Source organism: Pararhizobium sp. A13 (assembly GCF_040126305.1).
Classification (GTDB): Bacteria; Pseudomonadota; Alphaproteobacteria; order Rhizobiales; family Rhizobiaceae; genus Pararhizobium.
The window spans coordinates 3,449,654-3,911,026 of the sequence record NZ_CP149510.1; the positions used below are offsets into that span (position 1 = coordinate 3,449,654).

The window sequence follows — 461,373 nt, forward strand, 5'->3', positions numbered from 1 at the left end:
CCTACACCCAGACCGTGCTGACCGCCAACGGCACCGCCCGCGCCGCGCCCGTAACGCTCGCCGAAGTCGCCATCGGCCCGATCATCCGCAACAACATCCGCGCCAGCGTCGCCGAGGAAGGCAAGCTCGACCAGAGCCTGCTTGGCATGAGCTTTCTCTCGACACTGGGTTTCCTGCAGATGCAGACGGATGAGTTGAGGTTGAGGGATTAGAGCACCCTCCTGTCATCCGCGTGTCATATGACAATGATGTTGCTGGATCGCAAAGCTGCGGCGGCGGATTCGTCCTGAAGCGGCGGTGCGAGCAAGGGACTGTGCATGATCATCGCGTTTGCCGCTGCGGCCGCAATCCTCATCTTAGTCAATCTTCTCAGCATCATCATCGCCGGCTGGCGAATGGTGCGAAGCGGGAAACCGGCTCCGTTGGTCGAGGAACGGCCGCCGGTCTCGATCGTCGTGCCCACCCGCGGCATCGAACCGTTCGCCGTCGAGACGCTCGCGCGCGCTTTCGCGCTCGACTGGCCCGACTACGAGCTGATCTTTTGCGTCGCCAATCCGCGCGATCCTGTTATTGCCGAGATACGCAGGGCGATGGCCGCAAATCCCGGCATTCCCACGCGCATCCTGATCGGCGACGACCGGATCAGCGCCAATCCGAAGCTCAACAACTGCGTGAAAGGCTGGAAGGCCGCTCGGCACGACTGGGTGATCCTCGCCGATTCCAACGTGCTGATGCCGAAGGACTACGTGGCTCACCTTATGGCGGGCTGGCACAAGAACACAGGCCTTGTGTGCTCGACGCCGATCGGCGCGCGACCGGAAGGTTTCTGGGCCGAGGTCGAATGCATGTTTTTGAACACGCAGCAGGCCCGCTGGCAATATGCTGGCGAAGCGATCGGTTTCGGATTCGCGCAAGGAAAGAGCATGCTATGGTTCAGGCCGCTGCTTGACGACAATGGCGGTATTGAAGCGCTCGCCGCCGAGATCGCCGAGGATGCCGCCGCAACCAAGCTGGTCAATCGTCTGGGATACAAGGTCCATCTTGTTTCCTCCCCCTTCGACCAGCCGCTCGGCCGCCGCACCCGCCACGACGTGTGGTCGCGCCAGGCACGATGGGCACGCCTGCGCCGCGTCACCTTCCCGCTGTTCTTCGCGCCGGAAGTTTTGCTGGGCGCCCTGCCGCCGCTCCTCTTCGCGCTCGCCGCCGCCGTTCTCGCAGGCGTCAATGCCCCTGCAACCGCCGCCGCCGTCGTCGCTGCAATCTACCTGCCGGAACTGGCACTTGGCCTTGCCAAGGGCTGGCGCGTATCGGTCCTCTCCCTGCCCGCCATCCTCGTACGCGACATCATGCTGCCGCTGGTCTGGATCCGAAGCTGGGGCAGCGGCGCCTTCGTCTGGCGCGGCAACGCCATGACGATCGACACGAAGGCATGCGAACTGGAAGAGGTGACGCAGTAGAACGGCATTTGCCAATAGACAGTCGGGAATGCTGAAACGAAGGTTTTTCCCCATCCCTACTGCCATTGGTGGCTATTGGCTACGGCCTTGTCCCACCTTACGCCCTCAACCGGTACCCCGTCCGGAAAATCCACGTCAGCAGCGTCATCAGCACCGCCAGAAACGCGATGATGATCGTAAAGCTCACCACCGGATTGACATCGGCGATCTCGAAAAAGCTCCAGCGGAAGCCGCTGATCAGGTAGAGCACCGGGTTGAAATGGCTGACCGCCTGCCAGAAGGGCGGCAGCATGTCGATCGAGTAGAAGCTGCCGCCGAGGAAGACCAGCGGCGGGATGACCAGCATCGGGATCAGGTTCAACTGCTCGAAATCCTTGGCCCAGATGCCGATGATGAAGCCGAACAGGCTGAAGGTGATGGCCGTCAGCACGAAGAACAAAATCATCACGAAGGGATGGGCGATATGCAGGTCCACGAACAGCGCCGCCGTGCCGAGAATGATCGTTCCGATCATCAACCCCTTGGTCGCCGCCGCGCCGACATAGCCGAGCACGATCTCAGTCATCGACACCGGCGACGACAGGATCTCGTAGATTGTGCCGGTGAATTTCGGAAAGTAGATGCCGAACGAACCGTTGCCGATGCACTGGGTCAGAAGCGTCAGCATGATCAGGCCGGGCGTGATGAAGGCGCCATAGGACACGCCGTCGATCTCCTGGATGCGCGAACCGACGGCGGCGCCGAAGACGATGAAATAGAGCGAGGTGGAAATGACCGGCGAGACGACGCTCTGCAGCAGCGTGCGCCTTGTCCGCGCCATCTCGAAGAAATAGATCGACTTGACCGCTTCGAGGTTCATGCGCGTGCTCCCACCAGTTCGACGAAAATATCCTCGAGCGAACTCTGCCGTGTCGAGATGTCCTTGAGCCTGATCCCGGCCTCGGCCAGCGCCGTCAAAAGCGTCGTGATGCCGGTGCGTTCGCTTGCCGTGTTGTAATCGTAGATCAGCGAGTGCCCCTCATCCTCGATCGTCAGTTCGTAGGTGGAGAGCGTTTCGGGGATGGCCGCGATCGGCTCCTGCAGGTCGACGCGCAGTTCCTTGCGCCCGAGCTTCTTCATCAGATCCGTCTTTTGCTCGATCAACAGGATCTTGCCGCCATTGATGACGCCGACGCGATCGGCGATCTCTTCCGCTTCTTCGATGTAGTGCGTCGTCAGGATGATCGTCACGCCGGTCGCGCGCAGCCGTTCGACCACCTGCCACATGTCCTTGCGCAGATTGACGTCGACACCCGCCGTCGGCTCGTCGAGAAACAGGATGCGCGGCTCGTGGCTGAGCGCCTTGGCGATCAGCACCCGGCGCTTCATGCCGCCGGAAAGCTCGCGCAGCATGTTGTCCTTCTTGTCATAGAGCGACAGGTCCTTCAGCACCTTCTCGATATGCGCCGGGTCCGGCTTCTTGCCGTGCAGCCCGCGCGAGAAGGACACCGTGTTCCAGACGGTCTCAAACTGGTCGGTCGTCAGTTCCTGCGGCACCAGCCCGATGATCGAGCGCGTCTCACGAAAATCCCGGATGACGTCGTAGCCGCCGACCCTGACCTCGCCGCTCGTCGGATTGACGATGCCGCAGATGATCGAGATCAGCGTCGTCTTGCCGGCGCCGTTCGGGCCAAGCAGGGCAAGGATTTCGCCTTCCTCGATCTCGAGGCTGACATCTTTGAGCGCCTGAAAGCCGGACGCATAGGTTTTCACCAGATTGGAAACGGAAACGATGGGCGCCATGAATTATGTTCCGGAGGGGTACGTGCAGAAGGAGACGCCTTATATGGACCTTTCCGCGGCAATGTTCACCCCAGCATCACAAAAATAGGCAACGGCCAATAAATCCGTCTCTCCCGAGCGGATCAGAACACCAAGGCGCTGCGGGCAAGGACATAGAGTGCGACAGCCAGGATCAGGATTGCGAAGATACGGTTGAGAGCCGCCTTCTGCCGCCCAAGGCGTGAACCCAGCACCGTCCCGCCAATTCCGCCCACTATCCCACCGAGGACGAATTCTACGGCCACGGCCCAATCGATCAGACCGGAGGCCGCGTAGTTCAACGCCGTCGCCAGACCGAATGAACCGATGGCAAGTAGAGACGAACCGACGGCCTGGATCATCGACATTCCCGTCGCCAGGATAAGCGCCGGCACGATGAGAAACCCGCCGCCGATGCCAAAGAAGCCGGACGCCGCACCCGTCGCCGAGGCAACCAGCGCGGTCGTCAGGCACATCCGCAGATCAACGGGACGCGCGGCGGGTTCGGTGGCTTTCTTCGGCTTCAGCATCAATCCGCCAACGACGATCATCACTATGCCGAACACGAACAGAAGATGCTGCCCGTCCATGGCCTTGCCGAGCATCGAAGCACCGACCGCCGCGACGGTGCCGAACAGCGCGAAAACCGCGGCGCAGCGCCACCAGACGTGCCCTGCCCGCGCATGCACGACGAAATTGGCAAAGGCGTTGGCGGAAACGGCAACGGCGCTCGTGCCGATCGCCACATGCGGATTGGCAACACCGACCACGTAAAGAAGAAGCGGCACGGCGAGGATCGAGCCACCGCCGCCGACCAGGCCGAGGGTAAAGCCGACGACGCCACCCGAACCGAGCGTGGCGACAAGGGTGGCGCTCATGTCCCTGGCTCCACGAAACGGTCGTGAACGATCATGCCGGCCAGCATGGCGACGACGAACCAGACAGTGGCCGGCAGCCCGAGCGACAGCGATGCCAGCGCCGGTCCGGGGCACAGCCCGCCAATACCCCAGCCGATGCCGAAGATGGCGGAACCGGCGACTAGGCGGCGATCGATCAGCCGGCCCTGCGGCAAATGGAACTGGTCATCAAGCATCGGGGCCGCCATGCGTTTGGCCAGAATCGTGCCCAAAGCCGCGACCGCCACCGCGCCCGCGAGAACGAAGGCAAGGCTCGGATCCCAGCCGCCGGTGACATCGAGAAAGCCATGCACACGGGCGGGATCGAGCATTCCCGACAAGGACAGACCGAGGCCGAAGATAAGCCCGGAAACCAGGGCTGCGATCACGCGGGAGCCGGCAAGATTTCTCATGAAAAGGCTCCCATCAGGAATACGGTCAGCACCGCCGTCGTCAGGAATGTCGCGACGGCAACGAGCGACCGCGGCGACAGGCGAGCCAGCCCGACAACGCCATGGCCGCTGGTGCAGCCGGAGCCCATCCGCGAGCCGAATCCGACGAGCAGGCCGGCAACGATCAGAAGCGGCGTCCTGGCCTGGATGGTGACAGCCGGCCAGGAGCCGGCAAGCACCCTGTAGCAGACCGGCCCGAGCACAAGGCCTGTGAGAAAGGCAAGACCGACGGTCGATTGCCTGCCCTGCAGCAGCCGGCCGGCAATGCCGCTTATTCCGGCGACCCGGCCATTCGCCAGTATCAGGATGGCCGCCGAAAGGCCGATCAGCATGCCGCCCGTAAGCGAGATCAAATATACACTCATATGCGGCCTCCATCGGCGCAGAAGATATCGTAGAGCGCCGTCACCAGGCGCGCCGCCCTGTCTTCGGTCAGCCGGTAGAAGATCTGCTTGGCATCCCGCCGCGTTTCGACGAAGCCGCCATCGCGAAGGACACCCAGTTGCTGCGATAGCGTCGGCTGGTGAATGCCGAGCAAGCTCTCGAGTTCGCTCACCGACCGCTCCCCTTCGACAAGCGTGCAGACGATCATCAGCCGGTTCTGATTGGCGAGAATGCGCAGGAAATCGGCGGCGTCCGACGCCCGCGCGGCCATATCGGCGCGCAGGCGCGGTAGGCCGGCATCCGGTGTATTGGTCATGTCCTTTCACTCCCAGGCAGCGCTCAGCGCATTCAGCGGAATTTTCAGATAACACCGGCCATTGTCCTCCGGCTCGGGCAGCCTGCCGCCGCGGATATTGACCTGCAGCGCATGCAGGATGAGCTTCGGCATCGGCAAGGTCGCATCGCGCGCCTCACGCAGGCGGATGAAATCTTCGGCCCTTTGTCCGGCCACATGCGGATTGTCCCGCTTCTGGGCGCCGACGGTACTTTCCCAAAGCGGCGGCCGCCCGTCCGGCTGGTAATCGTGCCCGGTAAACAGGCGCGTCTCGTCGGGCAGCGACAGTATTGCCTGGATCGAGTTCCACAACCGGGCAGCGCTGCCGCCGGGAAAATCGGCACGGGCGGTCCCGCTGTCGGGCATGAACAGCGTATCGTGCACGAAGGCCGCATCGCCGATCAGATAGGTTATCGAGGCCAGCGTGTGCCCCGGCGAGAACATCACCCTTCCCTCGATCTGACCGACCTTGAACGTATCGCCGTCGGCAAACAGCCGATCCCATTGCGAACCGTCCGTGGCAAGGCCCGGCAGATTGTAGAGACCGCTCCAGAGCCGCTGCACGTCGACGACGCGTTCGCCGATCGCGGTTGGCGCGCCGGTTTTCTCTCTCAGATAGGCGGCGGCAGAAAAATGATCCGCATGGGGATGCGTATCGAGGATCCAGGTCACCGAGAGTTTCCGCGCCGCCACATAGGCGAGAATGGCATCGGCCTCGACGGTGGCCGTGGCCCCCGATTTCTCGTCGTAGTCCATGACCGGATCGATGATCGCGCAGGCGCCGGTCTGCGGATCGGACACCACATATTGCACGCTTCCGGTGCGCGCGTGGTAAAAGCCCCGCACATCCGGTCTTTGCACAGCAATCGGCGCGATGGCAGGCAGCGGCATCAGACGAACTCCAGGTGCGGTTAACAATTAACAATTACATATATTGTATAATGTTAATTTTCAAGCCCCGCAGTCTTGGCATTCTGTCGCAGGCGGACCGGCAACATGGGATAACCTGCATGAAAGATGGAAATCCAGGCAAAGACCACCGGGATCAAGGAAATGTACCTTTCCTGTCATGAAACGGTGATGCTCTTCAATCATTTTCGCGTCGTGGACGCATACGACGCTCGCATGATTTGCACGAACCCGCCCGCAGTCCCCTTTCGGTACGGTTCACCTCCAGGCCGGCTTTTGCCGGCCTCTTTTTTTGTCGCGAAGCGCTTGCCTGTCCCCAAGGCGCCAAAGGCGCCGTTCGCGGTAACTGCGCCTTGTCGCCAGGGCAGACATTGCTATTTGGCGGTTTTCAGCGATCCTTATGTGAGCACCAGATTACGATCAGACCGGAGCTCCCAGAAGGTGGTTCAGATCTCCTCCGTCGATTCTCTCGCGGCGCGATTGCTGTCGGCGACATTGATGTTCGATCGGGCGTCGTTGGCGGCGCTTGAGGCTTTGGCGGCCGAATCCGACCGGCGGGTCTTGCGACGCGGCGAAGTTCTGGTTCGCGAAGGCGATCCATCGGACAGGTTCTTCATCGTGCTGTCGGGTCGCTTTACGGTGCACAAGGGAGATTCGACCGGCCCGGTCGCCGTAATCGGCCAGGGCGAACTCGTCGGCGAGGTCGGTTTCTTCGCAGGACTGCCCCGCACGGCGACCGTCCTTGCGGCGCGCGATTCAATCGTCCTTGAAATCCGCGGCAGCCACTTCGAGAAGGCGGCCGAGGCCTTGCCGAGCCTGCGACAGGCGGTCACGACTTTCCTGGCGCGCCGGTTTGCGATGCAATCTCCGAGTTCGTCGCTTCTCAAGCAGCCTGCCAGGATCCGCACGCTTGCGATCATTCCGGCCGGCGGAAGTCGGATTTCACCGATTTTCATCCGGCACCTGCAGAACGCGTTCGACGCCAGCACGCGCGCCCGGTTCGTCGCCAGAGCCGACATTCAGGCGCGGTTCTCCGGTCTTCCGGTCGATGACCAGCCGGTTCTAAACTGGTTGAACGAACTGGAGGCGGAAACCGAAATCATCGTCTATGTTGCCGATGACGAGGCTAGTGAATGGACACGCGTCTGCATTCGCCAGGCCGATACCGTCCTGTTGCTTGCCGATGCGTCCTGTTCACCCCGGCTGAACCCGTCCGAGGCACTGGCGCTCTCGGTTCATCCACCATCGACCGGGCGGCTCGTCCTCATCCACGACATTCGCTCGATAGCGGTCTCCGGTACCTCTGCATGGCTTGATGAGCGTCCTCATGTCGGCCATCATCATCATGTCGCGCTGGAGGACGGGTCAGACATCCAGCGCCTGGTCCGGTTCATTTCCGGCAAGGCACGAGGTTTTGTGGCGGCGGGGGGTGGGTCCCTCGGCAGCGCCCATCTGGGCGTCTACAAGGCGTTCGTCGGGGCGGGCGCACGCTTCGACTATCTCGGCGGCACGAGTTCCGGCGCGGCGATGATGGCCGGCTTCGCAAGAGGGTTGGATGCAGATCAGATCGACCGAGGCACGCACGACATATTTATCAAGGGCCGGGCGTTTCGCCGCCTCACCGTGCCGCATTTCGCACTTCTGGATCATAAGGTGTTCGATCGCGCCCTTCGGGCGGAATACAGCGAGGTTCTCATCGAGGATCTTTGGCTTCCGTTCTTTGCGCTTTCAACCAATCTGAGCAGCCGTCAGCCCCATGTCCACCGTCGTGGAAAGCTCTGGCAGGCCGTTCGGGCGTCCGGCTCGATCCCGGGTGTCCTGCCGCCGTTCTTTACCGCTGATGGCGATATGCTGGTGGACGGCGGTATCATGAACAATCTGCCGCTGGAACAGATGAAGGAACTCAAGACCGGACCCAATGTCGTCGTAAGCCTGGGGTCGAATGGACCACAGAAATATCACATCGATTATGACCGCATCCCCGGAGCTTCCGAACTGGCCGTCGCTTGGCTGAACCCTTTCGGTCGCGCCGGCTTGCCAAAGGTCCCCAGCATGCTTCAGGTCATTGTCGCGAGCATGCTGGCACACCGGCCACAGGACATTGCCCTTGGCGAAGAGGATGTCCTGGTCTGCCCACAGGTTTCCAACCCGATCGGATTCATGGATTGGAGCCGGCATTCCGAGTTGTTTTCGGACGCCTACGACTGGACCAGCCGATGGATCGAAGAACGACTCCGCCAGAATGACCCGGGGCTCCGAGCGGTGCTCGGCAGCTCCGATGGTTAGTCGAGCCTGATCGAAGAACGTGACATCAGTCGCGTCGCTCCGGGCCGACGGCGGCCCCACGCCGCAATCAGTCGCAGTGTCGATAACCCGACTTGCGGTTTCTCAGGTCGAAATGGAAATGATCCTTGTGCTGCGGGTCGCTGCCCGGGCCGAGCACGGTGTTGAAATATTTGCAGCTGTCGTTGCGCACCGCCTTCAACAGCCCCTTTTCGCGGAAGGCGAAGAAGCCCGGCTTGCGCACGTCGATCTCCTTGCCGGATTTCAGCACGAACTTGCCGACGTCGATCGCGTTGCCGCGGGCATGTTCCGACATCGGGTTGCCGCGCCGTGAATTCATCGTCCGGCAGGAATAGCCACCGAGCGGCTTGATGGTCTTGACGCCGGAGAGATAACGGTAGCGGGCCGACGGCGCCAGCTCGTTTTTCACCCACAGGGCAAAGGCTTCCGTCACCTCGCAGTTGAGCTTGACGGCGGGCTTGACGTCGATACCGCCGGAAAGACCGGTGAGCTCGATCGGATAGTCGATGCCGCAGGCCTTTCCATCGTAGATACGCGGAATGTCCCTGAATTCGACCCGCAGCTTCTTCAGCCGCTGGCGGCAGGCGACTTCGGAGGCCGGCATGCGGCCGGTGAAATCGGGTTCGCTCACGGGGTTTTCGGCCCGCGGCAGGAAGGCCACCTGCTGCTCTTCCTGCGCCTGCTGCCGGCGCAGCATCACCCGCTGCTGCTGTTCGAGAAACTGTGCCTTGCGCGCCTCCTCGGCGGCGATTTTCTCCGGGCTCAAGGGCGGCAGGTCCGGATCGTAGCCGGGATCCGCCTGTGCCGACGCCGTCACGCCTTGCGGTCCGCCGAGCTGCTGCACCGTATCGCCGCCGATGCCGCCGACGACGGGTTGGCTGGCATTGCCCTCGGCGATCTCATTGCCTACGGCGATATCATTGCCCACGGCGATATCGCGGTTTTGCTCCTCGGCAAGGCCGACGACCGGCGCCGAGACGGGCTCGACGCCCAGCATCGCATCCATATTGACGCCTTCGGGCGGTACGACCATCGGCTGAACGCTCGTCATCGCGGAAGGCTGCTGGCCACTTTCCAGTGGCTCGCTGTCGATCATCGGCAGCCGCTCGCTCGTCTGCATCCGCGGATCGGCAGGAACGGCACCGTCGGAATTTTCGGAAAATGTGCTGACCGGCGTTTCCGCCGAGGGATAGGCGGTTTCCCGCCTCCCCCGTGCGTGATCACGGACCGGTTGGATGGCGCTGACCCGGGCCGACGAATCGATCCGGGCCGGCGGGCTGAGATCGTCAGTCGAACAGGCCGTCAGCGAAAGCGACAGCACGAAAACGTGCGCGGGCCGCCGGAAAAGGGAAACCATACTCATTGCCGCCCTCTGCGCCGCGCGTCGAAGCGGAAAGAACGCTGCAACGCTGTTACATTTGCTGACGATGCGTCAGAACGCACCATCCGGTATCCGCCCGGCCCCGCATGAAACCTGAGGTCCGCCTGTGTCGAAAGGCGGGCACCGGTTCGCAAAGGCCGCGATTACAGCAGATTTTATGCAAACAGGGTAAACGAAGCCTTTCGCTTCCCTTACCGGATATGGTCGCTGCCCGCGCCGACGCCGGCAAGAGAATCCGTCACAAATGCCTGACGGAGAGCGACCCGCCCCATTTGCCGTTGAGATAGTCGCAGACGAGCTGGCGGTGGCACTGGTGCGGCAAGGCCTCCGAGCAGAGCAGGCAACTCCCTGCGAAGGCCGCAGGCGTAAGGCGGCTCTCGATGCCGCGCTCCGCCATCAGCGCCATGAACCGATGGCGCATCGTGTTCCAGTCGCCCTTCTCCTTCTTGAAGGCGGTGAGAATGTCTTCGGTCGGTGCGAGCAGCGGCTGGTGGACATAGTCGGCGCCGCACAGCTCCTTGAGAAAATACGGCAGATCGCCGGCCTTGGCGAAACCGGCGAGCTGCGACGTGTTGTGCAGCCGGATGTCCATGACCCTCTTCACGCCAGCCTGCCTCAGGCGGCCAAAGAAATCCGCCGCACTGCTCTGGGTGAACCCGATCGTGGTCACGTCAATTCGCATCTGCCCGGCCTCCCTGACTGCGCGCGCGTGCCGATCCTAAGCAGGTTTCGGAACAGTGCCCCACGGTTTCCGATCAGAACCTGCGACAAAACAGGAAAAGCCAAGCAGATGAATCGTTGGCTTGCCAACGAAAGTCTGCTCAGCGCATCTCCAAAAGCAGCGCGCGATGGTCGGAGACTTCGGGCTCCTCAACCACGTCGAAGCCGACGACCTCCACATCCGGCGTCACCAGCATGTAGTCGGCAAAGCGTCCCGGTTTTTCGTAGTAGGACGTCCGCGTATCGGTATGGCCCCGCGAGGTCACAAGATCGGACAACCCCAAATCGGCAAGCGCGCCGAACATTGCGCTTTCCGGCAGGACGTTGAAATCGCCGCAGACCACCAGCCGCTCATTGCCGCGCCAGAGGTTCAGGATGATTTCGATCAGCGCCTCCGTCTGCCTTTCGCGCGCCGGCGTATCGCCCTTGCCGTTGAGATCGCGAAGGCCGTGCATCTGGACGATGGTCACCGGAAAGCCGTCCTCATAGCTGAACAGCCGGACGCAATGGGCGTTGCGCGCCCGCGGATGCGGCCCCCAGCCATCCGGTGAAAATTCGCCATGGACGAAATCGCTGGCCTGGCCGATGACGGCGAGCGAACGGCGCACGAAGGTCGCCAGCCCGAATTCGGAGGGAATTTCCGCGTCGCCATCAAACAGCGTGCCGCGCGCCGTCGGGCAGAAGAAGGCATCATGGGACGGAAGTGCGGCACGGATGTCGTCGAACAGTTTGGCGCGCTGCGGCAGTTCCACGTCATGATCCCGATAGACCAGCCAGTCAGAGGTGGTAGCCGGCGTGCGCACCACCTCCTGCAGGCAGATCACATCCGCGTCCACATCAACGAGATAACGCATCAGCGGTGCGTAAACCCGGCCACCCCAGGCGTTCAATGAAACGATGCGCAAAGACATGCCGCAACTTCCTGTTTTCCGTCGTCAATGGCAAACCGCCCCGAACGGGGCGGCTCGATCGTCAAACGAATGCGCTCGCCCTATTGGCACGGGCCGTTGTCGATCACCCTGAACCCCTCAGCCTGCGCCGTGCAGGCATTCGGAAAGGTCTGCCGCTGGCGCCCCTGGCGGGCGCAGACCGGTGCGAATTCGCGGGTGCAGGCCTGCGGGCGGCGATCGGGGTCACGGCCCGGACGCATGCCGGTATCGTCGATGGGCAGGGTTTCCGGGCGGCGGCATTCGCCGCGGCCGATCACGCGGAACCCTTCGGCTTCGGCCATGCAGCCATTGGAAAACGTCTGCTGGCGGCGTCCCTGCCGGGCGCAGACCGGATCGTATTCGCGCGTGCAGATCCGCGGCCGGTCGTCGCCGAAATCGGGACGCTGCGGCCGGCATTCGCCGCGGCCGATGATGCGGTAACCATCGGCCCGCGCCTGGCAGGCATTGGCAAAGGTCCTGCGGTTGTCGCCGCGATCGGCGCAGACCGGGTCGTATTCCATCGTGCACATCTGCGGGTAGGACGGCTCCGGCCGCGGCCGCGGCTCGTCGACGACGACGGTGCAGGCCGAAAGCACGCCGAGCGACAGCACCATCAGCGCCCCGATACGGATCATCACACGTCGAAATGGCGTCACTGGCAGTCCTCCCGGGGTTGAACGCCCTTCACCGGGCGGTGAGAGCAGACGTTTTAACATCTTGAATCACCGCGCCATTCTGGCTGCAAAACCGCCATGGTCAAGGCGTGCGCCGCAAATCCGCGACGATCGCCAAAAAGCCCCGGATTGCACCCTGCCGTCTTGTGCAATTCATCCGGAACAAGAAAGAGCCCGCGTCCTTGCGAACGCGGGCAATCGGCATTTCCCGTCTTTTTTATGGATCAGGCAGCGCGCCCGTAGGCGGTCTGGCTGCTGGATGAAAGGCGGAAGGTCTGCAGCAGGCTTTTCAGCTCGCGGCTTTCCTGCGCCAGCGTCTGGCTCGCCGCCGTCGTCTCCTCGACCATCGCCGCGTTCTGCTGGGTCATCTGGTCCATGCTGTTGACCGCCGTATTGACTTCGGCAAGACCGGTCGCCTGCTCGCGCGCGGCAGTGGCGATCGAGGCGACAGTTTCATTCACCCGGTTGACGAGCGCCTCGATCTCCATCAGCGCATCGCCGGTCGAGCGCACCAGCGTCACGCCGGTTTCGACTTCCGTCGCCGAGTTGCGGATCAGTTCCTTGATCTCCTTGGCAGCACCGGCCGAACGCTGCGCCAGTTCGCGCACTTCCTGGGCGACGACGGCAAAACCGCGGCCGGCTTCCCCTGCCCGGGCCGCTTCGACACCGGCATTCAGCGCGAGCAGATTGGTCTGGAAGGCGATCTCGTCGATGACGCCGATGATCTGGCTGATCCTGCTCGAAGAGCCCTCGATCCGGCTCATCGCGGCAACCGCGTTGCGGACGATGTCGCCGGATTTGGCGGCACTGCCCTTCGTCTCGTTGACCATCTCGCGCGCTTCGGCCGCCCGCTCGGAGGCGCTCTTCACCGTCGACGTGATCTCGTCCAGCGCCGCCGCGGTCTCTTCAAGCGCTGCTGCCTGCTGTTCGGTGCGGCGCGAGAGGTTGTTGGCGGCTTCCGAAATATCGCCAGCGCTTTCATAGACCACTTCGGTCGATTGCGCGATCGACTGGATGACGCCGCGCAGCGCCGTCACCGCCGTGTTGAAGTCGTCCCGCAACTTCGAATATTCCGGCGCGATGCGGCCGATGTCCGCCGTCAGATCGCCGCTCGCCAGCTTTTCCAGTGCGGCACCGACCGTCGCCATCGCATCCGCCTGTGCCTGCGCGCCTGACTGAAGACGGTGCTCGTTGCTGCGGCGTTCCTCGTCCAGCTGGCTCTGCTGTCCGGCCTCGCGTTCACGAAGCTCGATGCGCTCCTTCACCGAGTCGCGCAGAACGACCAGAACCCGCGCCATCTGGCCGACCTCGTCCTTGCGGTCGGTTTCCGGCACCTCGGCCGAGACATCCTCGTCGGCGATCGCCCGCATCGAGGCCTTCAGGCGTTCGACCGGACGAACGACGCTGCGAACGATCGAAAAGGCGGCAAGCAGGATGATGAGGGCCGCGACGCCACACATCACCGCGACATGCATCAGGCCTTCGCGGAACATCGCAGCCAGGTCGTCGGCATAGACGCCGGTGCCGACGACCCAGCCCCAGGGCTTAAAGCCGGCGACATGCGAATATTTCAGCACCGGCTCCTCGGCGCCCGGCTTCGGCCAGTAGTAGTCGACGAAGCCCTTGCCCTGCGCCTGCACCGTCTTGACGAACTCGACGAACAGATGCTTGCCGTTCGGGTCCTTGTTTTCGGTGAGGTCAGTGCCGTTCATGGCAGGCTTGATCGGATGCATCACCATCTTCGGCTGCATGTCGTTGATCCAGAAATAGCCATTGCCCTGATAGCGCATCGCGCTGATCGCCTCGAGGGCGCGCGCCTGCGCATCCGCCTGGCTGAGCGTGCCGGCCTGCTCCTGCTTGTAATAGGCTTCGAACACGGTGACCGCGTTCTCGTTCATGGCTTCAAGCATCGCCTTGCGCTGCGTCACCAGCTTGTCCTGCTCCTCGATGAGGCCAAGCAGCATGACGGCCGCCATCATCAGCAGCGCCAGCCCGACCAGCGCATAAAGGCGCACGGAAATTCGAAAATGTTTCATGAACGCAAACCCCTCCGCAGTGTCGAACCGAAGGATAACCGCACGTATTTTCAAACTTCCTAACAATAGATGGCTAAAATTGGCGGTATTCGACTTACCTTTTGTTAACACCGGGCAGTAAACACCTTTGATGGTGGTCCAGCGCATATTTTCCTGCGGGTCTTTTCCGATCCCGCCTCCCTGGGTTACACCGAACCAAACGGAGACGATGGACCATGACGAGACCAAATGGCGACCTGACCTTGCGCACGCTGGCGATGCCGGCAGACGCCAATGCCGCCGGCGATATCTTCGGCGGTTGGGTGATGGCGCAGATGGACCTGTCCTGCGGCATCCGCGCCGCCGAGAGGGCCCGTGGCCGGGTCGTCACCGCGGCGGTCAAGGAAATGGCCTTCGAAATGCCGGTCAAGATCGGCGACACGCTCTGCATCTATACCGATGTCATCAAGGTTGGCCGCACCTCGATGACGCTGAAGGTGGAAGCCTGGGCGCAGCGTTACCTCTCGGATCGCATGGACAAGGTCACCGACGCGCTGTTCATCATGGTGGCGCTGGACGAGACCGGCCATCCGAAACCGGTGCCGCCGGAGGTCTGAGAATTATGCGGGCCCAAGAATCACGGAGACCTGAGCCATGGACCAGCCCGCCGATCCGCAGATCTTTTTCCACATCCGCGTCATCATGGGCATGGTCATCAGCTTCAGCATGGCGCGGTTGCTGACCGGGCTTGCCCTCTTCGTGCAGCATCCAGGCAAGACGAAGATCTACTGGCCACATCTCGGCTGGGTGCTCTTCCTCTTCCTGTTCCTGATCTATTTCTGGTGGTGGGAATATCGGCTGCATATGCTGCCGGTCATCGATTTCGGCGTCTATCTCTTCGTCATCGCCTATTGCTGCATCTTCTTCTTTCTCTGCGTGCTGCTGTTCCCCACCTCGCTGGAGGACTATAGCGGCTACGAGCACTATTTCATGTCTCGTCGTGCCTGGTTCTTCGGCTTCCTTGCCCTCGCCTATGCCGTCGATTTCGTCGATACCGCGGTGAAAGGCCGAACCTATTTCGCCTCCTTCGGCCTTGAATACCCGTTGCGCAATGCCGCCTATATCCTCATGTGCATCGTTGCTGCGATCACGCCCAACCGCCGCTTCCACGCGGTCTTCCTCATTGCCGGCGTTACCTATCAGGTCATCTGGATTTTTCGTGCTTTCGACCTGCTCGACTGAACGTCGGCAAAAATCCGGTCACTTGCCGGCCCATGGCGGAAAACCGTTTCCTTCCGCGCCAAATCTACAAAATAAATAAACTCTATAATCTAACTATATTTATCTAGCATGACCCTACGTTCTGCGGAGACGACCTCATCGTCCTCCGCCAAACCACAAGAGGGATCGATGCTCACACTGACCAGACGAATTTTCGGCGCCGGCCTACTGGCCGCCGGGCTTTTTGCAGCCTCCGGCGCCTTCGCCGCCGAATTGACGGAATTCAAGATCGGCTACCAGAAGACCGGCCTGCCGGTCATCGCCCAGCAACAGAAGATCATCGAGAAGGCCTTGGAGCCGAAGGGCATCACCGTTTCCTGGGTCGAGTTCACCGCCGGTCCGCCGCTCGTCGAAGCCCTGAATGTCGGCTCGATCGATGTGGGCTGGACGGGCGATGCGCCGCCGATCTTCGGCCAAGCAGCCGGCTCGGCCATCGTCTATGTCGCGGCGCTTCCGTCGCAAGGCACCGGCGAGGCGATCTTCGTCAAGCCGGATTCGCCGATCCAGTCGGTGGCCGACCTCAAGGGCAAGAAGATCGGCGTCGGCAAGGGCACGAGTTCCCACAATCTCGTTGTCGCCGCGCTGGAAAAGGCCGGCATCGGCTTCAACGAAGTGACGCCTGTCTATCTGAGCCCCGCCGATGCCGCCGCGGCCTTCGCCAGCGACAAGATCGACGCCTGGGCCGTCTGGGATCCCTTCTTCGCCATCGCCGAAACGCGCTACAAGCCGCGCATTCTGACGACTTCGGCCGAGACGCTGAAGGTCAATACCTATTTCCTCGCCAACCGCGAGTTCGCCGCCACGCATCCGGAAACGGTTTCGACAACGATCGCAGCGCTGAAGGAAGCCGCCGCCTGGGCGGATGCCAACCGCGACAAGGTCGCCGAGGCGCTGCACGAGGTGACCGGCGTGCCCCTGGAAGCACAGACGCTCGCCGCCAGCCGCGCCTCCTTCGGCATCGGACCGGTCACGCCCGAGATCGTCGCCAGCCAGCAGCAGACCGCCGACCGCTTTTTCAAGCTCGGCCTGATCCCGAAGGCGATCACCATCAGCGATGCCGTCTGGACGGCGCCGACCAACTGATTTCCTCCCAGGAAATAAGCAGGCGTGCCGGTCGATCCGGACCGGCACGCGCGCAGGAGACAATGAAGGTCAGACGATGAAAACCACCGGTCAATCGATCCTGAAAAACACCACGGGCTGGGCCCTGCCTGCCGTCATCCTGCTTGTCTGGGAGATTGCGGCCCGCACCGGCCTGATCTCGCCGAATGTCATGGCCGCCCCTTCGGCGGTTGCCGAAGCCTTTTGGCGGCTGCTTCTGTCCGGTGAACTGATCCGGAATATCGGCGTCAGCACCGCCCGCGCGCTTTCCGGCTTCGTCATCGGCGGTTTGATCGGCCTCGTCTTCGGCCTTGCCAATGGCCTCTCCGGCCTGTCGCGAAACCTCACCGACACGACGCTGCAGATGGTCCGCAACATTCCGCATCTGGCGCTGATCCCGCTGGTCATCCTCTGGTTCGGCATCGACGAGCAGGCAAAACTGTTCCTCGTTGCGCTCGGCGTGTTCTTTCCGATCTACGTCAACACGCTGCTTGGCATCCAGAGCGTCGATCCGCAGCTGGTCGAGATGGGCCGCGTCTACGGCATGTCGCGCAGCAGCCTGTTCTTCCGTGTCATCCTGCCCGGCGCCCTGCCCGCCATCTTCGTCGGCCTGCGTTATGCGCTCGGCATCATGTGGCTGACGCTGATCGTCGCCGAAACCATCGCCGCCTCCTCCGGCCTCGGCTACATGGCCATGCAGGCCCGCGAATTCCTGCTGATCGACGTCGTCGTCCTGTCGATCCTCATTTACGCCCTGCTCGGCAAGCTCGCCGACAGCTTTGCCCGGCTGCTCGAGCGCCTGACCCTGCAATGGCATCCGGCCTTCCAGACGGCCTGAACCAATAGCGAAACGAAAACGGAGTGCTCCCGAATGTCCGTCATCGCCCTTAATCCGAAATCCGAGGCGCCCGTTAAAACGGCGAAGGACACGGCCGAAGCCCGCGCACTGCGCGAAACCACGCCGACACAATGGTTTCCCTATGCTGCGCCGCAGGCCCGCGCGCGTGATCCAAGGGATACCGCCTTCTCCTTCCGCAGCATCAGCCGCAAGTTCGGCGACAAGACCGTCCTCGACGACATCAACCTAGATGTCCCCGCCGGCCAGTTCATCGCCGTCATCGGCAAGAGCGGTTGCGGCAAGAGCACGCTGCTGCGGCTTCTGACCGGCCTCGACAGGCCGTCATCCGGCACGCTGACGGTAAACAAAGGCACGGACGGCAAAAACCGCACCCGCATCATGTTCCAGGAACCCCGCCTCCTGCCGTGGGCGCGGATCGCCAAAAACGTCGAAGTCGGCCTGACCGGCATCGTCAGGGGTGAAGACGCTCGGGAAAAGTCGCTCGCTATCTTGGCTGAGGTCGGCCTCTCCGACCGCGCCGGCGAATGGCCATCGGTCCTTTCAGGCGGCCAGCGCCAGCGCGTCGCGCTCGCCCGCGCCCTTGTCGCCCACCCCTATATCCTCGCCCTAGACGAGCCGCTCGGCGCGCTCGACGCGCTGACCCGCATCGAGATGCAGCAGCTTCTCGAACGCATCTGGCTGCAGCAGACATTCACCGCCGTGCTGGTCACCCACGACGTCGCCGAAGCCGTCGCTCTCGCCGACCGCGTCATCGTCATCGACAAGGGAAAGATCGCCCTCGACCTCGATATCCCGCTCGAACGCCCCCGCCGCCACGGCTCGCCGGAACTGGCACGACTGGAGGGGCAGATCCTCGACACGCTGTTTGGTGAAAAATCCAGCTAGTGGCGAAAATCTGGCGCTTGGTACCGGAGCCGAAATACCGGTTTCGAGCCAAGGGGACGCTCGCTTGCTTCCCTCGGGTCATCGCTAAAAACTTTCGCGGAATGGCTGGATGGATTTGCTGTCGTTGAAAGCGTGTGGCTTCCCGCTATCGAGCGCGAAGGCACGTTACGCGTGCTGCGGATGGATTACCTCAAGATTTGTGGGACGATCTCGAAACACGGTTTCACGCGGCTTGGCGACATTGTCGGCAAGATCCGCAAGACTCTCGCTGGGAATGGTACCGACATTGATGAAGGACAAAGTTATTGGTTATTCCTGAGTTTCAGGAATGGTTCCAGGATAACGTATTCATTGCATCCTCAACCCAAGTCGCATGGCATCTGAACGAGATTCGCTGGGGCATTTATCAGTATCTTTCATCTGAGTTTCGGCGCGCCTACACACCGACAGTAGTCATACAAGGTGCGCAAATGTACACGTATGACATTCCCTCACTGATCCTCTTATTAGGTCGATCTACTGGAACCTAATGAATGGTGTTCGCTCGCCTCCGTACTTTCCACGCTTCACCATAGATCGCCACATGCGCGAATTGTATTAAAATCATTCTGATGCCCCGTCTCTTAAGGCACGCGAGCGGTCGGTAGTAGGTTACGACCGCATTCCACCCAAAACGGAAGTCTGTGCCAGCTATCAAGCGTCAGGTTTTCACCACTAGGAGTGTGGCCTTTCGGGCTTTTCAGGCGCGCTCAAGCGTCAGACCGATTTGAGATAAATCGACGACGGGCTGAAATCCAGCCCCGGAAAGATGGTATTCGTCAGGCTGCCCGGTGAAATATCGAACTGCCGGTAGAGCATCGCGGCGGCCAGTTCGCGCACGTCGCCGGTCGGCATCAGGTCGCGGCCGTCGAGCAGCCGGTCCTCCGCCAGCCCCGGCCACCGCCCGATCACCTTGCCGCCGTGTATACCGCCGCCCGCGATCACCGCCAGACCACCGGTGCCGTGATCCGTGCCGCCGGAGCCGTTCTCCCGCACCGTCCGCCCGAACTCGGTGATGGCGACGATGATCGTGTCCTTCCAGACGGCCGGTGAAAGCGTCTCGCGGATCGTCAGGATCGCCGCGGCAAGATCGGCCGCTGGCGCTCTGAAGGCGGGCTTCTGCCGCGCATGCGTGTCCCAGCCGGCAATCGAAAAGCTGGCGATCCGATAGTCCTGCATCAGCATCCCCGCGGCCAGGCGGGCGATATCGGCTGTTTTTGCACCGCGTTTTTCGTCGGCGAAGAGCGTGTCGGTCGAACCGTCGATGACCTCGGCCTCGGCGATCGCCTGCGCGAAGGGCGGATCGTTGCGGTAGAGCCGCTCGAAAAAGGCGAGCTCGTCGGTTTTCATCGTCAGGTCCGTCTGCGTCGACCAGACATCCACGCGGTTTTCGCCCCTGAGCAACAGCTCCGCGGACGTATTGACGTCGACCGCCTTTCGGGACGACGGCGACGGAATGGCCGAGAGCGCGCGGTTGAGCCAGCCGGTTTTCTCATCGCCGAGCGCTACGCCGCCGTTCTCCAGCACATCCTGCCCGTCGAAATGGCTGCGCGCATTCCGGTAGGGCGTCGACACGGACTGCACGAAACTCAACTCGCCGCTTTTCCACAGCGGCAGAAGCGCCTGCGCCTCCGGGTTGAGACCGTAGAAGCCGTCGAGATCGATCAGCCCGTCGTCGGGCGCGACCGCCAGCGTCGGCCGATACAGCCTGAACGCCGGATCGGCATAGGGCTGGACCAGGTGCAGCCCGTCCATCGCCCCGCGCAGTACAACGGTCACCAGCCGCTTGTCGCCGGGCGCCGCGGCAAGCGTGAGCGACGTGATCAGCGGCGCCGCCGCGGCGCAGCAGGCCGATGTCAGGAAAGCCCTGCGGCTGATCGGCATTTTTTGATCCACATCCATGCCGGCTTACCTTCTGTTGAACTCGGGGGATGCGAGGACGAGGGCCACACCCATCTGTCGTGTCGGCGCCAGCGACACCGTGTCGATCGTGTCCTGCCGCGCTGCGTCGCGCAGTGCCTCGCGCAGAAAAGCCCGCGGATCGCGATCTGCGCCCAGCCGCGCGGCGGCGAGCCGCGCCCAGGCGATCCGGCCGGCCAGGGGGCCGCCGGCAATCCAGGTCGAAAAAACGTCATCGAACCCCGCCGGACTGGGCGGCTGCCAGACCGGCTGCCCGAGCCGCTCCACCGCCGGCACGGTCAGAGGATTGTGGCGCAGCCTCAACGCCGCGGGATCAAAGGGCATGGCATCGCCGCCGCCCGCCATTTGCCGCATGGCGCCCTCCATACCGGCTGTCCCGACAGCCTGCGCCGGCACGTCGGTCGGCATTCCGCGATGCTGCATGTCGTCCGCCCCGACCGAAAGGGCGCGCAGGCCGGAGACGATATAGTCGAAGGGCGGCTTGGCCTTTTGCCCCTCTTCCTCCCAGCTTGCTGGATGACGCAACATCGCCGCGTAAACGGCCGTCAGATCGCCATCCGTGCGCTTCCACGCGACAGTCATCGCCTCCACCACCTCAGGCGGCGGCGTGTCGGCAATGAAGTGCGCCGCGATCTTGCGGCAGATGTGATTGCGCGTTTCGGGCGCCGCCGCGAGATCCTCGATGAGATCCTCGACATCCGACCGGCTGCGCACGCGGCCACCATAGGAGCGGCCGAAGACCACTCTTGCACCCGGCTCGGCAATATTGGCCGCGTAGCGCGCCTGATAGGTCTTGCGATCGACCGTCATTCCGGTCAGCACGAAGGCGGCATTGCGCACATCCGTCTGGGTGTAGCCGCTGCCGGCGCCGAGTGTGTGCAGCTCGAGAAGCTCGCGCCCCAGGTTCTCGTTCAGCCCCTTCTGGCGTTTCCGGCCCTGTGGCGAATTCGGCCCGATGGATTTCACCTGGTCGAGATAGATCAGCATGGCGGGGTGCAGGACGGCCGCCTTGGCAAGATCGGCAAACCGTCCCGCCACATGGGGCCTGATGGCTTCGGCCTCGTAAAGCGGCACGATCAGCCGCATGAAGTATTCCTTGCGCGCGCTGACGCTGAAATGGTTCAGCCAGAAGCCGGCAAGGCGCTCATTGAAGCCGTAGGGCGAAAGCACCGACTGGATGAACCGCGCATGCTCCTCCACTGTGAGGAGATTGACGAACGCGATGTTGAAGCGGACGCGGTTCAGGCGCTTCGTCTCGGTGTCGGCCCTTTTGCCGGCGTGCTTCAGAAGGGCGAGCTGCGCCGTGGTTTCGGCGATGCGGTCCTTGGCGGCAAGCGGCCCGCCATCCGGGAAGCTGAGCTTTTCCCGCCGCGCCGCATCGAGCTGCCCCAGCATCTCCTCGACGCTCTCGGGCGGCGCCTGGCCGGGCCTGAACCCGGTGCCGAACCGCAATGCCGCCATGGTGGAAAACGCCAGTACCATCAAACCTTCCCCTGCCGATCGGCCTACCGCTACGGCACGCTTGTGGCGAATCTGCGGGCGGCCCCGCCCAAATTCACCCCTTGTACACAAACGTCGCGCCGCCGGCGATCAGGCAAAAGCCGATCGCATGGTTCCAGGTCAGGGTTTCCTTCAGCCAGAACACCGAGAAGGCGGCAAAAACGACGAGCGTGATCACCTCGTGCATCGTTTTCAGCTGCGCCGCGGAATGGACCTGGTTGGCGATCCGGGCCTGCAGCCGCGCGCCCCCGATGCGGCTGTCGCCATGGTGTCAGAAACTGGCAGTAGCCGGCCTATCCGTTGCCTTTTTGTACTCATCGCCCCCTTCCCTTTCCGGCGGACTCTCTCCATATTCCGGCCATGGCAAAATCTCCGAAGAAATCCCCCGCCTCGAATGGTTTCGAGGAAGCCCCGCAATCGTCCTTCGAAGGCGCGCCGCTGTCGTCGAACGTCGCCGACTGGGCCGAAGAGCTGCAGCGCATGGCCGAGGCCGAGACGATCGAGACCCGCCACGACGTCGCCTCGAAGGCCGGCAAACACCGCAAGAAAGTCGAGATCGCCGCGTCGAAGTCCGCGCGGGGAACGTCGATGGGCGGCACCTCCGATCCGAAGACCCGCGCCGCCGCCGGCCTCAATCCGGTCGCCGGCATGGACACGTCGCTGGAAGATGCAGAAGCGTTGGCCACCGGCGGCGTCACCGCCACGGTCGAGGCCCTCTCGGCCCTGATCGAATCCGGCAACCCCCTGTTCAAGGATGGCAAGCTGTGGACGCCGCACCGGCCGGCCCGGCCGGAGAAATCCGAGGGTGGCATCCAGATCGTCATGAAATCCGACTACGAGCCCGCCGGCGACCAACCGACCGCCATCAAGGACCTCGTCGAAGGCCTCGACAACCAGGACCGCACCCAGGTGCTGCTCGGCGTCACCGGCTCGGGCAAGACCTTCACTATGGCCAAGGTGATCGAGGCGACCCAGCGCCCCGCCGTCATCCTGGCGCCGAACAAGACCTTGGCGGCGCAGCTCTATTCCGAGTTCAAGAACTTCTTCCCCGACAACGCCGTCGAATATTTCGTCTCCTACTACGACTACTACCAGCCGGAAGCCTATGTGCCGCGCTCCGATACCTTCATCGAGAAGGAGAGCTCGATCAACGAGCAGATCGACCGCATGCGCCACTCGGCCACCCGCTCGCTGATCGAGCGCGACGACGTCATCATCGTCGCCTCGGTCTCCTGCATCTACGGTATCGGCTCGGTCGAGACCTACACCGCCATGACCTTCCAGATGACGGTCGGCGACACGCTCGACCAGCGGCAATTGCTCGCCGACCTCGTCGCCCAGCAATACAAGCGCCGCGACATGGACTTTCAGCGCGGCAGTTTCCGTGTGAGGGGCGACACCATCGAGATCTTCCCGGCCCACCTGGAAGACGCAGCCTGGCGCATCTCGATGTTCGGCGACGAGATCGACGCGATCACCGAGTTCGATCCCTTGACCGGCCAGAAAACCGACGACCTGAAATCGGTGAAGATCTACGCCAATTCCCACTATGTCACGCCGCGCCCGACGCTCAACCAGGCGATCAAGTCGATCAAGGAGGAGCTGAAACTGCGCCTCGCCGAACTGGAAAAGGGCGGCCGCCTCTTGGAAGCCCAGCGGCTGGAGCAGCGCACCCGCTACGACATCGAGATGCTGGAGGCGACCGGCTCCTGCGCTGGCATCGAGAACTATTCGCGCTACCTGACCGGCCGCCAGCCCGGCGAGCCGCCGCCGACTTTGTTCGAATACATCCCCGACAACGCCCTTTTGTTCATCGACGAAAGCCACGTCTCGGTCAGCCAGATCGGAGGCATGTACCGGGGCGACTTTCGCCGCAAGGCGACGCTGGCCGAATACGGTTTTCGCCTGCCCTCCTGCATGGACAACCGCCCGCTGCGCTTCGAGGAATGGGACGCCATGCGCCCCGACACCATCGCCGTCTCCGCCACCCCGGCCGCCTGGGAACTGGAACAGTCCGGCGGCGTCTTCGCCGAACAGGTCATTCGCCCGACCGGACTCATCGATCCCCCAGTGGAGGTGCGATCGGCCAAAACCCAGGTCGACGACGTGCTCGGCGAGATCCGCGAGACCGCCGCTGCCGGCTACCGCACCCTCGTCACCGTGCTCACCAAGCGCATGGCCGAGGACCTCACCGAATATCTGCACGAGCAGGGTGTTCGCGTCCGCTACATGCATTCCGACATCGACACGCTGGAGCGCATCGAGATCATCCGCGACTTACGCTTGGGTGCTTTCGACGTGCTGGTCGGCATCAACCTCTTGCGCGAGGGCCTCGACATCCCCGAATGCGGCTTCGTCGCCATCCTCGACGCCGACAAGGAAGGTTTTCTGCGCTCCGAAACCTCGCTGGTGCAGACGATCGGCCGCGCCGCAAGAAACGTCGACGGCAAGGTCATCCTCTATGCCGACACGGTCACCGGCTCGATGAGCCGCGCCATGGAGGAAACCGCGCGGCGGCGCGAAAAGCAGATGGCCTATAACGAGGCCAACGGCATCACCCCGGAATCAGTCAAGGCGAAGATCTCCGACATTCTCGATTCCGTCTACGAGAAGGACCATGTCCGCGCCGACATCGGCATCAAGGGCGTCAAGGGCGGCCTCACCGACATGGTCGGCAACAACCTCGCCGCCCATCTCGAAGCGCTGGAAAAACAGATGCGCAACGCCGCCGCCGACCTCGACTTCGAAACCGCCGCCCGCCTGCGCGACGAGATCAAGCGCCTCAAAGCCGCCGAACTCGCCGTCATGGACGACCCGATGGCCCGGCAAGAGGCGAGGAGCGCCGAAGGCGCGACCGGGAACGCAAGAAATCCGGCCAGGGCAATGGAGGGCACCTCACCTTCTCCCCGTTCACGGGGAGAAGGTGGCCCGAAGGGCCGGATAAGGGGCGATGCGGCAAACACGGGCCCAATCTCCCCCCTTAAGGGGGAGATGTCGGCAGAGCCGACAGAGGGGGGTGCCCCCTCGAACTCCCAGTCCGCCGCCACACCCCCCTCTGACCCTTCGGGCCATCTCCCCCTCAAGGGGGGAGATCAACCCGGCCGCTCCCTCTTCACCAAACCCAGCCTCGACGACATGGGCCCGGGCACCGACATGACCCGCCCGGCCCGCTCGCTGTTCCGCAAGAACGACCTCGACGAAATGACCGTCGGCCGCACCGAAAAGCCGCTCAACACCCGCGGCAAGCTGCCGGAAAAACCGGTGCTGCGAAGCCCTTCCACTCCCCTCGTGGGAGAGGATAGTTCGCCCCAAGAGGCGAAGCCGATTGGCACGGCGAACTTGGTGAGGGGGTCCGACGACCCCAAACCCTTCCTGCGCGCAAAGGCCGGCGTCGGCTCCTATGAGGATGCGGGCGATGTGAAGCGGCAGAAGAAGACGAAGGGGAAGACCGGGCGGCCGGGGCGGTAATATCAGCACGAATTTGACGCCTTCCGCCGCGACCGGGAACGGATCGACCCGCCCGGCCCCGCATCCAACGGGTCGCCCCACTGAACGCCACCAGCCGCCGGGCGACGCCGCACCACCTTCCCGGGCGATCATTGATGAAGGCAGACGCTTCCCCACCCTCCGTCATTCCTGTGCCTGTCACAGGAATCCAGTGCGCCGTGTCCACGGCGCGCAAGACTCTTCAAACGGCGTTGCATGGGTTCTCTCACGGCGGACGCGCCGTGGCTGGATTCTTGTGACAAGCACAGGAATGACGGAGGGTTGGGGCACGCGCACGAAAACAGAACCGGCCGTGCAAGGAGCAGAAACAACCGCAAAAACGCCCTACTCCGCCGCCTTCACCTCCGGCAGCAGCTCCAGCTCATACGAATAACCCTCCAGCATCGTATAGGCCTGCTCGATCGCCTCGATCTGGCTTTCGGCATTGCGGATGGCGTCGGCGATCGATTGCGAGCGGGTGCGCAGCATCGAGCCGAGCACGTCGGCGGCGGGGCGGCGGCCGAGGCGGTCGATATGCTGGCGGACGCGGGCGCGGTGACGTTCGAGCTCGAGGATATGGAAGCGGCTCTTGACGATGTCGTCGGACAGCTTGCGGCGCATGGCGGCGAGCGGGTCGAAGCTGCCGGGCTCGCGCTCGTCGAGGATGAACTCGTTGACCAGCGTTTCCAGCATCAGGATGCCCTTCAGGTCGCGCGGGTCGGCAAGCTGCGGGTCGTAGCCGGTATTGTCATAGACCTTGCGGCGCACCGGGTCCTTCAGCAGGTCGTAGCAGGCCTGCAGCCGGCCGAACTCCTCCGTGTCGCCGCCGCTGTCCGGATGGGCCGTCTTCGCCGCCTTGCGATAGGCCGTCTTGATCGCATCGCCATCGGCATCGCGTTCAAGTCCGAGCGTTTCATAAGGATCGATCACCAAGCCACCTCGTCGTCCAGAATCCGTCATTCCCGCCCTAACGGTTCGCGGCCCGGGCTTCAAGCCCGAATGCCGCCCGTCGGCCGCCTCTTCTTCGGCTGCCCCTCTTCGCCCATGGTCGGGACGAAATTGTGGAGACAAGAGGGCGGCGGGGGGTTTTCCCCGGCCAGCTGTGCCATTGCGGCACAGGACGCAACCTCTGGCGAATACTCCGGGGCGAGGACAGCATGCGGTTGAAATATCGGGGATTAATCGCTTGCTATTTTCACGAATTGCTGCCAATTATTTCAACGTTCGGGCGTTTGCATCCCGGAGACTGGACTGGCTGTATGGTCCCGGAGCAATCCGGGCGTGCCGAAACGGCACTGTAGGCGTTCTTTCCCCGTTATCGACTTCACCGACTGGCTTTTCGGAACAAAGACAAAACCGGAAAGAAAAAAGGTCTCCACCCTGGCAGGGGTGAAGGCACATCATCAAGGGAAATAAGGACTTCTCCCATGGCCACCAAGGGCACCGTAAAATTCTTCAACCAGGACAAGGGTTTTGGTTTCATCACGCCGGAAGGCGGCGCCAAGGACGTGTTCGTCCACATCTCGGCGTTGCAGGCCGCTGGTCTCCAGACCCTGAAGGACGGCCAGCAGGTCACCTTCGACACCGAGCCGGATCGCATGGGCAAGGGCCCCAAGGCCGTCAACATCCAGGCTGCCTAAGCCGGATTTGATCGCTTTGCGATGACTGAATTGACGGCGTCCTTCGGGGCGCCGTTTTTTTTGTTGCGCACATTATCCCCGGGACGAAAAGCTGTACGATGATCGACTGGATGTACAGGCATTGCCAATGCGTTTTTTTGGGAGCCTTATTCCGCCGCCTGTTTCGCCTCGGCTGCGGAAAGAATTGCATCAAAGGCGGCGGCGATCACCTCCGGACCGGCGCCGGCCCGCGTCGCATCGGCCGAGAGGATCTGCCGGAACCGCCGCGCCCCCGGCCAGCCCTGGAACAGGCCGACCATGTGGCGCGTCACATGAATGAGCCGCCCGCCGGAAGCGATGTGCCGGGCCGCATGTCCCATCATCGCGTCGCGGATATCGGCCCAGAACGCCAGCGACAGCCGGTGCCCATTGGCGGTAAACGCCTCGCCGCTCAGATCGATCGGCGCAGCCCCCGTCAGCGGATGCGAAAAAGACTGATCCACGGCCGTCAGCATGGCGCTATCATGATAGGCGGTCCGGCCGAGCATGACGCCGTCGACGTGATTCAGTTCCTCAAGGGCCTGATTCAAACTGCCAAGACCGCCGTTGAGACCGATGAAAAGATGAGGATTTTCTGACTTGAGGCGATAAACCAGACCATAATCCAGCGGCGGAATATCCCGGTTCTCCTTCGGCGACAGCCCCTGCAGCCAGGCTTTGCGCGCATGCACCCAGACCGCGTCCGTACCGGCCTTTGCGACCTGGGAAACGAGATCGCGCAGCGCCGCCTCTGGCTCTTGGTCGTCGACGCCGATCCGGCATTTGACCGTCACCGGGATCGACACCGCCGACTTCATCGCCGCCACGCAGTCAGCCACCACCGCCGGCTCGCGCATCAGGCAGGCCCCGAACGTGCCCGACTGCACCCGGTCCGAGGGACAGCCGACATTCATGTTGATCTCGGTGTAGCCGAAGTCTTCGCCGATCCGCGCCGCTTCCGCCATCTTGCCCGGATCATTGCCGCCCAGTTGCAGCGCCACCGGCTGCTTGGTGTCATCGAGCCCCAGCAACCGCTCCCGGTCGCCGCGCAGGATCGCCTCGGAGACGATCATTTCGGTATAGAGCAGCGCATGCTTGGAAAGCTGACGGGCCAGGAAACGATAGTGACGATCCGTCCAGTCGATCATCGGCGCCACGGCAAAGACCGGTGCCTTGAAATAGCGTCCGCCGCCCGGTCCGGCCGGCATTTTGGTGTCGTCGCTCATGAAATTCGTTCTCAGTTCGATGCGTCCCGCAAACGGCAGAAACAGCATCCGCGTAAACCCGCATCCGCAATGGTGCCGGCCTTATATAGCGTGGCGCCGCGCAAATCTACACGCACTGTTTTTCACTCAAAAGGTCTCAGCCGCAGCGTTCATGGTCGCTTTCCACATGCTGGTCGCCTGGAACTCCCAGCCCGTGGGCCGCTCGCCTGGTTGATCGCCTGTGCGCGCCATCAAACCGAGCAGTTCCAATGCATCCCGGCGCTTTTGATCCACGGAGCCGGCTTTGAGCGTCTTCATCAGGGTTGCCCGGTCAATCGCGGACGCAAGCCGGGCGCGCTTGATGATTTCGGACCACGTTCTTTCCTTGTAGAAGATGGCTCGGGCCGCCCCTTCAAGCTCCGATGCGACATCGGCGGTGATGGCGGCTGTCGCCTGCAGGTGTTCCAGTGTTGCCAGCACGTTGACCAGCGGGACCGTCAGCGGCAGGTAGCCAAGTTCTGCCGGACCATGGAGCAGCGCGACGTCGGCATCATCCTCCAGAATACCGTCGGCATAGTGGTGGAATATCCGCCCGACACCGGTCATGCCGAAATCGGCGCATTCGGCAGCCCGCAAGGCGCCCATGCTGGCGGCACCATAGACCCTTATACCATGAGACAGCGCATAGAGGATTTCCTTATGCCAGATCGGCGCCACATATTCGAAATTGCCGTCGATGATGCCGATCGCCGACACGCCGGAGCGCACCGCGCGCAGCAGATCACCCTGGATGGCGGGCGGACGAATGACGATATCCCCGGCAATCAGGGCATGCGCATCGGGCAAGGTCGGGCCAACAAAGACGATTTTCATGCCGTCTCCAGAAGACGGGCAACCGCACGCGGCCCCAGACGGCGCTTGCGCAAACCGTCGGGGTTCTCCAATTGCGACACGAAAACCTTCACCACTGAAAACGGGAAATCGCCGCGCAAGAGCGGCAGGGCAATCGCCGATTTGACCTGCGCGTCGTTAAGACTTCGAAGAACGTCGGACAGGAGCGTTTCCGGTCCCCCGGCGAGAGGGGGCTGGACTATGGCACGCGACGTTGCCTTGGCGGTAAAATATGCCCGCGTTTCCTCGGCAAGCGGCCACGTGAAGGTCTCGGGAAAGACATCGTCCCGGGCGCCGCTGATATAGGTCAGGCGCGATTGTGCCACTTCCGTGATTGCCCGTATGGCTGCGCGCACCGGGTTCGGATGGCAGCCGTGCCCGATCGTCGCCTGATGGTAGAGCGGCTGTTTCATCGACAGAATATCTTTGGGAGCAAGAACGGCCGTATAACACGGCACAGCGATGTCGCTGGTGATATCGAAAAGGCGAAGTGTGAGCCCGGCATTCACAATGCGGCCGGCTAGATCTGACAGAACCGCATCCCCGAAAGCGGCGGGATCAACGCATGTTTGCAGCCTTCTTGCCAGCGGCATCATCCGCCAGAGTACCTCGGCATCTCTTTCGATCCGCTCGAGTATGCCGTGCAGCGTTGCCTCCGTCTGCGTGTTGCCGGAAGCCAATCCGTCGGAGGATTGCCAGTAGCGGCAATCCTCGCGCGTCCGATCGAGGCTGGCGGCATCAAGAGGCACCCACGTGGTCTCGTCCCTCAACAGATCGTGGCCGCTCGCCCAGGCGACGTCCTCTTCGTTCCCAAGATCGGTAAATCCGTGCGCGGTCAGGGCATGAAGGAGTATGGCCTGCCCGCCAGCCGCGAGAATGGCCTCCCGGGTCGCATAGCGGATCGGGATCGAGGGCGCGCAGGCAACTGCTCGCTCCAGGGCCTCCATCGCGGCAGAAACCTTGGCGTCGATATCCGTGATGCCTTTTCCCTGGTTGATGACAATCGACCGGGCGTTGGGCGAAACGGCGTTCCAGACTGGGATGCCGATATTGTCGAGCCCGGTCAGACGGCCAAGCCGCGTCACACCGAACTGACGCAGGAAGGGTTTTATTCGCGCGAGCGTCTCTTCCGGCGTGATGAGGCGATCGGAATAGGCGCTCCGGGTCGTCTCACCCAAAGCGCCCGCGCTGGCGGTTCGCAACCCGCCTATTCCGCGCCGCGATCCATGAAACCGCCGGACGCACTGCCGCTGCTTGCCATGATCGCGACATCGATGCCGCGCACGACCGGGCCACGATCGTAATGGCCGCTCGAGAGATCATCTCCAGTATCGACCATCACCGCGACATCGACGCCCTTAACGGCTGCCTGTGTTGTCCTGCCATGATCAAGGTGGCCACCGGCAATGTCGCCTCCACTATCCATCGTTACGGCAAAATCCAACCCGTGAACCAGCGGTCTACCGGAAACGCCACGATCGACATGGCCGCCGGCGGGATCTTCGCCGTTGTTTGTGACGATGGCGCATTTCACTCCGCGCAGGAGTGGGCCGCGATCAAAATGGCCACTCGCCGGTTCTTCGCCGTTATCCGCGACGACCGCGAATTTCACGCCCCGCACGAGCGGTTCGCCGGGCTGACGCGCGGAAGCGACAGCGGCAAAGGCGCCATCGCCGCCATCATCGATTTTTGTGAGAGTGCCCGCCTCGAAATCGGCAAGCCAGTATCCGTCTTCACCTTCCACGCCGAGAACAACAACCTTGGACATTCTGCTCTATCCCTCTGATTAGATGTGAGATGTTTAGTCGGAAATTTGCGCGTGACCTCAGGAAACTCAAATACGGGAATGGGAACGGACAAACACGGCTCTCCCGCGGGCAGATCATGCTTTAACGTGCCGGTTACAGTCAATGAGGCAGGGTTTTATTGGCGGAATTTCGTGGACTGTAAAAAACAGTCCACTTCCCGTCAGAAACGACGGATGTGAAGGGAGATCGTTCAGGTCTTCCCGGCGATTTTAGATCGGCGCGGGCTGGGTCCGTCAATGCGCCTGAAGCTTTGCCTCTTTCGCGGCGGAAATGAACACTTCCCTTGCTTCCTCGGGCGACCTGCGGCCGTCGAGCGCTGCACGGCACAAGCTTCTGGCGGCGACGTAACGCGGACCGCGCAGGTCCGGCCAGGTGTCCATCAGGCAGATCAGCGCATCGAACGGTCCCTGCACGATCTGGCAGCCTTTGTGGGCAAACCCGACCTCCACAGGATTGGACCATTTGGCATATGGCATGAGCGTCTCCTCCGATTTTCTTGCCAGAACCTAACTTCACAATAGCTGATTTGGTTCCCGCTGGGCAGACGGCAAAACGAAAAAAGCCTGCCGCGGGAGGAGGTGCGGCAGGCTTCTGAAAGTGACCCACGGTCGGGAGGAGGTGACCGCTGATCGATCGCAGCTTTCCGGGAGGAGGTGAATCGCTGCGATAAATATGACTTTATTGCTGCATTGCATCAAAATCAAGTGAAATCTTATGCAGCGCAACAATTACCAAAAACGGCTGCGCTGTGGTGGTGGGTTCGCGGCGCTGCCGATCAGATAGCCGGCAACGAAGGCTGCGGCGCCGAAAATGAGCAGCGCCGTGCTGGTGGCGGACGGGTGGTCGTGCGCCGTCCTGGCGACCGCCGTCGCCTCGTCCTTGACATATTTAGCCGTTTGTCTCGCTTTGGCGGTTACGGCGTCCGCCTCCTTCAGTTCGCCCGTAAAACCGGTTCGCAAATTTTTGATATTGGCCATCACCGTGCTCCTCTTCTTAGCGAGGAAAACATCCCAAAAGTAATATTGTTCCATCAAAAAACAGAGAGGATGCCCGCTACTTGGGCGGATGCTCGAAAAAATGCGTCCAACCGCCTCTTTGACAGTAGATCGCGTCTCATCGCGACACGAATCCAAAGCATTTGCCGAAAAATCACTGTTGTGATTCGTTTACCTGTGGCATGTTAATAGGTGAGGTGCCTCATAAAAACCAATTTCGGAGTAGCTACTGCGGCCATAAACAAAAAATAAAGCGACGGGAGAGAACACATGGTAGAGGAAAATCTGTATCGCATCGTCGAAGTCAGCTTGAAACATGGCTCGGATCGCCGTGATGTCGGCATCATGACCGTGCGCCAGGCGCTTGAGCTTCCGGATGTCCCCAGCCTGGAATACACCCATCCAGACCTCAATTCACGGGCCGGCAGCCGGTTTCTGACACGTGATCAGCTCGAAGCCTACGCCTGCAGCTGAAGCAGCTTTCGCCACCCCTTGAAGGGGTGCTATCGTCCGGCATTCGAAATCGAATGCCTGGATACCGATGACCACTGTAATTCCCCTTCCCGCCCCGGTTTTGTTGCCGGTTGCGAATTCCGATCGGGCCTTCCCCGTTCGCCGCGTTTATTGCGTGGGCCGCAACTATGCGGCCCACGCAATTGAGATGGGCCATGATCCCGACCGGGAGCCCCCATTCTTTTTCCAGAAAAATCCGGACAATCTAACGGTGCAGCGCGCGGAGTTTCCCTATCCGCCGCTGTCCGCCGACGTACATCACGAGGTCGAACTTGTCGTCGTGCTGAAAAACGGCGGCGTCAACATCGCTGCTGGCGACGCGCTCGATTGCGTCTACGGCTATGCCGTCGGCATCGACTTCACCCGCCGCGACCTGCAGGCAGAGGCAAAGGCGGCCGGCAAGCCATGGGCGGCGGCCAAGGCCTTCGAACACTCGGCACCGGTTTCAGAGATCGTTCCGGCCGAGACCATCGGCCACCCGGCGGCTGGCAATATCTGGCTGGCGGTCAACGGCGACCGGAAGCAGCAGGGCGACCTCAACCAGATGATCTGGAAGGTGGCGGAAATCATCACCGAACTGTCGAAGCTTTTCACGCTTTCCGCAGGAGACGTCATCATGACAGGGACGCCGTCCGGCGTCGGTCCGGTGTCGCGCGGTGACGTGATTTCCTGCGGCGTCGACGGCGTTGCGACGCTGACCGTCACCGTCGTATAGATCAAAAAGGCAGCGCGGCCGAAAACCGCTCACACTTTTCGGCATCCCGCCCTGAGAAAACGAAGGAAATATCATGCCGCTTTATGCACTTGGCCCAGCACGACCATCTGTCCCCGCAGAAGGCGGCTATTGGGTGGCGCCGGACGCGCATGTCATCGGCAAGGTCGAACTGGGCGAAGACGTCGGTGTCTGGTTCGGCGCCGTGCTGCGCGGCGACAATGAGCCGATCAGGGTCGGCGCCCGCACCAATATCCAGGAAGGTGTCGTCATCCATGTCGATCCCGGCTTTCCGGTTGCGATCGGAGAGGGCTGCACCATTGGCCATCACGCCATCGTGCATGGCTGCACCATTGGCGACAATTCGCTGATTGGCATGGGCGCAACGGTGCTGAATGGTGCTGTGATCGGCAACAACTGCCTGGTCGGCGCCAATGCGCTGGTGACGGAAGGCAAGGTCTTTCCCGACAATTCCCTGATCGTCGGCGCACCGGCAAAGGCCATCCGGCTGCTGGATGAGACAGCCGTCGCCGGCTTGAAGAACTCGGCGAACGGCTACGTCAAGAAATGGCAGCTTTTCGCGACAAGCCTGTCCGTCATCGGGTAGTTGCCGTCAGAGCTTCAATCGTCTCAGCCGAAGTGCATTGGTGACGACGGAAACCGAGGACAGGCTCATGGCAGCGGCGGCGATCATCGGCGAGAGCAGCGAGCCGGTCAACGGATAAAGCAGACCGGCTGCGACCGGCACGCCCACGGCGTTGTAGGCAAAGGCGAAGAACAGGTTCTGGCGAATGTTCGACAGCGTCGCCTTCGACAGGGTTCGCGCCCGCACGATACCGGACAGGTCGCCCTTCAGCAGCGTGATGCCGGCGCTTTCCAGCGCCACATCGGCGCCGGTACCCATCGCGATGCCGACGTCCGCGGCCGCCAAAGCCGGCGCATCGTTGATACCGTCGCCCGCCATGGCAACGATGCGGCCCTCGGCCTTCAGGCGCTCGACCAGCGCTTTCTTATCTTCCGGCAACTGGTCGGCCGCGACATCGTCGATGCCGAGCGCCTTCGCCACTGCGTGCGCTGTGACGGCACTGTCGCCCGTCGCCATGACAATGCGGATGCCATCGGCATGCAGCGCGCGGATGGCTTCGACCGCATTGACCTTGATCTCGTCGGCCAGCGCCAGAAGACCGGCCAGTTCGCTATTGACCGCGACGTAGAGCGCGGTGCGGCCGTTCTGGCGCAGCCCTTCGGCGTGATCCGCAAAGGCTGACGTATCGATACCGACATCCGCCAGCATCGCGGCATTGCCTGCGAGCACGAGATCGCCATCCACCCGGCCGGAGACGCCCTTGCCGTTGACCGCTTCGAAGTCGGAAACGGCAACCAGCGGCACGTCCCGCGCCTTGGCCCCGGCGACGATGGCCTCGGCCAATGGGTGTTCCGAGGCCTTTTCCAGGGAGGCCGCGAGCATCAGCAGCCGGTTTTCCGGAAAGGTGGGACCCACAAGCACGTCCGTCAGACGCGGCTTGCCTTCCGTCAGCGTGCCGGTCTTGTCGACGATCAGCATATCGATGGCCGCAAGACGCTCGAGTGCCGCGGCTTCGCGGACCAGCACGCCCGACTGGGCGCCCCTGCCCGTCGCGGTCATGATCGAGATCGGCGTGGCGAGACCGAGCGCACAGGGGCAGGCAATGATGAGGACGGAGACGGCAGCGACCAGCCCGTAGACGAAGGACGGTTGCGGACCAAGCATCAGCCAGCCGACGAAAGCCGCCACGGCGACAAGGACGACCGCAGGGACGAACCAACCGGACACCCGGTCGGCGAGTTTCTGGATCGGCGCGCGCGAGCGCTGGGCCGAGGCGACCATCTCGACGATCTGCGACAGGACCGTATCGCTGCCGACCTTTTCCGCCCGTACGACCAGCGTGCCGTTGCGGTTGATGGTGCCGCCGGTGACCTCGGCGCCCGCGATCTTTTCCACCGGCAAAGGCTCGCCGGTGATCAGGCTCTCGTCGACGCTGGAGCGGCCTTCGGTGACGATGCCATCGACCGGCACGGCTTCGCCGGGGCGTATGCGCACGTGATCGCCAGCCAGAATGTTTTCAAGCGGCGCGTCCTGTTCGGTTCCATCCGGCTGGATCCGCCGCGCCGTTTTCGGCGCGAGGTTCATCAGCGCGCGGATCGCATCGCCGGTGCGCTCACGGGCGCGAAGCTCAAGGATCTGGCCGACGAAGACCAGCGCGACGATCACCGCCGCAGCCTCGAAATAGACGGCAACGTCACCGTGATGGCCGCCGAATTCCATCGGAAAGAAGCTCGGGAACAGCGTTGCGACGACGCTGTAAAGATAGGCCGCGCCGACGCCGAGCATGATCAGCGTCCACATATTGTAGTGGCCGGTGCGCAGCGACACCCATCCCCGCTCGAAGAAAGGTTTGGCGGCCCAGAGCACGACCGGCGTTGCCAGAAGGAGTTCGAGATAGGTGGCGATGCGGGCGCCGATCCAGTCGCGGATCGGAAGGCCAACCATCGGCCCCATCGACAGGATGACGAGCGGCACAGCGCAGGCAAGGCTTACCCAGAAGCGGCGCGTGAAATAGACGAGTTCGGGATTGGGACCCTCGACCGGGGCGCCCATCGGCTCGAGCGCCATGCCGCAGATCGGGCAGGTTCCGGGCGCGTCACGGACGATTTCGGGGTCCATCGGGCAGGTGTAGAGCGTCGCCTTCTTGGCAGCCTTGGGCTTGTCCTTTGCGTGGCCGGACAGGAAGAACCAGGGATCAGCGCCGAAGCGGCCGTGGCAGCGCTGGCTGCAGAAATGATAGGTCGTTCCCTGATACTCGAGGTTCGGTTTTCCGGCGTTGAGTTTCACTGTCATGCCGCAGACGGGATCAATGGCGGTTTCGGCCATGCCCGCTGCCTGAGGGACATGGGTGTGGCCATGCGTATGCGCGGAAAACAGGAAATCGGACATCGAATCGCGATTGTTCACGTCTGAACCTCGATAGACCGGATGTTCGGACATCCGCTTGCAATGGTTACGGCTTTGACGGGGCCTGACGGAGATTATGCGCAGGTGCAGTTCTGGCAGTGGCCGCGAATCTCGATCGTCGTCTTTTCGGTCTTGAAATGCTCCCTGCCGGCAAGCACCGAGAGCCGCTCCTCGATACCCGCATCATGCATTTCGGTCACCTGGCCGCAATCCTCGCAGATCGCAAAGGCGGTCACGCCGTGATCATGGTGATGATGATCCGGATGCGAGCAGGCGACGAAGGAGTTCATGCTTTCGAGCCGGTGGATCATGCCGAATTCGAGCAGCTTGTCGAGCGCACGATAGACCTGCAGCGGAGCGCGGAAACCGTGGTCGCGCAGCTTGTCGAGGATGGTATAGGCGCTGAGCGGGCCGTCGGCATGGGTCAGCGCATCGAGCACCAGCGTCTGGTTCTTGGTGAGTTGCTGCGCCATCAGTGATGCCCTCCATGCGTCGAGTGAATAGCCGTTTCGGTTTCGCCGTTCCGGCCGAACGGCAAAAGGCTGAGCACGAAAAGCCCCATCGCCGCAACCACGATCGAGGGACCGGACGGCGTATCGAAGTGCAGCGAGCCGAACAATCCGCCGGTGACGGCGAGCGCGCCGATCACCGAGGCGAGCACGGCCATGATTTCGGGCGACGTGGCAAAGCGCCGGGCGGTTGCCGCCGGAATGATCAAGAGCGAGGTGATCAGCAGAATGCCGACGATCTTCATGGCAATGGCGATCACCAAGGCCATCAGCAGCATGAAATAAAGCCGCGCCCGCTCCGGCTGCAGGCCTTCGGCCTCGGCCAGTTCCGGATTGACGGTGGAGGCAAGCAGCGGCCGCCAGAGATAGACGATGGCGAAGAGAACGAGAATGCCGCCGCCCCAGACGAGATCGATATCAGCCTCGGAAACCGCGAGGATATCGCCGAACAGGAAGCCGACGAGATCGATGCGCACCCAGGTCATGAAGGCGACCATGACGAGGCCGATCGACAGCGCCGAGTGGGAGAGAATGCCGAGCAGCGCGTCTGTCGACAGCGCGCCGCGCTTCTGCAGCAGCAGCAGCAGCAGCGAAACGACGGCGGCGACGATGAAGACGCTCAGCATCAGATTGAGGTTAAACAGCAGCGACAGCGCCACGCCGAGCAATGCCGAATGCGCCATGGTGTCGCCGAAATAGGCCATGCGCCGCCAGATGACGAAGCAGCCGAGCGGGCCGACCGTGATGGCAAGGCCGATGCCGGCAACGAGCGCGCGGGTGAAGAAATCGTCAAACACGGCGCGTCTCCTTGTTGCCGAAGCCCTGCAGGCGGCTGTGCTGGCCGCAGCCGCAATCCGGACCGTGGACGTGATCGGCATGGTCATGATCGTCATGACCATGATCGCCGTGGCCGTGGGCGCCATGGTGATGGCCATCGTCCGGATGGCAATGTTCGGTGATGCTGCCATCGGCATGCAGCACGCGGCCGTCGGGCAGATGGGTGTGGTCGTGATCGTGGCTGTAGACGGCAAGCGTCTTGGCCGCGCGGCTGCCGAACAGTTTCAGATATTCCGGGCTCTGGCTGACCACTTGCGGCGTGCCGCGGCAGCAGACATGGCCGTTGAGGCAGATCACCGTATCGGTCTCGGCCATCACCACATGCAGGTCGTGCGAGATCAGCAGGATGCCGCAGCCGGTCTGGTTGCGGATGGACTTGATCAGGTCGTAGAGCGCGATCTCGCCCGAGAAGTCGACGCCCTGTACCGGTTCGTCGAGAACGAGCAGATCGGGCTTGCGGGCAATGGCGCGGGCAAGCAGGGCCCGCTGGAATTCGCCGCCGGACAGGTGCTGCACCTCGGCGCGGGCAAGATGTGCGATGCCTGTGGAGTGCAGCGCCTCCTCGATCTCGCGGCCCTTGAGCGGACCAGTGAGCGTCATCAGGCGCTCGACAGTCAAAGGCAGCGTCCAGTCGATGGCGAGCTTCTGCGGCACATAGCCGACCTTCAGGCCCGGTTTGCGTTCGACCCAGCCCTCGTCCGGCTTCAGCACGCCGATCGCGGCCTTCGCGGTCGTCGATTTGCCCGAGCCGTTCGGGCCGATCAGCGTGACGATCTCGCCGCGGCTGATCGACAACTCGACGCCGCGCACCAGCCAGCGGCCGCTGCGGCGCACGCCGGCATTGTTCATGAGGACGAGAGGCTTCTGGTCGGGCGTGCGGAAATTCAGCATCAAAAAAATCCGGGTGAGGTGTTGCCAGCCGCTATGCCACACGTTATAGCATAACGCAATTGATGTAATAACATTACATTGATTTACAAGACAGGAGTCCCCGCATGAGCCTGAAAAAATCCCTCTTTTTCACATCCTCCCTGCTTCTCGCCCCCTCCATGCTTCTGGCAACAGGCACCGCCCATGCCGAAGTGCCGCACGTGGTCGTTTCGATCAAGCCGATCCACTCCCTGGTTGCCTCGATCATGCAGGGCGTCGGCGAACCGGCACTGATCGTCGAGGGCGCCGCCTCCCCCCATACCTACAGCATGAAACCTTCCAACGCCTCGGCGCTGGAGAACGCCAATATCGTCTTTTGGGTCGGCCATGGGCTGGAAGCCTTTCTGGAAAAGCCGCTGGAGTCGCTGGGCAGCGGCGCAAAGATCGTCGAACTGGACGACGCGCCCGGGCTCGAAAAGCTGAAATTCCGCGAAGGCGGCGCCTTCGAACCGCATGACGACGGCGACGAGCAGGAGGCAAGTGCGGAGGGCGCCGGGGACCACGCCCACGAAGAGGGCCATCACCACGACGAGGGTGAATTCGACATGCACCTCTGGCTCGATCCGGCCAATGCCAAGGCGATGGCCGCCGAGATCGAAACGACGCTGGCGGCCGCAGATCCGGACAATGCCGCCACCTACAAGACCAATCTCGAGGCCCTGAACACACGGCTCGATGCCCTCGACAAGACACTCGAAGAGGCGGTCGCACCGATCAAGGACAAGCCCTTCATCGTCTTTCATGATGCCTATCAATATTTCGAGCATCGCTACCATGTGAAGGTGGCAGGCTCGATCACGGTGAGCCCCGAGACCCTGCCGGGCGCCGAACGCCTGTCGCAGATCCACGCCAAGATCGTCGAACTGGGCGCGACCTGCGTCTTTGCCGAACCGCAGTTCGAGCCGAAGCTCGTCAATGTCGTGCTCGAAGGCACGCCGGCGAAATCGGGCACGCTCGACCCGGAAGCGGCTACCCTCGATGCCGGCCCCGACCTCTATTTCCAGCTGATGGAAGGTATCGGCACCTCGCTGAAAACCTGCCTTTCCAACGGCAGCTAAACAGGCATTTCCGGCGTTTCAAAAGGCGGGCCACGAGTCCGCCTTTTTCAGATCATTAAATGTAATGGTATAACATAGGGATACGGGTGATGTCCGACAAGCTTCCGGTCACCGTTCTCTCCGGCTTTCTCGGCGCCGGAAAGACCACGGTGCTCAATCATATCCTCAACAATCGCGACGGGCTGCGGGTGGCGGTGATCGTCAACGACATGAGCGAGGTGAACATCGACGCCGCTTTGGTGCGCGACGGCGGCGCCAACCTGTCGCGGACGGAGGAGCAACTGGTCGAGATGACCAATGGCTGCATCTGCTGCACGCTGCGCGACGACCTGCTGAACGAGGTGCACAAGCTGGCGGAACAGGACCGCTTCGACTACCTGCTGATCGAATCGACCGGCATTGCCGAACCGCTTCCCGTTGCGACGACGTTCGAATTTCGCGACGAGAACGGCAACAGCCTCTCCGATGTTGCACGGCTCGATACGATGGTGACCGTCGTCGATGCCGCAAGCCTTCTGGCCGACTATTCCTCCGATGATTTCCTTGCCGACCGCGGCGACACGGCCGGAGACGGCGACAACCGCACGCTTGTCGATCTGCTGGTCGAACAGATCGAATTCGCCGATGTCGTCATCCTCAACAAAACCGGCAGCGCCACGCCCGAACAGCTTGACGCGGCGCGCAAGATCGTCATCGGCCTCAATCCGGATGCACGGCTGCTCGAGGCGGATTTCGGGCGTGTGGCGCTGCGCGATGTGCTGGGCACCGGGCTGTTCGATATGGCGAAGGCCCAGCAGCATCCGCTCTGGTACAAGGAACTGCACGGGTTCAAGGACCATATGCCGGAAACGGAGGAATACGGCATTCGCTCCTTCGTCTACCGGGCGAAAAAGCCGTTCGATCCAACCCGGTTTCACGCCTTCATCAACCGCGCATGGCCGGGCGTGGTTCGCGCCAAGGGCTTTTTCTGGCTGGCGACGCGGCCGCATCACGTCGGCGAACTGAGCCAGGCGGGTCCCATGGTGCGCACGTCGAAGATGGGGCTCTGGTGGTCGGCGGTTCCCAAGGCCCAGTGGCCGGACGATCCGGGGTTTCTGGCCCTGATGAAACCCCATCTCGATCCCGTCTGGGGCGACCGGCGCCAGGAGATCGTCTTCATCGGCGCCGATCCGATGGACCAGGCGGCGCTGGAAGCCGAGCTTGACGATTGTCTGGTGGATGCCGGCAGTTTCACGCCGGAACGGTGGCGGACGCTGCCCGATCCGTTCACGGACTGGTCGGCCCGGGCAAGTTAGCAGCACCAGCCGCCGGTGGCGAAAGGCGGCCCGCCGCCTTTCGATCCTCTGGCTAACGGGTTGCCAGATTGACGATCACGCCGGTCGCAACGCTGATCAGCAGGAAGTCGTTGTCGACGCGAACCCACTGCTGGCCGCGCTGTGGCGCATAGAGCCTGTAACGGCGGTAATCCTGGACTGCGGCAATGTGTCGACGCTCGGCCGGTGACAGGCGATAGCCGCGCGCCCAGCGCTTCTTCACGACGACGCGCTTCTCGACGATTTTCGTGTTGCCATGCCTGTAGACATTCTTTTCGACATGCCGCTCCTTCACCTGAGCGACCTCGAACGGCTTTGCCGGCTGCGCGGAAGCCATCGGCGCGGCCAGGAAAGATCCGGCGACCAAGGCGATCAACAAACGTTTCATCGGGGTGTCCTTTCGTTCTTGACACCCCGAAACTAAGACCTTTGAGATGAACGGAAACTGAAAACGGAAATTACAAAATTGTAATGACGTCAGCCAATTACAATAGTTACCTAATGCACTACTTTCTCATTCAATGGTGAATTACAACGCCTCATAGCTAAAGCGGTCGAAATCGGCGACCTGCGCCCGGCCGGACGTATCGAAAGCGAACACGCCTGCGAATGCGCCGGTGAACGACCCGTGTTCGCCGCGCCCGCCCTCGTCGGATACGACGCCGGCATCGAGCACCGGGCCGATCTTGCGCCAGGCACGGTAGCCGTCGGGGTGCCAGAAGAACTGCAGCTCGTTATCCCGGACTTCCATGGCCAGATAGACCCGTCCGAATGGAACGGTGACGCCACTTTCGGCGGGAAACGTCATGCGGCCATGCGGAAAATCTCCGGCGCAGGAGAAGATCGTCACGACCCGGCCGAGCTTTTCATGCAGGGTGACGACGAGCGCGTGAAACTTGTGGCGGTTGTAGTAATGGGTCAGACCGGCAGCCTGCTGATAGGTATCCGGCTCGAACTCGACGACCGTCTCCGCGCGGAAGGAATGATGCTCCTGGCGGCGCGCCACCAGCGCCTGTTCGAACCAGCTGCCGATGCTTTCACGGCCGAACAGCCTCAGATGGCCGGGCTTCTCCGTCAGCGAAAAAATCCGCTCGGGCAGAGGCGTGCGCAGCCATTGGAAATCATCGGGCAACGCAGCGCCGTCGAAGTCGCTTTCGACCTTTGCGGGCTTCTCGATGACAGCGGTCTCGCCCGGCGCCGCAACCTCGACGGCCGGTACGACACCACCCTGCTCCAGATAGAGCCATCCGTCATCGCGCCAGACGCATTTCTGCAGCGCCGTCTCACGGCCGAGCGTGCAGCGCCGCTGCGGCGGCAAAGGCCGGCCCGTCAGGTGGGTGTGATAGGCCTGGCCGTCCGGCGTCTCGACATACTGGCCGTGCCCTGCCCTTTGCAGCACCGCGTCCGGCGCGTCCTTGGAGGTGATCAGATGCGTCTGCGGATGCATCTCGTAGGGACCTTCGATGCTACGCGAGCGAGCCATCGTCACCACGTGATCATATCCGGTGCCGCCCTCGGCTGTCGTCAGATAGTACCAGCCGTTGCGCTTGAAGAGATGCGGGCCTTCGACGAGCCCTTGGCTACTGCCGGCGAAGATATTCTGGATCGCCCCGACGAGCTTCCGCGAGACCGGATCCCATTCCTGCAGCAGGATACCGTCGAAGGCCGGCGATTTCGGCGCCCCGCCGAAGCTTTCGGTGCGGTGGTTCCATTGCATGTTGACGAACCACTTGCGGCCGTCGTCATCATGGAACAGCGACGGATCGAAGCCGGAGGAATTGACATAAACCGGATCGGACCACTCGCCCTCGATCGAAGGGGACGTGACGATGTAGTTGTGCGCGTCCTTGAAGTTGCCGTCGAAGCGCTTGACGTCGGTGTAGACGAGCCAGAACAGGCCGTCGACATGGGAAAGGCACGGCGCCCAGACGCCGCAACTGTCCGGATTGCCGCGCATGTCGAGCTGGCTTGCCCGCTCGAGCGGGCGGCGCACCAGCCGCCAGTTGACTAGATCGCGCGAGTGGTGGATCTGCACGCCCGGATACCATTCGAACGTGGACGTGGCGATGTAGTAATCCTCGCCCACGCGGCAAATCGACGGGTCCGGGTTGAAGCCCGGCAGGATCGGATTGCGAATCGTCGCGGTCATGTCTTCCCCCCAAGGTTTCTCACGACATCCAGCCTGAAGCTCGGCGCCGTTTCAAGAGCAGTCGCACCTGTTACGACACATTGAACTGCCGTTCTGCCGAGTCGTCCATGTTGCAGAGACACGCCGACATTGCCGGGGACGCCAAGGGCTTGGCAAGGTTGTTTTCGCACGATTTTTGCCTAAGCTTTGGGCATTGCCGGGAAGCTCACACGCTACTTTGGTATCACCGCGGCGTGACGATGCGGGAAAATCCTGTCCGAGCCTTGAAAGAGGCCTTGAAATCGGCACTGTGGCTGTGCTCGGCAACAAAAATCGAAAACAGCCATTGCGGGAGGAAAACTTATGGCCGCACTGCTCGGTATCAGCAGGCTCATTGACCGAATCACGGAAATCATCGGCAAGTCAGTCTCCTGGCTTATCCTGGTGGCCGTTCTTGTCAGCGCCGGCAATGCCATTATCCGAAAAATATTCAATATGTCGTCGAATGCCTGGCTCGAGGCGCAGTGGTATCTGTTCGGCGCCGCCTTCATGTTCGCAGCCGCCTACACGCTGAGCCAAAACGAGCACATCCGCATCGACGTCGTCTATGGCAAGTTTTCGCGCCGTGTGCAGCACTGGATCGACCTGTTCGGACATGTCTTCTTCCTGATGCCGTTCGTATTGCTGATGACATACTACCTCGTCCCCTATTTCCTGATGTCTTACCGCTCGCAGGAAGGCTCATCCAGCGCCGGTGGCCTGATCGTCTGGCCAGCCAAGGCGATCCTCCTTTTCGGCTTCATCCTGCTTGCCCTGCAGGGGGTGTCGGAAATCATCAAGAAGATCGCGATTATGACCGGCAATATGGACGATCCAACGCCCTACGTACCGACCCACGCACCGCTGGATGAAGCCATCATTCCGGAGGCGCGCCCGTGATCGAGTTCATCGCTGTAAACCTCGCACCGATCATGTTCGTGTCATTGATCGTCTTCCTCCTGCTGGGTTATCCCGTTGCCTTTTCGCTCGCCGCCAATGGCCTGCTGTTCTTCATCATCGGCGTGGAGCTTGCTCCTTTATCCGGCGGCTCCGTCAATCTCTCCTGGCCATTGCTCAACGCGCTGCCCGAACGATTCTGGGGGGTGATGTCGAACGACACATTGCTCGCCATCCCCTTCTTTACCTTCATGGGGATCGTGCTCGAACGATCCGGCATGGCCGAGGACCTGCTCGACACGATCGGCCAGTTGTTCGGCCCGATCCGCGGCGGCCTTGCCTATGCGGTGATCTTCGTCGGAGCGCTGCTCGCAGCCACCACCGGCGTGGTCGCGGCGTCGGTCATCGCCATGGGCCTGATCTCGCTGCCGATCATGCTGCGCTACGGCTATGACCGGCGCGTCGCCTCCGGCGTCATCGCGGCGTCCGGCACGCTTGCCCAGATCATTCCGCCTTCGCTGGTCCTGATCGTTCTTGCCGACCAGCTCGGCCGTTCGGTTGGCGACATGTATGCCGGCGCCCTGATCCCCGGCCTGGTGCTGACCGGGCTCTACATGCTCTATATCCTGATCATGACCTTCGTCCGGCGTGACTCAATGCCGGCGCTGCCGCTCGAAGCCCGCACGCTCGGCGCGGGCGTTACCTCGCTCTTTGTGGCGCTTGCCGTCGCGGCTGGCATCGCCTATGCCGCTCATGTCTACCTCTCACCGACGCAGGGTGAAAACGCCGATATTCTCGGCTTCACTGTCGGTGTGGCCTTCATCTACGTGGTTGCGCTCGTCGACAGGGGATTGAAGATCAATGCGATGTCCAGGCTTGCCCAGCAGGTCATCATCGTGCTGATCCCGCCGCTGGCATTGATCTTCCTCGTGCTCGGCACGATCTTCCTCGGTATTGCCACGCCGACGGAAGGCGGCGCCATGGGCGCTGTCGGCGCCCTGATCATGGCGGCAGCCAAGGGACGGCTGACCTTGGATGTGGTCCGCTCCGCGCTGGCCGCCACCACGCGGCTGTCGGCCTTCGTGCTGTTCATCCTGATCGGCGCACGGGTGTTCTCGCTGACTTTCTACGGAGTCAACGGCCATGTCTGGGTGGAACATCTGCTCGTGGGGATGCCTGGCGGTGAAACGGGCTTCCTGATCACCGTCAACCTGCTCGTCTTCTTCCTGGCGTTCTTCCTGGATTTCTTCGAACTCGCCTTCATCATCGTGCCGCTGCTCGCGCCCGCGGCCAACGCACTCGGCATCGACCTCATCTGGTTCGGCGTCCTGCTCGGCATCAACATGCAGACGAGCTTCATGCATCCGCCCTTTGGGTTTGCGCTGTTCTACCTGCGTTCGGTCGCGGCCAAGGTGCCCTATCTCGATCGGGTCACGGGTAAGCTGACGAAACCGGTGACCACAGGGCAGATCTATTGGGGGGCGGTGCCGTTCGTCGGCATCCAGGTCCTTATGGTGGCACTGACGATCATGTTCCCGCAGATGGTCATGCACTACAAGGGCAACGCCGCCGTGGTGGACCCGGCAACGATCAAGATCGAGGTCCCGGGCTTCGGCACCGGTGGCGGTCTTGGGCTGCCGGACAATGGAGGCGGTCTCGGCCTGCCGGGTGGCCTGCAACTGCCGGGCGGCAATCCGCTCGACGGCGGCCAGCAGCCGGCGGATCAGAACGGCGCCGGCGGCGAGCAGAAGAAACCCGCCAATGACCTGAGCGCCCCGCCGTCCTTCAACTGACTTGAAAGCCGGGCCGGTGTTCGCACCGGCCCTCCTCCACACAAACGATGGGCATAGAAAAACCCCGAAGCACGCTTCGGGGTTTCTTCGTTTCAGCGATGAAACCGGCGTTTAGAGCTTGCCGCCCCGCTGCTGGATCATCATGAAAGTATCATAGTTGTATTCGGCGATCTGGGCGTTCAGATAATACTCGCCGCGGAACGCCTTGATCGAATCCCAGATCTTTTTGAAGGTCGGGTTCGAGGCTTCAATGCCAGCGTAAACCTTATTGGCCGCGTCGAAGCAGGCCGACAGGATTTCCGGGCTGAAGGGTTTGAGCTGGGCGCCCGCGCCAACGAGGCGCTTGATCGCCGAGGCGTTGAGCCAATCGTACGCCTGTAACATGTTGGCGTCAGCAGCCTGTGCTGCCACTTTCAGTACTGACTGATATTGGGGCGGCAGTTCATCAAACTTACCCTTGTTAAATAACGTATGGACGGTCGGTCCACCTTCCCACCAGCCGGGATAGTAGTAGTACGGCGCAACCTTGTAGAAGCCGAGTTTTTCGTCGTCATAGGGGCCGACGAATTCTGCACCGTCAATCGCGCCCCTCTCTAACGCCGGGTATATGTCGCCGCCGGCCAACTGCTGAGGAATGACGCCGAGCTGCTCCAGCACTTTGCCCGCGAAGCCACCGACACGGTACTTCAGACCCTGAAGGTCGGCGACCGTCTTGATCTCCTTGCGAAACCAGCCGCCCATCTGCACCCCAGTGTTGCCGCAGGGGAAACCGACGAGACCCTGAGTGCCCAGGAACTCATTGAAAAGGTCAATACCGCCGCCATGATAGTGCCAAGCATTGATACCACGCGCATTGAGTGAGAATGGCACCGCCGAACCCAGTGCCCAGGTCGGATCTTTACCCCAGAAATAGTAGCAGACCGTGTGTGCAGATTCGATCGTGCCCGCGGAAACTGCGTCAGCGACCTGGAGCGCCGGAACGATCTCGCCCGCCGCGAAAACTTGAATCTGAAAGTTGCCGTCAGTGACCTCCGAGACATACTTAGAAAGACTCAACGCGCCGCCAAAGATTGTTTCAGAGAGACTCTTCGGGAACGACGACGCCAGCCGCCAAGTGACCTTAGGGCTGCTCTGGGCGATGGCGGGCGCTGCGAGCGTCGTTGCCGCGGCGGCGCCACCGAGACCTGCACGTTTGATGAATGAACGGCGATCCATATTTTCTCCTCTGTTTTCGCGGACAGCCGGCCTTGCCGATACTGCTCCTCCCGCAGGGCGCAGGCCGCACCGGCCGGTCTCGGCTGGTTCAAACGACATGCACGATTCCCAGTTCAAGACATTCAGACCCGTCATTTCCAACGAAATCACGGGTCTCCGGCGGCAGCTTACACGCTCACCCCCTCATGTCCAGCGGCGCGGATAATGCACGATCTTCGACTTTTGTCTAATAACAACTTTCAATGTTTGCAGCAACTTACGGAACCTTGGTTAACATGCTCGCGCGGCGGCCTCGAAGGAAAAATCCGGGCAGACAGGCCGTTGATCTAAGCCCGCAGGAGACGGAAAGGGGCACCGGACCAGACGATCCGATACCCCTATATAGCAACCCGAATGCGGGTGCCGCTTACGCGCGCTCCGCCGACGAAGCCCAGAGATTGATGTCGGCTTCCTTGGCATAGATGTCGATCTCCGCCAGCTCTTCCGGCGTGAACGTGTCGTTCTTCAGCGCGGCGACACAATCGACGATCTGCGAGGAGCGGCTGGCACCGATCAGCGCCGAGGTGATATGGCCGCCGCGCAGCACCCAGGCGATCGCCATCTGCGCCAGCGTCTGGCCGCGCTTCTCGGCGATCTCGTTGAGCTTCCTGATATTGTCGATAATCGACGGGCGGATGAAGTCCTTCTTGAGGAAATGGTTCTGTGCCGCGCGGCTGTCGGCGGGAATGCCGCCGAGATATTTCGTCGTCAGCATGCCCTGCGCCAGCGGCGAAAACACGATCGAACCGACGCCGAGGCCTTCGAGCGTATCGACGAGGCCGTCATCCTCGACCCAGCGGTTGAGCATCGAATAGCTCGGCTGATGGATGAGCAGCGGTGTGCCAAGGTCTTTCAGGATAGCAGCCGCCTCGCGCGTGCGCTGCGAGTTATAGGACGAAATGCCGATATAAAGCGCCCTGCCCGAACGGACAATATGATCCAGCGCCGCACAGGTTTCCTCGAGCGGCGTATCGGGATCGAAGCGGTGCGAATAAAAGATATCGACATAGTCGAGGCCCATGCGCTTCAGGCTCTGGTCGCAGGAGGCGATCAGATACTTGCGGCTGCCCCACTCGCCATAGGGACCCGGCCACATGTCGTAGCCGGCCTTGGAGGAGATGATCAACTCGTCGCGCAAGCCGGCAAATTCGGTGCGGAGGATTTCGCCGAAGGCGGTTTCGGCCGAGCCCGGAGGCGGACCGTAATTGTTGGCGAGATCGAAATGGGTGATGCCGAGATCAAACGCCGTGCGGCACATGTCGAGCTTGCGCTCGTGCGGCGTATCATGGCCGAAATTGTGCCAGAGGCCGAGCGACATCGCCGGCAGCTTCAGCCCGCTCTTGCCGCAGCGATTGTATTTCATCGTCTCGTAGCGATTGTCTGCCGGTTGCCATGCCATGTCAGATATCCTTCCCATTGGGTCCGCAAGTCGCGGCCGAGACAGCGATATGCCACGGAGGCGCCGGCCGAAACAAGAGCCATCGAACGCTCAAGCTTAAGCAATTGAACAGTTTTCAGTGTTAAAAACCGGCGAGGATCCTTGGCGATAGGCGGCCAGTAAACGCGTTGATTTCATCATTGATAGAAATTTCAATATCCGACAGGTGAATCGTGGCGCTCACCAATATTACCGAGATCGAAAAGAAAGACTTCCTGTCGAAGACCGTCGCTTTCCTGAAGAAATGGGAGAATGCCGGCCTGATCGGCGACACGCAGCCGAGCGCGCAAGGCGGCATTCATGACGACAGCAAGCAAATCCCGACCGTCGGTTATGGCCTGAACCTCAAGGCGCTGAGTTTCAGCGACATTTCGAAGGCCTACAGGCTGGCGCTGACCGGAAAGATCGACGGCAAGCTGTCAGGCCTGCAGGAAAGCGGCCTGAAAATCATCGAAAAATGGAAGGCCGACAAGACGCCGACCGCCGCAGACGATGTTGCGCTGATCAACAAGTCGCAAGGCAAGGCTGGTACGACGGCGGAAAGGAAAGCGCTTCAGTCGCTTTGGCTGACCGATGCCCAAGCCAGTGTCCTGCTCGAAGCCAGGCTCAAGGGACAGGCGGGCCTATTCTCCTCGTCGATTGAGAAGGAGCTGACAGCGAGGCTGAACGCTTTCGGTGCCACCCTGCCGGAGGAATCGCAGGAACGGCTCGTTCTCTATTCGCTGTACTACAACGCACCAACCCTGATCGGCCCGGGCATCGCGACCGCCATCAAGACCGACAACCATGCCCGATTCTGGTACGAAGTCCGTTACAACCACAGCAATTTCGACTTCAAGGGCCTGCAGAACCGGCGCGAAGACGAATCGAACAAGGTGGGCATCCTTGCGCCGGCCGATCGAAAGGATTCCGGCGCCGTGCTCAAGGCGATGGACTTCCTGTTCGATCGCGAAGGCGGAGCATCAAGCGTCTACGAGAAGATCGCCACCCGCGACAAGGTCATCAACGAGGCGGACACGGTGAATGCGGAGACCCAGTCGTTCGAGGCACAAATCGCGTCCTACCTGAAAATCCTGTCGGACAAATACGCCTTTGGCGACCAATTGCACTTCGTCCAGGCGGGCGGCGCGGGCAACGACACATTTGCTCCGGGTGTCGCGAGCTACGCGCGCCTCGATGCCGAGACGATGCGGAATGAGACGAACACCAACGATCTCGTCATCGCCGGCGATGGCGACAACAGGATAAAGACCGGAGGCGGCGACGACTGGGTCTATTCCGGCAAGGGAAAGGACAACATAGACCTGGGCGCGGGCGACGATCACGCGTCCGCAGGCGCCGGCAATGACATCATCAACGGCGGCGACGGTAGCGACATCATGAATGGCGGCAAGGGCTACGACACCTACGTTATCGATGACCTTTCGGACCGCGTTGTCGATAGCGACAAGGGGAAGATAAAAACCGAGATTTCGCTAAACGTCCTGACGCAGAACATCGATACCTATGTCAACCTCAAGGCCGGCCTGACACACACACTGAAACTCGACGCCGCCAAGCTCCCCGCCGATGCCGAAGGTGATGTCGACAGGGTGAATTTCGAAGGCAGCAGCGGCAACGATACCTACCGCCTGTCGCTGACCGACGACAGCCTGCTCGCCTATTTCAAGACCGGCGCCGGCAACGACAAGCTCATCCTGACCGGCAGGGAAAATCCCGAAACGGGCACGACGACAATCTTCGTGGAAGACGCCGCAAGTTCCGACCGTTTCGACATCTCTGTCTTTGATGCCCGTACCCTTGATGCGTTTCAGGGCACGGCGCAGGACATCGGGGATTATTTCTACAAGCTGGAAAGCCAATCGGACGTGACCACGATGGCTATCTGGTATGCCGCGAACAACGGCGACGGCGGCTCCAGTCTCAACAAGATGATCTCGATCGCCTCGACGGAGACGATGTCCGACGCCATGTTCGTCGTCTGATCACGGCACCAGCCTCAAGTCCGGCCCAGATCGCCGAAAGAGGTTGATGGAGAACTGGCCCGCCACCCCGGCAGCGGGCCAGAAACGGGCATCACCGCAGAAGCGCGTTGGCCTCCTCGATGCCGAGTGCGGCCGGCTGCGTGCAGGTCGTCGTCAGTTCGACGAACTGGCCCGTCTCGCCCGACTGCAGGATCGACACCATGACATCGACGCCATGCAGCGCACGCTCCAACGAGCAGCGGGCGTCGCGACCTTCGAGGATGGCAAGCGCCATGTCGGCAAGGCCGGCCGTGCGGTAGTTGGCCATCGGCCCCACCGGATGCTCCTGATTGGTGACAGCGAAAGGATGATCCCACATCTCGACGGGCTGGATGTCCTTGTCGCAGCCGCTGGCCGAGACCGTGCCACCGAAGAAGTTCGGATCGGGCAGGAAGAGCGAGCCTTCCGTCCCATAGAGCTCCATATTGCCGTGGCGGTGCGACCAGACATCCCAGCTTGCCGATAACGTGACCGTCGCGCCGTTCTGGAATTCGAGCAGCGCATGGATGTTGGTTGGCGTCTTCACCGGGATGACCTCGCCCTTGCGCGGCTCGCTGGTGATGGTGCGGGTCGGATTGGCCATCGAGGTCAGTGCCGCGACGCGCTTGACCGGGCCGATCAGGTTGATGAGGTTGGCGATATAATACGGGCCAAGATCGAGGATCGGGCCGCCGCCGGGCAGGAAGAAGAAGTCCGGGTTCGGATGCCACATCTCCATGCCCGGGCTCATCACGTGGCAGGTGCCCGAGGTCACACGGCCGATCTTGCCCTGGTCGATATAGTCCCGCGCCAGCTGGTGCGCGCCGCCGAGGAAGGTATCCGGTGCGCATCCGACCTTCAGGTTGTTGGCCGTGGCGATGCCGCGCAGCTGCTCGCCCTGTTCCAGCGTCAGTACCAGCGGCTTTTCGGAATAGACGTGCTTGCCGGCCTCGAGGATCATCTTCGAGACGGGGAAATGCGCTTCCGGGATCGTCAGGTTGACGACGATGTCGATCTCCGGATTGGCAAGCAGTTCCTCGATGGTCTGTGCCTTGACGTCATATTCCGATGCGCGCGTCTCGGCGGCGGCCGGATTGATGTCGGCGCAGGCGATGACCCTGATGCCCCTGAAGAGCGGCGAGAGCCTGAAATAGGTGGTGGAAATGTTGCCGCATCCAATGATGCCGACGCCGAGTTCTCGTGTCATGATGTGCTCTTTCTATCAGTAGGTCTTGATCGATGCGATCGAGCGCTCGGCCGTCGCCTTGAAATCCTTGGGGTTGTCGTGCTCGACGATGTAGTATCGGGCAGGTGTCACGGTCAGCGCAGTGAACAGCCTCTTCCAATCAACGGTGCCATGGCCGACATCGGCCCAGCCGTCCTCATCCGCGTTTTCGCCGGCTGCAGCGATGTCCTTCAAGTGGACGGCGGTAATGCGGCGGCCATATTTTTCGATCCAGGCAAAGGGATCGGCACCGCCGCGGATGACCCAGGCGATGTCTGCTTCCCAGCTCAGGTTCGGTCCGCCGGCAAAGATATGCTCCTGCGGGACCGAGCCGTCAGGCAGTGCGATAAATTCGAAGTCATGATTGTGCCAGCCGAAGTCGAGACCGGCGTCACGGATGGGTTTTCCGGCCTTTTCCAGGCGCTCGCCGAACGCCCTCCAGCCTGCCGCGTCCGCCGGACGCTGGTCGGGAAGCAGGTAGGGGCAATAGATCGCCCTGATGCCGAGGGCGTTAGCGATTTTCAGCACGCCGGCGGGATCGGATTCGAGCATATCAAGACCGAAATGGGCCGATGGCATGGTCACGCCACTTTCATCCATGTCAGCCTTCAAGGCAGCCAGGGCGGCGTCATCGAGCGACGCGTAGAGAGCGCCATAGCCCTCGACCTGTTTGTAGCCGGCAGCGCCGACGATCTTGAGGACATCGGCAAGTGGCGGGAAGTTGCGGGCGCTGTAAAGCTGGAAACTGACGGTCTGCATGGAAAGTCCTCCTTGGGATTTATTGGAGCTAGGTATCGTACTCCGAGACCGGCAGAGGGCTCGGATGGATGTTCGTCGGATTTGCCGGCATGAAGGCATCGCTCCGTACGATGAAGGCATCGACTTCACTGCGCAGCATGAAAAACTCCTAGCCATTGCCCTGGCAGGACTGCAGGTCGTAGCCGGTAAAGACCGGGTGAGCACCTGCTGCCAGCGGCTGCTTTGGTGTGAAGCGAATGACGCGACTTTCTCCCGCTGTCAGATCGAAGGCATTGTCGGAATAACGGCCTTCCACGGCGGCTTCGATCATCACATGGAGAGCAAGGGCGGACGCCGAAACCGTGAGGTCATAAGAACCCTCCCCTGCGGCGCTTGCCATAATCGACAGATTGGACGGCTCGAGGTCGAGCGCCTTGTAGGTCGACTGCACATGATGCCCCTCGCCGCGCATGCCGTTCGAGGCTTCGAATGACCAGAACAGCAGCATGCCCTTCGGAATGTCCGCGGCAGCGATCGTCAATAGTGTGGCGGCGCGATCCGGGCTGCAGGTGCCGGCGGCGGCGGTCAGGGGCTGCTTTTCGCCGGAGAGCGAAACGAGAAAGGTCTGCAGTTCGACGGTAACCGGCTCGGCGGTGTCGTTGACCATCGCAAAGGCGATGTTCTTCCCATCGTCGGAGGGGATGGCCGCAACCGCTACCGGCTGGAAGAACCGGCGCACCATGTAGTGCATGGCCTTCCAGTTGCCCCCATAGTCGAGGCTCGCCCAGGATGCGACCGGCCAGGTGTCGTTGAGCTGCCAGTAGAGCGTGCCCATGCAATGGGGTTTGAGCGACCGCCAGAATTCGACGGCGGTGCGGATCGCCAATCCCTGCTGGATCTGGCTGAGATAGACGAAATTCGAAAAATCCTTCGGGAAGCGGAAGTAACGGAACATGGTCGCCGCAATGCGCTCGTTGCCGCCGGCATTCTTCTGGTGCGATTCCATCACCGGCGAAGCGATGTTCAGGTCCTTCTGTTCGGAAAACTGCCGGACGATCGGCATCGACGTATAGGACTGGAAGCCGAACTCCGAGCAGAAGCGCGGCCGGACCGTGCGGTAATTGTCGAACGACTTGTTCTCGTGCCAGACGGACCAATAGTGCATGTCGCCGGAACCGTCGGCATGCCAGGCGTCGCCGAAGTTGAGCGGACCGACGGATGGGCTGGATGGCCACCAGATCACATCGGCTGCGGCCGCCTTGATGCCGGTCTCGATGGTTCGGTTGAGACGGTCGTAGGAAACGAGATAGCGGTCACGATCCCTGCGGCTTTCTTCAAACCAGGTGAGCGCTCCGACCAGCTCGTTGTCGCCGCACCAGAGCGCGATCGAGGGATGCGACGATAACCGCTTGACCTGATAATCCACCTCAGCGGCGACGTTTTCGAGAAAATCCGGCGTCGAGGGATAAAGATTGCAGGCAAACATGAAATCCTGCCAGACCATCAGGCCGAGCCGGTCGCAGAGATCGTAAAACCAGTCCGTTTCATAGAAGCCGCCACCCCAGACGCGGATCATGTTCATGTTGGCATCGACCGCCGAGCGCAGCAGATCCTCGACGCCCTCGGGCGTCACCCGCGACGCGAGCGCATCGGCCGGAATCCAGTTGGCGCCGCGGCAGAAGATTTCACGACCGTTGACGCGGAAGGCAAAACGACTGCCGGCCTCGTCCTTGTCGGTCAGAAGCTCGATAGTACGGAAACCGATCTGGCGGGTGACCGTTTCGCCCGGAAACGAGACGGTGAGTTCGGACAAGGCCTGCGCGCCGCTGCCTGCCGGCCACCAGAGCTTCGGATTTTCGACGGTAAAGACATGCGTGACCTGTGTTTCTCCGGCGTTGACGGCGCAATCCAGGTGTTCCTTTAGGCCATCGAGCGAGAAATCCATGCCGATGACGCCGGGTTCCTCGGCAAAGAGCCTTACCGTCACCTGAAGATCGACGGCGCCGCCGGCCTGCGGCACCTGCCGGGTCGTGACATGCTCGATGCGAGCCGCCGCAAGTTTCTTGAGGGCGATGGAGCCGTAAATGCCCAGCGGCGCGATGGCGATGTTCCAGTCCCAGCCAAAATGGCATTGCGGCTTGCGCAGCATGTTGCCATTGGGGATCGGGCAGTTGCCGGTCGAGTAGGGAATATAGAAGGGCTGGACCGTCTGCGCTTGAGCCCCGGCAGCGACCGCTGAATGGATGACGATGCGCAGACGATTCTGGCCCACTTTCAAGATAGAGCTTACGGCCGGGCGATAGCGAAGAAAGCAGTTTTTGGCCTCGAGAACCAGCTCGTCGTTGACATAGACCGAGCCGATCGTGTCCAGGCTTTCAATATCCAGATACCAGAATCCAGCGAGATCGGCCGCGTCGATGTCGAACGTGCGCTCAAGCACCCAGTCCTTGTGTGCCACCCACTGAACGTCATCCTCGTTGCGGCCGGCATAGGGATCGGCGATCACGCCGCCGGCCTGCAGGGCGCTGTGGACGTCGCCCGGAATGGCGATCGTCAACGCGTGGCTGTTGTCGGACGAGGCAAGCAGCCAGTCGCCGGACAGGTCGAGCGCTACGGGTTCGGAGATGAAAGCGTCAACAGACATTGTCAAAAATCCATTCGCTACCCATCCGCTCAAGGATGGGCGTCATCGTCTTTGAGCGGCCGCCAAACGCGACCGCCGCGATGTTACGGGTTGGTCAGATCCTGTTTTCCGTGGCGGCGTCGAAAACCGAGGCCATCGACATGTCGAAGCTGAGTTTCAGCGCCCTACCGGGTGCGTAACGCCGCGAACCGGCAATGCGCACCGACATGGTCTGCCCGGCGAGCTTCAGCCAGAGCAGATTGTCGGCGCCCATCGGCTCCTCGATATCGACGACCGCATCGTGAACTTCCGTTCCCGGCACGTTTTCATCGACCTTGACGTGTTCCGGGCGCACGCCGAGCACGACCTTGCGGCCGGCCCCCAGCGGCCCGCGCACCGGATAAGCGTCCATACCGAAATCGACGCCATTGACCTCGATCACCTTGCGCCCGCCGCGGTCCTTGATCTCGCCGCGGAAGAAATTCATCGACGGCGACCCGATGAAGCCGGCGACGAACAGGTTTTCCGGGAAATTGTAGATCGTCATCGGATCGGCAAGCTGCTGGATGACGCCGCTCTTCATCACCGCGATGCGGTCCGCCAAGGTCAGGGCCTCGATCTGGTCGTGGGTCACATAGATCATCGTGTTCTCAAGCGACTGGTGGAGACGCTTGATTTCGACGCGCAGTTCCGACCGCAGCTTGGCGTCGAGGTTTGACAGAGGCTCGTCGAACAGGAACACGTCGACATCGCGAACAAGGGCACGACCGATCGCCACACGCTGGCGCTGGCCGCCGGACAGTTCCGACGGCTTGCGCTTGAGGAGCGGCTGGATCTGCAGGATCTCGGCGGCACGGGCGACACGCTTGTCGATTTCGGCGGCAGGCAGCTTGGCGACACGCAGGCCGAAGGACAGGTTCCGCTCGACCGTCATCTGCGGATAGAGCGCATAGGACTGGAATACCATGCCGATGCCGCGGTCCTTGGGTTCCTCCCAGGTGACGTTCTTGTCCTTGATGAAGATCTGGCCGCCGGTCACGTCGAGAAGACCGGCAATGCAGTTCAAGAGTGTGGACTTGCCGCAGCCGGACGAGCCGAGGAGGACGAGGAATTCGCCGTTCTTGATGTCGAGGTTAAGCGTGTCGAGCACGGTGACGGCACCGAAGCTCAACGACAGATCCCTGACCGATACGCTGACGTTGTTCATGCACTCACCCTTTCACTGCGCCGGCGGCAATACCGCGGACAAAAAGCCGTCCGGAAACGAAGTAGACGATCAATGGAACAGCCCCCGTCAGGATGGTCGCCGCCATATTGACGTTGTATTCCTTCACGCCCTGAACCGAATTGACGATGTTGTTGAGCTGGACGGTCATCGGATAATATTCCGGTCGGGTGAACACCACGCCGAACAGGAAGTCGTTCCAGATGCCGGTGATCTGCAGGATCATGGCGACGACGAAAATCGGCAGCGACATCGGCAGCATGATCTTGAAATAGATCGTCCAGAACCCGGCACCGTCGATGCGCGCCGCCTTGAACAGCTCTTCCGGCAGGGACGAGAAATAGTTGCGGAAGAGCAGCGTCAGGATCGGCATGCCGAATATCGTGTGGACGATGATCAGACCCGTGAGCGAACCGTAGAGGCCCATCTCACGCAGCACGATGACGATCGGATAGATCATGACCTGATAGGGGATGAACGCGCCGACGATCAGGATCGTGAAGAACAGGTCGGCGCCCTTGAAGCGCCAGTTCGCCAGTGCATAACCGTTGACGGATGCGATCGCGATCGAGACGATCGTTGAAGGAATGGTAATGCGGACCGAGTTCCAGAATCCGCGGGACAGGCCGTCACAATTCAGGCCGGTGCAGGCGCTGGACCAGGCCTTGACCCAGGGCTCGAAGGTGATCTCAAGGGGCGGCGAGAAGATGTTGCCGAGCCGGATTTCCGGCATGCCCTTCAGGGAGGTGACCATCATGACGTAGAGCGGCAGGAGATAGTAAGCCGCGGCAAAGATCAGCGCGCCATAAATCATGATGTTTCTGGGCGAAAACATCGGGCGAGGCTTTTTGCCCTGTGGCCCTGGAGCCAGTCTTGAGGCGCCATGGGCAGCCCGCCCTTTGAGCGATACGGTGTCATCCACGCTTGCGTCCTCCGAATTCCAGATAGGCCCACGGCACGATGATGATGGCGACTGTGATCAGCATCATGGTCGAAGCAGCAAAGCCCTGACCGAGGTTCTGCGCCTGGAACATGTAGTCGTAGACATATTTGGCAGGCACCTCGGAGGCGATGCCGGGACCGCCGCTCGTCTGCGCCACGACGAGGTCGTAGACCCGGACGATGCCGCTTGCGATGATCACGAGCGTGGTGATGAAGACGGCGCGCATCATCGGAATGATGATGAAGAGGTAGGTCTTCCACATCGGAATGCCGTCGACGCGCGAGGCTTTCCAGATGTCCTCGTCAATGCCGCGCAGGCCGGCCAGCATCAGGCACATGACGAGACCCGTTCCCTGCCAGAGGGCGGCGATCAGGATGCCATAGATGACGATGCTTTGATCGTAGAGCGGATCGAAGGTGAAGCTCGTCCAGCCGAGCGATCGAACGACCGACTGCACGCCGAACTCGGGATTGAGCACCCATTGCCAGACCAGGCCGGTGACGATGAAGGAGAGCGCGAACGGATAGAGGAAGATCGTCCGAAACGTATTCTCGAAGCGGATTTTCTGATCCATCAGTGCGGCGAGCACGAAACCGATCATCAGGCTGAAGATCAGCGAGAAGAAGCCGTAGATGGCAAGGTTCTGAATGGACATCAGCCAACGCGGGGCTGCCCACAGACGCTCATACTGATCGAGCCCGACAAACGATAGGCGCGGCAGGAGCTTCGAATTGGTGAAGGAATAAAACACCGTCCAAAGCGTGCCGCCGAGAAAGATGACAACGGCGGTCAGTATCATGGGAATTGAGGCAATCTTGGAATGCAGATTGCGCAACAATTGGTTTGGCCGGCCGGCATGCGCTTGGCCCGTCATGTCTCACTCCTCCCCTGGATCAGGTTCATCCGATTGAAAGCGCGGCGCGCACCGCAGCACTTCGCTCCATCCTCAAGTCCGAAGGATCGCCGGTCCGTGGCGCGGCATCCTGAGCCCGCCGCAATAGGCGGCATTGATCATCCGGTTTTGGGTTTCGGACCGGCCCCGCGCGATACACGGAGCCGGCTTCGATAGAGTAGCCGTTGATCAATCGGCCGAAGCGATGATGTCGGTGAAGCGCTTCTGCGCATCTTCCGGCGTCATCGAGGGGTTGGCGAAGAACTCCGAGAAGAGGTCTTCCTTCTGCTTCTGGCTGTCTGCAGACAGAAGCTGGTCGGTGCCCTGGATCACATTGCCCTTGGCAAGGATCTCGAGACCCTTCTTCATGCAGTCGTTTGCCGTGGCGAGGTCGACGTCACCCCGTACAGGCAGCGATCCCTTCTTCAGGTTGAAGGCGACCTGCGTCTTCGGATCGAGCAGCGTCGAGGCGAGCACTTCCTGGGCCTTCGACTTTTCCTCATCCTTCAGGAGCGGGAAGTAGAAAGCATCGCCGCCGGTCGAGATGATCTCGTTGACGCCCAGACCCGGAAGGCAGGTATAGTCCGTGCCAGCTTTCTGGCCGGCGACCTGGAATTCGCCCTGCGCCCAGTCACCCATGATCTGGCCGCCGGCCTTGCCGGTGATGACCAGATTGGTAGCCTGGTTCCAATCCTGCACGTTGCTGCCCTTGGACATCTTGCGGGCATCATCAGCAGCCTTGAAGACCTTGGCGATATCGGGACCTGCGGCCACTTCCGCATCCTTCTCGCCGAACACCTTGTTGAAGACGTCCTTGCCGGCAATCGCGACCATCAGCACGTCAAACGCACCGGCCGACTGCCAGGGCTGGCCACCGACGGCGAGCGGTATGATGCCGGCCTTCTCCAGCGCCGGTGCGGCAGCGACGAATTCATCCCAGTTCTTTGGCACTTCGACGCCAGCCTGCTTGAAGGCCGCATTCGACAGCCACAGCCACTGCCAGGAGTGGATATTGACCGGCGCGCAATAGATCTTGCCCTCGATGGTGCAACTGTCGAGCAGGCTCGACGGCTTGATGATATCCTTCCAATGTTCCCTGGTGGCGACGTCGGTCAGGTCGCGCATCAGGCCAGCCTCTACCAACTCCTCGGCTTGACGGCCGTGGTTGAACTGCGTGGCGCCCATCGGGTCACCGCCGGTAATGCGGCTGATCATGATCGGCCGCGCGGTGCTGCCGGAGCCGGCGACAGCGCCATCAACCCAGTGGTTGCCGGTTGCGTCAAATGCCTTCGCCAGTTCGGCGACAGCAGCAGCTTCGCCACCCGACGTCCACCAATGGGTTACTTCCAGATCTGCAGCGCTGGCTGCGCTGAATGGAAGCACCACAGTCGCCGCCAAAGCAGCTGCCAACAAACGCAATTTCATGAGTTTTCCTCCCTCACTGTAACGTTACCGGAAAAAACTTAGTTCAATCGTTTTGCCGGCGCAACAGCCACAACGCATAATTCCTCAAAAAATATTTTACACAATCCTAGGATGCGCATTAAGGCCCAACACCAAATTACCCTCGCCTTTCCGCTGCAGTACATTTTCTTTCGGAGAAACCATTTTATCGCGTTTTTTCAACACAATGTTTGACAACCCCAGAGTTTCGAATCGAATGCGTCTCTCGCAAATGCAAAATTCTGATGACGCAATGCGGGATTCAACTCTACGGAGAGGCCGGGACGATATAGACAAAAAAGGCCTCGACAAGCCAACTGTATCGTTACAGATTTTTGACGACGGGAGAGAACGGGCGATGGGTGCCCATATGTCACAAATCGTATATAAGGCATGCAGGTAACCGCGACGACGCGGCCTGAACATGGGAAGGCGATGGGCGGGGAATGGACGAGAAGACCAAGAGCAGGCAGGCCCCGACGCCCTCCTCATTGCAGGAACGTCCGACCCTGAAGACGATCGCCTTCATGACGGGTCTCGGCATCACCACGGTGTCGCGCGCCCTGAAAGACGCGCCCGATATCGGCGCCGAGACCAAGGAGCGCGTCCGTCTCGTTGCGAAACAGGTGGGTTACCAACCGAACCGTGCCGGTGTCCGCCTTCGCACTGGGAAGACCAATGTCATCAGCCTGGTGCTGTCCCTCGAAGAAGAGGTGATGGGCCTGACGAGCCCGATCGTGGTCGGCATTTCCGAGGTGCTGGCCTCGACGCCCTACCATCTCGTCATCACGCCCTACAGGTTCTCCAAGGACGCCCTCGCCCCGGTCCGCTACGTGCTCGATACCGGTGCGGCCGATGGCGTCATCATCTCGCGTACGGAACCGAAGGACCCGCGAGTCGAACTGATGATGGAGCGCAATTTCCCTTTCGCCACCCACGGCCGCACAGATATGGGGCTCGTCCATCCCTATCACGACTTCGACAATGAAGGATTTGCCTATGAGGCTGTCCGGAGGCTGGCAAAACTCGGGCGCAAGCGCATCGTGCTCTTGCAGCCGCCGCCGCATCTGACCTTTCACAGGCACATGCGAAAAGGCTTCGATGAGGGCATCCGCGATTTCGGTGTCGAGGCCGTTGCCTTCAACGCAGTCGATCTCGACAACAGCCTGGCGGAAATTCGCGCCGCGTTCGAGACCCTGATGCGCTCCGACGGCGCGCCCGACGGCATCGTTTCGGGTTCAGGCGCAGGATCGATCGCGTTGATCGCCGGGCTGGAATCCGTCGGCAAAAAGCTCAGCCAGGATGTCGATATGGTCTCGAAGGTGCCCAGCGATTTCCTGAGCTGGCTGCGCCCCGAAGTCATCACCATGAACGAGGACATCCGCCACGCCGGCCGGGAACTGGCCAAGGCCGTGATCGGTCGCATTGCCGGTTTGCCGGCGGAAGAACTGCAGAGCCTGAGCCAGGCGCTCTGACATCAACATCGAGGCATTGAAAAGCCGCGCGGATCGCTCCGCGCGGCTTTGTCGTTCCAGCCAGAATGCCTTGATCAGGCGTTCATGCCGCTGCCCCAAGGGCCGTGATGTGAATCAGCACCATCAATGCGATCAAACCCATGGGCGCCGAAGAAGTCACGCTGCGCCTGGATGACGTTCGCCGTGCCGCGGCCGCGGCGATAGCTGTCGAAATAGCCGAGCGCCGAGGCCAGCGCCGAGACCGGCAGGCCGCCGAGAGCCGCCGCCGAAACGACACGGCGAAGCGCACCGTCGCTCTCCTTGACCATCTTTGCGAAAGCCGGCGTGACGATCAGGTTGGCAACGTCCGGGTCCTTGGTAAAGGCGGTGGTGATCTCGTCGAGGAACTGCGAGCGGATGATGCAGCCGGCGCGCCAGATCCTGGCGATGGTTGGCATCGGCAGGCTCCAGCTGAATTCCTTCGACGCGGCGGACATGACCGCGAAGCCTTGCGCATAGGCGCCGATCTTCGATGCGAGCAGCGCGCTTTCGAGGTCTTTGAGGAAGGCGCCCTTGTCGGCAACCCTGAATTCGCCGACATTGGGCAGACCCAGCACCCTTTCTGCCGCTTCACGCTCATCCTTCATCGAGGAGATGCTGCGCGCGGCGACGGCGGCTTCGATGCCGGTTGCCGGAACGCCCATGTTCTGCGCTTCGATCACCGACCACTTGCCGGTGCCCTTCTGGCCGGCCTTGTCGAGGATCAGATCGACGATCGGCTTGCCCGTGATGGGGTCGGCCGCCTTCAGCACCTTCTCGGTGATCTCGATCAGGTAGGAATTCAAGCGGCCCTTGTTCCACTCGCCGAAGACTTCGCCGATTTCCGTGGCGTCCATCTTCAGGCCGTCGCGCAGGATGCCGTAGATCTCGGCGATCATCTGCATGTCGGCATATTCGATGCCGTTGTGGATGGTCTTGACGAAGTGACCGGCACCGTTTTCGCCGAGCCAGGCAACACAAGGGTCGCCGTTGTATTTCGCGGCGATCGAGGTCAGCACTTTCTCGACGCGCTTCCAGGACTCTTCCTTGCCGCCGACCATGATGGAGGGGCCATGACGCGCGCCCTCCTCGCCACCAGACACGCCCATGCCGATGAAGGTCAGGCCGCTGTCCTTGAGATTGTCGAAGCGGCGCATCGTGTCGCGGAAATTGGCATTGCCGGCATCGATCATGATGTCGTTCTTCTCAAGATAGGGCTTGAGCAGCTCCATCTGCTGGTCGACAGGCTCGCCGGCCTTGATCATGATGATGATTGGCCGCGGCGGGCGGATCGCAGCGACGAATTCCTCGATGGTTTCGCACGGCACGATCTGGTTTTGCAGTTCGCCGGCATCGGCATAAAATTTCCGGGTCGCTTCGACCGTACGGTTGAAAACCGCGATCTTGTTGCCCTTCTCGGCAATATTGAGCGCCAGATTCGATCCCATAACGCCGAGACCGATAAGGCCGATTTCCGCCTGTGCCACGTATGTGCCTCCGTTAGACAGTGAAGTGGCCAATGCCCGGCTGGGCATGCGCGATAACTCCACCAGATTGACCTGAGCAGGGCGTTTCGTGCAGCAGGGATGCCTGAAAGCGCCTTGCGGAATACTGACGGAGTTTTGGCATTCAAATCGATTAACGACAAGCGATTGTTGTCAAAAGGGAGACTTTTCCGGGCATGCCGAGTAAGCTTCAAGCAGGTGGACACAGCGTTCGACCGCATGAGGCGATCAGGCGCACATGTCGCGCGAAATATGAATGCCGACAAGCCTTTCGCCTGGCGACGGCTACCGGCAATTGACTGGCTGATTGCTCATTTTGTTCAAGATTCGACGATCCGTTCGTTCCCGGCTCGGCGGAATGGTGAAAGGAAAACCACATGGGCGTGATGGATGCGAAAGTCGTCCATGTCAGCATAAACAGGAACTGGCGCGACGTTTATCAGTTTGCTGCCGCGCCGGAAAACATGCCGCTCTGGGCATCCGGCCTCGGCGGTGGTTTGGAGGCCGATGGCGAGGATTGGGTGGCGCACGGTCCGCTCGGCAGCGTCCGCGTAAAATTTGCGCCGAGGAACGATTTCGGTGTGATGGACCATGTCGTGACGATGGAATCGGGACTTGAAGTCGACAATGCGCTGCGCGTCGTGCCGAATGGCGAAGGCTCGGAGGTGATGTTCACGGTGTTGAAACTACCCGATACGAGCGAAGAACAGTTTGCAGCTGATTCCAACTGGGTCCTGAAGGACCTCAACACACTGAAAAAACTGCTGGAAGCATGACAAGGAAGACGATCATGGGACAGAAAGGCGTCGATCGCCAGATCGACAACATCGAATTCGCCGTTGCCGACATCGCCCGTTCGAAAGCATTTTACGGCGCTGCGTTTGGCTGGTCGTTCACCGACTACGGCCCGCAATATTGCGAGTTCAGCGACGGCCGGCTGACTGGCGGCTTGACGACAGGACCGGTAAGGCCGGGCGGACCACTGGTGATCCTGTATGCGGACGATCTCCCAGCCACGCAAGCACGGCTGGAAGCGGCCGGCGCGCGCATCGTCAAGGAGACTTTTTCCTTTCCGGGCGGCAGGAGATTCCATTTCCAGGATCCGGACGGCTATGAACTGGCGGTCTGGTCCGACAAATAGCCGAGGTGAAATGAGCGCGAGGGCGACCGCCCTCGCCTTTCGGCCTCACGCGGCGATCGAGCGGCGGCGGTTGGCGATCTCTTGAAGGATCAGGATTGCGCCGATGATCTTGCCGGTGCTCGACACGCAGGGCGTCATCCGGCACCGCACGACGATCGTCCGGTTCTCAACGTCCTTGGGGTAGGTGTAATCCACCAGTTCGCCGGAAAAACATCTGTCGAGGTTGGGTTTGACCCGCTGCTCGAAGCGCTGGATGCCGACGAACTCGACGATATGGCGGCCGACGAGGTCCATGGGCCGCTCTTCCAGCCGCACGGCATTGACGGAGTTGGTGTACAGATAACGGTAGTCGGTGGTGATGACGGCGATGCGGTCCGGCATGCAGTCGAGGATTGCTTCGTTAAGGAAGCCCTCGTCGACCCGGGCCTTCTGCAATCCGGCGGTCGATTGCAGCGCCCGCGGCTTTTCGAAAACATCGCCACTTCCCACCGAGAAATAGCGATCCGCCAGCGCCTGCAGCGCGTCGCCCTGACGCAGCACGCTCGAAACGTCGCCGGCTTCCTTCTGCAGCAAGTCCAGAACAAACTGGAACTGCAGCCGTGCGTCGACCGAATTTTTCGCCTCTTCGCGATAGATGGCGTCCAGAACCGGTTCGATCTCGCGATCAAGGATGTTTATCAGAAGATCATCGCCAGATTTGACGGCATATTGTAGCTGGGAATATTTGAACCAGAAAAGGTCAATCAGTTCCTTCAATTTTCACCCCACTCCTGCGCAACCCGTTCAATCCCCCGAAGCCACGGAATTAGCGTCACAATCCAGACATAAATCGATTGAATCGCGCCTGTTCAATCGTCCGAAGCGCTTGCAATCGCCTTGCTGTAATAATTCAGTCTACACCCAGGGAAACCGCATTCAACACCTGAAAACTGACCGGAAACGTTGCCGTTGAATTTATTCTAGGCATTCTGGATAAATTGACGAAAATCCTGCGGCCAGAAGACGGACAGATGCCTGAACCGCGCGACGAACGGAACACAACGGGCGCCCTGCTAGGGCGCGAAATAGATGATTCCATTCAGACGGAAATGGCTTCCAAATGTGATTTCTCAGATTTGCGACGCCTGCGGGCTTCCGATCAGTCCTTCAGACTGCGCTTGATGTTCCAGCGGTCATGGTACCACAACCACTGACCGGGGTATTCCCTGACCCAGCTCTCGACTTTGTCATTGAGCAATTGCGCCGTCGCATTGACATCGACGCTGCCGTCCGTCCTGCGCGGGATATCGATGGCCGGTTCGAGCTCAAGCCGGAATCGTCCGTTCGGCAGGCGGATCGAGCGGGCCGGATAGACCTCGCAGTTGAACTGCCGCACCAGTTTCGCCAGCAGCGGATTGGTCCGCACGTCCCGCCCGAAGAATTTTGTCGTCAGCCCCTTGCGGAACTTCTGGTCGACGAGGACACCGACGGCGCCGCCCACCTCCAGCTTGCGCGCAAGCGTGAACGACGAGCCGGCATGCGAGGGAACGAGATTGCCCATGCGCTGCTTTCGGAAATCGAACACCTTGTCGGCGACGTAAGGGTTGTTCGGTGGCCGGAAAAGCACCGTCACATCCAGCCCGAACGCCGCACCGGCAACCGGCAGCAGTTCGAAATTGCCGCTATGGGCGGTAAAGACGATGAACGGACGCGGATTGTCGCGCAACTCGACAAACAGCGGGATGCCCGAGACTTCGATGCGGCCCGGCTCCGGGTTTGCCGGATCGAAATCGAAGAGTTCGTCGAGAAAGACGTATTCAGCCGCCAGCCTTCCGATGCTGCCCCAGCTTTCGAGCGCGATCGCCTCGATCTCCGCCTCGCTCTTTTCGGGAAAGGCGTTGCGCAGATTGGTCATGGTCAGCCTGTGCCGGCGCTTCAGCTTCGGTCCGAGCCAGCGGGTGAAACGATCGGCAAATTCGATGGCGCCATTGGCTGGAAACAGTTTCAGAGTGCCGAGCAGCAGAAAGACGAACTGGGCGATCGACCACTGGCGGAAGTGCTCCGCCGCAAGAACCAGCCGTGTGATCAGCATGCGCACGATGTTCAGTCCATCCGCAGGATGATTTTGCCGAAGACCTGGCGCGTCTCCATGCGCTCCAGCGCCTTGTCGATTTCGTTGAAGCCGACTTCGGTGTCGATGACCGGATGCACCAGTCCGCGCGCCATCTTCTGCATGGCGTTGGCCATATTCTCCATGCGGCAGCCGAAGGAGCCGAGCAGCTTCAACTGCTGCTGGAACAACATCATCAGGTTCATGTCCGTCGAGACGCCGGAGGTCGAACCGCAGGTGACCAGACGCCCGCCACGCTTCAGGCTGAACATCGATGCTGCCCAAGTATCCTTGCCGACATGTTCGAAGACGACGTCGACGCCCTTCTTCTTGGTGAGCTTGCGCACGACGCCCTCGAAGCGATCGGTGCGGTAGTTGATGACATGATCGGCGCCGAGCGCCTTCGCCTTCTCGATCTTGTCGTCGGAACCGACCGTGGTAATGACGGTGCAGCCGATCTTCTTGGCAAGCTGGATCGCCGCCGAACCGATCCCCGAGCCGCCGGCATGAATGAGGATGGTTTCGCCCGGCTCGAGCTTGGCATTATCGAACAGCATATGCTCGACCGTGCCGAAGGTCACCGGAGCGACAGCCGCGGCCACCGCATCGACGCCCGGAGGCGCGGGAACGAGCAGGCGCGCCGGCAGATTGACCTTCTCCTGGGCGAAACCATCGAGATGGAAGCCGTGCACGCCGCCGACATGTTCGCAGAGATTGTCGCGGCCTTCGCGGCAGGGGCGGCAAAGGCCGCAAGTGCGCGCGCCGTAGATCGAGACGAGCTGCCCCGGCAGCACATTGGCGACACCCGGGCCGATCTGGTCGACCACACCCGACGCTTCGGCGCCGATCACCAGCGGCATCTTGCGCTTGGCAAAGGCCATGCCGCGCCAGCCCCAGACGTCGATATGGTTGAGCGCGACCGCCTTGACCCGGAGCGTGACTTCGCCGGGACCAGGCGCTTCCGGTTCGGGAAGATCGGTAATTTCCAGCTTACGGTCGTCGATCAGTTGCAAAGCGCGCATGATATTCCAGTCCTTCGCCCCAAAGGCGTCTTTCATCGAAAAAGTGTCGCCTGTCCGATTAGGCGGGTTCCGCCGTCATGACAAGGCTGGCGTTCTGGCCGCCGAAGCCGAAGGAATTCGACAGGACGGCCGTCACCGTTGCATCCCGCTTCACATTCGGCACGACGTCGAGCACGATCGACGGATCGGCATTGGTGAAGTTGATCGTCGGTGGCAGGGTGCCGGTCAGCATCGTCTGCAACGAGAAGACCGCCTCGACCGCACCGGCCGCCGTCAGCGTGTGGCCGATCATCGACTTGTTCGACGATACCGGGATGCGGGCAAGCGCCTCGCCGAAGACCGCCGACATCGAGCCATATTCCATCTTGTCGTTTTCCGGCGTCGAGGTGCCATGGGCATTGATGTAGCCGATGCCGCTTTCGGGGAGGCCGGCATCGGCCAGTGCCGCGCGGATCGTCGCGATCGCCGGGCCGCCGTCCGGGGACGAGCGGGTCCGGTGGAAGAGATCAGCCTTCTCGCCGCAGCCCTTCATGATGCCGAGAACACGGGCGCCACGGGCGACCGCCGCTTCCAGGCTTTCGAGCACCAGCGTCGCCGCACCTTCGGCGATGACGAAACCGTCACGATCCTTGCTGAAGGGCTTGGAGGCTTTTTCCGGCGGATCGTTCTGGGTCGAAAGCGCCGACAGCAGCGAGAAGCGGATCAGCGCTTCGGCGCTGACCGAGCCGTCGGTTGCAACCGTCAGAGCACGGTCGGTTCGGCCTTGGCGGATCGCCTCGACGCCGAGCTGGATTGCGGTCGCGCCGGAAGCGCAGGCGGTCGAAAGCGTCACCGGCAGGCCGCGGGTGCCGAAACGATCGGCCAGACGCTCGGAAATGGCGCCGAACAGCATGGCTTCGTGAAAGACGGGATCGGCCTTGTTGCGCAGAACCGCCATGAAGCGGTCATAGGCATCGCCGGGGCGTTCGGAGGCCGGTGCCCGGTCGGCGAGAGCGAAGCGGTCGCTCCATTCCGGCTCGATCGGCGGGGCGGCGAGAAACAGCGGCCCGTTGAAATCGCCTGAAAGCCCGGCCTGGGCCAGCGCTTCCTCCGTCGTTGCGCGGGCGAAGGCATAGGAGCGCTCGACGGAATTTTCCGCCGGCACGTCGATGAAATCGACGGTGCCGGAAATGCGGGTCGACAATCCTTCCGTGGGAAAGCGCTTGATCGCGTGAATGCCGGAGACGCCGGCCGTCAGTGCCGCCCAATTGTCCGCCAGCCCCTGTCCGAGCGAGGTGATGACACCCATGCCGGTCACCGCGATGATCGGCCGGCCGAGATGATCGGTGAATTTCGATGCAGTCATGATGTTTCACTCCTCACGCATTGACCGACAGGAGGGCAACACCCTCGCCGCGAACATGGCCGACAGTTGTCACGACGGCCGCCGTTGCCCCGGCCGTCATCGCGTGTTCGCGGTCAGTGTCGAACGGCGGAACCTTCGCCCGGCCGTCAAGCGTTAGCGCTGCGAGCGCCAGGCCAAGCGGAAACTGGGTTTCGAGCGCATGCCCGGTTAGGCCGCCATAGGCGCGCAGCGCAGCACCGGGAACCACCGCATCCAGCACGGCCCGCTCGCGTGCGGCCAGATCATGAAAGCCGGTCGTGCCGCAGAAAACGACGCTGCCCTCGCCGGCCAGATCCTTCGCCGGCTCCAGAAGCCGTCCGAGCCGCGCTTCCAGTCGGCCCGCGTCGCGGCTGCCGCGATCACCTTCGATCGCGTCGATCGTCGCATAGATATGGGCGCCGCGGGCTTCCGCGTGAGCGCGCGATTCCAGAACGAGGAACGCGCCGACCGAACCCAGAATCATGCCGCCGCCGTCTTCGGCCTTGCGCGCCCAGAGCGGCTGCCATTCCCCACGGGCATGGCCCTGGATAGCCTCGATCAGAAGCAGCACGTCCTGCCGTTCGGCCACGAAGGCACCGCCGACGAGAGTATGGGTGGATTGACCCGCCTTGATGCGGGCGAAAGCGGTTTCCACGGCCGAAATGCCCGCGCCCTCCTCGCCCATGAAAGTGCGCGAGGAACCGGTCACCTTGTGGACGATGGAGATGTTACCGGCCATCAGGTTGGAAAGCTGGGCGAGGAACAGCGTCGGGCGCAGTTCCGTCGTCAGCTTCTCGTTGAGCAACCGCTCGCGGTCGTTGCGCTTCAGCCCCTCGTCGACGATCAGCGAATCGACGGTGATGTCGCGCTCGCCGCCGCCGGCCGCCACGATCATGTCCATGCTGCTGCAGGCTTCGAGGTCATCCTTGAAACCGGCATCATCGAGCGCAAGACCGGCACTGAAGACTCCGAGACGCTGCCAGTTCTCCATCTGCCGCTGGTCGCCGCGCTTTGGGATCTGCTGCGACCAGTCGATTTCCGGCAGCGGGTGCACCGGATAGGGGGCGAAACGTTCGGTCTCGATGCGCACGGTCGGAGACTGATCGGCGGTCAGAAGTGCCGCGTGCACCTCGGTGCCCACCCCCTGGCTGGTGACAATGCCGACACCGGTAATCACAACATCATTGGCGGATTTGCTCATCGTCATTCCCCCGTCGTGGCTGCGAGCGCCATCGCCGCCATCAGCCCAACTTCTTCGGCACGCTTCTTGACGATCGGTCCAAGCGGCACCTGATCGAACGGCATGGTCCGCAGTTTCAATTGCGCGTCGCAGACCTTCTTGCCCTGCGAGGTAATTTTCGCCTTGGTGACGGCAAAGCCGGAGCCGTCATGTTCCAGGAAGGCTTCGATGTCGAGTACCGCTTCCGGTTCGACGAAGGTGCGCATCTTCGCACCATCGACCGACATCAGGAATGGCATGGCCGCAAAATCGGTGGCAGCCAGAACGAGAAAACCCGAGGCCTGCGCCATCGTCTCGATCAGGAGAACGCCGGGCACCAGCGGATAGCCGGGAAAGTGGCCCTCGAACACCGGGCTCTTGGCGGGAACAACCGAGCGCGCCGTCAGTGTCTTGGCGGTGAGATCGAGGGTCTCGATCCGGTCGATCATCTGAAAATATTCAAGGAGCATCAGGAGCAAATCCAGCTTGGCCCGGAGCGCGGCGCATCAGAGACAGCACCTGGAATGCTCCGGATTTCAAATCAGCGCACGACCTCGCCTGGTTTGGGCCCGCCCGAAACCGGTGCGGTGGCGCGATCATGCGACCGTCAAGTAAAAACGCAAATGCCGCCTGTCAAGCGCAGTCCACGCGACAGGCGGCATTGATATGGTTCATGTACGTGTTCCCGCGCGTCAAACGCGGGACGGCGATCAGCCCTTGGCGGCCTTCAGTTCGTCGATCTTGGCGCAGAGATTCTTGAGGACGAAATATTCTTCCGTCGAAACCTTGCCTTCATTGACTTCCTGGGTCCACTGCTCAAGCGGGATCTTGATACCGAATTCCTTGTCGATCGCAAAAACGATATCGAGGAAGTCCAGGCTGTCGATGCCGAGATCGTCGATGGTGTGGCTTTCCGGCGTAATCGTCTCACGGTCGATTTCGCTCGTTTCCGCAATGATGTCGGCAACCTTGTCGAATGTAGCTGTCACGCGCATACCTCTTTAGAATTCGTGTTTTGGCGAACCTATAGGTAAATGCAGCTGAAAAGCCAATGCCCTTGAGCCCAAGAGTTGCATTTATGACGATGGTGTTGCGCAAACATCAAATGGGCGTCTTGCGCCGCCAATCCGGCTGCGCATGCGCCGCTCCATCCGCTTAACCGCCGCAAGGGTTCAGCGGGTAACGACGATCTTGGTGTTCTTCAGACCGTACTGGCTTGCAAGCGAGAAGAACTCGGCGGCATTTTCCGGGTGCAGACGGATGCAGCCGTGCGAAGCCGGGCGGCCGAGGCGTTTCAGGTCGTAGGTCGCATGCACCGCATAACCGCCGTTGAAGAACACGGCATAGGGCATCGGCGCGTCGTCATATTTGCGCGAACGATGGTTCTTCGACAGCCACTTGGCGCTCCAACTGCCTTTCGGCGTGACATAACCTTTGCGCGCGGTCGAGACCTTCCAGCGATAGCGCACGATGCCGTTCTGCGAGACTGTCATCGTTTGAGAAGAAAGACTGATATTGGCAATAAGATTGGCGGCAAAGGCAGTCGGTGAATGAATTTGCATGAACAAAAAGGCCAAAAAGGCCACGACGATTCTAGGCATTAAAGTCCTCTCCGGAGATATGTACCTTTTTACTGGTATTCCAACGGACGCAGACCTAACATTATTCGAATGATATTCGCTTAAGACAAATGGAAAATGCCGGATTAACAAATCCGGATCAGAGTTTCCGATCTCAGTAACAAAGCTAGGCTATACTGACGAGCAGAGCGACAAGCGCAGTCAATAGAACGAGCGCTGTGCAGGCGCCGTAGAATATGGAAACGCCGGTTTCCACATCACCGACCGTTGCAACTGCCCGACCGGCCCCATTGATCATGGGTTCATTGACAAGAGAACCGGAGTAGATCCGCGGGCCTGCCAATTGAACGTCAAGCCCGCCCGCCATTGCCGCCTCCGGCCACCCCGAATTCGGCGAACGATGCAGGCCATGGTCACGCAGCGCCGTGCCGATGGCGTTGCTGGCAGCGCGGCGGCCGGTTGTGAAAAGGGCGCCGGCTGCGATCAACAGGATCGATAGGCGTGCCGCCGGAACATTGGCGAGATCGTCGAGGCGGGCGGAAGCCCAGCCGAAATGCAGATATTTCGGGCTCTTGTGGCCGATCATCGAATCGGCGGTGTTGAGCATCTTGTAGGCAAGAAGCCCCGGCAGGCCGAGAACGGCATACCAGAAGGCGGGAGCGACGACGCCGTCGGAGAAATTTTCGGCCAGACTTTCGATCGCGGCACGGCCGACCGCCGGCTCGTCCAACGTTTCCGGATCCCGGCCGACAATCATCGAGACGGCCTTACGCCCACCTTCCAGACCGCCAGAGCGCAGTCCGGAGGCGACGCGGGAGACATGATCGGCAAGACTCTTCTGGGCGAGGAAGACGGCGACGACGATGGTTTCGAGAAGCAACCCAAGCAGACCGATTTGACCAAAGAGCCAATGCAGCAGCCAGCCGCAAACGAGGCTCCACGCCAACAGCCCGGCGATGACAAGAACACCACTGACCTTCAGCGTCTCGTCACCCAGGCGCTTGCGATTGAAGCTGCGGTCACACCAGCCGATCATGGCGCCGAACAGCGCGACCGGATGTGGCAGTCGCCGCCAGAGCCAGTCCGGGTCTCCGACGATGCGATCGAGCACCAGGGCGGCGGCGAGGACAACGAGGATTTCGATCGACATGCAGGGGTCCGTTCAGGCGAGGTCCGCGCGGCGCAAGGCCTCCGCCAAACGTGTATCGCCTGCAATATCCGGTGCAAGCCCAATCCTCAGCCACGACGGCGCATAATCGAATTTTCTCGTCAGAATGTGAGCCCGGCACAGATGCGCGTGCAGACGCGCAGCCTGCTCAAGTTCCACCAGGGCGAAAAGCGGCGTGCCGCCGATGATCTTCAGCCCAATACTGCGCAAAACATCGTCAAGCGCTGACTTGCGCTCGGCGATGACGGATTGCACCGCATGCGGATCGCCGTTCATTGATGCCGCGGCAATCACCAGCGCCGGCCCTGATACCGACCATGGTCCGAGCCATTCGCGAAACGCCGACAGCACCGGCTCACCGGCGATGACGAAGCCGAGCCGCAGGCCGGCCAGCCCGAAAAATTTGCCGAAAGACCGGAAGACGATCAGGTTGTCGTGCTCGGCGACAAAAGGCGCGACACTCAGATCAGGCTGCGTGTCGCCGAAGGCTTCGTCGACGAGCAGCGTGCCGCCGGCGGCCTTCATCCGCCGCGCCATCGCAATGATATCGTCCGGCCAATACGCGCGTCCCGTCGGATTGTTGGGATTGACCAGGATCGCCAGCCCGTGCTCCGGCGTCAGTTGATCCGACGCGGATATCTCATCGACGGCAGAACGGGCAGCAAGAAAGACGCGGGCATATTCGCCGTAGGTCGGCGCGAAAATGGCGACGCGGCGGCCGGGCACGGCCAGACGCGACAGAAGCTGAATCACCGATTGCGTGCCGGGAACCGGAAGCGGCAGGATGGCGCCGCTGCGATAGTGGCGGGCGGCGGCGTTTCGCGCAGTATCGACCAGGTGACGATCCGGCAGCCGGTGCCACGCATTGACCGGAATATCCGGCAAGGAAACCGGATTGGGATTGATGCCGGTCGAAAGATCGAGCCAGTCCTTTGGCTCACCGCCGAACGCGCCTGCTGCTTCGGTCACCCCACCGCCGTGCAAGATCGGAGCGCTCATGAGACCTGCGCCATATCGATGATGTGCATGAAGGATCCAGCCACCTGGTCACGTCGCAAGCCGGCCGACCCAAGCTGAATGCCGGTCGCATCGCTCGTGTCGAACAAACGGTCGGCATCGCCTTCGGACAGGATCGACGCATAGTGAAATTCATGCGCCATCAGCGGACCGTCAAAGAAACTGGTGTCGAGCGGCCTCACTCGCCGGTAACCCAAATGCCGCTTGCGTTCGGTAAAGCTGGTGGAGAGCGGCAGGAAACCAAGCATGTCGTAGCGTACGCCATCCGCTGCCACAAGCCCGTCGCCAAGCACCATGTAGCCGCCGCACTCCCCGAATATTAAGGCGCCACGGTCGCGTGCCCGTGCCATGCCCGATTTGAATTGCGCGGCATTCGCCAATATCCCGGCGTGAAGCTCCGGATAGCCGCCCGGAAGATACACCGCATCGGCGTCGGCGGAGGGCGCCTCGTCCGCGAGCGGCGAAAAGAACGACAATTCGGCACCGGCCTTGCGCCAGCCGGACAAAAGATGCTCGTAACAGAACGCGAAAGCGATATCGCGGGCGATTGCGATTTTCTGACCAAGCGGTTTCAGCGGCAGGACATCCGTCTTCAAGCGATGCGGCAATCCGGATCCCGCGGCAGATAGAACGGCATCCAGATCGCAGCCCCGTTCGACAAATATCGCCGCCCGTTCGATGAATGCGTCCAGCTCGCCATGCTCTCCGGCCTGCACGAGGCCAAGATGACGCTCGGGCAGTTTCAGGGCATCGTTCTGCCGAAGCACGCCGAAAACCGGCATGCCGATCATCTCTAGCGCATCGCGCAGCATCCTTTCGTGGCGATCGCTGCCGACCTTGTTGAGGATGACTCCCGAAACATGAACGTCGTCGCGATGGCCAGCATAACCACGCACCAGAGCGGCAACCGAATGCGCCATGCGAGCGCAATCGACGACGAGGATGACGGGTAATTCGAGCAGGGCCGCGAGATCAGCCGGCGATCCGGTTCCATCGGCCGCCGCATCATAGAGGCCCATCATTGCCTCGATGATCAGCGCTTCGCCATTGACAGTCGCCATGTCCGCATTGGCACGAAGCAGATCCGGCCGCATGGCCCAGGGATCGTAGTTGAGGCAGGCTCTGCCGCTTGCTGCGGTGTGAAAAGCCGGATCGATATAATCCGGTCCCGCCTTGCCCGGCGCCGAAGCGATGCCCCGGTTACGCAGGGCGCGCATCAGTCCGAGCGTAACCGTCGTCTTTCCGGAACCGGAGGACGGTGCCGCAATCAAGAGGCCTGTCATGCCGGGTCCTTGAAGGCGCGGCTCGACAACGGATCAGCATTGAGAACACGACCTTCAAGGGCCCCCAGCCAATCGAGCGCGGAGCGCAGGCGCACGACTTCGCCGACGACGACGATGGCCGGCGGCTCGACCCCAGCGGCGGCGACATCCGCCTCGGCGTGCGCTAGCGTCGTTTCCAGCACGGTCTGCTCAGGCGTCGCAGCGTTGCAGACGAAGGCAACCGGCTCCTTCGGCGAGCGGCCGGCGGAGATCAGGTTGGCCGTGATCTGGCCGATATGCTTCATCGCCATGTACATGACGATGACCGGCGATCCCTTGGCAATGCCCTCCCAGTTGATGCGGTCGGGAACGACGCCGGATGAATCATGGCCGGTCAAGAAGGTCACGGCGTGATTGACCTCGCGGTGCGTGACCGGAATGCCGGCATAGGCAAGCCCGCCGATACCGGCCGTGATACCCGGTACGATGCGGAACGGGATGCCGTGTTCGACCAGCGTCAGAGCCTCCTCGCCGCCACGACCGAAGACGAAGGGATCGCCGCCCTTCAGCCGCAGAACCCGCTTGCCCTGGCGCGCCAGTTCGACCAGACGCAGGGAAATGTCCCGCTGCTTCGGCGACGGCTTGCCACCGCGCTTGCCCGCAAACTCCAGCACCGCGCCGGTCTTTGCCATCGCCAGGCAATCGGAATTGACCAGCGCATCGTGGACGATGACGTCAGCCTGGCGAAGAGCGTTGACCGCATGCAAAGTCAGAAGGCCGGGATCGCCCGGACCTGCGCCGACGAGCCAGACAGAGCCCGGCGCAAGCTCGGGCAGACCGGAAAACAGCGCTTCCGTCATGACGCCATCTCCGCTGCGGCACGCGTCGTCCACGCTGAATCAGAGTGTAACGATGCCGAACTGTTTTGTTCGCAATTCGCGACAACATCCTCAATCGATTCGATAAATACACCGCCGGCGATCGCTGCCGTTGCATGGGCGGACTTGATCTTCGGCACGATCAGAGCGCTCGACTGTCCGGCTGCAGCCAACGCCGCTGCTTCCGCTACGCCATGGCAACCGGTGAGCGCGAAGACGATTTCGGAGCGATTTTTCAGCCGCGCGGTTTCGGCTTCCAGCGTCTCGGCGTCGAAGACCCGGAACGGCACACAGAAATGCGCAGCGGCAGCGATCATCGCCGGTTCGGCCGCGCGGGCATCAAGCGACGCAACACAGGCGAGCGCGCGGCGATCAACCTTGGCGGCCGTCAACGCTTCTTCCGCCAGCCGGATCAGTTCGTCCGTGGGCGTACCACGCTCGCAGCCAAGGCCGAGAACGAAAGGCGTGGCCTGATTGCCGGTATTCACGTACATTCGAAAAAGAGGCCTCCCACGCCGCATGATCACGATGCGCGGGCCTCGACGCCGCAAAGCCTCGAAGCGGTCTGGACAGCACCGGATGAAGCCCCCTGGATGGGTCGGCCGCACCGGACGCTCTTTCAGCCCACCACGATGGGCACCGTCGCACGTCCTTCCTTTCTACCGAACAGCACCCGGTCGGTCAAACCGGATTGCGTCATTCGACCCGCAGGCAACGCCACGATGCGGAATGTTCAGCCTAGTTCGGGAGCAACAAGCAACCTGTCTTTGCTTTTCCGGGCAACCTCTGACAAACAGGGCTGAATTCCCTGCCTTTCGCGAGTCTCCGTTGCACGATCTTGCCCTCCAACTCCTCGCCTTGCTGTTTGCCGCTGCTTTCCTTGCCGGGTTCATCGACTCGATCGCCGGCGGCGGCGGCATGATCACCATCCCGGCAATGCTGCTCGCCGGCATTCCGCCGCTCGAAACGCTCGGAACCAACAAGCTGCAGTCGCTGTTCGGCTCGGGCTCGGCAAGCCTTGCCTATGCCCGGCATGGTCACGTGAGCCTTCGCGAACAGCTGCCGATGGCCGCAATGTCGGCACTGGGGGCGGCGCTCGGAGCCATCCTGGCGACGGTGGTGCCGGGCGATGTGCTGAAGGCCGTCCTACCCTTCCTCTTGGTGGCGATCGCGCTCTATTTCGCCGTCAAGCCGAGCCTCGGCGATGCAGACAAGGCACAGAGGATGACGCCCTTCCTGTTTTCGCTGACGCTGGTGCCGATGATCGGCTTCTACGACGGTGTTTTCGGTCCGGGCACCGGCTCGTTCTTCATGCTCGCCTTCATTGCCCTTGCCGGCTTTGGCGTCCTGAAGGCAACCGCCCACACGAAGTTCCTCAACTTCGGCTCCAATAGCGGCGCCTTCATCGTCTTTCTGCTCTACGGCGTGGTCCTCTGGAAAGTCGGCCTCTTGATGGGCGCCGGCCAGTTCGCCGGCGCGCAGGTCGGTTCGCGTTTCGCCATGAAGAACGGCGCGAAGATCATCAAGCCGCTCCTGGTTGTCACCTGCATCGCTCTGGCGATCAGGCTTCTGGCCGATCCAGCCCATCCGGTCCGGATCTGGCTTGGTTGGTAGCCGCAGAGGCGGTCAGTATTCGACCCCGACCTGAGCCTTGATGCCGGAGCGGAAGGGGTGCTTGATCAGTTCCATTTCGGTGACGAGATCGGCCGCCTCGATCAGCTCTTCCTTGGCATTGCGGCCGGTTAGAACGACATGGGTCATGTGCGGCTTTTCTTCCTTCAGAAATCGTACGACTTCCGCGACATCGATGTAGTCATAGCGAAGGGCGATATTGATCTCGTCGAGCAGGACCATGGAATTGCGCTCGTCGCGGATCAGTTCCTTGGCCTTCTCCCAGGCCTTCTCAGCCATGGCAACGTCGCGGGCGCGGTCCTGAGTTTCCCAGGTAAAGCCCTCGCCAAGGGTATAGAACTGGCAGAGATCACCAAAGTGCTTTTCGATCAGATTGCGCTCGCCCGTCTCCCAGGCGCCCTTGATGAATTGGACGACCGCAGACGGCATGCCATGGGCGATGTGGCGGAAAATCATGCCGAAGCCGGCCGTCGATTTGCCCTTGCCCTTGCCGGTATTGACGATGATCAGGCCCTTCTGATCGGTCTTGGTCGCCATGATCTTTTCGCGCGCGGTCTTCTTCTTCACCATTTTCATGGCATGGCGCGCCTCGTCATTGACGGAACCCGTCTCGGTCGCTGGCAGATCGTCTTCACTCATGATGTGTCCTCTCAGAATTTGATTGTTTTGGGCTCGCGTATCGGCCTACTCCGCAGCCGCTGAGCGACCCTGCAGTTCGAAACGCGCCGAATTGGAACGCGGCGACCACAGGCCGCGGTCGATCGCCTCCAGCAGTTTGTCGGTCATCTCGCGCAACGCCGCCGGGTTCTTGTCTTCCATGAACTCGCGGACGCGTTCATCCATGACATAAGCCTGGTAGACCGCCTCGAAATGGTGGCTGCGCACGGCCCCGGTCGTTGCCGCGAAGGCGAACATGTAGTCGACTGTCGCAGCAATCTCGAAAGCACCCTTGTAGCCGTGACGCATGACCCCCTCGATCCATTTCGGATTGACGACGCGGCCACGCACCACCCTGCCGATCTCTTCCTCCAGCGAGCGGATCACCGGCTTTTCCGGGCGGGAATGATCGTTGTGGTAGATCGACGGACGCGTGCCCGACATCTGCTCCACCGCAAGGCTCATGCCGCCTTCGAACTGGTAATAGTCGTCGCTGTCGAGCAGGTCATGCTCGCGATTGTCCTGGTTCTGCACCACGGCCTCGACCGTCTTGAGCCGTGCCTCCAGAAGCCCGCGTTCCGCCTTGCCGTCCTCGCCGGCACCATAGGCATAGCTTCCCCAGGTGAGATAGGCGTCGGCCAAATCGGCGCGGTTTTCCCAGCCCTTTTCATCCATCAAGGCCTGCAGCCCTGCGCCATAGGCACCGGGCTTGGCGCCGAACACGCGGTAGGAAGCGCGCCGCGCGGCCTCTTTCGGCGTAACGCCGGCCGCTTCAAGACGCCCGGTTTCCGCCCGCATCCGTGCCGCGATCATATTGTCGGCATCGTCTTCCTCAAGCGCGCCGATGGCCCGGATCGCGTTGTCGAACAGGGCGATCTGATCGGGGAACGCATCGCGGAAGAAGCCGGAGATACGCAGGGTCACGTCGACGCGCGGACGCCCCAGCACCGCAAGCGGCACGATCTCATAGCCCGTCACTCGTCGGGACATCATGTCCCAGGTCGGCTTTGCGCCGATCAGGGCCAAGCCTTGCGCGATATCGTCGCCGCCGGTGCGCATGTTCGACGTGCCCCAGGCCGTCAGCCCGAAGGAGGTCGGCCACTCGCCGTGGTCCTGCAGGTAGCGGCGAATCAGCAATTCGGCCGATTTCTTGCCGAGCTCGAAGGCCGCCGGCGTCGGCACGGCGCGGCAGTCGACCGAATAGAAATTGCGCCCCGTCGGCAATACATCCGGACGCCCGCGTGTCGGCGCGCCGGACGGGCCTGGCGACACGAAGCGGCCGTCGAGGCCGGTCATCAGCGCTGCAATTTCGGCAGGACCGGATTGGGCGATCGAGGGTTTTAGGCGGGTTTCGACCTCGCGAAGGACCGCTTGGGTTGCGGCCCAGCCTTCGGGACAAGCCATCTCACCGGAGACGAATTTCGCGGCCAGAACCTCGATACGCTCGACAGCATCGCCCGCAGTGCGCCAGGGCACTTCGGTGAGATCAATCAAGATGGCGGGCTTGGGGCCGTGCCACGGGTCGGAAAGCACGCAATCGAGCGGGTCGAATGCCTGCCCCACGTTGATCTCCCCCCTTGAGGGCGAGATGTCGGCCCGGCCGACAGAGGGGGGTAACGCTCGCTCGGAATGGGCGGAAAGCTCACCCCCCTCTGTCCTGTCGGACATCTCCCCCTCAAGGGGGGAGATCGGTGCGGCGCGTCCCAGTTGCGCATCCTTCGCTATCGCCCGTTGCAGGCTCTGATCGCCGCCCTCGCCCTGCCCACGCGGCACCCTCGCAAGAGCCACAGTCAGATCGGTCAGCAGCCGCCCTTCCGGCGCAACGCCAAAGATATGCAACCCGTCGCGGATCTGCAGTTCCTTAAGATCGCAGAGATAGGCGTCGAGCTTTTCAAGGGCCTTGTCCTCGGCGTCAGTCCGGTCAATGCCGGCGTCGTGGTCAAGGCCGATATCGCGGACGAGATCGAGTATCTGCTTGCTCAGCAATCTGAGACGCCGCGGATCGCCGCCAGCTGCGTCGTAATATTCGTCGACCAGCGCCTCGAGATCCTTGAGCGGCCCATAGGATTCGGCGCGGGTGAGCGGCGGCGTCAGGTGGTCGATGATCACGGCGCTGGTGCGGCGCTTCGCCTGCGTACCCTCGCCCGGATCATTGACGATGAACGGATAGAGATGCGGCATCGGCCCGAAGACGGCCTCGGGATAGCATGTCTCGGACAGCGCCAGCGCCTTGCCGGGCAGCCATTCGAGATTGCCGTGCTTGCCCATATGGATTACTGCGTGGGCGCCGTATTCCAGCCGCAGGAAAGCATAGAAGGCGAGATAGCCGTGCGGCGGCACGAGGTCCTGCGAATGGTAGGTTTCCTTCGGATCGATATTGTAGCCGCGCGCCGGCTGGATGCCGACCAGGGTCTCGCCGAACCGGGCGAGCGGCAGGGCGAACCGGCCACCGCGGAAGAACGGATCGGCCTCGGGCCTGCCCCATCGATCGACAACCTGATTCTGAATCTGAACCGGAAGAGACGCGAAGAAGGCATTGTATTGACTCAGGGAAAGCATTTCGCGGATTTCGCAATCCGAGCGCAGCGAGTTGGTCGGGCCTTCCATCAGATGCCGGATTAGCGCATCTCCGTCCTTGGGGATACCGTCGATCTCGTAGCCACCGGCGGCCATGGCCTTCATCACTTCGATCGTCCCGGCCGGCGTATCCAATCCAACACCGTTGCCGAGCCGCCCGTCACGGTTCGGGTAGTTCGACATGATGATCGCCACGCGCCGCTCATCTGGTGTCGCGCCGCGTAGCTGCGCCCAGTTGGCGGCCAGTTTCGCGGCAAAGGCTACGCGGTCTTCGAGAGGCTCGTGACCAACGATATTGGCCTCCACATCCGGATCGTAGACGGCGGCGGCCTTGAACGAGACCGCGCGCGACAGGATGCGGCCGTCGACCTCGGGCAGCGCCACGTTCATCGCCAGATCGCGCGCCATGAGGCCCTGCGGCGAGGCTTCCCACGCTTTCCGGGTAGAGCCCGAGAAGATCACCTGCAACACCGGCGCATCGGTGAACTCCAGCACCGTCGGCTGGCGATCCGCGCCCGGCGCCGACACAGCGAAACCGGTGGCATTCATGACCACGTCCGGCGGCGCCTCGCCAAAGATCGCCTCCAGCGTGCCGATCGACACGGCGTCCTTGAGGCTCGAAACAAAGACCGGAAGGACGGTCATTCCCTCGGCGACGAGCGCCTCGATCAGGGCTTCGACTGGCCTGGTTTCGCCGCTTTGGACGAGGGCGCGGTAGAAGCAGAGGGCGGCGATTGGCGGACGGTTCAGCTCCGCATGCGTGGGGGCTTTACCCCCCTCTGCCTTGTCGGGCATCTCCCCCTTAAGGGGGGAGATCGCTGGCGGACGCTCTGGCTGTTCCAAGTCGCTCGCGGCAAGTTCGAAGTCCGCGTTGACCTGGAGAGATTGCTGCAGGTCAATCTCTCCCCTTGAGGGGGAGACTTCAGCAAAGCTGACAGAGGGGGGTAGCTGTCCGGCCTCACGAAAACCCGCCGCTCTCTTCCACACCTCGACCCCAACAACGCCCTCGCCCGGCCACCAGATACCGGCCTTGAGCAACGGTGCGGCAGGCTCCGGCTTTTCCGAACCGTCGATCAGCGCATCGGCATAGGCGAGCAGCCGCACCATATTGTCGGCGCCGCCCTCGGTGAAATAGGCCCACATCCGGTTGCGGTCCTCGGCGGAAACCGTCGAAAACGGCTCGAGGCCCGGATCCGGCTTGTCATAACCAGGCAGGACGGCGATCTGGAATTTCTGCGTGACGGCAGCGGCATGCAACGCCTCCAGCACATACTGGAAATAGCTGGCGCCGCCGAGTGGACGAACGATGATCAGCTTGGCATGCCGCGCCGTACGCTCGACATAGGTATCGACCGACATCGGATGTTTCAGCGTCAGCAGGCTTGCGACCCGCAGGCTGGATTTGCCTTGACGCATGCGGTGCGCGGCGGCGATCGCCGAAAGCTCAGTATCGGCGGCGGACAGGAACAGGATATCGGCGGGCGACTGACCGAGGTCGATCGCTTCCTCGCCATCTGCGATCGTGCCTTTCTGGGCTAGGAGGAGATGCATGACATTCTCCCAGCGAATGAGGTGAAAGTCCCCTCCCCAACCCCTCCCCACAAGGGGGCGGGGCTTATCTGCCGCGCCTCCGAACGAGGCAACTGCCTACGACCTACAGGCAGACCTCCGTTTGAGGAGGCCGGATCGATCGATGCCAAAGCACGCGATGGACTCTTCTCCGTCAACTTTGAGAATCGCTGGTGGATCTGCAAACTCAGTCCAAGCCCCTCCCCCTTGTGGGGAGGGGTTGGGGAGGGGAATGCTGCTCGCCCGGTCAAAACGACCTCAAACCGCAGCAACGATGGCGGCGCGCACGGCGGCCTCATCCATGTCGTGCAGGCCAATGACGACGAGGCGGGTGCCGCGGGTCTCTCCCAGCGCCCAGGCGCGGTCGAAATACTGGTCGATGCGGGCGCCGACGGCCTGGATCAACAGGCGCATCGGCTTGCCGGGAACGTCGGCGAAACCCTTGAGGCGCAGCACGTCGTGTTCGGCGATGATCGTCTTCAGCTTTTCGACAAAGCCTGCCGGGTTGGCGATCGCGCCAAGTTCGACGACGAAGCTGTCGAATTCGTCGTGATCGTGCTCCTCGCCGTTTTCATGCTCCATTTCATGATGGGACTTGCGGTTGGCGATGTCGCTTTCGGTGCCGACGCCGAGGCCGAGAAGCACGGCGGCGGAAACCTCGCCGTTCTTCGCCTCGATCATCGACGGCTTGCGGCTGGTGCGGGCTGCAACCTCCTTGCGAACGAAGGCGAGACCGGTCGCATCGAGCAGATCGGTCTTGTTGAGAACGATCAGGTCGGCTGCGGTGAGCTGGTCCTCGAACAGTTCCTCGATCGGGCTCTCGTGATCGAGATTGTCGTCCTCGACGCGCAGGGCATCGACCTTGTCGTGATCGTCGGCAAAGCGGCCGGCAGCAACGGCGGCGCTGTCGACGACGGTGATGACGCCATCGACGGTGACTTCGCTGCGGATATCCGGCCAGTTGAAGGCGGCGATCAGCGGCTGCGGCAGCGCAAGACCGGACGTCTCGATGACGATGTGGTCCGGGCGGTTCTCGCGCTCGAGCAGCTTCGTCATCGTCGGAATGAAATCATCAGCGACGGTGCAGCAGATGCAGCCGTTGGTGAGTTCGATGATGTCGTCTTCGCTGCAGGCCTCGGCGCCGCAACCCTTTAGCACGTCGCCGTCAACGCCGAGATCGCCGAACTCGTTGATGATCAGCGCGATGCGCCGGCCGTCGGCATTCTCGAGGATGTTGCGGATCATCGTCGTCTTGCCGGCGCCGAGGAAGCCGGTGATGACGGTTGCCGGGATCTTGCCGTGGGCGGCTTTTGCGAGTGTCATGGATCAACCCTTCATTTTCAGCGGCAATCCGGCCGCGATAAAATAGACTTCCGCGGATTTCTCCGCAACGATCTGGTGCAGCCGGCCGGCATGATCGCGGAAATCGCGCGCCATGCGGTTTTCCGGCACGATGCCGAGCCCGACCTCGTTCGAAACGAACACCAGCCGTGCCTGCGCCTGCGGCAACCATGCGGCCAGGTTCTGAAATTCTGCCGCAACGTCGCGATTCTCCATCATCAGATTGGTGACCCAGAGGGTCAGGCAATCGATCAGCATGATACGGTCGGGCGCGTCGATCGCTTTCAGGCAGGCGGTAAGTTCAAGCGGTTCCTCATGCGTCTGCCAACTAGGTCCCCGCCGTTCGCGATGCTCGGCAATCCTTGCCTGCATCTCCCCGTCCCAGGCCCTTCCGGTCGCGACGTAGTGCATGCCGAGACCCGACGCGATGACGAGTTTTTCAGCGAACGTCGATTTGCCGGAACGAGCGCCGCCAAGAACCAACACGGGTCCCGTTTTCGTCGATGTCATGGAACGATCCCAGCCTTATTGTTCGCCGGGGAATACGCAGGCGCTGAGGCAAGAAACGCAAGAATGGCCGCTGCGAGAGCGGGATGAAAAAGCCATGACAACCTCCGTGCTGGCATCGGGAGTGTCTCTCCCTGGATCGGGCACGATGCCCTTGAGGATGGCAGGTCTCCTGGCTCACGGCGTCACGAACCTCGTCAAAGGCCCGAACGGGTCCGCCTCGCCTTCCCGGAGTTTTTCGACATCACGAAGAGGTGGACGATTCGTAGAAATAGAGGCGTCCCGCCCCGGCTGATCGTGATGCCACTCCAGTGGCTTTTCCGGTTGGACCGGCCATTCCGCGGCCGCACCACGCAGCCTGTCCGGAACACCGGTTTTCCCGGATGGCGAACCCTGACCGTTCTACAGTCGCGGGGTCGGCTGCGATAAGAATGCCCGGCTTGGGTCCATCCCTTCACATTCCCATTTACTCCTGAACCGAAACGCCGGTCCGGGAACCATCCAATGGCTGATGATTAGGCGCTCGGTTGAACCCTGTCAATTGAAAGACCGGCTGTGCGAGGCTTCACGGCATCAATGTATCGAGCCACCGCGCGTCGAGGACCGTTTCGAGTTCTGCCGCGATATCATCAAGCGCCCGATCGACGGATTGACGGTAGTTTTCGCCGCCACCTTCGATGCCGAAACTGTTGAGAAGCGCGGCCCGATAGGCGTCGCTGGCAAACAGGCCATGCAGGTAGGTACCGCTAACCCTGCCATCGGTCGAGACGGCACCATCGGCGCGGTGGTCGATGATCACCGCAGGACGAGCACAGTCCGATCCGGTCGTCCGACCCAAGTGGATTTCGTAACCGTCCAGCGCCACATCATAGACGGCCGAACGGGCCATGCTGTTGCGCACCGTCTTTTCCGGCGCCATTTCGGTTTCGACGGACAGTAGGCCCAGCCCCTCGATCTCGCGCACATTTCCCTCAATGCCGTGCGGGTCGGTAACGCGGCTTCCGAGCATCTGGTAGCCGCCGCAGATGCCGATGACGTGACCGCCGCGCCGCACATGCGCCTGAAGATCGCGGTCCCATCCTTGAGCGCGAAAATCGGCGAGATCGGCGATTGTCGCCTTCGAGCCCGGAATGACCACCAGGCCGGCGTCGACCGGGATCGGTTCTCCGGCGCGGACGAAGACGAGATCGATCTCCGGTTCGGCGGCCAGCGGGTCAAGATCGTCAAAATTGGCGATACGCGACAGGACGGGAACAGCGACCTTCAATGCCTTGCCGCCGCCCCGCGCCAGTTTTTCCAAGACGACCGAGTCCTCGGCCGGCAGGCGCCCGGCGCTTTTCAACCAGGGCACGACACCGAAACAGGGCCAGCCGGTAAAGCGCTGAACAGCCGCGACGCCGTCATCGAAAAGCGAAACGTCGCCTCGGAACTTGTTGATGATATAGCCACTGATCATCCGCCGGTCTTCATCGGACAGGATCGTATGGGTGCCGACCAGCGATGCGATCACACCACCACGGTCGATATCACCGACAAGCACCACTGGAACGTTCGCGCGGGTGGCAAAACCCATATTGGCGATGTCGCCGGCGCGAAGATTGATCTCGGCGGGCGACCCCGCGCCTTCAACGACAACAAGATCACGCCCGGCGCCGACCGTTTCGAGGCTCTCCATGACGGCGGCCATCAGCTTCGGTTTCAAGGCCTGATAGTCCCGTCCTTTCGCCTGGCCTGCCACCTTGCCCTGCACGATGATCTGGCTGCCCGTTTCCGACTGGGGCTTAAGAAGGACCGGGTTCATGTGAACCGAAGACGGTATGCGCGCCGCCATCGACTGCAGCCATTGGGCCCGGCCGATCTCGCCGCCGTCGTCCGAGACGGCGGCGTTGTTGGACATGTTCTGCGGCTTGAACGGGGCAACCTTTACCCCGCGATTGGCCATGAGGCGGCACAGGCCCGCAACGAGTACCGTTTTTCCGACATCGGAGCCGGTTCCCTGAAGCATGATCGTCTTTGTCATGACGTCTCGTCTAGCATTGCCGCCGTCACAAGAAAAGCCATGTTTTGCCGTATTTTGCCGCCTTTTCTGCCGGTCGTTCACGCGACATTTCAGGCTGCTGCAAGGCTTGTCCGACTTTGCCGTGGCACTATCCGGAAAACGACATTTCACGGCGAAAACAATTGTTGCGTTGCGCAAGAACAGGCGTATATCAGCGTCGATCAAATCACGGGGCGCAAGCGCTCTACACCCAAGGTCACTCCCAGATGTTGTTCATCTTCAGCAAGCCCAATTTCGTGCAGATCGCCTGGAACTCCAAGGCGCCGGAAAACCAGTCGCGCGTCCGCAACACCGTGATGCCGGCACCCTTCGGCCCCCTCGGTTTCATCCGCACGCGCAGCGTCGGCTGATCCATTCCTCCCGGCCGACCACTTAAACCGCGCCTCACCACGGCGCGGTTTTTCTTTTGCCGGAATGCACGCTCGAAATCTTCCTGGCCCAAAACGCGAAAACCGCACCCGCTCCCTTCGGAACTGTGCGGCCTGCCAAGATACGCATGGCTTCTGCGGCATACACCCGCAGAACGCTCCGGCCCGGGACGCAATACCTGATCCGGGCGGGCGGCAAGTCTCCCCAACCGCGGAAAGACAATTAGCCTGACAGTGTTACCGGATGGTTAGTAAGAGCTTAACCAAAGGTGAATTTCGTTTTTTTGAGATTTTTTTCGCCACCCGGAAAAATCCTTCCGAAGGCGCATACGGAACACAATTTGTCTGCGATAAAACACGCCATAAAGCCGCTTTATGAAGCAGTGCTAATTTCACGCCAATGAACCGGCCATTTGCACAAAAATCTTGCCCATTCGGTTAAAATTCAACAGCTTGCACGTGCATTCCCGCACTTAAAAAACCTTACCGGGCGATCGCGGAGGTTGATTTCTCCAGAGGAATACTTACGCTGCCCGCAACGGTAAAAAGAGAGAGATGGCTGAGACAGGGTTTCGCGGTCAGACAAGAAAACTCGAACACCGTTGCAGCGGGGATGAAAGACTGGCCTTTGCCTCAAAATGCCCCGGCCTGCTTCAACCTGAACGATTGGGCGCCCAGGACTGCAGTATTCTGGTCCGCCCCAAAGATTTTTGGCTGCATTAAGACTGGGAGGTCTTAAACATGAAGAAGCTCCTCGCTTCCACCATTCTCGCCGCCGGCCTTTACGCTATGGCCGGATCAGCGCAGGCCGCAGAGTGCGGCGAAGTCAGCATCGCAGAAATGAACTGGGCATCGGCCGGCGTTGCCGCGCATGTCGACAAGTTCATCCTTGAAAATGGCTATGGCTGCACGGTAACGCTCGTTACCGGCGACACTATGCCGACATTCACATCCATGAACGAGAAGGCCCAGCCCGACATGGCGCCCGAATTGTGGGTCAATGCCGTGCGCACGCCTCTCGACGCCGCCATCAAGGAAGGCCGCCTGATCGAAGCCGCACCGCTGCTCAGCGAAGGTGGCGTCGAAGGCTGGTGGATTCCGAAGTTCATCGCCGACGCAAATCCCGACATCAAGACCGTCCAGGACGCGCTGAAGCATCCTGAACTGTTCCCGGCGCCTGAGGATCCGTCCAAGGCTGCGATCTACAACTGCCCGTCGGGCTGGAACTGCCAGGTGTCCTCCGCCAACCTCTACAAGGCGCTCGGCGCTGAAAAGCTCGGCTTCGAGTTGATCGACACCGGTTCGGCTGCCGGTCTCGACGGCTCGATCTCCAACGCCTTTGAAAAGAAGTCCGGCTGGCTCGGCTATTACTGGGCTCCGACCGCCATTCTCGGCAAGTATGAGATGACCCGCCTCAGCTTCGGCGTGGAAAACGACAAGGCGGAGTGGGATGCCTGCACGGCGGTCCCGGATTGCCCGAATCCGAAGGTCAACTCCTATCCGACCTCGGACGTCTACACTGTCGTGACCAAGGCATTCTCCGAGAAGGCCGGTGTTGCTATGGACTACGTCAAGGTCCGCAAATGGGACAACGGCACCGTCAACAAGGTTCTCGCTTGGATGGATTCCAACCAGGGCACGAACGAAGACGCAGCAAAGCACTTCCTGGAAAACTATCCGGACATGTGGAGCAAGTGGGTCGCGCCTGACGTCGCAGAGAAGGTCAAGGCCGCCCTCTAAGCACGAATTCCGATGGGCAGCGGAGCCTCGATCTTCGCTGTCTCACCCTTACGACGTACCTGAAAGATCCGGCAACGCAGCGGAGCGGCAACCGGAGGAAGATTATGGGGCTAGTACCCGGCGGCGTGAAGATGCCGCCGGTGTTTCACCAAATGTGGATGTGAAAACGAAGATCGTCGCAAACGGCATAGCCGCCTGCGGCGAAACTTGTCACATTCTCGAAATGCCGGGGTCCGGAGAGACCACCCAAGTCTGCGCACCAGCCTGAAACAGGCTCATTGAAGCAGCCGGCCATAAATAAAACTTCCGGTTTAAAGGGGAACGACATGGCAATATGCAGTTACTTGCCAGATCTGCTTTGTAAATTTCCGGCGATCGACGAAACGACAATCCGCATGGCCCGCAAGAGCGTGGACGAAGGCTTCAAAGGTCTTGTCCGCAGCTACGTGAATGCCATCGATGCGCTCGTCCAGCCGCTCCAATGGTTCTTGAACTACCTCGAAAAACTATTCGTCGGTTCGCCCTGGATCGTCATTCTCGCCGCGATGGTCGCGATCGTCTATTACGGCAGCCGCGACATGCGCATCACGATCGGCACCATCGTCTCGATGTTCGCGATCGGTCTTGTCGGCCTGTGGAACGACACGATGGTGACGCTGGCCATGGTCACGGTCTGTACGCTGATTGCCATCCTGGTCGGCCTTCCGATCGGCATTGTCATGGCCCGCTCCGAGCGCGCGCAGTCGATCATCAATCCGATCCTCGACGTCATGCAAACGATGCCAAGCTTCGTCTACCTGATCCCCGTCGTGATGATCTTCGGCATCGGCAAGGTTCCCGGCCTGATCGCCGTTGTCATCTATGCCGTTCCGCCAATGATCCGCCTGACCAACCTCGGGATCCGGCTGGTCGACAAGGAAGTGCTGGAAGCCGCAGACGCCTTCGGCTCATCGCCCTGGCAGCGGCTGAAAAACGTCCAGATGCCGCTCGCCCTGCCGACCATCATGGCCGGCATCAACCAGACCATCATGATGTCGCTGGCCATGGTCGTGGTCGCATCGATGGTCGGCGTCGGTGGTCTCGGCCGCAACGTGCTGCAGGCGATCAACAACCAGTTCTTCACCGTCGGCTTCTTCAATGGTTTCGCGCTCGTCGCGATTGCCATCATTTTTGACCGGACCAGCCAAGCCTATGGCAAGCGGCTGCAGAAGCACTCGGAGGTGATCCATGGCTAGTCATGCAATCGAGGTCAAGAACCTCTACAAGATCTTCGGGCCTCGCGGCCGCGACTTCATCGATCAGGTCAAGGCCGGCCTCGGCAAGGGCGAGCTGAACGAAAAATACGGCCATGTGCTCGGACTTCAGGACATCAACATCTCCATGCCTGCCGGCGGCGTGATGGTTGTCATGGGCCTGTCGGGCTCGGGCAAGTCAACCCTGATCCGGCATATCAATCGGCTGATCGATCCGACGGCGGGCGAAGTGCTCTATGATGGCGTCGACGTCTGCAAGATGAACGAAAACGACCTTCGCGAATTCCGTCGCCACAAGACGGCGATGGTGTTCCAGAAGTTCGCGCTTCTGCCGCACCGGACGATCATCGAAAACACCATCTATGGTCTCGAAATCCAGGGCGTGCCGGATGCGGAAAGCCGCAAGCGGGCGCAGGGCTGGATTGAACGGGTCGGCCTAAAGGGGTTCGAGAACCACTATCCCAACCAGCTCTCGGGCGGCATGCAGCAGCGCGTCGGCCTTGCCCGCGCGCTGACCAACGATGCCGATATTCTGTTGATGGACGAAGCCTATTCGGCACTCGACCCGCTGATCCGCGTCGACATGCAGACAGTCCTGCTCGACCTGCAGAAGGAACTGAAGAAGACCGTGGTGTTCATCACCCACGATCTGGATGAAGCGCTCAGGCTTGGCGACAAGATCGCCATCCTGCGCGACGGCAAGGTGATCCAGCAGGGCACGGGCCAGGATATCGTCCTGAAGCCAGCCGACGAATACATCACCGCCTTCGTCAAGGAAGTGAACCGCGGCCGCGTGATCAACGTCGAAACGATCATGAAGCCGCTGTCCACCAATCCGGAGGGTGTCCCCGTCGTCGTCGGTACCGTGCTCGAAAGCGCGGCCCGGATGATGACCACCGCCAACCAGAACGTCGCGCACGTCGTCGATGCCAATGGCAAAGCAGTGGGATCGATCGATCTCGGCACGATCATTTCCGCGATGGTCACGCCCATCAGCCACGACACGGTGGCTCAGGCCGCGGAGTGATCGCGAATTTCTATAAAGCCGCCAAAGCGCCCGGAAACGGGCGCTTTTTTTCGTTGAGCCCGGCCGTTCACCTCGGCTTAACCATAAGCCGTCATGGTAACGGAAACGCCTCATCCGTCGGGGCAGTTGCGCCACAGCGCCTTCCTCAATCCGGCCGGTCAGATGCAGGATCACGCTTCGACAGCTTCGCGGGATTTTCACCGCCTTGCCGTCCCTCCCCTGGGGAGCGCGGGCTTTTTCACGGCCCGGATCACGCGCAAAGTGGCCGCCTTCCTGTCCGGCGCCGGCCTGTTGCTGATCGCCTTCACGCTCGCTCCGTTCCAGGGCACCTACGACCCCGACCCCACTGCGATCAAGGACGGCAATATCGTCAATCAGCTCGGGTACCTTGGCCTCGGTGGCATATACCTTTTCGCGATGCTCTTGATCGTCGACACCCGCGTATTGAAGCGGATCGTATCGCCGAGTTGGGTCATCGTCTTCGCCGTCGCCTTCATTTCGTGCCTGCAATCCTACGATGCGATGGCATCAGCCCGCGGCCTGATGTTGAGCCTGGTGGCGATGATCCTGGTTGCCGGCGTGCTGGTCCTGCCGCGCAACGAGAGGGATTTCGTCAATGCCGGCGCAAACGCCATCCTCTTTCTGATCCTCGTCGACTATGCAGCACTCGTCGTCGCCCCCGACATTGCCATCCATACTGCCGCCGGATCCGAACCCTGGCATGCCGGCTTCTGGAAAGGCCACCTGATCCACAAGAACGTCACGGCACCGGTGTTTTCCGTGCTGTGCATGTTCGGCATCTACTGCCTGCGGGCGGGCGCCACAGTGCGGGGCCTGCTGATTGCCGTTCTCGCCGCCAATTTCGTTCTTCACACCGGCTCGAAGACGACGATCGGCTTCCTGCCGCTGGCAATCGTGCTGGTGCTCGGCGGCCGTGCGGTCGGCAAGCCGGGCCTGATGGTCTTTGCCCACTTCCTCTTCGCGATCCTGATCTTCTGCCTGACGCTCGGCACCATCTATTCGGACCTGTTCCTCTCGATCACCACTGGCCTGCTCGACGATCCGACCTTCACCGGGCGCGACGATATCTGGAAGTTTGCAAGCGCAAGCATCCCCGATCATCTGTGGGTCGGCCATGGTTACGCAAGTTTCTGGCTGTCGCCGATCATCCGCGGCCTCGAAGCAAATTTCGAGGCGAACTGGGACGTGCGCGGCATTGTCTCGGGCCATAACAGCTATCTCGATGCCGTCCTCACCTTCGGCCTGCCGGGCGGGCTGTTGATCATCGTCCTGCTTTTCGCCAAGCCGTTCTACGACTATATGCGCGCCACCCGGCAGCCCGCGAGCCGCCATTTCGCGGACTTCTGCATCATGGTCATCATTTTCATGACCTATAACAGCATGATGGAAAGCTTCCTCCTCAACCGCGCCGATCCGATGTGGCTCCTGACTGCATTGGCCGTTTTCGGGTTGGGAATTGCGGCGCGAATGGGCGTGCGGATGCCGCGCTGATCAAAGTCGAGACCATTGCAATCACATAAAGATATCTTTATATGCTTGTGACACTCGATTGAATCAGGAATCCGCCATGACAGCGCACGCCAATCCACTTTCCGACCTGCTCAACGCCAAGGGCGTGCTTCTTGCCGATGGCGCAACGGGCACGTCGCTGTTTGCGATGGGCCTCGAAGCTGGCGAAGCACCAGAGCTCTGGAATGAGGCGAAGCCGGAAAACATCACCAAGCTGCACCAGGATTTCGTCGACGCCGGTGCGGATATCATCCTGACCAACTCGTTCGGCGGCACGCGCCACCGGCTCAAGCTGCACCAGGCACAGGACCGTGTCCATGACCTCAACAAGCGGGCTGCGGAAATCGCCCGCGCCGTTGCCGACAAGGCGCCGCGCAAGGTGATCACCGCCGGCTCCGTCGGCCCGACCGGCGAATTGCTCGTCCCGCTCGGCGCCATGACCTATGAGGATGCCGTTACGGCCTTCGTCGAGCAGATCGAAGGCCTGAAGGACGGCGGCGCGGAAGTCGCCTGGATCGAGACGATGTCCTCACCCGAGGAAATTCGCGCCGCGGCAGAAGCTGCCGTCAAGGTAGGGCTTCCCTATGTCTACACTGGATCGTTCGACACGGCAGGCAAGACGATGATGGGCCTGCATCCGAAGGACATTCACGCCGTAGCCGGGGATATCGGCGACGGCCCTGTCGCCACCGGTGCCAATTGCGGCGTCGGCGCCTCGGACATCCTCTCTTCGCTGCTGGACATGACGGAAGCCAACCCGGCAGCGGCGATCATCGTCAAGGGCAATTGCGGCATCCCGGAATTCCGCGGCTCGGAAATCTACTATTCCGGCACTCCGCCGCTGATGGCCGACTATGCGCGCCTTGCCCGCGATGCCGGCGCCAAGATCATCGGCGGCTGCTGCGGCACCTCCTGCGAACATCTGGCGGCGATGCGCGTCGCGCTCGACACCTATGTGCCGAGCGAGCGGCCGACGGTCGAAACCATCGTCGAACGCATCGGCCCGCTGCGCAACAAGACCGCCAATGAAGGCCCGTCGGCACCGGCGCGTGAGCGAGGCCGCCGTCGGGCCTGAACGCCCAAAACGGAATGCGACGGAAGGGCTTGGGGATCGGACGGTCCTCGAGCCCTTCTGCATATCGGCCGGCTTTCTGCCGGCATGCCCAAGCATAATGACAACAGTTGCATCCCGTGATCCGGCGAATCCAGTTTTGCCCCAGCCTGATCCGCTAGACGCTGATGCTGTTTACAAGACGAATATTACGAGAGACGACTGACGATGCAGGCAGCAGCGACTTTTCCGGACCGCGATTCCGTTGCAGAAAAACTCGCAGCACTTGGCGCGAACGACCAATCCTACCTGAAACTGTTGATGGAAAATGCCGCGCAGGATGAAAATCTGGTCGAGGGCCTGCACCGGCATCTGAGCCTTGCCGCGGAAGCACGCCTGTTGAATTCGCTCAAGCTCGAGAAACTGGGTGAGTGGCTGGGCTCGAACGCCCCTGCCCGGCTGCAGATTCGTTTGATGGAAACGGCGCGCTCCAGTCAGCACGCCGCCTACCAGGCGTTCAGGACCGGACTGGTCAGATCGGGCGGCCTGGAGAGGGCCTACCCGAAAGCCTGACGACGGCTCACTCGCTGCCGAGACTTTTTGCCAGCCGAACCATATTCAGGAACTCGGCACGATAACCATAGGGATCGTCACCCTTGGCGCCCGCAGCCAGATCGAGGATCGAACCGTAGGGATAGGTTGATACGGCGTCCGTTCCGCGCAGCTTCTGCCCGAAGGCTGCAACCGCGATGGAAAAGCGGACATCCTGCCCGGCCTGCTGCAGCGACGGCACAGCGTTTTCCTCCGTCACAGGGGTGGTAATCAGGCTGCTGGTGTCGCCGTCCGGCTTCTTATAGCGGATTTTCAGGAAGGCCAGTTCGCCCGACTTCTCCGCCGGTTCGGCCTGTTGCGTGGCAGGAGCCGCGCCATAGCGCAAATCGTCGTTGAGGACTGCGGGACTTCCCTTCGGCGTGATCTCGTAGATCGCGGTGACGCGGTGGCCGGAGCCGATATCGCCGGCGTCGACCCTGTCATTGTTGAAGTCCTCGCGCTTCAGAGCGCGCGTCTCGTAGCCGATCAGCCGGTATTCGGCGATCTCACGCGGATTGAACTCGACCTGGAACTTGACGTCCTTGGCGATCGGGAAGAGCGACGAGCCCGCTTCCTCCACCAATGACTTCTGCGCTTCGGCCAGCGTATCGATATAGCTCGCCGTGCCATTACCGTTCTGCGCCAGCGTCTGCATCAACGCATCGTTGTAATTGCCGCGGCCAAAGCCGAGGACCGAGAGGAAGATGCCGCTCTTGCGCTTCTCTTCGATCGTCGCTTTCAGTTCCGCGTCGCTGGAAGGGCCGACATTGAAGTCGCCGTCGGTCGCCAGCATGATCCGATTGACGCCGCCCTTGACAAAGGCCCGCTCCGCCAGATCGTAGGCCGCCTCCAGCCCCTGCGCACCGGCCGTCGAACCGCCCGGCTGAAGCGTGTCGATCGCCGCAAGGATTTTTGCCTTGTCCTTGATGGCGGTCGGCTCGAGCACCGTGCCGGCATTGCCGGCATAGGTGACGATCGCAACCGTATCCTCCGGCTTCAGCTTGTCGATCAGAAGGCGGAAGGCACTTTTCAGGAGCGGCAGCTTGTCGGGTTCGTCCATGGAGCCGGAAACATCGATCAGGAACACGAGGTTGGCGCGCGGCGCCGTTTCCGGAGCGACATCATAACCCTTGATCCCCACATGCATCAGCCGCGTATTGGCATTCCACGGCGTCGGCAGAACGGTGACGGTCGCCTTGAACGGCTCGGCTTCGGCTTTCGGGCCAGGCCAATCATAAGGGAAATAGTTGATCATCTCCTCGACGCGCACGCTGTCAGGGTCCGGCATCTCTCCGGCCATCAGCGCCTTACGCACGAAGGAATAGGAAGCGGTATCGACATCGGCCGAGAAGGTCGATACCGGATCGGTGGCGACGCTCTTGACGGGGTTGGTTTCGTCCGAAGTAAAGCGATCGCGATTTTCTTCCGGTCGTAACAGGGTATCGACAGGCGACGGCGCCAGGGCCTCCTGTTCGAGGATCGGTGTCGCCGCCATGCCTTGCCTTCCTCGGCTCGGAGATGCCTGTTTCGAGGCAGCATCGGCGGACATTGCCTCGGCCAGCGGCTCGGCAGCAGTCACCGGCGGCATCTGGATGTGGCGGGCAGCACCTCCACTCGCATCGGACTTGTTGAGGAGTCCTGCGACCGCGTCGGCAGAAAACTCCGACGCGCGTTGCGCGGAGGTTGCCTGTTGCTGCGATGCAGGTTTCGAATTGGCTCTCCGGGCAGCTTCCTCTCGAACGTCTTGAACTTCGTCTGCGTCGGTCAGCCCACCGGGTGCCGCAACGTCGCCTTTCTCCTGCTTTTTTTGTTCGGTCAACGCTATCTCGGGCCCCTTCGTATCGATGGGCAAGCCATTGCGCGTTAGTTCCAGCGTGAGAAAAGCAGCGGCAGGCACGACGAGCAGCGTGGCAAGTGCCGAGCCTGCGAGAAATTTCCTGTTCATGATGGGGCTCCATAGCCTGTTGAATATGGAGCTTTGACGCCGATGCCCGGCGGTTCCTTGGGCGGCGGCCGAATTATTTTCCGCCTCGTCAAACGCCTGCATAGCAGCCGACAGCGCACGGGCCCGCGCTTCGGAAGAAGACGCCGGCGGGGTCATGTGGCCAAGATTCTTCAGTTCATCGTTCATCATACCGTCTCCCTGCCAAGCAGGATCTTCAGGCGTTTGCGGGCTTCGTGCACATGCCAGGATACCGTCGCCTCCGAGCATCCCATGACGTCGGCCGCTGCGGAATGGCTGAGACCTTCGCCATAGACGAGGAGGACGGCATCACCCTGTTTGTCCGGCAATTGCCTCACAGCCTCCCAGAGCGCCTCGGCCTGATCGTGGTTGTCATTGGCCGCAGTGCTGGTCGGATCGGCGAGAAAACTCGCCGCATTGCGCCGCTCCCGCATCTGGCTACGCTGATGGTCGCGCGCCGCATTCAGCGTCAGCGCATAGAGCCAGGTGCGAAACCGGCTCGCCCCACGGAAGGTCCGGATCGTATTCGCGAGCTTCACGCAAACCGTCTGGGTGATATCCTCGGCATCGCTGACATTGCCGGACCAGCGCCAGGCAACAGAATGCACAAAATCATAGTGTCTTTCGACGAGCAGGCCGAAAGCATTCCGGTCGCCTCCCTGCGCCTTTTCGATCAGCTCTTCGTCCAAGTCATCAGCCCGGATTTGTTGCAACTGGTATTGGGACGTTCCACGAGGCCCGATCCTTGGGGCGATACAAAAATTATTTCATGCGCCCGGAATTTTCTTCGTCACGGCGATGACCGGCCCGATCGGATGGGCATTGTCGTAGCGGCTCATGCTGGGCGCGAACAAGCTGGAGATCGATCCATCGAGAAAAAGCGCGTTGGCGCAATCCAGCTGATCGCGAAACAGCGTCGCGAAATCATGGAAACGCACGGGTTCCAGAGAAATGGCGAAAACAGCCTTTCCGTCGCGCGCGACACCGACGCCGTTGCGGATCTGCAGGCTGTCGCTTTGCGGCAAGAAGGCCGGGTGCAGCGCGCCCTCAATGACGAGCATCGGCCCGGACTGCGTGGCAAAGTCCGGCTTGATTCCCGCCGCGGCATAGGCCTCGGTTTCCATCACCCCTGCCCGGCCACCCTGCAAGAAGAACACGCCGTTTGGTTTCAGATAAAAATTGCCCCAGCTTTTTCCGCGATCGATCGCCTTGCGCTCGACGCCGTCGGTGACCAGCAATCCGACAGAGCTCAGGTCTGCCTCGTACATGCCGCCGTTCATCGCAAATTCGAGATACTCGCCCTCCTGTCGCAGATCGCGGGAGAGGTTTTCGAAACCGCCATAGGGCAGACCGTCGCGGCCACGATGGAAAATGCGGATTTCGCTCGCTGCAGGGTCGAAGCTGCACACCGCATACGGCTGCGTCAAATGCATCACCTTACGGCAGGCAGCAGCAGCGTCGTCAGCGGAAGAAGCAAAAGCAGTCATGGCCAACCCGATACTCCAATAGCGGAACATCCAAATCCCTTTTCATGCAGCATCCGAGTCTGCCCGGCGACAAAAGCAAAATGACGGTCGAAATGCTACACACTGAGGGCAGCCATATGAAACCGCAGCTGTTCCGGCTGATAGCGGTATTGCACCCCGACTGGACAGGCATTGCGGGCGAGACATCCGCTCACCATGCAGCCAGCCTTGCCTTCCGCCATTTTCAGATGTGCGCGACAAGGCGCAATCTGAAAACCCAAGGCCAAGACAGCATCCACCGGACAACTTGAAAGGCAAGGCTTGTCGGGACAGTGGTCGCAGGGATGAACATGGACGGTCGGTGGTAATGCAGGGAGAAATTGGCCGAAACCGAGGGCACCACGGTAACCGTGCCACAGGCCATATTCCGGATGAATGAGAATGCCGAGCGGCGACGGCCGCAGACCCTCGGCGCGCATCGCCCATTGCTGGAAGGGCTGCCACGGCGGATCGGACGGAAAATAGGCGGTTGCACAAAAGTCTCGCGCGACCGGCTCGATCACAGCTTTCGACCAGCTATCCAGCGGGTCCTGCGCGTCCTTGTTCGCCGGCACCGCGCGCCAGCGTTCGAACGCCGGCCAGATGGAACTACCGGTATTCCCGAGCAGACGACACTTGCAGCCGCCGCCCCCTCTTTCAGGACCGGTGCCCTATCTCCATCGGCAAAATTGACGACGCCGCGCAAAAAAACTCCGTGCGGTTCAAGGACCGCACGGAGTTTCGTCAAAACATCATCCGATGATGTCAGCGGGCCGCTCATTTCGGTTTCGGCCCCTGTCGGTCGTAGTGCGGACGCCAGACCTCTTTCTGGATGAGGTCGGCCACCTGTGCCGCGCCGCCTTGCTCCCTGGCGTTCTCGGGCTCGCTTCAGGTGAAGGCGTCCGGCATGGAGTCCTTCTTGCGAGCGATATAGTCCTTGAGCGCGTCGTCGATCGCCGGATCGAGATACGGTGCCTCATAGTGTTCCAGCCAGCTTCGGGCCAAAGCGTTGGCGCGCTGCTCGATCCGCTTCTCGCCCTCGATTTCCCACTGCTCGAAGGAGTTGTTATCAGCAAGCGCCGAGCGGTAGAACGCCGTCTGGAAGTTGGCCTGCGTATGGGCGCAGCCGAGATAGTGGCTGCCCGGACCGACTTCGCGGATGGCATCGAGCGCCTGCGCGTTTTCGGAGAGATCGACACCTTCGGCCATCTTCTGCATCATGCCGAGCTGGTCCTGGTCGATCATGAACTTCTCGTAGGACGACACCAGACCGCCTTCGAGCCAGCCGGCCGCATGCAGCGAGAAGTTCGTGCCGGCAAGCAGCGTCATGTTGAGCGTATTGGCCGACTCATGCGCCGCCTGCGCATCCGGAACCTTGGAGCCGCAAAGCGACCCGCCGGTGCGGAACGGCAGACCAAGCCGTCGCGCAAGCTGGGCCGCACCGTAGGAAACCAGCGACGGCTCCGGCGTACCGAAGGTCGGCGCACCGGACTGCATCGAAATCGAAGCCGCAAACGTGCCGAACAGCACCGGCGCACCCTTGCGGATCAGCTGGGTGAAGGAGGCACCCGCCAGCACTTCGGCGAGGATCTGCGTCAGCGTGCCGGTCACCGTCACCGGGCTCATGGCGCCCGAAAGAATGAACGGCGAGATCACGGTTGCCTGGTTGTGACGCGCGTAGACCTTCAAGGCTCCGACCATGGTCTCGTCGAATACCATCGGCGAGTTGGCGTTGATCAGGTTCAGCGTGACGCAGTTGTTTTCGACAAAATCATCGCCGAAAACGAGCTTGGCCATCGCGATCGTGTCCTCGGCGCGTTCCGGCGCTGTGACCGAGCCCATGAACGGCTTGTCGGAATATTTGATATGGCTGTAGACCATGTCGAGATGGCGCTTGTTGACCGGAATATCGACCGGTTCGCACACCGTGCCACCCGAAGAGTGCATGGACGGCGCCATATAGGCGAGCTTCACGAAATTGCGGAAGTCTTCGATCGTCGCGTAGCGCCGGACGCCTTCTAGGTCGCGCACGAAGGGAGGACCGTAGACCGGCGCGAAGACCGTCGCCTTGCCGCCGATCTGCACACTGCGCTCCGGATTGCGCGCATGCCAAGTGAAGACTGGCGGCGCGGACTTCAGAAGCTCGCGGCACAGGCCCTTCGGGAAATGCACCCGCTCGCCCCGAACGTCGGCCCCTGCTTCCTTCCACAGCGCCAAGGCTTCGGCGTCGTCACGGAATTCGATGCCGATTTCTTCGAGCACCGTATCGGCATTACGCTCGATGAGCTGGAGGCCTTCCTCGTCGAGAACCTCATATTCGCGGATCTTGCGGGTGATATACGGAAGCGACGGCCCCGCGCCGCCGCCGGTGCGCGAGGCGCGCCTTGCTGCGGCACCGCGGCCCTCGCCGCGCGTCCGGCGGCCGCCACCACTTTCTTCAGTGTGTTCCGTTACTTCGGTCATTTGCTATCCTCTCCCGCGCGTATCCTGCGCACTTGTCGAACCTATGCTACCAAGCCTCGGCACCGGAACGGTTCTCAATGCGCCAACAAGTGGCGCAACTCGGACACGGTCTTAACAGAGCTCCCCGCCCGAAGACAGGGCGCGCCGAATTTTCGCCCACCCTAATAAACAGGAAGGCACAATATCTGGCAGAATCGCCGCCAAGCTGTCATATAAAACCTTGTTTTTGTTAGGTACATATAGTGGCGAGGACGGATCATCCGGGCGCCGTCGTTTTTCATCGCTTGCGACGTCGCATTCGAAAAGAGCTTTTGGAACCAACAAAGCTAAGTATAGTGCGTCCGTCCGGGAGGTTGAGCCGGGCAGCGCCAGGAACCGAGGAAACCTATCATGGCAGACGACGAAATCATTCTCGAGGATCTCTCCGACGACGAACTCGTGCAGCAGATGCATGACGACCTCTATGACGGGTTGAAGGAAGAGATCGAGGATGGCACCAACATCCTTCTGAAGCGCGGTTGGGCGCCCTACGACGTCCTGACCCAGGCACTCGTCGAAGGCATGCGTATCGTTGGCATCGACTTCCGTGACGGCATCCTGTTCGTTCCCGAAGTTCTGTTGTCCGCCAACGCGATGAAGGCCGGTATGTCCATTCTCCGCCCGCTGCTGCAGCGACCGGCGCACCGAAGCAGGGCAAAGTCGTCATCGGTACCGTCAAGGGCGACATCCACGACATCGGCAAGAACCTCGTCGGCATGATGATGGAAGGTGCTGGTTTCGACGTCGTCGACCTCGGCATCAACAACCCGGTTGAAAACTACCTCGACGCCATCGAGCGCGAAAAGCCGGATATTCTCGGCATGTCGGCGCTTTTGACGACAACCATGCCCTATATGAAGGTCGTGATCGACACGATGAAGGAAAAGGGCATGCGCGACGACTACGTCGTTCTCGTCGGCGGTGCGCCGCTCAACGAGGAATTCGGCAAGGCCGTCGGCGCCGACGCCTATTGCCGCGATGCCGCGGTCGCCGTCGAAACCGCGAAAGACTTCATGAAGCGCAAGCACAACCAGCTGTCCGGCGCCTGATCAAAAACCAGTTTGACCAAGCAAAACCGGCCGCGCTGATGAAAAGCGCGGCCGGTTTTCTTATATATGGGACCAAGCCTGATGCATGTCGCCCAAAAGTGCGCCGCGGTTTTGGGACGACGATATGCATAAAACAAAAAACTAAAGTGCAACGCGCTTTAGTTGGCAGCACGCCCGACGCTACGGCCGGCGTCTTGGGTTGCATCCACCGCGTTAGCAGTATCCCGGCCCATGCCGCGGATGGTGTTACCGCATGAAGCGAGAGTGGCGATCGTAAAGAGCACGAGGCCGATGGTGGCGATTGTCCTTGCTGTCATGGCTTGGGTTCCTTGAACTGAACAGGTGGGCAAGATGGCAGAATCATCTTCGGCTATGCAACGCGCGAAAGCGGAAAAAGTTCACGTCATCGGTTGTGGCGCAATTGCCCGCGAAATCCTCGCCGTGTGCGAAGCAAACGGGCTCGACCACATCGATCTCATATGCTTGCCCGCGATCTGGCACAACACCCCCGAAAAGATCACGCCCGGCATCAAGACCGCTATCCACAAGGCGCGCGCCGAAGGTTTCGGCCGCATCTTCGTCGCCTATGCCGATTGCGGCACGGGAGGCTTGCTGGACAGGCTCTGCGAAGAGGAAAAGGTGGAGCGCATTGCCGGACCGCACTGTTTTTCCTTCTTCGCTGGCAACGCAGCCTTCGAATCGCGCTGGGACGACGATTTCACCTCGTTTTTCCTTACGGATTTCCTGGCGCGCCAGTTCGAAGCCTTCGTCATCGAACCGCTGGGGCTGGACCGCCACCCGGAGCTGCGCGACATGTATTTCGGGCACTACAAGAAACTCGTCTACCTGTCGCAGGTCGAAGATGAAAAGCTGCAGCAAAAAGCAAGAGCTGCGGCAGAAACGCTCGGTCTCGCCTATGAATACCGCTTTACCGGTTATGGCGATCTGACGCCGGCGCTGCTTCACGCCTGACATTTCTCAGTGCGGAAACGATCTGTTAGCCCTGCGCAGAATTTTGCGGCGCTGATCGCATTTGATTTAAGTGCATCGTAACGGCTGCCCGCGACACTCCCTGAACAAACACAACAAAAGGGGACGGGGATGACGGACACTTTCGCGACGGCAGCACTACCGAGGACTGGCGCGCGCAGCCACCCGCAACAACTTTCCCAGCTTCTGCGCAACCTGTCACTCACCGCCGGGCCGAGGATCACGCTGCGCGACCTCGCGGTTGCCATGGAAGATCGATCGTTCGGCGCATTTCTCGTCGTCTTTGCCCTTCCCAACCTCATCCCGCTGCCGCCTGGGTCCACCTTCATTCTCGGCCTGCCGCTGATCTTCGTCGCCTGGCAGATGCTGGCATCGCGGCACACCCGCATCTGGCTTCCGAAGCGCATGGGTGACTACGCGTTCGAAAACGCCACCTTCTTCGTCTTCGTCAACCGCATCTCGCCCTGGCTGCAACGCGCCGAAGCGCTGATCAAGCCGCGCGGCTGGTTTCTCGGCGGCCGGCTGGCCGAGCGGGCGATCGGCCTGCTGGCCTTGATCCTCGCGATCGTGATCTTCCTGCCTATTCCCTTCGGCAACTGGCTTCCCGCCTTCGCCCTCGCCGTCATCGGCTTTGCCCATATGGAGCGGGATGGCCTCGGGCTTGTGGCCGGCGCGCTGATCGGCGTCGTGTCGCTGATGGTGGCCGGCACCATCATTGCCGCCGCCGGTGCGGTGCTGACGTTCATCGTCTGAAGATTGCGACAATGGAAACGGTACGAGACAAACCCATTGTGATCGTGACGGCGGGTGGACGAAATCCGCAGGTCCTGATCAACGCGCTCAATGCCCGTTTTAGCAATGTCACGGTACTCATCGAACAGCCGGAATCAAAGACGCTCTTCCTGAGGCGCCGCGCCCGCAAACTCGGCTGGATGACCGCTGCCGGCCAGTTCGCCACGATGGTGGTGTCGAAAATTGGAAAACGTTTCACCGAGCAACGCGCCGAAGACATTTTGCGCGATTATGGCGTCAGCGCCGCCGTCGACCCGACGATCCCGGTCACCGAAATCGAATCGATCAACAGCGCGGCAGCGATCGAGCACATCCGGCAAACCGATCCCGCTGTCATGTTCCTGGTCAGTTGTCGCATGCTCTCGACCCTGACGCTGGCTGCCATGCCCTGCCCGGTCGTCAATTTCCATGCCGGCATCAACCCGCAGTATCGCGGCCTGATGGGTGGCTACTGGGCGCGGGTTCGAAACGACGAGGAGAATTTCGGCGCAACCGTGCATCTGGTCGATGCGGGCGTCGATACCGGCGACATCCTCTATCAGTCGCGCGTGAAACCGTCGAAAAGCGACACATTGCACACCTACCCGCTGCTCCAGACTGCAGCCTCCACGGATATCGCAATTCGCGCCGTTGAAGACGCTCTCTCCGCCGCCCTCAAGCCCTTGCGGGCAAACGGGACTTCCCGCCAATGGTACCATCCGCCGATCTGGACATGGCTCTGGAACGGCTTCACGCGCGGCATCTGGTAGTTATATCCTCGGCAGGGATACGCGGGTCGCTTTTGAGCATGACGCGCGTCGTGCCAAGGTGAGCCATGAGGCGCATAGATGCGCATTGTCGGCCAAGAGGAGATTTCGGGCATATGGCAGATCGCATTATCGTTTACTGGCGTGATATTCCCGCACAGGTCATCATCAAGCAGGGTCGCAAGAGCGCCAAGCGCGAACTCACCCTGCGCTTTACCGAAGCGATAGACATGTGCGCCATGCGCACCGGTGCTGCCGACAGCGGCGATTATCTCGCCGAATGGCGCAAAGCCGATCCGGTCCCGGTCTCCGACGATCTGGAGGCGGAAGCCGACAAGGCAGCCGCAGAGCTCGAAGCAGCCTACGACAAGGAGCGCCTTGTCGCGCTCGTCAAATCCGGTGGTAAAGACAATGGCTGATCCAAAACCCGGCAATGCCGCTCCCGCCATGAAGGCCGCGACCGGCGCCTATACGCCCTCTGGCGTTTCACCCAATCGCCGTGCGCGGCGCAGCTACACGATCCGCCTCTGGGCGGTGCGTCATTCGCGTTTCCTCGAATGGTTCTACAGCCGCTTCGCCGACATGTTCCTGCTGCTCCATCCGCTGTGGAAGGCGCTCGGCTATAACCGGGTGGAAACGCCGATCACCTTCGTTGAGCGCAACGTCAAGGGCCTGCTGTTCGACTGTCGCATGTGCGGCCAGTGCGTTTTGTCGTCGACCGGCATGTCCTGTCCGATGAACTGCCCGAAACAGCTGCGCAACGGCCCCTGCGGCGGCGTGCGCGCCAATGGCAACTGCGAAGTCGAGCCGGACATGCCCTGTGTCTGGGTCAAGGCCTGGGAAGGCTCCCGCAACATGGCGAGGGGGGATGCGATCATGAACGTGCAGAAACCCGTCAACCAGTCGCTGAGGGAAACCTCTTCCTGGCTGCGTGTGACGGCGCAGGCCGCCGAAGCCCGCGAAGCTGCGGCAAACAAGGACGCGTGACGCATGGCCCATATCGATGAAAACCCGCTGGGCCGCCACCTGCCGCTCGATCCCTTGCCCGGCCATTCCTCGCGCGGCCGTCTGGAGCGCGTGTTGCGCCGTGGCGAATTTGCCGTCACGGCCGAACTGAACCCGCCAGACAGCGCCAATCCGGAAGACGTCTACGAACGCGCCGCCATCTTCGAAGGCTGGGTCGACGGCATCAATGCGGTCGATGCCTCCGGCGCCAATTGCCACATGTCGTCGGTCGGCATCTGTGCGTTGCTGACCCGCATGGGTTACGCGCCGATCATGCAGATCGCCTGCCGCGACAAGAACCGCATCGCCATCCAGGGCGACGTGCTGGGGGCGGCCGCCATGGGCGTCACCAATATCATGTGCCTGACGGGCGACGGCGTGCAGGCCGGCGACCAGCCGGGCGCGAAACCCGTTTTCGACCTCGACTGCATGTCGCTGCTCGAAACCGTGCGCATCATGCGCGACAATTCGAAATTCCTGTCCGGTCGCAAGCTGACCTCGCCGCCGCAGGTCTTCCTCGGCGCGGCGATCAACCCGTTTGCACCGCCCTACGACTTCCGCCCCTACCGCCTTGCCAAGAAGATCGAGGCCGGCGCGCAGTTCGTCCAGAGCCAGTATTGCTTCGATGTCCCGATGTTCAAGGAATACATGAAGAAGGTCCGCGACCTCGGGCTCGACGAAAAATGCTTCATCCTCGTCGGCGTCGGCCCCATGGCATCGGCCAAGACCGCCAACTGGATCCGCAACAACGTGCCGGGCATTCACATTCCCGACGCCGTGATCAAGCGGCTGGAAGGCGCGCAGGACCAGAAGAAGGAAGGCAAGCAGCTCTGCATCGACATCATCAACGAGGTCAAGGAAATCAAGGGCGTCTCCGGTGTGCATGTTATGGCCTACCGGCAGGAGGAATATGTCGCCGAGATCGTCCATGAGTCGGGCGTGCTGAAGGGCCGCACGCCCTGGAAGCGCGAGGAAAATCCGGGCGATAGCATGGTCGCTGAGCGGCTGGAGCAGCTGAAGGGCGGCAAGACGGAAAATCAGGAAGAGATGGCCGACATCGCCGCACATCATCCACATTGACAATGCCAGTGAACAATTGAGGCGTCGCGACATCCGCGCCTATCGCAATCCATTCCGGCGCTGTACTAGAGGACGCGCCCACCGACCCAGAGGATCAGTATGACCCGCACCATCGTTGCCTCCGCCACCCGCGAAATCATCATCGGCTTCGACCAGCCTTTCTGCGTCATCGGCGAACGCATCAACCCGACCGGCCGCAAGAAGCTCGCCGCCGAGATGATCGTGGGCAATTTCGAGACGGTCATCAAGGACGCGCTGGAACAGGTGGCAGCAGGCGCCACGATGCTCGACGTCAATGCCGGCGTCACCTCCGTCAATCCGAACGAGACCGAACCGGGCCTGCTCGTCCAGACGCTGGAAATCGTCCAGGGGCTGGTCGATGTGCCGCTGTCGATCGACAGTTCGGTCACCGCTGCGATCGAAGCGGGCCTGCGCGTTGCCAAGGGCCGGCCACTGGTCAACTCCGTGACCGGCGAAGAGGAAAAGCTCGAAGCCATCCTGCCGCTCGTCAAGAAGTACGATGTTCCGGTCGTTGCGATCTCGAATGACGAGACCGGTATTTCCATGGATCCGGACGTCCGTTTCGCAGTTGCGAAGAAAATTGTCGAACGGGCCATGGACTATGGTATCAAACCGCATGACATCGTTGTCGATCCGCTCGTCATGCCGATCGGCGCATTGGGCGATGCCGGCCGTCAGGTCTTCGCGCTCCTGCACCGGTTGCGCAACGAACTGAAGGTCAACACCACCTGCGGCCTGTCGAACATCTCGTTCGGCCTGCCGCATCGCCACGGCATCAATGCCGGTTTCATCCCCATGGTTATCGGTGCGGGCATGACGTCGGCGATTATGAACCCCTGCCGTCCGCAGGAAATGGAAGCCGTTCGCGCGGCCAATGTCCTGAACGGCACCGATGCGAACTGCGGCAACTGGATCATGACCTATCGTGATCACAAGCCGGCTGAAGGTGGCGCTGTTGCCGCCGCAGCATCCCCGGCAGGCGCCGGTGGCGGCCGCCGCGGCGGACGCGCCGGGCGCGCCGGCACAAACGCAAGGGCGGAATGACCGCCCGGAAAGAGACAAGCCCGTGAATGCCGATCTCATCGATGAATTCGCCGTCCTCTGGTTCCAGGCACCGCTCGTGGTGTCCACCCGCCTGCAGGATTTTGCCTTGTCCGGCGTGTTCGGCGGCTCAAACGAAATGGGCCGAATGGTGACCGAGAAACTGGCGGCCGCGATGGAAAGCGTCTCTGCCGTGAATGTGGCTCTCGTCACGGAAGGCATTGCGGCGGCTGCGGCCTTCGCAACGGGAACCAGCGCCGGTTTGGCCGGCGCTTCCGACCGCGTTGCGGTGGCGGCGCTGAAACCATATGGCCAGCGGGTCCGCGCCAACGTGCTGCGCCTCAGCAAATAGGAATGATTTGACCGTGTCGGCCCAGGAAAACAAAAGCGATCCCCTCGTCCTGTTCATGCCCTCCGGCAAACGCGGCCGTTTTCCCGTCGGCACGCCTATCCTTGATGCTGCGCGTACCCTCGGGGTCTACGTCGAAAGCGTCTGCGGCGGTCGCGCCACCTGCGGGCGCTGTCAGGTCTCGGTCCAGGAAGGCAATTTCGCCAAGCACAAGATCGTCTCCTCGCTCGAAAACATTTCCGTCAAGGGACCGAAGGAAGAACGCTACGAGAGCATTCGCGGCCTGCCGGATGGCCGCCGCCTGTCCTGCTCCTCGCAGGTCCTCGGCGATCTCGTCATCGACGTGCCGCAGGACACGGTCATCAATGCGCAGGTCGTGCGCAAGGCCGCGACCGACCGGGTGATCGAGCGCAATGCCGCCGTCCAGCTCTGCTATGTCGAGGTCGACGAGCCCGACATGCACAAGCCTCTCGGCGATCTCGATCGCCTGAAGGTGATGCTGGAAAAGGACTGGGGTTGGAAAGACCTTCTCATCGCGCCGCATCTGATTCCGCAGATTCAAGGGATTCTCCGCAAGGGCAATTGGGGCGTTACGGCCGCGATCCACCGCGACATGGATAGCTCGCGCCCCTTCATCGTCGGCCTCTGGCCCGGCCTGAAGAACGAGGCCTATGGTATTGCCTGCGATATCGGCTCGACGACGATCGCCATGCATCTCGTCTCGCTGCTCTCCGGCCGCATCGTCGCCTCCTCCGGAACGTCGAACCCGCAGATTCGCTTCGGCGAGGACCTGATGAGCCGCGTCTCCTATGTCATGATGAACCCGGACGGCCGCGAAGCGATGACCAAGGCCGTGCGCGGCGCAGTCAATTCACTGATCGGCAAGGTCTGTGCGGAAGGCGAAGTCGACCGCCACGACATTCTCGACATGGTCTTCGTCGGTAACCCGATCATGCACCATCTCTTCCTCGGCATCGACCCGACCGAGCTCGGCCAAGCGCCGTTTGCGCTCGCCGTCTCCGGCGCTCTGCAATATTGGGCGCATGAGATCGATATCGACGTCAACCGCGGCGCCCGCCTCTATATGCTGCCCTGCATCGCCGGCCATGTCGGCGCCGATGCCGCCGGCGCGACGCTTGCAGAAGGACCCTATCGCCAGGACCGGATGATGCTTTTGGTCGATGTGGGCACCAACGCCGAAATCGTGCTTGGCAACAAAGATCGCGTCGTCGCAGCCTCGTCTCCGACCGGTCCCGCCTTCGAAGGCGCCGAGATTTCCTCGGGCCAGCGGGCGGCACCGGGCGCGATCGAGCGCGTGCGCATCGACCCGCAAACGCTGGAGCCGAAATTCCGCGTCATCGGCGTCGACAAATGGTCCGACGAGGATGGTTTCGCGGAAGCCGCAGCCTCAGTCGGCGTCACCGGCATTTGCGGCTCGGCGATCATCGAGGTCGTTGCGGAGATGTATCTCTCGGGGATCATTTCGGAGGACGGCGTCGTCGATGGCACGATGGCGGAAAAAAGCCCGCGCATCATCCAGAACGGTCGTACCTTCTCCTATCTACTCCACGAGGGCGACCAACGCATCACGGTGACGCAGAACGACGTGCGCGCCATCCAGCTCGCCAAAGCAGCGCTCTATGCCGGCATCAAGCTTTTGATGGAAAAGCTCGATATCGACCACGTCGACACGATCCGCTTCGCCGGCGCCTTCGGCTCCTTCATCGATCCAAAATATGCGATGGTCCTCGGGCTCATTCCCGACTGCGAGCTCTCCGAGGTCAAGGCCGTCGGCAACGCCGCCGGCACCGGCGCGCTGATGGCGCTCCTCAACCGTGGCCATCGCCGCGAGATCGAGGAAACCATCAAGAAGATCGAGAAGATAGAGACGGCACTTGAATCGAAATTTCAGGAGCATTTCGTCTACGCGATGGCGCTGCCCAACAAGGTCGACACCTTCCCGAAACTGGCACAAGTGGTTACATTGCCAGAGCGCAAGGTGCTCGCCGACGATGGCGGCGGCGAAGGTGGCGGCCGACGCCGGCGCCGCAGCCGCGAGTAGGAGGGCGGCGGGTGAGCGCCGCCCTTGTCCGAACTACTGCAATCCGACGAAGGCGGTCCGGACATGCTCCGCGACAGCCAGGATCGGAGCCGAGGCATTGTCGATCACCTGCAGGCCGATATTGTAGTGGCCCAGTTCCGGCAGGCCTTCCGCATCGCCGAGCGCCACAAGATCCCCCTGCACCAGGTAACGCGGCAGAGGCGCAATCGCGAGGTCCGCCTGGATGGCGGCGCGCTGACCGGTCGTATGGGCACTGAGGAAGGCGACACGGAACTTGCGTCCGGCTTTCGTAAGCTGTTCCACCGCATCGGCACGCCAGACGCAGCCATCTTCCCACATGGAGATCGGCAAGGGATCGCGCGTATGCGCTGTGCCGCATTTCGTTCCGGCCCAGACCAGTTTTTCGGACACGAGGATTTCGCCGCCGCCGGTATTTTCACCGGCCATGCTGTTGAAGATGGCGATATCCATGCGGTGTTCGTCGACACGCTTGCGCATCGCGGTGCTGGTGCCGATGGTCACGTCGACGGTGACGTTTGGATAGGATTCGGAAAAGCGCTTCAGCACTTCAGGCAGGATACGCTCGCCGATATCTTCGGGCGCGCCCACGCGCACGACGCCGTTCATGTCCGGCAGCAGGAAGCGCGAAACCGCCTCGTTGTTGAGCGCCAGCATGCGGCGCGCAAAGCCGAGCAGCACCTCACCCTTCGGGGTCAGCGTCACGGACCGAGCATCGCGCAAAAACAGAACGCAGCCGAGCGTTTCCTCAAGTTTCTTGATCTGCATCGAAACGGCCGACGGCGTCCGGTAGACGGTCTCGGCAGCCGTGGTGAAGTTTCCGGTCTCGGCAATGGCGACGAAGGTTTTCAGGATGTCCAGTTCGAGAAGCGGAAGGACATGCCGCAACATCATGTTCATGGTGAAACCTCACGGATCAGATTTTCTGAATGATACCATTACTTCATTTCGTTTGATTGAACCTCATGATGGAGCGATAGTCAAGTTGCAAACATCGAAACCGTGACGAAAGGAGCTTCCCATGTCCCTGCAACACGACACGACGACGACCCGGACGAATGCCGTCAGCCTGCGTGCCGGCGGTTTTACCTTTGCAATGCGCCAAATGTTTGCGCCCCTTGTTCATCAGGTCAGCGAGAGTCACCACGCTCGCAAGATCGAAGAAACGCGCAGAGCAACGCAGCGCGAGATCGCCAGCCTGCCGGCCAGCCTGCAACAGGATCTGGCCTTCGCCGATGGCACTATCATCGAGCTCGAGCAGTCCTAGCCGCTCGAGCCGACCTGGGCAGATGCCCATCGGGTGACCGGCAAGCGTCAAGCCGGACACCGGGTGACCACAGATGCGCTCCATAACAGCTCTTGGAAACGACGGCATTGACCTCTAAACTCTTATTCCGGCTGCATGAAGGCCGCCGGGAGGAACGAGGGAGGAGCCTTGCAGTCCGTGAAATATCGCCTTGTCCTGGCGTTTTGCCTGATTCCCGCCCTTCTCTACGCCGTGATTTTTCAGGGCGGAGCGCTTGCGACGCGAAGCTACATGAATGAAGCATCGCTTCAGGCGGGCTCGGCCTTGCGCCTGGCTGTCTCGGCATTGAGCGGACACCTCAGCCGCTACGAGCCCCTGCCGGCGCTGATCGCCGATCACGACGGCATCAAGGACCTGATCGCGCATCCGAACGACAACTCCCTGCGCGAAGCTGCAAATCTCTACCTGGAAGAGATCAACACGCTGCTCGAATCCTCCGACATCTACGTGATGACGATGGACGGAAGCACCATTGCCGCCAGCAACTACGATCAGCCGACAAGCTTCGTCGGCCAGAATTTCAGCTATCGGCCCTATTTCCAGGAAGCCGTCAAGGGAGGTCAGTCGCGGTTTTACGCGCTCGGTACCACCTCCCTGAAACGCGGTTACTATTTCGCCTCGCCGATCCTTGTCGAGAACCGGATCAGCGGCGTCATCGTCTTCAAGGTCGATATCGATTCCATCGAGACCTCCTGGCGCGGCGGCGAGTACAAGATCTTCGTCTCCGACCCCGAAGGCATCATCTTCATGACCGGCAGCCCGGAATGGCTCTATTCCAGCATCCTGCCGCTGAACGCCGAGCGGCTGCAGAGGACGCAGGCGTCGCGGCGCTATGCCGAGGCGGAACTCAAGCCGCTGCCGATCAAGCGCAGCAACCTCGAAGAACACCAGCTGATGACCACGAACGATCCCGACGGTCGGGAATATCTCGTGCTGTCGCAATATATGCCGGAAGCCGACTGGACGGTGAACGTCCTGATGGACACGGCCTCTGCGCGCGCCCAGGCGCGCACCACCATCGTCGCCGTCGTGCTGTTTCTATGCCTCGCCGGCCTTGCGCTTGCCATTTTCCTGCAGCGGCGAGCCCGGCTGGAGGAGCGCATGCGCATGCAGCTTGAAGCGCGCAACGAGCTGGAGCACCGGGTCGAGGAGCGCACCGCCGATCTTGCCCTCGTCAACCAGCGCATCGAGGAGGAGATTGCCGAGCGGCGGCTGACCGAGCAGGAATTGCGCAAGACCCAAGCCGATCTCATCCAGGCGGGCAAGCTCGCCGGACTTGGCCAGATGTCGGCGGCGCTGAGCCATGAGCTCAACCAGCCGCTGGCCGCCGCCAAGACCTATGCCGACAGCGCCGCGATACTGATCGACCTCGAGCGCGTCGGCGAAGCCCGCGACAATGTCCGGCGCATTTCCGGCCTGATCGACCGTATGGCCTCGATCAGCCGGCACTTGCGCAATTTCGCGCGCAAGCCGAACGAGAAGCTTGGGCCTGTGGCACTCGATGCGGTGATGGCGGACACTTTGGAAATCGTCGCTGCACGCTTGAAAACTGCCGATGCCGATCTCCAGATCGATCTTGGTGATGCGCCGCTGGTCAAGGCGGGCTTCGTGCGACTGCAGCAGGTTCTCGTCAACATCGTCACCAACGCCGCGGACGCGGTCGAAGGCTTGGCCGACCGGCGTATTCACGTTTCAGCGGAACACCAGGACGGTAAGGTCATCCTGACGATCAGGGATCACGGCCCCGGCGTGCCGGCGGCGATCGCCGAGCGCATCTTCGACCCCTTCTTCACCACCAAGGGCGTCGGCAAGGGGCTCGGCCTCGGCCTCTCCATCTCCTACAACATCATCAAGGATTTCGGCGGCAGCCTGTCTGTCTCGAACCATCCCGAAGGCGGCGCCGTGTTCCGCATCGAACTGGAAGCCGCCACGGCGGCGCAGGAGGCTGCCGAATGAGCGAACCACGCGTCCTGCTGGTCGATGACGAAGAAGAAATGCGCCATTCCACCGCACAGGCGCTGGGTCTGTTCGGGCTTGACGTCGATACGTTTTCCAGCGCCGAGAATGTGTTGGAACTGATCGGCTATAGTTTTTCCGGCGTGGTGGTCAGCGATATCCGCATGCACGGCATGGACGGCATGACCCTGCTGCAGCGCATCCGCGAGGTGGATGCGGAAATCCCGGTGATCCTCGTCACCGGCCATGGTGATGTGCAGCTTGCCGTCAAGGCGATGCGCGAAGGCGTCTACGATTTCATCGAAAAACCCTTCACCGCGCAGCATCTGGCAGCCATCGCCCGTCGCGCCATGGACCGCCGCAGTCTCGTGCTGGAAAACAGGCGCCTGAGGGCGGTGGCCGGCAAGCGCGATGATATCGAGGCGCGGCTTCCTGGACGGACGCAGGTCATGGTCGAACTGCGCTACCGGCTGCGCGCCATCGGCGCCACCGACGCCGATACGCTGATCATCGGCGAGACCGGCGTCGGCAAGGAAGTGGTCGCCCGCGCGCTGCACGATATCAGCGCCCGTGCCGACCGGCCGCTGATCGCCATCAACTGCGCCGCCTTGCCGGAAAACCTGATCGAAAGCGAACTTTTCGGCCATGAGGCCGGCGCCTTTCCCGGCGCGCTTCGCCCCCGCTACGGCAAATTCGAGCATGGCCGCGGCGGTACCATCCTGCTTGATGAGATCGGCTCCATGCCGTTTGATCTGCAGGCGAAGTTTCTGCGCGTGCTGCAGGAACGGGTGATCACCCGCCTCGGGTCGAACGAGCCCGTGCCGCTCGACGTTCGCTTCATCGCCACCAGCAAGGTCGATCTCGAGGCGGAGGTCGCCGCCGGCCGCTTTCGCGCCGACCTGCTCTACCGGCTGAACGTCGCGACGCTGCACGTGCCTTCGCTGGCGCAGCGAAAGGCCGACATCCCGCTCCTCTTTCTCCAACTCGTCCGAGAGGCGGCAGCCCGCTATATGCGCAACGACATCGACGTGCCGCCGGAACTGGTGACCGAGATCGCCGAGCGAACCTGGCCGGGCAATGTTCGCGAATTACGCAACGCTGCAGACCGGCTCGTGCTCGGCCTCGATCCGAAACCTGAGGAGACGTCAGCCCCGGCGGAACGCCAGCGGTTGGCAGACAAGGTGGCAGCCTACGAGCGGGGCATTATCGCAAACGCGCTCGCGGCCCATGGCGGCAGTCTGCGGCCCGTTTACGAGCAGCTCGGTATCTCGCGAAAGACCCTTTACGAGAAGATGCAGCGATACGGCCTCGACAAGAAGATGCCGATTACCGATGACGATTACGTCGTTTGAGCGAAATTGGGTGGAAATCCACCCATCCAAAACGGCGATTGTTTCTGATCTCACCCATGCTGCGCTGCACGCATCGAGAAAAGGAACGAATGCCTCGGCGAAACCGTTGATCCCTTTCTGACATCGGTCGCAAATGACGCATCCAGAATCGGCGCGGGAGGAGCTGCGCCAGCTGGCCACATATTCATCCGGGAGGACTTCGATGAACATCTTCAAAGCCATGCTTGGCATGACGGCTCTTGCTGCCGTTTCGCTCATTTCCGTTTCTGCAAATGCCCAGACCTATCCCGAGCGCACGATCACCATGGTCGTGCCCTTCTCGGCCGGTGGCCCGACAGATACAGTCGCCCGTCTCGTCGCTGAATCCATGTCGAAGGATCTCGGCCAGCAGATCATCGTCGAAAACGTCGGCGGCGCCGGCGGAACGCTCGGTGCCGGCCGGGTGGCACAGTCCGATCCGGACGGTTATACCGTGCTCTTGCACCACATCGGCATGGCAACCAGCGCCACGCTTTATCGCAAACTCGCCTATGACACGCTGAACGCCTTCGAATATGTCGGCCTCGTCACCGAGGTGCCGATGACCATCGTCGCTCGAAAGGATTTCGAGCCGACGGATCTCAAGGGCCTGGTCGACTACGTCAAGGCCAACAAGGACAAGGTGACAGTCGCCAATGCCGGCATCGGTGCCGCCTCGCATCTCTGCGGCATGATGTTCATGAGCGCTATTGAAACGCCGCTCGTTACCGTCCCCTACAAGGGCACCGGCCCGGCGATGACCGATCTGCTCGGCGGCCAGGTCGACATCATGTGCGACCAGACCACCAATACGACCAAGCAGATTCTCGGCGGCACGATCAAGGCCTATGCCGTGACCTCGCCCGCGCGCATTCCTGTCCTGCCTGACGTTCCGACCGCCGCAGAAGCCGGTCTTGCAGACTTCCAGGTCGGCATCTGGCACGGCGTCTATGCACCGAAGGGCACGCCGGCGGAAGCGGTCGAACGCCTGTCGAAGGCGCTGCAGGTGGCGCTGAAGGATCCGAACGTCGTCGCCCGCTTCGCCGAGCTCGGCACCGTCCCGTCCGCCGAAGCCGACGCGACGCCGGCTGCCCTGAAGGCCAAGCTGGAAGGCGAGATCGCCCGCTGGAAGCCGGTCATCGAAGCGGCCGGCCAATACGCCGACTGATAGGCATCCCCGTCATGGCAAGGGCCTGACGCGTCTTTCGCCTTCCTCCTCTCTCGGGAGGAAGGCATTCGTTTACCTCTCTTTCCCTGGCTATCCTTTGAAGAGATGATGGACGCGGACGACCGGGCCGATTTCAAGGAGGCATCATGAAATCCTTATCTCTCGACACCACCAACGCGCTCTGCGGCGCGATCCTTATCGGCCTCGGCGGCTTCTTCATCTATCAATGCCTTGGCCTCGAGCTCGGCACGGCGTTCAAAATGGGCCCGGGCTATTTTCCGCTGCTGCTCGCCATCATCCTGACCCTGCTTGGCTTCATCGTCCTGATCCAGGCGGCGCGCGTGCACGGCGAACCGCTCGGACCGATCGCCTGGCGCGGGATGCTGTTCATCCTGCCGGCACCGATCTTCTTCGGGTTGACCGTGCGCGGTCTCGGCTTCGTCCCGTCACTGTTTTTCACGGCGCTGATCGCCTGCTTCGCCTCCCACCGCATGAAACCGCTGACCGCCATTGCGCTCTCAATCGCCCTAACCGCCTTTTCGGTCGCCGTCTTCAGCTACGCGCTGGGGCTGCCCTTCGAGCGTTTCGGCCCCTGGGTCAGATTCTAGGACATCATCATGGACCTTTTCAGCAATCTCGCACTCGGCTTCGCCACCGCCGCTTCGCCCGAAAACCTTTTGTTCTGCCTGATCGGCGTGCTGCTCGGAACCCTGATCGGTGTTCTGCCCGGCATCGGCGCCACGGCGACGATCGCCATGCTTTTGCCGATCACCTTCCAGCTCGAGCCCGTCTCCTCGCTGATTATGCTCGCCGGCATCTACTACGGCGCGCAATACGGCGGCTCGACCACGGCAATCCTGATCAACATGCCGGGCGAATCCTCGTCCGCCGTGACCGCGATCGACGGTTACCAGATGGCGCGCAAGGGCCGGGCCGGCGCGGCATTGTCGATCGCCGCCCTCGGCTCGTTCTTCGCCGGAACAGTTTCCACCTTTCTGGTGGCGATCTTCGCCATTCCGCTGACCGGCATCGCGCTTCAGTTCGGCGCCGCGGAGTATTTCTCGCTGATGATCGTCGGCCTCGTCTCCTCGATCGCGCTTGCCCATGGCTCGATCGTCAAGGCTCTGGCCATGGTGGCGCTCGGGCTGCTTCTCGGCCTCGTCGGCACAGACATCTATACCGGCACGCCGCGCTTCACCCTTGGCATCCGTGAATATGCCGATGGGCTGAACTTCGTCGCGGTCGCCGTCGGCGTCTTCGGCGTCGCTGAAATCCTGCGCAATCTGGAAGGTGAGAAGACACGCACCGTGCTGATGGCCAAGGTCAGCGGCCTGTTGCCGACGCGCGACGATTTCAGGAAGATGTTCGCACCGGTCGTGCGCGGAACCATCATCGGCTCGGCGCTCGGGATCCTGCCGGGCGGTGGGGCCATCCTTGCAGCCTTTGCCTCCTATACCGTCGAGAAGCGACTTTCGGATACGCCGGAAGAATTCGGCCATGGCGCCATCGCCGGCGTTGCCGGACCAGAATCAGCCAACAATGCCGGTGCGCAGACATCGTTCATTCCGCTCCTGACACTCGGCATCCCGGCCAATCCGGTCATGGCGCTGATGGTCGGCGCAATGATCATTCAAGGCATCGTTCCCGGCCCGAACGTGGCTGTCGAACAGCCGGCGCTGTTCTGGGGCATCATCGCCTCGATGTGGATCGGCAACCTGATGCTGGTCGTGCTCAACCTGCCGCTGATCGGGCTTTGGGTGAAGCTGCTCACCATCCCCTACTACGTGCTTTTCCCGATCATCATGGCCTTCTGCTCGATCGGGGTCTACAGCGTCAATTCCAACGTCTACGACCTCTATGCAGTGGCCTTCTTCGGCCTTGCCGGTTACGCGCTGGTCAAACTGCGTTGCGAGCCGGCGCCACTGCTGCTCGGCTTCGTTCTCGGGCCGCTGCTGGAGGAAAACCTGCGGCGGGCGATGATCCTGTCGCGAGGCGATCCGACGACGTTCGTCACACGGCCGATCAGCGCCTTCCTGCTGTTGATCGCGCTCGCAGTTCTCGTCGTCGTCTTCCTGCCGGCCGTCAAGGCCAAGCGTGAGGCGGTCTTCCAGGAAGAGGATTGATCCACGCGTCGCCTACACGCATGACCGGTGTGCTTGGCATACCGGTCATGCGTTCAACTACAAAGCTTGGTGCTATTAAAAAACAACGGTCGGTCTTGCGACCAGCCGGCCAAAATCCGAATGCGTTTGAAATCATTAACTATCGGTGTTTAACGCGCTTCTTGCTGCATGTATCAGGCAACTTTGACGCTGCCTTCGCCGTCCTCGATCTCTTTCCTGGTTCCTGTCGATGCCTCTATCATCGCCATGTTGATAATGTAGCTCAGCAGGACGTGGCCCTGCTTGTCAGCCAGAAGTTTTGCGGCGCTCAGAAGATCAACGATATGAGGTTGCTGTTTCATTGGGTCCTCTCTCTTGTTTATACTGAACGTCCACATGGTCTGCTGTTTATTTTTCTTTTCAACTGCAGATATTCACCCCTGAAATTTGCCAGTTGATCCACTAGAAAACCCACTGCCGCGCGATTTTGCAAATCGAAAACGTGACGCCAATTGTAATATAAATAAGACAGAGAGTATAAATGACATCCGGTCCGATCTTTAGCGACGCTCAACTCAGACTCTGGACGCGTCGTGTCCAAACCGAGATGTCGAAGGGAACACCGCCGCAGGACGCCCTTGACCTGGTCAAGAAGACGATGAAGGCGCAATCGACGGGTGAAGAGCAAGACTCGCCGCCGGCCCAGGTTCCGCAAAAATCAGCCAAAAAGTTCTAAAGAAAACGAGCCGAGAGCCAAGCTATTCCTCCACTTCCGAGAATCGGACAAAGGCGTTTCGAACCCCACGAAGCATCATGATATTTGATGCATGAGATCAATTATATTCGCTTGAATGATGAATGGCCTTGCGGCATTACTCTTTCATGGTCGCGACCTTTTGAAGCCTCCCAATCAAAAGGAAACCAAAACATGGCATTCTTCAGTCTAGAACATACACATGATCCAAGGCATTCGTCCGTTGCCTCGAGGCTTGCCGGCCTGCGCGCTCGCGCCGTTGCATCCTGGCAGCGTCACCGCGCGGAGCGGGCTCTCGAAAGCCTTTCCTATGACACGCTGAAGGACATCGGCTTCCCGTCCGTCGACATGGCCGACAAGGATACGCCGGCAAAATGACGGATCAGACAATCACAGCGGCAGGTGACGACGATCCTCCGTGTCGGACAAATGTGAATGGCGCATGAAAGGGCATTTCGACCGTAATGGCGAAATGCCCTTTCTGTTTTCAGGCTACCAATCCGGAAGCGCTGGCACCGTCCATTTTGGCATGGTCTGTTTCCGACACCTTCGACGCCGCAACGCATGTCGCAAATTGCAAACCGCACATCACAATGCGCATTGGTGGCATTCCCTGCTCCCGGCAGGAGAAAGATGGAAATACGACATATTTGTCGTCCAGAGCGAAAATAGTGGGTATTTTTTAGGATTCTTGCCGATTTTCGCGCCAGCCAATCTGATGTCGCAAACATTTATTTCTTTGCAGTCGCTGGCGTCCATGCCAATGTCGCTTTTAGAAAGGCCAGATGACGCTTTTCCACGAGACAAATGCGACATCCGCGGCGCATGGGACCCTCTCAATGAACAAGCCATTGACCAAAAAACGTTCTCTCGTCTTTTTCCTGGTACCGAACTTTTCCATGCTGCCGTTTTCCGCGGCAATCGAAACACTCCGTATCGCCAATCGCATGCTGGGCTATGAGGCCTATACTTGGCGCCTTGCCTCGACCGACGGCACCCAGGTCCTGTCGTCAAGCGGCATCGGGCTTGAGGTCAACACCTCGCTTGCCGATGAACGCAAGTTCCTCGGCGGCGAAAACCGGCCGTCGATGGTTCTCGTCTGTTCCGGCATCTATGTCGAGGACTTCAACAACAAGTCCGTCAATGCCTGGCTGCGCGAAGTCTACAATCGCGGCGTCTCGGTCGGCAGCCTCTGTACGGGCGCGCATGTGCTGGCATCAGCGGGTCTGCTGACGGGCAAGCGCTGTGCGATCCACTGGGAAAACCTGCCCGGCTTTGCCGAAAGCTTCCCGCAGGTCGATGTCTATGCCGACCTCTATGAAATCGACAGCAACATCTACACCTGCGCCGGCGGCACCGCCTCGCTCGACATGATGCTGAACCTGATCGACCAGGATTTCGGCGAAAACCTCGTCAACCGCGTCTGCGAACAGGCCCTGACCGACCGGGTGCGCGGCCCGCACGATCGCCAGCGGCTTCCGTTGCGCGCCCGCCTCGGCGTCCAGAACGCCAAGGTTCTGTCGATCATCGAACTGATGGAAGGCAATCTCTCCGAGCCGCTGTCGCTTCTCGAAATCGCCGACAGCGCCGGCCTGTCGCGGCGCCAGATCGAGCGGCTGTTCCGGCAGGAAATGGGCCGTTCCCCTGCCCGCTACTACCTGGAAATCCGGCTTGACCGCGCCCGCCATCTGCTCGTGCAATCGGCTATGCCGGTGGTCGAAGTGGCCGTCGCCTGCGGCTTCGTTTCCGCCTCGCATTTTTCGAAGTGTTATCGCGAGCTCTACAACCGCTCACCCAGCAAGAGCGCGCCGAGCGCAAACTCACGCTGCAGACCGCGCGATAAAACACACAGCTCGATTTTCGGGCCGACACGGCGGCGAAACCGGTCGCTAGGAAACCATGGCCTTGAGAACGGTCAGTTCGGAAACGATCCGGTTACGGCCGTCATATTTCGCCATATAGAGGAACTGGTCGGCGGCGTGCAGGTAGTTGTCGAAGCTCTCCGGTCCCTCGATCGTGGCAAGCCCGATCGACATCGTGATCGACAGTTCTTCGTCATCCGCCATCACCTTGGCCCCGGCGATATCGAGACGCACGCTCTCGCAGAAGTCATGGGCGGCTGAGACGTCAAGTTCGTTGAAAAGGACGCCGAACTCCTCGCCGCCAAGGCGGGCCAGCAGGTGCGCGTCTCCAATCAGCGCGCGAAGACGTTTTGCGACCGCTTTGAGGACAAGATCACCGACCTCATGGCCATAGGTGTCGTTCAACCGCTTGAAATGGTCGATGTCGAGAATGGCGATCGAGGTCGTCCCGCCTCGCCGCAGGCATTGATCGACCATTCTCGAACCATACTGGAAAAAGTAGCGACGGTTGTAGATGTCGGTCAGATAGTCGCGCGCGGCAATGCTGTGCAGGGCCTGGATGCGCTTCTGGATGTTGGCGACCTGAAACAGGCGGCCGTTGAATTCCTCGACGAGAAGCGGCTTCTGAATGAATTCCGTACCGCCACTCTGCAGGAACTTGGCGGCGTGGGCACGGTCATCGGAGGCGGCAACAGCAACGACGCTGACGGCATCCTCGCCATGTCGCTGGCGAATTTCGCTGAGCAGGCCGTAGGCCGTCATGTCGCGGAGCGCGATATCGCACAGCACCATGTCGATGTCGTCGCAGGTGTCGAGCAGGCGCAGAGCCTCTGCGCCGCTGCCGGCCTCGGTTACGTTGAATTGCTGCTGGCGCAGTAATGCCAGAAGCTCGGCGCGCGAGGTCTCCTCGGAATCGGTCAAAAGAACATGGGTGCGCGCATTCGTCAGTGCCCGGTCGACGACCGAAATGAGGTGACTGATGGAATCGGGCCGGTTCTTGATGACGCAATCCACGACATTTCGCGAAAGGACGGTGTCCCGAGTGCTGTCATTGAACGACCCGGTAAACACGATCGCGGCGATGTTTCTGGAGATTACATAGTCCAACGCCTCGCAGTTCGGCGCATCGGGGAGATTGAGATCGAGAACAGCGAGAGAATATTCACCCTCGCTACCGTCCACAGCATTGCGAAGAGCCGAAAGCGACGAGCAATGGGTTACGGAGAGACCATGGACAGTTTCCAGTCCGTATTTGAGCACGGTCGAGAACATACGGGAATCCTCGACGAGAAGCATTCGCCTGCCCGAATGCTTCTGCACGCTGTTTCCCAGCCCCGACACTTTGCGAAAGCTCACGTTCCTGCAAATCCCATACGAGCCGCAGGCGCCGCTATCGCTGAACGCTGGCTCTCAGATATCATTTTTACGATAATGGATGCCATGCGTAGACTGACGCCGCGTTCCATCCCCTCGTCGCGTCACATCATCAAATCCACTTGCGATTGCAATTTCGTTAATTACTCAGGCCGAACGGCAAAAATCGCCGCCCGCGTCCAGAAAATGTTACGCTTCGTGCCCCTCTCAAGCTTTGCGGGCAATTTTTGCACCCAAAGTCTGGATTTTCGTCAAGGTGTCGAGGTTCTGGTTCACGCGGCAGTAGAACTCCTCGTTGACGAACGGGCGCAGCATGAAATCGTTGCCGCCAGCCTTCAGGAACCGTGCGGACAGTAGCCGGTTGTCCGAGGACGAAACACCGATGATCCGCAATTGATGCGGCCCATAGGCTGCGCGGATGCGGCGCGTCAGCTCGAAACCGTCGATATCGGGCATGTTGTAGTCGGTGATCACCAGGCCGATATCTGAATGCTTCTTCAAAAGCTCAAGGGCGGCAGCACCGCTTTCGGCCGAACTGGTACGAAAATTGTAGCGCTTCAGCTGCGTCGTCAGCAGCGCGCGCGCCGTCGGGCTGTCATCGACGATCAACACGTGATGCCGGTGGTTCGTCAGGAACCGGCAGACAGATTCGGCCAGCATATCGACGGCAAAAACACTGTCCTTGATGACATAGTCGACAATATCCTTGGCAAGGATCGTTTCGCGCGTGCTTTCCTGAAAGGTGCCCGTGAAGACGATCGTCGGCACGCTCATGTCGATGAGATAGGACAATGCCTCGCCGTTCTCGGCGCCGGGGAGATTGATATTGGAAATGGCAAGCGTTGCCGGAAAGGACGCGTTCTCGACCGAAAACTGCAGATCGTCATAGTCACGGCAGACGATCACGTCGATGTCGAGAAGCTCCTTGAGCCGCTTGGAGACCATGGCGGAAAAAAGATTGGAGTCTTCTGCAAGCACAATGCGATGCTGCTGCAAGGATTCACCGGAATAGTACATTCCGGACACGCCGAAAAATGACATTGCTCGCCTATCTGAAAAGATTGTCCCCGAAGACCAAGCTACGCAGAAAGGTTTTCGCAGTCGTTAATTGCTTGCTGAAATACGCGATCAACTTCAGGCAAAGGGAAAGCCAGCCTCAGACCGCTTTTCAAGGCTGTTCGAGAGCCTCTCGCATATCCCAACTTTCAGCATCGCCATTGCCGAAAGGCAGTTTGACCCAGCCACAGCGTTCTCATCGATATTACTTCACGACGGCCGACCCGTTGACGATCTCGATGGTTTCATCGCCTTGCAGACCGATGCGGTCGCCGCTCGGCGTCGTGATGAAGCAGCCGCTGGGGCAGATCGATTCCGTGCCGCCGGCACTGATTGCCACTTCCATACGGCTTTCGCCTTCGACGACAACAAGCACAGCAGCCTCGCCATCCTTGTTCGTCACAGTGGCGGACCAGGCCGGAAAGGCCGTGATGACAGTCAAAACAAATGCACTTACGAATGTTTTCATTGCCCCTCAGCGCCACGGCGCCGCCCCTCTTGGCAGCTCGCGGTTCCGGGCGACATGCCCGGACGAGACGAGACACCCCTTCAGCCCGACGTCAGCGTAACGCACGCCGGAAGAATTGCATGATAAATATTGCAGGTCGGCTGAATAGGGTCTGAATGGCCCAGGGGAGGAGACCACGAACGCTCGGGCATCCCCATAGCTAGCGGTTCGGCACAGCGAAAAAAGCGCGCCGGCCGGTTTCGGGCAGGCGCGCTAGGTCGCTAGCAGGTCGGATCGCCTTGGAAGATCAGGTCCGCGGCTTGAGGTTTTCCGGATCGTAGAGCGGCTTGTAGCCGACGCCGGCGACCTCGACCGGATAGGTCTCGCCGAAATATTCGACGTTCAAGGTGCGGCCGACCTGGCAGTATTCCCATGGCAGATAGGCGAGCGCGATGTTCTTGCCGATTGTCGGGCCGAAGGCGATCGACGTGGTGTAGGAACGGCGGCCGAGGCTATCGATCAGGACTTCGCCGCTCTCCGGATCCATGACTGGCAGCGAGCCGACCGGATAGCGTTTCACCCCCTTGGCATCGGTGTTCTCGGTCATCACCAGCGTGCAGAGCATGGCCGGCTGATGGTCGCGGGCCTTGTATTCGAGATGCTTGGCCTTGCCGCGGAAATCGGCTTCCTTCACCTTCGGGCGGGCGAGGTCGCATTCGATCAGGTTGTATTGGGTCAGCAGGTCGGCATTCTGCAGACGCAGGCTCTTTTCCATGCGGCGCGAGTTTGCATAGGTCTCGACGCCGAAGGCCATGACGCCGGTGGAGCGCAGCGCATCCCAGACGGCCAGGCCGTCCTCGTACTTCATGTGCAGTTCCCAGCCCTGCTCGCCGACATAGGAGATGCGGAAGGCAGTGACGTGTCTGCCGTCGATCTGGATCTGCTTGATCGCGGCGAAAGCGAAGTTCTCGGGATCAAGCCCAGCCGGATCGGCGACGACCTTCTTCAGCGTCTCGCGGGCATTCGGGCCCCAGATGCCGATGGTGATGAACTTCTCCGTCACGTCGGTGATGGTGACGTCAAGGCCCCGGTCTTCGGCGACGCGCCGCATATAGTGGAAGTCGCGCGGGCCGGCATCGGCGCCGTTGATCAGCCGGCAACGGTCGGCCATGCGGATGACGGTGAAGTCGGCGCGCACCATGCCCTCATCGTCGAGGAAGTGGGTGTAGATGCCCTTGCCGATATTGCCATCACCGCCGATCTTGGCAGCACACAGCCATTCCAGAAGCTCGACATGGTCAGGTCCCTCGATGTCCACCATGTGAAAATGCGAGAGATTGACGATGCCGCAATCCTCGCTCATCGCCAGATGCTCGGCATTCGAGACGCGCCAGAAGTGGCGGTTGTCCCACTCGTTCTCGCGAACCGGCACGCGGTCGCCATACTTCTCCAGGAGGTGCTCGTTGGCGGCATAGCCATGCGCACGCTCCCAGCCGCCGAGTTCCATGAAGTAGCCGCCGAGTTCCTGCTCGCGCTCGTGGAAGGGCGACCGTTTGACGCCGCGGCTGGAGGCATAGGGTTCGCGGGTATGCACGGCCGGGAAGTAGATCTTCTGGGCGGCCTCATAGCAGCGGTTGGCGATGAACTCTTCCGTCAATTGGTGCGGATAGAAGCGCGCATAGTCGATGCTGTTGTGGTCGATCTCGGTACGGCCATCAGTCATCCAATCGGCGATCAGCTTGCCGTAGCCCGGGCCGTCCTTGACCCAGATCGCGACGCAGTACCAGAGGCCGCGCACCTTCTGGCTCTCGCCACAGGACGGGCCGCCGGCAGCAGACACCTGCAGCAGGCCGTTGAAGGAGTGGCCTTCATTGTAGCCGAGTTCGCCGAGGATCGGCGTCAGTTCCATGGCGCGCTCGAGCGGCTCGATGATCTGCTCCATGTCGAGATCGCGCTGCGAGGGCGACAGGCGTGCCTCGTGCTTCTCGAGCAATTCGCGCGGATGGCACATGCGCGGGTTGGTGGCCTCGTAGTAGCCCCATTCGATCTGGCCGCCTTCCGTGGTCTTCGGGTCGCCCGTGTCGCGCATATAGGCGGAATTGCCTTGGTCTCGCAGCAGCGGATAGCCGATTTCCTTGCCGGTGCCTTCGAACTCGTTATACGGACCGAAGAAGGTCAGCGGATGATCGACCGGCATGACCGGCAGGTCTTCGCCAACCATCTCGGCGATCAGGCGCCCCCAAAGACCGGCGCAGACGATGACGTGGTCGGCCATGATCGTGCCGCGATGGGTGACCACGCCCTTGATGCGGCCATTTTCGACGATCAGCGACTGGGCCGGCGTATTGCCGAACATCTGAAGCTTGCCCGACTTCTCGGCAACATCGACCAGCTTGCCCGCAACCGTCTGCGAGCGCGGAATGACGAGCCCGGCGTCGGGATCGAACATGCCGCCCATAACCTGATCTTCCTCGATCAGCGGGAACATCGCCTTGATCTCGGAGGGCGAAACATAGTGGGCGCGGGTGCCAAAGGCCTTGGCGGAAGACAGCTTGCGCTTAATCTCTTCCATCCAGGTGTCGTCGCCAGTGCGCGCCACTTCCAAGCCGCCGATGCGGGCGTAATGGCCCATCTTCTCGTAGAAATCGATCGAATACTGCGTCGTCCAGACCGAGAGATAGTCGTGGCTGGTCGTGTAGCAGAAGTCGGACGCATGCGCCGTCGAGCCGATGTCGGTCGGAATGCCGGACTTGTCGATGCCGACGATGTCGTCCCATCCCCGCTCGATCAGATGATGAGCGATCGACGCGCCGACGATACCGCCGAGCCCGATAATTACGACCTTCGCCTTTTGAGGAAATTCTGCCATTGCGTATGACCCTGATTGAATACTGGAAGCGGACTTTAGGGCTTGGCCCCTAAGGAGTAGAGCCTGTCTACGACATAATCATCATGCTGCACGACCACACTCGCGCAGTCCACGGATTGGAACGACCAGTGATTAGCTGGTTGCTCGATCGCCGAACCTTCAATCCTTGTCGCCCACCGCTTCGACGCTGACCCTGCGGGGCCGCCGCTGCGTACCGCTGCGCTTGATCGGTTCGTCGATGACCGGTAGCTCAACGGCTTCGGCGGGCGCTGCCTGTTGCGCCGGCACGTCCGACGCCAGCTCCGGCATTGGCTCCTCCGGTTCGAGTTCATCCTTGGGAAACGGCGCCCCCAGCCCCTCCTCGCGGAAACGCTCGTAGATTGCCAGCCTGAGATCGTTGCGCACCCCGTTGCCGTTGACGATATCGGCAAGGTAGACGCGCAATTCGAAGGTCATGGTCGTTTCGCCGAAGGTCGTAAAGACTGCCAACGGCTCGGGGTTCTTCAACACCAGCGGATGGGCGGCTGCAATCTGCAGCAGCGTGTCCATCACCTGCCGGGGCACCGCGTCGTAGCCGACAGTCACCGGAATATCCGACCGGCCGAGCTTGTTGCGATGCGTCCAGTTACCGACGGAAGCGTTGATGAACAGCGAGTTCGGCACCATGATCGTCTGGCGCTGGAACGTCTCGATCTCGGTTGCGCGAACCGAGATGCGCCTTACGAAACCTTCCGTCGTGCCCGTCACCACCCAGTCTCCGACCTTGAACGGCCGTTCGACCAAGAGAATGAGCCCCGAAACGAAGTTGGAAACGATGTTCTGCAGACCGAAACCGACGCCGAGCGAAAGGGCGCCGGCAACCAGCGCCAGGTTCGAAAGATCGAGCCCCGCCGCGGAAATGGCCATCAGGCCGGCGAGCCCCAAGCCGAGATAGCCGACCCCGGTCTTCACCGAATTGCGAACGCCGGGATCGATGCGGCTGCGGGCCATGACACTGCCGTCGAGCCAACGCTGGAACCAGCGGGTGACGACATAAACCGCAGCAAACAGCAATATCCCGGCGAGAATACCGGTAATGGAAATGGTGATGCCGCCGATCTTGATTTCCGTGAAGATGCGATAGGCCCACGCCTGGATATCGGCGATCTGGAAGCCCCACTGCAAAAGGACGAGCGGGATGAAGAACAGGACAACCAGCGCATAGATGCCGAGACCTGCAACCAGTCCCGCCTGGTCGAGCCCGATCTGCTCCATCCGGAAACGCTTTTCGAGATACCGACCGACGACCGTGTCGGCGAGCGCATTCTGTTTGGCGACGGCCTTGCCCGTCAGGATGCCGATGTACATCGTCACCAGGATCGCACCGGTCATGACGATCTGCGTCGCAACGAAACGGGCAAGACCGACGTAGCCCGACAGCGCAGCAATGATCAGCGCAGCGCCGGTCAAGACGAACAGCAGCCAAACGGGGCGCGGCCAGGGCTTGCCCTGACTATCCAGCGTTTCGCCCGCCGCAACGATCGGCTTGATCAACGACATCGCCATCAGAATCAGGCCGGTGATGATCGAGGCGATCAGGCTTTTGACGACAGTGAGGATGATCGGGGATCCCATCACTTCGCTGATCGTGCCGGCCAGATAATCGAGACCATTGACCGCCGTCATGGCAAAGATCGACCACACCAGCAAACGCGCACCGCGATCGGAAACGCGCACAAGGCGCCAGGCGCCCTGCCGGGGCGCAAGAACGGCGTTCGACAAGGTCGAGACAAACAGCAGGGCGACACAAATTGCCAAGGTGGCCGAAACAATCGGCGCAATGTCGGGCCGCAGCACATTGAACACTTGCAAGAAAAAGTAGCTGGTCGTCGCAAAGGCCGCCATCGCCATTGTCGGTATCATCGTTGACCAGAACGCCACCGACAGGCGGGTGATGTAGCCCGGTTCGTCGTTCAGGACCTCGCGGTGGATAAACGGAGAAAACACCCGGCGTGTGCCCGCAAGGAGGACGAGCGCGGCGCAAAGCGACAGGAACAGAGCCGAAAGCAATTGCAAACGCTTGAAGTTCCACGCGAAGGTCAGCCAGCTGCCGACCGTGCGCATGAATGTCTCGCGTTCCAGGCTGATGGCGGCGATCGCATCCATCAGCGTAGTCCGGTTGATATCGGTATGCTTGAGCAGCGTGTTGCTGAACAGAGCGCGCCGCGTCGCCGTGATGCCGTTGGACAGCTTTGTCGCCTGGATCGACAGATCCTCGGCGGTTCCCGTCAGCGCGTTGATCTCACCACGTTCGGCGAGAAGGCGTTTGCGCTCCTCCGTGACGACCCCGGCCTCGGGCGGTGCGCCCTCCGCCGGCGGATCGCCCAGCTCCGTCAGCCGCGCCTTGATTTCATCCAGGCGTGGCCGGGTGGCGACCGAGGTAGCGATAATCTGCTTGGCCGTCGCATCGACCTCGACCTTGAGCTCGGCAAGGCGGTTGTCATCATTTTTAGCCTGCGTCACAAGATCTGTCAGCCGCGCAAGGTTCTTGCGAGCAGTCTCAAGTTGCTCGCCAGGCTTCGCCTGTGGGCTCGCCACTTCCTCGGTCTGCCGGGGAATGACATTTGTGGCCGGTTGCTGCGCCATGACGGGCGCCGGGGCCGCAACCATCCACAACAAGCACAGAAGGGTGGCAAAGAGTTTCGACGTCATCGGCAAACACATTATCCTTTTCCGGCGTCCGGCGCTGCGAACCAGAATCGAAGCGCGGCTCAGACGGTTGGGCGTTGCATAGGCCGGGGCGTCGCCAGATGCAAAAACCGATTTTGGTATCGCAGCAGTTGATCCTTCGCGCGCATCAGAACCGCGAGCCCGGTTGAGACAAGAAGTCGATCTCCGCTGCCGTGGAAACGCGGCCCAAAATAGCGTTGCGATGCGGGAATCGGCCGAATTTCCGGATGATCTCGCAATGACGGATGGCAAAATTGAGGTAGTCGGCATCGCCAAGGTCAGTGCAGAGCTTCACCGATCGTGTCTGATCAACGAGATCTTCCGAATGTTCAAAGGGAAGATAGAGGAATGCACGCTGATCGATCGTCATCTCCCGATCGGCCCCCGCATCGACAGCAAGGCGTGCCTCTCTGAGTGCCAGACCGTCTGTCGCAAAAGCCAGCGGCGAGGCCCGGTACATGTTGCGCGGCATCTGGTCGAGAACGATGACGGCGGCAAGCCGGTTCTCCGGCGTCTCCCGCCACTCGGCACCAACCACTCTCGAAAGCGCCAGATGCGTCGTGCGAAACCGCCTGTCGCATTGCTCGTCCAGCCACACAGGCGGATTGAACCAATGTTCCGGACGCAATTCATCGAACCAGAATGACAGGATCTCGCCCGGTGTGCATATGTCGGCGGCATCCGCCATAAACGCCTCCCTTTCTCCTAAATTCAGAACCGCGCAGCACCATTCCTGGCCGCCAACAGACATGGGCCGAACAGACATGGGCCGAACAGACATGGACCAAACAGATATAGGCCAGACATAGGAATGCGTCCGAGGGTTTCGATGGCGCGCTTCAAGGTGTTGATCCAACCGCCCCGAAGTCACCTTGCTTTGGGGAAATTTATCTCTCGCGCAGCAGGCCCGGCAAGGCATTCCCGCCCGGCCCATATTGCCGCCTGCCGGTTTCACATGCAATTTCCGCGTTACCGCGGCGAATTGCGCCTTCCCGGGCATTGGCCATGGCGTCGATGAGATCATAATCGCGGTTGGATTTTCCGATTTTCTGGCCGATGGCGAAAGCAGTCACCGAAACCGTATCCATCTCCAGCGCCGGACATACCCGGGCGAAGGCGACCACATCGGCGATCTTTTCCATCACGTCTTCGCGCGCGCCCTGGGTTGCCGCCAAGGCTGGGCTGGAGAGGGAAAGAAGCAAGCTGGAGGCAAGGAGTTTTCGTTTCATGACAATCAAGTCTCCGTGAAACCTCCCATATTCATTCTTGCTGATTCTCTGATATTCGCAATACCACGCGATTCGGCACTGCAAGCCTCGCGTAACGCGGGCCGCGCTCCAAGCCATCCTCTGAGGGCTGGAAAATATCCGCGCAAACACTATGTCCGCAAAAGGAGGGGGGACCAAGATATTCCCCGGGGAGTTGTGCGATGAAAACGATAATCATTACGGCTTTTGCCGCGCTGTTCGTGGCGTCCTGTGCGCAAACGCAATCCTCCAGCGAAGTCGAACCGATACCGGGCAGTATCACCTATGGCGGGCAGCCCCGGACCAAGCTGACCAAGTCGCCGATCGGCAGCACGTTCAGTCACTCGTTCCTGGATCAATACGGTAATCGCTGGAGCGAGACCTACCAGATACAACCCGATCGCTCGCTCAAGATCATTGCAAGACGGAGAATCGTTGATTTCACGCTGGACCCAGGCGGCCGATTGTAGGACGTTCCGGGCGTGGGTGCTCAAATGGCCCGCTTTTGGTGCATCGCCCAGGCCCGAGCGCGAATCGGATCGGGGAAATCGATAGGGTTATACTCGACCGGTCGCTGAAGCATGTCGCCCGCCAATATGGTTTTGGCGGCTTTGCCGAGGATTGACGTTCCGCAAGGCACCGCGGTGTGGTAGCCTCCCTTGGCAATGGCTCAGGAGCCTGATGCCGCTACGAGGCAAATGATTTCGGCATTGGCCCATGCCAAGGGCAGGACTTTCTCCCTGTGATCGGGGAAAGGAAAACTTCTGCGTTATAATATCCCACTTAATGAATAGAGTATGCCTGCTTAACAACGGAGGTAGACATGCGAGCGAAACAACTTACGAGACTTTTTACGGTGGCGCTTCTCGCCAGCAGCATCCAGATCGGCGGACTGGGTTTCGCGTTTGCCGATACGACGATTCTCAATGTCTCCTACGACCCGACCCGCGAACTCTACAAGGATTTCAACGCGGCCTTCGCTGAAAAGTGGAAGGCGGATACGGGCGAGACAGTGACGATCCAGGCGTCACACGGGGGATCCGGCAAACAGGCGCGTGCCGTCATCGACGGGCTGGAAGCCGACGTCGTGACATTGGCGCTCGAGGCCGATATCGACGCCATCGCCAAGGGAACCGGCAAGATTCCGGCTGACTGGAAGACCAAGTTCGAAAACAATAGCGCGCCATACACCTCGACCATCGTGTTCCTGGTGCGCAAGGGCAATCCGAAGGGCATCAAGGACTGGGGCGATCTCGTGAAGGATGACATCCAGGTCATCACGCCGAACCCGAAGACCTCGGGCGGCGCCCGCTGGAACTTCCTTGCCGCCTGGGCATGGGCACGCGCGGCCAATGGCGGCGACGATGCCAAGGCGCAGGAATATGTCAGCCAGCTCTTCAAGCATGTTCCCGTGCTCGACACCGGTGCACGCGGCGCGACGACCACCTTCGTCCAGCGCGGCCTTGGAGACGTTCTGCTCGCCTGGGAAAACGAAGCCTATCTCTCGCTCGAGGAACTCGGCCCGGACAATTTCGACATCGTCACGCCTTCCATCTCGATCAAGGCTGAGCCGCCGGTCGCGCTGGTCGACGGCAATGTCGATGCCAAGGGGACCCGTAAGGTGGCCGAAGCCTATCTGCAATATCTCTATTCCGACGTCGGCCAGAAGCTTGCGGCAAAACACTACTATCGCCCGTTCAAACCGGAAGCCGCCGACCCCGAGGACATCAAACGTTTTGCCGATGTTAAGCTCGTGACTATTGACGAATTCGGCGGATGGAAGGAAGCTCAGCCAAAATATTTTGGGGACGGTGGGCTCTTTGACCAGATCTACAAGCCAGGACAATAAGACTTTATGACCGCACGCACAGCTTCGCTGTGGCAAATCAGGCAGCCGAGCGTCATTCCGGGATTCGGATTGGCGCTCGGCGTTACTTTGTCATGGCTCACTCTCATCATTCTCATTCCTCTTTCCGGCCTCGTTTGGCGCTCCAGCGCGTTGGGCTGGGCAACCTTCTGGGAACTGGCCACCGACCAGCGCACGGTCAACGCGCTTCGCATCAGCTTCGGCACGGCCTTTCTCGCCGCGCTGATTAATGTCGTCTTCGGCGTCATCCTCGCCTGGGTCCTCGTGCGCTATCGGTTCCCCGGCAAGCGCGTCATCGACGCCATGGTCGACCTTCCGTTCGCGCTGCCGACCGCCGTCGCCGGTATCGCGCTGACGACGCTCTACGCACCGAACGGCTGGATCGGCAGCCTGCTCACGCCGCTCGGCATCAAGGTCGCTTTCACCCCGCTCGGCATCGTTTTCGCGCTCGTCTTCGTCGGCCTGCCCTTCGTCGTCAGGACCGTGCAGCCGATCATGGAGGAAATCGACAAGGAAGTGGAGGAAGCGGCGGCAACACTGGGTGCCAACCGTCTCCAGACGATTCGGCGCGTGCTGTTGCCGGGGCTTTCTCCTGCGGTTCTCACCGGTTTTGCGCTGGCCTTCGCCCGCGGCGTCGGGGAATACGGTTCGGTCATCTTCATTGCCGGCAACCTTCCTTACGTGTCGGAAATCGCGCCTTTGCTGATCGTTATCCGGCTGGAGGAATTCAACTATCCGGCAGCGACCGCCATTGCCGCCGTCATGCTTGTCATTTCCTTCGCGATGCTGTTGATCATCAACATGATTCAAGCCTGGAGCAGACGGAGGTACGGCTATGGCGCATGATGGCACTTCACCCGCCGGCACCGGAAACACCGAACTGGTGCGGGTCGCCACATCCGAGCACCGGCTGGCGCGGTACGGGCTGATCGCCGCGGCGCTCACATTCGTCGCTCTCTTCCTCGTCCTGCCGCTAGCAGCGGTGTTCACCGAGGCCATGCGCAACGGCCCCGGCGAGTTCCTCACCGTTCTGTCCGATCCGGAAACCTTTGCAGCGATCAAGCTGACGCTGCTTGTGGCCGGCATCGCGGTCCCGCTCAATCTGGTTTTCGGTATTGCCGCAGCCTGGGCGATCGCCAAGTTCGAGTTCAAGGGCAAGGCCTTCCTCACCACGCTGATCGACCTGCCCTTCTCGGTCTCACCGGTCATATCGGGCCTTGTTTTCGTCCTCCTGTTCGGCTCCCACAGCCTGATCGGACCCTGGCTGCAAAGCAACGGCATCCAGATCCTGTTTGCCGTACCCGGCATCGTGCTCGCTACCGTCTTCGTCACCTTCCCCTTTGTCGCCCGCGAACTCATCCCGCTGATGCAGGAACAGGGTACGAGCGACGAGGAAGCGGCGTTGTCCTTGGGTGCAAGCGGCTGGCAGACGTTCTGGCACGTGACGTTGCCCAACATCAAATGGGGCCTGCTCTACGGCGTCCTGTTGTGCAACGCCCGCGCCATGGGCGAGTTCGGCGCGGTTTCCGTCGTCTCCGGCCATATCCGCGGCCTGACGAACACCATGCCGCTCCAGGTGGAAATCCTCTACAATGAATATAACTTCGTTGCCGCCTTTGCGGTCGCAACGCTTCTCGCCCTGCTAGCTCTCGTCACCCTCGTTCTGAAGTCGCTGCTCGAAATGAAATACAGTGCCCAGATCGCTGCCAGCCGCCGGCACTGAAAGGTCAAGTTTACATGGAAGTTCGCGTTCAAAACATACGCAAGGAATTCGGTCGCTTTCCGGCGCTTAACGATGTGTCGCTCGACATTCGCTCTGGCGAGTTGATCGCATTGCTGGGGCCCTCGGGCTCCGGCAAGACGACGTTGCTGCGACTAATCGCAGGCCTGGAGAGCCCGACGGAAGGTACCGTCTATTTCGGTAACGAGGACGCCTCGCGCAAGACGGTGCAGGAGCGTAACATCGGCTTCGTCTTCCAGCACTACGCCCTGTTTCGCCACATGACCGTGCTCGACAACGTCTCCTTCGGCCTGACGATCCGCCCTGCGGGACGCCGTCCGCCAAAAGCCGATATCCGCAAGCGCGCTCTGGAACTGCTCGACCTCGTGCAACTGAGTGGCCTAGAAAAGCGCTACCCGGCGCAGCTGTCCGGCGGCCAGCGCCAGCGTGTGGCGCTCGCCCGCGCCATGGCGGTGGAGCCGAACGTCCTGCTGCTCGACGAGCCCTTCGGCGCGCTGGACGCGCAGGTACGCAAGGAGCTGCGCCGCTGGCTCCGCGAAATCCACGACCGCACCGGCCACACCACCGTCTTCGTGACGCACGACCAGGACGAGGCGCTGGAACTCGCCGACCGTGTCGTTGTCATGAGCAAGGGCAAGATCGAGCAGATCGGTACGCCGGACGATATCTACGACACGCCAAACTCGCCCTTCGTCTTCGGTTTCATCGGCCAGTCGAACATTCTTCCGGTCCGTGTCGAAAACGGCCAGCTTTGGCTCGAGGACCGCTCGATCGGCGTCAGCGCACCTGGCGAAGCCGACGGCCCCGCGCAGCTCTATTTCCGCCCGCACGACATAGAATTGCTCGATGGCTGCGGCGGCTGCATTGCCGGTATCGTCGTCCAGACCCGGCGTGTCGCCGGCACCCGCCACGTCGAGCTCGATATCGGCGCAGCCAATACGAAGGTCGAAATCGAACTGCCACCGGAAAAGGCAACTTCCGACCGGTCTCGCCTCGCCTTCAGGCCGACCCGCTGGAAACTGTTCCGCGACTGACCAGGGCCCCGATCAGCTTGAGATCACCCCAGGGCTCCCCTGGGGTGATGCCGCCATTGCCGCGAAACACCGCATTTCTCCTTCGCAACAAATATGCTGTTGCTTTGACACTTGTTTTCACAGGAACAGCTTGATCCGCGGTACCGAGCCGTCGCATCCTGCCGGGCTATCACGCCTGTTTTAATCGCTGCAGGGCCGGAATGAACTACAGACGCGAAATAGATGGGCTGAGATCGGTAGCGGTCATTCCGGTGGTGCTATTCCATGCCGGCTTCCAGCAGTTCAGCGGCGGGTTTATCGGTGTCGATATCTTCTTCGTCATCAGTGGTTATCTGATTACCTCGATCATCATCGCGGAACGGGAAAAAGACACTTTTTCACTGCTGAAATTCTACGAGCGTCGGGCGCGCCGCATCCTTCCCGTGCTCTTCTTCGTACTCTTGTGCTGCATGCCGTTTGCCTGGGCCTGGATGCTGCCTGACCAGATGACGAGCTTCGCCACAAGCATCATCTCGGTCTGCCTGTTCGCTTCCAACTTCTTTTTCTGGGGTGAGAGCGGCGGCTACTTCGCCGCGGCTTCGGAAGAGCAGCCGCTGCTGCACACCTGGAGCCTGGCGGTGGAAGAGCAGTACTACATGCTGTTTCCATTGTTCGTGATACTGGTCTGGCAATTCGGCCGCCGGGCGCTGATCGGTGCTATCGCGGCGATCGCCGTCGCCAGTCTGCTGCTCGCCCAGTACGGTTCACAGAATTTTGCGACGGCAAATTTCTACCTGCCGCACGCGCGCGCCTGGGAACTGCTGGCCGGATCGCTCTGCGCCTTCGCGCTGGCGGGCGGGCGGCAATACAAAAGCAACATTCTATCCCTGACGGGGTTGGCGATCATCGTCTTCTCGGTTTTCGCCTACGATCAGGCGACCCCCTTTCCGTCCCTTTATGCACTCGTCCCAGTTCTCGGCGCCGCCTTGGTCATCCTGTTCGGATCGGAGGAAACGATAGCGGCACGCTTGCTCTCGACGCGCCCAATGGTCGGCATCGGCCTGATCAGCTACAGCCTTTATCTCTGGCATCAACCGGTGTTCGCCTTCGCGCGCATCCGCAGCTTGACCGAACCTTCCGCGCTGGCGATGGGCCTGCTTGCACTTGGCTGTTTTCCCCTTGCCTACCTTTCCTGGCGTTTCGTCGAGACACCGTTCCGCAAGGGCGCCAAAACAACACTTCTGCCAAGGCCGGTCCAGATTCTGAGTGCCGCTGCAGTCACAGCCTTGCTGTTCATCGGGACAGGCTTTTACGGTCTTTCCAACGGCGGCCTGCAATTCCGCTTGCCGCGGGAGGCGCAGGCTGCGCTTGCCCAGGAGCGTCACGACCCCGTCATGGACACATGTCTGTTCGACAAGGGCGAGGCATCCCTGCCCCATCCGGTTCGAGATTGCCTGACCAAACATTCAGCCGGCAGCAAGACGATCCTGATAGGCGATTCTCATGCCGCCGCACTCGCCGGAGAAGCACTCCGCGTCTTCGACGCAAATGACGCCGATCTCTATGTGATGACCCATTCCGCGTGCGTCGGCTTTTCCGGGTTCTACGTTTCCAGTCCAAAATACCGGTTGCGCTGCAATTCCTTTTTCACCGGCATAGAGGACTATATTCGCAAGAGCGATACGACGACCATTGTCATGGCAAACCGCTGGAGCCTTTATCTCGACGGCACGCCCTTCGACAATGGCGAGGGCGGCATCGAGCTTCTGAAACCCACCTACGTCGATCTCTTCGACCGTGTGGGTGAGCAGGCGAGGCAGGACGATCCGGCGCGCAAGGCCCGCGTGTTGAAACAATATGTGGCTGATATCCAAAACTATCTCGATGCGGGCCGCAATGTGGTGCTCGTCTATCCGATACCGGAAGCCGGGTGGAACGTGCCGGAACTTGTGGCGAAGAGCGCGATGACCGGGCGCAAAAAACTGGAGTTCAGCACCAGCTTTGAACGCTATCTGCAGCGAAACCAGGCAGTCATCGCCGCCTTCGACGCCATCTCCCACCCCAATCTCTTCCGCGTGAAGCCTAGCGATTTCTTCTGCAGCACCTTCATCAAGCAGCGATGCATCAACAGCGTCGACGCCGACAGGGTTTTCTACTTCGACGACGATCACCTGTCAGATGCGGGCGCCGCGCTGGTCGTTCCAGCGCTGTTGGACGCTGTGCGAACGATCAGGGAGCGTGACGTGGGACCTACGCTGGTCAAGAAATAGGCCACAACTCCTTGCCTTAGAAAGGCACGAAACCGCACGCTTGCTGACGTAAACCTTCGCTAAGGCCACGAACATGTCTTAGTGAATGGCGCTATCTTAAAATTGCGCTAAACTGCGGTCATCATCAGGTAGTGGGGGCCTAAACGGGTTGCAACCGCCCCACCCAAAGGAGGAATCCCCATGGCGAACGCCACCATGCATATGGACGTTCTCTGTGCCGAGGATATCGACACACTACGGCTCGTTTTCGATCAGTTTTGCGAAGCACATCAAAGGGCACGATCAGACAGTGACATGGAGATCTGCGCCAATATCATGGTCCGGCTCTACCAGAACGGTGAACGGGACCTTGCCGTTTTGACGACAGCCTGCGAAATCGCCTTGCGGCGGGACATCGCCATCGGGGCGTGATTGGTAAAAAGAGGAGAGCAAATCCGCTACCTGGTCTCCTCGGCAGCATTTTCCGGCGCAACGACAAGCGGGTCCGGAGGCATGGTGTTTTTGGTGCTTGCATCCGGCGCGTAATATTGCACGACAAGGACACTGAGAATCGAACCGATCACGAAGCCGATCACGGCGATCATGCCTGCGCGCGAGGTCATGTCCTTTCCTCCAGCCGAACTCTCGTGGAACCCGGCGGTATGCCCCTGCCCGGCCGCGCGTTCCGCGGACCGGGCCAGACTTTCAAAATCAGCGTCTATTCATAAACATAGACGATCCGGCGGCTTTGCGGATCGACCAGTATCGGCCGATCGTTAATGCGCACATAGCTGTACTGATAGTTCGGCACCTGCGAGATCACCACATCGCCCGGCAGAGTTGCCCCGACCACCACTTCGCCGTCATAGGGAGCCGTCTCCATGGGCGTGCGCTCGATATAGGTGATCACTTCGGGCGGCGGTACGATGGTTTCGCCGACCTTCCCGATCAATTCATCTCCCGGTGCGGGATCGGCAGGTCCGCCGATGCTGCCCGTCCCATCGTAGCTGACGACCGGGACACCAAGATCGACGCGGCGTTCCTGAAGGATAACCGGCGCGCCATTGTAGTCCACGGTCAGTTCCTGGGCGAAAACCCAGCCACGCATGCCGTTGACATCGATGCGGCACCAATTCTCGCCGTCGAGGCAGCCGTCAAGCACTGCCGAACTGCCGCGCGTCGCGACACCAACGGAAGGATATCCCGTGCCGGGCCCGGAATAGACCGTCAGGTCCGTCGCCGTCGTCGCCATCATGGCAGCTTGCGCGAGCCCTGCGCCTGAGAGCAGCATGGCACCGACGAGCAAGGGCTTTGAAATCCACCGCATGTTTTTTCTCCTGTGAATGGTGAATCCCAAACGCCTGACCCCGCGCAAGGTTCCGTGGATGCAGTTTTCCGCATCCGAGCGCACTCTCTTCAGGGCATCAACGGCCGCAAGGCCCGCACGGCAAACGAGGATTGCCGCACGGGCCTCTAGTCGTCTTCTTCCACATAGGGTGGCGGCGACTTGTGGAGGCTCGGCCTCGGGGAAAGACAAAACCTCCCGCCGATCGAAGCGGGGGCCTTTCCGATCGACTGGATGAATTTTAGACACATTAAATATATCGACAATACCCAAGCAAATCATCATCATGACTGTTCGCAGGCAAACGACTCTCGGCGTGGCGCACCTCACTGCTACGCCTCCTGGCTGGGACAAAGGTACAACCGGTATTGCTACCATTCATAGGGCGCAGGGCTGGTCGGACATAGGATATAACGAGATCATCTATCCGGATGGCCGCACCGAAATAGGGCACAAGTTGTCACAGGTTCGGCCACGAACCACTTTCTGACCGCTCTCCCGTATGGGATCATCCAAGCATCACCGCCCTGCCTCACATCTCCGCTCCGACGAACCGGGAATCTGCCGCTCGGATCGTTGCTGAGAATATCCGAGTCTACAGATCAACGGGCTTGCTGCCGCGCAGAATTGATGCCGAGAGCGCCTATCGAGGCTGTCCGGCCCAGCGCTATCACGGCAACGGCGATACCGCCTCAACCGGTGCGTCGACATCGACAACCAGGCGTGTTTCAGCACCTGCCGTCAATTGGCGAGATGTTTTGTGTGGGTTTCTTTGCGCCGAGAGGACGAACACTTGACATGGCCGCCACAGAGTAACAACTTCCGGTACCACACGGCGCCAATCGAGTGGTAATCCTTGCTCAAGCATTGGCTCATATTCTGCCTAGAACCATGCCACCGGCCGAAGGAGGAAAGCATATGCGTGCCCTGGTTCTGACATTTGTTCGTCTCGGACCCGCTTTGGTCTATGCCGTGGGTGCAATATTTGCCGTCAGTATAGTCCTGCTTGCGGTGTATCCATCGAGCGCGCTTGCTTGGGCACTGTACCTGACGACACTACCGGTGTTGCGCCTACCGGCGTTTGTGTTGCTTGGCATCTCAGGGGTCGAAGTGTGGCACCTTATCGCCGCGCTGGGGTCCCTCGCAGCCTGTGGTGTGTATCTCGCATTGCTCCCGAAACGGCTTCCTAGGACGCGCTTCGTTCATGCCCATGTTGCGCTGCTTGTGCTGATCCTTGCCAACACCGGCGCAAACCGCCCTGAGGCAAGTGGCCTTGGACCGTCTCTGCCGGGGAGTAGCTACTGGTCGCTTCCGATCCCGACAACACTGCTCGGGACCGCTCTGATAATCTTGGCCGCTCTCGCCTGCTTGTCCTCTCATGCCGAGATCATACGCCGCGTCCGCTCCAGGCGAGTTTACTAATTTATACAGTTGCCGTTGATATTCACTGCAACCGTGCCAAGATGGCCTCCGAACAATCCTGGGGAGGCACCAATGAACAGTCGATATTTGGCTGTTGCTGACATCGCCGGCAGGGTCTGCATCTGTCTCTACTTCATTCCGGCGCTGATAACCCGGGTGATTTTCATTCAGCAGACTTTCGCGCGCGCCGATCTGACGTCTATCGACGTAGTGACTGCAGCAGCCAGTTTTGCGTCCGTGCTGTTCCTTGGAATGATCTGTGTCGTTACAATTACCCGCCTCCCTCCGCTCCGCTCGGCTGAAAGCACGGAGGGCTACATCACAGCAATGGCGGGCACCTTCCTTTTGGTCGTCGTCGCCGGGTATTTGCCGCCCGTTGAAATGTCCATTGCTACTCGCTCGTTAGGCTTGGCTTTGACCATCATCGGACTTCTTGCCTCGGTCTATGTGCTGTTTTTTCTGGGCCGCGCCTTCAGCATCATGCCTGAAGCGCGAACACTGGTCGCCAGCGGCCCCTACTCCATCGTGCGTCACCCGCTCTATCTCACCGAGGAAATCGCGGTGATCGGGCTCATCACCATGAACCTGTCGATCTGGTCGGTGTCACTTGGCGTCATCCACTGGCTGATCCAACTGCGACGCATGGTTAACGAGGAACGGGTGTTGCGGGCAACTTTCCCCGATTACGACTCCTATGCGCAAGCAGTGCCTCGAATCATGCCGTTTACGAACGCGGGAAAGCTGCGGTCGGCGGCGTGACGGCGGAGGCTGATGCGTAGCGCGCAACGCCCTCAGTGAGCGAACATCGTCCGTCGTAGCATCCGCTTGCCGACGCCCGTCTTTGCAGGCCTGTCCATCATCGAATATGGAAGATGATGCGGAGGGTTCCCCGTTTCGATCGTGCTCGGTGCATACCCCTAACCTTCGCGCTGTTCCGGCGCGAGGAGATCGGCGTGATGCGCGCGCGCGACGTCTGGATGCGAACGGAGCCGGCTTTTCAGGTGGTTCTGGCCGACTTCACGGAAGATCGGGTTCAGCGGATCGACCGTGATGCCGCGCTGCGACCCGCGCAACTCTTCGGGCAGATCGATGACCGGAATCGAGGCGTCATATCGGGCACCGAGGAAGAAGGCGACCGAGAAGCGCTCGGCACCCGCCGGCGGCGCAACCACGCCGTGTACGTCTGCCCGCACAAAGCCGTTTGTGGCGAGTTCAAGCAGTTCGCCGGTATTGATGATGAACGTGCCTGGAACCGGCGGCGCCTCGATCCACACCCCCTCCTCCGTACGCACCCTGAGGCCTGGCGTCACATCCTGAAGCAGCACGGTCACGAAGCCACCATCCTTGTGTGCCCCGACGCCCTGATCGGTCTCTGCCACGTCGCGGCCCGGATAGCGGATGATCTTCAGCAATTGCGACGGCTGCGGCTCATAGATCGGCGCAAAAACGTCCTCCGGCTGGCCGAGCGCCACGGCAATCGCCTTCAGCACATCGATACCGATGCGGGTGACCTCCGCCTGATAGGCAAGCAGCAGCGGCTTCAGCTCCGGCAGCGCCGACGGCCACTGGTTCGGGCCGAGAAGACGGTGCCAGGCCGGCGTATCCGGGCCGATTGCAACTGCCTCGCCCTCGGTGTTGACGTCGAGCTGCTCGCGCCAGTCCTGTTCGCCACGCGTCCGCTCCAGGCCCGCCCGATTATAGCCGCGGAAATGCGGCGACTTCACCATTTCGATCTCGATCTTCTGCTCGAGCGGCAGCGCGAAGAAGCGCTTGGCGGTCGCGACGACATCGGCGATCAACTTGGTATCGACGCCATGTCCCGTCAGGTAGAAAAAACCATGGTCATGCAGCGTCTTGCGCAGTTCGGCGATGAATGCGTCCCGCTCTGAGGCCGTTCCATGGAAGCGCGAAAAGTCGAGCGTAGGCAGGTGTGTCTGGACTGGATGGGAATGGAGGGTCATCTGGCTGTCTCATCGGTTGAATGAACGGAATTTGGGCCACTATGGCGCAGCCCGTTTGTACATCGGTCACGTGCTGCCGCGGCCGCGGGCGACCCGGTGGTTGACACTGCGGGCTGCCCAATCACCAGCCATCTGGATCGATTGAACGATGGCGACCAGAGTGACGACCACCGCCACCATGACCTCCGGCATGAAACGCTGATAGCCAAAGCGGATGCCGAGATCGCCAAGGCCACCCCCGCCGACCGTGCCGGCCATGGCAGAATAGCCGATCAGGCTGACAAGCGTGACCGTCTGGCCGGCGACGATGCCTGGCAAAGCTTCCGGCAGGAGAACCTTGCAAATGATCTGCAACGGCGTCGCCCCCATGCTTTCCGCCGCCTCTATCAGTGTCTGATCGACCTCCCGCATCGCCGTTTCGGCAAGACGGGCATAAAGAGGGATAATCGCGACGGTGAGGGGCACGATGGCTGCGAACGTGCCGACCGTCGTTCCAGCGACAAGGCGTGTAAAAGGAATGATCGCCACCATCAGGATGATGAAGGGCGTCGAGCGCACCAGATTGACCACCGTGCCGGCGATGCGGTTAAAAACGGGGCGCTCCAGAAACTGGCCCGGCGCCGTCACCACCAGCAGAATGCCGAGCGGCAGACCGACGAGCGTCGACAACAACGCAGCAACCGCCACCATGGTGACGGTCTGCCGCAGCGAATCAAGAAGGAGACCGGCGAGCGCCGGCGGCAGCAGGTCGAACAGCATGTCCGATGACCTCTCCGTAGAGTCCGAGGGATGAAAGATAGGCAAGCACCCGATCGATGACGGGGGCGCCGCCTTCAGCGATCAGGGTCAGGATGCCGAGCGGACGGTCATCGATATAGTCGATGCGACCATGCAGGATGTTCGGCCGGATGTGGAACTTTTCGACGAGCGCTGCCACGACCGGATCATGGGCAGCTTCACCGGTGAAGACGATGCGCAAGACCGGGTCGGACTCCGCGACCGGCGACGGCAGCAGGCGCTGCTGTACCTGCGGCGGCAGATCCTGGGCGACGATGCTCGACAGAAAGGAACGGGCGACGGCGGATTTGGGAAAGGCGAAGACGTCGAAAGTCGGACCGGTCTCAATGCGCTTTCCACCTTCAAGCACGGTCACGTGGCTTGCGATCTGGCGCACGACGTCCATTTCGTGGGTGATCAGCACGATCGTCAGGCCAAGCCGCCGGTTGATGTCCTTGAGGAGTGCCAGAATCTGTTCGGTCGTCTCCGGATCGAGCGCCGACGTCGCTTCGTCTGAGAGCAGCACCTTGGGATCAAGCGCCAGCGCACGGGCAATGCCGACGCGCTGCTTTTGACCACCGGAAAGCTCCGAAGGATAGGCGTCAGCCTTTTGCGAAAGCCCGACCAGGTCGAGAAGAGCTGGAATACGGCGACGAATTTCGTCCTTCGGCACCCCGGCGATCTCGAGCGGCAGCGCGATGTTGCCGGCAGCCGTGCGCGAGGACAAAAGGCTGAAATGCTGGAAGATCATGGCAATGTCGCGTCGCGCGGTCCGCAGGCTTGCGCCAGACAGCCGGCTGATCTCCAGTCCGGAGACCACGACCTTGCCCGATGTCGGCTGAACGAGGCCGTTGAGGCAGCGCACCAGCGTGCTCTTGCCGGCCCCGGAGCGCCCGATAATGCCGTGTATGTCGCCCTCTCCGATCGTGAGGTTGACCCGATCGAGAACCGGGCCGGTTTTCACGTCGTAGACCTTGGTCAGGTCATCGATCCGGATCAACGGTTCCGCCGACGCGGGCGCGTTGGCCACGCCATCGGCAAGGACGGCATCCGTTTCGGCTGGAAGGGGCAAGTGGCGAACGGTTGCTGTCACGGCCTTACCAACCCGCGATGACGTTGCCCTCGAACGTCTTTTCGACGAAGGCCTTCACTTCCGGCGATTTGTAGGCCTCGACAAGGGTCTTGACCCAAGGCGCATCCTTGTTCTTTTCGGCAACTCCGATCAGGCAGAAATAATCCGACAGCTGATCCTCGACCAGGATGGCGTCACGGTTCGGCTTCAGGCCGGCAGACAGCGCGAAATGCGAGGTAATGACCGAAAAATCGACATCCTCCAGAGATCGCGGCAGTTGAGCGGTTTCCAGCGGGATGATCTTGATGTTCTTCGGATTGTCGATGATGTCCAGCTCGGTGGCGTTGAAGGTGAGGCCGGGCGTGAGCTTGATCAGGCCGCCGGCTTCGAGCAGCTTGAGTGCACGGCCGAGGTTGCTTGGATCGTTGGGGATGGTGACCTGCGCGCCGTCGGGAAGCTCGGCAAGGGATTTCACCTTCCGCGAATAGCCGGCCATGGGCAGGAGCACCGTCTTGCTGCCGACGGCAGCAACTGCGAGGCCGCGATCCTTGTTCTGCTGGTTGAGGTAGGGCGTGTGCTGGAAGCCGTTGGCATCGAGGTCGCCGTCGTCGGTTGCCGGATCGATCAGCGCGCCATCCGAAAATTCGACGACCTCGACATCGAGGCCCTTTGCCTTGGCGACGGGCACGAGTGCTTCGGCGATCTGGGCGTGCGGCCCAGCAGTGACCCCAAAGCGGATCGTTTCGGCCGAGGCAGAGCCTGCGAAAAGAAGGCCCAGGGCAGTCAGGGCAGTGAGAACGGTGGATGAACGGCGCATGAAATATCCTTCAGGAGTGTGCGGTTGGATGATCGGCGGGGTCGGGCAGAACCTTCCCCGGATTGAGAATGCCGTGCGGATCGAAAGCCGCCTTTAGCCGGCGCATCAGGGCAACGGCTTCCCGGCCGTGTTCAAGCTCCTGATAGGCGCGCTTGCCGAGGCCGACCCCGTGTTCGCCGCTGGCGGTGCCGCCGGCTTCAAGCGCACACAGCACGATGCGGTCCGCGAGACGGTGAACCTCGTCCACCTCGCCCGGCAAATGCATGAAGACACAATGGAAATTGCCGTCGCCGACATGGCCGACGATATATGCCGTAAGCCCGCTGCGATCCACGTCTGCGCGGGTTTCGAGGATAACCTCGGCAAGCCGCGAGATCGGCACACAGACATCGCTCGGCCAGGAGTGCGCGCCAGGACGCTCCGCCTTCGCCCAGGACAGTGCCACACGGCGGATCTCCCAGAGCTGTTGCGCCGCGGCGCGATCACGAGCCCAGACAAGTGCCGTCCCACCGTGCTCGGCAACGATGGCAGCAATCGTCGCAGACAGAGAGCCGATCTCTTCGGCCTGGCCGTGAAACTCGAAAAACAGTGTCGGCAGTGGCGCCAGCGACAGCGCACCGCGACGGTTGATGACCGCGACCAGCGGTTCGTCCAATAGCTCGACGCGGCCGATCACAAGCCCGAGACGCTTGATATCCGTCACGGCGGCGACGGCGCCGGCCAGGGTCGCAAATCCGGCATGGGCTGAGAGCGCCTCGGGTACCGGATGCAGCCGCAGTATCGCCTCTGTGACAATCCCGAGTGTCCCCTCGGATCCGACGAGCAACCGGGTGAGGTCATAGCCGGAAGAGGACTTTCGGGCCAGCGATCCGGTCCGGACGATCTTTCCATCTGCGGTGACAACCGTGAGGCCGAGCACGTTCTCGCGCATGGTGCCGAATCGAACGGCATTCGTGCCGCTGGCACCGGTCGCCACCATGCCGCCGATCGAAGCATCGGCACCGGGATCGACGGGGAAGAACAGACCGGTTTCCCGCAATGCATGATTGAGCGCGAGCCTGCGCACACCGGCGCCGACGCGCACGATCATGTCGTCGGGGCGAATTTCCAGCACGCCGTCAAGGCGCGACGTGTCCAGCGATATGCCGCCATGAACGGGGATCGCGCCGCCTTCAAGGCCGGAACCCGCGCCGAACGGCACAACGGGGACGGTGTAGCGGGCGGCGATGAGGACTAGGTCGGCAACGTCCTGCGTGGTTTCCGCAAAGACGACGACATCCGGCGATACGGCCGCATGATGGCTCTCGTCGCGGGCATGGAGGTCGCGCACAGAAGCCCCGGTGACGACGTTCTCGCCAAAGCGCTCCTTCAGCGCCACAAGGGCAGCGGCAAGGCCGGACGAGGTGACATGCGTGCTCACGAAGCAGCCTTCCAGCTCTGGCCTTCGCGCCAGCGGGCGAGCCGGGCGACCGCCTCCTCCAGGGTTTCGAAGGTCTTGGCAAAGCAGAAGCGGACATGACTGGTTACGTCGCGCGCGCCGTAGAACGAGGACACCGGAACCGGCGTCACGCCAGCCTCCAGCGTGAGACGGCTGCTGAAGGCGAGGTCATCCTTCTCGGGGTCGAAAGCGCCGATATCCGCGACTGCGAAATAGGTGGACCAGACATCGGAGACATGGAAGCCCGCGCGGCGCAAACCGCCAACGAGCACATCGCGCCGGGCTGCGAGGTCGCGGCGCAGACCTTCGAAGTAGCTGTCTGGCAAATTGAGGCCGACGGCGACGGCGGCCTGCAAGGCCGGCGGCGTGGTGAAGGTAACATATTGATGGGCGCGCGAAATAGGCCCGAGGAGATCCGGCGCGGCGGTTACGTAGCCCACTTTCCAGCCGGTTACCGAAAAGGTCTTTCCGGCGGAACCGATCCGCACGACACGATCATGGATTTCTGGCAGCGACAGGAAGGATGTGAAGGAATTGCCGTCGAAGACGAGATGCTCGTAAACCTCGTCTGCAACGATCACGAGGTCATGGCGACGCACCAGCGCCGCGAGAAACGCCAGTTCTGCAGCGTCGAAAATCTTGCCAATCGGGTTCATCGGATTGTTGACCACGATCATTCTCGTCCGCGGCGTGATCGCCATCTGCAGTTCGTCGCGCGGCAGCTGCCATTCCGGCGGCGCAAGCCGCACCGGAACGGGAACCCCGCCGGCCCGGCGAATGAGGGCGCCGTAGGCATCGTAGACAGGTTCTAGCACGATGACCTCATCGCCTGCGTTCAAGAGCGCGAGGAAAGTGTCGGTGAGCGCCTCGGTCGCGCCTGAGGTCACCAGAACTTCGCGCTCCCAGTCGACCTCGAGGCCGAGAAAGCGCCGCGCATTGTCGGCAACGGCACGACGCAGCGACGGCAGCCCCATCATCGGCGGATACTGGTGCGGTCCATCGCGAAGCGCCTGAATGGCCGCCTCGATCAGCTCCGGTGGTTCAAGCCCTTCCGGAAAACCCTGACCGAGATTGATCGAACCCGTCTCGGCGGCGAGACGCGACATGGACTCAAAAACAGACGTGCCCGGCGCACCAAGGACAGAATTGACCAAAACCACACCTTTCTTGCATCGAAGTCGCTCATCGAAACTGAAGCTTATTAGCTATAAAATCGACGTACAAAGTATATTATTATTGATCGACGATCCTTCTGCGAAATGATTTTCTGGATGCAGGAGCCGCATCGTGAATACCACTTCGGCACCCCGAACTTCGTAGCCTTGCCGGCCTCGAAACGCGTTTCAGCAATAGCGGCCGAGCTCATTGAGGCGATCAAGCCGCCGTTAAAGTGGTATCAAGCAATTTCAACAAACTACGTTTGGCTGCCTCGAAACCCGGTGAGGCCAGATCGCGCGATTTCGGCATATCAACTGCCAATTCCTTGTAGATGCGACCTGGCCAAGGTTGCATGACAATCAGGCGGTCAGCCAGTATCAGTGCCTCGTCGATGTCGTGGGTTACCAGAACGAGCGTGGGTTTGGCCTCCGCCCAGATGTCAAGAAGATGCTTCTGCAGGTCGGCGCGGGTGAAGGCATCCAGAGCGGAGAAGGGCTCATCGAGGAGAAGAACCCCCGGCTGCGTAACAAGCGCACGCGCTATGGCAACGCGTTGTGCCTGCCCGCCTGACAGTTCCTTTGGCCACCGGTCGGCAAGGTCAGCCAAACCGACTGTCTTCAGGCTCTTTGCAACCCGCCGGCGGCGCTCATCCGCGTCGATATCGGCAAGGCCGAAACCGACATTGTCCGACACCGTGAGCCACGGCAGAAGTCGAGGCTCCTGGAAGATCAGATTTATCAAAGGGTGCGGGCTGGAAATCGTCTCCCGGTCGAGCGAAACCGACCCGGCGCTCGGCGTGTCAAGTCCGCTGATCAGCCGCAGGAGCGTGCTCTTGCCGCAACCCGACCCACCAATGACCGCGGTTATTTGTCCCGGCTGGATGTCGATTGACACCCGGTCGAGGGCATGGACCCCATTTGGATAGACCTTCGTGACGTTGCGCAATGACAGCATCTCAACCCTCCCGCCGGAAATTGTCCTGCCAGCGCACCAGTGGCGCCGTGGCGGCGACAAGCAGACTGTCAGTCGCCTTGCCAATGAGCGCAAAGGTGATGATCGCCGCGATGATCTGATCCGGCTTGCCAAGCTGCTGGCCATCGACCAACAGGTAGCCCAGCCCCTCGGAAGCGCCCATGAACTCCGCCGCGACGACGAACATCCAGCCGAGACCCAGCCCCGACCGCAGTGACAGGATGTAGGACGGCAGGATTGACGGCAGCAGGATTCGCCGGACGAGCGCAAAACCCGAGAGGCGGAATATGCGTCCGACTTCGACAATCTTGCGGTCGACGGACTGCAGCGCGCCGCAGACGCCGAGATAGACCGGAAAGAAAACGCCGACGGCAATGAGCATGACCTTCGACGTTTCGAAGATGCCGAACCACAGGATGAAGAGCGGAACCCAGGCGATCGACGGGATCGCGCGAAGCGCCTGGATGGTGGGATCAAGCAGACGGCGTGCCGGACCGAAATAACCGGTCGCAGCTCCCGCGATCGTTCCGGCAACCGTGCCCAGACCGAAGCCGAGGATCACCCGCAATGTCGTGATCGAGATATGGCTGAGCAAGTCGCCAGATAGCAGAAGACCCCACAGCGTTGCCATGACGCGGGATGGTGGCGGCATCAGCCGCCCGGTGAAAAGGCCAGACGCGATCGAAGCCTCCCAGATAAGCAGAACCGCCACCGGTACGGCCCATGCGACCGCGACACGTGCGCCGGCCGCCGATATCCAAGATGCCGCAGGGGCCTGCGGCATCGGGATCACAAGGGGACGGGCTGTTTCTGCTGTATCCGTCATGAAAACGCGAACCTCACTGGCTCTGGCCGACTGCAAAGCGCTCGTCGATCAGTTCGGCCGTGACCGCATCGATGTTCACATCGGCCGGCAGAACGCCAGCGCTCTGGAGCGCCTTGCCGGCGGCGGCGATCGTCTCGCGCTGCAGAGCACCGATCGTTAGCTGGGTCAGGTCAGTGCGCTCCAGTTGCTTGGCGATCACGTTTTCCGGCAGCTTTGCGGCTTCGACCAGCACGGCCTTCAGCGCGGCCGGATCGGCAACCGCGTCCTGCCGGGCCTGCTCGTAGGCCGCGATGACGCGCTTGACGATATCCGGATGCTCGGCGGCGAAAGTCTCGCTGGTATTCAGAACGCCCCACGTGTTGTTTTCGGGCTTGCGGTAAAACAATGCGGCATTTTCCTCGACCTCGGCCGACGCCATCAGCGGATCAAGGCCGGCCCAGGCATCGACGTCGCCACGCAGCAGAGCAAGTTTGCCGTCCGCGTGCTGCAGCAGCACCAGCTTGACATCAGTTTCCGAGAGACCGGCATCCGCCAGTGCGCGCACGAGAAAGATATGCGGGTCGGTACCGCGCGTGACGGCGATCGACTTGCCCTTGAGATCGGCAACCGACGCGATGCCCGTGTCCGCACGGGTCACCAGCGCCGTCCATTCAGGCCGGGAATAGACATAAATCGACTTGACCGGATTGCCGTTGACCCGCGCGATCAGTGCTGCGGCACCAGCGGTCGAACCGAAATCGATCGAACCGGCATTGAGGAACTCAAGTGCCTTGTTGGAACCGGCAGACTGCACCCAGCGGACACTGATCCCATCCTTCTCGAACTCCTTTTCGAGCAGGCCTTCCTTTTTCAGAAGCAGGCTGACCGGATTGTATGTTGCCCAGTCGATCCGGATCTCGGAGATTTCCGCGGCGGATGCTGCGGAAAGTCCCAGACTGATTGCGGCGGCAAGCCCCAGCAGTGTCGAACTAAAGAACTTCATGATTTTCGTCCCCTTTTCAGTGCGCCCCCTGCGCAAATCTCGATGAGAGAGCAGCGTAGCGGCCGCTGTGAAGACGGGCGAACAATTAGATATTAATATCTATCTATTTTATAGAATATGCTTCCCTCGGGAAAACTGAGACTGATGGCAAGCAACGCCGGCCCCCGTGCCTTAGACAGCGCGCAGCTTTCAGCCTTGCCAGTGCACCGGTAGTCGACGGACAGGAAAGACGGCGGATCGCCCACCCCCTGTCCGTGCTATTGGTCAGCTCCAGGAATGGAGCGGCGGCTTCTCGCCGTTGAGGAAATCATATTTCCAGCGGACCGGATCGTGCGGCGTGCGGGTGCGGCGTTGCGCCAATGGCGGTCAAGACCGTGTGCGTCGAGCGCGTTCCGACCAGTTCGAACATCTTGTTGGTGGCTTCGGGCCGGCGGAATGTTCCGTTTTTGAACTTTAGAACATCATTGCGAAAAGACAGGCATTCAGAGAACATTATATCTACATTAAATATATCGACTAAGTGATGTTAATGGTGACGTTTCCGATTATCACACCATGGGGTCCGGGCCGGAAACGACAAGTCTCGAACGGCAAAGAGGATCAATATGTCCATCACAAGACGTCTTTTCGTATCGGTGGCCGCAGCCGCCGTTTTCATCGCTGCCAATATCGGCTCGTCCTATGCCGCCGATGTGACAGTCAACATCGGCTACCAGCCCATCGTCGAACCATCGCGCGTACCGCAGGCCGACGGCACCTATGAGAAGGTGACGGGAGCCAAGATCAACTGGCAGAAATTCGACGGCGGCGCCGACGTGATCGCCGCCATTGCATCGGGATCGCTCGATATCGGCTATGTCGGCTCGTCACCGCTGGCGGCCGCGGCAAGCCGGGGGCTTGGGATCGAGACGATCTTCGTCGTCGGCCTGATCAGCGAAGCGGAAGCACTGGCTGTCAAGGGTGTTACAAAGCCGGAGGAACTGGCAGGCAAAAAGATTGCCACACCTTTCGTCTCGACCGCGCATTACAGCCTGCTCACCGCGCTAAAGCACTGGAACGTTGATCCGAAGTCGCTTGAGATTCTCAACCTGCGGCCGCCGGAAATTGCGGCCGCCTGGGCGCGTGGCGACATTGACGGCGCCTATGTCTGGGATCCGGTTCTGACCGAACTGAAGAAATCGGCCACAGTACTTGCGACCTCGGCGGATGTCGCCGACTGGGGTGGCCCGACATTCGATGCCTGGATCGTCAGCAAGGATTTTGCTGAAGCCCATCCGGAAATCGTTACCGCCTTCGTAAAAGTTACCGGCGATGCCTATGCCTCCTATCGCGCCAATCCAGATGGATGGAACGGCACATCGGCGCAGGCGGAAAAGATCGCGAAACTGACCGGCGCCAAACAGGATGAGGTTCCGGCGCTGCTCAAGGGCTATTATTTCCCCTCGCTCGAAGAACAGGCCGGCACCGGACTGCTGGGCGGCGGCACCGTTAAGGCGGTCGCCGAGACATCGGCCTTCCTTCTGGAACAGGGCAAGATCCCGTCGGTCCTTCCGGACTATGCGCCCTACGTCTCGACCCGCTGGGTCGAGGAAGCAGTCAAACTTTCTTTCTGAAAATGACGCACTCGCCGGGCGTCCCCGCCGACGCTCGGCCCTTCCGAAAAGGTCTTGCCGTGAGCTCTCTTACTTTCGAAGGCGTTTCCCTGGACTATGGCGCGCCGAATGGAAACGCGGGGCCGGTTCTCGATTCCATCAATCTCAGTATCCGCTCCGACGAATTCGTTGCGGTTATAGGCCGCTCGGGCTCCGGAAAGACAAGCCTCCTCAATCTCGCCGCCGGCTTCCTTACGCCCGGAAAGGGCCGTATCGCGGTGGATGGCAAGCCGGTTACAAAGCCCGACGCTGATCGCGCGGTGGTCTTTCAGGACGACGCGCTCTACCCTTGGCTCGATGCCCGCGACAATATCGCCTTTCCGCTGCGGCTGCGAGGGATGGCCGTGGCAGAGCGGCACAAAGTGGCGGAACAACTGCTCGCCCATGTGGGACTGGCTGGCGCGGGCCAAAAGAAGATATGGGAGTTGTCCGGTGGCATGCGGCAGCGCGTCGGCATCGCCCGCGCACTCGCGTCGGAACCGAAGTTCCTTCTGCTGGACGAGCCCTTGGGCGCCCTCGATGCGCTGACACGGGAAAGGATGCAATCCTTCCTTCTGGGCGTCTGGGCGGACAGCCGGGCCGGCGTCATGCTGATCACCCACAGCATCGAGGAAGCGCTTTTCCTTGCCACGCGGATCATCGTGCTGTCGCCCAATCCGGGCCGCATCACCGCCGACATCCCCGTATCCTTCGGACGAGCCGCGCTCGATGGCAGAGCAGCCCGGTCGATCAAGAAGGATCCCGCCTTCCAGACACTGCACGACAGACTGACAGACCTCATTCACGACACAAGGACGGAGCACGCCGCATGACGCTGCCGATGGAAACTCCGGCTCCCGCCGGCGCGATCGCAAAAGCGGACGATAACGGCCCAAAAGCGCGCCTCATCACTCCGACCGGCCTGGTATCTGTAGGGACCGTTGCCCTCCTCATCACCGGCTGGTGGACGCTATCCTCTTATCAGGTGGTTTCGCCCGTTTTCCTGCCCTCGCCACTGACCGTTGCCGTGTCGTTTGGTAATCTCGCTACCACGGGTTTCGTGGATTCGACGCTGGCGCAGCACACGCTGGCCAGCCTGCTGCGGATTTTCGCAGCCCTGCTTGCCTCTGTCACTATCGGCATTCCCGTTGGTCTCGCCATTGCGTCAAGCCAAGTCGGCAAGGGGATTTTCGACCCTATCGTGGAATTTCTCAGACCCTTGCCGCCGCTTGCCTATCTGCCGCTGATCATCATCTGGGTCGGCATCGGTGAGACCTCGAAAATCGTTGTTATCTCGCTCGCCATGCTGCCGGCGATCATCCTCTCGACAGTGGCGGGGGTGAAGTCTGTTTCGAGCGACAGGATCAACGCCGCCCGCTCCTTTGGAGCCACGCCCACCCAGGTTCTTCGGCATGTCACGCTTCCGAGCGCCCTGCCCTCCATACTCACCGGGATCCGGATCGCGCTTGGTGCGGGATGGTCTACGCTGGTTGCCGCGGAACTTGTCGCGGCAACACGCGGCCTCGGGTTCATGATTCAGGCTGCCGCCCAATTTCTGGTCACCGACGTCGTCATCGGCGGCATTCTTGCCATCGCCGCGATCGCCTTTCTGCTGGAAACCGTTGCGCGACTGATCGAACGGCGCTTCGTTCCCTGGGGAAGCCGGCTCTAGGACAGCAATCGTCTGTCCCGAACTATTCCCCGGAACGGGCGGTGCGAACCGATCCTTGATACCGTCCCGGGCATCCCGTCCGAACCATCGCGCTGGAAGAGGGACGCGAGCCTATAACCATGCACCCAACGCCCAAATCCGCTTGCCACGTTGATGTGTCCGGCATACCCAAGATCGATCAGATCACTGCCCCAAACGGACGCGTAGTGCCGGCATTGCTCGAACGGCATATAAGGGTCGTTCAGGCTCGCGATGACAAGGCTTGGAAACGGCAATCGTTTTTCCGGCATCGACCCGAAGCGGATGGCATCCGGATGGATTTGGTCTGTCCTGTCGAGATGACAGGGCGCAACAAGCAGCGCCCCACGGATTCTTTCAGCCGATGCCCGACCTGCAAGATGCGCAGCCAGCAAGCAACCAAGGCTGTGCGCGACGAGTATAACGTCACCGTGCTTTTCGAGAGCAGATTCAAGACGCACGAGCCAAGCATCCAGATGCGGCCGGTCCCAGTTGTCCTGCTCCACCAGGCGCGAGCCGGGATAGTCGGACAACCAATGCTGCTGCCAATGGTCCGTTCCAGACCCCATGAAACCCGGCAGGATAAGTGTACGCGTCATCGCGTCGGCTCCCACAAACGAAGAGTGGATGCCCTTTCGCGAACGATCTGGCTTGAACGAAGACAGACACCCAACCATGACGCCAACTATGACGGCGGCAAAAAACTTCTGTAAGGAAAGAAAATTCAATATCCATAAAATCGATAGAATATGCTACCTTCACGAAAATTCGTCATTCCGCCACTGATGATCCACCCTCACAGGATTGGAAGCGATTTATGGCAACCGTGTCACATCTCTCCGAGCATATCCGCCCAGCGGCACACAGGCTCAGGACGGAAGAAGAGGCTCTCGAAGCGGCACGGCGCCTCGCGTCGATCTTTGCAGAGCGGGCGAGCGAGCGCGATGTTAATCGCATCATCCCCTATGACGAGATCGACCTCCTCGCACAATCAGGCCTGCTTGCGATAACGGTACCCGACGCATATGGCGGCGCAGACGTGTCGAACGCAGTTCTCGCCGAGGTCATAGCGATCCTGTCGGAAGCCGACGGCTCGATCGGCCAGATCCCGCAGAACCACTTCTACATTCTCGAGGCGCTGCGCACCGACGGCAGTGAGGAACAGAAGAAGTTCTTCTTCGACCGTGCCCTTGCCGGCGATCGCTTCGGCAATGCCTTGTCGGAAATCGGAACGAAGACTGTCGGCGACTACAACACACGCCTTACAGCCGACGGCATCGGCTACAGGATCAATGGCCGCAAATTCTATTCGACCGGTGTTCTCTTTGCCGAATGGATCGTCATTTTCGCACTGGATGCAGAAGACCAGCTGACCATGTCCTTCGTTCCGCGCAACAGCGAAGGCCTGCAGATCATCGACGACTGGGACGGTTTCGGCCAGCGCACCACCGGCAGCGGCACCACCGTTCTTCAGAATGTCTACGTCAACGCGGACGCCGTTGTGCGCCATCACCGGGGGTTCGAGCGGGCGACGACGATCGGCTCCGTTGGCCAGATCATCCACGCAGGTATCGATCTCGGTATTGCACGCGCCGCTTTCACGGAGACCATCGATTTCGTTCGCAATAAGGCCCGTCCCTGGATGAACAGCGGCGTCGAGCGCGCCTCGCAGGACCCGCTGACCGTCGCCAAGGTCGGCAATCTCGCGATCCGGCTAGAGGCGGCTTCGGCACTCGTCGAGCGGGCCGGACACAAGGTCGACATCGCCCAGGTCAACCCGACCGCGGAAAATGCGATCGAGGCAACACTGGCCGTCGCCGGCGCCAAGGTGCTGACGACCGAGATTGCGCTTGAAGCCACAAACACGCTGTTCGAACTGGCCGGCACGTCCTCGACCAAGGTCGGGCTCAACCTTGATCGCCACTGGCGCAATGCCCGGACGCACACGCTGCATGATCCGGTGCGCTGGAAGTATCACGTCGTCGGTGACTACCACCTCAACGACACGCTGCCGCCGCGCAACGGCGCCCTCTGAAATCTCCGGGGAATGACGATCATGAGCCGCGAAATACGCCTCAACGCCTTTGACATGAACTGCGTCGGTCACCAGTCGCCGGGTCTCTGGACCCATCCGCGCGACCAGTCGCACAAATACAAGGACCTCGACTACTGGGTTCACTTGGCCAGGACGCTGGAGCGCGGCAAGTTCGACGGACTGTTCATTGCCGATGTGCTCGGCGTCTACGATGTGCTGAACGGCAACACCAATGCCGCGCTCAAGCATTCGGCTCAGGTGCCGGTGAACGATCCGCTGCAGCTCGTGCCGACCATGGCCTATGTCACCGAACATCTCGGCTTCGGCCTGACGGCGTCGCTGTCCTTCGAGCATCCCTACACCTTCGCACGGCGCATCTCGACGCTTGACCATCTGACGAAAGGCCGCGTCGGCTGGAACATCGTCACGTCCTACCTTAACTCCGGCGCGCTCAACATCGGCCAGGCGCAGCAGGTCAAGCATGACGACCGCTACGATCTGGCCGAGGAGTATCTCGAGGTCTGCTACAAGCTCTGGGAAGGCAGCTGGGAAGAGGATGCGGCGGTCCGCGACCGGGCAAGCGGCATCTTCACACATCCGGAAAAGGTCCACCCCATTCGGCATGACGGCCAGTATTTCAAGGTACCCGGTATTCATCTGAGCGAACCCTCGCCACAGCGCACGCCGGTGCTTTACCAGGCGGGCGCATCGAGCCGTGGCAAGGATTTCGCCGGCGCCAATGCCGAATGCATCTTCGTGGCGGCACCGTCCAAGACCGTCCTGAAACGCTACGTCTCGAACGTCCGCGAAGCGGCCGAGCGCGCCGGCCGCAATCCGCGCGAGATCCTCGCCTTCAACCTGCAGACCGTCATCCTCGGCGAGACGGACGCAGAAGCAAAGAAGAAGTTCGACGAATACCGCAAGTATGTCTCGTACGAGGGCGCACTGACTTTGATCTCGGGCTGGACCGGCATCGATTTCGGACAATTCTCTCCTGACGAACCGCTGCGCCACCGCTACACCAACGCCGTCCAGTCCGCCGTCGAGACCTTCACAACCATCGATCCGGACAAGGTCTGGACCGTCAGGGAAATGGCCGACTGGGTCGGCATCGGCGGCTTCGGCCCGGTCTTCGTCGGCTCGCCGCAGACGGTTGCCGACCTGCTGCAGGAATGGGTCGAAGATACCGACGTCGACGGATTCAACCTTGCCTATGCCGTCACGCCGGAAACCTTCGAGGACACGGTCGACCTTCTGGTCCCGGAACTACAGAAGCGCGGTGTTTACAAGACGGACTACGCCAAAGGCACGCTGCGCGAAAAGCTGTTCGGACAGGGACCGAGGCTCCAGGCCCCGCACCCCGCCGTCAATTTCCGCAACCTGTCGGGACGGGATACGAGGATCGCCTCCGGCCAAAACTGACAAACAAGACTGCTGCCATCATAAACAAGGACACCGGGAAACGCATTTCCCGGTGTCCTTGTTAGTGGTTTGGGCATCTCCTGCAAGGCCAAATCAGATTGATCAGCTGTAAAGGCTGACCTCAGGAATGCGGTCGTTCAACGCGAACTCCCCCACTTCCCGTGCCTTGTAGAACACGGGATCGTGCAGGGTGTGCGTCCGGACATTCCGCCAGTAACGGTCAAAGCCATAATGCGCAGCCGTGGCACGGGCGCCCATCAGTTCGAAGACCTTGGACGTGATATCGAGCGAGACGTGGGTGGCGTAGACCTTTGCCTCATAGGCTGCGATGGCAGCCTCCCCGCGCTGCCGTTCGGTGACGGATTTCCCCCGCGCCAGCGCATCCTGCACCTCGCCTGCCGCCTGATCGGCGAGTGCAACGGAAGCCTTTAGCGTCGAGCGGTACTCACCGACACGCTCCAGGATATAAGGATCGTCCGATGCTCGTTCGATGCCTGATGTTACCCAGGGCCGCGTCGTCGTCCGGACATAGTCGAGCGCTGCGCTCAGTGCGCCCTCTGCTGTCCCGAGGTAAAAATTGACGAAGACGAGCTGGATCAACGGCGTGTTGAATGTCGCAAGCACCGGGGGCTTGTCCGAGGGATCGGCGAGCGGCTGTATGAAATCGTCACGCGTCACCGGAAAATCATGGAATTCGACGCTGCCGCTATCGGACAGACGCTGGCCGATATTGTCCCAGTCGTCATTGGTGACGTAACCCGGCCGATCGGTGGGGATCACGAAATTGGCAATCTTGCCGTCGATGGTGGCGTTGACATTGATGCGGTCCGAAACCCGCGCACCCGTCGAGAAGGTCTTGCGGCCGTTGAGGACATAACCGTCGCCTTTGCGGGAAAGCACGAGACCGGGGTCGCGCGGATTGACGGCGGCGCCCCAGTAGAGGTTGCGGGCAACGGTCTCAATGCCCAGTGCTTTTGCCTTCGCGGGATCGGACGCGCCCCAGTAGATGTACTGGCTGTTGACATAGTGATAGCCCAGCAGCTGGCCGATCGAGCTTTCGCCGCGCGAGAGGATGCGCACGAGCCTGAGCGCTGACACCCAGTCGATCCCGCTACCGCCGATCTCCTTGGGATGCAGGGCATTGAGCAGCCCGGCCATTTTCAGCGTCTGGATTTCCTCAAGTGGCGGCCTGCCCGCGGCATCGAGCGCAGCACCCCGTGCGGTCAGATCCGCCGCGATGTTCTCAGCCCGGGCAAACAGGCCCACCAGTTCGTCCTCATGCCTGGGATTGCGCAGGATTTGCACGTCACTCATCGCCTGTATCTCCGTTTGGTAGTAAAAGATATGCCGTAACCGGCAGCACCATTTCTGTGTGCGCTGCCGGGCGGGAAGAGGAAATCAATAGAGCCTAGCGGGGATCCAGTCCGCGGTGACCGCGTCGCTTTCGCTGAACGCCGGCACTTTCGCCGCCAGTTCCTCGATCGTCGTGACACCGGCTTCCCGCAGTTGCGCCTGCGTCAACAGCGCCGGTTTCACGAGGATCGTGGCAGGAACCTCCTGGCCGGCAATCTGAAGCGCGACCGCCCGGATGGAAACCGCGCCGACGACAGCCGGATTGGTCGCAACGGTCGCAACCCACGGACTGCCCTCCTCGACGATTTCCTGAATATCGGCAGTGGAGACGTCGGCGGAATAGATCTTGAGCTTGTCGGATATCCCGAGATCGGCCGCCGCCAGCTTTACGCCGCGGGCGAATTCATCATAGGGCGCGAAGACAACGTTGATGTCGGGGTTGGCCGTCAACGCAGCCTTTGCCTGATCGGCGGTGCTGGTCGCGGTCGTATCGTTCACCACACCAAACCTGGCTTTTTCGACGACACCAGCATTGTCGGCTCTAAATTTTTCCCAAACCTCGTTGCGGCGGTCCAGCGGCGCAAATCCTGCGACATAGACGTAACCGGCATTGAAGCTGGTGCCGTTATCCTTGGCGACCTGCTCGAGCGCAAGGCGCGACAGTTCGTGGTCGCTCTGTTCCACCTGCGGGATTGCCTTGTTGTTGAGATTGACGTCAAACGCCACAACCTTGACGCCGGCATCGATAGCCTGCTGCGCCACGTCACTGATCGCTTCCGGTTGACCGTGGTCGATCACGATGCCCTGGACGCCGAGATTGATGGCCTGGTTGATCTGCTCGCGCTGCTCGGCCGCATTCTGTTTGCCCGGGAAAATGCGCAGGTCGATACCCAGCGCCTTGGCCTGCGCCTCAGCGCCCGCCTGGTATGCCTGGAAGAAATCCCCACCCGAAATATAGGCAATCAGCGCCACCTTGACACCACCCTTGTCGAACGGCGCGGGTGCTCCCTCCAGCCCCTCGGCCTGCGCGCCGCCGCCCATGAGACCAAATGTTATGAATGCAGCGGACGCCAGTCCCGCAAAAAGATGTCGCATTGTCTGATCCCTTCTTGATCGCTCTCAATCACAGCGTCGATCCGTGCCGGATCCGCTCCATTAATTTATATATTTTATGTATTTTATAGACAAATATGGGCTTCTGTTTTTACTCGTCGCCGGAGAAATTTCATCTCCGAATTGTAGGCGCGACAGAACAGGCAATCATTGCGCACCTGTAGAGGTAGGACGCCAGCAGACCCCGGTGCGATGTTTCATGCGGCGCCCTTCGGCCGGAACGAATTTGTCGGGAAGCCCTCGAGTTTGGAATCCCCTTTCAGTACGCCGCCTAGCGCTTATTTAAATTACATATATTCTATAGACTATAGGAATTTTATACACACCCGGTTATCATATGCCCCTTTTGAAGATCGACAGACTGGTCCGTTCATTCGGACCCACGCGGGCACTTGCGGGGGCCAGCCTCGAGCTGGACGCCGGAGAAATCGTGGCCCTGATGGGAGCGAACGGGGCCGGCAAATCGACCTTGGTGAATATCCTGTCCGGCGCGCTTGATGCGGACAGCGGCACCATCACATTTGCCGGTCACCCCTATGCGGTGCGATCTCCCGCGGACGCCGGCCACGCCGGTATCGTAACCGTCCATCAATCCACCGACCGGGTCGGAGCCCCCGGATTGACCGTGGCCGATACCCTTTTGCTCAACAGCTACGCCGACGGATCGGCACCGTTCTTCGTGAGCAGACGAACCATCCGCCGGAAGGCTCGCGACATCTTGACGGAAGCGGGCTTCGAATTGCCACTGGATCAGGAGTTCGCCGACCTGTCGGCTGCCGATCGTCAACTGGTCGCCATCGCCCGCGCTGTCGCGCGCAAGGCGTTGGTCCTCATCCTGGACGAACCAACAGCCAGCATTTCCGGACCGGAGTCCGAGCGGCTCTATCGGATCCTGAAGCGCTTGCGCGGCGAAGGAATGGCGATCCTCTATATCTCGCACAGGATTGCCGATCTGGAAGCTCTGGCAGACAGGGTTGCCGTCATGCGCGGCGGCCAGGTGGTCGGCAGCTTCAACCGCCCCGTCGATTTCGAAAAGGCCGTCGAAACGATGATCGGCCGACCACTCCAGTCGGCTCGACCGGATACGCGTGAGGCGACGGGCGCACCGATCTTCGAAATGCGGAATGCTTCCCTGCTGCCGGGCACGATTCCCTTCGACCTTGATCTCCACGCCGGCGAGGTCGTCGCGATTTCGGGCGTGCTCGGTGCGGGAAAAAGCCGTCTTCTCTCGGCAATCTTTGGCAATGCGGCGTTGGCCGGCGGAACCATGTACCTTGATGGCAACTCCTACGCGCCCGCTTCTGTTCGGGCCGCGATTGATGCCGGCGTGTTCATGGCGGCGGAAGACAGACACCGCTCTTCGCTGATGCCTGCGGATTGGCCGGGAAGTACGCTTGCCGCCACCATCAGCCTGCCGCATCTCGCGATATGGTTTCCGTCCGGCTTCCTTCTGGGCCGACGCGAGCAGGCCGAAGCCGGGCGTGCCATTCACCGGCTCGGTATCAGGGCATCAGGACCGGATGCCGCCATATCCTCGCTCTCCGGCGGCAATCAGCAGAAAGTCATCCTCGGGCGATGGGAAGCGGAACCGAGCCGCCTTCTTTTGCTCGACGAGCCCTTCCAGGGCGTCGATGTCGGCGCCCGCCACGACATCATCACGGCGATCCGCGCCAATACGCAGCGCGCCACGCTGATCGCCACATCCGATCCGGAGGAGGCGCTCGAAGTCGCCGACCGGATCCTTTTCATCGACCATCACACGCTGACACCGGCGGCTCTGAGCCCGGCATCGGCACAGACATTCGAGGCAGCAGCACGATGACACCGATCGACAAACAGACACGGACGTTGAGCGCCAGCGCGCGACCGATCCCGTTCGACCGACTGCGAATGCTTGTGCGCACCAGCGCCGTCTTCGTCTTGCTGGCGGCCATGATAATCGGCTTTTCGATCGCCCAGCCTGCCTTCATCAATCTCGCCAACCAGATGAGCATCCTCCAGGCCGTCTCGGTGGTCGCCATCCTCGGCACCGGGGTCACCGTCACGCTGGCCGTCGGCGGCTTCGACCTGTCTATCGGCGCCGTTGCTGCTTCCAGCGTCATGGCGGCAAGCTACGCGATGATCGTCTGGGGCCTGAATGTTGCCCAGACCGTGCCTCTGGTCCTCGCCTTCGGTTCCCTTGTCGGCCTGTTCAATGCTTTTCTGATCGTCAAGCTGAGGGTGCCTGACCTTCTCGCAACACTCGCAGTCATGTTTCTGCTGAGCGGCCTCCAACTGATCCCGACCGCAGGCCGCTCGATTTCATCGGGGCTCATTCTTCCCGACGGTTCGACGGCAACAGGCAGCTACGCCCCCGCCTTCCTGCTGATCGGCAGATCGAGCCTGTTCGGCGTGGTCCCGGCGCCTGTCGCGGTCATGCTTCTGGTCGCCCTCGCTCTCCACGTTCTGACCGAGCATACCCGCATCGGCCGGCTGCTGTTTGCCACGGGCGGCAACGAGGTCGCGACGCGGCTCGCGGGCGCCTCGGTTCCACGCCTCAAAACACTCGCCTACGTGCTTTCCGGCACCCTCGCGTCGCTCGGCGGCATCATCGTGGCTGCCCGCGTCGGACGCGGCGATGTCTCGTCGGGAGGATCGCTGCTGATGGATGCCGTGGCCGCATCGCTGATCGGCTTTGCGGTACTGGGCATGCGCCGCCCCAACGTTTTCGGCACCATCGTCGGCGCCGTCTTCGTCGGCATCCTACTGAACGGGCTGACGATGCTGAATGCGCCGTACTACACCCAGGATTTCGTCAAGGGCGCCGCTCTCGTCGGCGCGCTGGCCCTCACTTACGGGCTCGGACGCAGTTCGCGCTGACCCCATCAATAACCACGTGCGCGCGATCCGAAAAACCCGGGCAATGTCACCTATGTGGCAGTGCCGCCCAACACGTGGAACATCCATCTCCAGACCATGACGACCTGCTTCTCGTCATCGACGCTCTCAATCTTTTTGCCGACGTCCACAGCTTCACCGATGAAAAAGCCTATTACACCCAGTCCGTCGGCGAGACCGTGGCACGTTCGAAAGGTGGGCTGACGAAGCGCCCCTGGACGGCCGGCATGACCGTTTACGATATCTCGGTGCCGGACATGCCGCGCAAGATCGGCGCGCTGCACATCGACGGTGTCGGTCTGCACAGGATCTGGTGCGTGGGCGGACGATGGCCCCATGCCTCTGCCCTATACGGTGGCTGAGGTCGAATACTGCACAAAATTAGTAGAAAATTGATTTCCTCTCGCCTGCAGGGGCAGAAGAATTTTCCTGCATCAATCTGCACAAAACATAATCATGCTTCGCTTATCAAATAGGCATTTGCGATCCTGAGCTCAGAAACGAACCTCCCTCGTTTCCAGCCTTGTCCTCCCAGGAATTGTACAGGATCTCTCATGAGCAACATCTTCGCCCCACTCTCCAAGGCAGCAACGCTTTCCCGACGCGCGGCCCTTGCGGTCTTGCTGGCCTCGACATTCGCTGTCGCGGTCTCCTCGCTTCCTGACACGTCCTTTGCCGAGGACGCAAAGTCGATCAAGGTCGGCATCATCAGCGGCGAGGACGAAGACGTCTGGCGCGTGGTGACGGCGGAAGCCGCCAAGCAGAACCTGACGATCGAGACCGTCGTCTTCAACGACTACACGCAGCCAAACGAAGCGCTCGAACGCGGCGAAATCGACGCCAATGCCTTCCAGCATCAGCCTTACCTCGAAAATCAGATCAAGACACACGGCTACAAGATCGTCCCCGTCGGTTACACCGGCGTCTGGCCGATCGGGCTCTATTCGAAGAAATTCACCAAGATCGCGGATCTTCAGAATGGCGCGATCGTTGGTGTACCGAACGACCCTTCCAACGAGGGCCGCGCTCTGCGCGTACTGCAGAATGAAGGCCTGATCAAGCTGAAGGACGGTACCGGCATTCTGGCCACCATTGCCGACATCGTCGAGAATCCGAAGAAAATCGAGATCAAAGAACTCGATGCGGGCGTTGTTGGCCGCGCCATCGACGATCTGGATGCGGCGGTCGTCAACACCGACTGGGCGCTGAAGAGCGGCCTGACGCCCGACAATCGCATTGCCCAGGAGCCGGTGGCGGACAATCCGTACCGCAACTTCATCGCCGTGAAGGCCGGCCAGGAGAACGAGCCCTGGGTCAAGACGCTTGTCTCGGCCTACCAGAACGACACCGTGAAGGCCGAGTTCGATCGGGTCTACAAAGGCACCGGTATCAGCGCATACTGATACGGACTAGATACAGAAACTGTGAAGGCGGCCGTCGGACTTTCGTCCGGGCCGCCTTTGGCGTTGACCATTGATTGCCGCGCAAGCGGAAAAGGACGTTCGATGAATTCCCACACCACCGTGGCCCCGATTGCCACGCCGCACGACGCCGACGACAGGCCGGATGTCGTCAGGCTGACCGATGTCAGGCGCCACTTCGGAGAGACCGCGGCGCTCGACGGAGTCTCGCTCTCCGTACGCAAAGGCGAAATCCTCGGTATCATCGGCCGCAGCGGCGCTGGGAAATCCACGCTCATCCGCTGCCTCAACGGGCTGGAACGGCCGGACTCTGGCACTGTCCTGATCGAAGGACGCGATATCACTGGCCTTTCCGAACGACAGCTTCAGCCTCTGCGGCGCAAGATCGGCATGATCTTCCAGCACTTCAATCTGCTTTCGGCCAAGACGGTCGAGGAAAACGTCGCCCTGCCGCTGAAGATCGAGGGCGTTCCGAAGGCCGCCCGCCTGAAACGCGCCGCGGAACTGCTGGATCTCGTCGGGCTGTCGGAAAAGGCAAAGGCCTATCCATCGTCACTGTCGGGCGGGCAGAAGCAGCGTGTCGGTATAGCCCGGGCGCTGGCCGGCCGGCCGGCGCTGCTTCTATCGGACGAAGCCACATCGGCGCTCGACCCGGAAACCACGCATGCCATCCTGGCCCTTCTCAAGGACATCAACAAAAAGCTCGACCTGACCATTCTGCTGATCACGCATGAGATGGAAGTGGTGCGCAACATCGCCGATCGGGTCGCGGTCATTGACGGCGGGCGTATTGTCGAGGAAGGCGCCGTCTGGTCGGTCTTTGCCGATCCCCGCAGCGAGACCACGCGCAGCCTTCTCAGCACCATCCGGCCGCGACTGCCCGACCATATCGCACGCCGCCTCAGCCAAAACCCGGGCGGCGAAGCGGTGCTCCGCGTCGATCTGGCCGGGCCGGACGCCAATTCGCCGCTCTTTGCCGATCTCTCGGCCGCGCTGCCGAATTCCTTCCGGTTGATCCATGGCGGCATCGACCACATCCAGGAGCAGCCGGTTGCGCGTTTCTTCATCGGCGTGCCCGATCCATCCCGGCTGGATCCCGTCCTGCAATTTCTGAAGGGTTGCTCGGCCCGCGTGGAGGTCCTTGGTTATGACGCCCGTTCTGCTTGATCTGCTTCTCCGTTCGATCTGGGAAACCCTTCTGATGACCGGCGCCTCCGGCCTCATTTCCCTGCTGGCGGGACTTCCGCTCGGTCTGGCGCTGATTGCCACCGATCGCGGCGGCATTGCCGAAAATCTCTGGGTCAACCGGCTGCTCGGCGCCATCGTCAACGGCTTCCGCTCCGTGCCTTTCATCATCCTGCTGGTGGCGCTCATCCCCATCACGCGGCTGATCGTCGGCACAGCACTCGGCACCTGGGCGGCGATCGTGCCGCTCGCGATCGCTGCGACACCCTATTACGCCCGGATAGCCGAGGTGTCGCTCAGGGAGGTCGACCGGGGCCTGATCGAAGCGGTGCGCGCCATGGGTGGCAATCGCTGGACCGTCATCCGTGAAGTGCTGGTGCCGGAAGCCCTGCCAGGCATCGTCGCCGGCTTCACCGTCACGCTCGTCACCCTCATCGGCGCATCGGCGATGGCCGGCGCGATCGGGGCCGGCGGGCTGGGGGATCTCGCGATCCGCTACGGCTATCAACGCTTCGAGACAGGCGTCATGATCGCCGTGGTCATCGTGCTCATCGTCATGGTCTGCGGCATCCAGTGGCTGGGCGACCGGCTGATGGCCCGTATCGATCACCGCGCCTGATTGCCAGCCGCAGCCTATCGGAAACGGTAGGCTGCGGCTGGATGGCTTTCCGGCAAGCGTCCCGCATCCCCGCCGAAAAGCTTCTGCCGCAAGGTCCCGGGCGCATAATCCTGTTTAAACAGGCCGCGCTCCTGCAGCACCGGCACCACCAGATCGACAAAATCCGACAGGCTTTCCGGCGCAACCGTCCGGGCGAGATTGAAACCGTCGATCCCGCCCTCCTCCATCCATGTCTGGAAATGATCGGCAATCTGTTCCGGGCTGCCGACAATCGGCTTCTGCCTGCTACCGAGCACCATCTGGTCGATGATCTGCCGCATCGTCGCGCCCTCCTTGCCGCCGGTCAGGGCAGCAAGGGCGGATTGATTGGCGTTCGTCCGTGTCTGGAGGATCGGTTCGTCCAGCGCGAACTGCGAGAGATCGATGCCGATCGAACCTGAATAATGCGCAAGCGATGCCTCGACACTGGCATGGCGACGATAGTCTTCAACTTTTTCCTGTGCTTCCCGCTCCGTGCGACCGGTAACGACCGTCACCAGGTTCAACACCTTGATTGCATCGACCGGTCGACCGAACCCGGCGGCACGCTTGCGATGGCCATCGACGAGCCCTCGCGCCAACTTCGGCGACGAACTAGCGATGAAGACGCATTCGGCATGGCGGGCCGCGAAGTCCTGCCCGCGGCTGGAAGCCCCGGCCTGAAAGAGCACCGGGGTGCGCTGCGGAGAGGGTTCGCTAAGGTGGATCCCATCGACCCGGTAATGACGCCCCTCGTGCTGCACGGCGCGAACCCGCGCGGGATCGGCGAAGATGCCCTTTCCACGGTCGCGCAAAACGGCATCGTCCGCCCAACTGCCTTCCCAGAGCTTGTAGAGGACCTCGAGATATTCCTCTGCTGCCTCGTAACGCGCGTCATGGTCCGGTTGCTGCGCCAGTCCCATGCTGCGGGCGGCACTATCGAGATAACCCGTGACAATGTTCCAGCCGATCCGGCCCTTCGTCAGATGGTCAAGCGTCGACATCCGGCGCGCGAACAGAAAGGGCGGCTCGTATGTCGTGTTGACCGTTACCCCGAAACCGAGATGCTTGGTAACGAGAGCCATCGCCGAGAGCGGGATCAGCGGATCGTTGACCGGAATCTGGGCAGCAGCGCGCATGGCCGCGTCCGGACGACCCCGATAGACGTCGTAGACTCCGACAATATCCGCCAGGAATATCCCGTCGAACTTGCCGCGTTCGGCGGTTTTGGCAAGATCGGTCCAATAGTCGAGATCCGTATAGCACACCGAACTGTCACGCGGATGCGTCCAGAGCCCATGATTGATGTGCCCGACGCAATTCATGTCGAAGGCGTAGAGCTGGATGGGTCTGGCCACGTTATTCCTGGCAATGCGTTGAGAGGTCACTCGGTTTAGAGGTGCAAAGTTTCACCATTGCCAGTCCTGCGTCAAGCAAGCGGTGGGCTCACGCCTGCCGATTGGCTTTCTGATTGATGAAGCTGATCGAAAGCACCGCAAAGATCAAAAGGCCCGTGCCCACCTGCTGCCAGTAGAAGTTCAGCCCCGTCAGCAGCAACCCATTGGCAACGATGCTCAGGAGCAGAACGCCGAGGACGGTTCCCGGGACATTGGGACGTCCGCGCGGACTGAGCGTCGTGCCGATAAACGTCGCTCCAATGGCATTGAGCAGGAAAGCATTGCCGGAAGAGGGAATGTAGACGGTGACTGTCGATGTCAGGATCAGTCCGGCAATCGCCGCAATCACACCCGTCAGAACATAGGTCGCGGCAACATGGGCCGGAACGGCGACGCCGGAATAGCGGGTTACGCTGGCCTGGATGCCGATCGAGGTGAGCACGCGGCCATAGCGCGTCTTCGACAAGACGACGGCACTGACGAATACCACGACAAGAACGACGATCAGCGGAAAGGGAGTGCCGAACACCGTGCCATGTCCAACGAACCGGAACGTTTCTGGGACGCCGACGGGCGGCAGATAGACCGGATTGCCGCCGTTGGTGAGAAGCTGCTGGATGCTGCGCCCGATGAAAAGGGTGCCGAGCGTGGCGAGGAACGGCGAGATTCCAATCCCGGCAATCAGGACTGCATTGAAGGCACCGACGAGCGCACCGCCCGCAAGCCCGGCAAGCAGAGCCAGCGGAACCGGCTGCCCCGCAAGGACGAGGGAGACAAAGGCAAAGCTGGCAAAATCGACCGCTGTCCCGACCGACAGATCGATGCCGCCAGCCGAAACGGTAAACGTCATCGCGACGGCGACGATGGCAAGCAGCGTGAAGTTGTTGACGAGAATGCTCTGCAGGTTGGCCGGCGTAAGAAAGGTTGGTGCGGCTGCGGAGAATGCCGCGAAGACGGCGACGATGGCCACGACAAGCGCGTAGCGCACGAGATGGTTCAGAACGAACCCGCCGCTGCTTGCACCGCCGGAAGCAAGATTTGCAGTCATGAAATCAGCTCTCCTGTTTGCGCAGAAGCGTGGTCGCGGAGACCACGAGAATGATGAGGAGCCCCTGAACCCCATTCACCAGCGTGCTGGAAATGTTCAAAAGCTGGAAGCCGTTGACCAGGAATCCGACCAGAAGCGCCGAAAGCAGCGTGCCGGTGATGGTGGGTACCAGCCGGCGCGAGAAGACTGTGCCCAGAAGTGCCGTCACCACAACGGGCAGGAGCATTTCGCCGGCACCTGTCGTGCTGCCGCTGAGATAGGAGACCGACAGGATACCGGCCAGACCGGCGCAGGCGCCGCTGGCGACAAACGATCCGGCTATCAGGCGCCTGACCGGAAGCCCGGCAGCGCGAGCCGCATCCGAAAATTCGCCGGTCGCGTAAAGCCTCAAGCCCGTGGCGGTGAATTGCACGACCGCCGTTGCGATAGCAGTAAATGCCAGAAGGACATAGGCCAGAACCGGCAGACCGAACGGGCCGCTGGCCGAGAGAAACGACAGAAAATCCGTCGCAGCCGGCACCACGGTGTTTTGCGTCAGGACCAGTTCCAGCCCGGCCACGACGTTCATGACGGCCAGCGTTGCTAGCAGCGGCACCACTCCGACCAGGACCACGGCGCCGGCATTGACGGCACCGATGAGCGTTCCCGTTGAAAGTGCGCCGAGCGCCGCCACACCATCACCATAGCCAAGCTGGATCAGGCTGGCATAGACTGCGGCGCTCAATCCCATGTTGGCCGCGACGGAAAGATCGATGCCGCCGGTTACGACATTCGAGCCGCCCGCAATGATGACCACGGTCAGGCCGATTGCCAGAACGCCGAGAATCGCCGATTGCCCCAGAACATTGCCGATATTGCCAATGGTGAAGAAGAACGGCGCGGTCAGCGAGAAATAGAGGAGGATGGCCGCAAAGGCCAAAAAGGATCCCGCACGCAAGGCAAATGCGGCTGCGTCGCCGCCCCAGTTTCGCCGTTTCTGTTCCGTCACGGGCTCTTCCGCGCCAAAAGCAGGCGTGAATGGTGCATCAACCGACATGGCGGCGTCCTTCCAGCGAACCGGTTACTTCCGCAAGCACGGTATCGGGCGTCGTTTGCGACGAGATGAACTCCTTCACGATGCGTCCCCTGTAGAGAACCAGAATCCGGTCGGTGATGCCGACCAGTTCGGCGAGGTCCGAGGACAGGACGAGGAGCCCGGCACCCCGCGCCGCCAGGTCTCCGATCAGTTTGTAGATCTCGACCTTCGAGCCCACATCGACACCCACCGTCGGCTCGTCGAGCAGATAGATTTCCGACTGGCGGCTCAGCCACTTGGCAATCGCCACCTTCTGTTGGTTGCCGCCCGAAAGGGTGCGCAGCAACGCATCGCGCCCGCTGGTCTTGACCTGCAGCCGCTCGATCAGCCCATCGACTTCGGTCCGCTCGCCCGCCCGGTCGAGAAAGCCCAGACGCGTGAAGCGCTTGAGGCTCGCAAGCGTGGTGTTTTCCGCGACGCTCAGATCAAGCGCGATGCCGTTGCCGCGCCGGTCTTCCGGCACCAGCGCAAGGCGTCCCCGTACGGCATCCGCAGGACGCTTGAAGCGCACGGTTTCGCCATCGGCTGCGATCTCACCGGATAGAGGTGCTTCAAGCCCGAACAGCGTGCGCAGGAGTTCCTTGGCCCCGGAGCCGAGCAGACCCGTCACGCCGACGACCTCGCCACGCCCGACACTGAACGAAACGTCCTGATACTTTCCCGGCGAGGAAAGATGCCTGACCGACAGAACCGGGTCGCCGATAGCGACCTTCCGCTTGGGAAACATCTCGCCAATGTCCCGAGCGATCATCAGCGAAGCGATGGCTGATGCGGAGGTATCCTTGACGGCGAGCGTGGCGACATCGACGCCGTTTCTCAAGACCGTCACTTCATCACAAAGCGCTTCGATCTCGCCGAGATAGTGCGAGATATAAATGATCGTGATCCCCTCCTCCTTCAAACGGCGAATGAGCCCGAAGAGGATATCGGCTTCCCGGCGCACCAGCGCCGCCGTCGGCTCGTCGAACACCAGAATCTTCGGACCATGAAGAAGGGCACGGGTAATCTGGATGATCTGCTTTTCGGCGGTGGTTAGGTCGGCAATCAACGCGCTGTTCGGCAGCCGCACGCCGAAGTATCGATCGAGAATGTCGGCTGCTTGCCTTTGCATCGAGCGCCGGTCGAGAAACGGGGTCCCCGGAATGCGCGGTTCGCGGCCGAGAAACAGCGCTTCACCCACGGTAAATGTCGGAACCAGGAGGCGGTCCTGATGGATGAAATGAATGCCGAGTTCTTCCGCAAGATGCGGCGTCAAGGCATCATGAGCCTGCCCATCGATTTCGATCAGCCCCTCGTCCGGCCGATGTAACCCCGCCAGCAGTTTGATCAAGGTTGATTTTCCGGCGCCGTTCTGGCCCACAAGCCCGTGAACCGTCCCGCGCCGGACCGAAAGCGAAGCCCCGGACAGGGCGCGCGCGCCGCCGAAATGTTTGACGATGCCCTGAAAACTCAAGGCGAGATCCGTATCGGCCTGCGAAGCTGCTTCGCTCATGGTGTTCCCAGACATCGATGATCGTTCGGAAGGACGGTGCCTGGACGCCGCGGCGTCCAGGCAACACGGAATGAACCGGCCGGATCAGCCGATGCCGAGCCTCTTGGAGACCTCATTGATGTTCGCCTTGTTGGCGAGAATTGCCGGCACGTAGGTTTCGCGAGGCAATGTCTGCCCGGACAGAAGGCGAGCGACGTTCTGGATGGCGATGCGGCCAAGCTCGGCTGGCTGCTGTGCAACGTCGGCGGCCGCCGGCGAGGACGGGTCGGCGACAAGCTGAAGAACCTCCGGGCTGCCATCGACGCCATAGGTCTTGATCTCGGTTCGGCCCGCCGCGACGAGCGCCTGCGTCGCGCCCAGCTGTGGGATGTCCCATGCCGACCAGATCGCCTTGATCGATCCCTTCTCCGGATACTTGTTGAGAATGGCGGTGATCTGGGCGAAGGCATCCTGAACGGTGTTCGGAATGACGTCACGAAGTTCCGGCTCGAGGATTTTCACCTTCGGGAAATACTTAACTACATTGACCAGCTGATCGTAGCGGATGGCGCAGGGCGTCACGCCGTAAAAGCCGTTGAACACCACGATGTTGCCTTCGCCACCGATATCGGAGACCAGCTGAAGCGCGAGGTCCTTGCCGATACCCCAGTTATCGGAGGTCGAGTTGTTGAGCGAGTTGTTCGAGCCAACGTCGATGGTCAGGACCGGAATGCCCGCATCCCGCGCTTTCTTCAGCCAGGGATCGATGACCGTCAGCGTTCCGAGCAGCTGGACGATCGCATCCGGCTTCTGGGCGATCAGCGTCTGGAGTTGGGCCACCAGTTTCCCATCATTGCGGCCGGCATCGACTGCGATCGGCTCGCCACCCAGCCGTTTCACTTCCTCGATCTGGGCATTGTAGGCCTGCAGGTCAAAGAAATGATCCGTGCCCGTTGCACTAATGCCGATACGCTTGCCCTTGAGCGAAAGCTCCTCGGCTTGCGCGAATGCGGGTCGCGACGCCAGCAGGTTCGCGCCTGCAACAGCAGCCCCCGCAACGGCGGAAAGCTTCAACAATTCACGCCGGCCGAAGCCGGACTTCTTTTCGGTATCCGTCATATCCCGCTCTCCTATGAACGAGCCTGTGGCTCGATTAAAATAATATCTATAGATTATATAGATGTATTGGCTTGCCGAGGAATGGATTTTCAAAAGGCGATCGGGGGAGAAAAAATCAGACCAGCGACGGATGGCCGAGGCAATATGCGAAGGCAGCCGAGGCAACCCGGCCATCCGGAGCAAAGCTATCACTCGCGGCGCAACGCGCTTTGGCGCCCGATGGCTTCTGCAACCGTCAAGAGACGCGGCTCGCATTGATCGCCGCAATATGCTCCGGTCCAATCCCGCAGCATCCGCCGACGATGGTCGCACCCTGATCGATCCAGCGCCGTATCCACTTCAGGTAGTTTGCAGGATCAAGGTCCGGCCTGATCTCTGATATACCGGCATAGGGTTCGTCGGACGGAGGCTCCGGCACGAATGCATTGGCGTAGACTCCAAGCCCAGCCGAAGGGTTGATGGAACGCCCGATACTTTCGCGCGCCGCCACAACGGCCGCACTCATGACTTCCGGCTGACTGCAGTTGAACAGCACAGAGCTTGCTCCAGCCTTCAGAGTAGCAGTCACGGCCTCGTCAACAGCTTCTCCCGACCGCAATTCCGGTGGCTGCGTGCGACCGTCCTCATCCTTGAGGGTATAGGACACATAGACCGGCAACCCTGTCACCTTGGCTGCGGCCAGCGCTGTCAGAGCCTCTGCCGTGGAACTCTGGGTTTCGATCAGCCAGAAATCCACATGCGGCTTGAGCCCGTCGATCAGAACCTCAAGAATCGCCGGCGCCTCGGCAGCCTTGAAATTGCCGGGCCGGTAGCTCTCGAAGAGCGGCGGCAGGCAACCGGCAACCTGCACCTTGCGGTTGGCTTTTGCGGCGACCTCGCGGGCGATACGGCCGGCCCTGTCTGCCAGCTGCTTTCCTTCCGCCGCGAAACGGGCGTCACCGATCATATGCGGCACAAGACCGTAGGAGTTGGTGGTGATAATCTCCGCGCCGCTATCGACATAGGCCTGGTGAGCCTGTGCAACATAGTGCGGCGCCTCGATAAGCGACAGGGCTGACCATTCCGGCAGCCGGAATGGCGCTCCCAGCCGCTCCAGCAGGCGCCCCATGCCACCGTCGAGAATGGCGAAGTTTGTGTTGTCCAGACTCATTTCGTCTCCGTTACGCACGGCCCAGCGCTTCGGCGCGGCCAAATCTGATTTCAAGTCTGTGCTGGAGCAGTTCCAGAGCGATGGACAGAACCCAGTAAATCACCGCGGCCGTCAGCAGCATTTCCATGTACCGATAGGTGGCACGTCCATAGGACTGCGCGAGGAAATTCAGCTCCCAAAGCCCCATCACAGATACTAGCGAGGAATCCTTCAACATCGAGATGAACTGAGCGCCGGCCGGCGGAATGATGATCCTCATGGCCTGGGGCGCAATTATCTTCCATGCAATGACCGGCCGCTGCAGGCCAAGCGCCATTGCGGCTTCACGCTGCCCCTTCGGAACCGACGAAATGCCGGCCCTGATGGTCTCCGCGAGGTAGGCCGCATAGTTCAGAGACAGAGCCAGGATGCCCGAGAAAAAGCCCGATAGGACGATCCCGAACTGCGGCAGCGCGAGATAGATCAATAGAACCTGCACCAGAAGGGGTGTTCCGCGGAAGAACGAGGCGTAAAACGTGGCAACCCCGAAAGCGAGCGGATTGAGCGACAAGCGGCCGAGCGCTGTCAGGACACCCAGAATCATGGCGCATGCCATCGATACGAGCGTCACCAGCAGCGTCAGAACGACGCCCTGAACAAAGCCGTCCGGAGACAGCCGCAGGCCCAGCATGAATGGCAGTTTCTGCCCGATCAGCTGAAAATCGAGGCCGAGACTAACCAGTGCTGCCGACAGCAGCGCAAGAAGCCCGGCCCAGGTCGCCCAGACCTTTTCGCGGAAGCCAAGCCCCGCCGGCTTCAATCCGGCGGGAGGCGCCTGCGGTTCCGTTCGGTCCGCCAGCACCACAGAGAGGGCCTCATTCTGCATATTTGGTGATGTCCACACCGAACCATTTCTCGGAGATCTTGGCCAGCGTGCCATCAGCCTTCAGCTCGGTGATAACCCGCTTGACCTCGGCATCCCATTCCGGATCGCCCTTGTCCGTCACAACGGCATTGGGTTCGGCGAAAAGCGGATCGCCAACGACCTTCAACTTGTTCGTTGCATCGATCTGGCCCTGCGCCGTCGCCAGCGAGGCAACGATTGCATCAAGACGAACGCCTGCCCCCAGAGACAGATTCTGGAAATTGACGGTCTCGTCTCCAGGAACCGCCTGGACCTCGCTGAACGGAAATTCGATCTTCGCCTGGCCGGGAATCGCGAAGTTTCGGTTGATATAAGCCTCGTAGGAAGAGCCGGTACCGACGCCAACACGCTTGCCCGAAATATCGGCGATCGACTTGATCGCTTCCTCGTCCTTGTTGACGACAAGAACTGCCGGGACGCTATAGTAGTTGACGGGGAAATTCACGACCTTTGCCCGCTCCTCGGTCGGCGTGGCGGAGGAAATCGCCAAATCCCAACGGCCAGCCCATTTGCCGCTGATAATCGTTTCCCAGCCCGGCGTTTCCAGCTTCAGCTTGACACCAAGCCCTTCTGCAAACGCCTTGGCGACATCCACATCGAACCCGTCGAGCTGATTTTCAGCGTTGATGAAACCGAAAGGCGGATAGTCGTTAACGAGCACGTCGACGACGACACCGTTTGCACGGACACGGTCAAGGGTTTCGCCGGCCTCTGCCGAACCCGTCAGCAGGGCAGCAAATACGACGCCCGATTTTACGGCAGAATTCAGAATGCGCATTTCGTACCGATCTCCATTGTTGAGCGGCCTGGGCTCCTCATCTGCGCCTGCAAGCCATTTACAACGGGTAACGAGACCAATAATCTATTAAAAGAATAGATTTTCTATATAAAATAGGAAATTGAAAAATCACTTTTATTCGTCATTGCGGCTGGAGCAGCCTTGCCGGGATGACAGGCAAGGCGATGACCTGACCTCAGATCAAGGAGTGCAAAGGCGGTTTTACGCCGTTCAGGCAATACTGGCCGACGGCGTGGAATTTCCAGCGGACCGGATCGTGGAGCGTGTGGGTCTCCAGAAGCGGGCGAGATTGTGGGCCCTGAGCGTCGATCGCGTGCCTGCAAGCTCGAACCGCTGCGCTGGGCCGACGTCATCAAGGACAGGCGGCATCGCGTCTTCGTCAATGCCTTGCTGAACTATGTTTGCTCAGTGCATTTGGATTTCGTTCATTTGTGTTGATCCAGCCCAGTTTCGGCGCAATGAAGCTGACAAAGTCATGGATAATCTGCCGATATTCCTCGTCTTCGAATTCGTAGGGAAGTTCCAGCCTGAGTTCGCTAACATGCGGCAGGATCGGATCGGCAAGGAGTAGCTCCAGAATCTGCTCGGAACTGCCCACGAGGTCGCGGGCATAGAGCGTGCGACGCTCGCCCTGCGGCGTCAGCGTACGTTCATGGCGCCCCGCCGCGTAGTCGCGATAGCGTTTGCAGGTCACAACATCCGCGCTATCGAGAGGAACGATGACACGACCGAGCGCGACCCGCTTCTCACCGCTGCCGGCCGCCCGATAGGTTTCAAGTTGGCGGGATTGGGCGACGAAGAAATCATCCGTCTCCTCGCCGGTCGTGACGTTGCCGATCAGCAGGTTGAAACCGTTTCGCCCCGCCCAGCCGGCAGACCGCAGCGAACCGCCGCCGTACCATATGCGATCTGTCAGCCCCTTGGCATGCGGCTGAAGCCGCGGCCGTTGCGGGCCGAAGGGCGTCTTGATGATGGTTGCCTCGTCACCGACGGGGTTGCTCTTCAGATTGTCCACGAAGCGCAGGACGCGCTCGTGGGAGAAGTCATAGTTTTCCCAATCACCGTCGAAGACGAGCGGTGCAATCAGATCGGCATGCAGCGGCCGGCCGGCACTCAAACCGACGTTGAGGCGTCCGCGCGACAGGACATCGACTGTCGAAAGATCTTCGGCCAAGCGGTAAGGGCTTTCGTAACCGATGGGGATGACGGCCGTTCCAAGCTGGATACGGCTGGTGCGCTGGGTTGCTGCGGCCAGAAAGGCGGTCGCCGACGAGATGCCCGGCTCCAGATGCCGCTGGCGTGCCCATGCACTTTGAAATCCGAGAGCCTCGCCATACTCGAGAAGCTGCAACGTCTTTTCCAGTCCGGACAGCGGATCGTCCGCAGGATAATTGCCTGGCGTGAGAAAGCCGATATGGCTGACGGCGATGCTGCTCATCTTACGTTCTTTCCTTTAGGTTTTCGGCAGCCCGGGCGGATTGGTTTCCGATTTCGGCAACGCCTCCTCGGCCAGGTGCCAATGATCTAGAATCTTGGCGTAGACGCCACTCTCGATCAGGCCGTTGGTGGCAACAGTCAGCGCGTCCGCCAGTCCGCTGCCCTTTTTCGTGGCGATGGCCACGTCGGAGCGATCGGGCCAGCCGGCGCTGAGCGTACCGACGCGTTTGATGTTGTGATCGCGGGCAGCGATGTAGATGAGTTGTGCATGCGGCTGGACGATGACATCGGCCCGGCCCGAGGATAGCGCGAGCAGGCTTGCAGCCTCATCGTCGTAGTATTGCAGTTCCAGCGGCCTCAATCCGGCCTCGACGTTTTCATCATTCCACCGCAGCAGGATACGCTCCTGGTTGGTGCCGGCGCCGACGATGATGCGCAGACCCGCGGCGTCCTTCGGCTCCCTGATAGACGTAATCGGGCTGTCGGACTTGACGAAGAAGCCGTGCAGTCCCTGACGGTAGGTCGAGAAATCGAACTTCTCCTTCCGCTGTTCTGTGACGCCGACATTGGAGATCACCGCATCGTATTTGCCCGATGTCAGGCCGAGCGGCCAGTCGATCCACGCGACCGGCACGAGTTCCAGTTCAAGCCCGAGGCTATCGGCAATGGCGGACGCATAATCCGGATCGGCACCGACGACGGTCTTTGCATCGGTCGCATAGGTGGCCAGCGGCGGCCCGCCGGGGCTGACGGCGACGGTGAACTTGCCCGGTATCACGAAGGTGAAGTCCTTCGAGATCGCCGCGATGGCCGCGTCGTTTTTCTCTGCGCGAACGCGGGCCGGTTGCTCGGGGCTCAGGTCGAACGCGTCGTCCGCATGCGCGGTCCCGAAAAGGGTCAGAGTGGACGTAAGGGCGGCGAGCAAGAAGTTTCGGAAGGCGGGTCTGCCAGTCATTGTCATTGTCATCGTCTCCATTTGAATAGCGTGTTCGGCCCGGCGCCGCGAAACGACGCAGGGCCGCCTCGTGCCGCGTCAGGAACCGCTCTTCGGCAGGCCGGCCGGATTGGTCTGGGACTGGTCGACCGCTTCGGCGTCCAGGCTCCAGCGTTTCAGCACCTCGCCATATTTGCCACTCTTGATTAGATCGTTGATCGCCACGGTGATCGCATCGGCAAGACCCGCGCCTTTGCGGGTCGTGACCGCAATATCGGCGGTCAGCGGCCAGCCACCGCTAACGATGCCGACGAGCTTGGTCTGGTTATTGACGGAGGCGCTGTAGGCCTGTGTCGCGTTCGGATTGAATTCGACATCGGCGCGGCCGGACTGGAGGGCAAGGTCGCCCGCAGCGCTGTCATCATAATACTGCACCTCAACCGGTTTCAGACCGGCGGCAACATTCTGCCGGTCCCATTCCAGAATAATCTTTTCCTGGTTGGTGCCCGCGCCCGTGATGACCTTCAGGCCGGCGACATCCTTCGGCTCCTTGATCTCGGCGATCTTGCTGTCAGCCTTGACGTAGAAGCCGAGCACGTCCTTGCGGTAGGTGGAGAAGTCGAATTTCTCCTTGCGCTCTTCCGTGACCGTGACGTTGCTGATCACCGCATCGTATTTGCCGGATGCAACGCCAAGCGGCCAGTCTGCCCAGGCGACGGACACGAGTTCCAGCTCCAATCCGAGGGAATCCGCCAGCAGCGAAGCAAGATCGGGATCCGCGCCGACGACGGTCTTCGCGTCCGAAGCGTAAGTCGCTACCGGCGGATCCCAGGCGCTGATGGCGACGGTGAACTTGCCCGGCGTCACGAACTTGAAATCGGGCGAGATCGCCTTAATCGCCGCTTCGTCCCTTTTGGCACCGACCCGGTTGGAGATATCCGGGCTCAGGTCGAATTTCTCGGCCGCCAGCGCGGAGCCGAGGCCCAGCGCTGTAATGGTGACCACGCCTGCCATCAGAAGTTTAGCATGATGTAAGAATGTCATGATTCCCGTCTCCATTTTCATCTTATGGTTGTGAATGCTGATAGTCCCATCCCGTCCGCTCAAGCGACCGGGAATTTGCTAAAGAACTTTTGCGAGAAATTCGCGCGTGCGCGGATGGTCCGGTTGGCTGAAGATGCGGGCCGGCAGGCCCACCTCCAGAATGTGGCCACCCTCCATGAACACGATCGTATCGGCGACCTCGCGGGCAAACCCGACTTCGTGGGTGACGATGACGAGCGTCGTGCCAGTGCGCGCCAGCTCCTTGATGACGTCAAGCACCTCGCCGACGAGCTCCGGATCGAGGGCAGAGGTCGGCTCATCGAAAAGCAGCACCTTCGGCTTCAGCGCAAGCGCCCTGGCGATGGCAACGCGCTGCTGCTGACCGCCGGAAAGCTGGCGGGGATAGGCATCAATCTTGTCCGTGAGGCCGACGCGGGCGAGAAGCTCCCGCGCCAGTTCGGCCGCCTCGTTGCGATCAGTTCCCCGGACCTGCATCGGTGCTTCGATCAGGTTTTCCAGGACGGTGAGGTGCGGGAACAAATTGAAATTCTGGAAGACCATGCCGATGTCGGCGCGGCGTTTCAGGATGTCCTTTTCCTTGAGCTCATAAAGCGTCTCGCCGTTCTGGCGGTAGCCCACGAGATCGCCATCGACGGAGATGAAGCCGCTGTCGACGCGCTCCAGATGATTGATGGCGCGCAGCAGCGTCGATTTCCCTGATCCGGATGGGCCGAGAATGGCCGTAACGCTGCCGGCAGGCAGAGTCAGGTCGATGGCATCCAGCACCTTCAGGGCACCGAAGCTTTTCGAGATGCCATGGACGCGCACCGTTCCGCCGGCTCTGAACAAGGGCGCATCGCTGAAACCGGCCTTTCGCTCGATCTGCCTGCTTGTGCCGCCCGTCTGTTGCGGCAGCCGGTCTCGGAAACGGGCGAAGAAGGCCTCGAAAGGCAGGGGCGCCGGATTGCGGACGGCGCCTCTGGAGAAATAGCGCTCGATATAGTGCTGCGCGATCGAGAGCGCGGTCATGATGACCAGATACCAGGCCGTCGCCACCATCAGCAGCGGGATGACTTCGAGGTTGCGGCGGTAGATAACCTGCACCGTGTAGAAGAGCTCCGGCAGAGCGAGCACGTAGACCATCGACGTGCTTTTCGCCAGACCGATGATCTCGTTGAAGCCGGTCGGCAGGATCGATCGCATGGCCTGCGGCAACACGATGCGGAACACCTGGCGGCGGCGCGGAAGCCCGAGGGCCGCAGCTGCTTCGAGTTGCCCCTGATCGACGGACAGGATGCCGCCACGCACGATTTCGCAGAAGAATGCGGACTGGTTCAGCGTCAGGCCGAGGAACGCGGCTGCAAAGGGTGTCAGCAATTGCACGGTAGGGTAATCAATTAGTACCGTATCGGTGAACGGCACGCCGATCCGGATCGTCTCGTAGAGATAGCCGAGATTGTTAAGCACCAGAAGAAGTACAATCAGCGGGATCGAGCGTAGCAGCCAGACATACCCCCATGACAGGCCTGACAGCAGCGGTGACTTCGACACCCGGGCGAGCGCCAGCGCTGTCCCCAGCACCGAACCAGATATCGTGGCGAGTGCCGTCAGCAACAAGGTCCGGCCCAGGCCTGCGAGAACCGGTTCGGCGAAGAACCACTCGGCAAAGACACTCCAGCCCCAGCGTGGATTGGTGAACGTCGAGTAGAGCACGGCGGCGATGACGATCGCCGCAAACACCGTGCCGACAAGGCGGCCGGGATGGCGCGCGGGCACGATCCGGTAGAGCGAGTAGTCCTGTTTGTGGTCCGCCGTCCTGTGGCCGGGTTCGATACCCGCGAAATCTGTCGTCAGTGCCATGGCCTTCCCCTTGTGGATTCTGCCGAATATTCAGCGATGTCCAGTGGCCTGCTGAAGCGGCCGTTCTGCCCGCACGATCCCTGCCGCACCTGCGGTCGCGAGATGGCCGATCTGCTTTTCGAACGGCAGCGTCCTGTAGACTTCCGGATCGACCTTGATGTCGAACAGGGCCGTGTAGCCGTATTTCAGGTAGAGCCCGACCGCCTCCGGCTGGCGAAAGCCGGTGGTCAGATAGACCCGGGAATAGCCCTGGCGTGCCGCTTGCACCTCGAGTTCGACCAGAACTTTCACGGCCAGCCCCTGCCGGCGCAGATCGGAACGTGTCCAGATGCGTTTGAACTCGGCAGTGTGATCGTCGTAATGTTTGAAGGCTCCGCCGCCGATCGTTTCGCCATTGCGCAGCAGAAGCAGAAAATTGCCATGCGGCGGCGCGAAAGCCTCGGCCGGATAGCGGTTCATCTCTTCGGCAGCCCCCGCTGCGCTGAAGTAAGACCCGTAACGGCTGTCATATTCGAAGGTCAGTTCGTCGATCAGAGGCTTTGCGCGTGGATCGAGGGGCGTCGTGTAGAGAAACGTATCGACCATGTCGCCAATCCTGTTGATGTCTTCAGTTGAGAAAGGTTTCCGCCAGCCGCACCCAGTAGCGGGCGGCGGGTGCGATGATCGCGTCGTCGAAATCGTAGTGGGCGCTATGCAGAGGCGCCGTGTCGCCGTTGCCGACGAACAGGTAGCTGCCCGGCTTGGCTTGCAGCATGAAGGCGAAATCCTCGCTGGCCGTGCGCGGCTTGAACCCCTCCTCCACCCTCGCCGGACCAAACGTGTCGAGGGCGACCTGCCGTGCGAAACCTGTCTCGCCGCCATGGTTGATCAGCGCCGGGAAGCCCAGCCTGTAGTCCACCTCCGCCACGGCTCCGAAACTCTCGGCTTGCGCTCGCGCAAGCGCCGGAATGCGCTGCTGGAGTTGCTGGCGGACGGTTTCGGTGAAGGCCCGCATAGTGAGCTTCAGCTCGACGCTTTCGGGGATGACGTTCGAAGCCGAACCCGCATGGATTGATCCGACCGTCGCCACCGCCATTTCCTGCGGATCGACATTGCGCGAGACCACGCTCTGCAGCGCGGTTATAAACGAGGCGGAGGCAAGTACCGGATCGACGGCGCGATGCGGTTCGGCCCCATGGCCGCCCTTGCCGACGATCCGGATCTTGGCCTGGTCTACCGAGGCCATCGCGGCACCGGCGACGAAGCCGAACTGCCCTGACGGCACGCCCGGCCAGTTGTGCAGCCCGAAGACCGCGTCGACGGGAAAGCGTTCGAACAGCCCTTCCGAGATCATCTTGCGGGCACCGGCGCCGATTTCCTCGGCCGGCTGGAAGATCAGGTGAAGCGTGCCGTTGAAGGTGCCGCTTTCGGCAAGATAGCGCGCGGCCGTGAGAAGGATCGTCGTATGACCGTCATGGCCGCAGGCATGCATGACGCCGGGGTTATTGCTGGCATAGGCAAGCTCCGTCGCCTCCTCGATCGGCAGCGCATCCATGTCCGCGCGGATACCAATCCGGCGCTCGCCGTTACCGCGCTTCAGCGTGGCGACAAGTCCCGTTCCAGCAATGCCCGCTGTGACCTCATAGCCCCAGGAGGAGAGATGGGAGGCAATGAGCTTGCTGGTGCGGCGCTCCTGAAAGGCAAGCTCCGGATACTGGTGCAGATCGTGGCGGAGCGCGACAATCTCATCGAGATAGGCAGCGATGCCTCGCTCTATCGGATCGTTCAGGCGCGGTGTCTGTGCGATGACGTTCATGGCCGTTTCCCGGCGCCTCAGGCGCCGACCGCCTTTCCGCGCTCGATGTCTTCCGCGGGGGCAGCGTAGCGGCTCTCGCGATACGGAAGGCCCAGATGGTCGCGCAACGTCTCGCCTTTGAGCTCCGGATTGAAATAGCCACGCTCGTCCAGGATCGGCAGGACGTGTGTCGCAAAATCATCGAGCCCTTGGGCGATCACGGGGAAGCCAAGGATGAAGCCATCGGCTGCCCCCTCCTCTACCCAGCGGATGATCTCGTCGGCGATATGGTCCGCCGTGCCGATGAAGGCCGTCCGCGGGGTTGCGACATCGAGGGCGATTTCACGCAAGGTGAGGTTCTGCTCGCGCGCGGTCTTCTTGATGCGGTCAGTGGTGGCGCGGAAGCTGTTCTTGCCGATATCGCCGATATCCGGGAAGGCCTCGTCGAGCGGATAGACGCTGAAATCGTGATGATCGAAAAAGCGGCCCAGATAAAGCAGCGCCTCCTCGATGGTGACGAGGTTGCGAATCGACTGATATTTCCGCTCCGCCTCTTCCGGCGTTGCGCCGACGATCGGCCCGATGCCGGGATAGATGCCTATCGCGGCGCCGGGGCGCCCCTGCGCGATCGCGCTCTGTTTCACCTGCTTGTGAAAGACCTTCGCGTCCTCGATTGGCCCGCCATTGGTGAAGACGGCATCGGCATGCTTGCCGGCCAGTTTTATGCCGGAATCGGAGGCCCCTGCCTGGAAGACGACCGGCTGGCCCTGTCTCGAACGGCCGATATTCAGCGGCCCCTCGACCCTAAAGAAGCGGCCCTTGTGGTCGAGCCTGTGCAGTTTCGACTTGTCGGCATAGACACCCGTTTCCCGGTTGCGGACAAAGGCGTCGTCGTCCCAGGAATCCCACAGGCCCTTGATGACGTCGAGGTATTCGTCGGCGATCTCGTAGCGCAGTTCGTGTTCGGGATGCTCGCGGCTGTAGTTGCGCCCCGACCCTTCGAGCGGAGTCGTTACCGCGTTCCAGCCCGCCCTTCCGCCACTGATCAGGTCGATCGTTGCGAACTGACGGGCGACCGTGAACGGATCGCTGTAGGACGTCGAAACCGTGCCGACGAGGCCGATCTTCGAGGTCGATGCCGCAAGGGCGGAAAGAACGGAGATCGGCTCGAACCGGTTGAGGAAGTGCGGGATCGACTGTGCGTTGATGTAGAGGCCATCGGCGACGAATGCGAATGCGATCCCTGCAGCTTCGGCTCTGCGGGCGATATTGACGAAGAACTCGAAATTGACGCTCGCGTCGGCAGGTCCACTCGGGTGCTTCCAGGCATTCATATGGCCACCGGGACCCTGCAGCATGATGCCGAACGAAATATGTTTCTGAACCATCGGATCAATCCTTTTGCGAAAAATCAGGCGGCGAGCGAAAGCCGCTCCTTGGCGAGACGTTCGATGGAGGCGAAGCGCTCGGCCGCGCCGAGTGCTGGCGTTTCGATGATGAATTCGGCGACGCCGTACCGGCTGTGCAGGTCATCGAGCTGTGCGCGAACCTCCGCGGCGGTACCGTGAAGCACGCTCGGCACCCTTGCTTCGAGCCGATCGATGCCGACGCCTGCCTGGCGTGCGTATTCGGCGGCCTGTTCCTCGCTGCCGACATTGACGCTTCTGCCGTCGCTGAGGAAAACCTTGAAAATGCGGAGATCCGCAACCGCCTTTCGCGCGACACTCGCGTTTTCAGCTGCATAGGCCGCAAGCGCCAGGATCGGAGTTTTGCCGCCACTTGCCCGCGAATATGCATCGAAGGTTTTGCTCAGGTTTTCCGGATCACCGTTCAGCTGACCGGCAAAGACCAGTCGCCAGCCCTTAGCTGCGGCCAGTTCGGCACTTTCGACGCTTGCGCCAAGAAGGAAACGCTCGGGTGCGGCCGGCGGAAACGGGGTGGCATGCGGGCCTTCGTGGTCAAGATCGGCCGCAAGATATGTATTGATGTCGGAAAGCTGATCGGCAAAATCCGGCTTTCTGGCCGGATCGACCCCCGCCTGCAGAGCACTGGTCGAGAGTGGAAAACCGCCCGGCGCCTTGCCGACGCCCAGGTCGACGCGCTCGGGGGCGAGCGAAGCCAGAAGATTGAAAGTCTCAGCAACCTTATAGGCACTGTAGTGCTGAAGCATGACGCCGCCTGAACCGACGCGGATCCTCGCCGTTTTGGCGAGAAGATACGCAATCAGTGTCTCCGGCGCAGAACTTGCCACATTGGACATGTTGTGATGCTCGGCGACCCAAAACCGGTGGTAACCGAGTTCCTCCGCCTTTACCGCAAGCCTGACCGTTGTGCGCAGCGCATCTGCCGCGGTACCGCCCTCTTCGATAGGGCTTTTGTCGAGAAGACTGAGGAGGTATGGCATAAAGCCCCCGATCCCTTCACTAGGTTGCAAAACTTAGTATATAAAATCAGTAGACAATATGGTTTTTAAGAAATGACATTCTCTTTGGGGAGAGGTAGGGGGAAAAAGTCACCGCGCTTAGGAGGCAAGAAGCGATACTATCGGAACCGACAAGTCTCGGAACCACAGGCCTAACCGGCCGCGGTTACCTGATGGCCGCCGAGACCGGCGCCACGCTTTCCGGTATGGAATGCCCTGGCAAATACACGCTTGCGCCGCAAGGTCGCCTCTCAACTTGGAGAAGAGTTAGTGATGTCGCTCCAGATGAGGATGCCGGCCGACATCGCAGGCCGACGTCACAGTCGAGTGGTCGGTGAAACCGAAGACCTTCAGGCCAAGCATGACGAACTGTGCGGGCCAAAGGAGCTTCCAACGCTGCGGGAGTAACCTGCCGTGATTTGGGCAGGCCGAATCACCCCACGGCAAATGGAAATCAGACAGAAGCGGGAACGGACTGAGAACACGAAGCTGTCGCCCGAACGACCGGGACCTAGCGGTGACGTGGCGACAAGATCGTGATATGGCTTCCAACTTGAATATTGATTTCACCTCTTCAAAGAAAAGAGGGAAATGGTGGGTGATCACGGGCTCGAACCGTGGACCCGCTGATTAAGAGTAATCAATATATTTCTGCGCACCCTGAAAAACAGGGATTGTGGTTTCCAACGGCACCTCTACATGGCACTAGAAAGCCCGTGAACAAAACGGGAATTGGAAACTACCCCAGAGAGCCATCTTACAGATCCCTCCCTCTAATTCAAATGCTGCAAGTCGTGGCCGGAAGAGATCGGCATCGACCGGGCATATTGCTACTCTGCCAGTCTTGCCGCTATCGCAAACTGACCTACATTAAAAATCAGGCAGTCCCTCGCGCCGTTGACCACGGATGTACTGGCAGCGGCGTGAGACGACCACGGAAGGTCAGGTAGTCACCCGGCCCTTTTCTTTGAGCCGTGTTGACTCCCCCGCCTGTCCGTGGCCTTGACCGGCGCCGGAGCACGCCGCCGAGATCGCTGAAAGACGGCACGACATAATACGCGGCCGTGGCAAAATTCGGATAGTGCTGAAGGAGTTGGATGCCTGGCTGGCGTCGCTCGGAAAGGCCGGACCTGTCAACTAGCGATAATGAGCTTTGCGCTGTCGAACGGCTCTCGGAACATTCATCCCAGAACTTGGTTTAGGTTGTGATCGTCGCCCTTACGCTCGCTCGTAATCAGCACCGGTCACTCCTTGAGAAAATCGCTTTCCTTGGCACGGGGTCTTTTTCGAGGATGTTGGAAAGGCCGCCAAAAACGAATGAACCGGAGGGCGAGTAATATGAAAAAGTTAATTTCAGGCTGCGCCATCCTACTCACACTAACGGGTTGTGTAGCAGCATACGACGCGGGGCCGGTTCGACCTATACCCGGAAGTATCACCTATGGCGGCCATCAACCGCGCACGAAATTGACGAAAGCGCCAATTGGCAGCACGTTCACTAACCAGATCATCGACGAGTACGGCCTTATGGCCATTGAGACTTACAGGATAGAGCCGGACCGCTCACTCACGCTTATCCGGCGCGATCATAAGTGGGACTTTTTTGACTTCGATTGAAAATCCGCCACAGGTCGCGATAAAATATGGGGCGCACCAATCGCCCCCCCAACTCGTGCGTTCTGGACGATGGTGAGTCTGGCCGATGGCAAAAAACAAGCGGCGTTGAATTTCCAAACTTAACTCTCTAAGCATGCCGGAACGAAACTAGAACATCCTCGGCGAGGCGGCCGCCAATCTGAAAGCGTGTCCACAGGTTATCCACCGGCTTATGCACCGGGGAAAGGTACCCGCATGCCCGACGAATATGCCCCAAAATACAGATGGCGCGTGACCTGGCCCGACCCGGAAGACGCTGGTAGCCATAAGACGGATTTCAGTGGCTGGGATGGAGATGTCCGCATCGGGAGGATTCGGTTCGAACCGAATGGCCTACAGAAGGGCACATGGCAATGGAGCGGCCTAGGCCCGCACGTGCGAGAACGGTTACTGCCTCATCAGAGCTATGAAGACACTGCCCGCAAAGCCGCTGCGATGGTCGAAGACTATTACGAGCGCCTGATGGCTCACAACGGCCTCGAAATCCGTCAGCCTTCCACAGGGGAATAACTGTCCACCCGATAGATCGCGGCATTATCCTGAACCTCGAGCAGTCCCTTGTAGGACGGATGGCGCACCTTGCCGTCGTGGGTCCACGCTCGGTATTCGACTTCGACGATGAGCGTCGGCTGGGTAAACAGCACGCTGGTTCCGCTTCTCATCGGGATAGGCGGCTTCTTCACCATCAGGAGATCCAGCAACGCCTTCAGCTCGCGCGCGACAACCTGGGAAAAGCCGGTCCCGACTGAGCCGACATAGACCAGATCATTCTCTCCCTTGCGCGCCGCGAGGAGAAGGCTGCGGATGCTGTCGCCTGCGGCCTCGTAGCCGACGACGATGAAGGCGTCTCGCCGCTTGCACTTGATCTTCACCCAGTCGCCGCGGCCAAGCGCCGCGAGGCAAAGTTTCACGGTTTCTCGCGTCCGAAGCAGACAATCAAATCCCCCGGCTTCCCCGTGGCCGAAAAAACCGCCAAGCGCGAATCTAACAAGGGATTGCCGGAACTGCCGAGACGATCACTTTATCAAAGGATTGAGCCATGAGCCTGGAGGAATTTTGTCATGGAACACCAGCGCCCTCGGATCATGTGGTTGGGTCCGATTGCGCTATAAGCGCGTCATCTTCACGCTCACACGCTATCGATATGCGCCCGTTGGATCGAAACCCATTCGTCAGGGTACGGCTCGTGATCTTGCTGATGTTGCGTCTCGTACTTACCCCAGCCCTGAAGCTTCCAGTATTTCGTCATAACATCGAAATGGCTATATCCAACTATTTCACCAGCTTTAACGGCGCCTTTGTTAAGCAGCGACCTAAAGCCATTCCCCATAGGGCCTGCAAGACAAAGGCCTGGAAGCATCTGACCGTCAGGCTCGGGGTCGAGCCAGATTTCGTGAATCAGTTCGTTTTTCATGGAAATATCTTACTTCACGAACCATCCTCTCGGAAGAGAGGCCATGGCGGCTATGGGCCGGAATCGAACCTTCCACCCTCGCAGAGGGTGGAGTGACAATGACAGCGCGCCGTCTAGCATCCATCCCGATCGGCAGCTGGCCGCCGAGAATGTCGGCCGATCTCGCCGCCGGCTATTGCGGGGAAAAGCACGTCGAGGATTTCCTCGAGCGCGTCGGGACGGCGATGACGAAGCCGAAGACCGGCGAGAACACGATTGCCGTCAAAGCGCAGAAGACCGGAAATACGGTCTGGATACCGATTCACTTCGCCTACCGGAAATGGATCGATCGCGTTCCGTCGAATGACAGCGTTATGCTGCATGCCGGCGCCCGTGCCCTCTCCTACAAGTCCCCCGATGGCTTCCGCACCGAATGGCAGAAGATGATGGCCAAGGAGGAGTTCAAACGATTCCGCGAAAACCGGATCGTCTTCCACGGTCTGCGCAAAAACGCGGTTATCAATTTGCTGGAGGTCGGCTGCACCGAGAACCAGGTCGGATCGATCTGCAACATGTCGGCGCAGATGGTTCAGCACTACGGGAGGGAGGTCGCTTTAAGAAGCTTGGCCAAGGACGCCATGAAGCTCATGGAGGCACGATGGAGCGAGATCGAGCCGGCCGCGTTCCGGAACAGGAACGGAACGTGAATTGGAAACCGTTTCCAATCTATTGGAAACCGGCCAAAATGACCCTTTGAGAAAATTGATAATTTTCCAATGATATCAAGAGGTTTTTGGTGGGTGATCACGGGCTCGAACCGTGGACCCGCTGATTAAGAGTCAGCTGCTCTACCAACTGAGCTAATCACCCGTCCAGAACCGCGTTGCTGCGGTCTGATGGGGCGTATAATGGCCTTCGCCGGGCTTGTCTACCCCCACAGCGATTTTCTTTCGGGATTTCTCAAAAAAATCTGTATTGGCCGTTTAGAGCCTGTTTTTCAAAGATAAAGTTCGCCGGCCGCAATCTTCACGGCCTGTCCGCCTATGCGCGCGGTTACGATTTCACCGCCGGAAACGTCGAGATGAAGGTGCAACAGCGATGGCCGGCCCATCTCGACGCCCTGTTCGATCAGGAACGGATGATGCCCGTCGATCAACTGGTCGAAATGGTGGATAGCCCCGGAAAAGGCGGCAACGGCCGCGCCTGTCGCCGGGTCTTCGACGATGCCCATGGCTGGCGCGAACATGCGGGTGTGGAAGCGGGCGATATGATTGATCCCGCCGCGACAGTAGACATAGGCGCTGGCGAGCCGTCCCTCGGCCATCGGCGTGATCTGCTCCCAGAGTGCAGCGTCGAATTCAACGGCAGCTGCCGCCGCCACGTCATGCACGGGGATCATCACGAACGGAACGCCGGCGCTCCAGAAGGTCGGCACGTGGTTCTCGAAACCGATCTGCGTCGCCTTCAGGCTGAAGGCATTGGCAATCTCCTGCCGATCGAACTTCGCGTGGAGCTGCACCGACTTCCTCGGCACGTCGAATTCCGCGAAGGTTGCCGATGGGGACCGGCTCCGCACGGCACAGCGCACGGGACCGACATTTTCCTCAAGCATCTGAACGAGATCATAGTCCTCGTCGTCAGTAGCGCGCGCGGCCTCGGCCAAAGCGACTGCCGCGCCAACCGTGGGGTGGCCGGCGAAGGGCAGCTCGTAACCAGGCGTAAAAATCCGCAGCCGGGCGGTATGTGCAGGGTTTTCTGCAGGCTTGACGAACACAGTCTCCGACAGGTTGAACTCGCAGGCAATCGCCTGCATCGCCGCATCGCTCAGGCCGTCGCCATCGAAAACGACGGCCAGCGGATTTCCTTCCAGCCTGTTGGCGGTGAAGACGTCGTAAATTGCATAACGCCGCGCCACGGTAATCTCCCTGTATGTCTTTTAGTGCCAGACCTTGCACGGCAGAGAACTTGCGGCAAGTGTAAAAGTGTCACCGCCTATTCTTGAAAACCCATTTCAGGATCGGCGCCATGAAAGGCTGATAGAGATGCAGACCCGGATCGGCGCTGCGGATGGCCAAGGCCTCGTCGATTTCCGGATCCGGATCCTGAGCGATATGACCGGCGATGCGTTCGATCAGCTCTGCGGCGGTCGCGGAAAACCCGTAGGAACGGAAAACCGTGATGACGCCCCTGTCGTGCAGCGCATGAAATCCCGACACGCTGTCGGCATCGGACAATGCAAGCCCTGTTTCTTCCATCACTTCGCGCGCCATGTTGCCGTCCATGTCGCAGATGCCATCGCGGATATCCTCGGGATCCAGCGACCCGGCCGCGCAATAGACGCGCCCCGGATTGGCTGTGTGTCTGCCCATACGAATTGCGATCACCGCGCCATCAGACGAAACAATAACCGGGAGAGCGAATAGGTGGATTGCCGAAGTCACCGGCCGTGTCTTTCTCCACAACAGGAATGTCGAGAACCGCACGATGTGCGCCTCTCCAGAAATCACGCCGTCGCGAATGTGCACCGCGCGGGATAGCATCATGCGGCCGTCATAAAGGGCGGGATTGGCTAAAATCTCCTGCGCCCAGTTTTCCGCGATCTTGTCCCGCTCGGCGAGAAAATAGGGATGCGGTCCCTCCGTCACGCGCAAGTCGACGTGGCGGATGGGAAAGATCAGGCGTTCATCGGGCCACTCGGACATGTTGCTGGTCAGTTGCAGCATCGGGATCACACGTTGAGGGAAATGACGACGGGGCAATGGTCGGAGGCTTTCGGCCGGTCCCATCCCGTTCTCGGATAGCGCTCGACCTCCTGCCCTTTCGGGAAGATTGTGCGGTAGGGCTGACCGGCACGGATGATTTCCGGCACACTCGCCGGATTGCGTTTGGCAAGGGCCGGCGAGAGCCAGATATAGTCGAGCTGACAGAGGTGTCGTTCCTCCGGTCCACGGCTGTGAAACAGCGTCCATCGATCGAGTTCGGGCCGCCGCCGCATGGTGTTTTCGACAAAGCCGTCATGGCTCAGAATGTCCAGCGCGCTCTGCGTTTCCTGCCGCGGCACGAAACTATAGCCGTTGCGCCGGTCGCCGAGTACGTCGATCCGCTCCTGATAGTCGTTCATGTCGCCGCAGATGGCGAACATCTTGCCCGCCATGTTGTCAGCGCCAAAGCGGTTCTCGATGATGCGGCGGACAGCGGCGGCCTCTGCCCGTCTGACCGGCATCGTCGCCGTGCGCCCGTCAAGCCCTTCGCGCGCCGGCCCCATCGATTTGAAATGCACGACGAACAGCGTCAGCGGCCGCCCGCCGATGCGGAAATCCAGTTCCAGGCAGTCCCGCTTGAAAACGCGGTCGCCCGGCACGTTGGTTGCAGCCAGCGCGTCGTTGAAGAGATCGAAATCGGCATAGGTAACGGCGGCGTGGGATTTGACATCGACACATTCGATCTTCTGGCCGTCGCGGGTTTCCTCGCGCACCAGCACTGCAACATCGATGCCGCGGCTGTCATTGCCGTCGATCAGATATTTCTGCCGGTAGCCGCTGCCGACCATGCGAAACAGGTAGCCATATTCGAAGGCCTGTAGCGCCGCCATGTTGTCGGCTTCCTGCAGGCAGAGGATATCGGCGTCACAATCGGCGATCGCCAGCGCCGACATCTGTCGCGTATCATCGGTATGGGCGATCGTGCGCGCTTCCTCAAGCCGCTGATATTCCGCCTCGCTCTTCACGTCGAAAAGCCGCAGAACACGGTCCTGCTTGAGGTTATTGCGAAAGCCGGAGAAATCGAACCTGCTCATCAGGTTTTCGATATTGAACGTGGCGAGGCGAAGGGACATCAGACGATTCCGTATGCAATCGCCGAGACTTTAGACAATCACCGGCAAAAGTCGAACGCCTTTCTCCACGACGGTTCCCACCGCCACAACCGTGACCAAAATTGGGTTGGTCGGTTCCCAGCGAATAATCGGGCTTGATGAGCCGTTCCGCATACACAAGATCGATCCGCGGTCCGAAACGTGCAGAAGGGGGGATCCGCAATGCGAAATTGGAAACCGATACTCAAAACCGCGCTCGTCATCATACCTCTTCTCGGCACGGGCGCCGCGGCGGCCCACGCCGACAGTTTTGGTGCAATTTCGATCTCGCCGGCAACCGGCGCGACCGGTTGGTCGCATGACTATTCTTCGCGCTGGGAGGCCGAAGAGGTAGCGCAGTCCCATTGCTACAAAAATGCCGGTGATTGCCGCGTGGCCATCTGGTTCAAGAACGCCTGCGGCGCGGTGGCACGCGGACCGGACGGCGGCTGGGGCGCAGACTGGGCAACCGGACGCAGGCAGGCCCAACGGGCGGCCGTGGCGGCATGTTCCAACCATTCCTATGGTTGCGAGGTGATCCGCTGGCAATGTTCTGGTGGATACTGACCGCAAGCTCCGGATGCTCACAGCAGCCATCCCTGCCGGATGACAAAGGGCTGCAGAGCCCCGGAAGGAACGGCAGTCGCGGAATAGGCCTTAAGGCCTTGCCCGCCCGCCGTGCGCAACGACAGGGCAAAACGCTCACCCTCGAAGACGCAGCACTCCACCCGCAGCAGTATCCCTTGCGGATCGGCGACGACGTGTTCCGGGCGCACAAGCAGGGGACGGCTCGGCCCGGCGGTTTGCCGGAAGGCTGCCTCGATCGCCTGCCAAGGCACCAGACGCGAGCGCTGATCAGCCAGAGCCAGATCGAGGATGCCCCCCTGCCCGATCAAGCCGCCGACGATCCGCCCTTGCGGCCGCGCGTAGATTTCTTCTGGCGAAGCCACCTGCATCAACCGGCCCTCGGACATGACGGCGATATCGGTTGCCAGCGCCATCGCCTCGCTCTGATCGTGGGTCACATAGATCATCGTCGCACCGGAACGGGCGTGGAATTCGCGAAACGTTTCCTCCATCGCCGCCTTCAAGTGCCGGTCGAGATTGGCGAGCGGCTCGTCCAGCAGGACCACGTCGGGTGAGCTGACCAGGCAGCGAGCCAGTGCCACGCGCTGCCTCTGGCCGCCGGAGAGATCGGCCGGCCGTCGCGTCGCGAAATCCGCCAGCCGCACGACGCCGAGGGCGTCGCGAACCCGGCTTTCCCACGCAGTACCGGTGACGCCGCGGACCTTCATCGGATAGCCGACATTTTCCGCCACCGTCATATGCGGCCAGAGGGCATAGGACTGGAAGACCATCGCCATATTGCGTTTTTCCGGCGGCAGCGATCCGCCGCCATCCGCAAGCGTTCGCTCACCGAGAACGATCGATCCATCTGTCGGCTGCTCAAACCCGGCGATCATCCTGAGCACCGTCGTCTTGCCGCAGCCGGACGGCCCGAGCAAGGCAAGGAAACCGCCTTCACGCACCCGCAGCGACACGTCGGAAACCGCAGGCCTGCCGGTGCCGAAATCCTTGCTGAGGTGATTGAGAATCAGTTTCGCCACGGCAGCACACCTTTCGGCAGACGTTTCGCCAGCAATTCAAGCACCAGCATCAGGAGGATGACCATCACGACGACGACAACCGACAGCGCCGAGGCGAGATCGGAGCTGCCACTGTCATCCAGATTGAAGATCGCGACGCCAAGCGTCTGCGTGCCCGCCGTCCAGAGCAAAGCCGAGACCGTCAGTTCACTGCAGGCAATCAGGAAGACGAGAACGACGGAGGCACCAGCCGCTGGCGCGATGAGGGGAACGAGAATATCGCGCATCCGTCGCAGGAAGCCTGCTCCGGAAAGCCGGGCCGCCTCTTCGAGAGAGGGGTCGACCTGGAGAAAGGCGCTTGCCACCGGTTTGAGGCTGACCGCAAAAAAACTGGAAAAATAGGCAATCAGGATGATCCAGATCGTCCCATAGATCGAGACATTCAGCAGAGGCAGCGGCGCTGCGAACAACAGGATGAAGGCGACCGCGAGCACGATGCCCGGAAGCGCGTAGGGAATTTCGATCAGGCCGGCGATGATATTCGCGAGCTTTCCCGGACGGCGCGCGAGAAGATAGGCGGTGAGCACCGTCGTCAACAGCAGGCCGCAGGCGGTCGTTCCAGCCAGAAACAGCGAATTTGCAAAGGCCGTTACCGTCACCGACTGCCGGAACAGGATTTCCCGATAGGCCCCCAGTGACATCGTCTGAAAATTCAGCGGGACGCCGTAGGCTGGCACAAGGGAACTGGCGATCAGCGCAGCAAGTGGCGCGACCAGCACGAAGAACAGGATGGCGCAAAAGGCACCTTCCGTCAGGATGCGGAAAGGACCGAGCGAAAAGGCGGCATTTTTGCCCGAAAGCCCGATGATCCGGTAATCCCTGCCCTTCAATACCCATTGCTGAACGGTCAGACCGAGGCCGGCGATCATGGCAATCACCATGGAGAGTTGCGCCATCTCCGCGAAGGTCCCGGCACCGAAACTGGAAAGCCGGCTGTAGATCAGCGTCGGTAGAACGAAGATCGAAGCGGGAATGCCGAGGATGGCCGGGATGCCGAAATTGCCGACGCCGGAGACGAAGGCGATGGCCGCCCCTGCAATCAGGCTGGGCATTGCGAGCGGCAGGATGATGTCGCGGAAAACCCGCAAGGGGGAGGCTCCGGCCAGCCGCGCCGCCTCCACGCCATCGCGCGGCAGGGAGGCAAGGCCGGCCTTCAGCGCCAGGAACACCAGCGGCGCATGCTGGACGCCAAGCAGAAGCGCGATCCCACCCAGCGAATAAAGCGGCTGCGGACTGCCGAGCGGCGGCGCAATCCCCAGCGTCTTCAACAACGGGCTGGCGGGACCGGACATCTGCACCCAGGCAAGAGCCGTCACTTGCGGCGGGATCATCATCGGCAGCACGAAAGCGAAACTGAAGAAGCCCTTGCCGCGAAAGTCGGTCAGCGTGACCACGAAGGCGAAGGCCGCGCCCAGCAGGACCGAAATCACCATGCCGCCGACGGACGTCGTCAATGTATTGCGGATCGCGGCCCAGGTCGCCGGTTCGGCAAACAGGCCAGTGGTCTTGCCTTCAAGCGTAAAACGCAGGCCGGCATAGAGCAGACGCGCGAGTGGCAGCCCGCTCAACAGGAAGACGGCGATGACGACAACAGGGAGCAGCCAGACCGGCTGGCTGCTCCCGCGGGCGGAAAGCTTGGGCATCAAGACGGGTCAGTTGGTACCGAAGATGCCGGAGAAGGTCTTCAAGTCTTCCTCGGAGTTCTTGACCGCAGCGGCGGCATCGATCGGCAGAACCTTGATACTGTCGCGTGCCGGGAAACCTGCCGGCAGGGCGACGCCGTTGCGTGCCGGGATGTAGCCGAGCTTGACGGAAACCTGCTGGCCCTCATCGGACAGCAGGAAATCGACGAATTTCTTGGCCGCTTCGACGTTCTTTGCCGTCTTCAGGATGGCAACCGGCTCGGTGACCGCGCTGACACCCTCGGTCGGGAAGACAAACTCGACCGGCGCGCCCTTGGCCTTCTCGCGGATCGCCATGAAATCGACGACCATGCCGTAGGCCTTCTCGCCGGTCGCGACCGCCTTCAGGACGCCGCCATTGCCGCCTGCAGCCGTCGCGCCGTTTTCGGCGAGCGCTTTGTAGTAATCCCAGCCGAAGCCGTCGATCCCGGTCAGCGTCTGCGCATGGATGAGGGCTGCACCCGAAGTCAGCGGGCTCGGCATGGTCATCAGACCCTTGGCCTCCGGCTTGACCAGATCCTTCCAGCCCATCGGCTTCATCGCCACCGACGTGTTGTAGATGATGCCGGTGGTGATCATCTTGGTCGAATAATAGGCGCCGTCGGCGTCATAGAGCGCAGCGTCGAAATTCACCGCTTCCGGCGACTTGTACTCCAGAAGCTGGCCGGCTTCCTTCATGCGCTGGAGCGTCACCGTATCGGCGATCAGCAGCACGTCGGCGACCGGGTTGCCGGCTTCGATTTCGGCCAGCAGCTTGGCCATGATCTTGGTCGTTCCGTCACGCACCCATTCGACGTCCACGCCCGGATTGGCGGCCTTGAAGGCGTCGACGGTCGCCTGCGCGTCTTCGTTCGGCTGGCTGGTGTAGAGAACCAGGTTTTCAGCTTGCGCCGAAACGGCGATCAGGCTGGAGGCGACGAGTGCGGTGAATGCGCAAAGCAGCTTCTTCATCGGGCTTGATCCTTCTTGAGCGGAGAGCACCGATGGATAGTGGCGGCAGTTGACAGGGATGTGACACCAACGGCTCTCGGCAGCGTGCACCAACGTCGCACAAGGGTCGGAGGATACCGTAGCCGGCGTGGCAGGTGACATATCTGGGTCGATTCGGCTTCAAGCGGCTAAACCGGTTGATAATATTAGTAATATCTGCGACTCGAGAGTCGGGCGCAGCGTGCGGGGTCAGGGGGACATCGATGAGCAAGAGTACGCCATGGGGCGCGCGGCTGCGCTATGAGTTCGACAAGAGCATGGCCGCCGGGCCGATCGCGCTGATCGGCTGGCTGACGGTCATTTCGCTGTTCGTCATCGTCGTTGCCGGCGCCTTTCTCGCCATCACCAGGATCGCGCCGGAGGGCGGCGAGCCCGTGAGCTTCATCGAAGGCACGTGGGAATCGCTGATGCGAACCTTCGACGCGGGAACGATGGGCGGCGATACGGGCTGGGGTTTTCGCGGCGTCTCGCTGGTCGTTACAGTTGCCGGCATCTTCGTCTTCTCCGCCTTGATCGGCGTGCTCAGTTCCGGTCTGGAGAACAAGCTGGAGGAACTGCGCAAGGGGCGCTCCCAGGTGCTGGAGAACGACCACACCATCATCCTCAACTGGTCTCCTTCGATCTTCGACGTCATCTCCGAACTGGTCATCGCCAACACTAGCCGCAGGAAGCCGCGCATCGTCATCATGGCCAGCAAGGACAAGGTGGAGATGGAAGACGAGATCGCCACCAAGGTGGCTGATCTGAAGAACACCAAGATCATCTGCCGCAGCGGCGACCCGACCGACCTCTATGACCTCAGCATCGTCAATCCGCAGACATCCCGCTCCGTCATCGTACTCTCGCCTGAGGGCGACGATCCGGATTCGCAGGTGATCAAGAGCGTGCTCGCGCTCGTCAACGATCCCAACCGCCGGACCAAACCCTATCAGATCGCCGCCGAAATCCGCGACAGCAAGAATGCCGACGTCGCCCGCATCGTCGGTGGCAACGAATTGCAGCTCATCCTGGCCGACGACCTGATTTCCCGCATCGTCGTGCATTCCAGCCGGCAATCGGGGCTCAGCGCCGTCTATTCCGAACTGCTCGATTTCGACGGCTGCGAAATCTACACGCTGGAGCAGCCCGGCATCACCGGCAAGAGCTTTGCCGCCGCCGTCATGGCCTATGAGACCTCGACGTTGATCGGGCTTTGTGACGAAGAAGGCAAGGTGCATCTCAATCCGCCGCCGGGCCGCATGTTCAAGCAGGGCGAGCGTGCCGTCATCATCGCCGAGGACGATGCGGCGATCAAATCCGGCAACAGTGAAATTCATATCGAGAAGGACGCGATCCTGCCCGCCGAAGCACGCGACGCGGGACCGGAGCGAACGCTGCTCCTCGGCTGGAACCGGCGCGGACCGATCATTACCTTCGAACTGTCGCGCTATGTCGCCCCCGGCTCTCTGCTGACGATCGCAGCCGATACGCCGGAACTGGAGGACGACATCAAGGCCCTCAAGGTTGCCAACGGCAATATGGCCGTCGACTACCACGTGATAGACACGAGTAGCCGCGCCGAACTCGAGGCGCTCGACATTCCCGGCTACGACCATGTGCTCGTTCTCGGCTACAGCGACCACATGGCACCGCAGCCGGCTGACACCCGCACGCTGGTGACGCTGTTGCAGTTGCGCAAGATCGCCGAACAGGCGGGCCGGCATATCAGCGTCGTCAGCGAGATGACCGACGTGCGCAACCGGGAACTGGCGGAAGTAACCCGCGCCGACGATTTCGTCGTCAGCAACAAGCTGGTGAGCCTGATGCTGGCCCAAGCCTCCGAAAACGAATCCATGGCCGCCATCTTCGATGAACTGCTCGACGAGGACGGGTCGGAAATCTACATGCGCCCGGTCAGCGACTATGTGGCGATCGGCGAACCGGTGACCTTCTACACGATCTGCCTCGCCGCCTTGCGCCGCGGCGAAGTCGCGATCGGCTATCGCCGGCAGCGCGGCGGCGACCCGGATTTGCGCAAGCTCGGCGGCGTTACCGTCAATCCTGCGAAATCGGAAAAGCTGCTCTACAGCGAAATCGACCGTGTCATCGTCCTTGCCAAGGATTGAACAGGCGCGACGCGATGATGGGCGGCGGTTTTCCAGTGGCCGCCCCTTTCCTTTTCGCTGAGCGGCGCTAGCTTCGCCGCGTCTGCGCCTTCTCAAATCGATTGGGATATCATCATGGAATATCGTCTTCTCGGCCGCTCCGGCCTCAAGGTTTCGACACTGACCATCGGTACTATGACCTTTGGCGGCAAAGGCTGGGCGAAGACCGTCGGTGACCTCGGCGTCAACGACGCGCACAAGCTCGTCGATCTCTGCCTCGATGCCGGCGTCAACCTGATCGATACGGCGGATGTCTATTCGCAAGGCGTCTCGGAAGAAATCATCGGTGAAATCACCGGCGGCAAGCGCAAGAACGGGGTGCTGATCGCAACCAAGGCCCGGTTCCCGATGGGCGACGGCCCGAACGACGCCGGCTCCTCCCGGCACCATCTGATCCGCGCCTGTGAGGCGAGTTTGAAACGTCTGAAGACCGATGTCATCGATCTCTATCAGTTGCACGAATGGGACGGTCAGACGCCGCTTGAGGAAACAATGGAAGCGCTCGACCTGCTCGTGCGCCAGGGCAAGGTCCGCTATATCGGCTGCTCGAATTTCTCCGGCTGGCACATCATGAAGGCGCTTGGGGTCAGCGCGGTCGATCACCTCCCGCGCTTCGTCAGCCAGCAGATCCACTACACGCTCGAAGCGCGCGACGCCGAATATGAACTCCTGCCGATCTCGATCGACCAGGGCCTCGGCGTCCTGGTCTGGAGCCCGCTGGCCGGCGGTCTTCTCTCCGGCAAACACCGGCGCAACAAGACGGCCGCAGGTTCGCGGCAACTCGCCGGCTGGGACGAGCCGCCGATCCGCGACGAGGACCGCCTCTGGATCATCGTCGACACCCTCGTCGATATCGCTGCAAGCCACAACATTTCCGCCGCACAGGTGGCGCTCGCCTGGCTGATCGGCCGCAAGGCCGTCACCTCCGTCATCATCGGCGGCCGCACCGAAGCCCAGTTCAAGGACAACCTCGCGAGCGCCGACTTCGTGCTCACCGACGAAGAACGCCGCCGCCTCGACGCCGTCAGCGCCCCGCCGGTGCTCTATCCCTACTGGCACCAGCTACGCACCGCCAAGGACCGGCTCGGCGACGCGGATTTATCGCTGCTGGGACCGCATATCTGAAACCGGGTCAAATCGTCGTCAGCAGCAGGTTTAGTTCCGATTTCGAAGATGTCGGCCGCCGCGGATTGGCGGAACGGCATCCAAATGGGAGCGCGTCCACATGCCCTATGCCGTTCGACGTGCTCCCGGATGCAATCTTCGAGGCGGCCGTCGCCTGCCTCGAAGACAAAGTTAGGCCGCCAGAGCTTCCTCGCCGATCAGCCCGCCGAGGCGGGAAATCCCCTCCTCGATCATCGCCTCGTCGGCGCAGGAGAAGCTGACGCGGCAGGTGTTGGCGCCGGAACCATCGGCAAAGAATGCCTTGCCGGGCACGAAGGCGACCTTGGCCGTCGCCAGCGATTTGGCCAGCAGCTCGGCTCCGTCCATGCCGGCGGGCAAGGTCAGCCAGACGAACATGCCGCCCTCCGGCACGGTCCAGCTGACACCGCTCGGCATGTATTTGGCCAAGGCGGCCAGCATCGCGTCACGCCGCTTGCTGTATACGGCCTTGAGTTTGGCCACCTGCTTGTCGAAGCCCCGCTCGGCGACATGGCAGATGGCCATCTGGTTGATGGTCGAGGAATGCAGGTCGGCCGCCTGCTTCATCAGCACGAGCTTGCGGATGACGGTGTTGGAGGCACAGACCCAGCCGACGCGCAGGCCGGGCGCCAGCGTCTTGGAGAAACTGCCGCAATAGATCGTGCGGGTTTCGTTGATCGAGCCCTTGCGGGCGATCTCGAGCGCCAGGATCGGCGGCACGGCTTCGCCGTCGTAACGCAGCGACTGATAGGCGGCATCTTCGATAACCGCGATGTCGAGTTCTTCTGCAAGTTCAAGAACCTTTTCGCGCGCAGCCAGGTCGAGCGTTTCACCGGTCGGGTTGGCGAACTCGGCCGACATATAGGCGAACTTCGCCCGGCCGCCGGCCTCAGTGGCCGCATCGCGGTAGGTCTGCGGCGTGCGATTGCCGGACGGCGACAGCTGGTCGTAGGCGGGTTCATAGGCATTGAAGGCCTGCAGCGCGCCGAGATAGGTCGGCCAGGTCACCAGCGCCGTATCGTTCGGCGACAAAAAGAGTTTGCCGAGATAGTCGAGCGCCTGCTGCGAGCCGGAGGTGATCAGGATGTTCTCCGGTTCGCAAGGGATGCCGATGGCGGCCATGCGACCGGCAAGCCATTGCCGCAGCGGCAGGTAGCCTTCGCTCACCGAATATTGCAGGGCAGCACTGACGGTCGGTCCGCCGAAGATGTCGGCATAGGCAGCCTTGAAGTCCTCGTCCGGAAACAGTGCCGGGTCGGGAATACCGCCGGCGAACGAGATGATGTCCGGCCGGTCCAGCAGTTTCAGCAGTTCGCGGATTTCCGAAGCGCGCATCCGTGAAGATCGCGTCGCGAATATCTTTTCCCAATCGAGCATGGAAGTTTCCTCAGATTATGATTTTGCTGGAACACAACACGACCAGCCTATTAAGTCAATAATACTGACCTATATTTCGACGCCTAGCCACCTTTTCTCGCCCTGTTCTGCTGATGGTGGTAGCCAAAACAACTCGATGACGGGCGTGCCAGCTGTTCTCAGCGCAATGTGCAACGGTGCCGGCCAACGCCATTGACCAGCGAAAAAATGCGCCAAATGGCGCCAATTCGAAATGATGACAATTCATGAGGACAGGCATGGCGTTCAACGGCGATTTGATCGCCCGGGCAAGACTGCCTTCGGGCACCTGCCTGCGAAACCTCCTCGGTTGCGGAGGATTGGATCAGGCCTCGTGGTGCCCAAACATGCTCAAGGCCAGCAGCAACACGATAGCGCCGAGGATCAAGGCGTCGAACAAGGCGAAGTGGTAGAAGAACGTCTCCATCACAGTATCCTCCTGCCGGTTATAATACTGCAAAAGCCTAAATGTTCCAAATATTACCGATTGACGGCTACAAACAAATGGAAACGCCGGAGATTTCTCTCCGGCGTTCAGTATAGAGCAGGCGCAACAGATTAATGCTGCCTTGCAGCAAAATTAGTTCTTCGCCTTGTCGACCAGCTTGTTCTTGCCGATCCACGGCATCATGCCGCGCAGCTTGGCGCCGACTTCCTCGATCTGATGGTTATCGTTCATGCGGCGGATGCCCTTGAAGCGGGCGGCACCCGAACGGTATTCCTGCATCCAGTCGGAGGTGAACTTGCCGGTCTGGATGTCGTGCAGGACGCGCTTCATCTCAGCCTTCGTCTCAGCCGTGATGATGCGCGGGCCGGTGACGTATTCACCCCACTCGGCCGTGTTGGAGATCGAGTAGTTCATGTTGGCGATACCGCCTTCATAGATCAGGTCGACGATCAGCTTTACTTCGTGGAGGCACTCGAAATAGGCCATTTCCGGGGCATAACCGCCTTCAACCAGGGTTTCGAAGCCGGCGCGGATCAATTCGACAAGACCGCCGCAAAGAACGACCTGTTCGCCGAAGAGGTCGGTTTCGCACTCTTCCTTGAAGTTGGTTTCGATGATGCCCGAACGGCCGCCGCCGACGCCGCAGGCGTAGGAGAGAGCGAGGTCAAGCGCGTTGCCCGAGGCATTCTTCTCGACGGCAACGAGGCACGGAACGCCGCCGCCCTTCTGGTATTCGCCGCGAACCGTGTGGCCCGGGCCCTTCGGCGCGATCATGACGACGTCGAGGGTGTCCTTCGGCTCGATCAGGCCAAAATGAACGTTGAGGCCGTGCGCGAAAGCGATTGCAACACCGTCGCGGATGTTCGGAGCGATTTCGGCCTTGTAGATGTCGGCCTGCAGTTCGTCCGGCGTCGCCATCATGATGAGGTCGCCCCACTTGGCCGCGTCGGCAACGGTCATGACCTTGAAGCCATCGGCTTCGGCCTTCTTGATGGTGGCCGAACCGGCCTTCAGGGCGATGACGACGTTGTTGGCGCCGGAGTCCTTCAGGTTCAGCGCATGGGCGCGGCCTTGGCTACCATAACCGACGATAACGACGTTCTTGGACTTGATGAGGTTGAGATCGGCATCACGATCGTAATAGACGCGCATTGTAATTTCCTTCCCTTTGCTTGTCTCTTCCAGATACTTCCGGCCATCCTCTAGGGCTGGACCGAACCCTTTTCACGGCCGTAGAGGCGCAGGAAGGCCGAAACCGCCCGCTCCGCTCTTCGTCCGAAATCCTTGGCCATGCGGCCGCTATCCTCGCCGAGCAGCATGCGCAGATGCAGATCGGAAACGATCAGGCCATAGAGCGTATCATAGGCCTCGTCACGATCGTCGAACGCAAGCAACCCGGCACTACGCCCCGCTTCCAGCAACGCCCCCGCCCGCTTGCCAATTTGCCGCCGGCCGCGTTCCTGCAGCATCGATCCAAGCCTGGAGCCTTCCCGGCTCGCCTGCCCGATCGCCAGCCGGTTCAACGCCAGCGACACGTCGCCCGCCAGAACCTCCAGCAGGTCGCTCGCGAAGAGAACCAGATGCTCCCGCAACGTCACTGCCGTCAATATCCCGGCGTTATCTTCGAACGTGCGGACCTTGCTCGCCTGGTAGCCGATCATCGCCGACAACAGACCGTCGCGATCACCGAACCATTTGTAGAGGCTTTCCTTCGAACAGTTGGCCGCCCGCGCCACGCCTGCCGTCGTCAAGGCCTTCTCGCCGCCATCGACAAGCAACCGCAACGCGCTGTCCAGAACGGCGTTCTGGCGCGGCGAATAATCCGGCTGATGCGGGTGGGCGGCAAGCTGCAAAAATCCATCTCCATTCACAGTACCGTACGGTACGGTTCGCTGCTTATGCCGCAAAGCGTAAGGGCGGTCAAGGCTCTTAGAGAAGGAAATTGAGCCCCACTTTCTTACGAAGACAGCGCGCCTTGATGCCGAATATTGCCCAACCGCCAAACGTATTGAAGACAGCCAAGACAAACCCCAAAAATGGATACCTGGCATCCTTCCATCCAGGTTTCGCTTCAAGACAGGCTCCGCTAGTTTGCGGCTGCCAACATGCCCTCTCCCCGGAGTTTTCATGCCTCACCTGACTACAGCCGCCACGCTCCTGACCGCTGCCCTGATGCTGATGCCCGTGTCGGCCGCGGCTCAATCCGATGAAGAGGTCTATAACCGGATCGAAGCCCTGCATGGCAATGCCGGAGACCTCGCCGAACCGCTGTTGAGCCTGGTGGAAGCCATGGGCAATGGCGATGCGGCAACAATCGCCGGTCTCGCCGAATATCCGTTGCGGGTCGCTGCCAATGGCGAAAGCTACGACATTCAGAACGCCGACGATTTCGTTGAAAATTTTGACGCTCTCATCACGCCGGAAACGCGCGAGGCCGTTGCAAATCAGAAATATGACCAGCTCTTCGTCAACAGCGACGGCGTCATGCTGGCGGACGGCGCGGTCTGGATGAGCGGCATCTGCGACAACGACGATTGCAGTTCATCCCATTGGGCTGTGACCAGCATCAACAACTGAGGCTGCCGGGAGGAACCATGCGTCCTGACTTCATCGCCGTGGCGGCCGTGATCGCCCTTGTCACCGCAACAACAGGCTTTGCCGCCGATCTTGCGCCCTATGCCGGCACCTGGGATTGCGAGGTTTCGACCTTCACCTTCACCGGTGACACCTATGATGCAGGCGAAGGCCCGATGCCGATCCGCAAGGTCGAAAAAGTCGATGGCAGCTACGTCCTGTCCTTCGACGACGGGTACCAGATCAGCCTGTCGGGCGTCACCGACACCGCGATGCCATGGCTCTCGATGGCGAGCGGCGATCAGTTTGAGTGCAAGCGCGTCAAATAAGGCACCGCGACGCCTATCGCTCGGCGTGCCCGTCAGCCGATCCATCGCGCATGGCCTCTTTTTGCGTAATCAGCCGCGCGCTATGCTGGCCGCTGAGGTAGCTCCACAGCCAACTCCAGGCAACGGCGAAGCGGCTGCGTGTGCCGATGAGGAAGTAGATATGGGCGATCCCCCATATCCACCAGGCGAGCGTCCCGTTCACCTTGATGCGTCCGAAATCGATGATCGCTGATCGCTTGCCGATCGTTGCCAGGCTGCCCTGGTGGCGATAGCGGAAACCGGCGGGCTCCGTCTGGCCATTCAATCTGGCACGGATGACCTGTGCGACGAAAGCGCCCTGCTGCTTTGCCGCCGGCGCGATACCCGGCACCGGGGTGCCGTCCTCCCGCAAGACAGAAGCCGTATCGCCGATGATGAAGATATCCGGATGCCCGGATGCGGTGAGGTTCTTCTCGACGATTGCGCGGCCGGCACGATCCGCCTCGATGCCGAGCCATCGGGCGGCGGGCGAGGCCTGAACCCCCGCTGCCCAGACCATCGTGCGACACGCAATGAAATTGTCGTCTATCGTGACTCCGGCCTCGGTGCACGACGTTACCCTCTGGCCGGTGCGCACTTCGACGCCGCGTTTTTTCAACGCCCGATGCGCATAGGCCGATAGGTCTTCGGAAAATCCCGGCAGCACACGCGGCCCGGCCTCCACAAGAATCACCCGCGTTGTCCGGGTATCGACGCGGCGAAACTCCTTCGGCAGGGTCGACTGCGCGAGTTCGGAGATGATGCCCGCCAGTTCGACGCCGGTGGGGCCGGCGCCGATGATGGTAAACGTCAAAAGCGCTTCGCGCACCGCCGGATCGGTCTCGATTTCCGCCCGCTCGAACGCGAGCAGCAGGCGCCTGCGAATGGTCGTCGCATCCTCCAGCGTTTTCAGACCCGGGGCGACCGCCTCCCACTCGTCTTTGCCGAAATACGTATGGGTCGCACCGGTCGCCAGCACCAGCATGTCGTAAGGGATGGCCTTGCCGTTCGTCAGCCTGATGGTTTTCGCCGCCGCATCGACACCGTCGACCTCCGCCAGAATCGTCGTCACGTCGGGCCGATCGCGATATAGCCGGCGGATCGGCCATGCGATCTCCGAGGTTGCCAGAAGCGTCGTGGCCACCTGATAGAGAAGCGGCTGGAAAAGATGATGATTCCGCTTGTCGACGAGCGTGATGTCGAGGGCCGCACCGTTTAAGTCATTGACCAATTGAAGGCCGCCGAATCCGCCTCCGACGACCACCAGATGATGAGGCTTCGATGCTGGCATGACGCAATCTCCATTCGCCCCCAGTGTCTGCGCTCAGTTAGCCTCGCACAACTGCGCTGTCGGAATGGCTGCCCTGTTGAAACGTCATCCAACCCGGCAGCAGGCGCGAGGAAATCGCGCCGGACGCACTCGATGAGGAGCGAAAGAGAGAAGCGGTACTCGGCTCACCGCGCGTAATCCACCGGCACCGCCATCCCGCTCTTCAGCACCTCCATCGAAATCGAGGCCGAGACGTCGAACAGTTCCACCTTGCGGACGATCTGCTTGTAGATCACGTCGTAATGCTCGACACGCGGCAGTACGACTTTCAGGATGTAGTCGTAGTTGCCGGTCAGCCGGTGCGCCTCGACGATCTCGGGAATATCGGCGATCACCTTGCGGAAGATGTCGATCCAGTCGTCGGAGTGGTGAGCGGTCTTGATGAGGGCGAAGACGGTTGTCGGTACGCCCATCTGGTCGCGATCGAGCACCGCGATCCGGCGGGCGACATAACCGGCCTCCTCCAGCCGCTGAATGCGCCGCGAGCAGGCTGAGAGCGACAAGTTCACCTTTTCGGCAAGCTCACCGACCGACAGGCTAGCGTCCTCCTGCAACAACGACAGAATCTTCCGGTCTCTTTCGTCCAGCACGCCATGATCTCCTTTGCGGGTTGGCACAAGCGAGAAAAATTTGCACCAAAGTTAAACATCGTGCAAAAAGTAGGCGCAAAAGGCCGCAATGTCACGAAACAAAGCGAACACTTTCCGCCTCGCCTCGGCGACAATCTCTTCATCGGAAAACAAAGCGGAACAGGAACAGCATCATGCGCAAGATCGGCCTCATCGGTGGAATGAGCTTCGAAAGCTCGGCAGTTTATTACCGCATGATCAACGAAGCCGTGCGCGAACGGCTCGGCGGCCTGCATTCCGCCGAAGTCATGCTGCATTCTGTCGATTTCCAGAGCATTGTCGACCTGCAGAAGGCCGGCCGCTGGGACGACGCCGCCAAGCGACTGTCGGAAGTCGCACAGGGCCTCGAGGCCGCAGGTGCCGCCTGCGTGCTGATCTGCACCAATACCATGCACCTGATCGCCGACGCGGTTCAGTCGTCGATCTCGGTTCCGCTGATCAACATCATCGACCAGACCGCCGCATCGATGAAGGCCGCCGGCATCAAGCGCCCGCTGCTCCTGGCGACGCGCTACACGATGGAGCATGGCTTCTACACCGGCCGCATGGCGACCCATGGCATCGACGTCATGGTTCCGAACGCCGAGGACCGCACCCTCGTGCATGACATCATCTTCAACGAGCTCTGCGCCGGTGACGTCCTCGACACTTCCCGTCAGGCGCTGATGACAGTCATCGAGCGCGCCAAAAGTGAAGGCGCCGACGCGATCATCCTTGGCTGCACCGAGATCTGCCTGATCCTCGACCCGCACAACCTGCCCCTGCCCGGCTTTGATTCCACCGCGATCCATGCCGAGGCGGCCGTTGATTTTGCGCTGAAAGGTTTATCGCAGCTCGGTCAACAGGCGGCCTGACGTCGTTGTAATTATTTGACTCAGTCAACTAATTCATGGCAATCTCCCAAACAAGGAGAATGCCATGAACACACACGCGACCTTGCATGATCCGCAGCCGGCCGACCGCATCGAGACCGTGCGTGCCTTCAACCGCTTCTACACCAATCAGCTGGGCCTGCTCGGCCGCGCCTTCCTCGACAGCCGGTTTACGCTGACCGAAGCGCGCATCATCTACGAACTGGCGGCCCGACCCGGTCTGCCGGCAAAAAAGCTGATCGAGGAACTGCATCTCGACCCCGCTTATCTCAGCCGCATCCTGAAAAAATTCCGCAACGACGGGCTGCTTCTTACCAGGCCGGACCCGCAGGACCAGCGCAGCCAGCTGCTTGAACTGACCGCAGAGGGTGTGTCGCAGGCCCGCATCCTTGCCGTCCGCTCCCGTGAGGAGATCGCGGCCATGCTCTCGCTGCTCAACGCCGCACAGCAGGAAACGATCGCTACCGCCATGGGCCGGATCGAGACGCTCCTTTCGGCGCCGGCGACGAGAGACTTCATCCTTCGCCCGCACCAGCCCGGCGACATCAGCTGGGTTCTCGACCGACAGACGAAGCTTTACATCGAGGAATATGGCTGGAACGGCGAATATGAAGGGTTGGCGATGCGGATCGCCGCCGATTTCATCCAGAATTTCAAACCCGGCCGCGAATTCTGCTGGATCGCGGAATTCGGCGGCGAGATCGCCGGTTCGGTGTTTCTGGTCGATGCTGGCGGCGGCACGGCCAAGCTGCGGCTGCTCTATGTCGAGCCCTTCGCCCGCGGCCTCGGCATCGGCCGCGCGCTGGTTCACCAGTGCGTCGCCTTTGCCCGCGATGCCGGCTACGAGACGCTGACGCTGTGGACCAACGACGTTCTCGTCAGCGCCCGCAAGATCTACGAGGCCGAGGGCTTCGTTCTTGTTGCAGAGGAAAGGCATCACAGCTTCGGAAAGCACCTGAACGGCCAGACCTGGCAGCTCGGTCTCTGATAGCCGCGGGGAGGTCGAGCAGAAACTACGCCATACCGCTGAGCAGGCTGAGGTCCTCTTGCCACTTGCATTCCGTCAGGCCGACGGGCCCGAAGGGATCGATCAACGTGCCGGCCACGATCGACGCCAGCAGCCCGGGCATCGGCGGCACCTTCGCGATGGTGGAGACAAGCCAGTCGCGCACCCAGGCAATGGCGTTGGAATCCGACTGGTAGAAGGGCGTGAACGCGAGCGACAGGAGCTGGAACAGCCGCACGTGATTGCGGCGCGCCCGGGCATAGGCCGCAAGCGCCAACGGGATGTCAGCGTAGCGCGCCAGCGCGTGGCTGAGCGCCGCCGCATCGAGCAGCGCCATATTGGCGCCCTGCCCCAATTGCGGGCTGGTCGAATGGGCGCTGTCGCCGATGAAGACCAGCCGGTCCGAAAAGGGCGGCAAGGCGGTCCGGTGCGCGTAGCGCGCCAGCGTCAGCTGATCCCAATCCTCGATCTGGTCGAGAAACGACACGCAGTCCGGCCAGTAGCCGCGGATGATCGCTTTCCACCGCTCAAGTCCAGCCGCCTTGACTGCCTCGACATCGGCAACCTTCAGGCTCCAGAAGAAAGCCACTCGCTCCGGCTCATCCCTCCGTATCCGCCCGGTCGGTAGCAAGCCGATCATCACCTTGGCCTTGTCGTAACGCTGCGACAGAGCGCTTTTGTCGTAGGCCGCGCCCTGGCCGTCGAGCGTTGCCCAGAAGGCGCCATAGGTCAGGTCGCGAATGGAAGGCGCGGTAGCGGCTTTGGCAGCCAGCATGGACCGGGCGCCGCTGGCGTCGATCACCAGATCGTAGTCGCCAACCACACCTTCGGCATTTTTCAGCACGGCGCGATCACCGCGCATTCCGGTTGAGGCAATATCGGTGCCGGTGCGTATCCGGATGCCGTCGGCAACGGCCGCATCATGCAGCGTGCTGAAGAGCGCGGCCCGCTGCACCGCAAGACCGTAACGCCCGCCCGGGGCTGCGTCATAGCGCACGTCGAGTACGGTCCGCCCGCTGTTGGCATCGGCGCCGTGCAGCCGGTCGATGCGGCTGCCGATGGCATGGATGGTATCGAACAGCCCAAGCGCGTTCAGAACAGTCAGCCCTGTCGGCTGCATCAAAAGTCCGGACCCGACTGGCGCCGGCGTCTCGAACCGTTCGAGAATTTCAACCCGATGACCGGCGCGCGACAGGAAAAGGGCCGCTGCAAGACCTGCCGGTCCCGCTCCCGCCACGCCGATATCGAGTTGTTTCATCAATGCCTATCCAGATGTCGTCCCCGTCGGCATCTGTAACAGTCCGGGCCGCGAACCGTCCAGCCGCATCAGCGCTGTCAGATCGTCACACAGCCGTCGCGTCATATTCGGACCGCGCCGCCCGGATCGCATCATGGTGCGCCTTCGACCAGTCGACCAGCCCTTTGACAAGCACGAGGAAGGACTGCCCCAGCGGCGTCAGCCGATATTCGACGCTCGGCGGCTGGGTCGGAAAGACCTCGCGGCCGATATAGCCGTCGCGTTGCAGGTCGCGCAGCGTCTGGGTCAGCATGCGCTGGGAGATATCCGGGATCAGCCGGCGCAACGCCGAAAAGCGCATCGGTCCGTCGGCCAGCGCCAGGATCATCAGAGTGTTCCATTTGCCGCCGATATTGTCGATGACGTCGCGCACCGGGCAATCCTCACGGGAAAAAGCCATCCCCATGACGACGATCACCCGTTCGCCCACCGTCTTGCCTGCCACCTTGTTCATGGGCCGGTTCCCTTCACGTAACCACCGCAGAAAAAACTGCCTCCTTTACATCCGCCAGACGATAACGAAATAAGAGAAGGTCTCATTTGGGAACCATATCTCAAACCGGATGCTTCAGCAACGCGCTGCGGCGCCGTTTGACAAGCAAAGGAAGCATCATGTCCGAAACCCTCCTCGTCACCGGTGCCGCCGGCCAGCTCGGCCGCCTCGTCCTCGATGAACTCCTCGCCTCCGGCAAGGTCTCGCCGGCCAACATCATCGCCACTAGCCGCGATGCCGCCAAGCTCGCCGACTATGCCGCCAAGGGCGTCCAGACCCGCTCGGCAAGTTTCGACGATGCCGCCTCGCTGGAGGCCGCCTTCAAGGGCGCCGACCGCATCCTGATCATCTCCACCGACGCACTGGACGAAGCCGGCAAGCGCCTGCGCCAGCACCAGACGGCCGTGGCAGCCGCGCAGAAGGCAAGCGCCAAGCATATCCTCTACACCTCGATGCCGAGCCCGGAAACCTCGGTCATCCCCTTTGCGCCGGACCATCTCGGCACCGAAAACGCGATCAAGGCGACCGGCATCCCTTACACCATCCTGCGCAACGGCTGGTACATGGAAAACCTGTTCCTGGCGCTGCCGCATGCGGTCGCCGATGGCAAGTGGTACAGCGCATCCGGTGAAGGCCAGCTTGCCCATATCGCGCGGGCTGACATTGCCAGGGCGACCGCCGCGGCGCTTGCCTCCGGCGCGACCGAGAGTGCGACCTACACGCTGACCGGCGAAACCAAGCGCACGGTGAACGAAATCGCTGACGTCGTATCGAAGGTCACCGGCAAGCCGCTTGACGTCGTGCATGTCACCGACGAGCAGCTCGCAGGCGGGCTGAAGGCCGCCGGCCTCCCCGATTTCCTCATCCCCGTCATCGTCTCCTTCGACACCAATACCCGCGAAGGCCACATCGATATGGTCACCGAGGATGCCGGCACGCTTTCCGGCGAGAAGCTGGCGACGCTGGAAAGCTTCCTGAGCGCCAGCAAATCAGTATTGCTCGGCTGATCGAAGAAAGGGCTCCGCGCGAACGGGGCCCTTTTTTCATGAGAACAAACAACGTCTCAAATACCCTGCCCGCAAGCGCAGCAGAAGCGGCGAACGGTTTCCGCCATGCCGTATTGCAGTGCATCCGCAGTCAGACCGTGGCCGATCGAGACCTCGGCGAGGTTGGAAATCCGCGCCGCCAGCGCCGGCAGATTGGCAACCGTCAGGTCGTGCCCGGCATTGACGTCGAGACCAAGCCCAATTGCAAGATCGGCCGTGCGCCCCAGCTCCTCGAGAAGCACGGCACCCCGCTCGGGATCGTCGTAACAGCCGCCATAGGGGCCGGTGTAAAGCTCGATCCGGTCGGCGCCGGTCTCCCTGGCGATCGTCAGCGCCTCGATGTCCGGATCACCATCGGCAAACAGCGACACCCGAAACCCCTTCTTCTTCAGGCGTCCAACGACATTGCCGAGCAGATTGTGGTTTTTGCGGAAGTCCCAGCCGTGGTCCGAGGTCGCCTGCGCCGGATCGTCCGGTACCAGCGTTACCTGCTCGGGCTGATGGCGCTCGACAAGTTCCAGGAACTCCTCGTTCGGAAAACCTTCCATGTTGAATTCGGCCTGAGGATAAAGATCGTCGAGCAAAGCGCGGATCGGGGCGAGATCTGAGAAACGGATATGCCGCTGATCCGGACGCGGATGCACCGTCAGGCCGCTTGCGCCGGCCTCGAGCGCAATTTGCCCCAGTCCCGTCACCGATGGCCAGGGGAGATCACGCCGGTTGCGAAGCATGGCGATCGCGTTCAGGTTTACCGAGAGTTTCGCAGGCATTTCAGCACTTTCGATGGGAGATGGCGTCGTGGGTGGCCTTTTCTAGCGGTTCCTTGTTCGGCCCGCAACAAATCGGCAATCCCGAAAATGTCCCTGTCACAATAAACCGCGAGCCTGGCTCCCCTGCCTATTTCATAGGAAACTCAAGTTTCATGATTGGAGTACCTGACAAACCAGCAAAAGTCCGGTTTAATGCAGACTCAAGTACAAGCCATACGCTCCCGGTTGGTGAGCGGCGGTGCTGAAATCCCACGGAAAGATCCAAGCCGAGACCAATGAGCCTTCGTTTTTGCCGCGACATCACCGAATCGACTGTCGCTCCGGACAATGGAGCGCGGGCATCGGTGTGTTTTTCGGGGAGAACGCGTTGACGGACGAGCACGACAGGCCCGACGATCATGCCATCCACCATGCGCTGGACAGCGTTCTGTCGAGTGCTCAGTTCGCGCGCTCGGAGCGACTGCGCGCCTTCCTGAAATATGTCGTCGAAAGGGAAATCGAGGGCAATGGCCACCAGTTGAAAGGCTATACGATCGGCATAGATGTCTTCGACCGGCCGCAGGCCTTCAACGCTGACAGCGACCCCCTTGTGCGCGTCCATGCCGGCAAGTTGAGGAAACTGCTCGCGGCCTATTATGCCGCAGACGGCGCCGGAGACGCGTGGCGCATCGATATTCCGAAGGGCACCTATGTGCCTGAATACCTGCGCCAGTGGGTAGCGCCGTTCACGCAGACCGAAACGGAACGCCTGCCGGTACAGCCGCGCCGGGCCGCGTCCCGCCGGGTTCCCTGGCTGCCGGCGCCGTTGTCCTCGCCCCTGGCTCTGCTTTCCGCCCTGCCGCTGTTGATTTTCGTGCCCTTGTCCTCACCTGCCATGAGTGTGAATATCCCGGCACAGTCGCGTCTGCACGATGCGGTCCTGGAGCGTAAATTCGCCAACGATCTTCCAAAGATAACCGTGCGGTCCCAATGGCCGCGCACGAGCAGTGCCGCGCGCTTTGCCGACGCGTTCCGCACCGCCGCGTCGCACTACCGGACAATCAACTCCGTGCCCGGTACCGCGCTTTGGCAACAGTCGCAATCGGCCGCAATCGACCCGCTGGCGTTCACGATTTCCATCTCCCAGCAGAAATCGCCGGCCGGTCTGCGAATTCTGCTCACGCATGACGCTTCCTTAGAAACGCTCCACGATGGGTTTCTCGACGATGCGCGCGTGGCCGGCGAAGCGGATATTCTTTACGAGAGCCTTGCCCTTGCGGCAAAGACTTTGGCTGCAGACGGCCACATCTTTCGCTATGCGAGCGGTGCTGCAATCGACAGCCCGCTGATGGAATGCATGGTGCTGACGGACACCTACCGGCATCTGCAGACGCGCGAATCCTTTCATGAGGCCAAGGCCTGCCAGGAAAAACTGTCTGCCGATCATCGTCGGAAGCTGGCCTTCGTCATAAGCGCGGCCGCCCTGCCCTCGACGCTCATTCGCTAGCCGCCCGAAACGCATGAAGTTGATCAAAAATCCCAGATTTTATCCCTAATATTGCTAGCTATCAATTTTCGCGCCCCGCGTGTATCCTGGCCGGGCAAGTGAGGTAAAGGCCTGGTCGCTCGTCAAACAGGCACAATGGTCGCGAGTATCCATCCCCGGGCGGATGGTGTGCATGACATCGAGTGGCATAAAGGGAGGCAACCGCCGCGTCATTTCGATGCGTAACCGGCAGATTGCGATCTCCAGGAATTTCTCCCGTGCATGACCAGCGAGGGGCCGTTCACAAGATGCCAGAACAGTCGAAGACCATACATCCTGCACCGGGCCGCCGAACGGTTTCCGGCTTCCTGCCGCATCTGCCTTTGCCGGGAGCCATTTCCGACAACCACGTCGCCATCGCCGACATGGCAGACGCCTTCGGCGTCACGCATCGCACGTTGCATTTCTACGAGGAGAAGGGCCTGCTGACCGCCGATAGAATGGGGCCGATGCGGGTCTACGGCCTTGAGGACATCCGGCGGATGACCATCATCAACGCCTGCCGCGAGATCGACATGCCGATCGCCGAAATTCAGGACCTCATGCAGGCGCTGACGGCTTGCGAAAGTCAGGATGACGCCGCGCAGATATTCGAAAATGCGCTCAATGCCCGCAAGCGGGAACTGGCAGCCCAGCAATCGATCCTGCGGCGCCAGATGCAGCGGGTCAGCGAACTCCTGGAATCGGCCGCGGATGGCGATTCCAGCGGGCGTGCCGCCGTTACACCTGTCCATCTGTCGCCGATCGAAGCGAAGTGTCTTGCCTTCATGGCCGAAGGTTATCCGGCAAACCGCATCGCGAACCTGATGGACATGGACCTGACCGCTGTACTGACGCTTGAATCCGACATCATCCGCAAATTCAACGGCCACCACCGCTTTCAGGCGGTCGCCAAGGCGGTGCTAATGGGCTTCGTCGCCGCCGAGTGACCGTCAGCGCACGATCGTCAGGGTTTCGGCAGCCCGCGTGATCGCGGTATAGAGCCAGCGCTCGCGTGTATCGCGGAAGGCCCAGCTCTCGTCGAACAGCACGACGTCGTTCCATTGCGAGCCTTGAGCCTTGTGCACCGTCAGCGCATAGCCGTAGTCGAATTCATCGTAGCGCTTGCGCGTCGACCACGGAATTTCCCCTTCGACATCCTCGAAGGCGGTCTTCAACAGCTTGATCTTGGCGGCACCCCGATCCATGTCGTCGTCTTCCGGGCGGATCATCAGATTGATGCCGGGCTTCACTGTCTCCTTGGACGAGGTCATCACCTGCCAGAGCGAGCCATTGAGCAGCCCCTTGGCCGGGTCGTTGCGCAGGCAGACGAGCTTGTCGCCGGACTGCGGATAGTCGGTCGTAAATCCCTTCAATTCCCGCAGGCGCATATTGTAGCGCCGCCGTGTCTTGTTGGTGCCGACCAGCACCTGGTCGGCCTCGAGCACCAGGCTCTGCGTCACCTCGTTCTTCGAAATCACCTTGGCCGTCGTGCCGTAGTCGCCATGCATGATCTCCTTGCCCTCGCGCACATGCATGGCAAGCTGGATGATCGGATTGTCGCGCGCCTGGCGGTGAATGTCCGTCAGCAGGTAATCCGGCTCCTCGTTGGTAAAGTAGCCGCCGCCGGACACGGGCGGAAGCTGGCCGGGGTCGCCAAGCACCAGGATCGGCGTTCCGAAACTCATCAGATCCTTGCCGAGCGCCTCGTCGACCATCGAGCACTCGTCGACGATGATCAATGCCGCCTTGGCGACGGGCGACTGCCGGTTGATGGCAAACATCGGCGCGATCGAGGTCTTGCCGGTCTCCTCGTCGGAGACCTCCTCCTCGCCGCGTGGCCGATAAATCAGAGAATGGATCGTCCTGGCGTTGGTCGCCCCCTTGGAGCGCAGCACCTGTGCGGCCTTGCCGGTGAAGGCGGCAAACAGCACATCGCCATCCACGTGCTCGGCGAAATGGCGCGCAAGCGTGGTCTTGCCCGTCCCGGCATAGCCGAACAGCCGGAAGAGCGGCGAGCGCCCTTCCTTCAGCCAGCGTGAAACGGCCTTGAGGGCCTCATCCTGTTGCGGTGCGAATTCCATCGTCGATCTATTGCCCGATTCGGGCGGGCCTGTCGCCCGGCTTGCACCTGAAGCCTCTGCCGGCACCCCGCCCGCGCGTTCAAAAAATTCGGACGTGTAGCGAAACACCGCAAGAAACTGCCACACGCCGCGCATATCGCAAGGATACCGCCCATGATAATAATCCCCTCCGAGCCGCCTCCCAAGCGCTGCCTGTTCTGAATTCCGAAAGTGCCGATGTGAGACCTGATCCTGCCGAAGACCCGTCCGCACCCGTAACGTCGGGTATCGGCCGCTGGCATGCCGCATTGCAATGGGGTCTGCTGCTCCTTCTCTCGGCCATTCTTGCCGGCTGTCTTGAACTCACCGGCATTCCCGCAGCTCTCCTGATGGGCCCCATGGTGGCCGGCGCCGTCGTCGGCATGAACGGCGGCACGATCCGCCTGCCGCGGCCGGCGCTTCTTTGTGGCCAGGCGCTGATCGGCACGATGATCGCCGAGACCATAAGCCCCGGCATTCTGGTCACCTTCTTCGCCAACTGGCCGCTGTTCCTCGCCATCGTCGCCGCTGTCATCGCGATGAGCACGCTGAGCGGCTTCGTGATGAGCCGACTGAAGATCCTGCCGGGAACAACGGCGATCTGGGGCTCCTCGGCGGGTGCGGCGACATCGATGCTGGTCATGGCCGACGCCTACGGCGCCGACATCCGGCTCGTCGCCTTCATGCAATATCTGCGCGTCGTCTTCGTCGCCGCTGCCGCCTCGCTGGTCGCGCGGTACTGGGCGGAGGTCGACGCGGCCGGACAGGAGATCATCTGGTTCGGGCCGATCCATCTGATACCCTTCCTCGAAACGCTTGCCGTTGCCATTGTCGGCGGTTTTCTCGGCAAATGGCTGCGCGTCCCGGCCGGCGTCTTCCTCCTGCCCTTCCTGCTCGGTTCCGTTCTTAGCGCCTCAGGCATGCTGACGATCGAAATTCCCGAATGGCTGCTTGCCATCAGCTATGCCATGCTCGGCTGGAACATCGGCCTCGGCTTTACCCGGCCGATCCTCGCGCATGCCCGCCGCGCGCTGCTACCGACGATCATCTCCATCCTCGTGCTGATGAGCTTTTCGGGACTGCTCGCATTCATCCTCGTAGAGACGGTCGGGATCGATCCGCTGACAGCCTATCTTGCCACCAGCCCCGGCGGCATGGATTCGATCGCCATCATCGCCGCTTCCAGCAAGGTCGACGTGCCTTTCGTCATGGCGCTGCAGACGGCGCGGCTGCTGCTCGTCATGGCCGTCGGCCCGTCGCTCGCACGGTTTGTCGCTTCAAAGGCCACACCGCCGCGATAAGTTTTTCCGAAATGGCGGGAATAAGAAGCGGCCCGGATGTGTCTTACGTTTGAACCGACTCAAAAAGGGCGGTTCGTTCGGAACGATTTTAGAGAGGACACATCCGATGAGATTTCTGCCGCTCGTTACTGCCTTTTCCATCGTGGCGGCCACCTCCGCCTTTGCCGCTCCGCCGGTCCAGACCGTCGAAACCGACAAGGGCAAGGTCATCGCCGCGGAAAACGGCATGACGCTCTACACCTACAAGAAGGATGAAAAGGGCGAATCCTATTGCTTTGATAAATGCGCCACCAACTGGCCACCCTATCTCGGCGGTGCATCCGCCAAGGCCGAAGGCGACTACACGCTCGTTGATCGCAAGGACGGCAAGAAACAATGGGCGCTCAAGGGCATGCCGCTCTACTTCTGGATCAAGGACGCGAAAAAGGGCGACGCCACCGGTGACGGCGTAGGAAAGGTCTGGGATGCCGCACGCCCCTGATGAGGGTTCTCGCGTGAGGGGGGCAAGCCCCCCTAACGCGGAGACGTTTGAAAACCAGGTCCTGTCGTTGGTGCCGTCGCTGCGCCGCTATTCCCGCAGCCTTGCCAAGTCCGACAGTGACGGCGAAGACCTTTTGCAGGATTGCGTCGAGAAGGTTCTTGTCCGCCGCGGCCAGTGGCGCGGCATCAACCTGCGTGCCTGGGCTTTTACGATCATGACCAATCTCTACCGCGACCGCCACCGCCGCCTCATCCAGCATCCATCCGTCGAACTGGACGATACGCTGGGTCTGACGGCGGAGGATGTTTCCGGCGATCCGCTGGAAAAAACGCGGCTGCAGCAGGCGCTGAACGCGCTGACGCCGGACTATCGCGCCGTACTGATGCTCGTGGTTGTCGAGGGATATGCCTATCAGGACGTCGCCGACATGCTGTCGATCCCGATCGGCACCGTTATGTCGCGCCTGTCACGGGCACGCCGGCAGATGGCCGCGCACCTTGCTGAGGACAATATTGTTACGCTGCGGAGACCGAAATGACAGACGAACACACCCCGGTCACCGAAGCCGACCTGCATGCCTTCGTCGATGGACGTCTCGACGATGACCGCCGGCGTCGGGTCGAACTCTTCCTGAAAGACCATCCGCAAGAAGCCGCCGAGGTTCAGCAATGGCAGGCGCAGGCCAAGGACCTGAAGGCTGCGTTTTCCAGCTATGCCCGTTTCGGCGAGAACGATCGCACCCTCCTGAATTCCAAGACGCAACCCGCGACGTTGGCATCCTTCCGGCGCGGCGCCGGCCTGCTTGCCGCATCGCTGCTGCTCTTCCTGTCCGGTGCCGCTGCGGGCATCTACGCCGACAGATTCTACGCGGGAAGCCCGCCGGTCGAGACCGCCTCGGCACTCGAAAGCCTTCCGGGCCAGTCGAAAACGGCATTTCTCGTCTATGCCAGCGAAAAGCGTCATCCGGTCGAGGTCGGCGCCGACGAAGAGGCCCATCTGGTCGCCTGGCTCGGCAAACGCCTCGACTACAAACTCGTCGCGCCCGATCTCCGGTCCCAGGGTTTCTCGCTTGTCGGCGGCAGGCTTGTGCCCGTCAATGGCAGGGCCGGCGCGATGCTGATGTATCAGGACGCCGCTGGGCAACGGCTCACGGTCCTTCTCGGCAAGAACCCGGAAAACGGCGAAACCAGTTTCAGATTCGAATCCTCGGGGTCCGTTGAGACATTCTACTGGATCGACGGCGAGATCGGCTACGCGGTCACCGGCGAAGTCACCCGCGCAAAACTGCAGGCGATCGCGGAGGAATGCTACCGGCAGTTCGAGAGCTAATCGCTCAAACAAAACGGCGTGTTCCCCAAAGTGCCGCGTTTCTTCAGCGAAACAACTTCAAGATCTGTGCGGCTGGGGCATTTTCCTGAGGCAAGCTTGCCATTCGAGCGACTGTCGCCTCCAGGATCTTTTGGTCGCTGATATCGCTGATGACACCGTACCATCGTTCCAAGTGACCCCTTGAATTGAAAAAAGGCTTTGCCCGGCTCAACACCCAACGCCATTCGCCGTCGTTCCATTTTATACGGAATTCGGTTGAAAACGGCTGTTGAGACGGGAGCCATGCGAGCCATTCCTGCCTTACCCTCGCCCTGTCTTGTTCGTGCATTCGCGCATACCAGTCAGTAATTCTATCAGCCATCGCGCTTGCTTCGCCAGCCCCGAGCGCCGGACTCATGTAGTCCACTTCACCTGATGGCTTCGCCGCCCATGCGACATTCGGACTAAGCTCCACGGAACGACGGAAGTGTTCCTCGTCTGCCTTCAGTGCGACCTGTGCCGCTTTGCGTTGCGTAATGTCGATTGCAGCGATTGACAATCCAATCGCATCACCCACGTCGTCGCAAACGCATTGGCAGGAGATGAGATAAGAGCGCCCCGATGCCCTGTCGCTGTATTCGTGGGATTTGATTGAACGTTCGTCTATGACGCGCTGAAGCAGACGAGTCATTGCCATCTTGTGACGCGCAGGCAATTTCTCCGATACAGGATGGCCGACTATGTCGGCTGCCGGCAGACCAAGAATTTGCGCCAGCCGGTCGTTGACGCTGACGTATCTGAGATCGAGATCTGCGAATCCAAGCGCGATTGGCGCGTCTTTGTACAATGCTTCCAACTGATGGAATCTTTGCAAGGGCGAAACGCACGTCGATTTCCTCGGCATGCCTCCAGCGTGGGACGGAAACGATCTGACGATTTCCGGCGCGGGCGCTGGTTTGCCAAATAGCCAGCCTTGAGCGATGTCACATCCCAGGCGCCGGAGGATGGTGGCTTGTTGCTCGGTTTCTACACCCTCTGCAACAATCGTCATCCCTAGACTTTGGCCGAGTCCGATGACAGAGGCCACAATCTTACGACTGCCTGGGTCGGTTTCCATCGTCTGGACGAAACTGGCATCGATCTTAAGCGTCTCAAACGGAAACGCATGGAGCCTGGTTAGACTGGCAAACCCTGTTCCGAAATCGTCCAGTGCGACGGCTATTCCCACAGATTTGAACCGCTGGACGGTCGTAAGAGCAACCCCGTCATCGCCGATCAAGGCGCTTTCGGTCATCTCGATATGGACGCGTCGCAAAGGAAATCCTGTCGGTTCGATAACCGCAATGACGAAATCGAAAAGATCCGGATCGCGAAATTGAATCGGCGAGAGATTGAATGCAAGGATCGGTTCACCGGGAAATTGAAGAGCCTCAGTGCATCCCTTGCTAAGAATTTGCCGCGTAAGCGGCCCGATTAAGCCGTACCGTTCAGCAGCCGGAATGAATTGGACAGGACCAATCGCTGGCAAAGCGGGGTCGACCCATCGCGCCAGAACCTCGAAACCGACGACCGACTCGTTCGATAGATCCACAAGCGGCTGAAACGCGGGTTCGAACCGGCTGTGGCGAAGAGCATCTTTTAGTTTAGCTAAGGGTACAATTTGCGTCAGGGCTCGTTCCCTCAGAGTGGATTTTAGGCGGCGTTACAATAGATCACCCTACATTAGCGGCGAATGTCTTCATTTTTATTTAAACACGGCAGTATTTACCCGGCGATGAGTACGATACCGGGCATGAGCGGCGTCGGAACAAGAACTGTTCCAGCGCTTCATGGTCTCATGCCGGCGAAGCTCTCGCCAATGGCCGTGAATGCCTCGCCTCATCGCCATCGGCATGGGCGCGATCGGCGTTTGAAAACAGACTTTAGCGGTAGGGAAAAGGCAGGATACAGAAGCACCCTGCCTTCCCGCTCAGGCTGCCCGCTTTTTCAACTCCGGCAGAATCTTCTCAAGCCGGTCGTAGCTTGCGGCGACGCCCGATTCCATCGGCGACTTCAGGACGGCATCGCGGGCGGCGGCGGACGAATAGAGGATCGCCGTGGTCACCGTCGTTTTCCCGGCCGTCTCCGCGAAGCTTGTCGTCACATCCGCCTCGCCACCCGTCCAGTCCTGGTCGAAAAGCTCGGTATGGGCGATGCGCCTCGGTGCCTCGATCTCGCGGTAGGTACCGCCCATGCCCATGTCGACACCATCGGAATTCCGGCGCCAGACGTAGCGGAAGCGTCCGCCGACCCGCAGGTCGATCTCGCAGACCGGCATTTCCCAGCCATCCGGACCCTTCAGCCAGCGCTTGACCAGTTCCGGCTTGGTGAAGGCGTCAAAGACCAGTTGGCTCGGCGCATCGAACGACCGTGTCATGACGATGCAGCGCTCGCCATCGGCGGTGATTGTCAAAGCCTGTGTCATGTATCCTCATCTCCGTGCGTTGCGACGCCCGGTTGAATGGCCTTCATTTCGTCCAGCAAGGCGTCGAGGCGCTGGAACTGGCCCTCCCAGAAATGACGATAGTTTTCGAGCCACGCCGTCGCTTCCGACAACGGCTTGGCCTCCAGCCGGCATGGCCGGCGCTGCGCTTCGCGGCCGCGCGAAATCAGGCCGGCGCCTTCCAGCACCTTCAGATGCTTGGAAATCGCCGGCTGGCTTATCGAAAACGGCGCTGCAAGCTCCAGCACCGAAGCCTCGCCGGAAGCCAGGCGCGCGAGAATGGCCCGGCGCGTCGGGTCGGCAAGAGCCGCAAACGTCATGTCCAATTGATGGGTCGCCTGCATTTCAATAACCAATCAGTTCTAAAACTACTTGGTTATATATAAATGCAAAGTCAGCACTTTGGCAAGCCCGCTTTGTGCGAGTTACTTGCTGCAACATGTTGCTGATTGAACGGGGAAAATTCGCCTCAGCGGGCCGGGTCGTTTTCCAGAAGGATCGGCTGGCCGTGCGGCGTCGCTTCCGCCGCTCTCTGCCAGCTTCGCGTCAGTTGGTCGAGCTGTGACTCTGACGCGATCGACAACTCCGTCACCAGGCGCGACAGGGCCGCAACCCAGCAGTCGAAATAATCGCTGCCATCCGCCTGGCGGCCCGGCCTGTAAAGCTCCTGCGACAGCACCTCGGCCCACTCGCTCCAGGAAAACACGCCCTTCTCATGCAGGCGCACGGTCATGGCGAAGGCTTCGGCCTGCCATGGCTCAGCAAAGACCGGATCGCCTTCCGGCGACTTCGGCAGTTGCGGCGAACCCGCCAGAAGGTTTGAAGGTTCATGCGCGTTCAAGATAGCTCTCCCAGGCATCGATCGAAACCGTCAGCGACGGATCGGCGCCCTCGCCCCAGATTTCGCCGGCGTCGAAGACAACCGTATACACCCATTGCGGGTTCTCGCCCTTTCCGTGCGCATTGTCGTCGGGAAAGACGAACGAGCCCTGCACCGCCTCGACGAGGCCCGTTTTCGCGCGCGCATAGCGCGGCAACCGCGTATGGGTCTCGGGATTGAAGTTCCTGGTCCGCACTTGCTGGCCGACCGCGAATACCGGGGCATGAGCCACGGGCCGGTCACACGGACCGCCCTTGGCCAATACGCCCGGCACCATATCCTCCGTCAAAATCCGCTTCGGTTTCCGGCCCTTTTCCAACATTTGGCCTTGCGCCAGTTCCTCCGCAGAGACGAAACCATGCCGTTTCAGCAGCGTTTTCAGCGCCCGTATCCAGATTTCATAATAGCTGGCAGAGAGATAGGTCGCCGGCGGCAGGCTTTCGCGGGCATGTCTGCTTTCGTCGATCGTCCAGGCACCGAAGGCGCCGCAGGAGAGCGTCAGCCCGAGCGCACGCTTTTCCCATTCGGCATGAAAATAGGGCTCGTCCTTTTCCGGCGCGACCGGGCCGAGACCATGCTGCCCACCAAGGTCCTGCGCGCCGTTCATTGGGTGTCTCCCACTTGTTTCGCGAGACCCGTTCCGATCATCGAATCGCGCGTCACCAGATCGGCAAGCGCCTCCTGATCGAGCCCTTCCGTTCCCTCCGGCCGCTCCGGAATGACGATGTAACGCAGCTCTGCCGTCGAATCCCAGACGCGGATTTTCTTTGTTTCATGCAGGGTTAGCCCAAATTCCTCAAGTACGCCGCGTGGATTGATCACTGCGCGTGAACGATAAGGCGGCGCCTTGTACCAGACTGGCGGGAGGCCAAGCACCGCCCAAGGGTAACACGAGCATAGCGTGCAGACCACAAGGTTGTGCGTCTCCGGGGTGTTGAACACCGCCCGCATATGTTCGCCCTGCCGACCGGTATAATCGAGGCTGGCGATCGCCGCCGTCGCGTCGCGGGCCAGCCAATCGGCAAAATCGGGCTCACTCCAGGCCTTGGCAACGACACGGGCACCGTTGCGTGGGCCGACCTTCGTTTCGTAAGTCTCGACGATCGCGTCGATCGCCGCCGGGTCGATCAGCCCCTTCTGCGTCAGCACCGTCTCCAGCGCCTTTACCCGCGCCTGCATATCGGAAAAATGGTTGTCGTGATGGTCGTGGTCGTCGTGATCGTGCATGGCGTCCTCGGATGTCATTGGCTGGTTTCTGTGCTCAGTGCGACGGGCGGCAGTCTCTTGCCCATATCTCCACGCAATAGATTTTCGAAAGCGATAGGCTCCAGCTTTCCCGGTTGCTCGAACGGGTTGGAAAAGGCAAAAATGAAGAAGAGAACGACACCCGAATAGGCACCGAAAATCGACAATAGAAACATGTGGGTCCGGGTCGGACGATAGACATAGAACGGTATTGAAAGCAGGCATAGCCCGATCAGTGCCGGTGCCCAGAACATCCCTCCAAACCCTCCCGCGGCGGTTTCTTCCCGGATCTGGCGGAAACGCGCGATAGAGGTCGCCCGATCACGCATCCTGTTGCTCAAATAACGTTGGGGGTCCGTCTCCGGCGTAAGCTCGAGCAGACGATCATAAACGTCGTTCCACTGTACCCACGCTTTGGGGGACAGGCCCTGACGAGCCCCGAGCATGTCCCACTCCTCGCCGACAACGGTCGCCACGTAATTGGCCAGGTCATGCTGAATCGGCGCCACCTCCGCCCCGCCGTATCGCCCAATATCGTTGTAGACATCCGATATCGCCACCGCTTCTTCCATCAGGTTGTTGCGAATACCCTTGTAGTCGTCGAGTTCCTGGGCATAGACCAGAGCCAGGATAAGGCCGTGCAAGGCGGCGATACGCACGGCGACGGTCGCCGCCGCATCATGGGTTCGATCGCCTTCCAGGCCAGGATTGAGCAATGTCCGGGCCAGGAAATAGCAGAAAAAGACGATCGCAAGCGCCCCGGAAACGAAAGCGAAGCCGACGACGATCGAGGTAATAAGGCCCCCCGGCATGCTCAAAATCCCCATCTGCCCAGAATTCGGCGGCGGTTCACCGGCTAGCGCAGCATCGGCCAAAGGCTAACGACGAGCAAGACCGCCATTGTGATATTGAACCATTTCAGCCGGCCCGGATCGGACAGCCATTGCTTCAGCGCCGAGCCGAAACCGGCCCAGGTCGAGACGCTCGGCACGTTGACGATTGCAAAGACGATGCCGACCCATATCACGCTGGCGAGATAGCTTTGCTGGCTCGTATAGGTCGCCATCGCGGTAACGGCCATGACCCAGGCCTTCGGGTTGATCCACTGGAAGGCGGCCGCCTGCAGGAAGGTCATCGGCACGGCATTGCTTTTCCCCTCGGAAAGGCTCCGCGACGTCCCGATTTTCCAGGCGATCCACACGAGATAGGCGCCGCCTGCGAATTTCAGCACGGTATAGAGCAGAGGCACGGAATGCAGGAGCGCACCAAGGCCGAGACCGACGGCGATCAACAGCGAGAGGAAGCCGGCGCCGATGCCGAACATATGTGGGATGGTGCGGGCAAAGCCGAAATTCACCCCCGATGCGAACAGCATCATGTTGTTCGGCCCCGGCGTGATCGATGTCGTAAAAGCAAAGAGAAACAACGCCAGAAACGTGTCGGCCTGCATGGAACCCTCCCGAAATTTTAGGTCAATCTAGCTGACCTATCGATGCAGGCCACCCGAAACTTGTCACGGTGACAAGAAGCGGGAACAATCAGCGGTGCAGTTTTGACACACGGTCTTTGCGCGGCCACGATACGCCTTAAATGAGACATCGACCGTTCATACGACTGGGCCGACCTGCAAGCCAAAGAGGATTCCGATGCACGACGCCATTCCGACCACCCCCTTTCCCAACGGCAGGACTGTTCCCGTCATCGGCCAGGGCACATGGCATATGGGCGAGCGCAAGGCGAGTGCCGCCGAGGAGGCCAGGAGCCTGCGGCATGGCCTCGATCTCGGCATGACGCTGATCGACACGGCAGAAATGTATGCGGATGGCGGCGCCGAACGGGTCGTGTCTGAGGCGATCAAGGGCCGGCGCGGCGACGCCTTCGTCGTCAGCAAGATTCTGCCCACCAATGCGAGCCGCGACGGTACAATCAAAGCCTGCGAGGCGAGCCTGAAACGGCTCGGCACCGACCATATCGACCTCTATCTGCTGCACTGGCGCGGCCGCTACCGGCTTTCTGAAACGGTGGAAGCCTTCGAGACGCTGCGGCAGGCGGGCAAGATCGGCGCCTGGGGCGTCTCCAATTTCGATTCCGACGACATGGAGGAACTGTTCGCCGTGCCGGACGGCGGCAAGGTCGCCACCAATCAGGTGCTTTACAACCTCAACCGCCGCGGCATCGAATACGATCTCCTGAAGGACAGCCTGGCCCGCGGCATCCCGGTCATGGCCTATTCACCGCTCGACGAAGGTCGGCTCCTGCGCCACCCGGACCTCATCCACATCGCCAAGGCGCACCAGGCGACTGTCGCGCAGATCGCGCTTGCCTTCCTCATCCGCAATCCTGGTGTCATCGTCATCCCGAAGACCGGGATGCCGGAACGCGTGCGGGAAAACCGGGCGACTGTGGAGGTCCATCTGACGGCGGACGACCTAGCGATGCTCGACAAGGCTTTCCCGCCGCCTCAGCGAAAAATGCCGCTGGAGATGATTTGAGCGTGGCGAAGCAAAGCTCCGCATTCTTGTTGCGATTGCTGATGTTTGCCATAGTCGGGGCGACAGCAGGCGCCACTCTTGCCGTAGATGAATCCAACTCCAAGGAAGTGTCGCTAAAATATTGGATTTCCTTCAGAAACGTCACGCCTATTCTGTCAGGAAAGACATGTCATCTCGACAGAAAATGCACCATCTACCAAGATGCCGATAGAGATCGCGGCTTTATCATCAGCATCACCATTTCCGGCGAACCTAGACAGGAATCGTATGCGGAGATTGATTGCGAAAAGGAATGCTTTTTCCACAATATGAAGCACCGGATCGTGGTTTCCGGCACGCCCTCGACCAAGGTGACCTTCTATACAGGCGACCTACCCAGAGGGCTTGAAATGACAGTCAACGAATATATCGGGCAGTTCAGATTGTTGTTCACGGCTCCCGGAATGAAAACTACAGCGCCGGCGGCCGATGGCATAGAACTTTAAGGAATGGGACGCCGGACCTTGACGGTGACCGGCGCCCCGCTTTTCTTACATTCCCTGCGGGCCGCGGTTCATCGCAGCGATGCCGGTGCGGCAGACTTCGATGACGCCAAGCGGCTTCATGATGGCGATGAACTGGTCGATCTTCGACGACTTGCCAGTGATCTCCAGGATGAAGTGCTCGAGCGTCGCGTCGATCACCTTGGCATGGAAGGCGTCGGCAAGGCGCAGCGTCTCCGCCCGGCTCTCGCCGTGCCCACTGACCTTCACCAGCGCCACTTCGCGCTCAATCGGCCGGTCGTGGCCGAGTTCGGCGGCCCTTACCGTCAGGTCGACGACGCGGTGAACCGGCACGATGCGCTCCAGTTGTGCCTTGATCTGCTCCAGCACATGCGGCGTGCCGCGCGTGACGATGGTGATGCGCGAGAGGTGCGTCTGATGTTCGGTTTCCGAGACGGTCAGGCTCTCGATATTGTAGCCCCGGCCGGAAAACAGGCCGATGACGCGGGCGAGAACGCCCGGCTCGTTATCGACGAGAACCGAAAGCGTGTGGTTTTCCGCCTTCTCGGTTTCCTTGGCGATGAAATAGGCCGAGCCGGTCGGCTGAAGATGTGCGTTCATGATCTTGTCCTTTTCCTATTCATCAAACCAGCGCGCGGCCCTTGGCATCGATCGCGTTGGCGACCGCCTCGTCCGTTGCCTCGTCCGGCAAAAGCATCTCGTTATGCGCCTTGCCCGAAGGGATCATCGGGAAGCAGTTGGCGAGATTGGCCACGCGGCAGTCGAAGATCACCGGCGCCGGGCTGTCGATCATCTGCTGGATCGCAGCGTCGAGGTCGCCCGGTTTTTCACAGCGGATGCCGACGCCGCCATAGGCTTCCGCCAGCTTGACGAAATCGGGCATGGCTTCGGTATAGGAATTCGACAGGCGGTTGCCATGCAGCAGCTGCTGCCACTGGCGCACCATGCCCATGTACTGGTTGTTCAGGATGAAGATCTTGACCGGCAGGTTATACTGCACGGCACAGGACATTTCCTGGATGCACATCTGGATCGAGGCGTCGCCGGCGATGTCGATGACGAGGCTCTCCGGATGCGCGACCTGCACGCCGACCGCCGCCGGGAAGCCGTAGCCCATCGTGCCGAGGCCGCCCGAGGTCATCCAGCGATTCGGATGTTCGAAACCGTAGAACTGCGCCGCCCACATCTGGTGCTGGCCGACTTCGGTGGTGATGTAGGTATCGCGGTGCTTGGTCAGTTCATAGAGCCGCTGGATGGCGTATTGCGGCATAATGACGTCGTCGCTCGGCTTGTAGGCGAGCGAATTGCGCGCACGCCAGCGGGCAATGCTGGTCCACCAGTCTTCAAGACGACTCTTGTCCGCCTCCTTGGCGGTGGACGCGCGCCACAGGCGAACCATGTCCTCCAGAACGGAGCCGACGTCGCCGAGGATCGGTACGTCGACACGAACATTCTTGTTGATCGACGACGGGTCGATGTCGATATGGATTTTCTTCGAGTTCGGCGAGAAGGCATTGAGGCGGCCGGTGATACGGTCGTCGAAGCGGGCGCCGATGCAGACCATGACGTCGCAATCATGCATCGCCATGTTGGCCTCATAAGTGCCGTGCATACCCAGCATGCCGAGCCAGTTCTTGCCGGAAGCCGGATAAGCGCCGAGCCCCATCAGCGTCGAGGTGATCGGAAAGCCCGTCAACTCCACCAGTTCACGGAGCAGATGCGACGCTTCCAGACCGGAGTTGACGACGCCGCCGCCGGAATAGATGACGGGGCGGCGAGCGCCCTTCATCAGTTCGATGGCCTGCTCGATGCGGCGCATGTCGCCCTGCACCTTCGGCTGATAGCTGTGCTGGACCTTGGCGGCCGATGGCGGCGTATAGGTGCCGGTGGCGAACTGGACGTCCTTGGGAATATCGACGACGACTGGCCCCGGACGACCGGACTGGGCGATGCGGAAGGCTTCGTGGATGATGCCGGCCAGTTGGTTGACGTCCTTGACCAGCCAGTTGTGCTTGGTGCAGGGCCGCGTGATACCAACGGTATCGCATTCCTGGAAGGCGTCCGAGCCGATCAGCGATGTCGGAACCTGGCCGGTCAGGCAGACGAGCGGAATCGAGTCCATCAGCGCATCCTGCAACGGCGTGACGGCATTGGTCGCACCCGGACCGGAGGTCACCAGCATGACGCCGACCTTGCCGGTCGAGCGGGCATAGCCTTCGGCCATGTGACCAGCGCCCTGCTCGTGGCGCACCAGGATGTGCTGGATATCGTCCTGCTGGAAGATTTCGTCATAGATTGGCAAGACGGCGCCGCCAGGATAGCCGAAAATATGCTGCACGCCATTGTCCCTCAGTGCCTGAAGAACAATTTCCGCCCCTGTCATCTGGTTGCCCTGCGTCTGGTTGCCCTGCGTCTGGTTGTCTGTGCCGCTCATTGGCCTGTTTCCGTCCATGTTTCGCGATTTTGGCTGTGAGTATCGTGTTTGGAGGCATAAAAAAAGGCCCTGTGAGGGCCTCGTGTTTGCGCATGGGTGGCTATCGCCGGATGGTTAAACCATCCTGCCCATGCGCCGTCCCACCACAAGAATTGCAACGATCTTTTTCATGGGGCGCAGTGATAACCAGAAATGCAGACCCCGTCAACGCCTTTCCCGAAAACAACCGGCGCGGGTCCAAAACGGCACAAACTGGCCCAAGCCCAAGAAACAACTTGTTAAATCCCTTCCCGTAATATGACAAACTCTTGGGTAGAGGTTTCGTATTGCTGAACAGCGATCTTCATTCATCGATCAGTGCTGGAGAACAGGATCGGCGCGATACCCTGAAACGGGGCAATCGCTTCCTTGGCCGCGTCGTTGCGTGCAGCGGTTCGCGGGCAACGATTGCTGCTCTGGCGGAAAACGGTGAGACCGCGCTGACCGAATTATGGTCCGTCGGCAGGCTGATCTCGATCAGTGTCGGCGAGAACCGCGTCGTCGCCCTCGTCTATTCCATGCAGACCGCTACCAACGAATGGGGCGAGGAACTCGACAATACCTTCCGCATCGAAGTCGAACTGATGGGCGAAGTCCATGTCGGCCCGACCGGCCGCGAGGAATTTTCCGCCGGCATCAGCCAATATCCCTATCTCGGCGCCATTGCCCACCGCATTCGCTCGGCCGACCTTGCCCGCATCTACGACACCGGTAAGAACGAAAATTGCGTTATCGGCCAGTTGACCCAGGATGAGAGCCTCGACGCCACCATTCACGTACCCTCAATGCTCTCGAAGCATTTTGCCATCGTCGGCACAACCGGCGTCGGCAAGTCGACGGCCGTCAGCTTGCTGCTGCGCAAGGCAATCGCGGCGGATCCGAAACTGCGTGTGCTTATTCTCGATCCGCACAACGAATTCGCGGCTGCCTTTCCCGATATCGCTGTCGTCATCGATACCGATAATCTCGATCTGCCTTTCTGGCTGATGAAGCTCGAGGAGTTCGCCGAAGTCATTTTTCGCGGCCGGCCGGCCATCCCGGAAGAACTCGACATCCTTCGGGATGTCATTCCGGAAGCGAAAAAGGCATTCAAGGGCTCGGCGGAATCCGGTCTTGCACGCCGGACCAGCGAAAAAAGCTCGATCACCGCCGACACCCCTGTCCCCTACCGCATGGCCGATCTTTTGGCACTGATCGACGAGCGCATCGGGCGGCTGGAAGGGCGCAACGAGAAGCCGCATCTGCGCTCGCTCAAGGTCAAGGTGATCGGCGCGATCAACGACCCGCGCTATAATTTCATGTTCTCGTCGAACACCATCACCGACACGATCCTCGAGACGATCGCCAAGATCTTCCGCATTCCGGGAGACGGCAGGCCGGTGACGACGTTCCAGTTGGCCGGCATCCCCTCGGAAGTCGTCAATTCGGTCGCCTCCGTGCTTTGCCGCATGGCGTTCGAAATCGGCCTCTGGAGCAATGGCGGTGTCCATATGCTCGTCGTCTGCGAGGAGGCACACCGCTACGTCCCGGCCGATATCAGCCTTGGCTTCGTTCCGACCCGCCAGGCCATTGCCCGCATCGCCAAGGAAGGTCGTAAGTACGGCGTCTCGCTCGGCATCATTACACAGCGTCCCGGCGAACTCGATCCGACCATCCTGTCACAATGTTCGACCGTCTTTGCCATGCGCCTGTCCAATGATCGCGACCAGGACATCATCCGCTCGGCCATCCCGAACTCGTCGATTTCGACGACCAGCTTCATCTCGTCGATCGGCAATGGCGAAGCCATCGCCTTCGGCGAGGCGGTGGCGGTGCCGATGCGTATGCGCTTTACCCGCGTCGACGAAAGGAACCTGCCGAAAGCCAATGGCGTCGGCGTCAAGGCAACGGACGAAACCCCCGACACCGTCGATCTGCGCTCCGTGGTGGCACGGATGCGCGCCCTGAACGGCCCCGACATTTCCGGTTTCCAGCAGGCCTATTCCGCCAGCATGGGCGCGCTTGCGCAAGACAGCGCGCCCATCGATGACGACTTCGCTGACGAGCAGGAAGCCGGCGGCATCGGGATGGTCCCGAGAAGCGACGGCGACGCGCCGGCTATCGAACCATACAACCCGGCCATGCTGCCGCGGGCGGAGCCGGTCAACCCACAACTCGATCGTTTCAACCAGATCCGCAATCAGTTGCTCTCGGAAGACCTTCCGGCCCAGCCGAAGCCGGAGCCTTACCGGGCGCCTGCGCCGCGCGTCACCCCAAGCTTTGCCCAACCCGGATCGGACCAGCCCCGGCCATCCCTGCGCGAAAGCCTCTTGAAGAAACCGTTGAGCAGCATCATCCGCAAGTAGATCATCCCCGGTTTGGCCGCGTCGTCACCTAGAAGCGCCACAGGGTCTCACGAACCCGCGTCCAGATCCCAGCGCAGCCAGCTCTCGTCCAGTTGATTGCGAAACCACGTCATCTGCCGCTTGGCATATTGGCGCGTCGCAGCGGAGGCGGTTTCAATCACCTCGGCCCTCGTCATCGTCCCGGCCAGCATGGCGGCAATCTGCGGCACGCCGATCGCCTTCATCGCCGGCATCTCGGCCGTTAGATCAAGGGACAGCAACGCCTCAACCTCCTCGACGGCGCCGCCATCCAGCATCTGGGCAAAGCGCCGGTCGATCCGTTGGCGCAGTCCGTCACGTTCCGGCAGGACGACGACCTTGAGCGCTTTTTCCGGATCGATGGCAACCAGGCCCTGCTGCGCTTGGAAGACCCGGATCGACTGCCCCGTGGCCTCGAAGATTTCCAAAGCCCGGGCAATGCGCTGGCCATCGCCCGGCCGCAGGGTCTCGGCGGTTTCCGGGTCCCTTTGCGAAAGGACGGCGTGCAGCGCCTCAGCCCCCTCTTCCTGCAGGCGCTTACGGACATCGCCGCGTATGGCGATGGGAACCGAGGGCATATCGGACAAGCCACCGGTCAGCGCCTTGAAATAAAGCCCGGTGCCGCCGACGAAGACCGGAATGCGCCCCTCGCCGCGCACGGCCTGCAAGAGCTTGACCGCATCGCGAAACCATTCGCCGGTGGAATAGAGCTGCGACGCCGGAACATGGCCGTAAAGATGATGCGGAATGCCCTGCATTTCCTGTTCGAACGGCCGCGCCGTCAGCACATGCAACGTGTCGTAAACCTGCATGCTGTCGGCATTGATGACCACACCATCGTGCCGCTTGGCCATCTCCATGGCGAAAGCGGACTTGCCGCTGGCGGTCGGCCCGGTTATCAGGATCGCGTCCTGTCCAATCTCAAGGTTTTTCATCATGGCCTTCGTTGCCACGCTTGTTGCCAATCCGTCAAATCCCGTTCTGACACCGGCGCTCGCCGAAGAGGCCGCCGCCGCCGTCGATGCCTCCGGCCTTTACTGGCTCGCCGACGGTATCGCCTGTGACATCGCGCTGAAGGATGGTGCCAATCCCGATTGGCAGGAAGCGCTGCTGCGTGGCGTCGTCGGCGATGCGCCGGTCGATGTCGTCGTGCAGGATGCCGAGACGCGCCGCAAGAAGCTTCTGATTGCCGACATGGATTCGACCATGATCGGCCAGGAATGCATCGACGAGCTTGCCGCCGAAGTTGGCCTCAAGGACAAGGTCGCGGCCATTACGGCGCGGGCCATGAACGGCGAGATCGCCTTCGAACCGGCACTGATCGAGCGTGTCGCCCTGCTCAAGGGCCTGCCGGTCACCGTCGTCGGCGATGTCATTGCCAAGCGCATCACGCTTACATCAGGCGGTAAGGAACTCATTGCGACGATGAAGGCCAAGGGCTACTACACCGCTCTCGTCTCGGGCGGCTTCACAGTCTTCACCGGCCCGATCGCCGAAACACTCGGCTTCCACGAGAACCGCGCCAACATCCTCCTCGAAGAGGGCGGCTGTCTGACCGGCACTGTTGCCGAGCCTATCCTCGGTAAACAGGCCAAAGTCGATGCGCTCGTCGATATCTCCACCAGGCTTGGCATCTCGACGGCTGAAGCGCTCGCCGTTGGCGACGGCGCCAACGATCTCGGCATGCTGCATCTCGCCGGCGCCGGCGTCGCGCTGCACGCCAAGCCCGTCGTCTCCTCGCAGGTGAAAATCCGCATCGACCACGCCGACCTCACCGCCCTCCTCTACATCCAGGGCTACAGGAAAACGGATTTCGTTTTATGATCGTTCTGGAAACAAAGCGCCTGCGCATCCGCAACTGGCTGGAGACAGACAGGCCGCTCTTTGCCGAAATCAACGCCGACCCAAAGGTCATGGAATTCTTTCCGCGCCAACGCTCGCGCCAGGAATCCGATGCCCTGATGGACGAAGTCCAGCGCCGGATCAGTGAAACCGGCCTGGGCTTTTTCGCACTGGCGCTCAAAGAAACGGATGAGCCGATCGGATTTCTCGGGCTGGCGCGCACGGACCTTGAGCCGTTCCTGCCAAACGGCACAGTCGAAATCGGCTGGCGGCTGGCCATTCGTTTCTGGCGGCAGGGTTACGCGACGGAAGCGTCGGAAGCGATGCTGCGGCATGGCTTCGAAAAGCACGGCCTTGGGGAAATCGTCTCCTTTGCGGTGGCAAACAACACGCGCTCGACGGCGGTGATGCAACGCATCGGCATGCGGCGAGACCCGGCGCGTGACTTCGAACATCCGCGCGTGCCGGACACGGCGCCGCAACTCAAGCATCATGTACTCTATGCCATCAGCCGAAAAGAATGGCTGGCGCGATAAAGGCGGACCTTTCAGCCCGCCTTCCAATTTCTTCCGCGATCACTACTGCAGAACTCCTCCGCGTCATATCGGACGCGCGGCGCTGCGGACCCGAGCCTATTCCATCCGCACGGTGACGAACCGCAACTCGCCCGTCTTGTTGGCAATCATCAGGAGCGCGTTGCGCCGTCCGTCGGCCTTCAGTTCCTCGACCCGCGCCGACACGTCCTCCGGCGTCTTCATAGCCTCCTGGCCGATCTCGACGATCACGTCGCCCGGCGCGATCCGCCGTTCCGCCGCGGCCGACTGCGGCTGCACCTCGGCAATGACGACACCCTCGACATCCTCGGAAATGCCATAGGTCTTGCGGCTTTCCGCATCGAGAACCGAGAGCTTCATTCCGAGCACCATGTCGGAAGCTGGCAGTTCAGCCGCCGGCGGCTCAGCCTGGTCCGTTCCTTCCTGGGCTTGCGGGGTCTGATCCGCCTCTGCGCCCGCGAGATTTTCGCCATCCTCAAGACGGCCGAGCGTCACCTTGACTGTCATCTCCTTGCCGTCGCGAATGATGACGACATCGACGGCCTTGCCGACCGCGCTTTCGGCGACGGCACGCGGCAGGTCGCGCATTTCGACAACGTCGCGTCCGTCGAACTTGACGATCACGTCGCCCGTCCTGATCGTGCCGCCATCAACCGGGCCGCCCTTGATGATGCCGGCAATAAGCGCGCCTTTCGGCGTCTCCATCTTCAGGCTTTCGGCAATTTCGTCCGTCACCGGCTGAATACGCACGCCGAGCCAGCCCCGATGGGTCTCGCCGAATTCCCTGAGCTGGTTGATGACGTTCTGTGCCAGTTCCGTCGGAACGGAAAATCCGATGCCGATCGAGCCGCCGCTCGGAGAAATGATCGCCGTATTGATGCCGATCACCTCGCCCCTCATGTTGAACAGCGGACCGCCGGAATTGCCCTTGTTGATCGCCGCGTCCGTCTGGATGAAGTTATCATAGGGGCCGGCGTTGATGTTGCGGCCGCGGGCTGAAATGATCCCGACCGTCACCGTGCCCCCAAGCCCGAAGGGGTTGCCGATCGCCATCACCCAGTCGCCGATGCGCATCTGGCGGGAATCGCCGAACGGAACGGCGGTCAGCGGTTTCTTCGGCTCCACCTTCAACAGCGCAAGATCGGTTTTCGTGTCGGTACCGATCAGCTTTGCCTTGAGCTTGGTGCCATTGGCGAAATTGACCTCGATGTCGTCGGCGCCCTCAATCACATGATTGTTGGTGACGATGAAGCCAGTGGGGTCGATGACGAAACCGGAGCCCAGCGAATTGACGGTGCGCTGGCGGTTGCCGCCTTCGCCGCCCTGGCCCTTGAAGAACTCGTCGAAGAAGTCCTGGAATGGCGAGCCTTCCGGCACCTGCGGCATCGGCGCCTGGTCATCGTTCTTCACATTCTGCGAGGTCGATATGTTGACGACGGCATCTAGCAGCCCGGCCGCGAGGTCGGCAACCGAATCCGGACCATGCTGCGTCGCCACCGGCGCCTTTGTCTGGGCTGCGGCGATGGAAGGCAGCGACACGGAATTCATCATGAGCGCGGCGCCTGCCGCCAGCGTTGCGGTGCGGAAGAAGGAAGCGCGGATGGACAAGCCCATGGGGTCCTCTCGATTAGGGATGGCACGCCGGAGAAAGACGGACCGGCAGGAAATCGTTTCGTCGTGCCGGCGCCGCGGCTGCGGGATCGTGTCTCCGCCAGTCTTTTCTACCGCGCAATGTGGCCTAGAATCTGTTTGAAGATAAGGCGGATTTGGGACGCGTCCAGTCATCTTTTCGTTAGCGAGGAAAAGGACGATCTGGCGCAGACCCTGCTCAACTCATGATCTCGTGACCGTGGGCCTTCAACGCCGCTACGGCCTTGTCGAGGTCCGAGCCGATGATGAACACATAGTCAGTGCTGAAGGTCGAATTGGCGAAGATGCCGACGCCCGCATCCGACAAGGGGTTCAGCACGGAGGCGAGTACGCCCGGAACCTCGAAGGTGAAATGCTGCTCGATGCGCAGACAGCGCCAGCCGCCGGATGACTGGACGTTGGAGGGAATACGGGTGGCACGACAGACCAGCGTCATCTCCTCGCGCGAACTCGATACGGTCCAGAACCCCGGCCCCATCAGCCATTCCGGCAGCGGCGTTCCGATGTTGAGCCTCGTGATCGCATATTCGGCGTCCACCAGGCGGATCAGCAGTTTATGGGTCATTTTCTATCCTCGAACCATCCAGACAAGTGCCACGCCGATGGCAACGGAGACAAGTCCGAACAGCCGCAACTGTTGCTCCGGAATATGGGGCAATCGTTTCGCCATTTCCACCAAAACCAAAGGGGCCAGTGCGTACACCAGCCCCTCGATGATCAGGAAAAATGCAATTCCTGTCAGAAAATCACTCATTGCGCTGATCAGTTTCCTGTCGCAGGCTGAGCGACCGATGGAACAGAAGTCCCGTCCGAGCTATTGAAATAGCGGAAGAATTCCGAGTCCGGCGACAGCACCAGCGTCGTATCCGGGCTGCCGATCGCCTGATCATAAGCCGTCATCGAGCGGTAGAACTCGAAGAACTGCGGATCGCGCGCAAAGGCATCGGCAAAGACGCCGGTCCGCTCGGCCTCGCCCTGACCGCGAAGGATTTCCGAATCGCGCTGCGCTTCGGCGATGAACTCGACCACCTGACGATCAGCAACCGCGCGGCGCGTTTGGCCCTTCTCGATACCCCGGGCGCGGATCAACTCGGCTTCCGCCAGACGCTCGGCCTTCATCCGCTCGAAAGTCTGCTGCGAGACTTCCTGCGTCAGGTCGGTGCGGCGGATACGGACATCTTCGATGTTGAGACCGAGCGATTCAGCATCGGTCTTCAGGTCAGCGCGCACTTCGCGCATCATCGATGCCCGCTCTTCGGAAAGTGCGGATTCAAAGCCGCGGAGACCGTAAACCCGGCGCAGCGAAGCGTCGAGGCGGGTACGCAGCCGCGATTCGGCCGATTCCCGATCGCCGGAAACCGTTTCGCGGAAGCGACGGGGATCGGCGATCTTGTAGACGACGAAGGCATCGACCTCATAGAACTTGCCGCCGGAGACCTGGACGCGGATGTTGTCGAGATCGAAGCGCAGCGCCTGCTTCTCGACATACTGCACGCGGTCGGCATCCATGAAGGCAAAGGGAAGCTTGAAGTAGAGGCCCGGCTCGCTCTTGACGTCCCTGATCTCACCGAAACGAACGACGATCGCCTGCTGGCGCTGGTTGACGATGAAGACGGAGGAATAGGCCGTCATCAGGACAAGCGCGAGGCCGATCAGAATATAGGGGAGACGATTGTTCATTACTGGGCCCCTCCCGACTGTGCGGGCTTGCCGATTTCATTGAGCGGAAGATAAGGTAGCACGCCCTGCCCGTTCTTCTCGTCGAGGATGACCTTCTTGGACTTCCCGAGAACGCTCTGCATCGTTTCGAGATAGAGACGCTTGCGCGTCACGTCGGGCGCCTTGGCATAGGCGTCGTAGACCGAGATGAAGCGCTGCGCCTCACCCTGCGCTTCCTTGACGACACGGCCCTTGTAGGCGGCAGCCTCTTCGCGGAGCTGGGCGGCCTGACCGCGGGCCTTGCCGAGCACCTGGTTGGCATACTGGTTGGCCTCTTCCACGAAACGGTCTTCGTCCTGTTCGGCGCGCTGCACTTCGTCGAAGGCATCAGCCACTTCGCGTGGCGGTGCCGCATCTTCGATGGCAACCGTGTTGACGGAAATGCCGGCGCCGTAGGTATCCATCGTAGCCTGGATCGTCGTCTTCACGTCGGCCGCGATCGCCTGACGGTTATCGCGGAAAATGTCCTGCGCCGGACGGCGCCCCACCACCTCGCGCATGGCGCTTTCGGCAACCTGCTGCAGTGTCTCGGCCGGGTTCTCGACATTGAAGAGATAGGCCTTCGGGTCGGTCACGGAAAACAGCACGGAGAACTGCACGTTGACGATGTTCTGGTCGCCGGACAGCATCAGGCCGGCCGACGACTGGCTGCCGAGGCCCGACTTGCTGCCGATATTCTGCTGTTGCTCGGTGATCTTGACCAGTTCGACCTTTTCAAGCGGCCAGAAATGGTAATGCAGACCCGGCATGGAAATTTCTTCCTTGGGCTTGCCGAACCGCATTTCGACACCGCGCTCGTCCGGCTGGACGGTGTAGATCGAATTGATCAGCACAAAGCCGACAACAAGAAGGCCGATGATCGCGGCAACACCGCCGTTGAAACCGCCCGGCACAACGTTCTTCAGCTGATCCTGTCCCCGGCGGAAGATTTCCTCGAGATCCGGCGGACCGCCATTGCCACGGCCACCGCGCGGGCGGTTCGGCCCCTGGCCCCAGGGCCCCTTGTTTCCGCCGCCGCCCCAAGGACCGCCGCCGCCGCCGTTCTGATTGCTCCAGGGCATTCAAACCTCTTCCACTGAAAAATTCTAGGATCGACACCCCGCGGACACGCCGCGGACCGTGATGTGAACCCGTTATAGGTATCTCCAGAACGGCTTTCAACGCGGCGCATCCAACTTCACCGTAAATCCGGCAAAATAGTTATCTTTGCTTAGCTTTTGCGCCGCCAGGTCGAGAACCGCATGGCATGGCTGTCCTTTTCCCCCTGCGGTAACGGCTCATCGACGATCTTGTCGAAAACGGCGGGATCGACCGGCGGAAAGCGTGTGTCGCCACCGACCTCCGCAGCCACTTCCGTGATGTGCAGGATGTCGGCAGCACCAATGGCCTGCCGGTAGATTTCACCGCCGCCGATGACGCAGACCTCATCGACCCCGAGGGCTCTTGCCTGCTGCCGTGCCAACGTGACGGCTTCTTCCAGCGAGCGGACGGCCGTCGCACCCTCGGCGCGAAAATCCGGATCGCGACTGATGACGATGTTGGGCCGCCCGGGCAGCGGCCTTCCGATCGACGCCCAGGTCTTGCGCCCCATGATCACCGGTTTTCCAAGCGTCAGCGCCTTGAAGCGCTTGAGATCGGTCGGCAGATGCCATGGCAACCCGCCGTCGCGGCCGATCACACCGTTTGATGAGACGGCAACGACGATGGTAACTTTCGGCTCACTCATGAAATCCGTCCGGCTTGCTGTCGATCTCGCGGGCACGGGCAAGCGCGGGGCGCGATGTCAATGTTTTCACGTAACGATCGACGCTTATGCTTTCCGGCAGCAGCTTGCGCATCCACGCAAGCGCGCCGCCCAGCATGAGATCGGCCGCGCTGATCTGTGCGCCGAGCAAATAGGGCTGCCTGTCAAGCGTGGCGACCACGTGCGCGCACATATCCTCATAGCCTTTCGCAAGGTTCGGACTGGTCTGCGTCAGGCCGCTGATGAAGGCGGTTCCCACGGGTTCGATCACACCGGCGTAGTAGGCAAGCCAGGACAGATAGGCACCCCGCTCCGGATGCTCCGGTCGCCGCCCCATCTCGGAATCCGGAAAGAGTTCCGTCAGATACTGCGCGATCGCGGTTGATTCCGTGACCAGCGAGCCGTTATGCAAAAGGGCGGGAACCTGCTTGTGCGGATGCGGATTGTTGTCGTCCGGCCCGCCCGAACCGTCCCAGCGGCGGATCGAAACATAACGAACCTCGTATTCCGCCCCCAACTCTTCCAGCAGCCACAGGATTCGGCCCGAGCGCGACAAGGGCGCATGGATCAGTGTCAGCATGTGGTCCTCCCAAACCGTCCGGATGCAGGCGACGTCATCACGTCGCCTCGCTTGCCCGCGTCACACTGCAACCGGCGCTTTGATATGTGAATGAGCTTCGTAGCCGGTCAGCTCAAAGTCTTCGAATTTAAAGGAAAATAGATCCGTCACATCCGGGTTCAAGTGCATCTTCGGCAAAGGTTTCGGCGTTCTGGCCAGTTGTTCGCGCACCTGATCGAAGTGGTTGTGGTAGATATGGGCGTCCCCGAACGTATGGACGAAATCCCCAGGCTGAAGGCCGCAAACCTGCGCCACCATCAGCGTCAGCAGCGCATAGGAGGCGATGTTGAAGGGTACCCCGAGGAAGATATCCCCCGAGCGCTGATAGAGCTGACAGGACAGCTTGCCGTCCGAAACATAGAACTGGAACAGGCAGTGGCACGGCGGCAGCGCCATCTCGTCCACCAGCGCCGGGTTCCAGGCAGAGACAATATGACGGCGGGAGTTCGGGTTCTTTTTCAGGCCCTCGACGAGCGCCGCGATCTGGTCGAGATGGCGGCCGTCATGGGTCGGCCAGGATCGCCACTGATAGCCGTAGACGGGGCCGAGGTCGCCGTTCTCGTTCGCCCATTCGTCCCAGATGTTGACGCCGTTTTCCTTGAGATAGGCGATGTTGGTGTCGCCCTTCAGGAACCAGAGCAGTTCGTGGATGATCGATTTCAGGTGCAGCTTCTTGGTCGTCAGGACCGGGAAGCCCTCAGACAGGTCGAAGCGCATCTGATAGCCGAAGACAGAGCGGGTGCCCGTTCCCGTCCGGTCGCCGCGATCGGAACCGGTCTCCATCACCTGACGCAAAAGATCGAGATATTGTTGCATGGGTCCGCCGCCGATTCGTTTTGCGGGTAAAATAAGCCCAAGTTGGCGGCGAACCAATCGGTAAATCCCGGGTTTCCCCAAGGCCGTTGTAACTGGCACTCTAGATTAGAGCGTCGCGAGCTTGCCGAGTTGTTTTGCCACCAGATAATAGAACGTCACACGCGACTTCGACCGGTCGCCGGCCATGGTCTTGGCAACGGCATCGACGGCCGCGTCCGCATCCGGCCCGGTGACACCGAGCTTCTTGGCGCACCATTTCTCCTTCACGCGATCGAGTTCCGTCTGGTCGGTGGCGGAGACGAGCGCGGAATCCTTGTTGCGCAATGCGATTCCCAGATGTTTGACAATCTTGTTCACAACGGCCTCATCGGCGCTTCTGTCATACTTCTGCACATCTGCGAGATAATCCGTCATGGTGTCTCCTCACATGGCTGGGCTTACGCCGAGAGCCGTTCTTCATGAAAGGCGCGCAAGCCAAGTTTTTTCACGCCTGACGGGCTAGTCAAGGTCAATCAGCCCGCGGTTGGCAGCAAGCATACACTGTATTTTCCGGAAGCCCCTTTTCTTGGAACCATTTAAGACCTATATGTCACTTGCCGTCTTCGGGCGGCTATGGCGATAAACAGGCGGTGAAATAAACCTATTGGACCCGGGGGCGGTACCCGGCGCCTCCACCAAAAACCGGTCAGCAATGACTTACAGACCGGCTTTTGATGGGGGCGAAATAGGATCGACAAGGGTGTAAAGATCGACTTTTCGCTCGGCATTGTACCACCGTTATCGGGCTAAAATTGTAGTTGCAAACGACAACTATGCGGAAGCTCGTCTCGCTGCTTAATCGCGGTGTGACACTTCAAATCAAGTCCTAAGGGGTCGCACTCTTAGGCGGGGTCCGAAGGCACCTGGCAACAGAAGCCTTCACCTTCTCCCCTGCCTTGAAATGGTCTATAGATGATGCAACTGACTCGTATGCGAGGACTTTCCTGCTAAGAGAGCAGACGGCATAGAGTGTGACAGAGTTGAGTTACAAGAAAGACGGGGATCTTATGGGCCAAGACCATATCCGCTACGACATTCTCGCGCAGGACGCCCTTCGCAGCGTCATTCGCAAGGTCTTGACCGAAGTCGCAGCCACAGGCCACCTTCCCGGCGATCACCACTTCTTCATCACCTTCCTCACCGGTGCTCCGGGCGTGCGCATCTCCCAGCACCTCAAAGCCAAATATGCCGAGCAGATGACGATCGTCGTCCAGCATCAGTTCTGGGACTTGAAGGTCACCGAGACGCAGTTCGAAATCGGCCTGTCCTTCTCCGATACCCCTGAAAAGCTGGTCATCCCGTTCAACGCCATTCGCGGCTTCTACGATCCCTCGGTCAATTTCGAGTTAGAGTTCGATGTCGCCGCGACTGAGGAGGATGAAGGCGCCGAGATCACCGCCTATCCGATCACGCAGACCGAGAAGACGGCCGATTCCGAGACCGACACCGCGGCGAAGTCCGGCGATGACGGCAAGAAGGAGAGCGGCTCGGTCATCTCGCTCGATTCCTTCCGCAAGAAGAACTGAAGCCATTCTTTAAGATAGGTCCCCTCATGGCCGGCGACGTCGTCAATCTCCGTCAGTTCCGCAAGCAGAAGGCGCGGACGGAAAAGGACAAGCTCGCCGAGCAGAATCGTATTTCCTTCGGCCGGACCAAGGCCGAGAAAAAACTGACCAGGACGCTGAACGACAGGGCTGAAAAGGCGCATGAGCACGGCCGGCGCGAGACGGCGCCGGGTCAGACCGACGATAAGGCATAGGCTTTCCGGGCCCGATCAAGGCCCTCATTTCAAAACCGGATCAATGGGTTAAAGAGCCTGCCGGAATCAAATTCCAAACGACCTGATTCATTTCCTGAGGCACGATCGTTGATCCGCAAGCATTCCGCGACACTGCATGGCCACCGCACCAGCTTCTCGCTGGAAGAGCCCTTCTGGCTGGAATTGAAGACGATCGCCGACACCCGGAAAATCGCGCTTGCGCAGCTGATCGCCGAAATTGACGATGGACGCCTAGCCGACAGCAATCTTTCCTCGGCGCTCCGGGTCCATGTGCTGAACTGGATCAAGACGCACCGGGCTTGAAGCCGGACAGATTTCGCTCACCTGCCCGCCATTCGGCTGCTCACGTTTTGCCTTTGGTCCACCGGTCGTGGACCAGCAAAGACCGCAGCCGCTTCAGGGGCATTGACCGGTCAACGTCTTACTGCGGCGCAACGCCGGGCAGCGTATTAAAGTCGAGCCCCTGCTGCGGCGTCTGGACCGTCGGCTGCTGCTCAGCAGGCACTCCGGTCGTTCCGCCCTCCTGCGGCGCGGGCAGTTCGCCGCCCCGCAACACGCCACCGGTCGGATCGAACGGCAGAAGGTTCTTCTCTTCCTCGGCTTTGCGCGCCGCCTCCTCCGCCGCCTTGGCTGCAGCCGCCTCTTCCGCCACCTTGGCTGCAGCCGCCTCCTCCGCGGCCTTCTTCTCGGCAAGCGCCCTGGCGTCGGCTTCCGCCTTCTGCCGCGCTGCCGCTTCCACGGCAAGTTGGCGGCGCCGCTCTTCTTCGATGGCCCGCAGCCGAGCCGCCTCGCGTTCGGCGGCATTGGCCTTGTAGAGCGCCACTTCCCGCCGCAGCCGCTGTTTTTCCAGCACATTCGCCTGCAGCGTCTCGACACGACGGCGTTCCCGCTCGAAGGCCCTGAGCGACAGGAAATTCGACAGGTCGGTGGCGTCCAGCGTCAGGCCGGGGGACTGAAGCAGGCCCGCATACTCCAGCTTCACCTGCGCCTCGGCGCCGGTCAACGCTTCCTCGCCCGGGTTGAATTGGATAGTTACGCCCGCGCTCATCCGTTCGTCGGGAAAGCTGATTTCGGCATCGACAGAGAGATTGGCAGCAGCGTCACCCGCCGTCACGTTCTGCGCCCGCAGGGTACCGCCGGCAATATTGAAGGGCACCGTCACCGCGCCAAGCACCACCTGCCCCGTCAACACGTGCTTCTCGGCAATGGGCTTGATGGAATCCGGCGTGACGTCCCCTTCCAACCGATCGGCAGCCGCCATGATATCCGGCAGCGCCGCTGTGTTGAGGCCGTGAATGACGGCATCCTTAAGTGTCGCCGTACCGGATCCGCTGGCCGATTCAACCATCGCCCGCGCCGTCTTGCCGGAGGCCTCCATCGCAATCGTCAGGTCGGCCTTGCCCTCCGCGACCGCCGCACCGCGCGTTTTCCAGGCCGTCGTGGCAAGGTCTGCATCCTTTAGGTCAAGCCGCGTCTGGAAAAAGCCGGAACCGTCGCCGTTGCCGAGCAACATGCGGCCCTCGACCTTGCCACCCAGCCAGTTGCCGGACAGCGTATCGAACGCTATCTGGTCGCCCTTCCAGATAAGCTTGCCGGTCAGGTCGGACACGGCTCCGTAGACACCCGGCCAGAACCGCTTGGTGGAAAAATCAAGAGCGACGTCGAGCCCGCTCCATGCCGGCCGCACGACAGGCGACGTCGACAGATCGCCGCTCGCCGTATCCTGAACGGGTCCGACGATGCCTTCGCCGATCCAGGCCAGATCGAGCGTATCGAGCGCAATCTGCCCCGTCGCCTTGCCGGCGTTCTTCCGGTCGATGGCGATGGTCCCGGAGAAGGCGTTGCCGTCGGCGTTGCCCTCGATTGCCGAGACGGTCACCGCTTCCGGCGTTGTCGTGATATCGGCCTTCAGCGCCAGCGGCAGACCCGTTCCCATCTGCGGCAGGCCAATCCCCTGCAGCAGCAGGAACGGCTCGAAGTCGCGGCTTTCCAGCGTGATCTTCGATTGGCCGGAAAGGAAATTCTCGCGCGACAGATCGATATCGCCATTGGCCGACAGCGACGTCCGCTCGGTGGTAAAGGTCAGCGAGCCGTTGGCCTTCTGGCCGTCCGCACCCTGCAGCTTGACCGAGAAAATCGCATTGGCGTCGGCGTCGAACGGCAGCGGATCGAAGCCGATCTGGCCGAGCAGCACCGGCGTCGAAGGGTTCTCCATCGTCGCCTCCAGCAGGATGCCTTGCCCGGTAAGCGCCTGCGCCACATTCGGCGCCTGATAATTGGCAGCGATCTTCGTGCCGTTCGCGGTGCCGATAATGCCGAAGGTCACCGGCGCCTTGCCGTCCTGGCCGCCGGAGGTCACGGTCACGTCGAGGGCCGCGTCCGAGTAATAGGGGCCGCTTTTCACCAGCCGCTCCAGCGCCGGATGGGCGGCTGCATGACGCTCGATCATCTTCAGAAAAGGCGTCGGATCCGACGAAGCCAGCTTCATCTTGGCCGAAACCACAGGTGTCGAGAGGTCGCCGCTCATGCGCCCTGACAAGGCCAGTTGCGTTCCGGCGAGATTGCCGATGGAGAGGCGTTCGGCTTGCAGCTGGCCATTTTTCAAGGTCGCCACCAGCTGCACGTCGCTGGCATCCTCATTGAAAGCGGAGAAATGCTCGGCCGAAAGATCGGCGGCGATCGTGTGGGAAAGCACCGTTTCGTTCGACGCATCGCCCGCCACCAGCCCCGCCAATGCCTGCAGCGCCTCAAGATCGATGCGGTTTCCCTTGAGCTGCAGCGACAGATTCGGCGGCGCGCCATCAAGCGCCTGCCGCTCGATCCGGCCGCGCAACACGGCAGGCCCGGCGGCGACTTCGAGGCGCTCGAACTGCTGCAGCGTGTCGGTAAGGTTGACGGTGGCGGAAAAACCGGCAGTCTTCAGCTTTCGGATAGCCGGATCGACCGAACCGGCAACCCAGGTCGCAAGGCCCGACGGCTGGTTGGACGCGACGAGCATTTCGCCGCGGAAAGCGCGCTGGCCGCTCAGTTGCAGCCTGCCCTTGGCCTCGAACTGCGTGCGGCCGGGAAGTTGCGCCACCGCATTGTCGACCATCCAGCCGGCCCCGTCCGGCCTCAGGTCAAGGCGGACATCGCGCACCGTCGTATCGCCGATCACGATCGCCGGCAGCTTCAAACTCGCCCGCCCCGGCACCTGCGGGATCGGGATATCCGCCGCGATCGCCATCATCGCGGCAAGCCTCTGGCGGATCGAGATGGCCGGGTCGCGACCGGTCTTGCCCGCCTCGCCGGTGTTGCCGATGCGGCTGACGTCGATCTGCTGGCCATCGGCCAGAAGCAGGAATTCCTGTTCCTTGCCGGTATCGAGCGTCGCCTCGCCGGTCACCAGATAGGGATCGTCCTTCGGGCCGATCTCGAGACGGAATTCAGGCACGCGGATACGCTCATTGGTCAGCTCGAAGCCGCCCGTCACCCGCAAGGCACCGGATTGATCGGACACCTGATGCGCCTCGGCGGGCTTGTTTTCGGTCAGCGTGAACTTGCCCTGGTAAACCGGCTTGAAGTCGACGATCTTCAGATCACCGTCCAATTCCACACCAAACGGGCGCTTGTCCGGGGTCAATCGCGCTCGCAGGCCAAGCGTTCCGGCCTCGTCATCGGCCTCACTGCTGGAAAAGGCGAAGCTCCCTGCCTCGCCGTCCAATGCCGCGCGGCCTTCCATCTTCCATGGTCCGGCGAGCGAACGGGCAGAGAGATCGGCTTCGAGCCCGTTGATCCGTCGGGTCCGCCCGGTCTGCTCGTCGATGAAGTCGATCTGGCCGCCCGTGATCGCAACGTTTTCGAGGACCACGATCTTTGCCGGAATGGAAGCCTTGCGTCCGCGCGCCCAGTCAAGCGTGCCATCCGGCAATAGACGTATCTTCGCCTTCGGCTGTTCCAGCCGCATGTCGAAGATCAGCGCTTCGCCGGAAAGGAACGGTGCAAGCTCCGCATCCATCGAGAAACGCGCAACCTGGATCAGCGGCTCTCCGCTCTCGGACTGACCGACGCGGACATCGTTGAGGGTGACCGAGGGGAACGGGATCAGCCGGGCATCGACACTACCGTACACGACCACGGGCTTTCCCATGATCCGGCTGGCCTCGCGCTCGAAATCCTTGCGAAAATCGGTCCAGTCCACGAACAGTGGCGCAATCAGCGCGGCAAATAGAGCCACGACCAGAAGACCACCGACGAAAACCAGAATTCGCGAAAGCACCAGTTGAAAGTCCTAACCCGTTTGCTGCGGAAGATGGCGGCCTTGAGGGCGCCTCCTGTCATCGATAATTGGTATTAACACCGCTTCAGGCTTTTCACATGGCAAAAATCTTGCCGGGATTGAAGATGTTGCCTGGATCGAGCGCCCGCTTCACCTGCCGCATCAGATCGAGCGCGTCGCCAAGCTCAGCCTCGAGAAACGGCATCTTGCCCTGTCCAATGCCGTGCTCGCCGGTGCAGGTGCCATCCATCGCCAGCGCCCGCTCGTTGAGGCGGGCGACGAATGCCTCCGCCTTCGCAATGTCGGCGTCGTCCTTGTCGTCGAACAGCAAGCCGACGTGAAAGTTCCCGTCACCCGCATGCCCGACGATCGGGGCGATCAGGCCATTGGAGAGAATGTCCTCATGCGTCGCCTCGACGCAATCGGCAAGCCGCGAGATCGGCACGCAGACGTCGGTGGAGAGTATAGCCAACCCGGGCGCCAGGCTCTTCTGTGCCCAATAGGCATTGTGCCGCGCCTTCCACAGGGCGTTGCGCTCCTGGGTATTGGCCGTCCAGAGGAATTCGGAACTACCGAATTCGGTGGCTATCTCGCCGAAGTGCTTCGATTGCAGCGCCACGCTCTCGGCACTGCCGTGAAACTCGACGAACAGAGTCGGCATTTCAGGGAAGGACAATCCGGAATAGGCATTGCTTGCCCGCATCTGTACGGCGTCCAGCAGTTCGATCCGTGCCACCGGAATGCCCGACTGGATGGTCAGGATCACCGTGTTGCAGGCATCGCTCACGGACGGAAACGAGCAGACGCCGCCCGCGATCATGTCCGGGATGCCCTGCAGCCGGAGTGTGATCGAGGTGAGGATGCCAAGCGTCCCCTCGGCACCCACGAAAAGGCGGGTGAGATCGTAGCCCGCCGACGACTTCCTGGCCCGATGCGCCGTGCGGATTTCCTTGCCTCCCGCCGTCACCGCCGTCACGGCGAGCACATTGTCCTTCATCGTGCCGTAGCGCACCGCGTTCGTGCCGGACGCCCGCGTCGATGCCATGCCGCCGATCGAGGCATTGGCGCCCGGATCGATCGGGAAAAAGAGGCCCGTGTCGCGCAGATAGATGTTCAGCGCTTCCCGGGTGATCCCCGGCTGGACAGTGCAATCGAAATCGCTGGCATTGACCTCGAGCACCTTGTCCATGCGGCTCATATCGACGCTGATGCCGCCATGCGGCGCGTTGATATGGCCTTCGAGCGAGGACCCCGTGCCAAAGGCGATCAGCGGAACGCCATGCTCGCTGGCAATCGCGACGATCGCCTCGACCTCGTCCGCACTTTCTGGAAAGACGACGCCGTCGGGCAATTGCGCAGGAATATAGGTCGTCGTGTGGGCATGCTGCGCCCGGATGGCCTCGCCGGTCTGGAAACGATCGCCGAACCGCTCGCTCATCAGCCGCAGGGCGGCAGCTATGCCGGTTTCGTTGCGGATGCCCGCCTTGATCGCCTTCAACGCCATCTCTCGCTCCCGAACTGCCGCTGCACATGGCGGAAATTCTTAGATTTCAACGCGCTACTGTGCAAATCGGAATCACTTTGTCCAGAACCTCGTCCTGAACATCACGGGTTTAGCAGAGAATTGCGACGAAGTGAGACAGTCCGGTCACAGGGCAGAATGAGCCCATGGTCGCCGACCCGGAAAGGCGGGCGGCGATCATGAGCTGCGTTGGAGTACCTGCTCGGTATTATTCCGCAGCTTCGGCCAGCTGCAGTGCTTCGGCCTGTTCCAGCTCGCGGTGGAGCCGCCGTTCTTCATCGACATGCGGTTTGGTGAACCGGGCGATGACCAGATAGGCGACCGGCGTCAGGTACAGCGTGACGACCGTGGCAAGCCCGAGGCCGCCGACCAGCACTCCGCCGAGCGCGATGCGGGCCTCGGCCCCGGCACCACTCGCCAGAACCAGCGGCACGGCGCCGACGATGGTGGCAATCATCGTCATCATCACCGGCCGCAGCCGAATATTCGCAGCGTCTTCGATCGCCGAGCGCAGGTCTTCGCCGCGGTCGCGCAACTGATTGGCGAATTCGACGATCAGGATGCCGTTCTTCGCCATGATACCGACCAGGAGCACCAGGCCGATCTGGCTGTAGATGTTCAGCGTGTTACCGGTCATCACCATGGCAAAGACGGCGCAGGCAAGGCCGAGCGGCACGGTCGACATGATGATCAGGCCGCTGACCAGGCTTTCGAACTGCGCCGCCAGCACCAGGAAGATGATGACGAGCGCGAAGCCGAAGGTGACGAACATACCGTTGGCATTCTCATCGAGTGTCGCCGCTTCGGCGAGCGGCACGACGCGTGAGCCCGGCGGCAAGAGCGGCTGGGCCATGTCCTCCACCATCGTCAGCGCGTCGCCGAGCGCAAGCCCGGATGTCAGGCCGGCGGACAGCGAGACGGAACGCAGCTGCGATTCTCGCGCCAATTGCGGCGCGACGGCCTTTTCCTCGACCGTGGCGATCGACGACATCGGCACGATCTTGCCGTCGCCGGTCTTCAGGAAGATGTTCTGCAGGTCGGTCGGATCATTGACTGGGTTGGTCGTCGACAGGAGTTTGACCGGATAGGCCTCCCCTTCGACATAGACGTCAAGCACGCTGTTGCCGTCGAGCATCGCCTGCAGCGCCGACGACAGCCCCTTGATATCGATGCCGAGATCGGATGCCCGTTCGCGATCGATCGTCACCGAAAGCTGCGCCTGGTTCTCCTCGTAGTTCAGGCGAACGTTTTCAAAGCGGCCGCTGTCTTCCATCTGGCGCACGAGTTTTGCAGCGGCATCGCCGAGTTTGCCATAGTCGTTGCCGACCAGCGCCACCTGCAGCCCGTTGCCGGCGCCGCGGATGCCGAGGCTGTTCGGCTGGATCGGGAAGACCCGGATCGACGGAATATTGACCGTCATTTTGGTAATGTCGGCGGAAATCTGCTGCTGGGTACGCTCGCGGTCGCTCCAGGGCGCCAGCGTCAGCACCATGAAGCCACTGTTGACTGATCCACCCTGACCGGAAATGGAAAAGATATTGGCGATCTCGCCGCTGTCGACCAGCGGCTTCAGCCCGTCCTCGACGCGACGCATCTGTGCCTGCGTATATTCGAGCGACACGCCTTGCGGCGCCTGCATCCGCAACATGATGCGGGCGCGGTCCTCCGTCGGCGTCAATTCCGACTTCAACAGCGTGAAGGCGCCGGCACCCGTCGCCGTCACCATGACAGCGACCATGAAGACAATCAGCGGTGAGTTGAGGCAGGCCCGTAGCGTCCGCCGGTAGAAACCGGCGGCAAAAGCGCCGATCCTGGCCATGAACCCCGTATGGCCGTGCTCCCCGCCATGCGGTTTCAGCATGCGCGAGGCCAGCATCGGGCAGAGCGTCAGCGACACGAAAGCCGAGAGCAGGATCGCGAAGGCCAGCACGAAGCCGAACTCGCGGAACAGACCGCCCGTCTGTCCCGGCAGGAACGACAGCGGCACGAAGACCGCCACAAGCGTTGCCGTGGTAGCAATGACCGCGAAAAACACTTCGAGCGTCCCGAGCACGGCCGCCGCCCGCGGCCCCATGCCTTCGCCGCGTCGCCGTACGATGTTTTCGAGCACGACGATGGCGTCATCCACCACCAGCCCCGTCGCCAAGACGATCGCCAGCAGCGTCAGGATGTTGATCGAGAAACCAGCGAGATAAATGGCGGCGCAGGTGCCGACCAGCGCGATCGGCATGGTGAGCGTTGGGATGAGTGTCGCCCGCCAATCGAGCAGGAAGAGATAGATGACGATGGTGACGATGATCACGGAGGCGGCGAGTGCGATCTCCACCTCATGGATGGCGCCATCGATGAACACCGCATCGTCGCTGGTGACCTTGAGCTGCGTGCCCTGCGGTAAGATCTCGTCGATCGTTGCCACCGCCTTCTTCACGCCCTCGGAAATATCGAGTGTGTTCGACTGTGCCTGCCGGATGATGCCAAGCCCGATGCCCTGACGCCCGTCGGACCTGAGCGACGACGTACCGATATCGGGGCCCAGCGTCACCGTCGCAATGTCGCCAAGCCGCACATTGTCGCCGAGGATCAGGTTCTCGAATTCTTCCGGCGTCTGCAGGCCCGCGGTGGCGCGCACCGAAATGTCCTGGTCGGCGCTGGTCAGCGATCCCGCCGGCACGTCGAGCGAGGCAGTTGCCAGCGCGTCGCGCAGATTGGCGACAGTCAATCCGCGCGAGGCCAGCTTCGACTGATTGACGTCGATGCGGAAGATCTTCTCCTGGTCGCCGTTGATCTGCACGTCGGCAACGCCCTCGACGGCGGCGAGCCGGTCGGTGATCTCGTTTTCGGCAAGCAGCGTCAGGTCTTCCATCGACAGCGTATCGGACGTCAGCGCCAGCCGAAGGATCGGCTGGCTGTCGGCATCGGCCTTGACGATACGCGGCTCATCGGCATCCTCCGGCAGCTGGTTCGCCACCCGGCCAAGCGCATCGCGGATATCATTGGAGGCCTGGCCTATATCGGTCGTATCGGAAAACTGCAGCGTGACGCGGCTCTGGGCATATTGCGAGGTCGAGGAAATATCCTTGATGCCCTGGACGCGCGACACGGCGCCCTCGATCACCGAGGTTAGCTCGCGGTCCACGGTTTCCGGCGAAGCACCGTCGAACTGGGTGTTGACCGACACCACCGGCTGGTCCACCTGCGGCAACTCGCGGATCTCGATGCCGTTCAGGGCTGCCAGGCCGGCAACGATGATCAGCGTGTTGACGACCAGCGCGAAAATCGGGCGGCGAATGAAGAGCGCGGTAAAACCGGCCGTGCGCCCGGCCTCGTGATGCTCGCCTGCGCCGCTCATTTCGTGGCCTCCGCTTCGGAGACCTTCTGTTCCTGATCACCTTGCTGCGGCTTCTGTTGCCGCGGCTGCTCTTCGCTCGCCACGCGCACCGCGCCACCGTCACGCAGGCGCTGCACGCCCTCCATCACCACGGCATCGCCCTTGGCAAGCTCCGCCTCGACCAGCACCTTGTCGGAATTGCGCTGGATGATCTTGACCGGAATCTTCTGCGATTTTTCCGCCTCGACGCGCCAGACATAGGACCCGTCGGCGCTCCACTGGATCGCCAGCGGATTGACCGTCGGATACTGGTCGCCGGGGAAACGGACCGCGACGGAGAAGGACATGCCGGCCCTGAGCGTATCGTTGGGATTGTCGATCCGCGCCCGGACCCTCAGCGTCCGGCTTGCCTGGTCGATGCGGTTGTCGATGGCGTGAATAGCACCGGAATATTCTGACCCCGGCAGGGCGATGGCCGAGGCCGTCACCGCCTGTCCAACGGAGATTTTCGTCGAAAACCGCTCCGGCGCCCAGAAATCGACGAGGATCTGCGAGCGGTCGTCAACGACGGCGATCGGCGTCGAAGTCGTGACATAGTCCCCCGGATTGACGGTGATGATGCCGACGATGCCGCCGGACGGCGCGACAATGTCGCGGCGCTTCAGGTCAAGCTCCGCCGTCTGCAGCGCAAGCTCGGCGGCCTGCATGGCGAATTCCGCCTCGCGCAACACCGCGACGGAGACCGCATTGCCGAGCCTGCGGTTGCGCTCGACCTTTTCGCGGGCGCTGTCGACGGCGACCTTCGCCTGTGCGGCGGCGATCTTCTGTTCGTCGCTGTCGAGACGGGCAATGACCTGCCCCTTCTCGATCCGATCGCCGGAGTGGACCAGCACCTCGGTCAGATTACCGGTCGCCTGCGGCGTCACTGCGACGGACAAGATCGCCTCGCCATTGCCGATGGCGTTCAACCTGTCGTTGACAACGGCGCTATCGACCGGCTGCGTGACAACGAGCGGCGCACCACCGCCCTGCCCGCGTCGGCCCGAACCTTGCCCCTGGCCGTCGGCCGCCCCATCCGCCGGCTTTGCGGCAAAAGCCAGCAGCTGCTCGGGCACGCCCGCCTTGGCAAGCATCGCGCCGGCGCCCGGCACGAAGCGAACCCAGATACCCAGGCCGACCGCAAGAATGACCAGACTGATCGACAGCTGCTTCCAAAGCCGCATCAAGGAACTCCATTGAAATCCACGGCTCCCGGCCGCAGCGGCGCGCGGGGTCCATCAACAAGGCCAACTATCCCCTTTTGCCGCAGCCCGGGCAATGCCAGAATACCATCATTACGCAATTGTAATGAAAGCCATTTTCGGTCCAGAGCAGCCGCTGCCAATCAAACAATGCCCGGAGGCCCCATGAGCACCATTGCCAGAAATCAGAACCCGGAATCCGATCCCCGCGTCAAAGCGGTGTTCGACGACATCCGCGCCACCCGCAACTCCGACTTCATCAACAACATGTGGCACTACCTCGCCTTCGATGCCGATCTGCTCGAAAACACCTGGGCCGAGGTCAAGACGGTGATGGCAACACCCTCGGCGCTCGATCCGCTGACCAAGGAAATGCTCTATATCGCCGTCTCCGTCACCAATGGCTGCGGCTACTGCGCCCATTCGCATACGGCCGCGGCAAAAGCCAAGGGCATGACTGCCGAGCAGCATGCCGATCTCCTGCGCGTCATTTCGCTCGCCGCCAAGACCAACCAGCTCGCAACCGCGCTGCAGGTTCCCGTCGATCCCGTCTTCGATGCCGATCATCGGCCCTGATCGCGGCACAAAAGCGGTTGCTGGCGCAAAGAAGCTGGACTTCCCGGAATAAAAGAGGAACGGAATTCTGGCCTTTCGGCTCCGAATCACTACATTGAGCCGCATGAGCAATGGATTTGACGATATTCCCTTCTTCGACGAGGAGCCGGCGCCGCGTCCTACGCGCGGGCACCAGCCGGCGCCGCCCGCCCCCACCGGTGGCATCGCCGCCCGCGCCATGGCAGCGCGTGACCAGCATCGGGCACCCGATTATCTTTCCGGCCTGAACCCGGAACAGCGCGAAGCGGTCGAAACGCTGGATGGCCCGGTCCTGGTGCTTGCCGGCGCCGGCACCGGCAAGACCCGCGTGCTCACGACCCGCATCGCCCATATCCTGTCGACCGGTCGCGCCTATCCCAGCCAGATCCTCGCCGTCACCTTCACCAACAAGGCAGCGCGCGAAATGAAGGAGCGCATCGGCGTTCTGGTCGGCGCCGCCGTCGAGGGCATGCCCTGGATGGGCACCTTCCACTCGATCGGCGTCAAGCTGATGCGCCGCCACGCCGAACTCGTCGGCCTCAAGTCCTCGTTCACCATCCTCGACACCGACGACGTGGTGCGCCTGATCAAGCAGATCATTCAGGCCGAGGGCATCGACGACAAGCGCTGGCCGGCCAAGCAGTTCGCCCAGATGATCGACGGCTGGAAGAACAAGGGCTTCGGCCCCGCCGACATCCCCGAAGGCGACGCCCGCTCCTTTGCCAACGGCAGAGGCCGCGAGCTCTACGCCGCCTACCAGGCCCGGCTGATGACGCTGAACGCCTGCGATTTCGGCGATCTTTTGCTCCACCCGATCCGCATGTTCCGCGCCCATCCGGATGTGCTGAAGGAATATCACGACAAGTTCCGCTATATCCTCGTCGACGAGTACCAGGACACCAACACCGCCCAATACATGTGGCTGAGGCTGCTCGCCCAGCGTCCGGTTAGAAAGAACCCCTCCCCAACCCCTCCCCACAAGGGGGAGGGGTTTGCCGGGTCGTACTCGCCGCGATCATCATTGGATGCAGAATTGGACGAGAGGTCGCGGCAATCTAGCCCCTCGCCCTTGTGGGAAGGGGTTGGGGAGGGGTCTTCGTCGTCACGATCAGCTAGCGACAATGGCCGTATCAACATTTGCTGCGTCGGCGACGACGACCAGTCGATCTATGGCTGGCGCGGCGCCGAGGTCGACAACATCCTGCGCTTCGAGAAGGATTTTCCCGGCGCCAAGGTGATCAAGCTCGAGCGCAACTACCGCTCCACCGAGCATATTCTCGGCGCCGCCGCCCATCTGATCGCCCATAACGAAGGCCGCCTCGGCAAGACGCTGTTCACCGATCGGGCGAACCCCGACGATGACAAGGTACAAGTCCACGCCGCCTGGGATTCGGAAGAGGAAGCCCGCGCCGTCGGCGAGGAGATCGAACAGCTGCAGCGCCAGAAGCACAATCTGAACGACATGGCGATCCTGGTGCGCGCCTCCTTCCAGATGCGCGAGTTCGAAGACCGCTTCGTCACGCTTGGCCTGAATTACCGCGTCATCGGCGGCCCGCGCTTCTACGAGCGGCTGGAAATCCGCGATGCGCTCGCCTATTTCCGCCTCGTCTGCCAGCCCGCCGACGACCTCGCCTTCGAGCGCATCGTCAACACCCCGAAGCGCGGCCTTGGCGATACGACGGTGCGCAGCCTTCACGACTATGCCCGCGGCCGCAACATCCCGATGCTCGCCGCCGCCGCCGATCTCATCGAAACCGACGAGATGAAGGCCAAGCCGCGCAAATCGCTGTTCGACGTCGTCACCATGTTCCAGCGCTGGCAGGGCCTCTTGGAGACCACGCCGCACACCGAGCTTGCCGAGACCATCCTCGAAGAGTCCGGCTATACGGACATGTGGAAAAACGACAAGTCGGCCGAAGCGCCCGGGCGCCTCGAAAACCTCAAGGAGCTCATCCGCTCGATGGAAGCGTTCGAGAGCATGCGCGGCTTCCTCGAGCACATCGCGCTGGTCATGGATGTCGAGCAGAATGCAGAGCTCGACGCCGTCTCGATCATGACGCTGCATTCAGCAAAAGGCCTGGAATTCGAAACCGTCTTCCTGCCCGGCTGGGAGGAAGGCCTGTTTCCGCACCAGCGCGCGCTCGACGAAGGCGGCCGCTCGGGCCTCGAGGAAGAACGCCGCCTTGCCTATGTGGGTCTCACGCGGGCAAAACGCCGCTGCCACATCTGGTTCGTCTCCAACCGCCGCATCCACGGCCTGTGGCAATCGACGCTGCCCTCCCGCTTCCTCGACGAACTGCCGGTCACCCATGTCGAAGTGTCGGAGGCCGAACAATCCTATGGCGGCTACAACCGCGGCGGCTACGGCCAGTCCCGCTTCGACAAGCAGGAACCGTTTGCCAATTCCTACTCCACCCCCGGCTGGAAACGCGCCCAGGCCAACAAGACCGACGCCACCCGCGACAACTGGGGCACCCGCTCCGGCGTGTCGATCGAGCGCATCGGCTACGGCGAATCCGGGCCCCGCGCCCGCACGATCGACGGCGAACTCATCGCCAAGTCAAAAGTCGACGAACCCTCGAAATTCAACGTCGGCGACCGGGTGTTTCACATCAAGTTCGGCAACGGAAACATTGCCGGGATCGAGGGCAACAAGCTGACGATCGATTTCGATCGGGCGGGGCAGAAGCGGGTGCTGGACGGGTTTGTCGAGCGGGTGTGAGGGCACCTTGTGAGTGGATCCTCGGGTCAAGCCTGGCTTGACCCGAGGATCCATTTCCAAGCCGCGGGCAGTCTCCTTTTCAAACAGAATCGAGCCCCCGCAGGCCGCCCGATCCCCCTAACAGGCACAGCGAATACCCCCACCTAAAGCGGCAATTCCGACGTCTGCTTGATCACCTGGCTCGGGACATCGGTCTTGACGTTCTGCACCCCCTTGATACGGCTGAGATGCTCGGACTGGAAGCGCCGGTAGTCGTCGATATCCTCCGCCACGACGCGCAGCAGAACGTCGCAGTCGCCGAGCATCAGGTAGCATTCCAGTACCTGCGGAAACCGCCGGACCTTTTCGACGAAATACTCGATGGTGTCCTCGTCCTGCGCCGTCAGCCACACCCGTGTGAACAGGGTCAGCCGTTTTCCGAGCTTCGCCGGGTTCAGCACCGCGACGTAGCGGTCGATGATGCCAGCCTCCTCCAGGAGCTTGACCCGCCGCAGGCAGGGCGACGGCGACAGCCCCACCTCCTTCGCCAGTTCGATGTTCTGCATCCTGCCGTCACGCTGCAGGGCTCTCAAAATCTTCCGGTCGATGTCGTCAAGCTGCATGTGGCACCTGATTTCAATATAGTTGTTAATAGCAATACATGATGCCAAACAGGATGAAAATACCGCTATCTTCGCCACCAAATTGCGTGAAGTTTGGAATAAAAAAAGCACTCCAAAGTGATGCCGCCGACCGGCGACGGGAGTGAACATGATGAGCGCAATCGAGACCAACGCACAACAGCGCATCGACAACCGCACCCTGGCTGAGGTGCGCCGCGGCGTGGCGGCCTGCGTCCCCGTGCTGCTTGGCATTGTCCCCTACGCGCTGGTGCTTGGGGCTCAGGCGGCGCAAAAGGATCTGAGCCTCATCGAGGTGCCTTTGATGACGGGGCTGAACTTCGCCGGCGGCTCAGAGTTCGCCGCCATCCAGCTCTGGACATCGCCGCCGCATGTCGCCCTCATCGTCGCCATCACGTTTCTGGTCAATAGCCGGCACCTGCTGATGGGTGCGGCGCTGGCGCCCTTTCTGCGGCATCTGCCGAAGCGCAAGGTGCTTCCGGCCCTCTTCGTCATGACCGACGAAAGCTGGGCGCTGGCCTTGGCCGATATCAGGGAGCGTGCCGCCCGCGGCCTGCACCCCGCATTCAGCATGCCCTATTACCTCGGCACCGCGCTTGTCTTCTACGCAGCCTGGGTAGGCTTCACCACACTCGGTGCAGTCCTCGGGCCGGTCCTCGGCGACGTTAAGGCCTATGGCTTCGACATGGCGTTCCCGGCGGTCTTCCTCGTCCTCATGCGCGGCATGTGGAAGGGGTTCGATGCCGCCCGCCCCTGGCTGGTCAGCCTCGTTGTCGCCGCTGTGACCTATCTTGTCGTCCCAGGTGCCTTGTACGTTGCCGCCGGCGCCGTGTCCGGCCTCATCGCAGCCTATATCCTTACAGGTGAAGCATGATCGATCCGATGACATTCCTCACCATCGTCCTGATGGCGATCGTCACCTACGCGACGCGCATCGGCGGCTATCTCGTGCTGCGCAACCGCGCGCTCGGCGCCCGCGCCACGTCCGTCATGGAAGCGGCTCCCGGATGCGTGCTGATCTCAGTGATCGCCCCGGACTTTGTATCGAACAGCCCCGCGGACCTGATCGCAATTGCGTTGACGCTCGCCGCCGCCACACGCTTTTCCATGTTGCCAACGGTGACGATCGGCGTCGCGGCGGCAGGGTTCTTGCGCCATTTTATCGGGTGACGCATGGACTTCCAAGTCCGCAGCGCGGATCCCCGAGACACACGCAATATCCCCGTCCCGCAAACCTCGCCTACACTAGCTCCCGTCCCGCCCCCGGATACGCTGCCAGCCGTGGCAGTAAGGCGGGGCCGGCGCCGGGTTCGGGGAAAGGACGGAAGTCCCCGAGGCCGGGGTTCGCAAGAAGGTTCCCCTCCGCAGGCCGATGCTGCTGCGGGCGTGCAATCGCACAGAGGACCGACAAGGCCGTAGCGGAACGCGTTTGCGGGCAGAAACCTCCGAACGGGGCGCTGAGAGGTGTCACCTATTCTTATTCTCACGAGGCAGCTTTCAGCGCCCCGTCCGACTTGCTCTTTGAAAACCACTGCGGTTTTCCCGCGCGTGTGCGGAAGCGTTTTTTTTGGGGGCGGCAGCGGATGCCGGACTACCTCTCCCCCTGGGGGGATGGGTAGCGCCACGAACGCGGAGGAAAAGTACCCCTCCCGCTCTTTGGGCCACCTTCTCCGCAAGGCGAGGGAAAGGCGGGACCCGCGCCCTCCTATTTTCCCCATCGCCACGGGTTGTGCTAGGCTCCGGTACCAGAGGGGCGGATGGCGTAGGGATGACACGCGCGCAGCAAGTTGGCGTCATTGTCGGTCTGGTGATCGTAGCGATCCTCACGATCCTGAGGGCCAGTGACCCGCAACTCATGCGGCTGGCGCGCGAGGTGGCGTTCGACGAGTATCAGCGCATCGCACCGCGGGCATTTGAGGACCTGCCGGTCCGCGTGATCGACATAGACGAAGCGTCGCTGAAAGAATTTGGCCAGTGGCCATGGCCGCGGGACCGCATGGCCATGCTGGTGGACAGGCTTTCCGAAACGGGAGCGGCGGCGATCGCATTCGACATCCTCTTCTCGGAACCCGACCGCCTTTCGCCCCGCACGATCATGCGCGATGTCGCGGGGGTCGATCCCTCGCTGCTTGAGCGGCTTCCGGACAATGACGAAATTTTTGCGCGGTCGATTGCCGAAAAGCCCGTCGTGCTCGGCTTTGCGCTCTCCAACGAAGGCGGCTACCGGCCTCAGGTGAAGGCCGGCTTTGCCTTCACGGGCGAACCGCCCTTCCGTGCGCCTCCCCGCATCACGAGCGCGACACCCTTGCGGCCGCAGCTTGAGGCCAATGCCGCCGGCATCGGCCATATCAGCCTCAACCCCGGCGATCCCTCGGCAGTGGTGCGCACCGTGCCGCTGCTGCTGAGCGACGGGGAGCAACTCTATCCCAACCTTGCGCTCGAAGCGCTGCGCGTCGCGCAGGGCGCGTCCACCTACGTGCTCGCCGATGCGCCGAACGTGCCGGACACCATTACCTTGATCAAGGTCGGAGATTTCGTCGTCCCGGTGACGGCATCAGGAGAGCTCTGGCTCTATGTCAGCCCCGACAGGGCAGACCGGTATATTTCGGCGCGACGGATACTGGCGGAAAAAGGTGTGTCGCCCGAAACAAGCGCTGCGCTCGAAGGCAGCATCGTCTTCGTCGGCACGTCGGCCGCGGGCCTGCAGGATATTCGCACAACAGCGCTCGGGCAGAACGTTCCCGGCGTTTCGCTTCAGGCCCAGACCGTCGAGCAGATCCTGTCCGGGCGTTTTCTCTCGCGTCCCGACTGGGCCGACGGCCTTGAAATCCTGTCCATTGCGGTGGCGGGTACCCTGCTCGTCATCCTGACCACATTCGTCAGTCCCGCCATGGCGCTGGCCTGTGGGCTGCTGATTACCGCACTCGCACTTGCCGCCTCCTGGCTCGCCTTCCTCTACGGTGGCCTTCTGCTTGATCCCCTGGCACCGATCATCAGCGGATCAGTCACGCATTTCGCGGCAACCGCGTTCCGCTTTCTGGTGATCGACCGGGAACGCCGGGAGGTCCGCGCCGCCTTTGGCCACTACCTCTCCCCGTCGCTCCTCTATCGCATCGAGCATACCCGCGACGCCTTGCGTCTCGGCGGCGACGACCGCGAACTGACGGTGATGTTCGTCGACATCCGCAACTTCACCGAGATCAGCGAGCGACTGGCGCCCACCGCCGTCGTCGGCTTCCTGAACACCTTTCTCGACGCCCTCAGCCGCCATATCATCGAGAACGAAGGCACCCTCGACAAGTTCATCGGCGACTCGATCATGGCCTTCTGGAACGCGCCCGTCGATGTGAAAGATCATGCGGCCAAGGCGGTCCATGCCGCATTGGCGATGCGCGAGACGCTTGCCCGTCTCAATGCCGATGACGCGTTCGGATTTGGAAATGGACAGGCAGTGGGCATCGGCATCGGTATCCATACCGGCCTTGCCTGCGTCGGAAACATGGGCGCCGAGACCCATTTCAACTATTCGGCCGTAGGCGACACGGTCAATGTGACCGCACGCATCGAGAGTGCCTGCAAGGAAGTCTGTTTCGACATTCTCGTGTCGGAGAGCACAGCGAGCCTCGCGCCGCAGTATGCGCTGCTCGAGGCGGGAGCGCTGACGCTCAAGGGCAAGAGCGCGCGAACCCGCACCTTCGCGGTCATCGGCGACGAGCGCCTTGCCATGTCCCGCGAATTTGCCGCACTGAAGCATGTGCACGAGCAACTGATCGAAGCCCTGGCATCGCGATCGCCGGCTGTCCGCGACGTGCTGCGCGTTGCAAAACGCAGGGCGGCGGCAGTGCCGGTGGGTCTGGCGGAATTCTATCGCCGCATCTCGCGCAGGGCCGACCACTTTCTGCAGCGGCCCGCCGCAGCGCCGCCCGTCCTACCAGATAGAAAAACGTTACCGTAACACCCTCATACTGTAGCAGCGCTTTGGCGGCGTAAGACCAATTCGAGCTGACAGGAGCATCGTGGCGTCCGCGAAGATGCCTCCCTGTCATTTCCCGCTCTTGCCTCTGTCGTTACGGTCCTTGCCCTTGTCGTTGCGGTCCCTGTCGTGGCCGCGATGGTAGCCGTCGTCGTGATCACCGTGATGCTGGCTGCCGTCGTCGACGCTGTTGCCGTCGCGATCATGATGGTTGTGATGATGATGCCTGTCGGGCTTGTCATCGTCATGGTGCGGCTTGTCGGGCTCCTCATCACGCGGCTTGTCAGGCTCATCCTCATCGGGCGGGTCCTTGGGGTCGACCCTCTTGTCCGGCTTGATTGGAACAGCGCGTTTCTCCTTGGGAACGACGTCTTCCCGCTGAATTGCCACGTTCGTAAGGCCGCAACCACCGCCGCCAAGCGCTGAAAGCTTCTGACTGCCCGAGAGAAACGGCAGCGCCTTGGCATTGCCGAGCGTCTTGAAGATGCTGCGGTCGACCCGGCGGGTTTCGGTCAGGCCGCCGTTGCGGTTGGCAACCACGCAGTCGCAGCGCCGCGTGAGTTCTCTGCAACCGCCCTGGCCGCAAAAACTGGCTGATCCGCCCAACAGAACGACCGCGGTCGTGCCGTCGGCACCGATATAGAAATCGAACACAGTCCCACGGACGCCGATCGTGCCGGCTGGCGTTACGATCTCATAGGCCGCGTGTTTGGAGTTCCCGCTTATCCAGCGAAACGTCCCCTTGGCCGCTTTGACGGTGAGCTTCTTCACAGAACGGGAGCCATCGAAGACGAACTTGTCGATGACCACGGATGAGCCCCACCCCACGGCAAGCTTGGTGCCATCCTGGAATACAAACTGGCCCAGCCCGGATAGGGACGTGCGGATCCGTTCGTCCTGGAACACCGGATCGTTGACCGCAAGCTCACCGCTCGCCCCTGTCACCGCAGTCTTGATATGGACCGCCTTGCCGATCGATTCCGCAGCGACTGACGGCGATGCAGCGGCGAGCAGAACACTGAGCGCGACGACGACCGCCCGATCTGGAGCAAACATCTCCCCCTCCATCGAAACGCAAAACATTAGCATATTATAATTTAGCTGTCTCGCGATCCACGTATGGCAATCCGGCCACGAGAGACGGCGGGCAATACCGGGTGGAACGGGAATGGGGGCGGGGGTGGTTTGCGGAAGGGGAGGTTGGCGGTACCCCTTAAACGCAACGCGCGTCTTGCACTACACGGTGATCTTTTCGCGCGTCGCGTAAAGTCGTGGAGGTTGGTGCTGAACCACTCCCTCCTCGTGCGGAGGTAAGCCACAGGCGCCGAAGCAAGGCCCCCTTGCTGGCCCTCTCACCGCAAAAGGGTACAAATCTTCGCCTGCAAAGGCGCCAGATTACGCGCCCTTGGAAAACAGTGAGGCCAGCGTGCGTTTCGGGGCGGACAAGCCTTTCATGCTCTTGACGATGACCATGTGCGAGATTTCCCCGCGCTTGAAGGCTTTCAGGAAGCGCGGATACTCCTCGAAGGCGACGCAACCGTGCGAGTCGCCGCGGTTGCGCAGGAGATAGCTGTGGGCGAGCAGACCGACGCGGCCATGCGGCGCGACGCCGTCGATCGGCGTCAGGCGTACGGCCGCCACACCGTGGAACAGTGACTCGCGCATTGTCACCTTGTAAGTACCGGGCGGCGTCGGGCCCTTCATCTTCACATGGACATAAGCGGGATTGTCGCGCATCTTGCCGATACCGGAATGGGCCTCGAGCTTCTCACCGTTCGGCATGTAAACCACGCCGGCCGAGATATCGTAGTAGGCAACGCCCTTGCGGCCGCGGAAAGTCGGACGAACCTCGTCCTCATCGTCCATGGGAAGATCCGGCTTGGCATAGGCAAGCTCTTTGGTCCCCGGCTGCTTGGTCTGATCGGCAGGTTTGCCGGCGCTGTCGGCAAGGCTCCGCGGTTTGGAGAGCGGTAGCGGCCCCAAATCCGGTAGCATGCCATTCAGCGACGATGCCGGCTCCTGCATCACGAGGCTGAAGGGTTTGCCCAAACCGTCCTTGAGCGAGACGTTTTCAACGAGAGCGTTGGCCACCACGGGCGTCGAGCCGGTGATCACGTCGTCGCCCCTCGCCGCAGCCGCCTTCGCCAGCGCCAGGACCTGTGTCTTTTCGATAAAGTCGACGGCAGGTTTCGCCAGGGCAATGGCCACGATGCTCTTCTGTGGCACAATCGTCGAGGCCAGATGGATGCGCGGCAGGACGGTCAGCCGCGAGAACTTGGCAACGCGCACCACGCGCTGCTGTGGGGCGGCGCGCACGATCGCATTAAGTCCCAAGGAGGCTTCCAGGCGGGGATTTTTGCCTGACGGCAGCGATGGCCCCATGGCCTGCATGGCCGCGAAGGTCGCGATCATCCAGATCGAAGCGGCGATGCCGACGCCTATAACGGTCGCGCCGGAGACGAGAGAATGCGCCTTTTTCGAGCGGCCTCCCGATTTCCCGGATGAGGCGACATGACTGAATTTTTCGACCGCAAACGCCATGATACTCGTTACCCGAAACGCATTACTCAATCCAAAGGCAACGGAACGCATTGCCGAGGAGGCCGGTCCAATGCTTGAGAGGCGCCAATTGCTGCGCTTTCCTGGGCATGCCGATCGATCAGAAGAATGACAAAGTATGGTAACCAATTCCTTTACGCGGGCTCCGCGAAATATCGAGGAGGAGGATGCAGGAGGAAGAACAGCATTGCGGCATATAAAAAGGCGAAGAAGGCCGTGCCCTCCCCGCCCGAGACATCGTGGTCCAACGGACATGTGGCATGCGTCAGCGCCTGCATCGAGCGGAGGCTCGGCAGTCTGCGTCTGTGTTCGGTCTCAAAACCTTTATTTTTGACGATATTATGGAGGCGAAGAAATGGGCGGGATTTTTCTTGGCATTACTGTATCGTTCTGCGATCGTCCCGCTTGAGCGCGCCCCTCTGTTCGACGTGCTTTCCGATCCGATTTTCCACACAGGACAGCGTCCGCAGTTTCGCGTTCGCTCAGACGCACTCTCGGTCCGCGCGGCGGGCTCCCCAGCACCAACCGGCCGCTCGCCAATGCCGCACCTGCAAGCTTGCAATGCCTAAATCAGTGGTAGAGAACGATGCCCCACCCGCCGCTCCGCGAACAGTGGTGGAAATCGCGGGGATGTGACCGGCTTTGTTAAAATTGCAGCAAATTTCGGCCGAAAAAATTAAAGCGCCGCCACTACGAATTTGGGCTTATCCGCGCAAACGGACCAAATCATTTTAAGCGCCGCCCGGCAGAAATTCGCACCCATGAGTTTTCTTTCCGCCATCGCAGTCATTTCCCTTGCAGTCATGTTTCCCGTGCTCCTGTCGCTTCGCAAGACCAGCGTCCCGGGCATAACGAGCTTCTGCCTCGCCTGTGCTCTCTCGGCGCTTTCCGCCGGATTGGGCCTCACATCGGCGATCGCCCCCCCGTGGATCCACGCGGTGATCGGATCGACATTGATGGTCGCCGCAGGCGTGATGACGTTGAACGGTTTCCGCGAATTTCTGGGGCGAAAACCACTCGGATCGCGGCCGCTCGTCGCAACCCTTGCCTGCACTGTCCTGATGCTTGGCGCCCTCAGTGACATGTTCGAAGACCGCGACGCCTGCCTCGCCGTGAGCGCTGGAGTGGCGGGGATGATCTATTTCCTCGCCGGCGTCTCGATCCTGCGTCACTGGTCGAGGAAACGCGCCGTCGCCCCCTATACGCTGTTCTGCTGCGTTTCGGCCTTTGCCGTCGCTGCCCTGCACGCCATTCGCGTCATTGCCGCGGCGACGGATTTCAGCACCGCCACAGAACCGCAACTGTGGACGACAGCCCTTCTGGCCGCCCGTCAACTGATGATGCCGCTGTTCTTCCTCGGTGTCATTTTGTTGTTGCACGGATGGATGATTGCCAATCTTCGTCACTTGATCGCCCACGACGAACTGACGGGTGCCCTGTCCCGCCGGGCCTTCATGGCCGGATATGAGCGGATGTTCCACGTCGCCTCCGGATCGGGTCGCCAAACAACGTTGATGCTGCTCGATCTCGACCGGTTCAAACAGATCAACGACCTGCATGGCCACGCCGGCGGCGACGCGGCGCTTGTACACTTCACCAGGACCGTCCGCGCTACGCTTGCCGGGCGCGGCATCCTCGGGCGCCTGGGCGGCGAAGAATTCGGTATCGCAATCGCAGGCATCGGGCGACCGGAGGCAGGCGCGATCGCCGATGCGATCTGCGCCGCGGTGAGGACGACACCCGCCAGCGGCCGCAAAGGCGCGGACATCGCGCTGACCGTCAGCATCGGCGTCGCCATCGCCGAACCCGGTGGCGCACTGGCGGATGTCATGGTGCAGGCCGACATGGCACTTTACGAAGCCAAGGCGATGGGACGCGACCGGTCGAGCATTGCCGATAGCCTTCAGGCCGCCTCCTCGGCCAGCGCCCGCGCGCTTGCAGGCGCCGCGGCCCAGATGCGGGCGGCAGCTGCCATTGCGGTTACCTCAGCGCAGCCGTTGTCGAAGGCCAGCTGAGATCAACGCGGCAAGGGTTTCTGACGACCGTGCGGCTTGCATTGCCACGCGGCCGTCCTATGTGAGGGATACCGCCCCTGGAGAACGATCAATGCCGCTTGCCCTTCGTCTTGTCAGCGCTTGTGCCCTTTTCGCGGCAAGCGTCGCATCCCTGCCCGCGCAGGCCGAAACCGTCGGCGAGGTCGGCGTCGACTGGCTCGGCAACGACATCCTGATCGATGCGGTTACGGATCCGAAGGTGGCCGGCGTCACCTGCCACGTCACCTATTTCGATCGCAGCGTCATCGACCGCCTGAGAAAGGGAAACTGGTTTGAGGATCCCTCCAACAATTCGATCGCCTGCCGCCAGACCGGGCCGGTAACGATCGGCGATATCGACCTCAGCCAGGAAGGCGAAGAAGTGTTCCGAGAGGGGCTTTCGCTGATCTGGAAGAAACTCGTCGTCAACCGCATCTACGACAAGAAAAACAATACTTTGATCTATCTCGCCCATTCGCGCGAACTAACCGACGGCTCCGCCAAGATGTCGATCTCGACCATTCCGCTCTTCGGCCAGCCGGTGACATGGACGGACGGTGCGCCGAAGTAACCGCGTTACCGATCTGCGAAGACGTCCTTGGAAGTAATGATGCGAACGCCGGCCGCCGCCATTTCGGCAATTGCGGCCTGCACGCCGGCGGGGTCGATACCGCGGCTTGCATCGGCAATAAACCGGACATCAACACCGGGCATCATCACCATCGCGTCAAGCGCCGAGGCCTTGACGCAATAATCGGTCGCAAGGCCGCAAATATCGAGGGTGCCGACGCGTGCCCGGGTCAGGTAGCCCGAAAGTCCTGTCAGCGCGGAGTGATCATTGTCGCGAAAGGCGGAGTAACTGTCGACCTCACGGTTCTCCCCCTTGCGCTGCACGTGGTCGATGCCTGCGAAGTTCAGACCGGGATGGAACTGGGCATCTCGGGTGCCCTGGACGCAATGATCCGGCCATAACATCTGCGGCTTGCCGTTCAGCGTGCCCTTCTCGAAAGGCTTCTTTCCGGGATGCTGGGAGGCGAAGCTGCCATGATCGGCCGGATGCCAGTCCTGCGAGGCGACGACCAGATCATACCTGCCCTCGGCGATCAGCCGGTTGGCGACCGGCACCACATCTTCACCATGCGGTACCGCAAGGTTTCCACCGGAGCAGAAGCCATTCTGGATATCGACGAGCAGAAGGCATCTCACGGCAGTCTCCTATCATTGCTGCGACACGTTCGGGCGGAGAAACGGCGCCCGGTTTTCGCATCGCACAATAAACGCAGCGGCGGGAAAAACCAGCCAGCATCTGCCATCGGTCAATCTATCACGAACGCACAAAAACACCGCCCGGTTTCCCGCACGGTGCTTGCCGTTCTTGCAAATGACGCTTAGGCGGCCTGCGCCAGTTCGTCGGCAATGACCGTGTCGAGGTTGAGGAAGCAGACCATGGTCTTTTCCAGTGCCACGATGCCGCGGCAGAAGGCGCGCTGTGCCTCTGGAATGATCTCCGGCGCCGGCTGCAGGTCTTCGCTCTTGATGGTCATCATGTCGGAGACCTGCTCGACCAAAAGGCCGACCAGCTTGCCGGCGATGTCGGTGACGATGATCGCCGAGCGCTCGGACGGTTCGGTCATCTTCATGCCGAGGCGGCAAGCCATGTCGATGACCGGAATGACGGCGCCGCGCAGGTTGATCAAGCCGAGAACGTAAGGCGGCGTGTGCGGCATCGGCGTCACCGGCGCCCAGCCACGGATTTCGCGGATCGCCATGATATCGATGCAAAATTCCTGATCGCCTAGGTGAAACGAAACGATTTCGAGATAGGCACCGGACTGCTTGATTGCGTTTGACATGATCAGAACTCTTCCCAGTTTTCGGCGGAACCCGATGCCTTCGGCACGGACGACGCGGGGCTGCTAAAGGCGCCCGCCAGCTTGCCCATCAGGGCCTTGGCAGGAGACGGCGCGGGACGCGTGGTGGCCGATGTGGCGACGCGGACCGGTTGACGGATTTGCGGGGCGGACGCGCCGCCGAGCTGGAACTGGCCGATCATTGCAGTCAAGCCTTCGGCATCCTGTGCCAGCGTATGGCTGGCGGCATTGGTTTCCTCGACCATGGCGGCATTCTGCTGGGTCATCTGATCCAGCTGGCCGATGGCCGTATTGATTTCCTGAAGACCGGTCGACTGCTCGCGGGCAGCCATCACGATCGACGTCATGTGCTCGTTGATACGCACCACATCCGTGCCGATGCGCCCGAGCGCCTTGCCGGTTTCCTGCACCAGGCGAACGCCGGTTCCGACCTCGGTGCTGGAGCGCCCGACCAGAACCTTGATATCCTTGGCAGCGCCCGCTGCCCGCTGGGCAAGTTCGCGAACCTCCTGAGCGACGACGGCAAAGCCCTTGCCGGCTTCACCAGCACGGGCAGCCTCGACGCCGGCATTCAACGCAAGCAGGTTGGTCTGGAAGGCGATCTCGTCGATCACGTTGATGATCTTGCCGATTTCGGACGATGCGTTTTCGATCCGGGCCATGGCTTCGACCGCTTCGCGAACGATACGGCCGGATTCTTCCGCATTGGTGCGCGTCTCGCCGACCATCTGGCTGGCTTCCTCGGCGCGCTGCGTGGCGGTGCGCACGGTAACGGTGATCTGGTCGAGCGCTGCCGAGGTTTCTTCGAGGGAGGCAGCCTGCTGCTCGGTCCGCTTCGCAAGATCGTCGGCGGCGCCGCGCATCTGCTGGCTGTTGGACTGGATCGAACTGCTGTTTTCGCGGACGCTGGCAAGCACGCTCTGCAGCTTTTCCACCGTGTGATTGAAGTCCTGGCGCAGCGTTTCGAGATCAGCGCGGAACGGCTGGTCGATCGTTGCCGTCAGATTGCCTTCGGAGAGGCGATTCAGACCCAGTCCAAGCGCCGTGACTGCCGTCTGCACCTGCCGGGCCTCTTCAGCGCGGGCTGCCTCGCTGGCCGCGCGCTCAGCTTCATTTTCGCTGCGGCTTGTCGCTGCCGACCGTTCAAGATCGCGTTTTTCAACGGCGGCCGCCCGGAACATCTCGACGGAACGGGCCATTTCGCCGATCTCGTCGCTGCGGCTGACCGCGTCGACTGCGGTTTCGTAGTCGCCTTTCAGGATGCGCTGCATGCTGTCGCGCACGGCAAAAACGCCGCGGCGGAGGACGTTGCCATGGAAATACAGCATACCCAGAAGCGACGCCATGGCGAAGAGCCCAACGACAATCTGGAACAGGAGGGATTCGTGCGAGCGCTCGGTTGCATCGGCGACGCGCGCAGCAAGCGCCAGGCCAGCCTCTTCATACAATTTTCCAAGCGTTACGGCCATGCGCTCGCCGGCGCCATCAATCGTATCGTCGATAGCGCCGTATGCATCCGCGGGAGCGCCCTCTTCCACCATTTTCTTCAGGTCCACCTGAATAGCCTTGGTTATCTCGGCGAGGTCGGCATCAAACGTTGCCATGATCTCCGGCTTACCCAGAGATGCGGCCAATTCCATTGCCGCCGGCTTCCCGGCATTCAGTGCCGATATGAAATCGGCGACCGCCGTCACCCGTTCCGGCGCGACCTGACGCTCCTCGCGATCGACAATCGTATCCATCGCCACCAGGGTCAGCTCGACGCTGGCAAGCCGCATGGCCCCGGCGTTCTCGATGGCATCCTGCGCGACGATGGCTTTGTCGAGCGCCTGTTCGACATGCGAATTCTGGTACCAGCCAACAGCCAGCATCGAACCGACGCCAATGAATGCGGCGAAACCCAGGGTGCCGAGCCGCTGGCTGACGGAAAGTTTACGGTCGAGTTTTGCAGACGTCATACAGCGTTATCCAGTCTCGTAAGTGCGGCAGCGAGCGTCGCGCGCAGAAAGGGAGCGATGATGCGGGAACCGGACTCGGACAAACCGGCGACGTCATGTCGGGCAAGGGATTTCGCACCCCTTCACGCGCTTAGAATATGGCAAACACAAATTAAACTTTTGCTAAAATGAGCGACGAATTCTAGCGAGCTGAACATGCGGGCCGCGTTAGAAACGCTCCGCCCACGCCTTTCAATAATGAACGCGACCGGGTATCATGACGGCATGCAAGACGATGTGAAAAAGCACCCGCAAACCTTGATGATCACGGTCCTCGCCGGCGGCGGTCTCATTCTATTCCTTGCCGCTTTTCTCGGATGGATCGTCCAGGGACCGGAGATCTTCCTGACCATGGCCGAAAACGGCCTTTCCTGGTGCTTCTGATCCTGCCTGCCGCATATTGACGCTGGCCGCCCGAACGTTTGCAACCTGCGGTCCGAAGGTCTATCTGGTCATCGGGATTGGTTAAATGGACCGGACGTCATCATGAAAGCACTTCGCATTGTTCTTTGGGTCGTCGTTGCGGTAGCAGCGGCCGTACTCGGCTACGGGACCTACACGCTGACCAAGTCGAAGGATCAGCTCGCGGCCGGCCCCTTCGGCGTGCCGTTCCAGCTCGTCTCCCAGACGGGCCAGCCGATCTCGGAAAAGGCCTTCACCGGCAGGCCGACGGCCCTGTTCTTCGGCTTCACGCACTGCCCGGAAGTCTGCCCGACGACGCTGTTCGAGTTGGACGGCTGGCTGGAAAAGGTCGATCCGGACGGCACCAAACTGCAGGCCTATTTCATCAGCGTCGATCCGGAACGCGACACGCCTGAAGTCCTTGGCCAATATGTGTCGAACGTTTCCAAGCGCATCACCGGCATTTCCGGTCCGCCGGACAAGGTGATGGAGATGATCAAGGGTTTCCGGGTGTACGCCAAGAAAATCCCGCTGGACGAGAAGAAGCCGGACGGCGATTATACGATGGACCACACCGCCTCCGTTTTCCTTCTCGATTCCGAAGGCAAATTCACCGGCACGATCGCTTACGGCGAAAATCCGGACACTGCGGTCAAGAAGCTGGAAAATCTGCTGAAGACATAATGATCGCCGCGAGGAGCTGATGGGGGAACGCACCGGAAGTTCAATTCTGATTGCCGGTGCGGGGCCCACCGGACTTGCTCTGGCGCTCGAACTCACCCGGCGCGGCTTCCGTCCGCGTCTGGTCTCAAGGGCCGCGGGACCGGCAGCAATCAACGAAAGCCGGGCGCTCGGGATCAACGCCAGAACCCTGACGCTTCTGGAAGCCTGCGGCGCCACCGCCCTGATCCTGGCTGAGGCCCGGCGCCTGACCAAATTCAAGATATCTTCCGCAGGCAAGTTGCTGCTGACGATCGACACCGAAAAATTCCGCGGCCCCTATTGCCCGATCTACGCGTTGCGGCAGGGCGAAACGGAACGGTTGCTGCTCCAGCGGCTGTCCGCTTTCGGCATAAGGCCCGAGTGGTCAACGCACGTTCAGACCGTGTCCGGCGATGTCCGGAACCCGATCGTCACGCTTCTGCACGCGGACGGACGGGCAGAGACGGTGCTGCCCGACGTGCTGATCGGTGCGGATGGAGCCCATTCCTCTGTGCGCAAGGCCTGCGGCTTCGCTTTTCCGGGCGATGCGATCGAAAGCCAATTCTTCCTCGCCGATTACCGCTATGCCCAGCAGGTCGATACCAGCTTCGTCCAAATGAATTTTCTCAATCCGGGCGTGCTCGGACGCCTGCCGGTGTGCGAAGACACGCTGCGTTACGTATCGACGATCGAGGATTTCGAAACTCGCATCGATCATCCGGCCACGGTGCTGGAACGGACGTGGAAATCGGACTTCACCATCAGCTTCCGCCACGTCGAAACGATGAGCCGCGGCAATGTCTTTCTTGCCGGCGACGCGGCGCACGTGCACTCGCCGGCCGGTGCGCGGGGCATGAACCTCGGTATCGAGGACGCCTGCTGGCTCGCCTGGCTGATTTCCGAAGGGCGGGAACAGGACTATTCCAACCTGAGAATGCCCGTCGTCAAAACCGTGCTCAAGGATACGCGGCGCAACACCACCTTCATCACCCTGAAGAATCCGCTCCTGACAGACCTGCGCGCCCTGTTGATGCCGCTGTTAAACCACATGCCCGGCTTCACGGCGGCGGCGCTGCGCAAGGTTTCCGGCCAGGACACGCCGCCGCCACCGTGGATACCCGACGCCAGATAGGGGCTGCGCTTTACCTTTGATCGGCGCGCATGCTAGAGCCGCGCAAGCCGCCGCCCGGCAATCACCCGCCGACCAAGGACAAACACATTGAGCGACCTTCGCCTGTTCATCACCACGACCGAAAAGCAATCCGAAGTCATCATGGACCTGATGACCGATGCGTTCGAGGATGACGGCTATGCCATCGCCACCATGGAGATGGACGAAAAGAAGGACATCTGGGAGGCCTCGCTCTACATTGACTTCCACGAGGAAGACGAGATGCGGGCGCGCCTGAGCGACGCCATTGCACCGCATTTCCCTGATGTGAAAATCGAGCGGGAAGTCATTCCCGATGTCGACTGGATCGCCAAGTCGCTGGAAGGCCTGTCGCCGGTGCGCGCCGGCCGCTTCCTCGTCCACGGCTCGCATGACCGCGACAAGGTTCGTGTCAACGACATCGCCATCGAGATCGATGCCGGCCAGGCTTTCGGCACCGGCCACCACGGCACGACGGCAGGCTGCCTCGAAGTCATCGAAACCGTCATGCGCGCCCGCAAGGTCCGCAACGCGCTCGATCTCGGCACCGGCAGCGGCGTCCTGGCGATCGCGGCGCGAAAGCTGAAGCCGGTGCCAGTTCTCGCAACCGACATCGATCCGATCGCAACGCGTGTTGCGGCCGAGAATGTCCGCCGCAACGGCATCGCCAGCGGCATCACTACCGTAACCGCCGCCGGCTTTCACTCGCCGGCCTTTGCCGGGCACGGTCCGTTCGACCTGATCATTGCCAACATCCTTGCCCGCCCGCTGATCAAGATGGCGCCGCAGCTTGCCAGTCATCTGGCGCCCGGCGGCTCGGTCATTCTGTCCGGCATTCTGGCGTCGCAACGCTGGAAGGTGCTGTCCGCCTATAACGGCCAGCACCTGCGCCATGTCCGAACCATCTGGCGCAACGGCTGGGTGACGATCCATCTCGACCGTCTCTGACGGAGATCAATACTTCGGGACTGGAAAACGAAAAACCCGCCTGTCCGTCATGGACAAGCGGGTTTTCGAAACAAAGGCGATGCCGAAGCACCGCCCGCTGACCGGCAAGCCGGCCATGTCCGCGAGCTTGAGGAGGAGGAGCGCTCAAGCGGACTCTTCATGATCCAAAATTGGCCACCCGGAGGGAGGAGGAGAAGGATGACCAACCATTCTCGGATCATGCAGCTCTTGCCTTTCGGCATTCGCGTGAACAACAGATTTGCGTCCGTGTTCGTTGAGCGGGTTTATAGACTATTTTTGAAATGGGGCTAGGTGCATTGCAGCATGGGAGCCATGCGCGCGGCGCATAAGTATGATAATTATGGCGGCGCGGCGATGCGAGGATTGAATGCTGGCGACGATCATACCCCTCCTTTGCCTCGGGCTGATTATCTGGATCCTCGGCACGGTCCTTTCATCGATACGCGGCAGGAAAAAGGAGAGCGGGACAGTCTGGCCGCCCTACCCTGTCATTGATGCCACGGAAGAAGAGATGCAGCGCCGGCATCTCGAATGCCGGGACCGTCTCAGTCGCGCAGCCTACGGCGAGGCAGCCGCGCGGTCGCTCTGGCAAAAACTTATGACATGCGAATCGGGCTCGGGTCTGATCCACGAATTCCACCGCGATTATTGCGGACATGGCCTGATCCGCACCGGCAACGCCGTCACGCTGCGCAAGATCTACGACGGGGGCTACAGCACCGGCGATCCGATGGCAGAGTGGCAGACAGAAGCCGATTTCGTCGCCTTCTTCTCCCGCCAGTCGGATTTCAGTTGCAGCGGCTTCGACCCACAGGAGCCGGTATTCCTCACCGACGACCGCTGGTCGCAGAACAATCAACGCTTGACGTTGGGTGTTATCCGGAAATTCGTCAAAGACTGAGCTGGCTGGGCTCCGCCCGTTACACCATCTAGAAACACGGGCTTTCGCTGCTCCGCCTGTTTCCGCTAGAGTGCCCCCACCTTTCAGGAATCGGTGCTTCGCCAACCGGTTCCCTCTTCGGACCCTCGCAGGAAAATCAGATGTTCCAGTCCTTTGAAGTCACCTCCACTCCGCAATTCGGCAAGGAACGCGTCAATGCGCTGCGTTCCGCCTTCGCCAGCCTGAACATCGACGGCTTCCTCGTTCCCCGCGCCGACGAATTCCAGGGCGAATATGTCCCGAAATCGGCCGAACGTCTTGCGTGGTTGACCGGCTTCACCGGGTCCGCCGGCATTGCCCTCATCACGCAGAGTCAGGCGATTGTCTTTGTGGATGGCCGTTACGTCACCCAGCTCAAGGAGCAGGTGGACGGCACGGTTTTCGAAGGCGGCGATCTGGTCGGCGAACCGCCGCATCTCTGGCTTGAGCAGCATGGCAAGAAAGGCTTCCGCCTTGGCATCGACCCGTGGCTGCATACCGGCGCCGAGGTGCGCAAGCTCCAGAAGGCGCTGGAAGGACTGGGCGGCACAGTTGTCTTCCTCGACCACAATCCGCTCGACCGGCAATGGGCTGACCGGCCCTCCGCCCCCCTCGGCCGCGTCAAGATCCAGCCGCTGGATCATGCCGGCGTGCTCGCCAAGGAGAAGCTTGTGACGATGGCGCAGAACGTAGCCAAGGCAGATGCCAGTGCTGTGGTTCTGACCGACCCCTCATCGATCGCTTGGACCTTCAACATCCGTGGCAGCGACGTGCCGCACACGCCGCATCCGCTGGCCCGCGCCATTGTTCACGCCGATGGCAAGGCCGAACTGTTCCTCGACAAGCGCAAGACAGGCATCGAGGAGGAAGCCTATCTGACCCAGCTTTCAAGCCTTGAGGCGCCCTCCTCCTTCGAGGACCGGATCGCAGCACTCGCCGCGACCGGCGCAAAGATCATGATCGATCCGGACCACGCGCCGTTTGCGCTCGCCGAACGCATCCGCGTCAGCGGCGGCACGGTTGTCGAGGCGATCGATCCCGCCCGCCTGCCCCGCGCCCGCAAGAACGCGGCCGAAATCGAAGGCTCTGCCCGCGCGCATCTGCAGGACGGCGCTGCCATGGTCGAGTTCCTCGCCTGGCTCGATGGGACGCAGCCTGGGACGGTCACCGAGATCGGCGCTGTCGAGAAGCTCGAAGCCATCCGAATCGCCGTCGGCGAGCGTATGCAGAACCCGCTCAAGGACGTTTCCTTCGACACGATTTCCGGCGCCGGTGAACATGCGGCGATCATGCATTATCGCGTCACGACCGAGAGCGATCTGGCGATTGCCGACGGGACGATGTTCCTGATCGATTCGGGCGGCCAATATATCAACGGCACCACGGATATCACCCGCACCGTTGCGATCGGCACCGTTCCGGACGAGCAGCGACGCTTCTTCACGCTGGTTCTCAAGGGCATGATCGCCATCAGCCTCGCCCGCTTCCCGAAAGGCTCGCGCGGCGTCGATCTCGATCCGCTGGCTCGCATCGCGCTCTGGAAAGCCGGCGCCGACTTTGCCCATGGCACCGGCCACGGTGTCGGCTCCTATCTTTCCGTCCATGAAGGTCCGCAGCGCATCTCCCGCGCTTCGACGCAGGAACTGCTGCCCGGCATGATCCTGTCGAACGAGCCCGGCTATTATCGCCCCGGTTCCTTCGGCATCCGTATCGAGAATCTCGTGCATGTGCTGGAGGCAAGTCCAATCGAGGGCGGCGACCTGCCGATGCTCGGCTTCGAAACGCTCACCTTCTGCCCGATCGACCGCCGCCTGGTCGTCGCGGGCCTGCTGACCGAAGAAGAACTGGACTGGCTCAACGCCTATCACGCCGAGACGCGGGAAAAACTGTCGCCGCTGATCTCGGACGAAAAGGTGCTGGAGTGGCTGAAGGCGACGACAGCGCCGCTGGCCCGGTGAGAGATATGGCCCGCTCCCTCCGGAGCGGGAAAGTCACGACATAACCCAATGCCGGATCGTCATGACCACCAGCCAGCCGGCGAAGAGCATCCAGAGCGACGAGAAACGCAGGCCGACGGCGCAGCCGACGAGCATCGACGCTGCCACGTCCCAGCCGCCATGAACGAACGCCGGCGCAACCAGCGTCGAGAGCACGGCGGCGGGCACCGAATTCAGTGCCGCTTCCATGCGCGGCGGAATGCGCTTCATCTGCGTGATCATCACGTAGCCGCCGATGCGGGTGAGGAACGTCGCAAAGGCGGCCGCGAGGATGGTGTAGATCAGCTGCATGTGCTCTGCGCTATCCATGATCAGACCTCGTGTTCCAATGTCACCGGCCCTTCATGCAGCTTCGGCAATGGCAGGCAGGCGGCAAGCAGGATGCCGGCGATGGCGCCGATGCTGACGTGCCAGGGCGAGCCGACGAAATGCACCGCAGCGATGGATGCCACCGAACTGGCGGCAACGACCGGCAGCCAGTTGTCACGCTTGCGGAAGCCTAGAACCAGACCCATGAAATAGATCGGCAACAGCACGTCGAGACCGATGGCGCTGGGATCGCCGATCATCTGCCCGAAGATGGCGCCGAGCAGCGTCGTCACCTGCCAGGGCAGATAGATGATCATGGCGAAGCCGAGATACCAGGCGAAGGTCACCGGCTCGCCGCGCTCGGCCCGCTTCTCGGTTTCGGCATATTGCGGATCGACCAGCAGGAAGAAGGTGAAGAACTTCTGCAGGCCGGAAAAGTGCCGGATATGCCGGGCGATCGACGCCGAATAGAGGATGTGACGGAAATTGACCGCGAAGACCGACAGCACGATCAACCAAGGCTGAACCTTGTGGCCGAACAACTCGATGCCGACCATCTGGCTGGCGCCGGCATAGATCGTTGCGCTCATGAAAACCGCGTCGAAGACGGAAAAGCCGTTGTCGACCGCCAAGGCACCGAACAATGCGCCGAAGGGCGATGCCGAGACCGTGACCGGGAAGCCGCCGCGAACACCCTGCCAGAAATCATCTTTTGTCATGAGGAAACTTTCCGGAGCAGGCCGCGGCCAAGACTAAACCGCGCCTTCCCAGGAAGCGCGAGACCCGCGCACAGATAGGCCGCGACCGGCCGAGGAACAATTCAATAAGATTGATGCAGCGATCCAAATTTCTGATCGAAGCGGACCGGAGTAGTGCCCGGCCCGCTGCACCGCTCAGCGCTTGACCTGAAACGTGTGCTCGATGCCGGGAAACGTCCGCGCCTTGACCTCGTTGGCGTAGGCTTCGAACGCCGCGGAAATCTGCGGGGCCAGTTCGGCGAAATGCTTGACGAAACGCGGCTTGAAATCGCTGAAGATGCCCAGCATGTCATCCGACACGAGAATCTGGCCATCGCAGGCCGGCGACGCGCCGATGCCGATGGTCGGCGCCCGGAGCGATGCGGAAATTTCGCGCGCCAAAGGCTCGATCGTGCCCTCGACGACGATGGCAAAGGCGCCGGCGTCGTCGATGGCCTTGGCGTCGCGCCGGATCTTTGCCGCTTCCTTGTCGTTGCGGCCAACCGACCGGTAGCCGCCCATGGTATTGACGAGCTGCGGCATCAGGCCGACATGACCGAGCACGGGAATGCCGCGCTGGGTGAGGAAATCGACAGTCTCGGCCATCTCCGCACCGCCCTCGAGCTTCACCGCGCTGCAACCGGTCTCCTTCAGCACGCGAGCGGCGGTGGCGAACGCCTGCTCCTTCGATTCCTGATAGGAGCCAAACGGCAGATCGACGACGACGCAGGCTTTTTCCGAGCCGCGCATGACGGCCTGGCCGTGCGCGATCATCATGTCGAGCGTGACAGCGACGGTCGAATCGAGGCCGTAGAGCACCATGCCGAGGGAATCGCCGACCAGCATGAAATCGACATGCGGATCAAGCAGACGGGCGATCGGCGTGGTATAGGCCGTCAGGCTGACGATCGGCCGCTCGCCCTTCAGCGCCTCGATGTTGCCGGGGCTCAGGCGACGCTTCAATGCCTGTACACTCATGCTTACGCCACCTTTGCAAATTTTGCGGTTTTCGGCGTGAAAACCCTGTTATCGAGCAGTTTCGTGCTCCCGAAACGGACAAAAAGCAACAGAAGAACCGGCTTTTCGCCGATTTCCGTCACGGTATGCAGTGTTTCCGGATCGCGAAAGGCAACCACTTCCGGCCTTGCCAGAGGCTCCGAAGCGATGAAATCCGTGACTGCCTTTTCGAGTGCGGCGACATCCGTCAGCCCCCCTGCAATCAGCCTTTCGGCCTCGTCGAGCGCCTTGGGCACGATCGCGGCGGCAGCACGTTCCGCTGGCGTCAGGTAGACGTTGCGCGACGAGCAGGCGAGCCCATCGGCTTCGCGCACGGTGGTAACGCCAATGACCTCGACCGGCTGTGCCAGATCCTCGACCATGCGGCGAATGATCTGCAGCTGCTGAAAATCCTTCTCGCCGAAATAGGCACGGTCCGGCTGGACGATGTTGAAGAGCTTGGTAACGACCGTGGCGACACCGGCGAAATGGCCGGGCCGGACAGAGCCTTCGAGTTCGCTGCCGAGTGTGGGCACATCGACCACCGTTTCCATCGGTTGCGGATACATGTCGGAGACGCCGGGCGCGAAGAGGAAATCGGCGCCACCTTTAATGAGCATCGCCTGATCGCGGGCGAGATCACGCGGATATTTCGCGAGGTCCTCGTTAACCCCAAACTGCAGCGGGTTGACGAAGAGGCTGACGACGACGATGTCGTTCGCCGCCCTCGCGCGGCTGACCAGTTCCATATGGCCGACATGCAGATAGCCCATGGTCGGCACCAGCCCGATGGTCTTTCCGGCCCGGCGATGGTCCGCCAGGCGCGCGCGCAGGTCTGCAATGCTGGTGATCGTTTCCATCCCGGGATCCTCCAATCCGTCAAGGCTGCCGCCTTAGGCGTGGCGGCCGGCTCCTGCCGGACTTCACGAGGTTCCCCGCAAAATCCGGCGCGATTTCCCTAACGTGTGCAGTGCAAAAAGACAATTCAAGAATTGCCTGCCGGGAAATCGGTTCCCGGCGTGCCGGGACAATCATTTGCCGCGCATTTCCACCGTCTGCTCGATTGCACCGAAGATGGAATGTCCCGTCCGATCATTCATCTCGATGCGAAGGGTATCACCGACGGAAAGGGCGCAGGATGCCTTGCAGAGACCTGTGCCGACGATGCTGCCGGCCACCAATGCGCGAGTCGCTGCGGTTTTGGCGACGATGTCCGCCGCCTCCTTCCTGCCGACCTCACCGCCATCGAGGGCCTTGCCGTTGCGACGGACGAGCAGTGCCAGGTCGCCGGTATTCCAGCCCTCACCCAGCTCGTCAGGCGTGACGGCGACAGGAGAAAACGCCGCCGCCGCCGGCGCATTGCCAACCGAAACATCGCTGGCGAGCAGGATGAGAAGAACAGCGTCTTTTGCATCGGCGCTGGCTGCCTGCGCCTCGACATCATCGGTGATGACAGCGACCTGCGCGGTTACAGTGATATCGGATGCACCATCCGCAAGTGAAATAGAATCCCGTGGTCCGGAAAAACCGCCGGAGCCGCCGGCCCAGAAGAAGGCGCGCGGCAACGGCGAAGCCGCATCATTCTCGTGAAACCGCATGGTCGGCTGCGAGCCGGTTTCTATACCGATGGCGACCTGCGCAAGGCGCGGGGCGACATGGGCCCAGTCGTCCAACGCCGCCTGCAGCGTGCGGGCGATGTGGCCGACTTCCGAGCAGCGCGTGAGATCCCGCGATACCACGACGAGTTTTCCGTCACGGGTCGAATCCTTCAAGGTAGCAAGCTTCATGGATGGGTGTTCCTCGGTTCCGTTCAAAAACGGCGGCTCTGCGGTCGCCTGCACCCATAGGACACTATTTGTCGGCGGGTGTCGCGTCGAATTTGCGCCATCGGTTGAGAAGGAAAATCCAGACGGCAATGCGCTCTCATCGCACATTGCCGTCTGGACATCGCAGTCAGCCGGACTTGACGAGGTTGAGCGCGGGCAGCGGGCCGCCGGGAAACTGGACGAGCTTGCCGCCGATGGCGAGCGCGCCGAGATCGATGCCGAAGAAACCAAGGTTTTCGATCAGGGCGGCGACATCGGCCTTCGCCGCAGCGTCATCACCCGAATAGAACAGCACGCGACGGCCACCCTCTTCCGTCGAGTCACCGGACACCAGATGCGGCTATCACCATCGTCTCGGTTCCGGATGCTCTCGCCCATCTCGAAGGCGGCCGCCTCGAACGGTTCGCCGGCAGCCTCGGTTGAAGCCGTCATTATCCGGCTCCCTCTTCCAATGGCGCACAATAATACACGCGGTGCGTGTCATCCTTAAATCAAGCGCAATTTCTTCAGCAGTTGATAACCGCTTTTCACTAGTCTGAGGCGCAAATTGGTCACGGCTCGGTTGATATCGGGCTGCTGCCAGTTGCAGCCTTTGCCGTTGAACCGAACGCTGGGATTTGGAATGGGCATGCACGAAGAGCCCGACGAGGATCGGATCGATGATATCGAGCGCGGCCGTTTGGAGGCGCTTTCTGGCCTCTGGATCGCCGGAACCGCGCCGGAGCGGCGGTTCGACGCGGTCGCGCAACTTGCCGCCGATCTCTTTGAAGCCCCGATGGCGTTCATCACGCTGATCGAGAAGGATCTCCAGCGCTTCAAGGCCATCGTCGGCGCCGGTCATCCCGATATCGCTCGCTCCGTCTCCTTCTGCACCCACACGATTGAGAGCGATGACACGTTTGTCATCCCCGACGCGCATGCCGACCCTCGTTTTACAGAGAACCCGCAGGTAATTGGAGCACCCTTCGTCCGTTTCTATGCCGGCGCGCCCCTTGTCACCAGGGACGGCTTTCGTATCGGCGCGCTATGCATCGCCGATACCGCACCGCGCCGCCGGTTCGACGCGCAGCAACAACAGGTGCTAAAACACCTTGCAAGCCTGGTGATGGAGCAGATGCACCTGCGCCAGGAAGAGATCGTTCGCTCGACGGTCCTCAATTTTTCCAACGCGACCGAACTGGCCTTCTTTTCGATCAACGCCGGCGGCCGCATCGAATTCGTCAATAGGGCGGCGCTACGCCTGTTCGGTTATGAACGGGGGGAAATGCTCGGCCAACCCATCGACATCATCATTCCCGATCGCCTTCGCGGCGCCCACAATGCCGGGTTGGCGCGGGTTCTGGCGGGGGGCAGCACAAGACTGATCGGCAAGACTGTGGAAGTCGTGGCACGCAAGCGCGATGAAAGCGAAGTACCGATCGAGATTTCGCTTTCGCTCTGGAATGACGAGCGCGGCGTCGGTATGGGAGCAATCATTCGCGATATCTCGGAACGCCGGGAGCGGGATGCGCGGCTGCTCAGAATGGCAAACCAGGATACGCTGACCGGGCTCAGCAACCGCAACAGTTTTGAAAGCCTGCTTCAGGACGTGCTGTCCGCAAATCATGGCGCGACCGTCGCCTTGGTCGATCTCGACGGCTTCAAGGATGTCAATGACAGTCTTGGCCATGCGGTCGGGGACGCGCTGCTGCAGGCCGTTGCGGTACGCCTGCCGGCGGTCCTGCCCGCCGGTGCCACAGTTGCCCGCTTCGGCGGCGACGAGTTTGCGATCCTCCTGCCGAAGGACACCCAAGCAACACAGGCCCTCGCGTCGATCGGTGCCGTTCTCTCGGCTTTCGAATCGCCTTTCGAGGTTGGCGGACACGTGTTTCAACTGGCTGTGAGCATCGGCCTCGCTCTTGCCCCGGACCATGGCGAGGACGCCGAAGAGCTGCTCGCCAGCGCCGATTTTGCGCTCTACAGGGCAAAGCAGGCCGGTGGCAGCACTATGCTGATGTTCGATCCTGAGATGCGCAGTGATTCGCTCGCTCGACGGGCCACCCAGGATGAGCTGTTGCGCGCGCTGCAGAACGGCGAATTGGTGCTGCATTATCAGCCGCAGGTCTCCCTCGACACCGGCCATGTCTTCGGCATTGAGGCACTGATCCGCTGGCAGCATCCCGAGCGCGGATTGTTGTTTCCAGGCGCATTCCTCGCGGCGCTGGAATCGAGCTCGCTCGCCCTGCCGGTTGGCTGGTGGGTCCTCGACGAGGCCTGCCGGCAGGCGGCGGCATGGCAGGCGAAAGGCCTTCCCCCGATCAAGGTCAGCGTCAACCTCTTCGCTGCCCAATATCGCGCCGGCACGCTTGTTCAGCATGTCGTCGATGCGCTTGCCGCACACCGGCTTCATCCTTCGGCGCTCGGCCTCGAGGTGACGGAAACAATTGCGCTGCTCAACGAAGATCATGCCTTTGCAGCCATGCGCACGCTGCGCGAACTCGGCGTCGACATCGCTTTCGATGATTTCGGCACGGGCTACGCATCGCTGAGTTCCCTGCAACGCTTCCCGCTGACGACGCTCAAGATCGACCGGAGTTTCATCGGCGACTTGCTTTCAAATCCGCATGACGCCGCCATCACCCGGGCCCTATTGATGATGGGCAACGAGCTCGGACTGAAAACCATCGCCGAAGGTATCGAGACGGAAGAACAGGAAATCGCGCTTCGGCTGCTCGGCTGCAAGGCCGGCCAGGGCTACCGATACGGAAAGGCGCTGCCCGCCGACGAGGCCGAGATGCTGTTGGCGGCCTCGTCCGCCGATCAATGTGCGAAGCGGACAGCCTAGCGACGACGGTTACCCACCGATCAGGGCAAACCAGCCGTCTTCATCTGTGGTTTCGACACCGAGTTCGCGGGCTTTTTCAAGCTTGGAACCGGCGCCGGGGCCGGCCACGAGCAGGTCGGTCTTCTTCGACACGGAACCGGCAACCTTGGCTCCCAGCCGTTCCGCCATCGCCTTCGCCTCGTCGCGCGTCATCTTTTCCAGCGATCCGGTGAAGACGACGGTCTTGCCGGCAACCGGGCTCGAATTCGAAACGGGCGCTTCCGCGTCAAGCGGTGTGACCTGTTCGAGCAGTCGCGACACGACATCGATGTTGCGCGGCTCCTTGTAGAACTCGACGATCGCCCGGGCGACAACCTCGCCGATGCCGTCGATTGTGTTGAGATCGCTCCAGGCTTCCGACGTCGTATCCGCGGCGGCCTTCATCGCCTCGGAAAAGGCGGCGTAGCTGCCGTAGGACCGCGCGAGGAGCTTTGCCATCGTCTCGCCGACGTGGCGGATGCCGAGCGCATAGATCAGCCGATGGAGGGCCACCTGCCGCCGGTCATTGATCGCGTCATAGAGCTTGCGGACGCTGACCTTGCCGAAACCGTCGATGTTTTCGAGCTTGGTGAGCGGCGACTCGCTTTGCCGCTTCTCCAGCGTGAAGATGTCCGGTGCCGTCTTGATCGACAGGGCCGGATCCTCCGCCTCGAAGAAGAAATCGATCTGCTTGGAGCCCAGCCCCTCGATGTCGAAAGCATTGCGGGAGACGAAGTGCTTGAGATGCTCGACGGCCTGGGCGCGGCAGACGAAGCCTCCGGTGCAGCGGGTCACCGAATCGAGCTTGCCGGTCTTCTCGTTCCTTTCGCGCACCGCATGGCTGCCGCAGACGGGGCAGATCTTGGGGAACTGATAGCGCTCGGCGGTTGGCGGGCGCTTTTCCATAACGACATCGAGAACTTGCGGAATGACATCGCCGGCGCGCTGGACGATCACCGTGTCGCCTATGCGGATATCATGCTCCTCTTCGCGGATGCGCTCACCGCTGTTGCCGATGCCTTCGATATAGTCGGCATTGTGCAGCGTCGCGTTGGTGACGACCACGCCGCCGACCGTCACCGGCGTCAGCCGCGCGACCGGCGTCAGTGCCCCCGTGCGGCCAACCTGGATGTCGATGTTCTCGACCGTCGTGAAGGCCTGTTCGGCCGGGAACTTGTGGGCCGTCGCCCAGCGCGGCGAGCGCGAGCGGAAGCCGAGGCGCTGCTGCAGATCGAGCCGGTCGACCTTGTAGACGACGCCGTCTATATCGTAGTCGAGATCGGGACGTTTGAGGCCGATGCCGTTGTAATGGTCGAGGATCGCCTCGATCGACGACAGGCGCTGCATCAGTGGATTGACCGGAAAGCCCCAGCGTTTGAACACCTCGACCATGCCGAACTGGGTGTCAGCCGGCATGTCCGATATCTCGCCCCATGCATAGGCGAAGAACTTCAGCTTGCGGCTGGCCGTGATCGTCGGGTCGAGCTGGCGCAACGACCCCGCCGCCGTATTGCGCGGATTGACGTAGGTCTGCTTGCCCTCCGCCGCCATCTGCTCGTTGAGTGCCTGGAAATCGCTCTTGGCCATATAGACCTCGCCGCGCACCTCGACGACAGCGGGGGCATCGGACGGAAGCGTCTGCGGGATTTCCTTGATGGTGCGGATGTTGGCGGTGACATTTTCGCCGGTCGTGCCATCGCCGCGCGTGGCGGCACTGACGAGCTTGCCGTTCTCGTAGCGCAAGGACATGGAAAGGCCATCGATCTTCGGCTCCGCGGTGAAGGCAATGGAATTGTCCGGCAGGAGGCCGAGGAAGCGGTAGACGCTGGAAATGAAATCCCGCACGTCCTCGTCGGAAAACACGTTGTCGAGCGACAGCATCGGCCGGGCATGGGTGATCTGCTGGAAGATGGCCGAAGGTGCCGCCCCAACTTTCCGCGACGGGCTGTCGGTGCGAATCAATTCCGGAAAGCGGGCCTCGATCTCCTCGTTGCGCCGCTTCAGCGCGTCATACTCCGCATCCGAAATCTCCGGCGCGTCCTTGCCGTGATAGAGCGCATCGTGATGCGCAAGCGCCTTGGCCAGCCGCTCCAGTTCGGCAGCGGCATCTTCGAGCGTCAGATCTTCAACGGCAACGGATTCGGTCGACATGCTGGACTCCCTATTTTGGGAGTCGTTTTAGAGAAATTTCGAGGAATGGGAAGATGTTGAAACCCACCTCCCTTGAGGGGGAGGTCGCGCGGAACGCGCGGGTGGGGTGATCCATTGGGCCGCTCGAAAGTCACCCCACCCCGGAGCTTCGCTCCGACCCTCCCCCTCAAGGGGAGGGTGAAAACTACACGTTCCCGGCCAGCAGCCTTACTGCCGCCGCCCTCGCCTCGTCGGTCACGGAGGCGCCGGCGAGCATACGGGCGATTTCCTCGGTGCGGGCCCTGTCGTCCATGCGGGCGACGCGGGTGGCGATGGCTTCGGATTTTTCCGCCGATGGCCCCTTGGAGATGAGCAGATGCGTCGCGGCGCGGGCTGCCACCTGCGGGGCGTGGGTCACGGAGAGCACCTGCACGTTCTTCGACAGACGCTTCAACCGCTGGCCGATGGCATCCGCCACGGCGCCACCGACGCCGGTATCGATTTCATCGAAGACCAGGGTCGGCGCTGAACCACGATCGGCAAGCGCCACCTTCAGCGCCAAAAGGAAGCGCGAGAGCTCGCCGCCCGAAGCCACTTTCATGATCGGACCCGGGCGCGTCCCCGGGTTGGTCTGCACGTGGAACTCGACCACATCGATGCCGTCTGCCGTGGCGGCGTCCGGGTCGGAGGTGACCTCCACCATGAACCGGGCCCGCTCCAGCTTCAAGGCCGGAAGCTCGGCCATGACGGCCTCGGAAAGCGCCGTCGCAGTGTTGTGGCGCTTGGCCGAGAGTGCGGCGGCGGCGGCATCAAAGGCGCGCTTGGCGAGGCCAAGCTGCGCGTCGAGCTGCTTCAGCTTCTCCTCGCCGGCATCGAGATCGGCAAGGTCAGAAATCATCCTGACGGCGAGAGCGGGAAGCGCCGTCACCGGCACGGAATATTTGCGGGCGGCGGCCCTGAGTGCAAACAGGCGTTCCTCGACGCGCTCCAGTTCCTTCGGATCGTATTCGGTTTTCCGAAGCGCCGCCTCGATCGCCATCTGCGCATCGGAGAGATGGTTGAGCGCCGCGTCGAGATACTCGACCGTCTCTTCGAGAAGCCCCGGCGCCTCATGGCTCTTGCGCTCCAACCGACGCACCAGCGAGGCAATCAGCGGAACCGGCGAGGCATTGCCGTTGAGGAACTCGCTCGCCTCGTTGATATCAACGGCGATGCGCTCGGCCTTCATCATCCGCGAGCGGCGTTCGGCGAGATCGTCCTCCTCGCCATCCTGCGGCGAGAGGGTCTCCAGTTCATCCACCGACGAGCGCAAATAGTCGGCTTCGCGGGCGGCCTCCTCGACCTTCTCGCGGTGCTTCTTCAGCGTACGCTCGGCATCCTTCCAGACGCGGTGGAGACCCGCCACATTCTCCGCCTCGTCGGCAAGACCGCCGAAGGCATCGAGCAACGTGCGGTGGGCATGAGTATCGACGAGAGCGCGGTCGTCGTGCTGGCCGTGGATTTCGACGAGCAGCTGCCCTGCCTGGCGCATCAGCTGGACGGAAACGGGCTGGTCGTTGACATAGGCCTTGGTGCGGCCATCAGCCGATTGCACCCGGCGGAAAATCAGGTCGCCGTCGTCGTCGATGCCGTTTTCGCGGATCATGATGCGGGCGGGATGGCTCATGCCGACATCGAAGACGGCCGTCACCTGCCCCTTGTCGCCGCCGTGGCGGACCAGCGAACCGTCACCGCGACCACCGAGCGCGAGCGAGAGACTGTCAAGCAGGATCGATTTTCCGGCACCGGTTTCCCCGGTCAGAACGGACAAGCCGGCGTCGAAGGACAGATCAAGCCGTTCGATCAGGACGATATCGCGGATCGAAATCTGTGAAAGCATCCTGTTTCAAATCTCTTCGCCTAGGTCTTTGTTTTCATGCATGTCGTTGTCCCAAAACCGCTATGCACTTCTGGGCGACATGCATCAAGCGCCCAGAAGCTTCTTGCCCGCGCGCGAAATCCACGAATTGCCGCTTTCGCGCGGCTCAAGACCGCCGGTCTGCAGGAGCTTGTAAGAATCGGCGTACCACTGGCTATCCGGATAGTTGTGGCCGAGAACCGCCGCCGCCGTCTGCGCTTCGCTGGTGATGCCCATGGCGAAATAGCTTTCGACAAGCCGCGACAGGGCTTCTTCCACCTGGTTGGTGTTCGGATATTGTTCGACCACGGTGCGGAAACGCGTTACGGCAGCAAGATATTCCTTGCGCTCGAGATAGTAGCGGCCGACCTGCATTTCCTTGCCGGCGAGCTGGTCCTTGGCAAACCGGATCTTGGCCTCGGCATCCTCGACATAGTCCGAATCCGGATATTTGGTCACGACAGCCTGCATCGCCTCGATGGTCTTCATCGCCGGCTTCTGGTCCTGCGTCACTGCCGGAATCTGCTTCGAATAGGCAAGGCCGACGATGTACTGCGCATAGGCCGCGTCTTCGGATTCTGGATAAAGATTGAGATAGCGGCTCGCGCCGTTGATGGCGTCCTGGTACTGGCCGTTGCGGTAGTTGACGAAGGACCGCATCACCAGCGCCTTGCGGGCATATTCCGAGAAGGGATGCTGCTGGTCGATCGCATCGAACTTGCGCGCCGCTTCCGTCGTCTTGCCGGCATTAAGGTTGGCAAGACCCTGATTGTAGAGGACTTCCGGCGGATCCGTTTCCGCGGTGAGCTTGGTGATATCAATGTCGGGATCGTTCTGGCAGGCGCTCACCAGCACACTGGTCGCGGAAGCCGCAAGCGCGATGACGGCAACACGCGCCATCTTCTTCAATTCAAACTGGCCTGCAAATACCATTCGTAAATCCCAACTCGCACAGCGGTAAGAATACCGCCGCCTATGAACCGCGTTTTAGATCAAGATGCAACACGACCGCAACGTCATGATGATCGATTAACGCAATTTTGTGGCGGCGGGATCATGAAAAAGCCGGTCAAAAGACCGGCTTTGGCAAAGATCAGCACTGGTTTTCCGGCTCCGGAAGACCCGAATCTGACTTATGGAGCGTTGACGGCGATGACCTCGCGAGCGGTCACGCGCTGGCGACGCGTTGCAGCCTCGACGATTTCGTAGGCCGTCGGATCGCTCATCAGCGCCTTCAGCGCATTCGCGTTCATCTTGTGGCCACCGCGATAGGAACGATAGCAGCCGATGAACGGCGCGCCGGCCAGAGCCAGGTCGCCCACCGCGTCCAGCGTCTTGTGGCGAACGAATTCGTCCGTATAGCGCAGGCCTTCGATGTTGATCACCGAGTTGTCGTCAGCGATGACGACCGAATTCTCAAGCGACGAGCCGAGGCCGCGGCCGGCGGCCCACATGCGCTCGACATCGCGCATGAAACCGAAAGTGCGGGCACGCGACAGCTCGGTCTTGAAGACAGACGGCGTGATGTCGCCCTTCCAGGCCTGACGGCCGATCAGCGGGCAATCGAAATCGATCTCCACTTCGAAACGCATGCCATCATAGGGCGTGAATTCCGACCAGGACGAGCCGGATTCGATGCGAACCGGCTTGAGGATGCGGATATAGCGGCGCTTGACGGCAAGGGCCTTAATGCCCGTCTGTTCGATCGCTTCAATGAAGGGAGCCGAGCTGCCGTCCATGATCGGCATTTCGGCGCCATGCACCTCGACGAGAAGATTGTCGAGGCCGAGTGCGTAGATCGCCGCCATCACATGCTCGATCGTCGCGATCGAGGTGGACGAGGAAAAGCCGAGAACGGTGCAGAGATCGGTGTTGCCGACCTGCGAGGAGACGGCCCTGAATTCACTGATCGTCCGTTCGCCGTCAACCCGCTGAAAAACGATGCCGCTATCGGGTTCCGCCGGATGGAACGTGATTGCTACCTCGGCGCCTGAGTGAACGCCCGTGCCGCTAAGAGTTACAGAGTTTGCAATCGTTGTCTGAAACCCAAGCAGTCCAATTCCCAGTCCCATGCTTCTCGCCTTCAAATGCTTCTGGCGTTGCCGCCGAATTTCTCAAGGGGCCCGAGCTACACGCTTTCAAACGCCGCAAGACACACAGTCCGACAGCAGCGCCGCACGCCGCCAACCGGTCCAATCTGCAAGCCAGCGATGCATCGAATCGCGGTTCAGCCCCATCAGTCCCGAGTGTGAAGATAATTGCATGGGGCCGTCATTCCAAATCACTGTTCGTTTCGCTTTGTTACGCTGGGTAAGGAACAACATTAACCACTGATATTAATCGATAATCCATAAAAAATGCCCGGGCGCAAACCCGGGCATTTCGGCAAGGTGGAAGGTGGGTAAAAATCAGTTCGACTGACGGCGCAGGAACGCCGGGATTTCGAGCTGATCGTCTTCATGCACGCGCGGCTGCGAGGCAGCGCGGGCACGGTCGTCAAGGGGGGCAGCCCGGCGCGGTGCGTAGACGCTTGCTTCGGGAGACAGCGGACGGCGCTGCTGCGAGGCGGCGCTCGGCGCACCGGCGGTCATGTCCGCGGTGACATTGTGGTCTTCCTCGTCGCGGCGGCCGAGCGAACTGGTGATTCGCTTCAGCAGACCCATCGGGCCGCGTTCTTCCTGCGGCACAGGCTGGGCGCGGTGCTCGGCTTCAGCCTTCACCATCGGCGGAAAGTCTTCCACCTTCGGCATGCGGACCGGCTCGGCCTGCTGGCGGATCACCGGAGCGATCGGCTCGTGGCGAACCTGGACCTGAACGGCGGGCTGCGGCTGGTAGGCAACCGTTTCAACGGTCCGCTGCACCGGAGCGGCAGCCTGGACGACCGGCTGCTCGATCGCAGCAGCGCCAGCAAAGAGCTTGCTCTGCGGGCGGAACTCTTCCTGCGCCTGCTGAACCGGAGCGGCTGCGCCGCCGCGCGGCATCGACAGGAACAGTTCGCGTTCGAGTTCGGCTTCGCGGATCGCGCGGGCGATGTCGTCGGAGGTCTGCGGAGCTGCCTGAGCGACTGCCTGCTGGACGACCGGAGCCGGCTGGACAGAAACCGGTGCCGGCTGCGGCTGAACGGCAACAGGCGCCTGCTGGACGGGAGCTGCCGGGATCGCGGCCGACGGACGAACGATCGGCCTTGCTACCGGACGAAAGTCAGCGGAGCGACCAGCCACCTCCGCGGCCGTGCGGTCGATACCCGTTGCTACAACCGAAACGCGGATGAGGCCTTCGAGTTCTTCGTCGAATGTTGCGCCGAGGATGATGTTGGCATCCGGATCCACTTCCTCGCGGATGCGGGTCGCAGCTTCATCGACTTCGAACAGCGTCAGATCGCGGCCGCCGGTGATCGAGATCAACAGGCCCTGAGCACCCTTCATCGAGGTTTCGTCGAGCAGCGGGTTGGCGATCGCAGCTTCGGCTGCGGCCATGGCGCGGCCTTCGCCGGACGCTTCGCCGGTGCCCATCATGGCGCGGCCCATCTCGCGCATCACCGAACGGACGTCGGCGAAGTCGAGGTTGATCAGGCCTTCCTTGACCATCAGGTCGGTGATGCAGGCAACGCCCGAATAAAGAACCTGGTCGGCCATCGCGAATGCGTCGGCAAACGTGGTCTTGTCGTTGGCGATCCGGAACAGGTTCTGGTTCGGGATGACAATGAGGGTGTCGACCGACTTCTGCAGCTCGGCGATGCCCTGATCGGCGAGACGCATGCGGCGCTGGCCTTCGAAATGGAACGGCTTGGTGACGACGCCGACGGTCAGGATGCCCTTGTTGCGGGCCGCCTGCGCGACGACGGGCGCAGCGCCGGTACCGGTGCCGCCGCCCATGCCGGCGGTGACGAAGCACATATGCGTGCCGTTCAGGTGATCGATGATTTCATCGATGCATTCTTCAGCGGCAGCGCGGCCGACTTCGGGCTGCGAGCCGGCGCCGAGACCTTCGGTAACGGCAACACCCATCTGGATGATGCGTTCGGCCTTGGTCATGGTCAGCGCCTGGGCATCGGTGTTGGCGACGACGAAATCGACGCCTTCGAGGCCTGCGGTGATCATGTTGTTGACAGCGTTGCCGCCGCCACCGCCGACACCGAAGACGGTGATGCGAGGCTTCAGCTCGGTGATATCCGGCTTTTGCAAGTTGATCGTCATTGTACCCGTTCCTTCCTGGTTTCTGGCCGCCTTGCCGAGCCGGCCAAATCACTAAATTCCGTATTGCATCCCGTCAGCCGAAGCCGAAGGGCTCAAAAGCTTTCCTTCAGCCATTGGCCCATCCGGGCGATACGGCTGTTGTTTCCTGCAAGCGACGAGAGCAGACCGCCCTGTGTCGCGTGCGTTTCCATGTCCGCGACCTGCGGATAGATCATGAGGCCGACGGCCGTCGAAAAGGCCGGGCCCTTGGCTGCTGCCGGAAGCCCGGAGACGCCAAGCGGACGGCCGATGCGGACGTTGCGGGCCAGGATGCGGCGCGCCGCTTCCGGCAGGCCGGTCAACTGGCTGGCGCCGCCCGTCAGCACGACGCGCTTGCCGACGATCGGGCTGAAGCCCGAACGCTGGATACGGTCGCGGATAAGTTCGAGCGTCTCTTCGATGCGGGCGCGCACGATGCGCGAGACAAGCGCCCGTGGCACATGCGTCGGCTGGTCGCGATCGTCCTCGCCGATCGGCGCGACCGAGACGATGTCGCGTTCGTCGGCGCTGTTGGGCAGAGCCGAACCATGAACCACCTTCAGGCGCTCGGCATCCTCGATGCGGGTCGAAAGGCCACGCGCCAGATCGGTCGTGACGTGGTGACCGCCAAGCGAAACGGCGTCGGCGTGCACCAGCTTGCCTTCGGCAAAGACGGAGATCGTCGTCGTGCCGCCGCCCATGTCGATGGCGGCGCAGCCGAGCTCGACTTCATCGTCCACCAGCGCTGCCAGACCGCTTGCGTAGGGTGTTGCAACAATGCCTTCGACCGACAGGTGCGCGCGGTTGATGCAGAGTTCGAGGTTCTTCAGCGCAGCGCGTTCGGCCGTCAGCACGTGCATGTCGACACCGAGCGAATCGCCGAACATCGCCAGCGGATCGCGGATGCCGCGCTCACCGTCGAGCGAGAAGCCGGTCGGCAGCGAATGCAGGATGACGCGGTCCTGACGCAGCGACTGCTGGCCGGCAGCGGCGAGAACCTTTTTGAGGTCGGCGGCGTCGACTTCCTGTCCACCGAGATCGATGGAAGCGGTGTAGATATCGCTCTGCAGGCGGCCGGCGGAGATGTTGACGATCAGGCTGTCGATCGTCAGGCCCGCCATGCGCTCTGCGGCATCGACCGCGAGACGAACAACGCTTTCGGCGGCATCGAGATCGGCGATCACGCCGTTCTTCATGCCGCGCGACTTATGGTGGCCGATGCCGATGATTTCGATCGAATGGGTGCGGCCCGGCAGGATCTGGCTCTCCGCGCGCGGCGTCAGCCGACCGATCATGCAGACCACCTTGGTGGAGCCGATATCCAGCACCGAAACGACATGCGACCGCTTGGAGTTAAGCGGCTTCAGACGGGGCAGACCAAAATTCGAAGAACCGAAAAGACTCATATACGGTTCTCCTGTTCCTGCTTCTTCAACATCTTCGTGCGCGCTTCCAGAACCACCTGCCGGCGGGCGGCGGCTTCGGGGGTCAACCGTATCGTGGTGCGATCCTCAAGCCGCAGGTCGACTGCGGCGATATCGCGCTCCAGCAACTGCTGCCCCTCCTCCATCGTCGACAGCACCTGCATGGCGCGGTCGATATCGTGCTCGGGCAGCTTGATGGTGATGCCGTTGTCGAGCATCAGGTCCCAGCGGCGGCCGGCAACACGAACATAGGCTTTGACGCGCTTTGAGATTTCCGGCCACTGCGAAAAGCGCTGATAGAACTCGGCGGCAGCCGTCTCTGCGTCGCGACCGACGAACAGCGGCAGGTCCGCGAACTTGTTGTCGCGCAGTGGCGCAATCACGCTGCCGCTCGCCTCGATCAGGGAAAGATCGGAGCCGTGCTGCCAGATGCCGAAGGCCTTGCGTTCCTTGAGGCTGACTTCGATCGTACCGGGATAGACCTTGCGGACGGCAACATCCTCGACCCAGGGCATTTCGCTGATCAGCTTGCGGGCGATATTGATGTCGAGCGCCACCAGCGACGTCGCGCCGTCGAGGCCGAGCTGCTGCAGGATATCGATTTCCGAGGTCTGCTCGTTGCCGGAGACCTTGACGTCCTCGATCGCGAAACCAACGGCGGTCGTCGTCGTCTGCGCGAAATTCTGGCTGTGGCCACCGAGCGACATGCCGTAGAAACCAGTCGCCGCCAGGAAGGCCAGCGCCGAGACAGTGCCGGTATGCGGGGCGAAATGGATGCGGCCGGTTCCAAGGCTGACGAGGAAGCGCACGACCCGGCGCAGCGGGCGCGGCAGAACGCGCTGACCGTCGAGATCAGCCGCCTCCAGCGGAGCCCGCACCCTTGCTGCCTTCCTGCTTCTCAACGCAAACACGACGCGTCCTCCACCATCCACCTGAGGAATTCACCGAATGTATGGCCGGCATGCGCCGCCATTTCAGGCACCAGAGAGGTTGGAGTCATTCCGGGCTGAGTGTTAACCTCCAACCAGATGAGCTCTCCGTCTTCAGAGAAACGGTCGTCAAAGCGGAAGTCGGAGCGGCTTACGCCGCGGCATCCAATCGCCTGATGCGCCTTGACTGCGAGTGTTTGTATTTTTTGGTAAATATTCGGTAAAATATCCGCCGGAATGACGTGTTTTGAGCCGCCTTTTACATACTTTGAATCGTAATCGTAGAAGGCATGCCCCTGCGGAATGATCTCGGTCACGCCGAGCGCCTTGTCACCCATGACGCCGCAGGTCAGCTCGCGCCCATAAACATAACGCTCAACCATCACCCGGTCGCCGTAGCGCCACTCGCCGGAGGTGATCACCTGCGGCGGGTGAGACTGGTCTTCCTTGACAATGACAACGCCGAAGCTCGAGCCCTCGCGGACCGGCTTGACGACATAAGGCGGCTTCATCGGATGTTTCGAGCCGAAATCGTGGCGATCCATGATCAGCGCCTCGGCAACCGGAATGCCGGCGGCACTTGCGACGTGCTTTGCCTGCGCCTTATCCATGGCGAGCGCAGACGCCAGAACGCCGGAATGGGTATAGGGAATTTCGAGATATTCCAGGATGCCCTGGATCGTGCCGTCTTCTCCGAAGGGGCCGTGCAGCGCATTGAAGGCGACGTCCGGACGCAGATCCGCAAGCACAGAGGCGATGTTGCGATCAACGTCGATGCGGGCAACGCGATAGCCCTCGGCTTCCAGAGCATCGGCGCACGCAGCCCCAGAGGACAGGCTCACCGGCCGCTCCGAAGAAAACCCGCCCATCAGGACAGCGACGTGCTTACCACTCATAAAAATCCCCGACATTACGCCAGTCCTACAAATTCCCGCTTGCGCCTAGCTTGTTCACGCTCACGAGTCGTATCCCTCAGGCACAGACCCACTAGAACGGCATTATGGTTAATGAACCGTTTACTTTGGTTAACCCGATCCAAGGGATGGATGAAATATTTGTTATCGAATCAACGGCCTGTTCGATTCATCGCTTGGAATCAGAGAGTTAAATCCGATGCAACTGATTTTCGGAGACGGCGGCCGATAACATGCAAGGGGCCCGCAGCGGTTGCGCGAGGCCTCTCTATACCGGATTGACGGCGGTATTACGGAGCTGTCAGTCGCCTTCGCCGACAGCCTTCCAGACGATGCCGCCGATTACCGCTCCGATGATCGGAGCAAGCCAGAACAGCCACAGCTGCTGCAGCGCCCAGCCGCCGACGAAGAGCGCCTGCCCTGTCGAACGAGCCGGGTTGACGGACGTGTTGGTGACGGGGATCGAGATCAGGTGGATCAACGTCAGCGCCAGACCGATGGCGATCGGCGCAAAGCCCGCCGGCACGCCGCCGCTCGTGGCACCAAGGATGATGAAGAGGAAGAAGGCCGTGAGCAGCACCTCGATGACCAGCGCCGAGGTCAGCGAATAGCCGCCTGGCGAGTGCTCGCCATAGCCATTCGCCGCGAAGCCACCCAGCTGGAAGTCGGCCTTGCCACTGGCGACCAGGTAAAGGGCGCACGCCGCAACGATCGCACCGGCCACCTGGGCAATGATGTAACCGATGAGCGAAGAGGCCGGAAATTTTCCGGCGACCGTCAGGCCAACCGACACCGCCGGGTTAAAATGCCCGCCGGAAATGCCGCCCACCGCATAGGCCATGGTCAGCACGGTCAAGCCGAAGGCGAAAGAGACGCCGAGCAGGCCGATGCCGACGTCCGGAAAGGCTGCGGCCAGCACCGCGCTGCCGCAGCCGCCGAAAACGAGCCAGAATGTCCCCAAAAATTCCGCAGAAAGCTTCTTGAACATGATTCCCCCTTTAAACGGAGCAATGCTCCAAAAAGGCCTGATGCGCACTACCGCGTTTCCCTCCCCCCTGAATGAAACCGCATGCGCATTCCGGCCTTTTGCCACGCACGTTCGCGGGGCGCACAACCCAAGATTTGCGACAAATCGATTCCGGTCAAGGATTGTGCATGGAGAGAAATGCACGCAGTGCGTTTTTAATCATCCGGGTGATGTCGGAGGCGACTGACGCAATGGATCGCCACAGATTTGCGCCGAACAGCCCCGAAATCTTGCCATTTGTTGCGCCTGAAGGGTTTTATTGAGGGATCGTCTGCGTTAAGAGCCGCGCAGCTGCCTCCCAAGACGGCAATAACATTCCCAATACGGGCACATGATAATGAGCGACACGACATCCACGTTGTCGCCGACTGCACAGCCGTTGAACAAAGGCGCGCTCAACTCGCCCGCGCGCGTTCTCCTGGCAAGCCTGGTCGGCACGACGATCGAATTCTTCGACTTCTACGTTTATGCCACCGCCGCCGTGCTGGTGTTCCCGACGCTGTTTTTCCCGAACAGCGATCCGACCACGGCTCTGCTCGCCTCTTTCGCAACCTTCTCGATCGCCTTCTTCGCCCGCCCGCTCGGCGCGGTCGTCTTTGGCCATTTCGGCGACCGGGTCGGACGCAAGACGACGCTTGTTGCGGCGCTTTTGACCATGGGTATCTCGACCGTCATCATCGGCCTGCTTCCCGCCTACGAGCAGATCGGCGTCATCGCGCCGCTCCTGCTTGCGTTGTGCCGCTTCGGCCAGGGTTTCGGCCTGGGAGGCGAATGGGGCGGCGCCGTGCTGCTCGCCACGGAAAATGCGCCGGAAGGCAAACGCAGCTGGTACGGCATGTTCCCGCAGCTCGGCGCGCCCGTCGGCCTGTTCCTGTCGTCCGGCGTGTTTTGGCTGCTTCTGCACGTGATCTCGCAGGACGCGCTGCTCAGCTGGGGCTGGCGCGTGCCGTTCATCGCCTCGATCATCCTGACCGCCGTCGGTCTCTGGGTGCGTCTCTCGATCACCGAAACGCCGGCCTTCCAGAAGGCGATCGACAGCCAGGAGCGCGTCGAAGTGCCGGTTGCCGAACTCTTCCGCAACCACAAGCGCAGTCTCGTGCTCGGCACCTTCGTGGCGCTGGCGACCTTCGTCCTGTTCTACATCGGTTCGGCCTATCTCTTGTCCTACAACGTCAAGGTCCTGAAGATCCCGTTCATCGACGCGCTGGAAGTCCAGATCCTCGGCTCGGTTCTGTTCGGCATCTTCATCCCGATCGCCGGCAAGCTCGCCGAACGCTTCGGCCGCCGCGAGATCCTGATCGCAACCACCATACTGATCGGCATCTTTTCTTTCTTCCTGCCCGGTCTGATGACCAGCGGTGAAGGCTCGATCTTCGTTTTTGTCACGCTGGCGATGGCGCTGATGGGCATGACCTACGGGCTGATTGGCACGGCGCTCGCCGCTCCTTTCCCGACGAATGTGCGCTACACCGGCTCGTCAGTCACCTTCAACTTCGCCGGCATCTTCGGCGCCTCGCTTGCGCCCTATATCGCGACCTGGCTGCAGGCGAACTACGGCATGACCTATGTCGGTTACTACCTCGGCGTGGCAGCGCTGATCACGCTCGTCTGCATCCTGCTTTCGGGTAAGGATGAGGTCTGAGGCCTCGACGTTCAACACAGACGAAAAAGCCGCGACGGATCGCTCCGCCGCGGCTTTTGCTTGTCTGTAAATTTGAGGGATCAGGCAGTCAGCTGGCCAAGGAATTCCTTGACCTCGTAGCCGGGCATGAAATTGCCGATGCGCTTGATCTCCCATTCGAGCGTGATGCCCGAGGTTTCATAAACCCGCTGGCGTACGGTTTCGCCGAGATATTCAAGCTCGTAGCCGCTCGCCTGGCCGGTGTTGATCATGAAGTTGCAATGCATCGGCGACATCTGGGCGCTGCCGATCATCAGGCCGCGGCAGCCCGCCTCGTCGATCAGCTTCCAGGCGGAATGACCGTCGGGGTTCTTGAAGGTCGAACCGCCGGTCTTCTCGCGGATCGGCTGCACCGTCTCGCGGTGCTGCCGCACCGCATCCATATCGGCACGGATCTTCGCCTTGTCTTCCGGATAGCCCTCGAAGACGGCATGCGTGAAGATCAGGTCATTTGGCGCAGCGGAATGCCGGTACGTGTAGCCCATGTCGGCATTGGTGAGCACGTGCTTGTTACCCTTGCGATCGACCGCGTGAACCTCGACCACGCGCTCGCGCGTCTCGCCGCCATTGGCGCCGGCGTTCATACGCAGTGCGCCGCCGATCGAGCCGGGGATGCCGTAGTAGAAATGGAACCCGCCGATGCCGTGATCGAGCGTCATTGCTGCAAGGTTCTTGTCCGGGCAGATCGCCCCCGCTTTGACGCGGGTCTCGGAAACCAGCTCGACGTCGCCGAACCCCTTGGCCGAGAGCCGGATGACGACACCCGGAATGCCGCCGTCGCGCACGAGCAGGTTCGAACCGACGCCTGCGACCATGACAGGCACGTCGGCTGGCAGCAGCTTCAAAAAGGCGACGAGGTCGTCGGCGTCATGCGGCTGGAACATCAGTTCGGCAAGGCCGCCGGCACGAAACCAGGTGACGCGGTCCATCGGCGCGTCCGGCGTCAAACGCCCGCGCAATTCATTCACGCCCGCCCCAAGAGAGGCTAGCAGCTTGGTACCATCAACCTGTTTCATGCGGAATTTCCTGAAATGCCTGCGAGTTCCTTCGGAAGGGCGGCAGCCCAGTAAGTGATGCTGCCAGCCCCCAAGAGAACCACAAAGTCACCCGGTTGCGCAATGGCGGAGACAACGGGCGCGATCACTTCCGGGCCTTCGATGAAGCGGGCGTCGCGGTGACCACCTGCCTTGATGCGAGAGACGAGTTCCGGCGAGTTGACGCCTTCGATCGGATCCTCGCCGGCTGAATAGACCGGCGCCAGCAGGACGGTATCGGCATCATTGAAGCAGGCGGAAAAATCCTCGAACAGGCTGTGCAGCCGCGAGAAACGGTGCGGCTGGTGCACGGCGATGACGCGGCCCTGGCAGGCTTCGCGCGCAGCTCTCAGCACGGCCTTGATCTCGACGGGGTGGTGGCCGTAGTCGTCATAGACGCGCACACCGTTCCACTCACCGGTGAAGGTGAAGCGCCGTTTGACGCCGCTGAACGCCGCCAGCCCCTTGGCGATGGCGTCCGGTTTGATGCCGAGACGCTGGGCAACCGCGATCGCAGCCGTCGCGTTCGAGACGTTGTGACGACCCGGCATCGGCAGGCGCAGATCCGGCAATTTGATAATCTGGCCGGTTCGGCGGCGGCGGATTTCGACGTCGAAGACCGAGGTCGCGCCGTCCATGCGGATATTGGAAAAGCGCACATCCGCCTGCGGGTTTTCGCCGTAGGTGATAACCTTGCGGTCCTCGATCTTCGACACCATGGTCTGCACCTCGGGATGATCGAGGCACATGACCCCGAAGCCGTAGAAGGGCACGTTTTCGACGAACTGGCGGAAGGCCGCACGCACGGCATCGAAATTGCCATAGTGATCGAGATGCTCTGGGTCGATATTGGTGACGACGGCGACGTCGGCGGGCAGTTTCAGGAAGGTGCCGTCCGATTCGTCGGCCTCGACGACCATCCACTCGCCCTCGCCCATACGGGCATTGGTGCCGTAGGCATTGATGATGCCGCCATTGATGACGGTCGGGTCGAGCCCGCCGGCTTCGAGGAGCGAGGCGACCATCGACGTGGTGGTGGTCTTGCCGTGGGTGCCACCGATCGCAATCGCATTGCGGAAGCGCATCAGTTCGGCGAGCATTTCGGCGCGACGCACCACCGGCAGCAGTTTTTCACGCGCGGCGATCAGTTCCGGGTTGCTCTTCTTGATGGCGGTCGAGACGACGACGACTTCGGCGTCACCGATGTTTTCCGCCTTATGGCCGACGAAAACCTCGATGCCCTTGTCTCGCAGGCGCTGGACATTGGCGCTGTCGGACTGGTCGGAGCCCTGCACCCGGTGGCCGAGATTGTGCAGCACTTCGGCAATACCGCTCATGCCGATACCGCCGATGCCGATGAAATGAACCAGGCCGATCGTCTGCGGCATCTTCATGAGCGTGTTTCCTTGAACTGTGCAATCGTCGAGCCGCTGGCAATAGCTTCAACCATGGCGGCAAGCAAGCGCGCTGCGTCCGGTTTGCCCGCCTGTTTGGCACTTTCGGCCATGCCGGTGAGCTTGGCCGGATTGTTCATGGCGCCGGTCAGTATCTTGCTCAGCTTCTCAGCCGAAAGTTCGGCCTGGGCGATCACCTTGGCCCCTCCGGTCGCGGCAAGTGCGGCCGCATTGGCGGCCTGATCATGATCGAGCGCGTAGGGGTAAGGCACCAGGATCGCCGGGCGGCCGATCACCGCTATCTCCGAGACCGTGGAGGCGCCTGAGCGGCAGATGACCAGATGAGCCTTGGCGATGCGCTCCGCCATGTCGGTAAAGAACGGTGCGATGTCCGCATTCATCTCGAGCCTGGCAATGCAGCCTTCGACCATCGGCATGTCTTCGACGCGGGCCTGCTGGGTGACGCGCAGGCGCGCCCGCAAGCTGTCGTCGAGCAGGCTGATTGCCGTCGGCACACTCTTCGAAAAATACTGCGCGCCCTGGCTGCCACCGAAGACGACGAGGCGGAAATCTTCACCTTCACCAGACGGCTGATACGGCACTTTGGCGGCATCCAACACCGCCGGCCGAACAGGATTTCCCGTCGTCACGGTCTTTGCGGCATAGGGGCCATTCGTTTCCGGCAGAAAACCGCCGGCAATTGCCCTGACACGTTTGGCGAGAGCCTTGTTCGCCCTTCCCATCACAGCATTCTGCTCGTGGATCATCGAGGGAATGCCCATGCCGGTTGCGGCCAGCAATGGCGGAATCGTCGGATAGCCACCGAAACCGACGACGACCTTCGGCCGGACCTTTGCCATCAATCGGCGGGCGATACGCATGCCGGACCAGAGCGTCCACAGCGAGCCTGCAACTTTCAAAGGGTTCTTCGAGCCAATGGTTGCCGACGGCACCACATGGATTTCATCCGCTGGAAATTTTCCCGCATAGCGCTCGGCCCGGCTGTCCGTCACCAGGTGGACGGAATAGCCGAGTGCCTTCAACTCGTGCGCCAAGGCTTCCGCCGGAAACAGATGGCCGCCGGTTCCGCCGGCGGCGAGCATAATGATGCCTTTGGTCATGATCAGTCCTTATTCCGCCGACCCTATTCCGCTGGAACGCCCATGCCTGAGCGAAACAGGCTGCGCTCGACAGCGCGCTTTTCCGGACGATGGCGGGTCAGCGCCAGGATGAAACCCGCCGTCACGCAGATCGCCACCATGGAGGAACCGCCATAGGAGATCAACGGCAGGGTCATGCCCTTGGCCGGCAGAAGCTCGAGGTTGACGCCGATATTGATCATCGACTGGATGCCGATCTGCAGCACGAGGCCGGCAACGGCGAAGCGGGTGAAGTCGTTGCGCTCGCGGAAGGCGTGGGAGAGACCGCGCATGACGAGGAAAGCGAAGATCAGCACGATGACCATGCAGAAGATAATGCCGAACTCTTCGGCCGCGACCGAGAAGATGAAGTCGGTGTGGCTATCCGGGATGATCCGCTTGACGATGCCTTCGCCCGGTCCCTGCCCCAGCCAGTCGCCGCGAATGATCGCCTCGCGCGCGGTATCGACCTGGAAGGTGTCGCCCTCCCCGGTCAGGAACCGGTCGATACGGCCGGCCACGTGCGGCAGAATGGTATAGGCGACCACGAGCCCCCCGACCGCCGAACCGCCGAGCACGACGATCCACAGCCAGGGCATGCCGGCCATGAAGAACATGCCGCCCCAGACGGCCGTCGTCAGGATCGTCTGACCAAGGTCGGGCTGCGCTACCAGCAGCGCCACGACGATGCCGTAAAGCAGGATGGCGAACAGGTTGCCTGGAATTTCCGGCTGGCGCGCATGTTCGGAAAACAACCAGGCGCAAACGACGACGAAGGCCGGCTTCATGAACTCGGAAGGTTGAACCGACAGGCCGGCAAGCGAAATCCAGCGGCGGGAGCCCTTGACCTCGGCGCCGAAGAACAATGCCAGCACCATGAAGGCGAGCGAGGCGAGAAGCAGGATCATCGCCGTTCGGCGCACCTGCCGCGGCGAGAGGAAGGAGATGCCGATCATAACAGCAAGCGACGGCAGGAGGAACGCGGCGTGCCTCTTGACGAAGTGGAAGCTGTCAAGATTGAGCCGCTCAGCCACCGCCGGGCTTGCGGCGAAGGACAGCATGAAGCCGATCCCCATCAACAGAATGAAGGTCGCCAGGAAGAACCTGTCGATCGTCCAGAACCAGTCGGCCACGGGGCCACGCTCGGCACGGCTTACCATCTCTTCGTCCCCTTCAACGGCGCGTCCGGCGCCAATCTGTCGTCAGCAGGGCTATCGGCCCTCATAAACCGCGAGTTGCGGCCTCATATCAGCATCGTCACGCCGTCGATCGCAGCCACATGGCCGACGAAGGCATCGCCCCTGACTTCGAAGTTCTTATACTGGTCGAAGCTTGCGCAAGCCGGGGAGAGCATGACGGCGGATGGCCCCCCTTCGTCCTTCGCCGCGTCGGCAGCGGCATGGGCAACCGCCTGCTCCAATGTCCCGGAAATCTCGAACGGCACGGCCTCGCCCAGCGTTGCCGCGAAAGCGGGCGCCGCCTCGCCGATCAGATAGGCCTTGGCGATCTTCGGGAAGAACGGCGACAGCGTCGTGATGCCGCCCTCTTTCGGCAGGCCGCCGGCGATCCAGTAGATCCGCTCATAGCTCGACAAGGCGGGCGCTGCCGCATCCGCATTGGTCGCCTTGCTGTCGTTGACGAAAACCACCTGCCCCTTGCGACCGACCGGCTGCATGCGGTGCTTCAGCCCCGGGAAAGACGAGAGGCCTTTGACGATGTCTGCCTGCGAGACGCCGACGGCAAGGCAGGCGGCAATTGCCGCTGCCGCATTCTGGGCATTATGGCCACCGCGCAGGGTCTGGATACCATCAAGATCAGCAAACAGGCTGATTGCTCCGGAAAGGGCCCGCACAATCCGGCTACCCTCGGCATAGAGACCATCCGCCAGCACATGACGCCGCGAAATCCGCACGACCTTGGTGCCGGAGCGCTCGACACGATCGGCGATCAGGCTCGAAAAACTGTCATCGACGCCGACAACGGCAACCCGGCTTCCGGCGACCAGACGTTCCTTGATGTCGGCGTAGTGCTGCATCGTACCGTGCCGATCGAGATGATCCGGCGTCAGGTTGAGCAGGATGCCGGCGGACGGATTGATCGTCGGCGCAAGGTCGATCTGGTAGGACGAGCATTCGACGACATAGAAGCGGCCGTTCTTGGGAGGATCAAGCGTCAAGACCGCCGTGCCGATGTTGCCGCCGAGCTGGGTGTCACGGCCGCCGGTCTTGAGGATATGGGCGATCAGCGCCGTCGTCGTGGATTTTCCGTTGGTGCCGGTGATGGCGATGAAGGCGCAATCCGGCGCATGGGCCCGCCGTTCGCGCACGAAAAGCTCGACATCTCCAATGATCTCGACACCGGCTGCATGGGCAAGATCGACGGTCCAGTGCGGCTTCGGATGCGTGAGCGGAACGCCCGGCGACAAAACGAAGGCGGAAAAGGCGCTCCAGTCCGCCTGTCGCAGATCACCGGTACCGATGCCCTCGGAAACCGCCTTGGCAACGCTCTCGGGACTGTCGTCCCAGGCCGTAACCTTAGCGCCACCGGCTACCAGCGCCTGCGCCGTCGCCAGACCGGAGCCGCCGAGACCGAAGAGCGCGACCTGCTTGCCCTGAAATGTCGTGACGGGGATCATCGGCTCCTACCGCAGCTTCAGGGTCGCGAGGCCGACCATGGCGAGGATGACTGAGATGATCCAGAAGCGGATGACGACCTGGCTTTCCGTCCAGCCCTTCTTTTCGAAATGATGGTGGATCGGCGCCATCAGGAAGACGCGCTTGCCGGTGCGCTTGAACCAGAACACCTGGATGATCACCGACAGGGTTTCCATGACGAACAGGCCGCCGATGATGATCATGACGATCTCGTGCTTGGTGGCGACGGCGACAGTGCCGATCAGGCCTCCCAAAGCGAGCGAACCGGTATCACCCATGAAGATGGCGGCCGGCGGCGCGTTGAACCAGAGGAAACCGAGACCTGCGCCGATGACGGCACCGAGAATGACGGCGAGTTCACCGGTGCCGGGCACGAAATGGATCTGCAGGTAGTTCGCGAACACCGCGTTGCCGGCAAGGTAGGCGATAACCCCGAAGGAGGCGGCTGCGATCATGACCGGCACGATGGCAAGTCCATCAAGGCCGTCGGTCAGGTTGACCGCGTTACCGGCACCGACGATGACGAAGCCGCCGAACAGAATGAAGAAATAGCCGAGATTGAGGGTGAAATCCTTCAGGAACGGGAATGTCAGCGACGAGCCGAAGGTCGAGCCGGCCGTTCCTGCCGAAAGCGCCGTGCGCATCATGAAGAAGACGGCGATGGCGGCAATGAGGAATTCGAGGCCGAGACGCGCCTTGCCGGAAAAGCCCTTGTCCGACTGCTTCGTCACCTTGAGATAATCGTCGTAAAAACCGATAGCGCCGAAACCGAGCGTCACCAGCAGGGTCGAGACCACGTAGACGCTGGAAAGATCGGCCCAGAGCAGCGAGCTGCCGACAATACCGGCAAGGATCATCAGCCCGCCCATGGTCGGCGTGCCGGCCTTCTTGAAATGGGTCTGAGGCCCGTCCGCGCGGATCGGCTGGCCACGGCCCTGCCGGACACGCAGCGACGAGATCATGCGCGGGCCGAACAGGAAGACGATGATTGCCGATGTGAACAGGGCGGCGCCGGTACGGAAGGTAATGTACCGGAAGAGATTGAAGAATTGAAAATGGTCCGCCAGTTCGACAAGCCAGATGAGCATAAGGGACCTTTCCCCAAAGGTTCGTTGCAGATTCCGTCCATCAGAATCACCGAATGGAAGAATAACTGCGTGGTATCAAAAGTGTCAGCATGGAACTTCGGCCATGAAAGCCTTGTCCCAGCCTTATTCGGCCTGTCCCGCCTTGGATGAAGGCGGATATTTCTCAAGCAAAGCCGCAACGATCCTGCCGCAACCAGTCCCCTTGGACGACTTGATCATCACCACATCGCCAGCCGCGATCGATCCGAGGGCAAATTCCTTGAGGTCCTCGACCGTTTCGCGATATTCGACGCGGATATCCTCAGGTAGCGCATCGCGCAGCTGCGCCATCTCCGGCCCGGCGAGCCAGACATCGCGGATACCGGCTTCGACCAGCGGCGCAGCAAGCCCGGCATGGACCTTGCCAGCGAATTCGCCCATCTCCAGCATGTCGCCGAGAATGGCGACACGCCGGCCGCCCTCGGGCAGTTCGGTATCCTGGAGGAGAGCGATCGCCGCCCGCATCGAGGCCGGATTGGCGTTGTAGCTTTCATCGATCAGAACGAAGGAACCCGAGCCGATAGGCAGACGGTACCTTGCGCCCCGCCCCTTCTCCGGCACCAGGGTGGCAAGGGCCGCAACCGCGGCATCCACGTCCGCCCCGACGACACTTGCCGCACCGAGCGCGGCCAGCGCGTTTTCGGCGATGTGACGGCCCGGCGCGCCCATCTGGATTTCCAGCGTTCTGCCGCCGATCGCCGCCCAGAGCACCGCCCCTTCCGAGCCGCCTGCGAATTCCACCATACGGAAATCGGCCTTGGCGCTGCTGCCGAAGCTGTGCACATGGGCAACGCCCAGCACCGTTGCTGCTTTTTCCAGCGTCTCGAATCGCTCGTTGTCACGGTTGAGGATCACATGGCCGTCGTCGACGAGCCCTTCCATGATCTCCGCCTTGGCAGCGGCAATCTCGCCGAGATCTTTGAAATTACCGAGATGGGCGGCGGCGATCGTGGTGATGATCGCCACATGTGGGCGAACCATCCTGACCAGCGGCCGGATCTCATCAGCGTGGTTCATGCCGATCTCGAAGATGCCGAAATCGGTGTTTTCCGGCATGCGTGACAGCGTCAGCGGCACCCCCCAATGATTGTTGAACGAGGCAACCGACGCATGCACCCGGCCGGATGGCGACAACAGGTGGCGCAGCATCTCCTTGGTGGTGGTCTTGCCGACGGAACCGGTGACCGCGATGATCTTCGCGGCGCTGCGGTCACGGGCGGCACAGCCGAGCCGCACCATGGCCTCCAGCACATCATCCACGACGATCATCGGCGCGATCAGCCGCCCGAGCGCCGGCAGTTTCGCCTCGCTGATGACCAGGAGTGCAGCCCCGTTGGCAATCGCGATACCGGCATAGTCGTGGCCGTCGACCCGGTCGCCCTTGATCGCGAAGAACGCTTCACCTTTGGCGATTGAGCGGCTGTCGATCGAGATCCCAGTAATGCCTTCAGGCAGGTTTCCCATCGGGCGGCCGTGCATGGCTGCCAGCAGGTCGCTTACTGTCCAGAGAAAGCTCAAATCATTGACCTCCCAATGCTTTTCTCAACTCGGCATGGTCGGAGAAAGGCAGGGTAACGGAGCCGATCGTCTGCCCCTCCTCGTGCCCCTTGCCGGCGACGATCAGCGTATCGCCGGATTTCAACATAGTGACGGCAGCCTTGATCGCTTCCGCCCGGTCGCCGATTTCGGTCGCGCCCTTGGCAGCCGCCATGATCTCGCTGCGAATGATTTCGGGGACTTCCGAGCGCGGATTGTCGTCGGTGACGATCACCACGTCGGCAAGTCGCGTCGCGATCTCGCCCATGATCGGACGCTTGCCCTTGTCGCGATCACCGCCGCAGCCGAAGACCACGATGATGCGGCCGGTCGTGAACGGACGCACGGATGTCAGAACGTTTTCCAGCGCATCCGGCTTGTGGGCATAATCGACGTAGGCGAGCGCACCGTCCTTGGTATGGCCGACCAGTTCGAGACGGCCCGAAGCGCCTTGAAGCTTTTCGAGCGCCGCCATCGCCGCTTTGGCGCTGACGCCGGTGGCCATGGCAAGGCCAGCCGCGACGAGTGCATTGGAAATCTGGAAGTCGCCGGCCAGCGGTACGTGCACGTCGAAAATCTCATCGCCGACATGAACCTCGGCGATCTGCTTGTGACGGAAATGCTCGACGCGCTTGAGGCTCAGATAATCGCCCCTGCGTCCGACGGTCAGCACCTCCTGACCGGTAGCTCTGGCTGCAGCGATCGCCTGTGCCGACCAGGCGTCGTCGGCGAAGATCACCGCCGGCGATCCCTTCGGCAACAGACGCTCGAACAGCCGCATCTTGGCAGCCATATAGTCCTCGACGGTCGGGTGGTAATCCATGTGATCACGACCGAGATTCGTAAAACCGGCGGCGGCAAGGCGGACGCCGTCTAGCCGGCTCTGGTCGAGCCCGTGGCTGGAGGCCTCCATGGCCGCGTGGGTGACGCCGGCATTGGCCAGTTCCGCGAGCAGCTTGTGCAGCGAAACCGGATCCGGTGTCGTCAGCGAGCCATAATCGTTGCGACCGGGCGCGATGACGCCCGTCGTCCCGATCATCGCTGCCGCACGGCCGGAATGTGCCCAGATCTGGCGGGTGAACGAGGCGACCGACGTCTTTCCGGCCGTACCGGTGACGGCCACCATCGTCTGCGGCTGACGTCCGTAGAAATTCGCGGCTGCGAGCGCAAGCACGCGGCGGGGCGCCGACGCGGCAAAAACCGGTGTTGACGCATCGTTCGAGAGTTTAGCGCCTGCGACCACGGCGGCGGCGCCGCGCGCAATTGCGTCATCGATGAAGGCCTTGCCGTCCGCCTTGCTTCCCGAAAGCGCCACGAACAGCGCGCCGGGAACGACCTGCCGGCTATCCGCAGTGATGGCGGCAATGTCGATATCGCCGGCGGCGGCGTTCAACTGCGCGGCAATTTCCGGGAAATCCTTCCCGATCAGGTCTTTGATCTTCATGGATGCACTTTTCAGTTATACCGACCCGCCGGGCGGCGAATCCTCCAGATTGTCATTCCATGGTCAATAAGACACAAGCAAGGCAGAACCGTCTTCGCCGAACTTCGGCTCCACGCCAAGAAGTGGCGCAGAGCGGCTGATGATGTCGTGCACCATCGGAGCTGCCGTATTGCCTGCAAGTGCTGCGCCATTGCCCTTGTCGGTTTTTGGTTCGTCGATGAAGGTCAGGACCACGTAGCGCGGATTGTCGATCGGGAAGCCGGCCAGAAAAGCGTTGAAATTGGCGGCGCTCGAATAACGGCCGTTCACGACCTTATCTGCGGTCCCGGTCTTGCCGCCGACATTGTAGCCCGGCACGCGCGCATTCTTGCCAGAGCCGTTGATGGCATTCCAGCGGAACAGGAAGCGCATATCGTCGCTGGTCGACTTTTTGATGACAGTCGTCGAGGCAGCCTCAGCCTCCTCCGCCGTGCGCGGCAGGAAGGTCGGTTCGATGAGGTGTCCGCCGTTCAACAGGGCGGCACCGGCCACTGCCGTCTGCAAAGGCGTCGTGGAGACGCCGTGACCAAAGGAGATGGTGATCGAGTTGATCTTCTTCCATTCGCGCGGCTGGCTCGGCATCTTCACTTCAGGCAGTTCCGTCTGCATCTTTGAAAGCAGGCCCATCCGGGTCAGGAACTCCTTGTGACCGGCGATGCCAACGATATCGGCCATCTTGGCCGTCCCGATATTGGATGAATACTGGAAGATCTCCGGCACGGTCAGAACACGATGCTTGCCGTGGAAATCCTTGATGGTGAAACCGCCAATACGAATCGGGAAGCGCGCATCGAAGCTGTCCTTCAATGTCACCTTGCCGGAATCGAGCGCCATCGCGGTCGTAAACGACTTGAAGGTCGACCCCATCTCGAACGTGCCGTTCGACATGCGGTTCATCCAGCCTTCCTTGGCGCCATCGGCGGGCTTGTTCGGATCATAGTCGGGATAGGACACCATCGCGAGAATTTCGCCGGTCTTCACGTCCATCACCACGCCGCCTGCGGCTAGCGACTTGAACTTTCCCATGGCATCGACGACGACATCGCGCAGGATGTTCTGTACACGCAGGTCGATTGAGAGCTTGACCGGCTCGAGTTTCGCATCGCTCGTCATGCCGATGGCGGCAAGATCGGCCAGTCCTTGGTTGTCGATCCAGCGTTCCATACCGGCGATGCCGCGATTGTCTACGTTGACGTGACCGACGACATGAGACGCGGTGGCGCCGCCCGGATAGAAGCGGCGCTTCTCCGGCCGGAAGCCGATGCCGGGAATCCCGAGCGCCAGGATTTCACTCTGCTGCTTCGGCGTCAGCTGTCGACGCAGCCACTGGAACCGCGATTTGGATTTCAGCTTGTTGTAGATATCCGCGACATTGAGATTGGGCAGGACAGTCGACAATTGTTCGACTGCCTCGTCTGCATCGACGATCTTGTGCGGCTCGGCATAGAGCGAGACCGTGCGAATGTCGGTTGCGAGGATTTCGCCGTTACGGTCCAGAATATCGGGGCGCGAGGCCATCAGATTGTCGGCGCGACCGATGCTGGAAACCGTGTCGGGCTTGGCCAGCCCGTATTGCACGAGGCGGCCGCCGATCACGCAATAGACCGCGGTGAAGCTGATGATGACGATCGCAACACGGCTACGCGCCTGGCTGCTGCTCTTCTTGCGGGTTCCTTCGAACGGCATTCCGATATCGCCGGGATGATTGTTGCCGCCGGCGGAGAAATGGGCCTTGCTCTTGACGACCATGATGCGGGACAGAAAAGACATCAGCGTGCCACCGAACCTGTTGCAATATTATCCGTCTTCGCTAGCGGCTTTTTCGACTTGCCCTTGGCCATGCCCATCACTTCGAGGACATCCTCCGGCGGCGGCAGATCGGCCTTGAGCATCGGCAACTCTTCCGGGCGCGCGAGCTGGGTCGAGACGGTGGGCGCGAGCTGCAGATCCTGCTGGTAGACGGTGACGAGCTTTTCGAGGCGATTGGGCTGGGTGAGCAGTGCCCAGTCGGCGCGCAGAAGGTCGATCGTATCTTCCTCGAGCTTTATCTCGGCCTCCAGCTTGCGCACTTCTTCCAGCTTGTTTTCCGCCCGGTGCTTGATCGTGTAGGTGACCGTCGCTGCGGCCGTCATGACGACGATCAGGACAATGTCAAAGGTGCGCAACATGTCTCAGCCCCCAATCTTTCCAAGGCTCGCAAGGTTCGGCAAATCGAAGATGGACAGATCATCTGCCTGAGGCGGGGCATCAGTGCGGGCGCCGACCCGCATCTTGGCGGACCGGGCGCGCGGATTGCGAGACGCTTCTTCTTCACTGGCCGCCACCATAGATTTGCCAACTGGTGCGAAAGTTGCCGCACGCTCATGCACCAGCGGCAGGTGACGCGAACCGGAGGCCTTGCCGGCGCGATCCTGGAAGAATTTCTTGACGATCCGATCTTCCAGCGAATGGAAGGTGACAACGCTCAATCGCCCGCCGGGCTTCAGCACGCGCTCGGCGGCAAACAGCGCCCGGGCAAGTTCGCCCAGCTCGTCGTTGACGAAGATGCGAAGCGCCTGGAAGACACGCGTGGCGGGATGAATCTTGTCCTTGGCCTTGCGCGGCGTGACGATCTCGATCAGCCCCGCAAGGTCGCGTGTCGTCACGAAAGGCTCTTCGAGACGACGCTTTTCGATGGCGCGGGCGATGCGGCCAGACTGCGGCTCCTCGCCAAGGAATCCAAAGATGCGGGTAAGATCGGACACTTTTGCCCGATTGACGACGTCGGCGGCGGAAACGCCATCCGACGACATGCGCATGTCGAGCGGGCCGCGCCTCTGAAAGGAGAAGCCACGCTCGGCCTCGTCGATCTGCATCGAGGAAACGCCGATATCCAGCACGACGCCGTCAAGTCCGCCCTCAGGGGCATAGTGCGCAAGGTTGGAGAAACGCGAATGCACCAGGGTGAGATGGCCTTTGCTGGCGGCGACCAGCGACTGCCCGGCTTGAATGGCCGCCGGATCGCGATCAAGCGCAATCACATCGACACCGGACGCCAGAATGGCCGAGGTATAGCCGCCGGCACCAAAGGTGCCATCAAGGATGATCTTACCGGGGGCGAGATCGAGGCTCGCAAGAACCTCTGGGAGAAGAACCGGAATATGACGGACCGGTCCGCCATCGGCATCGGGTAAACCTTCGCCTTGATCCGCCATCATTCCGCTTCTCCACTCTAGTCCGAACGCTGACCTCGCAACCTGCGTTCTTCCCGCGCCGCCGCTTGGCGTTCCAGAAACACCTGCGGCGCCCACAACTGAAAATGATCCGCTCGCCCCACGAAGGTGACTTCCGTGGTTATTCCGGTGAAGTCGCGGATGAAATCCGTAACCATCAATCGGCCTTCCTGGTCGAGCTTCATGAAGACCCCGCCCCCATGAATCAGGAGCGACATCTGATTGGCCTGCGGCGAAAACGGATCCTCGCCGCCGATTTGCCTTTCGAAACGGTCCAGCAATTCCGCACCGCCGGCGCTGATAGCCGGAAAGACGAAATCCTGAAAGCAATAAAGCTCCCGAATATCGAGCGCCGACAGAACGGAGCGAAACATCGAGGGAACGGAAACCCGCCCCTTTGCATCGATCCGGTTCGTCGCATGCGATAGGAAGCGGTTCATGACGCGATACTGCCGTTTCCGGTAAACGCGCAAGCCCCAACAACCCGCGCACACCCTCAAAACAAGACACAACACTCCACCAGCGGGCGACATGCCCGTTCGAAAACCCTCCGAAGGGAGGTCGCGAAACTTGCAGTGAATCGGCCTGAATCAGCCCGCGTATTGTGCATGAATGGGATAACATGGGACCATATGGGCGTCAATGGGATCTGCTCTATTTCAGCACGCGTCGTAAGCAAATATTGATAGTCCGTTAAGTTTAACAAATGGTTACGACTGGCCCCTCAAGACTTTGGATTCACTGTCGAATCCTCCTCCGGTAAAATTATTACTTTAAATATTAGAAATATTTAAAAATAATAATCATTCAAGCGGATACACGATTTTGAAATCGCGCTGCCGGGATCAAAGACGAGGAGAATTTGCCAGTTGGCCTATAAGCCGGGTTCTGTATGGCTCCGGCTCGAAAGCCGGAACGTGGCAGCCATTCATCTGGGACAACGCTTACGCGCTGCCTCCTGCAACCCACCCGGATGACTGGCCCGGAAAAGGCCGGACCGCTTGCGCGGTCCACGTCATCCCTATTCGGTCTTGCTCCCGGTGGGGTTTGCCTTGCCACCCATGTTGCCATGGGCGCGGTGGGCTCTTACCCCACCCTTTCACCCTTACCTGCCAAAGCAGGCGGTTTCCTCTCTGTGGCACTTTCCCTGGGGTCGCCCCCGCCGGACGTTATCCGGCACCGTTTTTCCGTGGAGCCCGGACTTTCCTCCCCCCGCAGCCTTTCGGCCCTAGCGGAGAGCGGCTGCCCGGCCAACTGGCAGGCGGTGCATAGCCGACGCATCCGCCAATTGCCATAGATAAATATAAATAAGGCATCGCCGCCGTGGTTCTACCGGTAGCAGACCGCAAAATCCGTCTCGTATTCCGGCGCATCCAGTTGGCCGTTCTCGATCAATATCGCTCCGAGCCGCCCGATCTCATCAGAACTCTTTGCCGCCGCGCCATTGCCGCCGGTTAGCACCGCGATGCGATCCGATCCGGTAAAGCCTATATGGGGGTAGCCGTGGCGGGTGAAGGTGGTGACGCAAGGGCTCCACTTGAGCGTAGCCGGCGCGAAAGACGGCATGGCACGCGACAGCAAGCCTGCCATATGGTCGGCCGCCGCACGATTGGCGTCGCCACGGAACCAGGCGCGCACGTCGCTCTCGTCCGCAAGATTGATGTCGCTCGGATCACCACCGATCTTGATATAGAACTTGCCGTCCGGGTAGCGGATCGGCGGCAGCAGGTAGTAGCTCTCGTCCTGCTGCGGCGCCACGCCGATCAGCGAGGGCATGCCGGCAAATCGGGGTAGATCGTCTTCGGCTACTTCGGCAAACAGGACCGTCCGTGCCTTGACGACGAGATCAAGCGGTCGGGCCAATAATTGCCTGGAGATCGAAAAGCCGCCGGCGGCAATGAGCACGCGACTGCCGATAAACGAGGCACCCTCCACGGTGCGCACCGCGACTGCTTTCCCGGTCTCCTCGACAGAGACCACTTCCGAGCGAATGATCGTGACTCCAGCTTTTTCAGCAAGAACTACCTGAGCCCTGACCAGCTCCCGCGGGTTGATATGGCCTGCGTTCCGGGGTTCGAACACGCCGCCGTAACCAGGCGGAAAACGGAACCAGGGAAATTGATCGGCGAGGTCGTGTTCCCCGACGAATAGCGCATCGACGCCGAGGCGGTCACGGGCAGAGATGACGTTCTCGAGATAGCTGTCCACACCACCCGGAAGAGGTGCCGCGATCAGGCAACCGGCTTCGCTGTAGAAATCGACGCCGCTCTCGTTCGCGATCTCGCCATAACGCTCGATGGAACGCCGGGCCAGCAGCGCCCACACTGGATCGGCATCGATCGTGCGGGTAATGCGGCCATTGTCGTAGTGGCTGCTGAAAACTCCGCCGTGGCTCGACCAGTCTTCCGGCTCGTCCGGCCCGATGAGCGCAATTTTAGCATCGCTGCGGGCCAGATGGCGGGCGGCGGCTGCGCCCATCATGCCCTTGCCCACAATGATGAAATCAAATGCTCCCGCCATGCTTGCCATCCTTGAAACCGATCTGGCGGAGATAACATGGCATTCGCCGGCTGGCATTTGCGAACTTGAAAAATGCCGGTACGCAAAACCTTATCCGGCACCCGGACGGGTTAAATTAGTTGATGATGCTCTGGACCTTGCCGCAATAGCGGCGCGACACCGGATTCATCTTCGTGGCGCCGTGGCCGGCATTGTAGCGAAGGATCGTGCCGCAGGTGAAACCGCCGGACAGTTCATGCGCCATGGCAAGATATTTCATACCGAACTTGATGTTGGTCTCGGGATCGAACAGCCCGCCCTTGCCCCCGGTATAACCCATCATCCGCGCCGTCGCCGGTTTGATCTGCATCAGGCCGATTTCGCCGGCGCTGCCGCGTGCCTTGGGATTGAAGTTGCTTTCCACCTTGACGACCGCATGGGCGAGATCGACCGGAACGCCATACTGCTTCGCATAGGTCTGGATCAGGCCGCTATAGGCTGAAGTCTCGACAGAGGCGCCCGACGCCGGATAGCCCGTGGTTCTCGTAACTGGCTTGATGGAGGAAGTGATGGTCTTGTCGATACCCGCGGCATACGACGTTTCAACCCCGGAAAAGAGCATGCAGAAGCATGCCGCAGTCGCAGCAAGATGCGATAGTCTCATTTAGCTTGAAATCTCCACTTTCGGGCACAGCAGCATGTGGGCGCACCCCGCCCTGCCGTCTTGCATTCCGATCTTCGTGATCAGCAGGAGGAGGCGTTGCACCTCGAAATCACCTGCAATTCGGTACGGCTGCAAAAGACCCCGGCATCGTGACGATCATGTGGCAGTGCACAAATTTTGTAACAGGAAGGCTTCAGGCAATCTTCAAAAACCGTCCCGGCAAGCCCGTTCAGCGGCTGAAATTCGGCAGCGTGGACAAGAGCCTGTGGAGCGTATCGAGGGTCGAAATATCGGCGATGCCGTCGACCTGGGACTGGCGGAAATGGCGCTGGAAGGCGGCCAACGCACCCTCCGTCTTCTCGCAAAAAATGCCTGTCACTTCAATTCCGTAGCCATAGAGCGACAGCATGGTCTGGACCGCTTCGACGGGCTGGCCCTGATCGCCCCTTTGGAAAAATCGTCCGCCACCGATCGGTGCTGGCGGAACCCAGTGCCCGACGCCCTTCGAATGGAGCCGTTCCCAAGGAAATTTTTCTCCCGGATCCACCTTGCGAATAGGGGCCACATCGCTGTGCGCAAGTACCCTTTCTGGGGCAACCGACCACCGCCTGCCACAGTCCCGACACAATTCGGCGACCGCTTCGATCTGCGCCGAGGGAAAATCCGGCAATCCACCAGGGTGGCCGGCATTGGCGATCTCGATGCCGATCGAGCGGGAATTGATGTCCGTTTCGCCCTTCCAGATGCTCTTGCCCGCGTGCCACGCGCGACGATCCTCGGCGACGAGCTGATCTACACAGCCATCCTCATGGACGAAATAATGGCTCGAAACCTGGCTCTCCTCGCGACAGAGCCAGTCGAGTGCGGCTCGCGCCGTCTCCATGCCGGTATAGTGGAGAACGATCATATCCGGTTTCTGCCCGCCCGCCCTTTCGCCATGGTTGGGCGATGGCACGGCGCGCGCGGCCGGGTAGTCACAGACGAAGTGCGTCATGCGGCGCGGCGTTCTTTCTCGATCGCCTCATAAGCAGCGTTTAGTGCCGCCATGCGATCATTGGCGATCGCGTGCAATTCTTCCGGGACACCGCGGGCGACCAGCATATCGGGATGATTTTCCGATACGAGTACGCGGTAGCGCTTGCGGATCATCGAGAAGTCGTCCTTTGGCGAGACACCGAGCACTTCGTAGGGATTGGCATCGGACGCGTGAACATGGCGGGCCATGATCTCCTGAAACCGCTCCTCCTCCATGTGGAAGATTTCCGCCACACGAGTGAGGAACCCGATCTCCTTTTCGTGCAGGGCGCCATCTGACTTGGCGATATGAAAGAGCCCGTCGATGATATCTTCCAGCACCGGGCAGTTCTGCTCGCAAGAAGCGCAGAGCGACGCCATCTTCTCGGCATAGGCCTCGTAACCGGCGACGTCCTGACGGGCGAGATTGTAGAGCCGCGCGACGTTCTGGGCCTGATCGTCCGGAAACTTGAAGATATCGCGGAAAGCGGACACCTCGGCCTCGGTGACGATGCCGTCGGCTTTTGCCATCTTGGCGGACAGCGCGATCATGGCGACGGAGAAAGCCACCTTGCGGCGGGTCTCCGGGTCGCCTTCAAACAGCGTCCTGATCGCCTCGACCACGCCGGCAAGCGCATTGCCCGTCGCGGTGACGATGCTGAGGATGCGATCCCAGAATGACATAGGCACGTTCTTTCCCTTGATTGCTGATCCACATTGCTTTCGGGAGGCGGCGGCACGGGCAAGGCGTCCATGCGCAGGTGCAAAGAGGCAGACACAGCGATGCGGCCGCAATAGGCGGGCAGCTCACGGGACAGCATGACCAGATGTTGACGCGGATTGCAAGGCATACAACCCGCCGAATCGACCCAAATGACGAATTTGTGATGGCACCTCACTATTTTCCATTCATTGGGGTGATCCGTCGATCATGCAAATCAATTTGACTTTGATCCTGCCGGGATGCGAGCGAAAGTTGAACATTCCCGGAGTTCCCATGCGCATTTCCACCCACCCGCAGGCCATGGGCATGGCCCTTGGCCTGATCGGCGTCACGATTTTTGGCGCAACTTTGCCGATGACGCACATTGCTCTCGGCGGCTTCTCTCCCTTCTTCATCACCTTCGGCCGCGCCGTCATCGCCTCGATCGCTGCCGGGCTGACGCTGCTTTTGCTCGGCAAACGCTGGCCGAAGGGACAGGGCGCAATCTTGCTCGGCGCGGGCATCTGCGTGGTCTACGGGTTTCCGATCTTTTCCTCGACCGCGATGCAGACGATCCCGGCAAGCCATGGCGGCGTGGTTCTCGGCCTTCTGCCGCTCCTGACCTCAATCTTTGCAGCGCTTGTCGACGGCGAGCGGCCGGGGGTGGCCTTCTGGGCCTATGGTCTCGCCGGTGCCGCCCTTGTCGTCTTCTTCTCCGTTCGCGAAAGTGGCTTTCATCTGCAACTCGGCGACGTCTGGCTTTTTCTGGCGGCGGTCACCGCATCGCTCGGCTATGTGCTGTCGGCCAAGGTGTCACGCATCATCCCGGGCTGGGAAGTGATTTCCTGGGCGCTGGTGATCACCTCGCCGCTGTCGCTCGTGGCCACGCTTGTGGTGATGGCAAACGGCATTCATGCACCGACCAATGCCGAACTGGGTGCCCTGTCCTATCTCGGCCTGATGTCGATGTTCGGCGGCTTCGTCTTCTGGAATGCCGGCCTGGCGCTCGGCGGCATCGCTCGCGTCGCACAGGTGCAACTCCTGCAGACTTTCGTAACGCTTGCCGTATCGGCGGTGCTTCTGGGCGAAGTCATCAGCCCCACGACAATCGGCTTTGCGGCCGCAGTCGCGCTCATCGTCTGGCTCGGCCGCAAGGCACGCGTCGCATAGGCAATCCGCTCGAATTGGCAGCATGTCATTTAACTTCTATGGGAATTGCGCTAGAGAGACCTCCGACGATCTTGCCGAAATCCCGAGGAGAAATTCATGCCCAAACAGAAAGTTGCAATGCTGACCGCAGGCGGCCTCGCCCCCTGCCTGTCCTCCGCCGTTGGTGGCCTGATCGAACGCTACACCGACATCGCGCCGGATATCGAGCTCGTTGCCTATCGCTCCGGCTATCAGGGTCTTCTTCTTGCCGATCGGATCGAAATCACCCGCGACATGCGCGAGAAAGCCCATATCCTGCACCGCCATGGCGGCTCGCCGATCGGCAACAGCCGCGTGAAGCTCACCAACGCCGCAGACTGTGTCAAGCGCGGCCTGGTCAAGGACGGCCAGAACCCCTTGCGGGTCGCTGCCGAGCAGCTCGCTTCGGACGGAATCTCTATTCTGCACACGATCGGCGGTGACGACACCAATACTACGGCAGCCGATCTCGCTGCCTATCTCGGCGCCAATGGCTACGACCTGACCGTCGTCGGCCTGCCGAAGACGGTCGACAACGACGTGGTGCCGATTCGCCAGTCGCTCGGCGCCTGGACAGCCGCCGAATACGGCGCCAAATTCTTCGACCATGTCAGCAACGAACAGAGTGCTGCGCCACGCACGCTCGTGGTCCACGAAGTCATGGGGCGCCATTGCGGCTGGCTGACGGCCGCGACCGCCCGTGCCTATATCCAGATGACCGACGACAAGGAATTCGTCGACGGCTTCATGATGGACGCCAAGATGAAGAACATCGACGGACTCTACCTCCCCGAAACCGCCTTCAACCTCGAAGCCGAGGCCGAGCGCCTGCGCGCCACGATGGACAAGGCGGGCTTCGTCACCCTGTTCGTCAGCGAAGGCGCGTGCCTCGACGCCGTCGTCGCCGAACGGGAAGCGGCTGGCGAAGCTGTCAAGCGCGACGCCTTCGGCCACGTGAAGATCGACACGATCAATGTCGGCGGCTGGTTCTCCAAGCAGTTCGCGGCACTTCTCGGCGCCGAACGCTCGATGGTGCAGAAATCCGGCTACTACGCCCGCTCGGCGCCTGCCAACGTGGACGATCTGCGCCTTATCCAGGGCATGGTCGATCTCGCTGTCGAAAGCGCGCTGAACAAGGTCTCCGGCGTCACCGGCCACGACGAGGATCAGGGCGGCAAGCTGCGGACGATCGAATTCCCGCGCATTCGCGGCGGCAAGCATTTCGATACGTCGGTGAAGTGGTTCGGAGAGGTCATGGACGTCATCGGCCAGAAGTGGTCGCCGGCATCCTGATTCCCTGCTGACAAGGCCTATTGACGGCTCCGTTTGCGCATGGCTTCCTCGATGGAACGCCACGTCCAAACGGAGCCTTTTTCATGTCGATCGAACATTGGCTGGCCTTCGTCGCCGCCTCGTCCATCCTGCTCGCGATTCCCGGCCCGACCATTCTATTGGTGATCTCCTACGCGCTCGGGCACGGACGCAAGGTTGCAGGCGCCACGGTTGCCGGCGTCGCGCTTGGCGATTTCACGGCGATGACCGCCTCCATGCTCGGCCTCGGCGCACTGCTGGCAACGTCGGCGGCGATTTTTACCGTTCTGAAATGGGTGGGCGCCGCCTATATCGTCTGGCTTGGCATCAAGCTCTGGCGCACCCCGATCGCGACCGAAACCACCGACGGGACTATGGCGGTTCCGGCTGAGAAACCGTTGCGGATTTTCCTGCACACCTATGTCGTCACGGCGCTGAACCCGAAAAGCATCGTCTTCTTCGTCGCCTTCCTGCCGCAGTTCCTTGATCTCAGCCGCCCACTGTTCAACCAGATGCTGATCTTTGAAACGACATTTCTGGTGCTCGCCACCATCAACGCAGCAGCCTACGCGCTGCTGGCTTCGGCCGCCCGCAAAACGATTCGAAAGCCGAAGGTTCAGGCCATCGTCAACCGCACCGGCGGCTCCCTGTTGATCGGCGCAGGCCTTCTGACAGCGGGCCTGCGGCGTGCAGGCGCCTGAAAAGGCGTCCCGTGCTTGCGGTTCCCTGCCCCATGAGTTAATGAAGTTTTGCACATGGCGGCTTTTGGCTGCTGATTTGCGAGGGCTGCGGGGCCTGACAGCACGAAAGCGACAGCATGGCTAATTTCCGTTTTTCCGTTTCAAAACCGGCTGTTACGGCCTGTGCTCTGGTCTCGGTGGCGCTTGCGAGCGGTTGTTCGAGCGTCGAGCGAACGCCGATGGAACAGTTGATGGCGGTGCAGACGGTGACGCCGCTGCCGAAGCCCGGAACGGAAATGACGGCTTACGCTCTGCCGACCCCGGATGGTGCAGCGACCGCGACAGCCGCAGCGCTTGCGGCCGAAACCGCGATGATGAAGCCCGGCGAGAATCCGTCGGCAACGCCGGTCGGTGCCAACAACGAAGGCATCCCGGCTGCCACTCAGCAGGCCGTAGCCGTTCCGACGGCAAATCCGCTCGTCACCCCTCAGGCATCGGCGACGGCGCAGGCCGCAACACCGTCCGCTCTGCCGCAAACGGCGAATGCTATGGTCCCGCCGACCGCCGGCGAGACCGCCACTGCCCTGTCTCCGCAGATTCCCGAAGGCATGATGATGGCCGCGATGGAATCGGATTTCGACACCGGCGAACCGGTTGGCCTTGAGACCTTGGTCGCCAAGCGCATGATCGTGCCAGTGCAGAAGCCTTCGATGGCGGCGGCCGCACTTGGCGGTGCCAAGGAGATGCTGGCGTCGCTGACTGGGGCGGAAAAGCCGACCAGTTCGCGTCCTGAGCTCGATCGCCTGATCGCCTATTACGCCAAGCTCAACAATATTCCGGAAGAGCTGGTGCATCGCGTCGTGAAGCGCGAAAGCACCTACAATCCGCGCGCCTATCACGCCGGCAACTACGGCCTGATGCAGATCCGCTACCACACGGCCAAAGGCCTTGGTTATGAAGGTCCGGCCGAAGGCCTCTTCGACGCAGAGACCAATCTAAAATATGCGACGAAGTATCTGGCCGGCGCCTGGATGGTGGCCGATAACCAGAACGACGGTGCCGTCAGGCTCTATGCCAGCGGCTATTATTACCACGCCAAGCGCAAGGGCCTGCTTGAAACGCTGGGCATGAAATAAAGCCTCTCAGTCAGCCAATATCACCGGATTTCTTCAGAGGCGGTCAATTGACCGCCTCAACTATTTTCGCCTCCAGCATGCGCACGTCATAGCCCGAGCTCGACGGCGTGAGCCCCAGGCGAACGACGGCAAGCCCAAGGGAGGGGACCAGCATCGCGGTCTGCCCGTCATGGCCCTGCAGCCAATAGGCATCCTTAGGCAACGGCGGCCCGACATCCTTTCCGAACTTCGTCCAGACATGCCCCGCCCCATAGCGTCCGTTTGATGCCTTGGTGGGCGTGTGCATGAAGGTCACAAAGTCCGGCGGCAGGATCTGCTCGGTGTTCCAGCGGCCGTTCTGCAGCAGGAAGAGGCCGAACCGGGCCCAGTCCCGCGCCGTCGCATACATGTAGGAAGAGCCGACGAAAGTGCCGTGCGCATCCGGCTCCAGCACCGCGCTCGTCATGCCGAGCGGCCGGAACAGGGCCGCGCGCGGAAATGTAAGAGCCTCGCGGATGCTGCCGAAGGTATTCATCCAGAGCCGAGAAAGAATCGTCGACGTGCCGCTGGAATAGCTGAAGCGTTCGCCCGGCTGCGCCTCGAGCGGTTTTGAGGCCGAGAAATTCGCCATGTCGCCCTCGAGGAACAGCATCCGGGTGACGTCGGTCACATCGCCATAATCCTCGTTGAACTGAAGACCGCTCTGCATGGCGAGAAGATCGGCGAGCTTTATCCGGCTGCGCGGGTCGTTTCGCCATTGCGGCAGAAGCTCGGCTCGATCGAGCGCCATCTGCCCGTCCCTGATTCGCAAGCCGATCAGCGCCGCCGTTACCGACTTGGTCATCGACCAGCCGAGCAGCGGCGTCCCACTGTTGAAACCCTCGCCATAGCTTTCCGCAACAATCCTGCCATCCTTGACGACAACGATGGCGCGCATGCCAGGCCCGGTAAGCTGCGGATCTGTCAGTAGCGTCTGCACCGCAGGATTGACGTTCGTGCCGCTGCCGTCGGGCCAGGGTTTACCCTCATCCGATTGCGGCGGCCTGCGGCGAAGCTGCCGGTTGCCGGGAAACGCCGCGAACTCGCCCTCGGTGACATTGGTGCATCCGAGACCTTCGCGGTAGATCGCATGGCCCGGAGCAGCAAAGCCGAACATGCGGGCGGTGACCGCCTTGCGGGTTTCATCGACCGATATGCGCACAAGACGCAGGAGGGGATGCCCGGGCGCCTGAACGTCCGCGGCAAGTACCGCATCGGCGTCCCTGCCGGCAACGAAGACATTGGAGCAGACGATCTTGGCGGCATAGCCATCGCCGACGCGCAGCAGTTCGGGCGGCATCACAACGAGCCAGCCGGCAATCGCCGCTACGGCAACCGACACCGAGCCCGCGAGCCATAACAATCTTCTGCGCATACGCATCGCCCCTGCTTCGCCACCGCCACAAAAACAGGATTCCATGTTTTTAGGAAGGGTTTATGGCGATCACTTTGGTGCGAGAAATGTTTCTAACCTATTGATCGCGCCGCAACCTTGGCCGGTTCGCACCGCATCCACTGCTGAAACCGCCCGGGAATCAGAAAGAACCTTTCACGAGATGTTCGTGGCCCGAGCGAGATGGCCTCATCGAACATGCGCAAACTCAAACGATTTTTGTGAATGGGAGTTTGCATAAGCCGTCCGTCATCAAAGTGTAGCGGACTCGTCTTAGAAGCCTTCCAACTTCAACAGATGGCAGGCTGACATGACCGATCTCGCCCCCGATGCAGGCTACGGCAAAAAGAACCGCAAGCTTAAAACCGCTCTGATCCAGCACAAGGCGCTGACTCTCGACGGTTTGTCGGAACGGCTTTTCGGATTGCTTTTCACCGGTCTCGTCTATCCGCAGATCTGGGAGGACCCGGCTGTCGACATGGAGGCCATGCAAATCCGGCCGGAACACCATATCGTCACCATCGGCTCCGGCGGCTGCAACATGCTCGCCTACCTCTCCGCGGCACCCGAGCGCATCGACGTGGTCGATCTCAATCCACATCACATCGCGCTCAATCGGCTGAAGCTCGCCGCCTTCCGGCACCTGCCCGGTCATGCCGACATCGTCCGCTTCCTTGCCCGGCATGATATCGCCAGCAATGTGCAGGCCTTCGATATGTTCATCGCACCCAAGCTCGACAATGCGACGCGGAAATACTGGAACGGCCGCGGCCTGACGGGTCAGCGCCGCATCCGGGTTTTCGGCAAGAACATCTATCGCACCGGCCTGCTCGGCCGCTTCATCGGTCTCGGTCATCTCCTGGCTCGGTTGCACGGCGTCGATCCGAGCGAGCTGGCCGATGCCCGCTCGATGCGCGAACAGCGTCAGTTCTTCGACGAACGGCTGGCGCCCCTGTTCGACCGCCCGGTCATTCGCTGGATCACCAGCCGCAAGAGCTCCCTGTTCGGGCTTGGCATTCCGCCGCAACAGTTCGACGAGCTTGCGAGCCTCAGCGACGAAAAGTCGCTTGCCGGCGTGCTGCGCCAGCGCCTGGAAAAACTCTCCTGCCATTTCCCGCTGAAAGAAAACTATTTCGCCTGGCAGGCTTTCGCGCGCCGCTATCCGATGCCGCATGAAGGCGAGCTGCCGGTCTACCTGCAGGCCAGCCGTCACGAGACGATCCGCAACAATGCCGAGCGCGTCCACGTGCACCACGCCAGCTTCACCGAACTTCTGGCGAAGAAGCCGGCCGGATCCGTCGATCGCTACGTTCTGCTCGATGCGCAGGATTGGATGAGCGACCGCCAGCTCAACGATCTGTGGACCGAAATTACCCGGACATCGGCAGAAGCCGCCGTCGTGATCTTCCGCACTGCGGCAGAAGCCAGCATCCTGGAAGGTCGCGTGTCGCAGGCCCTGCTCGGTCAGTGGCACTACGATGCAGACAAGTCGCAGGCCCTGAACCTCAAGGACCGCTCCGCCATCTATGGCGGCTTCCATATCTACAGGAAAACGGCATGACGGCGATCGATACCGGCGCCAGCCATGCCGAGCGCATGGACCGGATGTACCGCACGCAGCGGCATTTCTACGACCTGACCCGCAAATATTATCTCCTCGGCCGCGACACGCTGATCCGGGAACTTGATGCTCCAACTGGCGGCAGCGTGCTTGAAGTTGGTTGCGGCACGGGCCGCAATCTGGCGCTGATCGGACGGCGTTTTCCGCAGGCGCGTCTGTTCGGGCTCGACATCTCGGCTGAAATGCTCGTTTCGGCCGAGGCGAAACTGGGTAGGCCCGGGCGCACAAGGACGGTTTTGCGTGTCGCCGACGCGACTGATTTCCAGCCTTCGGAATTCGGCGAAACCGGCTTCGACCGCATCGTCATTTCCTATGCGCTTTCGATGATTCCGGACTGGGAAAAGGCGATCGACGCGGCGATCGCGGCACTCAATCCCGGCGGCTCGCTTCATATCGCCGATTTCGGCCAGCAGGAACGCCTGCCGCACCTGTTCCAGCGCGGGCTCCAGGCCTGGTTGAAACGCTTTCACGTGACGCCGCGCAAGACGATGGTGACCGTCCTCAAGTCCAAGGCCAAACAGTTCGGCGACACCGTCGAGCACCGCCCGATCGGCCGCGGCTATGCCTGGCTTTTCATTTACACACGCTCGTCGAATAAGCCGGCGCAAGCCGCATAACGAACCTTCACTGAAGTCGGATCGACCGCGGACCCGTGTTTACTTCGGGTCTGGGGTGCAAGCTTTGACAATTGCTGCTTGAAACTAACTCAATTTTTACGTTGATATGGTGAAAATGAGGTTCACGCCTCCCGGGGGATTCACATCAGCGGATATCATCGTGTGAGGCAGCATCGTCGATCGTTTCAGAACGGGAACCTCATGCGCCGGCTATTCCTGGCTCTACTGCCTATTGTGACGCTTCTTTCCGCCTGTACGTCGACAGACTACGATCTCGTTTCCACCGCATCGATCCCGCCCAAGTTCCAGGACAAGGATCCGCAGGATTTCGGCGAGCGCACGCCGTATAATCACAATATCCACGGCGTCGACGTCTCGAAGTGGCAGGGCGATATCGACTGGGTCAAGGTGAAGGGATCCGGGGTTTCGTTCGCCTTCATCAAGGCGACGGAAGGCAAGGACAGGGTAGACGCGCGGTTCAACGAATACTGGCAGCGCGCCCGCGCCGCCGGCCTGCCCTATGCGCCCTATCATTTCTACTATTTCTGCTCCACGGCCGATCAGCAGGCCGACTGGTTCATCGCCAATGTGCCGAAGAGCGCGGTCTATCTGCCGCCGGTTGTCGATGTCGAATGGAACGGCGAATCGAAGACCTGCCGCTACCGGCCTTCGCCGCTGACCGTGCAGACCGAAATGAAGCGCTTCATGGACCGGCTGGAACAGCATTACGGCAAGCGCCCGATCATCTACACCTCGGTCGATTTCCACCGCGACAATCTTGTCGGCCAGTTCAACGACTATCATTTCTGGGTTCGCTCGGTCGCCAAGCACCCGACGGCGATCTACCCGGAGCGCCGCTGGGCCTTCTGGCAATATACCAGCACGGGTGTCATCCCCGGTATTGACGGCGATGCCGACATCAACGTCTTTGCGGGATCGCCCAAGAACTGGAAAAACTGGGTGGCGGCCGTTTCGAAAGCGCGCGAACAGGCCGAGAATTGAGCCGCTAAGGCCTGCATTTTTTCTTCTTTCCGCCCCATTGCCGTGCGACAGCCACTCTCATATTTTCTTCCAAACCGTGGCAGCCCGTTTTTCGGGTTGCATCCGGCCGGTTCGGCCCGACAACAAGGACTTGCGATGACACGCAGCACACTGCGCTCCGTTCTTTCGATCGGCTTCCTCACCCTTTTGGCCTCGTCTGCCCTTGCGCAGCAAACGGTGGCGCCTGCCGCCCCCTGCGGCGGCGACCTCGCTTCCTTCCTGCAAGGCGTCAAGGCCGAGGCGATTGCCAAGGGCATCCCGGCGGAAGCAGTCGACCGCGCGCTCGCCGGGGCGGCGATTTCCGAGAAGGTGCTGGGCCGTGACCGGGCGCAGGGCGTCTTCAAGCAGAGCTTCACCGAATTCTCCCAACGCACCGTCAGCAAGGCGCGTCTGGATATGGGCGCGAAGAAGATGAAGGAATATGCCGCCGTCTTCGAACGAGCGGAAAGCGAATTCGGCGTTCCAGCTCCGGTGATCACGGCCTTCTGGGCAATGGAGACGGATTTCGGCGCCGTTCAAGGCGATTTCAACACCCGCAACGCGCTGGTCACACTGGCGCATGACTGCCGCCGCCCTGACATGTTCCGCCCGCAGCTGATCGCCGCAATCGAGATGGTCCAGCACGGCGATCTTGACCCGGCAACCACCACCGGCGCCTGGGCCGGTGAAATCGGACAGGTGCAGATGCTGCCGGAAGATATCATCGCCCAGGGCGTCGATGGCGATGGCGACGGCCATGTGAACCTGAAGCAAAGCTCGCCGGATGCGATCCTGACAGCCGCGAAGTTCATCAAGAGCCTCGGCTTCACGGCTGGCCAGCCTTGGATCCAGGAAGTTACCCTGCCGGAGAACTTGCCCTGGGAGAAGACCGGCTTGCAGTCCGGCATGACCGCCGGCGACTGGTTCGCACTCGGCGTCAAGCCGCGCGACGGCAACACCACCTTCCCGCAGCTCGCTGCCTCGATCGTCATCCCGCAGGGACGCCACGGCGTCGCCTTCATGACCTATCCGAATTTCAACATCTATCTCGAATGGAACCAGTCGTTCATTTACACGACCTCGGCCGCCTATTTCGCCACCCGCCTTGCCGGCGCGCTGCCCTATGAGAGCCGCAACCCTGAACAGGGCCTGAGCGACGAAAACATGAAGGCCCTGCAGGTGAAGCTTCAGACCATGGGCCACGATGTCGGCAAGATCGATGGCATCCTCGGTTCCGGTACGCGCGCTGCATTGCAGAAGGAACAGTTGCGCCTCGGCCTGCCGGCTGACGGCTGGGCGACAGAAGCGGTTCTCAACGCTCTTTAACGTCTGTCTCACGCTCGCCGTGCAAACGCGCCCGCCGCCGGTGGTGGCGGGCAAGCCGCAACGCGCGATACCGCAGCCTGAGCGACCAGCGGGCGTCCGCAAGTGCTGCCCCTCCTTTCGAGACCTCGCTCAATTCGCGCGCGTAGGCGATCGCAAAAGCCTTGCGGTAGGTAGAGAGATGTTCGGAAGCAATGTTCTCCAGCCGGTGCATCACGCTGACCCACAGCGGCGATACCAGCAGCGTGACGGCGGTGACGGCGATCGCCACCTTGTAGGTATCGAACTGCAGCACACCGGCGCTCAAGCCCGCAGCCGCCAGCACGAAGGAGAATTCGCCGATCTGCGCCATCGACAGGCCGGCGATCAAGGCGATCTGCGGTGACGATCCGGTCTTGCGCAGCAGGAAGATGTTGAGCACCGTCTTGGCGGCGATGACGATCAGCGCGGCACTCAGCACAGACCAGAAATTCTCGCCGATGAAGGTCAGATCGATCAGCAACCCGATCGACAGGAAGAAGACCACCAGCAGCACGCTCTGGATCGGCTCGATTACCGGGATGACGCGGCTGCGCAGCGTGGAATTACCGATGACGATGCCGGACAGAAAGGCGCCGTAGGCCGGCGACATGCCGGCAAGACCGGAAATCGCCGCGGCGCTGAAACAAACGGCGAGCGCCCCCAGCGCCAGAATTTCGACCTTGTCCTCGACCGCTTCACTGAAGGGAATCCTGAGTTTCCCGTGCCGGCCGAACCACCATAGCAAAGCGGCGAGGATGGCGATGGCGATCAGCATCTTGGCTGCGATCGTGCCGATGCGCGCCTCTTCGCCGCCCAGGCTCGAGACCAGGATCAGCATAGGCACGACCGCGATATCCTGGGCAATCAGTACACCAACGGCAATCCGCCCCGTTTCGCTGCGCAGTTCACCCATGTCCTCGAGCATCTTCATGGCAACGACGGTAGACGACATAGCGATGACGAAACCGAGGATCAGCCCTTCCGCGAGGCTTGCCCCGGTCATCAAGGTAATCAGCCCAGCAGCCAGGATGGCGGCGATAACCTGACCGCCTGCGACGAGCAGTGCCTGCCGCAGGCTAAGCACGAAGGCCTTGATCGAGAGTTCCATGCCGATGAAGAACAACAGGACGACGACGCCCATCTCGGCAAGCAGCGTGACGTTGCCGCTCGAGGAGATGAAGCCGAATCCGGTCGGTCCGAGGGCAACGCCCGCAAGGATGAAACCTACCAGTGGCGGCTGGCGCAGACGCAGGAATCCCAGTCCCAGAAGCGCCGCGACCGCCACGACGATCGCGATGGGAATAAGCCCCTGGCCCTCATGCGCGGCGGCAGTGATGGATTGTGTCGTTAGAGGCTCCAGCAGATCGTCCTTCATATCGATGGGGCTATGTTCAAGAATCGGGTGGATAAATCCCACCCTGAGCCTTAACCGTCGTTATGTTCCGAATGAGGCAAGGGAAGGTCAAGTCGCATGCATGCAAAAACGGACGGTCTGCAGCATCGGATGACGCTTGCCACCTGGGGCCTGCTGGCGCTGCTCGGGCTGATCTGGGGCGGTTCATTCTTCTTCGCGCGCATCGCCATCCAGCATGTGCCGGCCTTTACCCTCGTTCTCCTGCGGGTGGCACTCGCCGCTCTGGCGCTGCACATCTATGTGTTCGGCCGCTACGACATCTACCGCGAACTCAAGGCTCGCTGGCCACAATTTCTGCTGCTCGGGCTGATCAACAATGCCATTCCGCATACGTTCATCTTTCTCGGCCAGACGCAGATAGGTGCCGGCCTCGCAGCCATCCTCAACGCGACGACACCGGTCTGGACCGTTTTGATTGCCAATGCGCTGACGCATGACGAGAAGCTGAGCCTTTCCAAGATCGCCGGCTGCCTGCTTGGCCTTGCGGGAACGGCCGTTCTGATCGGCCCGAGCGCCCTGCCCGGTCTGATGCAGTCGGGCAGCAACATTCCGCTCTGGGCTCTGCTCTTCCCGGTCATCGCGGCGATCAGCTACGGTTTCGCGGCGACCTACGGCAAGCGCTTCAGGGGGCTTGCGGCGCCCGTGACCGCAGCGGGGCAGCTGACCGCTTCGACGCTGATCATGTTGCCGCTCTCCCTGATCATCGACACGCCCTGGCAGCTGCCGGTGCCGCCGATGACCTCGGTTCTCGCCGTGCTTGCCTTGGCTCTGCTGTCCACGGCCTACGGCTATATCCTGTTCTTCCGCATCATGAGCCGCGCGGGCGCAACCAACACCTCGCTGGTGACGCTGTTGGTGCCGCCAAGCGCAATCCTGCTCGGTTTCCTGTTCCTCGGCGAAACGCTTGAACCGACAGACGTCGTCGGCATGCTGCTGATAGCCATCGGACTGGTCGTTCTCGACGGCCGCATCCTGCCTGGCCGTCGAACCTGAAGGTAGAGGAATCGGATCTGCAAGAAACGCAAATGTGTCTATTCGGCCACTCACGGCGCATTTCGGTGCGTTACATTAACCAGATCGAAGACATTGTGAAAAAAATGTGGCAGCCGGAAAAATCTTTTTTAATCAGAAAGTTAATCCTGTGCATAACCATTTTTCAGGCTGCAGGTACTGCACCGCAGCATAACTTTTCCTTTCAACCGTGACATTTTCACCCTATGTTTCGTGCGTTAACGCAAGGAGGGCCGATTATGGGAATTACACATTCGTTGAATGTCCTCATGATAAGTGCAGCGTTCGTTTTCGTAGCAACCATGCTTTTCATCTGAAAACGTCAGGCGAACAGTCCAATCGGTAAAAAAGGACTATAATACCGTAAACCAATTGCAGCAGGATCGAGCAAGTTAGTCGCTCCGCCGAGCACTGCGACGCTAGGCTGCTAGACAACAAAGCCCTTGAAACCATCCGGTCTCAAGGGCTTTTTTTATTGGCGCATCGCCATCCGATCAGACTCAGGCCGCAGCGCCCGCCGCGCGGGACGGCATGGCCGCAGAGGTGTCCCGCTCGAATCCGACGAGATCGCAAACCGCGGCGACAAGCGGCGACCGGTTCATTGTATAGACATGGAAATCACGGATACCGCGCCGTGCGAGATCAACGATCTGTTCGGCAGCGATATGGGTCGCTTCCTTGAAGCGTTCCTCGGGGCTCTCGTCGAGATGGACGAGCCGGGTGACAATCGCTTCCGGAACCCGCGCCCCGCACAATCCGGCAAACTTGCTGACCTGCGTCAGGTTGTTGATCGGCAGAATGCCCGGAACGACGGGGATGGTGATACCAGCACGCCGGACGCGCTCGAGATAGCGCTCGAAATCATCGTTATCGAAGAAGAACTGGGTCAGCGCGCGGGTTGCGCCGCTGTCGACCTTGCGCTTCAGCATATCGATATCGGTGGCGACGTCCGGGCTTTCGGGATGCTTTTCGGGATAAGCGGACACGGAAATCTCGAAGTCGCCTCTGCCCCGGATCGCCGCGACAAGAGCGGCCGCACTTTCATAACCGCCGGGAAAGGGCTCGTAGCGGGCGCCGATCCCGCCCTGCGGGTCGCCACGCAAGGCCACGAAATGCCGCACGCCGCCATCGATGAACTCGGTGACGATCGCATCCACCTCGTCCTTGGCCGCGCCGACGCAGGTCAGGTGCGCAGCCGTGTTCGGGAAGCCTGCCTCGTGGATCATCCGCCGCACGGCCGTCAGGGAGCGCGCCTTGGTGGAGCCGCCGGCGCCATAGGTCATCGTCACGAACGCCGGATTGAAGACCGCGAGGTCCTCGACGGTCTGGAACAGCTGCGTTTCCATCTCGTCGTTCTTTGGCGGGAAATATTCGAAGGAAAGCCTCAAATTACCGCGTTCGGCCGGGTAAAGGGTGTGTAGCGCCATGTCATGTCCTCCCGGCATAGGCAAGGGTTTTACCACCCTCGGATAAATCGGCAGCGGCGGCCTGCCGCTGGTCTCGGGCAAGCCATATGGTCACCGTCAATTGCCTGTCTCGGTCCCTTTCCGGAGCGAGATCGACGACCTCCTCGACACTGAGCCCGGCCTTTTCCAGCCATTCCGCCATGGTCTGGCGCGAAAAGCCGAGGCGCATATGGGCATGCTCGTCGCGCAGATATTCCAGCGTGTGCGGGGCGAGATCGATGATCGCCAGCCGGCCGCCGGGCGACAGCATACGGGCCGCCTCCACAATCGCCGCCTCGGGCTGCTGCAGGAAGTGCAGAACCTGATGGATGGTCACGAGATCGAACTGGCGCCCATCCAGCGGCAGGTTGAAGATGTCGCCATGCCGGATCGATGCCTTGGTGATGCCGGCCCGATCCAGATTGGCGCGGGCGACGGCGAGCATGTCACGGCTGGCATCGACGCCGACGCCCCGCCGGTACAGCCCCTCGAACAGTTGCAGAATGCGGCCGGTGCCGGTGCCAAGATCGAGCAGCCCGTCGACCGGTTCAGCACCGACGACCTTTTTCAGCGCAGCCTCGACATCCGCCTCGCTGACATGCAGGCGGCGCAATTCGTCCCATTCAGCGGCATTGCGGCTGAAATAGGCCTGCGCCTTCTCCGAGCGCGCCTGTTTCAGCGCCGTCAGCCGCTCGCGATCCCGCGTCAACACCGCATCGGAGAGGTCGGAAGCGGCGAGCAGATCGCGCACCAGCGCAACGCCGGCTCCCTCGCCTCTCAGGCGAAAATAGGCCCAGGCACCTTCCTGGTAACGATCGATCAGCGCGACTTCGGCGAGCAGTTTCAGGTGGCGGGAAATTCGGGGCTGCGATTGGCCAAGAATTTCGGTAAGATCGGTAACGGTCAGGTCGCCGGCGGCCAACAGGGCGAGAAGACGCATACGCGTCGGCTCTCCCGCTGCCTTGAGGACGTCCACCAATGCGTCCAGTCCCAGCCCCTGATCTCTTGCCATCGCAAACCTCATCAACACATAAAGATATGTTTATGTGATTTTCGCGAGTGCTGCAAGATGAAATGTGGCGCAATGCCGCAACGTCCACAAACGGAAAAGGCGGCCACAGGAGCCGCCTTTCAATTGACATGTGTCATGAGGCGCCTGAGGGGGCCTCTCGGGAGCACTTAGCGGGTCAGACGCTTGTAGCTGACGCGGCTCGGATTGACCGATTCCGGACCCAGGCGGCGGATCTTGTCCTTCTCGTAGTCCTCGAAGTTGCCCTCGAACCATTCGACATGGCTGTCGCCCTCGAAGGCGAGGATATGCGTGGCAAGACGGTCGAGGAACATGCGATCGTGGCTGATGATCACGGCGCAGCCGGCGAAGTTTTCCAACGCAATTTCCAGCGCCGCCAGCGTTTCGGTATCGAGGTCGTTGGTCGGTTCGTCGAGCAGCAGGACGTTGCCGCCTGCCTTCAGCATCTTGGCGAGATGGACGCGGTTGCGCTGACCGCCGGAAAGGTTTCCGACCTTCTGCTGCTGATCGGTGCCCTTGAAGTTGAAGGCGCCGCAATAGGCGCGCGAGTTCATTTCGAGCTTGCCGAGCTTGATGACTTCGGCGCCGCCGGAAATCTCTTCCCAGACGGTCTTGTTGCCATCAAGCGCATCGCGGCTCTGGTCGACATAGCCAAGCTTCACGGAATCGCCGACGCGGAAGCTGCCGCTATCCGGCGTCTCCTGACCGGTGATCATCCGGAACAGCGTCGTCTTGCCGGCGCCGTTCGGCCCGATGACGCCAACAATGCCACCCGGCGGCAGCTTGATCGACAGGTCGTCGATCAGCACGCGATCGCCGTAACCCTTGGTGATGTTCTCAGCTTCAATGACGACCTGACCAAGACGTTCGCCGATCGGGATGATGATCTGCGCATCGCCGAGACGCATTTTGTCGGCGGCATCGACCAGTTCGTCATAGGCCTTGATACGCGCCTTTGATTTGGCCTGACGGGCTTTCGGGCTGGAAGCGATCCATTCCTGCTCGCGGCTGATCGCCTTGCGGCGGGAGGCGTCCTCACGGTTTTCCTGCTCCATGCGCTTGGCCTTGGCAAGCAGGTAGGCTGAGTAGTTGCCTTCATAAGGAATGCTGCGGCCGCGGTCGAGCTCGAGGATCCAGCCCGTGACGTTGTCGAGGAAGTAGCGGTCGTGGGTGATCATCATCACCGCGCCCGGATACTGGCGCAGATGGTTTTCCAGCCAGCCGATGGTTTCGGCGTCCAGATGGTTGGTGGGTTCGTCAAGCAGAAGCAGGTCGGGCTTGGAGAGCAGCAGCTTGCAGAGCGCCAGACGGCGGCGCTCACCTCCCGAAAGGCTCGTCACGTCGGCATCGCCGGGCGGGCAACGCAGCGCGTCCATCGCCATTTCGACCTGGTTTTCCAGATCCCAGAGGTTCTGGCCGTCGATGATGTCCTGAAGCCTGGCGCCCTCGTCCGCCGTCTCGTCGGAATAGTTCATCATCAGTTCGTTGTAACGCTCGATGATGGCGGTTTTGTCTGCCACGCCCTCCATGACGTTTTCCATCGCCGTCTTGGTCGGATCAAGCTGCGGCTCCTGCGCCAGGTAGCCGACGGTCGCACCTTCGGCGACCCAGGCCTCACCGGTATACTCCTTGTCGAGCCCGGCCATGATGCGCAGCACGGTCGACTTGCCGGCGCCGTTCGGGCCGAGGATACCGATCTTGGCGTCCGGGTAGAAGGAAAGATTGACATTCTCCAGCACCTTCTTGGTGCCGTAGGACTTATTCAGCCCAGACATATGATAGATGAATTGACGTGCCATAAAGAGACTGCTCCGACGGAATGGGATTTTGCCCGCTATGTAGGCGAATTATCCCGGCGGAGCAATGAAGAAACCGGCTTTAACTCAGCCATTCACTGAATGCCGGCGGCGTCAACGCCCCCCCTGCCGCATTTGAAATCGGTCTCTCCGGCGGCGAGGATCAGAGGCGACAGGCCGGCGCCGGCCGAGACATTCCCCGAAAGCCCGATCGTCAATCCCGTGATGACGCTGCGGGGGCCCGCCTTCTGGCAGCGCATCCGCACCCGGTCGCCGGCACCCTTTCCGAAACTCGTGTCGAAAGCCTGCTTGATTTCGCCCTCCGTCACCTCTTGTCCGAGGCGATCGACGAACAGGCATCTTTGTCTGACCAATTTTTCCTGACCTGATGCGAAACGGGCACCAAGCGGAGATTGCCTTTCGCCGACAAATCAAGTTGATAGCAGGACGTCGTGGAACTTCGCCTGGGAGGGTTGGCGTGTTTGCCAAGGTCGAAACGTTGCAAAGCCCGAGCGGAGCCGCCCTCGCCTGGCGCCACTGGCCGGCCGCCGCGCCGGAAAAAGGCGTCCTGATCGTCAGCCACGGCCTTGCCGAACACGCCGCCCGCTACGCCCGTTTCGCCGAATTCATGGCCGGACACGGCTTTCACATCTATGCGCACGACCATCGCGGGCATGGCGCAACCAAAGCCGATGATGCACCGCTCGGCCGGTATGCGCACCGGCAAGGCATCGACAAGGTGCTGTCCGACGTCCGGGCGATGCGCGACATGGCAGCGGCCAATCATTCCGGCCTTCCTATTATCCTGTTCGGCCATTCCATGGGCGGGCTGATCGCGCTCAACGCCGCAGAGAGCGATCCCGGGCTCTATGATGGGTTGGCGGTGTGGAACTCGAACTTCAATCCGGGTCTTGCCGGCCGCGCCGCGCAGGTCATTCTCGCCGCCGAAAAGATGCTGAAAGGCTCGGACGTACCAAGCGGCCTTCTGCCGAAACTGACCTTCGGCGTCTGGGGCCGGTCTATCAAGAACCGCAAGACCGAGTTCGACTGGCTCTCCCGTGATGACGCGGAAGTCGCAAAATATGTCGCGGACCCCCTCTGCGGTTTCGACGCCAGCGTCTCTTTGTGGATCGACATGTTCGATCTGACATTCCTGGGTGCAAGGCAGGATCGCCTGCAACGGCTGCCTCAAAACCTGCCGATCCATCTCGTCGGCGGCGGCGAGGATCCGGCCACCAATGGCGCGCGGGAAATCAAGTGGCTGGCCAGGCGGATGCAAACTGTGGGGCTGAAAGGCGTGACGGCGGTCGTCTACCCGACGATGCGCCACGAGACGCTGAATGAAACGGAACGCGACAGCGCCATGCGTGATTTTGCCGCCTGGTGTCTCGCTGTCGTGGAACGGCGGATATAGCGAAGGCATGCATGTCTGGTCTCTGAATCATCTGGCATGAACGCAGGATCAACAAGAGCGCCAGCGTGGCGTCGGTGTCACCTGCAATCTGACAAAATAGTTTTCACGGAGCTTTGGGAGGAGCGGACATGAAGACAGGCGGAGAGTTGATCGTCGAGGCGCTGAAGGCGAATGGCGTCAAGCGCATCTCCTGCGTGCCGGGAGAGAGCTATCTGGCGGTGCTGGACGCGCTTTACGACACGGACATCGAGGTCGTGGTCTGCCGCCAGGAGGGCGGCGCGGCCATGATGGCGGATGCCTGGGGCCGTCTCACCGGCGAACCCGGCATCTGCATGGTGACCCGCGGACCCGGCGCCATGAACGCGTCCGCCGGCCTGCATATCTCCCGCCAGGATTCGATCCCGATGATCCTGTTCATCGGCCAGGTGCAGCGCGACGCTCGCGAGCGCGAGGCCTTCCAGGAAATCGAGTACCGCCGCGCCTTCACCGAAATCGCCAAATGGGTCGGCGAGATCGATCACCCCGCCCGCATTCCGGAATTCGTCACCCGCGCTTTCTCGGTCGCAACCTCCGGCCGTCCGGGGCCTGTGGTACTGACTTTGCCGGAAGATATGCTGACGGAGAAGACCGAGGCTCCGGCAGCCAAACCCTACCAGCCTGTTGAGAGCCATCCGGGCGCAAGCCAGATCAAGGCACTCGAAAGCATGCTGGCAACGGCCGCGCGGCCAATCGCCATTCTCGGCGGCACGCGCTGGAACGAGCGAGCAGTCCGGCAATTCCAGGCCTTCGCGGAGCGGTTCGATCTGCCGGTCGGCTGCTCCTTCCGCCGACAGATGCTGTTCGATCATCTTCATCCGAGCTACGCTGGCGATGTCGGCATCGGCATCAATCCGGCGCTCGCCAAGGAAATCCGTGAGGCGGATCTCGTGCTCCTGATCGGCGGCCGCTTCTCCGAAATGCCCTCGTCCGGCTATACGCTGCTCGATGTGCCCTACCCGCGCCAGACGCTGGTGCATGTGCATCCCGACCCCGGCGAACTCGGCCGCGTTTACCGGCCGGATGTGGCTATCGCGGCGGCCCCTGCCGATTTCGCAGCTGCCTTGGAAGAGATGAAACCCGCCGCGCCGCCGCCATGGAGCGATCGCTCCAGAGCGATGCACCAGGCCTATCTCGCCTGGTCCACGCCGCCGGAAGCCGGCCCCGGCGATGTGCAGATGGGACCGATCATGCGGTTCATCGAAGCAAATACGGCCGAGGACACGATCTTCACCAACGGCGCTGGAAACTATGCGACCTGGCTGCACCGCTTCCACCGATTCCGCTGCTTCAACACGCAGGCGGCGCCGACCTCCGGCTCCATGGGATACGGCCTGCCTGCGGCTGTCGCTGCAAAACATCTCTTCCCCGAGCGCGAGGTCATCTGCTTTGCCGGCGACGGCTGCTTCATGATGCACGGACAGGAATTCGCGACGGCGGTGCGCTACAACCTGCCGATTATCACGCTGGTGATCAACAACGGCATCTACGGCACCATCCGCATGCATCAGGAGCGCGAATATCCGGGTCGGGTCAGCGGAACCGATCTCACCAATCCGGACTTCGCAGCCTTCGCCCGCGCCTATAGCGGCCATGGCGAACTGGTGGAAAAGACGGAGGAGTTTGCTGGCGCTTTCGAGCGTGCCCGGCAGAGCGGCAAACCGTCGATCATCGAGATCAGACTTGATCCCGAGGCGATCACGCCGACGCGGACGCTGAGCCAGATCAGAAACGGCTAAGTCTCATGAAGGCTCGAACGGCGCGCAATCGAAATGCGCGCCGTTCGCAAAAACGCATCAGCCGCGAATGTGCTGGGTCTGCTGATACACATTGGTCGAGCGGGCGCCGGAGCGGCAATAGCCGAGCATCGGCCGTTCGAACGTATCCAGCGCATCGACCATGTCGCGCACCGCGTCTGCCGTCACGCCCATCGGGCCGACCGGGATATGGGTGATGTCGAGGCCGAGTTCCTTGGCGCGGGCGGCGATGGTTTCGAACTGCGGCTGGTCCGGCTGCTCGAAGTCCGGGCGGTGGCAGACGATGGACCTGAACCCCATCGCCTTGATCGCATCGAGGTCTTCGACGGAGATCTGTCCGGTGACCGAATATTCATCGTTGATCTGGCGAATGTCCATGGGAAAACCTTCCTGAAAATGGTGTCCGGACTGATGTAAGACCGCCAGCCTGAGGCGTCAATCGGAAAGCCGGTTTCACCGAATCTGGAAAGCCAATGCGTAGTCCACCGCCCCTCCCGGAGCGAGCATCGGCAGTTCACCGGCAACAGCAAGATCGGTCCGTTTGGCAATCCGGTGGGACACCGGCTCGATGCTGATGACGTCGGCCGACCCGCGCTGGCATCGCCACATCTGGAGGAACGGCAGGGTTGCCGTCTCGAACCGGACGATCAGCGAGCGGCCTGACAAGGCCTCGAACGGACCGAGGGTCACCTGCGCCCAGCCGTCCCGGGCCGTCGGCGCGGCCGGCAGACAGAAATGCGCGCTTTCGCCATCGCCGAAGCGCCACGGCCGTCGCTCGCTGCCGAACATCGTCCCGGCGATATGCGTGTCGTCGCCGAGCATCCAGCCGCCGATATTCATGTGATACATCAGCATCGGGGCAAACGGTGTGGCCCCGGTGTTGGTAACCCGGTCCGACAGCAGAACCTCTGTTTCATCCCGGCTGATCGCCCAGCGCCGTGACACCAGCGCCGTTCCGCCATTGGAAAGTGGAACCTCGGTTTCGGCATTACAACCGGGTGGCTCGTCACGGCCGGACATCTCTGTCCTTCTAACCGGCGTGCCGCAAAGCGAACCATGCAAGGGAAACCTTCGCCCGTCATCGAAACCCTCGACCGGCTCCGGATGGCGGATATGGTCCGGGCCGCAGGTGAAAAAGAAGCCCTGCAGCGCATGGTCGATGCGCCGGTCGCCGTCCGAAGGGATCGCCGTACCCGGTGAAATATCGACGCCATCGACGACGAAGGCGCCGATATCCAGCGCCGACTGGCGGTCAAGCAGAATCTGGAATTCGCCTTCGCGACGCTGGCCGGATATCGTGATCGGCATTGAGCATCTCCTCGCAAAGCTTGAGTCGGCGAAAACCGCCGGCAATCAGCCCGAGAAAGCTAACTCATAGAATGAGCCAAATCTGCCGCTTGAAACGTGCAACCCACCGAATTAAATGGATTTTAGGGAACTGTTCACAATGAATTCAGTTTATTCATATTACCGTCCCATTTGATTTGTAGGCCCCGAACACAACCGCCAGATTATAGGTTTCATCGTGACGTTCGTTTCCAGAGCCGGAATAGCCCTCCTCGCTGCCGTAAGCGTGCTCGCGCTTGCCTCTGCTGCAAAAGCGCAGGACAGCTTCGGCCGTTTGCCGGCCAACGCGGTTCTGGTCACACCGCAGGGTGAAATTCTCGATTATCTACCCGAATCGGGCGATGTGCAGATGATGCGCGACCGCCGTGGCCGCACCGTACTGGTCGACGCCTGGGGCAATGTGGTGGCGACGGTGATGGGCAGCGGCCGGCAGCGCAACGAAGCCCGCCGCCGCGAAATGAACCGCGACTACTACACCGATCAGGGCCTTGGTTTTTCCGAACAGGGCTATCCAGACCAGGGTTTTTCAGAACCCGGCGACGTGACCGGCTCCGTTCCCGATTACCGCGATGCGACGCCGCCGAGTGTCGAGCGCCAGGAACTGCCGGACAGCTTTTCGACGCTCCCCGACGAGAACGACATGGCCGCTCTGCCGCCGGAGGAATACCCTTCGCAGCGCCAAACCCTGCCTCCCGCCGCACAGATCACCAAGAAATCCAGCGCTGAAATCACGGCCCTGCAGGTGTTCCTCGATCGGGAGGGATTTTCTCCCGGCGTGATCGACGGCAGGAGCGGCTCGAACGTCACCAAGGCGATCGAGGCCTGGCAGCAGGCGACCGGCGAGACGCTCGACCCGAACAACACCGATGACATCATGGAACGGCTGCGCTTCTCCGGCGGGCTACCAATCACCTCCTACACGATCACGGCCGCGGATGCTGCTGGCCCCTATGTTGCCTCCATTCCGGAAGACTACGCGCACAAGGCTGCTCTGCCGCATCTGTCCTTCACCTCGACCACGGAAATGCTCGGCGAAAAGTTCCACATGGACGAAGCCTATCTGCGGGAGTTGAACCCCGGCGTCGATTTCACTGTTCCCGGCACGATCATCAAGGTGATCAACCCCGGTGAAATGAAGAAGGGCAAGGTTTCCCGCATCATCGCCGACAAGTACCGCAAACAGGTCTTCGCGTATGATGAAGCCGGCACACTGATCGCCGCCTACCCCGCGACAATCGGTTCGTCCGATACGCCGTCGCCGTCCGGCACGGTACAGGTCGATCGTATCGCATTCGATCCCGGCTACACCTACAACCCGAAGATCAACTTCAAGCAGGGCGAGAACGACAAGGTGCTGACCTTGCAGCCCGGTCCCAACGGTCCCGTCGGCACAGTCTGGATCGCCCTGTCGAAACCGACGTACGGCATTCACGGAACACCGGAACCGTCAAAGATCGGCAAGACCCAAAGCCATGGCTGCGTGCGCCTAACCAATTGGGATGCGACAGAGCTTGCCAAGATGGTCAGTGTCGGGACCACCGTCGAATTCCTCGACTAAAAAATGCGCGATCTCCCCCATTTGGGGGAGTAAAGACGGGCAAAACCTGTTAAAAATAAGGGGTGTCTGGAGCCTGTGATCATACCGCAGCGCAGCCCGGCGTTTTCAGCACGAAAACATTCACCGGACGGCCTTATCGCCCGGCCGATGGAGTATTGCGCATACTTTCGGGAGATGGAAAACGGGGCCGCGGTGCGTAGCTTGGAAGCACCGCGGCCCCAATCGTTTCAGGGCTTCTCTCCACATCCCTTCGCTTCATGACCTCATCATCTTTTGTCATTAAAAAACATTGCCGCAATGCTCTATCTGTCGGAAGAAAGTAAGTTCAATTCCGACAGACGAGGAATGCCGTGATGGCCGCCGAACGCTCCCTTCCCAACCTCTGGCATGCCACGGCGCCTGCGGCTCCCGAGAGCCGCCCGCTTGCAAGCGACGTCATCGTCGATGTCGCGGTGATCGGCGGCGGTTTCACCGGACTTTCGGCGGCACTTCACCTTGCCGAAAAGGGCGTGAAAGTCGCCGTCGCAGAGGCGAAGATGATCGGCTTCGGCGGCTCCGGCCGCAATGTCGGCCTCGTCAATGCCGGCATGTGGACAAAACCCGACGACCTGATCGCCACGCTCGGCGTTAATGCCGGTAACCGACTTCTGACCGAACTCGGCGATGGGCCGTCCGTCGTCTACGATCTGGTCGCCAAGCACCAGATCCAATGCGAGGCCGTCCGCAACGGCACGCTGCACATGGCCGTCGGAACCGAGGGCCTGAAGGACATCCAAGACCGGGAAGCACAGTGGAAGAAATTCGGCGCTCCCGTCGAAGTGCTGTCCGCCGAGCGCACCAGGGCGCTAACCGGTGCGGAAGGATTCGCTGGTGCCCTGCTCGACCGTCGCGCCGGTACGATCCAGCCGCTTGCCTATGCCCGCGGCCTTGCCCGAGCAGCTCTCGAAGCCGGCGCCGAGATCTACACCGAGACGCCGCTTCTTGCCGCCGAACGCAACGGCGACACCTGGAGGTTGACGATGCCGGGCGGCTCGATCACGGCCAAAAGCGTGATCCTTGCCACCAATGCCTATGGCAAGCTCATCGAGCGCACGCCTTGGTCGGCCCATACGGAAGAACTGACCATCCTGCCCTTTTTCCAGTTTGCCACCCAACCGCTCAGCGACAATGTCGCCCGAAGCATCCTGCAGGAACGCCAGGGCTGCTGGGATACCGGCCTCGTGATGACGTCCTTCCGCATGGACCAGCAGAACCGGATGATTTTCGGCAGCGTCGGTCGGCTGGACGCAGTTGCGAAGGGAACGCACCGGGCTTTCGTCAAGCGCTCGCTGCGCAAGCTTTTCCCGATGATCGGCGACGTCCGGTTCGAATACTGGTGGGACGGTCGCATCGGCATGACCACCAACAACCTGCCGCAGATGCACGTGATGGCGCCGAACGTCTTTTCGATCAGCGGCTACAACGGCCGCGGCATCGCGCCGGGCACGGTCTTCGGCCGGGCACTCGCCAACCATGTCATGGGCGCGCCGAACGCCTTGCCGCTTGCCGAAACGCCCTTGACGCCCGATCCATGGCGCAGCCTCAAGTCGGTCTTCTATCACGCTGGCGCGCAAGCCAAGCACTTCATCGACCGTCGCTTCTGAAATCTGAACCTGAAAAGGGCGCGCGGATCGCTCTGCACGGCTTTTGACTTGCAGTTGTGCGATCAGGCCGCACGGCGCGCCGGATCGACCAGCCGAAGCGGCACCAGCTTGCGGACTTCGTCGCCAAAGGCGCGGGCATTTTCGCGGGCCTTGTCGAGATTGCTGACTCGGCTCGCGTCCATCGTCTGCAAGGTGCCACCACAGTCGAAGATGTCGCGGAAAGCGGCACGTTCGATGATCGGCGTATCGAGGACCGGAACGGCGCGCTCGGTGAGCAACTGCTTCACCACCTGTAGCGCCCGAGTCGTCACCAGTGAGTTGACCCGGGTCAGAACGACTGAGTGATTGATGCGGATGCCAGCTTTTTCTTGCAGGTGACAGAGCAGCTCGAGCACTTGGGCGCCACCCTTGGCATCCATGGCACAGCCCTGGATCGGGATCATGACATGATCGGAAAGGCCGATCGCCGTTGCCATCAGCGTGTTGCGGGCGCCGGCGAGATCGATGATGAAATAGTCGGTCTTGGCCCTGTTTTCGCTGATATGCGTCTGGATAGATGCCATCGTCACATTCGAGATGACGTCGATATTGGGGACTTCTCCCGAAATTTCATGCCAGTGGGAGATCCAGTGCTGCGGATCGGCATCGAGAATGGTGACGCGTGCACCACAGCGTGCGAGTTCCGTCGCGAGGATAAGCGCGGCGGTCGTCTTGCCCGCGCCGCCCTTGGTGTTTGCAAATGTGATAACTGGCATTGCTGTCCCTGTCTGAAAACGTCCGAGCCCCGGCATGGCTCCCGCAAAGCCCAAGGCCCATCGCGCTCCGGTTAATCAAACCTTTCAGATCGTGGTTAAAAAAATCTAAACACGCCCCTCGCTAGAATTAACGATGCTGGCCCAAACAGGTGTGAACGTGTGGCGCAACGAGGCGAAACTCACGATAAAACTTTCCAGATTTCGAGAGATCAGGGATCAGCGTGTATCGCGCTGCAATCGAAGGACAGGGCGGCGCGCGCCACCAGCGAATGTCCGGCAGGGTTTTCCGACTGCGGGATACGTTCCGGCGCCTTATAGCAGATACGCGCAAGCGAACCGCTCGATTGCAGGTGCGGCTGCCCGCGCACCAAATGCAGGACTTCCGTCGCAAGCCCTTGCATGTTTCGCTGCGCCTTGGCGAGGTTGGTGAGCTTGGCTTCATCGATCGTATAGAGCGTTCCACCATGTTCGAACATGTCGCGGTAAGCGCTACGTTCGATGATGGGCGTGTCGAGCAGCGCCACATTGCGCCGGACAAGAAGCGCCTTGACGCTGCGGATGGCGCGTGTCGTCACAAAGGAGCTGACGCGGGTCAGGACCACGGCATGGTTGATGGGGCTACGCGCGTTGCTTTCCACCTGCCCTATGATGTCGAGCACGTGCGCTGCGCCCTGCGCGTCCATGGCGCAGCCCTGAACAGGAATGAGCATGAGGTCGGAAAGACCGGCAGCCAGGGCAATCAGCGCGTCGCGGCAAATGTCACACCGGTCACAACGGATATACTGTCGACCGCGCCGGGCAACCCGTGCCACTTGGCCGCAAATGCAAGAGGGTCGCAGTCGAAAATGACGACCTTCTCGCCCTTTTGCGCAAACTCCATGGCCAGAAGCAATGCTACCGTCGTCTTGCCGGATCCTCCCTTGGCATTCGCAATTGAAATTACAGCCATCTCGTTCCCGTCGGCCTCCTTAGGCTGCCATCACCCCTTCGAGTAAAGGCGCTCCGTGCCCCAAGCCTTGCAAAACAGCGTTAACGAAAGACAAACAATCATTAGCCGGGAAATAAAAAACGGAGCGATCGCAGGGACCGGCTCCGTTGAATGTTGTGGCTGAAAGCGCTGACGCCTCTAGCCATGCTTCATGTCAAATGCAGTCGCGGAAAAGCTGCTTGGCGGCATCAAGCGTCAGTTCGACCGGATTGCCGCCCGCCGTCGGATCGACGATCGCCATCGCGGCCATTTCGTCGATGCGGTCCGTGCCGACGCCGAGCGCCGACAGCTTGTCCGGAACACCGAGTTCTTCCCGCAGCGTCAGCACGTAGTCATAGAAGCCGTCAAAACCGCCGGAAATGCCGAGATAGGCGGCGGCCATGCCGATCTTGTCTTCAACGGCCGGGCGGTTGAAGCGCAGCACCGGCGGCATGACGATGGCATTGGTCATGCCGTGGTGGGTGTTGTAGATCGCGCCGACCGGATGCGACAGCGAGTGGATGGCACCAAGGCCCTTCTGGAAGGCGACAGCGCCCATGGCGGCCGCACTCATCATATGGGCGCGGGCCTCGATATCCGTGCCGTCCTTATGGGCGCGCGGCAGGTATTCCTTGACCAAGCGCAGGCCTTCGAGCGCGATACCGGCCGACATCGGGTGATAGAACGGCGAGGAATAGGCTTCCAGGCAATGGGCGAAGGCGTCCATGCCGGTGCCGGCGGTGATCACCCTCGGCATGCCGACCGTCAGTTCCGGATCGCAGATCGTCACAGCCGGCAGGAACTTCGGATGGAAGATCACCTTCTTCGTGTGCGTCTGTGAATTGGTGATGACCGAGGCGCGGCCGACTTCGGAGCCGGTACCGGCGGTCGTCGGCACAGCGATGATCGGCGCGATACCCTCGACGCTGGCGCGCGTCCACCAGTCGCCGATATCCTCGAAGTCCCAGACCGGCCGGGTCTGTCCGGCCATGAAGGCGACGCACTTGCCGAGATCAAGCCCCGAGCCGCCGCCAAAGGCGATCACGCCGTCATGGCCGCCGTCCTTGAACGCCTTGACGCCGGCCCCAAGGTTGACGTCTGTTGGGTTGGAATCGACATCGCTAAACAGCGCCCGGCCGAGCCCGGCAGCGTCGAGAATGTCGAGCGCATTCTGGGTGATCTGCATGGGCGCAAGGCCACGGTCGGTGACCAAAAGCGGCTTCTTGATGCCAAGCGCCTTGCAGTGATCGGCAAGTTCCTTGATCCGCCCCGCCCCGAACTTGATAGCGGTCGGATAGCTCCAGTTGGCTGTGATGGTCATGCTGTTACTTTCTTCAGATGGTAGGATTTCGGGCGGGTCAGGTTCTGGAAACCGATGACGGAAAGCGAGCCGCCGCGGCCCGTTTCCTTGACGCCGGTCCAGCAGAGCGCCGGATCGAGATAATCGGCGCGGTTCATGAAGACGGTGCCGGTTTCAAGGTCGTTGCCGATACGAGCAGCGCGTTCGGCGTCCTTCGTCCAAAGCGAGGCGGTCAAGCCGTACTTGCAATCGTTCATCAGGGCGAGTGCCTCGGCATCGTTCTTCACCTTCATGATGCCGACGACCGGGCCGAAGCTTTCTTCCGTCATCACCTTCATGGAGTGATCGACATCGACAAGCACCTGCGGCGCAAGATAGGCGCCGCCGTCATCCTGCGGGAACAGCTTCGGATCGACCAGCGCCCTGGCGCCCTTGGCAACGGCCTCGGCCGTCTGGGCGCGGACTTCTGCGGCAAACCGCTTGTGCGCCATCGGGCCAAGCGAGGTTTCCTGCTCGAGCGGATTGCCGAGCTTGTAGGCGGAGGCGAAGGCAACAGCCTTTTCGACGAAGGCGTCATAGAGGTTTTCGTTCACATAGATGCGCTCGATGCCGCAGCAGCACTGCCCGGAATTGAACATCGCGCCGTCCATCAGCGTATCGACGGCAGCGTCGAGATCGGCGTCTTCCATCACATAGCCCGGATCCTTGCCACCAAGTTCGAGGCCGAGCCCGGTAAAGGTGCCGGCAGCAGCCCGCTCGATCGACCGGCCACCCTCGACCGAGCCGGTGAAATTGACGAAATCGAAGCTCTTGGCCGCGATCAGCGCCGAGGTCGTGGCATGGTCGAGGAAGATGTTCTGGAACACGTCCTCCGGGACGCCCGCCTCGACAAAGGCGTGCACCATGCGCTCGCCAACGAGGATCGTCTGGCTGGCATGCTTGAGCATGACCGCATTGCCCGCCATCAGCGCCGGCGCGACGGTGTTGATTGCCGTCATATAGGGGTAGTTCCACGGCGCGATCACGAAGACGACACCGTGCGCGACACGCTCGATGCGACGCTCGAAGCTGGTGCTGTCCTCGACGACGATCGGCGCAAGCGCGTCCGCAGCGATGGAGGCGACATAGTTGGAACGCTCGTTGAAGCCGCGGAATTCGCCGCCGTAGCGCACTGGCCGCCCCATCTGCCAGGCGAGTTCCGGCACGACCTCGTCGACCATTTCATTGAGCCGTGCGACACCGGCCAGCACCAGCTTGACGCGGTGTTCGACCGGGCGCTTGGCCCAGTCTTTCTGCGCCGCGCGGGCGCGCGCCACAGCGGCCGAGGCGGTGGCGGCGTCAGCAGCGGGTCGTACCGCATAAACCTCCCCGTTCACCGGGGATATGCATTGGATCATGGTCATGATCGTTTTCCTGTTCTGTCGTCAAAAATTATGATCCGGTACCGCCCTTTCGGGCATCTACCGGATCGAAGCCGATTCTGAGCGATGGCGTTACGCCCGTTCGAATCCCCGCGCAACTTCCCAATCCGTCACGCGGCGGTCGTATTCCTCCTGCTCCCATTCGGCGGCGCGGGTGTAATGCTCGATGACATCCTCGCCGAACGCGTCGAGCAGCATCTTCGAGGAGTTCATCGCCTGCGTCGCGTCGCGCAGCGTTCCGGGGATTTCGCGGATGTTCTTGCCGCCATAGGCGTCGCCGACGAACGGCGCTTCCAGCTCCAGCTTGCCCTCGATACCGGCAATGCCGGCGGCGATCAGGGCTGCCATGGCAAGATAGGGATTGAGATCGGAGCCGCCGACGCGGCATTCGATGCGGATCGCCTTGGTACCCTCGCCGCAAAGCCGGTATCCGGCGGTGCGGTTGTCCTTGCTCCAGACGGCCTTGGTCGGCGCGAAGGTTCCGGCCATGAAGCGCTTGTAGGAATTGATGTAGGGCGCGAGGAAATAGGTGATCTCGCTCGCATGCGTCAGAAGGCCGGCGACGTAGTGGCGCATCGTTTCCGACATGCCGTATTTGGCTTCCTTGTCGAAGAACTGCGGCGTCTTGCCATCCAGGCTCCAGAGCGACTGGTGGATGTGCGACGACGAGCCCGCGGCATGATAATTCCACTTGGCGAGGAAAGTGATCGCCTTGCCGCGCGACCAGGCGATTTCCTTGCAGCCGTTCTTGATGATCGCGTGCCGGTCGGCCATGGTCAGGGCATCGGCGTAGCGGACGTTGATTTCCTCCTGGCCGGCGGACGCCTCGCCCTTGGAGTTTTCAACCGGAATGCCGGCGCCCTGCAGACCGTTGCGGATCGCCCGCATCACATCCTCTTCCTTGGTCGTCTGGAAGATGTGGTAGTCCTCATTGTAGCCGCTGACGAGCTTCAGGTCGCGGTAACCGCTTTCGCGCGCATCGTCATAGCTCTGGTCGAACAGGAAGAATTCGAGTTCCGTCGCCATATAGGCCTTCAGCCCCATCGCCTCCAGTCGGGCGATCTGGCGTTTGAGGATGGCGCGCGGCGAATGCGGCACTTCCTTGTGGGTGTGATGGTCGAGCATGTCGCAGAGAACCAGCGCCGTGCCTTCCAGCCAGGGAATGCGGCGAAGCGTCGAAAGGTCCGGCTTCATCGTATAGTCGCCGTAGCCCGCTTCCCAACTGGTCGACTTGTAGCCGGACACCGTGTCCATCTCCATGTCGGTCGCCAGCAGGTAGTTGCAGCTATGGGTCTCTTCCCAGGCGCTGTCGACGAAGAACTGCGCGTGAAAACGCTTGCCCATCAAGCGTCCCTGCATGTCCACCTGGCAGGCCAGGACCGTATCGATGCGCCCTTCGGCGACATCCTTCTTCAATTCTTCAAACGAGTAGCTCGCGCTCATATCTACATCCAGTGTTGGGCGCCCGGCGCCGTCTGATTGGCAGAACAGACCGGCGGACAAGCCGCCGGCCCAGGTCTTGATCTGTCAACGATCAGGCTTCGCCCACTGCCTTTTCGGCAGCGAGGATGTCGGCCTTGCGCTTTTCGATCATGTCGCCGATCGGCGGCCCTTGGAAGCGCTTGGCTTCAAAGGCGAACCAGATGCCGACTGCCAGCACGATGAAGCCGAGCGTGACGGCAAACACCTTGTCATTCGGGGGCTGGATGGCGATGTAAATGATGATCAACATGCCGATGGCGGCAAGCACCGAGACCAGCTTGTAAACGCCGGCACCGAGATCCCAGGGACCCGCTGCAGGCCATTTTGACGTGCCGAAGGCGAAGATGCCGAGCACGATCGGGAAAACGAAGGACAGGAATAGGAAGATCAGGGTGGCGTTGACCACCGTCACGTAGAGGCTGGCCTCGCCGACCGAGATGAACAGCGCACCCCAGACGAAAAGCACTTCGAGAATACCAGCCGTCCAGATCGCCGTAACCGGCGTGCGGAACTTCGGGCTGACCGAGGACAGCGCCTTGGAACCAACCGGCAGACCCTTGTCACGCGAGAAAGCGAAGATCATGCGCGATGCCGACGTGACCGTGGCAAGGCCGCAGAGGAACTGCGAGATGAAGATCGCGATGAACAGGACCGTGACCAGCCATGCAGGCATGATCGTGTTGACCGTGTAGAAGAACACGTTCCAGCCCTGCTTTGCACCTTCCGCCATATCCGGGATGGCGATGACGAAGGCGCTCAGCATGATCCAGCCGGCCAGCGACGACCAGACGACTGACGAAACGATAGAGCGCGGAACCGAATTGGCCGCCTTTTTCGTTTCTTCAGACGTGTGCGCGGACGCGTCATAGCCAGTGATGGTGTAGATCGGCAGCAGAAGACCGAGGCCGAAAACGTACCACATGCTCTCGGACTGCGGCCAGACATTGCCGCCGATCTCGCCCGAGTTGTTGGTAAAGGTCCAAAGACGGCTGATTTCCCAAGTGGGTGCGAAATACAGGCAGGCGATCGTCAGAACAGCTGCGGTCACCAGAATGAGAGAGCCTGAAAAATCGGTCAGCTTGGCTGTGAGCCTGATACCGAAATGGTTGATCAGCACCTGCACGAGCGTAAAGCCCGCAACGAGCAGCACCTGCGTTCCCGGCGAAACCAGGCCATCCTCGCCGACGAGACCGAGCTGCGCGCCGAAGGTGCCACCGAGAAACAGCGCCGTGCCGATGTTGATCGCGCCCAGAACGGTGATCAGACCGAGCAGGTTGAGCCATGCCGTCAGCCAGCCCGTGAAGCGGTTTCCCAGAATGGACGACCAATGATACAGACCACCGGCCGTCGGATAGGCCGAGGCGATCTGAGCCATGCCCAACGCAAAGAAGCCGGAGATGATGCACCCGACCGGCCAGCCGATCCCGATTGCAGCGCCGCCGACACCGGATGTTGCCTGCGCCAATGAGTTGATGCCACCCGACAAAATGCAGATGATCGAGAATGAAATTGCGAAATTCGAGAACGAGCTCATGCTCCGTTCAAGCTCTTGGGCATAGCCCATGGAATGCAGCACGCCTACGTCGTGCTTTTTGTCTGTATCTGTATAGTCTGACATCTTTTTCCCCTGTATCGACCAGCCTCCGGCGGTATTGCCGGTCGGCTGAAGTGCCAGTGTCCATGGAAGCCCATGGACCAGTCTCCGCGGACATGCCGCTCCCCAGGTCTTTTTATTGCGACAGTGCCTGAAGGCTTTCGCCCAGCAGGCCTGTCAGATAATCGGCCATGACCTTTTGACCGACTTCATCCCGAACGAGATCGTTGCGGATCTCGATCATTACGTTGAGCAGGCCATTCTTCAAGCCATGCTCGATCAATGTATGCGTCACGCCATCGGCCGGCCCATAGGGCTCGTTGCGGCGAACATCGTAGCGTTTCGTTTTTTCGGCCGCCGCCAGCATACAGGCGGCCAGCCTTTTGTCCGTGTCATGCAGAATACCGACTTCAACGTCGCGCTGCCTGCCGTGATAAACGGGCGTGAAACTGTGCATCGTCACAAGCACCGGCGGCCGACCCTCGGTCTTTCGCGTCGAAATGAAACCCGACAGTGCATCACGAAACGGCACGTAAAGCGCCTCGGTCCTCGCCCGGCGCTCCGCTGCTGAGATCGCAGCATTGCCGGGTATCTCGAAGACTTCGCTGACGGGCGGCATGGCGGCTTCCGCTTCCGGCGGGCGATTGCAATCATACACCAGGCGAGAAAACCGCTGGTAGATCAGCGCAGCATCAAGGCTTTTCACCAGGAGTTGAGATACCGCAAGGGCGCCCGGGTCCCAGGCGATGTGGCTGGAAAGGGCCTCGGGCGACATTCCGAGCGTTCCCATTTTCTCTGGAAGACGGCGCGACGCATGCTCGCAGATCAAGAGAACCGAGCTCAATGCCTCCGGATTTTCCACTGCGACCGGCGCACCATCCGCCTCTGTCAAAAGCCCCGTCAAATGCGATTTCCTTTTCAGTTGCCTGCCAGAACTGAAAGCCATACCCCGGAAAAAGGGCCCGCAAGCATTCGTTAATGAAAAGAATTCTTCACGATTTTACCCATGTCAATCGAAAACTGAAACGATCTCTTCAAAAAGGCCATTGACTCGAATTGTGACAGCGATGTTTACTCTGTCACAAAGCTGGCAAAGACCAGCCAGGGGATCGATTTTGACAAGCTCTGAAGGCACTGTGACGGTGTCGGATGTGATCAACGCCCATTTCTCTGTGCTGACGCGCGCGGAGAAGCAGTTGGCGGCGACGCTTCTCGACAATTACCCGGTTTCCGGACTCGGCAGCATCACGACTGTTGCCGAGAATGCAGGCGTGTCGACGCCGACCGTTGCCCGCATGGTCCAGAAGATCGGCTTCCGTGGTTTTCCGGATTTCCAGCAACGGCTCCACCAGGAACTCGAAGCGACGATCTCCAATCCGATCAGCAAACACGACCGCTGGGCGGCGAATGCGCCGGGCACGCATATCCTCAATCGTTTCGCCGACGCAACGATGAACAACATGCGCGCCACCCTCGCCCAGCTTGAAACGGCTGAGTTCGATGGCGCCGCGAGCCTGATCGCCGACCGCAAGCGCAATATCTATCTGGTTGGCGGCCGCATCACCCGGGCGCTTGCCGATTATTTCTTTACCCATTTGCAAGTCATTCGGTCCGGCGTCACCCAGATCGCGGCCAATTCCAGCTCCTGGCCGCATTACGTGCTCGACATGAAAAAGGGCGACGTCCTGATCATGTTCGATATCCGCCGTTACGAGCAGGAGATGGAAACACTGGCGCGCATCGCCCGCGAGCGCGGCGTCGAAATCATTCTCTTCACCGATCAGTGGAGCTCTCCGATTGCCAAGTCGGCTCGGCGTGTTTTCCGCATCCAGATCGAAGCACCGTCTGCCTGGGACAGTTCGGTCGTCATTCTTTTTGCCGTCGAGGCGCTGATCGAGGCCGTGCAGAGTTCCATCTGGGACGAGACGCGCGACCGGATGAAAACACTCGAGGGCCTGTTCGATTCAACACGGCTTTTTCGCAAGCCGCTTTAAAAGGAGCACCAAACAGCGAGGCGACGCCGGACCTAGAGAAGGATGTCGCGAACCGCAATTCAACAGTGGTATAATTGCCGCCTGCATCCAGGCGGTTTCAAATTTTGAAAATAAAATGAAGGTGTTCTGGCTGCGAATGTCTTGTCGCAAAGGAGACACCACCTGTCACATAAGCTTCATCGGACCCCAGTATCAGCTTCCATCGAAGCTGACTGATATAACCACAAGAGGAGAAGACCAGTGATTTCACATATGCGCCGCCTGCTTTCGCTTTCGACCGCCATGGTCGTGGCATCGACCGCCATCGCGGCTGCCGAGCCGAGCGCCGAACTGATTGCCGCTGCCAAGGCAGAAGGCACGCTGACCACGATCGCCCTGCCCCACGACTGGTGCGGCTACGGCGGCGTCATCGAAGGCTTCAAGGCCAAGTACGGCCTGACCGTCAACGAACTCAACCCGGATGCCGGTTCGGGCGATGAAATCGAAGCTATCAAGGCCAACAAGGACAACAAGGGCGACCAGGCTCCGGACGTGATCGACGTCGGCCTCTCCTTCGGCCCGTCCGCCAAGGCCGACAAGCTGATCCAGCCTTACAAGGTCGAGACTTGGGACACGATCCCGGACACCGCCAAGGACGCTGAAGGCTACTGGTACGGCGACTATTACGGCGTCATGGCCTTCGAAGTGAACAAGGACCTCGTCAAGGAAAGCCCGAAGGATTGGGCCGACCTGCAGAAGCCGGAATTCGCCAACATGGTAGCCCTTGCCGGTGACCCGCGCACGGCAAACCAGGCCATCTCCGGCGTTTTCGCAGCCGGCCTTTCGGGCGCTGCTGGTGACGTTGCAAAGTCCGGCGAAGCTGGCCTTGCCTTCTTCAAGGAACTGAACGCCAAGGGCAACTTCGTCCCGGTCATCGGCAAGTCCGCTCCGCTCGCTCAGGGCACGACCCCGATCATCCTGCGCTGGGACTACAACGCCCTTGCCGACCGCGACACGCTTGCCGGCAACCCGCCGGTCGACGTCATCATCCCGGCTTCCGGCGTCGTTGCCGGTGTCTACGTTCAGGCGATCTCGGCCTACGCCCCGCACCCGAACGCTGCCAAACTCTGGATGGAATACCTCTATTCCGACGAGGGTCAGCTCGGCTGGCTGAAGGGCTATTGCCACCCGATCCGCTTCAACGATCTCGCCAAGAACGGCAAGATCCCGCAGGACCTGCTCGACAAGCTGCCGCCGGCCGCTGCCTATGAAAAGGCCGTGTTCCCGACGCTCGCCGAACAGGAAGCCTACAAGGAAACGATCACCAAGGGCTGGGATACAGTCGTTGGCGCCAACGTCCAATAAGACTGCCGCATTTCGGTCTTCCCGCGATTGCGCGGGAAGACCATTCTCCCTTTTCAAGAAACGGTTGCCGGATGAGCTCAAAACAGGCCATTGATTTGAAGAAGACGGCTATCGACTGGCTCGGCATCACGCCGTTCCTGCTTTTCGCAGTCATGTTCCTCATCGCTCCGACGCTTTATCTCGTGACCGGGGCGTTCGTTAATCCGGCGGGCGAATTCACCTTCGAGAACATTGGCGGACTGTTCACCGACAAGATTCTCGCCTCCTACTGGATTTCCATCAAGGTCAGCCTGGCCTCGTCCATCGGCGGCGCACTGATCGGCTTCTGCTTGGCCTGGGCCGTCGTACTCGGCGGTCTGCCCCCCTGGATCCGCTCCTCGCTCCTGACCTTTTCCGGCGTTGCTTCCAATTTCGCCGGCGTGCCGCTGGCCTTCGCCTTTCTTGCCACGCTCGGCCGCACCGGTCTGGTCACCATGATCCTGAACAACTGGTTCGGTATCAATCTTTATGCCACGGGGTTCAATCTGCTCAGCTTCGTCGGCCTGACACTGACCTACATGTATTTCCAGATCCCGTTGATGGTGCTGATCATTACGCCGGCGCTCGACGGTTTGAAGAAGGAATGGCGCGAAGCCGCTGAAATCCTTGGCGCGACCAACACGCAATACTGGACCAAGGTAGCGCTGCCGATCCTGTTTCCCAGCATCCTTGGCACGACGCTGCTTCTGTTTGCAAACGCCTTCGGCGCGATCGCCACCGCCTATTCGCTGACAGGTTCGACCTTCAACATCGTGCCGATCCAGCTCTACGCCCAGATCCGCGGTGACGTTCTGCACAATCCGAACCTCGGCTACGCCCTGGCCCTCGGCATGATCGTCATTACCGGCATTTCCAACCTCATCTACATCTGGCTCCGCATGCGCGCCGAACGGTGGCAGAAATGAAGACACAAAAAATCGGCGCCTGGATCGCGGTCCTGTTCGGCGCCTCCTACTTCATCGTGCCGCTGATCGCGACATTCGAATTTTCCCTGCGCATGCGCCGCGGCGAATATTCCTTCGATGCCTATCGCTCTGTCTTCTCGGACATCCAGTTCCGCGAATCCTTCAGCTACTCCATCGTGATGGCGATCCTCACCATCATCTTCGGCGTCCTCCTGGTTGTGCCGACGGCCTATTGGGTCCGCCTGCGCCTGCCGTCGATGCGGCCGGTGGTCGAGTTCATCACGCTGATGCCGCTGGTCATTCCAGCCATCGTCATCGTCTTCGGCTACCTCAGACTGTACAACTCGTCGTCGTTCATTCCCTTCACGGGCTCGGCGCGCGGCACTGACCTGCTCTTGATGTTCTCGTTCATGACGCTGTCGCTGCCCTATATGTATCGTTCGGTGGATACCGCCATGCGCACCATCGATGTCGGCACATTGACGGAGGCCGCTCAAAGCCTCGGCGCTTCTTGGCCGACCATCATGTTCAAATGCATTTTTCCCAATGTCATGAGCGGCGTTCTGTCCGGCGCCTTCATCACCTTTGCCATCGTCATCGGCGAATTCACCATGCCGTCGCTGCTCAATCGCCCTGCCTTCGGTCCCTACCTGCAGCTGATCGGCGCCAACCGTGCCTACGAGCCGCCAGCGCTCGCGGTCATCGCGTTTGCCATCACCTGGGGATGCATGGCGCTTCTGCAGCTCGTCTCCCGTTTCAGCAAATCGGCTCCTTCCAAGCCCTGAGGTATTGATCGTCCATGTCCTTTCTCGAACTCACCGGCATTCAGAAGAGCTTTGGCCCCGTCCAGGTCGTCAAGGATTTCGACATGGCTATCGAAAAGGGAGAGTTCGTCTCCTTTCTCGGGCCGTCCGGCTGCGGCAAGACGACAATCCTGCGCATGGTGGCAGGCTTCGAAACGCCGTCGGCGGGAACAGTCGTCATCAACGGGCGCAACCAGAACGAGCTGAAGCCGAACCAGCGCAATATCGGCATGGTCTTCCAGGCCTATGCGCTGTTCCCGAACATGACCGTGCACGACAACGTTGCCTTCGGCCTGAAGATCGCCGGCATGGACAAGGCCGCCGTCGACGCGCGCGTCAAGGAGATGCTCGGCCTCATCCATCTCGGCCACCTCGCCGACCGCTTTCCCTACCAGATGTCCGGCGGTCAGCAGCAGCGCGTGGCCCTTGCCCGGGCGCTGGCACCGAAACCGCAGGTGCTCCTGCTCGACGAACCTCTGTCGGCGCTTGACGCCAAGATCCGCGTCTCCCTGCGCGAAGAAATCCGGATGATCCAGCAGCAGCTCGGCATCACCACCGTCTTCGTCACCCACGACCAGGAAGAGGCCCTGTCGATCTCCGACCGCATCGTCGTCATGAACGCCGGCCGCGCCGACCAGATCGGCACGCCGTTCGACATTTACAACAAGCCAGCCACCCGCTTCGTCGCCTCCTTCGTCGGCACCTTGAACCTGATCGAAGGCACGGTCGTCGATCCCGCCGCAAACCGCATCTCGATCGGCGACCAGGGTATCACGCTGCGGGAGCCGCTCGGGCCGGTCAAGGCCGGCGACAAGGTCTCGCTGGCGCTGCGTCCCGAAGCGGGCTCGATCGCCGAAGGCGCCAAGGGCGATACGGCGCTGACCGGCCAGGTCGTTTCCAGCAACTTCCTCGGCTCGGTCATCCGCACGCGCATGAAGGTCGGCGATCCGGTGATCTCCTTCGACATGTTCAACGCGCCGGGCCTCAGCCCGCCCGCCGTCGGCGACGTCGTCACGCTGCGCTTCACGGCGAGCGATCTCCTGATCATTCGCGAATAACAACCGGCGATCCCGCAAAAATATGTTTCAGGCGACAGGTTGATTGGAAAAATCTGTCGCCTTTTTCGCTGCGCGCGTCGCACCGCGCATTTGACGCCCGCCGGCCGATCTTTATAGTCAGCCTCGCACGTTCTCAGGGCGGGGTGAAACTCCCCACCGGCGGTAACGGGAAGAAATTCCCGGAGCCCGCGAGCGCTTCATACACACGTATGCCCGCATACGCGCATGAAGGTCAGCAGATCCGGTTGAATTCCGGAGCCGACGGTTAAAGTCCGGATGAAAGAGAGCAAGCAGATCAGGAGGCACCTTTGCAAGGGGTCACCGCGCCTGCGTGTTCGCCCAAGGGGATCATTGAAAAATGGCTCAACCCTTGAAAGGCCAGACTGACATGACCATCGCTTCCCACCCCACCCAGAAAATCGCCATCGTCCGCGCGCGCTGGCACGCCGATATCGTCGATCAATGCGTCAATTCCTTCATCGCCCATTGGCAAGAGCTCGGTGGCAAGGCCTCGGACGTCGAGACTTTCGATGTGCCCGGCGCGCTTGAAATCCCGCTGCATGCGCAGACGCTCGCGAAAACCGGCCGCTTCTCGGCCATCATCGGCTCGGCATTCGTCGTCGACGGCGGCATCTACCGCCACGACTTCGTCGCCGGCACCGTGCTTGAGGGCATGATGCGGGTGCAACTCGACACCGGCGTCCCGGTCCTCTCGACCGTGCTCACCCCGCATAACTTCCAGGAATCGGAAGCCCATATCCGCTTCTTCCGCGATCATTTCGTCGTCAAGGGCGTGGAAGCCGCCAACGCCTGCTCGCAGATCCTGCAGGCTCGCGCCCAGCTGGCGCTCGTAAACACCTGATTGAGGGCGGCGCGGCGTCCGCAACGGATGCCGCGCCGTACCACGCGAGGATCCGCGATGCAGTGGCCGTGCCGAAAGCCGGCCATCAGGCGAAGGGAACGACGCCCCGACATGCCCAGGCCACCGCTGCAAATGACCTTGGCCCGTCGGGCTGGCCCGCCTCATAAGAAGCCCTAACGGCGGCGTCAATTTCTGCACGCTGCGCCGAGGCCAGGGCAGCCACATACTTGCCCAAAGGCCCCTCGCCCGCCGCAATGGGCGCCCAGTAATCGTCGAACGACTGGTACTCCATGCGGATCAGAAGTGAGGTCTGCTCCACGCCCAGCAACCCATGCCCCGCGAAGCTCTGCTTCATTTCATCCGGCCGCATCATCGGCTGGAAGCAATATCGGCTTCGCAATTGACGTCCATTTTCGTCCAGCATAGCGACGGTATCCACCATCATTCGCATGCCCGGCATGCCGCCGAGGTGGTCCCAGACCGCTGCTGCGACCACACCGCCCGGACGCACGACTCGACGCATTTCGGCGACCGCCTTGTCCGCTTCGGGCACGAAGTGGAGAACCAGAAGCGACAGCGCTCGGTCGAAGTAACCGTCCGGAAACGGAAGGGCGCACGCATCTGCTTCCTGGATGGTGATCCGCGGATCGGCGTTGCGCCGTGTCGCCTCCTCGACAAAGACAGGCGAATAGTCGATCGCGGCAATCTCGCTGACATTCGCCGCTTGCGGCAACGCAAAGGTCAGGCTTCCAGTCCCGCACCCGACGTCAATTATCCGTTCGCCATCTGCCAGACCGGCGAAGTCAATCAGAAGAGGCGCGAGCTTCTGGCTCCAACGCCCCATGAGTTGCTCATAGCCAGACGCGCTGCGGACATTGAAGCTTGAGTTCATCGAAGCCTCCTCCAAACCGATATGCTACCGCGCGCCATGATCATTGCCAAGGCGTCCGCTATCGGCCTGCCGAAGGCGGCGTTAGCGAGACACAGGTCCTCGCGTCAACTCAAGCCGATATACCCAATACCCTTCTTCTCAATCTCATCCATCGACTCCTGGTACCCCGCATCCGCATAGCGAATAACGCCCAGCGACGTGTCGTTGGTCAGCGCGCGGCTCAGCCGCTCCGCTCCGCTCTCGGTGCCATCGGCCACCACCGTCACGCCGCAGCTCGTCATGTAGCCGGCATAACCGCCACCGCCGGAATGGACGACGACGAGGTCGGCCATGGAGGAGCAGAGCAGCATCGCGTCGAGCAGCGGCCAGTCGGCGATGGCGTCGGAGCCGTCCTTCATCCGCTCGGTCATGATGTTGGGGTGCGCCATGGCGCCGGCATCGAGATGGTCGCGGGAAAAGGCGATCGGGCCTTTGAGTTCGCCGGATGCGACCAGCGCGTTGACGGCGAGTGCCAGTTCGGTGCGTTCGCCATGGCCGAGCCACGCGATGCGGGCGGGCAGCCCCTCGAAGGGCACGTTTTCCCGCGCCAGCCTGATCCAGTTGGTGACAATCTTGTTGTCGGGGAACATTTCCAGCAGCAGGTCATCGATGCGGGCGATGTCGCTTTCTTCGCCCGACAGCGCCATCCAGCGGAAGGGGCCGATGGCGCGGGCAAACAGCGGCCGCAGATAGGCCTCGGTGAAGATGCGGATATCGAAGGCATTGGCAACACCCCCTTCTCGCGCCTGGGTACGGATCAGGTTGCCGTTGTCGAAGACTTCCGCGCCCTTCGCCTGAAACTCCAGCATCGCTTCGACATGCTCGACGATCGAGGCGCGGCTGGCAGCCATCAGTTGCCCCTGCCCCTCGACCCGCAGCCGTTTCACCTCGTCGATGCTCATGCCCTTTGGTACATAGCCATAGACCAGGTCATGGGCAGAGGTCTGGTCGGTGACGATATCGGGCACGATGCCGCGCTTGGCGATTTCAGGATAGAGCGCCGCTGCATTGCCGACGAGGCCGATGGAGGTGGCGCGCTTTGCCCTGACCGCCTGATCGATCATCGCGAGCGCCGTATCGAGGTCTGGCGCCACGTGTTCGAGATAGCCGATCGCCTTACGCTTTTCGGCGCGCACGGGATCGACGTCGATGCAGAGGATCGCAGCCCCCGCCATGCGGCCGGCGAGCGGCTGAGCGCCGCCCATGCCGCCCAGACCGGCAGTCAAGATGAAGCGGCCGGCGAGATCGCCGCCAAAACGGTTTTCGGCGATGCGCATGAAGATTTCATAGGTGCCCTGGATGACGCCCTGGCTGCCGATATATTGCCAGGCACCCGCCGTCAGCCCGCCCCAGCAGATCAGCCCCTGCCTTTCCAGCTCATAGAACACCTCGGCCTTCGCCCACTGGCCGACGATGTTGCAATTGGCCATGATCACCAGTGGCGCCTTTGCATGCGTCTTCAAGAGCCCCACCGGCTTGCCGGATTGGATCACCAGCGTCTGGTCTTCATCCATCTCGATCAAGGTCTTGACGATCGCCTTGTGCGACGCCCAGTTGCGCGCTGCCTTGCCGAGGGCGGCATAGACAATCAGATTGTCCGGATCCTCGCCGACCGAAAGCACGTTTTCCAGAAGCCGCAGCAAAGCCTCCTGCCGCCAGCCCTTGGCGCGCAGCTCTGGGCCGCCGGGAATGGGGAAGTTCGGGTGACGAGAATTGGCCTTCGGCATCGTGGTTTTTCCTTCTTCTTGTCTGCGATCGTATCCCTGTCCCCTCGCACCGCCCCGTCGAGAGAGTTAGCGCAAGGAGGAAGACCGCACCGTTTGTCGTTCACTTCGACGGCAGCGAGAGAACATAGGCGAGTGCCGCATCGAGCAGGCGCTTGCGCAGGGCATCGTCGCCATAGGCCTTCACACCCGCGCGCACCCAACCATTCATCTGACGGTCCCCCATCACCATGAGCTCGATGCCGGCAAGCGCCAGCGCCCAGCCATCATTGCCCTTGCCGAGGCGCACCAGCATGCCGTCGTTGCGCGCGCCGCAAAGAAGATTGCCGTCAAGGAGAAAGGCAAGACCACCGAACATCGGCTTCTCGGAGAGCCCCGATCTTTCGCCGAGCTCCTGTCTGATCAGTTCCTCGAGACCGGCGTCGCGCGCCATGACACATTCTCCTTATATCCGCCCGGACAAAGCGTAGCTCGCGATGTCAATGCCCATCGCCTTCTCGACCGGCGGATAGACCGAAGGATCAAGCACGCTTGAGGCAAGCGGGATCACCGTCTTCGGCACATGCAGCACGAAGATCGTCATGCCGACCTGCAACTGTCCGACGCTTAAGGGTTCGCCATCCGGCGACAGCGTCGTGATCACGTCCGGAAAGGTCGCAAGCCGCTTGCCGCCGGCATTCTCCACCGCCATGTATTCGTTCATGATGTGGAGTACCGTAGAGTCATCGCCCTTCCCGAGCGTCACCGTGCCGATGTCGAAGGCCTCCTTGGTGTAGACGACCGATTTGTCGGTGATGACGCCTTCCGCAAGGATCGTGCCGTTGGTGGTTTTCGCGATCGTATCGATGATGGCGGTGCCGCCCTTGCCTTCCACAGCGACGATCGCTTCACCGAGAGTCAGGGCCAGCGAGATGCCGCCGAGCGCCGCATTGGCCTTGACGTAGGAGGCGCGCACCGGATTTCGAGCCGACGCGATGAAGCCGCCGGACATGTCGGAGGCGGTGCGCAGGATCGGCGAAACCTTGGCGGTCGCGCCGCGCACGACAAGTTCGATATACCGGTTTTCCTCGCGATTGCCGCCGACCGCCGTCTGGATCATCGGCTCGGGCGAACCGGCAAGGCCGATCGATCCCATGTCGCCGGTCGGATGCGCGCGGATATCACCGACGGCATCGACCACCTTTGTGCCGAGAATGGCCGACGGCAGCCAGCCGTTCAGCGTCGACGACTTGCCGTTCTGGCCGACGATCAGCCCTGCGATCTTTTCGCCCAGCGCTTCCTGCAGCAGCTGCACCGCCTTGACGTAGTCGACACCGCGCATTTCCCAGGGTGTGGTCGAGGCCGGCGCACCGATCGCAGCGGCTGTCGCCACCCAGTCATTCGCATCGAGTTCATCGACCGAAACCAGCTCCGGCTTGCCGATCGACACCGCCGCATAGCCGAGCATCCGCCCATGATGCGCCCATCCGCCACCGCCGGCGGCATAGACCGAGCCGCCCTTGACCGCCGCCTCGACGTCTTTCTCTGTGAGTATCCGGCCCATCAGCGCTCTCCCTGTAAATTCGCATCGAGTTTCCTCACGGCCTCGAACAAGGTTGCCGCACCGAGCGCGATGTCGTCATTGTCGGCCCATTCGTCCGGCGTGTGCGACCGACCCTCGCGGCAGGCTATGAAGATCATCGCCGCTTTCGAAATCCGCGCCATCCAGGCGGTGTCATGCCCGGCACCGGAGGCCATGCGGCGATGTTTTGCTCCGACACGATCGCAGGCCGCTTCCAGATTGCGCAGCACCAGCGGGTCGGCGGGCGTCGGAAAATTGTCGGAGATCAGCTTCGGCGAGGTGATGGACACGCCGGTATCGCGCTGGATATCGACGGAAAGCTGGTCAATCTCAGCGATGAAGCGCTCCATGTCGGGCCGCAGTTCCGCTCGCGCATCGATCAGCAGCCGGGCTCGGGAGGGCACGACATTGGCCGCGTTCGGTTCGATCGAAAATTCGCCAACCGTCGCGGTGAAATGCCCCTCGCCCTTGGAAAATTCAGTCCCGAGGCGCTCGATGTCGCCGACCATTCTGGCCGCCGCCGTCAGCGCGTCGCGCCTGCGGCTCATCGGCGTCGTGCCGGCATGATCGGCCTGGCCTTCGAACAGGATTTCGATCCGGGTAATCCCGGCGATGGCCGTGACGATGCCCACATCGCAGCGCTCAGTTTCGAGCACCGGCCCCTGCTCGATATGCAGTTCCAGAAATGCCTTGATGTCCGATCGTTTCTGCAGGGCCAACCGCGACGGGTCGCCGCCGGCATCGATCATGCCCTGGCGCAATGTCAGATCGCCCTGCGTGCGGCTTAGCCATCCGTCAGGAATCAGCCCTGCCATACCGCGACTGCCGATGCAGGAGACGCCGAAGATCGACACCTCCTCGGCTAAGAAATCGACAACCTCAAGATCGTGGTCGAGCCGGATGCCCGCATCGTGCAATGCCTGCGCCACCTCCAGCGCCGCCGCCACGCCGGCAATGCCATCGAACCGTCCACCCTCCGGCACCGTATCAGAATGCGAGCCGAGCATGATCGTGCCGAGGCCGGATTTCCGACCCTTGCGACGGCCGATCAGGTTTCCCGAAGCATCGATCCGGGTTTCGAGGCCGGCGGCCTTGAAGCGTTGCTCCAGAAAGGCGCGCCCCTCCAGAAAGAGCGGCGTGAAGGCGCGCCGCGTATAGGGTCGGTCCGGTTCGGTGATCCGCGCCAGCCCCTTGATAATGTCGGCGATGCGGCGGGCATCGATTGGCAGATTGGTTTCGACAGCGGCCATCACATGGCCTCGCGCAGCGGCAGGCTCGCCAGCGGCCGGATGAATTCGCCGGCGCCCGGCGCGGCCAGCACGGATTTGCCGTCGAAGACAAGCTTACCGCGATTGTAGGTGGCAGCCACGCGCCACGGTAGCCGGATGCCGTTATACGGCGACCAGCCGACGACGTTGTTGCCGCTTGTCGCCGCGTCGTAGGTGTAAGGCTCCGGCGTCAGAACGGCGATATCCGCATCCTTGCCAAGTTCGAGTGCGCCCTTGCGGTGATCGAGACGGAAATGCCGGGCCGGATTGAGCGACATCAGATCGGCAGCGCGGGTCAGCGGAATGCCTCGCTCCAGCGCGCCCTTGACGAACAGCGGGATCATCACCTCGAGCCCTGGCACGCCGGAGGCATTGGCCAGCATGTCCGGATTGGTCTTGCGGTTTTCCGACCAGCTGACGTGATCGGTCGAGACCAGCGTCACATGACCGTCAGCCACATGCCGCCAAAGCTTTTCCACCTCGGCGCGCGGCCGGATCGGCGGATTGATCTTCGCCTTGCCGCCAAGCCGCTTCACATCATTCTCCTCGTCGAGAACGAGATAGTGAATGCAGCATTCGATGGTGGCGCGGTACCCTTGCGCCCGGTAGGCAGCGGCGATCTCGTAGCCGCGGCCGACAGAACAATGCACCACATGCGCCGGACAGCCGGTCGCGGCCCCTGTCTCGTAGATCTGGTTGGTGGCGAGCAGTTCCGTCAGCGCCGGCCGCGACAGGCCGTGCGCCCGATAGTCGGTGATCCCTGCCGCCTTGACCCTGTCGATCGCCGCCCGCACCGCCTCGTCGTCTTCATTGTGGACGCCCGCCGTCAGCCCCGTCGGCGCTATTGCGCGAAAACAGTCTTCGAGAAGGCCAGCCGGGATGCGCGGGAAGCGTTTCGGATCGGTGCCGAAAGTCGAGAACTTGAAGGCGGCGACACCGGCCTCGACCATTTCGCCAATCCTCGCCGGGCCTTCCTCGGGATCGATGGTGCCATAGAGCGCGAAATCGACGCGGGCCTGCGCGCCGGCATGAACGATCTTGCGCTTCACCGCCTCCGCCGAGCAGACGAGGTTGCCCTCGTCATAGGGCATGTCGACGATCGTCGTAACGCCACCGGCGGCGGCAGAGCGTGTCGACCAGATGAAATCCTCCTGATCCTTCTGGCTCAGCGAATGCACCTGCGCATCGATGGCGCCGGGCAGGATAAGCGCTTGCCCGAGATCATGACGTTCGCGCGCGGCAGGCATCGCGCCTTGCCCGACAAAGGCGATCTTGCCATCGCGCACTGCCACATGCCCGCCCTCGACGATGCGATCAGGGAGAACCAGTGTGCCCTTCAGAACCAGATCAAAATCAGACATGTGCGCCTCCCTTCGTCATTGGCCGAGCGCGAAGAAATCGTCGAATTCAGGCATCGGAGCCGCAGCCACCAGGGCGAGCAGCAAATCTTCGGATGCAAATACCGCGTGAAGAGCCTCGATCTCCTTTGAGAGCGGCCGGTCCTTCAGGTAGATTGGGCTCAGCGCGCGGACGCAATCATAGGCGATCTGCGTCACGCCTTGCGGCTTGTCACCGAGCAGATCGATTGCCTGTGCCGACAGCAGCGCCTCGATCGCCGCCATCTGGCGCAGATCGCGCACCTGCGTCTCCATGCGCTCGACGATGAGCGGCAGGAACGTTGCTTCCTCTTCGAGACCGCCGGCAACGACGATCGACTGTGCCGACAGCGGCACTGCCATCGACTGGACGCGCATGTAGAGTTCGACCACGAGCTTCATCAGCGGGCCGAGACCGCTCGCCACCTCACCGGGAGCGACCAGATTGATCGGCAGGTTTCGCCGCACTCCGTTCGAGAGCAGGATGCAGCGGTTCAGCATATTGCGCGCCACATGGGAAAAGGCGATCTGCGCCGTCTCGATATAGAGCGTGGTCGTCAGCGGCAGCGAAGCACCCGACGCGTGGACCTGGCCGCCGAGCACCACCGGATTGTCGTCGGACAGATAGGTCGCATCGACCAGCCGTTCGGCCGCGACAAGAAGCGTATCCACCGCAGCACCAAACACCTGTGCGGTCATGCGCAAGCTCAAAGGATCATGGATCGCCGTCGGCAGCGGCCAATCGACGACATTGGACTGGCCGTAAAGCCAGGACCCGACCAGCGCTTCGCCGCGCGTCGCAAGCGCCGCCGCGACCCGCCATGGGTCGGCGGAAGCCCCCAAGGACAGGGACGACATCAGGCCGGTCGCCATCGACACACGGACGGCGGAGGCTGCCTGACGCAGGACATCGGCTGCAGCGGCAAAGGCCGTCGCGTTAACGCTCAGCGAAGCCAGTGCGTCACGCGGCTGCATGACGAAGGGCTCGAGCCGGGCACGAAGCAGGGCTTCGGCGGCGGGCAGCAACTCGCCACGGAAAAATGCCTCGCCGGTCCCCGTCAGAACGGAAGCCACCTGCCCCATCAGGCCGATATCGGCGCAACCGATCGAACCATGGCGATGGACGGCGGGCACGACGCCACACTCCAAAAGACCGAGAAACGCCTTGACGAGATCGACGCTGCAGCCGGTGTGGCCGCCAAGCGCGGTATTGATGCGAATGGCGATGGCCTTGCGGACAATGACCGGAGAAAACAGCTCGCCGGTGCCGAAATGGTGTGCCTTGACGAGCGCGGCGTTGAATTCCGTGAGATCATCGACCGTCCACAGACGGTCCTTCATCGAACCGACGCCGGTGTTTGCGCCATAGACCGGCAAGCCCATGGCGAGGCGGTCGGCGATGACCTTATGTGCGGATTGGACCCGCGCGAAAGACTGCTCGGCCACCGTCGGCACATAGAGGCCCGAACCGATCTTCTCCAGTGCGGAGAAGTCGAGCGGATTGCCAGTCAGGGCAATGGTTTTCACCGATGCGTGCATGCTTTGACCCACGTTTGATGCCGCACATGCTATGCCCAATCTCCCCGATTGTGATATATCCCAAAAATGGAACAGGCGATGTGCATTTCGGATCATCCCGTCTTTGTCCCACCTCTGCCGTCGCAAGGATGAAACAGATCATGGATACCGCCACGCTTGCCCTTGTTCATGCGATCCTTGAAGAGCGAGGAATTCGCCGGGCCGCGAAGGCCGGAGGCCGGCCGGTGGCAAGCGTCAGCGCCGCGCTCAAGCGTTTCGAAGCCGCCATCGCAGTACCGCTCGTCAGGCGCGAAGGCGGCAATCTCGTGCCGACGCTGGAGGCACAAAGCCGGCAGGCCGATCTGGCGACGGCGAACCGCGCCGTGCAATTGCTTCTATCGCCCGGCACCGTCGCACCATCGATCGTCGTGCCCTCGATCAGCCTGGCCGCGCTCGATCGCTTCGTCACCGTCGCGCGCAGCGGCAGCATTCGTGGCGCCGCGAAGATAGCGGGCACCGGCCAGCCGCAATTGACCCGGCAGATGACCGATCTCGAGCGTGACCTCGGCTATGATCTGTTGATCCGCTCCCCGTCCGGTATCGCCTGCACGCCAGAAGGCTTGGCGGCGATTCCGATCGCCGAAAGCCTGCTCGATATCTGGCGGCGACTTTCGCGCGCGTCCGGCGACCGGTTCCGCCGGACGGCCGCGACATGGCGTTTCGGCTCCGTCATGCCGCTCGGCCCGGAAAGCGAGATCGCCCGCATGCTGGCGGCCCTGACCGCCGAATGGCACCGCGCCCGCCCGCGCCAGCCGCTCTTCATCTCCAGCACCACCGCAGACGAGTTGATCGCCGGTTTGAAAAGTCGCCGGTTCGACGTGGTGCTGCTCGATCTCGAAACCTTCCCGGCAGAGTTTGAGGGCCGGCTCATTTCCCGCACGCCATTGGCGTTGGCCGGTCACCCTTCGCTGTTCGCCAAACACGGCGAGGATATCCGTAAGCTGCTTCAAGCCAACCCGATCGCGGTTCCCAGCCTGAAGAGCGGCCTTCGCCAACAGGCGGAGCATTTCATCGGCGAAGCTTTGGGCGAGCAGGAACGAAACCGGCTGACGGTGACCGAGGTTGATTCCATTCCCGTCATCCTCAACCTGGTGATGAACCACGGATATCTTTCGGTGCTTCCCGAAAGCTCTGCTGCGCGCGTCAGAAACGCCCCGGCGATGCGCAGGCTGGGGCCGGGCTATCTGCAAAACCTCTCGCTCGCCTGGCAGAAAAATGCCCTGTCGCGCCAGGCCGGCGAGGCCATGCTGACGATGATGTCGGCGCCTCCCCTTGATTGAGAACCTTCAAGCCACTCACCAAAGCTCTGATTCGACTCGCAAATCCACCGCAGCTTGAATCGGTACGTGAACAGGTTGAATCAGTTCTTGAGCTTGAGACGCCTGCGCGTCTCGCTCGGGCTTTCGCGATAATGGGCGCGGTAACTGCGCGAAAAGGCCGAGGACGAATTGAAGCCGGTGGCGGCGGCGATATCGGCGAAATCGGCCCGTGTCTCGATGACCTTGCGCCGCGCCGCATTCAGCCGCAGCGCCAGATAATGTGCATGCGGCGCGACGCCCATAGTCTCCTGGAAGAGGTCCTGCAGATGACGCGCGCTGACCCCGGCCCGCTTGGCGAGACGGGTGAGCGTCAGCGGCGCATCGACCGTCTCCTCCATCAGCTTGACGGCCGCGCCTACGCGCGCGTCCAGGATGCGCATATTGCCGATCGCCGGCACCTGCAGGAGGTCGCCGCGCGTGCGCTCCTGCTCGTAGATGAACAGCCGCGACACCTCCAGCGCCAGCGAATAGCTGTGCTGGCGGCGGATCAGTTCCAGCATCAGGTCGAGCGTCGGCAGCGACCCGCCCGTGGTGATGCGCTTGCCATCGATGACGAAGCGCTCGTGCACCATGGTGATCTGCGGATAGGCGGCAGTGAAATCCTCGAAATCCTCCCAGTGGGTCGTGGCCGAATAATTGTCGAGCAGGCTGGTTTCGGCCAGCATCCAGGACCCCGATTCAATGCCGGCCATCACCTCGCGATAACGTGCCGTCTGGGAAAGATGCATGCGCAGATGCGAGGTCGTATAAGCCTGCCAGTTGTAGCTCGACAGGACAAAAAGCGGTGCTGTTTCCTTCTGTGGCCGGAAAGGCCCTGCGACCGGGATGGGAATGCCGCTCTTGGTCTCGATCGCCTTGCCGTCCGGACTGAAGATGTCCCAGTCGTAAAGCGCTTTTCCGGCAATGCGGTTTGCGGCGCGCAAGGGTTCGATCACCGATGCGACGAGGATCAGATTGGTCTCCGGCAGCACGAGCAGGTCGATGTGCTGGGTCTCGTCCTTCGGCACAAGCATTCGTCTCATCCCCGCTCTAATTCTGGAAATGTATAACATGCATCTGAAAAGGGAAAGCAGAACGCTCGTTCTTGGCTCGTAATGAGCAACAAGAACAAGGGGAGGCTTTTATGCCACTGAGCATGAACCGCGACGTTTTCATCACCTGTGCCGTGACCGGGTCCGGCGACACCGTTTCCAAATCATCGCATGTGCCGATCACGCCGAAGCAGATCGCCGATGCAGCGATCGAGGCCGCCAAGGCGGGTGCGGCCGTTGCGCACTGCCATGTGCGCGACCCGGAAACAGGGGCAGCCGCACGCCGCCTCGATCTCTACAAGGAAGTGACCGACCGCATCCGTTCCGCCGATGTCGATGTCGTGCTCAACCTCACCGCCGGCATGGGCGGCGACCTGATTTTCGGCAATGTCGAAAGCCCGCTGCCGCTCAATCCGCAGGGCACCGACATGGCCGGCGCCACCGAGCGCGTCGCCCACATCGCCGAATGCCGGCCGGAAATCTGCACGCTCGACTGCGGCACGATGAACTTCTCGCTCGGCGATTACGTCATGACCAACACGCCGTCGATGCTGCGCGAAATGGCCCGCCAGATGACGGCACTCGGCGTCCGCCCTGAAATCGAAGCCTTCGACACCGGCCACCTCTGGTTCGCCAAGCAGCTCGTCGAGGAAGGCCTGATCGAGGATCCGGTCCTCATCCAGCTCTGCATGGGCATCCCGTGGGGCGCACCCGACGATCTCAACACCTTCATGGCGATGGTCAACAACGTGCCGAAGAACTGGACTTTCTCCGCCTTCTCGATCGGCCGCAATGCGCTCGCCTATCCGGCGGCAGCGGTGCTTGCCGGCGGCAATGTCCGCGTCGGCCTCGAAGACAATCTCTATATCGGCAAGGGCCAGCTCGCGACCAACGGCCAGCTCGTCGAAAAGGCCGTGACCGTCATCGAGGGTATGGGCGCGCGGGTGATCGGACCGGCGGAAGTGCGTGAAAAGCTGAAGCTGACGAAGCGTTGACTGCGCGTATGAGGCGAAGGCCCCCTCATCCGGCCTGTTGGGCCACCGTCTCCCCGTTGGGGAGAAGAGGGTGAGCGGAACAACCGCTTCACAAACAAACTCGCAGCACGCAAGCGGTTTTGAAGACAAGGGCGGCAATTTTCCCTCTTCTCCCCAGTGGGGAGAAGGTGGCCCGAAGGGCCGGATGAGGGGGGAACCGCGAATGCAGAATTCACGAGGGAACGCAGAACTCATGACCAAAATCACCAAGGCGGCCTGCATCGGCGGCGGCGTTATCGGCGGGGCCTGGGCGGCGCGCTTCATCCTGGCCGGCGTCGACGTCAACATGTTCGATCCGCATCCGGAGGCCAAACGCATCATCGGCGAAGTCATGGCCAATGCCGAAAAGGCCTATGCCATGCTCACCATGGCGCCGCTGCCGAAGAAGGGCACGCTCACCTTTTGCGAGAGCGTTGAAAAGGCCGTTCAAGGCGCTGAATGGATTCAGGAAAGCGTGCCCGAACGGTTGGAGTTGAAGCGTGGCGTCCTCACCCAGATCGACGCGGCAGCCTCCCCCGATGCGCTGATCGGCTCCTCCACCTCCGGCCTGATGCCGTCCGACCTGCAGGCCGAGATGAAGAACCCTGAGCGCATGTTCGTGGCGCACCCCTACAACCCCGTCTACCTCTTGCCGTTGGTCGAGCTCGTCGGTGGCAAGAAGACCACGAAGGAAACGATCGCCCGCGCCGGCGCCGCTGTCGAACAGATCGGCATGAAGGGCGTCGTCATCGCCAAGGAGATTGAGGCCTTCGTCGGCGACCGCCTGCTCGAAGCCCTCTGGCGCGAAGCCCTCTGGCTGATCCAGGACGATATTTGCGATACCGAAACGCTCGACAACGTCATGCGCTATTCCTTCGGCATGCGCTGGGCCCAGATGGGCCTGTTCGAGACCTACCGCATCGCCGGCGGCGAAGCCGGCATGCGCCACTTCCTCGCCCAGTTCGGCCCCTGCCTGAAATGGCCGTGGACGAAATTCACGGACGTCGTCGATCTCACCGACGAATTGGTCGAAAAGATCGGCCAGCAGTCCGACGATCAGGCCGCAGGTCGCTCAATCCGCGAACTGGAGCGCATCCGCGACGAAAACCTCGTCGGAATCATGCATGCGCTGAAAAACAGCGACGGCGGCAAGGGCTGGGGTGCCGGCAAGCTGCTTGCCGAGTTCGAACAGCGCCTCTGGGCCGACGCCGAAAAGCCGCAGGCCGATCTGGGTCAAGCCGAACCTATCCGCATCCTCGACACCAAGGTCAATGCCGCCTGGGTCGACTACAACGGCCACATGACCGAACACCGCTACTTGCAGGTCTTCGGCGACACATCCGACGGCCTGCTCCGTCTGATCGGCGTCGATCTGGAATATGTAAAGGATGGCCATAGCTACTACACGGTCGAGACCCACATCCGGAACCTCGGCGAAGCCAAGCTCGGCGACGCGCTGTATTCAACCTGCCAGATCCTGTCGCACGACGAAAAGCGCCTGCACATCTTCTCGGCAATCTACAATGCCGCATCCAACGAGCTTGTCGCGACGGCCGAGCAGATGCTGCTGCATGTGGACAGCAAGGCAGGCAAGGCAGTGCCGGCGCTCCCGGCAGTCATCGCCAAGGTGAAGGCGATTGCAGAAGCGCATGCCGGCTTGCCGAAGCCGGAGGGTGTTGGACGCGCGGTCGGCCAGAAGCGCTCGTGACTTTCCCTCCCCCTTGTGGGGAGGGTGGCCCGAAGGGCCGGGAGGGGTTCTTTTTGGAGCGTTCCCCTCCCCAACCCTCCCCACAAGGGGGGGGGAGAGCCTCGAAGCGAGCGGTGCGTTAGAGGCAGACAAGAACAGGAGGGAACATACGATGGATTTCGCACTGACCGAAGAACAGCAGATGATCGTCGATACCGTGCGCGGCTTCGTCGAAACCGAAATCTATCCGCACGAGAACGAGGTGGAGCGCACCGGTTTCGTGCCGCGTGAACTCGGTCAGGAGATCGCAGCCAAGTGCAAGGCGCTCGGCTTTTTCGCCTGCAACATGCCCGAGGAGGTCGGCGGCGCCGGTCTCGATCACCAGACGTTCACGCTGGTCGAGCGCGAACTCGGCCGCGGCTCGATGGCGCTCACCGTTTTCTTCGGCCGCCCCTCCGGCATCCTGATGGCTTGCAACCAAGAACAGCGGCAGAAATACCTGATCCCCGCCGTCACCGGTGAAAAGTTCGATGCACTCGCCATGACTGAACCGGATGCCGGCTCCGACGTCCGCGGCATGAAATGTTTCGCGCGGCAGGACGGCGACGACTGGATCGTCAACGGCACCAAGCACTTCATCAGCCATGCCGACATCGCCGATTTCGTCATCGTCTTCATCGCCACGGGCGAAGAAGACACGCCGCGCGGGCCGAAGAAGAAGATCACCTGCTTCCTCGTCGATCGCGGCACACCGGGCTTCGACATTCGCGACGGCTACAATTCCGTGTCACATCGTGGCTACAAGAATTGCATCTTGACCTTCGACGATTGTCGCCTGCCCTCGTCGCAGATTCTCGGCGAGGTCCACAAGGGCTTCGACATCGCCAATGACTGGCTCTACGCCACGCGTCTGACGGTGGCTGCGACCTCGGTCGGCCGCGCCCGGCGGGCCTTCGACTATGCGCTGTCCTACGCGGCCGAACGCAAGCAGTTCGGCAAGCCGATCGGCGCCAACCAGGGCGTCTCCTTCAAGCTTGCCGACATGATCACCGATATCGATGCCGCCGATCTGCTGACGCTGTCAGCCGCCTGGCGGCTCGATCAGGGCCTGCCGTCGAACCGTGAGATTGCTTCCGCGAAAGTCTTCGCAACGGAAATGCTCGCCCGCGTCACCGATGAGGCGATCCAGATCTATGGCGGCATGGGGCTGATGGACGACCTTCCGCTTGCCCGCTTCTGGCGCGACGCCCGCGTCGAACGCATCTGGGACGGCACGTCTGAAATCCAGCGGCACATCATCAGCCGCGACCTGCTGCGGCCGCTGGGAGCGTGACGATGATTTTGATCTGGCAAGACACCCCTCCCCAACCCCTCCCCACAAGGAGGAGGGACTTAATTCACCGCGCCCTTGTGCGACCTCCCCGATTGCCATGTGCGGGAGTTCCCTCCTTCGTTGGGCGGGTGATTGACGCAATGCCGTTGCCGCAGGTTAAGCCCCTCCCTCTTGCGGGGAGGGGTTGGGGCGGGGCATTCGCGTCAAACGAAGGAGCCACCGAATGACGCGTTCCCTCACCCGCCTGATCCGGCCCAGATCCATCGCAGTCTTCGGTGGAAAGGAGGCGCGCCGGGTCATCGAGCAATGCGACAAGATGGGGTTCACCGGCGATATCTGGCCTGTCCACCCCAGAGAGGACGAGATCTTCGGCCGCCGGTGCTACCGCTCCGTGGCAGAACTTCCATCCGCGCCGGATGCCTCCTTCGTCGGCGTCAACCGCCAGCTCACCATCGAGATCGTCCGCGACCTTTCCGCCCGCGGCGCCGGCGGCGCCATCTGCTACGCTTCGGGCTTCCGCGAAGCGGTCAGCGAGCTTGCCGACGGCAATGACCTGCAGGACGCGCTGGTGGCAGCCGCCGGCGAAATGCCGATCGTCGGGCCGAACTGCTACGGCTTCATCAATGCACTCGTCGGCGCCCTGCTCTGGCCGGATCAACACGGCATGCAGCGTATCTCAAAGGGTGTCGCCGTCCTCACCCAGTCCTCGAACATCGCCTGCAACATCTCGATGCAGACGCGCGGCCTGCCGCTCGCCTATATCATGACGGCCGGAAATCAGGCGCAGACTGGCCTTTCGGAACTCGCCATCGCGGCGTTGGAAGACCCTCGCGTCACCGCCGTCGGCCTCCACATCGAAGGCTTCGACAGCATTGAAGCCCTGCAGCGGCTGGCCGCGCGGGCGCGGGAACTGAAGAAGCCGGTCGTCACGCTGAAGGTCGGAAAATCGGAACAGGCGCGGCTCGCGACCGTCTCGCACACCGCCTCCCTCGCCGGCAACGACGCCGTTTCCGGCGCGCTGCTCAAGCGCCTCGGCATAGGCCGCGTCGACACTCTGCCGGAGCTGCTGGAAACGCTGAAGCTTCTCCATCTCCACCCGCCGCTCAAAAACCTCGACATTTCCTCGATGAGCTGTTCGGGCGGCGAAGCATCGCTGATGGCCGATGCCGGCGTGAGGCGCAAGACCGTGTTTCGCGCCCTGAAGGACGAACAGCGCCAGCCGCTGCGCGAAAGCCTCGGCGACATGGTCACTATCGCCAACCCGCTCGACTATCACACGTTCGTCTGGGGCAATCTGGAGAAGCAGACGACGGCCTTAATCGCGATGATGAAAGGCGACTATGCGCTGAACCTCATTGTTCTAGACTTTCCGCGACAGGATCGCTGCGACGCCACCGACTGGAACACGACTTGCCAAGCCGTCATCGCCTCGGCCAGGGCGACCGGCGCCGTCGCCGGCATCGTCGCCAGCCTTGGCGAGAACATGCCGGAAGACACGGCGCTGTCGCTGATGGCAGCAGGCGTCGTCCCCTTCTCGGGCATCGACGAAGCGCTGGCGGCCGCCGAAATCTCGGCCGGCATCGGCACGGCTTGGGCGAAGGCGGCTCCGGCACCGCTCCTGTCGGCGACGCCGTCCGATGGGGAGATCGTCACGATCAGCGAAAGTGACGCAAAGGCCGAACTGGCAAAGTTCGGCCTCGTCGTGCCCATGGGCAAGGTTGCGATCACCGCAGCCGAGGCCGCCGATGCGGCCGAAACGCTCGGCTTTCCGGTTGTTCTCAAGGGCCTCGGCGTCGCTCACAAGACCGAGGCCGGTGCAGTCAAGCTCAATCTGCCTGATCGCCAATCCGTCCTTGAAGCGGCGGACGCCATGAAGAACCTCGCATCCGGCTATCTCGTCGAAAAAATGATCGCAAAACCCGTCGCGGAAATCATCGTCGGAGCGTTGCGTGATCCCGTTGCCGGCCTGGTGCTCACCATCGGCGCGGGCGGGATTCTGGTGGAATTGCTCGAAGATTCCGCGATTTTGACCTTGCCGACGACGCCGGAAGCCATCGCTGAGGCAATTTCCGGCCTGAAAATCAGAAAGCTGCTCGATGGCTATCGCGGCGGCCCGAAAGGCGACGTCGAGGCGCTGGCGGCGGCTGTCGCTGCCGTGGCATCCTATGTCGTTTCAAACGCCGCAAAGCTCGAAGAACTGGATATCAATCCTATCATGGTGCTGCCGCAAGGGTCTGGAACCGTTGCCGCCGACGCCTTGATCCGTCGAAGGAAATGACCCTATGACCGGACCAATCAGAACCCGCCGCGAAGGCGGTATTCTCGAAGTCACCATCGACCGGCCGAAGGCCAATGCGATCGATCTGGTGACCAGCCGGATCATGGGCGAAATTTTTCGCGATTTTCGCGACGACCCGGAATTGCGCGTGGCGATCATCACCGGTGAGGGGGAAAAATTCTTCTGTCCGGGGTGGGACCTGAAGGCCGCTGCCGCCGGTGACGCGGTCGATGGCGACTATGGGATCGGCGGCTTCGGCGGCATGCAGGAACTGCGCGACCTCAACAAACCGATCATCGGCGCGATCAATGGTATCTGCTGCGGCGGCGGGCTGGAGATCGCGCTCTCGACCGACATGATCCTTGCCGCCGAACACGCGACCTTTGCGCTGCCGGAAATCCGTTCGGGCACCGTGGCCGATGCCGCCTCGATCAAGCTGCCGAAGCGCATCCCCTACCATATCGCCATGGATATGCTTTTGACCGGCCGCTGGCTGGATGCCGCCGAGGCGCATCGCTGGGGCTTCGTCAACGAAATCCTGCCCGCCGGCAAGCTGATGGACCGAGCCTGGGAACTCGCCCGCCTGCTCGAGAGCGGCCCGCCGCTGGTCTACGCCGCGATCAAGGAAGTGGTCCGCGCCGCCGAAGGCGAAGGCTTCCAGACGACGATGAACAGGATCACCAAGCGCCAGTTCAAGACGGTCGATATTCTCTATTCGAGCGAGGACCAGCTGGAAGGCGCGCGGGCATTTTCGGAGAAACGCGATCCGGTGTGGAAAGGAAAATAGCGGACCGCGAGATCACGACCGCAGACTAGCCGAGCAGTGCATCTCTCAATGGCTCAATGCCATAAGCCATGTTTATGAACACTGCAGAATTTTTATGTGAATACAGATCAACCTTTGAACGATACCATCAATTTTAACAGGGCTTTCCGGCATCGGCAGGCCAACTTCGGGAAAGGTGCGAAGGCGGCAGATAAATCCGCAAAAATGACTGGCCTCCCTGCCTTCCGGCAGGCATTCTAGCAGCAACCCGATCAACCATGATCGAACAATAATCAGAACGGCAAAAGCCATCAAACAAAGGGAACAGGGGAATGAGCGAATACAAGAATTACCTCGCCAATCAGGTCAAGATGGGCAAGATGAACCGGCGCGAATTCATGGGTCGGGCAATGGCAGCCGGCATCGCCCTGTCGAGCGCAAGCGCATTGTTTGCGACAAGTGCTGCCGCGCAGGAACCGAAACGCGGCGGCCACCTGAAGCTCGGTCTCGAGGGCGGCTCGGCCACCGACGCACTCGATCCGGCCAAGGCATTGTCGCAGGTGCTCTTCGTCGTCGGCCGCAACTGGGGCGACCTGCTGGTCGAATCCGATCCGCTGACGGGCGCTGCCGTTCCGGCCCTTGCCGAATCCTGGCAGCCATCGCCGGATGCAGCCGTCTGGACCTTCAAGATCCGCAAGGGCGTGCAGTTCCACGATGGCAAGGAACTGACGATCGACGACGTCGTGAAGACGCTGCAGCGCCATACCGACGAGAAGTCGGAATCGGGCGCGCTTGGCGTGATGAAGTCGATCAAGACGATCGAGAACAAGGGCGGTGATCTCGTCCTGACGCTGACGGAAGGCAATGCAGACCTGCCGCTGCTCCTGTCCGACTATCACCTGATCATCCAGCCGGGCGGCGGCTATGACAATCCCAACGCCGCCATCGGCACAGGCCCCTACAAGCTAACCAGCTTCGAAGCGGGCGTACGAGCCACCTTCGAAAAGAATCCGAACGACTGGAACCCGAACCGCGGCTATGTCGACAGCGTTGAAATCATCAACATGAACGACGCCACGGCCCGTATCGCCGCCCTCTCCTCCGGCCAGGTCCACTACATCAACCGCATCGACCCAAAGACCGTAGCCCTTTTGAAGCGTGCGCCGACCGTCGATATCCTCTCGACCTCCGGCCGCGGCCACTACGTCTTCATCATGCATTGCAACACAGCACCCTTCGACAACAACGACCTGCGCATGGCGTTGAAATACTCGATGGACCGCGAGAACATGGTGCAGACCATCCTCGGCGGCTACGGCAAGGTCGGCAACGACTTCCCAATCAACTCGACCTATGCCCTCTTCCCGGAAGGGATCGAGCAGCGCGCCTACGATCCGGACAAGGCGGCCTTCCACTACAAGAAGTCCGGCCATAGCGGCCCGGTGCTCCTGCGCACCTCGGACGTTGCCTTCCCGGGCGCCGTCGACGCGGCGGTGCTCTACCAGGAAAGCGCCAAGAAGGCCGGCATCGAGATCGAAGTGAAGCGCGAGCCCGGTGACGGCTACTGGTCGAACGTCTGGAACGTGCAGCCCTTCTCGACCTCCTACTGGGGCGGCCGCCCGACGCAGGACCAGATGTATTCGACGGCCTATCTGTCGACCGCCGACTGGAACGACACCAAGTTCCTGCGTCCTGATTTCGACAAGATCCTGCTCGAAGCCCGCTCCGAACTGGACGAAGCCAAGCGCAAGGAAATGTACCGCACCATGGCGATGATGGTGCGCGATGAAGGCGGCCTGATCCTGCCGATGTTCAACGATTTCGTGAACGCCTCGACCAAGCAGGTGAAGGGCTATGTCCACGATATCGGCAACGACATGTCGAACGGCTACGTCGCAACCCGCGTCTGGCTCGACGTCTGATGACGGGCGGCGGACCACTCACGGGTCCGGCGCTAACGACGGGTCCGGCTGCGGGGGGCGAAGGTCTCTCGCAGTCAGCACTCGTCTCCGGAACGCCGGTCACGCCCCCGACGGGTGTCGTGACCGGCACGTTCTGGCGCCGTTTCACCCTGCGCCGCCCCTTGGCGGCCCTCATCATCCAGCGCCTGGGATTAAGCGTTGGTCTCCTCTTTGCCGTGTCGCTGATGATCTTCGGCGGCGTGGAAGCCCTGCCCGGCGATTTCGCCACCACCTATCTCGGCCAGTCCGCGACACCGCAGGCGGTTGAAAACATCCGCAAGGATCTTGGCCTCGACAAGCCGCTCAGCGAACGCTACCTCAACTGGCTCGGCGGCGCCGTCAAGGGGGATTTCGGCACCTCCTGGGCCAGCAAGAACTCCGTCAGCGAACAGATCGGTAAGCGGCTTGGAAACTCGCTGTTCCTCGCTTTCTTCGCCGCACTGGTATCCGTGCCGCTCGCCGTCGCGCTCGGCATGCTCGCGGTGCAATATCGAAACCGGCTGCCGGACAAGATCATCAACGTCATATCGCTCGCGGCGATCTCGCTCCCCGAGTTCTTCGTCGGCTACCTGCTGATCCTGTTCTTCGCGGTTCAGCTGGGCGTCGCGACCTTCCCGGCCACTGTCTATGACAGCATGGGCTTCGGTGAACGGCTTTCGGCCATCGCCCTGCCGGTTGCAACCCTCGTGCTCGTCGTTCTCGCCCATATGATGCGCATGACCCGGGCGGCGATCCTCAACGTCATGTCGTCGGCTTATGTCGAGACAGCGGAACTGAAGGGCCTCAGCGCCTTTCGGATCATTGCCCGGCACGCAGCACCCAATGCCGTTGCGCCTGTCATCAACGTCATCGCGCTCAACCTCGCCTATCTCGTCGTCGGCGTCGTCGTCGTGGAAGTGGTGTTCGTCTATCCGGGTATGGGCCAGTACATGGTCGATGCCGTCACGGTGCGCGACATGCCAGTGGTGCAGGCCTGCGGCCTGATCTTCGCCGCCTTCTACATTTTCCTCAACATGGCCGCGGATATTCTTGCCATCCTCGCCAATCCAAGATTGAGGCACCCACGATGAGATTGAGCTCCATTCCCTTAAGTGCCTGGGTCGGTATCGCCGGTATCACGCTTGCCCTGATCTGCGCCATCTTCGCCCCCTGGATCGCTCCCTATGGCGAGCGCGACGTGGTCGGCGACATCTGGCTGCCGATGGGCGGCGACTTTCTGCTCGGCACTGACAATCTCGGCCGCGACCTGTTTTCGCGTCTGGTCTACGGGGCGCGGACGACGATCTTCGTCGCCCTTGCGGCAACCGCCATTTCGTTTTCGCTGGGCATGCTGCTTTCCTTCACGGCGGCTGTCACCGGCGGCTTCATCGACCAGTTGTTCTCGCGTTTCAACGACCTGATGATGGCGATCCCGACCTTGATCTTCGCCCTCGTCGTGCTTGCCGTCTTGCCGCAGCAGCTCTGGATTCTGATCCTGGTCATGGCGGTGCTCGACAGTACCCGCGTCTTCCGCATCGGCCGCGCCGTGGCACTCGATGTCGCGGTGATGGAGTTCGTCGAGGCCGCGCGCCTTCGCGGCGAGGGCACAAGCTGGATCATCTTCCGGGAAATCCTGCCCAACACACTGTCGCCGCTTCTCGCCGAATTCGGCCTGCGTTTTGCCTTCTCGATCCTGTTCCTGTCCACCCTCTCCTTCCTCGGTCTCGGCATCCAGCCGCCGGCCGCAGACTGGGGCGGCATGGTCAAGGACAACAAGGACGGTATCATCTTCGGCATCTCGGCAGCCCTGATACCGGGCGGGGCGATTGCCGGCCTTGCGATCTGCGTCAACCTCGTCGTCGACTGGCTGATGAAGCGAACCTCGAGCCTCAAGGGAGGGCGCGGCGATGCCTGAATCTCTATCTGTTAAGAATGGGCTTCTTTCCGTCAGGAACCTGAAAATCGAGGCCACCAGCTACCCGCCGGGCGAGCCACCGAAGACCGTAACCCTGGTCGAAAACGTGTCGTTCGACCTGCAGAAGGGCAAAGTGCTCGGCCTGATCGGCGAAAGCGGCGCCGGCAAGTCGACGATCGGCCTCTCCGCCCTCGCCTATGGCCGTGGCGGCGCATCCATCACCGGCGGTCAGGTGCTGCTCAACGGCAAGGATATCCTGACCCTTGGCCGCGACGGCGTCCGCACCATCCGTGGCTGCAAGGTCTGCTACGTCGCCCAGTCTGCCGCCGCAGCCTTCAACCCGGCCCACAAGCTCGGCGAACAGGTGATCGAGGCGTCGCTGCGCCACAAGATCATGAGCCGGACGGAGGCGGAAAAACGGGCGCTCTACCTCTTCAAGGTGCTCGGCCTCCCGAACCCTGAAACTTTCGGCGACCGCTATCCGCATCAGGTCTCCGGCGGCCAGCTGCAGCGTGCGATGACCGCCATGGCGCTCTGCCCCAATCCGGAGTTGATCGTCTTCGACGAACCGACCACGGCGCTCGACGTTACCACCCAGATCGACGTTCTGGCGGCGATCAAGCATGCAATCGAGGAAACGCACACCGCAGCCCTCTACATCACCCACGATCTCGCCGTCGTCGCCCAGATCTCCGACGACATCATGGTGCTGCGCCATGGCAAGACCGTCGAATACGGAACGACCAAGCAGATCATCGAAGCGCCGAACGAAGACTATACGCGCGCCCTCGTCAGCGTCCGCCAGACCAAGCGCGAGGAAGCCAGGGATCAGAGCAATACGCTGCTCAAGATCGAGCATGTCAGCGCCGGTTATGCCAACGGTTTCAAGGTGCTGCATGACGTTTCCATGCATCTGCCCAAGGGCCAGACGCTGGCGATCGTCGGCGAAAGTGGCTCAGGGAAATCGACGCTCGCGCGCGTCATCACAGGGCTGCTGCCACCCTCGGAAGGCAAGATCACCTTCGATGGAAAGGAGCTACCAAAAGCGCTGAGTGCACGCACCAAGGACGAGCTTCGCCGCGTGCAGATGATCTACCAGATGGCCGACACGGCGATGAACCCGCGCCAGACGGTGCGCAACATCATCGGCCGGCCGATCTCCTTCTACTATGGCCTGCACGGCGCCAAGAAGACGGAGCGCGTCAAGCAACTGCTCGACCAGATCGAGATGGGCGACCGGTTCCTCGACCGCTATCCGGCCGAACTGTCCGGCGGCCAGAAGCAGCGCGTCGCGATCGCCCGGGCACTGGCGGCAAAACCAGAACTGATCCTCTGCGACGAACCGACCTCGGCGCTCGATCCGCTGGTGGCTGAAGGCATCCTGAATCTGCTTCTGAAGCTTCAGGAGGAAACCGCTGTTTCCTATGTCTTTATCACCCACGACATCGCCATCGTCCGCGCCATCGCCGACAGCGTCGCCGTCATGCACAGGGGCAAGCTCGTGCGCTTCGGCCCGAAGTCCAAGGTACTCTCGCCGCCCTTCGACGACTACACCGATCTACTCCTGAAGTCGGTGCCGGAAATGGAAATCGGCTGGCTGGAGAAGGTGCTGACGACGCGGCGCATGGAGAGTGCGGGGAATTGATCATGCCGCGGCGGTTTGACCATGACGTGGAAAACTTCTAAAATGACCACAGTAGTCATTAAAGGTGCTCCATGAAGGAAATTCAGCTGCGCGACGCCAAGGCAACGCTATCGTCCGTCGTGGACGAAGCGTTGCATGGCAAGGCGTCGATCATCACGAGACATGGTCGCAAGGAGGCCGTCATCATGTCCTATGAGGAATATCGCCGGCTTTCCGACGTTCCGAGTTTCGGCTGGCTGCTCACCCATTCTCCTCTGGAGGACGACGACATCCCGGACCGCAAGCCCGCGCGTGCGCTGAGCGATCAGTCGTTTTGATGTACCTGCTCGACACGAACTTCCTGTCGGTGATCGGCCCAAGACGTCTCCACGCGCCGGAAGAAGCGGCGGTGCGCAAATGGATCGAAGACAGCTCCAACAGGCTGTTCCTGTCGGTCATATCCATCTCGGAAGTCGAACTGGGGATTGCGAAGGCCGCGCGACTGGGTGCGTCGAAAAAGGCCGGCGATCTGGCCAACTGGCTGAACAGCATCGTCCATCTCTATGCAAGCCGTATCCTGACGCTCGATCTCCACACGGCTCGGCTTACCGGACGATTGCTCGACAAGGCCCATGGAACTGGCGGTGACCCCGGCTATGAGGATGCGGCGATTGCGGCGACCGCGATGACGCAGGACTTGACCGTGCTGACGCGCAACACCCGCCACTTCAAAACGATGGAGGTTCCCTGCCTCAATCCCTACGAAGGTTTGCCAACGACATGAACGCCGTCTCCAGGGCAACCGTGCTTTTTGCGTGGCAAAGAACGCCGTCATTTCGGTGTGCAGGCGACGTCGCCCGTGCGCTGTGCGGCCTCGCCTTCCAACATGACCGAAGGATCGCCCTTCGCCGAGCAATCTCCCTTCACGCCGGCGCCCGAGCGAAAATGCACGACGGGCTGGCCTTCGATAAAAATGCTCGGCACGATCTCGTAGAGCTCGGGCGGGCAGTTAGCGACATCGGACATGCGCAACGCCGGCTGACCGCCGATCATGACGCTGGTGGCGCCCGACAGCGCGCAGGCCGGCAGCGGCGGGGCGTCGTCAGCAACGGCGGGAACTGCGAAGGCAAGGATCAAAATGCCTGCCAAAACATTTCTCTTCAACATTCTCGTCCTCCCGCGACGCCGCCAACAATGCGGCCGCGACAGCATGCAGAAAAGACCAGGACATGACCACAGGCAATTTCACCGTCATCGAAAACCAATGGATCGTCCTCAAGGACGGCACGCGGATGGCCGCGCGCATCTGGTTGCCGGAAGGCACGGATCAGCACCCCGTTCCGGCGGTGTTCGAATACCTGCCCTATCGCAAGCGTGACGGCACCAGCCCGCGTGACGAATCCACCTATCCGGTCTTTGCGGCCGCAGGCATTGCCGGCGTTCGCGTCGATATCCGCGGTTCTGGTGAATCCGACGGCGTCATCGACGGCGAGTACACACCGCGCGAACTGGCCGACGGTTGCGAACTGATCGCCTGGATCGCCGCACAGCCCTGGTCGAACGGCAAGGTCGGCATGATGGGCATTTCCTGGGGCGGCTTCAACTGCCTGCAGGTGGCGGCGCTGAAGCCGCCTGCTCTGAAGGCGGTGATCTCGATCGCCTCGACCGTCGACCGCTACAACGACGACATCCACTACAAGAATGGCACGCATCTCTCCGCCCAGCTTTCCTGGGCGGCGACCATGCTGGCCTACCAATCCCGTTCGCCCGACCCGGCGCTGGTCGGCGACATGTGGAGGCAGATGTGGCTGGAGCGCCTGGCGCTGGAGCCCTTCTTCATCGAAGAGTGGCTGGAGCACCAGCGCCGCGACGGTTTCTGGAAACACGGCTCGATCTGCGAGGATTTCGATGGCTTCCCGATACCGGCCATGGTTATCGCCGGCTGGGCCGACGGTTACCGCAACACGCCGATGAAAGCCGCTGAAGGTCTTGGCGACCGGGTGAAGGCCCTGATCGGCCCCTGGGTGCACAAATATCCACATTTCGCATGGCCGAAACCGCGCGCCGATTTCCACGGCGAAGCAATCGCCTGGTGGAATCGCTGGCTGCGCGACGAAGACACCGGCGTCGAGGCTTTGCCGCAGATGCGCGCCTTCATTCTTGACGGCCCGAAGCCGGCGCTCCGCCGCAATGTGGAGCCAGGTTTCTGGATTGCCAAGGATCAGTGGCGACTGCCGGAAATGCAGTGCTTCTATGTCGACCAGTTCGGAAGCCTGCAGGACGGCATGCCGATCGCCGGTGCCCACGACCACAACGCATATCTGAGATCGCCGCTCGATACCGGGACAGCGGCGGGTGAATGGTTCACGCTGAAGCCGGACGCCGAAATGGCGGGCGACCAGCGCATCGACGATGCCGGCTCGCTCACCTTCGAAACCGCGCCGCTGACGCATGCGGTCGACTATCTCGGCCAGCCGGTGCTCACCGTCGAACTCGCCTGCGACGGCAATTGGGCAAACCTCATCGCTCGCCTCGTCGATATCCATCCGGATGGTACGGCGACCCGCGTCACCTTCGGCGTCCTCAATCTCGCCCACCGCGACGGTTACGCCGAACCGAAGCCGATGGAGAAGGGCAAGAAGACGCAAATCCGGCTGGTGCTTGATGCCTGCGGCTACCGCTTCGGCGCCGGCCACCGCATCCGCCTGTCGCTCTCGACATCCTACTGGCCGATGGTCCTGCCGGCCCCGTCCGATCCGGGCCTGACGCTCGACCTCGCCTCCCTCGGCCTTGCCCTACCGAAACTCGGCGACCATCAGGTCATCACCATGCCGGAACCGGCAAATCCCGATCCGCTGCCGAAATATATCGAGCACGCGGCGGGAAAGACCAGCCGCCGTGTCGAGCGTGATATGACGACCGGCAAGACGCATTATTATATTTTCGAGGACACCGGTCTTTTCGAACACCCGGATACCGGCTTTGCCACTCAGGATATCCGCAACGAGATGTGGACCATCGCTGCGGACGATCCCCTGTCGATGACCGGCGTCTCGACCTGGACCTGCATTGCCAAACGCGAAAACTGGTCGGTCAAGACCGTTTCGGTCTCGCGGATCGGCTGCACAGCAACGGAATGGCTGACGTCGGCTTCGGTAACGGCCTTTGAAGGCGCCACGCAGATTTTTGAAAAGACCTTCGAGAAGCGCATCCCCCGCGACTTCATGTAAAGGATCGGACGGGCGTCGCCTCAGCCAAGGCGTCAAGCGCCCGCTCCGCGTCCTGCACCGGCACGAAAATGTGGTCGTGGTGATAGGCCGCGACCACATTGGCGCTGATGCCATGCCGCGTCAGCGCCGCCGCGACCGCCGCCGTCAATCCGACAGCCTCAAGCGCGGAATGCACTGTCAGCGTGATGCAGCGCATCACCGGCCCATAAGCCAGTCTGGCCTTGTCTGCCGCTGTGCGCTCGAGGATCAGCGTCAGGCCTTCGTCCTCGCGGAAGAAGCCGAGCGGCGACAGCGAAAGCCAGTCGCCCGCCTCCGCGTCCGGCACCGTGCAATAGACATATTCTGCGGGACGCAAGTCCGGGCGCATGTCGCGCAAGAGCACTTCGAGATCGGTAATAGCCGTCATATCCTGCATCCATTCCTTCTGCATCACACAAGCGTGTAGCGTTGCGGCCGACCTCTCACATTGGCGTTACGCACGCATTTGCGATTTGACCCGTGAAGGAGCGTCAGGCCACAGTTTACTCACAACGCAAAGGCGCGTTGGATTCAAGCCGTGAGCCTATGTCCGCGACAGACAGGAGGAATGCCATGCCGTCCATCAAAACACAAACAGCCTTGCGAACGACCGGACGCTCCCTCGCCCTCCGCCTTGGCGCAACCGCGATCGCTGCCGCGCTCTTCGCGATGTCCTCAACTTTCAGCAACGCCGCCGAGGAAGCCGTCGTCATTCCTCCTCCGGCGATCGACGAAACGGCCAGCGCGACGACCGAGAAGGCCGTCTTCGCCGGCGGCTGCTTCTGGGGCGTGCAGGGTGTCTTCCAGCATGTGAAGGGCGTGAAGAACGCGGTCTCCGGCTATTCCGGCGGGACGAAAGACACAGCCGTCTACGAAACCGTCAGCAGCGGTGATACGGGTCACGCAGAGTCAGTCGAGATCACTTACAATCCGAAAGAGGTCACCTACGGTCAGCTGCTGCAGATCTTCTTCTCGGTGGCGCATAATCCAACGCAGTTGAACTATCAGGGCCCAGACCACGGCACGCAATACCGCTCGGAAATCTTCACCACCACTGGTGAGCAGAAGAAGATCGCGCAAAGCTATATCGCCCAGCTCGACAAGGCTAAGGTATTCGGCGAACCGGTCGTCACCAAGGTCTCGGATATGGCCGCCTTCTATCCGGCCGAGGAATATCACCAGGATTTCCTGACGCTCAATCCGACCTACCCCTACATCGTCTACAACGACATGCCGAAGATCGAAAACCTGAAAGCACTGTTCCCGGCGAAATTCAGCCCAAAGCCGGTTCTGGTCCTGAAAGCCAAGGGTTAGCTAAAGCGTTCCAACGAGACCGCTGACCCCGAGGCAAATCTGACGGAAACCTTCCTGCGCGCCCGCGCTCATATGACGGGCGCGCATCCAGGCATGGATCATCTGCGGCTCATCGCGGTAGGTCACATTCACGCCGGCAGCGATCAGCCGCTCGGCATAAAGAGCTGCGTCATCGCGCAACGGATCGAAATGCGCTGATGTGATATAGGCTGGAGGCAGGCCGGAGAAATCCTCTGCCTTCAGCGGGTGTGCAAAGGCGCTGTCAGCCGGTGCCTGCAAGACGTCCCGATAATAGGCTACGTCCGCCGCCGACAGGCCCGGCGCCTCGGCCATTTCGGCATAGGAGCCCGACGTCAGGTCGCCACCGAGCCCCGGATAGATCAGCACCTGCCCGACGATACCGCCAACGACCTCCGCCTTGGCTTTCAGCGCAATCCCCGCCGCCAGATTGCCACCGGCGCTGTCGCCCGCAACAACCAGCGGATGGCCATCGGCAAGCAGTGAGATCAGCACTTCAAAACAATCGTCGAACGCCGCCGGCCAGACATGCTCCGGCGCCAGCCGGTAATCGACTGACACCAGCTCGGCCCGCGCCGCATGAGCGATCTCCGCGCAGATGGCATCATGGCTTTCGAGCGACCCGACCACGAAGCCGCCGCCATGGATGTAGAAAATCCGCGTTTGTGTCGCGATATCCGCCGGTCGATAGCGCCGCACGGGAATACGGCCGCTGACCTTCTCATCCTGCCGCGCCAGTCCTTGCGGCGATGGCGCATCGAACTCGGCGCAAAGCGCGTCGTACCATCTGCGCTGTTGCTTGATCGGCGCGTCGACGGCATCGACGGGATAAAATTCTTCGCAGCGCTTGTGGAAACTGAGGATACCGGGTTCGGTGGGGAAAAGGCGGTGTGTTGTCATGCGCGATCCATCCTGAGCAATGACCCACCATAGCTGGAATTCTGGTGGGTTCTGTCCTCAATCCGACATTCTGGAACTTCCGACACTTTCGAGTATGACAATGTCATGCTGTCGTTCTAATTTCAGCGCTATGCGAACAAGCAAACCCATCACCGTAACTCTCGGCAAGCAGCAAGCCTCTCTGGATGCGCGCCTACAGTCAGGCGCGTATGAATCGGCAAGCGAAGTCGTGCGCGCAGGTTTGCGCGCCCTTGATCGCGAAGAGGCAGCTTTGGACGAAATCATGCGCGCCAAAATTCTAGAAGCGATAAACGATCCTCGGCCCGATGTTCCGGCGGCAGACGTTTTCGCGCGCCTTCGCTCTCGCCATGCTGAGGGAAGGTAAGCTGTGACGTATAAAGTCGTCTTTCGTCCCGCAGCGGAAAACGATCTTATCGCACTCTATCGCTACATCGCGACAAACAGCGGCCTCCAACCAGCGGACGCATATATCGATCGTATCGAACAGGCATGCATGGCCCTTGCGGATTTTCCCCTTCGCGGTACGCTGCGCGACGATCTTCATCCAGACCTGCGCATCACTGGCTTTGAACGTCGCGCGTCGGTTGCGTTCCTTGTCGAGAACGATACAGTCCGCATTCTTGCCACTCCCCCCTCTGCCCGTGTTAGCTAGGCCATGGCCTTCACCCTCCGTCAGCTCCAATATTTCGTCGCCGTCGCCGAACAGGGCTCCATTACCCGGGCGGCGCAGAACCTGTCGATCTCGCAATCGTCGATAACCGAAGCAGTCAAGGAATTGGAGACGGACTTGGGCGTCGAGTTGTTCGAACGGCATCCGCGCGGGTTGCACATCACCCATAACGGCCACCAGTTCCTGCGCCATGCGACCAAGATCCTTGCAGGCGTATCGGATGCGCGACGGTCGTTTTCACAGGAACGAGAATCGCGCACCGGCGGCAAGCTCAATCTTGGCGTGACCTCGCTCGTTGCCGGCTACGTCCTCTCCGATCTCCTTGCCCGCTATCGCCGCGCTTGCCCGGAAGTCGAGGTCAGTGCCATCGAAGACAATGGCTCCTATCTCGAACATCTGCTGGTCGGCGGCGAGCTCGATGTTGCCGTCATGGTCATTTCCAACCTGCGCGACCGCATGGCGCTGCAAGCAGAAATCATCGAGACTTCGCCCTATCGCCTCTGGCTGCCGCTCGGACATCCGCTGGTTTCCGCTGATATCATCTCCGTTGCCGATATCGCCAAAGAGCCGTTGATCATGCTGACGGTCGATGAAATCGAAGAGAATACCGGCAAGCTTTTGACCGCGCTCGGCGCCCGCCCGCATGTCGCCTTCCGCACCCGCTCGGTCGAGGCGGTGCGCAGCCTGGTCGCCACCGGCGCCGGCATCGCCCTTTTGCCCGATCTCGTCTACCGGCCGTGGTCGCTGGAAGGCGACCGGATCGAAAGCCGGGACGTCTCCGGCGCTCTCCCCGTGGTCCAGGTCGGCATGGTCTGGCGCAAGGGATCCGGGTTGCCGCAATCGGCAAAAGACTTCATCGGGATTGCAGAGGCCCTGCGCAGTGGCAGGTCCCGGTAAATTCGATCGATATCGGTAAAACCGATAGCAACATTCTGATTAATGAATTTGCGAAAGTGGCAAAATAGAGGCACCTTTTCTTCTGGGAACAGAACCGTGAAATACGGACCAAACCGGGAGACTGAAGATGAAGCAGATTCTGAAATCCTGCACCGCGCTCACCCTTTCGCTCGCTTTCGCCACCCACGCTTTTGCTCAGGAGCCGCTGAAGGAACTCGGCAAGGGCGAAGGCGAACTGTCGATCGTCGCCTGGGCCGGCTATATCGAGCGCGGCGAGACCGACAAGGCCTATGACTGGGTCACCGGCTTCGAAAAGGACACCGGCTGCAAGGTCAGCGTCAAGACCGCGGCAACCTCGGATGAAATGGTCGCGCTGATGAACGAAGGCGGCTTCGACCTCGTCACCGCCTCGGGCGACGCGTCGCTGCGGCTGGTTGCTGGCAAGCGCGTCCAGCCGATCAACACCGCCCTCATCCCAAGCTGGTCGACCATCGACGAGCGTCTTCAGAACGCGCCCTGGCATACGGTGAACGGCACGCACTACGGCACGCCCTATGTCTGGGGCCCGAACGTCTTGATGTACAACACCGAAGCTTTCAAGGGCGAAGCGCCGAAGAGCTGGAACGTCGTGTTCGAAGAGATGGCATTGCCGGACGGCAAGTCCAACAAGGGCCGCGTCCAGGCCTATGACGGCCCGATCCATGTGGCCGACGCCGCCAACTACCTGATGTTCCATAAGCCGGAACTCGGCATCAAGAACCCTTACGAACTCAACGAGGACCAGTACAAAGCAGCCCTCGACTTGCTTCGCGTCCAGCGCACGCTGGCGAACCGCTACTGGCATGACGCGATGATCCAGATCGACGACTTCAAGAACGAAGGTGTCGTCGCCTCCGGCTCCTGGCCCTTCCAGGTCAACCTCCTGAAGGCCGAAAAGCAGCCGATCGCCTCCGTCTTCCCGGAAGAGGGTGCTACCGGCTGGGCTGACACGACCATGCTGCATGCCGAAAGCGCCCACCCCAACTGCGCCTATATGTGGATGGAACACTCGCTGTCACCCAAGGTTCAGGGCGACGTCTCGGCCTGGTTCGGCACCGTTCCTTCGGTACCGGCCGCCTGCAAGGGCAATGAACTCCTGACCGACGAAGGTTGCGCTGCCAACGGCTACAACGACTTCGAGAAGGTCAAGTTCTGGAAGACGCCGGTTTCAAAATGCGAGAGCCAGGGCGAATGCGTGCCTTATCACCGCTGGGTGTCGGACTATATCGGCGTCATTGGCGGCCGGTAAACGGCAAACTCGGATCTGATCTCCCCCCTGGAGGGGGAGATGTCACGAAGTGACAGAGGGGGGTAAACTCTCCTCACATGCGGAGCGGGCTTACCCCCTCTGTCGGCGATGCCGACATCTCCCCCTCAAAGGGGGGAGATCACCGCGACCTGTGTGATAACCCAATCAATAGCTTGCGGAGCAAGGAAGACCCATGACCGCCGCCGTCCTGTTCGAAAACGTCTCCCGCCACTTCGGCACTGTCAAGGCCGTCGATGCGGTCGACCTTGAAGTCGCAGCCGGCGAATTCTTCGCCATGCTCGGCCCTTCCGGTTCCGGCAAAACCACTTGCCTGCGGCTGATGGCCGGCTTCGAGCAACCCACCGACGGCCATATCGAGATTTTCGGCGAAACCGCCGAGGGCGTGCCGCCCTATCGCCGCAGCGTCAATACGGTGTTCCAGGACTATGCCCTCTTCCCGCACCTCTCCATTCTCGACAACGTCGCCTACGGCCTGATGGTCAAGGGCGTCGGGAGGCAAGAACGCCGCAGGGCGGCCGAGGATGCGCTCGCGATGGTCAAGCTGCCGGGCTACGGCCAGCGCCGTCCGGGCCAGCTCTCCGGCGGCCAGCGCCAGCGCGTGGCACTTGCCCGAGCCCTCGTCAACAAGCCGAAGGTGCTGCTGCTCGACGAGCCGCTCGGTGCGCTCGACCTCAAGCTGCGCGAGCAGATGCAGGAAGAGCTGAAGAGCCTGCAGAAATCGCTCGGTATCACCTTCGTCTTCGTCACCCACGACCAGGGCGAGGCCCTGTCGATGGCAGACCGCATCGCCGTGTTCAACGACGGCAAGATCCAGCAACTCGGCACGCCGGAAGATATCTACCAGCGGCCGCAGACCCGCTTCGTCGCCGATTTCGTCGGTTCGTCCAACATCCTGTCCAGCGCCATCTGCGCCAAGCTCGGGGTACCCGCCGCCGCCGCAAGCCTGCGCCCGGAAGCGATTGCCATCGGCATCTCCTGGGCAGAGCAACTCACCCTGCCCGGCACTGTCACCGCCCACAGCTTCCTCGGCGCGGTCAACCGCGTCAGCGTCGACTGCGCCGGAGAAAGGATCATCGTCGCCAGCCCCGCCGCCATGCCCGTACCCGATATCGGCGCGCACGTGCAGCTCGCCTTCTCGCGCAACGACCTTCACTTGATGGAGGTTGCATGACCTTCGCCTCCACGCAGACCATCCTGCCGAACAGGCCCCGCCTGACCGGACGAATTTCAGACTTCCTCTGGAAGCACCCGCACGTCTTGCTCGCCGTGCTGCTCGGACCGCCCGTCCTCTGGCTCGGCATCATCTATCTCGGCTCGCTGTTTGCGCTTCTGCTGCAGAGCTTCTTCTCGATCGACGATTTCTCCGGGCTGATCAATTACGAGTTCACGCTTGCGACCTACAAGCAGCTGCTGTCGAATGCCAATTTCGACATCATCGTCCGCACGGTCACGATGGCCTCCGCGGTCACGCTGTTTTCGGCGCTGATCGCCTTCCCGATCGCCTATTACGCGGCGCGTTATGCCAAGGGGAAATGGAAGGCCGTCTTCTATCTCGGCGTGATGCTGCCGCTCTGGTCGAGCTACCTCGTCAAGATCTATGCCTGGAAGCTGATCCTCGCCAAGGAAGGCATCCTCACCTGGGCCTTCACCAAACTCAACCTGCTCTGGCTGCTCGACGGCTGGCTCTCGCTTCCCATCATCGGCGGCAATTCGCTCTCGGTCAGCTATACCGGCACCTTCCTCGTCTTCGTCTATGTCTGGATGCCTTTCATGATCCTGCCGATCCAGGCAGCGCTTGAGCGCGTGCCCGCCAATCTGATCGAGGCCTCGTCCGATCTCGGCGGCACGCCGCAGCAGACATTCCGGCATGTGCTCTTTCCGCTGGCGCTACCCGGCATCGTCGCCGGCTCGATCTTCACCTTCTCGCTGACGCTCGGCGACTACATCATCCCTCAGATCGTCGGCTCGTCGCGCCTGTTCATCGGCCAGGCCGTCTATGCGCAGCAGGGCACGGCCGGCAACATCCCGCTCGCCGCCGCCTTCACCGTCGTGCCGATCGTCATCATGGGCCTCTATCTGTGGATGGCCAAACGCATGGGGGCCTTCGATGCGCTCTGACCGCTCATCTGCACCGCTCGGCCTGAAGATCGCCGCCATCGGCGGGCTCGCCTTCCTGCATATTCCGATCCTCTTGATCTTCCTCTATGCCTTCACGACGGAGGAAAAGAGCTATCAGTTCCCGCCACCGGGGCTGACGCTGCAATGGTTTGCCGTCACCTGGAACCGGCCGGATGTCTGGGCAGCACTCACTTTGTCGGTCAAGGTCGCGACGATCGCCACAGCGATTGCCCTCGTGCTTGGCACGCTCTGCGCGGCCGCCGTCAGCCAGACGCGCTTCTTCGGCCGCGAAACCATCTCGCTGCTCGTCATCCTGCCGATCGCGCTTCCCGGCATCATCACCGGCATTGCGCTCCGCTCGGCCTTCTCGATGGCCGATATCCCCTTCTCCTTCTGGACCATCGTTCTCGGCCACGCGACCTTCTGCATCGTCGTCGTCTACAACAATGCCGTCGCCCGCTTCCGCCGCGTCTCCGGTTCGCTGATCGAGGCCTCGATGGATCTCGGCGCCGACGGTTTCCAGACGTTCCGCCATGTCATCCTGCCGAATATCGGCACGGCGCTTCTGGCCGGCGGCATGCTCGCCTTCGCACTGTCCTTCGACGAGGTCATCGTCACCACCTTCACCGGCGGCCAGCAGTCGACGCTGCCGATCTGGATGCTCGAAGAACTCATTCGCCCGCGCCAGAGGCCGGTCACCAATGTCGTCGCCATGGTGGTGATGCTGGTGACGTTCCTGCCGATCCTGGCGGCCTATTACCTCACGCGCGACGGCGACCAGATCGCCGGTGCCGGCAAATAGTCACGCGCCTGTTTCGGAAAATTGGACACGGTTTTCCGACTAAAACAGACGCCAGAAAAAGGGAGAACGGACATGGATACACAATTGCTGATCGGATCGACATTCGAAGCCGGAACCGAAGCAGAGGAACTGATCCTCAATCCGCGGACCGGTGCCAAAATCATCGACCTGCCGGAAGCCTCGCAATCGCAAATCGAGCGCGCCGTCGATGCGGCCGAGAAGGCCTTTGTCACGTGGTCGATGACGACACCCAGCGAGCGATCCGGCTATCTGCTGAAGATCGCCGATGCGATTGAAAAGGACGCCGATAACTTCGCCGCCCTCGAAGCCCTGAACTGTGGCAAGCCGATCAATGCCGTGCGCAATGACGAGCTGCCGGCGATCATCGACTGCTGGCGCTTCTTCGCCGGCGCGGTGCGTTCGATGCACGCGCCTGTTGCGGGCGAATACCTGCCAGGCTTCACCTCGATGATCCGCCGCGATCCCATAGGCGTCGTCGGCTCGATCGCGCCCTGGAACTATCCGCTGATGATGATGGCCTGGAAACTGGCGCCGGCGATTGCAGGCGGCAACACCGTCGTCTTCAAGCCGTCGGAACAGACACCGCTGACGGCACTGAAGATGGCGCGGCTGCTCGCCGATATTCTGCCGGAAGGCGTCGTCAACGTCATTCTCGGGCGCGGCGAAACGGTCGGCAATACCCTGATCAACCATCCGAAGATCGGCATGGTCTCAATCACCGGCGATATCGCCACGGGCAAGAAGGTGCTGCAGGCGGCCGCGAAGACGGTCAAGCGCACCCATCTCGAACTCGGTGGCAAGGCCCCGGTGATCGTCTATGACGACGCCGACCTCGAAGCTGTCGTGAGTGGCATCCGGACCTTCGGCTATTACAATGCCGGCCAGGACTGCACCGCCGCCTGCCGCATCTATGCGCAGGACGGCATCTACGAGAAGCTGGTCGCCGACCTCACCGCCGCCGTCTCGACGATCAAATACAATCTCGCCGACGACACCGAAAACGAGATCGGCCCGCTCATTTCCAAACGCCAGCGCGACCGGGTGGCGAGCTTCGTCGAGCGCGCGAGCGAACAGAAGCATATCCAGATCACCACCGGTGGTGACCTCGGCAGCAAGGACGGCTTCTTCTTCCAGCCGACCGTCGTCGCGGGCGCCACCCAGGAAGACGAGATCGTCCGCCGCGAAGTCTTTGGCCCCGTCGTCTCGGTCACCCGCTTCACCGACAATGACCAGGCCGTCACCTGGGCGAACGACAGCGACTACGGCCTTGCCTCCTCGGTCTGGACCAAGGATATCACCAAGGCGATGAAGGCCGCATCCCGCCTGCAATATGGCTGCACCTGGATCAACACCCACTTCATGCTGACCAATGAAATGCCGCATGGTGGCGTCAAGCAGTCCGGCTACGGCAAGGACATGTCGATCTATGCGCTGGAAGACTACACAGCCGTGCGCCACGTCATGATCAATCACGGCTAGCCACGGCCAGCGGCGACTGACAGTTCACCTCACGCTCAGTTGGTTATCCATATGAAAAGGCCACGGTTTTCGCACCGTGGCCTTTTCGGTTTTCGCGTTCTTCTTCGAAATTTTATAAAGCGCCCGCTCAAATGTTGCGCAAATCCCACAAACGACAAAACATGACTATAATAATCATAAAATTCACTTTTCCGCGAAAGGAATCTTGATAAAGAAACTCATCTTATCTCGCCTGTCCAGAAAGTGCATGACATGCCCCATCTTCGTTACCCCATTCGGTCCACCGTCCGTTTCGCCCTCGCCGGCACCTCGCTGCTCGCCTTGTCGCTGGTGGCATTCGCGCAGGATGCAGAGCAAGCCGCAACGACGAGTGACGGGGCGACGACGCTCGAAGCCTTGACCGTCACCGGCGGCAGCGGCGGCGTCATCACCGCCGATGGCTATGTCGGCACGAGCAGTGCCACCGGCGCCAAGGTCGACACGCCCTTCCTGCAGACGCCGCAATCGATCTCGTCGGTAACGGAACAGCAGTTGAAGGACCGCAACCCGCAGACCCTTCTCGACACGCTCGCCTATACGCCGGGTTCTCGTGTCGGCGCCTATGGTTTCGATCCGCGCTTCGATTCGTTCACGGTGCGTGGCTTCGACGTCACCTATACTGGCGTGTTTCGCGACAACCTGCGCCAACCGGGCGCCAGTTCTTCGCTGTTCAAGACCGAGCCCTATGGTCTCGAAGGTGTCTCCATCCTGCGCGGCCCCTCGTCGGCGCTCTACGGCGCATCCGGCGCCGGTGGTCTCTTCAACCTGATCACCAAGCGGCCGACCGAAGTGCCGCTGCATGAACTGCAGCTACAATACGGCACCGATAACCGTTACCAGGGGCAGTTCGATTTCTCGGGCCCGGTCAACGAAACCGACCCGGTCTACTACCGCATGACCGGCCTGCTGCGTGACGCCGACACCGAGCAAGTGAGCGTTCCCGATGACCGCGTCTATATTGCCCCGGCCTTCACCTGGAAGCCGGACGAAGACACAAAGCTGACGATCCTGGGTGAATATTCACGCACCAAGACCGGCGGTTCTGCCGCGTACTACAACGATCCGTTGACTGGCGAAGTGACGGATATTTTCGCCGGCAATCCGGATTTCAACGATTCGGTACAGAAGCAGGCCCGTATCGGCTACGAATTCGAGCACCGTCTCAACGAGACATTCACGTTCCGCCAGAACATGCGTGTCTCCACGCTGAATATCGACACGGACTGGGCCTTCGCCTATGCGCCGAACGCCGTCGATCCGACGCTGCTCGACAGCAGCGCCGGCACGTTCGATGAGCGCCTGACGGCTTTCGTGATCGACAACCAGCTGGAAGCGCAGTTCGATACCGGCGCGCTGGACCACACATTGCTTGCAGGCATCGACTACACCAAGCTGCGCTTCCGTTCGCTTTCCGGCACCGGCTTCACGCCGCCGCTCGATACAAACAATCCGACGGTAGGCCGCCCGACCGATCCGATCGACTTCACCAGCCGCGTCGTGCAGGACCAGTGGCAGCTCGGCACCTATGTGCAGGACCAGATCCGCTACGACGCCTGGGCGCTGACGGCCGGCGCACGCTACGACTGGGTCTCGACCGACACGGACACGACCGACCTGACCACGGACACCCTGAGCACGGTGTCCCAGAAGGACAAGGAATTTTCCGGCCGCATCGGCCTGACCTATGAGACCGACTTCGGTCTGGCGCCCTATATCAGCTATTCTACCGCCTTCGCGCCCAATGCCGGAATCAACAGGGAAACGAACCAGCCATTCAAGCCGACAGAGAGCGAACAGGAAGAAATTGGCGTCAAGTATCTGCTACCCAGCAGCAATACGATGATCACCGCCGCCCTGTTCAATATCGACCAGAAGAACAGCCTCTACTACGAGGTTCTGGACCTGGGGAGCGGACCCGAGAACGTTCAGGTGCAGCGCGGCAAAGTGCGGTCCCGCGGCTTCGAGATCGAGGCGAATACCAGCCTCGACAACGGTTTGTCGCTGGTCGCCTCCTACACCTATACCGACGCCAAGATCACCGAAGGCCCGGCGGATACGGTCGGCAACTACGTCTCCTCCGTGCCGCGCCACATGGCTTCGATCTGGGCGGACTACACCTTGCCTGCGGATGGCGTGGGCGCCGGCCTTGGCTTTGGCGCCGGCGCGCGCTTCCTCGGATCCAGCTACGGCAACGACCAGAACACGACGCGCAACTCCTCCCGCGTCCTGTTCGATGCCGCCGCCCACTATGACTTCGCAGCTCTCGACAAGAAGTATGAAGGCCTGCGTCTGCAGGTGAACGCCACGAATGTCTTCGATCGGCGCGAAGCGGTTTGCTCGGCAGGTTTCTGCTACCGCGACCAGGGCCGCGCCGTGATCGGCTCGTTGAAATACAGCTGGTGAGATTTTGACAGCGACCGCCAACCATGAGGACAAGACCGCATTCGGGCCATCGAGCCTGAAGGCGGTCTTTGCCGGCGAACATGCCTGGTGCGGCGAGAAGTTGATGCTGTCCTCGGAACTGGAAGACGCCGTTCCATTGGATGAATTCTTCCGCTCCGGCGGCTTTTCAGCGGCGCTTAACACTTATGCCGCCACGCATGGCGGCACCGATCGGCGCGCGGTCGCCTCCATGTGGTCGCTCTACTATTTTTCGACCCTGACAATCCCCTACATCGTCGCGCGCCGGGCCGATCGTGCATTGCCGGTCGCCGCGCAAAACATGACGATCGCTCTTGCCGAGGACGGGCTGCCCCGCGCCTTGGGGCTCGCCGGTGTGGGAGATTGGAGCGAAGGCGAAGACGGCGATCTCCTGTCCTTCGTGATGCCTCTGGTCAGCCAGCATCTCGCCGAAGTCGTCGCGCAACTGAAGGCGCATGGTGGCATTGCGCCGAAACTTGCCTGGAACAACGCGGCGGTCTACATCGACTACGCCTTCAACGCGACCGAGCGAGAACGCGCGGGCGACGGCGATGCCTGGGCCTCACGGCCACTCTTTTCCGAGCCGCATTTGCCCGATGGATCGGCCAACCCCTTCCTCGGCTGCCTGCGCCACGAGGCCGAAGGCAGAGAGACCGTGTGCCGCCGCAAAGTCTGCTGCCTGCGCTACCTGCTGCCCGGTATTCCGAGCTGCGGCGACCTCTGCGCATTGCCGGCCCAAAGAAAGCAATGATTGTGAAGCGCCTTTTTCTCCTGACCCTCGGCCTGTTTATGGCCTTTGCCACCTTGGTGACTGCACAGGAGCGTTGGCCAATGAGGCTCACCGACGGGATCGGCCGGCAGGTGACGATCAAGGCAAAGCCGAAAGCGATCCTGCTCGGCAGCGGCTTTAATCTCGTGGCGCTGTCGCTGATCCACCCGGATCCGGTCAGCCTGCTCGCCGGCTGGTCTGGCGACATGAAGGGCGACAACCCGGAGATTTACAACGACTTCGTCGCGAAATTTCCGGCCCTTGCCAACGTACCGATCATCGGCGACGGCACCGGTGACGGCATGTCCTTCGAGACCATCCTGTCGCTGAAGGCAGACCTTGCCATCATGGCGAACTGGCAGGCCGATACCGAACTCGGCAAGCGGGCGATCGACTATCTGGAAACAACCGGTGTTCCGGTGTTCGTGGTCGACTTCAACAGCGACCCCTTAAAGAACACGCCCGGCAACATGCGCCTGCTTGGCAAGATCCTCGAGCGCGAGGAACAGGCAAACGCCTTCGCCGATTTCTACGAGGAACACCTGAAGCGCATCACCGATCGCGTCGCGGCCGATCCCAATCCCGGCCCAACCGTGCTGATGGACGCCTTCCCCAACCCCGATCGCTGCTGCTATGCCTATGGCACCAGCGGCCTTGGCGAATTCATCGGCATCACCGGCAGCCGCAATATCGCGAACAAGAACCTGCCGCGCCAGGGTGGCATCGTCAGCAGTGAATATCTGATTGCTGCGGACCCGGAAGTCTATATCGCCACCGCATCACCTGGTGGCACCTATAGCGTCTTTTCCGTCGGCCCGGGCGTAACGGCAGAAGAGGCGCGCAAGACGCTCGGCGAAGCGGTAAAGAGTCCGGTGCTCGCCAATCTCTCCGGCGTACAGACGGGCCGTGTGCATGGATTGTGGAATTTTTTCAACGCCGTGCCGCTCAACATTCTGGCTGCCGAGGCCTTTGCCCGTTGGCTGCGGCCGGGCCTGTTTGCGGATGTCGATCCGGACAAGAGCATGAAGGAAATCAATGAGCGCTTCGCCGCCGTTCCCTTCAACGGCTCCTACTGGGTCAGCCTGAAATGAGAAAATGGCCGGATCCAAATCCGGCCATTTTGACGAGGTCTGTTACGCGGCCTTCTTGAGAGCCGTCGCATTGACCGAGGCTTCGGCCAATGCCGTCAGGTCGTGATCGGTCTTGCCTTCCTGCTGCAGCGTTTCATCGAGTAGCTTGACCGCATCCTTGAGACCGAGCATTGCCGCCCAGGTCTTCAACGCGCCGTAGCGGGCCATTTCATAATGCTCGACCGCCTGCGCCGCAGCCAAGAGACCGGCATCGAGAGCCGGTGAGTTCTTGAAGTCATCGAGAATTTCCTCGCCTTCCTCGATGAGCCCGTCTATAGCCGGGCAGGTCTTGCCGACGGCACGCTTGCCGAAGATTTCGAACACCTGCTGCAGACGTTCGATCTGGCCTTCGGTTTCGTCGCGATGCTTTTCGAATGCCGCTTTCAGTTTCGGGCTCTGGGCGCCCTTGGCCATTTTCGGCAGGGCCTTCAGAATCTTGCGTTCGGCGTAGTAGACATCCTTCAACAGATCATGAAACAGGTCTTCCAGGGCTTTTTCTGCCATTGGTATCTTCCTTTTTGCGTGATTGTCCCGTGTCGGGGGCGACCTGCGGGAAACGGGTTACCCCGCCCTTTGTTCCGCCTTGCATGACAATCATCGCCCTGCCCCGCACCCCGCTTCCCTCGCGCCGATGCCCCGCCTATATAAAGAGGGGGAGGACCGTGATGATTTGGATATTTCCTGCGCTTGCAGGCCTGTTGATTGTCTATTTCGCCATGCGTTCATCGCGCTTCCAGCGTTTTGCCGAACCAGCACTCAGTCTGATAGTCGCAGTCGGGCTGATCATTGCCTTCATCGTCTGGATCAGTGAAGGCAACAATGCTCCCAACGCGGAGACCGATCAGAGCAGACAGCAGATCCAACCGGCACTGACGCCGGAGGACATCTCCGTTGAAGGACTGGCGTTCGCGCGCAACCGGCCGGACACGAGCTATCGTGCGACCGGCACGATCGTCAATAAAAGCGGCTTCAATCTCGACTATTTCAGGCTGTCGGTAACGCTGGAGGATTGCCCGCAAAACCAGTGCAAGACGCTCGGCGAGGACGCGGCCCTCATTCTGGCGCGCATTCCTGCGGGCCAGAGTCAGAACTTCGAGACTTTCTTCACCTTCCCCAACCGCTACGGTGTAGAGCCGACGGCGCCCAAATGGTCGTATCGGGTGACCGAAGTCCGCGGGCGCTTGCCCTAGGCAACGCTTTCGAGCCCTCCCAGTATCTCAGCGGTCGTGACGACCGTCGCGAATTCCGCGCGAAGCGTCGCCACATGCGCTTGATGAATATCGGCGGCGGCGATCCTGGCGCCACGGCTATCGGCGAGATCGAAACAGTCGCAGGAGTCTTCCACAAGGATGACCTTGTAACCCATATTGGAGCCGACCCGCACCGTCGTCGAAACGCACATGTCCGTCGAGATGCCAAACACGACGATGGTGTCGATCCCCACGCGCCGCAGGCGCAGATCGAGGTCAGTCCCGATGAAGGCAGCGTTGACGCTCTTGGTCACCAATGGCTCACCGAATTGCGGCTCGAAACCGGGCCGGAAAGCGTTGCCCGGGCTTTCCGGCCAAAGCGACGAACCCTCCTGGATGCTGTCGTGCCGCACATGGATGATCGGGCGCCCCGTTGCACGCCATGCCGACAGAAGGGCCAGCCCATTGGCATCGACCTTGTCGTTCCACCGCGCCGGCCATAGTGCGCGGTCGAAGGCCTGCTGCATGTCCACCGGTATCAACGCCGTCTTGTCAGAAAGTTTCATGGGGCAATCTCTCCTTCGCCTGTTGCAAGCAAAGTCTAGTTGCCATTTCATCCGGTTTCACCGAGCACGACGGTGGAGAACCGGTCGTTTGTCCGGCAGAATGCATGAAGGGCGACGAAATGATCGAACTGGATGAAAAGGACCGCCTGCTTGTCGCCGCCCTGCGCAGTGATTCCCGCCAGAGCCTCGTCGCGCTCGCCAAACGCAGCGGCCTGTCGCGCAGCGCGGTCCACGAGCGGTTGCGCCGGCTAGAAAGCAAGAATGTGATTGCCGGTTATACGGTCCGTCTTGGGACCGAGGCACTCGATCCGGGAGTGCGGGCGCTGGTTGCCGTCAGTTTCCAGCAGGGCAAGAATTGCGACCATATCGTGCCGCATATTTCCGGCATCCCGCAGGTGGTCAGTTGCTGGTCGCTGGCGGGCGCCACCGATCTGATGCTGCTGGTCGAATGCGGATCAAATGGCGATCTCGACGTCATCCGGCGGCAGATCGTCACCATTCCGGGCGTTGCAACGGCCCAGACCCATGTGGCACTCCGCACGCATTTTGACCGGCGCGGCGGCTAAGCCCGGTTGATCTCATCCAGATACCAGTTGATGTAGCGCAGCTCGTTCTGCTCCATCGGCGCGATGGGGCCGGGCACGAAATAGTGCGAGCGGACGCCGCGCGACGTGTGTTCGATGATCGCCTTGTCCTCGTCGGTGGTCACCGTCCAGAGCCAGGTGAGCTTGGCAAGATCATAATCCCTGCCCTCCTCGGCCTCGCCATTGACGAGCCAGATCAGCTCCATCTCGCAGGCTTCCGGCCCCTTCGGAATGAAGCGGTAGATCATGCCATGGTCGGGGTAGCAGACGAGGAACGAGGTGCCACCGAGATGGACGGAGGTGACACCGCCATCGAATTCCGTAAAACGGCCCATCAGCGTGCTGAGCGGCGATCCGTCCTGGCTGCCGGTCTTGACGCCGTCATAAAGTGCATAGCGGAAGGCGTGAATGGTTTCCTTGCCGTTTTCAGACGTCTGCCAGTGATCGCCGGAGCCAACCTGGATGCCGAGCGCGCAGGTGCGTTCCTCCATCGCCGCGTTCAGCGCCTCGATCATGTGCAGCGGTTGTTCGAGCGCATGGGTTTGCGAATATTCCGGATGTGCCGGGCCGCAATGGTAGCACTCGACATAGTTTTCCACCGCCAGCTTCCAGTTGGCGTCGACCGGATAGCTTTGCCGATGCGCCACCTTTGCCTGTCCCCAGCCATATTGGCCGCAGGTGGCATGCAGGAGATTTTCGACGTCGGCGAAGTCGAGCGGGTTCTCGGCAAAGGAAATGAAGATCAGCCCCTCAACGACGCGGACGTGCAGCGTCTTCAGCCCATGATCCTCCCGCTTGAAATCCTTCGGCATCAGCCGGGCGGCCTTCAAGCTCCCGTCATTGCCATAGGTCCAGGCATGGTAGGGACAGACGAAGACGCGGGCATTGCCCTTGTCTTTGGTACAGACCTCGGCGCCGCGATGGCGGCAGACGTTGAGCAGCGCATGCACCGTGCCGTCTGCATGGCGCGTGACGATCACCTGCTCGGAGGCCATCCGGAAGACTTCGAAATCGTTCGGCTTCGGGATGACGCTCTCATGCGCGACGCAATGCCAGTGGCGGCGGAACACGCGCTCCAGATCGCACTCATAAATTTCCGGGTCCATGTAGAAAGGACGCGCAAGGCCGTGGCCCGGCTTGTGGGCTGCGACGAGCTGGTTGATGCGGTCGGCGGACGGTACGGCGGTGTTTTTGGTGTCAGGTGCGAGCATGGTGATGCCTCCGGAAAGACTGCCCGGAAAACCCGCGTTCCGGCGCGCGCATGCCATGGGGTGAAGAGCGCTTGGCGGACCCCCCTCTGTCACTTCGTGACATCTCCCCCTCACGGGGGGAGATCGGCAACAAGCAGATTGCCCCTTCTAAAACAGCAAGCAACGGGACTTGCAGATACTTTGCGGAGTTGGTGCGCAGCGCAGCCGGAACAGCCGCCAATCTCCTCTCTTGAGAGGGAGATGTCACGCAGTGACAGAGGGGGGTACTGGCGGCAAATGCCGATCTGTCCATCGTCATCATCACATCCTCACCCGCTCCGCCTTCGGGTCGTACATCGGCGCAAGCGACGCCTCTGCCCTCACCCGCGTTCCGGCGATCTCGATCTCGTAGGATGAACCAAGCATATCCACCTCGCTCTCGCCCTCGCAAGGGACATAGCCGAGGCCGATGGCGCCGCCGAGGTGGTGGCCGTAGTTGCCCGAGGTCACCGTGCCGACGATCCTCCCGTCGCGCACCACCGCCTCGTTGTGGAACAGAAGCGGCTCCGGATCGGTCAGCTTGAACTGCACCAGCCGGCGAGACAAACCCGCTTCCTGTTTCCTCAACACCGCGTCACGGCCGATGAAATCGCCCTTCTGCGGGCGGACGGCAAAACCGAGCCCGGCCTCCAGCACATGGTCCTCGTCGGTGATGTCATGACCGAAATGGCGGAAGGCTTTTTCGATGCGGCAGCTGTCGAGTGTATGGATGCCGCAGAGCTTCAGCCCGACATCCCTGCCCGCTTCCTCCAGTGTCTCGAACACATGCGCCGTCTGGTCGGTGGAGACGTAGAGTTCCCAGCCAAGTTCGCCGACATAGGTGACGCGGTGGGCGCGGCCGAGGCCCATGCCGACTTCGATTTCCCGCGCCGTGCCGAAAGGGTGCGCCGCATTCGAAAAGTCGTTCGGGCTCACCTTCTGCATCAGGTGACGCGCCTTCGGCCCCATGACGCAGAGCACGGATTCCGAGGCTGTGACGTCGGTGACGACGACGAATTCGTCGGCAATGTGCCTGCGCAACCAGGCAAGATCACGCTGCAGCGTGGCGCCGGGAACGACCAGCAGGAACGCCGTTTCGGAGAGCCTGGTAACCGTCAGATCACTCTCGATGCCGCCGCGGGCGTTCAGCATCTGCGTGTAGACGATGCGGCCCTGAGCCACATCCATCTGGTTGGCGCAGAGTCGCTGCAGGAAGGCAAGCGCATCGCGGCCCTCGACGCGGATCTTGCCGAAGGAGGTCATGTCGATCAGGCCGACGCCATTGCGGATCGACAGATGCTCTTCCCTCTGGTTTTCGAACCAGTTCTGTCGCTTCCAGCTGTATGTGTATTCCCGCTCCTGGCCAGGCCTGGCAAACCAGTTGGCTCGTTCCCAGCCCGCCACTTCACCGAACACGGCGCCGCGTGCCTTCAGGTGCTCGTGCAAAGGCGTGCGGCGAACCCCGCGCGCAGTCGCCATCTGGCGATAGGGGAAGTGGTCGGCATAGAGCAGTCCAAGCGTCTCGGTCACGCGCTCCTTGAGGTAGGTGCGGTTCTTCTGGAACGGCTGCGCCCGGCGGATATCGACTTCCCAGAGATCAAACGGCGGCTCGCCATCGTTCATCCATTGCGCCAGCGCCATGCCGGCGCCGCCGGAGGAGACGATGCCGATCGAATTGTAGCCGGCCGCGACCCAATAGCCCTTCAGCTCCGGTGCCTCGCCGAGATAGTAGCGGTCATCCGGCGTAAAGCTTTCGGGGCCGTTGAAGAAGGTATGGATGCCAGCTGTTTCCAGCATTGGCATGCGGTTGACCGCCTTTTCGAGGATCGGTGCGAAGTGGTCGAAATCCTCAGGCAGCTGGTCGAAACAGAAATCCTCACGGATGCCGTCCATGCCCCAGGGCTTGGCCACCGGTTCGAAGGCCCCGAGCAGCATTTTGCCGGCATCTTCCTTGTAATAGGCGCACTCATCCGGCACGCGCAGCACCGGTAGCGACTTCAGCCCCGCGACAGGCTCGGTGACGATATAGAAATGCTCGCAGGCATGCAGCGGCACGGTGACGCCGGACATATTGGCAAGCTCGCGCCCCCACATTCCGGCAGCGTTGACGACGTTCTCGGTCTCGATGGTGAACGTCTCGCCGTTCTGCACGCAGGTGACGCCGGACACCCGGCCATCCTTCTTGTGAACGGCCGTCACCTTGACGCCTTCGAGAACCGTCGCTCCGTTCTGCCGCGCGCCCTTGGCGAGCGCCATGGCGATATTGGCCGGATCGCACTGCCCGTCGAGCGGCAGATGCACGGCGGCCACCACGTCCGAGACGTTGAGATGCGGATACATCTCCTTGACTTCGCGGGGCGTGATCTCGCGCACATCGACATTGAAGGCGCGGGCGAGCGAGGCCTGGCGGTAGATTTCCTGCTTGCGCTCCTCGGTCAGCGCAACCGTGATCGAACCGCATTGGCGCATGCCCGTGCCAATACCGGTCTCGGCCTCCAGCTTGGTGTAGAGATCGGCCGAATATTTGGCGAGCCGCGTCATGTTCTGCGAGGCGCGCAGCTGGCCGATCAGGCCGGCCGCATGCCAGGTCGTGCCGGATGTCAACTGCTTGCGTTCGAGCAGAACAACATCGGTCCAGCCGAGTTTGGCCAGATGATAGGCGATGGAACAGCCGGACACGCCACCGCCGATGATGACGGCTCTCGCCTTTTTGGGGATCGCCTTGCTCATCCGCGCAGTCTTTCATTCTTGGGATCAAACAACGGCTCATCGGCCTGCACGATTGCCTTGAAACGATCGCCGTAGATTTCGACTTCGACCTCGGTTCCGGGCTCCGTCAAATCGGCACGCAGCATGCCGAGCGCCACGGATTTGCCGATACGGTAACCCCAGTTGCCCGAGGTTGTTTCACCGACCACCTTGCCGTCATGCCAGAGCGTCGACATGTAGGGTGCATCGCATTCTCCGGCATGCACCACCAGCGTGACGAAGCGCTTGGTCACGCCCTGTTGCTTCTCGCGCTCAAGCGCCGCCTTGCCCTTGAAGTCCGGCTTTGCCCAATCGACGAAACGCTCCAGACCGCCCTGCAGGATGGTGTAGTCAGTCGAAAGATCGCCCTTCCAGGCCCGATACCCCTTCTCGATGCGCAAGCTGTCGAGCGCCTCCATGCCGAAGGGTTTCAGCCCATATTTCTGTCCGGCCGCCCAGACCGCATCGAAGATCGCGGCCGTATCGTCGATCTTTGTGTGAATCTCCCAGCCGAGTTCACCGGCAAAGGACACCCGCACCAGCTGGCACCAGCGGCCGGCGATCTGCACCGACTGATGCGTTAGCCAGCCCTTGAAAAGATCGGCGTCCGAGACTTCCGCGAGTAACTCGCGTGACTTCGGCCCTGAAAGAATCTGGCAGGTGAAATTGTCGGTCACATCGTCGAGCGTAAACGCCGCATCCTTCGGTAGATGCTTTTTCAGCCACTCGAAATCATGCCACTGCGCGGTCGCCGCGGTGATCAGGAAAAAGAAATCCTCCTCCAGCGCCATGACTGACATCTCCGTCACGATGCGTCCCTTGTCATCGGAGAAATAAGCAAGGCCGATGCGGCCGGGCTTCGGCACCTTGCCGGTGATAAGACCCAGCAGCCAGTCGCGGGCGCCCTCGCCCTTCAGCCGGTAACGCGAGAAACCAGGAAGATCGAGAATGGCGGCCGCATGCGTGACCGCAAGACATTCCTCCTCGATCCGCTTCGCCCACGGACCAGCACGGTTCCAGGTCTGCGTTGATTCCTCGGACGTGTCGTCCTCTGGCTGGGCGTACCAATTGGCGCGCTCCCAGCCGTTGTAGGGCTTGAACTGCGCGCCGAGTGCCGCCATCCGGTCGTGGATCGGCGACAACTTCCTGTTGCGGCCGGCCGGCCAGGCATGCTTCGGAAAATGCATCGCATACTCGTGGCCATAGACTTCCATGCCCTTGGCGATGCAATAGTCTTGGGCCGCAAAACTGGTGAAGCGGCGCGGATCGCAGGACCACATGTCCCACTCCGTCTGGCCCTCCGTCACCCATTCGGCCAGCACCTTGCCGGCCCCGCCCGCCTGGCAGATGCCGAAGGTGAAGACGCAGGCCTCGAAGGCATTCGGCACGCCCGGCATCGGCCCGATCAGCGGGTTACCATCCGGTGCATAGGGGATCGGCCCGTTGATCATCCGCGACAGGCCCGCCGTGCCGAGAATCGGCACACGCTCGACGGCATCGTTCAGATACCATTCCAGCCGCTCCAGATCGTCCGGGAAGAGTTGGAAGGAGAAATCCTCCGGCATCGGGTCGTCCGGCGTCGCCCAATGCGCCTTGCAATTGCGCTCATAGGGACCGAGGTTCATCCCGGTCTTTTCCTGCCGCAGGTAATAGGAACTGTCCACGTCACGTAGCAGCGGCAACTTGTGACCGACCTCCTTCGACCAGGCAGCGAGCTCCGGAATTTCCTCGAACAGCATATATTGATGGCTCATCACCATCATCGGCACGTCGCGGCCGAACCACTTGCCGACTTCGCGGGCATAGTAGCCGGCGGCGTTGACGACATATTCGCAGCGGATATCGCCCTGCGGCGTCGAAAGAATCCACTCATCGTTTTCCCGGCGGGCGCCGGTGGCGGGACAGAACCGAAAAATCTTCGCGCCCATGTCGCGCGCGCCTTTCGCCAGCGCCTGCGTCAACTGCGCCGGATCGATATCGCCGTCATAGGGATCGTAGAGCGCGCCAGTGAGGTCATGCGTCTCGATGAAGGGATAGCGCGTCTTGATCTGGTCGGGCGTGAGGATATCGAGATCCATGCCCTGATACCGGCCCATGCCGACGACGCGCTTGAACTCCTGCAGCCGCTCCTTCGAATGGCCAAGCCGGACCGAGCCGGTGACGTGGTAATTCATCGGATAGTCGACGAGATCGCCAAGCTCGCGATAGAGCGATGCCGAATAGCGCTGCATGTTCATGATCGACCAGGAGGACGAAAAGGTCGGCACGTTGCCCGCCGCATGCCACGTCGATCCGGCCGTCAGCTCGTTCTTCTCCAAAAGCACGCAATCGCTCCATCCGGCCTTGGCCAGATGGTAGAGCGCAGAGGCCCCGACCGCACCTCCCCCGATGATCACGACGCGCGCATGAGACGGCAAATTCGACATGTCTGTTCCCTTGTTTGGAGGGAAGTTTTGGCAACGAAGCGCACCAGTATCAAGCGGTCAGAATTCGCTTTATTGATCGAAGAGTTCGATTAGATTGGGTCAAGATAGCCCCCTCACCCTGACCCTCTCGCCGCCAGCGGGGAGAGGGGACGACAGAGTTTGCCGCTCGGTCCTTCTCCCGGTCAGAAAGGGGAGAAGGTTGCCGACAGGCCGGATGGGGCAGAGCCAGGAACGAACATGCAGATCGACCTCATCGAAACCTTCCTCGACCTGATGGAAACCCGCAGCTTCAACCGGACGGCGGAGCGGCTGAACATCACGCAATCCACCGTCTCCCACCGCGTCAAGGCGCTGGAGGCGCAGTTCAACCGCAAGCTCTTCACCCGCAACAAGGGCGGCACCGCGCCGACGGCATCCGGCCTGCGCTTCCTCGATCATGCCAAGGCGCTGCAGCACCAATGGCACGAGGCGACGCGGGCAGTGGAGAGTGCCGGCGCCTACGAGCGCTCGATGCGCCTCGGTATCCAGCATGACCTGGCCGAAGCCTTTGCCGGCCGCTGGCTGTCCGCCATCCGCGCCGACCTGCCGGCTACCTCGATCTACATGGAAGCCGATTATTCCAATCAGATGAACCGCGATCTGGCGGCCGGCGATCTCGATCTCGCCATCCTCTACACCCCGCATTACCTGCCCGACCTGCATTACGAGCGGATCGGAGAAATGACCTACATACTGGTCAGCACCATTGCGCGAACAGTCCGCGACCTGCGGCCGGAAACCTATATCCAAGCCGTCTACTCCCCCGCCTTCGACAGGGCGCACAGGCTGGCGCTGCCGCATCTGTCGGCCGCACCGCTGGCGTCGGGGCAGAACATCGCCATCATGGATTTGCTGAAGACGCTGGGTGGCGCCGCCTACGTGATGAGCGGCACCGCTACGCGGCTTGCCAAAGAGGGTGCTGCCTTCCCTGTGGACGATGCTCCCACCATTCCGCAGGCGGTCTATGCCGCGACCAGCATCCGCACGCGTCACGCGCACCAGCACCGCCGCATTATCGGCGTGATGCAGGATCTGCTGGCTTCGTAGACGCCTTCTGCGGAAATGCCATCATAGCTGAACGGCAAGTTCCTTGTTTTGCGTTTCCATCAACCTGGCCAGCATCTCGGCCCCCGAGACCGGATAGGCGATCGCGTAACCCTGCAGAACATCGCAGCCGAGGCGCGTCAGAAGCTTGGCATGCTCCAGCGTCTCGACCCCTTCGGCCACAACTTCGATGTCGAGCGCCTTGGCGATGTCGACGATCGACCGCAACAGTCGCTTCTGTTCGCGCGACGTAGTGATCGGAAATACCAGGCGCCGGTCGATCTTCAGCCGCCGCGGTTTCACCTTCGTCAGCCCGATGATCGAGGCGTGCCCGGAACCGAAGTCGTCGATCTCGATGTCGATGCCCATACCCTTCAGCGCGGCAACATTGGAAAGCACGCCTTCCTCGCTGTCGTCGAGAAAGATCGTCTCCAGCAACTCGAATGACAGCGTATCCGCCTCGACATCCAGTTGCTGCAAGTCGTCGATCAGAAGCGGATCGGACAGCCGCGCCGCCGAGACATTCACCGCGATCCGTGGAACGCGTACGCCCTGCCGCGCCCAGGCTCGCCGGTCTTTCAACGCCGCTTTCAGAATTGCAGCGTCCAGGTCGTCCAGCACGCCAAGATTTCCCGCGACGGTGAGGAATTCGCCCGGCAACAGCAATCCGCGTTTCGGATGGCGCCACCGCGCCAAAGCCTCCAGGCCGACGATACGGCGTGTCCTGGCATCGACCTGCGCCTGGTAAAAGGGAACAAACTCTCCCTTCTCCAGCCCGCGCGCAAATTGCTTGGCAACGCGGCGCTCGTTGTTGAGCTGCGCCTTGAGTTGCGCCGAGAAGACCTCCACCCTGCCCCGGCCAAGTTTCTTGGCGCGATGAAGGGCGATATCGGCTTCGGCGAGCAGATTGGCGATATTTCTACCGCTGGCGGACGCCAGGCCGATCGACGCGCCGGTGCGCAACACTTCGTCATTGTGCCATATCGATTGCTTCAGCTGTTGTGCCAGCCGCTCGGCAACCGTCTTCAAATCTTCGATGGAGTCGAAATTGGCGATCAGAACCGCAAATTCGTCGCCGCCTATGCGGGTGACGAAGGCGCTATTCGGCAATGCGGCGACAATCCGGCTGGCCGCGGATTTCAGCACATTGTCACCCACCGAATGACCGGCGGTGTCGTTGATCTGCTTGAACCGGTCGAGACCGATATGGAGGATCGCCAGCTTTTCCAGCCCGGCATCCTCTGAAAGCTCCGCCAATCGGCGATCGAAGAAGCTGCGGTTCGGCAGCCCGGTCAGGTAGTCATGTTCGGCCGCATATTCGATCCGCCGGGCGCTCGCCTCGAGAGCAACTGCGCGTTTTTCGGCAATGGCCTTCTGCCGCTGCAGTTCCCGATTGAGAAGCACATCCGCCGTCACGTCCCACTCGACGCCGATGAAAGTGATGTTTCCGTCTTCTTCGAAGCAATGCGCCCTGGAGCGGAGATAACGAAGTTTGCCGTCCGGCAGAACAATGCGGTACTCAGACGAATAGGTGCCCTTGCCCTTGATGGCGTCGTTGAAATCCGACTCTGCCTGCTCCCGGTCATCAGGATGGATCGCCTTGGCCCACAACGCCGCCTTGACGCGCTTGTTTGTCCGGCCGGTTCCATAGAGCCGGTGCATCTGCTTATCCCAGACGACTTCATCCTTCTGCGTGTCGTGTTCCCATACGCCGATCCGCGAGGCGTCGAGCGCGAGCTCCAGCCTGCGAAGAATATTCTGAAATTCCTGTTCGGACCGCGCCGCTTTCATTGTTTTCTCTATGAATGTTTCTTCACATACAAACGTGCGCGGTATTCTGCCGCAAGGTTCCTAAAGAACTATTGCCCTCGCAAAACGCGAAATGTAACCAGAAATACAAGCAACCATTCGGTGTTATTTAAAGTAGGCGGCATCGACCAACGCACTTGCTCCCTAGTTCAGAAGGATAGACCTGCGAGCGAACTTCGGCAATCGCGACGGCAAAGCGGCATCGCAGGTCGCATCATCGAATTGACACGAGCCGGAGGACATCATAATCATCGTCGGATCAATTGGTTCCTTGGAAGCGAACGCTTCCGGGGAGTAAATGGGAACGTGACGGATGGACCCACACTGGGCATCTCAATCACGGCCGACCCCGCGACTGTAGAGCGGTCAGAGTTTGTCATGCCGGTCAACCGGCAAAAGCCACTGCGGCGGCGGGCCTTGTCCCGCACCTTGGGAAGGCGAGACAGGTTCACTGGTGCCAAGCACCTGACGCCGCGAGCCAGGAAACCTGCCGGTTGATAAAGGGCATGGTGCCCATTTGGTGGGAAATTTCCCACGCGCCATCACGGAGGTTGTCATGGCTACGTCTACAGTTTCGAGCGTTCCGCTCTCCCTCAACGACCGCATCACCGCCGGTATCCTCGCCCTTCTGATCGGCGGATTCCTGGTTTTCGGCGCCGGTCTCGCGAATTCCGCCGTGCTGCACGATACCGCGCACGACGTTCGCCACTCCTACGGTTTTCCCTGCCATTGATCGACTGATGTGGGAAGCCACGCGCTTTTCGCATTCAATCTGACGGCGGATCGCGGGTTTCCATCGAAACCACGCATCGACAGAGCATGCGCCCGTGCTGCGGCACCGGGCGGCATTTGCCATGGGGATTTCAAACATAGCAAGCCAGAGAGCGTTGACGTGCATCCGCTCGGCTTGAACCCGGGGGTATCGAAATGATTGTCAAAACGCTTCTGGCCGCGTTGGTGGCTGGACTGATCGCGGGTGTCTTCACGACCGTAGCGCAGACTGCGCGGGTCGTTCCCATCATCCTTCATGCTGAAGAATATGAAGGCAAGGAGCCTGCCGCGGAACAGCCCGCCACCACCGAGGGTCAACAGCATTCATCACTTGGGTCGACATCAGCGATCGGCGAAATACTTGCCGCATTCTCGCCGATCACACCGGCATACGCCCATGAGGGCGAGCATGAAGACGAAGGCGGCATCATGTTTGGCATGAGCCGGTTTTCAGGAACCTTGCTCGCCAATCTCGTAACCGGCACAGGTTTCAGCCTGTTGCTGACCGGCATCAGCTTGCTGATCGGCTATCCCATCACGCTTCGCAACGGTGTCCTCTGGGGCGCTTGCGGTTGGCTGGCGGTCCACATGCTGCCCGCAATCGGCCTCCCGCCAGAATTGCCTGGCTTTCCGGCGGCCGACCTGCACGACCGGCAGATATGGTGGATAGCGACAGTCCTACTCTCCGGAGCTGGCCTGTATATGCTTGCACTGCGCCCCGAAATCATTGCGAAAATCGTTGGCCTGGCAGTGCTCGCCGTGCCGCATATCTACGGCGCGCCGCAGCCTGCGGATATTTCGAGCCCGGTTCCGGCCGTTCTCGGCGCCGAATTCGCGGTCGCCGCGCTGGCAACCGCCCTCGCCTCGTGGATCGTGCTCGGGCTGGTCTCGGGTTATATCAACGACCGCTTCCTGAAATCGGCATAGGCTTGCAACATTAACCGCCTGCGCGTTCGAGATGAGCGCGCAGGCGGCTTTTTTGCGTCTCCTCGTCGAGAAGTACGCAGACATCGCAAAAGGTCCCGCCATCCGTTCGGTAATACAGGCAGCAGCCGCTTCGCAGGCGAAATACGCGCTCGACCGGCACACCATCCACGTTCGCGGCGATCGTTTGATACCGCAATGCGCTTGACGACAGCGGCGAGCCTTCCGTGTTGACGATAGCGAGCGCCGAAGCCATCGCTTGCTCCTCTTGCGCCGATGCCGCGCCCATTTCGAGAAACGCACCGGCAATGCCGTCGGCCGCCAGCCGCCATTGCGCAACCGATGACAAACCGGTGCGGGCCTTCACCGTTTCGACAACCGGCGCAAGGCTGGCAACGAAGCTGTCGTGAAACAAGGATGCCCCGTCAGGGCCTTGGCGAAAATGACGAAAGCGAAAATGAAAGCGACGGGCATCGGATGGGTAAACTTGCACAATCTCGTCTGCTTTTTTCGGGGCATACGGTTCAAAACGGATTGCAAGGCTTCCCGGATCGAGATCCGGCACCAGCCCGGTCCTCAGATAGATGGTACCGGCAGCGATGCTGAGTTGGTGGCTGTAGAAGGCGACCAGATGAGCACCCTTCGTGCGATCATCCATTCCTGCGGCAAACCGGCCTTGATAGTCCAAGAGATCGGCGATCTCGGCACTGTCTTTGCGCCATATGTCGGTCACCAAGGAAAAATCCGCGCTGTCGCCGGCAAGTGAGGCCACGACCTGCGGAAATCGCTGCGTCTGCCAGGCCATCGCCGCTTGCGCATCCTCTTTCCAAGGAGTAGCCGGCCAACCGCCGGTATCTGGGTTCTCGTCCAAAGGGCGCCGCCTTTTTCTATGCCGGCGGCCCGTTTATCTCAAAGCCAACCGCCGGAGAAGCCCGCTCTTTTCAAGCCGCGCCGGACGGCTGGCGATTCTCGCATCAGGTTCCAGATGAGGCCGGTGCGATGATTTTCAATCATCATCAACAGGATGCCCTGGTCAAGACCGACGCTGCGATTGTTGAGCCATCCTTCGGCCGTCTTTCCGGGAACGCTCGGATTGAAGCTGCCGAGAAACCGCCCCTCCTCGATGACCCCGGGATAGGTCGAGACGATATGGCCTGTTGCCGAGATCGCTGCCTCCGACTCGAATGGCAAGCAGGCGAGCGGCGCCCAGGGCGCGATCGTGCCGTCATCCGGTCCGAACGGCGCACCGCGGGCCGTATAGCCGGAAAAATCCTGGTGGCGGCCATCCTGCAGACGGCGTGGCCGCAAAGGCCCGTCGCAGGATGTCAGCCCCCACATATCGGCACCATAACCGGCAAAACCGCCGGGATTGCTGATCGCATAGTCGCGCTGCACGGTAATCGCCAGGCAGGTGTTTTCGAAATAGTCTGTATCCTTCGCCGCGACGGCCGCGTCGCGAATGCCGCGGAAATCGATCCAGGCATGCGAAAAAAGATGGATGAACAGCGGTCCGGCATAGAGGAACGGCTTTCCCTCCACCGTCATCCAGTCGAATTTCCCGGCAAAGGCATCGTAGCTCTCCCTGCCGATCGGGTAGGAGGGAGAGGCAAGCGCCAGCACGTAGAGGATGATCGCTTCGCTGTAGGATTCCCACCGATAAGGCAGAAAACCGCTCCGTGGTTTCCAGCCGAGCCAAAATGCCCCTTTGCCATCGAGCGCCCAGGCCCAGTTGGCGCGGGCGTAAAGCATGGCCGCGCAGGATCGTATCTCGGCCTCGACCTCGTTTTCCTGGTTGAAATAGGCGGCGGCCGTCAACACGCCGGCGAGAAAAAGCGCGCTGTCGATCAGCGATATCTCGCTGCGCCATGTCCGCTGTCCGGTCCTCATGTCAAGAAAGTGGTAATAGAGCCCCTTGTACCCCGTCGCATTCTTGTCGCGCCCCTGCGGGCTTTCGGCAAAGAAACGCAGCGTAACCAGCGTCCTAGCCGCTGCATCCTGCCGGCTCATCCAGCCTCTCTCCACGCCGACCGGATAGGCGGAAAGGCCGAAACCTGTCGCCGCAATGCTGGACGGGGCGCCGGGAAGAGACGTATCGGCGATGAGCCCGTTGTCCGGATTGACATATTCGAGGAAGTAACCGAACGCCGCTTGCTGGAACCGGTCGAGAAGGACCGCGTCGGTGTCGTTTTTCAAAAGCATTTCGTCAAGCACTCCCATCAACCGCAAGTTTCACCACAAGGCATCTGCTTCGGCAAATCACCGATTGTTGAACTCGCCACTATGCGAAAGGATCGCCTGACGGATGACCTGTGCTACACTTTTTGCTTCTTAAGACCGGCAGCAGTGATTGGATGACATGATGTTCACGACACTCGCGATGCTTTTAAGTCTTTCGGGCGCAGCCGCCATCACCCCGGCCGCCAGCAGCCCACAGGTTGATGTCGCGCTCGTGCTCGCCGTCGATATGTCCGGCTCCATGGATGTCGAGGAAGCGCGCGTACAGCGGATGGGATATGTGGAAGCCCTGCGCCATGCGGAATTCATCAATGCGGTAAGCGCCGGCCTCAATGGCCGCATCGTCATGAGCTATTTCGAGTGGGCCGGCAACGTCAACGAAACGTCGCTGGTCGAATGGCAGCTGATCGATGACGCCGAGGATGCCGCAGCTTTCGCCGAACGTATCGCCGCCCGGCCGGTTTACACGCGACGGGGCACGTCGATTTCCAACGCCATCGCCTTTGCCTCGAAACTCATCGCCGCCAACCCCTATGATGCGATGCGCCGGGTGATCGATGTGTCCGGCGACGGCCCGAACAATCTCGGCCCGCCGGTCGACCCGGCCCGCGACGCCGCGGTCGCGAGCGGCACCGTCATCAATGGCCTCGCCATCATCATCCGCCCGTCCGGCAGCGCTGGCTCGCTGGACCGGTATTACGCGGACTGCGTCATCGGCGGACCCGGTTCCTTTGTGCTGCCCGTTCGCCGATCGGAGGATTTCGCCGTGGCGATCCGACAAAAACTGGTCATGGAGGTGAGCCGCCAGCAACCAGCGGAACAGGTCGTTCCAGTCCAGGCCCCTCCCTCCACCGACTGCCTGATCGGCGAGAAACTGCGCCCCAGCATCCTCGATCGGGTCTATCCCGAACTGGACCGGTAGAGAGTTCCAAGTCCGACGACATTTCCTTAAGGGCGCCTACGACCCCGATGCGTTGGTGGCGCCTGCCGGTTGGCCTTCTGATTGCAATACCGCCAGCACGCGCTCGGCAGCCTCGCGGCCAGCGACGATCGCACCTTCGATGTAGGCCGGAAAGGACGGGGCCAGTTCCGAGGCGGCAAAATGGACGGGCGGTGCACCGGCCCGGATCATCGCTTCCGCGGCGTAGGCTGAAAGGTCGGTGATGACGTCGCTGTAGCCTCCGCCGCTCCAACGATCGTCGACCCAGTCGCGCATCCGCAAATCCGTATAGTCTCCAGCCTCGCTGCCCAGCGCCGCGACGAGCCGGCGGATGATTTCGGACTGGATGAACTCAGCCCCCTTCCCGCTCCATTCGGCAGCCAGCGGCCCTCCCGCAAACACCACGAGCGCCGACGCTTGATCGCTGCTGACATCACAGGCGAAAAGACCAAGGACATCGCGCCACATCACCATGCCGCTCAATCCGCGATCGCGCCAGAAAGGCCGCTCGTATCGCACAAACGTCTTGATGACGGTGCCACTTTTCCAGGCGGCAAATGCGTCGATCAGCGGCTTCGGTAGATCAGGCTCGTGGGTGATCCGTGACGCCATTACCGGCGGTGCGGCAACGATAATCTGCCGCGCCTTCAACACGTCGCGATTGCCGGAGGTCACCGTCACGACCTCGTTCGTTCGAGCGATGCGACTGACGGGTGTATCGAGCCGCAAGCGCGGGCCAAGCAATGCCGCCAGAGCCTCGGCAACGGCATGCATCGTCCCTTCGACGAAATACTGCAACTCGTTGCCATTGCTCGTGGTGCGCCGATCATTGTCGATCAGGTACCAGAGCGGAATTTCGCCGATCGAGCGGCACCAGAGCCCCTCGACCATCGCCTGATAGCCGGCTTTGACATCCGGCGGATCGCTCTGACGGGCGAGCCACGCCTCCGCCGTCAGGCCGGCGATAGTCGGATCGCGCGGGTTGATCCTGTTTGCCCGCGCCCGGATACGGCCCGATTCCGCAAAAGTGTGACCGGTTTCCGTGGATTTGGAATCCCGCTGTATCAGGAAGGCGCCCTCCATCGGCGTCTCGGCAAGCACTTTGCCAAACCGACGCGTCAGCGCCATGATTTCCGGCATCTCGTCACAAATAAAATGGCCGCCCGTGTCGACCCGCACACCATCCGAAAAAGCCGCCGACTCCACGCGTCCGCCGACACGATCCCTCGCTTCGAGCACGATGACATCGAGCCCCGCGGAAACGAGCGCATCCGCCGCCGAAAGGCCGGTAAAGCCGGCCCCGACAACGATCACATCTGCATCAAATTCGCTCACGAGTGGGCTCGCCGGTCGAGTTCAGGAAGTCACATGCTTTGCCTCGTCGCCTTCCGCGCCCTTCAGCCGGATGGTGCCGCGGGGCCTCAAACGAGGATGTCTACCCGCTCTATCACTTCGTGACATCCCGCTCAAAGGGGGATCAAACCGCGCCTGGCGCAAATGCCCCCATTGCCCCCGCATACACCTTCGCAAGCGGCGGCGCATAAGACCCCCGCTTGCTCGTCGTCAGCCGCTGCGCAATCAGCGCCTCGGCCTGCTTGACTGCCGCCGAAACCCCATCGATGACAGGCACGCCATATTCCTTCTGCAGGGCATGGGCGAGATCGGCCATGCCGGCGCAACCGAGAACAATGGCTTCGGCGCCATCTTCCACAAGCGCCAGTTCGATCTGGCGGTGCAGCTTGCCGATGGCACCGGATGCAGGGTCCTCCAGTTCAAGTACAGGAATGTCAGCGGCTCGCACCTTCGCACGCCCGCCGAATCCGTAGTGCCGGGAAAGGTTTTCGAGCAGAATGCGCGAGCGCTCCAGGGTCGTCACGATGGTAAAGCGCTGGGCGAGAAATCCGGCCGTGACCAGCGCGGACTCGCAGAGACCGAGAACGGGAAAGCCGGCCAAAGAGCGGGCGGCGTCGAGCCCGGTATCGTCGAAACAGGCGATAACTGCGGCCTGCGCGCCGGCGGATTCGGCTTGCCGGATCTCGGCAAGCAGGCCGGGCAAGGCGAGCGCACCATCATAGTGGCCTTCGATCGACACCGGCCCCATCTGCGACGTGGCGGCGATGATTTCGGTTCCGGGAGCTGCGACGGCCCGTGCGGCCTCCGCCGCCTTTTCCGTCATGGATCGGGTGGTGTTCGGGTTGACGACAAGAATGCGCATGCGGGATCAGACCAGTTTCGCTTGCCTGCGGCGCATCACCAGGATGATCGCGAGCGCCAAGAGGATGATGGAGAAGGAAAAGAGTGTGGTGACCGTGCCGAGCGCGTAGAGCACCGGCGTGGTTACGTTGGTCGTCATGCCGTAGATTTCGAGCGGCAGCGTGTTGTAGGTGCCGGATGTCATCAACGTGCGGGCGAATTCATCGTAGGAGAGCGTGAAGCCGAACAGCCCGACGCCGATCAGGCTCGGCGCGATCATCGGCAGAAGCACATGCCGGAAGGTTTGCCAAGACGTCGCCCCGAGGTCGCGCGCAGCCTCCTCATAGGAGGGCGAAAAACGGTTGAACACGGCAAACATGATCAGCACGCCGAAGGGCAAAGTCCAGGTCAGGTGCGCGCCGAAAGCCGACGAATACCAGGCGGGCTTGAGGCCGAGCTGTTGGAAAACGACGCCAATGCCGAGCGAGATGATGATCGACGGCACGACGAGGCTTGCGACCGTCAGGTAGAACAGCACCGTCGAGCCCCTGAACTTGCGGCGGAAGGCAAGACCGGCGAGCAGCGAAACGAGCACGTTCACCACCATGACCATCAGCCCGAGCGAGAAGGACCGCTTGAAGGATGCCCCGAAATCGCCGACCGCCTGCTGTTCGAAAAGGTTGTAGAACCAGTGCACCGAGACGCCATTGAGCGGAAAGGTCAGCCCCCCGTCCGGCCCCTGGAAGGACAGGATGAGAACGGCCGAAAGCGGCCCATAGAGGAAAAACACGAACACAGCGAAAAAGACCGCCAGCACGTAGAATTCCAGCGTGCGCTTTTCGTGGGACATGGCTCAAAGCTCCTTGCGGATATCGACGACGCGCAGGATGGCAGCGACCATCAGAAGCACGACGATCAAAAGCACGACGGCATTGGCGGCGGCGGCCGGATACTGCAAAAGCGACATCTGGTTCTTCATCATCAGCGCAACGGAGGCGCTCTGCCCGCCGGACATCACCTGCACCGTCGAGAAGTCCGCCATCACCAGCGTCACGACGAAGATCGAGCCGATGGCGATGCCGGGTTTTGCCAGCGGCAGGATGACGTTCCAGAGGATCTGCCAGCCGTTCGCTCCGGCGTCGCGCGCCGCCTCGATCAGCGACTTGTCGATGCGCATCAGCGTGTTGAAAATCGGCGTCACCATGAACAGCGTGTTGAGATGCACCATGGCGAGTACCACGGCGAAATCGGAATAAAGCAGCCATTCGATCGGGGCCGGAATGAGGCCCATCTCGATCAGCGTCGAATTGACGAGACCGTTGCGCCCCAGCACCGGGATCCAGGAGATCATCCGGATGATGTTGGAGGTGAGGAACGGCACGGTGCAGACGAGGAACAGCACCATCTGCATGGTCGTCGTGCGGATATGAAAGGCAAGGAAATAGGCGACCCAGAAACCGATCACCAGCGTCAGCCCCCAGACCAGCGCCGTGTATTTCAGTGTGTTCAGGTAGGTTTTCCAGGTGACCCAGGAACCGAGCGTATCGGTATAGTTCATCGTCAGAAAATCCGGGTAGAGCCCGGCGAAATCATAGTCCCAGAAACTGACGACGGCGATCATCAGGATCGGCAGCAGGAAGAAGAAGCCGAGGATCAGCGCCAGCGGCGCGGCCTGCAGATAGGAGGCAACACAGGCCGCGATCTTTCCGACGCTTACACCGAGGGCCGGCTTGGCGGGCGCCGCAAGTTGCGTCTCTTCTTCCGTGATGGCTGCTGTCACGTCTTGTCTCCGGTTTTGTCACTTGTACCTCCCCCTTGAGGGGGGAGGTCGCAGCGAAGCTGCGGGTGGGGTGATCCGTTGGTTGACGCAAAAGGTCACCCCACCCCGGACCTGCGGTCCGACCCTCCCCCTCAAGGGAGGGTTGAGATCATCACGCAGCGATGAACTCGTTCCAGCGCTTGACCATGTAGCGGTCCTCGTCCATGACCGAGTTCCAGCACGCGACCTTGCCCATGCGCTCTTCGAACGAACCGCCGTCGCGCACCGCACCCGCCTTCTCCATGACCTTGCCTTCCGGCGACATGATGTCGCCCGTCGCAGGCTTGCCTTCGATCCAGTAGCCCCACTCGTCGGCGGACATGAACTCCTTGGCGGTATCCATGGCAGCGGAGTAGTAGCCCTGGCGGTTGAGGTAGCCGCCGACCCAACCGGATGTGTACCAGTTGATATACTCATAGGCCGCATCAAGCTGCGCGCCGGTGAGATGGGCTGCAAGGCCAAGACCACCGCCCCATGAGCGATAGCCTTCCTTGAGCGGCTGGTACTTGCAGGCGATGCCCTTCGAGCGGACGGCCGCAACGGCCGGCGACCACATCGACTGGATCACGACTTCGCCCGAAGCCATCAGGTTGACCGACTCGTCGAAGGACTTCCAGAAGGCGCGGAACTGGCCGTCCTGCTTGGCCTTGATCAGGAATTCGATCGTCGCATCGATCTCTTCCTTGGTCATGTTGCCCTTGTCGGCATACTTGATGTTGCCCATGGCTTCCATAATCATCGCAGCATCCATGATGCCGATCGACGGGATGTTGAGGATCGAGGTCTTGCCCTTGAAGGCAGGATCCATGATGTCGGCCCAGGTGGTGATCTCGCGACCGACGAGATCCGGACGGATGCCGAGCGTGTCAGCATTATAGATGGTCGGAACCATCGTGAAATATTGGGTTTCGCCCTTGGCGAAGGTCTTGTCGCCGGGTGCTTCGACGAAGCCGACAGTGTGCGGTGCCGTACCCTGCGCGATGACGCTGTCCGGCTTGAGCTTGCCGGTTTTGAACAGCGGCACGATCTTGTCATAGTACTTCAGTTTCTTGATATCCATCGGCTGAATGACGCCAGCCGGGAACACCTTCTTGAGAATCCAGTACTCTATATCGGCGATGTCGTAACTATCCGGCTGGGTGACGGCGCGCTGGGCGGCGGCGTCGGAGTCGGTGGCGGTCATCTCGAGCGTGATGCCGAGGTCGGCCTTGCACTTCTCGGCGATGGCGTTGATGTTCGAAACGCCGGTGCCAAACTGGCGCAGCGTGATCGGGTTCTGCGCCCAGATGGTCGGGAAGCCGGTAATCAGGCCGGAGCCGATGACGGCGCCGGTTGCCGCCGCACCGGTCTTCAAGAGGCCGCGCCTTGAAATTCCCTTAGGTGTCTTGTTTTCAGTCGTCATTTCAGTTCCCTCTTTTTGATGTTGATAAAGGATTAGGCGGCCATGCGGCCGAGAAGCACGGCGTCCTCCAGGCCCCAGCTCAGCGGCACGGCATCGCCGACCGATACGGGTTTCTTGAAATAATCGGCATCAGTGGCGATGACGGTGAAATCGTCGCTGCCGGCGCCGAGAACGGTGATTTTCACGGAAGCCCCGCGATATTCGACATTCGACACCACGCCATGGAAGCCGAGCGTCTTCTCGGATGGCGCCGCGAGCCGGACGCGGTCCGTGCGAACACCGATATCGATCGGCGATCCCAGTGCCTGGGCCGGACCTGCGACGGTGAATTTTTGCCCCTCGGCCACCTCCAGCGTCACCTTGCCATCACCGCTTTCAACGACCCGGCCGGTGAGAACATTGTGATCGCCCATGAAGCGGGCGACGAAGGCCGTTGCCGGACGCTCGAACACGTCGCGCGGTGATGCCGCCTGCTCGATACGCCCGTCATTCATGATGACGATGACATCGGCCAGCGCCATCGCCTCTTCCTGACTGTGGGTGACGTGGACAAAGGTGATGCCGAGGCTCTTCTGCAGCTTCTTCAGTTCCGCCCGCATTCGGATCTTCAGGAACGGATCGAGCGCCGACAGCGGCTCGTCGAGAAGAAGCGCCTCCGGATCGGTGATCAGCGCGCGGGCGAGCGCCACGCGCTGTTGCTGGCCACCGGAAAGCTGGGCCGGACGCCGGTTGGCATAGGGCTCCATCTGCATCAGCTTGAGCATTTCCAGCGCCTTGGCGCGGCGTTCCTCTTTGTCGATACCTTTCATCTTCAGGCTAAAGGCGACGTTGTCGACGAGATCGAGATGCGGAAACAGGGCATAGGACTGAAACATCATCGCCGTACCGCTTGGCCGGCGGCAGATCGGTGACAACCGTGTTGCCGAGCCGCACATCGCCTGAGGAAATGCTCTCGTGGCCGGCGATCATTCGGAGCGTTGAGGTCTTGCCGCAACCGGAGGGGCCAAGGAAACAGCAATAGCTGCCGGAGGGTATTTTCAGGCTGATGGAATGCACGGCAGTTGTGCTGCCATAAACCTTGGAAACGGATACGATATCGATTTCTGCCGCTTTGGACATCCAGTCTCTCCTGTGACGGGGTATTCAATGCATCTCGCGTGCCAAACCGGGTGAAAAGTTATAAGCTGTTGAAATATATTAATTATTTAAGAAGTCAAAAAATGCCGCGAATTTTTGCACGTTAGGCATTGCTTAAAATATATGCGTTTGTCTGCAATATGCGCAAAAAATCGTATACAATTTGACCATCCATATGATTACAAAATCCCGATTCACTTTGCACAAAAACCACGATAGTATGCGGCGCAGAATCCGGAATGAGGCCTGATGAAAACCGCAGCAGTTCCCGCCAACGATCAGATCGACGTCAGCACACAATCTATCCGCGATTCCATCCGCGATGCGATCGTCGATCGCCGGCTGGCGCCGGGCACCAAGCTGTCGGAAGCGGATGTCGGCGCGCTGTTCAATGTAAGCCGCACCCTGGTCCGCGGTGCCCTGCAGGCACTCGCCTACGAGGGCCTCGTCAATGTCGAGAAAAATCGCGGCGCCTTCGTTGCCTACCCCTCGCCCGAAGAAGCGCGGCAGATTTTCGCCACGCGCCGGCTGATCGAGCCGGGCATTCTGCGCGAAGCCGCAAAACATATGGGTCCCTCGCATCTTCAACACCTGCGGCAGCTGCTGATGGAAGAAGGCCGGCTTATGGCAGAGCGCGGCCAGACGGCCCGCCGTGCCGAGATCAAGGCCTCCGGCGATTTTCACCTGATGCTCGCCTCCATGACCGGCAATGCCGTGATGCAGCGCTTCATGGACGAACTCGTCGCCCGCTCATCGCTGGTCATCGCCCTCTACGGCCAGTCGGCCATTTCAAGCTGCGGCCATCAGGAACACCAGGACATCGTCACGGCGATCGAGAACGGCGATCTCGACCGCGCTTGCCATCTGATGATCCACCACATCGACCATATCGAGGCCGACCTCGATATGCGCGAAAACAAGGGCAGCGACCTTCGCGAAGCCTTCAAGCTCTAGCTTCCAGCCCCGCTCGCGCCAGGCTTCGTGCCCAACAAATCCTTTTATTTCATAAGCATATACCGAAATAAATAGCCGGTCGGAACCTTCGCCGGCGCCGCGCGTTACCGTGCCGTCAATTTGTAAGCAGCATGAGGACGACCGTGAGCGACAAACGCTTTCCCACCCCCGTCAGAGTGATCGTCAAGCACCATCAGGAAAACATCATCGCCACCGCCTGGGACGCCGTCGAATTTCTTCGCCGCTGGCCGGCGAGGCGCAGCCTTGCATATCGCCGCGCTTTGCAGCATTGCCTTGATGCCCTCGACGGCATTCGCAGTCCGAAGAAGGCCCGGGCCTCCTTCACCGCAGCGGTGCGGGAAGAAGGCTTGCTTGCCTGATTCCTGAAATCATTTCGGTTGAATCATGCCCGGACCGCTGTTCGGACATTTTTTATTTCGGCCGGCACGCGGCATTTACGGCTTGAAACAGCCTTAAATGCCGCGTTGAATACCGGCAGTACCGCTTGTTGCGATTGAAAAGCGCCCCCCACTTCGCCCATTCGCGAGACCGCATTTTCCCTTGAGAAATCCGCTTGCCGGGCTTGCCGTTCGGAAAAACGCGAATATACTCAGGAATAATTATTTCCACAGAGTGAAATATCGAGGGAACAAATCATGGCATTGAGCTGGCGTTTTTCCGCCCTGGCAGACCGGCATCGGGCGTTGGGGTCGAAGCTTGAGGACTGGAGCGGCATGGGAACCGCCTGGACCTACGACAAGGACATCTACGAGGAACACATCGCCGTTCGCACCACGGCCGGCATCATGGATGTGTCGGGCCTGAAGAAGGTCCACCTTGTCGGCCCGCACGCAATCGCCGTGCTCGAATACATCACCACCCGCGACATGACCAAGATCTATCCCGGCAAGTCGGTCTATGCCTGCATGCTCAACGATCGCGGCCATTTCACCGACGACTGCATCGTCTACCGCACTGGCCCGAACGCCTGGATGCTGGTGCACGGTTCGGGCTCCGGCTTCGAGGAAATCGTCAAGCAGGCGCAAGGCCGCAACTGCGCCGTTCTCTTCGATGACGACCTGCACGACCTGTCATTGCAGGGGCCGCTTGCCGTCGACTATCTCGAAAAATACGTGCCGGGCATCCGCGACCTCAAATATTTCCATCACATGCAGACGACGCTGTTCGGCGCGCCGGTGATGATCTCGCGCACTGGCTACACCGGCGAGCGTGGCTACGAAATCTTCGTGCGCGGCCAGGATGCCGGCATGGTCTGGGACCGCATCGTCGATGAAGGCAAGGCGATGGGCATTATTCCCGTCTGCTTCAGCGTTCTCGACATGCTGCGCGTCGAGAGCTACCTGCTGTTCTATCCCTACGACAATTCTCAGATGTATCCATTTGCCAACGAGCAGCCCGGCGACAGCCTGTGGGAACTTGGGCTGGATTTCACCGTCAGCCCCGGCAAGACCGGCTTCCGCGGCGCCGAGGAACATGCCCGCCTGAAAGGCAAGGAACGCTTCAAGATCTTCGGCCTGCTGGTCGATGCCGACGGTCCGACCGACCTTGGCGACGAGGTCTGGGCAGACGACAAAAAGGTCGGCGTCATCACCTGCCCGTCCTATTCCAAGCTCACCAACCGGTCGATGGCGATCATGCGGGTCGACGTGCCCTATGCCGTCCAGGGCGCCAAGCTCGAGGTGAAGGGCAAGACCGTCAACGCACCGGCGATCGCTCACACGATCACCTTCGACGATCCGGAAAAGAAGAAGCGAACGGCGCAGGGCTGAGGAGATCGGCATGCTCGTAGCAGGGATCAAAAGCAGACCGGAATACAAGGGGCTCGACATCGATCCCCACGCCAAACGCCACCTCTTCGTCCTCGAGGGCGAAGGGGCCGCGGCTCTTGCCGATCAGGTCGAGGCCAAGGGCAAGGAGTTCCTGGCAAAGTCGGAAATCCTTTATCTGGCGGCAGGTGCCGCTCCGAAAGCCTATGACACAAAGCTTTCGGCGCTCTCGCCCGATATTTTCTGGCAGGCGCCGACACTCCAGCCGCTTCTGTTTCGCCTGCGCGCCTGTCTCGATCTCGCGCGGATGGGAACCCGGCTTTACATCGCCGGCACCGAGGGCTTCATCGGCCAGATCATGCAGGTGGCGATGGAATACGGCATCGACTACCACTCGATCCACACCGAACATCGCGGCTCGACGGCGCGGCGCGTGCAGTGCGTGCACTGCAAGGGCATCACCGACAATGTGACGACGAGCCCCTTTGCCTGCACCCATTGCGGCCTGCCGCTGCTGGTGCGCGATCATTATTCGAGACGCCTCGGCGCCTTCCAGGGCGTCAACATCGATGCGGAAGAACCGGGTACCGCCCCAGCGCCTGAGGAGATGTTCCCGTGAGCTTGAATACGGATATGCCCGTCAGGGTCGCGGCGGTAACGCAGGTGACCGACCTTGTAAAACGCTTCCGCTTCGAGCGGATGGACGGCCACCCCATGCCGTTCTTCTCCGGCGGCGCCCATGTTGTCGTCTCGATGAACGACAACGGCCTGTTGCGGCGCAACCCCTATTCGCTGATGTCCAACCCCGACGACAACAGCGGCTACGAAATCAGCGTGCTCAGGGTCCCCAACTCGCGCGGCGGCTCGGTCTTCATGCACGAGCAGGTCCGGCCCGGCGATCAGCTGACCGTCAGCCAGCCGGTCAACCTGTTTGCCGCCGATCATCGCGGCCGCAAGCACATCCTGTTTGCCGGCGGCATCGGCATCACCCCGTTCATCGCCATGATGGAGCAGTTCAGCCGCGACAATGTCGCCTTTGAGTTGCACTACGCCATCCGATCGCGCTCGCACGGCGCCTATTGGCAACAGCTGCTCGACCGCTACGGCCCGCGCCGGATCAAGATCTATGTCGACGAGGAAAAGACCTTCATTCCCGTCGCCGAGATCGCCGAGAACCAGCCGCTCGGCACGCATCTCTATGTCTGCGGCCCGGCCGGCATGATCGACGGCGTTTTGCTAACGGCGCTTAAAGCCGGATGGCCGAAGGAAAACCTGCATTCGGAGCGCTTCCTCGCGCCACCCGCCGGCCTGCCCTTCCAGGTCTTCCTCGAGGCGTCCAACATTCACATGACGGTCGGCGAGCATCAAAGCATCCTCGAGGCGGCCGAAGCCCATGGTTGCGACGCCCCCTACATGTGTCGCGGCGGCGCCTGCGGCCAATGCGAAACCGAAGTGCTCTCGTGCGACGGCACACTGCAACACAACGATATCTACCTGTCGGACGAGGAAAGGGCGTCCGGCAAGAAAATCATGATCTGCGTATCGCGTTTCAAAGGCCAGCAACTCGTTCTTCAACTCTAGCACCGGAGAGCCGGAAAGATGACCATCACGTTCAGGAACGAGACGTTCCGCGACGACTTCACCTTCCGCAACAGCCTCTACAACATCAGGCGCTTTCCCTTCCCCTTCGACCGCGACGAGTACATGTATTCGGTCAACATGGAACCGCATGTCCGGGGCAAAAAAGACAGCGTTTTCGAAAACCAGATCGACGTCGACGAACATTACGTCGCCGAGATGCACGACAGGGCGCTGGTGCTGAAGGAAGACCCGCTGCGTTGCCAGGCCCTGCCGCACATGATGGCGGCGCAATGGGATACGCTGGAACTCCTGATGGAACATCAGGCACAGGACTACCCCGAGCATTTCACGCTCACAAAGAACGGCGACCGCTGGCACTGGATCAACCGGCCGATGGGGATCGACGACACCTTTACCTTCGGCGATCCTTCCACTCTGCCCTATCCGCCGATGGAATATATTACGCGTCAGGCGCAGGGCGACTTCTGCATCGTCGACCAGCGCGACAACAATCTCTGGATGGATGCCGGCATGGTCACCACGCAGGCCGACTGGTCGCTCGATTTCGACATCGGCATGAATTTCATGGAATGGCACGGCCCCGTGCCACTCGCCCACCAGATCGGCGTCTTCGACCGGGCGCTGAAATTTCTCTTGAACCTGCAACAAGGCAAGCCGACGCGGCGCCTGAACTGGACGATGACGGTCAATCCGCGCCTCGACACCAGCCCGGAAAACTACCACAAATGGGGACCGGACCGCACGACCGTCACGCCCGAGAATGTCGGCGAGAAGATGCATCTGCGCGTCGAACTGCAGAGCCTCTGGCGCCTGCCGCGCTCCAACGCCATCCTCTTCGTCATCCGCTGCTATCTCATCAGCTTTAACGAACTGGTGACCGTGCCGAAATGGGGCCGACGGCTACCACGTGTGCTGAAAAGCCTGCCCCCCGAGATCGTCGACTACAAGGGGCTGACACGCAACCGGCCGATCATGCTGGACTGGCTTTCGACATACGACGATGGATCACCAACCAGCCCCGGTATTTTTCCGGATTGAAGTGCGTAAGCCCCTCCCCACCCCTCCCCGCAAGGGGAGGGAGCGACCTCTTCCCCTGCATCCTCGCAATTCTTTCCAGCAGCCTCCAGGAAATAGCGTCGCCGGAACTTGATGGCAGAAGGGTCCAACGGGTTAAGCCCTCCCTTTTGTGGGGAGGGTTGGGAGGGTTCTTCTCCACCAACATTGCAAATACGAAAAATTGAAGAGGGAACTGAAAGATATGACCAGAGTAGCCGTGATCGGCGCGGGGCCCTCGGGCCTTGCTCAATTGAGAGCCTTCCAGTCGGCGGCCCAGAAGGGCGCTGACATCCCCGAAGTGGTCTGCTTCGAAAAACAGGCTGACTGGGGCGGCCTGTGGAACTACACGTGGCGCACCGGCCTCGACGAATATGGCGAACCCGTCCACGGCAGCATGTACCGCTATCTCTGGTCGAACGGGCCCAAGGAATGCCTGGAGTTCGCCGACTATTCCTTCGAGGAGCATTTCGGCAAGCCGATCGCCTCCTATCCGCCCCGCGCGGTGCTTTGGGACTACATCAAGGGCCGCGTCGAAAAAGCCGATGTACGCAAATGGGTGCGCTTCTCGACCCCGGTGCGCATGGTCCGCTTCGATGAAACCACGAAGAAATTCACGGTCACGGCTCACGACCGCGTCGAAGACCGGATGTATGACGAGGAATTCGACTACGTCGTCGTCGCCTCGGGCCACTTCTCGACCCCGAACGTTCCCTATTTCGAGGGCGTGAAAACCTTCAACGGTCGCGTCATGCATGCCCATGACTTCCGCGATGCGCTGGAATTCAAGGACAAGGACGTGCTGATCGTCGGCCGCAGCTATTCGGCCGAGGACATCGGCTCGCAGTGCTGGAAATACGGCGCGAGATCGGTGACCACGAGCTACCGCTCCAAGCCGATGGGCTTCAAATGGCCGGAGCGTTTCGAAGAGCGTCCACTCTTGCAAAAGCTGGTCAACAAGACCGCCCATTTCGCCGACGGCTCGACCAAGGAAGTCGATGCACTGATTCTGTGCACCGGCTATCTGCACCACTTCCCCTTCCTGCCCGACGACCTGCGCCTGAAGACCGCCAACCGCCTGTGGTCCGACAGCCTCTACAAGGGCGTCGTCTACGAGGACAACCCGCAGCTGATGTATATCGGCATGCAGGACCAGTTCTACACCTTCAACATGTTCGACGCGCAGGCCTGGTGGGCACGCGACGTGATCATGGGGCGCATCGAACTGCCCGGACCGGAAGAAATGAAGGCGCATTTCAACAAATGGCGCGCTCGCGAGGAAAAGCTGGAGGACGCCGAGCAGATGATCTGGTTCCAGGGCGACTATGTGCTGGAGCTTCTGGAAGACACAGACTACCCCAAGTTCGATGTCGAAGGCACCAACCAGACTTTCATGGAATGGGAACACCACAAGGCCGAAAACATCATGGGCTTCCGCGACCATGCCTACCGCTCGCTGATGACCGGCAACATGGCGCCGAAACACCATACGCCCTGGCTCGAAGCACTCGACGATACGCTCGAAGTCTATCTTAAGAACTGATATCGGCAGTAGCAGCCAATACAGAAAATTCTGAAGGTCAGCGCTCTGACCTTCAGAATATATCTTCGCATTCTGAAACAAATGTCAAAGCGTAACGGAATATTATCCATCAGCATCAACACTCTTCCAATTCACCCTCCAGCAATCATGCGGGCCCGACATGGACTTTCTCAGCAGTGTACTTGGCCGCATGAACGGCTTCCTCTATCGGTGCCGAGCAGACGAGCATTATACGATGCTGGACATGACCGACGGCATGCAGCGCATATTCGGTTATCCGGTCGACGAGATCGTCGGCAACCGCGTCCGCACCTTCACCTCGATCATGTGCGAGGACGACGTGCCTATGATGGACGAGGTTGTCGGCAAGGCACTGGAAAGCCGCACCGACTGGACGCTGGAATACCGCATCCGCCACAACAAGGGCCACTATCTCTGGGTCACGGAAACCGGCGGTGGCGTCTGGGGCAATGACGGCGAACTGCTCTTTCTCGAAGGCAGCATCGTCAACATCGAATCGCTCTACCAGCGCATCGACGAGCAGACCGCCGACATGCGCGCGACCGCCTCGCGGACGGCCGAGATCCTGCACTCGCTGCGCTACCTGAAACTGCTTGCCGTCAACGCCGGCATCGAGGCTGCACGCGCCGGAACGGCAGGTGCCGGCTTTGCCGTTCTCGCCTCGGAGATGCGCACCCTTGCCAATGATTCCGAGACTGTCGCCCGGGAAATCGCCACGGCCCAGCGCAGCTCGAGCTAAGGGTTTCGCGGTCAGCGCTCGGGTGGTGTTGTCGAGAATTTTGAGATGGCCGGAATAGGAATTTTTGTGATTTATTCTTAGCCATGAGAGGATGCTCGAAAGGAGTTTCAACATGGCAACAATGACCATATCCCTGCCAGACCCAATGAAAGAATGGATCGAAGCCCAAATCAGCAAGGGCGAATACGCGAGCACAAGCGACGATGTACGTGATCTCGTGCGACGCGATCGATCCCGCCGCGATCAGGAATTGACGATAGAAGAACTGCGGCAGATCGTTACGGAATCCCGATCCAGTGGCTCTGGCAAGCAAAGACTGGACCAGATTTTCCAGAATGCCGAACGCATCGCGAATGCAAGGGGCGTGGTGCGTGACTAACTACACGCTAACGAGGCGTGCCGAAGGCGATTTGCTGATCGTGTTTCTGGACGGCATCGAAATGTTCAGTCTAACTCAGGCTCGCCGCTACAAGGATGAACTTGAACACTGTTTTCAGTTGATCGCGTCCAGTCCGCAGATGGGCCGGCTTGCCCCGGCGATTGGCGAAGGCGTTCAGCGGCACGAGCATCAAAGCCACATTATTTGTACGAGGAAACCGAACACACCGTCACAATCCTCGCAGTCGTTCCTGCGCGAAGTGTTCGCCTGCTGAAACTCTGACGGACATTCCAGCGGTAGGATCAGCTGGCCGAGTTTATCAGCGGCCAGCGATCGCCAACCTCACGACCGCGGCTTCATCTTCTCCGGATCGTAATGCGCAAACGGCACGATCTGCGCCGGCAACCGCTTCTGCTGCCCATCCAGCTTGCCGATCTCAACCTCGGTACCGACGGGCGAATGCAGCACATCCATCCGCGCCAGTGCGATCGTCCTCTTGAGGAGCGGCGAGCGGGTCGAACTGGTGACGACGCCGACCTGCGCCCGGCCGATATGCACCGTATCACCATGACCGACAGCCTCGTTAGCATCGATATCGAGCCCGACCAGCTTGTAGCGTGGGTTCTCCTTGCGCTTGATCAGCGCGTCGCGGCCGATGAAATCCTCAGTCTTCGATTTCAGCGGCACGGTGAAGCCGATGCCCGCTTCGAAGGGATCGGTCTGGTCGGAAAAATCATAGTGCGCAAACACAAGGCCGGCCTCGATGCGCACCATGTCGAGCGCCTCCAGTCCCATCGGCTTCAGCCCATGTTTTTGGCCCGCCTCCCAGACCGCATCGAACACGGCGAGCGCATCCTTCGGATGACAGAAGATTTCGTAGCCGAGTTCGCCGGTGTAACCCGTGCGCGAAACTACGACAGGTGCGCCTTCGAAATGCCCGATCCGGCCAACGGCGAAGCGGAACCATTCGAGTTCACCGATCGAGGGCTGCGACGGTGCGGTCCAGATGATCTCCCTGATGATCTCGCGGCTCTTCGGCCCTTGCACGGCAAGATTATGCATCTGGTCGGTGGACGAGCGCACCCAGGCCTTGAAGCCCTTCTTCTCGGCCTGCTCGCGCAGCCAGATGCCACTGACGTCGTCGCCGCCGATCCAGCGGAAATTGTTCTGCCCCAGCCGAAAGACCGTGCCGTCGTCTATCATGCCGCCGTTCTCGTAGCACATGGCCGTATAGACCACCTGCCCCTGCGACAGCTTGCGGATGTCGCGGGTGACGCAGTATTGCAGCAGCGCCTCGGCATCCGGCCCCGTCACCTCGAATTTCCGGAGCGGCGACAGGTCCATGACCACCGCCTTCTCGCGGCAGGCCCAGTATTCCTCGATCGGCCCGTCATTGTTGAAACGGTTCGGCAGCCAGTAGCCGCGATATTCGGCGTGGTTGCGGGTCAGCGCCGAGAAGCGCGGATGAAAGGCTGTTTCCTGGGTCATTTCGGGCTCTGCATCAGGGGTCATTCGGATGGCGATTGCGCGCGAGAATTTCTCTTTGTCTGAATAGGTGCGGACATGGATATCCGTCGGATCCCAGCCATTCGCAGCGTCGATGTCGTCCGGGCAGGACGACGAGACGCAGACGAGATCGGTCAGCGCCCGCATCAGCACGTAATCGCCCGGCCGTGACCATGGCTCGTCGAGATAGAGCTGGTTCTGGTGGTCGATGTTGGTGTTGTAGAAATAATTGAGCGCTTCCCAGCCCTTGCGCGGAGCAATGCCATAGGGCTTGAGCGCATGGTTGAAATTGTCGGTGCAATTGACATGGCCAGGGTAGCCCATGTCGTCGTAATAGCGCGAATTGCACGCAGTCGCGAAAGCATCATGACGCCCGACCGTATCCTGCACGATCTCCACCAGAGGCTCGAAATCGCGATCGAACGCCTTGGAAGGCAGCCCCGGCGTCGGATAGCTGCGTCCCAGCAGCGTGCGCGTCACCGTCGCGTCCAGCGCCAGATCAAGCCCCTTGTCCACCTTGCGGGCGGAAAAAGCCTGAAAGTCCGTGCATTGCCGGCCGCTGACGTCAATAATCTGGATGAATTCGCCCGCTCTTACGAAATAGGCCGAGGCCGTAGCAGCACGGACGCGCAAATCCTGCACCGGATCGGCCATCGGCTCGGGCAGCAGTTCCTCATAGCTTCGTTCAACATTGGCGCGTGCGACGCGCAGTTCAAGCGCTGTCGCTGTATTCTGCAGTTCCGCATCCATCGCCGGCGCTGGTGCCGAGACAATCAGCAGCCCGTCGAGCATGATCGTCAATTCTGCCGAGGCGCCCGGCGACGAGCTTTCGCCGAAAAGCACGAGCGCCTGCGCTCCGGCAGGATCGACATTGCGCCGTTTCAATGCGCTCAACGTCCGCTTGGCGCTGTCGCCGTCTCTGGCAAGGATATCCTGAAGGCCAACTGCCGGCCGCGAAAAACCAACCCCGAGACCGGCCGCGTTGAACCGGCCCTTTCCATCGACAAAGCTGACCTCGCAGAGCTGACCGCCTTCGACATCGTTGACGGTAATCCGGTCACCGGGAGCCACCTTGACGACCGTCGTGCCTCGCCCCTTGACGCGGTACCGCTCGACGCCAGCGGGCAGCGCCGGAATACCCGGCCTTAGAATCGTACTGGGCCGCGGCGGCATGAGCGCGCCTGCAAATCGTCCGGAATTGGTCATCTCAGCTCCCACCCGATGGCACAGTCGTTTCGGCAGTCTTAAAGCGCCGCTTTATGCACCGGCAATATGGCCAAACTATCCTACGGGAGATCTTGGAAAGTAAAGAGAGACTTGACCCAGAGGAAAAAAAATTCACTATGAGGATAAGCTTGGGTCGAAAAAACAAGACGGGAACCGGGTGGCGACACTGCGGAATGCAGGCTCCGCCCAACGGCAAAGACCGAAGCGAAAACCATCAATTCAGGGGACGCGCGACATACGCGCTAAGACAAAACTGGTCGAGGAGACTGTTCATGGCATCTATTGTTGAGACCGAGGGATCAGCCGCTGCCTCGGGCACCGGGCTGATTCGCGCGCTGGATTGGAAAGGAGCATTCTGGGTCGCCGCCGGCGTCCCCCCGCTCGTGCTTTTCTCCATCGGCGGCATCGCCGGCACGACGGGCAAGCTCGCCTTCGTCGTCTGGATCATTTCGATGGTGATGGGGTTCCTGCAATCCTTCACCTATGCCGAAATCGCCGGGATGTTCGGCAACAAGTCCGGCGGCGCGTCGATCTACGGGGCAACGGCCTGGCTGCGCTATTCGAAATTCATCGCGCCACTGTCGGTCTGGTGCAACTGGTTCGCCTGGTCGCCGGTTCTGTCGCTCGGCTGCGCCATCGCCGCCGGCTATATCCTGAACGCCCTATTCCCCATCCCCGGCGCCGACGCCCCGGCCGTCATGGAATGGATCAATGCCAATATGGCAACGCTGACCGCCGATAGCCCGCGCGTCGCCGAGTGGCTTGCAGCCAATGCCGGCAAGACACCGCAGGACGCCATTTCGGCCCTTCTGTCGACCGATGCCGTCACTGCGCTGACGCCTGCGATCCGCACCTGGTCGCTCGCCACCTTCGACATCCCGTTCCTTGCCACGGCAAACCTGAACGCCACCTTCGTCATCGGCGGCATCCTGATGCTGGTGATCTTCGCGATCCAGCATCGCGGCATCCAGGGAACGGCAAGCGTCCAGAAATGGCTCGCCATCATCGTCCTCCTGCCTTTGCTGGTCATCGGCCTCTACCCAATCTTCTCCGGACAGATCGACAGTGCCAACGTCACCGGCCTGATCCCCCCGACGGCGGCCTATTCCGGCCTCGATGGTATCTGGAGCAATGGCGGCTGGACGCTGTTCCTCGGCGGTCTCTATATCGCCGCATGGTCGACCTACGGGTTCGAGACGGCCGTCTGCTACACCCGTGAACTGAAGAACCCGAAGACGGATACCTTCAAGGCGATCTTCTATTCCGGTCTCCTGTGCTGCCTGTTCTTCTTCCTCATACCCTTCACGTTCCAGGGCGTTCTCGGCCATGCGGGCATGCTCGCACCCGGCATCGTCGATGGTACGGGCGTAGCCGAAGCGCTCGGCAACCTCGTTCACGGGGGCAAGATCGTCACGCAGATCCTCGTCATCCTGATGATCATGGCGCTGTTCCTCGCGATCATGACGGCGATGGCCGGTTCGTCGCGGACGCTTTATCAGGGCGCTAAGGACGGCTGGCTGCCGAAATATCTCGACCACGTCAACGAGCACGGCGCGCCCACCCGCGCCATGTGGACCGATTTCGCCTTCAACCTCATCCTGCTTGCCATCGCATCCGACGTGGCCGGCTATTTCTTCGTGCTCGCCGTCTCCAATGTCGGCTACATCATCTTCAACTTCCTCAACCTCAATGCCGGCTGGATCCACCGCATGGATTCAGGGCATGTCGCGCGCCCGTGGAAGGCACCGACCTGGCTGATCGGCGTCAACACCGTTCTCGCCTTCGTTAATGCGCTCTTCCTCGGCGCAGGCGCCAAGGTCTGGGGTTATTCCAACGCGCTCTGGGTCGGCTTCATCTTCGCCGCGCTCATCCTGCCGGTCTTTGCCTATCGCCACTATGTGCGTGATGGCGGCAAGTTCCCGGCAGGCGCGATGGAAGACTTAGGGCTCGTCGGCCAGGACCTGGGCGTCAAGAAAGCGGGCATCCTGCCCTACGCAGCACTGGCTGCCGGTCTGGCTGTGGTCCTGGCGGCAAACGCCTACTTCCAGCTTCCGGCCTGATCGACCAGAGCAAACAGCCAGAGGCCGCGCATCAAAAGGTGCGCGGCCCTTTTTTATGATGTCTCAGGGCCAGTCGGCGTAGCCCGAGGACAGCACGCTGTTTTCCGATCCTGCCGAAGCGCGAGCGATTTCACGATAGCCGGCCGGCGAAAGCCCGGTCTTGCGCTTGATGAAATGGCTGAAATAGGTCGGATCACGAAAGCCGAGGCTGTCGGAGATTTCCTGGATATTGCGGGCCGACCGCTCCAGCCTGAGCTTCGCCTCCTGCACCACGCGCTCATGCAGAAGCTGGATCGGCGAGCGCCCGAGCGCCCTCTGGCAGATCGAGTGAAGCCGATCGGTCGTGACTCCCAGCTCCGCGGCATAGTCGCGGATCGGCCGGTGCTGACGAAACCACACCTCTACCAGCTGCCGGTATCTCTGCAGGATCGAGCCGCTTTCGCCGCGCCCGCGCTGCTCGGCCTTCTCCCCGCCGGATATGCGCCAAACGGCCATCAGCAACAGCCGCATATAGGCGGACACGACCATCCAGGAAGCGCGAGACGGATCGCTGAGTTCCCGCACGAAGCCAGAAATCAGCGGAATGATCTCATGGACCGACACGGCGTCCGGTTCTTCGATCAGCTTCGGCTGCTCAATGAAAATGCGTAGCGAATAGGATTCCACCTTGTCACCGATCGCATCGACGATGATCTGCGGCGACGCGCCGATCAGATAGGCTTCAGCCCCGGCGGCGATCGAAACTTCGCAGCGCGCCTGTGGCGGCAGGAAGGCGAAGGCAGGGCCATGCAGCCGCCGATGCTCTCCATCGTCGAAATCAAGCTCGGCCTCTCCCTCCGTCAAAAGGAAGAAATGATGAAAATCGGCATAGAGCCCTTTTTGAAAGCGGATGCGCCGATGCGACAAAGACGGTTCCCGCCGCTCGCCGCGCGCGTGATGATGGATGCCCCCATCTGTCGCCATCGCATTCTTCCTCCCGAACACCAAATTGAAACCATGAATACCAGATAATAACAATATTAACCCAATAAAACACATTCCATCCCTCAAACATCGGCGTAGTCTTCCGTCATCAGCCTTTGGGAGGAGGCAGCTCAACAGACCCATGCAGGACGCGCGGCCTTCTCGGCCCGGCCCTTGCGTGCGTGCATCTCCCTTAAAGATCAACGCAGGCGCAGCCTGCAGGCGAATGGGTGAAGACGGTGTTTGTGGCAAAGCTCATGATCAACGACGAGGCGATGGACGCATCCGATGCATCCACCTTCGAGCGCGTCGATCCGCTGACCGGCGATGTCGCGACGATCGCCCCGGCGGGCTCGATTGCCGATATGGCAAAGGCCGCCAATGCCGCAGCCGCCGCCTTCCCCGCTTGGTCGGAAACCGGCCCCGGCGAACGGCGCAAGCTGCTGAATGCCGCCGCCGATATCCTGACCGCCCGCACCCCCGATTTCATCGCCGCCATGACCGGCGAGACCGGCGCCACCGCGCAGTGGGCGGCGATCAACTGCGGCCTTGGCGCCGATATCCTTCGGGAAGCCGCGGCAATGACCACGCAGGTCACCGGCGAAATCATCCCCTCCGGCATCCCGGGCAGTCTTGCCATGGCCGTCCGCCAGCCTGCCGGCGTCTGTGTCGGCATCGCGCCGTGGAATGCGCCGATCATCCTCGGCACCCGCGCCATCGCCATGCCGCTCGCCTGCGGCAACACGGTGGTTCTCAAGGCCTCCGAACTCTGCCCGAAGACCCATTGCCTGATCGGCGACGTCTTGCGCGCAGCCGGTTTTCCGCGCGGCGTCGTCAATGTCGTCACCAATGCGCCGAAGGATGCGGCCGCCGTTGTCGAGGCGCTGATCGCCCACCCGGCCGTCCGCCGCGTCAATTTCACCGGCTCGACGCGTGTCGGCCGCATCATCGCCGAATCTTCGGCCCGGCATCTGAAGCGTTGCCTGCTCGAACTCGGCGGCAAGGCACCGTTCATCGTGCTTGCCGATGCCGATATCGACGAGGCCGTGCGCGCTGCCGCCTTCGGCGCCTTCATGAACCAGGGCCAGATCTGCATGTCGACCGAGCGGATCATTCTCATGGACGAGATCGCCGACGAATTCGTCGGCAAGTTCCAGGTCAAAGCCGAAACCCTCATCGCCGGCAGCCCGCAGGATGGCAACACGCCGCTCGGCACGCTGATCAACGCCGAAGCCGTCCGGCGCGTAAAGGGTCTGATCGACGATGCATTGCAGAAGGGCGCGGTCCTCGTCTGCGGCGGCGCTGCCAACGGCACGCTGATGGATGCGACCGTGGTCGATCATGTGACGCCGGCCATGCGCATCTATCGCGAGGAAAGTTTCGGGCCGGTCGCCGCCATCATCCGCGTCGGCAGCACCGATGAAGCCGTGACGGTCGCCAACGACAATGAATATGGCCTGTCGTCGGCCGTCTTCAGCCGCGACATCAACGCGGCCCTCGCCGTCGCCAGGCGGCTCGAATCCGGCATCTGCCACATCAACGAGGCGACCGTTTCCGACGAGCCGCAAATGCCCTTCGGTGGTGTCAAGTCGAGCGGCTACGGCCGCTTCGGCGGCAAGGCGGCGATCGACGAATTCACCGAACTGCGCTGGATCACCTTGGCATCCGGCAAACGGGATTATCCGATCTAGGCATCCGAAGGAATGAACACACGGGGGCTGGGAGGCCCCGCAACAGGGAGGAAAACTTCATGAACGGCAATTTCCGTAACGGAAAATTCGATCCGGCGTCTTTGACCCGCCGCTCTTTCATTGCAGCGACCGCAGCAGGCGGCGCGGCGCTCGCACTCTCGGGCCGCACAGCCTTCGCTCAGAGCGGCGATACGCTGAAGGTCGGCTTCATCAGCCCCCGCACCGGCCCGCTCGCCGGCTTCGGCCAGACCGACGGCTACGTGCTCGACCTCGCGCGCAAGGCGCTGGCATCCGGCTTCCAGGCGGGCGGCAAGACATTCCAGGTCGAAGTCCTCGATCAGGATACTCAGTCCGATCCGTCGCGCGCCGGCCAACTGGCAAAGGACCTGATCAACAATCAGGGTGTCGACCTGATGCTAGCCGTCTCCACCCCGGAAACCATCAATCCAGTGGCCGACGCCTGCGAGGCGGCCGGCGTCCCCTGCCTCTCCACCGTCATGCCCTGGGAAGCCTGGTATTTCGGCCGCGGCGCCAAGCCCGGCGCGCCCTCGCCGTTCAAATGGACCTATCATTTCGGTTTCGGCGTCCACGAATTCTTCAAGACCTATGTCTCGCAATGGAACCTGATCGAGACCAATAGACGAGTCGGCGTCATGTATCCGAACGACGCCGACGGCAACGCCATCCGTGCCAATCTGGCGCCGCTTCTTGCCAAGGAAGGTTTCACGATCGTCGACCCCGGCGCCTATGAGACCGGCACCACCGACTTTTCCGCGCAAATTGCCCTGTTCAAGCAGGAAGGCGTCGAGATATTCAACTCCTTCCCGATCCCTCCGGATTTCGCCGCTTTCTGGCGCCAGGCGGCCCAGCAGGGCCTGACACGGCAGGTCAAGATCTGCCAGGTGGCGAAGACCGGCCTCTTCCCCTCAGACATCGAGGCGCTGGGCGATCTCGGCTTCAATATCTGCAGCGCGGCCTATTGGCACAAGGCATTCCCCTACAAGTCCTCGCTGACCGGCGTCTCCGGCACCGAACTTGCCGACGGCTATGAGGCGACGAGCGGCAAGCAATGGACGCAGCAGCTTGGCGCCAGCCTGTCGCTGCTCGACGCCGGCTTCGAGGCCTTGAAAGCGGCAAGCGATGCGAAGAGCAAGGAAGCCGTCACCAAGGCGCTGAGCACCTTGCAGACGACCACGATTGCCGGAAAGGTGGATTTCACCAGCGGACCAGTGGCCAATGTCTCGCCCGGCCCGATCATCGGAGCGCAATGGGTCAAGGCGCCGGAAGGCAGCAAATTCGCGCTCGATTACGTCGTCACGGAAAATGCCACCGACCCGAATGTGCCGGTGGGGGTCAAGACAGTTCCCTACAATGGATAACAGTTCCGTGCGGCAGCAGATAAGAGAGGCACCGCCGGGAGAAGCATTTCTCTCGGCGCAGGGGATCGACAAGCGCTTCGGGGCGCTTGTGGTTCTCGACAATGTCCATTTCTCCATGGGCCAAGCGGACGCGGTCGGCATTGTCGGTCCGAACGGCGCCGGCAAGACAACGCTTCTGAGCGTTCTCGCAGGCGCCTTTCCGCCGAGCGGAGGAACGATCCGTTTCGATGGCCGCGACGTCACCGCGCAAGGAGCCGCGAACCGCTGCCACCTCGGCCTCGTACGCACCCATCAGGTTCCAAAACCCTTCAGCGGCATGACGGCCTTCGAAAACGTCCTTGTCGCCGCCTCCCATGGCGGCGCGGCCAGCCGCGACGAGGCTTATGAGCGCGCGATCGACTCGCTGACGCTCTGCGGTATGCGCGGCGTCGCCAACCGTCAGGCCGATACGCTCGGCCTGCTCGATCGTAAACGGCTGGAACTCGCCAGGGCGCTCGCAACAAAACCGAAACTGATGCTGCTCGACGAGATCGGCGGCGGCCTGACGGATGGCGAGGCACAGGAATTGGTCGGCACGATCCTCGAACTGCGCCGCCGCGGCATCGGCATCGTCTGGATCGAGCATATCGTCCATATCCTGCTGCAGGTCGCCGAACGGCTGATCTGCATGGATGCGGGCCGGATCATCGCCGACGGCGAGCCTACAACGGTCATGAGCGATGCCGCCGTGGTCAAGGCTTATCTCGGAGGCGCACCCGCATGAGCCTCATCTCCATCCGCAACCTCGAGGTCCGCCACGGCCTGCTTCAGGCCGTGCGCGACGTCAGCTTCGATCTCGCCAAGGGCGATGTGCTGGCGCTGGTCGGCGCCAATGGCGCCGGCAAGACGACGCTTCTACGCTCCGTCGCCGGCGCCCACCTGCCGGCCTCCGGACGCATCCTGCTCGGCGATGAAGACCTCGCCGCCGTCCCCGCGCACAAGCGCATCGCCATGGGCATCGCGCTGGTGCCGGAAGGCCGCCGCCTTTTCACGCAGATGACGGTCGAGGAAAACCTGCTGCTCGGGAAAACTGCCGGCAGGCAGGGCGACTGGACCATCGACCGCGTCTTCGACGCCTTCCCCAACCTCGTCCCCCGCCGCCATGCCAAGACCGGACATCTCTCCGGCGGCGAGCAGCAGGCAACGGCGATCGGCCGCGCATTGATGAGCAACCCGGATATTCTCCTGCTCGACGAAGTCTCGCTCGGCCTGTCGCCTCTGGTCGTCGAGCGTGTTTACGCGCACCTGCAGACCCTGCTCACCTCCGGCACCACCGTCGTGCTGGTCGAGCAGGATCTTGGCCGCGCCATGGCGGTCGCCAGCCGCGTCATCTGCATGCTGGAAGGCCGCATCGTGCTCGACAAGCCGACTCGCGGCGTCACCCGCGACCAGATCACCGAGGCTTACTTCGGGCTGCATCGGACGAACACGGGGAGGACGGCATCGTGATCGACACTCTGATCCAGGGCATCCTGCTCGGTGGCTACTATGCCGTCATCGCCTGTGGCCTGTCCTTCATGTTCTCCGTCATGCGGATCATCAATCTTGCCCATGGCAGCCTGGCGGTCGCTTCGGGCTACGGCCTGTGGCTGCTCGCCTCCAAATTCGGCATCCCGCCCTTTGCCGGGCTGCTGATCGTCCTGCCCATCATGGCGGCCGTCGGCTGGCTGTTGCAGCGCTATCTGCTCGAGCGCAGTGCCCGCGGCGGTGCGCTCCTGCCGATCCTCACCACCTTCGGCCTCGCCATCGTCATCGACAACCTGCTGTTCGAACAGTTCGGCGCCGACACGCGCTCGCTGGCCCCGTTCATCGGCAGCCTGTCCTATGACAGCTGGGAACTGCCCGGCGGCATCTATGTCGGCAAGCTCGCCATCCTGATGATGGCAACCGCGATTACCCTGCTTGGCGGCCTGCAGCTCTTCCTCAGCCGTTTTGCCCTCGGCCGCGCCATCCGCGCCACGGCCGAGGATCCCGACACGGCCGGCCTCGTCGGCATCGATGCCCGCAAGGTCAATGCACTAGCCGCGGCGATCGCCATGGTGACGGTCGGCATCGCCGGTGCCTTTCTCGGCATGCGGGCGACCTTCGATCCCTATTCCGGCGGGCCGCAACTGCTCTTCGCCTTCGAGGCGGCCGTGATCGGCGGCGCGGGTTCGCTCTGGGGCACCCTCATCGGCGGCGTCGTGCTCGGCCTTGCCCAGTCGCTCGGCGCGCAATTCCACCCGCAGGGGTTCCTCATCGGCGGCCATGTCGCCTTCCTTCTCGCCCTTTTCGCCCGGCTGTTCCTGACCGGCGTGCCCATCGTCAGCCGGGCCAGCATCGGGAAAGTCCGCCTGTCCCTCCGGAGCAAGACATGACCGTCCTCGCCAACGATATCTCCGTCGAACGCTGGACCCGTTCGTCCCGGCTGGCGCTGTCAACCATGGCGGCGGTGCTCTGCCTCCTCGCCCTCGCGCCGCTTGTCCTCGGCGCCGGCGCGGTCGATCGGATGACCGCACTGTTCGTCTACGTCATCCTCGCTGCGATGTGGAACGCACTTGCCGGCTTTGGCGGCCTCGTCTCCGTCGGGCAGCAGGTCTTCTTCGGCCTCGGCGCCTATTTCACCATCCGCCTTGCCGATGCTGGGTTGAACCCGTTCCTCTCGCTGTTTGCCGCCGCTCTCATCACCGGCGCACTCTCGTTGCCCCTTTCGCTCTTCATGCTGCGGCTGAAGGGCGGCGAGTTCGCCATCGGCATGTGGGTGATCTCGGCGCTGACGCATATGCTGGTCAATCTCGACCGGCTGATCCAGGGCGAGACCGGCACCTCGATGATCTCGCTCAACGTCTATGACAGCGGCACGCGTCGCGCCGTCATCTACTGGCTGGCGCTCGCCTCGATGGCAGCCCTTCTCGGCATCCTCTTTGTCCTCCTGCGCAGCCGCACGGGCGCGGCGATCCAGGCGATCCGCGACAATGAGGACGCAGCCGCCTCCGTCGGCGTGCATGTCATCGGCACCAAGCGCCTGCTCTTCGTGCTCGCCGCCTTCGGCATCGCCGTTGCCGGCGGGCTGTGGCTGGCCTCGGCCACGACCTTCCAGCCGAAGACCTATTTCAGCGTTCAATGGACCGCCTACATGATCTTCATGGTGCTGGTCGGCGGCATCGGCAAGTTCGAGGGCGCGATCCTCGGCGCTGTGCTGTTCTTCATCATCGAGACCTTCTTCGGCGCGCTCGGCGTCTGGTACCTGATCGGGCTCGGCGCCACCGCCGTGATCTTCTCGCTCTATCTACCGCGCGGTTTGTGGGGCGAGATCGAGCGCCGCTTTGACCTCCAACTGCTTCCCGTCGGCTACCGGCTGAAATTCCCCGGCCCGAACAAAATCCAATGGGAACAATGATCTGTCCGGCCATCCGGACTCTCTTGTGAAAGGTGAATTTCATGCTTTTCGGTAAAACGATCCTGGTGACCGGCATAGCTTCCGGCATCGGCGCGCGCACCGCAGAAGTGGCGGCCCAGATGGGCGCCGAGGTCATCGGCGTCGACGTCCGCGAACCCGCCAGGGGGACCGCTGCCTTCATCAAGGGCGACCTCTCGACCGCCGCCGGCGTCGCCGATATCGTCGCACAGCTTCCGACACGCCTCGACGCGCTCGCCAATGTCGCCGGCCTCTCCGGCGATACCGGCATCGTCTCGACGCTATCAGTCAACTTCTACGGCTTGCGGGCCCTGTCCGAAGCCGTTGCCCCGCGCCTGCGCGAAAGCGGCGCCATCGTCAATGTCGCCTCGATCGCCGGTTACGGCTGGCGCGCCAATCTCGATCGGGCAAAGACGCTGATTGGCATCGAGGGCTTTCCGGATGTGGCAGCGGTTGCCGACAAACACGACCTCAGGGACGAGGAAGGCTATCCGCTTTCCAAGGAACTGCTCCTGCTCTGGACCATGCGCGCCGCCCATCAGCCGCTGTTCAAGGAACGCCGCATCCGGGTCAATGCGGTGAGCCCCGGCCCGGTCGAGACGCCGATCCTCAAACAGTTCCGCGCCGTGCTTGGCGACGCCCGGGTCGACAGCGACATCACCCGCGTTGGCCGCGCCGGCACATCCGCCGATATCGCACCCGCGATCCTCTTCCTCTGCTCGGACGGAGCCCGCTGGATCAACGGCGCCAATCTTGCCGCCGATGGCGGCCTCGAAGCCTCGATCAATGCCGAAGTCCTCGGTTTCTAGTTTCATTCCCCAGGAGCCCCTCATGAACATTTCCCTTCTCATCAACGGCACTGACCGCGCAGCCTTAAGCGGCCGCACCTATGACCGGATCGATCCCTTTACCGAAAAGCTCGCAAGCCGCGCCGCCGCCGCCGGCCTGGAGGATGTGGAAGCCGCTATCGAAGCAGCGTCCGCCGCCTTCCCCGCCTGGTCGCAGACCGGTCCTGGCCAGCGCCGTGTGATCCTGATGAAGGCGGCCGACATCATGGATGCCAAGATCGGCGAATTCACCAAACTGATGATCGAGGAGACGGGCGCCACCGCGCCCTGGGCCGGCTTCAATGTCATGTTGGCCGCCAATATCCTGCGCGAGGCGGCCTCGATGACGACGCAGATTTCCGGCGAGATCATCCCCTCCGACAAGCCGGGCACGCTCGCCATGGGCGTGCGGCAGGCGGCCGGCGTCTGCCTTGCCATCGCGCCCTGGAACGCACCCGTCATCCTCGGCACCCGCGCCGTTGCCATGCCGATCGCCTGTGGCAACACCGTCATCCTCAAGGCCTCCGAACAATGCCCCGGCACGCACCGGTTGATCGCCACCGCACTTTCTGAGGCCGGCCTGCCCGCCGGGGTGATCAACGTCGTGACCAACGCCCCGGAAGACGCCCCGGAAATCGTCGCCGCTCTGATCGCCCATCCGGCGGTCAAACGCGTCAACTTCACCGGCTCGACCAAGGTCGGCAAGATCATTGCCGAGACCTGCGGCAAGCATCTGAAGCCCGCCTTGCTCGAACTCGGCGGCAAGGCGCCGCTGGTCATCCTCGATGACGCCGATATCGACGGCGCCGTGAACGCCGCCATCTTCGGCGCCTTCATGCATCAGGGCCAGATCTGCATGTCGACCGAGCGCATCATCGTCGATGAAGCCATCGCCGATCAGTTCGTCGCCAAATTGGCCGCCCGCGCCAGCCAACTTCCGGCCGGCGACCCGCGTGGCCACGTTGTGCTCGGCTCGCTGATCAGCCTCGACTCCGCCATTAAGATGGAAGAGCTGATCGCCGACGCGACGGCGAAGGGCGCAAAACTCGTGGCCGGCGGCAAGCGCTCGGGCACCGTGGTCGAGGCGACGTTGCTCGATCATGTGACACCCGACATGCGCGTCTATTCGGAAGAATCCTTCGGCCCAGTCAAGCCGATCGTCCGTGTCTCCGGCGAAGAAGAGGCGATCCGCGTTGCCAACGACACCGAATATGGCCTGTCCTCCGCCGTCTTCAGCCGTGACGTCCAGAGGGCAATGGCGGTTGCGGCACGGATTGAATCCGGCATTTGCCACATCAACGGCCCGACGCTTCACGACGAGGCGCAAATGCCCTTCGGCGGCGTCAAGGGCAGCGGCTACGGCCGCTTCGGCGGCAAGGCTGCGATCAACGAATTCACCGACTTGCGCTGGATCACGGTTGAGGATTCCACGCAGCATTATCCCTTCTGACCCCCTTTGACGGGACCGATTTCGCCCGTGCTTGACATCGCGGGCGATTCAACCTGTAAATTCTCTGCTTCCTTCCCCGCCGGCTTGGCGTAAGCAGTGAGTTACCTCTCATGACCGACGAGACCCCGGAAACGAAACTCACCGCATCCAAGCGGCGCTGGGCCGAGGAAGGCAAGTTTCTGACGGGGAAAATCACCCGCTCAGACACCAACCGCCTGCCGCCCGGCCAGCATCTCGTCAAGAACTGGCCGGTTCTCGATCTCGGCCAGCAGCCGCGTATCCAGACAACGGAATGGGCACTGCAGATCATCGGCGCCGTCGAAAATCCGGTGAAACTCGACTGGGACGCTTTCCACCGCTTGCCGCAAAGCAACACGCTCTCCGACATCCATTGCGTGACGACCTGGTCGCGCTACGACAATCGGTGGCAGGGCGTCTCCACGCACGACCTGCTCGATCTGGTGATGCCAAAGCCGGAAGCCAAGTTCGTGATGCTGACCAGCTATGACGGCTACGCCACGAACCTGCCGCTTGAAGATTTCGCCGCCGAAGAGGGCATTCTCGCGACCGCCTGGGAAGGCGAACCGCTGACGCGCGACCATGGCGGCCCGATGCGCCTCGTCATCCCGCATCTCTTTTTCTGGAAAAGCGCCAAATGGCTACGCCGCATCGAGTTCCTGATCGGCGATCAGGCCGGCTTCTGGGAAAAGAACGGCTATCACATGCTTGGCGATCCCTGGCGCGAGCAGCGCTACTCCGGCGATTGAGCATCAGCTACGCTCTGCTGTCTCCTCCGCTTCCGGACAGTCCGGCTGCCTATCGGTATGCGCCTTCTCGCCAACAACCTCGTAAAGCTCCAGCGCCGTCGCCCTGCCCTTGACCTGCGCCTCCCCGAGCGGGCGGAAGATGATCGCGTCTCCGCATTGTGCCACCACCGCGCTGCTGGCCAGGATCGCCGTGCCATAGACCTTGTTCATGCCCTCTAGGCGTGAGGCGACATTCACCGTGTCGCCCATGGCGGTATATTGCAGCCGCTCCCTGGCCCCGACACTGCCGACGACCGCCGTGCCGGTATGAACGCCGAAACGGGTCCGCAACTCCGGCAGACCCCGCGCCTTCAGATCGGCATTGAACACCGTGAGCCTCCTCTCCACCGCCAGAGCGCAGCGGCAGGCATTCTCCGCATGACGCTCGTTGGCGACCGGCGCATTCCACATGGCAAAGACGGAATCTCCGAGAAACTGGATGATCTCGCCGCCATGGGCGCTGACGGTCTCGTTGAAGATGTCGAAATAATCCGACAGGAGGGCGAGGACCTCTTCCGGCGTACGCTGCTCGCTCAACGTCGTAAAATCATAGATATCGGTAAACCACGCGGTCACTTCCTGCCGGCGCCCGCCCCTGCCCGCGAACTCGCCGGATTCGATGCCCTTGCGCACCAGTTCCTTCGGCACATAGAGCGCAAAGGTGAAGATCGCGTCGCGCGCCCGGTTCATCGCCCGCCCGAGGGTCGATATTTCGGTGACGTGGGATGAGACTTCGCTCGGCGCAGTAAAATCGAGATCCTGCAACCGGTTTGCATTGGCAGTGAGTTGGCCAAGCGACTGGGTGATCAGCCGGGCCATGAACAATGCGGTCATGAGCCCGAGGATGACGATGGCGGCAGCAATGGCGAGCCCCTGATAGAGGTTGCGACTGGCGGCCGCCGTCAACTCGTCCAGCGGTGCCGCTACCACCGTGCGGTGTCCGGCAAGCAAAACAATCGACTTCACCGAGGTCGCCATGACGATATAAGTGCGCCCGCCGATGTCGGCGAAGCTCACCCCGCTGTCCTTCGGTAGATTGGCCCTGATGCCGGCGAGCAGTGGATCGAGGGGTCTTGAAACATCCAAGTCGCCCCTCTCCTTCAACGCCGTCATCCGGGCCATCAGCCCGCGGTCGGAATGCATGATCGGCCTCCCGGTCGCATCCATCACAAAGGCGACGGTCCCGGGGGTCAGGCGCTCACGCGCCATGAACTCGGTGATCGTGCCGAGATCGATATCCGCGCCGATGACAATGCCGCCATTGCCGCGATGCGCTTGCGAAATGCTCATGCCGAGCGCACCCGTTGTCGCCATCGTATAGGGGCCGATTGCCGCCGGCTTCATGCCATTCACCGCAGCCTGGTACCATGGACGTTTCGTGGGATCGAAGCCGGTGTTGAGAAGGCGGCGCTCCAGCATCTGGTTGCCATCCTTGTCGAGGAAGATGAGCCGGTTATTGCGCGCTTCCGCGCCCTCCGGCTCCATTGAGCGTACGGCGACAACGGCACCTGCCGGTGCGTCGAGTGCCTTGCGCCACGCCTGCGCCCTCAGATCGACGGCCTGAATAAAGGCGCCATCCGGATAGCCGGCATAAATGCCGTCGAGATCCGGTGACTGGGCGATGATTTCGCGCAGCAGCGTGATCTTGTCGCCCAAACGCTCCGGCGGCGGCACAAGGAAGGAATTGGCGATCGACGCGGTGAACCCGACCAGTGCCGTCGTGCGTCCGGAAAGTATGCCCAGGCGGTCGACCAGGCGATCGGAAAAGGCGCGCATATCGGCCTCGGCATTGACGAGGGCAGAATCCCGAGCCCGCCAGTAGCCGAAACCGACGAGCGTGCCCGAAACGGCGATCAGCAAGGCTGCCATTGCGAGACCCAGAAGCGAGCGCAGCGACCTGGTCCAGCCTGCCGATATTCCCTTTGCGACAGGACCAACCGATTGTTCCGACATGCCTTTTCTCTGACCCCGAATATGCTGCCATCACAAGAAATTGCAGCTCAAACAAGAATATCAGCGGGTGGTAAATTCGTACACAAAAACGGCGATGCGACCGTCGGCCTCCTCCTATTTCGCTCTCGCGTCTTTCAATGGCTTGCCCGAGACTTCGGCCGCCGCCTCCCGGATCGTCTGCATCAGAATGGCAAGCGGCATGGAGGGAATGGCGTTGGCCCGCATGGTCAACCCGACCGGCCCCTTCGTCTCGCTGGTATCGATCGGCAGCGTTGCCAGCATCCCGTCTTCGATATCGCCGGCGACGACGCCCGTCGAGATGATCCAGATCGCATCACTGGCCCGCACGAAGGCCCGACCGAAGGAATCGGAGACGGTCTCGATCTGGTTCGGCAGGCTGGCGATGCCGTTGGCGATCAGATAGCGCTCGACGAACGGCCGGATGATCGAGGCGCGTGTCGGCATCAGCACCGGATAGCTCCCGAGATTGTCGAACACGGACCGCTTTGCCGAAAGCAGCGGATGCCCCTTGCGCACGACGAAGACGACCTGCTCGGAATAGAGATGCTCGAAGGAAAACCCCGTCATCTGCTCGGGCGCGGCCAGGCGCCCCACCACCAGATCGAGGTCGCCGACCCGCAACTGCTCCAGAAGCACGGCGTTCTCGCCGGTGACAATCTTGATACGGCTGCCGGTGTCTTCCTTCAGAAAATGCGCCATGGCGCGCGGCATGATCCGCGTCGAGACGGTCGGAAGCGCGCCGACCCGGACCGGCGGGCCGTCACCCGACCGCTCCTGCGAAACAGAATCCAGCCCCTGCCGGATGGCCGTCAATGCCGCCCCCGCATGCCGCAGGAAAGCTTCGCCGTAACGGGTGATCTTGATGCCGCGGCCGTCGCGCTCGAACACGGCGACACCCAGCACCTCTTCCAGTTCGCGGATCGTCTTGGTCACGGCCGGCTGGCTGACATGCAGAAGGCCTGCCGCCTTCATCACGCTCTTCTGGCGGGCGACCTCGACAAAGGTCTGCAAATGACGGAATTTTACACGAGCGTCGATCATGAGAACTCATAACTTGCGAGTTAATGATAGGCAATAAAATGTCATTTTACCTAACCAGATTAAAGCCCCAATCTGGCGGCGGAGGAGAATTCCAGTGCAGTTTGCCCACATCAACGACATCACGCTCCATTATCAGGTCATTGGCGCTGCCAATGACAAGCCGGTGCTTGTCTTTGCCAATTCGCTTGGCACCGATTTCCGTATCTGGCGGGATGTGATCGTGCGGTTCGCCGGGGACTTCGCCATCGTCCTCTACGACAAGCGCGGCCACGGCCTTTCCGATATCGGCGATGTCCCCTATTCGATGGACCTGCACGTCTCTGATCTCGCCGGCCTGCTCGATCTCCTGTCCGTCAGGCAGGCGATCATTTGCGGCCTGTCGGTGGGCGGCCTGATCGCGCAGGGCCTCTATGCAACGCGACCGGATCTGGTGCGCGCGATCATTCTCTGCGACACCGCCCACAAGATCGGCACCGTGGAATCATGGAACGCGCGCATCGCGACCGTCGAGCAGAACGGTATTGGGAACATCGCCGACGGCGTCCTCGAGAAATGGTTCACCCCCGCTTTCCGCCGGCCGGAAAACAACGCCTATCACGGCTACCGCAACATGCTCGTCCGCCAGCCGGTCACCGGTTATGCCGGCACCTGTGCCGCGATCCGCGATGCCGATTTCACCGAGGCCGCAAAGCGCATCGCGGTGCCTACCCTGTGCATCGTTGGCGACCAGGACGGTTCGACACCACCCGATCTCGTTCTATCGACCGCAAAGCTTATCCCCGGCGCGCGCTACGAAGTCATCCGTGACGCAGGTCATATCCCCTGCGTCGAACAGCCGGAGGCGCTGACCGCCGTGCTGCGTGCCTTCATCGATATCGTCCTGTCTGGAGAAAAAGCCCATGAATGACGCGACCGCGCCGACCGAACGTTACCGCCAGGGCTTGATCACCCGCCGTGCCGTGCTGGGCGACCGTCACGTCGACCGGGCCCAGTCCGCCACGACGGATTTCGACCAACCCTTTCAGGAGTTGATCACGGAAGCCGCCTGGGGCAACCTCTGGTCACGGCCGACCTGGTCGAAGCGCGAGCGTTCGATGGTGACGATCGCCCTTCTCGCGGCCCTTGGCCATGACGAAGAAGTGGCGATGCATGTGCGCGCCACCGCCAATACCGGCGCCAGCCGCGCCGACATCGGCGAAGCGCTGTTACATGTGGCGATCTATGCCGGCGTCCCAGCCGCCAATCGCGCGATCAAGATCGCCAAGCAGGTTTTCGAACAGATGGACGCCGAGCAGGCGGCCTGAGGCAGAGCAACATGTCAGACCTTTCCAACAAAAAGCCCGAGACGGGCGCGTTTTTCCAGCGCGACCGCGCCTGGCATGCGCCGGCCTTGACGCCGGGCTACAAGACCTCCGTGCTGCGCTCGCCGCAAAAGGCGCTGCTCTCGCTGGACGGCACGATTTCCGAGATCACCGGCCCGGTCTTCGGCCATTCCATCCTCGGCGAACTCGACAACGATCTCATCCACAACTTTGCCAGGCCTGGCGAGAGCGCCATCGGCGAGCGTATCATTGTCCATGGCCGCGTGCTCGACGAGCGTGGCAAGCCGGTTCCCGGCGCGCTGCTCGAATTCTGGCAGGCCAATGCCGGCGGACGTTATCGCCACAAAAAGGAAACGTACCTCGCGCCGCTCGACCCGAATTTCGGCGGCTGCGGCCGCACCATCACCAACGAGGATGGCGGCTACCGTTTCCGTACCATCAAGCCCGGTCCCTACCCCTGGCCGAACGGCGTCAACGACTGGCGTCCGGCCCATATCCATTTTTCCGTCTTCGGCCACGGTTTCGCCCAGCGGCTCATCACACAAATGTATTTCGAGGGTGACCCGATGATCTGGAAATGTCCAATCGTCACCACCATCCCGGACCGCCATGCCATTGAACAATTGATCGCGCCGCTCGACTGGGCCAACACCATTCCGATGGATGCGCGCGCTTATAAGTTCGACATCGTACTGCGCGGCCGCCGCTCGACGCTGTTTGAAAACCGGCTGGAGGGCAACTGATGGTCCAGGATCTCAGCTACCTCAAGGAATCGCCGTCGCAGACCGCCGGCCCCTACGTCCATATCGGCTGCACGCCCAATTTCGCCGGCATCACCGGCGTCTATGAGGCCGACCTCGGTGCCTCCATGGTCAATGACAAGACGCTCGGCGAACGCATCACGATCCGCGGTCGCGTCATCGACGGCGCCGGAACGCCGCTGAAGGACGCGCTCGTCGAAATCTGGCAGGCCGACGCGGCCGGCCTCTACAACAGCCCGTCCGAATTGCGCGGCACGGCTGACCCGAATTTCACCGGCTGGGGCCGCTGTCCGACCAGCGCCGACGACGGCGTCTTCACGTTCGAAACAATCAAGCCAGGGCGCGCACCCTACAAGGACGGGCGGAAAATGGCACCGCACGTCACCTTCTGGATCGTCGCACGCGGCATTAATATCGGGCTTCACACCCGCATGTATTTCGCCGACGAAGCGCAAGCGAACGCCGAAGACCCGCTGCTCGCCCGCATCGAACATCGTCACCGCGTTGCCACACTGGTCGTGCCGCGCGAGGGCTCTATCTATACGTTCGACATTCACCTGCAGGGCGAGAAGGAAACCGTCTTTCTCGACATCTGATGCATGTCGCCCAAAAGTGTGCAGCGGCTTTGGGCGACGAAATGTATAAAAATAAAGACCTAAAGCGCATCGGCGCTTTAGGTCCAGGAACCCGGGACAGACATGACCGCCTCCGTCTTCGATCATCCGTTTCTCTCGGGCCTGCTGGGCGACGAGGAAATTGCCGCCTTCTTCTCCGCAGACGCGGATATCCGTGCCATGCTGTCCTTCGAAGCCGCATTGGCGAAGGCGCAAGCTGAGCATGGCATAGTTTCGAAGGATGAGGCGGCGCGCATCGCGGACGTCTGCGGCAATTTCCTGCCGGATGTCCTGGCCCTGCGGCGCGCGACGGCAACGGACGGCGTGGTAGCCCCCGAGCTGGTCCGCCAATTGCGCAAGGCAATCGGCGGAGACGCCGCAGAGAAGCTGCATTTCGCCGCAACGAGCCAGGATGTCATCGACACCAGCCTGATGCTGCGCCTGACATCGGTTTGCAGGCTCCTGTGCGGCCGCCTGGATGAGCTTCGCGCGGCTTTCGAAGAGATCGACCGGCAATGGGGTTCAAACCCGCTGATGGCGCATACGCGCATGCAAGCTGCCATCGCCATCACGGTTTCGGATCGTATCGCCGCGTGGAGTGCGCCGCTCGCCAGTTACCAGGACCGGCTGGAGCGAATGGACGTCGTGTCTTTCCCGCTGCAGTTCGGCGGCGCCGCAGGCACGCTCGAAAAGCTGGGCGACAAGGCCGGCAGTGTCCGCGCAGCCCTTGCCGAACATCTAGGTCTCGCCGATCATCCGCAATGGCAGACCCAGCGGACGACGATCGCCGACCTCGCCCACATCCTGTCGCTGATATCAGGCAGCCTTGGTAAATTCGGTAAGGACATTACATTGCTCGCGCAGGCCGGCAATGAGATCGAACTGTCGGGCGGTGGCGGCTCCTCGGCGATGCCGCACAAGCATAATCCGGTGGCCGCCGAAGCGCTGGTGTCGCTCGCCCGCTTCAACGCCGTGCAACTCTCCGGCATCCACCAAGCGATGGTGCACGAGCAAGAGCGCTCAGGCTCCGCGTGGACGCTCGAATGGATGCTCCTGCCGCAAATGGCCATCGCCTGCGGCGCCAGCCTGCGGTTGGCTTCGACGCTCGTCGGCCAGATCAAGCGGCTCGGTGCAGCGAAGAACTAACCTCTCAACTGTCGAAAACACGACAACGCCGCCTGTCCCCTGATACCCGCCCTTTTGGCGGGTATCAGCGCTCCCAAGTCCTTGGGCGCTTGGAAGTCTTTCACGCGATCGACATCGCGTCGCTGGATTGCCGGCACAAGGCCGGTAGAGAGGGTGAAATATGACCGGCTTCGCCAATCCTCTGCCCTGTAGCTCTCGCAACTACGCAGGTCTTGATCACGCGACGGAGCAGCTGTTGCTGTTCAGCGAAAAGCGAGAAGCCTCAGTTCGCCTTGTTCTTGAACGGCTTGCGCTTGGCGCCCTCGGCGCCCGGCTTGTCGAACTTCGGCTTTTCGAATTTCGGCTTGCCAGGCTTCTTGCTCCACGGCTTGGTATCCGTCTTTTCCGATGAGCGATTGTCGGCCCCGGCAAATTCCGGCTTTGCATCGAACTTGCGCTTCGGCTTGCCTTCGCCCTTCCAGTCCGGCTTGGCGTCGCCCTTCCAGTCGGGCTTGCCGGCCTTCTTGCCCGCATAAGGCGTACCCCGCGACCCGCCGGAGAGATCCGGCATACCGTCGAGCTGCCTGACCTGGATGCCCTTTTCAAGCGCCCGCTTCGGCCCGACCGCTTCGACGAAACGATCCACCCAGTCGCGGGCGATCTCGACATAGGTCTCCTCGGCCTGCATCTTGATCGCGCCGATCTCCTGCTTGGTGATGCGGCCGATGCGGCAGAGCATCGGGATCAGCCAGCGCGGCTCGACATTCTGCTTGCGGCCGGCCGACAGCGAGAACCAGACGCTGTCGCCGAAATCTCCGCGCGGCGCCCTCGGCTCGCCACGATCCGGACGATCACCGCGGTCGCCACGATCTGTTGACGGCGTGAAGGACGGCGTGTCCATCAGGTCTTCCGGCGCTGAGCGCCCGGCCCGCGACAAGCGCACGAAGGCAGCAGCAACCTGTTCGGCACCGTGCTTTTCGAGAAGCTCACGGACGAAATCCTGCTCTTCCTCGCGGATCGCTTCCTCGAAGGCCGGGTCAGCCAGGATGCGTTCGTCGTCGCGTCGGGTGACTTCGTCGGCTGACGGCGGCTTCGCCCAGGTCGGCGTAATATTGGCGTCGCGCAGCAGCCGCTCGGCCTTGCGGCGGGCGCTGTTGGGCACGATCAGCGCGCTGACCCCCTTGCGGCCGGCCCGGCCGGTGCGCCCGCTGCGATGAAGGAGCGTTTCGGGATTGGTCGGCAGGTCGGCGTGGATGACCAGTTCGAGACCGGGCAAATCGATGCCGCGGGCTGCCACGTCTGTCGCGATGCAGACCCGGGCGCGCCCATCGCGCATCGCCTGCAGCGCGTGGGTTCGTTCGTTCTGGCTAAGCTCGCCCGACATGGCGACGACCGAGAAACCGCGATTGTTGAAGCGGGCCGTCAGGTGATTGACGGCCGCACGCGTCGAACAGAACACCAGAGCATTGCGCGCCTCATAGAAGCGCAGGACGTTGATGATCGCATTCTCGCGATCCGATGCCGCAACGGTCAGTGCGCGGTATTCGATGTCGAGATGCTGTTTCTGCTCGGCCTGCGTCGAGATGCGGACAGCGTCACGCTGGTAGCTCTTGGCAAGATTGGCGATCGAGCGCGGCACGGTCGCCGAAAACATCAAGGTGCGCCGTTCGGCCGGAGCTTCCTCGAGAATGAATTCAAGATCTTCGCGAAAGCCGAGATCAAGCATCTCGTCGGCTTCGTCAAGAACGACGGCCTTGAGCGCCGACATATCCAAGCCATTGCGGCGGATGTGGTCGCAGAGCCTGCCCGGCGTTCCAACGACAATGTGGGCGCCGCGATCGAGTGCGCGGCGCTCGGTGCGCATGTCCATGCCGCCGACACAGGAAGCAACCGTCGCGCCGGTCAGTTCATAGAGCCATTCCAGCTCGCGCTTGACCTGCAGCGCCAGCTCGCGGGTCGGCGCCACGGCAAGCGCCAGAGGTGCGCCGGCCTGGGCGAAACGCTCCTTGCCGTCGAGCAGGGTCGAGGCGAGCGCGAGGCCAAAGGCCACCGTCTTGCCCGATCCGGTCTGCGCCGAGACCAGCGCGTCGCGGCCTTCCAGTTCGGCGCCGAGAACCGCCTTCTGGACCGGGGTCAACTCGGAATAGCCGCGCTTCGTCAACGCCTGAGCGATCGCCGGAGCGATGCTGTCGAACTCTGTCATATGTTTGTCTTTCGGAATTCGGATGCCGTGCGCGTCTCGGTCGATGAGGAAGAGCGCAGTCCCCGCGGCCAGCACGTCGCAAGCCAATACATGCGCGCCCTCTTACTGTGCCCGGCGCGAATTGTACAGAGCGGAACGCGGCGGCCCGCGAAAACCCGATAAGGCAAGGTCCGGCGAAATGCCCAATACCAGAACAGCGATGCATCGTGTGGATGCATCGCTGTTCTATGCGGCGCTTGGGTTTATCCGCCTCTGGCGAGGTTGGAAACTCAGCTCGTCAGGCGTGGCGACCGCACCACCTTGTTGAACAGGGTCTTCATTGCCGACTCGATGCCTTCTGTCGGGCTCACCTCGAAATAGAAACCCGGCGAAGCGCAGGCCTGCATGCGCGTTCCGATTTCCGACTGGAAGGGCTTGATCCAGCTATTGTACCAACTGTTGTTCGGCAGTGGCAGATAGGTGGTGTAGAGAACGGCAATCTTGATCCCGCGGTCCTTCAGCGTCTGGCAATAGGTAATATCGATCGGCTCCTGGCAGCGCGTGCCCGTCAGCTTCTTCGTGCATCCCTTCGGCTTGTTGCTGTCGCCAACGCCGTCCGAAACGAAGAACACGATCTTCTCCGGGTTGGCGGAACTCGTGCCATTGCCAGGCGTTCCGATCTCGGCGTTGATCTTGGTCAGCGCATTGTCGAAACTCGTCTGCTGGTCGTTATTGTAGCCCTGGTAAGGGATGCTCATCAGCTTGATGTTCGCTGTTCCGGCCTTCACCTTCGTCAGGTCGGCAGTCAGTGCCGCGACCTTCAAGAGCTTCACGTCCACCGCCGTTTCGCCGAATGTATAGGCGGCCATGCGGAACTGGTTGGAATAACTCTGCGTCCGCTCGGCCTCCAGCGTCAGCGCCGCGACAGCCTTTGCTACAACGTCGATACGGATGGTGATGCCATTGTTGCGGGCGACGAAATAGTTGCTGTTGGTGTTGATCACGCCCTTTTCCGAGACGATATGACAGGCGAAGGCACAATTTCTTGATCCGCTATCTGATACCTTTGCCGTCGCCTTGATCATGTTGTCGACATCAGTCGGCGTCGCGGCGACCCCCATCGACGGCGTGTTGTCGAGCAGCATGTAGAAATCCATGAAGGACTGCGACTGGTAGGTGGCCGTGGCCTTGCCGGAGACCGTGATGCTCTCCTTGCCGATGACGCGCAGGAACGATGTCTTCAAGGTTGCCTGATAGGTCAGTTCGGCATTGATATCCTTGCCGCTTTTTCTGACCGTTGCCTTGACGAGATCAAGCTTGAGTTCCTCCTCCACGTCCGGGTTGTACTCCGGGTTTGTAGAGTCCATTTGTGCGTTGAAAAGTGCCTCGGCTTCCTCTTCGCTTAGCGGAACCGGGCCGTCCTGCGGCAGGTTGATCGCCTGCGCGACGCCGGCGGACTTTTCCGCGATTGCGCCCACCACGGCGGCATCGGCGGCGTTCTGAAGCTGTGCCTTCAGTTCCATGGCACGGGCGAAATCGATGGCCATGCCGGCACAACCAAGAATGGGCACGATAACGATGGCGCCCATCATGGCAAAATTGCCCGACCGATCCGCAAAGAGTTTTTTCACCATACGCACTGTGACCACCCCGCCCTCACTGCGCGGCCCACTGCCCGCACATTTACACTCGCTGGGCAAGACAGTAGCCGCGAAGTTCTAAACGGCGGTAAAGCGCAATAGTTAACCGAAATAAAATTCCGACAAAACTAAGTTGTAGTTCAAGTAAAAGCAATTTCGAATTGCATCTTAAAACAATACTTAAATTTATTCTGAATTAAAACGATACGTACAATAGGTATAATGAATATTATTCACACACACTTATGGACTATGGCAAGATTTAACGGGAAAAAATTTTAATATACATATTTTCATTGAATCATGTCAGCACAACACTCATTTCTGGCGCGATCCAAATAACATGTACGACGCCCCATACGCGATGCCTTGATCCGCTGTCCCATCGTCACGTCGCTTCGCCGGGCGATCTCCCGGAACATGCGGTACCGCTCGGGACAAACGGTACGTTCCGGAATCCACAGCCGTGCCGATGCCCCTCGCGCTGGTGCACGGAACGGCGGATACGCTGCTGGGCATATCGCTGTGGAAGGCTGTCAGTCCTTGACCGTCTGCCAATTGTCGTTCGGATTGAACTGCCGGATATCAGCAGCGATTATTTCCGTGTCATCGCCAAGGTCGGCTTGGTAGACGGTGCCGTTCTCGCTCACCACGAAGGTGTTGACACCGCTCGCACCATATTTGACCGACTAGGCGACGAGCGCGTAACCGGCAATCATGTTGCCGTTGATGACATAGTCATATTTACCGCCGGCGATGTTTTCGCGCCCTCCGCCCCGCCGGTGGCCGTGCCCGTCCGGTCGCGCCGCTTCGGAAACCCGATCCAGGCCCTACCCGCAGCATCCGCGCTGCTGCTGCATCGGCGGGCACGTCACTGAACCGAACGAGCAAAACACGCAGCAGTCCTCGGGATTGGGGCGCAGCAGGGTCATGCAGTTGAGACACTCGTAGAAGAACGGACAGGCGTCCGTCGGCATGGTTTCCAGCGTGGCGAAACCGCAATGCGGGCAGGTAATAACGGATTCGAGAATGACATTGTTATTCATCACGATGCCCCGCCAAAGGCGAAGCGAAGTCACCATTTTACCAGAAAGGGGCCATGACGGCTCCAACGAACGCAAGAATGCCGATCGCGATCGGATACCCTATCGCAACGAAAAGCGGGGAGTCGCCCGTGCAGTGGGCGATCGAGAGGAGTTTCCGGCTGGATGGTGAGATACTCATGGGATGAGCGCAAAGGAGCGAAGCCGGAACTTGACCTAACATCAGACCCAAGAAAACAGACCAAAAAGACGGGTCAATTCTCGGAGAAATTCCACGGGCGCTAATCTGCAGCAATCAAAAACGGCGGGCTTTTTTGAGGGGGTGGTTGGCAGGCTCAAGCCGCCTGCCAATCACGATTCGAACCGCAAAGGATTTCAGATCCCAAGCCTGAACGGCGCTTTAAGAGAAAGCGCCGTTCAATATCTTCCCCTCTGTCGAGGGTTGGAGCGGCGCGGCCATGGCCGCGCCGCTCAAAATCATATGGCTTGATAGGCCGCAATGACCGCCTCGACCTGTGCCGAGTCCAGTGCCTGCAACTGTGTCGTCGTGATCGCTTGCAGTTGATCGCTCGTCAGGCTGGAAATGTCGTCCGTCGACAGTCCCGGCAGAGCGCTGACGCTGATCGCCGCGATATCGGCGGTCGAGAACGTTGCGATTTCTTCCGTGGACATGGCGGCGATCGCAGCCGAGCCCAAGGCACCAACCTGGACGGAGGTCAAAGCCTCGACCTGGGCGGAGGTCAAAGCCTCGACCTGGGCGGAGGTCAGCGCCGCCACCGACTTCGAGTTCAGGGCCGCGACCTGATCGGTCGTTAGCGCTGCGACATTGTCGGTGCTCAGAGCCGTGACCTGCGTCGAGCCCAGGGCGCCAACCTGCGAAGAGGTCAGAGCGCCAAGCTGCGTCGAAGTCAGGGCGGCGATCTGGGTGGATTTCAGCGCCGCGACCTGGCTTGTCGTCAGGGCGGCGGCCTGGTCTGAGGTCAGCGCTGCGACGCTGTCCGTGGACAGTCCCGACAGAGCCTTGACGCTGATCGCCGCGATCTCGGCAGTGGAGAACGTTGCGATGTCTTCCGTGGAGAGGGCCGCGATATCGGCTGAGTCCAAGGCGCCGATCTGCGCGGAGGTCAATGCCTCGACCTGTACGGTGGTCAAAGCCGTGAGCTGTGCGGAGGTCAAGGCAGCCACCGCCTTCGAACTCAGGGCGGCAACCTGGTCAGTGGAGAGCTCGGCGATATTGTCGGTGGTCAGAGCCGCGACTTGCGTCGAGCTCAGGGTTCCGATCTGCGACGAGGTCAGAGCGCCGACCTGATCGGAGGTCAAGACCGAGATCTGGCTGGACTTCAGCGCCGCAACCTGGGCCGTCGTCAGGGCGGCCGTCTGGTCGGAGGTGAGTGCCGCGACGCCGGCGGTGGAGAGCCCCGGCAGGGCCTTTACGCTGATCGCCGCAATATCGGCGGTGGACAACGTTGCCAGGTCTTCCGTCGCCAGAGCTCCGACTTGCGTCGAGCTCAGGGCGGCAATCTGCGCGGAGGTCAAGGCATCCACCTGAGTGGTTACCAAAGCCTCGATCTGGGCGGTAGTCAACGCTACCACAGCCTTCGCATTCAGGGCGACGACCTGGTCGGTGGTCAGCGCCGCGACATTGTCGGTGCTCAGAGCCGCGACTTGCGTCGAACTCAGCGCGCCAACCTGCGAAGAGGTCAGAGCGCCGACCTGAGTTGAGGTCAAGGCCGAGATCTGGCTGGACTTCAGCGCCGCGACCTGGCTCGTCGTCAAGGCGGCGGTCTGGTCGGAGGTAAGCGCGGCGACGTTGTCGGTGGACAGTCCCAAGAGAGCCTTGGCGCTGATCGCGGCAATATCGGCGGTGGAGAACGTTGCGATGTCTTCCGTGGAGAGGGCCGCGATGTCAGCCGAGTCCATGGCCCCGATCTGCGCGACGGTCAAGGCTTCGACCTGGGCGGTGGTCAAGGCGCCGATCTGGGCGGAGGTCAAGGCCGCGACCGACTTCGAGTTCAGGGCGGCGACCTGGTCAGTGGTGAGCGCCGCGACATTATCCGTGCTCAGAGCCGTGATTTGCGTCGAGCTCAGGGCGGCGACCTGCGAAGTGGTCAGTGCCCCGACCTGATCGGAGGTCAGGACCGAGATCTGGCTGGACTTCAGTGCCGCGACCTGGGCCGTCGTCAGGACGGCGGTCTGGCCGGAGGTGAGTGCTGCGACGTTGTCGGTGGACAGTCCCGCCAGGGCCTTCACGCTGATCGCCGCGATATCGGCCGTCGAGAACGTTGCCAGGTCTTCCGTCGCCAGAGCTGCGACTTGCGTCGAGCTCAGGGCGCCGACCTGGGCGGAGGTCAAGGCCTCGACTTGGGTGGAGGTCAGAGCCGTGATCTGCGCGGAGGTCAAGGCTACCACAGCTTTCGAGCTCAACGCGACGACCTGGTCAGTGGTGAGGACCGCGACATTGTCGGTGGTCAGAGCCGCGACTTGCGTCGAACTCAGGGTCCCGATCTGCGACGAGGTCAAAGCGCCGATCTGATCGGAGGTCAAGGCCGAAATCTGGGTGGACTTCAGCGCCGCGACCTGGCTCGTCGTCAGGGCGGCGGTCTGGTCGGACGTGAGGGCAGCCACGTTGTCCGTGGACAGTCCCGACAGGGCCTTCGCACTGATCGCGGCAATATCGGCGGTTGAGAACGTTGCCAGGTCTTCCGTCGCCAGAGCTGCGAGTTGCGTCGAGCTCAGCGCGCCGATCTGTGCGGAGGTCAAAACATCGACCTGCGAAGAGGTCAGAGCGCCGATCTGCGCGGAGGTCAAGGCCGCGACCGACTTCGAGTTCAGAGCGGCAACCTGACCGGTCGTCAGCACCGCGACATTGTCGGTGCTCAGAGCCGTGACCTGCGTCGAGCCCATGGCGCCGATCTGTGAAGTGGTCAGAGCGGCGACCTGGGTTGAGGTCAAGGCAGCGATCTGGCTGGACTTCAGCGCTGCGACTTGGCCCGTCGTCAGAGCGGAGGTCTGGTCGGACGTGAGGGCTGCGACGCTATCGGTGGATAGTCCGGAGAGTGCCTTGACGCTGATCGCCGCGATATCGCCGGTGGACAACGTTGCGAGGTCATCCGTGGAGAGGGCTGCGACTTGCGTCGAGTTCAGGGCGCCGACCTGGGCTGAGGTCAAAGCCTCGACCTGTGCGGTGGTCAAGGCGCCTATCTGCGCGGAGGTCAAGGCCGCCACGGCCTTCGAGCTCAGGGCGGCGACCTGGTCAGTCGTGAGCGCCGCTACATTGTCGGTGGTCAGAGCCGCGACTTGGGTCGAACTCAGGATTCCGACCTGCGAAGAGGTCAGAGCGCCAAGCTGGGTCGAGGTCAAGGCGGTGATCTGGCTGGACTTCAGTGCCGCGACCTGGGCCGTCGTCAGGACGGCGGTCTGCGTGGAGGTCAATGCTGCGACGTTGTCGGTGGACAGGCCCGGCAAGGCCTTGACGCTGATCGCCGCAATCTCGGCGGTCGAGAACGTTGCCAGGTCTTCCGTCGCCAGAGCTGCAATATCAGCCGAATCCAAGGCGGCGATCTGCGCGGCACTCAAAGCCTCGACCTGCGAAGAGGTCAGAGCGCCGATCTGCGCGGAGGTCAAGGCCCCCACCGACTTCGAGTTCAGGGCGGCGACCTGATCGGTGGTGAGTGCCGCGATATTGTCTGTGGTCAGAGCCGCGACTTGGGTCGAGGTCAGGGTTCCGATCTGCGTAGTGGTCAAGGCCCCGATCTGCGCGGAGGTCAAGGCCGAGATCTGGCTGGACTTCAGCACCGCGACCTGGCCTGTCGTCAGGGCGGCGGCCTGGTCAGAGGTGAGGGTTGCCACGTTGTCGGTGGACAGAGCCGACAGAGCCTTGACGTTGATCGCTGCAATCTCGGCGGTCGAGAACGTCGCGATATCTTCCGTGGTCAGAGCTGCGATTTGCGTCGAGCTCAAGGCGCCGACCTGGGAGGAGGTCAAAGCCTCGACCTGGTCGGAAGTCAAACCCGCGATCTGGCTGGAGTAGAGGGCTGCGACTTGAGCCGTGCCGAGGCTTCCGACCGTCGACGTGCCCAGAACGGCCAACTGGTCCAGACTCAAGCCTTTGATCGCAGTCGCCGATACGGCGCTCATCTGCTCGGTCGTGAGGGTCGCGATATCCTCAGTCTGCAAAGCCGCGATCTGAGTTGAGGAAAGCGCCTTGACCTGAGCCGTGGTCAGTGCCGCGACGTCGGTGGTTGTCAGGGCAGTAATCGCTGCGGTGGATAGAGACTTGATCTGGCTGACGGACAGAGAAGCAATAATCGAGGTCATAGAAGCGCGCCTTTATGTTAACCGATTGCAAATGTCATTTCCCTGCCGCAGGCCACGCGAAAAGACTTGCAAGCCTCTTCGCAGCAGCCTCAGGCGCGCCCTGCGCCCGCTGCCGGCGTTATCCGTTTGGTTGGACGCCTCGATCGGCATCGACCATTCGTGCGCCCTGTCGGAAGGAAACAATGTTACGAGGAACATGGCTCGCAGGAGCCAGCGCGTTGGAAGTGCTTCATGCATACAGAGCGTGTGACGGCCCTGACTCCTACGCCTGTCGACGTGAACGCCTCGCCATGGCAAGACCGGTTCACGGAGATCTGCCGTCAACACATCTGCGATGTGCCGTCTTCAGCAGAAGTCTTGGATAAATGACTATCCGGGAGTGTTTAATATTGAGTTAACAATGCTGCACGCGTGCCTCTAAATCCTCAAACACGTTCGATTTTGTGACGTCCAGAAGGCAGGCGGAACAGAGAAACGCGGATCGGGAAAATTGAACGGTTGAGATCGACGCCCATGCCGCCCAAATCCGGCAACGGGGGTCATCGGCTCCAGGAAGCCGCCGATGCTGACGGCCGGAAAGACGATGCCGCTCTGCCGAGGATGTCAGAAACTTCGTGGCAATTGAGGAAGTGCTGGCACGATACCGCAAAACGACAAGCCCAAAGCAAGCTAGCGCCGATAAAGGGAGATAACGCTTTCGCGCGTAGTCTCAACTCCGGCCGCCAGGCCGCCTGCCCGTGGGATGTCCATGTTCATCAATAACGCATTCGTCGCAGACACTGTTTCGGAGTTCGCCGGCTTGTTGGAGCGGGCGCGAAATCAACACCTGCCCCTGACCGAGTTGTTTCAGAGCGCGGAAAGCCTGAATGCCGCCGGACAGAAGGCGCAGGCGGCTGAGCTTTACAAGGCCTGGATCGCATTCAACGATGCTAATCCTCTGCTGCAATTCGCTTATTTCAATTATTCTGTCACCTTGCGGCAGATGGGCGACGTTGCCGGCTCGATCCACGCATTGCGTGCCTGTTTAAAGCTCGATCCGCGGTTCGGGCAGGCGCATATCAATCTCGGCCGTGCGCTGGAAGATTGCGGCCTGACAAGCCAGGCCGTCCAACAATGGCGAGGTTTCGCGGAGGCGACCGCCGAGGTCACGGCCGGAACGCTTGGCCATCGCCTGATGATTCTCCAGCACATTGGCCGCGTTTTGGAGAACGCGGGTCTGTTGGAAGAAGCGGAAGTAGCTTTGTGGCAGGCAATCGAATTGCGCCCCGACAAGACCGAGGCTGGCCAGCATTGGACGTCCTTGCGGCAGCGCCAGTGCAAGTGGCCGGCTTTGGTCGCGTCGGAGCATGTCTCAACCCAGCAATTGCTGGACGCGATGTCTCCCTTGACGCTTGCTTGCCATGCCGACGATCCCCTGTTCCAGCTCGCCAAGGCATATCGCTACAACAAATCCCTCATCGGGCGGCCCGATCTCGGTGGCTTCCCGCGTAAGGCGCCGCAGCGGAAATCGGGAACCGGACAACGCTTGCGTGTCGGCTATGTCTCCTCGGATCTACGTGATCACGCCGTCGGTTTTGCACTCAGAGAAGTTCTGGAACTGCACGACAAGAGCAGCGTCGAAATCTTTGTCTATTATTGCGGCGAACCGCGAACCAACGATGCAACGCAAGAGCGGATCAAAAACGCCGTCGATTGCTGGCGCGACATCGCAACGCTCGGCGACATCGAGGCGGCAACGCAAATCGCCGCTGACGACATCGACATTCTCGTCGACGTCAATGGTTACACCAAACACGCGAGGACGAAGATCTTCGCCTATCGGCCGGCACCGGTCATCGTGAACTTCTGCGGCTATCCAGGCTCCATGGGCAGCCCGTTTCATCAATACATGATCGCGGACGAGCACATCGTACCGCCCGAAAATGAAATCTATTACTCCGAAAAAGTATTGCGGATACCCTGCAACCAGCCTCTCGACCGCAAACGCCTGATCGCCGCGCGGCCGAGCCGCGCGGAGGCCGGCCTGCCCGACGACGCCTTCGTCTACGCCTGCTTCAACGGCATGCAGAAAATCACCGCCAGCTGCTTTGCGCGCTGGATGAGCATTCTTTCGGCAACGCCGGGCAGCGTGCTGTGGCTGCTTGTGGGGGACGAGTCCGTCAACCAGCGCCTGCGGCAGGCAGCCGAGCAAAGCGGCGTCGCGCCCGAACGGCTTATTTTTGCCCCCAAGGCGGCCAATCCGAACCATCTCGCACGCATCGGCCTGGCCGATCTCTTCCTGGACACGTTCCCCTACGGGGCGCATTCCACGGCGGCGGACGCTATCACCATGGGATTGCCGGTCCTGACCATCCCCGGCAAGAGCTTCGCCTCGCGGTTCTGCGGCAGCATCATCGCGGCCGCTGGCGTGCCGGAACTGGCTTGCGCTTCACCGGAGGAATACGTGCAGCGTGCCATTGCCTTCGCGGGCAACCGCAAGAGCCTCGCGGCCATCAGTGAGTCCTTGCAACGCCAACGTGAGACCAGCGTATTGCGCGACATTCCGGCCACTGTACGCCGCCTCGAACAATTGTTCTGGCAGATGCAGGGCGAATGCGAGCGCGGCGAAACGCCGGTACCGGATCTGCAGAATCTCGACGTGTATTACGAGATCGGCGCCGAGATCGTTAAGGGAAATGTCGAATTCGAGGACGATCACACCTACCGGCAGCGATACATCGAAAAACTGGCCCGGTGGCACGACTATGCTCCGCTGCCGCGCGATTGCCGCTTATGGGCAAAGCCGACGGTTTAAGAGACATGAGCGGTATCAATTGTAGACGGCGAGGATAGTATGGTTCCTGTTATACTTGTCACATTTGCTGGCAGACAAAAAAGAATGGATATTCTGACACAATATATCCGCAAGGCGATGGATGTCGGGATAATAGATGAATGGCACGTATGGGATTTTACACGCTCCCCCCAGGATCATGACTGGGTTACGCGCGAATTCGGCCCAGTTCGCTATATGGGATCCACGGCGCCTTACCAGTTAAAGGGAACGGTCACGCCCCATTCTTCATTCCGGACAAGCGCAGCGATCACAAACGACCTTCATATTGCTGTTGTTCCAGATGATGATGGTGATGATTATTTTGAACTGGTCGTTGGTGGCTGGAACAATAAACACTCTGCTCTGCGGAGACTTCCGCGTAGCGAATTAAAGAGTTTCGATCGCACAAATGCACCGGCCATCTGGAATAGATCGACTCCCGGCGTTCTTTCGCCAGGCCGGGCGAATCAGGTTGTCCTCAACGTCGACGCAGCAGGCGTTCCGGCACTCCGCGTAAACGACGTGACGATCGGCAGGTGGCCCGAACTGAACCTGGCCTCCGGGGCATCGGTCATGGTCCGCGGCGGATGGGGCGCCGACCTCGAGCTCTGCGATGTGCGCGCCCCCGTACAACGCTTTGTCGGCAACCCAAATGAACAAATGCCGTATTGGCAGGCTTACGACTACTACGCCAGAAGACTACAGAATTATTCGAACACGATATTTCTGAAATGCGATGACGATATTGTTTACATGGACATCGAAAAGCTCGACGAATTCATTGAGTTTAGAAGGGCCAACCCGAATTATTTCGTCGTCTCGGCCAATGTCGTGAACAATGGCGTGTGCGCCTATTGGCAGCAAGTAGCGGGGTCGCTTTCCGATCATCTCGGCCATTTTGAGCGCCCGCCCGGCGGATTTGGGGGAAGTTTATGGCAAAGCGCCGAGCGCGCCACTGAGCTTCACGATTTCTTCCTGCAAACGGACGACAAGCGCCTGCCCTTGCCGAGCGAGGTCGTCGAGTGGAAAGAACGTCAATCGATCAATTTCATATCGTGGCTCGGAAGAGACTTGGTGCATATGGCTCTGCCGAAAGGTGACGACGAGCATGCCCTGACGGTTGACTTGCCGACGCTCCTCGACCGTCCCACCGCGATCTATTCGGATTTTACCGTAAGCCATCTGAGTTTCGGGCCGCAGGAGCAAGGACTGGATCTGGATCGCCTGATCGATGCCTATGGCGCGCTTATGCGCACGAGACTGTCGCTATAGAGATCAATCCGCGGATCCCCCAAAGCGGGGGAGAATAATTGCCACTGCTTGCAAACTCTGCATGGCGAAACACGAGATAGGACTGGTTTGGAATGCTCGCGAACGGAAAAATTGCTGTTGTTGGGGCCGGACTTTCGGGTGCGGTCATTGGGCGTGAACTCGCGCAGGCAGGTTATCAAATCGAGGTCTTCGACGCCCGCAACCATATCGCCGGGAACTGCCATACGGAGCGCGACAAAGAGACCGGGGTCATGGTCCATGTCTACGGGCCGCACATTTTCCACACGGACGACACCGAAGTCTGGGACTATGTGAACCGCTTCCAGACGTTTATGCCTTATAAAAATCGCGTCAAGACGACGAGCAATGATCAAGTCTATTCCCTGCCCGTCAATCTACATACGATCAATCAGTTTTTCAGCAAGAATTTCCGACCAGAAGAGGCACGCGCCTTCATAGACGAACAAGCAGACAAAACGATAGAAGATCCAAAAACATTTGAAGAGCAAGCTCTCCGATTTGTCGGAAAAGACCTGTATAAGGCATTTTTCCAAGGATATACTCAGAAGCAATGGGGTTGTTCACCGGCTGAATTGCCAGCCTCCATCCTGAAACGGCTTCCAGTGCGCTTCAATTACGACGACAACTATTTCTTCCATAAATACCAGGGAATGCCTGAAAACGGCTATACCGACATGATCGGACGTGTTCTTGATCATGAGAACATCACGGTAAATCTCGAAACGCAATTTCACCGCAGCCAAAATAGAGACTTCGGCCACGTCTTTTATTCCGGTCCGCTTGATGGCTATTTCGACTACGAAATCGGTCAGTTGGGCTATCGGACGCTGGATTTCGAGCGCTTTACCTATGAAGGCGACTACCAAGGCTGCGCAGTCATGAACTATGGGGATGTTTCGGTACCCTATACGCGGGTCACGGAACACAAGCACTTCTCTCCCTGGGAAGAGCATGCCGGCTCTGTTTGCTATCGGGAGTTCTCACGCGCCTGCGGCCGTGAAGACATCCCCTACTACCCAATTCGCCTGATTAAAGAGAAGGAGCAGCTTGCGGACTATGTCTCACGCGCCGAGCAGGAAACCTCCGTTACATTTGTAGGACGGCTTGGAACCTACCGTTATCTCGATATGGATGTGACAATCCGCGAAGCTCTCGATACCGCACGGCTCTATCTTTCCAAAAAGGCAGAGAGCGCTTCGATGCCCGTGTTTTTGCATACACCGGTTTAACAGAACTCGAAGCCAGTCATCGTGAAACTTCTTGTCTTAGCCGGACAAGGTGGAAAGTGATGCGTGCAAACGGATTCGAACTCAAAGCCCGCGGCAGGCAACGGTCCTAAAGCCGTTCCATTCGAGGCATTATGCGATCGTTTGCGCACCGAACGAGAACGTCTCCCGTGCGGCAGGAATCGACCCACGTCCGGACGTTCGCTCGCCGGCGGACGAATTCCCACCATCACTCGTTCTGGATCTTCTCGGAACGGATTGCTGCCCAAAGCCGACTTTGGTGAAAACCTGCGTTCACGCCCGCCAAATACAAAGGTCGACGGCCAGCCTACACTATACTCAGCTCTTTGGAGCGGCCATGCTCTCCCGCAGAATAAGCTTGCTGCGGATAACGGTGCGCGCCGGCTCCTTTTCCGCCTGTCCTATCGCCGCTAGCAGAAGGGCAACCGCTGCCTGCCCCATCTCTTCCACCGGCTGTTCGATCGTAGAGAGCGGCGGAGAGCAGAAAGCGCAGACAGGGGAACCGTCGAAGGAGACGATCGACAGGTCGCCTGGGATTGTAAGGCCCGTGTGCTGCATCCGGCTCATGAAGGAGATCGCCATGTCGTCACTGGTCGCGATCACTGCCGTCGGCTTGGCGGCGAGTGCGGCAAAGTCTTCCGCCGCCTGGAGGCCGATGTCGAAGCCGTGCTGATAGTCCAGATTGCCACCAGATCGCACCACCGCCGCCTCGGACAATCCCGCCGCCTCCAGCGCCTCAATGACGCCACTGTAACGCTCGACGTCGTGGTAATTGCCCTCGGGACCGGCGAGATAAAGGAAGCGCCGGTGACCGAGGCGAATGAGATCGGTAGTGGCGTCACGCACTGCCTCGCGATCGTTCGTCACGACGCTCGATAGCCCCACGTCACTCATATCGAACAGCATCGAAACGATCGGCAAGTTGGCATTCGCGAGCGACCGTCTGTCAACCTCCGGAAGCTTCGACGACAGGATGATGGCTCCGCGAACCGTGCCACCGAAAGCGAGATCGAGAATGTGCCGTTCAGAGGTTTCGTCGCGATCCAGGTTGGCGATCATCAGGTTGTAGCCACCCTGTATAAGCGATCTGTTGATGCTCTGCAGGACCTGCGGAATGACCTGGGAAGCGCCGTAGTAGAGCGATCCCGGCAGTATGATCATGATGATATTGGATTTGCCGACCCTCAGGCCGCGCGCCATGGCGTTCGGCGTGTAGCCCAGTTGCTTGGCAGCCGCATCGATCTTGGCGCGCGTCTTCTCGTTCACCCGCCCGGGATTGGCAAGCGCTCGGCTGACTGTGGAAATAGCAACGCCGGCAAGCCGCGCTACATCTGCCATCAATGGACCTGATTGCTCCTCCCCGGGCATATCTTCGTTTTTACTCACGTTTCCTTCTTTCCTCCGGATGCTTCGCCGAGAATTCTAGGGCAGCCGGTGCTTTATAGCAAACGTTTGCCAAAAATCGCTTGCATAAAAAAACAGCTTGGCTATTATCTAGCCATGGCAAACGATTGCCAAAATCTAATGTATTGAAAAATCATGGCTTATTCGATGTAGAGCGACGCTTCTGCAAGCGGGTTAGCCGTACCCTCGGGAAATGGATTGGCTATGGCTACTGGCGACAGGCTCCGGTTCGGCGTTGATCTCGTGACTTTCTTCCATCCCGACTTCTGGGGCGTCAACAGCCATGACGCGATCGTGGAGTATGCGCGCGCTGAACCACGCGCCTTCTGGGACAAGATCTTCGACAGCGTGCAGGCGTCCGGCGTCACCGGTGTCGAGCTGACTTTCTCTCCCTTCAACTGGCAGGACGCGATCAAGACTTATGGTTCCGTTGACGGCTTCGGGGCGGAGCTGACGAAACGCGGCCTGACGCTGTGCAGTGGTTTCTTCGCGGAACTGGAAGCCGCCGGCGATTTCGCGCAACTCGAAGCCCAGCGCGCAATCATCGACAAGGCGGAAAGATACGCCGACTTCCTGAAGGCTTGCGGCAGCGATATCATGGTGATCGGCGCACCGCTTCGTCAGACGCTCGGCGCCCAGCCGGTTAAGTTCCACGATTTCGACCGCGCCAAGGTGATCGCCGATTTCCTGAACCGGCTCGGTGCAATCCTCTATGCCCGGGGCGTGCGGCTGGCGTTGCACACCGAGGCGCACTCGATCTTCGCCGCTGCGCGCGACGTCGACCTGATGATGATGCTGACCGACCCGGCCTATGTGCATATGTGCCCGGACACGGCCCACATCATCGTTGCCGGCTCCGATCCCGTCCAACTCGTCGATCGCCATCACGAGCGCATGATCATCGCCCATTGGAAGGATGCGATCGGCCCCATGCCCGCCGAGACGCAGATCGACGAGCACATCCACGATCGCCACCAGTCCTATTTCTGCGGCTTCGGCCTCGGACGGGTCGACTGGCCGGCCTGGATCCGGCTGCTGCGCGACCGGGCCTATGAAGGCTGGGCGATCCTCGAACTCGATGCCGCGCCCGATCCGGTCCGCGACATTGCCAACGGGCTCACGCTCGTCCGGCAGGCGCTCCTGCCGATCTATCGCTGAGGTTTATTCCCAAGAGCACCAATGCCCCGCCAAGAGGGCATTTTTTTCAAGAGGTGGAACAATGAAAAGCACGATGAAACTGTTTCTTGCCGGCGTTGTATTCGCTGGCATGCTTGCCCCGACCCATGCCGAGGACAAGCCGACGATCGAGATCATGTCGTCCTGGACTTCGGGCGGCGAAGCGGCGGCGCTCAATATCATCAAGACCGAATTCGAGAAGCGCGGCGGCGTCTGGAAGGACTCCTCGATCGCCGGTTTCGGCGCGGCCGATGCCGCCTTCCAGAACCGTATCGTCGCCGGTGACCCGCCCGGCGCCAAACAGGGCGTCATCGGCCTTGCCGCCGCCGATTTCGTAGGCCAGGGCTTGTTCAATCCGATCGACGACGTGGCCGTCGCCGGCAAATGGGCGGACGCCCTGCCGAAGTCGATCTACGACCTAATTTCCTACGACGGCCAGGTCTATCTCGCGCCGACCGGCGCCCATGGCGAAAGC

General features: G+C 61.3%; 409 protein-coding genes, 1 tRNA gene, 2 other RNA genes, 14 pseudogenes and 3 riboswitches (2 of these 429 only partly in view). Of the genes and pseudogenes, 193 read left to right on the forward strand and 233 right to left on the reverse strand.

Features of this window, described 5'->3' with window-relative positions:
- Window positions 1–212, forward strand: partial view of a TIGR02281 family clan AA aspartic protease gene (locus WI754_RS16995; protein ID WP_349434645.1) — the 3' portion only. Its footprint begins 490 nt before the window's first position; 212 of the gene's 702 nt are visible here — the last part of the coding sequence; the start codon falls outside the window, past its left edge; it ends in the stop codon at window positions 210–212.
- Window positions 213–317: 105 nt separating this feature from the next.
- Window positions 318–1,457 (forward strand): glycosyltransferase, encoded by a 1,140-nt coding sequence (locus WI754_RS17000; protein ID WP_349434646.1) that lies wholly within the window; start codon window positions 318–320, stop codon window positions 1,455–1,457.
- 97 nt (window positions 1,458–1,554) lie between these two features.
- On the opposite strand, the gene WI754_RS17005 is transcribed toward WI754_RS17000, so the two are convergent.
- From WI754_RS17005 to WI754_RS17035, 7 genes and pseudogenes are all read right to left on the reverse strand, one after another.
- Window positions 1,555–2,316 (reverse strand): ABC transporter permease, encoded by a 762-nt coding sequence (locus tag WI754_RS17005; RefSeq protein WP_349434647.1) that lies wholly within the window; start codon window positions 2,314–2,316, stop codon window positions 1,555–1,557.
- Window positions 2,313–3,239: an ABC transporter ATP-binding protein gene (locus WI754_RS17010; RefSeq protein WP_349434648.1), complete on the reverse strand. Its 927-nt coding sequence runs from the start codon at window positions 3,237–3,239 to the stop codon at window positions 2,313–2,315. The genes WI754_RS17005 and WI754_RS17010 overlap by 4 nt, the downstream gene beginning before the upstream one ends.
- A gap of 122 nt (window positions 3,240–3,361) precedes the next feature.
- A complete protein-coding gene (locus tag WI754_RS17015) occupies window positions 3,362–4,135 on the reverse strand; it encodes a sulfite exporter TauE/SafE family protein (RefSeq protein WP_349434649.1) in 774 nt (257 codons plus the stop codon).
- Entirely contained in the window at window positions 4,132–4,566 is a 435-nt protein-coding gene (locus tag WI754_RS17020) for a DUF6691 family protein (RefSeq protein ID WP_349434650.1), read from the reverse strand. Before WI754_RS17020 ends, WI754_RS17015 begins: the two co-directional genes overlap by 4 nt.
- A complete protein-coding gene (locus WI754_RS17025) occupies window positions 4,563–4,970 on the reverse strand; it encodes a YeeE/YedE thiosulfate transporter family protein (RefSeq protein ID WP_349434651.1) in 408 nt (135 codons plus the stop codon). Before WI754_RS17025 ends, WI754_RS17020 begins: the two co-directional genes overlap by 4 nt.
- A complete protein-coding gene (locus WI754_RS17030; protein ID WP_349434652.1) occupies window positions 4,967–5,305 on the reverse strand; it encodes a metalloregulator ArsR/SmtB family transcription factor in 339 nt (112 codons plus the stop codon). Before WI754_RS17030 ends, WI754_RS17025 begins: the two co-directional genes overlap by 4 nt.
- Before the next feature lie 6 nt (window positions 5,306–5,311).
- Window positions 5,312–6,187: pseudogene (locus WI754_RS17035) on the reverse strand (MBL fold metallo-hydrolase); the annotation flags it as partial.
- A 486-nt stretch (window positions 6,188–6,673) separates the two neighbouring features.
- On the opposite strand from WI754_RS17035, the gene WI754_RS17040 reads away from it, so the two are divergent.
- Window positions 6,674–8,518 carry a patatin-like phospholipase family protein gene (locus WI754_RS17040; RefSeq protein WP_349434653.1) on the forward strand — a complete coding sequence of 615 codons (1,845 nt, stop codon included), beginning with the start codon at window positions 6,674–6,676 and terminating at the stop codon, window positions 8,516–8,518.
- Window positions 8,519–8,585: 67 nt separating this feature from the next.
- On the opposite strand, the gene WI754_RS17045 is transcribed toward WI754_RS17040, so the two are convergent.
- From WI754_RS17045 to WI754_RS17065, 5 genes are all read right to left on the reverse strand, one after another.
- The gene (locus tag WI754_RS17045) at window positions 8,586–9,899 is read right to left on the reverse strand and encodes an extensin family protein (protein WP_349434654.1); all 1,314 of its coding nucleotides are present in this window, start codon (window positions 9,897–9,899) and stop codon (window positions 8,586–8,588) included.
- Window positions 9,900–10,155: 256 nt separating this feature from the next.
- Complete coding sequence (locus WI754_RS17050) at window positions 10,156–10,599, reverse strand: DUF488 domain-containing protein (protein WP_349434655.1); 444 nt, start codon at window positions 10,597–10,599, stop codon at window positions 10,156–10,158.
- Window positions 10,600–10,738: 139 nt separating this feature from the next.
- Entirely contained in the window at window positions 10,739–11,548 is an 810-nt protein-coding gene (locus tag WI754_RS17055) for an endonuclease/exonuclease/phosphatase family protein (RefSeq protein ID WP_349434656.1), read from the reverse strand.
- 80 nt (window positions 11,549–11,628) lie between these two features.
- The gene (locus WI754_RS17060; protein ID WP_349434657.1) at window positions 11,629–12,222 is read right to left on the reverse strand and encodes a Kazal-type serine protease inhibitor; all 594 of its coding nucleotides are present in this window, start codon (window positions 12,220–12,222) and stop codon (window positions 11,629–11,631) included.
- A 242-nt stretch (window positions 12,223–12,464) separates the two neighbouring features.
- Window positions 12,465–14,276 carry a methyl-accepting chemotaxis protein gene (locus WI754_RS17065; RefSeq protein ID WP_349434658.1) on the reverse strand — a complete coding sequence of 604 codons (1,812 nt, stop codon included), beginning with the start codon at window positions 14,274–14,276 and terminating at the stop codon, window positions 12,465–12,467.
- A 215-nt stretch (window positions 14,277–14,491) separates the two neighbouring features.
- On the opposite strand from WI754_RS17065, the gene WI754_RS17070 reads away from it, so the two are divergent.
- From WI754_RS17070 to WI754_RS17090, 5 genes are all read left to right on the forward strand, one after another.
- The gene (locus tag WI754_RS17070) at window positions 14,492–14,872 is read left to right on the forward strand and encodes an acyl-CoA thioesterase (protein ID WP_349434659.1); all 381 of its coding nucleotides are present in this window, start codon (window positions 14,492–14,494) and stop codon (window positions 14,870–14,872) included.
- Window positions 14,873–14,909: 37 nt separating this feature from the next.
- Complete coding sequence (locus WI754_RS17075; RefSeq protein WP_349434660.1) at window positions 14,910–15,497, forward strand: hypothetical protein; 588 nt, start codon at window positions 14,910–14,912, stop codon at window positions 15,495–15,497.
- Between the two features lie 168 nt (window positions 15,498–15,665).
- Window positions 15,666–16,619, forward strand: coding sequence for an aliphatic sulfonate ABC transporter substrate-binding protein (locus tag WI754_RS17080; RefSeq protein WP_349434661.1), 954 nt, complete (start codon window positions 15,666–15,668; stop codon window positions 16,617–16,619).
- Window positions 16,620–16,695: 76 nt separating this feature from the next.
- Window positions 16,696–17,475, forward strand: a complete 780-nt coding sequence (locus tag WI754_RS17085) for an ABC transporter permease subunit (RefSeq protein WP_349434662.1) — start codon at window positions 16,696–16,698, stop codon at window positions 17,473–17,475.
- Between the two features lie 33 nt (window positions 17,476–17,508).
- Window positions 17,509–18,381, forward strand: a complete 873-nt coding sequence (locus WI754_RS17090) for an ATP-binding cassette domain-containing protein (RefSeq protein ID WP_349434663.1) — start codon at window positions 17,509–17,511, stop codon at window positions 18,379–18,381.
- Between the two features lie 756 nt (window positions 18,382–19,137).
- Here the strand turns inward: WI754_RS17090 and WI754_RS17095 are convergent.
- The 3 genes and pseudogenes from WI754_RS17095 to WI754_RS17105 form a co-directional block, all read right to left on the reverse strand.
- On the reverse strand, window positions 19,138–20,304 hold the full coding sequence (locus tag WI754_RS17095; protein ID WP_349434664.1) for a DUF1501 domain-containing protein: 1,167 nt from the start codon (window positions 20,302–20,304) through the stop codon (window positions 19,138–19,140).
- A gap of 24 nt (window positions 20,305–20,328) precedes the next feature.
- Window positions 20,329–21,822, reverse strand: a complete 1,494-nt coding sequence (locus WI754_RS17100; protein ID WP_349434665.1) for a DUF1800 domain-containing protein — start codon at window positions 21,820–21,822, stop codon at window positions 20,329–20,331.
- A gap of 73 nt (window positions 21,823–21,895) precedes the next feature.
- Window positions 21,896–22,069 (reverse strand): annotated as a pseudogene (locus tag WI754_RS17105) (DMT family protein); the annotation flags it as partial.
- Between the two features lie 131 nt (window positions 22,070–22,200).
- Between WI754_RS17105 and uvrB the strand changes: the two are divergent.
- Entirely contained in the window at window positions 22,201–25,308 is a 3,108-nt protein-coding gene (gene uvrB / locus WI754_RS17110) for an excinuclease ABC subunit UvrB (RefSeq protein WP_349434666.1), read from the forward strand.
- A 363-nt stretch (window positions 25,309–25,671) separates the two neighbouring features.
- On the opposite strand, the gene WI754_RS17115 is transcribed toward uvrB, so the two are convergent.
- On the reverse strand, window positions 25,672–26,286 hold the full coding sequence (locus tag WI754_RS17115) for a DnaJ domain-containing protein (protein ID WP_349434667.1): 615 nt from the start codon (window positions 26,284–26,286) through the stop codon (window positions 25,672–25,674).
- A 467-nt stretch (window positions 26,287–26,753) separates the two neighbouring features.
- Between WI754_RS17115 and WI754_RS17120 the strand changes: the two genes are divergently transcribed.
- Window positions 26,754–26,966 (forward strand): cold-shock protein, encoded by a 213-nt coding sequence (locus tag WI754_RS17120; protein ID WP_018324555.1) that lies wholly within the window; start codon window positions 26,754–26,756, stop codon window positions 26,964–26,966.
- A gap of 146 nt (window positions 26,967–27,112) precedes the next feature.
- Here the strand turns inward: WI754_RS17120 and dusA are convergent, their stop codons facing one another.
- The 5 genes from dusA to WI754_RS17145 all read right to left on the reverse strand — a co-directional run bounded on the left by dusA (window position 27,113) and on the right by WI754_RS17145 (window position 31,364).
- Window positions 27,113–28,210 carry a tRNA dihydrouridine(20/20a) synthase DusA gene (dusA, locus tag WI754_RS17125; RefSeq protein WP_349434668.1) on the reverse strand — a complete coding sequence of 366 codons (1,098 nt, stop codon included), beginning with the start codon at window positions 28,208–28,210 and terminating at the stop codon, window positions 27,113–27,115.
- 126 nt (window positions 28,211–28,336) lie between these two features.
- A complete protein-coding gene (locus WI754_RS17130; RefSeq protein ID WP_349434669.1) occupies window positions 28,337–29,062 on the reverse strand; it encodes a TfuA-like protein in 726 nt (241 codons plus the stop codon).
- Window positions 29,059–30,282: a YcaO-like family protein gene (locus WI754_RS17135; RefSeq protein WP_349434670.1), complete on the reverse strand. Its 1,224-nt coding sequence runs from the start codon at window positions 30,280–30,282 to the stop codon at window positions 29,059–29,061. Before WI754_RS17135 ends, WI754_RS17130 begins: the two co-directional genes overlap by 4 nt.
- Before the next feature lie 5 nt (window positions 30,283–30,287).
- The gene (locus WI754_RS17140) at window positions 30,288–30,848 is read right to left on the reverse strand and encodes a hypothetical protein (RefSeq protein WP_349434671.1); all 561 of its coding nucleotides are present in this window, start codon (window positions 30,846–30,848) and stop codon (window positions 30,288–30,290) included.
- A 273-nt stretch (window positions 30,849–31,121) separates the two neighbouring features.
- On the reverse strand, window positions 31,122–31,364 hold the full coding sequence (locus WI754_RS17145) for a DUF982 domain-containing protein (protein WP_349434672.1): 243 nt from the start codon (window positions 31,362–31,364) through the stop codon (window positions 31,122–31,124).
- A gap of 177 nt (window positions 31,365–31,541) precedes the next feature.
- Here WI754_RS17145 and WI754_RS17150 point away from each other — a divergent pair, with 177 nt between their 5' ends.
- The 4 genes from WI754_RS17150 to WI754_RS17165 all read left to right on the forward strand — a co-directional run bounded on the left by WI754_RS17150 (window position 31,542) and on the right by WI754_RS17165 (window position 33,715).
- A complete protein-coding gene (locus WI754_RS17150) occupies window positions 31,542–32,072 on the forward strand; it encodes a hypothetical protein (protein ID WP_349434673.1) in 531 nt (176 codons plus the stop codon).
- 81 nt (window positions 32,073–32,153) lie between these two features.
- Window positions 32,154–32,357 (forward strand): hypothetical protein, encoded by a 204-nt coding sequence (locus WI754_RS17155; RefSeq protein ID WP_349434674.1) that lies wholly within the window; start codon window positions 32,154–32,156, stop codon window positions 32,355–32,357.
- Between the two features lie 67 nt (window positions 32,358–32,424).
- Complete coding sequence (locus WI754_RS17160; protein ID WP_349434675.1) at window positions 32,425–33,111, forward strand: fumarylacetoacetate hydrolase family protein; 687 nt, start codon at window positions 32,425–32,427, stop codon at window positions 33,109–33,111.
- Between the two features lie 73 nt (window positions 33,112–33,184).
- Complete coding sequence (locus tag WI754_RS17165; RefSeq protein ID WP_349434676.1) at window positions 33,185–33,715, forward strand: gamma carbonic anhydrase family protein; 531 nt, start codon at window positions 33,185–33,187, stop codon at window positions 33,713–33,715.
- A gap of 6 nt (window positions 33,716–33,721) precedes the next feature.
- On the opposite strand, the gene WI754_RS17170 is transcribed toward WI754_RS17165, so the two are convergent.
- From WI754_RS17170 to WI754_RS17185, 4 genes are all read right to left on the reverse strand, one after another.
- Complete coding sequence (locus tag WI754_RS17170) at window positions 33,722–36,019, reverse strand: heavy metal translocating P-type ATPase (protein ID WP_349437848.1); 2,298 nt, start codon at window positions 36,017–36,019, stop codon at window positions 33,722–33,724.
- Between the two features lie 155 nt (window positions 36,020–36,174).
- A complete protein-coding gene (locus tag WI754_RS17175) occupies window positions 36,175–36,576 on the reverse strand; it encodes a Fur family transcriptional regulator (protein ID WP_349437849.1) in 402 nt (133 codons plus the stop codon).
- Window positions 36,573–37,406 carry a zinc ABC transporter permease subunit ZnuB gene (gene znuB / locus WI754_RS17180; protein WP_349434677.1) on the reverse strand — a complete coding sequence of 278 codons (834 nt, stop codon included), beginning with the start codon at window positions 37,404–37,406 and terminating at the stop codon, window positions 36,573–36,575. Before znuB ends, WI754_RS17175 begins: the two co-directional genes overlap by 4 nt.
- Window positions 37,399–38,337 (reverse strand): metal ABC transporter ATP-binding protein, encoded by a 939-nt coding sequence (locus WI754_RS17185; RefSeq protein ID WP_349434678.1) that lies wholly within the window; start codon window positions 38,335–38,337, stop codon window positions 37,399–37,401. Before WI754_RS17185 ends, znuB begins: the two co-directional genes overlap by 8 nt.
- A gap of 104 nt (window positions 38,338–38,441) precedes the next feature.
- Here WI754_RS17185 and WI754_RS17190 point away from each other — a divergent pair, with 104 nt between their 5' ends.
- Window positions 38,442–39,434: a zinc ABC transporter substrate-binding protein gene (locus WI754_RS17190; protein ID WP_349434679.1), complete on the forward strand. Its 993-nt coding sequence runs from the start codon at window positions 38,442–38,444 to the stop codon at window positions 39,432–39,434.
- Window positions 39,435–39,523: 89 nt separating this feature from the next.
- A complete protein-coding gene (locus tag WI754_RS17195; RefSeq protein ID WP_349434680.1) occupies window positions 39,524–40,729 on the forward strand; it encodes a GTP-binding protein in 1,206 nt (401 codons plus the stop codon).
- Window positions 40,730–40,781: 52 nt separating this feature from the next.
- On the opposite strand, the gene WI754_RS17200 is transcribed toward WI754_RS17195, so the two are convergent.
- Together WI754_RS17200 and WI754_RS17205 are read right to left on the reverse strand one after the other, a co-directional pair.
- Window positions 40,782–41,135, reverse strand: a complete 354-nt coding sequence (locus WI754_RS17200) for an RcnB family protein (protein WP_349434681.1) — start codon at window positions 41,133–41,135, stop codon at window positions 40,782–40,784.
- A gap of 141 nt (window positions 41,136–41,276) precedes the next feature.
- On the reverse strand, window positions 41,277–42,896 hold the full coding sequence (locus WI754_RS17205) for a glycoside hydrolase family 43 protein (RefSeq protein WP_349434682.1): 1,620 nt from the start codon (window positions 42,894–42,896) through the stop codon (window positions 41,277–41,279).
- Between the two features lie 342 nt (window positions 42,897–43,238).
- Here WI754_RS17205 and WI754_RS17210 point away from each other — a divergent pair, with 342 nt between their 5' ends.
- Both WI754_RS17210 and WI754_RS17215 read left to right on the forward strand, forming a co-directional pair.
- Window positions 43,239–43,814, forward strand: a complete 576-nt coding sequence (locus tag WI754_RS17210; protein ID WP_349434683.1) for a TRAP transporter small permease subunit — start codon at window positions 43,239–43,241, stop codon at window positions 43,812–43,814.
- Window positions 43,811–45,604 (forward strand): TRAP transporter large permease subunit, encoded by a 1,794-nt coding sequence (locus WI754_RS17215; RefSeq protein ID WP_349434684.1) that lies wholly within the window; start codon window positions 43,811–43,813, stop codon window positions 45,602–45,604. The genes WI754_RS17210 and WI754_RS17215 overlap by 4 nt, the downstream gene beginning before the upstream one ends.
- 111 nt (window positions 45,605–45,715) lie before the next feature.
- Here WI754_RS17215 and WI754_RS17220 read toward each other — a convergent pair whose 3' ends face one another.
- On the reverse strand, window positions 45,716–46,819 hold the full coding sequence (locus WI754_RS17220; RefSeq protein WP_349434685.1) for a TRAP transporter substrate-binding protein: 1,104 nt from the start codon (window positions 46,817–46,819) through the stop codon (window positions 45,716–45,718).
- Window positions 46,820–47,225: 406 nt separating this feature from the next.
- Window positions 47,226–48,257, reverse strand: coding sequence for an L-glyceraldehyde 3-phosphate reductase (gene mgrA / locus WI754_RS17225; protein ID WP_349434686.1), 1,032 nt, complete (start codon window positions 48,255–48,257; stop codon window positions 47,226–47,228).
- Window positions 48,258–48,469: 212 nt separating this feature from the next.
- Here mgrA and WI754_RS17230 point away from each other — a divergent pair, with 212 nt between their 5' ends.
- A complete protein-coding gene (locus tag WI754_RS17230; RefSeq protein WP_349434687.1) occupies window positions 48,470–50,281 on the forward strand; it encodes a calcium-binding protein in 1,812 nt (603 codons plus the stop codon).
- 91 nt (window positions 50,282–50,372) lie between these two features.
- Here the strand turns inward: WI754_RS17230 and WI754_RS17235 are convergent, their stop codons facing one another.
- The 7 genes from WI754_RS17235 to WI754_RS17265 form a co-directional block, all read right to left on the reverse strand.
- Complete coding sequence (locus WI754_RS17235; RefSeq protein WP_349434688.1) at window positions 50,373–51,506, reverse strand: Gfo/Idh/MocA family oxidoreductase; 1,134 nt, start codon at window positions 51,504–51,506, stop codon at window positions 50,373–50,375.
- A gap of 15 nt (window positions 51,507–51,521) precedes the next feature.
- Complete coding sequence (locus WI754_RS17240; RefSeq protein WP_349434689.1) at window positions 51,522–52,283, reverse strand: sugar phosphate isomerase/epimerase; 762 nt, start codon at window positions 52,281–52,283, stop codon at window positions 51,522–51,524.
- A gap of 148 nt (window positions 52,284–52,431) precedes the next feature.
- On the reverse strand, window positions 52,432–54,906 hold the full coding sequence (locus tag WI754_RS17245) for a glycoside hydrolase family 2 protein (RefSeq protein ID WP_349434690.1): 2,475 nt from the start codon (window positions 54,904–54,906) through the stop codon (window positions 52,432–52,434).
- Window positions 54,907–55,000: 94 nt separating this feature from the next.
- Window positions 55,001–56,092: an ABC transporter ATP-binding protein gene (locus WI754_RS17250; protein ID WP_349434691.1), complete on the reverse strand. Its 1,092-nt coding sequence runs from the start codon at window positions 56,090–56,092 to the stop codon at window positions 55,001–55,003.
- Between the two features lie 4 nt (window positions 56,093–56,096).
- Window positions 56,097–56,945: a carbohydrate ABC transporter permease gene (locus WI754_RS17255; RefSeq protein WP_349434692.1), complete on the reverse strand. Its 849-nt coding sequence runs from the start codon at window positions 56,943–56,945 to the stop codon at window positions 56,097–56,099.
- A 79-nt stretch (window positions 56,946–57,024) separates the two neighbouring features.
- On the reverse strand, window positions 57,025–57,927 hold the full coding sequence (locus WI754_RS17260) for a sugar ABC transporter permease (RefSeq protein WP_349434693.1): 903 nt from the start codon (window positions 57,925–57,927) through the stop codon (window positions 57,025–57,027).
- A gap of 207 nt (window positions 57,928–58,134) precedes the next feature.
- Window positions 58,135–59,370, reverse strand: a complete 1,236-nt coding sequence (locus WI754_RS17265; RefSeq protein ID WP_349434694.1) for an ABC transporter substrate-binding protein — start codon at window positions 59,368–59,370, stop codon at window positions 58,135–58,137.
- A gap of 464 nt (window positions 59,371–59,834) precedes the next feature.
- On the opposite strand from WI754_RS17265, the gene WI754_RS17270 reads away from it, so the two are divergent.
- Window positions 59,835–60,863 (forward strand): LacI family transcriptional regulator, encoded by a 1,029-nt coding sequence (locus tag WI754_RS17270; RefSeq protein WP_349434695.1) that lies wholly within the window; start codon window positions 59,835–59,837, stop codon window positions 60,861–60,863.
- A 74-nt stretch (window positions 60,864–60,937) separates the two neighbouring features.
- On the opposite strand, the gene gndA is transcribed toward WI754_RS17270, so the two are convergent.
- A complete protein-coding gene (gene gndA, locus WI754_RS17275; protein ID WP_349434696.1) occupies window positions 60,938–62,368 on the reverse strand; it encodes an NADP-dependent phosphogluconate dehydrogenase in 1,431 nt (476 codons plus the stop codon).
- Window positions 62,369–62,763: 395 nt separating this feature from the next.
- Between gndA and WI754_RS17280 the strand changes: the two genes are divergently transcribed.
- Window positions 62,764–63,162, forward strand: a complete 399-nt coding sequence (locus WI754_RS17280) for an SRPBCC family protein (protein WP_349434697.1) — start codon at window positions 62,764–62,766, stop codon at window positions 63,160–63,162.
- A 14-nt stretch (window positions 63,163–63,176) separates the two neighbouring features.
- Complete coding sequence (locus WI754_RS17285; RefSeq protein ID WP_349434698.1) at window positions 63,177–63,527, forward strand: VOC family protein; 351 nt, start codon at window positions 63,177–63,179, stop codon at window positions 63,525–63,527.
- 45 nt (window positions 63,528–63,572) lie between these two features.
- On the opposite strand, the gene WI754_RS17290 is transcribed toward WI754_RS17285, so the two are convergent.
- The 13 genes from WI754_RS17290 to WI754_RS17350 all read right to left on the reverse strand — a co-directional run bounded on the left by WI754_RS17290 (window position 63,573) and on the right by WI754_RS17350 (window position 75,619).
- Window positions 63,573–64,283, reverse strand: a complete 711-nt coding sequence (locus tag WI754_RS17290) for a PAS domain-containing protein (RefSeq protein ID WP_349434699.1) — start codon at window positions 64,281–64,283, stop codon at window positions 63,573–63,575.
- 382 nt (window positions 64,284–64,665) lie between these two features.
- Window positions 64,666–65,598: a lipid A biosynthesis lauroyl acyltransferase gene (locus tag WI754_RS17295; protein ID WP_349437850.1), complete on the reverse strand. Its 933-nt coding sequence runs from the start codon at window positions 65,596–65,598 to the stop codon at window positions 64,666–64,668.
- An 11-nt stretch (window positions 65,599–65,609) separates the two neighbouring features.
- Entirely contained in the window at window positions 65,610–66,638 is a 1,029-nt protein-coding gene (locus WI754_RS17300; RefSeq protein ID WP_349437852.1) for a zinc-binding dehydrogenase, read from the reverse strand.
- A 58-nt stretch (window positions 66,639–66,696) separates the two neighbouring features.
- Window positions 66,697–67,983, reverse strand: a complete 1,287-nt coding sequence (locus WI754_RS17305) for a beta-ketoacyl-ACP synthase (protein WP_349434700.1) — start codon at window positions 67,981–67,983, stop codon at window positions 66,697–66,699.
- A gap of 13 nt (window positions 67,984–67,996) precedes the next feature.
- Window positions 67,997–69,202, reverse strand: coding sequence for a beta-ketoacyl-ACP synthase (locus WI754_RS17310; RefSeq protein ID WP_349434701.1), 1,206 nt, complete (start codon window positions 69,200–69,202; stop codon window positions 67,997–67,999).
- A gap of 2 nt (window positions 69,203–69,204) precedes the next feature.
- Window positions 69,205–69,690 carry a 3-hydroxyacyl-ACP dehydratase FabZ family protein gene (locus tag WI754_RS17315; protein WP_349434702.1) on the reverse strand — a complete coding sequence of 162 codons (486 nt, stop codon included), beginning with the start codon at window positions 69,688–69,690 and terminating at the stop codon, window positions 69,205–69,207.
- 240 nt (window positions 69,691–69,930) lie between these two features.
- Window positions 69,931–70,215, reverse strand: a complete 285-nt coding sequence (locus tag WI754_RS17320; RefSeq protein ID WP_112834592.1) for an acyl carrier protein — start codon at window positions 70,213–70,215, stop codon at window positions 69,931–69,933.
- A 177-nt stretch (window positions 70,216–70,392) separates the two neighbouring features.
- Window positions 70,393–70,821 (reverse strand): L,D-transpeptidase, encoded by a 429-nt coding sequence (locus WI754_RS17325; RefSeq protein WP_349434703.1) that lies wholly within the window; start codon window positions 70,819–70,821, stop codon window positions 70,393–70,395.
- Window positions 70,822–70,966: 145 nt separating this feature from the next.
- A complete protein-coding gene (gene cbiB, locus WI754_RS17330) occupies window positions 70,967–71,950 on the reverse strand; it encodes an adenosylcobinamide-phosphate synthase CbiB (RefSeq protein WP_349434704.1) in 984 nt (327 codons plus the stop codon).
- Between the two features lie 12 nt (window positions 71,951–71,962).
- Window positions 71,963–72,967, reverse strand: a complete 1,005-nt coding sequence (gene cobD, locus WI754_RS17335) for a threonine-phosphate decarboxylase CobD (RefSeq protein WP_349434705.1) — start codon at window positions 72,965–72,967, stop codon at window positions 71,963–71,965.
- The gene (locus WI754_RS17340) at window positions 72,964–74,268 is read right to left on the reverse strand and encodes a cobyrinate a,c-diamide synthase (RefSeq protein WP_349434706.1); all 1,305 of its coding nucleotides are present in this window, start codon (window positions 74,266–74,268) and stop codon (window positions 72,964–72,966) included. Before WI754_RS17340 ends, cobD begins: the two co-directional genes overlap by 4 nt.
- Complete coding sequence (gene cobA / locus WI754_RS17345) at window positions 74,265–75,107, reverse strand: uroporphyrinogen-III C-methyltransferase (RefSeq protein ID WP_349434707.1); 843 nt, start codon at window positions 75,105–75,107, stop codon at window positions 74,265–74,267. Before cobA ends, WI754_RS17340 begins: the two co-directional genes overlap by 4 nt.
- The gene (locus WI754_RS17350; protein ID WP_349434708.1) at window positions 75,104–75,619 is read right to left on the reverse strand and encodes a cobalamin biosynthesis protein; all 516 of its coding nucleotides are present in this window, start codon (window positions 75,617–75,619) and stop codon (window positions 75,104–75,106) included. The genes cobA and WI754_RS17350 overlap by 4 nt, the downstream gene beginning before the upstream one ends.
- Before the next feature lie 334 nt (window positions 75,620–75,953).
- On the opposite strand from WI754_RS17350, the gene WI754_RS17355 reads away from it, so the two are divergent.
- Complete coding sequence (locus WI754_RS17355) at window positions 75,954–76,739, forward strand: TSUP family transporter (protein ID WP_349434709.1); 786 nt, start codon at window positions 75,954–75,956, stop codon at window positions 76,737–76,739.
- Between the two features lie 12 nt (window positions 76,740–76,751).
- On the opposite strand, the gene cobO is transcribed toward WI754_RS17355, so the two are convergent.
- From cobO to WI754_RS17380, 5 genes are all read right to left on the reverse strand, one after another.
- Window positions 76,752–77,396 carry a cob(I)yrinic acid a,c-diamide adenosyltransferase gene (cobO, locus tag WI754_RS17360; protein WP_349434710.1) on the reverse strand — a complete coding sequence of 215 codons (645 nt, stop codon included), beginning with the start codon at window positions 77,394–77,396 and terminating at the stop codon, window positions 76,752–76,754.
- Window positions 77,397–77,441: 45 nt separating this feature from the next.
- Window positions 77,442–81,542 (reverse strand): cobaltochelatase subunit CobN, encoded by a 4,101-nt coding sequence (gene cobN / locus WI754_RS17365; RefSeq protein ID WP_349434711.1) that lies wholly within the window; start codon window positions 81,540–81,542, stop codon window positions 77,442–77,444.
- 276 nt (window positions 81,543–81,818) lie between these two features.
- Complete coding sequence (cobW, locus tag WI754_RS17370) at window positions 81,819–82,883, reverse strand: cobalamin biosynthesis protein CobW (protein WP_349434712.1); 1,065 nt, start codon at window positions 82,881–82,883, stop codon at window positions 81,819–81,821.
- A 3-nt stretch (window positions 82,884–82,886) separates the two neighbouring features.
- On the reverse strand, window positions 82,887–83,411 hold the full coding sequence (gene cobU, locus WI754_RS17375) for a bifunctional adenosylcobinamide kinase/adenosylcobinamide-phosphate guanylyltransferase (protein ID WP_349434713.1): 525 nt from the start codon (window positions 83,409–83,411) through the stop codon (window positions 82,887–82,889).
- Between the two features lie 141 nt (window positions 83,412–83,552).
- Window positions 83,553–83,925: riboswitch (cobalamin riboswitch) on the reverse strand.
- Window positions 83,926–83,973: 48 nt separating this feature from the next.
- On the reverse strand, window positions 83,974–85,428 hold the full coding sequence (locus tag WI754_RS17380) for a cobyric acid synthase (protein WP_349434714.1): 1,455 nt from the start codon (window positions 85,426–85,428) through the stop codon (window positions 83,974–83,976).
- A gap of 245 nt (window positions 85,429–85,673) precedes the next feature.
- Between WI754_RS17380 and WI754_RS17385 the strand changes: the two genes are divergently transcribed.
- The 7 genes from WI754_RS17385 to WI754_RS17415 all read left to right on the forward strand — a co-directional run bounded on the left by WI754_RS17385 (window position 85,674) and on the right by WI754_RS17415 (window position 93,009).
- Window positions 85,674–85,817: a hypothetical protein gene (locus WI754_RS17385; protein WP_264261033.1), complete on the forward strand. Its 144-nt coding sequence runs from the start codon at window positions 85,674–85,676 to the stop codon at window positions 85,815–85,817.
- A gap of 759 nt (window positions 85,818–86,576) precedes the next feature.
- A complete protein-coding gene (locus tag WI754_RS17390; protein WP_349434715.1) occupies window positions 86,577–87,575 on the forward strand; it encodes an ABC transporter substrate-binding protein in 999 nt (332 codons plus the stop codon).
- Window positions 87,576–87,901: 326 nt separating this feature from the next.
- Window positions 87,902–88,810: a proline/glycine betaine ABC transporter permease gene (locus WI754_RS17395; RefSeq protein WP_349434716.1), complete on the forward strand. Its 909-nt coding sequence runs from the start codon at window positions 87,902–87,904 to the stop codon at window positions 88,808–88,810.
- Complete coding sequence (locus tag WI754_RS17400) at window positions 88,803–89,855, forward strand: glycine betaine/L-proline ABC transporter ATP-binding protein (RefSeq protein ID WP_349434717.1); 1,053 nt, start codon at window positions 88,803–88,805, stop codon at window positions 89,853–89,855. The genes WI754_RS17395 and WI754_RS17400 overlap by 8 nt, the downstream gene beginning before the upstream one ends.
- A 93-nt stretch (window positions 89,856–89,948) precedes the next feature.
- The gene (locus WI754_RS17405) at window positions 89,949–91,367 is read left to right on the forward strand and encodes an O-antigen ligase (RefSeq protein WP_349434718.1); all 1,419 of its coding nucleotides are present in this window, start codon (window positions 89,949–89,951) and stop codon (window positions 91,365–91,367) included.
- A 76-nt stretch (window positions 91,368–91,443) separates the two neighbouring features.
- Entirely contained in the window at window positions 91,444–92,460 is a 1,017-nt protein-coding gene (gene bmt, locus WI754_RS17410; RefSeq protein WP_349434719.1) for a betaine--homocysteine S-methyltransferase, read from the forward strand.
- 204 nt (window positions 92,461–92,664) lie between these two features.
- On the forward strand, window positions 92,665–93,009 hold the full coding sequence (locus WI754_RS17415) for a hypothetical protein (protein ID WP_349434720.1): 345 nt from the start codon (window positions 92,665–92,667) through the stop codon (window positions 93,007–93,009).
- Window positions 93,010–93,016: 7 nt separating this feature from the next.
- Here WI754_RS17415 and WI754_RS17420 read toward each other — a convergent pair whose 3' ends face one another.
- The 5 genes and pseudogenes from WI754_RS17420 to WI754_RS17440 form a co-directional block, all read right to left on the reverse strand.
- Window positions 93,017–95,161, reverse strand: coding sequence for a VWA domain-containing protein (locus tag WI754_RS17420; protein ID WP_349434721.1), 2,145 nt, complete (start codon window positions 95,159–95,161; stop codon window positions 93,017–93,019).
- Window positions 95,158–95,679, reverse strand: coding sequence for an RNA polymerase sigma factor (locus WI754_RS17425; protein WP_349434722.1), 522 nt, complete (start codon window positions 95,677–95,679; stop codon window positions 95,158–95,160). Before WI754_RS17425 ends, WI754_RS17420 begins: the two co-directional genes overlap by 4 nt.
- A 78-nt stretch (window positions 95,680–95,757) precedes the next feature.
- Window positions 95,758–96,477 (reverse strand): phosphodiester glycosidase family protein, encoded by a 720-nt coding sequence (locus WI754_RS17430; protein WP_349434723.1) that lies wholly within the window; start codon window positions 96,475–96,477, stop codon window positions 95,758–95,760.
- Between the two features lie 95 nt (window positions 96,478–96,572).
- A pseudogene (locus tag WI754_RS17435) lies at window positions 96,573–97,276 on the reverse strand (ferredoxin).
- Window positions 97,277–97,383: 107 nt separating this feature from the next.
- The gene (locus WI754_RS17440; protein WP_349434724.1) at window positions 97,384–98,958 is read right to left on the reverse strand and encodes a trimethylamine methyltransferase family protein; all 1,575 of its coding nucleotides are present in this window, start codon (window positions 98,956–98,958) and stop codon (window positions 97,384–97,386) included.
- Between the two features lie 390 nt (window positions 98,959–99,348).
- Here WI754_RS17440 and WI754_RS17445 point away from each other — a divergent pair.
- Window positions 99,349–100,046, forward strand: a pseudogene (locus tag WI754_RS17445) (B12-binding domain-containing protein).
- Window positions 100,047–100,204: 158 nt separating this feature from the next.
- On the opposite strand, the gene WI754_RS17450 reads toward WI754_RS17445, so the two are convergent.
- Complete coding sequence (locus WI754_RS17450) at window positions 100,205–100,363, reverse strand: entericidin (protein ID WP_349434725.1); 159 nt, start codon at window positions 100,361–100,363, stop codon at window positions 100,205–100,207.
- Window positions 100,364–100,397: 34 nt separating this feature from the next.
- Here WI754_RS17450 and WI754_RS17455 point away from each other — a divergent pair, with 34 nt between their 5' ends.
- The 9 genes from WI754_RS17455 to WI754_RS17495 all read left to right on the forward strand — a co-directional run bounded on the left by WI754_RS17455 (window position 100,398) and on the right by WI754_RS17495 (window position 108,132).
- Complete coding sequence (locus WI754_RS17455) at window positions 100,398–101,018, forward strand: DUF1638 domain-containing protein (RefSeq protein WP_349434726.1); 621 nt, start codon at window positions 100,398–100,400, stop codon at window positions 101,016–101,018.
- A gap of 129 nt (window positions 101,019–101,147) precedes the next feature.
- On the forward strand, window positions 101,148–101,789 hold the full coding sequence (locus WI754_RS17460; RefSeq protein ID WP_349434727.1) for an exopolysaccharide biosynthesis protein: 642 nt from the start codon (window positions 101,148–101,150) through the stop codon (window positions 101,787–101,789).
- A gap of 11 nt (window positions 101,790–101,800) precedes the next feature.
- Window positions 101,801–102,577 (forward strand): formyl transferase, encoded by a 777-nt coding sequence (locus WI754_RS17465; protein ID WP_349434728.1) that lies wholly within the window; start codon window positions 101,801–101,803, stop codon window positions 102,575–102,577.
- 113 nt (window positions 102,578–102,690) lie between these two features.
- Window positions 102,691–102,993, forward strand: coding sequence for a virulence factor (locus WI754_RS17470; RefSeq protein ID WP_112846295.1), 303 nt, complete (start codon window positions 102,691–102,693; stop codon window positions 102,991–102,993).
- Window positions 102,986–103,561: a methylenetetrahydrofolate reductase C-terminal domain-containing protein gene (locus WI754_RS17475; protein WP_349434729.1), complete on the forward strand. Its 576-nt coding sequence runs from the start codon at window positions 102,986–102,988 to the stop codon at window positions 103,559–103,561. Before WI754_RS17470 ends, WI754_RS17475 begins: the two co-directional genes overlap by 8 nt.
- A 3-nt stretch (window positions 103,562–103,564) precedes the next feature.
- The gene (locus tag WI754_RS17480; RefSeq protein WP_349434730.1) at window positions 103,565–104,659 is read left to right on the forward strand and encodes a methylenetetrahydrofolate reductase; all 1,095 of its coding nucleotides are present in this window, start codon (window positions 103,565–103,567) and stop codon (window positions 104,657–104,659) included.
- Between the two features lie 99 nt (window positions 104,660–104,758).
- Window positions 104,759–105,724 (forward strand): methyltetrahydrofolate cobalamin methyltransferase, encoded by a 966-nt coding sequence (locus tag WI754_RS17485; RefSeq protein ID WP_349434731.1) that lies wholly within the window; start codon window positions 104,759–104,761, stop codon window positions 105,722–105,724.
- Between the two features lie 22 nt (window positions 105,725–105,746).
- The gene (locus WI754_RS17490) at window positions 105,747–106,073 is read left to right on the forward strand and encodes a hypothetical protein (RefSeq protein WP_349434732.1); all 327 of its coding nucleotides are present in this window, start codon (window positions 105,747–105,749) and stop codon (window positions 106,071–106,073) included.
- A gap of 55 nt (window positions 106,074–106,128) precedes the next feature.
- Window positions 106,129–108,132: an ASKHA domain-containing protein gene (locus WI754_RS17495; RefSeq protein WP_349437853.1), complete on the forward strand. Its 2,004-nt coding sequence runs from the start codon at window positions 106,129–106,131 to the stop codon at window positions 108,130–108,132.
- A gap of 33 nt (window positions 108,133–108,165) precedes the next feature.
- Here the strand turns inward: WI754_RS17495 and WI754_RS17500 are convergent, their stop codons facing one another.
- The gene (locus tag WI754_RS17500; protein WP_349434733.1) at window positions 108,166–109,050 is read right to left on the reverse strand and encodes a LysR substrate-binding domain-containing protein; all 885 of its coding nucleotides are present in this window, start codon (window positions 109,048–109,050) and stop codon (window positions 108,166–108,168) included.
- Window positions 109,051–109,171: 121 nt separating this feature from the next.
- Between WI754_RS17500 and WI754_RS17505 the strand changes: the two genes are divergently transcribed.
- From WI754_RS17505 to WI754_RS17530, 6 genes are all read left to right on the forward strand, one after another.
- A complete protein-coding gene (locus WI754_RS17505; RefSeq protein WP_349434734.1) occupies window positions 109,172–109,417 on the forward strand; it encodes a hypothetical protein in 246 nt (81 codons plus the stop codon).
- A gap of 177 nt (window positions 109,418–109,594) precedes the next feature.
- The gene (locus tag WI754_RS17510; RefSeq protein ID WP_349434735.1) at window positions 109,595–111,412 is read left to right on the forward strand and encodes a sensor histidine kinase; all 1,818 of its coding nucleotides are present in this window, start codon (window positions 109,595–109,597) and stop codon (window positions 111,410–111,412) included.
- Entirely contained in the window at window positions 111,409–112,764 is a 1,356-nt protein-coding gene (locus WI754_RS17515) for a sigma-54 dependent transcriptional regulator (RefSeq protein WP_349434736.1), read from the forward strand. Before WI754_RS17510 ends, WI754_RS17515 begins: the two co-directional genes overlap by 4 nt.
- 202 nt (window positions 112,765–112,966) lie before the next feature.
- Window positions 112,967–113,950, forward strand: a complete 984-nt coding sequence (locus WI754_RS17520; protein ID WP_349434737.1) for a tripartite tricarboxylate transporter substrate-binding protein — start codon at window positions 112,967–112,969, stop codon at window positions 113,948–113,950.
- Between the two features lie 146 nt (window positions 113,951–114,096).
- The gene (locus WI754_RS17525; protein WP_349434738.1) at window positions 114,097–114,558 is read left to right on the forward strand and encodes a tripartite tricarboxylate transporter TctB family protein; all 462 of its coding nucleotides are present in this window, start codon (window positions 114,097–114,099) and stop codon (window positions 114,556–114,558) included.
- Window positions 114,559–114,567: 9 nt separating this feature from the next.
- Window positions 114,568–116,073, forward strand: coding sequence for a tripartite tricarboxylate transporter permease (locus tag WI754_RS17530; protein WP_349434739.1), 1,506 nt, complete (start codon window positions 114,568–114,570; stop codon window positions 116,071–116,073).
- Window positions 116,074–116,246: 173 nt separating this feature from the next.
- Here WI754_RS17530 and WI754_RS17535 read toward each other — a convergent pair whose 3' ends face one another.
- The gene (locus WI754_RS17535) at window positions 116,247–116,414 is read right to left on the reverse strand and encodes a hypothetical protein (RefSeq protein WP_349434740.1); all 168 of its coding nucleotides are present in this window, start codon (window positions 116,412–116,414) and stop codon (window positions 116,247–116,249) included.
- 179 nt (window positions 116,415–116,593) lie between these two features.
- Between WI754_RS17535 and WI754_RS17540 the strand changes: the two genes are divergently transcribed.
- From WI754_RS17540 to WI754_RS17555, 4 genes and pseudogenes are all read left to right on the forward strand, one after another.
- The gene (locus WI754_RS17540) at window positions 116,594–116,788 is read left to right on the forward strand and encodes a hypothetical protein (protein ID WP_349434741.1); all 195 of its coding nucleotides are present in this window, start codon (window positions 116,594–116,596) and stop codon (window positions 116,786–116,788) included.
- A 192-nt stretch (window positions 116,789–116,980) separates the two neighbouring features.
- Window positions 116,981–117,184: a hypothetical protein gene (locus tag WI754_RS17545; RefSeq protein ID WP_349434742.1), complete on the forward strand. Its 204-nt coding sequence runs from the start codon at window positions 116,981–116,983 to the stop codon at window positions 117,182–117,184.
- A gap of 64 nt (window positions 117,185–117,248) precedes the next feature.
- Window positions 117,249–117,767: a hypothetical protein gene (locus tag WI754_RS17550; RefSeq protein ID WP_349434743.1), complete on the forward strand. Its 519-nt coding sequence runs from the start codon at window positions 117,249–117,251 to the stop codon at window positions 117,765–117,767.
- Window positions 117,706–118,649: pseudogene (locus tag WI754_RS17555) on the forward strand (GlxA family transcriptional regulator). The gene WI754_RS17550 and the pseudogene WI754_RS17555 overlap by 62 nt, the downstream one beginning before the upstream one ends.
- 46 nt (window positions 118,650–118,695) lie before the next feature.
- On the opposite strand, the gene WI754_RS17560 reads toward WI754_RS17555, so the two are convergent.
- From WI754_RS17560 to WI754_RS17590, 7 genes are all read right to left on the reverse strand, one after another.
- The gene (locus WI754_RS17560; protein WP_349434744.1) at window positions 118,696–119,988 is read right to left on the reverse strand and encodes a diguanylate cyclase; all 1,293 of its coding nucleotides are present in this window, start codon (window positions 119,986–119,988) and stop codon (window positions 118,696–118,698) included.
- A gap of 261 nt (window positions 119,989–120,249) precedes the next feature.
- Window positions 120,250–121,083, reverse strand: coding sequence for a response regulator (locus tag WI754_RS17565; protein ID WP_349434745.1), 834 nt, complete (start codon window positions 121,081–121,083; stop codon window positions 120,250–120,252).
- Between the two features lie 220 nt (window positions 121,084–121,303).
- Window positions 121,304–121,567 carry a hypothetical protein gene (locus WI754_RS17570; RefSeq protein WP_349434746.1) on the reverse strand — a complete coding sequence of 88 codons (264 nt, stop codon included), beginning with the start codon at window positions 121,565–121,567 and terminating at the stop codon, window positions 121,304–121,306.
- Between the two features lie 286 nt (window positions 121,568–121,853).
- A complete protein-coding gene (locus WI754_RS17575; protein WP_349434747.1) occupies window positions 121,854–124,415 on the reverse strand; it encodes an FAD-dependent oxidoreductase in 2,562 nt (853 codons plus the stop codon).
- A 159-nt stretch (window positions 124,416–124,574) separates the two neighbouring features.
- Window positions 124,575–127,106 (reverse strand): mechanosensitive ion channel family protein, encoded by a 2,532-nt coding sequence (locus tag WI754_RS17580; protein WP_349434748.1) that lies wholly within the window; start codon window positions 127,104–127,106, stop codon window positions 124,575–124,577.
- A 145-nt stretch (window positions 127,107–127,251) separates the two neighbouring features.
- Window positions 127,252–127,812, reverse strand: a complete 561-nt coding sequence (locus WI754_RS17585) for a DUF924 family protein (protein ID WP_349434749.1) — start codon at window positions 127,810–127,812, stop codon at window positions 127,252–127,254.
- Window positions 127,813–128,011: 199 nt separating this feature from the next.
- Window positions 128,012–128,266 (reverse strand): hypothetical protein, encoded by a 255-nt coding sequence (locus tag WI754_RS17590; protein ID WP_349434750.1) that lies wholly within the window; start codon window positions 128,264–128,266, stop codon window positions 128,012–128,014.
- Between the two features lie 287 nt (window positions 128,267–128,553).
- On the opposite strand from WI754_RS17590, the gene WI754_RS17595 reads away from it, so the two are divergent.
- The 7 genes from WI754_RS17595 (at window position 128,554) to WI754_RS17625 (ending at window position 135,673) form a co-directional block, all read left to right on the forward strand.
- Complete coding sequence (locus WI754_RS17595) at window positions 128,554–128,841, forward strand: hypothetical protein (RefSeq protein ID WP_349434751.1); 288 nt, start codon at window positions 128,554–128,556, stop codon at window positions 128,839–128,841.
- Between the two features lie 353 nt (window positions 128,842–129,194).
- Window positions 129,195–130,220, forward strand: coding sequence for a sulfate ABC transporter substrate-binding protein (locus tag WI754_RS17600; protein ID WP_349434752.1), 1,026 nt, complete (start codon window positions 129,195–129,197; stop codon window positions 130,218–130,220).
- 6 nt (window positions 130,221–130,226) lie between these two features.
- Window positions 130,227–131,084 (forward strand): sulfate ABC transporter permease subunit CysT, encoded by an 858-nt coding sequence (gene cysT / locus WI754_RS17605; RefSeq protein WP_349434753.1) that lies wholly within the window; start codon window positions 130,227–130,229, stop codon window positions 131,082–131,084.
- Window positions 131,074–131,961, forward strand: coding sequence for a sulfate ABC transporter permease subunit CysW (cysW, locus tag WI754_RS17610; protein WP_349434754.1), 888 nt, complete (start codon window positions 131,074–131,076; stop codon window positions 131,959–131,961). Before cysT ends, cysW begins: the two co-directional genes overlap by 11 nt.
- A gap of 14 nt (window positions 131,962–131,975) precedes the next feature.
- Window positions 131,976–133,013 carry a sulfate/molybdate ABC transporter ATP-binding protein gene (locus WI754_RS17615; RefSeq protein WP_349434755.1) on the forward strand — a complete coding sequence of 346 codons (1,038 nt, stop codon included), beginning with the start codon at window positions 131,976–131,978 and terminating at the stop codon, window positions 133,011–133,013.
- 200 nt (window positions 133,014–133,213) lie between these two features.
- Window positions 133,214–135,262, forward strand: coding sequence for an acyltransferase family protein (locus tag WI754_RS17620; RefSeq protein WP_349434756.1), 2,049 nt, complete (start codon window positions 133,214–133,216; stop codon window positions 135,260–135,262).
- Between the two features lie 180 nt (window positions 135,263–135,442).
- Window positions 135,443–135,673 (forward strand): hypothetical protein, encoded by a 231-nt coding sequence (locus WI754_RS17625; RefSeq protein ID WP_349434757.1) that lies wholly within the window; start codon window positions 135,443–135,445, stop codon window positions 135,671–135,673.
- Window positions 135,674–135,699: 26 nt separating this feature from the next.
- On the opposite strand, the gene WI754_RS17630 is transcribed toward WI754_RS17625, so the two are convergent.
- Together WI754_RS17630 and WI754_RS17635 are read right to left on the reverse strand one after the other, a co-directional pair.
- Complete coding sequence (locus WI754_RS17630; RefSeq protein WP_349434758.1) at window positions 135,700–135,864, reverse strand: hypothetical protein; 165 nt, start codon at window positions 135,862–135,864, stop codon at window positions 135,700–135,702.
- 95 nt (window positions 135,865–135,959) lie between these two features.
- Complete coding sequence (locus tag WI754_RS17635; RefSeq protein WP_349434759.1) at window positions 135,960–136,568, reverse strand: DUF1236 domain-containing protein; 609 nt, start codon at window positions 136,566–136,568, stop codon at window positions 135,960–135,962.
- A gap of 521 nt (window positions 136,569–137,089) precedes the next feature.
- On the opposite strand from WI754_RS17635, the pseudogene WI754_RS17640 reads away from it, so the two are divergent.
- A pseudogene (locus WI754_RS17640) lies at window positions 137,090–137,218 on the forward strand (glyoxylate/hydroxypyruvate reductase A); the annotation flags it as partial.
- Window positions 137,219–138,080: 862 nt separating this feature from the next.
- Window positions 138,081–138,767 carry an isoprenylcysteine carboxylmethyltransferase family protein gene (locus WI754_RS17645; RefSeq protein ID WP_349434760.1) on the forward strand — a complete coding sequence of 229 codons (687 nt, stop codon included), beginning with the start codon at window positions 138,081–138,083 and terminating at the stop codon, window positions 138,765–138,767.
- Between the two features lie 158 nt (window positions 138,768–138,925).
- Here the strand turns inward: WI754_RS17645 and WI754_RS17650 are convergent, their stop codons facing one another.
- The 10 genes and pseudogenes from WI754_RS17650 to WI754_RS17695 form a co-directional block, all read right to left on the reverse strand.
- Window positions 138,926–139,969 carry a 2-oxoglutarate and iron-dependent oxygenase domain-containing protein gene (locus WI754_RS17650; protein ID WP_349434761.1) on the reverse strand — a complete coding sequence of 348 codons (1,044 nt, stop codon included), beginning with the start codon at window positions 139,967–139,969 and terminating at the stop codon, window positions 138,926–138,928.
- A 66-nt stretch (window positions 139,970–140,035) separates the two neighbouring features.
- A complete protein-coding gene (locus WI754_RS17655; protein WP_349434762.1) occupies window positions 140,036–140,728 on the reverse strand; it encodes a methionine ABC transporter permease in 693 nt (230 codons plus the stop codon).
- Complete coding sequence (locus tag WI754_RS17660) at window positions 140,682–141,746, reverse strand: methionine ABC transporter ATP-binding protein (RefSeq protein WP_349437854.1); 1,065 nt, start codon at window positions 141,744–141,746, stop codon at window positions 140,682–140,684. The genes WI754_RS17655 and WI754_RS17660 overlap by 47 nt, the downstream gene beginning before the upstream one ends.
- A 97-nt stretch (window positions 141,747–141,843) precedes the next feature.
- Window positions 141,844–142,635: a MetQ/NlpA family ABC transporter substrate-binding protein gene (locus WI754_RS17665; protein ID WP_349434763.1), complete on the reverse strand. Its 792-nt coding sequence runs from the start codon at window positions 142,633–142,635 to the stop codon at window positions 141,844–141,846.
- A 10-nt stretch (window positions 142,636–142,645) separates the two neighbouring features.
- Window positions 142,646–144,055: an FAD-linked oxidase C-terminal domain-containing protein gene (locus WI754_RS17670; protein WP_349434764.1), complete on the reverse strand. Its 1,410-nt coding sequence runs from the start codon at window positions 144,053–144,055 to the stop codon at window positions 142,646–142,648.
- Window positions 144,052–145,227 (reverse strand): aminotransferase, encoded by a 1,176-nt coding sequence (locus WI754_RS17675; RefSeq protein ID WP_349434765.1) that lies wholly within the window; start codon window positions 145,225–145,227, stop codon window positions 144,052–144,054. Before WI754_RS17675 ends, WI754_RS17670 begins: the two co-directional genes overlap by 4 nt.
- Before the next feature lie 220 nt (window positions 145,228–145,447).
- Window positions 145,448–146,185, reverse strand: coding sequence for an ABC transporter ATP-binding protein (locus tag WI754_RS17680; RefSeq protein WP_349434766.1), 738 nt, complete (start codon window positions 146,183–146,185; stop codon window positions 145,448–145,450).
- 1 nt (window position 146,186) lies between these two features.
- Window positions 146,187–146,987 (reverse strand): ABC transporter permease, encoded by an 801-nt coding sequence (locus WI754_RS17685; RefSeq protein ID WP_349437855.1) that lies wholly within the window; start codon window positions 146,985–146,987, stop codon window positions 146,187–146,189.
- 55 nt (window positions 146,988–147,042) lie between these two features.
- Entirely contained in the window at window positions 147,043–148,011 is a 969-nt protein-coding gene (locus WI754_RS17690) for an aliphatic sulfonate ABC transporter substrate-binding protein (RefSeq protein WP_349434767.1), read from the reverse strand.
- Between the two features lie 264 nt (window positions 148,012–148,275).
- Window positions 148,276–148,432 (reverse strand): annotated as a pseudogene (locus WI754_RS17695) (SfnB family sulfur acquisition oxidoreductase); the annotation flags it as partial.
- A gap of 184 nt (window positions 148,433–148,616) precedes the next feature.
- Here WI754_RS17695 and tauA point away from each other — a divergent pair.
- The 3 genes from tauA to WI754_RS17710 are packed head-to-tail and all read left to right on the forward strand — an operon-like array spanning window position 148,617 to window position 151,314.
- The gene (tauA, locus tag WI754_RS17700) at window positions 148,617–149,624 is read left to right on the forward strand and encodes a taurine ABC transporter substrate-binding protein (protein WP_349434768.1); all 1,008 of its coding nucleotides are present in this window, start codon (window positions 148,617–148,619) and stop codon (window positions 149,622–149,624) included.
- Window positions 149,625–149,683: 59 nt separating this feature from the next.
- Window positions 149,684–150,475 (forward strand): ATP-binding cassette domain-containing protein, encoded by a 792-nt coding sequence (locus WI754_RS17705; protein ID WP_349434769.1) that lies wholly within the window; start codon window positions 149,684–149,686, stop codon window positions 150,473–150,475.
- Window positions 150,472–151,314 (forward strand): ABC transporter permease subunit, encoded by an 843-nt coding sequence (locus tag WI754_RS17710; RefSeq protein ID WP_349434770.1) that lies wholly within the window; start codon window positions 150,472–150,474, stop codon window positions 151,312–151,314. The genes WI754_RS17705 and WI754_RS17710 overlap by 4 nt, the downstream gene beginning before the upstream one ends.
- On the opposite strand, the gene WI754_RS17715 is transcribed toward WI754_RS17710, so the two are convergent.
- Window positions 151,311–151,931 (reverse strand): alpha/beta hydrolase, encoded by a 621-nt coding sequence (locus tag WI754_RS17715; protein ID WP_349434771.1) that lies wholly within the window; start codon window positions 151,929–151,931, stop codon window positions 151,311–151,313. The genes WI754_RS17710 and WI754_RS17715 overlap by 4 nt on opposite strands.
- Before the next feature lie 218 nt (window positions 151,932–152,149).
- Here WI754_RS17715 and WI754_RS17720 point away from each other — a divergent pair, with 218 nt between their 5' ends.
- Together WI754_RS17720 and WI754_RS17725 are read left to right on the forward strand one after the other, a co-directional pair.
- A complete protein-coding gene (locus tag WI754_RS17720) occupies window positions 152,150–153,367 on the forward strand; it encodes an SfnB family sulfur acquisition oxidoreductase (protein ID WP_349434772.1) in 1,218 nt (405 codons plus the stop codon).
- A gap of 21 nt (window positions 153,368–153,388) precedes the next feature.
- A complete protein-coding gene (locus WI754_RS17725; protein WP_349434773.1) occupies window positions 153,389–154,789 on the forward strand; it encodes an LLM class flavin-dependent oxidoreductase in 1,401 nt (466 codons plus the stop codon).
- Between the two features lie 102 nt (window positions 154,790–154,891).
- Here the strand turns inward: WI754_RS17725 and WI754_RS17730 are convergent, their stop codons facing one another.
- Window positions 154,892–156,103, reverse strand: a complete 1,212-nt coding sequence (locus WI754_RS17730; RefSeq protein WP_349434774.1) for an acyl-CoA dehydrogenase family protein — start codon at window positions 156,101–156,103, stop codon at window positions 154,892–154,894.
- A gap of 84 nt (window positions 156,104–156,187) precedes the next feature.
- Entirely contained in the window at window positions 156,188–157,183 is a 996-nt protein-coding gene (locus WI754_RS17735) for a substrate-binding domain-containing protein (RefSeq protein ID WP_349437856.1), read from the reverse strand.
- Between the two features lie 409 nt (window positions 157,184–157,592).
- On the opposite strand from WI754_RS17735, the gene WI754_RS17740 reads away from it, so the two are divergent.
- The 6 genes from WI754_RS17740 (at window position 157,593) to WI754_RS17765 (ending at window position 163,357) form a co-directional block, all read left to right on the forward strand.
- The gene (locus WI754_RS17740; protein ID WP_349434775.1) at window positions 157,593–159,077 is read left to right on the forward strand and encodes a sugar ABC transporter ATP-binding protein; all 1,485 of its coding nucleotides are present in this window, start codon (window positions 157,593–157,595) and stop codon (window positions 159,075–159,077) included.
- Window positions 159,074–160,114, forward strand: coding sequence for an ABC transporter permease (locus WI754_RS17745; RefSeq protein ID WP_349434776.1), 1,041 nt, complete (start codon window positions 159,074–159,076; stop codon window positions 160,112–160,114). The genes WI754_RS17740 and WI754_RS17745 overlap by 4 nt, the downstream gene beginning before the upstream one ends.
- A 74-nt stretch (window positions 160,115–160,188) precedes the next feature.
- On the forward strand, window positions 160,189–160,494 hold the full coding sequence (locus WI754_RS17750; protein WP_349434777.1) for a hypothetical protein: 306 nt from the start codon (window positions 160,189–160,191) through the stop codon (window positions 160,492–160,494).
- Between the two features lie 192 nt (window positions 160,495–160,686).
- The gene (locus WI754_RS17755; protein ID WP_349434778.1) at window positions 160,687–161,535 is read left to right on the forward strand and encodes a MetQ/NlpA family lipoprotein; all 849 of its coding nucleotides are present in this window, start codon (window positions 160,687–160,689) and stop codon (window positions 161,533–161,535) included.
- A 102-nt stretch (window positions 161,536–161,637) separates the two neighbouring features.
- Window positions 161,638–162,720: an ATP-binding cassette domain-containing protein gene (locus tag WI754_RS17760; RefSeq protein ID WP_349434779.1), complete on the forward strand. Its 1,083-nt coding sequence runs from the start codon at window positions 161,638–161,640 to the stop codon at window positions 162,718–162,720.
- Window positions 162,701–163,357: a methionine ABC transporter permease gene (locus tag WI754_RS17765; RefSeq protein ID WP_349434780.1), complete on the forward strand. Its 657-nt coding sequence runs from the start codon at window positions 162,701–162,703 to the stop codon at window positions 163,355–163,357. Before WI754_RS17760 ends, WI754_RS17765 begins: the two co-directional genes overlap by 20 nt.
- Before the next feature lie 14 nt (window positions 163,358–163,371).
- Here WI754_RS17765 and WI754_RS17770 read toward each other — a convergent pair whose 3' ends face one another.
- The 17 genes and pseudogenes from WI754_RS17770 to WI754_RS17850 form a co-directional block, all read right to left on the reverse strand.
- On the reverse strand, window positions 163,372–164,700 hold the full coding sequence (locus WI754_RS17770) for an LLM class flavin-dependent oxidoreductase (RefSeq protein WP_349437857.1): 1,329 nt from the start codon (window positions 164,698–164,700) through the stop codon (window positions 163,372–163,374).
- Between the two features lie 121 nt (window positions 164,701–164,821).
- Complete coding sequence (locus tag WI754_RS17775) at window positions 164,822–165,820, reverse strand: ABC transporter permease (protein ID WP_349434781.1); 999 nt, start codon at window positions 165,818–165,820, stop codon at window positions 164,822–164,824.
- A gap of 4 nt (window positions 165,821–165,824) precedes the next feature.
- The gene (locus tag WI754_RS17780; protein ID WP_349434782.1) at window positions 165,825–166,856 is read right to left on the reverse strand and encodes an ABC transporter permease; all 1,032 of its coding nucleotides are present in this window, start codon (window positions 166,854–166,856) and stop codon (window positions 165,825–165,827) included.
- Window positions 166,846–168,387: a sugar ABC transporter ATP-binding protein gene (locus tag WI754_RS17785; RefSeq protein ID WP_349434783.1), complete on the reverse strand. Its 1,542-nt coding sequence runs from the start codon at window positions 168,385–168,387 to the stop codon at window positions 166,846–166,848. Before WI754_RS17785 ends, WI754_RS17780 begins: the two co-directional genes overlap by 11 nt.
- 84 nt (window positions 168,388–168,471) lie before the next feature.
- Window positions 168,472–169,485 carry a sugar ABC transporter substrate-binding protein gene (locus WI754_RS17790; protein WP_349434784.1) on the reverse strand — a complete coding sequence of 338 codons (1,014 nt, stop codon included), beginning with the start codon at window positions 169,483–169,485 and terminating at the stop codon, window positions 168,472–168,474.
- A gap of 235 nt (window positions 169,486–169,720) precedes the next feature.
- On the reverse strand, window positions 169,721–170,635 hold the full coding sequence (locus WI754_RS17795) for a homocysteine S-methyltransferase family protein (RefSeq protein WP_349434785.1): 915 nt from the start codon (window positions 170,633–170,635) through the stop codon (window positions 169,721–169,723).
- A gap of 10 nt (window positions 170,636–170,645) precedes the next feature.
- Entirely contained in the window at window positions 170,646–171,500 is an 855-nt protein-coding gene (locus tag WI754_RS17800; protein WP_349434786.1) for an amino acid ABC transporter permease, read from the reverse strand.
- A complete protein-coding gene (locus tag WI754_RS17805; RefSeq protein WP_349434787.1) occupies window positions 171,490–172,317 on the reverse strand; it encodes a transporter substrate-binding domain-containing protein in 828 nt (275 codons plus the stop codon). The genes WI754_RS17800 and WI754_RS17805 overlap by 11 nt, the downstream gene beginning before the upstream one ends.
- Before the next feature lie 196 nt (window positions 172,318–172,513).
- Window positions 172,514–172,668: pseudogene (locus WI754_RS17810) on the reverse strand (SfnB family sulfur acquisition oxidoreductase); the annotation flags it as partial.
- Window positions 172,669–172,717: 49 nt separating this feature from the next.
- Window positions 172,718–173,776 (reverse strand): LLM class flavin-dependent oxidoreductase, encoded by a 1,059-nt coding sequence (locus tag WI754_RS17815; RefSeq protein WP_349434788.1) that lies wholly within the window; start codon window positions 173,774–173,776, stop codon window positions 172,718–172,720.
- 15 nt (window positions 173,777–173,791) lie between these two features.
- Window positions 173,792–174,730: an ABC transporter substrate-binding protein gene (locus tag WI754_RS17820; RefSeq protein ID WP_349437859.1), complete on the reverse strand. Its 939-nt coding sequence runs from the start codon at window positions 174,728–174,730 to the stop codon at window positions 173,792–173,794.
- Window positions 174,731–174,808: 78 nt separating this feature from the next.
- The gene (locus WI754_RS17825) at window positions 174,809–175,753 is read right to left on the reverse strand and encodes an ABC transporter substrate-binding protein (RefSeq protein ID WP_349434789.1); all 945 of its coding nucleotides are present in this window, start codon (window positions 175,751–175,753) and stop codon (window positions 174,809–174,811) included.
- 78 nt (window positions 175,754–175,831) lie between these two features.
- Window positions 175,832–177,613, reverse strand: coding sequence for an amino acid ABC transporter permease/ATP-binding protein (locus WI754_RS17830; protein WP_349434790.1), 1,782 nt, complete (start codon window positions 177,611–177,613; stop codon window positions 175,832–175,834).
- A 30-nt stretch (window positions 177,614–177,643) separates the two neighbouring features.
- Window positions 177,644–178,198, reverse strand: coding sequence for a GNAT family N-acetyltransferase (locus tag WI754_RS17835; RefSeq protein ID WP_349434791.1), 555 nt, complete (start codon window positions 178,196–178,198; stop codon window positions 177,644–177,646).
- Between the two features lie 22 nt (window positions 178,199–178,220).
- Window positions 178,221–179,408: a M20 aminoacylase family protein gene (locus WI754_RS17840; protein WP_349434792.1), complete on the reverse strand. Its 1,188-nt coding sequence runs from the start codon at window positions 179,406–179,408 to the stop codon at window positions 178,221–178,223.
- Window positions 179,409–179,425: 17 nt separating this feature from the next.
- Window positions 179,426–180,775: an LLM class flavin-dependent oxidoreductase gene (locus tag WI754_RS17845; RefSeq protein ID WP_349434793.1), complete on the reverse strand. Its 1,350-nt coding sequence runs from the start codon at window positions 180,773–180,775 to the stop codon at window positions 179,426–179,428.
- A gap of 23 nt (window positions 180,776–180,798) precedes the next feature.
- Entirely contained in the window at window positions 180,799–181,791 is a 993-nt protein-coding gene (locus tag WI754_RS17850) for an MsnO8 family LLM class oxidoreductase (RefSeq protein ID WP_349434794.1), read from the reverse strand.
- A gap of 1,356 nt (window positions 181,792–183,147) precedes the next feature.
- Here WI754_RS17850 and WI754_RS17855 point away from each other — a divergent pair.
- Together WI754_RS17855 and WI754_RS17860 are read left to right on the forward strand one after the other, a co-directional pair.
- Window positions 183,148–183,426, forward strand: coding sequence for a hypothetical protein (locus tag WI754_RS17855; protein WP_349434795.1), 279 nt, complete (start codon window positions 183,148–183,150; stop codon window positions 183,424–183,426).
- A 234-nt stretch (window positions 183,427–183,660) separates the two neighbouring features.
- Window positions 183,661–183,975, forward strand: a complete 315-nt coding sequence (locus WI754_RS17860) for a hypothetical protein (protein WP_349434796.1) — start codon at window positions 183,661–183,663, stop codon at window positions 183,973–183,975.
- Here WI754_RS17860 and WI754_RS17865 read toward each other — a convergent pair.
- Together WI754_RS17865 and WI754_RS17870 are read right to left on the reverse strand one after the other, a co-directional pair.
- A complete protein-coding gene (locus WI754_RS17865; RefSeq protein ID WP_349434797.1) occupies window positions 183,954–184,376 on the reverse strand; it encodes a hypothetical protein in 423 nt (140 codons plus the stop codon). The two genes, WI754_RS17860 and WI754_RS17865, sit on opposite strands and share 22 nt — an antisense overlap.
- A 218-nt stretch (window positions 184,377–184,594) precedes the next feature.
- Complete coding sequence (locus tag WI754_RS17870; protein WP_349434798.1) at window positions 184,595–184,879, reverse strand: hypothetical protein; 285 nt, start codon at window positions 184,877–184,879, stop codon at window positions 184,595–184,597.
- Window positions 184,880–185,100: 221 nt separating this feature from the next.
- Here WI754_RS17870 and WI754_RS17875 point away from each other — a divergent pair.
- Window positions 185,101–185,565: pseudogene (locus WI754_RS17875) on the forward strand (hypothetical protein); the annotation flags it as partial.
- A gap of 87 nt (window positions 185,566–185,652) precedes the next feature.
- Here WI754_RS17875 and WI754_RS17880 read toward each other — a convergent pair.
- The 4 genes from WI754_RS17880 to WI754_RS17895 form a co-directional block, all read right to left on the reverse strand.
- Window positions 185,653–185,728, reverse strand: a tRNA-Lys gene (locus WI754_RS17880).
- A gap of 127 nt (window positions 185,729–185,855) precedes the next feature.
- Complete coding sequence (locus tag WI754_RS17885) at window positions 185,856–186,773, reverse strand: PhzF family phenazine biosynthesis protein (protein WP_349434799.1); 918 nt, start codon at window positions 186,771–186,773, stop codon at window positions 185,856–185,858.
- A 70-nt stretch (window positions 186,774–186,843) separates the two neighbouring features.
- The gene (locus WI754_RS17890) at window positions 186,844–187,581 is read right to left on the reverse strand and encodes an NUDIX hydrolase (RefSeq protein WP_349434800.1); all 738 of its coding nucleotides are present in this window, start codon (window positions 187,579–187,581) and stop codon (window positions 186,844–186,846) included.
- Window positions 187,582–187,586: 5 nt separating this feature from the next.
- Entirely contained in the window at window positions 187,587–188,693 is a 1,107-nt protein-coding gene (locus WI754_RS17895) for an endonuclease/exonuclease/phosphatase family protein (protein WP_349434801.1), read from the reverse strand.
- A 201-nt stretch (window positions 188,694–188,894) separates the two neighbouring features.
- Here WI754_RS17895 and WI754_RS17900 point away from each other — a divergent pair, with 201 nt between their 5' ends.
- Window positions 188,895–189,278 carry a DUF4189 domain-containing protein gene (locus tag WI754_RS17900; protein WP_349434802.1) on the forward strand — a complete coding sequence of 128 codons (384 nt, stop codon included), beginning with the start codon at window positions 188,895–188,897 and terminating at the stop codon, window positions 189,276–189,278.
- A gap of 17 nt (window positions 189,279–189,295) precedes the next feature.
- Here the strand turns inward: WI754_RS17900 and WI754_RS17905 are convergent, their stop codons facing one another.
- The 3 genes from WI754_RS17905 to WI754_RS17915 are packed head-to-tail and all read right to left on the reverse strand — an operon-like array spanning window position 189,296 to window position 192,990.
- Window positions 189,296–190,318 (reverse strand): ABC transporter ATP-binding protein, encoded by a 1,023-nt coding sequence (locus tag WI754_RS17905; protein WP_349434803.1) that lies wholly within the window; start codon window positions 190,316–190,318, stop codon window positions 189,296–189,298.
- Window positions 190,306–192,000: an iron ABC transporter permease gene (locus WI754_RS17910; protein WP_349434804.1), complete on the reverse strand. Its 1,695-nt coding sequence runs from the start codon at window positions 191,998–192,000 to the stop codon at window positions 190,306–190,308. The genes WI754_RS17905 and WI754_RS17910 overlap by 13 nt, the downstream gene beginning before the upstream one ends.
- A 9-nt stretch (window positions 192,001–192,009) precedes the next feature.
- Window positions 192,010–192,990, reverse strand: coding sequence for an ABC transporter substrate-binding protein (locus WI754_RS17915; protein WP_349434805.1), 981 nt, complete (start codon window positions 192,988–192,990; stop codon window positions 192,010–192,012).
- Window positions 192,991–193,232: 242 nt separating this feature from the next.
- On the opposite strand from WI754_RS17915, the gene WI754_RS17920 reads away from it, so the two are divergent.
- Window positions 193,233–195,134 carry a hypothetical protein gene (locus tag WI754_RS17920; protein ID WP_349434806.1) on the forward strand — a complete coding sequence of 634 codons (1,902 nt, stop codon included), beginning with the start codon at window positions 193,233–193,235 and terminating at the stop codon, window positions 195,132–195,134.
- 114 nt (window positions 195,135–195,248) lie between these two features.
- A complete protein-coding gene (locus WI754_RS17925) occupies window positions 195,249–196,298 on the forward strand; it encodes an aldo/keto reductase (RefSeq protein WP_349434807.1) in 1,050 nt (349 codons plus the stop codon).
- A gap of 171 nt (window positions 196,299–196,469) precedes the next feature.
- On the opposite strand, the gene WI754_RS17930 is transcribed toward WI754_RS17925, so the two are convergent.
- The 3 genes from WI754_RS17930 to WI754_RS17940 form a co-directional block, all read right to left on the reverse strand.
- Entirely contained in the window at window positions 196,470–197,693 is a 1,224-nt protein-coding gene (locus tag WI754_RS17930) for a PLP-dependent aminotransferase family protein (RefSeq protein ID WP_349434808.1), read from the reverse strand.
- A gap of 598 nt (window positions 197,694–198,291) precedes the next feature.
- Window positions 198,292–199,311 carry a ketol-acid reductoisomerase gene (ilvC, locus tag WI754_RS17935; protein WP_037122358.1) on the reverse strand — a complete coding sequence of 340 codons (1,020 nt, stop codon included), beginning with the start codon at window positions 199,309–199,311 and terminating at the stop codon, window positions 198,292–198,294.
- A 50-nt stretch (window positions 199,312–199,361) separates the two neighbouring features.
- Window positions 199,362–200,012, reverse strand: a complete 651-nt coding sequence (locus tag WI754_RS17940) for a TetR/AcrR family transcriptional regulator C-terminal domain-containing protein (RefSeq protein WP_349434809.1) — start codon at window positions 200,010–200,012, stop codon at window positions 199,362–199,364.
- A gap of 274 nt (window positions 200,013–200,286) precedes the next feature.
- Between WI754_RS17940 and WI754_RS17945 the strand changes: the two genes are divergently transcribed.
- Window positions 200,287–200,736: a hypothetical protein gene (locus WI754_RS17945; protein ID WP_349434810.1), complete on the forward strand. Its 450-nt coding sequence runs from the start codon at window positions 200,287–200,289 to the stop codon at window positions 200,734–200,736.
- A gap of 17 nt (window positions 200,737–200,753) precedes the next feature.
- Window positions 200,754–201,062 carry a hypothetical protein gene (locus WI754_RS17950; protein WP_349434811.1) on the forward strand — a complete coding sequence of 103 codons (309 nt, stop codon included), beginning with the start codon at window positions 200,754–200,756 and terminating at the stop codon, window positions 201,060–201,062.
- A gap of 13 nt (window positions 201,063–201,075) precedes the next feature.
- Here WI754_RS17950 and WI754_RS17955 read toward each other — a convergent pair whose 3' ends face one another.
- Complete coding sequence (locus WI754_RS17955) at window positions 201,076–202,371, reverse strand: NAD(P)/FAD-dependent oxidoreductase (protein WP_349434812.1); 1,296 nt, start codon at window positions 202,369–202,371, stop codon at window positions 201,076–201,078.
- A gap of 164 nt (window positions 202,372–202,535) precedes the next feature.
- Window positions 202,536–203,000 (reverse strand): Lrp/AsnC family transcriptional regulator, encoded by a 465-nt coding sequence (locus tag WI754_RS17960; RefSeq protein ID WP_349434813.1) that lies wholly within the window; start codon window positions 202,998–203,000, stop codon window positions 202,536–202,538.
- Window positions 203,001–203,173: 173 nt separating this feature from the next.
- Here WI754_RS17960 and WI754_RS17965 point away from each other — a divergent pair, with 173 nt between their 5' ends.
- Together WI754_RS17965 and WI754_RS17970 are read left to right on the forward strand one after the other, a co-directional pair.
- Window positions 203,174–203,893 carry an aspartate/glutamate racemase family protein gene (locus tag WI754_RS17965; RefSeq protein ID WP_349434814.1) on the forward strand — a complete coding sequence of 240 codons (720 nt, stop codon included), beginning with the start codon at window positions 203,174–203,176 and terminating at the stop codon, window positions 203,891–203,893.
- A gap of 64 nt (window positions 203,894–203,957) precedes the next feature.
- Window positions 203,958–204,899, forward strand: a complete 942-nt coding sequence (locus WI754_RS17970; RefSeq protein ID WP_349434815.1) for a helix-turn-helix domain-containing GNAT family N-acetyltransferase — start codon at window positions 203,958–203,960, stop codon at window positions 204,897–204,899.
- Window positions 204,900–204,924: 25 nt separating this feature from the next.
- Here WI754_RS17970 and WI754_RS17975 read toward each other — a convergent pair whose 3' ends face one another.
- Window positions 204,925–206,175 (reverse strand): NAD(P)/FAD-dependent oxidoreductase, encoded by a 1,251-nt coding sequence (locus WI754_RS17975; RefSeq protein WP_349434816.1) that lies wholly within the window; start codon window positions 206,173–206,175, stop codon window positions 204,925–204,927.
- Between the two features lie 85 nt (window positions 206,176–206,260).
- Entirely contained in the window at window positions 206,261–206,620 is a 360-nt protein-coding gene (locus tag WI754_RS17980) for a helix-turn-helix domain-containing protein (protein ID WP_349437860.1), read from the reverse strand.
- A 206-nt stretch (window positions 206,621–206,826) separates the two neighbouring features.
- Between WI754_RS17980 and WI754_RS17985 the strand changes: the two genes are divergently transcribed.
- The gene (locus tag WI754_RS17985) at window positions 206,827–207,714 is read left to right on the forward strand and encodes an NmrA family NAD(P)-binding protein (RefSeq protein WP_349434817.1); all 888 of its coding nucleotides are present in this window, start codon (window positions 206,827–206,829) and stop codon (window positions 207,712–207,714) included.
- A 56-nt stretch (window positions 207,715–207,770) separates the two neighbouring features.
- Here the strand turns inward: WI754_RS17985 and WI754_RS17990 are convergent, their stop codons facing one another.
- The gene (locus WI754_RS17990) at window positions 207,771–208,523 is read right to left on the reverse strand and encodes a pyridoxine 5'-phosphate synthase (protein WP_349434818.1); all 753 of its coding nucleotides are present in this window, start codon (window positions 208,521–208,523) and stop codon (window positions 207,771–207,773) included.
- 367 nt (window positions 208,524–208,890) lie between these two features.
- Here WI754_RS17990 and WI754_RS17995 point away from each other — a divergent pair, with 367 nt between their 5' ends.
- Both WI754_RS17995 and WI754_RS18000 read left to right on the forward strand, forming a co-directional pair.
- The gene (locus WI754_RS17995; RefSeq protein WP_349434819.1) at window positions 208,891–210,009 is read left to right on the forward strand and encodes a hypothetical protein; all 1,119 of its coding nucleotides are present in this window, start codon (window positions 208,891–208,893) and stop codon (window positions 210,007–210,009) included.
- Window positions 210,010–210,266: 257 nt separating this feature from the next.
- Window positions 210,267–210,977, forward strand: a complete 711-nt coding sequence (locus tag WI754_RS18000; protein WP_349434820.1) for a MerR family transcriptional regulator — start codon at window positions 210,267–210,269, stop codon at window positions 210,975–210,977.
- Window positions 210,978–210,980: 3 nt separating this feature from the next.
- Here the strand turns inward: WI754_RS18000 and WI754_RS18005 are convergent, their stop codons facing one another.
- A complete protein-coding gene (locus tag WI754_RS18005; protein ID WP_349434821.1) occupies window positions 210,981–212,111 on the reverse strand; it encodes an ATP-dependent RecD-like DNA helicase in 1,131 nt (376 codons plus the stop codon).
- Window positions 212,112–212,329: 218 nt separating this feature from the next.
- Here WI754_RS18005 and WI754_RS18010 point away from each other — a divergent pair, with 218 nt between their 5' ends.
- From WI754_RS18010 to WI754_RS18025, 4 genes are all read left to right on the forward strand, one after another.
- The gene (locus WI754_RS18010; RefSeq protein WP_349434822.1) at window positions 212,330–213,430 is read left to right on the forward strand and encodes an AbrB family transcriptional regulator; all 1,101 of its coding nucleotides are present in this window, start codon (window positions 212,330–212,332) and stop codon (window positions 213,428–213,430) included.
- A gap of 106 nt (window positions 213,431–213,536) precedes the next feature.
- On the forward strand, window positions 213,537–213,911 hold the full coding sequence (locus WI754_RS18015) for a hypothetical protein (protein WP_349434823.1): 375 nt from the start codon (window positions 213,537–213,539) through the stop codon (window positions 213,909–213,911).
- Window positions 213,895–214,449 carry an RNA polymerase sigma factor gene (locus WI754_RS18020; protein WP_349434824.1) on the forward strand — a complete coding sequence of 185 codons (555 nt, stop codon included), beginning with the start codon at window positions 213,895–213,897 and terminating at the stop codon, window positions 214,447–214,449. The genes WI754_RS18015 and WI754_RS18020 overlap by 17 nt, the downstream gene beginning before the upstream one ends.
- On the forward strand, window positions 214,446–215,240 hold the full coding sequence (locus tag WI754_RS18025) for an anti-sigma factor (RefSeq protein ID WP_349434825.1): 795 nt from the start codon (window positions 214,446–214,448) through the stop codon (window positions 215,238–215,240). The genes WI754_RS18020 and WI754_RS18025 overlap by 4 nt, the downstream gene beginning before the upstream one ends.
- A 43-nt stretch (window positions 215,241–215,283) precedes the next feature.
- Here the strand turns inward: WI754_RS18025 and WI754_RS18030 are convergent, their stop codons facing one another.
- From WI754_RS18030 to WI754_RS18065, 8 genes are all read right to left on the reverse strand, one after another.
- On the reverse strand, window positions 215,284–216,810 hold the full coding sequence (locus tag WI754_RS18030) for an EAL domain-containing protein (RefSeq protein ID WP_349434826.1): 1,527 nt from the start codon (window positions 216,808–216,810) through the stop codon (window positions 215,284–215,286).
- Window positions 216,811–217,188: 378 nt separating this feature from the next.
- The gene (locus WI754_RS18035) at window positions 217,189–217,683 is read right to left on the reverse strand and encodes an SRPBCC family protein (RefSeq protein WP_349434827.1); all 495 of its coding nucleotides are present in this window, start codon (window positions 217,681–217,683) and stop codon (window positions 217,189–217,191) included.
- Window positions 217,680–218,045, reverse strand: a complete 366-nt coding sequence (locus WI754_RS18040) for a metalloregulator ArsR/SmtB family transcription factor (protein ID WP_349434828.1) — start codon at window positions 218,043–218,045, stop codon at window positions 217,680–217,682. The genes WI754_RS18035 and WI754_RS18040 overlap by 4 nt, the downstream gene beginning before the upstream one ends.
- A 125-nt stretch (window positions 218,046–218,170) precedes the next feature.
- A complete protein-coding gene (locus tag WI754_RS18045) occupies window positions 218,171–218,542 on the reverse strand; it encodes a nitrile hydratase accessory protein (protein WP_349434829.1) in 372 nt (123 codons plus the stop codon).
- A complete protein-coding gene (nthB, locus tag WI754_RS18050; RefSeq protein ID WP_349434830.1) occupies window positions 218,529–219,188 on the reverse strand; it encodes a nitrile hydratase subunit beta in 660 nt (219 codons plus the stop codon). Before nthB ends, WI754_RS18045 begins: the two co-directional genes overlap by 14 nt.
- Window positions 219,185–219,808, reverse strand: a complete 624-nt coding sequence (gene nthA / locus WI754_RS18055) for a nitrile hydratase subunit alpha (RefSeq protein WP_349437861.1) — start codon at window positions 219,806–219,808, stop codon at window positions 219,185–219,187. Before nthA ends, nthB begins: the two co-directional genes overlap by 4 nt.
- Before the next feature lie 14 nt (window positions 219,809–219,822).
- Window positions 219,823–220,653 (reverse strand): hypothetical protein, encoded by an 831-nt coding sequence (locus WI754_RS18060; protein WP_349434831.1) that lies wholly within the window; start codon window positions 220,651–220,653, stop codon window positions 219,823–219,825.
- 29 nt (window positions 220,654–220,682) lie between these two features.
- On the reverse strand, window positions 220,683–221,276 hold the full coding sequence (locus WI754_RS18065; RefSeq protein WP_349434832.1) for a LysE family translocator: 594 nt from the start codon (window positions 221,274–221,276) through the stop codon (window positions 220,683–220,685).
- 196 nt (window positions 221,277–221,472) lie between these two features.
- On the opposite strand from WI754_RS18065, the gene WI754_RS18070 reads away from it, so the two are divergent.
- Together WI754_RS18070 and WI754_RS18075 are read left to right on the forward strand one after the other, a co-directional pair.
- The gene (locus tag WI754_RS18070) at window positions 221,473–222,318 is read left to right on the forward strand and encodes an aldo/keto reductase (protein ID WP_349434833.1); all 846 of its coding nucleotides are present in this window, start codon (window positions 221,473–221,475) and stop codon (window positions 222,316–222,318) included.
- Window positions 222,315–222,803, forward strand: coding sequence for a hypothetical protein (locus WI754_RS18075; protein WP_349434834.1), 489 nt, complete (start codon window positions 222,315–222,317; stop codon window positions 222,801–222,803). The genes WI754_RS18070 and WI754_RS18075 overlap by 4 nt, the downstream gene beginning before the upstream one ends.
- A 45-nt stretch (window positions 222,804–222,848) precedes the next feature.
- Here the strand turns inward: WI754_RS18075 and ilvN are convergent, their stop codons facing one another.
- Both ilvN and WI754_RS18085 read right to left on the reverse strand, forming a co-directional pair.
- Entirely contained in the window at window positions 222,849–223,421 is a 573-nt protein-coding gene (gene ilvN / locus WI754_RS18080; protein ID WP_018324332.1) for an acetolactate synthase small subunit, read from the reverse strand.
- Window positions 223,422–223,443: 22 nt separating this feature from the next.
- Window positions 223,444–225,255 carry an acetolactate synthase 3 large subunit gene (locus tag WI754_RS18085; RefSeq protein WP_349434835.1) on the reverse strand — a complete coding sequence of 604 codons (1,812 nt, stop codon included), beginning with the start codon at window positions 225,253–225,255 and terminating at the stop codon, window positions 223,444–223,446.
- A 326-nt stretch (window positions 225,256–225,581) separates the two neighbouring features.
- Here WI754_RS18085 and WI754_RS18090 point away from each other — a divergent pair, with 326 nt between their 5' ends.
- Entirely contained in the window at window positions 225,582–227,639 is a 2,058-nt protein-coding gene (locus tag WI754_RS18090) for a DUF87 domain-containing protein (protein WP_349434836.1), read from the forward strand.
- A gap of 47 nt (window positions 227,640–227,686) precedes the next feature.
- Here WI754_RS18090 and miaA read toward each other — a convergent pair whose 3' ends face one another.
- The gene (miaA, locus tag WI754_RS18095; RefSeq protein ID WP_349434837.1) at window positions 227,687–228,595 is read right to left on the reverse strand and encodes a tRNA (adenosine(37)-N6)-dimethylallyltransferase MiaA; all 909 of its coding nucleotides are present in this window, start codon (window positions 228,593–228,595) and stop codon (window positions 227,687–227,689) included.
- On the opposite strand from miaA, the gene serB reads away from it, so the two are divergent.
- Entirely contained in the window at window positions 228,594–229,481 is an 888-nt protein-coding gene (serB, locus tag WI754_RS18100; protein ID WP_349434838.1) for a phosphoserine phosphatase SerB, read from the forward strand. The two genes, miaA and serB, sit on opposite strands and share 2 nt — an antisense overlap.
- Window positions 229,478–230,035 carry a GNAT family N-acetyltransferase gene (locus WI754_RS18105; RefSeq protein ID WP_349434839.1) on the forward strand — a complete coding sequence of 186 codons (558 nt, stop codon included), beginning with the start codon at window positions 229,478–229,480 and terminating at the stop codon, window positions 230,033–230,035. Before serB ends, WI754_RS18105 begins: the two co-directional genes overlap by 4 nt.
- Window positions 230,036–230,131: 96 nt before the next feature.
- Here the strand turns inward: WI754_RS18105 and WI754_RS18110 are convergent, their stop codons facing one another.
- The 9 genes from WI754_RS18110 to WI754_RS18150 form a co-directional block, all read right to left on the reverse strand.
- Window positions 230,132–231,667, reverse strand: a complete 1,536-nt coding sequence (locus tag WI754_RS18110; RefSeq protein WP_349434840.1) for a DegQ family serine endoprotease — start codon at window positions 231,665–231,667, stop codon at window positions 230,132–230,134.
- A 214-nt stretch (window positions 231,668–231,881) separates the two neighbouring features.
- A complete protein-coding gene (locus WI754_RS18115) occupies window positions 231,882–232,268 on the reverse strand; it encodes an ACT domain-containing protein (RefSeq protein ID WP_349434841.1) in 387 nt (128 codons plus the stop codon).
- Between the two features lie 3 nt (window positions 232,269–232,271).
- A complete protein-coding gene (locus WI754_RS18120; protein WP_018324324.1) occupies window positions 232,272–232,457 on the reverse strand; it encodes a DUF2065 domain-containing protein in 186 nt (61 codons plus the stop codon).
- An 8-nt stretch (window positions 232,458–232,465) separates the two neighbouring features.
- Window positions 232,466–233,383 carry a protease modulator HflC gene (locus WI754_RS18125; protein ID WP_349434842.1) on the reverse strand — a complete coding sequence of 306 codons (918 nt, stop codon included), beginning with the start codon at window positions 233,381–233,383 and terminating at the stop codon, window positions 232,466–232,468.
- On the reverse strand, window positions 233,383–234,483 hold the full coding sequence (gene hflK, locus WI754_RS18130; RefSeq protein WP_349434843.1) for an FtsH protease activity modulator HflK: 1,101 nt from the start codon (window positions 234,481–234,483) through the stop codon (window positions 233,383–233,385). Before hflK ends, WI754_RS18125 begins: the two co-directional genes overlap by 1 nt.
- Before the next feature lie 149 nt (window positions 234,484–234,632).
- Complete coding sequence (locus WI754_RS18135; protein WP_349434844.1) at window positions 234,633–235,148, reverse strand: dihydrofolate reductase; 516 nt, start codon at window positions 235,146–235,148, stop codon at window positions 234,633–234,635.
- Window positions 235,141–235,746, reverse strand: coding sequence for a glutathione S-transferase family protein (locus WI754_RS18140; RefSeq protein WP_349434845.1), 606 nt, complete (start codon window positions 235,744–235,746; stop codon window positions 235,141–235,143). Before WI754_RS18140 ends, WI754_RS18135 begins: the two co-directional genes overlap by 8 nt.
- A gap of 60 nt (window positions 235,747–235,806) precedes the next feature.
- Window positions 235,807–236,601 (reverse strand): thymidylate synthase, encoded by a 795-nt coding sequence (locus WI754_RS18145; protein ID WP_349434846.1) that lies wholly within the window; start codon window positions 236,599–236,601, stop codon window positions 235,807–235,809.
- 105 nt (window positions 236,602–236,706) lie between these two features.
- On the reverse strand, window positions 236,707–237,015 hold the full coding sequence (locus tag WI754_RS18150) for a DUF2853 family protein (RefSeq protein ID WP_349434847.1): 309 nt from the start codon (window positions 237,013–237,015) through the stop codon (window positions 236,707–236,709).
- Between the two features lie 142 nt (window positions 237,016–237,157).
- Here WI754_RS18150 and ssrA point away from each other — a divergent pair.
- The 4 genes from ssrA to WI754_RS18170 all read left to right on the forward strand — a co-directional run bounded on the left by ssrA (window position 237,158) and on the right by WI754_RS18170 (window position 238,723).
- Window positions 237,158–237,524: a transfer-messenger RNA gene (ssrA, locus tag WI754_RS18155) on the forward strand.
- Between the two features lie 123 nt (window positions 237,525–237,647).
- Window positions 237,648–238,166, forward strand: coding sequence for an SspB family protein (locus WI754_RS18160; RefSeq protein ID WP_349434848.1), 519 nt, complete (start codon window positions 237,648–237,650; stop codon window positions 238,164–238,166).
- 26 nt (window positions 238,167–238,192) lie between these two features.
- Window positions 238,193–238,399, forward strand: coding sequence for a DUF4169 family protein (locus tag WI754_RS18165; RefSeq protein WP_349434849.1), 207 nt, complete (start codon window positions 238,193–238,195; stop codon window positions 238,397–238,399).
- Between the two features lie 108 nt (window positions 238,400–238,507).
- Window positions 238,508–238,723: a ribbon-helix-helix domain-containing protein gene (locus tag WI754_RS18170; RefSeq protein WP_349434850.1), complete on the forward strand. Its 216-nt coding sequence runs from the start codon at window positions 238,508–238,510 to the stop codon at window positions 238,721–238,723.
- A gap of 118 nt (window positions 238,724–238,841) precedes the next feature.
- On the opposite strand, the gene WI754_RS18175 is transcribed toward WI754_RS18170, so the two are convergent.
- The 4 genes from WI754_RS18175 to WI754_RS18190 all read right to left on the reverse strand — a co-directional run bounded on the left by WI754_RS18175 (window position 238,842) and on the right by WI754_RS18190 (window position 248,751).
- Entirely contained in the window at window positions 238,842–242,678 is a 3,837-nt protein-coding gene (locus tag WI754_RS18175; protein ID WP_349434851.1) for an AsmA-like C-terminal region-containing protein, read from the reverse strand.
- 94 nt (window positions 242,679–242,772) lie between these two features.
- On the reverse strand, window positions 242,773–244,182 hold the full coding sequence (locus WI754_RS18180) for an FAD-linked oxidase C-terminal domain-containing protein (protein ID WP_349434852.1): 1,410 nt from the start codon (window positions 244,180–244,182) through the stop codon (window positions 242,773–242,775).
- 226 nt (window positions 244,183–244,408) lie between these two features.
- Window positions 244,409–247,549 (reverse strand): efflux RND transporter permease subunit, encoded by a 3,141-nt coding sequence (locus WI754_RS18185; RefSeq protein WP_349434853.1) that lies wholly within the window; start codon window positions 247,547–247,549, stop codon window positions 244,409–244,411.
- On the reverse strand, window positions 247,546–248,751 hold the full coding sequence (locus WI754_RS18190) for an efflux RND transporter periplasmic adaptor subunit (protein WP_349434854.1): 1,206 nt from the start codon (window positions 248,749–248,751) through the stop codon (window positions 247,546–247,548). The genes WI754_RS18185 and WI754_RS18190 overlap by 4 nt, the downstream gene beginning before the upstream one ends.
- Before the next feature lie 183 nt (window positions 248,752–248,934).
- Between WI754_RS18190 and WI754_RS18195 the strand changes: the two genes are divergently transcribed.
- Window positions 248,935–249,345: a carboxymuconolactone decarboxylase family protein gene (locus tag WI754_RS18195; protein WP_349434855.1), complete on the forward strand. Its 411-nt coding sequence runs from the start codon at window positions 248,935–248,937 to the stop codon at window positions 249,343–249,345.
- Between the two features lie 103 nt (window positions 249,346–249,448).
- Window positions 249,449–252,085, forward strand: coding sequence for a UvrD-helicase domain-containing protein (locus tag WI754_RS18200; protein WP_349434856.1), 2,637 nt, complete (start codon window positions 249,449–249,451; stop codon window positions 252,083–252,085).
- Between the two features lie 143 nt (window positions 252,086–252,228).
- On the opposite strand, the gene WI754_RS18205 is transcribed toward WI754_RS18200, so the two are convergent.
- Window positions 252,229–252,687 carry an Lrp/AsnC family transcriptional regulator gene (locus tag WI754_RS18205; RefSeq protein ID WP_349434857.1) on the reverse strand — a complete coding sequence of 153 codons (459 nt, stop codon included), beginning with the start codon at window positions 252,685–252,687 and terminating at the stop codon, window positions 252,229–252,231.
- Window positions 252,688–252,838: 151 nt separating this feature from the next.
- Here WI754_RS18205 and WI754_RS18210 point away from each other — a divergent pair, with 151 nt between their 5' ends.
- The 3 genes from WI754_RS18210 (at window position 252,839) to WI754_RS18220 (ending at window position 256,660) form a co-directional block, all read left to right on the forward strand.
- Window positions 252,839–253,579 (forward strand): AzlC family ABC transporter permease, encoded by a 741-nt coding sequence (locus tag WI754_RS18210; protein WP_349434858.1) that lies wholly within the window; start codon window positions 252,839–252,841, stop codon window positions 253,577–253,579.
- Entirely contained in the window at window positions 253,576–253,875 is a 300-nt protein-coding gene (locus WI754_RS18215; protein ID WP_349434859.1) for an AzlD family protein, read from the forward strand. Before WI754_RS18210 ends, WI754_RS18215 begins: the two co-directional genes overlap by 4 nt.
- 598 nt (window positions 253,876–254,473) lie before the next feature.
- The gene (locus tag WI754_RS18220; RefSeq protein ID WP_349434860.1) at window positions 254,474–256,660 is read left to right on the forward strand and encodes an adenylate/guanylate cyclase domain-containing protein; all 2,187 of its coding nucleotides are present in this window, start codon (window positions 254,474–254,476) and stop codon (window positions 256,658–256,660) included.
- An 87-nt stretch (window positions 256,661–256,747) separates the two neighbouring features.
- On the opposite strand, the gene WI754_RS18225 is transcribed toward WI754_RS18220, so the two are convergent.
- Window positions 256,748–257,734: a FecR domain-containing protein gene (locus tag WI754_RS18225; RefSeq protein ID WP_349434861.1), complete on the reverse strand. Its 987-nt coding sequence runs from the start codon at window positions 257,732–257,734 to the stop codon at window positions 256,748–256,750.
- Between the two features lie 339 nt (window positions 257,735–258,073).
- On the reverse strand, window positions 258,074–259,219 hold the full coding sequence (locus tag WI754_RS18230; protein WP_349434862.1) for a DUF2778 domain-containing protein: 1,146 nt from the start codon (window positions 259,217–259,219) through the stop codon (window positions 258,074–258,076).
- Window positions 259,220–259,497: 278 nt separating this feature from the next.
- On the opposite strand from WI754_RS18230, the gene WI754_RS18235 reads away from it, so the two are divergent.
- The 3 genes from WI754_RS18235 to WI754_RS18245 all read left to right on the forward strand — a co-directional run bounded on the left by WI754_RS18235 (window position 259,498) and on the right by WI754_RS18245 (window position 261,841).
- Window positions 259,498–259,806, forward strand: coding sequence for a hypothetical protein (locus WI754_RS18235; RefSeq protein ID WP_349434863.1), 309 nt, complete (start codon window positions 259,498–259,500; stop codon window positions 259,804–259,806).
- 192 nt (window positions 259,807–259,998) lie between these two features.
- Window positions 259,999–261,252 (forward strand): GGDEF domain-containing protein, encoded by a 1,254-nt coding sequence (locus WI754_RS18240; protein ID WP_349434864.1) that lies wholly within the window; start codon window positions 259,999–260,001, stop codon window positions 261,250–261,252.
- A 91-nt stretch (window positions 261,253–261,343) separates the two neighbouring features.
- Window positions 261,344–261,841 (forward strand): CreA family protein, encoded by a 498-nt coding sequence (locus tag WI754_RS18245; protein WP_349434865.1) that lies wholly within the window; start codon window positions 261,344–261,346, stop codon window positions 261,839–261,841.
- A gap of 5 nt (window positions 261,842–261,846) precedes the next feature.
- On the opposite strand, the gene pncA is transcribed toward WI754_RS18245, so the two are convergent.
- The 3 genes from pncA to WI754_RS18260 all read right to left on the reverse strand — a co-directional run bounded on the left by pncA (window position 261,847) and on the right by WI754_RS18260 (window position 265,099).
- Entirely contained in the window at window positions 261,847–262,476 is a 630-nt protein-coding gene (gene pncA / locus WI754_RS18250; RefSeq protein ID WP_349434866.1) for a bifunctional nicotinamidase/pyrazinamidase, read from the reverse strand.
- Between the two features lie 182 nt (window positions 262,477–262,658).
- Window positions 262,659–263,123, reverse strand: coding sequence for a chemotaxis protein CheW (locus WI754_RS18255; RefSeq protein ID WP_018326507.1), 465 nt, complete (start codon window positions 263,121–263,123; stop codon window positions 262,659–262,661).
- Window positions 263,124–263,125: 2 nt separating this feature from the next.
- Complete coding sequence (locus tag WI754_RS18260; protein WP_349434867.1) at window positions 263,126–265,099, reverse strand: methyl-accepting chemotaxis protein; 1,974 nt, start codon at window positions 265,097–265,099, stop codon at window positions 263,126–263,128.
- Window positions 265,100–265,399: 300 nt separating this feature from the next.
- On the opposite strand from WI754_RS18260, the gene WI754_RS18265 reads away from it, so the two are divergent.
- The 6 genes from WI754_RS18265 (at window position 265,400) to WI754_RS18290 (ending at window position 271,238) form a co-directional block, all read left to right on the forward strand.
- Window positions 265,400–265,522: a hypothetical protein gene (locus tag WI754_RS18265; protein WP_349434868.1), complete on the forward strand. Its 123-nt coding sequence runs from the start codon at window positions 265,400–265,402 to the stop codon at window positions 265,520–265,522.
- A gap of 102 nt (window positions 265,523–265,624) precedes the next feature.
- Window positions 265,625–266,224 (forward strand): SCO family protein, encoded by a 600-nt coding sequence (locus WI754_RS18270; protein ID WP_349434869.1) that lies wholly within the window; start codon window positions 265,625–265,627, stop codon window positions 266,222–266,224.
- A 19-nt stretch (window positions 266,225–266,243) separates the two neighbouring features.
- Window positions 266,244–267,374: an NAD(P)/FAD-dependent oxidoreductase gene (locus WI754_RS18275; protein WP_349434870.1), complete on the forward strand. Its 1,131-nt coding sequence runs from the start codon at window positions 266,244–266,246 to the stop codon at window positions 267,372–267,374.
- An 87-nt stretch (window positions 267,375–267,461) separates the two neighbouring features.
- Window positions 267,462–268,340: a 50S ribosomal protein L11 methyltransferase gene (locus WI754_RS18280; RefSeq protein ID WP_349434871.1), complete on the forward strand. Its 879-nt coding sequence runs from the start codon at window positions 267,462–267,464 to the stop codon at window positions 268,338–268,340.
- 388 nt (window positions 268,341–268,728) lie between these two features.
- Window positions 268,729–269,262, forward strand: a complete 534-nt coding sequence (locus WI754_RS18285; protein ID WP_349434872.1) for a hypothetical protein — start codon at window positions 268,729–268,731, stop codon at window positions 269,260–269,262.
- A gap of 140 nt (window positions 269,263–269,402) precedes the next feature.
- Entirely contained in the window at window positions 269,403–271,238 is a 1,836-nt protein-coding gene (locus WI754_RS18290; protein ID WP_349434873.1) for an aminopeptidase P family protein, read from the forward strand.
- A gap of 33 nt (window positions 271,239–271,271) precedes the next feature.
- Here the strand turns inward: WI754_RS18290 and WI754_RS18295 are convergent, their stop codons facing one another.
- The 6 genes and pseudogenes from WI754_RS18295 to WI754_RS18320 form a co-directional block, all read right to left on the reverse strand.
- Window positions 271,272–271,586: an AzlD family protein gene (locus WI754_RS18295; protein WP_349434874.1), complete on the reverse strand. Its 315-nt coding sequence runs from the start codon at window positions 271,584–271,586 to the stop codon at window positions 271,272–271,274.
- Between the two features lie 2 nt (window positions 271,587–271,588).
- On the reverse strand, window positions 271,589–272,305 hold the full coding sequence (locus tag WI754_RS18300; protein WP_349434875.1) for an AzlC family ABC transporter permease: 717 nt from the start codon (window positions 272,303–272,305) through the stop codon (window positions 271,589–271,591).
- A 174-nt stretch (window positions 272,306–272,479) separates the two neighbouring features.
- Complete coding sequence (gene panB / locus WI754_RS18305; protein ID WP_349434876.1) at window positions 272,480–273,301, reverse strand: 3-methyl-2-oxobutanoate hydroxymethyltransferase; 822 nt, start codon at window positions 273,299–273,301, stop codon at window positions 272,480–272,482.
- Window positions 273,302–273,303: 2 nt separating this feature from the next.
- On the reverse strand, window positions 273,304–274,179 hold the full coding sequence (gene panC / locus WI754_RS18310) for a pantoate--beta-alanine ligase (RefSeq protein WP_349434877.1): 876 nt from the start codon (window positions 274,177–274,179) through the stop codon (window positions 273,304–273,306).
- A 171-nt stretch (window positions 274,180–274,350) separates the two neighbouring features.
- Window positions 274,351–275,106 carry a fumarylacetoacetate hydrolase family protein gene (locus WI754_RS18315; RefSeq protein ID WP_349434878.1) on the reverse strand — a complete coding sequence of 252 codons (756 nt, stop codon included), beginning with the start codon at window positions 275,104–275,106 and terminating at the stop codon, window positions 274,351–274,353.
- A gap of 166 nt (window positions 275,107–275,272) precedes the next feature.
- A pseudogene (locus WI754_RS18320) lies at window positions 275,273–275,482 on the reverse strand (NADP oxidoreductase); the annotation flags it as partial.
- Window positions 275,483–275,773: 291 nt separating this feature from the next.
- Between WI754_RS18320 and WI754_RS18325 the strand changes: the two are divergent.
- Window positions 275,774–277,969, forward strand: a complete 2,196-nt coding sequence (locus WI754_RS18325; protein WP_349434879.1) for an EAL domain-containing protein — start codon at window positions 275,774–275,776, stop codon at window positions 277,967–277,969.
- A gap of 9 nt (window positions 277,970–277,978) precedes the next feature.
- On the opposite strand, the gene ligA is transcribed toward WI754_RS18325, so the two are convergent.
- The 9 genes from ligA to aqpZ all read right to left on the reverse strand — a co-directional run bounded on the left by ligA (window position 277,979) and on the right by aqpZ (window position 290,483).
- Window positions 277,979–280,138, reverse strand: a complete 2,160-nt coding sequence (gene ligA / locus WI754_RS18330) for an NAD-dependent DNA ligase LigA (RefSeq protein ID WP_349434880.1) — start codon at window positions 280,136–280,138, stop codon at window positions 277,979–277,981.
- A 184-nt stretch (window positions 280,139–280,322) separates the two neighbouring features.
- Window positions 280,323–281,996, reverse strand: coding sequence for a DNA repair protein RecN (recN, locus tag WI754_RS18335; protein WP_349434881.1), 1,674 nt, complete (start codon window positions 281,994–281,996; stop codon window positions 280,323–280,325).
- 84 nt (window positions 281,997–282,080) lie between these two features.
- Complete coding sequence (locus tag WI754_RS18340) at window positions 282,081–282,914, reverse strand: outer membrane protein assembly factor BamD (protein ID WP_349437862.1); 834 nt, start codon at window positions 282,912–282,914, stop codon at window positions 282,081–282,083.
- A gap of 233 nt (window positions 282,915–283,147) precedes the next feature.
- The gene (gene lpxC, locus WI754_RS18345) at window positions 283,148–284,080 is read right to left on the reverse strand and encodes a UDP-3-O-acyl-N-acetylglucosamine deacetylase (RefSeq protein ID WP_349437863.1); all 933 of its coding nucleotides are present in this window, start codon (window positions 284,078–284,080) and stop codon (window positions 283,148–283,150) included.
- A gap of 342 nt (window positions 284,081–284,422) precedes the next feature.
- The gene (ftsZ, locus tag WI754_RS18350) at window positions 284,423–286,210 is read right to left on the reverse strand and encodes a cell division protein FtsZ (RefSeq protein WP_349434882.1); all 1,788 of its coding nucleotides are present in this window, start codon (window positions 286,208–286,210) and stop codon (window positions 284,423–284,425) included.
- Between the two features lie 92 nt (window positions 286,211–286,302).
- A complete protein-coding gene (gene ftsA / locus WI754_RS18355; protein WP_037122497.1) occupies window positions 286,303–287,634 on the reverse strand; it encodes a cell division protein FtsA in 1,332 nt (443 codons plus the stop codon).
- Window positions 287,631–288,563, reverse strand: a complete 933-nt coding sequence (locus WI754_RS18360) for a cell division protein FtsQ/DivIB (RefSeq protein ID WP_349434883.1) — start codon at window positions 288,561–288,563, stop codon at window positions 287,631–287,633. The genes ftsA and WI754_RS18360 overlap by 4 nt, the downstream gene beginning before the upstream one ends.
- Window positions 288,551–289,477: a D-alanine--D-alanine ligase gene (locus WI754_RS18365; RefSeq protein ID WP_349434884.1), complete on the reverse strand. Its 927-nt coding sequence runs from the start codon at window positions 289,475–289,477 to the stop codon at window positions 288,551–288,553. The genes WI754_RS18360 and WI754_RS18365 overlap by 13 nt, the downstream gene beginning before the upstream one ends.
- A 319-nt stretch (window positions 289,478–289,796) precedes the next feature.
- Window positions 289,797–290,483, reverse strand: a complete 687-nt coding sequence (aqpZ, locus tag WI754_RS18370; RefSeq protein ID WP_349434885.1) for an aquaporin Z — start codon at window positions 290,481–290,483, stop codon at window positions 289,797–289,799.
- Between the two features lie 376 nt (window positions 290,484–290,859).
- Between aqpZ and WI754_RS18375 the strand changes: the two genes are divergently transcribed.
- The gene (locus WI754_RS18375; RefSeq protein ID WP_349434886.1) at window positions 290,860–292,164 is read left to right on the forward strand and encodes an MFS transporter; all 1,305 of its coding nucleotides are present in this window, start codon (window positions 290,860–290,862) and stop codon (window positions 292,162–292,164) included.
- An 80-nt stretch (window positions 292,165–292,244) separates the two neighbouring features.
- Here the strand turns inward: WI754_RS18375 and murB are convergent, their stop codons facing one another.
- The 17 genes from murB to WI754_RS18460 form a co-directional block, all read right to left on the reverse strand.
- On the reverse strand, window positions 292,245–293,219 hold the full coding sequence (gene murB, locus WI754_RS18380) for a UDP-N-acetylmuramate dehydrogenase (RefSeq protein ID WP_349434887.1): 975 nt from the start codon (window positions 293,217–293,219) through the stop codon (window positions 292,245–292,247).
- The gene (murC, locus tag WI754_RS18385; RefSeq protein WP_349434888.1) at window positions 293,216–294,631 is read right to left on the reverse strand and encodes a UDP-N-acetylmuramate--L-alanine ligase; all 1,416 of its coding nucleotides are present in this window, start codon (window positions 294,629–294,631) and stop codon (window positions 293,216–293,218) included. The genes murB and murC overlap by 4 nt, the downstream gene beginning before the upstream one ends.
- On the reverse strand, window positions 294,628–295,752 hold the full coding sequence (murG, locus tag WI754_RS18390; protein WP_349434889.1) for an undecaprenyldiphospho-muramoylpentapeptide beta-N-acetylglucosaminyltransferase: 1,125 nt from the start codon (window positions 295,750–295,752) through the stop codon (window positions 294,628–294,630). Before murG ends, murC begins: the two co-directional genes overlap by 4 nt.
- A 23-nt stretch (window positions 295,753–295,775) precedes the next feature.
- Window positions 295,776–296,930, reverse strand: a complete 1,155-nt coding sequence (gene ftsW, locus WI754_RS18395) for a putative lipid II flippase FtsW (RefSeq protein WP_349434890.1) — start codon at window positions 296,928–296,930, stop codon at window positions 295,776–295,778.
- Between the two features lie 83 nt (window positions 296,931–297,013).
- On the reverse strand, window positions 297,014–298,405 hold the full coding sequence (gene murD, locus WI754_RS18400) for a UDP-N-acetylmuramoyl-L-alanine--D-glutamate ligase (RefSeq protein WP_349434891.1): 1,392 nt from the start codon (window positions 298,403–298,405) through the stop codon (window positions 297,014–297,016).
- A 6-nt stretch (window positions 298,406–298,411) separates the two neighbouring features.
- A complete protein-coding gene (gene mraY / locus WI754_RS18405) occupies window positions 298,412–299,512 on the reverse strand; it encodes a phospho-N-acetylmuramoyl-pentapeptide-transferase (protein ID WP_349434892.1) in 1,101 nt (366 codons plus the stop codon).
- A 123-nt stretch (window positions 299,513–299,635) separates the two neighbouring features.
- A complete protein-coding gene (locus tag WI754_RS18410) occupies window positions 299,636–301,069 on the reverse strand; it encodes a UDP-N-acetylmuramoylalanyl-D-glutamyl-2,6-diaminopimelate--D-alanyl-D-alanine ligase (RefSeq protein ID WP_349434893.1) in 1,434 nt (477 codons plus the stop codon).
- Window position 301,070: 1 nt separating this feature from the next.
- Window positions 301,071–302,531 (reverse strand): UDP-N-acetylmuramoyl-L-alanyl-D-glutamate--2,6-diaminopimelate ligase, encoded by a 1,461-nt coding sequence (locus WI754_RS18415; RefSeq protein WP_349434894.1) that lies wholly within the window; start codon window positions 302,529–302,531, stop codon window positions 301,071–301,073.
- A 63-nt stretch (window positions 302,532–302,594) separates the two neighbouring features.
- The gene (locus tag WI754_RS18420; protein ID WP_349434895.1) at window positions 302,595–304,340 is read right to left on the reverse strand and encodes a penicillin-binding protein 2; all 1,746 of its coding nucleotides are present in this window, start codon (window positions 304,338–304,340) and stop codon (window positions 302,595–302,597) included.
- Window positions 304,340–304,738 (reverse strand): hypothetical protein, encoded by a 399-nt coding sequence (locus WI754_RS18425; protein ID WP_349434896.1) that lies wholly within the window; start codon window positions 304,736–304,738, stop codon window positions 304,340–304,342. Before WI754_RS18425 ends, WI754_RS18420 begins: the two co-directional genes overlap by 1 nt.
- A 3-nt stretch (window positions 304,739–304,741) precedes the next feature.
- Window positions 304,742–305,767: a 16S rRNA (cytosine(1402)-N(4))-methyltransferase RsmH gene (rsmH, locus tag WI754_RS18430; RefSeq protein ID WP_349434897.1), complete on the reverse strand. Its 1,026-nt coding sequence runs from the start codon at window positions 305,765–305,767 to the stop codon at window positions 304,742–304,744.
- Window positions 305,768–305,781: 14 nt separating this feature from the next.
- A complete protein-coding gene (gene mraZ / locus WI754_RS18435; RefSeq protein WP_349434898.1) occupies window positions 305,782–306,222 on the reverse strand; it encodes a division/cell wall cluster transcriptional repressor MraZ in 441 nt (146 codons plus the stop codon).
- Between the two features lie 421 nt (window positions 306,223–306,643).
- Window positions 306,644–307,040, reverse strand: an RNA gene (gene rnpB / locus WI754_RS18440) — RNase P RNA component class A.
- Window positions 307,041–307,111: 71 nt separating this feature from the next.
- Window positions 307,112–308,302 carry an FAD-binding oxidoreductase gene (locus WI754_RS18445; RefSeq protein ID WP_349434899.1) on the reverse strand — a complete coding sequence of 397 codons (1,191 nt, stop codon included), beginning with the start codon at window positions 308,300–308,302 and terminating at the stop codon, window positions 307,112–307,114.
- 115 nt (window positions 308,303–308,417) lie between these two features.
- Entirely contained in the window at window positions 308,418–308,945 is a 528-nt protein-coding gene (locus WI754_RS18450) for a lytic transglycosylase domain-containing protein (RefSeq protein WP_349434900.1), read from the reverse strand.
- Window positions 308,946–309,174: 229 nt separating this feature from the next.
- Window positions 309,175–309,939 carry an N-acetylmuramoyl-L-alanine amidase gene (locus tag WI754_RS18455; RefSeq protein ID WP_349434901.1) on the reverse strand — a complete coding sequence of 255 codons (765 nt, stop codon included), beginning with the start codon at window positions 309,937–309,939 and terminating at the stop codon, window positions 309,175–309,177.
- Window positions 309,936–310,643 (reverse strand): DnaJ family molecular chaperone, encoded by a 708-nt coding sequence (locus WI754_RS18460; RefSeq protein WP_349434902.1) that lies wholly within the window; start codon window positions 310,641–310,643, stop codon window positions 309,936–309,938. The genes WI754_RS18455 and WI754_RS18460 overlap by 4 nt, the downstream gene beginning before the upstream one ends.
- Before the next feature lie 313 nt (window positions 310,644–310,956).
- Here WI754_RS18460 and WI754_RS18465 point away from each other — a divergent pair, with 313 nt between their 5' ends.
- The 4 genes from WI754_RS18465 to WI754_RS18480 all read left to right on the forward strand — a co-directional run bounded on the left by WI754_RS18465 (window position 310,957) and on the right by WI754_RS18480 (window position 314,977).
- Window positions 310,957–311,832 (forward strand): DMT family transporter, encoded by an 876-nt coding sequence (locus WI754_RS18465; protein WP_349434903.1) that lies wholly within the window; start codon window positions 310,957–310,959, stop codon window positions 311,830–311,832.
- A 96-nt stretch (window positions 311,833–311,928) separates the two neighbouring features.
- Entirely contained in the window at window positions 311,929–313,143 is a 1,215-nt protein-coding gene (locus WI754_RS18470; RefSeq protein ID WP_349434904.1) for a pyrophosphate--fructose-6-phosphate 1-phosphotransferase, read from the forward strand.
- A gap of 83 nt (window positions 313,144–313,226) precedes the next feature.
- Window positions 313,227–313,862 carry a LysE family translocator gene (locus tag WI754_RS18475; RefSeq protein WP_349434905.1) on the forward strand — a complete coding sequence of 212 codons (636 nt, stop codon included), beginning with the start codon at window positions 313,227–313,229 and terminating at the stop codon, window positions 313,860–313,862.
- Window positions 313,863–313,978: 116 nt separating this feature from the next.
- A complete protein-coding gene (locus WI754_RS18480) occupies window positions 313,979–314,977 on the forward strand; it encodes a lytic transglycosylase domain-containing protein (RefSeq protein ID WP_349434906.1) in 999 nt (332 codons plus the stop codon).
- Between the two features lie 43 nt (window positions 314,978–315,020).
- On the opposite strand, the gene WI754_RS18485 is transcribed toward WI754_RS18480, so the two are convergent.
- A complete protein-coding gene (locus WI754_RS18485; protein WP_349434907.1) occupies window positions 315,021–316,370 on the reverse strand; it encodes a serine hydrolase in 1,350 nt (449 codons plus the stop codon).
- 328 nt (window positions 316,371–316,698) lie between these two features.
- Here WI754_RS18485 and WI754_RS18490 point away from each other — a divergent pair, with 328 nt between their 5' ends.
- The 4 genes from WI754_RS18490 to WI754_RS18505 all read left to right on the forward strand — a co-directional run bounded on the left by WI754_RS18490 (window position 316,699) and on the right by WI754_RS18505 (window position 320,972).
- Window positions 316,699–317,949 carry a DUF3419 family protein gene (locus tag WI754_RS18490; protein ID WP_349434908.1) on the forward strand — a complete coding sequence of 417 codons (1,251 nt, stop codon included), beginning with the start codon at window positions 316,699–316,701 and terminating at the stop codon, window positions 317,947–317,949.
- A complete protein-coding gene (locus WI754_RS18495; protein WP_349434909.1) occupies window positions 317,946–318,626 on the forward strand; it encodes a class I SAM-dependent methyltransferase in 681 nt (226 codons plus the stop codon). The genes WI754_RS18490 and WI754_RS18495 overlap by 4 nt, the downstream gene beginning before the upstream one ends.
- A gap of 201 nt (window positions 318,627–318,827) precedes the next feature.
- Window positions 318,828–319,628, forward strand: coding sequence for a GH25 family lysozyme (locus WI754_RS18500; RefSeq protein WP_349434910.1), 801 nt, complete (start codon window positions 318,828–318,830; stop codon window positions 319,626–319,628).
- A 135-nt stretch (window positions 319,629–319,763) separates the two neighbouring features.
- A complete protein-coding gene (locus WI754_RS18505; RefSeq protein WP_349434911.1) occupies window positions 319,764–320,972 on the forward strand; it encodes a lytic murein transglycosylase in 1,209 nt (402 codons plus the stop codon).
- On the opposite strand, the gene WI754_RS18510 is transcribed toward WI754_RS18505, so the two are convergent.
- Window positions 320,959–322,365: a cation:proton antiporter gene (locus tag WI754_RS18510; RefSeq protein WP_349434912.1), complete on the reverse strand. Its 1,407-nt coding sequence runs from the start codon at window positions 322,363–322,365 to the stop codon at window positions 320,959–320,961. The genes WI754_RS18505 and WI754_RS18510 overlap by 14 nt on opposite strands.
- 96 nt (window positions 322,366–322,461) lie before the next feature.
- On the opposite strand from WI754_RS18510, the gene WI754_RS18515 reads away from it, so the two are divergent.
- Window positions 322,462–323,397 (forward strand): DMT family transporter, encoded by a 936-nt coding sequence (locus WI754_RS18515; RefSeq protein ID WP_349434913.1) that lies wholly within the window; start codon window positions 322,462–322,464, stop codon window positions 323,395–323,397.
- A 518-nt stretch (window positions 323,398–323,915) separates the two neighbouring features.
- Here the strand turns inward: WI754_RS18515 and metF are convergent.
- The 4 genes and pseudogenes from metF to WI754_RS18535 all read right to left on the reverse strand — a co-directional run.
- Entirely contained in the window at window positions 323,916–324,842 is a 927-nt protein-coding gene (gene metF, locus WI754_RS18520; protein WP_349434914.1) for a methylenetetrahydrofolate reductase [NAD(P)H], read from the reverse strand.
- Between the two features lies 1 nt (window position 324,843).
- A complete protein-coding gene (locus WI754_RS18525) occupies window positions 324,844–325,872 on the reverse strand; it encodes a metalloregulator ArsR/SmtB family transcription factor (protein ID WP_349434915.1) in 1,029 nt (342 codons plus the stop codon).
- Window positions 325,873–326,039: 167 nt separating this feature from the next.
- Window positions 326,040–327,689, reverse strand: coding sequence for an energy-dependent translational throttle protein EttA (gene ettA, locus WI754_RS18530; protein WP_349434916.1), 1,650 nt, complete (start codon window positions 327,687–327,689; stop codon window positions 326,040–326,042).
- Between the two features lie 92 nt (window positions 327,690–327,781).
- Window positions 327,782–328,048 (reverse strand): annotated as a pseudogene (locus WI754_RS18535) (ribonuclease); the annotation flags it as partial.
- 116 nt (window positions 328,049–328,164) lie between these two features.
- Here WI754_RS18535 and WI754_RS18540 point away from each other — a divergent pair.
- Complete coding sequence (locus WI754_RS18540) at window positions 328,165–329,100, forward strand: alpha/beta hydrolase (protein ID WP_349434917.1); 936 nt, start codon at window positions 328,165–328,167, stop codon at window positions 329,098–329,100.
- 128 nt (window positions 329,101–329,228) lie between these two features.
- Window positions 329,229–330,875: a thiamine pyrophosphate-binding protein gene (locus tag WI754_RS18545; protein ID WP_349434918.1), complete on the forward strand. Its 1,647-nt coding sequence runs from the start codon at window positions 329,229–329,231 to the stop codon at window positions 330,873–330,875.
- A gap of 57 nt (window positions 330,876–330,932) precedes the next feature.
- Here WI754_RS18545 and WI754_RS18550 read toward each other — a convergent pair whose 3' ends face one another.
- Both WI754_RS18550 and WI754_RS18555 read right to left on the reverse strand, forming a co-directional pair.
- Entirely contained in the window at window positions 330,933–331,271 is a 339-nt protein-coding gene (locus tag WI754_RS18550; RefSeq protein WP_113003148.1) for a TIGR01244 family sulfur transferase, read from the reverse strand.
- Between the two features lie 75 nt (window positions 331,272–331,346).
- Window positions 331,347–332,201 (reverse strand): DUF4432 family protein, encoded by an 855-nt coding sequence (locus WI754_RS18555; protein WP_349434919.1) that lies wholly within the window; start codon window positions 332,199–332,201, stop codon window positions 331,347–331,349.
- Window positions 332,202–332,418: 217 nt separating this feature from the next.
- On the opposite strand from WI754_RS18555, the gene WI754_RS18560 reads away from it, so the two are divergent.
- Both WI754_RS18560 and WI754_RS18565 read left to right on the forward strand, forming a co-directional pair.
- On the forward strand, window positions 332,419–333,798 hold the full coding sequence (locus tag WI754_RS18560) for a L,D-transpeptidase (protein WP_349434920.1): 1,380 nt from the start codon (window positions 332,419–332,421) through the stop codon (window positions 333,796–333,798).
- A 353-nt stretch (window positions 333,799–334,151) separates the two neighbouring features.
- A complete protein-coding gene (locus WI754_RS18565) occupies window positions 334,152–335,441 on the forward strand; it encodes an FAD-binding oxidoreductase (RefSeq protein WP_349434921.1) in 1,290 nt (429 codons plus the stop codon).
- A 62-nt stretch (window positions 335,442–335,503) separates the two neighbouring features.
- Here the strand turns inward: WI754_RS18565 and WI754_RS18570 are convergent, their stop codons facing one another.
- From WI754_RS18570 to WI754_RS18605, 8 genes are all read right to left on the reverse strand, one after another.
- Window positions 335,504–336,196 (reverse strand): ParA family protein, encoded by a 693-nt coding sequence (locus tag WI754_RS18570; protein ID WP_349434922.1) that lies wholly within the window; start codon window positions 336,194–336,196, stop codon window positions 335,504–335,506.
- 209 nt (window positions 336,197–336,405) lie between these two features.
- Window positions 336,406–336,879 (reverse strand): hypothetical protein, encoded by a 474-nt coding sequence (locus WI754_RS18575; protein ID WP_349434923.1) that lies wholly within the window; start codon window positions 336,877–336,879, stop codon window positions 336,406–336,408.
- 56 nt (window positions 336,880–336,935) lie between these two features.
- Window positions 336,936–337,145, reverse strand: a complete 210-nt coding sequence (locus WI754_RS18580) for a ParA family protein (protein WP_349434924.1) — start codon at window positions 337,143–337,145, stop codon at window positions 336,936–336,938.
- 193 nt (window positions 337,146–337,338) lie between these two features.
- Window positions 337,339–338,484 carry an iron-containing alcohol dehydrogenase gene (locus WI754_RS18585; RefSeq protein WP_349434925.1) on the reverse strand — a complete coding sequence of 382 codons (1,146 nt, stop codon included), beginning with the start codon at window positions 338,482–338,484 and terminating at the stop codon, window positions 337,339–337,341.
- A complete protein-coding gene (locus WI754_RS18590; RefSeq protein ID WP_349434926.1) occupies window positions 338,481–339,866 on the reverse strand; it encodes an aldehyde dehydrogenase family protein in 1,386 nt (461 codons plus the stop codon). Before WI754_RS18590 ends, WI754_RS18585 begins: the two co-directional genes overlap by 4 nt.
- A 90-nt stretch (window positions 339,867–339,956) precedes the next feature.
- The gene (locus WI754_RS18595) at window positions 339,957–341,327 is read right to left on the reverse strand and encodes a glutamine synthetase family protein (RefSeq protein ID WP_349434927.1); all 1,371 of its coding nucleotides are present in this window, start codon (window positions 341,325–341,327) and stop codon (window positions 339,957–339,959) included.
- Window positions 341,328–341,418: 91 nt separating this feature from the next.
- Window positions 341,419–342,984 carry an amino acid permease gene (locus WI754_RS18600; RefSeq protein ID WP_349434928.1) on the reverse strand — a complete coding sequence of 522 codons (1,566 nt, stop codon included), beginning with the start codon at window positions 342,982–342,984 and terminating at the stop codon, window positions 341,419–341,421.
- 112 nt (window positions 342,985–343,096) lie between these two features.
- A complete protein-coding gene (locus WI754_RS18605; RefSeq protein WP_349434929.1) occupies window positions 343,097–343,864 on the reverse strand; it encodes an N-formylglutamate amidohydrolase in 768 nt (255 codons plus the stop codon).
- A gap of 232 nt (window positions 343,865–344,096) precedes the next feature.
- Between WI754_RS18605 and WI754_RS18610 the strand changes: the two genes are divergently transcribed.
- The 6 genes from WI754_RS18610 to WI754_RS18635 all read left to right on the forward strand — a co-directional run bounded on the left by WI754_RS18610 (window position 344,097) and on the right by WI754_RS18635 (window position 349,965).
- Complete coding sequence (locus tag WI754_RS18610) at window positions 344,097–344,954, forward strand: MurR/RpiR family transcriptional regulator (RefSeq protein WP_349437864.1); 858 nt, start codon at window positions 344,097–344,099, stop codon at window positions 344,952–344,954.
- A 240-nt stretch (window positions 344,955–345,194) separates the two neighbouring features.
- On the forward strand, window positions 345,195–346,298 hold the full coding sequence (locus tag WI754_RS18615; RefSeq protein WP_349434930.1) for an ABC transporter substrate-binding protein: 1,104 nt from the start codon (window positions 345,195–345,197) through the stop codon (window positions 346,296–346,298).
- 71 nt (window positions 346,299–346,369) lie between these two features.
- Window positions 346,370–347,242, forward strand: a complete 873-nt coding sequence (locus WI754_RS18620) for an ABC transporter permease subunit (protein ID WP_349434931.1) — start codon at window positions 346,370–346,372, stop codon at window positions 347,240–347,242.
- Entirely contained in the window at window positions 347,239–348,027 is a 789-nt protein-coding gene (locus WI754_RS18625) for an ABC transporter permease (RefSeq protein ID WP_349434932.1), read from the forward strand. The genes WI754_RS18620 and WI754_RS18625 overlap by 4 nt, the downstream gene beginning before the upstream one ends.
- A 14-nt stretch (window positions 348,028–348,041) precedes the next feature.
- Complete coding sequence (locus tag WI754_RS18630) at window positions 348,042–349,103, forward strand: ABC transporter ATP-binding protein (protein ID WP_349434933.1); 1,062 nt, start codon at window positions 348,042–348,044, stop codon at window positions 349,101–349,103.
- A 125-nt stretch (window positions 349,104–349,228) separates the two neighbouring features.
- Window positions 349,229–349,395: riboswitch (FMN riboswitch) on the forward strand.
- A gap of 96 nt (window positions 349,396–349,491) precedes the next feature.
- On the forward strand, window positions 349,492–349,965 hold the full coding sequence (locus WI754_RS18635) for a 6,7-dimethyl-8-ribityllumazine synthase (RefSeq protein ID WP_349434934.1): 474 nt from the start codon (window positions 349,492–349,494) through the stop codon (window positions 349,963–349,965).
- Window positions 349,966–350,050: 85 nt separating this feature from the next.
- On the opposite strand, the gene WI754_RS18640 is transcribed toward WI754_RS18635, so the two are convergent.
- The 7 genes from WI754_RS18640 to WI754_RS18670 form a co-directional block, all read right to left on the reverse strand.
- The gene (locus WI754_RS18640) at window positions 350,051–350,857 is read right to left on the reverse strand and encodes a class I SAM-dependent methyltransferase (RefSeq protein ID WP_349434935.1); all 807 of its coding nucleotides are present in this window, start codon (window positions 350,855–350,857) and stop codon (window positions 350,051–350,053) included.
- Window positions 350,858–350,961: 104 nt separating this feature from the next.
- On the reverse strand, window positions 350,962–352,623 hold the full coding sequence (locus tag WI754_RS18645) for a urocanate hydratase (RefSeq protein WP_349434936.1): 1,662 nt from the start codon (window positions 352,621–352,623) through the stop codon (window positions 350,962–350,964).
- A gap of 100 nt (window positions 352,624–352,723) precedes the next feature.
- Entirely contained in the window at window positions 352,724–353,053 is a 330-nt protein-coding gene (locus WI754_RS18650; RefSeq protein ID WP_349434937.1) for a TfoX/Sxy family protein, read from the reverse strand.
- 12 nt (window positions 353,054–353,065) lie between these two features.
- On the reverse strand, window positions 353,066–354,163 hold the full coding sequence (locus tag WI754_RS18655) for a DUF917 family protein (protein WP_349434938.1): 1,098 nt from the start codon (window positions 354,161–354,163) through the stop codon (window positions 353,066–353,068).
- Window positions 354,163–355,431, reverse strand: coding sequence for a Zn-dependent hydrolase (locus WI754_RS18660; protein ID WP_349434939.1), 1,269 nt, complete (start codon window positions 355,429–355,431; stop codon window positions 354,163–354,165). Before WI754_RS18660 ends, WI754_RS18655 begins: the two co-directional genes overlap by 1 nt.
- Complete coding sequence (locus WI754_RS18665; protein WP_349434940.1) at window positions 355,431–356,810, reverse strand: amidohydrolase family protein; 1,380 nt, start codon at window positions 356,808–356,810, stop codon at window positions 355,431–355,433. The genes WI754_RS18660 and WI754_RS18665 overlap by 1 nt, the downstream gene beginning before the upstream one ends.
- Window positions 356,811–356,825: 15 nt before the next feature.
- Entirely contained in the window at window positions 356,826–358,364 is a 1,539-nt protein-coding gene (locus WI754_RS18670) for an aromatic amino acid lyase (RefSeq protein ID WP_349434941.1), read from the reverse strand.
- A 140-nt stretch (window positions 358,365–358,504) separates the two neighbouring features.
- On the opposite strand from WI754_RS18670, the gene WI754_RS18675 reads away from it, so the two are divergent.
- The gene (locus tag WI754_RS18675) at window positions 358,505–359,683 is read left to right on the forward strand and encodes a LysR family transcriptional regulator (protein ID WP_349434942.1); all 1,179 of its coding nucleotides are present in this window, start codon (window positions 358,505–358,507) and stop codon (window positions 359,681–359,683) included.
- Between the two features lie 80 nt (window positions 359,684–359,763).
- Here WI754_RS18675 and WI754_RS18680 read toward each other — a convergent pair whose 3' ends face one another.
- The gene (locus WI754_RS18680; protein WP_349434943.1) at window positions 359,764–360,735 is read right to left on the reverse strand and encodes a GlxA family transcriptional regulator; all 972 of its coding nucleotides are present in this window, start codon (window positions 360,733–360,735) and stop codon (window positions 359,764–359,766) included.
- Window positions 360,736–360,845: 110 nt separating this feature from the next.
- Here WI754_RS18680 and WI754_RS18685 point away from each other — a divergent pair, with 110 nt between their 5' ends.
- The 11 genes from WI754_RS18685 (at window position 360,846) to WI754_RS18735 (ending at window position 374,093) form a co-directional block, all read left to right on the forward strand.
- Complete coding sequence (locus WI754_RS18685; RefSeq protein WP_349434944.1) at window positions 360,846–361,748, forward strand: 3-keto-5-aminohexanoate cleavage protein; 903 nt, start codon at window positions 360,846–360,848, stop codon at window positions 361,746–361,748.
- 232 nt (window positions 361,749–361,980) lie between these two features.
- Window positions 361,981–363,474, forward strand: a complete 1,494-nt coding sequence (locus WI754_RS18690; protein WP_349434945.1) for a carnitine 3-dehydrogenase — start codon at window positions 361,981–361,983, stop codon at window positions 363,472–363,474.
- 151 nt (window positions 363,475–363,625) lie between these two features.
- Window positions 363,626–364,786: an acyl-CoA dehydrogenase family protein gene (locus WI754_RS18695; protein ID WP_349434946.1), complete on the forward strand. Its 1,161-nt coding sequence runs from the start codon at window positions 363,626–363,628 to the stop codon at window positions 364,784–364,786.
- A gap of 223 nt (window positions 364,787–365,009) precedes the next feature.
- Window positions 365,010–367,064 (forward strand): acetate--CoA ligase family protein, encoded by a 2,055-nt coding sequence (locus tag WI754_RS18700; protein ID WP_349434947.1) that lies wholly within the window; start codon window positions 365,010–365,012, stop codon window positions 367,062–367,064.
- Window positions 367,065–367,068: 4 nt separating this feature from the next.
- Window positions 367,069–367,851, forward strand: coding sequence for a carnitinyl-CoA dehydratase (locus WI754_RS18705; protein WP_349434948.1), 783 nt, complete (start codon window positions 367,069–367,071; stop codon window positions 367,849–367,851).
- 311 nt (window positions 367,852–368,162) lie between these two features.
- A complete protein-coding gene (locus tag WI754_RS18710; protein ID WP_349434949.1) occupies window positions 368,163–369,752 on the forward strand; it encodes an ABC transporter substrate-binding protein in 1,590 nt (529 codons plus the stop codon).
- Entirely contained in the window at window positions 369,737–370,861 is a 1,125-nt protein-coding gene (locus WI754_RS18715) for an ABC transporter permease (RefSeq protein WP_349437865.1), read from the forward strand. Before WI754_RS18710 ends, WI754_RS18715 begins: the two co-directional genes overlap by 16 nt.
- Window positions 370,858–371,685, forward strand: a complete 828-nt coding sequence (locus WI754_RS18720) for an ABC transporter permease (protein ID WP_349434950.1) — start codon at window positions 370,858–370,860, stop codon at window positions 371,683–371,685. Before WI754_RS18715 ends, WI754_RS18720 begins: the two co-directional genes overlap by 4 nt.
- Complete coding sequence (locus tag WI754_RS18725; protein WP_349434951.1) at window positions 371,678–373,330, forward strand: ABC transporter ATP-binding protein; 1,653 nt, start codon at window positions 371,678–371,680, stop codon at window positions 373,328–373,330. Before WI754_RS18720 ends, WI754_RS18725 begins: the two co-directional genes overlap by 8 nt.
- 71 nt (window positions 373,331–373,401) lie before the next feature.
- Window positions 373,402–373,647 carry a type II toxin-antitoxin system Phd/YefM family antitoxin gene (locus tag WI754_RS18730; RefSeq protein WP_349434952.1) on the forward strand — a complete coding sequence of 82 codons (246 nt, stop codon included), beginning with the start codon at window positions 373,402–373,404 and terminating at the stop codon, window positions 373,645–373,647.
- Window positions 373,647–374,093, forward strand: coding sequence for a type II toxin-antitoxin system VapC family toxin (locus WI754_RS18735; protein ID WP_349434953.1), 447 nt, complete (start codon window positions 373,647–373,649; stop codon window positions 374,091–374,093). The genes WI754_RS18730 and WI754_RS18735 overlap by 1 nt, the downstream gene beginning before the upstream one ends.
- A 47-nt stretch (window positions 374,094–374,140) precedes the next feature.
- Here the strand turns inward: WI754_RS18735 and WI754_RS18740 are convergent, their stop codons facing one another.
- A complete protein-coding gene (locus WI754_RS18740; protein ID WP_349434954.1) occupies window positions 374,141–374,476 on the reverse strand; it encodes a PAAR domain-containing protein in 336 nt (111 codons plus the stop codon).
- A gap of 62 nt (window positions 374,477–374,538) precedes the next feature.
- Here WI754_RS18740 and WI754_RS18745 point away from each other — a divergent pair, with 62 nt between their 5' ends.
- A complete protein-coding gene (locus WI754_RS18745) occupies window positions 374,539–376,539 on the forward strand; it encodes a CocE/NonD family hydrolase (protein ID WP_349434955.1) in 2,001 nt (666 codons plus the stop codon).
- On the opposite strand, the gene WI754_RS18750 is transcribed toward WI754_RS18745, so the two are convergent.
- Window positions 376,532–376,945, reverse strand: coding sequence for an ACT domain-containing protein (locus WI754_RS18750; protein ID WP_349434956.1), 414 nt, complete (start codon window positions 376,943–376,945; stop codon window positions 376,532–376,534). The genes WI754_RS18745 and WI754_RS18750 overlap by 8 nt on opposite strands.
- Window positions 376,946–377,226: 281 nt before the next feature.
- Between WI754_RS18750 and msrA the strand changes: the two genes are divergently transcribed.
- The gene (gene msrA, locus WI754_RS18755) at window positions 377,227–377,871 is read left to right on the forward strand and encodes a peptide-methionine (S)-S-oxide reductase MsrA (RefSeq protein ID WP_349437866.1); all 645 of its coding nucleotides are present in this window, start codon (window positions 377,227–377,229) and stop codon (window positions 377,869–377,871) included.
- Here msrA and WI754_RS18760 read toward each other — a convergent pair whose 3' ends face one another.
- Window positions 377,872–378,789, reverse strand: coding sequence for an alpha/beta hydrolase (locus tag WI754_RS18760; protein ID WP_349434957.1), 918 nt, complete (start codon window positions 378,787–378,789; stop codon window positions 377,872–377,874).
- A gap of 130 nt (window positions 378,790–378,919) precedes the next feature.
- Between WI754_RS18760 and WI754_RS18765 the strand changes: the two genes are divergently transcribed.
- From WI754_RS18765 to WI754_RS18815, 11 genes are all read left to right on the forward strand, one after another.
- A complete protein-coding gene (locus tag WI754_RS18765) occupies window positions 378,920–379,174 on the forward strand; it encodes a type II toxin-antitoxin system ParD family antitoxin (RefSeq protein ID WP_349437867.1) in 255 nt (84 codons plus the stop codon).
- A 3-nt stretch (window positions 379,175–379,177) separates the two neighbouring features.
- Window positions 379,178–379,462: a type II toxin-antitoxin system RelE/ParE family toxin gene (locus WI754_RS18770; protein ID WP_349434958.1), complete on the forward strand. Its 285-nt coding sequence runs from the start codon at window positions 379,178–379,180 to the stop codon at window positions 379,460–379,462.
- A 3-nt stretch (window positions 379,463–379,465) separates the two neighbouring features.
- Window positions 379,466–380,377 (forward strand): LysR family transcriptional regulator, encoded by a 912-nt coding sequence (locus WI754_RS18775; RefSeq protein WP_349434959.1) that lies wholly within the window; start codon window positions 379,466–379,468, stop codon window positions 380,375–380,377.
- 127 nt (window positions 380,378–380,504) lie between these two features.
- A complete protein-coding gene (locus WI754_RS18780; RefSeq protein WP_349434960.1) occupies window positions 380,505–381,665 on the forward strand; it encodes an ABC transporter substrate-binding protein in 1,161 nt (386 codons plus the stop codon).
- 193 nt (window positions 381,666–381,858) lie between these two features.
- Window positions 381,859–382,857: an ABC transporter ATP-binding protein gene (locus tag WI754_RS18785; RefSeq protein ID WP_349434961.1), complete on the forward strand. Its 999-nt coding sequence runs from the start codon at window positions 381,859–381,861 to the stop codon at window positions 382,855–382,857.
- Entirely contained in the window at window positions 382,854–383,804 is a 951-nt protein-coding gene (locus WI754_RS18790; protein ID WP_349434962.1) for an ABC transporter permease, read from the forward strand. The genes WI754_RS18785 and WI754_RS18790 overlap by 4 nt, the downstream gene beginning before the upstream one ends.
- Window positions 383,794–384,606, forward strand: coding sequence for an ABC transporter permease (locus WI754_RS18795; RefSeq protein ID WP_037158596.1), 813 nt, complete (start codon window positions 383,794–383,796; stop codon window positions 384,604–384,606). Before WI754_RS18790 ends, WI754_RS18795 begins: the two co-directional genes overlap by 11 nt.
- Before the next feature lie 72 nt (window positions 384,607–384,678).
- A complete protein-coding gene (locus WI754_RS18800) occupies window positions 384,679–386,106 on the forward strand; it encodes a gamma-aminobutyraldehyde dehydrogenase (protein ID WP_349434963.1) in 1,428 nt (475 codons plus the stop codon).
- Window positions 386,107–386,358: 252 nt separating this feature from the next.
- Entirely contained in the window at window positions 386,359–388,548 is a 2,190-nt protein-coding gene (locus WI754_RS18805; protein WP_349434964.1) for a TonB-dependent siderophore receptor, read from the forward strand.
- 103 nt (window positions 388,549–388,651) lie between these two features.
- Window positions 388,652–389,317, forward strand: coding sequence for a siderophore-iron reductase FhuF (gene fhuF, locus WI754_RS18810; RefSeq protein WP_349437868.1), 666 nt, complete (start codon window positions 388,652–388,654; stop codon window positions 389,315–389,317).
- A 38-nt stretch (window positions 389,318–389,355) separates the two neighbouring features.
- A complete protein-coding gene (locus tag WI754_RS18815) occupies window positions 389,356–390,426 on the forward strand; it encodes an ABC transporter substrate-binding protein (RefSeq protein WP_349437869.1) in 1,071 nt (356 codons plus the stop codon).
- A gap of 42 nt (window positions 390,427–390,468) precedes the next feature.
- Here WI754_RS18815 and WI754_RS18820 read toward each other — a convergent pair whose 3' ends face one another.
- On the reverse strand, window positions 390,469–390,969 hold the full coding sequence (locus WI754_RS18820) for a ferritin-like domain-containing protein (RefSeq protein WP_349434965.1): 501 nt from the start codon (window positions 390,967–390,969) through the stop codon (window positions 390,469–390,471).
- Between the two features lie 161 nt (window positions 390,970–391,130).
- Here WI754_RS18820 and WI754_RS18825 point away from each other — a divergent pair, with 161 nt between their 5' ends.
- Window positions 391,131–391,655 (forward strand): hypothetical protein, encoded by a 525-nt coding sequence (locus tag WI754_RS18825; RefSeq protein WP_349434966.1) that lies wholly within the window; start codon window positions 391,131–391,133, stop codon window positions 391,653–391,655.
- On the opposite strand, the gene WI754_RS18830 is transcribed toward WI754_RS18825, so the two are convergent.
- Window positions 391,652–392,221, reverse strand: a complete 570-nt coding sequence (locus WI754_RS18830; RefSeq protein ID WP_349434967.1) for a cysteine hydrolase family protein — start codon at window positions 392,219–392,221, stop codon at window positions 391,652–391,654. The genes WI754_RS18825 and WI754_RS18830 overlap by 4 nt on opposite strands.
- A 104-nt stretch (window positions 392,222–392,325) precedes the next feature.
- On the opposite strand from WI754_RS18830, the gene WI754_RS18835 reads away from it, so the two are divergent.
- Complete coding sequence (locus tag WI754_RS18835) at window positions 392,326–392,787, forward strand: Lrp/AsnC family transcriptional regulator (protein WP_349434968.1); 462 nt, start codon at window positions 392,326–392,328, stop codon at window positions 392,785–392,787.
- On the opposite strand, the gene WI754_RS18840 is transcribed toward WI754_RS18835, so the two are convergent.
- From WI754_RS18840 to WI754_RS18850, 3 genes are all read right to left on the reverse strand, one after another.
- Window positions 392,784–394,016, reverse strand: coding sequence for an aromatic ring-hydroxylating dioxygenase subunit alpha (locus WI754_RS18840; RefSeq protein WP_349434969.1), 1,233 nt, complete (start codon window positions 394,014–394,016; stop codon window positions 392,784–392,786). The two genes, WI754_RS18835 and WI754_RS18840, sit on opposite strands and share 4 nt — an antisense overlap.
- A 300-nt stretch (window positions 394,017–394,316) precedes the next feature.
- Window positions 394,317–396,764 (reverse strand): FAD-dependent oxidoreductase, encoded by a 2,448-nt coding sequence (locus WI754_RS18845; RefSeq protein WP_349434970.1) that lies wholly within the window; start codon window positions 396,762–396,764, stop codon window positions 394,317–394,319.
- On the reverse strand, window positions 396,761–399,208 hold the full coding sequence (locus WI754_RS18850; protein WP_349434971.1) for an FAD-dependent oxidoreductase: 2,448 nt from the start codon (window positions 399,206–399,208) through the stop codon (window positions 396,761–396,763). The genes WI754_RS18845 and WI754_RS18850 overlap by 4 nt, the downstream gene beginning before the upstream one ends.
- A gap of 237 nt (window positions 399,209–399,445) precedes the next feature.
- Here WI754_RS18850 and WI754_RS18855 point away from each other — a divergent pair, with 237 nt between their 5' ends.
- Window positions 399,446–400,294 (forward strand): LysR family transcriptional regulator, encoded by an 849-nt coding sequence (locus WI754_RS18855; protein WP_349434972.1) that lies wholly within the window; start codon window positions 399,446–399,448, stop codon window positions 400,292–400,294.
- Between the two features lie 21 nt (window positions 400,295–400,315).
- Here the strand turns inward: WI754_RS18855 and WI754_RS18860 are convergent, their stop codons facing one another.
- Window positions 400,316–402,082, reverse strand: a complete 1,767-nt coding sequence (locus tag WI754_RS18860; RefSeq protein WP_349434973.1) for an EAL domain-containing protein — start codon at window positions 402,080–402,082, stop codon at window positions 400,316–400,318.
- 265 nt (window positions 402,083–402,347) lie between these two features.
- A riboswitch (cobalamin riboswitch) is annotated at window positions 402,348–402,610 on the forward strand.
- 46 nt (window positions 402,611–402,656) lie between these two features.
- Between WI754_RS18860 and WI754_RS18865 the strand changes: the two genes are divergently transcribed.
- Both WI754_RS18865 and WI754_RS18870 read left to right on the forward strand, forming a co-directional pair.
- The gene (locus WI754_RS18865) at window positions 402,657–402,833 is read left to right on the forward strand and encodes a CbtB-domain containing protein (RefSeq protein WP_349434974.1); all 177 of its coding nucleotides are present in this window, start codon (window positions 402,657–402,659) and stop codon (window positions 402,831–402,833) included.
- Window positions 402,834–403,027: 194 nt separating this feature from the next.
- Window positions 403,028–403,798: a CbtA family protein gene (locus WI754_RS18870; RefSeq protein ID WP_349434975.1), complete on the forward strand. Its 771-nt coding sequence runs from the start codon at window positions 403,028–403,030 to the stop codon at window positions 403,796–403,798.
- Window positions 403,799–403,808: 10 nt separating this feature from the next.
- On the opposite strand, the gene WI754_RS18875 is transcribed toward WI754_RS18870, so the two are convergent.
- Entirely contained in the window at window positions 403,809–404,360 is a 552-nt protein-coding gene (locus tag WI754_RS18875; protein WP_349434976.1) for a (2Fe-2S)-binding protein, read from the reverse strand.
- 66 nt (window positions 404,361–404,426) lie between these two features.
- Here WI754_RS18875 and WI754_RS18880 point away from each other — a divergent pair, with 66 nt between their 5' ends.
- Window positions 404,427–404,561 carry a hypothetical protein gene (locus tag WI754_RS18880; protein ID WP_349434977.1) on the forward strand — a complete coding sequence of 45 codons (135 nt, stop codon included), beginning with the start codon at window positions 404,427–404,429 and terminating at the stop codon, window positions 404,559–404,561.
- A 143-nt stretch (window positions 404,562–404,704) separates the two neighbouring features.
- Here the strand turns inward: WI754_RS18880 and WI754_RS18885 are convergent, their stop codons facing one another.
- Complete coding sequence (locus WI754_RS18885) at window positions 404,705–405,994, reverse strand: glucoamylase family protein (RefSeq protein ID WP_349434978.1); 1,290 nt, start codon at window positions 405,992–405,994, stop codon at window positions 404,705–404,707.
- 160 nt (window positions 405,995–406,154) lie between these two features.
- Between WI754_RS18885 and WI754_RS18890 the strand changes: the two genes are divergently transcribed.
- Window positions 406,155–406,952 (forward strand): DUF1194 domain-containing protein, encoded by a 798-nt coding sequence (locus WI754_RS18890; protein WP_349434979.1) that lies wholly within the window; start codon window positions 406,155–406,157, stop codon window positions 406,950–406,952.
- Window positions 406,953–406,988: 36 nt separating this feature from the next.
- On the opposite strand, the gene WI754_RS18895 is transcribed toward WI754_RS18890, so the two are convergent.
- The 6 genes and pseudogenes from WI754_RS18895 to WI754_RS18920 form a co-directional block, all read right to left on the reverse strand.
- Entirely contained in the window at window positions 406,989–408,305 is a 1,317-nt protein-coding gene (locus WI754_RS18895; protein WP_349434980.1) for an FAD-dependent oxidoreductase, read from the reverse strand.
- A 142-nt stretch (window positions 408,306–408,447) separates the two neighbouring features.
- Window positions 408,448–409,185 (reverse strand): aspartate/glutamate racemase family protein, encoded by a 738-nt coding sequence (locus WI754_RS18900; RefSeq protein WP_349434981.1) that lies wholly within the window; start codon window positions 409,183–409,185, stop codon window positions 408,448–408,450.
- A 6-nt stretch (window positions 409,186–409,191) separates the two neighbouring features.
- Window positions 409,192–410,013 carry an ABC transporter permease gene (locus WI754_RS18905; RefSeq protein ID WP_349434982.1) on the reverse strand — a complete coding sequence of 274 codons (822 nt, stop codon included), beginning with the start codon at window positions 410,011–410,013 and terminating at the stop codon, window positions 409,192–409,194.
- 3 nt (window positions 410,014–410,016) lie between these two features.
- A pseudogene (locus WI754_RS18910) lies at window positions 410,017–410,847 on the reverse strand (ABC transporter permease); the annotation flags it as partial.
- Between the two features lie 247 nt (window positions 410,848–411,094).
- Window positions 411,095–412,384 (reverse strand): PotD/PotF family extracellular solute-binding protein, encoded by a 1,290-nt coding sequence (locus tag WI754_RS18915; protein WP_349434983.1) that lies wholly within the window; start codon window positions 412,382–412,384, stop codon window positions 411,095–411,097.
- A gap of 32 nt (window positions 412,385–412,416) precedes the next feature.
- A pseudogene (locus tag WI754_RS18920) lies at window positions 412,417–413,503 on the reverse strand (ABC transporter ATP-binding protein).
- Window positions 413,504–413,770: 267 nt separating this feature from the next.
- Here WI754_RS18920 and WI754_RS18925 point away from each other — a divergent pair.
- The 10 genes from WI754_RS18925 to WI754_RS18970 all read left to right on the forward strand — a co-directional run bounded on the left by WI754_RS18925 (window position 413,771) and on the right by WI754_RS18970 (window position 421,873).
- Window positions 413,771–414,475 carry a GntR family transcriptional regulator gene (locus WI754_RS18925; RefSeq protein ID WP_349434984.1) on the forward strand — a complete coding sequence of 235 codons (705 nt, stop codon included), beginning with the start codon at window positions 413,771–413,773 and terminating at the stop codon, window positions 414,473–414,475.
- Between the two features lie 143 nt (window positions 414,476–414,618).
- Entirely contained in the window at window positions 414,619–414,855 is a 237-nt protein-coding gene (locus tag WI754_RS18930) for a DUF982 domain-containing protein (RefSeq protein WP_349434985.1), read from the forward strand.
- Between the two features lie 276 nt (window positions 414,856–415,131).
- On the forward strand, window positions 415,132–416,265 hold the full coding sequence (locus tag WI754_RS18935; RefSeq protein WP_349434986.1) for an aminomethyltransferase family protein: 1,134 nt from the start codon (window positions 415,132–415,134) through the stop codon (window positions 416,263–416,265).
- Between the two features lie 10 nt (window positions 416,266–416,275).
- Window positions 416,276–416,881 (forward strand): dimethylamine monooxygenase subunit DmmA family protein, encoded by a 606-nt coding sequence (locus WI754_RS18940; RefSeq protein ID WP_349434987.1) that lies wholly within the window; start codon window positions 416,276–416,278, stop codon window positions 416,879–416,881.
- Window positions 416,878–417,843, forward strand: a complete 966-nt coding sequence (locus tag WI754_RS18945; RefSeq protein ID WP_349434988.1) for a PDR/VanB family oxidoreductase — start codon at window positions 416,878–416,880, stop codon at window positions 417,841–417,843. Before WI754_RS18940 ends, WI754_RS18945 begins: the two co-directional genes overlap by 4 nt.
- Before the next feature lie 18 nt (window positions 417,844–417,861).
- Window positions 417,862–418,902: a DUF3445 domain-containing protein gene (locus WI754_RS18950; protein ID WP_349434989.1), complete on the forward strand. Its 1,041-nt coding sequence runs from the start codon at window positions 417,862–417,864 to the stop codon at window positions 418,900–418,902.
- A 220-nt stretch (window positions 418,903–419,122) separates the two neighbouring features.
- A complete protein-coding gene (locus WI754_RS18955; RefSeq protein ID WP_349434990.1) occupies window positions 419,123–420,460 on the forward strand; it encodes an NAD(P)/FAD-dependent oxidoreductase in 1,338 nt (445 codons plus the stop codon).
- 160 nt (window positions 420,461–420,620) lie between these two features.
- A complete protein-coding gene (locus WI754_RS18960) occupies window positions 420,621–421,220 on the forward strand; it encodes a PAS domain-containing protein (protein WP_349434991.1) in 600 nt (199 codons plus the stop codon).
- A gap of 112 nt (window positions 421,221–421,332) precedes the next feature.
- Entirely contained in the window at window positions 421,333–421,599 is a 267-nt protein-coding gene (locus WI754_RS18965; RefSeq protein ID WP_349434992.1) for a type II toxin-antitoxin system ParD family antitoxin, read from the forward strand.
- Window positions 421,592–421,873 carry a type II toxin-antitoxin system RelE/ParE family toxin gene (locus WI754_RS18970; RefSeq protein ID WP_349434993.1) on the forward strand — a complete coding sequence of 94 codons (282 nt, stop codon included), beginning with the start codon at window positions 421,592–421,594 and terminating at the stop codon, window positions 421,871–421,873. The genes WI754_RS18965 and WI754_RS18970 overlap by 8 nt, the downstream gene beginning before the upstream one ends.
- Window positions 421,874–421,941: 68 nt before the next feature.
- Here the strand turns inward: WI754_RS18970 and WI754_RS18975 are convergent, their stop codons facing one another.
- The gene (locus WI754_RS18975; RefSeq protein WP_349437871.1) at window positions 421,942–424,278 is read right to left on the reverse strand and encodes a DUF1989 domain-containing protein; all 2,337 of its coding nucleotides are present in this window, start codon (window positions 424,276–424,278) and stop codon (window positions 421,942–421,944) included.
- Between the two features lie 326 nt (window positions 424,279–424,604).
- On the opposite strand from WI754_RS18975, the gene WI754_RS18980 reads away from it, so the two are divergent.
- Window positions 424,605–426,392: an APC family permease gene (locus WI754_RS18980; RefSeq protein ID WP_349434994.1), complete on the forward strand. Its 1,788-nt coding sequence runs from the start codon at window positions 424,605–424,607 to the stop codon at window positions 426,390–426,392.
- Window positions 426,393–426,455: 63 nt separating this feature from the next.
- Here WI754_RS18980 and WI754_RS18985 read toward each other — a convergent pair whose 3' ends face one another.
- Window positions 426,456–427,355, reverse strand: coding sequence for an AraC family transcriptional regulator (locus WI754_RS18985; protein ID WP_349437873.1), 900 nt, complete (start codon window positions 427,353–427,355; stop codon window positions 426,456–426,458).
- 257 nt (window positions 427,356–427,612) lie between these two features.
- Between WI754_RS18985 and WI754_RS18990 the strand changes: the two genes are divergently transcribed.
- From WI754_RS18990 to WI754_RS19030, 9 genes are all read left to right on the forward strand, one after another.
- Window positions 427,613–429,046: an aldehyde dehydrogenase gene (locus WI754_RS18990; protein WP_349437874.1), complete on the forward strand. Its 1,434-nt coding sequence runs from the start codon at window positions 427,613–427,615 to the stop codon at window positions 429,044–429,046.
- A gap of 59 nt (window positions 429,047–429,105) precedes the next feature.
- Window positions 429,106–430,425, forward strand: coding sequence for an ABC transporter substrate-binding protein (locus WI754_RS18995; RefSeq protein ID WP_349434995.1), 1,320 nt, complete (start codon window positions 429,106–429,108; stop codon window positions 430,423–430,425).
- Window positions 430,418–431,188: an ABC transporter ATP-binding protein gene (locus WI754_RS19000; protein WP_349434996.1), complete on the forward strand. Its 771-nt coding sequence runs from the start codon at window positions 430,418–430,420 to the stop codon at window positions 431,186–431,188. Before WI754_RS18995 ends, WI754_RS19000 begins: the two co-directional genes overlap by 8 nt.
- Entirely contained in the window at window positions 431,185–431,913 is a 729-nt protein-coding gene (locus tag WI754_RS19005) for an ABC transporter ATP-binding protein (RefSeq protein ID WP_349434997.1), read from the forward strand. Before WI754_RS19000 ends, WI754_RS19005 begins: the two co-directional genes overlap by 4 nt.
- Window positions 431,910–432,821, forward strand: coding sequence for a branched-chain amino acid ABC transporter permease (locus WI754_RS19010; RefSeq protein ID WP_349434998.1), 912 nt, complete (start codon window positions 431,910–431,912; stop codon window positions 432,819–432,821). The genes WI754_RS19005 and WI754_RS19010 overlap by 4 nt, the downstream gene beginning before the upstream one ends.
- Complete coding sequence (locus WI754_RS19015) at window positions 432,818–433,843, forward strand: branched-chain amino acid ABC transporter permease (RefSeq protein WP_349434999.1); 1,026 nt, start codon at window positions 432,818–432,820, stop codon at window positions 433,841–433,843. Before WI754_RS19010 ends, WI754_RS19015 begins: the two co-directional genes overlap by 4 nt.
- A 41-nt stretch (window positions 433,844–433,884) precedes the next feature.
- Window positions 433,885–434,670: a coniferyl-alcohol dehydrogenase gene (locus WI754_RS19020; protein ID WP_349435000.1), complete on the forward strand. Its 786-nt coding sequence runs from the start codon at window positions 433,885–433,887 to the stop codon at window positions 434,668–434,670.
- 22 nt (window positions 434,671–434,692) lie between these two features.
- On the forward strand, window positions 434,693–436,138 hold the full coding sequence (locus WI754_RS19025) for an aldehyde dehydrogenase (protein WP_349435001.1): 1,446 nt from the start codon (window positions 434,693–434,695) through the stop codon (window positions 436,136–436,138).
- Window positions 436,139–436,248: 110 nt separating this feature from the next.
- Window positions 436,249–436,905, forward strand: a complete 657-nt coding sequence (locus tag WI754_RS19030; protein WP_349435002.1) for a sulfite oxidase-like oxidoreductase — start codon at window positions 436,249–436,251, stop codon at window positions 436,903–436,905.
- Between the two features lie 3 nt (window positions 436,906–436,908).
- Here the strand turns inward: WI754_RS19030 and WI754_RS19035 are convergent, their stop codons facing one another.
- Window positions 436,909–438,897, reverse strand: coding sequence for an adenylate/guanylate cyclase domain-containing protein (locus WI754_RS19035; RefSeq protein ID WP_349435003.1), 1,989 nt, complete (start codon window positions 438,895–438,897; stop codon window positions 436,909–436,911).
- 114 nt (window positions 438,898–439,011) lie between these two features.
- Window positions 439,012–439,959, reverse strand: coding sequence for a pca operon transcription factor PcaQ (gene pcaQ / locus WI754_RS19040; protein WP_349435004.1), 948 nt, complete (start codon window positions 439,957–439,959; stop codon window positions 439,012–439,014).
- 94 nt (window positions 439,960–440,053) lie between these two features.
- Between pcaQ and pcaD the strand changes: the two genes are divergently transcribed.
- The 5 genes from pcaD (at window position 440,054) to WI754_RS19065 (ending at window position 443,802) form a co-directional block, all read left to right on the forward strand.
- Complete coding sequence (gene pcaD, locus WI754_RS19045; protein WP_349435005.1) at window positions 440,054–440,866, forward strand: 3-oxoadipate enol-lactonase; 813 nt, start codon at window positions 440,054–440,056, stop codon at window positions 440,864–440,866.
- Complete coding sequence (gene pcaC / locus WI754_RS19050; protein ID WP_349435006.1) at window positions 440,859–441,263, forward strand: 4-carboxymuconolactone decarboxylase; 405 nt, start codon at window positions 440,859–440,861, stop codon at window positions 441,261–441,263. Before pcaD ends, pcaC begins: the two co-directional genes overlap by 8 nt.
- An 11-nt stretch (window positions 441,264–441,274) precedes the next feature.
- Window positions 441,275–442,024: a protocatechuate 3,4-dioxygenase subunit beta gene (pcaH, locus tag WI754_RS19055; RefSeq protein ID WP_349435007.1), complete on the forward strand. Its 750-nt coding sequence runs from the start codon at window positions 441,275–441,277 to the stop codon at window positions 442,022–442,024.
- Entirely contained in the window at window positions 442,024–442,638 is a 615-nt protein-coding gene (gene pcaG / locus WI754_RS19060) for a protocatechuate 3,4-dioxygenase subunit alpha (protein WP_349435008.1), read from the forward strand. The genes pcaH and pcaG overlap by 1 nt, the downstream gene beginning before the upstream one ends.
- A 102-nt stretch (window positions 442,639–442,740) precedes the next feature.
- The gene (locus WI754_RS19065) at window positions 442,741–443,802 is read left to right on the forward strand and encodes a 3-carboxy-cis,cis-muconate cycloisomerase (protein ID WP_349435009.1); all 1,062 of its coding nucleotides are present in this window, start codon (window positions 442,741–442,743) and stop codon (window positions 443,800–443,802) included.
- A 262-nt stretch (window positions 443,803–444,064) separates the two neighbouring features.
- Here WI754_RS19065 and WI754_RS19070 read toward each other — a convergent pair whose 3' ends face one another.
- From WI754_RS19070 to WI754_RS19090, 5 genes and pseudogenes are all read right to left on the reverse strand, one after another.
- A complete protein-coding gene (locus WI754_RS19070; RefSeq protein ID WP_349435010.1) occupies window positions 444,065–445,984 on the reverse strand; it encodes a DEAD/DEAH box helicase in 1,920 nt (639 codons plus the stop codon).
- Window positions 445,985–446,253: 269 nt separating this feature from the next.
- Window positions 446,254–447,597, reverse strand: coding sequence for a TadE/TadG family type IV pilus assembly protein (locus WI754_RS19075; protein ID WP_349437875.1), 1,344 nt, complete (start codon window positions 447,595–447,597; stop codon window positions 446,254–446,256).
- A gap of 542 nt (window positions 447,598–448,139) precedes the next feature.
- A pseudogene (locus tag WI754_RS19080) lies at window positions 448,140–448,364 on the reverse strand (DUF2950 family protein); the annotation flags it as partial.
- Window positions 448,365–448,433: 69 nt separating this feature from the next.
- A complete protein-coding gene (locus tag WI754_RS19085; protein ID WP_349435011.1) occupies window positions 448,434–448,649 on the reverse strand; it encodes a GDCCVxC domain-containing (seleno)protein in 216 nt (71 codons plus the stop codon).
- 474 nt (window positions 448,650–449,123) lie between these two features.
- Window positions 449,124–452,963, reverse strand: coding sequence for a hypothetical protein (locus WI754_RS19090; protein ID WP_349435012.1), 3,840 nt, complete (start codon window positions 452,961–452,963; stop codon window positions 449,124–449,126).
- Between the two features lie 748 nt (window positions 452,964–453,711).
- Between WI754_RS19090 and WI754_RS19095 the strand changes: the two genes are divergently transcribed.
- The 3 genes from WI754_RS19095 (at window position 453,712) to WI754_RS19105 (ending at window position 458,300) form a co-directional block, all read left to right on the forward strand.
- The gene (locus tag WI754_RS19095; protein WP_349437876.1) at window positions 453,712–455,757 is read left to right on the forward strand and encodes a glycosyl transferase; all 2,046 of its coding nucleotides are present in this window, start codon (window positions 453,712–453,714) and stop codon (window positions 455,755–455,757) included.
- A 39-nt stretch (window positions 455,758–455,796) separates the two neighbouring features.
- Window positions 455,797–457,050 carry a hypothetical protein gene (locus WI754_RS19100; protein WP_349435013.1) on the forward strand — a complete coding sequence of 418 codons (1,254 nt, stop codon included), beginning with the start codon at window positions 455,797–455,799 and terminating at the stop codon, window positions 457,048–457,050.
- Between the two features lie 92 nt (window positions 457,051–457,142).
- Window positions 457,143–458,300 (forward strand): UDP-galactopyranose mutase, encoded by a 1,158-nt coding sequence (locus tag WI754_RS19105; protein WP_349435014.1) that lies wholly within the window; start codon window positions 457,143–457,145, stop codon window positions 458,298–458,300.
- 336 nt (window positions 458,301–458,636) lie between these two features.
- Here WI754_RS19105 and WI754_RS19110 read toward each other — a convergent pair whose 3' ends face one another.
- Complete coding sequence (locus WI754_RS19110) at window positions 458,637–459,704, reverse strand: LacI family DNA-binding transcriptional regulator (RefSeq protein WP_349435015.1); 1,068 nt, start codon at window positions 459,702–459,704, stop codon at window positions 458,637–458,639.
- Between the two features lie 222 nt (window positions 459,705–459,926).
- Between WI754_RS19110 and WI754_RS19115 the strand changes: the two genes are divergently transcribed.
- Complete coding sequence (locus WI754_RS19115) at window positions 459,927–460,880, forward strand: sugar phosphate isomerase/epimerase (RefSeq protein WP_349435016.1); 954 nt, start codon at window positions 459,927–459,929, stop codon at window positions 460,878–460,880.
- A gap of 61 nt (window positions 460,881–460,941) precedes the next feature.
- On the forward strand, window positions 460,942–461,373 hold the 5' end (the start) of the coding sequence (locus tag WI754_RS19120) for an ABC transporter substrate-binding protein (RefSeq protein WP_349435017.1). The gene runs 801 nt beyond the window's last position; 432 of the gene's 1,233 nt are visible here — the first part of the coding sequence; it begins with the start codon at window positions 460,942–460,944; its stop codon lies off the right edge, out of view.

Bases quoted from the DNA above. Each gene is read 5' to 3' on its own strand.
- WI754_RS17000 (WP_349434646.1), top strand. From the start codon at position 318: ATGATCATCGCGTTTGCCGCTGCGGCCGCAATCCTCATCTTAGTCAAT.
- WI754_RS17005 (WP_349434647.1), bottom strand. From the start codon at position 2,316: ATGAACCTCGAAGCGGTCAAGTCGATCTATTTCTTCGAGATGGCGCGG.
- WI754_RS17010 (WP_349434648.1), bottom strand. From the start codon at position 3,239: ATGGCGCCCATCGTTTCCGTTTCCAATCTGGTGAAAACCTATGCGTCC.
- WI754_RS17015 (WP_349434649.1), bottom strand. From the start codon at position 4,135: ATGAGCGCCACCCTTGTCGCCACGCTCGGTTCGGGTGGCGTCGTCGGC.
- WI754_RS17020 (WP_349434650.1), bottom strand. From the start codon at position 4,566: ATGAGAAATCTTGCCGGCTCCCGCGTGATCGCAGCCCTGGTTTCCGGG.
- WI754_RS17025 (WP_349434651.1), bottom strand. From the start codon at position 4,970: ATGAGTGTATATTTGATCTCGCTTACGGGCGGCATGCTGATCGGCCTT.
- WI754_RS17030 (WP_349434652.1), bottom strand. From the start codon at position 5,305: ATGACCAATACACCGGATGCCGGCCTACCGCGCCTGCGCGCCGATATG.
- WI754_RS17045 (WP_349434654.1), bottom strand. From the start codon at position 9,899: ATGAGTATGGTTTCCCTTTTCCGGCGGCCCGCGCACGTTTTCGTGCTG.
- WI754_RS17050 (WP_349434655.1), bottom strand. From the start codon at position 10,599: ATGCGAATTGACGTGACCACGATCGGGTTCACCCAGAGCAGTGCGGCG.
- WI754_RS17055 (WP_349434656.1), bottom strand. From the start codon at position 11,548: ATGTCTTTGCGCATCGTTTCATTGAACGCCTGGGGTGGCCGGGTTTAC.
- WI754_RS17065 (WP_349434658.1), bottom strand. From the start codon at position 14,276: ATGAAACATTTTCGAATTTCCGTGCGCCTTTATGCGCTGGTCGGGCTG.
- WI754_RS17070 (WP_349434659.1), top strand. From the start codon at position 14,492: ATGACGAGACCAAATGGCGACCTGACCTTGCGCACGCTGGCGATGCCG.
- WI754_RS17075 (WP_349434660.1), top strand. From the start codon at position 14,910: ATGGACCAGCCCGCCGATCCGCAGATCTTTTTCCACATCCGCGTCATC.
- WI754_RS17080 (WP_349434661.1), top strand. From the start codon at position 15,666: ATGCTCACACTGACCAGACGAATTTTCGGCGCCGGCCTACTGGCCGCC.
- WI754_RS17085 (WP_349434662.1), top strand. From the start codon at position 16,696: ATGAAAACCACCGGTCAATCGATCCTGAAAAACACCACGGGCTGGGCC.
- WI754_RS17090 (WP_349434663.1), top strand. From the start codon at position 17,509: ATGTCCGTCATCGCCCTTAATCCGAAATCCGAGGCGCCCGTTAAAACG.
- WI754_RS17095 (WP_349434664.1), bottom strand. From the start codon at position 20,304: ATGCCGATCAGCCGCAGGGCTTTCCTGACATCGGCCTGCTGCGCCGCG.
- WI754_RS17100 (WP_349434665.1), bottom strand. From the start codon at position 21,822: ATGGTACTGGCGTTTTCCACCATGGCGGCATTGCGGTTCGGCACCGGG.
- uvrB (WP_349434666.1), top strand. From the start codon at position 22,201: ATGGCAAAATCTCCGAAGAAATCCCCCGCCTCGAATGGTTTCGAGGAA.
- WI754_RS17115 (WP_349434667.1), bottom strand. From the start codon at position 26,286: ATGACGGATTCTGGACGACGAGGTGGCTTGGTGATCGATCCTTATGAA.
- WI754_RS17120 (WP_018324555.1), top strand. From the start codon at position 26,754: ATGGCCACCAAGGGCACCGTAAAATTCTTCAACCAGGACAAGGGTTTT.
- dusA (WP_349434668.1), bottom strand. From the start codon at position 28,210: ATGAGCGACGACACCAAAATGCCGGCCGGACCGGGCGGCGGACGCTAT.
- WI754_RS17130 (WP_349434669.1), bottom strand. From the start codon at position 29,062: ATGAAAATCGTCTTTGTTGGCCCGACCTTGCCCGATGCGCATGCCCTG.
- WI754_RS17140 (WP_349434671.1), bottom strand. From the start codon at position 30,848: ATGTCCAAGGTTGTTGTTCTCGGCGTGGAAGGTGAAGACGGATACTGG.
- WI754_RS17145 (WP_349434672.1), bottom strand. From the start codon at position 31,364: ATGCCATATGCCAAATGGTCCAATCCTGTGGAGGTCGGGTTTGCCCAC.
- WI754_RS17155 (WP_349434674.1), top strand. From the start codon at position 32,154: ATGGTAGAGGAAAATCTGTATCGCATCGTCGAAGTCAGCTTGAAACAT.
- WI754_RS17160 (WP_349434675.1), top strand. From the start codon at position 32,425: ATGACCACTGTAATTCCCCTTCCCGCCCCGGTTTTGTTGCCGGTTGCG.
- WI754_RS17165 (WP_349434676.1), top strand. From the start codon at position 33,185: ATGCCGCTTTATGCACTTGGCCCAGCACGACCATCTGTCCCCGCAGAA.
- WI754_RS17170 (WP_349437848.1), bottom strand. From the start codon at position 36,019: ATGGCCGAAACCGCCATTGATCCCGTCTGCGGCATGACAGTGAAACTC.
- WI754_RS17185 (WP_349434678.1), bottom strand. From the start codon at position 38,337: ATGCTGAATTTCCGCACGCCCGACCAGAAGCCTCTCGTCCTCATGAAC.
- WI754_RS17190 (WP_349434679.1), top strand. From the start codon at position 38,442: ATGAGCCTGAAAAAATCCCTCTTTTTCACATCCTCCCTGCTTCTCGCC.
- WI754_RS17195 (WP_349434680.1), top strand. From the start codon at position 39,524: ATGTCCGACAAGCTTCCGGTCACCGTTCTCTCCGGCTTTCTCGGCGCC.
- WI754_RS17200 (WP_349434681.1), bottom strand. From the start codon at position 41,135: ATGAAACGTTTGTTGATCGCCTTGGTCGCCGGATCTTTCCTGGCCGCG.
- WI754_RS17205 (WP_349434682.1), bottom strand. From the start codon at position 42,896: ATGACCGCGACGATTCGCAATCCGATCCTGCCGGGCTTCAACCCGGAC.
- WI754_RS17210 (WP_349434683.1), top strand. From the start codon at position 43,239: ATGGCCGCACTGCTCGGTATCAGCAGGCTCATTGACCGAATCACGGAA.
- WI754_RS17220 (WP_349434685.1), bottom strand. From the start codon at position 46,819: ATGGATCGCCGTTCATTCATCAAACGTGCAGGTCTCGGTGGCGCCGCC.
- mgrA (WP_349434686.1), bottom strand. From the start codon at position 48,257: ATGGCATGGCAACCGGCAGACAATCGCTACGAGACGATGAAATACAAT.
- WI754_RS17235 (WP_349434688.1), bottom strand. From the start codon at position 51,506: ATGACACGAGAACTCGGCGTCGGCATCATTGGATGCGGCAACATTTCC.
- WI754_RS17240 (WP_349434689.1), bottom strand. From the start codon at position 52,283: ATGCAGACCGTCAGTTTCCAGCTTTACAGCGCCCGCAACTTCCCGCCA.
- WI754_RS17245 (WP_349434690.1), bottom strand. From the start codon at position 54,906: ATGTCTGTTGACGCTTTCATCTCCGAACCCGTAGCGCTCGACCTGTCC.
- WI754_RS17250 (WP_349434691.1), bottom strand. From the start codon at position 56,092: ATGAACAACGTCAGCGTATCGGTCAGGGATCTGTCGTTGAGCTTCGGT.
- WI754_RS17255 (WP_349434692.1), bottom strand. From the start codon at position 56,945: ATGTTTTCGCCCAGAAACATCATGATTTATGGCGCGCTGATCTTTGCC.
- WI754_RS17260 (WP_349434693.1), bottom strand. From the start codon at position 57,927: ATGACGGGCCAAGCGCATGCCGGCCGGCCAAACCAATTGTTGCGCAAT.
- WI754_RS17265 (WP_349434694.1), bottom strand. From the start codon at position 59,370: ATGAAATTGCGTTTGTTGGCAGCTGCTTTGGCGGCGACTGTGGTGCTT.
- WI754_RS17270 (WP_349434695.1), top strand. From the start codon at position 59,835: ATGGACGAGAAGACCAAGAGCAGGCAGGCCCCGACGCCCTCCTCATTG.
- WI754_RS17280 (WP_349434697.1), top strand. From the start codon at position 62,764: ATGGGCGTGATGGATGCGAAAGTCGTCCATGTCAGCATAAACAGGAAC.
- WI754_RS17285 (WP_349434698.1), top strand. From the start codon at position 63,177: ATGGGACAGAAAGGCGTCGATCGCCAGATCGACAACATCGAATTCGCC.
- WI754_RS17295 (WP_349437850.1), bottom strand. From the start codon at position 65,598: ATGCTGATCACACGGCTGGTTCTTGCGGCGGAGCACTTCCGCCAGTGG.
- WI754_RS17300 (WP_349437852.1), bottom strand. From the start codon at position 66,638: ATGCGCGCTTTGCAACTGATCGACGACCGTAAGCTGGAAATTACCGAT.
- WI754_RS17305 (WP_349434700.1), bottom strand. From the start codon at position 67,983: ATGACTGCATCGAAATTCACCGATCATCTCGGCCGGCCGATCATCGCG.
- WI754_RS17310 (WP_349434701.1), bottom strand. From the start codon at position 69,202: ATGAGCAAATCCGCCAATGATGTTGTGATTACCGGTGTCGGCATTGTC.
- WI754_RS17315 (WP_349434702.1), bottom strand. From the start codon at position 69,690: ATGCTCCTTGAATATTTTCAGATGATCGACCGGATCGAGACCCTCGAT.
- WI754_RS17320 (WP_112834592.1), bottom strand. From the start codon at position 70,215: ATGCGCGTGACAGCTACATTCGACAAGGTTGCCGACATCATTGCGGAA.
- WI754_RS17325 (WP_349434703.1), bottom strand. From the start codon at position 70,821: ATGCCTAGAATCGTCGTGGCCTTTTTGGCCTTTTTGTTCATGCAAATT.
- cbiB (WP_349434704.1), bottom strand. From the start codon at position 71,950: ATGTCGATCGAAATCCTCGTTGTCCTCGCCGCCGCCCTGGTGCTCGAT.
- cobD (WP_349434705.1), bottom strand. From the start codon at position 72,967: ATGAGCGCTCCGATCTTGCACGGCGGTGGGGTGACCGAAGCAGCAGGC.
- WI754_RS17340 (WP_349434706.1), bottom strand. From the start codon at position 74,268: ATGACAGGCCTCTTGATTGCGGCACCGTCCTCCGGTTCCGGAAAGACG.
- cobA (WP_349434707.1), bottom strand. From the start codon at position 75,107: ATGACGGAAGCGCTGTTTTCCGGTCTGCCCGAGCTTGCGCCGGGCTCT.
- WI754_RS17350 (WP_349434708.1), bottom strand. From the start codon at position 75,619: ATGTACGTGAATACCGGCAATCAGGCCACGCCTTTCGTTCTCGGCCTT.
- cobO (WP_349434710.1), bottom strand. From the start codon at position 77,396: ATGAGTGAAGACGATCTGCCAGCGACCGAGACGGGTTCCGTCAATGAC.
- cobN (WP_349434711.1), bottom strand. From the start codon at position 81,542: ATGCATCTCCTCCTAGCCCAGAAAGGCACGATCGCAGATGGCGAGGAA.
- cobW (WP_349434712.1), bottom strand. From the start codon at position 82,883: ATGACACTCGCAAAAGCCGCCCACGGCAAGATCCCGGCAACCGTCATC.
- cobU (WP_349434713.1), bottom strand. From the start codon at position 83,411: ATGACATCGACGAAAACGGGACCCGTGTTGGTTCTTGGCGGCGCTCGT.
- WI754_RS17380 (WP_349434714.1), bottom strand. From the start codon at position 85,428: ATGACAAAGACGATCATGCTTCAGGGAACCGGCTCCGATGTCGGAAAA.
- WI754_RS17385 (WP_264261033.1), top strand. From the start codon at position 85,674: ATGTTGTTCATCTTCAGCAAGCCCAATTTCGTGCAGATCGCCTGGAAC.
- WI754_RS17390 (WP_349434715.1), top strand. From the start codon at position 86,577: ATGAAGAAGCTCCTCGCTTCCACCATTCTCGCCGCCGGCCTTTACGCT.
- WI754_RS17395 (WP_349434716.1), top strand. From the start codon at position 87,902: ATGGCAATATGCAGTTACTTGCCAGATCTGCTTTGTAAATTTCCGGCG.
- WI754_RS17400 (WP_349434717.1), top strand. From the start codon at position 88,803: ATGGCTAGTCATGCAATCGAGGTCAAGAACCTCTACAAGATCTTCGGG.
- WI754_RS17405 (WP_349434718.1), top strand. From the start codon at position 89,949: ATGGTAACGGAAACGCCTCATCCGTCGGGGCAGTTGCGCCACAGCGCC.
- bmt (WP_349434719.1), top strand. From the start codon at position 91,444: ATGACAGCGCACGCCAATCCACTTTCCGACCTGCTCAACGCCAAGGGC.
- WI754_RS17415 (WP_349434720.1), top strand. From the start codon at position 92,665: ATGCAGGCAGCAGCGACTTTTCCGGACCGCGATTCCGTTGCAGAAAAA.
- WI754_RS17420 (WP_349434721.1), bottom strand. From the start codon at position 95,161: ATGATGAACGATGAACTGAAGAATCTTGGCCACATGACCCCGCCGGCG.
- WI754_RS17430 (WP_349434723.1), bottom strand. From the start codon at position 96,477: ATGACTGCTTTTGCTTCTTCCGCTGACGACGCTGCTGCTGCCTGCCGT.
- WI754_RS17440 (WP_349434724.1), bottom strand. From the start codon at position 98,958: ATGACCGAAGTAACGGAACACACTGAAGAAAGTGGTGGCGGCCGCCGG.
- WI754_RS17450 (WP_349434725.1), bottom strand. From the start codon at position 100,363: ATGACAGCAAGGACAATCGCCACCATCGGCCTCGTGCTCTTTACGATC.
- WI754_RS17455 (WP_349434726.1), top strand. From the start codon at position 100,398: ATGGCAGAATCATCTTCGGCTATGCAACGCGCGAAAGCGGAAAAAGTT.
- WI754_RS17460 (WP_349434727.1), top strand. From the start codon at position 101,148: ATGACGGACACTTTCGCGACGGCAGCACTACCGAGGACTGGCGCGCGC.
- WI754_RS17465 (WP_349434728.1), top strand. From the start codon at position 101,801: ATGGAAACGGTACGAGACAAACCCATTGTGATCGTGACGGCGGGTGGA.
- WI754_RS17470 (WP_112846295.1), top strand. From the start codon at position 102,691: ATGGCAGATCGCATTATCGTTTACTGGCGTGATATTCCCGCACAGGTC.
- WI754_RS17475 (WP_349434729.1), top strand. From the start codon at position 102,986: ATGGCTGATCCAAAACCCGGCAATGCCGCTCCCGCCATGAAGGCCGCG.
- WI754_RS17480 (WP_349434730.1), top strand. From the start codon at position 103,565: ATGGCCCATATCGATGAAAACCCGCTGGGCCGCCACCTGCCGCTCGAT.
- WI754_RS17485 (WP_349434731.1), top strand. From the start codon at position 104,759: ATGACCCGCACCATCGTTGCCTCCGCCACCCGCGAAATCATCATCGGC.
- WI754_RS17495 (WP_349437853.1), top strand. From the start codon at position 106,129: ATGCCCTCCGGCAAACGCGGCCGTTTTCCCGTCGGCACGCCTATCCTT.
- WI754_RS17500 (WP_349434733.1), bottom strand. From the start codon at position 109,050: ATGAACATGATGTTGCGGCATGTCCTTCCGCTTCTCGAACTGGACATC.
- WI754_RS17505 (WP_349434734.1), top strand. From the start codon at position 109,172: ATGTCCCTGCAACACGACACGACGACGACCCGGACGAATGCCGTCAGC.
- WI754_RS17515 (WP_349434736.1), top strand. From the start codon at position 111,409: ATGAGCGAACCACGCGTCCTGCTGGTCGATGACGAAGAAGAAATGCGC.
- WI754_RS17520 (WP_349434737.1), top strand. From the start codon at position 112,967: ATGAACATCTTCAAAGCCATGCTTGGCATGACGGCTCTTGCTGCCGTT.
- WI754_RS17525 (WP_349434738.1), top strand. From the start codon at position 114,097: ATGAAATCCTTATCTCTCGACACCACCAACGCGCTCTGCGGCGCGATC.
- WI754_RS17530 (WP_349434739.1), top strand. From the start codon at position 114,568: ATGGACCTTTTCAGCAATCTCGCACTCGGCTTCGCCACCGCCGCTTCG.
- WI754_RS17535 (WP_349434740.1), bottom strand. From the start codon at position 116,414: ATGAAACAGCAACCTCATATCGTTGATCTTCTGAGCGCCGCAAAACTT.
- WI754_RS17540 (WP_349434741.1), top strand. From the start codon at position 116,594: ATGACATCCGGTCCGATCTTTAGCGACGCTCAACTCAGACTCTGGACG.
- WI754_RS17545 (WP_349434742.1), top strand. From the start codon at position 116,981: ATGGCATTCTTCAGTCTAGAACATACACATGATCCAAGGCATTCGTCC.
- WI754_RS17550 (WP_349434743.1), top strand. From the start codon at position 117,249: ATGAAAGGGCATTTCGACCGTAATGGCGAAATGCCCTTTCTGTTTTCA.
- WI754_RS17565 (WP_349434745.1), bottom strand. From the start codon at position 121,083: ATGTCATTTTTCGGCGTGTCCGGAATGTACTATTCCGGTGAATCCTTG.
- WI754_RS17570 (WP_349434746.1), bottom strand. From the start codon at position 121,567: ATGAAAACATTCGTAAGTGCATTTGTTTTGACTGTCATCACGGCCTTT.
- WI754_RS17575 (WP_349434747.1), bottom strand. From the start codon at position 124,415: ATGGCAGAATTTCCTCAAAAGGCGAAGGTCGTAATTATCGGGCTCGGC.
- WI754_RS17580 (WP_349434748.1), bottom strand. From the start codon at position 127,106: ATGACGTCGAAACTCTTTGCCACCCTTCTGTGCTTGTTGTGGATGGTT.
- WI754_RS17585 (WP_349434749.1), bottom strand. From the start codon at position 127,812: ATGGCGGATGCCGCCGACATATGCACACCGGGCGAGATCCTGTCATTC.
- WI754_RS17590 (WP_349434750.1), bottom strand. From the start codon at position 128,266: ATGGAAAAGATCGCCGATGTGGTCGCCTTCGCCCGGGTATGTCCGGCG.
- WI754_RS17595 (WP_349434751.1), top strand. From the start codon at position 128,554: ATGAAAACGATAATCATTACGGCTTTTGCCGCGCTGTTCGTGGCGTCC.
- WI754_RS17600 (WP_349434752.1), top strand. From the start codon at position 129,195: ATGCGAGCGAAACAACTTACGAGACTTTTTACGGTGGCGCTTCTCGCC.
- cysT (WP_349434753.1), top strand. From the start codon at position 130,227: ATGACCGCACGCACAGCTTCGCTGTGGCAAATCAGGCAGCCGAGCGTC.
- cysW (WP_349434754.1), top strand. From the start codon at position 131,074: ATGGCGCATGATGGCACTTCACCCGCCGGCACCGGAAACACCGAACTG.
- WI754_RS17615 (WP_349434755.1), top strand. From the start codon at position 131,976: ATGGAAGTTCGCGTTCAAAACATACGCAAGGAATTCGGTCGCTTTCCG.
- WI754_RS17620 (WP_349434756.1), top strand. From the start codon at position 133,214: ATGAACTACAGACGCGAAATAGATGGGCTGAGATCGGTAGCGGTCATT.
- WI754_RS17625 (WP_349434757.1), top strand. From the start codon at position 135,443: ATGGCGAACGCCACCATGCATATGGACGTTCTCTGTGCCGAGGATATC.
- WI754_RS17630 (WP_349434758.1), bottom strand. From the start codon at position 135,864: ATGACCTCGCGCGCAGGCATGATCGCCGTGATCGGCTTCGTGATCGGT.
- WI754_RS17635 (WP_349434759.1), bottom strand. From the start codon at position 136,568: ATGCGGTGGATTTCAAAGCCCTTGCTCGTCGGTGCCATGCTGCTCTCA.
- WI754_RS17645 (WP_349434760.1), top strand. From the start codon at position 138,081: ATGAACAGTCGATATTTGGCTGTTGCTGACATCGCCGGCAGGGTCTGC.
- WI754_RS17650 (WP_349434761.1), bottom strand. From the start codon at position 139,969: ATGACCCTCCATTCCCATCCAGTCCAGACACACCTGCCTACGCTCGAC.
- WI754_RS17655 (WP_349434762.1), bottom strand. From the start codon at position 140,728: ATGCTGTTCGACCTGCTGCCGCCGGCGCTCGCCGGTCTCCTTCTTGAT.
- WI754_RS17665 (WP_349434763.1), bottom strand. From the start codon at position 142,635: ATGCGCCGTTCATCCACCGTTCTCACTGCCCTGACTGCCCTGGGCCTT.
- WI754_RS17680 (WP_349434766.1), bottom strand. From the start codon at position 146,185: ATGCTGTCATTGCGCAACGTCACGAAGGTCTATCCAAATGGGGTCCAT.
- WI754_RS17685 (WP_349437855.1), bottom strand. From the start codon at position 146,987: ATGCCGCAGGCCCCTGCGGCATCTTGGATATCGGCGGCCGGCGCACGT.
- WI754_RS17690 (WP_349434767.1), bottom strand. From the start codon at position 148,011: ATGAAGTTCTTTAGTTCGACACTGCTGGGGCTTGCCGCCGCAATCAGT.
- tauA (WP_349434768.1), top strand. From the start codon at position 148,617: ATGTCCATCACAAGACGTCTTTTCGTATCGGTGGCCGCAGCCGCCGTT.
- WI754_RS17710 (WP_349434770.1), top strand. From the start codon at position 150,472: ATGACGCTGCCGATGGAAACTCCGGCTCCCGCCGGCGCGATCGCAAAA.
- WI754_RS17715 (WP_349434771.1), bottom strand. From the start codon at position 151,931: ATGACGCGTACACTTATCCTGCCGGGTTTCATGGGGTCTGGAACGGAC.
- WI754_RS17720 (WP_349434772.1), top strand. From the start codon at position 152,150: ATGGCAACCGTGTCACATCTCTCCGAGCATATCCGCCCAGCGGCACAC.
- WI754_RS17725 (WP_349434773.1), top strand. From the start codon at position 153,389: ATGAGCCGCGAAATACGCCTCAACGCCTTTGACATGAACTGCGTCGGT.
- WI754_RS17730 (WP_349434774.1), bottom strand. From the start codon at position 156,103: ATGAGTGACGTGCAAATCCTGCGCAATCCCAGGCATGAGGACGAACTG.
- WI754_RS17735 (WP_349437856.1), bottom strand. From the start codon at position 157,183: ATGGGCGGCGGCGCGCAGGCCGAGGGGCTGGAGGGAGCACCCGCGCCG.
- WI754_RS17740 (WP_349434775.1), top strand. From the start codon at position 157,593: ATGCCCCTTTTGAAGATCGACAGACTGGTCCGTTCATTCGGACCCACG.
- WI754_RS17745 (WP_349434776.1), top strand. From the start codon at position 159,074: ATGACACCGATCGACAAACAGACACGGACGTTGAGCGCCAGCGCGCGA.
- WI754_RS17755 (WP_349434778.1), top strand. From the start codon at position 160,687: ATGAGCAACATCTTCGCCCCACTCTCCAAGGCAGCAACGCTTTCCCGA.
- WI754_RS17760 (WP_349434779.1), top strand. From the start codon at position 161,638: ATGAATTCCCACACCACCGTGGCCCCGATTGCCACGCCGCACGACGCC.
- WI754_RS17765 (WP_349434780.1), top strand. From the start codon at position 162,701: ATGACGCCCGTTCTGCTTGATCTGCTTCTCCGTTCGATCTGGGAAACC.
- WI754_RS17770 (WP_349437857.1), bottom strand. From the start codon at position 164,700: ATGAATTGCGTCGGGCACATCAATCATGGGCTCTGGACGCATCCGCGT.
- WI754_RS17775 (WP_349434781.1), bottom strand. From the start codon at position 165,820: ATGACTGCAAATCTTGCTTCCGGCGGTGCAAGCAGCGGCGGGTTCGTT.
- WI754_RS17780 (WP_349434782.1), bottom strand. From the start codon at position 166,856: ATGTCGGTTGATGCACCATTCACGCCTGCTTTTGGCGCGGAAGAGCCC.
- WI754_RS17785 (WP_349434783.1), bottom strand. From the start codon at position 168,387: ATGAGCGAAGCAGCTTCGCAGGCCGATACGGATCTCGCCTTGAGTTTT.
- WI754_RS17790 (WP_349434784.1), bottom strand. From the start codon at position 169,485: ATGACGGATACCGAAAAGAAGTCCGGCTTCGGCCGGCGTGAATTGTTG.
- WI754_RS17795 (WP_349434785.1), bottom strand. From the start codon at position 170,635: ATGAGTCTGGACAACACAAACTTCGCCATTCTCGACGGTGGCATGGGG.
- WI754_RS17800 (WP_349434786.1), bottom strand. From the start codon at position 171,500: ATGCAGAATGAGGCCCTCTCTGTGGTGCTGGCGGACCGAACGGAACCG.
- WI754_RS17805 (WP_349434787.1), bottom strand. From the start codon at position 172,317: ATGCGCATTCTGAATTCTGCCGTAAAATCGGGCGTCGTATTTGCTGCC.
- WI754_RS17815 (WP_349434788.1), bottom strand. From the start codon at position 173,776: ATGAGCAGCATCGCCGTCAGCCATATCGGCTTTCTCACGCCAGGCAAT.
- WI754_RS17820 (WP_349437859.1), bottom strand. From the start codon at position 174,730: ATGACTGGCAGACCCGCCTTCCGAAACTTCTTGCTCGCCGCCCTTACG.
- WI754_RS17825 (WP_349434789.1), bottom strand. From the start codon at position 175,753: ATGACATTCTTACATCATGCTAAACTTCTGATGGCAGGCGTGGTCACC.
- WI754_RS17830 (WP_349434790.1), bottom strand. From the start codon at position 177,613: ATGGCACTGACGACAGATTTCGCGGGTATCGAACCCGGCCACAGGACG.
- WI754_RS17835 (WP_349434791.1), bottom strand. From the start codon at position 178,198: ATGGTCGATACGTTTCTCTACACGACGCCCCTCGATCCACGCGCAAAG.
- WI754_RS17840 (WP_349434792.1), bottom strand. From the start codon at position 179,408: ATGAACGTCATCGCACAGACACCGCGCCTGAACGATCCGATAGAGCGA.
- WI754_RS17845 (WP_349434793.1), bottom strand. From the start codon at position 180,775: ATGGTTCAGAAACATATTTCGTTCGGCATCATGCTGCAGGGTCCCGGT.
- WI754_RS17850 (WP_349434794.1), bottom strand. From the start codon at position 181,791: ATGCCATACCTCCTCAGTCTTCTCGACAAAAGCCCTATCGAAGAGGGC.
- WI754_RS17855 (WP_349434795.1), top strand. From the start codon at position 183,148: ATGAAAAAGTTAATTTCAGGCTGCGCCATCCTACTCACACTAACGGGT.
- WI754_RS17860 (WP_349434796.1), top strand. From the start codon at position 183,661: ATGCCCGACGAATATGCCCCAAAATACAGATGGCGCGTGACCTGGCCC.
- WI754_RS17870 (WP_349434798.1), bottom strand. From the start codon at position 184,879: ATGAAAAACGAACTGATTCACGAAATCTGGCTCGACCCCGAGCCTGAC.
- WI754_RS17890 (WP_349434800.1), bottom strand. From the start codon at position 187,581: ATGCTGCAACTGACCAGCAACATGTCCGAGTGGCCCGATGAACGCCTG.
- WI754_RS17895 (WP_349434801.1), bottom strand. From the start codon at position 188,693: ATGTCCCTTCGCCTCGCCACGTTCAATATCGAAAACCTGATGAGCAGG.
- WI754_RS17900 (WP_349434802.1), top strand. From the start codon at position 188,895: ATGCGAAATTGGAAACCGATACTCAAAACCGCGCTCGTCATCATACCT.
- WI754_RS17910 (WP_349434804.1), bottom strand. From the start codon at position 192,000: ATGCCCAAGCTTTCCGCCCGCGGGAGCAGCCAGCCGGTCTGGCTGCTC.
- WI754_RS17915 (WP_349434805.1), bottom strand. From the start codon at position 192,990: ATGAAGAAGCTGCTTTGCGCATTCACCGCACTCGTCGCCTCCAGCCTG.
- WI754_RS17920 (WP_349434806.1), top strand. From the start codon at position 193,233: ATGAGCAAGAGTACGCCATGGGGCGCGCGGCTGCGCTATGAGTTCGAC.
- WI754_RS17925 (WP_349434807.1), top strand. From the start codon at position 195,249: ATGGAATATCGTCTTCTCGGCCGCTCCGGCCTCAAGGTTTCGACACTG.
- WI754_RS17930 (WP_349434808.1), bottom strand. From the start codon at position 197,693: ATGCTCGATTGGGAAAAGATATTCGCGACGCGATCTTCACGGATGCGC.
- ilvC (WP_037122358.1), bottom strand. From the start codon at position 199,311: ATGCGCGTCTATTACGATCGTGATGCCGATCTCAACCTCATCAAGTCC.
- WI754_RS17945 (WP_349434810.1), top strand. From the start codon at position 200,287: ATGCCTCACCTGACTACAGCCGCCACGCTCCTGACCGCTGCCCTGATG.
- WI754_RS17950 (WP_349434811.1), top strand. From the start codon at position 200,754: ATGCGTCCTGACTTCATCGCCGTGGCGGCCGTGATCGCCCTTGTCACC.
- WI754_RS17955 (WP_349434812.1), bottom strand. From the start codon at position 202,371: ATGCCAGCATCGAAGCCTCATCATCTGGTGGTCGTCGGAGGCGGATTC.
- WI754_RS17965 (WP_349434814.1), top strand. From the start codon at position 203,174: ATGCGCAAGATCGGCCTCATCGGTGGAATGAGCTTCGAAAGCTCGGCA.
- WI754_RS17970 (WP_349434815.1), top strand. From the start codon at position 203,958: ATGAACACACACGCGACCTTGCATGATCCGCAGCCGGCCGACCGCATC.
- WI754_RS17975 (WP_349434816.1), bottom strand. From the start codon at position 206,175: ATGAAACAACTCGATATCGGCGTGGCGGGAGCGGGACCGGCAGGTCTT.
- WI754_RS17980 (WP_349437860.1), bottom strand. From the start codon at position 206,620: ATGGGGATGGCTTTTTCCCGTGAGGATTGCCCGGTGCGCGACGTCATC.
- WI754_RS17985 (WP_349434817.1), top strand. From the start codon at position 206,827: ATGTCCGAAACCCTCCTCGTCACCGGTGCCGCCGGCCAGCTCGGCCGC.
- WI754_RS17990 (WP_349434818.1), bottom strand. From the start codon at position 208,523: ATGCCTGCGAAACTCTCGGTAAACCTGAACGCGATCGCCATGCTTCGC.
- WI754_RS18005 (WP_349434821.1), bottom strand. From the start codon at position 212,111: ATGGAATTCGCACCGCAACAGGATGAGGCCCTCAAGGCCGTTTCACGC.
- WI754_RS18015 (WP_349434823.1), top strand. From the start codon at position 213,537: ATGAGATTTCTGCCGCTCGTTACTGCCTTTTCCATCGTGGCGGCCACC.
- WI754_RS18020 (WP_349434824.1), top strand. From the start codon at position 213,895: ATGCCGCACGCCCCTGATGAGGGTTCTCGCGTGAGGGGGGCAAGCCCC.
- WI754_RS18025 (WP_349434825.1), top strand. From the start codon at position 214,446: ATGACAGACGAACACACCCCGGTCACCGAAGCCGACCTGCATGCCTTC.
- WI754_RS18035 (WP_349434827.1), bottom strand. From the start codon at position 217,683: ATGACACAGGCTTTGACAATCACCGCCGATGGCGAGCGCTGCATCGTC.
- WI754_RS18040 (WP_349434828.1), bottom strand. From the start codon at position 218,045: ATGCAGGCGACCCATCAATTGGACATGACGTTTGCGGCTCTTGCCGAC.
- nthB (WP_349434830.1), bottom strand. From the start codon at position 219,188: ATGAACGGCGCGCAGGACCTTGGTGGGCAGCATGGTCTCGGCCCGGTC.
- nthA (WP_349437861.1), bottom strand. From the start codon at position 219,808: ATGCACGATCACGACGACCACGACCATCACGACAACCATTTTTCCGAT.
- WI754_RS18060 (WP_349434831.1), bottom strand. From the start codon at position 220,653: ATGGGGATTTTGAGCATGCCGGGGGGCCTTATTACCTCGATCGTCGTC.
- WI754_RS18065 (WP_349434832.1), bottom strand. From the start codon at position 221,276: ATGCAGGCCGACACGTTTCTGGCGTTGTTTCTCTTTGCTTTTACGACA.
- WI754_RS18070 (WP_349434833.1), top strand. From the start codon at position 221,473: ATGCACGACGCCATTCCGACCACCCCCTTTCCCAACGGCAGGACTGTT.
- ilvN (WP_018324332.1), bottom strand. From the start codon at position 223,421: ATGAACGCACATCTTCAGCCGACCGGCTCGGCCTATTTCATCGCCAAG.
- WI754_RS18085 (WP_349434835.1), bottom strand. From the start codon at position 225,255: ATGAGCGGCACAGACAACCAGACGCAGGGCAACCAGACGCAGGGCAAC.
- serB (WP_349434838.1), top strand. From the start codon at position 228,594: ATGGCCTTCGTTGCCACGCTTGTTGCCAATCCGTCAAATCCCGTTCTG.
- miaA (WP_349434837.1), bottom strand. From the start codon at position 228,595: ATGATGAAAAACCTTGAGATTGGACAGGACGCGATCCTGATAACCGGG.
- WI754_RS18105 (WP_349434839.1), top strand. From the start codon at position 229,478: ATGATCGTTCTGGAAACAAAGCGCCTGCGCATCCGCAACTGGCTGGAG.
- WI754_RS18110 (WP_349434840.1), bottom strand. From the start codon at position 231,667: ATGGGCTTGTCCATCCGCGCTTCCTTCTTCCGCACCGCAACGCTGGCG.
- WI754_RS18115 (WP_349434841.1), bottom strand. From the start codon at position 232,268: ATGACCCATAAACTGCTGATCCGCCTGGTGGACGCCGAATATGCGATC.
- WI754_RS18120 (WP_018324324.1), bottom strand. From the start codon at position 232,457: ATGAGTGATTTTCTGACAGGAATTGCATTTTTCCTGATCATCGAGGGG.
- WI754_RS18125 (WP_349434842.1), bottom strand. From the start codon at position 233,383: ATGAACAATCGTCTCCCCTATATTCTGATCGGCCTCGCGCTTGTCCTG.
- hflK (WP_349434843.1), bottom strand. From the start codon at position 234,483: ATGCCCTGGAGCAATCAGAACGGCGGCGGCGGCGGTCCTTGGGGCGGC.
- WI754_RS18135 (WP_349434844.1), bottom strand. From the start codon at position 235,148: ATGAGTGAGCCGAAAGTTACCATCGTCGTTGCCGTCTCATCAAACGGT.
- WI754_RS18140 (WP_349434845.1), bottom strand. From the start codon at position 235,746: ATGCTGACACTGATCCATGCGCCCTTGTCGCGCTCGGGCCGAATCCTG.
- WI754_RS18145 (WP_349434846.1), bottom strand. From the start codon at position 236,601: ATGCAACAATATCTCGATCTTTTGCGTCAGGTGATGGAGACCGGTTCC.
- WI754_RS18150 (WP_349434847.1), bottom strand. From the start codon at position 237,015: ATGACGGATTATCTCGCAGATGTGCAGAAGTATGACAGAAGCGCCGAT.
- WI754_RS18160 (WP_349434848.1), top strand. From the start codon at position 237,648: ATGGGCCAAGACCATATCCGCTACGACATTCTCGCGCAGGACGCCCTT.
- WI754_RS18165 (WP_349434849.1), top strand. From the start codon at position 238,193: ATGGCCGGCGACGTCGTCAATCTCCGTCAGTTCCGCAAGCAGAAGGCG.
- WI754_RS18180 (WP_349434852.1), bottom strand. From the start codon at position 244,182: ATGGCGTTGAAGGCGATCAAGGCGGGCATCCGCAACGAAACCGGCATA.
- WI754_RS18185 (WP_349434853.1), bottom strand. From the start codon at position 247,549: ATGAGCGGCGCAGGCGAGCATCACGAGGCCGGGCGCACGGCCGGTTTT.
- WI754_RS18190 (WP_349434854.1), bottom strand. From the start codon at position 248,751: ATGCGGCTTTGGAAGCAGCTGTCGATCAGTCTGGTCATTCTTGCGGTC.
- WI754_RS18195 (WP_349434855.1), top strand. From the start codon at position 248,935: ATGAGCACCATTGCCAGAAATCAGAACCCGGAATCCGATCCCCGCGTC.
- WI754_RS18200 (WP_349434856.1), top strand. From the start codon at position 249,449: ATGAGCAATGGATTTGACGATATTCCCTTCTTCGACGAGGAGCCGGCG.
- WI754_RS18205 (WP_349434857.1), bottom strand. From the start codon at position 252,687: ATGCAGCTTGACGACATCGACCGGAAGATTTTGAGAGCCCTGCAGCGT.
- WI754_RS18210 (WP_349434858.1), top strand. From the start codon at position 252,839: ATGAGCGCAATCGAGACCAACGCACAACAGCGCATCGACAACCGCACC.
- WI754_RS18215 (WP_349434859.1), top strand. From the start codon at position 253,576: ATGATCGATCCGATGACATTCCTCACCATCGTCCTGATGGCGATCGTC.
- WI754_RS18220 (WP_349434860.1), top strand. From the start codon at position 254,474: ATGACACGCGCGCAGCAAGTTGGCGTCATTGTCGGTCTGGTGATCGTA.
- WI754_RS18225 (WP_349434861.1), bottom strand. From the start codon at position 257,734: ATGTTTGCTCCAGATCGGGCGGTCGTCGTCGCGCTCAGTGTTCTGCTC.
- WI754_RS18230 (WP_349434862.1), bottom strand. From the start codon at position 259,219: ATGGCGTTTGCGGTCGAAAAATTCAGTCATGTCGCCTCATCCGGGAAA.
- WI754_RS18235 (WP_349434863.1), top strand. From the start codon at position 259,498: ATGCGTCAGCGCCTGCATCGAGCGGAGGCTCGGCAGTCTGCGTCTGTG.
- WI754_RS18240 (WP_349434864.1), top strand. From the start codon at position 259,999: ATGAGTTTTCTTTCCGCCATCGCAGTCATTTCCCTTGCAGTCATGTTT.
- WI754_RS18245 (WP_349434865.1), top strand. From the start codon at position 261,344: ATGCCGCTTGCCCTTCGTCTTGTCAGCGCTTGTGCCCTTTTCGCGGCA.
- WI754_RS18255 (WP_018326507.1), bottom strand. From the start codon at position 263,123: ATGTCAAACGCAATCAAGCAGTCCGGTGCCTATCTCGAAATCGTTTCG.
- WI754_RS18260 (WP_349434867.1), bottom strand. From the start codon at position 265,099: ATGACGTCTGCAAAACTCGACCGTAAACTTTCCGTCAGCCAGCGGCTC.
- WI754_RS18265 (WP_349434868.1), top strand. From the start codon at position 265,400: ATGATCACGGTCCTCGCCGGCGGCGGTCTCATTCTATTCCTTGCCGCT.
- WI754_RS18270 (WP_349434869.1), top strand. From the start codon at position 265,625: ATGAAAGCACTTCGCATTGTTCTTTGGGTCGTCGTTGCGGTAGCAGCG.
- WI754_RS18275 (WP_349434870.1), top strand. From the start codon at position 266,244: ATGGGGGAACGCACCGGAAGTTCAATTCTGATTGCCGGTGCGGGGCCC.
- WI754_RS18285 (WP_349434872.1), top strand. From the start codon at position 268,729: ATGCTGGCGACGATCATACCCCTCCTTTGCCTCGGGCTGATTATCTGG.
- WI754_RS18290 (WP_349434873.1), top strand. From the start codon at position 269,403: ATGTTCCAGTCCTTTGAAGTCACCTCCACTCCGCAATTCGGCAAGGAA.
- WI754_RS18295 (WP_349434874.1), bottom strand. From the start codon at position 271,586: ATGGATAGCGCAGAGCACATGCAGCTGATCTACACCATCCTCGCGGCC.
- WI754_RS18300 (WP_349434875.1), bottom strand. From the start codon at position 272,305: ATGACAAAAGATGATTTCTGGCAGGGTGTTCGCGGCGGCTTCCCGGTC.
- panB (WP_349434876.1), bottom strand. From the start codon at position 273,301: ATGAGTGTACAGGCATTGAAGCGTCGCCTGAGCCCCGGCAACATCGAG.
- panC (WP_349434877.1), bottom strand. From the start codon at position 274,179: ATGGAAACGATCACCAGCATTGCAGACCTGCGCGCGCGCCTGGCGGAC.
- WI754_RS18315 (WP_349434878.1), bottom strand. From the start codon at position 275,106: ATGAAGCTTGCTACCTTGAAGGATTCGACCCGTGACGGAAAACTCGTC.
- WI754_RS18325 (WP_349434879.1), top strand. From the start codon at position 275,774: ATGCACGAAGAGCCCGACGAGGATCGGATCGATGATATCGAGCGCGGC.
- ligA (WP_349434880.1), bottom strand. From the start codon at position 280,138: ATGTCGACCGAATCCGTTGCCGTTGAAGATCTGACGCTCGAAGATGCC.
- recN (WP_349434881.1), bottom strand. From the start codon at position 281,996: ATGCTTTCACAGATTTCGATCCGCGATATCGTCCTGATCGAACGGCTT.
- WI754_RS18340 (WP_349437862.1), bottom strand. From the start codon at position 282,914: ATGGCGCGTGTTGCCGTCATCGCGCTTGCGGCTTCCGCGACCAGTGTG.
- ftsZ (WP_349434882.1), bottom strand. From the start codon at position 286,210: ATGACGATCAACTTGCAAAAGCCGGATATCACCGAGCTGAAGCCTCGC.
- ftsA (WP_037122497.1), bottom strand. From the start codon at position 287,634: ATGAGTCTTTTCGGTTCTTCGAATTTTGGTCTGCCCCGTCTGAAGCCG.
- WI754_RS18365 (WP_349434884.1), bottom strand. From the start codon at position 289,477: ATGAGTGGTAAGCACGTCGCTGTCCTGATGGGCGGGTTTTCTTCGGAG.
- aqpZ (WP_349434885.1), bottom strand. From the start codon at position 290,483: ATGTTCAAGAAGCTTTCTGCGGAATTTTTGGGGACATTCTGGCTCGTT.
- WI754_RS18375 (WP_349434886.1), top strand. From the start codon at position 290,860: ATGAGCGACACGACATCCACGTTGTCGCCGACTGCACAGCCGTTGAAC.
- murB (WP_349434887.1), bottom strand. From the start codon at position 293,219: ATGAAACAGGTTGATGGTACCAAGCTGCTAGCCTCTCTTGGGGCGGGC.
- murC (WP_349434888.1), bottom strand. From the start codon at position 294,631: ATGAAGATGCCGCAGACGATCGGCCTGGTTCATTTCATCGGCATCGGC.
- murG (WP_349434889.1), bottom strand. From the start codon at position 295,752: ATGACCAAAGGCATCATTATGCTCGCCGCCGGCGGAACCGGCGGCCAT.
- ftsW (WP_349434890.1), bottom strand. From the start codon at position 296,930: ATGGTAAGCCGTGCCGAGCGTGGCCCCGTGGCCGACTGGTTCTGGACG.
- murD (WP_349434891.1), bottom strand. From the start codon at position 298,405: ATGATCCCCGTCACGACATTTCAGGGCAAGCAGGTCGCGCTCTTCGGT.
- mraY (WP_349434892.1), bottom strand. From the start codon at position 299,512: ATGCTCATCTGGCTTGTCGAACTGGCGGACCATTTTCAATTCTTCAAT.
- WI754_RS18415 (WP_349434894.1), bottom strand. From the start codon at position 302,531: ATGAAGATCAAAGACCTGATCGGGAAGGATTTCCCGGAAATTGCCGCG.
- WI754_RS18420 (WP_349434895.1), bottom strand. From the start codon at position 304,340: ATGTCTTTTCTGTCCCGCATCATGGTCGTCAAGAGCAAGGCCCATTTC.
- WI754_RS18425 (WP_349434896.1), bottom strand. From the start codon at position 304,738: ATGTTGCGCACCTTTGACATTGTCCTGATCGTCGTCATGACGGCCGCA.
- rsmH (WP_349434897.1), bottom strand. From the start codon at position 305,767: ATGATGGCGGATCAAGGCGAAGGTTTACCCGATGCCGATGGCGGACCG.
- mraZ (WP_349434898.1), bottom strand. From the start codon at position 306,222: ATGAACCGCTTCCTATCGCATGCGACGAACCGGATCGATGCAAAGGGG.
- WI754_RS18445 (WP_349434899.1), bottom strand. From the start codon at position 308,302: ATGGCGGGAGCATTTGATTTCATCATTGTGGGCAAGGGCATGATGGGC.
- WI754_RS18450 (WP_349434900.1), bottom strand. From the start codon at position 308,945: ATGAGACTATCGCATCTTGCTGCGACTGCGGCATGCTTCTGCATGCTC.
- WI754_RS18455 (WP_349434901.1), bottom strand. From the start codon at position 309,939: ATGACGCACTTCGTCTGTGACTACCCGGCCGCGCGCGCCGTGCCATCG.
- WI754_RS18460 (WP_349434902.1), bottom strand. From the start codon at position 310,643: ATGTCATTCTGGGATCGCATCCTCAGCATCGTCACCGCGACGGGCAAT.
- WI754_RS18465 (WP_349434903.1), top strand. From the start codon at position 310,957: ATGCGCATTTCCACCCACCCGCAGGCCATGGGCATGGCCCTTGGCCTG.
- WI754_RS18470 (WP_349434904.1), top strand. From the start codon at position 311,929: ATGCCCAAACAGAAAGTTGCAATGCTGACCGCAGGCGGCCTCGCCCCC.
- WI754_RS18475 (WP_349434905.1), top strand. From the start codon at position 313,227: ATGTCGATCGAACATTGGCTGGCCTTCGTCGCCGCCTCGTCCATCCTG.
- WI754_RS18480 (WP_349434906.1), top strand. From the start codon at position 313,979: ATGGCTAATTTCCGTTTTTCCGTTTCAAAACCGGCTGTTACGGCCTGT.
- WI754_RS18485 (WP_349434907.1), bottom strand. From the start codon at position 316,370: ATGCGCAGAAGATTGTTATGGCTCGCGGGCTCGGTGTCGGTTGCCGTA.
- WI754_RS18490 (WP_349434908.1), top strand. From the start codon at position 316,699: ATGACCGATCTCGCCCCCGATGCAGGCTACGGCAAAAAGAACCGCAAG.
- WI754_RS18495 (WP_349434909.1), top strand. From the start codon at position 317,946: ATGACGGCGATCGATACCGGCGCCAGCCATGCCGAGCGCATGGACCGG.
- WI754_RS18500 (WP_349434910.1), top strand. From the start codon at position 318,828: ATGCGCCGGCTATTCCTGGCTCTACTGCCTATTGTGACGCTTCTTTCC.
- WI754_RS18505 (WP_349434911.1), top strand. From the start codon at position 319,764: ATGACACGCAGCACACTGCGCTCCGTTCTTTCGATCGGCTTCCTCACC.
- WI754_RS18510 (WP_349434912.1), bottom strand. From the start codon at position 322,365: ATGAAGGACGATCTGCTGGAGCCTCTAACGACACAATCCATCACTGCC.
- WI754_RS18515 (WP_349434913.1), top strand. From the start codon at position 322,462: ATGCATGCAAAAACGGACGGTCTGCAGCATCGGATGACGCTTGCCACC.
- metF (WP_349434914.1), bottom strand. From the start codon at position 324,842: ATGGCGCTACACACCCTTTACCCGGCCGAACGCGGTAATTTGAGGCTT.
- WI754_RS18525 (WP_349434915.1), bottom strand. From the start codon at position 325,872: ATGGCAAGAGATCAGGGGCTGGGACTGGACGCATTGGTGGACGTCCTC.
- ettA (WP_349434916.1), bottom strand. From the start codon at position 327,689: ATGGCACGTCAATTCATCTATCATATGTCTGGGCTGAATAAGTCCTAC.
- WI754_RS18545 (WP_349434918.1), top strand. From the start codon at position 329,229: ATGAAGACAGGCGGAGAGTTGATCGTCGAGGCGCTGAAGGCGAATGGC.
- WI754_RS18550 (WP_113003148.1), bottom strand. From the start codon at position 331,271: ATGGACATTCGCCAGATCAACGATGAATATTCGGTCACCGGACAGATC.
- WI754_RS18555 (WP_349434919.1), bottom strand. From the start codon at position 332,201: ATGCCGATCACGATATCCGGCCAGCGTCGCGAAGGCGAATTCCAGATT.
- WI754_RS18565 (WP_349434921.1), top strand. From the start codon at position 334,152: ATGGCCGCCGAACGCTCCCTTCCCAACCTCTGGCATGCCACGGCGCCT.
- WI754_RS18570 (WP_349434922.1), bottom strand. From the start codon at position 336,196: ATGCCAGTTATCACATTTGCAAACACCAAGGGCGGCGCGGGCAAGACG.
- WI754_RS18575 (WP_349434923.1), bottom strand. From the start codon at position 336,879: ATGGACGCGCAGGGCGCAGCGCACGTGCTCGACATCATAGGGCAGGTG.
- WI754_RS18580 (WP_349434924.1), bottom strand. From the start codon at position 337,145: ATGGCTGTAATTTCAATTGCGAATGCCAAGGGAGGATCCGGCAAGACG.
- WI754_RS18585 (WP_349434925.1), bottom strand. From the start codon at position 338,484: ATGACCATCACAGCCAACTGGAGCTATCCGACCGCTATCAAGTTCGGG.
- WI754_RS18590 (WP_349434926.1), bottom strand. From the start codon at position 339,866: ATGACCATGATCCAATGCATATCCCCGGTGAACGGGGAGGTTTATGCG.
- WI754_RS18595 (WP_349434927.1), bottom strand. From the start codon at position 341,327: ATGAGCGCGAGCTACTCGTTTGAAGAATTGAAGAAGGATGTCGCCGAA.
- WI754_RS18600 (WP_349434928.1), bottom strand. From the start codon at position 342,984: ATGTCAGACTATACAGATACAGACAAAAAGCACGACGTAGGCGTGCTG.
- WI754_RS18620 (WP_349434931.1), top strand. From the start codon at position 346,370: ATGAGCTCAAAACAGGCCATTGATTTGAAGAAGACGGCTATCGACTGG.
- WI754_RS18625 (WP_349434932.1), top strand. From the start codon at position 347,239: ATGAAGACACAAAAAATCGGCGCCTGGATCGCGGTCCTGTTCGGCGCC.
- WI754_RS18630 (WP_349434933.1), top strand. From the start codon at position 348,042: ATGTCCTTTCTCGAACTCACCGGCATTCAGAAGAGCTTTGGCCCCGTC.
- WI754_RS18635 (WP_349434934.1), top strand. From the start codon at position 349,492: ATGACCATCGCTTCCCACCCCACCCAGAAAATCGCCATCGTCCGCGCG.
- WI754_RS18640 (WP_349434935.1), bottom strand. From the start codon at position 350,857: ATGAACTCAAGCTTCAATGTCCGCAGCGCGTCTGGCTATGAGCAACTC.
- WI754_RS18645 (WP_349434936.1), bottom strand. From the start codon at position 352,623: ATGCCGAAGGCCAATTCTCGTCACCCGAACTTCCCCATTCCCGGCGGC.
- WI754_RS18650 (WP_349434937.1), bottom strand. From the start codon at position 353,053: ATGGCGCGCGACGCCGGTCTCGAGGAACTGATCAGACAGGAGCTCGGC.
- WI754_RS18655 (WP_349434938.1), bottom strand. From the start codon at position 354,163: ATGGGCCGGATACTCACAGAGAAAGACGTCGAGGCGGCGGTCAAGGGC.
- WI754_RS18660 (WP_349434939.1), bottom strand. From the start codon at position 355,431: ATGGCCGCTGTCGAAACCAATCTGCCAATCGATGCCCGCCGCATCGCC.
- WI754_RS18665 (WP_349434940.1), bottom strand. From the start codon at position 356,810: ATGTCTGATTTTGATCTGGTTCTGAAGGGCACACTGGTTCTCCCTGAT.
- WI754_RS18670 (WP_349434941.1), bottom strand. From the start codon at position 358,364: ATGCACGCATCGGTGAAAACCATTGCCCTGACTGGCAATCCGCTCGAC.
- WI754_RS18675 (WP_349434942.1), top strand. From the start codon at position 358,505: ATGGATACCGCCACGCTTGCCCTTGTTCATGCGATCCTTGAAGAGCGA.
- WI754_RS18680 (WP_349434943.1), bottom strand. From the start codon at position 360,735: ATGCTTGTGCCGAAGGACGAGACCCAGCACATCGACCTGCTCGTGCTG.
- WI754_RS18685 (WP_349434944.1), top strand. From the start codon at position 360,846: ATGCCACTGAGCATGAACCGCGACGTTTTCATCACCTGTGCCGTGACC.
- WI754_RS18690 (WP_349434945.1), top strand. From the start codon at position 361,981: ATGACCAAAATCACCAAGGCGGCCTGCATCGGCGGCGGCGTTATCGGC.
- WI754_RS18695 (WP_349434946.1), top strand. From the start codon at position 363,626: ATGGATTTCGCACTGACCGAAGAACAGCAGATGATCGTCGATACCGTG.
- WI754_RS18700 (WP_349434947.1), top strand. From the start codon at position 365,010: ATGACGCGTTCCCTCACCCGCCTGATCCGGCCCAGATCCATCGCAGTC.
- WI754_RS18705 (WP_349434948.1), top strand. From the start codon at position 367,069: ATGACCGGACCAATCAGAACCCGCCGCGAAGGCGGTATTCTCGAAGTC.
- WI754_RS18710 (WP_349434949.1), top strand. From the start codon at position 368,163: ATGAGCGAATACAAGAATTACCTCGCCAATCAGGTCAAGATGGGCAAG.
- WI754_RS18720 (WP_349434950.1), top strand. From the start codon at position 370,858: ATGAGATTGAGCTCCATTCCCTTAAGTGCCTGGGTCGGTATCGCCGGT.
- WI754_RS18725 (WP_349434951.1), top strand. From the start codon at position 371,678: ATGCCTGAATCTCTATCTGTTAAGAATGGGCTTCTTTCCGTCAGGAAC.
- WI754_RS18730 (WP_349434952.1), top strand. From the start codon at position 373,402: ATGAAGGAAATTCAGCTGCGCGACGCCAAGGCAACGCTATCGTCCGTC.
- WI754_RS18735 (WP_349434953.1), top strand. From the start codon at position 373,647: ATGTACCTGCTCGACACGAACTTCCTGTCGGTGATCGGCCCAAGACGT.
- WI754_RS18740 (WP_349434954.1), bottom strand. From the start codon at position 374,476: ATGTTGAAGAGAAATGTTTTGGCAGGCATTTTGATCCTTGCCTTCGCA.
- WI754_RS18745 (WP_349434955.1), top strand. From the start codon at position 374,539: ATGACCACAGGCAATTTCACCGTCATCGAAAACCAATGGATCGTCCTC.
- WI754_RS18750 (WP_349434956.1), bottom strand. From the start codon at position 376,945: ATGACGGCTATTACCGATCTCGAAGTGCTCTTGCGCGACATGCGCCCG.
- msrA (WP_349437866.1), top strand. From the start codon at position 377,227: ATGTCCTCAACTTTCAGCAACGCCGCCGAGGAAGCCGTCGTCATTCCT.
- WI754_RS18760 (WP_349434957.1), bottom strand. From the start codon at position 378,789: ATGACAACACACCGCCTTTTCCCCACCGAACCCGGTATCCTCAGTTTC.
- WI754_RS18765 (WP_349437867.1), top strand. From the start codon at position 378,920: ATGCGAACAAGCAAACCCATCACCGTAACTCTCGGCAAGCAGCAAGCC.
- WI754_RS18775 (WP_349434959.1), top strand. From the start codon at position 379,466: ATGGCCTTCACCCTCCGTCAGCTCCAATATTTCGTCGCCGTCGCCGAA.
- WI754_RS18780 (WP_349434960.1), top strand. From the start codon at position 380,505: ATGAAGCAGATTCTGAAATCCTGCACCGCGCTCACCCTTTCGCTCGCT.
- WI754_RS18785 (WP_349434961.1), top strand. From the start codon at position 381,859: ATGACCGCCGCCGTCCTGTTCGAAAACGTCTCCCGCCACTTCGGCACT.
- WI754_RS18790 (WP_349434962.1), top strand. From the start codon at position 382,854: ATGACCTTCGCCTCCACGCAGACCATCCTGCCGAACAGGCCCCGCCTG.
- WI754_RS18795 (WP_037158596.1), top strand. From the start codon at position 383,794: ATGCGCTCTGACCGCTCATCTGCACCGCTCGGCCTGAAGATCGCCGCC.
- WI754_RS18800 (WP_349434963.1), top strand. From the start codon at position 384,679: ATGGATACACAATTGCTGATCGGATCGACATTCGAAGCCGGAACCGAA.
- WI754_RS18805 (WP_349434964.1), top strand. From the start codon at position 386,359: ATGCCCCATCTTCGTTACCCCATTCGGTCCACCGTCCGTTTCGCCCTC.
- fhuF (WP_349437868.1), top strand. From the start codon at position 388,652: ATGCTGTCCTCGGAACTGGAAGACGCCGTTCCATTGGATGAATTCTTC.
- WI754_RS18815 (WP_349437869.1), top strand. From the start codon at position 389,356: ATGGCCTTTGCCACCTTGGTGACTGCACAGGAGCGTTGGCCAATGAGG.
- WI754_RS18820 (WP_349434965.1), bottom strand. From the start codon at position 390,969: ATGGCAGAAAAAGCCCTGGAAGACCTGTTTCATGATCTGTTGAAGGAT.
- WI754_RS18825 (WP_349434966.1), top strand. From the start codon at position 391,131: ATGATTTGGATATTTCCTGCGCTTGCAGGCCTGTTGATTGTCTATTTC.
- WI754_RS18830 (WP_349434967.1), bottom strand. From the start codon at position 392,221: ATGAAACTTTCTGACAAGACGGCGTTGATACCGGTGGACATGCAGCAG.
- WI754_RS18835 (WP_349434968.1), top strand. From the start codon at position 392,326: ATGAAGGGCGACGAAATGATCGAACTGGATGAAAAGGACCGCCTGCTT.
- WI754_RS18840 (WP_349434969.1), bottom strand. From the start codon at position 394,016: ATGCTCGCACCTGACACCAAAAACACCGCCGTACCGTCCGCCGACCGC.
- WI754_RS18845 (WP_349434970.1), bottom strand. From the start codon at position 396,764: ATGAGCAAGGCGATCCCCAAAAAGGCGAGAGCCGTCATCATCGGCGGT.
- WI754_RS18850 (WP_349434971.1), bottom strand. From the start codon at position 399,208: ATGTCGAATTTGCCGTCTCATGCGCGCGTCGTGATCATCGGGGGAGGT.
- WI754_RS18855 (WP_349434972.1), top strand. From the start codon at position 399,446: ATGCAGATCGACCTCATCGAAACCTTCCTCGACCTGATGGAAACCCGC.
- WI754_RS18860 (WP_349434973.1), bottom strand. From the start codon at position 402,082: ATGAAAGCGGCGCGGTCCGAACAGGAATTTCAGAATATTCTTCGCAGG.
- WI754_RS18865 (WP_349434974.1), top strand. From the start codon at position 402,657: ATGGCTACGTCTACAGTTTCGAGCGTTCCGCTCTCCCTCAACGACCGC.
- WI754_RS18870 (WP_349434975.1), top strand. From the start codon at position 403,028: ATGATTGTCAAAACGCTTCTGGCCGCGTTGGTGGCTGGACTGATCGCG.
- WI754_RS18880 (WP_349434977.1), top strand. From the start codon at position 404,427: ATGAGCACCCTTCGTGCGATCATCCATTCCTGCGGCAAACCGGCCTTG.
- WI754_RS18885 (WP_349434978.1), bottom strand. From the start codon at position 405,994: ATGCTTTTGAAAAACGACACCGACGCGGTCCTTCTCGACCGGTTCCAG.
- WI754_RS18890 (WP_349434979.1), top strand. From the start codon at position 406,155: ATGTTCACGACACTCGCGATGCTTTTAAGTCTTTCGGGCGCAGCCGCC.
- WI754_RS18900 (WP_349434981.1), bottom strand. From the start codon at position 409,185: ATGCGCATTCTTGTCGTCAACCCGAACACCACCCGATCCATGACGGAA.
- WI754_RS18905 (WP_349434982.1), bottom strand. From the start codon at position 410,013: ATGTCCCACGAAAAGCGCACGCTGGAATTCTACGTGCTGGCGGTCTTT.
- WI754_RS18915 (WP_349434983.1), bottom strand. From the start codon at position 412,384: ATGACGACTGAAAACAAGACACCTAAGGGAATTTCAAGGCGCGGCCTC.
- WI754_RS18925 (WP_349434984.1), top strand. From the start codon at position 413,771: ATGAAAACCGCAGCAGTTCCCGCCAACGATCAGATCGACGTCAGCACA.
- WI754_RS18935 (WP_349434986.1), top strand. From the start codon at position 415,132: ATGGCATTGAGCTGGCGTTTTTCCGCCCTGGCAGACCGGCATCGGGCG.
- WI754_RS18940 (WP_349434987.1), top strand. From the start codon at position 416,276: ATGCTCGTAGCAGGGATCAAAAGCAGACCGGAATACAAGGGGCTCGAC.
- WI754_RS18950 (WP_349434989.1), top strand. From the start codon at position 417,862: ATGACCATCACGTTCAGGAACGAGACGTTCCGCGACGACTTCACCTTC.
- WI754_RS18955 (WP_349434990.1), top strand. From the start codon at position 419,123: ATGACCAGAGTAGCCGTGATCGGCGCGGGGCCCTCGGGCCTTGCTCAA.
- WI754_RS18960 (WP_349434991.1), top strand. From the start codon at position 420,621: ATGGACTTTCTCAGCAGTGTACTTGGCCGCATGAACGGCTTCCTCTAT.
- WI754_RS18965 (WP_349434992.1), top strand. From the start codon at position 421,333: ATGGCAACAATGACCATATCCCTGCCAGACCCAATGAAAGAATGGATC.
- WI754_RS18975 (WP_349437871.1), bottom strand. From the start codon at position 424,278: ATGCCGCCGCGGCCCAGTACGATTCTAAGGCCGGGTATTCCGGCGCTG.
- WI754_RS18980 (WP_349434994.1), top strand. From the start codon at position 424,605: ATGGCATCTATTGTTGAGACCGAGGGATCAGCCGCTGCCTCGGGCACC.
- WI754_RS18985 (WP_349437873.1), bottom strand. From the start codon at position 427,355: ATGGCGACAGATGGGGGCATCCATCATCACGCGCGCGGCGAGCGGCGG.
- WI754_RS18990 (WP_349437874.1), top strand. From the start codon at position 427,613: ATGATCAACGACGAGGCGATGGACGCATCCGATGCATCCACCTTCGAG.
- WI754_RS18995 (WP_349434995.1), top strand. From the start codon at position 429,106: ATGAACGGCAATTTCCGTAACGGAAAATTCGATCCGGCGTCTTTGACC.
- WI754_RS19000 (WP_349434996.1), top strand. From the start codon at position 430,418: ATGGATAACAGTTCCGTGCGGCAGCAGATAAGAGAGGCACCGCCGGGA.
- WI754_RS19005 (WP_349434997.1), top strand. From the start codon at position 431,185: ATGAGCCTCATCTCCATCCGCAACCTCGAGGTCCGCCACGGCCTGCTT.
- WI754_RS19015 (WP_349434999.1), top strand. From the start codon at position 432,818: ATGACCGTCCTCGCCAACGATATCTCCGTCGAACGCTGGACCCGTTCG.
- WI754_RS19020 (WP_349435000.1), top strand. From the start codon at position 433,885: ATGCTTTTCGGTAAAACGATCCTGGTGACCGGCATAGCTTCCGGCATC.
- WI754_RS19025 (WP_349435001.1), top strand. From the start codon at position 434,693: ATGAACATTTCCCTTCTCATCAACGGCACTGACCGCGCAGCCTTAAGC.
- WI754_RS19030 (WP_349435002.1), top strand. From the start codon at position 436,249: ATGACCGACGAGACCCCGGAAACGAAACTCACCGCATCCAAGCGGCGC.
- WI754_RS19035 (WP_349435003.1), bottom strand. From the start codon at position 438,897: ATGTCGGAACAATCGGTTGGTCCTGTCGCAAAGGGAATATCGGCAGGC.
- pcaQ (WP_349435004.1), bottom strand. From the start codon at position 439,959: ATGATCGACGCTCGTGTAAAATTCCGTCATTTGCAGACCTTTGTCGAG.
- pcaC (WP_349435006.1), top strand. From the start codon at position 440,859: ATGAATGACGCGACCGCGCCGACCGAACGTTACCGCCAGGGCTTGATC.
- pcaH (WP_349435007.1), top strand. From the start codon at position 441,275: ATGTCAGACCTTTCCAACAAAAAGCCCGAGACGGGCGCGTTTTTCCAG.
- pcaG (WP_349435008.1), top strand. From the start codon at position 442,024: ATGGTCCAGGATCTCAGCTACCTCAAGGAATCGCCGTCGCAGACCGCC.
- WI754_RS19065 (WP_349435009.1), top strand. From the start codon at position 442,741: ATGACCGCCTCCGTCTTCGATCATCCGTTTCTCTCGGGCCTGCTGGGC.
- WI754_RS19070 (WP_349435010.1), bottom strand. From the start codon at position 445,984: ATGACAGAGTTCGACAGCATCGCTCCGGCGATCGCTCAGGCGTTGACG.
- WI754_RS19075 (WP_349437875.1), bottom strand. From the start codon at position 447,597: ATGGTGAAAAAACTCTTTGCGGATCGGTCGGGCAATTTTGCCATGATG.
- WI754_RS19085 (WP_349435011.1), bottom strand. From the start codon at position 448,649: ATGAATAACAATGTCATTCTCGAATCCGTTATTACCTGCCCGCATTGC.
- WI754_RS19090 (WP_349435012.1), bottom strand. From the start codon at position 452,963: ATGACCTCGATTATTGCTTCTCTGTCCGTCAGCCAGATCAAGTCTCTA.
- WI754_RS19095 (WP_349437876.1), top strand. From the start codon at position 453,712: ATGTTCATCAATAACGCATTCGTCGCAGACACTGTTTCGGAGTTCGCC.
- WI754_RS19100 (WP_349435013.1), top strand. From the start codon at position 455,797: ATGGTTCCTGTTATACTTGTCACATTTGCTGGCAGACAAAAAAGAATG.
- WI754_RS19105 (WP_349435014.1), top strand. From the start codon at position 457,143: ATGCTCGCGAACGGAAAAATTGCTGTTGTTGGGGCCGGACTTTCGGGT.
- WI754_RS19115 (WP_349435016.1), top strand. From the start codon at position 459,927: ATGGCTACTGGCGACAGGCTCCGGTTCGGCGTTGATCTCGTGACTTTC.